The sequence below is a fragment of the Sphingobium sp. B8D3B genome (assembly GCF_025961875.1).
GTDB lineage: Bacteria > Pseudomonadota > Alphaproteobacteria > Sphingomonadales > Sphingomonadaceae > Sphingobium.
Window position 1 is genome coordinate 2,213,056 of the sequence record NZ_JAOQON010000001.1, and the last position, 461,373, is coordinate 2,674,428.

Annotated in this window: 406 protein-coding genes, 3 tRNA genes, 2 pseudogenes and 2 riboswitches (2 of these 413 cut by a window edge); of the genes and pseudogenes, 194 read left to right on the forward strand and 217 right to left on the reverse strand. The window is 64.4% G+C overall.

Going from position 1 to position 461,373, the window contains the following annotated elements; genetic code table 11:
• Positions 1–1,317, forward strand: partial view of an ATP-dependent chaperone ClpB gene (clpB, locus tag M2343_RS10410; RefSeq protein WP_264576582.1) — the 3' portion only. The gene continues 1,263 nt to the left of window position 1, outside the view; only the last 1,317 of its 2,580 coding nucleotides appear in the window; the start codon falls outside the window, past its left edge; the stop codon is at positions 1,315–1,317.
• Positions 1,318–1,398: 81 nt separating this feature from the next.
• On the opposite strand, the gene M2343_RS10415 is transcribed toward clpB, so the two are convergent.
• The 3 genes from M2343_RS10415 to xseA all read right to left on the reverse strand — a co-directional run bounded on the left by M2343_RS10415 (position 1,399) and on the right by xseA (position 7,383).
• Positions 1,399–4,377, reverse strand: coding sequence for a TonB-dependent receptor plug domain-containing protein (locus tag M2343_RS10415; protein WP_264576583.1), 2,979 nt, complete (start codon positions 4,375–4,377; stop codon positions 1,399–1,401).
• Between the two features lie 534 nt (positions 4,378–4,911).
• On the reverse strand, positions 4,912–5,823 hold the full coding sequence (locus tag M2343_RS10420; protein ID WP_264576584.1) for a M23 family metallopeptidase: 912 nt from the start codon (positions 5,821–5,823) through the stop codon (positions 4,912–4,914).
• Positions 5,824–5,868: 45 nt separating this feature from the next.
• Complete coding sequence (xseA, locus tag M2343_RS10425) at positions 5,869–7,383, reverse strand: exodeoxyribonuclease VII large subunit (RefSeq protein WP_264576585.1); 1,515 nt, start codon at positions 7,381–7,383, stop codon at positions 5,869–5,871.
• Between xseA and purD the strand changes: the two genes are divergently transcribed.
• Complete coding sequence (purD, locus tag M2343_RS10430; RefSeq protein ID WP_264576586.1) at positions 7,382–8,665, forward strand: phosphoribosylamine--glycine ligase; 1,284 nt, start codon at positions 7,382–7,384, stop codon at positions 8,663–8,665. The genes xseA and purD overlap by 2 nt on opposite strands.
• A 96-nt stretch (positions 8,666–8,761) precedes the next feature.
• Positions 8,762–9,379 (forward strand): glutathione S-transferase family protein, encoded by a 618-nt coding sequence (locus tag M2343_RS10435; RefSeq protein ID WP_264576587.1) that lies wholly within the window; start codon positions 8,762–8,764, stop codon positions 9,377–9,379.
• Between the two features lie 23 nt (positions 9,380–9,402).
• Here M2343_RS10435 and M2343_RS10440 read toward each other — a convergent pair whose 3' ends face one another.
• Complete coding sequence (locus M2343_RS10440) at positions 9,403–10,698, reverse strand: hemolysin family protein (protein WP_264574415.1); 1,296 nt, start codon at positions 10,696–10,698, stop codon at positions 9,403–9,405.
• Positions 10,699–10,887: 189 nt separating this feature from the next.
• On the opposite strand from M2343_RS10440, the gene M2343_RS10445 reads away from it, so the two are divergent.
• Positions 10,888–11,562, forward strand: a complete 675-nt coding sequence (locus tag M2343_RS10445; RefSeq protein ID WP_264571989.1) for an OmpA family protein — start codon at positions 10,888–10,890, stop codon at positions 11,560–11,562.
• Between the two features lie 54 nt (positions 11,563–11,616).
• Here the strand turns inward: M2343_RS10445 and M2343_RS10450 are convergent, their stop codons facing one another.
• The 7 genes from M2343_RS10450 to M2343_RS10480 all read right to left on the reverse strand — a co-directional run bounded on the left by M2343_RS10450 (position 11,617) and on the right by M2343_RS10480 (position 16,320).
• Positions 11,617–12,237, reverse strand: a complete 621-nt coding sequence (locus M2343_RS10450; protein ID WP_264574413.1) for a MarC family protein — start codon at positions 12,235–12,237, stop codon at positions 11,617–11,619.
• Complete coding sequence (locus tag M2343_RS10455; RefSeq protein WP_264576588.1) at positions 12,234–12,941, reverse strand: hypothetical protein; 708 nt, start codon at positions 12,939–12,941, stop codon at positions 12,234–12,236. The genes M2343_RS10450 and M2343_RS10455 overlap by 4 nt, the downstream gene beginning before the upstream one ends.
• Positions 12,938–13,834 (reverse strand): bifunctional methylenetetrahydrofolate dehydrogenase/methenyltetrahydrofolate cyclohydrolase FolD, encoded by an 897-nt coding sequence (folD, locus tag M2343_RS10460; RefSeq protein ID WP_264576589.1) that lies wholly within the window; start codon positions 13,832–13,834, stop codon positions 12,938–12,940. The genes M2343_RS10455 and folD overlap by 4 nt, the downstream gene beginning before the upstream one ends.
• Positions 13,831–14,154 (reverse strand): DUF167 domain-containing protein, encoded by a 324-nt coding sequence (locus M2343_RS10465; RefSeq protein WP_181558671.1) that lies wholly within the window; start codon positions 14,152–14,154, stop codon positions 13,831–13,833. Before M2343_RS10465 ends, folD begins: the two co-directional genes overlap by 4 nt.
• Before the next feature lie 13 nt (positions 14,155–14,167).
• A complete protein-coding gene (locus M2343_RS10470) occupies positions 14,168–14,461 on the reverse strand; it encodes a YggT family protein (protein WP_181558670.1) in 294 nt (97 codons plus the stop codon).
• A gap of 110 nt (positions 14,462–14,571) precedes the next feature.
• A complete protein-coding gene (gene argB / locus M2343_RS10475) occupies positions 14,572–15,486 on the reverse strand; it encodes an acetylglutamate kinase (RefSeq protein ID WP_181558669.1) in 915 nt (304 codons plus the stop codon).
• 150 nt (positions 15,487–15,636) lie between these two features.
• Complete coding sequence (locus M2343_RS10480) at positions 15,637–16,320, reverse strand: queuosine precursor transporter (protein ID WP_264574411.1); 684 nt, start codon at positions 16,318–16,320, stop codon at positions 15,637–15,639.
• Between the two features lie 181 nt (positions 16,321–16,501).
• Between M2343_RS10480 and M2343_RS10485 the strand changes: the two genes are divergently transcribed.
• The gene (locus M2343_RS10485) at positions 16,502–17,734 is read left to right on the forward strand and encodes a NupC/NupG family nucleoside CNT transporter (protein ID WP_264576590.1); all 1,233 of its coding nucleotides are present in this window, start codon (positions 16,502–16,504) and stop codon (positions 17,732–17,734) included.
• 19 nt (positions 17,735–17,753) lie between these two features.
• Entirely contained in the window at positions 17,754–18,422 is a 669-nt protein-coding gene (locus M2343_RS10490) for a glutathione S-transferase family protein (protein ID WP_264577542.1), read from the forward strand.
• A 188-nt stretch (positions 18,423–18,610) separates the two neighbouring features.
• On the opposite strand, the gene M2343_RS10495 is transcribed toward M2343_RS10490, so the two are convergent.
• On the reverse strand, positions 18,611–19,075 hold the full coding sequence (locus M2343_RS10495) for a cupin domain-containing protein (RefSeq protein WP_264576591.1): 465 nt from the start codon (positions 19,073–19,075) through the stop codon (positions 18,611–18,613).
• A gap of 119 nt (positions 19,076–19,194) precedes the next feature.
• Here M2343_RS10495 and dapE point away from each other — a divergent pair, with 119 nt between their 5' ends.
• A complete protein-coding gene (gene dapE / locus M2343_RS10500; RefSeq protein WP_264576592.1) occupies positions 19,195–20,349 on the forward strand; it encodes a succinyl-diaminopimelate desuccinylase in 1,155 nt (384 codons plus the stop codon).
• A gap of 133 nt (positions 20,350–20,482) precedes the next feature.
• Here dapE and M2343_RS10505 read toward each other — a convergent pair whose 3' ends face one another.
• The 4 genes from M2343_RS10505 to M2343_RS10520 all read right to left on the reverse strand — a co-directional run bounded on the left by M2343_RS10505 (position 20,483) and on the right by M2343_RS10520 (position 23,842).
• The gene (locus M2343_RS10505) at positions 20,483–21,121 is read right to left on the reverse strand and encodes a PEPxxWA-CTERM sorting domain-containing protein (RefSeq protein ID WP_264571982.1); all 639 of its coding nucleotides are present in this window, start codon (positions 21,119–21,121) and stop codon (positions 20,483–20,485) included.
• Between the two features lie 205 nt (positions 21,122–21,326).
• A complete protein-coding gene (locus M2343_RS10510; protein ID WP_264571981.1) occupies positions 21,327–21,890 on the reverse strand; it encodes a Smr/MutS family protein in 564 nt (187 codons plus the stop codon).
• A 2-nt stretch (positions 21,891–21,892) separates the two neighbouring features.
• A complete protein-coding gene (locus M2343_RS10515) occupies positions 21,893–23,170 on the reverse strand; it encodes a murein transglycosylase A (protein ID WP_264576593.1) in 1,278 nt (425 codons plus the stop codon).
• Positions 23,171–23,191: 21 nt separating this feature from the next.
• Positions 23,192–23,842, reverse strand: a complete 651-nt coding sequence (locus M2343_RS10520) for a Tim44/TimA family putative adaptor protein (RefSeq protein WP_264576594.1) — start codon at positions 23,840–23,842, stop codon at positions 23,192–23,194.
• 355 nt (positions 23,843–24,197) lie between these two features.
• Between M2343_RS10520 and secB the strand changes: the two genes are divergently transcribed.
• From secB to M2343_RS10540, 4 genes are all read left to right on the forward strand, one after another.
• Positions 24,198–24,689, forward strand: a complete 492-nt coding sequence (gene secB / locus M2343_RS10525) for a protein-export chaperone SecB (RefSeq protein WP_264576595.1) — start codon at positions 24,198–24,200, stop codon at positions 24,687–24,689.
• Positions 24,690–24,848: 159 nt separating this feature from the next.
• Entirely contained in the window at positions 24,849–26,429 is a 1,581-nt protein-coding gene (gene murJ / locus M2343_RS10530; RefSeq protein ID WP_264576596.1) for a murein biosynthesis integral membrane protein MurJ, read from the forward strand.
• 88 nt (positions 26,430–26,517) lie between these two features.
• Positions 26,518–27,522: a tryptophan--tRNA ligase gene (trpS, locus tag M2343_RS10535; protein WP_264576597.1), complete on the forward strand. Its 1,005-nt coding sequence runs from the start codon at positions 26,518–26,520 to the stop codon at positions 27,520–27,522.
• A 139-nt stretch (positions 27,523–27,661) separates the two neighbouring features.
• Positions 27,662–28,306 carry a DUF4136 domain-containing protein gene (locus M2343_RS10540; RefSeq protein WP_264576598.1) on the forward strand — a complete coding sequence of 215 codons (645 nt, stop codon included), beginning with the start codon at positions 27,662–27,664 and terminating at the stop codon, positions 28,304–28,306.
• A 66-nt stretch (positions 28,307–28,372) separates the two neighbouring features.
• Here the strand turns inward: M2343_RS10540 and M2343_RS10545 are convergent, their stop codons facing one another.
• From M2343_RS10545 to tsaD, 3 genes are all read right to left on the reverse strand, one after another.
• Positions 28,373–29,899 (reverse strand): lipopolysaccharide biosynthesis protein, encoded by a 1,527-nt coding sequence (locus M2343_RS10545; RefSeq protein ID WP_264576599.1) that lies wholly within the window; start codon positions 29,897–29,899, stop codon positions 28,373–28,375.
• 85 nt (positions 29,900–29,984) lie between these two features.
• Positions 29,985–30,971 carry an NAD(P)H-dependent glycerol-3-phosphate dehydrogenase gene (locus M2343_RS10550; protein WP_264576600.1) on the reverse strand — a complete coding sequence of 329 codons (987 nt, stop codon included), beginning with the start codon at positions 30,969–30,971 and terminating at the stop codon, positions 29,985–29,987.
• A complete protein-coding gene (gene tsaD, locus M2343_RS10555; protein ID WP_264576601.1) occupies positions 30,968–32,005 on the reverse strand; it encodes a tRNA (adenosine(37)-N6)-threonylcarbamoyltransferase complex transferase subunit TsaD in 1,038 nt (345 codons plus the stop codon). The genes M2343_RS10550 and tsaD overlap by 4 nt, the downstream gene beginning before the upstream one ends.
• A gap of 52 nt (positions 32,006–32,057) precedes the next feature.
• On the opposite strand from tsaD, the gene hemC reads away from it, so the two are divergent.
• The 3 genes from hemC to M2343_RS10570 are packed head-to-tail and all read left to right on the forward strand — an operon-like array spanning position 32,058 to position 34,614.
• A complete protein-coding gene (gene hemC / locus M2343_RS10560; RefSeq protein WP_264577543.1) occupies positions 32,058–32,996 on the forward strand; it encodes a hydroxymethylbilane synthase in 939 nt (312 codons plus the stop codon).
• On the forward strand, positions 32,993–33,676 hold the full coding sequence (locus M2343_RS10565; protein ID WP_264576602.1) for a uroporphyrinogen-III synthase: 684 nt from the start codon (positions 32,993–32,995) through the stop codon (positions 33,674–33,676). The genes hemC and M2343_RS10565 overlap by 4 nt, the downstream gene beginning before the upstream one ends.
• 17 nt (positions 33,677–33,693) lie before the next feature.
• Positions 33,694–34,614: a hypothetical protein gene (locus tag M2343_RS10570; RefSeq protein ID WP_264576603.1), complete on the forward strand. Its 921-nt coding sequence runs from the start codon at positions 33,694–33,696 to the stop codon at positions 34,612–34,614.
• Positions 34,615–34,629: 15 nt separating this feature from the next.
• On the opposite strand, the gene M2343_RS10575 is transcribed toward M2343_RS10570, so the two are convergent.
• From M2343_RS10575 to M2343_RS10590, 4 genes are all read right to left on the reverse strand, one after another.
• Complete coding sequence (locus tag M2343_RS10575) at positions 34,630–35,025, reverse strand: acyl-CoA thioesterase (RefSeq protein WP_264576604.1); 396 nt, start codon at positions 35,023–35,025, stop codon at positions 34,630–34,632.
• A complete protein-coding gene (locus tag M2343_RS10580; RefSeq protein WP_264576605.1) occupies positions 35,018–37,129 on the reverse strand; it encodes a S9 family peptidase in 2,112 nt (703 codons plus the stop codon). Before M2343_RS10580 ends, M2343_RS10575 begins: the two co-directional genes overlap by 8 nt.
• Before the next feature lie 40 nt (positions 37,130–37,169).
• Positions 37,170–38,942: an SLC13 family permease gene (locus M2343_RS10585; RefSeq protein WP_264576606.1), complete on the reverse strand. Its 1,773-nt coding sequence runs from the start codon at positions 38,940–38,942 to the stop codon at positions 37,170–37,172.
• A 91-nt stretch (positions 38,943–39,033) separates the two neighbouring features.
• On the reverse strand, positions 39,034–39,480 hold the full coding sequence (locus M2343_RS10590; protein WP_264576607.1) for a PAS domain-containing protein: 447 nt from the start codon (positions 39,478–39,480) through the stop codon (positions 39,034–39,036).
• A gap of 167 nt (positions 39,481–39,647) precedes the next feature.
• Between M2343_RS10590 and M2343_RS10595 the strand changes: the two genes are divergently transcribed.
• Positions 39,648–41,438 carry an aminopeptidase P family protein gene (locus M2343_RS10595; RefSeq protein ID WP_264576608.1) on the forward strand — a complete coding sequence of 597 codons (1,791 nt, stop codon included), beginning with the start codon at positions 39,648–39,650 and terminating at the stop codon, positions 41,436–41,438.
• 7 nt (positions 41,439–41,445) lie between these two features.
• On the opposite strand, the gene M2343_RS10600 is transcribed toward M2343_RS10595, so the two are convergent.
• The 4 genes from M2343_RS10600 to M2343_RS10615 form a co-directional block, all read right to left on the reverse strand.
• The gene (locus M2343_RS10600) at positions 41,446–42,951 is read right to left on the reverse strand and encodes a PAS domain-containing protein (RefSeq protein WP_264576609.1); all 1,506 of its coding nucleotides are present in this window, start codon (positions 42,949–42,951) and stop codon (positions 41,446–41,448) included.
• 197 nt (positions 42,952–43,148) lie between these two features.
• On the reverse strand, positions 43,149–43,769 hold the full coding sequence (locus tag M2343_RS10605) for a Pr6Pr family membrane protein (RefSeq protein ID WP_264603882.1): 621 nt from the start codon (positions 43,767–43,769) through the stop codon (positions 43,149–43,151).
• 8 nt (positions 43,770–43,777) lie between these two features.
• Positions 43,778–44,587, reverse strand: coding sequence for a bifunctional DNA-formamidopyrimidine glycosylase/DNA-(apurinic or apyrimidinic site) lyase (mutM, locus tag M2343_RS10610; protein WP_264576611.1), 810 nt, complete (start codon positions 44,585–44,587; stop codon positions 43,778–43,780).
• Between the two features lie 42 nt (positions 44,588–44,629).
• A complete protein-coding gene (locus tag M2343_RS10615) occupies positions 44,630–44,890 on the reverse strand; it encodes a hypothetical protein (protein WP_264576612.1) in 261 nt (86 codons plus the stop codon).
• A 114-nt stretch (positions 44,891–45,004) separates the two neighbouring features.
• On the opposite strand from M2343_RS10615, the gene M2343_RS10620 reads away from it, so the two are divergent.
• A complete protein-coding gene (locus M2343_RS10620; protein WP_264576613.1) occupies positions 45,005–45,802 on the forward strand; it encodes an inositol monophosphatase family protein in 798 nt (265 codons plus the stop codon).
• A gap of 18 nt (positions 45,803–45,820) precedes the next feature.
• On the opposite strand, the gene M2343_RS10625 is transcribed toward M2343_RS10620, so the two are convergent.
• The 4 genes from M2343_RS10625 to M2343_RS10640 all read right to left on the reverse strand — a co-directional run bounded on the left by M2343_RS10625 (position 45,821) and on the right by M2343_RS10640 (position 48,409).
• Positions 45,821–46,009, reverse strand: coding sequence for a YMGG-like glycine zipper-containing protein (locus M2343_RS10625; protein WP_181558643.1), 189 nt, complete (start codon positions 46,007–46,009; stop codon positions 45,821–45,823).
• Between the two features lie 80 nt (positions 46,010–46,089).
• Entirely contained in the window at positions 46,090–46,440 is a 351-nt protein-coding gene (locus M2343_RS10630; RefSeq protein WP_264576614.1) for an arsenate reductase, read from the reverse strand.
• A gap of 40 nt (positions 46,441–46,480) precedes the next feature.
• Positions 46,481–46,915: an RrF2 family transcriptional regulator gene (locus M2343_RS10635; RefSeq protein WP_264576615.1), complete on the reverse strand. Its 435-nt coding sequence runs from the start codon at positions 46,913–46,915 to the stop codon at positions 46,481–46,483.
• 120 nt (positions 46,916–47,035) lie between these two features.
• Positions 47,036–48,409 (reverse strand): class II 3-deoxy-7-phosphoheptulonate synthase, encoded by a 1,374-nt coding sequence (locus tag M2343_RS10640; RefSeq protein WP_181558640.1) that lies wholly within the window; start codon positions 48,407–48,409, stop codon positions 47,036–47,038.
• A gap of 449 nt (positions 48,410–48,858) precedes the next feature.
• Between M2343_RS10640 and M2343_RS10645 the strand changes: the two genes are divergently transcribed.
• Together M2343_RS10645 and M2343_RS10650 are read left to right on the forward strand one after the other, a co-directional pair.
• Positions 48,859–49,479 carry a YqiJ family protein gene (locus M2343_RS10645; RefSeq protein ID WP_264576616.1) on the forward strand — a complete coding sequence of 207 codons (621 nt, stop codon included), beginning with the start codon at positions 48,859–48,861 and terminating at the stop codon, positions 49,477–49,479.
• A gap of 36 nt (positions 49,480–49,515) precedes the next feature.
• On the forward strand, positions 49,516–51,222 hold the full coding sequence (locus M2343_RS10650; RefSeq protein WP_413716049.1) for a flotillin family protein: 1,707 nt from the start codon (positions 49,516–49,518) through the stop codon (positions 51,220–51,222).
• Positions 51,223–51,281: 59 nt separating this feature from the next.
• Here the strand turns inward: M2343_RS10650 and M2343_RS10655 are convergent, their stop codons facing one another.
• From M2343_RS10655 to thrS, 6 genes are all read right to left on the reverse strand, one after another.
• Positions 51,282–51,920 (reverse strand): YoaK family protein, encoded by a 639-nt coding sequence (locus M2343_RS10655; protein ID WP_264576618.1) that lies wholly within the window; start codon positions 51,918–51,920, stop codon positions 51,282–51,284.
• A gap of 9 nt (positions 51,921–51,929) precedes the next feature.
• Complete coding sequence (locus M2343_RS10660) at positions 51,930–52,895, reverse strand: NAD(P)-dependent oxidoreductase (protein WP_264576619.1); 966 nt, start codon at positions 52,893–52,895, stop codon at positions 51,930–51,932.
• Positions 52,885–54,360, reverse strand: a complete 1,476-nt coding sequence (gene cysS, locus M2343_RS10665) for a cysteine--tRNA ligase (RefSeq protein WP_264576620.1) — start codon at positions 54,358–54,360, stop codon at positions 52,885–52,887. Before cysS ends, M2343_RS10660 begins: the two co-directional genes overlap by 11 nt.
• A 124-nt stretch (positions 54,361–54,484) precedes the next feature.
• Complete coding sequence (gene infC, locus M2343_RS10670; RefSeq protein ID WP_181558636.1) at positions 54,485–55,021, reverse strand: translation initiation factor IF-3; 537 nt, start codon at positions 55,019–55,021, stop codon at positions 54,485–54,487.
• Positions 55,022–55,245: 224 nt separating this feature from the next.
• A complete protein-coding gene (locus tag M2343_RS10675) occupies positions 55,246–55,689 on the reverse strand; it encodes an acetyltransferase (RefSeq protein WP_264576621.1) in 444 nt (147 codons plus the stop codon).
• A gap of 46 nt (positions 55,690–55,735) precedes the next feature.
• Positions 55,736–57,736, reverse strand: a complete 2,001-nt coding sequence (thrS, locus tag M2343_RS10680) for a threonine--tRNA ligase (RefSeq protein ID WP_264576622.1) — start codon at positions 57,734–57,736, stop codon at positions 55,736–55,738.
• Between the two features lie 417 nt (positions 57,737–58,153).
• Here thrS and M2343_RS10685 point away from each other — a divergent pair, with 417 nt between their 5' ends.
• The 4 genes from M2343_RS10685 (at position 58,154) to M2343_RS10700 (ending at position 63,099) form a co-directional block, all read left to right on the forward strand.
• Positions 58,154–58,888: a BPL-N domain-containing protein gene (locus tag M2343_RS10685; RefSeq protein ID WP_264576623.1), complete on the forward strand. Its 735-nt coding sequence runs from the start codon at positions 58,154–58,156 to the stop codon at positions 58,886–58,888.
• Positions 58,889–59,087: 199 nt separating this feature from the next.
• On the forward strand, positions 59,088–61,703 hold the full coding sequence (locus tag M2343_RS10690; protein WP_264576624.1) for a TonB-dependent receptor: 2,616 nt from the start codon (positions 59,088–59,090) through the stop codon (positions 61,701–61,703).
• Entirely contained in the window at positions 61,703–62,521 is an 819-nt protein-coding gene (locus tag M2343_RS10695) for a hypothetical protein (protein ID WP_264576625.1), read from the forward strand. Before M2343_RS10690 ends, M2343_RS10695 begins: the two co-directional genes overlap by 1 nt.
• A gap of 107 nt (positions 62,522–62,628) precedes the next feature.
• Complete coding sequence (locus M2343_RS10700; protein ID WP_264576626.1) at positions 62,629–63,099, forward strand: DUF4126 domain-containing protein; 471 nt, start codon at positions 62,629–62,631, stop codon at positions 63,097–63,099.
• A 125-nt stretch (positions 63,100–63,224) separates the two neighbouring features.
• Here the strand turns inward: M2343_RS10700 and M2343_RS10705 are convergent, their stop codons facing one another.
• Together M2343_RS10705 and M2343_RS10710 are read right to left on the reverse strand one after the other, a co-directional pair.
• Complete coding sequence (locus M2343_RS10705; RefSeq protein WP_264576627.1) at positions 63,225–63,605, reverse strand: hypothetical protein; 381 nt, start codon at positions 63,603–63,605, stop codon at positions 63,225–63,227.
• Positions 63,606–64,178: 573 nt separating this feature from the next.
• Complete coding sequence (locus tag M2343_RS10710; RefSeq protein ID WP_264603883.1) at positions 64,179–65,957, reverse strand: tannase/feruloyl esterase family alpha/beta hydrolase; 1,779 nt, start codon at positions 65,955–65,957, stop codon at positions 64,179–64,181.
• A gap of 419 nt (positions 65,958–66,376) precedes the next feature.
• Here M2343_RS10710 and M2343_RS10715 point away from each other — a divergent pair, with 419 nt between their 5' ends.
• A complete protein-coding gene (locus M2343_RS10715) occupies positions 66,377–68,614 on the forward strand; it encodes a TonB-dependent receptor (protein WP_264576629.1) in 2,238 nt (745 codons plus the stop codon).
• Positions 68,615–68,736: 122 nt separating this feature from the next.
• On the opposite strand, the gene M2343_RS10720 is transcribed toward M2343_RS10715, so the two are convergent.
• The 5 genes from M2343_RS10720 to M2343_RS10740 all read right to left on the reverse strand — a co-directional run bounded on the left by M2343_RS10720 (position 68,737) and on the right by M2343_RS10740 (position 76,052).
• Positions 68,737–70,143 carry an efflux transporter outer membrane subunit gene (locus M2343_RS10720; protein WP_264576630.1) on the reverse strand — a complete coding sequence of 469 codons (1,407 nt, stop codon included), beginning with the start codon at positions 70,141–70,143 and terminating at the stop codon, positions 68,737–68,739.
• 17 nt (positions 70,144–70,160) lie between these two features.
• A complete protein-coding gene (locus tag M2343_RS10725; RefSeq protein ID WP_264576631.1) occupies positions 70,161–73,337 on the reverse strand; it encodes an efflux RND transporter permease subunit in 3,177 nt (1,058 codons plus the stop codon).
• Positions 73,338–73,463: 126 nt separating this feature from the next.
• The gene (locus M2343_RS10730; protein ID WP_413716017.1) at positions 73,464–74,723 is read right to left on the reverse strand and encodes an efflux RND transporter periplasmic adaptor subunit; all 1,260 of its coding nucleotides are present in this window, start codon (positions 74,721–74,723) and stop codon (positions 73,464–73,466) included.
• Positions 74,720–75,124, reverse strand: a complete 405-nt coding sequence (locus M2343_RS10735) for a hypothetical protein (protein ID WP_181558624.1) — start codon at positions 75,122–75,124, stop codon at positions 74,720–74,722. Before M2343_RS10735 ends, M2343_RS10730 begins: the two co-directional genes overlap by 4 nt.
• Positions 75,125–75,449: 325 nt before the next feature.
• Positions 75,450–76,052: a TetR/AcrR family transcriptional regulator gene (locus tag M2343_RS10740; RefSeq protein WP_264574370.1), complete on the reverse strand. Its 603-nt coding sequence runs from the start codon at positions 76,050–76,052 to the stop codon at positions 75,450–75,452.
• Between the two features lie 171 nt (positions 76,053–76,223).
• A riboswitch (cyclic di-GMP riboswitch) is annotated at positions 76,224–76,301 on the forward strand.
• A 202-nt stretch (positions 76,302–76,503) separates the two neighbouring features.
• On the opposite strand from M2343_RS10740, the gene M2343_RS10745 reads away from it, so the two are divergent.
• The 8 genes from M2343_RS10745 to M2343_RS10780 all read left to right on the forward strand — a co-directional run bounded on the left by M2343_RS10745 (position 76,504) and on the right by M2343_RS10780 (position 86,526).
• Positions 76,504–77,634, forward strand: a complete 1,131-nt coding sequence (locus M2343_RS10745) for a hypothetical protein (RefSeq protein WP_264576632.1) — start codon at positions 76,504–76,506, stop codon at positions 77,632–77,634.
• A 108-nt stretch (positions 77,635–77,742) separates the two neighbouring features.
• Entirely contained in the window at positions 77,743–79,347 is a 1,605-nt protein-coding gene (locus tag M2343_RS10750; protein ID WP_264576633.1) for a ShlB/FhaC/HecB family hemolysin secretion/activation protein, read from the forward strand.
• A 113-nt stretch (positions 79,348–79,460) separates the two neighbouring features.
• Positions 79,461–79,931, forward strand: a complete 471-nt coding sequence (locus M2343_RS10755; RefSeq protein WP_264576634.1) for a DUF3237 domain-containing protein — start codon at positions 79,461–79,463, stop codon at positions 79,929–79,931.
• Between the two features lie 3 nt (positions 79,932–79,934).
• Positions 79,935–80,447, forward strand: a complete 513-nt coding sequence (locus M2343_RS10760; RefSeq protein ID WP_264576635.1) for a nuclear transport factor 2 family protein — start codon at positions 79,935–79,937, stop codon at positions 80,445–80,447.
• A gap of 28 nt (positions 80,448–80,475) precedes the next feature.
• The gene (locus tag M2343_RS10765) at positions 80,476–82,080 is read left to right on the forward strand and encodes a GMC family oxidoreductase (RefSeq protein WP_264576636.1); all 1,605 of its coding nucleotides are present in this window, start codon (positions 80,476–80,478) and stop codon (positions 82,078–82,080) included.
• 101 nt (positions 82,081–82,181) lie between these two features.
• Positions 82,182–84,452, forward strand: coding sequence for a TonB-dependent receptor (locus tag M2343_RS10770; protein WP_264576637.1), 2,271 nt, complete (start codon positions 82,182–82,184; stop codon positions 84,450–84,452).
• Positions 84,449–85,027 carry a hypothetical protein gene (locus M2343_RS10775; RefSeq protein WP_264576638.1) on the forward strand — a complete coding sequence of 193 codons (579 nt, stop codon included), beginning with the start codon at positions 84,449–84,451 and terminating at the stop codon, positions 85,025–85,027. The genes M2343_RS10770 and M2343_RS10775 overlap by 4 nt, the downstream gene beginning before the upstream one ends.
• A complete protein-coding gene (locus M2343_RS10780) occupies positions 85,024–86,526 on the forward strand; it encodes a PepSY-associated TM helix domain-containing protein (protein ID WP_264576639.1) in 1,503 nt (500 codons plus the stop codon). The genes M2343_RS10775 and M2343_RS10780 overlap by 4 nt, the downstream gene beginning before the upstream one ends.
• A gap of 3 nt (positions 86,527–86,529) precedes the next feature.
• Here the strand turns inward: M2343_RS10780 and M2343_RS10785 are convergent, their stop codons facing one another.
• The gene (locus M2343_RS10785) at positions 86,530–88,095 is read right to left on the reverse strand and encodes a carbon-nitrogen hydrolase family protein (protein ID WP_264574361.1); all 1,566 of its coding nucleotides are present in this window, start codon (positions 88,093–88,095) and stop codon (positions 86,530–86,532) included.
• A gap of 214 nt (positions 88,096–88,309) precedes the next feature.
• Here M2343_RS10785 and M2343_RS10790 point away from each other — a divergent pair, with 214 nt between their 5' ends.
• Positions 88,310–90,064, forward strand: coding sequence for a PAS domain-containing protein (locus M2343_RS10790; protein WP_264576640.1), 1,755 nt, complete (start codon positions 88,310–88,312; stop codon positions 90,062–90,064).
• Between the two features lie 154 nt (positions 90,065–90,218).
• Positions 90,219–90,305: transfer RNA gene (locus tag M2343_RS10795), tRNA-Leu, on the forward strand.
• A gap of 255 nt (positions 90,306–90,560) precedes the next feature.
• On the opposite strand, the gene M2343_RS10800 is transcribed toward M2343_RS10795, so the two are convergent.
• The 9 genes from M2343_RS10800 to M2343_RS10840 all read right to left on the reverse strand — a co-directional run bounded on the left by M2343_RS10800 (position 90,561) and on the right by M2343_RS10840 (position 97,690).
• Positions 90,561–91,043: a hypothetical protein gene (locus M2343_RS10800; protein WP_264576641.1), complete on the reverse strand. Its 483-nt coding sequence runs from the start codon at positions 91,041–91,043 to the stop codon at positions 90,561–90,563.
• A complete protein-coding gene (locus tag M2343_RS10805) occupies positions 90,976–91,341 on the reverse strand; it encodes a hypothetical protein (RefSeq protein ID WP_264576642.1) in 366 nt (121 codons plus the stop codon). Before M2343_RS10805 ends, M2343_RS10800 begins: the two co-directional genes overlap by 68 nt.
• Entirely contained in the window at positions 91,304–92,224 is a 921-nt protein-coding gene (locus M2343_RS10810; protein WP_264576643.1) for a recombinase family protein, read from the reverse strand. Before M2343_RS10810 ends, M2343_RS10805 begins: the two co-directional genes overlap by 38 nt.
• The gene (locus M2343_RS10815; RefSeq protein WP_264576644.1) at positions 92,217–92,615 is read right to left on the reverse strand and encodes a DUF2924 domain-containing protein; all 399 of its coding nucleotides are present in this window, start codon (positions 92,613–92,615) and stop codon (positions 92,217–92,219) included. The genes M2343_RS10810 and M2343_RS10815 overlap by 8 nt, the downstream gene beginning before the upstream one ends.
• On the reverse strand, positions 92,612–93,133 hold the full coding sequence (locus tag M2343_RS10820) for a DUF3489 domain-containing protein (protein ID WP_264576645.1): 522 nt from the start codon (positions 93,131–93,133) through the stop codon (positions 92,612–92,614). Before M2343_RS10820 ends, M2343_RS10815 begins: the two co-directional genes overlap by 4 nt.
• A 587-nt stretch (positions 93,134–93,720) precedes the next feature.
• Positions 93,721–95,256 carry an SAVED domain-containing protein gene (locus tag M2343_RS10825; RefSeq protein WP_264576646.1) on the reverse strand — a complete coding sequence of 512 codons (1,536 nt, stop codon included), beginning with the start codon at positions 95,254–95,256 and terminating at the stop codon, positions 93,721–93,723.
• Between the two features lie 9 nt (positions 95,257–95,265).
• Complete coding sequence (locus tag M2343_RS10830) at positions 95,266–96,201, reverse strand: AAA family ATPase (RefSeq protein WP_264576647.1); 936 nt, start codon at positions 96,199–96,201, stop codon at positions 95,266–95,268.
• On the reverse strand, positions 96,201–96,719 hold the full coding sequence (locus M2343_RS10835) for a hypothetical protein (protein ID WP_264576648.1): 519 nt from the start codon (positions 96,717–96,719) through the stop codon (positions 96,201–96,203). Before M2343_RS10835 ends, M2343_RS10830 begins: the two co-directional genes overlap by 1 nt.
• Before the next feature lie 5 nt (positions 96,720–96,724).
• On the reverse strand, positions 96,725–97,690 hold the full coding sequence (locus M2343_RS10840) for a CBASS oligonucleotide cyclase (RefSeq protein WP_264576649.1): 966 nt from the start codon (positions 97,688–97,690) through the stop codon (positions 96,725–96,727).
• Positions 97,691–97,809: 119 nt separating this feature from the next.
• Between M2343_RS10840 and M2343_RS10845 the strand changes: the two genes are divergently transcribed.
• The 5 genes from M2343_RS10845 to M2343_RS10865 all read left to right on the forward strand — a co-directional run bounded on the left by M2343_RS10845 (position 97,810) and on the right by M2343_RS10865 (position 100,836).
• Positions 97,810–98,049, forward strand: coding sequence for a transcriptional regulator (locus M2343_RS10845; RefSeq protein ID WP_264576650.1), 240 nt, complete (start codon positions 97,810–97,812; stop codon positions 98,047–98,049).
• Complete coding sequence (locus M2343_RS10850; protein WP_264576651.1) at positions 98,049–98,666, forward strand: GNAT family N-acetyltransferase; 618 nt, start codon at positions 98,049–98,051, stop codon at positions 98,664–98,666. Before M2343_RS10845 ends, M2343_RS10850 begins: the two co-directional genes overlap by 1 nt.
• 5 nt (positions 98,667–98,671) lie before the next feature.
• Entirely contained in the window at positions 98,672–99,169 is a 498-nt protein-coding gene (locus M2343_RS10855; RefSeq protein WP_264577545.1) for a helix-turn-helix domain-containing protein, read from the forward strand.
• Between the two features lie 59 nt (positions 99,170–99,228).
• Positions 99,229–100,086, forward strand: coding sequence for an ImmA/IrrE family metallo-endopeptidase (locus M2343_RS10860; protein WP_264576652.1), 858 nt, complete (start codon positions 99,229–99,231; stop codon positions 100,084–100,086).
• Positions 100,087–100,404: 318 nt separating this feature from the next.
• On the forward strand, positions 100,405–100,836 hold the full coding sequence (locus M2343_RS10865) for a DUF488 family protein (RefSeq protein WP_264576653.1): 432 nt from the start codon (positions 100,405–100,407) through the stop codon (positions 100,834–100,836).
• 67 nt (positions 100,837–100,903) lie between these two features.
• On the opposite strand, the gene M2343_RS10870 is transcribed toward M2343_RS10865, so the two are convergent.
• The 7 genes and pseudogenes from M2343_RS10870 to M2343_RS10900 form a co-directional block, all read right to left on the reverse strand.
• On the reverse strand, positions 100,904–101,293 hold the full coding sequence (locus M2343_RS10870; RefSeq protein ID WP_319799403.1) for a VOC family protein: 390 nt from the start codon (positions 101,291–101,293) through the stop codon (positions 100,904–100,906).
• A gap of 13 nt (positions 101,294–101,306) precedes the next feature.
• Positions 101,307–101,458, reverse strand: a pseudogene (locus M2343_RS10875) (IS5/IS1182 family transposase); the annotation flags it as partial.
• Between the two features lie 299 nt (positions 101,459–101,757).
• Positions 101,758–102,888 (reverse strand): alpha/beta hydrolase, encoded by a 1,131-nt coding sequence (locus M2343_RS10880; RefSeq protein ID WP_264576655.1) that lies wholly within the window; start codon positions 102,886–102,888, stop codon positions 101,758–101,760.
• A gap of 62 nt (positions 102,889–102,950) precedes the next feature.
• A complete protein-coding gene (locus M2343_RS10885) occupies positions 102,951–103,976 on the reverse strand; it encodes a lipase family protein (RefSeq protein WP_264576656.1) in 1,026 nt (341 codons plus the stop codon).
• Positions 103,977–104,749: 773 nt separating this feature from the next.
• Entirely contained in the window at positions 104,750–106,309 is a 1,560-nt protein-coding gene (locus M2343_RS10890; RefSeq protein WP_264576657.1) for an aldehyde dehydrogenase (NADP(+)), read from the reverse strand.
• A gap of 105 nt (positions 106,310–106,414) precedes the next feature.
• Positions 106,415–107,308, reverse strand: a complete 894-nt coding sequence (locus tag M2343_RS10895; protein ID WP_264576658.1) for a LysR family transcriptional regulator — start codon at positions 107,306–107,308, stop codon at positions 106,415–106,417.
• Between the two features lie 52 nt (positions 107,309–107,360).
• Positions 107,361–108,767, reverse strand: a complete 1,407-nt coding sequence (locus M2343_RS10900; RefSeq protein ID WP_264603884.1) for a glucarate dehydratase family protein — start codon at positions 108,765–108,767, stop codon at positions 107,361–107,363.
• Between the two features lie 144 nt (positions 108,768–108,911).
• Here M2343_RS10900 and M2343_RS10905 point away from each other — a divergent pair, with 144 nt between their 5' ends.
• The 5 genes from M2343_RS10905 to M2343_RS10925 all read left to right on the forward strand — a co-directional run bounded on the left by M2343_RS10905 (position 108,912) and on the right by M2343_RS10925 (position 116,914).
• Positions 108,912–111,773, forward strand: coding sequence for a TonB-dependent receptor domain-containing protein (locus tag M2343_RS10905; RefSeq protein WP_264603885.1), 2,862 nt, complete (start codon positions 108,912–108,914; stop codon positions 111,771–111,773).
• A gap of 121 nt (positions 111,774–111,894) precedes the next feature.
• Positions 111,895–113,040 (forward strand): L-talarate/galactarate dehydratase, encoded by a 1,146-nt coding sequence (locus M2343_RS10910; protein ID WP_319799404.1) that lies wholly within the window; start codon positions 111,895–111,897, stop codon positions 113,038–113,040.
• 157 nt (positions 113,041–113,197) lie between these two features.
• Positions 113,198–114,514, forward strand: coding sequence for an MFS transporter (locus tag M2343_RS10915; protein WP_264576661.1), 1,317 nt, complete (start codon positions 113,198–113,200; stop codon positions 114,512–114,514).
• 128 nt (positions 114,515–114,642) lie between these two features.
• Positions 114,643–115,569, forward strand: coding sequence for a 5-dehydro-4-deoxyglucarate dehydratase (kdgD, locus tag M2343_RS10920; RefSeq protein ID WP_319799405.1), 927 nt, complete (start codon positions 114,643–114,645; stop codon positions 115,567–115,569).
• Positions 115,508–116,914 (forward strand): enolase C-terminal domain-like protein, encoded by a 1,407-nt coding sequence (locus M2343_RS10925; RefSeq protein ID WP_264576662.1) that lies wholly within the window; start codon positions 115,508–115,510, stop codon positions 116,912–116,914. Before kdgD ends, M2343_RS10925 begins: the two co-directional genes overlap by 62 nt.
• Positions 116,915–117,213: 299 nt before the next feature.
• Here M2343_RS10925 and M2343_RS10930 read toward each other — a convergent pair whose 3' ends face one another.
• The 6 genes from M2343_RS10930 to M2343_RS10955 all read right to left on the reverse strand — a co-directional run bounded on the left by M2343_RS10930 (position 117,214) and on the right by M2343_RS10955 (position 126,337).
• Positions 117,214–118,233 carry an MBL fold metallo-hydrolase gene (locus M2343_RS10930; protein ID WP_264576663.1) on the reverse strand — a complete coding sequence of 340 codons (1,020 nt, stop codon included), beginning with the start codon at positions 118,231–118,233 and terminating at the stop codon, positions 117,214–117,216.
• Positions 118,234–118,642: 409 nt separating this feature from the next.
• Complete coding sequence (locus M2343_RS10935; protein ID WP_264576664.1) at positions 118,643–121,504, reverse strand: TonB-dependent receptor plug domain-containing protein; 2,862 nt, start codon at positions 121,502–121,504, stop codon at positions 118,643–118,645.
• A 259-nt stretch (positions 121,505–121,763) separates the two neighbouring features.
• Positions 121,764–122,351: a cytochrome b gene (locus M2343_RS10940; RefSeq protein ID WP_264576665.1), complete on the reverse strand. Its 588-nt coding sequence runs from the start codon at positions 122,349–122,351 to the stop codon at positions 121,764–121,766.
• Positions 122,352–122,471: 120 nt separating this feature from the next.
• A complete protein-coding gene (locus M2343_RS10945) occupies positions 122,472–124,262 on the reverse strand; it encodes an ABC transporter ATP-binding protein (protein WP_264576666.1) in 1,791 nt (596 codons plus the stop codon).
• Between the two features lie 84 nt (positions 124,263–124,346).
• Positions 124,347–125,660, reverse strand: a complete 1,314-nt coding sequence (locus M2343_RS10950) for an ATP-binding protein (RefSeq protein WP_264576667.1) — start codon at positions 125,658–125,660, stop codon at positions 124,347–124,349.
• Positions 125,657–126,337 (reverse strand): response regulator transcription factor, encoded by a 681-nt coding sequence (locus tag M2343_RS10955; protein ID WP_264576668.1) that lies wholly within the window; start codon positions 126,335–126,337, stop codon positions 125,657–125,659. The genes M2343_RS10950 and M2343_RS10955 overlap by 4 nt, the downstream gene beginning before the upstream one ends.
• Before the next feature lie 130 nt (positions 126,338–126,467).
• Between M2343_RS10955 and M2343_RS10960 the strand changes: the two genes are divergently transcribed.
• From M2343_RS10960 to M2343_RS10980, 5 genes are all read left to right on the forward strand, one after another.
• The gene (locus tag M2343_RS10960) at positions 126,468–127,658 is read left to right on the forward strand and encodes an efflux RND transporter periplasmic adaptor subunit (RefSeq protein WP_264576669.1); all 1,191 of its coding nucleotides are present in this window, start codon (positions 126,468–126,470) and stop codon (positions 127,656–127,658) included.
• Positions 127,658–129,607 (forward strand): MacB family efflux pump subunit, encoded by a 1,950-nt coding sequence (locus M2343_RS10965; protein WP_264576670.1) that lies wholly within the window; start codon positions 127,658–127,660, stop codon positions 129,605–129,607. The genes M2343_RS10960 and M2343_RS10965 overlap by 1 nt, the downstream gene beginning before the upstream one ends.
• A complete protein-coding gene (locus tag M2343_RS10970) occupies positions 129,607–130,974 on the forward strand; it encodes an efflux transporter outer membrane subunit (RefSeq protein ID WP_264576671.1) in 1,368 nt (455 codons plus the stop codon). The genes M2343_RS10965 and M2343_RS10970 overlap by 1 nt, the downstream gene beginning before the upstream one ends.
• A 614-nt stretch (positions 130,975–131,588) precedes the next feature.
• Positions 131,589–133,952 (forward strand): TonB-dependent receptor, encoded by a 2,364-nt coding sequence (locus tag M2343_RS10975; protein WP_264576672.1) that lies wholly within the window; start codon positions 131,589–131,591, stop codon positions 133,950–133,952.
• 18 nt (positions 133,953–133,970) lie between these two features.
• A complete protein-coding gene (locus tag M2343_RS10980; protein WP_264576673.1) occupies positions 133,971–135,449 on the forward strand; it encodes an amidohydrolase family protein in 1,479 nt (492 codons plus the stop codon).
• A gap of 138 nt (positions 135,450–135,587) precedes the next feature.
• Here the strand turns inward: M2343_RS10980 and M2343_RS10985 are convergent, their stop codons facing one another.
• Positions 135,588–136,826 carry a Zn-dependent hydrolase gene (locus M2343_RS10985; protein WP_264576674.1) on the reverse strand — a complete coding sequence of 413 codons (1,239 nt, stop codon included), beginning with the start codon at positions 136,824–136,826 and terminating at the stop codon, positions 135,588–135,590.
• Between the two features lie 87 nt (positions 136,827–136,913).
• Entirely contained in the window at positions 136,914–137,813 is a 900-nt protein-coding gene (locus M2343_RS10990; protein WP_264576675.1) for a dimethylarginine dimethylaminohydrolase family protein, read from the reverse strand.
• Positions 137,814–138,139: 326 nt separating this feature from the next.
• On the opposite strand from M2343_RS10990, the gene M2343_RS10995 reads away from it, so the two are divergent.
• The 3 genes from M2343_RS10995 (at position 138,140) to M2343_RS11005 (ending at position 141,406) form a co-directional block, all read left to right on the forward strand.
• Positions 138,140–138,538, forward strand: a complete 399-nt coding sequence (locus tag M2343_RS10995; protein ID WP_264576676.1) for a cupin domain-containing protein — start codon at positions 138,140–138,142, stop codon at positions 138,536–138,538.
• 33 nt (positions 138,539–138,571) lie between these two features.
• Positions 138,572–139,999: an aminobutyraldehyde dehydrogenase gene (locus M2343_RS11000; RefSeq protein WP_264576677.1), complete on the forward strand. Its 1,428-nt coding sequence runs from the start codon at positions 138,572–138,574 to the stop codon at positions 139,997–139,999.
• 75 nt (positions 140,000–140,074) lie between these two features.
• The gene (locus M2343_RS11005) at positions 140,075–141,406 is read left to right on the forward strand and encodes a M28 family peptidase (RefSeq protein WP_264576678.1); all 1,332 of its coding nucleotides are present in this window, start codon (positions 140,075–140,077) and stop codon (positions 141,404–141,406) included.
• Between the two features lie 149 nt (positions 141,407–141,555).
• Here M2343_RS11005 and M2343_RS11010 read toward each other — a convergent pair whose 3' ends face one another.
• From M2343_RS11010 to M2343_RS11035, 6 genes are all read right to left on the reverse strand, one after another.
• Positions 141,556–142,578: a LysR family transcriptional regulator gene (locus M2343_RS11010; RefSeq protein WP_264576679.1), complete on the reverse strand. Its 1,023-nt coding sequence runs from the start codon at positions 142,576–142,578 to the stop codon at positions 141,556–141,558.
• Between the two features lie 146 nt (positions 142,579–142,724).
• Positions 142,725–144,242: a purine-cytosine permease family protein gene (locus tag M2343_RS11015; protein ID WP_264576680.1), complete on the reverse strand. Its 1,518-nt coding sequence runs from the start codon at positions 144,240–144,242 to the stop codon at positions 142,725–142,727.
• Positions 144,243–144,401: 159 nt separating this feature from the next.
• Entirely contained in the window at positions 144,402–145,880 is a 1,479-nt protein-coding gene (locus M2343_RS11020; protein WP_264577547.1) for an NAD-dependent succinate-semialdehyde dehydrogenase, read from the reverse strand.
• Complete coding sequence (gene gabT / locus M2343_RS11025; protein ID WP_264576681.1) at positions 145,880–147,175, reverse strand: 4-aminobutyrate--2-oxoglutarate transaminase; 1,296 nt, start codon at positions 147,173–147,175, stop codon at positions 145,880–145,882. The genes M2343_RS11020 and gabT overlap by 1 nt, the downstream gene beginning before the upstream one ends.
• Before the next feature lie 256 nt (positions 147,176–147,431).
• Entirely contained in the window at positions 147,432–149,219 is a 1,788-nt protein-coding gene (locus M2343_RS11030; RefSeq protein WP_264576682.1) for a N,N-dimethylformamidase beta subunit family domain-containing protein, read from the reverse strand.
• Positions 149,220–149,256: 37 nt separating this feature from the next.
• Positions 149,257–151,788 carry a TonB-dependent receptor gene (locus M2343_RS11035; RefSeq protein WP_264576683.1) on the reverse strand — a complete coding sequence of 844 codons (2,532 nt, stop codon included), beginning with the start codon at positions 151,786–151,788 and terminating at the stop codon, positions 149,257–149,259.
• 606 nt (positions 151,789–152,394) lie between these two features.
• Between M2343_RS11035 and M2343_RS11040 the strand changes: the two genes are divergently transcribed.
• From M2343_RS11040 to M2343_RS11050, 3 genes are all read left to right on the forward strand, one after another.
• Entirely contained in the window at positions 152,395–152,697 is a 303-nt protein-coding gene (locus tag M2343_RS11040; RefSeq protein WP_264576684.1) for a hypothetical protein, read from the forward strand.
• 124 nt (positions 152,698–152,821) lie between these two features.
• Positions 152,822–153,580, forward strand: a complete 759-nt coding sequence (locus M2343_RS11045; RefSeq protein ID WP_264576685.1) for a hypothetical protein — start codon at positions 152,822–152,824, stop codon at positions 153,578–153,580.
• A gap of 611 nt (positions 153,581–154,191) precedes the next feature.
• Positions 154,192–155,688 (forward strand): patatin-like phospholipase family protein, encoded by a 1,497-nt coding sequence (locus M2343_RS11050; protein ID WP_264576686.1) that lies wholly within the window; start codon positions 154,192–154,194, stop codon positions 155,686–155,688.
• Between the two features lie 910 nt (positions 155,689–156,598).
• Here M2343_RS11050 and M2343_RS11055 read toward each other — a convergent pair.
• Together M2343_RS11055 and M2343_RS11060 are read right to left on the reverse strand one after the other, a co-directional pair.
• Positions 156,599–157,522, reverse strand: a complete 924-nt coding sequence (locus M2343_RS11055; RefSeq protein WP_264576687.1) for an NAD(P)/FAD-dependent oxidoreductase — start codon at positions 157,520–157,522, stop codon at positions 156,599–156,601.
• Between the two features lie 11 nt (positions 157,523–157,533).
• The gene (locus M2343_RS11060) at positions 157,534–159,207 is read right to left on the reverse strand and encodes a hypothetical protein (protein ID WP_264576688.1); all 1,674 of its coding nucleotides are present in this window, start codon (positions 159,205–159,207) and stop codon (positions 157,534–157,536) included.
• Between the two features lie 221 nt (positions 159,208–159,428).
• Between M2343_RS11060 and M2343_RS11065 the strand changes: the two genes are divergently transcribed.
• The 7 genes from M2343_RS11065 (at position 159,429) to M2343_RS11095 (ending at position 171,086) form a co-directional block, all read left to right on the forward strand.
• Positions 159,429–159,980 carry a MarR family winged helix-turn-helix transcriptional regulator gene (locus M2343_RS11065; protein WP_264576689.1) on the forward strand — a complete coding sequence of 184 codons (552 nt, stop codon included), beginning with the start codon at positions 159,429–159,431 and terminating at the stop codon, positions 159,978–159,980.
• Between the two features lie 137 nt (positions 159,981–160,117).
• Positions 160,118–161,509, forward strand: a complete 1,392-nt coding sequence (locus M2343_RS11070) for an MFS transporter (RefSeq protein ID WP_264576690.1) — start codon at positions 160,118–160,120, stop codon at positions 161,507–161,509.
• 113 nt (positions 161,510–161,622) lie between these two features.
• Positions 161,623–164,517, forward strand: coding sequence for a TonB-dependent receptor plug domain-containing protein (locus tag M2343_RS11075; protein ID WP_264576691.1), 2,895 nt, complete (start codon positions 161,623–161,625; stop codon positions 164,515–164,517).
• Positions 164,518–165,237: 720 nt separating this feature from the next.
• On the forward strand, positions 165,238–166,158 hold the full coding sequence (locus M2343_RS11080; protein ID WP_264576692.1) for a helix-turn-helix transcriptional regulator: 921 nt from the start codon (positions 165,238–165,240) through the stop codon (positions 166,156–166,158).
• Positions 166,159–166,279: 121 nt separating this feature from the next.
• The gene (locus M2343_RS11085) at positions 166,280–168,394 is read left to right on the forward strand and encodes a TonB-dependent receptor (protein ID WP_264576693.1); all 2,115 of its coding nucleotides are present in this window, start codon (positions 166,280–166,282) and stop codon (positions 168,392–168,394) included.
• 40 nt (positions 168,395–168,434) lie between these two features.
• Positions 168,435–169,592, forward strand: coding sequence for a 12-oxophytodienoate reductase (locus M2343_RS11090; RefSeq protein WP_264576694.1), 1,158 nt, complete (start codon positions 168,435–168,437; stop codon positions 169,590–169,592).
• Between the two features lie 48 nt (positions 169,593–169,640).
• Entirely contained in the window at positions 169,641–171,086 is a 1,446-nt protein-coding gene (locus tag M2343_RS11095; protein ID WP_264576695.1) for a spinster family MFS transporter, read from the forward strand.
• Here M2343_RS11095 and M2343_RS11100 read toward each other — a convergent pair.
• The 4 genes from M2343_RS11100 to M2343_RS11115 are packed head-to-tail and all read right to left on the reverse strand — an operon-like array spanning position 171,071 to position 177,123.
• On the reverse strand, positions 171,071–174,319 hold the full coding sequence (locus M2343_RS11100; protein ID WP_264576696.1) for an efflux RND transporter permease subunit: 3,249 nt from the start codon (positions 174,317–174,319) through the stop codon (positions 171,071–171,073). The genes M2343_RS11095 and M2343_RS11100 overlap by 16 nt on opposite strands.
• A 3-nt stretch (positions 174,320–174,322) precedes the next feature.
• Positions 174,323–175,465: an efflux RND transporter periplasmic adaptor subunit gene (locus M2343_RS11105; RefSeq protein WP_264576697.1), complete on the reverse strand. Its 1,143-nt coding sequence runs from the start codon at positions 175,463–175,465 to the stop codon at positions 174,323–174,325.
• Positions 175,462–176,736, reverse strand: coding sequence for a TolC family protein (locus M2343_RS11110; RefSeq protein ID WP_264576698.1), 1,275 nt, complete (start codon positions 176,734–176,736; stop codon positions 175,462–175,464). The genes M2343_RS11105 and M2343_RS11110 overlap by 4 nt, the downstream gene beginning before the upstream one ends.
• Before the next feature lie 57 nt (positions 176,737–176,793).
• Positions 176,794–177,123, reverse strand: a complete 330-nt coding sequence (locus tag M2343_RS11115; protein WP_264603887.1) for a hypothetical protein — start codon at positions 177,121–177,123, stop codon at positions 176,794–176,796.
• A gap of 311 nt (positions 177,124–177,434) precedes the next feature.
• Between M2343_RS11115 and M2343_RS11120 the strand changes: the two genes are divergently transcribed.
• Positions 177,435–179,483 carry a carbon starvation CstA family protein gene (locus M2343_RS11120; RefSeq protein WP_264576700.1) on the forward strand — a complete coding sequence of 683 codons (2,049 nt, stop codon included), beginning with the start codon at positions 177,435–177,437 and terminating at the stop codon, positions 179,481–179,483.
• Positions 179,480–179,665, forward strand: a complete 186-nt coding sequence (locus tag M2343_RS11125; protein WP_264571337.1) for a YbdD/YjiX family protein — start codon at positions 179,480–179,482, stop codon at positions 179,663–179,665. Before M2343_RS11120 ends, M2343_RS11125 begins: the two co-directional genes overlap by 4 nt.
• A 1-nt stretch (position 179,666) precedes the next feature.
• Here the strand turns inward: M2343_RS11125 and M2343_RS11130 are convergent, their stop codons facing one another.
• Positions 179,667–179,876 (reverse strand): hypothetical protein, encoded by a 210-nt coding sequence (locus M2343_RS11130; protein ID WP_264571338.1) that lies wholly within the window; start codon positions 179,874–179,876, stop codon positions 179,667–179,669.
• A gap of 184 nt (positions 179,877–180,060) precedes the next feature.
• Between M2343_RS11130 and M2343_RS11135 the strand changes: the two genes are divergently transcribed.
• A complete protein-coding gene (locus M2343_RS11135) occupies positions 180,061–182,625 on the forward strand; it encodes an EAL domain-containing protein (RefSeq protein ID WP_264576701.1) in 2,565 nt (854 codons plus the stop codon).
• Between the two features lie 176 nt (positions 182,626–182,801).
• Here the strand turns inward: M2343_RS11135 and M2343_RS11140 are convergent, their stop codons facing one another.
• From M2343_RS11140 to M2343_RS11150, 3 genes are all read right to left on the reverse strand, one after another.
• Positions 182,802–183,152 carry a DUF2200 domain-containing protein gene (locus tag M2343_RS11140; protein WP_264576702.1) on the reverse strand — a complete coding sequence of 117 codons (351 nt, stop codon included), beginning with the start codon at positions 183,150–183,152 and terminating at the stop codon, positions 182,802–182,804.
• A gap of 114 nt (positions 183,153–183,266) precedes the next feature.
• A complete protein-coding gene (locus M2343_RS11145; RefSeq protein WP_264576703.1) occupies positions 183,267–184,448 on the reverse strand; it encodes an MFS transporter in 1,182 nt (393 codons plus the stop codon).
• Between the two features lie 14 nt (positions 184,449–184,462).
• On the reverse strand, positions 184,463–185,497 hold the full coding sequence (locus M2343_RS11150) for an aldo/keto reductase (protein WP_264576704.1): 1,035 nt from the start codon (positions 185,495–185,497) through the stop codon (positions 184,463–184,465).
• 87 nt (positions 185,498–185,584) lie between these two features.
• Here M2343_RS11150 and M2343_RS11155 point away from each other — a divergent pair, with 87 nt between their 5' ends.
• The gene (locus M2343_RS11155; protein WP_264576705.1) at positions 185,585–186,490 is read left to right on the forward strand and encodes a LysR family transcriptional regulator; all 906 of its coding nucleotides are present in this window, start codon (positions 185,585–185,587) and stop codon (positions 186,488–186,490) included.
• Positions 186,491–186,648: 158 nt separating this feature from the next.
• Complete coding sequence (locus M2343_RS11160) at positions 186,649–186,882, forward strand: hypothetical protein (RefSeq protein ID WP_181560687.1); 234 nt, start codon at positions 186,649–186,651, stop codon at positions 186,880–186,882.
• Positions 186,883–186,903: 21 nt separating this feature from the next.
• On the opposite strand, the gene M2343_RS11165 is transcribed toward M2343_RS11160, so the two are convergent.
• On the reverse strand, positions 186,904–187,911 hold the full coding sequence (locus tag M2343_RS11165; protein ID WP_264576706.1) for an alcohol dehydrogenase catalytic domain-containing protein: 1,008 nt from the start codon (positions 187,909–187,911) through the stop codon (positions 186,904–186,906).
• A gap of 172 nt (positions 187,912–188,083) precedes the next feature.
• On the opposite strand from M2343_RS11165, the gene M2343_RS11170 reads away from it, so the two are divergent.
• Positions 188,084–188,707 (forward strand): class I SAM-dependent methyltransferase, encoded by a 624-nt coding sequence (locus tag M2343_RS11170; RefSeq protein ID WP_264576707.1) that lies wholly within the window; start codon positions 188,084–188,086, stop codon positions 188,705–188,707.
• A 164-nt stretch (positions 188,708–188,871) separates the two neighbouring features.
• Here the strand turns inward: M2343_RS11170 and glf are convergent, their stop codons facing one another.
• Positions 188,872–191,133: a UDP-galactopyranose mutase gene (gene glf / locus M2343_RS11175; protein WP_264603888.1), complete on the reverse strand. Its 2,262-nt coding sequence runs from the start codon at positions 191,131–191,133 to the stop codon at positions 188,872–188,874.
• A gap of 193 nt (positions 191,134–191,326) precedes the next feature.
• Between glf and M2343_RS11180 the strand changes: the two genes are divergently transcribed.
• On the forward strand, positions 191,327–193,495 hold the full coding sequence (locus M2343_RS11180; RefSeq protein ID WP_264576709.1) for a sugar nucleotide-binding protein: 2,169 nt from the start codon (positions 191,327–191,329) through the stop codon (positions 193,493–193,495).
• 20 nt (positions 193,496–193,515) lie between these two features.
• Here M2343_RS11180 and M2343_RS11185 read toward each other — a convergent pair whose 3' ends face one another.
• From M2343_RS11185 to M2343_RS11195, 3 genes are all read right to left on the reverse strand, one after another.
• Positions 193,516–195,942: a PAS domain-containing sensor histidine kinase gene (locus M2343_RS11185; protein ID WP_264576710.1), complete on the reverse strand. Its 2,427-nt coding sequence runs from the start codon at positions 195,940–195,942 to the stop codon at positions 193,516–193,518.
• Positions 195,942–197,435: an ATPase domain-containing protein gene (locus tag M2343_RS11190; RefSeq protein ID WP_264576711.1), complete on the reverse strand. Its 1,494-nt coding sequence runs from the start codon at positions 197,433–197,435 to the stop codon at positions 195,942–195,944. Before M2343_RS11190 ends, M2343_RS11185 begins: the two co-directional genes overlap by 1 nt.
• 197 nt (positions 197,436–197,632) lie before the next feature.
• Positions 197,633–199,168: a right-handed parallel beta-helix repeat-containing protein gene (locus M2343_RS11195; RefSeq protein WP_264576712.1), complete on the reverse strand. Its 1,536-nt coding sequence runs from the start codon at positions 199,166–199,168 to the stop codon at positions 197,633–197,635.
• A 270-nt stretch (positions 199,169–199,438) separates the two neighbouring features.
• On the opposite strand from M2343_RS11195, the gene M2343_RS11200 reads away from it, so the two are divergent.
• From M2343_RS11200 to M2343_RS11245, 10 genes are all read left to right on the forward strand, one after another.
• The gene (locus M2343_RS11200; RefSeq protein ID WP_264572309.1) at positions 199,439–200,563 is read left to right on the forward strand and encodes a DUF47 family protein; all 1,125 of its coding nucleotides are present in this window, start codon (positions 199,439–199,441) and stop codon (positions 200,561–200,563) included.
• 12 nt (positions 200,564–200,575) lie between these two features.
• The gene (locus tag M2343_RS11205; protein ID WP_181560695.1) at positions 200,576–201,589 is read left to right on the forward strand and encodes an inorganic phosphate transporter; all 1,014 of its coding nucleotides are present in this window, start codon (positions 200,576–200,578) and stop codon (positions 201,587–201,589) included.
• Between the two features lie 233 nt (positions 201,590–201,822).
• Positions 201,823–203,055: a glucose-1-phosphate adenylyltransferase family protein gene (locus M2343_RS11210; RefSeq protein WP_264576713.1), complete on the forward strand. Its 1,233-nt coding sequence runs from the start codon at positions 201,823–201,825 to the stop codon at positions 203,053–203,055.
• Positions 203,052–205,202, forward strand: a complete 2,151-nt coding sequence (gene glgX / locus M2343_RS11215) for a glycogen debranching protein GlgX (protein WP_264576714.1) — start codon at positions 203,052–203,054, stop codon at positions 205,200–205,202. Before M2343_RS11210 ends, glgX begins: the two co-directional genes overlap by 4 nt.
• Entirely contained in the window at positions 205,199–206,929 is a 1,731-nt protein-coding gene (treZ, locus tag M2343_RS11220; RefSeq protein WP_264576715.1) for a malto-oligosyltrehalose trehalohydrolase, read from the forward strand. The genes glgX and treZ overlap by 4 nt, the downstream gene beginning before the upstream one ends.
• Positions 206,930–206,931: 2 nt before the next feature.
• Entirely contained in the window at positions 206,932–209,211 is a 2,280-nt protein-coding gene (gene treY / locus M2343_RS11225; RefSeq protein ID WP_264576716.1) for a malto-oligosyltrehalose synthase, read from the forward strand.
• Positions 209,201–209,482 carry a DUF2934 domain-containing protein gene (locus tag M2343_RS11230; protein ID WP_264576717.1) on the forward strand — a complete coding sequence of 94 codons (282 nt, stop codon included), beginning with the start codon at positions 209,201–209,203 and terminating at the stop codon, positions 209,480–209,482. The genes treY and M2343_RS11230 overlap by 11 nt, the downstream gene beginning before the upstream one ends.
• Positions 209,483–209,493: 11 nt before the next feature.
• A complete protein-coding gene (gene malQ / locus M2343_RS11235) occupies positions 209,494–211,464 on the forward strand; it encodes a 4-alpha-glucanotransferase (protein WP_264576718.1) in 1,971 nt (656 codons plus the stop codon).
• A 65-nt stretch (positions 211,465–211,529) separates the two neighbouring features.
• On the forward strand, positions 211,530–211,793 hold the full coding sequence (locus tag M2343_RS11240; RefSeq protein WP_264571358.1) for a DksA/TraR family C4-type zinc finger protein: 264 nt from the start codon (positions 211,530–211,532) through the stop codon (positions 211,791–211,793).
• Between the two features lie 10 nt (positions 211,794–211,803).
• Positions 211,804–212,379 carry an alpha-ketoglutarate-dependent dioxygenase AlkB gene (locus M2343_RS11245; protein ID WP_319799406.1) on the forward strand — a complete coding sequence of 192 codons (576 nt, stop codon included), beginning with the start codon at positions 211,804–211,806 and terminating at the stop codon, positions 212,377–212,379.
• Positions 212,380–212,404: 25 nt separating this feature from the next.
• On the opposite strand, the gene M2343_RS11250 is transcribed toward M2343_RS11245, so the two are convergent.
• Genes M2343_RS11250 through M2343_RS11260 form a run of 3 tightly spaced genes read right to left on the reverse strand, consistent with a single transcriptional unit; the run spans position 212,405 to position 216,608 of the window.
• On the reverse strand, positions 212,405–213,778 hold the full coding sequence (locus tag M2343_RS11250) for an efflux transporter outer membrane subunit (protein WP_264576719.1): 1,374 nt from the start codon (positions 213,776–213,778) through the stop codon (positions 212,405–212,407).
• Entirely contained in the window at positions 213,778–214,938 is a 1,161-nt protein-coding gene (locus M2343_RS11255; RefSeq protein WP_264576720.1) for an HlyD family secretion protein, read from the reverse strand. Before M2343_RS11255 ends, M2343_RS11250 begins: the two co-directional genes overlap by 1 nt.
• Positions 214,935–216,608, reverse strand: a complete 1,674-nt coding sequence (locus tag M2343_RS11260) for an MFS transporter (protein ID WP_264576721.1) — start codon at positions 216,606–216,608, stop codon at positions 214,935–214,937. Before M2343_RS11260 ends, M2343_RS11255 begins: the two co-directional genes overlap by 4 nt.
• Before the next feature lie 367 nt (positions 216,609–216,975).
• Here M2343_RS11260 and M2343_RS11265 point away from each other — a divergent pair, with 367 nt between their 5' ends.
• From M2343_RS11265 to M2343_RS11290, 6 genes are read left to right on the forward strand one after another with little or no spacing between them, the layout of a single operon-like run.
• Positions 216,976–217,065, forward strand: coding sequence for a potassium-transporting ATPase subunit F (locus M2343_RS11265; RefSeq protein WP_181560703.1), 90 nt, complete (start codon positions 216,976–216,978; stop codon positions 217,063–217,065).
• Positions 217,066–217,080: 15 nt separating this feature from the next.
• Complete coding sequence (kdpA, locus tag M2343_RS11270; RefSeq protein ID WP_264576722.1) at positions 217,081–218,784, forward strand: potassium-transporting ATPase subunit KdpA; 1,704 nt, start codon at positions 217,081–217,083, stop codon at positions 218,782–218,784.
• Between the two features lie 13 nt (positions 218,785–218,797).
• The gene (gene kdpB, locus M2343_RS11275; protein WP_264576723.1) at positions 218,798–220,831 is read left to right on the forward strand and encodes a potassium-transporting ATPase subunit KdpB; all 2,034 of its coding nucleotides are present in this window, start codon (positions 218,798–218,800) and stop codon (positions 220,829–220,831) included.
• A gap of 11 nt (positions 220,832–220,842) precedes the next feature.
• Positions 220,843–221,433: a potassium-transporting ATPase subunit KdpC gene (gene kdpC / locus M2343_RS11280; protein WP_264576724.1), complete on the forward strand. Its 591-nt coding sequence runs from the start codon at positions 220,843–220,845 to the stop codon at positions 221,431–221,433.
• Complete coding sequence (locus M2343_RS11285) at positions 221,430–224,099, forward strand: sensor histidine kinase (RefSeq protein WP_264576725.1); 2,670 nt, start codon at positions 221,430–221,432, stop codon at positions 224,097–224,099. The genes kdpC and M2343_RS11285 overlap by 4 nt, the downstream gene beginning before the upstream one ends.
• On the forward strand, positions 224,096–224,842 hold the full coding sequence (locus tag M2343_RS11290; RefSeq protein WP_264576726.1) for a response regulator: 747 nt from the start codon (positions 224,096–224,098) through the stop codon (positions 224,840–224,842). The genes M2343_RS11285 and M2343_RS11290 overlap by 4 nt, the downstream gene beginning before the upstream one ends.
• Positions 224,843–225,105: 263 nt before the next feature.
• Here M2343_RS11290 and M2343_RS11295 read toward each other — a convergent pair whose 3' ends face one another.
• The 6 genes from M2343_RS11295 to M2343_RS11320 form a co-directional block, all read right to left on the reverse strand.
• Positions 225,106–226,800, reverse strand: a complete 1,695-nt coding sequence (locus tag M2343_RS11295; protein WP_264577549.1) for a tannase/feruloyl esterase family alpha/beta hydrolase — start codon at positions 226,798–226,800, stop codon at positions 225,106–225,108.
• Complete coding sequence (locus tag M2343_RS11300) at positions 226,793–228,394, reverse strand: carboxylesterase/lipase family protein (protein WP_264576727.1); 1,602 nt, start codon at positions 228,392–228,394, stop codon at positions 226,793–226,795. Before M2343_RS11300 ends, M2343_RS11295 begins: the two co-directional genes overlap by 8 nt.
• A 59-nt stretch (positions 228,395–228,453) precedes the next feature.
• Positions 228,454–231,303 carry a TonB-dependent receptor domain-containing protein gene (locus M2343_RS11305; protein ID WP_264574255.1) on the reverse strand — a complete coding sequence of 950 codons (2,850 nt, stop codon included), beginning with the start codon at positions 231,301–231,303 and terminating at the stop codon, positions 228,454–228,456.
• Between the two features lie 364 nt (positions 231,304–231,667).
• The gene (guaA, locus tag M2343_RS11310; protein WP_264576728.1) at positions 231,668–233,248 is read right to left on the reverse strand and encodes a glutamine-hydrolyzing GMP synthase; all 1,581 of its coding nucleotides are present in this window, start codon (positions 233,246–233,248) and stop codon (positions 231,668–231,670) included.
• A gap of 53 nt (positions 233,249–233,301) precedes the next feature.
• Positions 233,302–233,877, reverse strand: coding sequence for a hypothetical protein (locus M2343_RS11315; RefSeq protein WP_264576729.1), 576 nt, complete (start codon positions 233,875–233,877; stop codon positions 233,302–233,304).
• A 50-nt stretch (positions 233,878–233,927) separates the two neighbouring features.
• Complete coding sequence (locus M2343_RS11320) at positions 233,928–236,267, reverse strand: prolyl oligopeptidase family serine peptidase (protein WP_264576730.1); 2,340 nt, start codon at positions 236,265–236,267, stop codon at positions 233,928–233,930.
• A gap of 137 nt (positions 236,268–236,404) precedes the next feature.
• Between M2343_RS11320 and M2343_RS11325 the strand changes: the two genes are divergently transcribed.
• On the forward strand, positions 236,405–237,013 hold the full coding sequence (locus M2343_RS11325) for a flavodoxin family protein (RefSeq protein ID WP_264576731.1): 609 nt from the start codon (positions 236,405–236,407) through the stop codon (positions 237,011–237,013).
• A 121-nt stretch (positions 237,014–237,134) separates the two neighbouring features.
• Positions 237,135–238,715: an SLC13 family permease gene (locus tag M2343_RS11330; RefSeq protein WP_264576732.1), complete on the forward strand. Its 1,581-nt coding sequence runs from the start codon at positions 237,135–237,137 to the stop codon at positions 238,713–238,715.
• Here the strand turns inward: M2343_RS11330 and dinB are convergent.
• Positions 238,712–239,809: a DNA polymerase IV gene (gene dinB, locus M2343_RS11335; protein ID WP_264576733.1), complete on the reverse strand. Its 1,098-nt coding sequence runs from the start codon at positions 239,807–239,809 to the stop codon at positions 238,712–238,714. The genes M2343_RS11330 and dinB overlap by 4 nt on opposite strands.
• A gap of 48 nt (positions 239,810–239,857) precedes the next feature.
• Between dinB and M2343_RS11340 the strand changes: the two genes are divergently transcribed.
• Entirely contained in the window at positions 239,858–240,286 is a 429-nt protein-coding gene (locus tag M2343_RS11340) for a GFA family protein (RefSeq protein ID WP_264576734.1), read from the forward strand.
• A gap of 157 nt (positions 240,287–240,443) precedes the next feature.
• Here M2343_RS11340 and M2343_RS11345 read toward each other — a convergent pair whose 3' ends face one another.
• The 3 genes from M2343_RS11345 to M2343_RS11355 form a co-directional block, all read right to left on the reverse strand.
• Positions 240,444–240,968, reverse strand: a complete 525-nt coding sequence (locus M2343_RS11345; protein WP_264576735.1) for a hypothetical protein — start codon at positions 240,966–240,968, stop codon at positions 240,444–240,446.
• A 143-nt stretch (positions 240,969–241,111) separates the two neighbouring features.
• The gene (locus M2343_RS11350; RefSeq protein WP_264576736.1) at positions 241,112–241,663 is read right to left on the reverse strand and encodes a YceD family protein; all 552 of its coding nucleotides are present in this window, start codon (positions 241,661–241,663) and stop codon (positions 241,112–241,114) included.
• 4 nt (positions 241,664–241,667) lie between these two features.
• Positions 241,668–242,183 carry a ubiquinol-cytochrome C chaperone family protein gene (locus M2343_RS11355; protein WP_264571379.1) on the reverse strand — a complete coding sequence of 172 codons (516 nt, stop codon included), beginning with the start codon at positions 242,181–242,183 and terminating at the stop codon, positions 241,668–241,670.
• A 178-nt stretch (positions 242,184–242,361) separates the two neighbouring features.
• On the opposite strand from M2343_RS11355, the gene M2343_RS11360 reads away from it, so the two are divergent.
• Positions 242,362–242,838 carry an outer membrane protein assembly factor BamE gene (locus M2343_RS11360; protein WP_264576737.1) on the forward strand — a complete coding sequence of 159 codons (477 nt, stop codon included), beginning with the start codon at positions 242,362–242,364 and terminating at the stop codon, positions 242,836–242,838.
• A 113-nt stretch (positions 242,839–242,951) separates the two neighbouring features.
• Positions 242,952–243,719: a hypothetical protein gene (locus tag M2343_RS11365; protein WP_264576738.1), complete on the forward strand. Its 768-nt coding sequence runs from the start codon at positions 242,952–242,954 to the stop codon at positions 243,717–243,719.
• A 60-nt stretch (positions 243,720–243,779) separates the two neighbouring features.
• Here the strand turns inward: M2343_RS11365 and M2343_RS11370 are convergent, their stop codons facing one another.
• Complete coding sequence (locus tag M2343_RS11370) at positions 243,780–246,041, reverse strand: NADP-dependent malic enzyme (RefSeq protein ID WP_181560724.1); 2,262 nt, start codon at positions 246,039–246,041, stop codon at positions 243,780–243,782.
• Positions 246,042–246,238: 197 nt separating this feature from the next.
• Between M2343_RS11370 and mutS the strand changes: the two genes are divergently transcribed.
• Positions 246,239–248,824: a DNA mismatch repair protein MutS gene (gene mutS, locus M2343_RS11375; protein ID WP_264577550.1), complete on the forward strand. Its 2,586-nt coding sequence runs from the start codon at positions 246,239–246,241 to the stop codon at positions 248,822–248,824.
• A gap of 60 nt (positions 248,825–248,884) precedes the next feature.
• Positions 248,885–251,671, forward strand: a complete 2,787-nt coding sequence (locus M2343_RS11380) for a [protein-PII] uridylyltransferase (protein WP_264571382.1) — start codon at positions 248,885–248,887, stop codon at positions 251,669–251,671.
• A 39-nt stretch (positions 251,672–251,710) separates the two neighbouring features.
• On the opposite strand, the gene M2343_RS11385 is transcribed toward M2343_RS11380, so the two are convergent.
• Positions 251,711–252,502: a universal stress protein gene (locus M2343_RS11385; protein ID WP_264603889.1), complete on the reverse strand. Its 792-nt coding sequence runs from the start codon at positions 252,500–252,502 to the stop codon at positions 251,711–251,713.
• A gap of 262 nt (positions 252,503–252,764) precedes the next feature.
• Between M2343_RS11385 and rpmI the strand changes: the two genes are divergently transcribed.
• From rpmI to pheT, 5 genes are all read left to right on the forward strand, one after another.
• Complete coding sequence (gene rpmI, locus M2343_RS11390) at positions 252,765–252,968, forward strand: 50S ribosomal protein L35 (protein ID WP_014078133.1); 204 nt, start codon at positions 252,765–252,767, stop codon at positions 252,966–252,968.
• A gap of 12 nt (positions 252,969–252,980) precedes the next feature.
• On the forward strand, positions 252,981–253,343 hold the full coding sequence (rplT, locus tag M2343_RS11395) for a 50S ribosomal protein L20 (RefSeq protein WP_181560727.1): 363 nt from the start codon (positions 252,981–252,983) through the stop codon (positions 253,341–253,343).
• Between the two features lie 151 nt (positions 253,344–253,494).
• A complete protein-coding gene (locus M2343_RS11400; protein ID WP_264576740.1) occupies positions 253,495–254,142 on the forward strand; it encodes a choice-of-anchor C family PEP-CTERM protein in 648 nt (215 codons plus the stop codon).
• 89 nt (positions 254,143–254,231) lie between these two features.
• Complete coding sequence (gene pheS / locus M2343_RS11405) at positions 254,232–255,344, forward strand: phenylalanine--tRNA ligase subunit alpha (RefSeq protein WP_264576741.1); 1,113 nt, start codon at positions 254,232–254,234, stop codon at positions 255,342–255,344.
• Positions 255,345–255,474: 130 nt separating this feature from the next.
• Positions 255,475–257,877 (forward strand): phenylalanine--tRNA ligase subunit beta, encoded by a 2,403-nt coding sequence (pheT, locus tag M2343_RS11410; protein ID WP_264576742.1) that lies wholly within the window; start codon positions 255,475–255,477, stop codon positions 257,875–257,877.
• A gap of 62 nt (positions 257,878–257,939) precedes the next feature.
• Here pheT and M2343_RS11415 read toward each other — a convergent pair whose 3' ends face one another.
• A complete protein-coding gene (locus tag M2343_RS11415) occupies positions 257,940–258,476 on the reverse strand; it encodes a hypothetical protein (protein WP_264576743.1) in 537 nt (178 codons plus the stop codon).
• Positions 258,477–258,658: 182 nt separating this feature from the next.
• The gene (locus M2343_RS11420; protein ID WP_264584062.1) at positions 258,659–260,761 is read right to left on the reverse strand and encodes a TonB-dependent receptor; all 2,103 of its coding nucleotides are present in this window, start codon (positions 260,759–260,761) and stop codon (positions 258,659–258,661) included.
• A gap of 405 nt (positions 260,762–261,166) precedes the next feature.
• On the opposite strand from M2343_RS11420, the gene M2343_RS11425 reads away from it, so the two are divergent.
• Positions 261,167–262,747: a peptide chain release factor 3 gene (locus tag M2343_RS11425; protein WP_264576745.1), complete on the forward strand. Its 1,581-nt coding sequence runs from the start codon at positions 261,167–261,169 to the stop codon at positions 262,745–262,747.
• A 31-nt stretch (positions 262,748–262,778) separates the two neighbouring features.
• Here the strand turns inward: M2343_RS11425 and M2343_RS11430 are convergent, their stop codons facing one another.
• Entirely contained in the window at positions 262,779–263,192 is a 414-nt protein-coding gene (locus M2343_RS11430) for a bactofilin family protein (RefSeq protein WP_264571390.1), read from the reverse strand.
• Complete coding sequence (locus M2343_RS11435; RefSeq protein WP_264574235.1) at positions 263,131–264,288, reverse strand: M23 family metallopeptidase; 1,158 nt, start codon at positions 264,286–264,288, stop codon at positions 263,131–263,133. Before M2343_RS11435 ends, M2343_RS11430 begins: the two co-directional genes overlap by 62 nt.
• A gap of 363 nt (positions 264,289–264,651) precedes the next feature.
• Between M2343_RS11435 and M2343_RS11440 the strand changes: the two genes are divergently transcribed.
• Positions 264,652–264,743, forward strand: a tRNA-Ser gene (locus M2343_RS11440).
• A gap of 149 nt (positions 264,744–264,892) precedes the next feature.
• Positions 264,893–266,263 carry a tyrosine-type recombinase/integrase gene (locus tag M2343_RS11445; RefSeq protein ID WP_264577551.1) on the forward strand — a complete coding sequence of 457 codons (1,371 nt, stop codon included), beginning with the start codon at positions 264,893–264,895 and terminating at the stop codon, positions 266,261–266,263.
• A gap of 15 nt (positions 266,264–266,278) precedes the next feature.
• Here the strand turns inward: M2343_RS11445 and M2343_RS11450 are convergent, their stop codons facing one another.
• The 9 genes from M2343_RS11450 to M2343_RS11490 all read right to left on the reverse strand — a co-directional run bounded on the left by M2343_RS11450 (position 266,279) and on the right by M2343_RS11490 (position 271,985).
• Positions 266,279–266,464, reverse strand: coding sequence for a helix-turn-helix transcriptional regulator (locus M2343_RS11450; protein WP_264576746.1), 186 nt, complete (start codon positions 266,462–266,464; stop codon positions 266,279–266,281).
• Between the two features lie 223 nt (positions 266,465–266,687).
• A complete protein-coding gene (locus M2343_RS11455; protein WP_264576748.1) occupies positions 266,688–267,020 on the reverse strand; it encodes a hypothetical protein in 333 nt (110 codons plus the stop codon).
• The gene (locus M2343_RS11460; RefSeq protein WP_264576749.1) at positions 267,017–268,897 is read right to left on the reverse strand and encodes a DNA cytosine methyltransferase; all 1,881 of its coding nucleotides are present in this window, start codon (positions 268,895–268,897) and stop codon (positions 267,017–267,019) included. Before M2343_RS11460 ends, M2343_RS11455 begins: the two co-directional genes overlap by 4 nt.
• Positions 268,894–269,136 (reverse strand): hypothetical protein, encoded by a 243-nt coding sequence (locus tag M2343_RS11465; RefSeq protein ID WP_264576750.1) that lies wholly within the window; start codon positions 269,134–269,136, stop codon positions 268,894–268,896. The genes M2343_RS11460 and M2343_RS11465 overlap by 4 nt, the downstream gene beginning before the upstream one ends.
• Entirely contained in the window at positions 269,133–270,422 is a 1,290-nt protein-coding gene (locus M2343_RS11470) for a DNA methyltransferase (RefSeq protein WP_319799407.1), read from the reverse strand. Before M2343_RS11470 ends, M2343_RS11465 begins: the two co-directional genes overlap by 4 nt.
• Positions 270,419–270,559, reverse strand: a complete 141-nt coding sequence (locus M2343_RS11475) for a hypothetical protein (RefSeq protein WP_264576752.1) — start codon at positions 270,557–270,559, stop codon at positions 270,419–270,421. Before M2343_RS11475 ends, M2343_RS11470 begins: the two co-directional genes overlap by 4 nt.
• On the reverse strand, positions 270,556–270,723 hold the full coding sequence (locus M2343_RS11480; protein WP_264576753.1) for a hypothetical protein: 168 nt from the start codon (positions 270,721–270,723) through the stop codon (positions 270,556–270,558). Before M2343_RS11480 ends, M2343_RS11475 begins: the two co-directional genes overlap by 4 nt.
• A gap of 244 nt (positions 270,724–270,967) precedes the next feature.
• Positions 270,968–271,192, reverse strand: a complete 225-nt coding sequence (locus M2343_RS11485) for a hypothetical protein (RefSeq protein ID WP_264576754.1) — start codon at positions 271,190–271,192, stop codon at positions 270,968–270,970.
• An 82-nt stretch (positions 271,193–271,274) separates the two neighbouring features.
• On the reverse strand, positions 271,275–271,985 hold the full coding sequence (locus M2343_RS11490; protein ID WP_264576755.1) for a helix-turn-helix transcriptional regulator: 711 nt from the start codon (positions 271,983–271,985) through the stop codon (positions 271,275–271,277).
• Positions 271,986–272,440: 455 nt separating this feature from the next.
• On the opposite strand from M2343_RS11490, the gene M2343_RS11495 reads away from it, so the two are divergent.
• The 39 genes from M2343_RS11495 (at position 272,441) to M2343_RS11685 (ending at position 304,544) form a co-directional block, all read left to right on the forward strand.
• Positions 272,441–272,860: a hypothetical protein gene (locus M2343_RS11495; RefSeq protein WP_264576756.1), complete on the forward strand. Its 420-nt coding sequence runs from the start codon at positions 272,441–272,443 to the stop codon at positions 272,858–272,860.
• Between the two features lie 26 nt (positions 272,861–272,886).
• A complete protein-coding gene (locus tag M2343_RS11500; RefSeq protein WP_264576757.1) occupies positions 272,887–273,795 on the forward strand; it encodes a YfdQ family protein in 909 nt (302 codons plus the stop codon).
• Positions 273,796–273,799: 4 nt separating this feature from the next.
• Positions 273,800–273,997, forward strand: coding sequence for a hypothetical protein (locus M2343_RS11505; protein ID WP_264576758.1), 198 nt, complete (start codon positions 273,800–273,802; stop codon positions 273,995–273,997).
• Positions 273,994–274,437, forward strand: coding sequence for a hypothetical protein (locus M2343_RS11510; RefSeq protein ID WP_264576759.1), 444 nt, complete (start codon positions 273,994–273,996; stop codon positions 274,435–274,437). Before M2343_RS11505 ends, M2343_RS11510 begins: the two co-directional genes overlap by 4 nt.
• Positions 274,438–274,787: 350 nt before the next feature.
• Positions 274,788–275,075: a hypothetical protein gene (locus M2343_RS11515; RefSeq protein ID WP_264576760.1), complete on the forward strand. Its 288-nt coding sequence runs from the start codon at positions 274,788–274,790 to the stop codon at positions 275,073–275,075.
• Positions 275,072–275,488, forward strand: coding sequence for a DUF4326 domain-containing protein (locus tag M2343_RS11520; RefSeq protein ID WP_264576761.1), 417 nt, complete (start codon positions 275,072–275,074; stop codon positions 275,486–275,488). The genes M2343_RS11515 and M2343_RS11520 overlap by 4 nt, the downstream gene beginning before the upstream one ends.
• Positions 275,489–275,550: 62 nt before the next feature.
• Entirely contained in the window at positions 275,551–276,726 is a 1,176-nt protein-coding gene (locus M2343_RS11525) for a phosphoadenosine phosphosulfate reductase family protein (RefSeq protein ID WP_264577552.1), read from the forward strand.
• 59 nt (positions 276,727–276,785) lie between these two features.
• Positions 276,786–277,838, forward strand: coding sequence for a DnaA N-terminal domain-containing protein (locus M2343_RS11530; protein ID WP_264576762.1), 1,053 nt, complete (start codon positions 276,786–276,788; stop codon positions 277,836–277,838).
• Positions 277,835–278,134 carry a hypothetical protein gene (locus M2343_RS11535; protein WP_264576763.1) on the forward strand — a complete coding sequence of 100 codons (300 nt, stop codon included), beginning with the start codon at positions 277,835–277,837 and terminating at the stop codon, positions 278,132–278,134. The genes M2343_RS11530 and M2343_RS11535 overlap by 4 nt, the downstream gene beginning before the upstream one ends.
• The gene (locus M2343_RS11540; RefSeq protein WP_264576764.1) at positions 278,131–278,691 is read left to right on the forward strand and encodes a transcription termination/antitermination NusG family protein; all 561 of its coding nucleotides are present in this window, start codon (positions 278,131–278,133) and stop codon (positions 278,689–278,691) included. Before M2343_RS11535 ends, M2343_RS11540 begins: the two co-directional genes overlap by 4 nt.
• A gap of 106 nt (positions 278,692–278,797) precedes the next feature.
• Positions 278,798–279,688 carry a DUF2971 domain-containing protein gene (locus M2343_RS11545; protein ID WP_264576765.1) on the forward strand — a complete coding sequence of 297 codons (891 nt, stop codon included), beginning with the start codon at positions 278,798–278,800 and terminating at the stop codon, positions 279,686–279,688.
• A 205-nt stretch (positions 279,689–279,893) separates the two neighbouring features.
• Positions 279,894–279,967, forward strand: a tRNA-Met gene (locus tag M2343_RS11550).
• Between the two features lie 22 nt (positions 279,968–279,989).
• A complete protein-coding gene (locus M2343_RS11555; RefSeq protein ID WP_264576766.1) occupies positions 279,990–280,202 on the forward strand; it encodes a hypothetical protein in 213 nt (70 codons plus the stop codon).
• Between the two features lie 44 nt (positions 280,203–280,246).
• A complete protein-coding gene (locus M2343_RS11560; protein ID WP_264603890.1) occupies positions 280,247–280,537 on the forward strand; it encodes an HNH endonuclease in 291 nt (96 codons plus the stop codon).
• A complete protein-coding gene (locus M2343_RS11565; RefSeq protein WP_264576768.1) occupies positions 280,537–280,731 on the forward strand; it encodes a hypothetical protein in 195 nt (64 codons plus the stop codon). Before M2343_RS11560 ends, M2343_RS11565 begins: the two co-directional genes overlap by 1 nt.
• Positions 280,728–281,000 carry a hypothetical protein gene (locus tag M2343_RS11570; RefSeq protein ID WP_264576769.1) on the forward strand — a complete coding sequence of 91 codons (273 nt, stop codon included), beginning with the start codon at positions 280,728–280,730 and terminating at the stop codon, positions 280,998–281,000. The genes M2343_RS11565 and M2343_RS11570 overlap by 4 nt, the downstream gene beginning before the upstream one ends.
• A gap of 90 nt (positions 281,001–281,090) precedes the next feature.
• On the forward strand, positions 281,091–281,522 hold the full coding sequence (locus M2343_RS11575) for a P27 family phage terminase small subunit (protein ID WP_264576770.1): 432 nt from the start codon (positions 281,091–281,093) through the stop codon (positions 281,520–281,522).
• A gap of 61 nt (positions 281,523–281,583) precedes the next feature.
• A complete protein-coding gene (locus M2343_RS11580; protein WP_264576771.1) occupies positions 281,584–283,329 on the forward strand; it encodes a terminase large subunit in 1,746 nt (581 codons plus the stop codon).
• Between the two features lie 73 nt (positions 283,330–283,402).
• Positions 283,403–284,641, forward strand: a complete 1,239-nt coding sequence (locus M2343_RS11585) for a phage portal protein (protein ID WP_264576772.1) — start codon at positions 283,403–283,405, stop codon at positions 284,639–284,641.
• On the forward strand, positions 284,631–285,635 hold the full coding sequence (locus M2343_RS11590) for a head maturation protease, ClpP-related (RefSeq protein WP_264576773.1): 1,005 nt from the start codon (positions 284,631–284,633) through the stop codon (positions 285,633–285,635). Before M2343_RS11585 ends, M2343_RS11590 begins: the two co-directional genes overlap by 11 nt.
• A gap of 48 nt (positions 285,636–285,683) precedes the next feature.
• Positions 285,684–287,105 carry a phage major capsid protein gene (locus tag M2343_RS11595; protein ID WP_264576774.1) on the forward strand — a complete coding sequence of 474 codons (1,422 nt, stop codon included), beginning with the start codon at positions 285,684–285,686 and terminating at the stop codon, positions 287,103–287,105.
• A 94-nt stretch (positions 287,106–287,199) separates the two neighbouring features.
• The gene (locus M2343_RS11600; RefSeq protein WP_264576775.1) at positions 287,200–287,631 is read left to right on the forward strand and encodes a hypothetical protein; all 432 of its coding nucleotides are present in this window, start codon (positions 287,200–287,202) and stop codon (positions 287,629–287,631) included.
• A 59-nt stretch (positions 287,632–287,690) separates the two neighbouring features.
• The gene (locus tag M2343_RS11605; RefSeq protein ID WP_264576776.1) at positions 287,691–288,308 is read left to right on the forward strand and encodes a head-tail connector protein; all 618 of its coding nucleotides are present in this window, start codon (positions 287,691–287,693) and stop codon (positions 288,306–288,308) included.
• Positions 288,308–288,655, forward strand: coding sequence for a head-tail adaptor protein (locus M2343_RS11610; RefSeq protein ID WP_264576777.1), 348 nt, complete (start codon positions 288,308–288,310; stop codon positions 288,653–288,655). Before M2343_RS11605 ends, M2343_RS11610 begins: the two co-directional genes overlap by 1 nt.
• Positions 288,655–289,185: an HK97 gp10 family phage protein gene (locus tag M2343_RS11615; protein ID WP_264576778.1), complete on the forward strand. Its 531-nt coding sequence runs from the start codon at positions 288,655–288,657 to the stop codon at positions 289,183–289,185. The genes M2343_RS11610 and M2343_RS11615 overlap by 1 nt, the downstream gene beginning before the upstream one ends.
• A complete protein-coding gene (locus M2343_RS11620; RefSeq protein WP_264576779.1) occupies positions 289,182–289,580 on the forward strand; it encodes a hypothetical protein in 399 nt (132 codons plus the stop codon). Before M2343_RS11615 ends, M2343_RS11620 begins: the two co-directional genes overlap by 4 nt.
• Positions 289,581–289,594: 14 nt before the next feature.
• Positions 289,595–289,801: a hypothetical protein gene (locus M2343_RS11625; RefSeq protein ID WP_264576780.1), complete on the forward strand. Its 207-nt coding sequence runs from the start codon at positions 289,595–289,597 to the stop codon at positions 289,799–289,801.
• 62 nt (positions 289,802–289,863) lie between these two features.
• A complete protein-coding gene (locus M2343_RS11630) occupies positions 289,864–290,313 on the forward strand; it encodes a hypothetical protein (protein WP_264576781.1) in 450 nt (149 codons plus the stop codon).
• Positions 290,314–290,418: 105 nt separating this feature from the next.
• Complete coding sequence (locus M2343_RS11635) at positions 290,419–290,847, forward strand: hypothetical protein (RefSeq protein WP_264576782.1); 429 nt, start codon at positions 290,419–290,421, stop codon at positions 290,845–290,847.
• A gap of 17 nt (positions 290,848–290,864) precedes the next feature.
• Positions 290,865–291,272: a hypothetical protein gene (locus tag M2343_RS11640; protein WP_264576783.1), complete on the forward strand. Its 408-nt coding sequence runs from the start codon at positions 290,865–290,867 to the stop codon at positions 291,270–291,272.
• Positions 291,273–291,290: 18 nt separating this feature from the next.
• The gene (locus M2343_RS11645; RefSeq protein ID WP_264576784.1) at positions 291,291–295,319 is read left to right on the forward strand and encodes a phage tail length tape measure family protein; all 4,029 of its coding nucleotides are present in this window, start codon (positions 291,291–291,293) and stop codon (positions 295,317–295,319) included.
• Positions 295,316–296,164: a hypothetical protein gene (locus M2343_RS11650; RefSeq protein ID WP_264576785.1), complete on the forward strand. Its 849-nt coding sequence runs from the start codon at positions 295,316–295,318 to the stop codon at positions 296,162–296,164. The genes M2343_RS11645 and M2343_RS11650 overlap by 4 nt, the downstream gene beginning before the upstream one ends.
• Entirely contained in the window at positions 296,161–298,431 is a 2,271-nt protein-coding gene (locus tag M2343_RS11655) for a collagen-like protein (protein ID WP_264576786.1), read from the forward strand. Before M2343_RS11650 ends, M2343_RS11655 begins: the two co-directional genes overlap by 4 nt.
• A gap of 6 nt (positions 298,432–298,437) precedes the next feature.
• Positions 298,438–298,701, forward strand: coding sequence for a hypothetical protein (locus M2343_RS11660; protein WP_264576787.1), 264 nt, complete (start codon positions 298,438–298,440; stop codon positions 298,699–298,701).
• The gene (locus M2343_RS11665; protein ID WP_264576788.1) at positions 298,701–299,423 is read left to right on the forward strand and encodes a hypothetical protein; all 723 of its coding nucleotides are present in this window, start codon (positions 298,701–298,703) and stop codon (positions 299,421–299,423) included. The genes M2343_RS11660 and M2343_RS11665 overlap by 1 nt, the downstream gene beginning before the upstream one ends.
• 31 nt (positions 299,424–299,454) lie before the next feature.
• A complete protein-coding gene (locus tag M2343_RS11670; protein ID WP_264576789.1) occupies positions 299,455–299,727 on the forward strand; it encodes a hypothetical protein in 273 nt (90 codons plus the stop codon).
• Between the two features lie 7 nt (positions 299,728–299,734).
• Complete coding sequence (locus M2343_RS11675; protein WP_264576790.1) at positions 299,735–300,391, forward strand: DUF4376 domain-containing protein; 657 nt, start codon at positions 299,735–299,737, stop codon at positions 300,389–300,391.
• Between the two features lie 21 nt (positions 300,392–300,412).
• Positions 300,413–300,811: a hypothetical protein gene (locus tag M2343_RS11680; protein WP_264576791.1), complete on the forward strand. Its 399-nt coding sequence runs from the start codon at positions 300,413–300,415 to the stop codon at positions 300,809–300,811.
• Positions 300,812–300,848: 37 nt separating this feature from the next.
• Positions 300,849–304,544, forward strand: coding sequence for a fibronectin type III domain-containing protein (locus tag M2343_RS11685; protein ID WP_264576792.1), 3,696 nt, complete (start codon positions 300,849–300,851; stop codon positions 304,542–304,544).
• Here M2343_RS11685 and M2343_RS11690 read toward each other — a convergent pair.
• Positions 304,475–305,101: a PEPxxWA-CTERM sorting domain-containing protein gene (locus M2343_RS11690; protein ID WP_264576793.1), complete on the reverse strand. Its 627-nt coding sequence runs from the start codon at positions 305,099–305,101 to the stop codon at positions 304,475–304,477. The genes M2343_RS11685 and M2343_RS11690 overlap by 70 nt on opposite strands.
• Before the next feature lie 252 nt (positions 305,102–305,353).
• Between M2343_RS11690 and M2343_RS11695 the strand changes: the two genes are divergently transcribed.
• The 6 genes from M2343_RS11695 (at position 305,354) to M2343_RS11720 (ending at position 309,070) form a co-directional block, all read left to right on the forward strand.
• Positions 305,354–305,722 (forward strand): hypothetical protein, encoded by a 369-nt coding sequence (locus M2343_RS11695; protein WP_264603891.1) that lies wholly within the window; start codon positions 305,354–305,356, stop codon positions 305,720–305,722.
• Positions 305,719–305,949, forward strand: coding sequence for a hypothetical protein (locus M2343_RS11700; protein WP_264576795.1), 231 nt, complete (start codon positions 305,719–305,721; stop codon positions 305,947–305,949). Before M2343_RS11695 ends, M2343_RS11700 begins: the two co-directional genes overlap by 4 nt.
• Entirely contained in the window at positions 305,939–306,427 is a 489-nt protein-coding gene (locus tag M2343_RS11705) for a lysozyme (RefSeq protein ID WP_264576796.1), read from the forward strand. The genes M2343_RS11700 and M2343_RS11705 overlap by 11 nt, the downstream gene beginning before the upstream one ends.
• Positions 306,424–306,822, forward strand: a complete 399-nt coding sequence (locus M2343_RS11710) for a hypothetical protein (RefSeq protein WP_264576797.1) — start codon at positions 306,424–306,426, stop codon at positions 306,820–306,822. Before M2343_RS11705 ends, M2343_RS11710 begins: the two co-directional genes overlap by 4 nt.
• Complete coding sequence (locus tag M2343_RS11715) at positions 306,819–307,097, forward strand: hypothetical protein (RefSeq protein WP_264576798.1); 279 nt, start codon at positions 306,819–306,821, stop codon at positions 307,095–307,097. The genes M2343_RS11710 and M2343_RS11715 overlap by 4 nt, the downstream gene beginning before the upstream one ends.
• Before the next feature lie 887 nt (positions 307,098–307,984).
• Positions 307,985–309,070, forward strand: coding sequence for an acyltransferase family protein (locus M2343_RS11720; RefSeq protein ID WP_264576799.1), 1,086 nt, complete (start codon positions 307,985–307,987; stop codon positions 309,068–309,070).
• Positions 309,071–309,166: 96 nt separating this feature from the next.
• On the opposite strand, the gene M2343_RS11725 is transcribed toward M2343_RS11720, so the two are convergent.
• Positions 309,167–309,400 carry a helix-turn-helix domain-containing protein gene (locus tag M2343_RS11725; protein ID WP_264576800.1) on the reverse strand — a complete coding sequence of 78 codons (234 nt, stop codon included), beginning with the start codon at positions 309,398–309,400 and terminating at the stop codon, positions 309,167–309,169.
• Positions 309,401–310,089: 689 nt separating this feature from the next.
• On the opposite strand from M2343_RS11725, the gene M2343_RS11730 reads away from it, so the two are divergent.
• The 7 genes from M2343_RS11730 (at position 310,090) to M2343_RS11760 (ending at position 316,945) form a co-directional block, all read left to right on the forward strand.
• On the forward strand, positions 310,090–310,620 hold the full coding sequence (locus tag M2343_RS11730) for a GNAT family N-acetyltransferase (RefSeq protein ID WP_264576801.1): 531 nt from the start codon (positions 310,090–310,092) through the stop codon (positions 310,618–310,620).
• Positions 310,621–311,107: 487 nt separating this feature from the next.
• Complete coding sequence (locus M2343_RS11735) at positions 311,108–312,226, forward strand: helix-turn-helix transcriptional regulator (RefSeq protein WP_264576802.1); 1,119 nt, start codon at positions 311,108–311,110, stop codon at positions 312,224–312,226.
• A 240-nt stretch (positions 312,227–312,466) separates the two neighbouring features.
• Entirely contained in the window at positions 312,467–313,735 is a 1,269-nt protein-coding gene (locus M2343_RS11740; RefSeq protein WP_264576803.1) for a hypothetical protein, read from the forward strand.
• Between the two features lie 67 nt (positions 313,736–313,802).
• Positions 313,803–314,150: a hypothetical protein gene (locus tag M2343_RS11745; RefSeq protein WP_264576804.1), complete on the forward strand. Its 348-nt coding sequence runs from the start codon at positions 313,803–313,805 to the stop codon at positions 314,148–314,150.
• Positions 314,151–314,158: 8 nt separating this feature from the next.
• Complete coding sequence (locus M2343_RS11750; RefSeq protein ID WP_264576805.1) at positions 314,159–314,845, forward strand: C39 family peptidase; 687 nt, start codon at positions 314,159–314,161, stop codon at positions 314,843–314,845.
• Positions 314,846–314,847: 2 nt separating this feature from the next.
• On the forward strand, positions 314,848–315,588 hold the full coding sequence (locus M2343_RS11755) for a hypothetical protein (RefSeq protein WP_264576806.1): 741 nt from the start codon (positions 314,848–314,850) through the stop codon (positions 315,586–315,588).
• A 13-nt stretch (positions 315,589–315,601) separates the two neighbouring features.
• Positions 315,602–316,945 carry a transporter gene (locus tag M2343_RS11760; RefSeq protein ID WP_264603892.1) on the forward strand — a complete coding sequence of 448 codons (1,344 nt, stop codon included), beginning with the start codon at positions 315,602–315,604 and terminating at the stop codon, positions 316,943–316,945.
• A gap of 29 nt (positions 316,946–316,974) precedes the next feature.
• On the opposite strand, the pseudogene M2343_RS16685 reads toward M2343_RS11760, so the two are convergent.
• Both M2343_RS16685 and M2343_RS11765 read right to left on the reverse strand, forming a co-directional pair.
• Positions 316,975–317,250 (reverse strand): annotated as a pseudogene (locus M2343_RS16685) (integrase); the annotation flags it as partial.
• Between the two features lie 339 nt (positions 317,251–317,589).
• Positions 317,590–318,006, reverse strand: coding sequence for a helix-turn-helix domain-containing protein (locus M2343_RS11765; protein ID WP_264576808.1), 417 nt, complete (start codon positions 318,004–318,006; stop codon positions 317,590–317,592).
• Positions 318,007–318,262: 256 nt separating this feature from the next.
• Here M2343_RS11765 and M2343_RS11770 point away from each other — a divergent pair, with 256 nt between their 5' ends.
• Positions 318,263–318,898, forward strand: a complete 636-nt coding sequence (locus M2343_RS11770; RefSeq protein WP_264576809.1) for a class I SAM-dependent methyltransferase — start codon at positions 318,263–318,265, stop codon at positions 318,896–318,898.
• A 619-nt stretch (positions 318,899–319,517) separates the two neighbouring features.
• On the opposite strand, the gene M2343_RS11775 is transcribed toward M2343_RS11770, so the two are convergent.
• The 5 genes from M2343_RS11775 to M2343_RS11795 form a co-directional block, all read right to left on the reverse strand.
• The gene (locus M2343_RS11775) at positions 319,518–320,054 is read right to left on the reverse strand and encodes an ester cyclase (RefSeq protein WP_264576810.1); all 537 of its coding nucleotides are present in this window, start codon (positions 320,052–320,054) and stop codon (positions 319,518–319,520) included.
• A 265-nt stretch (positions 320,055–320,319) separates the two neighbouring features.
• On the reverse strand, positions 320,320–321,930 hold the full coding sequence (locus tag M2343_RS11780) for a carboxylesterase/lipase family protein (RefSeq protein ID WP_264576811.1): 1,611 nt from the start codon (positions 321,928–321,930) through the stop codon (positions 320,320–320,322).
• 155 nt (positions 321,931–322,085) lie between these two features.
• Positions 322,086–324,599 (reverse strand): TonB-dependent receptor, encoded by a 2,514-nt coding sequence (locus M2343_RS11785; RefSeq protein WP_264576812.1) that lies wholly within the window; start codon positions 324,597–324,599, stop codon positions 322,086–322,088.
• A gap of 117 nt (positions 324,600–324,716) precedes the next feature.
• A complete protein-coding gene (locus M2343_RS11790; RefSeq protein WP_264576813.1) occupies positions 324,717–326,180 on the reverse strand; it encodes a carotenoid oxygenase family protein in 1,464 nt (487 codons plus the stop codon).
• A 326-nt stretch (positions 326,181–326,506) separates the two neighbouring features.
• Entirely contained in the window at positions 326,507–327,220 is a 714-nt protein-coding gene (locus tag M2343_RS11795; RefSeq protein WP_181560778.1) for a FadR/GntR family transcriptional regulator, read from the reverse strand.
• A 463-nt stretch (positions 327,221–327,683) separates the two neighbouring features.
• On the opposite strand from M2343_RS11795, the gene M2343_RS11800 reads away from it, so the two are divergent.
• Positions 327,684–328,298 carry a DUF3237 family protein gene (locus M2343_RS11800; RefSeq protein WP_264576814.1) on the forward strand — a complete coding sequence of 205 codons (615 nt, stop codon included), beginning with the start codon at positions 327,684–327,686 and terminating at the stop codon, positions 328,296–328,298.
• Positions 328,299–328,503: 205 nt separating this feature from the next.
• Here M2343_RS11800 and M2343_RS11805 read toward each other — a convergent pair whose 3' ends face one another.
• Together M2343_RS11805 and M2343_RS11810 are read right to left on the reverse strand one after the other, a co-directional pair.
• Positions 328,504–329,499 carry a dienelactone hydrolase family protein gene (locus M2343_RS11805; protein WP_264576815.1) on the reverse strand — a complete coding sequence of 332 codons (996 nt, stop codon included), beginning with the start codon at positions 329,497–329,499 and terminating at the stop codon, positions 328,504–328,506.
• Positions 329,500–329,778: 279 nt separating this feature from the next.
• Positions 329,779–330,678, reverse strand: coding sequence for a LysR family transcriptional regulator (locus M2343_RS11810; RefSeq protein ID WP_264577553.1), 900 nt, complete (start codon positions 330,676–330,678; stop codon positions 329,779–329,781).
• Positions 330,679–330,813: 135 nt separating this feature from the next.
• Between M2343_RS11810 and M2343_RS11815 the strand changes: the two genes are divergently transcribed.
• Positions 330,814–331,143, forward strand: a complete 330-nt coding sequence (locus M2343_RS11815; RefSeq protein ID WP_264576816.1) for a nuclear transport factor 2 family protein — start codon at positions 330,814–330,816, stop codon at positions 331,141–331,143.
• Positions 331,140–331,919 carry an SDR family oxidoreductase gene (locus M2343_RS11820; protein WP_264576817.1) on the forward strand — a complete coding sequence of 260 codons (780 nt, stop codon included), beginning with the start codon at positions 331,140–331,142 and terminating at the stop codon, positions 331,917–331,919. Before M2343_RS11815 ends, M2343_RS11820 begins: the two co-directional genes overlap by 4 nt.
• Before the next feature lie 700 nt (positions 331,920–332,619).
• Here M2343_RS11820 and M2343_RS11825 read toward each other — a convergent pair.
• The 7 genes from M2343_RS11825 to M2343_RS11855 form a co-directional block, all read right to left on the reverse strand.
• A complete protein-coding gene (locus tag M2343_RS11825; RefSeq protein WP_264576818.1) occupies positions 332,620–333,549 on the reverse strand; it encodes a DUF4402 domain-containing protein in 930 nt (309 codons plus the stop codon).
• 131 nt (positions 333,550–333,680) lie between these two features.
• Entirely contained in the window at positions 333,681–336,332 is a 2,652-nt protein-coding gene (locus M2343_RS11830; RefSeq protein ID WP_264576819.1) for a hypothetical protein, read from the reverse strand.
• A gap of 16 nt (positions 336,333–336,348) precedes the next feature.
• Entirely contained in the window at positions 336,349–337,338 is a 990-nt protein-coding gene (locus M2343_RS11835) for a hypothetical protein (protein ID WP_264603893.1), read from the reverse strand.
• The gene (locus M2343_RS11840; protein WP_264576821.1) at positions 337,331–337,903 is read right to left on the reverse strand and encodes a hypothetical protein; all 573 of its coding nucleotides are present in this window, start codon (positions 337,901–337,903) and stop codon (positions 337,331–337,333) included. Before M2343_RS11840 ends, M2343_RS11835 begins: the two co-directional genes overlap by 8 nt.
• Positions 337,904–337,922: 19 nt before the next feature.
• Positions 337,923–338,480, reverse strand: coding sequence for a DUF4402 domain-containing protein (locus M2343_RS11845; RefSeq protein ID WP_264576822.1), 558 nt, complete (start codon positions 338,478–338,480; stop codon positions 337,923–337,925).
• Between the two features lie 235 nt (positions 338,481–338,715).
• A riboswitch (cyclic di-GMP riboswitch) is annotated at positions 338,716–338,792 on the reverse strand.
• Positions 338,793–339,267: 475 nt separating this feature from the next.
• A complete protein-coding gene (locus tag M2343_RS11850) occupies positions 339,268–340,329 on the reverse strand; it encodes an FAD-dependent monooxygenase (RefSeq protein ID WP_264576823.1) in 1,062 nt (353 codons plus the stop codon).
• A gap of 20 nt (positions 340,330–340,349) precedes the next feature.
• Entirely contained in the window at positions 340,350–340,550 is a 201-nt protein-coding gene (locus M2343_RS11855) for a hypothetical protein (protein ID WP_181561543.1), read from the reverse strand.
• A 294-nt stretch (positions 340,551–340,844) separates the two neighbouring features.
• On the opposite strand from M2343_RS11855, the gene glpD reads away from it, so the two are divergent.
• The 4 genes from glpD to M2343_RS11875 all read left to right on the forward strand — a co-directional run bounded on the left by glpD (position 340,845) and on the right by M2343_RS11875 (position 345,673).
• Positions 340,845–342,362 carry a glycerol-3-phosphate dehydrogenase gene (gene glpD / locus M2343_RS11860; protein ID WP_264576824.1) on the forward strand — a complete coding sequence of 506 codons (1,518 nt, stop codon included), beginning with the start codon at positions 340,845–340,847 and terminating at the stop codon, positions 342,360–342,362.
• Positions 342,363–342,390: 28 nt separating this feature from the next.
• Positions 342,391–343,227: an MIP/aquaporin family protein gene (locus M2343_RS11865; protein WP_264576825.1), complete on the forward strand. Its 837-nt coding sequence runs from the start codon at positions 342,391–342,393 to the stop codon at positions 343,225–343,227.
• A gap of 39 nt (positions 343,228–343,266) precedes the next feature.
• Positions 343,267–344,754: a glycerol kinase GlpK gene (glpK, locus tag M2343_RS11870; RefSeq protein ID WP_264576826.1), complete on the forward strand. Its 1,488-nt coding sequence runs from the start codon at positions 343,267–343,269 to the stop codon at positions 344,752–344,754.
• 130 nt (positions 344,755–344,884) lie between these two features.
• Positions 344,885–345,673 (forward strand): DeoR/GlpR family DNA-binding transcription regulator, encoded by a 789-nt coding sequence (locus M2343_RS11875; RefSeq protein WP_181560822.1) that lies wholly within the window; start codon positions 344,885–344,887, stop codon positions 345,671–345,673.
• 67 nt (positions 345,674–345,740) lie between these two features.
• Here M2343_RS11875 and M2343_RS11880 read toward each other — a convergent pair whose 3' ends face one another.
• The 12 genes from M2343_RS11880 to ectA form a co-directional block, all read right to left on the reverse strand.
• On the reverse strand, positions 345,741–347,060 hold the full coding sequence (locus tag M2343_RS11880) for a hypothetical protein (protein WP_264576827.1): 1,320 nt from the start codon (positions 347,058–347,060) through the stop codon (positions 345,741–345,743).
• Between the two features lie 56 nt (positions 347,061–347,116).
• The gene (locus M2343_RS11885) at positions 347,117–348,028 is read right to left on the reverse strand and encodes a LysR family transcriptional regulator (RefSeq protein ID WP_264571458.1); all 912 of its coding nucleotides are present in this window, start codon (positions 348,026–348,028) and stop codon (positions 347,117–347,119) included.
• A 34-nt stretch (positions 348,029–348,062) separates the two neighbouring features.
• On the reverse strand, positions 348,063–349,133 hold the full coding sequence (locus tag M2343_RS11890) for a hypothetical protein (RefSeq protein WP_264603894.1): 1,071 nt from the start codon (positions 349,131–349,133) through the stop codon (positions 348,063–348,065).
• A 34-nt stretch (positions 349,134–349,167) separates the two neighbouring features.
• Entirely contained in the window at positions 349,168–350,640 is a 1,473-nt protein-coding gene (locus tag M2343_RS11895) for an FAD-dependent oxidoreductase (RefSeq protein WP_264576829.1), read from the reverse strand.
• An 80-nt stretch (positions 350,641–350,720) separates the two neighbouring features.
• Positions 350,721–353,621 (reverse strand): TonB-dependent receptor plug domain-containing protein, encoded by a 2,901-nt coding sequence (locus M2343_RS11900; RefSeq protein ID WP_264576830.1) that lies wholly within the window; start codon positions 353,619–353,621, stop codon positions 350,721–350,723.
• Between the two features lie 179 nt (positions 353,622–353,800).
• Positions 353,801–355,147: an MFS transporter gene (locus M2343_RS11905; RefSeq protein ID WP_264576831.1), complete on the reverse strand. Its 1,347-nt coding sequence runs from the start codon at positions 355,145–355,147 to the stop codon at positions 353,801–353,803.
• Positions 355,144–356,379, reverse strand: a complete 1,236-nt coding sequence (locus M2343_RS11910; RefSeq protein ID WP_264576832.1) for an MFS transporter — start codon at positions 356,377–356,379, stop codon at positions 355,144–355,146. The genes M2343_RS11905 and M2343_RS11910 overlap by 4 nt, the downstream gene beginning before the upstream one ends.
• Before the next feature lie 22 nt (positions 356,380–356,401).
• Positions 356,402–357,838 (reverse strand): aspartate kinase, encoded by a 1,437-nt coding sequence (locus M2343_RS11915; protein ID WP_264576833.1) that lies wholly within the window; start codon positions 357,836–357,838, stop codon positions 356,402–356,404.
• Positions 357,835–358,755, reverse strand: a complete 921-nt coding sequence (gene thpD, locus M2343_RS11920) for an ectoine hydroxylase (RefSeq protein ID WP_264576834.1) — start codon at positions 358,753–358,755, stop codon at positions 357,835–357,837. Before thpD ends, M2343_RS11915 begins: the two co-directional genes overlap by 4 nt.
• 32 nt (positions 358,756–358,787) lie before the next feature.
• Positions 358,788–359,201, reverse strand: coding sequence for an ectoine synthase (locus tag M2343_RS11925; protein ID WP_264576835.1), 414 nt, complete (start codon positions 359,199–359,201; stop codon positions 358,788–358,790).
• A 15-nt stretch (positions 359,202–359,216) separates the two neighbouring features.
• Complete coding sequence (ectB, locus tag M2343_RS11930; protein ID WP_264576836.1) at positions 359,217–360,527, reverse strand: diaminobutyrate--2-oxoglutarate transaminase; 1,311 nt, start codon at positions 360,525–360,527, stop codon at positions 359,217–359,219.
• On the reverse strand, positions 360,524–361,039 hold the full coding sequence (ectA, locus tag M2343_RS11935) for a diaminobutyrate acetyltransferase (protein ID WP_264577554.1): 516 nt from the start codon (positions 361,037–361,039) through the stop codon (positions 360,524–360,526). Before ectA ends, ectB begins: the two co-directional genes overlap by 4 nt.
• Before the next feature lie 271 nt (positions 361,040–361,310).
• On the opposite strand from ectA, the gene M2343_RS11940 reads away from it, so the two are divergent.
• Entirely contained in the window at positions 361,311–361,805 is a 495-nt protein-coding gene (locus M2343_RS11940; RefSeq protein WP_264574178.1) for a MarR family winged helix-turn-helix transcriptional regulator, read from the forward strand.
• 16 nt (positions 361,806–361,821) lie between these two features.
• Here M2343_RS11940 and M2343_RS11945 read toward each other — a convergent pair whose 3' ends face one another.
• From M2343_RS11945 to M2343_RS11955, 3 genes are all read right to left on the reverse strand, one after another.
• Complete coding sequence (locus tag M2343_RS11945) at positions 361,822–364,311, reverse strand: PAS domain S-box protein (RefSeq protein ID WP_264603895.1); 2,490 nt, start codon at positions 364,309–364,311, stop codon at positions 361,822–361,824.
• A 313-nt stretch (positions 364,312–364,624) separates the two neighbouring features.
• Positions 364,625–364,927 carry a hypothetical protein gene (locus tag M2343_RS11950; RefSeq protein WP_181560836.1) on the reverse strand — a complete coding sequence of 101 codons (303 nt, stop codon included), beginning with the start codon at positions 364,925–364,927 and terminating at the stop codon, positions 364,625–364,627.
• A 102-nt stretch (positions 364,928–365,029) separates the two neighbouring features.
• Positions 365,030–365,989: an NAD(P)H-dependent flavin oxidoreductase gene (locus tag M2343_RS11955; RefSeq protein WP_264576838.1), complete on the reverse strand. Its 960-nt coding sequence runs from the start codon at positions 365,987–365,989 to the stop codon at positions 365,030–365,032.
• Between the two features lie 139 nt (positions 365,990–366,128).
• Here M2343_RS11955 and M2343_RS11960 point away from each other — a divergent pair, with 139 nt between their 5' ends.
• Positions 366,129–366,608 (forward strand): hypothetical protein, encoded by a 480-nt coding sequence (locus M2343_RS11960; RefSeq protein WP_264576839.1) that lies wholly within the window; start codon positions 366,129–366,131, stop codon positions 366,606–366,608.
• Positions 366,609–366,629: 21 nt separating this feature from the next.
• Here the strand turns inward: M2343_RS11960 and M2343_RS11965 are convergent, their stop codons facing one another.
• Both M2343_RS11965 and M2343_RS11970 read right to left on the reverse strand, forming a co-directional pair.
• Positions 366,630–367,013: a hypothetical protein gene (locus M2343_RS11965; RefSeq protein ID WP_264603896.1), complete on the reverse strand. Its 384-nt coding sequence runs from the start codon at positions 367,011–367,013 to the stop codon at positions 366,630–366,632.
• 8 nt (positions 367,014–367,021) lie between these two features.
• Complete coding sequence (locus M2343_RS11970; protein ID WP_181561545.1) at positions 367,022–367,207, reverse strand: hypothetical protein; 186 nt, start codon at positions 367,205–367,207, stop codon at positions 367,022–367,024.
• Between the two features lie 102 nt (positions 367,208–367,309).
• Here M2343_RS11970 and M2343_RS11975 point away from each other — a divergent pair, with 102 nt between their 5' ends.
• The gene (locus M2343_RS11975) at positions 367,310–367,981 is read left to right on the forward strand and encodes a helix-turn-helix transcriptional regulator (RefSeq protein ID WP_264576841.1); all 672 of its coding nucleotides are present in this window, start codon (positions 367,310–367,312) and stop codon (positions 367,979–367,981) included.
• 12 nt (positions 367,982–367,993) lie between these two features.
• On the opposite strand, the gene M2343_RS11980 is transcribed toward M2343_RS11975, so the two are convergent.
• The 5 genes from M2343_RS11980 to M2343_RS12000 form a co-directional block, all read right to left on the reverse strand.
• Positions 367,994–368,752: a class I SAM-dependent methyltransferase gene (locus tag M2343_RS11980; protein ID WP_264576842.1), complete on the reverse strand. Its 759-nt coding sequence runs from the start codon at positions 368,750–368,752 to the stop codon at positions 367,994–367,996.
• Complete coding sequence (gene prfB, locus M2343_RS11985) at positions 368,752–369,879, reverse strand: peptide chain release factor 2 (protein ID WP_181560842.1); 1,128 nt, start codon at positions 369,877–369,879, stop codon at positions 368,752–368,754. Before prfB ends, M2343_RS11980 begins: the two co-directional genes overlap by 1 nt.
• 120 nt (positions 369,880–369,999) lie before the next feature.
• Positions 370,000–370,551: a DUF2062 domain-containing protein gene (locus M2343_RS11990; RefSeq protein ID WP_264576843.1), complete on the reverse strand. Its 552-nt coding sequence runs from the start codon at positions 370,549–370,551 to the stop codon at positions 370,000–370,002.
• 123 nt (positions 370,552–370,674) lie between these two features.
• Positions 370,675–373,176, reverse strand: a complete 2,502-nt coding sequence (locus M2343_RS11995; RefSeq protein WP_264576844.1) for a penicillin-binding protein 1A — start codon at positions 373,174–373,176, stop codon at positions 370,675–370,677.
• 71 nt (positions 373,177–373,247) lie between these two features.
• Positions 373,248–374,153, reverse strand: a complete 906-nt coding sequence (locus tag M2343_RS12000; protein WP_319799408.1) for an N-acetylmuramoyl-L-alanine amidase — start codon at positions 374,151–374,153, stop codon at positions 373,248–373,250.
• Between the two features lie 512 nt (positions 374,154–374,665).
• On the opposite strand from M2343_RS12000, the gene M2343_RS12005 reads away from it, so the two are divergent.
• The 3 genes from M2343_RS12005 (at position 374,666) to M2343_RS12015 (ending at position 379,682) form a co-directional block, all read left to right on the forward strand.
• On the forward strand, positions 374,666–377,353 hold the full coding sequence (locus M2343_RS12005) for an Rne/Rng family ribonuclease (RefSeq protein WP_264576845.1): 2,688 nt from the start codon (positions 374,666–374,668) through the stop codon (positions 377,351–377,353).
• A gap of 89 nt (positions 377,354–377,442) precedes the next feature.
• Positions 377,443–378,867, forward strand: coding sequence for a M48 family metalloprotease (locus M2343_RS12010; RefSeq protein ID WP_264576846.1), 1,425 nt, complete (start codon positions 377,443–377,445; stop codon positions 378,865–378,867).
• A 92-nt stretch (positions 378,868–378,959) separates the two neighbouring features.
• A complete protein-coding gene (locus M2343_RS12015) occupies positions 378,960–379,682 on the forward strand; it encodes a DsbA family protein (RefSeq protein ID WP_413716050.1) in 723 nt (240 codons plus the stop codon).
• 141 nt (positions 379,683–379,823) lie between these two features.
• On the opposite strand, the gene M2343_RS12020 is transcribed toward M2343_RS12015, so the two are convergent.
• The 3 genes from M2343_RS12020 to M2343_RS12030 all read right to left on the reverse strand — a co-directional run bounded on the left by M2343_RS12020 (position 379,824) and on the right by M2343_RS12030 (position 381,628).
• Entirely contained in the window at positions 379,824–380,006 is a 183-nt protein-coding gene (locus tag M2343_RS12020) for a DUF2892 domain-containing protein (protein ID WP_264571478.1), read from the reverse strand.
• 102 nt (positions 380,007–380,108) lie between these two features.
• The gene (locus M2343_RS12025; protein WP_181560849.1) at positions 380,109–380,855 is read right to left on the reverse strand and encodes a glutaminyl-peptide cyclotransferase; all 747 of its coding nucleotides are present in this window, start codon (positions 380,853–380,855) and stop codon (positions 380,109–380,111) included.
• Positions 380,852–381,628 carry a YgfZ/GcvT domain-containing protein gene (locus tag M2343_RS12030; protein ID WP_264576848.1) on the reverse strand — a complete coding sequence of 259 codons (777 nt, stop codon included), beginning with the start codon at positions 381,626–381,628 and terminating at the stop codon, positions 380,852–380,854. Before M2343_RS12030 ends, M2343_RS12025 begins: the two co-directional genes overlap by 4 nt.
• A 49-nt stretch (positions 381,629–381,677) precedes the next feature.
• On the opposite strand from M2343_RS12030, the gene M2343_RS12035 reads away from it, so the two are divergent.
• Positions 381,678–383,015 (forward strand): dihydroorotase, encoded by a 1,338-nt coding sequence (locus tag M2343_RS12035; RefSeq protein ID WP_264576849.1) that lies wholly within the window; start codon positions 381,678–381,680, stop codon positions 383,013–383,015.
• Between the two features lie 29 nt (positions 383,016–383,044).
• Positions 383,045–383,797: a monofunctional biosynthetic peptidoglycan transglycosylase gene (gene mtgA, locus M2343_RS12040; RefSeq protein WP_264576850.1), complete on the forward strand. Its 753-nt coding sequence runs from the start codon at positions 383,045–383,047 to the stop codon at positions 383,795–383,797.
• A 100-nt stretch (positions 383,798–383,897) separates the two neighbouring features.
• Here the strand turns inward: mtgA and M2343_RS12045 are convergent, their stop codons facing one another.
• The 5 genes from M2343_RS12045 to M2343_RS12065 all read right to left on the reverse strand — a co-directional run bounded on the left by M2343_RS12045 (position 383,898) and on the right by M2343_RS12065 (position 391,481).
• Positions 383,898–387,221, reverse strand: coding sequence for a TonB-dependent receptor (locus M2343_RS12045; RefSeq protein ID WP_264576851.1), 3,324 nt, complete (start codon positions 387,219–387,221; stop codon positions 383,898–383,900).
• A gap of 378 nt (positions 387,222–387,599) precedes the next feature.
• Complete coding sequence (locus M2343_RS12050; protein WP_264576852.1) at positions 387,600–388,262, reverse strand: phosphatase PAP2 family protein; 663 nt, start codon at positions 388,260–388,262, stop codon at positions 387,600–387,602.
• An 11-nt stretch (positions 388,263–388,273) separates the two neighbouring features.
• A complete protein-coding gene (gene lpdA, locus M2343_RS12055; RefSeq protein ID WP_264576853.1) occupies positions 388,274–389,689 on the reverse strand; it encodes a dihydrolipoyl dehydrogenase in 1,416 nt (471 codons plus the stop codon).
• Between the two features lie 66 nt (positions 389,690–389,755).
• A complete protein-coding gene (locus M2343_RS12060) occupies positions 389,756–390,160 on the reverse strand; it encodes an acyl-CoA thioesterase (RefSeq protein ID WP_181560855.1) in 405 nt (134 codons plus the stop codon).
• A gap of 7 nt (positions 390,161–390,167) precedes the next feature.
• The gene (locus M2343_RS12065; protein ID WP_264576854.1) at positions 390,168–391,481 is read right to left on the reverse strand and encodes a pyruvate dehydrogenase complex dihydrolipoamide acetyltransferase; all 1,314 of its coding nucleotides are present in this window, start codon (positions 391,479–391,481) and stop codon (positions 390,168–390,170) included.
• Positions 391,482–391,623: 142 nt separating this feature from the next.
• On the opposite strand from M2343_RS12065, the gene M2343_RS12070 reads away from it, so the two are divergent.
• Positions 391,624–392,079 (forward strand): universal stress protein, encoded by a 456-nt coding sequence (locus M2343_RS12070; protein WP_181561548.1) that lies wholly within the window; start codon positions 391,624–391,626, stop codon positions 392,077–392,079.
• Positions 392,080–392,261: 182 nt separating this feature from the next.
• Here the strand turns inward: M2343_RS12070 and M2343_RS12075 are convergent, their stop codons facing one another.
• Complete coding sequence (locus M2343_RS12075) at positions 392,262–392,873, reverse strand: superoxide dismutase (protein WP_264576855.1); 612 nt, start codon at positions 392,871–392,873, stop codon at positions 392,262–392,264.
• A 247-nt stretch (positions 392,874–393,120) separates the two neighbouring features.
• Between M2343_RS12075 and M2343_RS12080 the strand changes: the two genes are divergently transcribed.
• Entirely contained in the window at positions 393,121–393,684 is a 564-nt protein-coding gene (locus tag M2343_RS12080; protein ID WP_264576856.1) for a urate hydroxylase PuuD, read from the forward strand.
• A 33-nt stretch (positions 393,685–393,717) separates the two neighbouring features.
• Here the strand turns inward: M2343_RS12080 and pspF are convergent, their stop codons facing one another.
• Complete coding sequence (gene pspF, locus M2343_RS12085; protein WP_264576857.1) at positions 393,718–394,758, reverse strand: phage shock protein operon transcriptional activator; 1,041 nt, start codon at positions 394,756–394,758, stop codon at positions 393,718–393,720.
• Between the two features lie 182 nt (positions 394,759–394,940).
• On the opposite strand from pspF, the gene M2343_RS12090 reads away from it, so the two are divergent.
• From M2343_RS12090 to M2343_RS12130, 9 genes are all read left to right on the forward strand, one after another.
• On the forward strand, positions 394,941–395,117 hold the full coding sequence (locus M2343_RS12090) for a hypothetical protein (RefSeq protein WP_264576858.1): 177 nt from the start codon (positions 394,941–394,943) through the stop codon (positions 395,115–395,117).
• A gap of 66 nt (positions 395,118–395,183) precedes the next feature.
• Positions 395,184–395,852, forward strand: a complete 669-nt coding sequence (gene pspA / locus M2343_RS12095) for a phage shock protein PspA (RefSeq protein WP_181560861.1) — start codon at positions 395,184–395,186, stop codon at positions 395,850–395,852.
• A 3-nt stretch (positions 395,853–395,855) separates the two neighbouring features.
• Positions 395,856–396,122 (forward strand): envelope stress response membrane protein PspB, encoded by a 267-nt coding sequence (pspB, locus tag M2343_RS12100; RefSeq protein ID WP_181560862.1) that lies wholly within the window; start codon positions 395,856–395,858, stop codon positions 396,120–396,122.
• A gap of 1 nt (position 396,123) precedes the next feature.
• A complete protein-coding gene (gene pspC, locus M2343_RS12105; RefSeq protein ID WP_181560863.1) occupies positions 396,124–396,504 on the forward strand; it encodes an envelope stress response membrane protein PspC in 381 nt (126 codons plus the stop codon).
• Positions 396,505–396,597: 93 nt separating this feature from the next.
• Positions 396,598–396,900: a cell division protein ZapB gene (locus M2343_RS12110; RefSeq protein WP_264577555.1), complete on the forward strand. Its 303-nt coding sequence runs from the start codon at positions 396,598–396,600 to the stop codon at positions 396,898–396,900.
• Positions 396,901–396,915: 15 nt separating this feature from the next.
• Positions 396,916–397,215, forward strand: coding sequence for a hypothetical protein (locus M2343_RS12115; protein ID WP_264576859.1), 300 nt, complete (start codon positions 396,916–396,918; stop codon positions 397,213–397,215).
• 25 nt (positions 397,216–397,240) lie between these two features.
• Positions 397,241–397,501 (forward strand): hypothetical protein, encoded by a 261-nt coding sequence (locus tag M2343_RS12120; protein ID WP_264576860.1) that lies wholly within the window; start codon positions 397,241–397,243, stop codon positions 397,499–397,501.
• A gap of 40 nt (positions 397,502–397,541) precedes the next feature.
• On the forward strand, positions 397,542–397,973 hold the full coding sequence (locus tag M2343_RS12125; RefSeq protein ID WP_413715179.1) for a SufE family protein: 432 nt from the start codon (positions 397,542–397,544) through the stop codon (positions 397,971–397,973).
• 135 nt (positions 397,974–398,108) lie between these two features.
• Positions 398,109–398,603 (forward strand): flavin reductase family protein, encoded by a 495-nt coding sequence (locus M2343_RS12130; protein ID WP_264576861.1) that lies wholly within the window; start codon positions 398,109–398,111, stop codon positions 398,601–398,603.
• Positions 398,604–398,608: 5 nt separating this feature from the next.
• On the opposite strand, the gene M2343_RS12135 is transcribed toward M2343_RS12130, so the two are convergent.
• Positions 398,609–399,094, reverse strand: a complete 486-nt coding sequence (locus M2343_RS12135; RefSeq protein WP_264576862.1) for a vgr related protein — start codon at positions 399,092–399,094, stop codon at positions 398,609–398,611.
• Positions 399,095–399,715: 621 nt separating this feature from the next.
• Between M2343_RS12135 and M2343_RS12140 the strand changes: the two genes are divergently transcribed.
• The 4 genes from M2343_RS12140 (at position 399,716) to M2343_RS12155 (ending at position 402,926) form a co-directional block, all read left to right on the forward strand.
• Positions 399,716–400,516: an exodeoxyribonuclease III gene (locus tag M2343_RS12140; protein ID WP_264576863.1), complete on the forward strand. Its 801-nt coding sequence runs from the start codon at positions 399,716–399,718 to the stop codon at positions 400,514–400,516.
• A gap of 13 nt (positions 400,517–400,529) precedes the next feature.
• Positions 400,530–401,606, forward strand: coding sequence for a GTP cyclohydrolase II (ribA, locus tag M2343_RS12145; protein WP_264576864.1), 1,077 nt, complete (start codon positions 400,530–400,532; stop codon positions 401,604–401,606).
• Positions 401,603–402,133 (forward strand): L,D-transpeptidase family protein, encoded by a 531-nt coding sequence (locus M2343_RS12150; RefSeq protein ID WP_264576865.1) that lies wholly within the window; start codon positions 401,603–401,605, stop codon positions 402,131–402,133. The genes ribA and M2343_RS12150 overlap by 4 nt, the downstream gene beginning before the upstream one ends.
• Before the next feature lie 100 nt (positions 402,134–402,233).
• On the forward strand, positions 402,234–402,926 hold the full coding sequence (locus tag M2343_RS12155) for a methyl-accepting chemotaxis protein (protein WP_264576866.1): 693 nt from the start codon (positions 402,234–402,236) through the stop codon (positions 402,924–402,926).
• Position 402,927: 1 nt separating this feature from the next.
• On the opposite strand, the gene M2343_RS12160 is transcribed toward M2343_RS12155, so the two are convergent.
• From M2343_RS12160 to M2343_RS12205, 10 genes are all read right to left on the reverse strand, one after another.
• Positions 402,928–404,784, reverse strand: coding sequence for an ABCB family ABC transporter ATP-binding protein/permease (locus tag M2343_RS12160; protein WP_264576867.1), 1,857 nt, complete (start codon positions 404,782–404,784; stop codon positions 402,928–402,930).
• Positions 404,785–404,860: 76 nt separating this feature from the next.
• Complete coding sequence (locus tag M2343_RS12165) at positions 404,861–405,796, reverse strand: glutaminase (protein WP_413716018.1); 936 nt, start codon at positions 405,794–405,796, stop codon at positions 404,861–404,863.
• An 8-nt stretch (positions 405,797–405,804) separates the two neighbouring features.
• On the reverse strand, positions 405,805–407,127 hold the full coding sequence (locus M2343_RS12170; RefSeq protein WP_264576869.1) for a dicarboxylate/amino acid:cation symporter: 1,323 nt from the start codon (positions 407,125–407,127) through the stop codon (positions 405,805–405,807).
• 73 nt (positions 407,128–407,200) lie between these two features.
• On the reverse strand, positions 407,201–407,617 hold the full coding sequence (locus tag M2343_RS12175) for a secondary thiamine-phosphate synthase enzyme YjbQ (RefSeq protein ID WP_264577556.1): 417 nt from the start codon (positions 407,615–407,617) through the stop codon (positions 407,201–407,203).
• 27 nt (positions 407,618–407,644) lie between these two features.
• The gene (locus M2343_RS12180; RefSeq protein WP_264576870.1) at positions 407,645–408,232 is read right to left on the reverse strand and encodes a hypothetical protein; all 588 of its coding nucleotides are present in this window, start codon (positions 408,230–408,232) and stop codon (positions 407,645–407,647) included.
• On the reverse strand, positions 408,229–409,299 hold the full coding sequence (gene aroC / locus M2343_RS12185) for a chorismate synthase (RefSeq protein WP_264576871.1): 1,071 nt from the start codon (positions 409,297–409,299) through the stop codon (positions 408,229–408,231). The genes M2343_RS12180 and aroC overlap by 4 nt, the downstream gene beginning before the upstream one ends.
• 52 nt (positions 409,300–409,351) lie before the next feature.
• Positions 409,352–410,161, reverse strand: coding sequence for an enoyl-ACP reductase FabI (gene fabI / locus M2343_RS12190; protein WP_181560875.1), 810 nt, complete (start codon positions 410,159–410,161; stop codon positions 409,352–409,354).
• Positions 410,158–411,114, reverse strand: coding sequence for a YihY/virulence factor BrkB family protein (locus M2343_RS12195; protein WP_264572320.1), 957 nt, complete (start codon positions 411,112–411,114; stop codon positions 410,158–410,160). The genes fabI and M2343_RS12195 overlap by 4 nt, the downstream gene beginning before the upstream one ends.
• A gap of 94 nt (positions 411,115–411,208) precedes the next feature.
• Entirely contained in the window at positions 411,209–412,135 is a 927-nt protein-coding gene (locus tag M2343_RS12200) for a DnaJ C-terminal domain-containing protein (RefSeq protein ID WP_264576872.1), read from the reverse strand.
• A gap of 93 nt (positions 412,136–412,228) precedes the next feature.
• Entirely contained in the window at positions 412,229–412,924 is a 696-nt protein-coding gene (locus M2343_RS12205) for a DUF4136 domain-containing protein (RefSeq protein WP_264576873.1), read from the reverse strand.
• 163 nt (positions 412,925–413,087) lie between these two features.
• On the opposite strand from M2343_RS12205, the gene pdxH reads away from it, so the two are divergent.
• Genes pdxH through M2343_RS12220 form a run of 3 tightly spaced genes read left to right on the forward strand, consistent with a single transcriptional unit; the run spans position 413,088 to position 415,547 of the window.
• Entirely contained in the window at positions 413,088–413,708 is a 621-nt protein-coding gene (gene pdxH / locus M2343_RS12210) for a pyridoxamine 5'-phosphate oxidase (RefSeq protein ID WP_264576874.1), read from the forward strand.
• Positions 413,709–413,718: 10 nt separating this feature from the next.
• Positions 413,719–414,723: a cation diffusion facilitator family transporter gene (locus M2343_RS12215; protein ID WP_264576875.1), complete on the forward strand. Its 1,005-nt coding sequence runs from the start codon at positions 413,719–413,721 to the stop codon at positions 414,721–414,723.
• Positions 414,720–415,547: a PhzF family phenazine biosynthesis protein gene (locus M2343_RS12220; protein WP_264576876.1), complete on the forward strand. Its 828-nt coding sequence runs from the start codon at positions 414,720–414,722 to the stop codon at positions 415,545–415,547. Before M2343_RS12215 ends, M2343_RS12220 begins: the two co-directional genes overlap by 4 nt.
• A gap of 424 nt (positions 415,548–415,971) precedes the next feature.
• Here M2343_RS12220 and M2343_RS12225 read toward each other — a convergent pair whose 3' ends face one another.
• Positions 415,972–417,084 (reverse strand): serine hydrolase domain-containing protein, encoded by a 1,113-nt coding sequence (locus tag M2343_RS12225; RefSeq protein ID WP_264576877.1) that lies wholly within the window; start codon positions 417,082–417,084, stop codon positions 415,972–415,974.
• A gap of 44 nt (positions 417,085–417,128) precedes the next feature.
• On the opposite strand from M2343_RS12225, the gene M2343_RS12230 reads away from it, so the two are divergent.
• Positions 417,129–417,482, forward strand: coding sequence for a hypothetical protein (locus M2343_RS12230; RefSeq protein ID WP_264576878.1), 354 nt, complete (start codon positions 417,129–417,131; stop codon positions 417,480–417,482).
• Between the two features lie 145 nt (positions 417,483–417,627).
• Here the strand turns inward: M2343_RS12230 and M2343_RS12235 are convergent, their stop codons facing one another.
• Positions 417,628–418,557, reverse strand: a complete 930-nt coding sequence (locus M2343_RS12235) for a DUF808 domain-containing protein (RefSeq protein ID WP_264576879.1) — start codon at positions 418,555–418,557, stop codon at positions 417,628–417,630.
• Positions 418,558–418,630: 73 nt separating this feature from the next.
• The gene (gene ung, locus M2343_RS12240) at positions 418,631–419,371 is read right to left on the reverse strand and encodes a uracil-DNA glycosylase (protein ID WP_264576880.1); all 741 of its coding nucleotides are present in this window, start codon (positions 419,369–419,371) and stop codon (positions 418,631–418,633) included.
• Positions 419,372–419,845: 474 nt separating this feature from the next.
• Between ung and gdhA the strand changes: the two genes are divergently transcribed.
• On the forward strand, positions 419,846–421,195 hold the full coding sequence (gene gdhA, locus M2343_RS12245; protein ID WP_264576881.1) for an NADP-specific glutamate dehydrogenase: 1,350 nt from the start codon (positions 419,846–419,848) through the stop codon (positions 421,193–421,195).
• A gap of 46 nt (positions 421,196–421,241) precedes the next feature.
• Here gdhA and M2343_RS12250 read toward each other — a convergent pair whose 3' ends face one another.
• The 21 genes from M2343_RS12250 to M2343_RS12350 all read right to left on the reverse strand — a co-directional run bounded on the left by M2343_RS12250 (position 421,242) and on the right by M2343_RS12350 (position 439,225).
• Entirely contained in the window at positions 421,242–422,753 is a 1,512-nt protein-coding gene (locus tag M2343_RS12250) for a PQQ-dependent sugar dehydrogenase (RefSeq protein WP_264576882.1), read from the reverse strand.
• 166 nt (positions 422,754–422,919) lie between these two features.
• Positions 422,920–423,072 carry a hypothetical protein gene (locus M2343_RS12255; protein WP_264571511.1) on the reverse strand — a complete coding sequence of 51 codons (153 nt, stop codon included), beginning with the start codon at positions 423,070–423,072 and terminating at the stop codon, positions 422,920–422,922.
• 133 nt (positions 423,073–423,205) lie between these two features.
• On the reverse strand, positions 423,206–423,574 hold the full coding sequence (fliS, locus tag M2343_RS12260) for a flagellar export chaperone FliS (protein WP_264576883.1): 369 nt from the start codon (positions 423,572–423,574) through the stop codon (positions 423,206–423,208).
• A gap of 76 nt (positions 423,575–423,650) precedes the next feature.
• Positions 423,651–425,033, reverse strand: a complete 1,383-nt coding sequence (fliD, locus tag M2343_RS12265; RefSeq protein WP_264576884.1) for a flagellar filament capping protein FliD — start codon at positions 425,031–425,033, stop codon at positions 423,651–423,653.
• A gap of 120 nt (positions 425,034–425,153) precedes the next feature.
• On the reverse strand, positions 425,154–425,597 hold the full coding sequence (locus M2343_RS12270; RefSeq protein WP_181560888.1) for a hypothetical protein: 444 nt from the start codon (positions 425,595–425,597) through the stop codon (positions 425,154–425,156).
• A 58-nt stretch (positions 425,598–425,655) separates the two neighbouring features.
• Complete coding sequence (locus tag M2343_RS12275) at positions 425,656–426,801, reverse strand: flagellar biosynthesis protein FlhB (protein ID WP_264576885.1); 1,146 nt, start codon at positions 426,799–426,801, stop codon at positions 425,656–425,658.
• Positions 426,802–426,804: 3 nt separating this feature from the next.
• Complete coding sequence (gene fliR / locus M2343_RS12280) at positions 426,805–427,581, reverse strand: flagellar biosynthetic protein FliR (protein WP_181560890.1); 777 nt, start codon at positions 427,579–427,581, stop codon at positions 426,805–426,807.
• Positions 427,578–427,850, reverse strand: coding sequence for a flagellar biosynthesis protein FliQ (gene fliQ / locus M2343_RS12285; RefSeq protein WP_181560891.1), 273 nt, complete (start codon positions 427,848–427,850; stop codon positions 427,578–427,580). The genes fliR and fliQ overlap by 4 nt, the downstream gene beginning before the upstream one ends.
• A 25-nt stretch (positions 427,851–427,875) precedes the next feature.
• Complete coding sequence (gene fliP / locus M2343_RS12290; RefSeq protein WP_264576886.1) at positions 427,876–428,850, reverse strand: flagellar type III secretion system pore protein FliP; 975 nt, start codon at positions 428,848–428,850, stop codon at positions 427,876–427,878.
• On the reverse strand, positions 428,843–429,115 hold the full coding sequence (locus M2343_RS12295) for a flagellar biosynthetic protein FliO (protein ID WP_181560893.1): 273 nt from the start codon (positions 429,113–429,115) through the stop codon (positions 428,843–428,845). The genes fliP and M2343_RS12295 overlap by 8 nt, the downstream gene beginning before the upstream one ends.
• Positions 429,112–429,441, reverse strand: coding sequence for a flagellar motor switch protein FliN (fliN, locus tag M2343_RS12300; RefSeq protein ID WP_413716019.1), 330 nt, complete (start codon positions 429,439–429,441; stop codon positions 429,112–429,114). The genes M2343_RS12295 and fliN overlap by 4 nt, the downstream gene beginning before the upstream one ends.
• Before the next feature lie 12 nt (positions 429,442–429,453).
• Positions 429,454–430,323, reverse strand: a complete 870-nt coding sequence (locus tag M2343_RS12305) for a flagellar motor switch protein FliM (RefSeq protein ID WP_181560895.1) — start codon at positions 430,321–430,323, stop codon at positions 429,454–429,456.
• A 38-nt stretch (positions 430,324–430,361) separates the two neighbouring features.
• Complete coding sequence (fliL, locus tag M2343_RS12310; protein WP_264576887.1) at positions 430,362–430,982, reverse strand: flagellar basal body-associated protein FliL; 621 nt, start codon at positions 430,980–430,982, stop codon at positions 430,362–430,364.
• A 12-nt stretch (positions 430,983–430,994) separates the two neighbouring features.
• Positions 430,995–432,386, reverse strand: coding sequence for a flagellar hook-length control protein FliK (locus tag M2343_RS12315; protein ID WP_264576888.1), 1,392 nt, complete (start codon positions 432,384–432,386; stop codon positions 430,995–430,997).
• The gene (locus M2343_RS12320) at positions 432,383–432,811 is read right to left on the reverse strand and encodes a hypothetical protein (RefSeq protein ID WP_264576889.1); all 429 of its coding nucleotides are present in this window, start codon (positions 432,809–432,811) and stop codon (positions 432,383–432,385) included. The genes M2343_RS12315 and M2343_RS12320 overlap by 4 nt, the downstream gene beginning before the upstream one ends.
• Entirely contained in the window at positions 432,808–434,139 is a 1,332-nt protein-coding gene (locus M2343_RS12325) for a FliI/YscN family ATPase (RefSeq protein ID WP_264576890.1), read from the reverse strand. Before M2343_RS12325 ends, M2343_RS12320 begins: the two co-directional genes overlap by 4 nt.
• Complete coding sequence (locus tag M2343_RS12330; RefSeq protein ID WP_264576891.1) at positions 434,136–434,819, reverse strand: flagellar biosynthesis protein; 684 nt, start codon at positions 434,817–434,819, stop codon at positions 434,136–434,138. Before M2343_RS12330 ends, M2343_RS12325 begins: the two co-directional genes overlap by 4 nt.
• A complete protein-coding gene (fliG, locus tag M2343_RS12335) occupies positions 434,812–435,828 on the reverse strand; it encodes a flagellar motor switch protein FliG (protein ID WP_264571519.1) in 1,017 nt (338 codons plus the stop codon). The genes M2343_RS12330 and fliG overlap by 8 nt, the downstream gene beginning before the upstream one ends.
• The gene (gene fliF, locus M2343_RS12340; protein WP_264576892.1) at positions 435,821–437,587 is read right to left on the reverse strand and encodes a flagellar basal-body MS-ring/collar protein FliF; all 1,767 of its coding nucleotides are present in this window, start codon (positions 437,585–437,587) and stop codon (positions 435,821–435,823) included. The genes fliG and fliF overlap by 8 nt, the downstream gene beginning before the upstream one ends.
• A gap of 4 nt (positions 437,588–437,591) precedes the next feature.
• Positions 437,592–437,948 carry a flagellar hook-basal body complex protein FliE gene (gene fliE, locus M2343_RS12345; protein ID WP_181560903.1) on the reverse strand — a complete coding sequence of 119 codons (357 nt, stop codon included), beginning with the start codon at positions 437,946–437,948 and terminating at the stop codon, positions 437,592–437,594.
• 17 nt (positions 437,949–437,965) lie between these two features.
• The gene (locus tag M2343_RS12350) at positions 437,966–439,225 is read right to left on the reverse strand and encodes a sigma-54 interaction domain-containing protein (protein WP_264576893.1); all 1,260 of its coding nucleotides are present in this window, start codon (positions 439,223–439,225) and stop codon (positions 437,966–437,968) included.
• A 374-nt stretch (positions 439,226–439,599) separates the two neighbouring features.
• Between M2343_RS12350 and M2343_RS12355 the strand changes: the two genes are divergently transcribed.
• Positions 439,600–440,415 carry a flagellin gene (locus M2343_RS12355; protein WP_264576894.1) on the forward strand — a complete coding sequence of 272 codons (816 nt, stop codon included), beginning with the start codon at positions 439,600–439,602 and terminating at the stop codon, positions 440,413–440,415.
• Between the two features lie 531 nt (positions 440,416–440,946).
• Here M2343_RS12355 and lptG read toward each other — a convergent pair.
• From lptG to obgE, 7 genes are all read right to left on the reverse strand, one after another.
• Complete coding sequence (lptG, locus tag M2343_RS12360; RefSeq protein ID WP_264576895.1) at positions 440,947–442,041, reverse strand: LPS export ABC transporter permease LptG; 1,095 nt, start codon at positions 442,039–442,041, stop codon at positions 440,947–440,949.
• 3 nt (positions 442,042–442,044) lie between these two features.
• Positions 442,045–443,256 carry an LptF/LptG family permease gene (locus M2343_RS12365; RefSeq protein WP_181560907.1) on the reverse strand — a complete coding sequence of 404 codons (1,212 nt, stop codon included), beginning with the start codon at positions 443,254–443,256 and terminating at the stop codon, positions 442,045–442,047.
• Positions 443,257–443,468: 212 nt separating this feature from the next.
• The gene (gene spt / locus M2343_RS12370) at positions 443,469–444,728 is read right to left on the reverse strand and encodes a serine palmitoyltransferase (protein WP_264576896.1); all 1,260 of its coding nucleotides are present in this window, start codon (positions 444,726–444,728) and stop codon (positions 443,469–443,471) included.
• Positions 444,729–444,732: 4 nt separating this feature from the next.
• Positions 444,733–444,981, reverse strand: a complete 249-nt coding sequence (locus M2343_RS12375) for an acyl carrier protein (protein WP_181560908.1) — start codon at positions 444,979–444,981, stop codon at positions 444,733–444,735.
• Between the two features lie 101 nt (positions 444,982–445,082).
• Positions 445,083–446,006, reverse strand: coding sequence for an NAD-dependent epimerase/dehydratase family protein (locus M2343_RS12380; protein WP_264577557.1), 924 nt, complete (start codon positions 446,004–446,006; stop codon positions 445,083–445,085).
• The gene (gene proB, locus M2343_RS12385) at positions 446,003–447,133 is read right to left on the reverse strand and encodes a glutamate 5-kinase (protein WP_264576897.1); all 1,131 of its coding nucleotides are present in this window, start codon (positions 447,131–447,133) and stop codon (positions 446,003–446,005) included. Before proB ends, M2343_RS12380 begins: the two co-directional genes overlap by 4 nt.
• Before the next feature lie 264 nt (positions 447,134–447,397).
• Positions 447,398–448,468, reverse strand: coding sequence for a GTPase ObgE (gene obgE, locus M2343_RS12390; RefSeq protein WP_181560910.1), 1,071 nt, complete (start codon positions 448,466–448,468; stop codon positions 447,398–447,400).
• A gap of 125 nt (positions 448,469–448,593) precedes the next feature.
• On the opposite strand from obgE, the gene M2343_RS12395 reads away from it, so the two are divergent.
• Positions 448,594–449,562: a magnesium and cobalt transport protein CorA gene (locus M2343_RS12395; protein WP_264576898.1), complete on the forward strand. Its 969-nt coding sequence runs from the start codon at positions 448,594–448,596 to the stop codon at positions 449,560–449,562.
• Between the two features lie 232 nt (positions 449,563–449,794).
• Here the strand turns inward: M2343_RS12395 and M2343_RS12400 are convergent, their stop codons facing one another.
• From M2343_RS12400 to rplU, 3 genes are all read right to left on the reverse strand, one after another.
• Positions 449,795–450,367 (reverse strand): GNAT family N-acetyltransferase, encoded by a 573-nt coding sequence (locus M2343_RS12400; protein WP_264576899.1) that lies wholly within the window; start codon positions 450,365–450,367, stop codon positions 449,795–449,797.
• 231 nt (positions 450,368–450,598) lie between these two features.
• Complete coding sequence (gene rpmA / locus M2343_RS12405) at positions 450,599–450,868, reverse strand: 50S ribosomal protein L27 (protein ID WP_181560913.1); 270 nt, start codon at positions 450,866–450,868, stop codon at positions 450,599–450,601.
• Positions 450,869–450,958: 90 nt separating this feature from the next.
• The gene (gene rplU, locus M2343_RS12410; RefSeq protein ID WP_181561558.1) at positions 450,959–451,321 is read right to left on the reverse strand and encodes a 50S ribosomal protein L21; all 363 of its coding nucleotides are present in this window, start codon (positions 451,319–451,321) and stop codon (positions 450,959–450,961) included.
• Positions 451,322–451,548: 227 nt separating this feature from the next.
• Between rplU and M2343_RS12415 the strand changes: the two genes are divergently transcribed.
• The gene (locus M2343_RS12415) at positions 451,549–452,073 is read left to right on the forward strand and encodes a hypothetical protein (RefSeq protein ID WP_264576900.1); all 525 of its coding nucleotides are present in this window, start codon (positions 451,549–451,551) and stop codon (positions 452,071–452,073) included.
• Here the strand turns inward: M2343_RS12415 and M2343_RS12420 are convergent.
• The 3 genes from M2343_RS12420 to hemB are packed head-to-tail and all read right to left on the reverse strand — an operon-like array spanning position 452,048 to position 454,194.
• Positions 452,048–452,605: a gamma carbonic anhydrase family protein gene (locus M2343_RS12420; protein WP_264576901.1), complete on the reverse strand. Its 558-nt coding sequence runs from the start codon at positions 452,603–452,605 to the stop codon at positions 452,048–452,050. The two genes, M2343_RS12415 and M2343_RS12420, sit on opposite strands and share 26 nt — an antisense overlap.
• On the reverse strand, positions 452,602–453,177 hold the full coding sequence (locus M2343_RS12425; RefSeq protein WP_264576902.1) for a GNAT family N-acetyltransferase: 576 nt from the start codon (positions 453,175–453,177) through the stop codon (positions 452,602–452,604). The genes M2343_RS12420 and M2343_RS12425 overlap by 4 nt, the downstream gene beginning before the upstream one ends.
• Before the next feature lie 21 nt (positions 453,178–453,198).
• Positions 453,199–454,194, reverse strand: a complete 996-nt coding sequence (gene hemB, locus M2343_RS12430) for a porphobilinogen synthase (RefSeq protein WP_264577558.1) — start codon at positions 454,192–454,194, stop codon at positions 453,199–453,201.
• Between the two features lie 175 nt (positions 454,195–454,369).
• Between hemB and M2343_RS12435 the strand changes: the two genes are divergently transcribed.
• From M2343_RS12435 to M2343_RS12450, 4 genes are all read left to right on the forward strand, one after another.
• Positions 454,370–455,734 carry an MFS transporter gene (locus M2343_RS12435; protein WP_264576903.1) on the forward strand — a complete coding sequence of 455 codons (1,365 nt, stop codon included), beginning with the start codon at positions 454,370–454,372 and terminating at the stop codon, positions 455,732–455,734.
• Positions 455,735–455,782: 48 nt separating this feature from the next.
• The gene (locus tag M2343_RS12440) at positions 455,783–456,268 is read left to right on the forward strand and encodes a cyclodeaminase/cyclohydrolase family protein (protein ID WP_264576904.1); all 486 of its coding nucleotides are present in this window, start codon (positions 455,783–455,785) and stop codon (positions 456,266–456,268) included.
• Positions 456,269–456,309: 41 nt separating this feature from the next.
• Positions 456,310–458,601, forward strand: coding sequence for a DNA topoisomerase IV subunit A (gene parC, locus M2343_RS12445; protein ID WP_264576905.1), 2,292 nt, complete (start codon positions 456,310–456,312; stop codon positions 458,599–458,601).
• A gap of 205 nt (positions 458,602–458,806) precedes the next feature.
• Positions 458,807–460,522, forward strand: a complete 1,716-nt coding sequence (locus M2343_RS12450) for a putative bifunctional diguanylate cyclase/phosphodiesterase (protein ID WP_264576906.1) — start codon at positions 458,807–458,809, stop codon at positions 460,520–460,522.
• Here the strand turns inward: M2343_RS12450 and M2343_RS12455 are convergent.
• A protein-coding gene (locus tag M2343_RS12455) for a CCA tRNA nucleotidyltransferase (protein ID WP_264576907.1) crosses the window boundary here: on the reverse strand, positions 460,486–461,373 show its 3' portion. It continues 333 nt past the right edge of the window; only the last 888 of its 1,221 coding nucleotides appear in the window; its start codon lies beyond the right edge, outside the window — the gene reads right to left on this strand; its stop codon occupies positions 460,486–460,488. The two genes, M2343_RS12450 and M2343_RS12455, sit on opposite strands and share 37 nt — an antisense overlap.

Below are 461,373 nucleotides of genomic sequence, written 5' to 3' on the forward strand. Positions count from 1 at the left end.
ATCATGCAGCTCCAGATCGAGCGCGAGGCGCTGAAGAAGGAGACCGATCAGGCGAGCAAGGACCGGCTGGCGGCGCTGGAAGGCGACCTCGCCAATCTGGAGCAGCAATCGGCCGAACTCACCGGCCGCTGGCAGGCCGAGAAGGACAAGATCGCAGGCGAGGCCAAGCTCAAGGAACAGCTCGATGCCGCGCGCATCCAGCTGGAGCAGGCGCAGCGCACCGGCGAATATGCCAAGGCCGGCGAGCTGCAATATGGCACCATCCCCACGTTGGAGAAGCAGCTCGAAGAGGCGCAGTCCGCCTCCAAGGGCGCGATGCTGCGTGAGGAAGTGACCAGCGAGGACATCGCCAGCGTCGTTTCGCGCTGGACCGGCATTCCCGTCGACAAGATGCTGGAAGGCGAGCGCGAGAAGCTGCTGGCCATGGAGGAGGAGCTGGGTCGCCGGGTGATCGGCCAGGCCGATGCGGTGAAGGCCGTCTCCACCGCCGTGCGCCGCTCACGCGCCGGTCTGCAGGACCCCAACCGTCCGCTCGGCAGCTTCCTGTTCCTCGGCCCGACGGGCGTCGGCAAGACGGAGCTGACCAAGGCGCTCGCCGAATTCCTGTTTGACGACAGCAATGCGATGGTGCGCATCGACATGAGCGAGTTCATGGAGAAGCACAGCGTCGCGCGGCTGATCGGCGCACCGCCGGGCTATGTCGGCTATGAGGAAGGCGGCGTGCTGACCGAAGCCGTCCGCCGCCGGCCCTATCAGGTCGTGCTGTTCGACGAGGTGGAGAAGGCGCATGGCGACGTGTTCAACGTGCTCCTCCAGGTGCTCGACGATGGCCGCCTGACCGATGGGCAGGGCCGCACCGTGGACTTCACCAACACGATCATCGTGCTGACCAGTAACCTCGGCAGCCAGTTCCTCACCAGCCTTGGCGATGATGAGCCGGTGGAGAAGGTCGAGGATCAGGTGATGGACGTGGTGCGTGCGCACTTCCGCCCCGAGTTCCTCAATCGGCTGGACGAGATCATCCTGTTCCACCGCCTGGGCGCGGAGCATATGGGGCCGATCGTCGACATCCAGGTCGCCCGCGTCGGCAAGCTACTCAAGGACCGCAAAGTGACGCTCGACCTCACCGACGGCGCCCGCGCCTGGCTCGGCCGGGTGGGCTACGATCCGGTCTACGGCGCCCGCCCCTTGAAGCGCGCGGTGCAGAAATATCTGCAAGATCCGCTCGCCGACCTCATCCTGCGCGGCGAAGTGCCGGACGGTGCAACCGTGCGCGTCGATGAGGGCGATGGGGCGCTGGTGTTGACGGTGGGGTGAGGCAAGGCCGAACTTGAAAGGCAAAAGAAAAGGCCGGGAGGATCGCTCCTCCCGGCCTTTTTCTCTGGGTTCCGGCGTCGCTTAGAAAAGCTTCGCTTTCACACCGACATAGAACGACCGGCCAACGGCGCTGATCGGGTACGCAACACCACCATCATCCGGCTTGCGATCGCCAAGATTGTTGATGCCACCATAAATGTCGAACCGATCGTCTACATTGTAGCTGGCGTAGATGTTGTGCTCCCACTTGCGGTTGTACCAGATGTACTCGGCAGGTGCGTAATCGGGATTGGCCTGCTCTTGCTTGAGCGTCACCCGGCGCGTCTTGGACCACCACTCAAGACCATAGTTCAGCGTGAACGGGCCCTTGTTCCAGGTCAGATCGAAGTTCGCGGTATACTTGGGAGCAGGATATTCCCAATTATGCAGCTCGTTCTCCAGGTCCGCGCCCGCGCTGGGCACGAACTGAAGCTTGTTCAGAACATTGCCCGTAACACGGAAGTTGAAAGTGCCAACGTCACCTTCAGGAACGAACCGATAGTCCACAACGAAGTCCAGACCGGACGTCTCATAAGACGCGACGTTCTCCGGGATGACTGTGAAGGTGCTGATATAGCCCTGACCCGCGCCGGACGCCCTGCGGGCGATCACGTCACAATAGATGTTGTCGAGATCCGGCTGATCGTAGCACAGGTCAACGACGTCCTGAGCCGTCGAGTAGTTGATCGCCTGCTTCAGACGGATGCTATACCAGTCGGCAGTGATCGTCAGGCCCGGCACGAAGGTCGGACGGAATACCACACCTGCGGTCCAGGTCTTTGCCGTTTCTTCCTGAAGTGTCGGATTGCCGCCCTGGAAGCCCAGAATGCTGCTGTTCTGAGGAGAGGTTGCATCGTCTGCGGGATTGAAAGTGGAAGGATCAATCCCCACCCCGGCAAGAGCCGTAGCGCAGTTCGCTGCACGGTACTGGGTGCCTTCGGCCACCCGGTCGATGCCGCACGGGTCCGTGATGAACTCATACGTACCACTTCCACCAGCAAACAGCTCGGTGATGTTGGGTGCGCGAACAGCCTGCGAGTAAGTGCCACGGAAGGTAACGTCACGAACCGGTGAATAAGAGCCGTTGACGTTCCAAGTGGTCGTGCCTCCGACCGTCGAGTAGTCGGAATAGCGGATGGCACCACCCAGTGACAGTTCGTAGGCACCCGGCACCCGCGCCAGCAGCGGAAGATTGATTTCGCCAAACACTTCCTTGACGTCGAAGCTGCCCCGGTCAACTCGCGCGAACCCGGAATCCATGAGATATCCATTAAGCTGGAGATCCGAAGGAATGAAGACGCTCGATTCCTTGCGATATTCGGCACCGATCGCAAATCCGACCGGCCCGCCGGGGAGCTCGAAGAAGCTTCCCGTGTCGCCAGAAAGCGCTGCAGTCACCACATTCTGGCGAAGCCGTGACCAAGTAGAGTGATCCACAGTCACGAAATCGAGAGCCGCCTGCGACGGAGTGCCGTAACCCAGAATGTTAAGCGGGACGCATTGCCCCGGCTGGAAGGTCAGCGGAACGCCCGAATAGACCGTGTTGTTGTAGCTGGAGGACTGAATTTCCGTCTGGCCGGGCAGATTGATGCGGCAAGTGATGCCACCACTACCGTCGGAAACCGCATCGAGCGCTGCATAATAGCGATCGGTGATACGGTCGTTGCGGTTCGTCGAGGTTTGTGTCGATTGGCCGAAGACATACGACAGGTCGTACCGCAGGTTGGAACTAAGGTCACCGCGCACACCAACCACGGTGCGGAACAGTTCTCGGTCGAGTTCGTACCGACGAATGCCAAAATCGAAGTTGTCGCGACTGATCGTCGCGTCACCGCTCACCAGCGAGCCGTAGCGCTGCTGTAGAAACGCGTTGTCTTCATACAGCGTCGTATAGAAATCGTATGTCGGCTGAGACAAAGTGTGCGCCTTGGAGCGGACGTATTTGCCTTCCAGATAGATTTCCAGAGCCGGGCTTACCTCGAACCGAGCCATCGCGTTTGCTATGTGACGGCGGTTATAGGGAAGATAGTCGCCATAATAGCTCTCACGAGGCGTGCTCGATCCACCGACGGTGAAGCTGGTGCCCGGCACGTAGCTACCCAGATCGTAGACACCGCCTTCGCCCGTGAAATCAGGGGTGAAGTCGCCGTCGAGATCCACCGCGCCACCGATCGAGCTGTCTGCCCAGCGCAAGTCAGTCATCAGGATACGATCAGGCACATTCGGATCATCGGCCGAAGAGCCCGGCGTCCCATCGGCAGGGTTGCGAACCAGCGCCCAGCTGGGGCCCGTCTTGCCATAGTTGAGGCGCTGGCGCTGGCTGAAGCGGTCCGTTTCGTTGAACTCGTAGGACAGCGTGATGTTGCCACGGCTGTCAGCAAAGTTCTTGCCAAAGGTGGCAGCAACAAAGCGGTCACCCGCATCTCCGCGCTGAGAAATACCCGACTGCGCGCGAAGCCGAAGACCGTCGAAGTCCTTCTTCATGATGAAGTTGACCACACCGGAAACGCCGTCGGCGCCATAAACTGCAGAAGCACCGCCGGTGAGCACGTCAACGGACTCAACGAGATCGGTGGGAATGGTATTGATATCGACCGCAGCCGTACCCGGATACCCCGCCACATGGCGGCGGCCATCCACGAGAACCAACGTGCGATTAACACCAAGATTGCGCAGATCCAGGTTGTTCACGCCAACCAAGCCCGCGTTGGGCAGGTTGGAGCCCGCCACATCAATGTTGGACCGCGAACCCAGCAGCGCCGGTGAGGTGACCAGATAATCCGTCAGATTAACGTTACCGCGCCGTTCGATCTGTTCGGCCGTCACGGCCTGCACGGGGTTCGGAAACGAGAACTCGGGCCGCGCGATGCGCGAGCCAGTCACAAGGATGACCTCACCATCCTCGGCGGCATCCGCATTCTGCGGCTCCTGCGCATGTGCGGCGGAGCTCAGCATGGCGAGGCCGAGCACGGCGGGTGCAGCTGCCAGCTTCAGCAATGTTTGCGATGTTATTTTCTTCACGATCCAGTCCCTTGCTCTGGAATTTGCGAACTGCGGCCGGGAATATCCGGTCGCACGAAACGCGGGGATCGTGCGTCGCCCTCTCGGTCTCCCGACGACAACACGCGTGGCCCCTGCGCTATATGGCCGTGAAACTGTGCGGATTGGTTAAAGGTGTAAAGCGCAGGTGCAGCATGAAAGGGCTATTTTCCCGTACATGTCACATTCATGCAACAAAATCGTCGGCCCCGGTGTCTGCGCGCCCTGCGGTCCGCTGTAACAATATTAGTCACGATCTACACAGCACGACACAAATCGTCCCGGACCGCAGTTTTCCTAGAAACTATTTGTTAATCTTCTCACACCGCAGTTCGTATGAACATGGAATTCGTGGCGAAATCGGAGCGACCCACGGGGTAGCTTTCCGTAGCGTCCGATGCTCAAAGGGGGCATTTTCAGACCGCCGCACCCGGCCCTGTTGCCTTCCCACATCGTGTTGCAATGCAGCAAAAGAGACCGACGGCCGGACGCTACGGCATCCAGCCTGATTGTCGATCAGCGAGCCTCTTGGCCCTGTACCAGCGGTAACGGATCAATCCGCGCATCGTTCCACTTCATGCTCCAGTGCAGATGCGGACCGGTCACGCGGCCCGTCGCGCCGATCTCGCCGAGCGGCTGGCCCTGGCGCACCACATCGCCTTCCTTCACCAGCAGCCGATCGCTGTGCAGGAAGGCGCTGTTGAGGCCCATGCCGTGATCGATGATGAGCAGCTTGCCTTCCAGCGTGAACGGCTCTTCGCTGGCGAGCACGACAACGCCGTCCGCCGGCGCGACATAGACAGTGCCCTGCCCACCGGCGAGATCGAGCCCGCTATGGTAGCTGCCCGGCGTGCCCCGATAGATGCGCTGCGAGCCGAACACGCCGGAAATGCGCGCCTTCACCGGCCAGATGAATGTCTGCCGCCAGCCATTGCTCAGTTGCGGATCTCCCCGCGCGGCAACGATGCGCGCCAGTTCGCCCGCCCGCCGTTGCTGGAATTCCTCGCTGGTGGCGCTCCCCGTGATCGAGGCATTGACGTTCTGGATCTTCCAGTCGCCGCGCGCGATCGTCAGCACGCGCCGTTGCTTGCGCCCATCGCGCCCGGTCGCTTCCAGCGTCATGGTGGCGGGAGCATCGCGGTCCAGCCCGATGATGAAGTTTCCCTCGGCGTCCACGGCCACCGGCACGCCATCGAGCGTAAGACCCAGCGTGCCGACGGGGACAAGACCGCGCAGCAGTGCCCCTTGCCGGGGCGTGCCGCGAACCTGCAACGTCGCCGGCCCTTGGGGCAGTGCGAGATCGGGCACGTCCTCGATGGGCAGCGCGCTGGCTTCCGGCGGCGGCGGCGGGACGGTCGAACAGCCGGCCAGTGCGGCGAGCAGACCTCCCGCCAGAACAGAACGAGAGCGGAAGCGGAAAGCTGTCATGCCGCACTCATGGCCGCGCGGCTGGCGCGATGCAAGGGCGCGCCGTCAGTCGAACAGGTCGGTCTGCCGCGCTGACGTGGCGGAAGGGGCCGCCTTGCGCGCCGGCCGGGGCGCGGACGGTGGCGGCGCGGAGGACGGGAAGGCCTGCGCCGGAGAGTCGCCACCCGCCGCATCGGGCTGCGTCATTGCGGTCACCTCATCATGCTCGAACTTGAGCGTCACCCGCCCCGCCGCGCGCGCCTCCTCGGCGGAACGCACCAGCCGGCCTTGCGCCATCACGCGCGCAAAGCCACGCTTGAGCGGCGCATCGGGATTGAGCGACTGGGCCAGCCGCCACAGCCCATCCAGCTGCCGCCGCGCGTCGCCCAGCCGGCGCTCGAGCACCAGCGGGGAGAGCCGGACGTTGGCAAGCTTCTGCCGCTCCCGCGCGAGGTGGCTCTGCAGCAATGCGGGTCGCAATGCGCCGGATGCGTCCGCCAGCTCGTGCCGCGCCCGGCTCACCCGGTGGGAAAGTCCCCGCCGCAGCCGGTCGCCGAGATCGTCCGCGCGCTGGCGAGCCTGCGCCAGCAGCACGTCCGGGCGCGGGAGGAGCCGCCGCTGCGCCTCCAGCCGCTCGCGGTTGCGGTCCAGGCCGCGCGCCACGCAGCGCTGCATCCGCGCGCGCAGCTCAGCGACCTGCACGGCGAGGTCGGCACGGACCGGCACGGCCATCTCCGCAGCAGCGGTGGGCGTCGGCGCGCGGAGATCGGCAGCGAAATCACACAAGGTCGTGTCTGTCTCATGCCCCACGGCGGAAATGACGGGGATCGGTGACTCCGCTACCGCCCGCACCACGACTTCCTCATTGAACGACCACAAATCCTCGATGGAGCCGCCACCGCGCGCCACGATCAGCACGTCGGGGCGCGGGATCGGGCCATCGGCCGGCAACGCGCCGAATCCGCGCACCGCCGCTGCTACCTGTGCCGCCGCGCCCTCCCCCTGCACCAGCACGGGCCAGAGCAGCACGCGGCTCGGAAAGCGATCGGCAAGCCGGTGGAGAATGTCGCGAATCACTGCGCCGGTGGGCGAGGTCACCACGCCGATCACATCGGGCAGCATCGGGATCGGCCGGCGCTTGGCGGGATCGAACAGCCCCTCGGCGGACAATCGCGCCTTGAGCTTCTCGAAAAGCTGCATCAGCGCGCCCTCGCCGGCCAGCTCCATGCTCTCGATGACGATCTGATATTTGGAGCGCCCGGGATAGGTCGTGACCTTGCCGGTGACGATCACATCCAGCCCGTCCTCGGGCCGGAAGGCGAGACGGCCCGCCGTGCCTTTCCACATCACCCCGTCGATCACCGCCGCATCGTCCTTAAGGCAGCAATAGATGTGGCCGGAGGCGGCGCGTTTGAAGCCCGAAATCTCGCCGCGCAGGCGCACGAAGCCGAAGCGGTCCTCCACCGTGCGCTTGAGCTGGGCGGACAGTTCGGAAATGCTGAGCGCGGTCAGATTGTCCCCCGCGCGCTCCTGCGCTAACAGGCGGCCGAACGCATCCTCACTGACGGAAAAATCGCTCATGAATATCCTTTTGCTCGGCGGTGGCGGGCGCGAACATGCCCTCGCCTGGAAGCTGGCGCAATCGCCGCTCTGCACCGGCCTGTTCGCCGCACCGGGCAATCCCGGCATAGCCGAGGCGGCGCGCCTGGTCGATATCGACCTTGCCGATCATGCCGCCGTGATCGATTTTTGCCGCACTAACAGCATTGGCCTTGTGGTCGTCGGCCCGGAAGCGCCGCTGGTGGACGGCATTGCCGACAGCCTGCGCGCCGTCGACATCCCGGTGTTCGGCCCAAGCGCTGCTGCCGCCCAGCTTGAAGGGTCCAAGGGCTTCACCAAGGATCTCTGCCGCGATGCCGCCATTCCCACCGCCGGCTATGTCCGCTGCACCAGCGCCGAGGTGGCACTGGCGGCGCTCAGCGACTTCAGCCTGCCGGTGGTGGTGAAGGCCGATGGTCTTGCCGCCGGCAAGGGCGTCATCATCGCGCAAACGCGCGAAGAGGCCGAAGAGGCGATCCGCGACATGTTCGGCGGCAGCTTCGGCGCATCAGGCGCGGAAGTGGTGCTGGAAGAATTTATGGAAGGCGAGGAAGCCAGCTTCTTCGCCCTCACCGATGGCACGCATGTCGTCGCCTTCGGCTCGGCGCAGGATCACAAGCGCGTGGGTGAAGGCGACACCGGCCCCAATACCGGCGGCATGGGCGCCTATAGCCCGGCCTCGGTGCTCACGCCTGCCCTGCAGGATGCCGTGATGGACCAGATCATCCGCCCGACGGTGACGACGCTCGCCGCGCGCGGCACGCCTTACTCCGGCGTACTGTTCGCCGGGCTGATGCTCACCACGGACGGCCCCAAGCTCATCGAATATAATTGCCGCTTTGGCGACCCTGAATGCCAGGTGCTGATGATGCGGCTGACCAGCGATCTCGTCGCGCTGCTGCTCTCCGTCGCGCAAGGGACGCTCGACGAGGCCAGCGGCCCAAGCTTCGCGCCCGACCCGGCGCTCACCGTGGTGCTGGCCGCGAAGGGCTATCCCGGCACGCCCGAGAAAGGCGCGCCCATCGCGCTTCCGATGGCGCCGGATGGTGCCAAGATCTTTCACGCCGGCACGACGCTCAAACATGGGCAGCTCGTGGCCAGCGGCGGCCGCGTGCTGAACGTCACCGCGCGGGGGGCCACGGTGACGCAGGCCCGCGATGCCGCTTATGCCCTGGTCGATCAGGTCGATTTCCCCGGCGGCTTCTGCCGGCGCGACCTCGGCTGGCGGGAAATCGCGCGGGAAGCCGGCAGCGCGGCGGATTGATCGCCTGCCCCATAGACCAACGGGCCCTTGCCTTGACTCCGCCCCTTGCCATCAGGGACAAGGGCGCGGGGGATCAATCATTGCAAGGGCACGCCCATGATCGTCCACCATCTCAATAACTCCCGTTCGCAGCGCATCCTGTGGATGCTGGAGGAATTGGGGCTGCCCTATGAATTGCGCCGCTATGAGCGCGATCCCGAAACGATGTTGGCGCCCGCTGCGCTCAAGGCGGTGCATCCGCTCGGCAAGTCGCCGGTGCTGGAAGACGAGGGCCGCGCGCTGATCGAGAGCGGCGCGATCGTGGAGTATCTGGTGGAGAAATCCGGCCAGTTCGGGCCGCCCGATGACGCTGACGGTAAGCTGCAATACCGCATGTTCCTGCATTATGCGGAAGGATCGATGATGCCGCCGCTGCTGCTCAAGCTCGTGCTCTCCCGCATTCCGCTGGTCGGCAAGGTCGCCGTCAAGCGCATCCAGCCGATGATCGACGTCCATCTCGATTATGTCGAAGCCGAGCTGAGCCGGCGTCCGTGGTTTGCCGGCAACCAGATCAGTGGGGCCGATGTGATGATGAGCTTTCCGCTTGAGGCCGCGCGCAGCCGGGGTGGGCTGGACGAGAGCCGTCCCGCGACAATCGCCTGGCTGGACCGGGTGCAGTCACGGCCCGCCTATCAGCGCGCGCTGGAGACGGGCGGGCCTTATGCCTATGCCTGACCAAACCGGCGCAGGCGCACGGATCAATCTTCCGCGCTGACCAGCAGCTTGTCGATCTTGCGGCCGTCCATATCGACGATTTCGAACCGCCAGCCCTGCTCGCTGAAATGCTCGCCCTCTTCGGGCAGGTGGCGCAGCACGGCCAGCGCAAAGCCGGCAACGGTCGCGTAGTCGCGGTCTTCGGAGAGATCGAGATCGATGCGCTCGGCCAGCGCGTCGATGGCCATCTGGCCGGAGACGAGTAGGCTGCCATCCTCCCGCTCCGTGACCATAGGCTGGGTGTACAGATCGCTGTCGGACGCGAACTCGCCAGCGATGGCGGACATGAGATCGGCCGGCGTCACAATGCCTTCGAAATGGCCATATTCGTCATGCACCATCACCATGGGCGCGTCGGCCTCCCGCAGGCGGTTGAGGGCGTCCATGGCATCCACCTGATCGGGCACGATGGAAACGGGGCGCATCAGCACCCGCAGGTCCAGCGCTTCGCCCCGGAACAGCGCGGCCATCACGTCACGCGCCTGCACGACGCCGATAATGTCCTCCACGCTGCCTTGCGCCACCGGCAGGCGGGTGTGCGGGGTGGCGAGCAGCTTCTCGCGCAATTGCTCGGCGCTGGCATCGGCATCCAGCCAGTCGACATCGCGGCGCGGCGTCATCACTTCACGCACCGGCCGGTCGGCCAGTCGCACCACGCCGGAAATGATCGCGCGCTCGCTTTCCTCGATCACGCCGTGCCGGCTGGCTTCCGCCACGATGAGCTGCAGTTCCTCCGCGGTCACATGGTCCGAGCCTTCGCGTTTGAGGCGCATCAGCTTGAAGATGACCTCGCTGGACTGATCCAGCACCCACACGATCGGCGCGGCGACCCGCGCCAGCATGATCATGAACGGCGCGACGAAACAGGCCAACGGCTCGGGATTGCGCAGCGCAAGCTGCTTGGGCACCAGCTCGCCGATGATCAGCGAGACATAGGTCGTCGCGACGATCGCAACGCCAAAACCGGTGTTCTGGGCCAGATTCGCGGACATGCCGAGATAGGCGAAGATCGCGCCGAGCGGGCCACCGAGTTTATCGCCCGAATAGGCACCGGCGAGAATGCCGATGAGCGTGATGCCGATCTGGACGGTAGACAGGAAGCGGCCCGGCTCCGCACTGAGGCCCAGCGCCGCCCGGGCCCCATGCTTGCCATTGCGGGTCATGGCCTCCAGCCGTGGCCGGCGTGCCGAGACAATGGCCAGTTCGGACATGGCAAAGACGCCGTTGAGCGCAATCAGCGCGAGGACGATGGCGGCATCGAGCCAGGGAAAAGGCGGCATGGTCTCTTCTAAAGGGGGTTGTTGGCTGAAAGCTTAGCGGCTTTCGCTACGGAAAGCCACTTGCAACATTGCCGGGCAACATCGCAGGCCGGCAAGAGTTCCCTCGTTCAGGAACTAATCAGGTTCCCGCGCCGTTAATGGCTGGGTTCCCGCGTAACAGCGTGGGAGGCCAGACTCGAGGAGATAATCATGAGCCTTCGCAGCCATTCCCCCTTCGCCCTTGCCGGCACCGCTTTGGCGGCGCTGGCCCTCTCCGGCTGTGTGACCGATCCCGAAACCGGCAATCGGACCATTTCGAAGGCCGCCATCGGCGGCGTCGGTGGTGCGCTCGGCGGCTATCTGCTCGGCGACATTTTGGGCGGTCGCAACGACCGCACGGAGAAGATCGTCGGCGCGGGCATTGGTGCCGTGGCCGGCGCGGGAGTCGGCGCTTATATGGACGCGCAGGAGAGGAAGCTGCGCCAGCAGACCGCCGGCACGGGCGTCGATGTCGTCCGTCAGGGCGACGAATTGCTGCTACGCATGCCCTCCGGCATCACCTTCGCGACCGATCAAGCCACGGTGCAGCCGCAGGCACAGTCCACGCTGGATCAGGTGGCCTCGACCCTCGCGGAATATCCCAAGACGATGATCGACGTGCTGGGCCACACCGATTCCGATGGCAGCGAGGCCTACAACCAGGCGCTCTCTGAGCGTCGCGCGCAGGCCGTCGCCAATTATCTTGGCCGGCGCGGTATCGACCCCATCCGCATGGCGACGATGGGCTATGGCGAGACGCGGCCGGTCGCCAGCAACGAAACGGCTGACGGCAAGGCGCAGAATCGCCGCGTGGAAATCAAGATCGTGCCCGCCGTCGCGAGCTGAACGGTATGATGGGAAGGGTCGGGGAGCGTGTCTCTCCGGCCCTTCGCTTTCAAATCAGAGAATGCTCTGGCGCAAACCGTCGATCACGAACTGCACCGCGAGCGCCGCGAGAATCACACCCAGCAAGCGGGTAATGACCGCCTCCACCTGACCGCCAAACACCCGCATGATCGGGCCGACCGCCAGCAGCGCCGCCAGCATCAGCAGCAGATTGGCCGCGAGCGCGAAGAGCACGATCGCCGTCTCCTGCGGACCCGTCGCCCGCGCCATCAACAGCATGATCGTCGCGATCGACCCCGGTCCGGCAATCATCGGCATCGCCATAGGGAAGATGGCGACATCCTCGATTTCCGGCGTTTCCTTGATCTTCTGCGCGCGGTCTTCGCGCCGCCGCGTCCGCGTCTCGAACACCATGTCCATGGCGATGAAGAACAGCATGATGCCACCCGCGATGCGGAATGCCTCCAGCGTGATGCCGAGGGTGCGCAGGAACGCCTCCCCCGCCAGCGCGAAGGCCAGCAGGATGCAGGCCGCCACGATCACCGCCCGCACCGCCATGCTGCGACGCTGGGCGCCGCTCGCGCCCATGGTGAGGCTGCTGAAGATCGGCGCCGTGCCAGGCGGATCAATGACGACGAACAGCGTGATGAACGCCGCGAGGAACAGCTCCATCATCGCGGGCCCTCCGCCACCGTCTCCTGAATAACCCGCTCCTCCCCGGCACCGCGACGCAGGAAGACCTCCAGCGTCCGCGCATCGCCGCTCACCGTCCATGTCCAGCGCATCGACCCGTCCTCGGACTGCGCCGACCCGCTGGCCGGCGGCGGGTCCGGCAGGCGCACGATATCGCGATCGCGCCGCTCCGGCCGCTCACCCCGCCGCGCGCAATCGGCAACGGAGGCCTTGATCATGCCGTCCGCCTCGCCGCTCCATGGCGTGTCGCTGGTGGCCGTCATCACCCATTTATAATCACCCTTGCGCTGTTGGCGCCAAAGGGTGACGAACCGCGCCGCCTGACCGTTCGCGCGCTCAAGCGCGCCGGTCGCGGCGGCATAGCTGCCATCGCAGGCGATGAAGATCTGCTGCGGGCTCCAGCGCACCGGCTGGATGGGGTCCGATTGCTGCTTGAGCCAAGCCTGCGCATTGAGCGGGCCGGGCGCAAAGATCACGGCGTCCTTGTCGGCCAGCTTGCGCAGCGCCATCCATTGCCCCTCCTCGCGCGCCTGCCGGGCCATGCCCAGTTCGGCGGCGACGATGGCGCTCGGATTGGCGGTGCCGACGCCGACGCTCGGCATCATCTGGCGCTGACTTTGCGCAGGACCAGCCGCCACGCCCAGAGAGAGCGTGGCGAGCAAGGCAAAGGCAGCGCTGCGGATCAAAGGCCCTTGGGTGCGGCCAGGCCCGCGCGAACGTGCGCGGCGACCAAAGTGTTGCGCAACAGCACCGCGATGGTCATCGGGCCGACGCCGCCCGGCACCGGCGTGATCGCCGCGACATGATTGATCGCCTCGGCCGTCGCGACGTCACCGACGATCTTGCTCTTGCCGTCCTCATCGCCCGCCACGCGGTTGATGCCCACGTCGATGACCACGGCGCCCGGCTTGATCCAGCTTCCCTTGACCATTTCCGGTCGGCCGACCGCCGCAACCACGATGTCGGCGCGGTGGACGACACCGGCCAGATCGTGGGTGCGGCTGTGCGCGACCGTCACGGTGCAGCTTTCCGCCAGCAGGAGCTGCATCATCGGCTTGCCGACGATGTTCGAGCGACCAATCACGACCGCTTCCTTGCCCGAAAGATCGCCCAGCTCATCCTTGAGCAGCATCAGGCAGCCGAGCGGCGTGCAGGGCACCAGCGCGGTGGGATCGCCCACCGCCAGCTTGCCGGCATTGACGACATGGAAGCCATCGACATCCTTGGCGGGATCGATGGTGGCGATCACTGCCTTGTCATCGAGATGGGCCGGCAGCGGCAGCTGGACGAGAATGCCGTCCACGCTATCATCGGCGTTCAGCTCTTCGACCAGCTCGATCAGCTCTTCCTGGCTGATCGTCGCGGGGCGCTTGAACTCAAGGCTGTTCATGCCGATTTCGACCGTCGCCTTGCCCTTGGAGCGGACATAGACGCTGCTCGCCGGGTCTTCACCGACCAGCACCACCGCGAGGCCGGGCTTGCGCCCGGTCTTCTCCACGAAACCGGGGACTGCCTCAGCCATCCGCCCGCGCAGCTCCGCCGCGAATGCCTTGCCGTCGATTTCCTTGCCCAAACTCATGTCGCGCTTCGCTCCTTCTCGGCGATCTCTCTCAAAGACTGTTCCGTGTGCGGATCAGCACCCGCAATGCGCAGGCGCTTTAGCCGGTTGGTATCCCCTGTCTCCAGCAAAATCGACGATCCGGGCACGCGCAGATGTCGGGCGAGCAGCGTCAGCAGGGCGGCATTGGCCTTGCCCTTGTCCGGCGGCGCGGTGACGCTGGCCTGCAACCAGCGCTGCCCGGCGGCATCCGTGAACGTCCCGCCAACACGCGCGCGCGCAGCCTTGGGCGTCAGGCGAATCGCCAGCAGCAGGTCTGCGCCGTCACGACGAAGCGGCACGGCGCACGTCCGCTCAGAGCAGCAGGCTTGCCAGCGCGGTCAGGCCCGGCCCCTGCAGGATGATGATGATGATGAGCACGACCATCGGCGAGAGATCGAGCGCGCCCAGGTCCGGCATGATCCGGCGGATCGGCCGATAGAGCGGCTCGGTCAGCCGGTCGAGCGCGACCCAGATGCTGCGCACGATATCATTGCTGGTGTTGATCACGTTGAACGCGATCAGCCAGCTCAAGATGGCCTGAACGATGATGATCCACCAGGCGACATTCAGCAGGATCGCCAAGGTCTGGATAAGGGCAACGGCCATGGTTCGTCCTGTGGTGGAAGGTTGAGAAGAGTCTAGCCCAGCGGGCCTAGCGGCTGCAAGTTGCTTGAGGGCGGTGATTTTCTACCGCCATAGCCCCCGCGCACCGCGCGTTACAGATGCACCAACGTGCCGGCGCCCTGGCGAGTGAACACCTCCAGCAGCATGACATGCGGAATGCGCCCATCCAGAATGACGGCCGCTTCCACGCCGCCCTCGACAGCCTTCACGCAGGTTTCCACCTTGGGAATCATGCCGCCGGAAATCGTGCCATCCTCGACCAGACCGCCGATCTTCGCCGGGGTCAGATCGCTCAGCAGGTCCTTGTCCTTGTTCAGCACGCCCGCCACGTCGGTAAGCAGGAAGAAGCGCTTGGCGCCGAGTTCGGCGGCAATCGCACCCGCCATCGTGTCTGCATTCACATTATAGGTATGCCCGTCGGCGCCAATGCCGACCGGCGCGACCACGGGGATGATGCCGTCGCGCGAGAGGCTGTCGAGAATGCGCCGGTCCACCTTCACGGGGTCGCCGACAAAGCCGAGATCGACATTGCGCTCGATGCCGCTGTTCGGGTCCGGCTCGCGCTTTCCGCCGACCTTCTCGCACAGCACCAGGCCGCCATCCTTGCCGGAAATGCCGACCGCGCGGCCACCTGCCTGGGCGATCCAGCCGACAATCTCCTTGTTGATCGATCCGGCGAGGACCATCTCGGCGATCTTCGCGGTTTCCTCGTCGGTCACGCGCAGGCCGTTCACGAACTTGCTCTCGACGCCCAGCTTCTTGAGCATCGCGCCGATCTGCGGCCCGCCGCCGTGGACGACCACGACATTGATGCCGACCATCTTCATCAGCACCACATCCTCGGCGAAATCGCGCGCCGCTTCCGGGTCGCCCATGGCATGGCCGCCATATTTCACGACGAACGTCTCGCCGGCATAACGCTGCATATAGGGCAGCGCCTCGGTAAGGGTTTCGGCCTTGGCCAGCAGGGCGGGATCGGGTGCGTGATCGGTCATGCGCGGGCGCATAAGGCTTTGCGGCCCGCGCTGCAAGAAAGGAGGGGGTCAGGTAGGCCCCATCTCTCTTGCCGTTCGTCCTGAGCTTGTCGAAGGATTGCCCTTCTTCCTCACGTCGAAAAAAGAACAAGACTTCGACAAGCTCAGCCCGAACGGGATAAATTACCGATCCAGCCGACGCCCCAGCGCCACGAACGCATAAATGACCGGCGGCACCAGCAGCGCCGAGAGCAGAACTTTGGCCAGCATCTGCCCCACCAGCAGCGCACCGATTGGGAAGACGCCGTAAAAGGCGATGGTCACGAACAGCAGCGTATCGACGATCTGCGAGAGCACGCTCGCCGTGCCGGCGCGCAGCCACAGCAGCCGGCTCCCCGCCTGCCCCTTGAGCGCAGCGAAGATGGTGACATTGAGGATCTGCGAAATACCGTAAGCGACGATGCCGCCCGCCCAGATGCGCGGCGTGCCGGACATGATCATGGCGAAGGCCGCCTGCCGCTCCGGCGCCATTTCATGCGCGGCCGGCAGGGCCAGCACGACCACGGAGAGCAGGATCGAGACGATCAGCGGGATGAAGCCCAGTAGCACCAGCCGGTTGGCAACGGCCCGGCCATGCAGTTCCGCCACTGCGCTCGAGACGACGACCAGCAGGAGGAAGGCGAAGATGCCGGCTTCCACCGCCAAGTCCCCCAAGCCGAGCGCCGAGCCAATCGCGCCGAGCGGCCCGAGCGAAACCTGTTTGTTGCCGAGAACACCGGCGATGCACACCATGCCCCCATAGAAGACGGACAGGACGAACAGTGAGCGGGCGATGGGTGCGGACGAGGCCTGAGCGGGTGCGGTCATCCCCGTCGCTTAATGACTTTGCAGCAAGGCGGGAAGAGACCCTGTGCGCGCATGCCACGCACCGCCGTGCAACGACACCCGCCGCCGCGCAGCCGATTGCCGCGCTGCAGCGCGCCTGTATAAGCGATTCGCGCTGATGGCCGTTTGTCGGGCCATGCGAACAGGGGACAGCCGCCACTCCATGCCCATCCTCATCGGCCTCGTTGGCATCGTCGCGATTCTTGCCATCGCCGTGCTGCTCTCCGGCAACCGGCGCGCCATCCGCCTACGCGTCGTCGCCGCCGCCTTCGCCTTGCAAGCCGGCATCGCCCTGCTGGTTCTCTACGTACCCGCCGGCAAGGCAGCCATCGCCGCCATGTCGCATGGCGTCGGCAATTTGCTCGGCTATGCGCAGGCCGGCACGAACTTCATCTTCGGGCCGCTCGCCCGGCCGGAGGTCGGCGGCACCAGCTTTGCCATCGCCGCCCTGCCCGTCATCATCTTCTTCGCGAGCCTCGTCTCGATCCTCTATTATCTTGGCATCATGCAGTTCGTCATCCGCTGGGTCGGCGGTGCCATCCAGAAGGTGACCGGCATCTCCCGCGTGGAGAGCCTGTGCTGTGCGGCCAATGTGTTCGTCGGCCAGAGCGAAAGCCCGCTGGTCATCCGCCCCTATCTCGCCAGCCTCACACCGGCTCAGCTCTTCACCGTGATGACGAGCGGCATGGCTGGCGTCGCCGGCACGATCCTTGCCGCCTATGCCTCGATGGGCATCCAGATCGACTATCTGCTCGCGGCCGCCTTCATGGCCGCGCCGGGTGGCATCTTGATGGCCAAGATCATCATGCCGGACAATCCCGATGATGCCGAGATCGAGCCGGTCATTCTGCCCGATGCCACCCATGAGGACGAGAAGCCCGCCAATCTCATCATGGCGGCCGCGCAAGGCGCGCAGACCGGCGTGAAGCTGGCGGTCGCGGTCGGCGCGATGGTGCTTGCCTTCGTGGCGCTGGTCGCGCTGGCCAATGGTCTGCTCGGCGGGGTCGGCAACTGGTTCGGCTATCCCGATCTCAGCTTCCAGATGCTGATCGGCAAGCTGTTCGCGCCGGTGATGCTGCTGCTCAACATTCCCTGGAACGAGGCGCAGGTCGCCGGCGGGCTGTTCGGCACCAAGGTCGTGCTCAACGAGTTCGTCGCCTTCATCGAGCTGGGGCAGGTGCAAGCCACGCTATCGCCTGCCACGGTAGCGATCACCACCTTCGCACTGTGCGGCTTTGCCAATTTCTCGTCCATCGCCATCCAGATGGCGGTGACGGGCAGCCTGGCGCCTAATCAGCGGCCGATGATCGCCCGGCTCGGCATCAAGGCCCTGATCGCCGGCAGCCTCGCCAATCTGATGAGCGCGGCGCTGGCCGGGCTGATGCTGAGCCTCTGACCAGCCGGGAGACGATATGATGCTGAAGCTGATCATCGGCAACAAGGTCTATTCGAGCTGGTCGCTGCGCGGTTGGCTGGCCGCCAAGCAATCCGGCCTGCCGTTCGAGACGGTGCTGGTCCCGCTTTTTGACGCGGCGTGGGAAGCCCGCAAGGCGCAGCCGGATCTCGCAGTCTCCAATGGCAAGGTGCCGACGCTGTGGGATGACGACATCGCCGTGTGGGATAGTCTTGCCATCATCGACTATCTCGATGCGCTCTCCGGCGGCGCCCGTTTCTGGCCGCAGGACAAGGCAGCGCTCGCGCTTGCCCGCTCGATGGCAGCGGAAATGCATTCCGGTTACCAGCCGCTGCGCCAGACCTGCGGCATGAACACCCGCCACATCCTCCCCCCGCGCGATCTCGGCCCCGATGTCGCCGCCAATGTGGCGCGCATCGTGGACGTGTGGGAACAGGCCCGCACGCGGTTCGGGGCAGAGGGCGACTTTCTCTTCGGCAGCTTCGGCGCGGTGGACATCATGTTCGCGCCGGTCGTCTCGCGCTTCGTCACCTATTCCATCACAGTACCGCCTGCAACGCGCGCCTATATGGACGCCATCCTCGCCCACCCGTGGATGCGCGAATGGCTGGACGATGCCGCGCAGGAAAGCTGGGTTATCCCACGGCTGGAGCCCGCGGGCGGGGTTTAAGACCCACCACCTTCCCATTCTTGTCGAGCGAAGTCGAGACACTACGCACTGCCCTCACGTGTCTCGACTTCGCTCGACACGAACGGGAGGCTTGTGGAGTAAACTGATGCATGAGCCTGCAAGCGTGCCTGAGAACCAAAGCTCCTGGGAAGGCAGGAGCCGAGGGCGCCGCAGTCCGCATCCCGTTATCAAGGCAATCGCTCAGTCCCATAAGGCGTGCCATCGCGATGCTGATAGCCGCCGGCCGTGAAGATCATGTCGATATCGGAATAGCGCCCGCCGGCATCGCGATCTCCCGCGCTCAGGCAGATGAAGGTGCAATTCGCATCGCTACGATTGACGAGATGGTGGCCATTGGCGACCCCTGCCGCCCAAGCCACGCAATCGCCGGGGTGCAGGATGGTCTCGCCTTCGTCCTCGATCAGGACCGCCTGCCCGGACAGCATGATCAGAAACTCATCCTCGCCCAGATGCCAGTGCCGCTGTGAGGACCAGGCGCCCGGCTCCAGCACGACATGGCTGGCGCCCAGATGCGTCAGGCCGGCATGGCGCCCCAGCCGCCGGTGCCAGCGCCCGGCCACAGGCTCGTTGAACGGCGGCGGATAGCCCGTGCTGTTGCTCTGCTCCACCTGCTCGATCTCGATCTTGGGCATGTCGGCTCCTCCTGTGTTGCGCCCCTCCTCGCTACCGCAGGGGCCCCATCACCGCCAGAGGGAGCGCAGGGCGCGGACCTCGCTTCCCTTGGCGCGCAAGCTTGGCTAACGCAGGCGCCATGAGCAACGCCCCGTCCCTCACCGATCCTGTCGCGCTTGCCGAAGCGCTGATTGCCTGCCCGTCCGTCACACCGGCGAGCGGCGCGGTGTTCGATGCGCTGGAAGCCATGCTCACCCCGCTCGGCTTCACCGTCGAGCGCTTCATCGATGGCGAGCCGCCGCACGGGCCGGTGGAAAATCTATTGGCGGTCCGCCGCACGGGCGATGGCCCGCATGTCGCCTTTGCCGGCCATCTGGACGTCGTGCCCCCCGGCGAGGGGTGGACGAGCGACGCCTTCCGGCCCGAGCGGCGCGGCGAACTGCTCTACGGGCGCGGCGCTGTGGACATGAAGAGTTCCATCGCGGTGTTCGTCGCGGCCATCGCGCGGGCCGATGCCGAGGGCGCCCCGCTGCCCGGCACGATCAGCCTGCTCATCACCGGTGATGAGGAGGGCGACGCCGTCCACGGCACCCGCGCGCTAATGCGCCATATGGCCGAGCGCGGCGTGACGCCCGATGTCTGCCTCGTGGGCGAGCCGACCTCGGTCCAGCGCCTTGGCGACATGATCAAGATCGGCCGGCGCGGCTCGGTGAACATGTGGATCAGCGTCGAGGGCATGCAGGGCCATGTCGCCTATCCGCATCTGGCGAAAAACCCGATTTCGCCGCTGGTGCGCATCTTGTCCGCCATCGAGGCGATCGAACTGGATCAGGGCACCGACTGGTTCCAGCCGAGCAATATCGAGATCACCGACCTGCATGTCGGCAATCCGGCAACCAATGTCATTCCCGCAAAGGCCACGGCCCGCATCTCGATCCGCTTCAACGATCTGCATCGCGGTGAGGATCTCGTTGCCCGAATCCGCACCCTGGTGGAGGCCGAAGGCGGCACGCTGCGCGCCATGATCAGCGGCGAGTCGTTCCTCACCCAGCCGGGTCCTTTTTCCAGCCTGATCAGCGAGGCGATCGCCGCCGAAACCGGCCTCACACCGGAACTGTCCACCAGCGGCGGCACCTCGGATGCCCGGTTCCTCTCCGCGCTTTGCCCGGTTGTCGAATTCGGGTTGCTGAATGCGACGATGCACAAGCTGGATGAGGCGGTATCGCTGGCCGACATCGAAAGCCTCACGCGCATCTACAAGCGGATCCTGAGCGCAGCCCCAACGCTCGGTTGACCCGGCGGCTCTAGGGCGAACCGCTCAGGCAACCTTGCGCCTCACCTGCTAAACCGCCGATCCCAAAACCAAAAGAAAACGCCGCCGGTCTCCCAACCGACGGCGTTTCCCAAATCTGTCGACTGATTGAAAATCAGGCGAAGGTGACGCTCGTGGCGCCAGCGCGGCGACGCATCACGCCACCGACCAGGCCGAGGCCGGCGATCATCATCGCCCAGGTGGCGGGCTCCGGAACCGGAACGGTCGCGAGATTGTCGATCTCGAACGAGTTGCGGCTCGATTCCAGCGTCAGGCCAACGATCTTCTCGTTACCCTCAGCGAAGATCTGGAACAGGCCATTGGTGTTCGCCAGGATCTGGTTGCCGTCGGCGTCATTGGTGAAGTTGCCGCCCGGCGTGATGACGAAGCTGGAGCCACCGTCCAGCAGAACGGTCAGCGTGTTGTAGGCGTCGATCGAACCCCAGTCGAACTCCACCGCGCTGGCAGCGCCGAAGTTGATCGTCGCGGAACCGTTGGCGAGAACCGACAGATAGGAAGACGAACCGAACGTCGCATAGGCCGGCGGCGCGCCGGTCGAGTTGGACGGCGGCGTGTTGATCTGGAAGTTCGAGCCGGTGATGCCAGCCGTCGTGTCGAACTGGTTGATCACATTGTAGCCTGCCGTCGGTGCGGACGTGCCGGGGAAGTACAGGAAGGTCACGGCCTGCGCCGGGGTAACCGCGGCAAGGCCGAGGGCGATCGCAGACGCCTTGGCAAAGAGGTTCATGTTCATGTTCAACTCCCACATAAGAGGGGCAATTGTTAATCGATTCTTAACCCTCCGTCCAATGGGATTTCGCAGAAACGCGGTAAATTTCTGTCTCATTTCGGAGCGCGAATATGAACGAATGCAAATGGCGGTTTCCTGCCTGCCAGCGGGCGACATGCCAGCGCGGACATCCTCGTGCGCATGGCTATCCCGGGCCACGCGGCGCTGCCTAATTGCTGCGGCGCAAAATCACGTAGAGCGCGCCATCCCCGCCATGGCGGGGATGGGCCTGGCGAACGCTGGCGATGCGGTGGGCATGGGCGCTCCTCGCCAGCCAATCACCGATTTCCGCGCGAATCGCGCCACGTCGCCGGGTTTCGCCGGGCGCCGGGGCGGGCCGCGGCTTGCCGGTCACCACCAGCAGCACCCGCCAGCCCTGCGCGAGGGCATCGCCGATGGCCCGTTCCAGCCGGATATGCGCTGCCGCCAGATTGAGGCCGTGCAGATCGATGGCATGATCGGGAATAATCCGCCCGGAACGAATGCGCTTCTCCCAGCTGCCGTCCAGCACGGGCACGGCGACGGGCGCCGGAGGGGATGGCGGCGGCGCCACGGGACGACTCGGTGGAATTCGGCCCTTCACCGGCTTGGGCGTATCCAGCGCCGCAGCAAAAGCCGCTGCCGAGACCGGCTCCACCGGTGGAAGCGGACGGACCCGCCGCAGGGGTGTCACCGTACGGGTCAGCTTGCCCCAGAGCGCGCGCTCATCGGGCGTGAGAACCCGCCGGGCCACGCTCAGCGGCCAGCGGTCAGGCGGGCATAGGTGCCGATCGGCAGCAGCAGCAGGGCGCTCCCACGGGCCGACATGCCGCCGGCGATGCCGCGAGCGCGCTCACCGGCACCCCAAAAGGTATCGAAGCGATTGCTGCCCTTGATGGCCCCACCGGTATCCTGTGCGATCCAGAGCCCGTTGGGCTCGGCCCTATCGAGCGACAGCAGCACCGGCGCGCCCAGCGGCACGAAGGTCGGATCGGCCGCGACGCTCACTTCCGCCGTCACCGGCACGCCCAGCGCACCCAGCGGCCCGGGACCGGTCAGCTCCTGGAAGAAGACGTAGCTTTTATTCTCATTCATGATCGACTGACCCTGCGCCGGATTGGCGCGCAGCCAGCTCATGATGTCCTGCATCGAGCCGATCTGGATCAGCCCCCGGTCCCGCATCAGCCGGCCGATGCCGGTATAATCGCGCCCATTCTGCCCGGCATAGCCGATGCGCATGATCCCGCCATCGGGCAGGCGCAACCGCCCGCTGCCCTGCACCTCGAGGAAGAACAACTCGACCGGATCGACGGCATAGGCCAGTTCCAGGCCACGCCCGTCCAGCACGCCTGCGGTGATTGCCGCCCGGTCATCATAAGGCACAAAGCTGGAGCCCTGCACCTTGCCCCTGATGCGCCGACCCTTGAGGCTCTCGCTGAACAGGCCGAGATCGACCTCGATGAGATCGTTCGGCTTGCGATAGATCGGCGTTTCGCAGCCCGCGGCGCGCGTGCGGCAGCCAGCGATTTCCGGTTCGTAATAGCCGGTCGCGAAGGCCTTGCCGTCACCGACCTGCACGGTTTCGAAATAGCGACGGAAGAATTCGCGCGCGTTCGCCTCGCTCCAGCTTGCCGCCGCCGCGCAGGCCGTCTGCCAGTCGGCATTGGCGGTGAGGCCGCTCTGGTCGCGCCGACGCAGCAGCGAGGGGCAGGAGAGGCGGAAGGCCCGCAAGGCTTGCCCCATCCGTTCGGATGCGGTCGGCAGGACCGTGTCGATCGCTGGCCCCGGCGTCAGGCCGGCGGCCACGGCGGGCGCCAGTTCAGCTTGATCGGGCGCAGGAGTAGGCGCAGGGGTCGGGGTAAGCGGCGGCCGGGGTGTTGCCGGTTGCGGCGGCGTGGCGGGCGAAGAAGGCCGGGAGGGGACGGGTCGCTGACCAGGCCCACCCGGCGGAATCATGCTCCCGCACGCCGCAAGCGCCAGCGCGCTTGCCAGAGCGGAAAGCTGCTTGAAACGAGTCTGAAAACGAGCCGGCATGGCGATCCGCCTGCGCGCCGCTCAGCCTTCGTCCGTCTCCACCAGTTCCCAATTGGGATCGCGGCTGGAGAGATTGCGGCTGAACGTCCAGGTTTCCGCCGTGGAGATGGCATCGTCCAGCGATCCGGCCACAACATTGCCGTCCCGGTCGCGCGTGACAGCGGACAGATCGGCTTCGAAGTGGATCGCGATGAACGCGGTGCCGCTTTCGACGCGCGCAGCGTCGATCCGCGCGTCCTCGATGCGGACGAGCTTGTTGTCCATGGTCAGCCCATCGGCCTCGCGCTGGTCGATGGCGGCGCTGAACGCCTCATACACATCGTCCGCGCAATAGGTGCGCAGCGTTTCGCGGTCGCCCTTCCAATAGGCTTCGAGGATCATGCCATAGGCCGCCTTCGCGCCGCCCAGAAACTGCGCGACATCGAAGTTGCGGTCGGTCGCGATGATCGCGCGCAGGCCGGGCTGGGCCGGCACTGCCACCGCACTGTCGGCCGCGCGCTGCGCGGGGGTGCGATTGTCGACCTGCCCGGAAGACGGCATGGGCGCGGCCGGACGATCGTCGGCCGGCGTGGGAAGCTGCCGCTGCTCATGACCCGTGCGCTTGCCGAGCACAGAGTAAAGCCGCAACGCCAGCAGTGCGAAGATCATGGCCAGCACGACGATGACGGTCACGAGGTCAACACCCTTCCTTCAAAACATAACCCGCAAGACATAGGCACGTTCGCGCAAAACTTCAAACGGACAACGCGCCAGATCGCCGGAACGATACCGACGTTCGGTAAAAAAGCCCCCAACGCGGGTGCGCAGCCTTGGCGCCTCGGTTTTCGTCGGCCCCGCGAGGGTTCCGTGCGTCCCGGACGCGCCACCCCCATTGCCCCCGCCTTGCGTGCCTGCTAAGCGGCGCGCCCATGGACAAGGAGCGCGGTTTCGCCCGGCACGCTCGGTGTCCGGCGACTTTCCAGCTTCTAGGTCGCGGCGGTCCTGCGCCGGCGGCATGGCAGCGACCATCGAGGAACAGGATTCACGCATGACCGACACGACCGACACCGTCGCCAATGGCGCCGACACCCAGCCCCAGATCGGCCTGATCGCGCAATATGTGAAGGATCTCTCGTTCGAGAACCCGAACGCGCCGGCCGTCTACCAGTGGCAGGAGCAGCCGCAGATCGACATCAACTTCAACATCAGCAACAACCAGATTGCCGATGATGTGTACGAAGTCGCGCTGAAGGTGAGCGCCAAGGCCGTGGCCGAGCAAGGCACCGCCTTTGCCGTCGAACTGGTGTTCGCCGGCCTCTTCGGCATCCGCAACGTGCCCGATGACCAGATGCGCCCGTTCCTCTATGCCGAGGCGCCCCGCCTGCTCTTCCCCTTCGCCCGCCGCGTGCTGGCCGATGCGGTGCAGGATGGCGGCTTCCCGCCGCTCATGCTCGATCCCATCGATTTCGGCGCCCTGTACGTTCAGCAGCAGGCCCAGATCGAGGCCGCCGCGCAGGGCGAGCCCGCCGGCCACGCCTGATCATCCGTCAGTCCGGCATAGAGGAAGGGTCATGCCCATGCGCCTTGCCTTTCCTCGCCTGACTGCAGCCCTTCGCCGCCCGGCCGCTCCCCAGCGCTGCCGGGCGGTGCCGGTTCTGCCGGCCCGAATATTGTCGACGTCGATACTGACGGAACAGCCATGAGCCTGCTGCGCTCCACCGGCACCATCGGCGCCCTCACCCTCGTCAGCCGCGTCCTCGGCATGGTGCGGGACATGCTGATGGCGCGCTATGTCGGCGCCGGTTTCGCGTCGGACGCGTTTCTGATCGCCTGGCGCCTGCCCAATCTGTTCCGCGCACTGTTCGCCGAGGGCGCTTTCTCCGCCGCCTTCGTGCCGATGTTCAACCGTATCATGGGCAAGGAGGGCGCCGATAATCCGGAGGCCGGACGCGCGGCGGCGATTCGCTTTGCCGGTCAGGTGCTCTCGGTCCTCTTTCCCATCCTTGTCGCGCTCACCATCGTCATGATGCTCGCCGCCGGACCGGTCGTGTGGGCGATGACCGGCGGCTTCCCGGATGGTGGGCCGGAGAAGTTCGCGCTCGCGCGCCATCTCACCATCATCACCTTCCCCTATCTCGGGCTGATCTCGCTCACCTCGCTGCTCGGCGGCATTCTCAACAGCTTCAACCGCTTCTGGGTCAATGCCGCAGCGCCGTCCCTGCTCAACCTGTGCATGATCGGGGCGCTGCTGTTCTTCCGCGGCGACACGGAGATCGAGACGGCCGTCACTCAAGCGATTGCCGTCACGGTCTCCGGCGCGATGCAATTGCTCTGGCTGATCTGGTCCTGCCGCCGGATCGGCGTGGCCCTGAAGCTGTCGGCCCCGCGCCTCTCGCCACAGGTGAAGGCGATGCTGCTGCTGATCGCGCCGGCCGCCATCGGCCAGGGCGCTATCCAAATCAACCTGCTCATTTCCACCTCGCTCGCAGCGCGCTTCCTGCCGCAGGGCTCGGTGAGCTGGATCTATTATGCCGACCGGCTGAACCAGCTGCCGCTCGGCCTAATCGGCATCGGCGTCGGCACCGCGATGCTGCCGCTCATCTCCCGACAGATCGGCGCCGGCGACACCCGCGCGGCCAATGAGACGCAGAACCGCGCGCTGGAGCTGGCGCTGTTCCTCGCCTTGCCCGCCGCGATCGCCCTGTTCGTTTCGGCCGTGCCAATCATCCGCGGCGTCTTCCAGCATGGCGCCTTCACGGCGGAAGATACGCTGGGCGCGGCGGCCGTGCTCGCCGCCTTCGCACCGGGCGTCCCCGCCTATGTGCTCATCAAGGTGTTGACCCCCGGTTTCTACGCCCGCGCCGACACGAAAACGCCCGTGCGGATCGCCTTCATTGCCATGCTGGTCAATCTGGTGGGCAATCTCACACTGATCTGGCGGTTCGGTGCCGCCGGCATTGCCGCTTCCACGGCCCTCTCGGCCTGGGTGAACGTCGCGCTGCTCTACTGGACGCTCAGCCGCAAGGAGCATCTCACCCTCGACGCGCGCTTCCGCGCCAAGGCGCTGCGCATCGTCGCAGCGGGCGCGCTGATGGGCGCCGCGCTCTGGGCGGGCAACCAGCTTCTCGACGCGCATATGGCCGCCGGCTTCTGGCGCCGCCTCATCGCGCTCGGCCTGCTCTGCGGTGGCGGCGGGCTGGTCTACGCCATCGCCGCCATCGGCTTTGGCGCCTATCGCATTGCCGAACTGAAGGCGCAGTTGCGGCGCAGACCACGCTAAGGCGCCCCCTCCCGATTGTTCGCCCGGCTTGACGCCAAGCCTCACGGACGACAGAGCGGGGCTCTTCTTATAAAGCAGGACTTTCCTCATGCGCGTGCTCTCCGGCATCCAGCCGACCGGTAATCTCCATCTGGGCAATTATCTGGGCGCGATCCGCAACTGGGTGCGGATGCAGGATGAGATGGATGCGGAGTCGCACTGCTTCTTCTTCCTGGCGGACATGCACTCGATCACCGTCCACGAGACGCGCGAGCAAAGGCTGGCCAATGTACGGGACATGGCCGCCGCGCTAGTGGCGTGCGGCATCGACCCGGATCGCTCGGTGCTGTTCAATCAGGCACGCGTGCCGGCTCATGCCGAGTTGTGCTGGTTGCTGAACGGCACGGCGCGGATCGGCTGGCTGAACCGCATGACCCAGTTCAAGGACAAGGCGGGCAAGAATCGCGAGGGCGCCAGCGTCGGTCTGTTCGTGTATCCGGTTCTGCAGGCCGCTGACGTGCTGCTGTATCAGGCCACCCATGTGCCCGTGGGCGAGGACCAGAAGCAGCATCTGGAGCTGACCCGCGACATTGCAGTCAAGTTCAACGCCGATTTCGGCGTGGAGCTGTTCACCCTGCCCGATCCGATCATCCCCAAGGAGACGGCGCGGATCATGAGCCTGCGCGATGGCACAGCGAAGATGTCCAAATCCGACCCCAGCGACATGAGCCGGATCAACCTGACGGACGACAGCGACACCATCGTGCAGAAGGTGCGCAAGGCCAAGACGGACGCCGAGCCGCTGCCGGCCGAGGCGGCGGGTCTGGCCGGGCGGGCCGAGGCGCTCAATCTGGTCGGCATCTACGCCACCCTTTCGGGCACCACGCCCGATGCGGTGTGCGCGCAGTTCGCCGGGCAGGGCTTCGGCGCCTTCAAGCCCGCGCTGGCCGATCTTCTGGTGACGCACCTCGCGCCGATCCGGGAGCGGTTCATTGCGTTGCAGGAAGATCATGCCGCGCTCGATGCCATATTGGAAAAGGGTGCCGCAGCGGCCGCAAAGGCAGCCGAGCCCACCCTGCGCGGCGCCTATGAGGCGATGGGATTGATGCGCTGAGCCGAAGGCCGCTGCGCCGTTTCGACACACGACACACCGATTGCAGGAACCGCATTCAACGCCAGTTCATTTGACCTAAGGTATCAAGGCGTACACTACGTCCTAGAGGGTGTACTCGCCCGAGAAACGGAACCGTCTTATGAACAGCAAGCGTCTCCTCGTCACTGCAGCGGCCTCGCTCCTTGCGCTTGGCCTCGCAGGCTGCGCCTCGCCCTTCAAGGCGGATGTGGCCCGCTTCCAGCAGCTTCCGCCCGCGCAGGGCCAGAGCTTCACGATCATGCCCGGCGAACAGGATTTGGCCGGCAGCCTTGAATTCCAGCATTATGCGGATCTGGTCGCGCAGCGTCTGGTCGATCAGGGCTATACCCGCGCGGCGGACCCGGCGAGCGCGCAGCTCGTCGTTGAGCTGGATTATGGGGTGGATCGCGGTACGCAGCGTGTCCGCTCGACCGGCTTTGCCCGCTCGCCCTTCTACGATCCCTTCTATTATCCCGGCTACTACCGTGGCTGGCGCGGCAGGTATGTGATGGGCTGGAACGATCCCTTCATGTGGGGACCGGGCTATACCGATATCGAGAGCTACATGGTCTACCAGAGCGATCTGCACATGCGGATCAACCGGGTCGGCGGCGAGCCGCTGTTCGAGGGCACCGCCCGCGCCCAGTCGCTCAGCAACAAGCTGACCTATCTGGTGCCGAACCTGATCGACGCGCTGTTCACCGGCTTCCCGGGGCAAAATGGCGAGGAGATCCGGGTGACCGTGGCGCCCGAACCCAAGAAATAAGCTTTCCGCAAATTGTCGAAGAGGCCGGTGCCCTCCCAATGGGTGCCGGCCTTTTTCGTGCGTTGGTCAGGCGGGCGTGTCGCTCCCGCCCGCGCCGAGCTTCTGCTTGCGGAACAGCGTGCGATCGGTCTCGCCGAACGCCACCTTCCACATCAGCACGCAATAGACAGCCAGCGTGAGCGGCAGGCCAACCACCAGCTCAATCCATTCGAGCCGGCGCGGGAGCAGCGTAAAGCCGAAGCCGAGAAGCCCGGCCACGACACCGCACAGCACAAGGCTCGACCGCCAGATTGGCAGACGCATCCCCAACAGCCCGCCGAGCAACCGGGATTTGGCGAGGGCGCCGCAGCCAAGCGCAATGGCCAGCGCCACCGCTGGCATCGCCGCGACATAAGCATCCGCCAACTCATAACGGCGCGCCATGATGAGCAGGCCGACGGTTAGCATCGCCTGCAGACCCACGGTGGCGAGCGAGAGATAGAGGTTACGCAAGCGAGCCAGATAGACCAGCGCCGCCTCGCTCACCACCGCCGGGCTGGCCAGCACTTCCGCCGCCAGCAGGCCGCCAAGTGCAGCCGCGCCGATCACGAAGGTCGGCCCGACCAGCCCCATCACCGCCTCGCCCGGCATCGCCAGCGCCACGGCGACCCCAAGCTGCGCCGCGACGATCCAGAAGCCGACCTGGCTCACCTGACGCCCGATCGCCTCATGATTGCCGAGCGCGATGTTGCGGGTGATGACCGGGCCGAGAATCGGCTCGAAGCTGGTCTTGAGCTTCTGCGGCAGGGAGGCGACCTGCTGCGCGACATAATAGATGCCGACGATCGCGGGAGACGCAAACAGGCCCAGAATCGCGAGATCGAGGCGCCGTGTACCCCATTCGATGGCGTCAGCGCCGGCCAGCGGCAAATTGCGCATGGCCAGATGCCAGATCCGCCCCGGATGCGGTCGCCAGCCGCGCGGCAGGCCATAATGGCGCATCAGCGGCCAGAACGCCGCCAGCATCGCGGCCGCCATTGAGGCGACATAAGCCAGGATCAGCCCGTCGCGCGGCGAATAGAAATAGAACGCCAGCGCCGCGATGCTGATCGTCCACGGCTCGACAATCGCGCGCGCGCGCACCGTCGCGGCGATGTTGTATTGATAGGCACAGGCTGCCAGCGCCACCTCGGTCGTCGCAATGGCGATGACGATCAGCGGCAGCAGCCGGTCCAGCCCGTTGAGGCCGCTATTGGGGAACATCGCCTCAGGGAAGATGATGAGCAGGCCCGCCGCCACGGCGCTGACGAGGATGCACAGCCACATGGCATCGGCAACGACATGGGCCTGCGGGCGGCTGTCCTTCGCCAATTGCTCGGCCAGACCGCGCTTGAGGCCCATGGTCGCGAGTTGGGCGGCAAATTCGATGACCAGCACGGCATAAGCGAAGCGCCCGAGCGTCGCCGCGCCATAGAGCCGCCCGGCAATGAACAGGAAGGGAATGCGCGCCGCCAGCCGCAGCACGAAGCCCAGCACATTGGCCCTGCCGCCCCGCGCCAGCGCCGAGATGTCATCGCGTTCGGCCTGCTCGGCCTCGCCACGCGCTATGGTCATGCAAGGCGCTCCCCGGCGCGGGCCGTTGCGCCGCGCCAGCCAGCCATAGGCGTTGCGATCGATGTGCGCAAAGTCTCTTGGTCCCTCATTCGGCGCGTAACGGCCGGGCCAGCAGCGCGGCGATCACATCGTCAACGCGCGACGCGCCGGAAAGAAGCGCGCAGACGGCTTCGGTCACGGGCATGTCGATGCCCTGTGCGCGCGCCGCTTCGTGCAGCACCGGTGCCGTCGAGGCGCCTTCCGCCACCGTATGGCGATGGGCCAGCAGCGCATCGGGGGATTGCCCCTGCCCCAGCCCATAGCCCAGCGCATAATTGCGGGACCGGGTCGAGGAACAGGTCAGCACCAGATCGCCGAGACCCGACAGGCCGGCCATCGTCTCCGGCCGCCCGCCCCGAGCCAGGCCGAAACGGGTCATTTCCGCGAAACCGCGCGCAATCAGGGCCGCACGGGCATTCTGCCCCAGTCCCGCGCCCTCGACCACGCCGCAGGCAATGGCGAGGACGTTCTTGACCGCGCCGCCAATTTCGGCGCCCACCACATCATCCGAAACATAGGGCCGGAAGGTCGGTCGCGCGATCACATCGGCCAGCAGCCGCGCCAGCGCTTCTTCCTCAGCAGCGAGCGTGACAGCCGTCGGCAGGCCGGCGGCGACCTCATGCGCGAAGGTCGGGCCCGAGAGCACCGCCACCGGCGAGCCGGGCATCACCTCGCGGGCGACTTCGTGCATCAGCAGGTGCGACCCGGCCTCGATGCCTTTCGAGCAGAGAATCAGCGACTGGCCCTGCGGCGCGAACTGGGAGAGGACGGCGCGCATCGACTGGGAGGGCGTCACGACCAGCAACGCCCCGGCGCCGGCGAGATCGCCCGGCGCCTGCGTCGCCCGAATGCGTGGCGAGAGGGGCTGGCCGGGCAGATAGGTCTCGTTCTGGCGGCGCGTGTTGATCGCCTCCACCACCGCGCCATTGCGCGCCCAGAGCAGCACGTCGCTGCCCCCTTCCGCCAGCACCTGCGCCAGCGCCGTGCCCCAGGCGCCACCGCCGAGCACGCCAATCGGCCCGGCGGCGTTCATGCCTTCACCCCCGCGCCGCGCACCGTCTCGGCGCTCGGGTCCAGCGGCCAGCGCGGGCGCGCCGCCACGGCGAGATCGTCCACAAGGCCGAGCGCGAACCGCTCCGCCCCAGCCCAGCCGATCATCGCGGCATTGTCCGTGCACAGCCAGAGCGGCGGGGCGACGAATCGCAATTCGTGCTGAGCGGCTAGCCCCTCCAGTGCGCCGCGCACGCCCGCATTGGCGGCCACACCGCCAGCGACGACCAGCGCCGTCGGCCGGCCCGTCATGGCTTCCAGAGCGCGCTTGGTGCGGTCGACCAGACAATCGATCACTGCCTGCTGGAAGCTCGCCGCGATGTCGGCATCCGCCCACTGCCCGCTCTCGACTGCGCGCATCACGGCGCTCTTAAGGCCGGCGAAGGAGAAATGCGGCTCGCCGCTGCCCACCAGCGGACGCGGCAGCGGCACTGTGCGCGGATCGCCCTGCGCCGCCAGCGCCTCGACCTTCGGTCCGCCGGGAATGCCGAGGCCGAGCAGCTTGGCGGTCTTGTCGAACGCCTCGCCCGCGGCATCATCGATGGTCGTGGCAAGCCGGCGATAATCTCCCACGCCGCGCACTTCGAGCAACTGGCAATGTCCGCCCGAGACCAGCAGCAGCAGATAAGGGAATTCCAGCGATGGATCGGCCAGACGCGGTGACAGCGCGTGGCCCTCCAGATGATTGACCGCAATCAGCGGCTTGCCGGCCGCATGGGCCAGCGCCTTGCCGGTGACAAGGCCGACCATCACGCCGCCGATCAGCCCCGGTCCTGCGGTCGCCGCAATGGCATCGACATCCGCAAGGCTGAGCTTGGCGTCAGCCAGCGCCGCTTCCACCAGCGGAATCAGCGCCTCGACATGCGCGCGCGCCGCGATTTCCGGCACGACGCCGCCATAAGGACCGTGCGCCGCTTCCTGCCCCGCGAGACGGTGGGCAAGGATCGTGCGATCGCTGGCGACCAGCGCAGCCGCCGTTTCGTCGCAGCTTGATTCCAGACCGAGGATGATGGGCATGGCACTTTCCTCTAGAGACGTGCGCGCGCAGGGTCTATCGGCATTCGCCATCATGCCCGAGCAGTTTCCCTCGCCCACCGCCCCGTTGCGCCTCGGCACACGCGGCTCCCCCCTTGCGCTGGCCCAGGCAGAAATGACGCTGGCCGCTCTTTCGCTCGCCCACGGCCTGCCCCGTGAGGCGCTGGAGATCGTCGTCGTCACCACCAGTGGCGACCGCATTCAGGATCGCGCCCTGGCCGAACTGGGGGGCAAGGCGCTGTGGACCAAGGAGCTGGATCGCGCGCTTCTGGCGGGCGAGATCGATTGCGCGGTGCATTCGATGAAGGATGTGGAAACGATCCGGCCGGAGAGCATCCACATCGCCGCGATGCTGCCGCGCGCTGCGGTGGAGGACCGGCTGATCGGCGCGCCGAGCATCGAGGCTTTGAAACAGGGCGCGCTCATCGGCACCGCCTCGCCCCGCCGCGCCGCCCAGCTGCGGGCGCTCCGGCCAGACCTGCGCACGACGCTGCTGCGCGGCAATGTTGCGCGCCGCCTCGCCAGCGTGGAAGCCGGCGAGATCGATGCGACGCTGCTCGCGGCGGCGGGCCTCAACCGGCTCGGCATGGAAGAGGTCGGCGCCACCGTGCCCGCCGAGGTCATGCTGCCCGCCGTCGCGCAGGGCGCGGTCGGCATCGAATGCCGCACCGATGATGAGCGGATGCGCCGCCTGCTCGCCGCGATCAGCGATGCGCCGACGCAAACCTGCGTCTTTGCCGAACGCGCGCTGCTCCTCGCGCTGGGCGGCAGTTGCCACTCGCCCATCGGAGCGCTGGCGCGGCTGGCCGGCGCCGGCGTGCATCTGCGCGGGCAGATCTTGCTGGAGGACGGCAGCGAGCAAGTCTCCGGCGAGATCATGCTGCCCACGGGCGACACCGCCGGCGCCGCCGCGCTGGCTGCGCAATTGCTCGATGGCGCCTCCCCAGCCCTGCGGAGCCTGTTCACGCCGTGAACCGCCCCTATCTCATCCTGCGCCCGCAGCCGGGCAATGATGCATCCGCCGCCAAGGCAACCGCACTCGGCCTAGAGGTGGTGCAATTGCCCCTCTTCGAGGTGGTTGCGGTCAACGAAGAACCGCTCCCGCAAGACCCGTTCGACGCCCTGCTCGTCACCAGCGCCAATGGCGCGCGCTACGGCGGTGAGGCACTGGCCTGCTTCCCGGACCTTCCGATCTATGTGGTGGGCGAAGCCAGCGCGGACGCGGTGCGCGAGGCTGGCCACCCCGATGTCATCATCGGCGGGGGCGATGCGGCCTCCACCGTCCCCATGATCGTCGCGGCCGGCCACCGGCGCATCCTGCATGTCTGCGGCGAAGAAACGCGCCCCTTCGACCCGCTCGATCTCAGCATCACGCGCCATATCTGCTACCGCACCGAGGCGCGGGACATGCGGCGCTACACCAAGATGCTGGTCACCATGCCGCCCTCCGTCATCGCCGTGCATTCGCCCGCCGCCGGGCGGCGCCTCAACGCGCTGATGCCGCCTGCCTGCCGCAACCATTTCCTCATCGCGATCAGCCAGGCCGCGGCAGACGCCACCGGATCGGGCTGGCGCCGGGTGAGCGTCGCGCCGGAGCCGAACGATAGCGCCTTGCTGCGCCTCGCAACCTCGCTATGTATAGGCGCCTCTTGAGGGATCGGGCAGAACAGATGGACGGCAACGCACCGGAAAACGGTGTCGGTGAGATGACGGACCGAGCGCAACCGCCGCGCCGGAGCCGATTGCGGCTGATCGTCGCCTGCTCGCTGATCGCCTTCCTGCTCGGCCTCGGTGCGATGGCCTGGATCATGACCAACTGGGATCGGCTGTCCTTCGGCCCCGGCGGCGATCCGGCGGCACTCACAGACGATATGAACGCCGCGCAGAACGGCGCCGAGAGCGGGGCGAATGGGCAGGCGCCGGATGCCACGCGGTCGCGCGGTCTCTCCGACGTCACCGAACGCCCCGAAGATCGCGTGCTGACGCTGGAGCAGCGCCTCAACCGCATCTCGCTTGCTGCGATTGCGGCCTCTGGCCATGCCAACCGGGCCGAGGCGATGATGATCGCCTTCGCCGCCCGGCGCGCGCTCGATGCCGGCCAGCCGCTCGGCTATATCGAGGGCCAGCTCCGCCTTCTGTTCGGCGATGCGCAGCCCAAGGCCGTCGCTACCATCGTCAACGCCGCGGCGCAGCCGGTGACGCTCACCACACTGCGCCAGGGGCTGGAGCAGGTCCGCAGCACCGCCCAGCGCGGCGACCCGAATCAGGGCTGGTGGTCGGCGGCGATGCGGGAATTGCGGGGTCTGGCCGTGATCCGCCACGTTGGCGATCCCTCCCCAGAGCTGGACGAGCGCATCACGCGCGCACGGATGTTCACCGAATCCGGGCAGATGGAAGCCGCCATCGATGAAATCGCAGCGCTTCCGGCCCAGCCGGAGGCCGAGCTGTGGCTGGAGCAAGCCCGCCGCTACAAGGAAGCCCGGCGCGCGCTCGATGTCATCGAAGCCGCCGCCATTCTGGAGCCGCGCGCCGCGCCCATCGTGGCGCCCGCCCCGTTGCCCATCGAGACTGAAGCAAGTCCGCAGCCCTGACCGCGCAGTGCTTCGTTAAGCCAGAAAGATTGTCGCGAGATCGGCGGGCACCCGCGCCAGCCGGCCCGTCTCCTTGTCGATCATCGCCCAGGTCGTCCGTGCATTCACCTTGGGCGTGCCATCGGCTCCGGTGAAGGCGATCATCCGATCGAACCGGGCGCCGCGCGGCGGCTCCTCGATCCAGGTCCGCGCGAGGACCGTCTCGCCTTCGGTCACATTACCGCGATAATCGATCTCGTGCCGCGTCACGACCCACACATAGCGGGCCTGCGCGTCGGGCGGGGCTAGCGATTCCCAATGGGCAGTGGCAAGCTGTTCCATCCATCGCACCCAGACGGCATTGTTCACATGGCCCATGATGTCGATGTCATCGGGGCCGGCCGTGAAGTGCTGCTCGAATGCCTTACCCATGGCCGCCCCCATGGCCGCCGGCGCCCTGCCCGGCTTCATCCATGCCAAGCTGCCACAGGATGAAGGCGAATTCCTCCGCCGTTTCCCGGAGCGATTCCCAGCGACCGGACTTGCCGCCATGGCCGGCTTCCATATTGGTCTTGAGCAGCAGCACATTGTCGTCGGTCTTGAGCTCGCGCAGCTTTGCGACCCATTTCGCCGGCTCCCAATAGGTCACGCGCGGATCGTTGAGGCCGGCCGTCACCAGCATCGGCGGATAGGCCTGCGCCTTCACATTGTCGTAGGGCGAATAGCTGGCGATCAGGTCGTAGGCGGCGGCATCCTCGATGGGGTTGCCCCATTCCGGCCACTCGCCCGGCGTCAGCGGCAGCGTCTCATCGAGCATCGTGTTGAGCACATCGACGAACGGCACATGCGCGACCACGGCGCCCCACAGATCGGGATCGGAATTGACGATGGCACCCATGAGTTCGCCGCCAGCCGAGCCACCTGACGTCGCGATCTTGCCCGCCGAGGTGTAGCCAAGGGCGATCAGCCCCTTCGCCACATCGACGAAATCGTTGAACGTGTTGGTGCGCTTCTCCAGCTTGCCGTCCTTGTACCATTGCTGGCCAAGGTCATCGCCACCCCGGATATGGGCGATGGCGAAGGCGAAGCCGCGGTCGACGAGGCTGAGCCGCGTGGTGCCGAAGCCCGGCTCGATGGCAATGCCATAAGCGCCATAGCCATAGAGGTAGAGCGGCCGCGAGCCATCGAGCGGATGGTCGCGCCGGTGCAGCACGGAGACGGGGATCGGCGTGCCGTCCCGTGCAGTGATCGTGAGGCGCTGCGTGGCGTACAGCGCCGGATCGAAGCCGGACGGAATCTCCCGCACCTTGAGGGTTTCGCGATGTCCGTCGGCCAGGCGATAGTCGAAGATCGTCTCTGGCGTGACCATCGATTCATAGCTCAGCCGCAACGTATCGACATCATATTCGGGATTGTCGTCCAGCCCGGCGACATAGCTCGCCTCGGGGAAATCGAGGCGCTTGGGCGTGTTGGTGGCGTAATCGCGGATCTCGACCTGATCGAGGCCATTCTCGCGTCCTTCGGTCACGTAGAAGCGTTTGAACAGGCTGAAATCGGTCAGGTAAAATGCGTCCGACGCAGGCAGAACCTCTTCCCACTGGTCCGGCGTCTCGATGCGCGCGCGGGCCAAGCGGAAATTGGGGTGGGTGTCGTTGGCGCGGATATAGAGCCAGCCCTCATGCTCATCCACGTCATATTCGCGTTCGGGCACGCGGGCGGAAACGAGGATCGGCGCGGCGGTCGGGTCGCCGGCCGGGACCAGCCGCACCTCGCTCGTCACATGATCGCCGGTGGCGATGACGATCCAGTTTTCCGCGCAGGTGAGGCCCACAGAGACGCGGAACCCTTCGTCCGCCTCATGGTACAGCATGACATCCTGCGCCACATCGCTGCCCAGCCGGTGCAACATCGCGCGATCCGTGCGCCACTGGGCGTTGGCCGGAGCATAGACGAGCGCGCGATCGTCGCGGGTCCAGACCAGCGCCGAGAGCACGTCCGGAATGACGTCCGGCAGCATCTCGCCGGTTTCCAGATTGCGGATGCGCACCGTGTAGCGCTCCGACCCGTTGTCATCGATCGCATAGGCGAGCAGGCGGTCATCATTGGAAATCGCGACGCTGCCGAGCCGGAAATAATCCTTCCCCGCTGCCAGCGCGGGCTCATCGACGATCAACTCGTCTGCGGATCCATCCTCCGCCGCGCCGACCTTGCGGCGCCAGTGGCGGCGATATTGCTCGCCCGCCTCGAAGGTACTCCAATAGACATAAGCCCCGTCCTTCTGCGGAACGGAGCCGTCCTCCTCCTTGATGCGGCCCTTCATCTCCGCGAACAGCGCATCGACCTGGCTCTTGCGCGCCGCCATATGCGCCTGGAAGTAAGTGTTCTCGGCCGTCAGATAGTCGAGCACGTCGCGATCCGTCACCTCGGGATAACCGGGATCGCGCAGCCAGGCCCAGGGGTCGTCCAGCGTGCGATTGTGGTGGGCGGTGCGGTGGGGGCGTTGCGCCGCGCGGGGCGGCTGGAGCGTATCGGTCATCCCCGCCAGATAGGCGCTCGCACCGCCGCGCTCAATGCCGTCAATAGAGCGCCGCCAGTGCGAGGCAGGTCGTCACCCCGACCACGACGTTCATCGGCAAGCCGATCCGCAGGAAATCGGCGAACCGATAATTGCCGGCCGCATAGACCATGGTGTTGGTCTGATAGCTGATCGGCGTCGCGAAACTCGCCGAGGCCGCAAACATCACCGCGATCAGCAAGGGGCGCGGATCGGTGCCGAGGGTCGTCGCCAGGCCGATGGCAATCGGCGTCATGATCACCGCCACCGCATTGTTGCTGACGGCTTCGGTGAGCGCACTCGACGCAAAATAGACGATGAAGAGCAGCACCAGGGGGCTGGCGCCCTCCAGCAACGGTCGCATCGCGTTGACCAGCAGGGTAATGCTCCCCGCCTGATCGAGCGCCGTGCCAACGCACAGCATGCCGTAGATCAGCACCAGCACATCGCCATTGATGGAGCCCCAGGCTTCATCGCCATCGATGCAGCGCGCGGCGAGGACGATGCCGACGGCGATCAGCCCGGCGACCATGATCGGGACGAGCCCCAAGGCGGAAAAGACGATGGTGCCCGCCAGCGCGGCGACCGCGATGGGGGCCTTGGTCGGGCGAAAGGCCACGCCTTCGGTCTCTTCCACCCCGATGAGGTTCTGGTTCTCGCGCAGCGCATTGATGGCCGCCTCTGACCCGGTGACAAGCACCGTATCGGCAGCGCGCACGCGGCTATCGGCCAGGGTCGGCCCGGCGTCATGGCGATGCCGGGTGATCCCCAGCAGCCGCACCGGCAGCACGTTGAGGAACGGGATTTCGACCATCCGGTTACCGATGCTCGGGTGACCGGGTGAAATGATCGCTTCCACCACCAGCGGCGCGTCGGCTTTGGTGTTGCCGACCGTCGCGATGCCAAGCTCGATGTCCTTGTTAGTCCGCAGGGTCATCAGATCGGCCAACTTAGCGCGCACCACGAGGCGGTCGCCCGCCATGAAGGGCTCGTCCATGGCCTCGATCAGCTGGCTCCCCCGCTGGATGCTCACCAGTCGAACCCGCTTGAGGAGACCGCTTTCGGAAAGGTCTTTGCCGATCAGGCCGCTATCCCGTACGATCCTGATCTCGCTCAGGAACACCCGGTCCGCGTCGCTGTGATAGGGCGCGCCGTCACCATCCGGGAGCAGGAAGCGCCCCAGCACCGCAAGGGCGACAGTCCCGGCGGCGGCCACGATGATGCCCACAGGCGTGATCTCGAAGACGCTAAATGGCGCGACGCCCAGATCGCGCGCGACGCCATCGACCAGAAGATTGGTCGACGTGCCGACTAGCGTCAGGGTTCCGGCCAGCATGGAGATGTAGGACAAAGGAATGAGCAGCTTCTTGGCGGAAACGTTGATCGCCGAGGCCAGCCGCAACACGATGGGGATCATGATGACCACGACCGGCGTGTTGTTCATGAACGCAGCCGCCGCCAGCAAACCAACGACCAGCTCGATCATCGCGCGGATCGGATGCGCCTTGGCGCGGGCGACGATCCAGTTGCCGATCACATCCAGAATGCCGGTGCGGGTCAACGCGGCCGAGAGCACGAACATGGAGGCAATGGTGATCGGTGCGGGATTGGCGAATGCGCGCAGCAGCGATGCGCTGTCCAGCAAGCCCGTGACGAGGAAGGCGCAGACGCCCAGCACGGCGATCACCGTCGCCGGATAGCGCTCCCGCACGAACGCCACGAAAAGTCCCACAAGGATGACGAGCCCGACAAGGGCCTGGTTGGCGTCGATGATCGCAGAGAGCCAATCAAACATCACCCTCCCCTAACGCCCCTGTCGGACCGCGTCGAGCAGCCCCGTCGGCTATGGCAATGTCAAGCCTGTCGAGACGAGCGGCCCGCCGCCGTCACATCTGCGTCTCATACTCCGCCGTGACATCCTGCTTGGTGCCGGTGAGCCGCACGACACGCCGTTCGCACAACACCGGCACAGCCGTCAGCCGCATCCAGCGCAAGGCACCATCCGGCCGGCGCAGCCGCGCATCCATGGTGAAACCGCGACGATGGCGAATCGAATAGGCCCGCAGCGACTCCATCGCCGCCCGCGAGTCCGCCAGATAGATCGATGTCGCCAGTGACCGTGTCAGCTTCTCTTCCACGGGGATGCCGAACAGATCGTAGACGGCTCTGGACCATGTCAGGCTTTCGTCGGTCAGCCGGCAGCTCCACAGGCCAATGCCCTGATTGTCCAGCGCGCTCTCCTCCCGATTCACCATGGGCATGATCGGCAGGCGCCAGCTTGCCTCGTAAACCGGCCAGCTATGCGTGAGAAAAGGCGTTTGCCCGGTAGTCATAGGGTGATCTTTGCTCTGGTCCTGATCGCATGAGCGTCCCGGTCTTGTTCGCCAGCAGTGGCGGCAAATGCTGGCAAGCCGTATGGAAACGCTTATGCTGTCCGGCAGAGATTAACGAGCGCCCCTTAAAAATGAACGAATGCGGGCGCGAACAGGAACGCTTGTCCATGTCTACCCATGAAGATCGCCTGCGCGCCCTGCGCGCCCACCTGACCCGCCAGTCGCTCGACGGATTCGTCGTGCCGCTCACCGATGAGCATCTGTCCGAATATGTCGGCGGCTATGCGCAGCGGCTCGCCTGGCTCACGGGGTTTCTGGGCTCGGCGGGCAGCGCGGTGGTCCTGCCGGAGGAAGCCGCGATCTTCACGGACGGGCGCTACACCCTGCAGGTACGCGATCAGGTGGATGGCGCGCATTGGCAGTTCGAGAGCGTGCCGCAAACGAGCGTCGCCGCATGGCTCGGCATCCATGCCCCGGCTGGCGGACGGATCGGCTATGATCCCTGGCTGCACACCCGCCGATGGGTCGAGGAGGCGACACGCGCGCTTGCCGGCAAAGGCGCCATGCTCGTGCCGGTCGACCATAATCCCGTCGATGCCGTGTGGGACGATCGGCCCGATCCCAGCAAGGCCCGCCTCGTGCCGCATGAAGACCGCTATGCCGGGCAGAGCAGCGCCGCCAAGCGCGCCGACATGGCGGACTGGATGAAGGCGCAGGACGTGGACGCCACCGTCCTCACCGCGCTCGATTCCATCGCCTGGACCTTCAACATTCGTGGCGCGGACGTGACCCATACACCGGTCGCGCTGGCCTATGCCCTGCTCCATGCGGACGGCAAGGCGCAGCTCTTCGTCGACCTCGCCAAGATCGATGCCGATGTGCGCGCGCATCTTGGCAATTCAGTCGACATTCTGGATCGCGCTGCCTTCAGCGATGCGCTGGCAGGGCTTGCCGGCAAGGCCGTCGCTGTCGACCCCGACCGCGCTGTCTCCGCGATCTTCGAGGCGCTGGACAAGGCCGGCGCCCTGATCAAGCCGCTGCGCGATCCCGCTGTTCTGCCTAAGGCCGTGAAGAACCAGACCGAGATTGCCGGCCACAAGTCTGCGCAGGCGAGGGATGGCGCGGCCATGGCCAAGTTCCTCCACTGGCTGTCCATCGAAGGCCCCAAGGGCGGGCAGACCGAAATCAGCGTGTCGGACCGGTTGCAGGCGTTCCGTGAAGAAACCGGCGCGCTCGTGGACCTGAGCTTCGACACGATTTCCGGCTCCGGCCCCAATGGCGCCATCGTCCATTACAAGGCGAGCGAGGCGACGAATCGGCCCGTCGAGAGCGGCACACTTCTGCTGGTCGATTCAGGCGGGCAATATCGCGACGGGACGACCGATATCACCCGCACCATGGCCATCGGCACGCCCACGCAGGAGATGCGGCACCGCTTCACGCTGGTGCTCAAGGGCCATATTGCGCTCGCCTGCGCGCGCTTTCCGGCTGGCACGCGCGGCAGCCAGCTCGACGTGCTCGCCCGGCAATTCCTGTGGGCCGAGGGGCTGGATTATGCCCATGGCACCGGCCACGGCGTCGGCAGCTTCCTCTCGGTGCATGAGGGCCCGCAGCGCATCGCGACGTTCGGCGGCGGGGACGAACCGCTGCAACCCGGCATGATCCTCTCCAACGAGCCGGGCTACTACAAGACCGGCGAATATGGCATCCGCATCGAGAATCTGGTGCTGGTAGTGGACAGCGGCACCGGCGAAAACGACCGGCCCTTCTATGCCTTCGAGACGCTGAGCCATACGCCGATCGATCGCGCCCTCATCGCCGTCGACGCGCTGACCCCGGCCGAACGGGCCTGGGTGGACGCCTATCACGCGCGCACATTAGCGATCATCGGGCCGCAGCTGGATGGCGAGGAGCTGGCATGGCTGCAGGCTACCTGCGCGCCACTCACTGCTGACTGACAGGGGGTCAGGCCGCCTGCAGGCGATAGGGAATGGTCGTCGTGACCTTGAGGCCGCGCGGCAACCATTCCCGCACGAACGTTCCCCGCAACTGGCGCTCGATGCTCAGCCGGATGAGATCGGACCCGAAGCCCTGATGATCGCCGGGCGGCGCGCTGTCGCCCTTGCTCTCCTGCCACTCGAGCCTGAGCTGTTCGGAAGACCCTGAGATCATCAGGTCGACAAACCCTTCCGGCGAGGACAGCGAACCATATTTGACGGCGTTGGTCGCCAGCTCGTGAAATACGAGGGCGATGGGGGTCATGTAGGTTTCGGCGAGCAGCACATCGTCGCCGCGAATGCGGATGCGCTCGATGCCCTCCAGATTATAGGCGGCGAACAATTCGCCCAGCAGCCCCTGCAGCGTCAGCGCCTGCGCGCCCTCGCGCGGCTGCACATAATCATAGGCCCGCCCCAGCGCGGCAATCTGGTCGCTCATCTTCGAGCTGAAGCCCTTGAGTTCAGGAACGCCGCGACTGGAGAGGTAGAGCAGCGAGCCGATGACCGTGAAGATGTTCTTGATGCGATGGACCAGCTCGCGCGAGAGAAGCTCCTTCTGCTCGCGCATGATCCGCTGATCGTGAATATCCGTGCAGGTGCCGAACCAGCGCACGATGTTGCCGGCATCATCCCTGATCGGCAATGCGCGCCCGAGCGTCCAGCGATATTCTCCATCGAAACGCCGCAGGCGATATTCGATTTCGTAGGGATCGCCAGTGGCCAGCGAATGGCTCCACACCTCCCAAGCCTTGGCCTGATCGTCCGGATGGAACTGGCCGTTCCAGCCGGTCCCGTCGGTCCGGCCGAGCTGCGCACCGGTAAATTCGTACCAACGCGCATTGTAATAATCATGATAGCCATCGGCCCGCGTGGACCAGACCATTTGCGGCATGGCGTCGGCCAGCACCCGGAAGCGCTCCTCGCTCGCCGCCAGATCGGCTTCGGCGGCATTCTCCCAAGCCCGATGCGCGAGCATGACCCGTCGGGCCTCCAGCCGCCGCATCGTGGCTTCCGCCAAGACGGTGAGGCCCTGACGTTGAATGTCGGTCAGCCCAGCGCGCGGTTCGGGCGAAATGACACACAGCGACCCCAGCGCCTCGCCACTCTTGGACACAAGCGGCGCCCCGGCATAGAAGCGAATATGCGGTTCGCCGGTGACGAGCGGATTATCCTGAAAACGGCCGTCTTGCGTCGCGTCGCCTACGTCCATGACATCATGGCCGAGCATCGCGTGCGCGCAGAAAGACATGCTCCTGGGCGTCTCGGTGGCGTCGATCCCGGTCTTCGCCACGAACCTCTGGCGATGCTCTTCAACCAGGCTGACCAGCGCGATGGGGCAATCGCAGAGCTGGCCGGCAAACTCGACGATCCGGGTCAGTTCCTCGTCGCCGAACAGCCCGTCGATCTCATAGGCCTCAAGCGTGATGCGCTCTTCGGGCGAAACAGCGTCGCGGTTGCTCTCAGCGCTCGCCATGGGCGCTCACAATCCGGCCTCGGCAGACGTAAGGCTGCGCGCGTGAAGAGGGCCAATATGTGAGGAGCAAGATCGTCATGGGGAGACACCCATGTAGGAGCGCAAAAGCGGAAGTCCATGCGGACTTTTGCGTATCTGCGGGATTTCGTCGCAGGAAGCGTCTCTCAATCAGTCATTTCTTGATCTCTGGCGCAGATTCATCCCAACCGGCGGTCGATCCACACCACCGCGGCTCCGACGAGCATGAAACCCAGAGCGATGAGGCCCACGGTCACGCCAACCTGCGCCCAGCCATGGCGGGAGACATCGAGGAAGGGATAGGGGTAGCGCCCATCGAACTGCGCGCGCCCGATGGCATAGGCCAGATAAGCCAACGGCAGCAGCGCCCAGCGCAGCGTATCGGCATAGACCAGCCGTCCCTTGGGCACGAACACGAGCCAGTAGAGCGCCACCGCAGGCGGGGCGATGTAATGGAGCAGGAGGTTCGAGGTCTCGGCGGGGCCGCTGAGGCTTTCCGTCGCGCGCAGCAGCACCGCATAGACGATGCCGATCAGTCCCATGGCCAGCATCACGCCCGCGAGCCGGCGGGGATGACTCGGTGCCTTCGCGCCCAGCGCGACGCCGAACAGCACCACGCAGCTGAGCAGATTGCCGATCACCGTGAAGAAGCGCAGCATCGTCCACGCGGCGGCCTGGGGTGAGCCCGTCGTCTCCAGAGAGACGGCAAAGCGGATCGAGAGTCCGGCAAAGGCGATGAGGCCGACAAGCAGCGCCGCGATGCGCGCGGACATGGACAGCGTCTTGGTGGGTGAGCGCATCTCTCGGCCTAGCTCTGGCAAGTGGGGCAGTAAAAGGTGGAGCGGCCTGAATCTACCCGGCGCTTCACCGTGCCGCCGCAGGGGCAGGCCAGTCCTTCCCGCCCATAGACGCGCCAGTCCTTGGCGAAATAGCCAAGCTCCCCATCCGGCCGCGCATAATCGCGCAGCGTGGAGCCGCCGGCGGCAATGGCGGCCACCAGCACCGCGCGAATGGCCTCGACCAGCCGCGCGAGCCGCGCCCGCGAGATCCGCCCGGCCGCGCGCGTCGGCGATATGCGGGCGATGTTCAGCGCCTCGCACACATAGATATTGCCCAGCCCGGCGATGATCCGCTGATCCAGCAGCATCGCCTTGATCGGTGCCGCCCGCCCCTCCAGCGCCTGCGCCAGATAGTCGGCCGTCAGCGCATCGCCCAGCGGCTCGGGGCCAAGCGCCGCGAAGGGCGGATAAGCGCCCAGCGCATCGCTTGGTGTCAGGTGCACGAACCCGAACCGGCGCGGGTCATTGAGGGCGAGGCGGTGGCTGGCGGTCTCCAGCAGCAGATGATCGTGCTTGCCCACCTCGCTCGGGTCGATCCGCCAGCGCCCGGACATGCCGAGGTGGAAGATCATCGTGTCGCCACGATCGGTATCGATCAGGCCATATTTGGCGCGCCGGCCTAGCCCGGTGATTCGCGCCCCGGTGAGCCGCTGGCGCAGATCGACCGGGAAGGGAAAGCGCAGGTCCGCCCGGCGCGGCTCGACCAGCGTGAGTTGCGCCCCGTCGAGCACCTGACGCAGGCCGGCAACGGTGGTTTCGACTTCGGGAAGTTCAGGCATTCCTGCAGGCATAGGCCGAGGCGCGGCCGGCGCCAACAGGCATCAGAGCCAAAGTTGCCAGGGCAGCAGCAGGGGCGCGCAGAAGAGCAGCGCCAGCGCCAGCATCAGCCGCGCCTTGCCGGGCACCGCCAGCTCATCGGGCACCAGCCCATCGGGCCGCGCCCACAGGAACGGGCAGGCGAGGAAAGCCAGCGCGCCCAGCCCCAGAGCTACCAGCCGGGCCCCCAGAAAAGCGCCGTCCAGCCACAGCCCCATCGCGCCAAAGGCAAAGCCGAGGGTCAGGACCCACATCAGCAGGCGCATGGTCGGGGCTCTTTGCTCATGCCCTCAAAAAACGGATCGAAGCGCCGTCTCTTTAGCGAGGAACGTGCGCGAAAACCGCTGGCTCTTCGGCGGCTTTCTCCGTAGCGAAATGCCATGGCTCTTCCCGATGACATCACCCTCGCCAGTGCCCTTGCCGACGCAGCGGGCGCCGCGATCCGCCCCTTTTTCCGCGCGCCTTATGACATCGAAGCCAAGGCCGACGCCTCGCCGGTAACAGAAGCCGATCGCGCGGCGGAACTGGCGATGCGCGGCCTGTTGGAGACGCAGCGTCCGGCGGATGGCATCATCGGCGAGGAATTCGGCACCGTTCGCGAAGGGGCGTCACGCCAGTGGGTGCTCGACCCTATCGATGGCACGCGCAGCTTTATCGCGGGCCGCCCGATCTTCGGGACGCTGATCGCCTTGATGCAGGACGGCTGGCCGATCCTCGGCATCATCGATCAGCCGATCAGTGGAGAGCGCTGGGTCGGCGCCATGGGTCAGCCGACATTGTTCAATGGCAAGCCTGCGCGCACCCGGCGATGCCGGGCTCTGGAAGGCGCGCAACTGGCCACCACCAGCCCCCATCTGTTCAGCGCGCATGAGGGCGAACATTATCTCGCGCTCGCCGCAGCCGTTGCCGGCGACCGACTGGGTCAGGGCCCGATCTATGGCGGCGACTGCTATAATTACGGCCTGCTGGCGAGCGGCCATGTCGACATCGTCTGCGAAACCGGCCTCAAACTCCACGACTTCGCAGCGCTCGTCCCGGTGGTTGAGGGTGCCGGCGGGCACATGTGCGACTGGTCTGGCGAGCCGCTCCATGAAGCCAGCGCTGGCGACGTCATCGCCATGGGCGATCCCGCCCGCCTCGAAGATGTCATCGGCGCCCTGTCCCATCATCACGACTGACGGGCCAGGGCCGCGTTTTTAGTCGACGACCGTCCCGACCACGGCGCCGGCCGCGCCACCGACAGCGGCACCCTTGCCGACGTCATTGCCGGTCACGGCAGCCGTACCGGCGCCCGCCGCCGCGCCGATGCCAGCGCCTTTGAGGGTCGAACAACCCGAGACAGCCAAGGCGCTGGCCGTGATGAGGCCGATCAGAACGAGTTTCATGATGCATTCCTTCCAGCAAATTCCTGCTGAACAAATGCGCAAAGCCTCCGCGTCGTTCCCGACCGCTGCGGCGCCGCTGCCTAGGCCTTGAGAACCGCCTGCCACTGATCGGGCTTGAAACCGACCAGCAGGGCGCTTGCTCCCGTTACCACCGGGCGCTTGATCATCGAGGGATGCTCGATCATCAACGCGATGGCCTTGGCCTCATCGATTCCGGTCCTGGCGTCATCCGGCAGTTTGCGGAACGTCGTACCGGCGCGGTTGAGCAGCACGTCCCACCCTGCCTGCTTTGACCAATCGGCCAGCTCTGCCGACGTTGGCGGCGTCTTTTTATAATCGCGGAAATCATGCGCGATGCCCTGATCATCCAGCCATTTGCGGGCCTTCTTCACCGTGTCGCAATTGGGGATGCCGTGCAGGGTCAGGGACAATGCTCTCTCCTTGAAGAACAGACTGGAAGGTGGAAAGCAATCAGACCGGCGCGCCCACCTCGGCATCCTCGAACTTGTCGGCCAGCGTCAGGCGGTCGAGGATGGCGGCGGTCTCGTCGCGGACCTTGAGCATGATGCGCCGCAGCTCGCACTCATCTTCCGGCAGGCAGTTTTTGCAGGGCTGGTGCGCGTAGCGGCTGGCACAGGGCACGAGCGCCAGCGCGCCATCCGTGAGGCGGAAGATGTCGCCATAGCGGATGTCGATCGGCGGCAATGCCAGCCAATAGCCGCCTTCCCGCCCGCGCCGCGTCGCCACGAGGCCCGCACGGCTGAGTTCCGACAGGATCACGGTCAGAAATTTGGCGGGAATATTCTGCGCGACCGCAATATCGGTGAGCTGGATCGGCCCCTCACCATAATGCCGCGCCAGGTGCTGGAGAGCGCGGATGGAATATCGCGTGCGTTGCGAAAGCATACCAACCTATTTGGCAGAGAATGCTGTCCGCGCAAGGGGCAAGCCCGCGCAATCGCTCGATAGCGGTTCTTTTTCAATCTAGGGAACGGGCCGTGACGCGCGCCACGGCCCTTCCGATTGTTAAGCGGCCTGCTTGCGCCGCTCGGCCAGCTCGTCGTTGAGCATTTCGGCCAGCAGGAAAGCCAGCTCCAGGCTCTGCGCCGCGTTGAGGCGCGGGTCGCAATGCGTGTGGTAGCGATCCGCGAGGCTCTGCTCGGTGATGTCGATCGCGCCGCCGGTGCATTCGGTGACGTTCTGGCCGGTCATCTCGGCATGGATGCCGCCGCCGAAGCTGCCCTCGGCGCGGTGCACGGCGAAGAAGCCGCGCACCTCGGCGAGGATGCGCTCGAACGGGCGAGTCTTGTAGCCATTGGCCGCCTTGATGACATTGCCGTGCATCGGATCGCACGACCACACCACCGGATGCCCTTCACGCATCACCGCCCGCACGAGCGGGGGCAGCGCGCCCTCGATCTTGTCATGGCCATAGCGCGTGATGAGCGTGATGCGCCCTGCCTCGCGGCGCGGATTCAGCGCATCGAGCAGGCGCAGCAGCACATCGGGCTGCAGGCTCGGCCCGACCTTCATGCCGATGGGATTGCCGATGCCGCGCAGATACTCGACATGGGCAGAGCCCTCGAAGCGCGTCCGGTCGCCGATCCACAGCATGTGCGCGCTGGTGTCGTACCACTGGCCGGTGAGCGAATCCTGACGGGTCAGGGCCTGCTCATAAGGCAGCAGCAGCGCCTCGTGGCTGGTGTAGAAGCTGGTGCCGCCAAGCTGGGGCACCGTGTCCGGCGAGAGACCGCAGGCCTTCATGAAGTCCAGCGCCTCGCCGATGCGATCGGCCATCTCGCTGAACTTCTGGGCCCAGGGGCTGCGGCCCATGAAATCCAGCATCCAACCATGCACCTTGTCGAGGCTGGCATAGCCGCCGGTCGAGAAAGCGCGCAGCAGATTGAGCGTGGCGGCCGACTGATTGTAGGAACGGATCATGCGCGCCGGATCGGGCTCGCGGCCGTCCGCCGTGAACGCGATGTCGTTCACATTATCCCCACGATAGCTCGGCAGCTCGACGCCATCGATCGTCTCGGTCCCGGCCGAACGCGGCTTGGCGAACTGGCCGGCCATGCGACCCACCTTCACCACCGGCAGCTTGCTGGCAAAGGTGAGCACCACCGCCATCTGCAGCAGCACGCGGAACGTGTCGCGGATGTTATTCGGGTGGAACTCGGCGAAGGATTCGGCGCAGTCCCCGCCCTGCAGCAGGAACGCCTCGCCATTGGCGACCTTGGCCAGATCGGCCGTCAGGTTGCGGGCCTCGCCTGCAAAGACGAGCGGCGGAAAGGTCCCAAGCTGCGCCTCGGCTGCCGCGAGTGCCGCAGCATCGCGATAGATCGGCATTTGCAACCCTTCATGATCCCGCCAGCTTGCGGGCGACCATTTCGCCGTCATGATATTCCAGACTCCAAGCGTGTTCGCGCCACAACATGGGGTGTGGCGGACAAGGGGCAAGCCCCTACGCGTTTGAGGGCTTTGAGGCAAGGCGGTTGGGGATCAGAGGCGCGAGGAGGCGCGGGCGCAGCAGCGTCGTGACGTAAGATCCACAGGTCGCATAGTTGGGAGATCGATCCAGTTTTCCCGTGAACAAACGGAGCGCCTGCCGCGTAACATGATCCGGAGGTCCGTAAAAACATTAAACACATGGTGAACGGAGACACTCTAATCGCGCGGCGAAATGTTGAGAATTTAGGCCGTTTCTCGAAGTAAATGGCGTCGAAATCTCCGGAACATTCAGAAAAATCGTATGATGAAGGTCCGGTTTTGCTGGATTCATAGGCGCTATCAGGCGAAATGGACTCGGGAATCGGGAACGGGGGGCTGTCAAATCGACAGCGCGGATTATGAGCCTTCTGGCTGACTATAACTGGCCATTCGCGGTATCGCTCGGCGTGATGGTTCTTCTCGCGGCCCTGCAGGTGCTTGGACTCGGTGACCTGTTCAGCAGCACGGAAACCGACCTGGACGCGGAATCGAGCGGAAGCCCAGCCGATGGACTGTTGAGCCTGGTCGGTGTGGGCCGCGTGCCGTTCATGATCTGGCTGGCGGTGCTCCTGCTGCTTTTCGCGGCGATCGGCGTGAGTATACAAAGCCTGTCCGGCGCCTTCCTCGGCAAGGCACTGGCCCCGTGGCTGGCAGGCCTCCTTGCTTCGGTTGTAGCTCTACCAGCGACGGGAGCACTCGTGCGACCGCTCTCGCGCATCCTGCCAGGCGACGAGACGACGGCGGTAGAGATCGAATCCCTCCTTGGTCACCGCGCGAAAATTCTCACCGGTCGCGCCAGCCGCGGAAGCCCAACCCGCGCTCAGGTCATTGATCATCATGGTCAGATGCACCTTGTGATGGTGGAGCCCCATCATAGTGACACCGAAATGGGCGAAGGCGACGAAGTTCTCCTCGTGCGCCGGGAAGGAGAGCGGTTTTACGCTGTAGCCCTAGAGGAAAAACGTTTGGCGCCGATCTGACGGCGAGGGGAGACTGGAATGCAGGGACTGGACCTGATGGATATTGCAATCTGGGCAGGCGCGATCTTCGCCTTGCTCCTGATCTTCGGCTTTACGATCGCGCGACTTTACCGGCGCGCCACGAAGGAAGTGGGCTTCGTCCGAACCGGATTTGGCGGAGAGAAGGTGGTCATGAACGGCGGGGCGCTCGTGCTGCCCGTGCTGCACGAAACCATGCCGGTCAATATGAACACGGTCCGCCTCGCGGTGGAGCGCAAGAACATGGATGCGCTGATCACGCTCGACCGGTTGCGGATTGACGTGAAGGCCGAATTCTATGTCCGCGTCCGCCCCGATGCAGGCGCAATAGCCATGGCTGCGCAGACGCTTGGCCTGCGCACGATGCAGCCGGAAGCTCTGAAAGATCTCGTCGAAGGAAAGTTTGTCGACGCGCTTCGGTCTGTTGCGGCCGGAATGAGCATGAACGAACTGCATGAAAAGCGCGCCGACTTCGTTCAGAAGGTGCAACAGGTCTCATCTGTGGATCTCGCGATGAATGGCCTGGAACTGGAATCCGTTTCACTGACGGGGCTGGACCAAACGAGCATCGAGCATTTCAACGCCAACAACGCATTCGATGCGGAGGGTCTGACCAAGCTCACCGAACAGATCCAGCAGCGCAAGAAGCTGCGCAACGATATCGAAATGGACACGCGGGTCCAGATCGAGACGAAGAACCTCGAAGCCGATCAGCGCAGTCTGCAGATCAGCCGCGATAACGAGTTCGCGCGGCTGGAGCAGGAACGCGAGGTCGAAATGCGGCGTGCGGCGCAAGCGGCAGAAGTCGCTCGGGAGCAGGCACTGCGCAGTCAGGAGGCGGAGGCCGCGCGGATCGACGCCAAGCGGCTGATCGATTCGCAGCAGATCGAAGCTGACCGCTCGATCGAACAAGCCCGCATCGCACAGGCCCAGGCCATAGAAATCGCCCGGCAGGAACAGCAGATCGCCGTTCAGAACAAGAGCCGGGAAGAAAGCCAGGCAAAGGCCGAGGCTGACGCCGCTCGCGCCAAAGCGGCAGCGGCCGAAGAACAGGTTATCACCAGCCGCGAAACGGAAGTGGCCGAGCGTGACAAGCGCATCGAACTGATTGAAGCGGCGAAAGCAGCGGAACGCGAAGCGATCAAGCTGAAGGTCCAGGCAGAAGCCGAAAAGGATGCGGCCACGAACCACGCCGAGGCTATTCGACGCGCAGCTGAGGGCGAGGCCGATGCGACGAAGCTGAGAGCCGAGGCCGACCGCGTGCGCTTCGAAGTCGAAGCAGCAGGTCAGCGCGCTGTCAACGAAGCCGCAAACCTCCTATCCAGCAGCCAGATCAGTCTTCAGACGAAGCTGGCGCTGCTCAAGGTGCTGCCGGACCTGGTGCGTGAAAGCGCCAAGCCGCTTGAGGCAATCGACTCCATCAAGATCGTTCAGGTGGATGGCCTCACGCAAAAAGCGGCTGGCCCCGCCAATGCAGCGCCCTCGGGAGGAGGATCGGGCAACCTTGCGCAGGACGCCCTCTCAGCGGCCCTCGCCTATCGAGCGCAAGCGCCGGTTCTCGACGGCCTGATGAAGGAACTGGGGCTTGATGGACGCTCGCTCGACGGGCTTGTCGCCGGAGGCATGGCAGACGAGGCAAGCCCGCGCGACGGGCGGAGCGATACTGGCGAGAGCGCTAAGAGACTGAAGGGTAGCCAGGCGCAGGAGCGGTCGGAAAAGTTGTAACGCAGATGCACCGGGCTGTGGAGGGACGTGACTATGCCGCCTCCGCAGCCTGCTGCCACTTAGCGGCTCGGCACGATGGTCCTCGTTGATGCAACGCACAGGATCATTCCGACACCCGCCGCAATCCATAGCGCTGAAGAGCCCAGCCTTGCATAAGCGAAAGCCCCGGCAATCGCGCCGGTCATCAGCCCGCTCCACAGGCCGAGATCGACTCGCCAGTGGCTCGCATCCTTGCCGGTCAGGCGGTTGGCGAGCGCCTGACCCAACCGGACGAGCGCGCCGGTCATGTAGGTGAGCCCCACCTTCACCTCGCCATTGTCAGCGAGCGCGGCATTTTCGGCGCCCATGGCCATGACCATGGCGGCCAGTGCCAGAGTGGGGGAAAAGGGTGCGGCGAGCGCGGCCATTAGGAGCAGCGCCGTCACCAGGCCGAGCACGGCCGGACGGCGATGCGCGCCCGCGCGATGCCCCACCAGTCCGCCCAGCACGACGCCCATAACGAACCCGGCAATCAGGCCCGCGGCGGTCAGCGCGGCGCTGGAGCCCTCGCTGATCCCCACCGCCAACCGCGTCGAATTACCGCTCATGAACGAGACGAAAAAGCCGCCCGCAGTGAGGAAGCCCAGCGCGTCCACGAAACCGGCCAGCGCGGAGAGCGCGATGGCGAGGTTGAGCAGGCGGGCGTCGGACCTCAGCATCGCTCGCGCCTAATAATCCCGATTGAGATCGGCGACATGCTCCAAGGGCTCGCCGGCCAGATAGTGGCGGATGTTCCGCGCGAACCGCTCGGCGCCGCGCTGGAAGGCGCTGGTCTGGCTCGGCCCCGCCAGATGCATGGTGACGAGCACATTCGGCGCGCGCCACAGCGGGTGTTCGGGCGGCAGGGGTTCCGGCGTCGCGACATCGAGGAAAGCGCTGCCCAGATGCCCGGCCTCCAGCGAGGCGATGAGTGCGGGCTGATCGATCAGATCGCCGCGCGCGATGTTGATGAGGCGAGCCCCCGGCTTCATCGCGGCCAGTTCCGGGGCGCCGATCATCGCCCGCGTCTCGCTGGTGTTGGGCGCGGCGATGATGACGAAATCGAACTCCGCGAGGCGCGGGCGCCAGTCATCCGGACCGATCACCGCATTGGCGCTGTCCGCTGAGCGGCGCACGCCGGTCACCTGAACGCCAAAGGCGCGCAGGCGGGTGCCGATCTCCCGGCCGATGGCGCCATAGCCGATCACCAGCGCCCGCGCGCCGAGCAGCTCGAAATTGCCCGGCGGCCGCATCAGCCAGTTTTGCCGGTCATGGGCGCGCACGACCTCGTCCAGTCGCTTGGCCAGCACCAGCGCGCCCATCACGGCATAATCGGCAATCACGTCCGGCATCAGGCCAGCGCCATTGGTGAAGATCTGGCCGCGCGCGCGCATCTCCGCGATCGGGAACGCATCGAAGCCCACGATCACCGTGTGGATCCACTTGGCGTTCACCGCCGCGCGCGGACCCTTGGCGTAGACATTGCCGGCGAATTCGTCGAACCAGCCGATTTCCGCCTCCGGCGCCAGAGCCATTGCCTCTTCGGCCGTAGAGAATCCGCGCAACGTCACGCGCCCGGCGATCTCGGCGCCCAGCATGGCTTCCAGCCTCTCCCGCTGCGCTTCCGGCAGAACGATGAGCGGTTTATGCGCCATGATCGAGCCTCCATTCCCAGCCGAGCGGATCGCCGTCCATGACCTCGACGCCGGCGGCGAGCAGTTCGTCGCGCAGCGCATCCGAGGCCGCGAAATCCTTGTCGGCCCGCGCAGCCTTGCGCCGGTCCATCAGCGCCGCGATCGCGCCTTCATCGATGGCAGCCGCCTTCGGACGCAGGCGCAGTGCTTCCCGCTCCAGTGCGAACAGCCCGAGGCCGAGCACGCTCTCCATCGCCTCCACCAGCGCGCGCTTCTCGTCGGCCGGCACCTTCTTCATCGCCAGCGCCTCATCCAGCACGGTAAGTGCGACCGGCGTGTTGAGATCATCGCTGATCGCGGCATCGAAGCGCTCCAGCAAGGGCGTGAGCCTGGGGTGCGTCACCGCGTCGGCCGCAGCCACCTCACGCAGGGGCGCCGCGCTCATCAGCATCCGCTTGAGCCGGGTCAGCGCCGCGCCGAGATTGTCCCAGCTGAACTCCAGCTCCGAGCGATAATGCGCCTGCAGGCACATCATCCGATAGGCGAGCGGATGATAGCCCCGGTCGATGAGCAATTGCAGCCGCAGGAACTCGCCCGATGATTTGCTCATCTTGCCGGTGCGGTCGATCAGGAAATTATTGTGCATCCACAGCCGTGCGCCGGAATGGGCCGCGCAATCGAGATGGCCGTGATCGGCATCATAGCCCTGGATCGCCTGATTCTGGGCGATTTCATTGGGGTGATGGATCTCGCGATGGTCGATGCCGCCGGTGTGGATGTCGAAAGGCAGCCCCAGCAGCGCGCGGCTCATCACCGAGCATTCCAGATGCCAGCCCGGTGCGCCCTTGCCCCAGGGAGAGTCCCATTCCATCTGGCGCGTCTCACCCGGCGGCGTCCTGCGCCAGATGGCGAAATCGGCGGCGTGGCGCTTGCCCTCGACCGGATCGATGCGGCTCTCGCCCTCGTCCGTCGCGGCGCGGGCAAGGCGGCCATAATCGGCAACGGTGCTGGTATCGAAATAGAGGCCGGTCGGCAGCTCATAGCAGTGCTGGTCGGCAATGCTTTTGGCGAACTCGATCATTTGGGGGACGAAATCGGTCGCGATCGACCAGTGCGCGGGCTGGCGGATGTTCAGCGCCGCCACGTCCGCCCAATAGGCTTGCGTATAATGCTTGGCGATGTCCCAGATCGACTGCGCCTGCTGCGCGGCCATCCTCTCCATCTTGTCCTCGCCGGCATCGCCATCGTCGGTGAGGTGACCGACATCGGTGATGTTGATGACGTGGGTGAGCTTGAAACCCTTGAAACTCAGCGTCCGCCCGAGCGTGTCCGCGAAAACATAAGCGCGCATGTTGCCGATGTGCGGATAATTATAGACCGTCGGCCCACAGCTATAGACCCGCGCCTCGCCGGGGTGAACGGGATCGAACGGCTCGAGCTGGCGCGTAAGACTGTTGAAGAGCTTGAGAGACGGGGCTTGGATCATGGCGCGCCCATGTGAGCGCAGCCAGCGCGCGGGTCAACAGGGCACGAAAGGCCGGAATGCGTTGACGGGGAAAGCGATAGCAATGGTCGAGGGCGGCGCAGGCACCGCCCCCTGACCGAAAATCTTAGCCCTTGGGTGCGAGCACCATGAGCATCTGCCGGCCTTCGAGGCGCGGATAGGATTCGACCTTGGCGATCTCGGCCGTGTTCTCGGCGACGCGCTGGAGCAGCTGCATACCGAGCTGCTGGTGCGCCATTTCGCGGCCGCGGAAGCGCAGCGTGACCTTGACCTTGTCGCCCTCGCCGATGAAATCGACGACCTTCTTCATCTTCGTATCATAATCATGATCGTCGATGTTCGGACGCATCTTGATCTCCTTGATCTCCTGCGTCTTCTGGGTCTTGCGGGCGATATTCGCCTTTTTCTGGGCCTCGTACTTATACTTGCCGATGTCCAGGAACTTGCAGACCGGCGGGTCTGCATTGGGAGAGACCTCTACCAGGTCCAGACCGACGTCCGCTGCCTGCTCGATCGCCTCGCGCGTGAACATCACGCCCAGATTTTCGCCCTCTTCATCAATGACGCGCACCTTGGGCACACTGATGAATTCATTGTAGCGGGGGCCGTTCGCGGGCTGTGGCGCCATCGGGCGGCGCATCATCGGGGGACGTATAGCAGTTTCTCCTGTTGCCAATTCACATATGCGAGATGCGCACCTTACCGGTTTTCCATGAGAACGGAAAGAGGCCGTAGCGCGACACGAGGCGAACTGCGGCGCGAAGGCCACAGTTGCGTGCACCGTGCATTTAGGATCGCAAGCCGCTCACGGCAAGGGCCATCATCAGCGACGCGGTATGATGAGCGGGCCCGGCGTTGCGGCATCCCTCAGCCCGGATGGCGGAAATGAATGAGCGGATAGGGCCGCCCTGCCGGATCGGTCTCCGAGCGCCCGGTACGCACGAAGCCGCGCGCTTCGTAAAACGCGATGGCCTGAGGCGCCTGCTCGCTGGCGTCCACCTTTGCGCCGGGCACCAGCGCGAGAGCGTGCGCGACAAGAGCGCTGCCATAGCCCTGACCATGCACGGCCGGATCGACGAACAGCGAATCGATCTCGTCCTTCCCCATGCCGAGAAAGGCCTGGACGGTGCCGGCCGCATCCGTCGCGACCCACAGGTCGACCGAGGGAAGATGCTCGTGTTCAACCATCCGGTCGATCTCAACCCGGTCCTCCGGCGTGAGAAAGCCATGCGTCGCATCGACCGCTGCCCGCCAGATCGCCAGCGCGCGCGGCAGATCGGCCGGAGTCGCCTTGCGGATGGGGATGCTCATCGGCTTCTCATCATCTAGCTCCTCCTCTTCAGGGGAGGGGCTAAGGTTAGGCCAAATCCGGCGGCGTGGCTTCCGCCACCAGTTGCGCGATGACCTCATCCACGCTCAGCACCTTCTGATGCTCGTCACTGCCGAGACGGCGCAGGGCGACGGTGCCCTCTTCTGCCTCGCGCCGGCCGACGACCAGCAGATTGGGCACGCGCCCGAGGCTGTGCTCGCGCACCTTGTAGTTGATCTTCTCGTTGCGCAGATCGGTCTCGGCGCGGATGCCTGCGGCGCGCAGCTTCTCGACCACCTCGCTCGCATAGCCATCCGCATCCGAGACGATGGTCGCGACCACTGCCTGCACCGGCGCCAGCCACAGCGGGAATTTGCCGGCATAATGCTCGATGAGGATGCCAATGAAGCGCTCATAGCTGCCGAAGATCGCACGGTGGAGCATCACCGGGCGATGGCGCCCGCCATCCTCGCCGACATAGCTCGCATCCAGCCGCTCGGGCAGCACGCGATCGGACTGGATGGTGCCGACCTGCCAGGTGCGGCCGATGGCGTCGGTCAGGTGCCATTCCAGCTTGGGCGCATAGAAGGCGCCTTCGCCGGGCAGCTCCTCCCAGCCATACTCGTCCGTCGCAAGGCCGGCCGCGATGACGGCGTTGCGCAATTCCGTCTCCGCCAGATCCCACATCTCGTCCGAGCCGAAGCGCTTTTCCGGGCGCAGCGCGAGCTTGATCGAATAGGTAAAGCCGAAGTCCTTGTAGATGCGGTCGGCCAGCGCGCAGAAGGCGCGGACTTCATCGACGATCTGGTCCTCGCGGCAGAAGATGTGCGCATCGTCCTGCGTGAACTGGCGCACCCGCATCAGGCCGTGGAGCGCGCCATGCGGCTCGTTGCGATGGCAGCAGCCATTCTCATAGATGCGCAGCGGCAGATCGCGATAGCTCTTGATGCCCTGGCGGAAGATGAGAACATGCGCCGGGCAGTTCATCGGCTTGAGCGCCATCCACTGCGCATCGTTCGACACCAGCGGGCCTTCATCCTCGACGTTCGGCACCTCGTCCGGGATGACGAACATATTCTCGCGATATTTGCCCCAGTGGCCGGACTGCTCCCACTGGCGCGCATCCATCACCTGCGGGGTCTTCACTTCATTGTAGCCCGCATCATCGATGGCGCGGCGCATATAGGCCTCGAGCTGGCGCCAGATGACGAAGCCCTGCGGGTGCCAGAACACGCTACCATGCGCTTCCTGCTGGAGGTGGAACAGGTCCATCTCCTGCCCGATCTTGCGGTGATCGCGCTTGGCGGCTTCCTCCAACCGGAGCAGGTGCGCATCGAGCTGCTTCTTGTTCAGCCAGCCGGTGCCGTAGATACGCGAGAGCATCGCGTTCTTCTGGTCGCCGCGCCAATAAGCGCCGGAGACGCGCGTGAGCTTGAACGCCTGCGGATCGACCTTGCCGGTGGAGGCGAGATGCGGTCCGCGGCACATGTCCAGCCAGTCGCTGCCGGACCAGTAGACAGTCAGATCCTCGTCACCGGGCAGTTCGGCCGCCCACTCGGCTTTGAAGCGCTCGCCCTGCCCCGTCCAGCGCTCGACCAGCTGCTCGCGGGTCCAGACCTCGCGGCGCAGTGGCTTGTCGGCAGCGATGATCTCGCGCATCTTCGCTTCGATGGCGGGCAGGTCTTCCTCGGTGAACGGCCCGCGATCTGCCGGCGGCGCGACGTCATAATAGAAGCCATCGTCCGTGGAGGGGCCAAAGGTGATCTGCGTGCCGGGGAACAAAGCCTGCACCGCCTCGGCAAGGATGTGCGCATAATCGTGGCGGACCAGCTCCAGCGCGTCCGCCTCGTCGCGGGCCGTGACGAGGGCAAGCTGCGCATCGGCCTCCAGCGGGCGGGTGATGTCGACCAGCTCGCCATCCACCCGCGCGGCCAGCGCCGCCTTGGCGAGGCCGGGGCCGATCGCGGCGGCGATCTCCGCCGGCGTGGTGCCGTGCGCAACCTCGCGCTGCGAGCCATCGGGGAGCGTGATTGTCACCTGTTGCGTCATCGGTCTGGTTCCTGCTGTGCGGCTTGCCGCTTAGGCAAGTGCGGAAGACTTGGGAAGAGGCGGAACGGGCCGGATGCGCATGACCGCCCCGATCCGCTGCTGGGATGGGGCCTTCGGTCCTGCGCGCTTCAATCGATGAGGCGCGTGCCGACGACCCCGGTGCTAGTCCGGGTGGTGGGCGTGGTCGCGGCTGTGAAGCGCAGACGAGGCATCGCGGCTTTCATAAGGGGAGCGCGGAGGTTTGTCACCTAGTCGGTGCGTCTTTCAACGGCAGCACCGCGACCCGCATCGGAAGTACCTGATCGCAGCGCAAACCAACCGTTGTTGAGCCGCTCCGACAGATGATTAATAGGCGTAAGGCGCAAAGGGAATGGCGCTCTTGCCGTCCCCATGCCGCAGGCCGGAAGAGGATGAGTGATGACGCTGCGTGCCTGGTTTGTGATACTGTGCAGCATGGCCGCCTTGTGCAGCGAGATCGCTCATGCACAGCCGGTGATCCATGTCGCAGTCTATCGCGGCGCTGCGGGATGTGACGATTGCTCGGAAACCGCCAAACAGGCGATCGAGCAGGTCGATCCGCGATACAAGGTCGATTTCATCGGGCCTGAGGAACCGCGCGACGTCACGTCTGCCAACCTGCGCCATTATGCGATCTATGTGCAGCCCGGCGGCGGGCAGGACATTCGCGCGGCCCTCAAGGCTCTTGGACCACGGCGGATAGCCGCCATCCGCGACTTCGTGTCGCGCGGTGGCGGCTATCTGGGCATTTGCATGGGCGCATATCTTGCTGACGCCAACAACATCGGCCTGATTGATGACGAACTTGACGGCGAGGTGGGGCGGCCGGGGTTTCCGATCACATCGAGCGACGACGCCGCGATTACCGTCCGCTGGGACGGCCAATCCGACACTATCTTCTTTCAAGACGGCCCCTATTTCCCCCGCAGCCGCGAAGCGGGTTTCCGCCCTCTCGGCTTCTATGCCAATGGCGATGTCGCCGCAGCAGCCTACACATTCGGTCGGGGAACGGTCGTCCTCAGCGGTCCGCATCCTGAGGCGGACAAGAGCTGGTTCGAGAGTGCCGGCATTCCGCTCCACCAAATGCCCAAATCGCGTGTGCTGAACGCGCTGCTCAAGGAATTTGCGTATTAGACCGGGCACATTTCTCCTCTCCGGCAAATGCGCCCCAGTCAATCAGCGCTGAGGCTGGAAGAGTGATGCGCCCCGCGCCCTTTGTCATCGCACCGTTATTGATCTGTCATCACCCTGAAACCTCCCCGTCACCTCCCTGACGCAACGCCTCCCTATCTGCCGCCCCCAGAACAAAACCTGCTTTTGGGGACTCACCACAATGAAACCGCTTTACCCGACTTTCCGGGCCGCTTTGCTGTGCTCGGCCATTCTGCTTGCCACGCCTGCCCTCGCGCAATCCACGCCCGTGCCGGAGGCCGAGAGCGAGGCCGGTGCGGATGGCGATACGATTGTCATCACCGGCCAGCGCCGCGCGCAATATGAGGCGACGGCGGAGAAGCGTGAGGCGTTTGCGGTGATGGATGCGATCTCCGCCGACGATATCGGCAAGCTGCCGGACCATAATACTGCGGCGGCGCTGCGGCGCATTCCGGGCCTGTCCGTCCAGGAGGATCAGGGCGAGCCGCGCTTCCCGGTGCTGCGTGGCCTGCAATCCACCTACAACCGCACGACGGTGGACGGCGCGCTGGTGGCGGGCGTGGATTCGGGCGGGCGCACGGTGCCGCTGGACATCGTGCCCTCCGTGATGGCGGGGCGGATCGAGGTCATCAAGACGGTGACGCCGGAGAATGACGCCAATGCCGTCGGCGGCATCATCAACATCACCACCCGCAGCGCCTTCGATGCCGGCCGGCCGTTCTTCAACGGCATCGCCTCTTATGGCATTTATGAGCAGCATGGCGAGGTGCGCAACAGCAAGCCCTCCTACCGGCTGGCCTTTGCCGCCGGCACCACCTTCGGCGCGGACGACGAATGGGGCATCGTGATCGGCGCGAGCCAGGAGCAGCTCGATTACGACATTCCGCAGATCGAAGTCGCCAGCCCCTCCGTGCGCGAATATACCGCCGCCGGCGCCCCGGTGGACAGCGGCGCGGCGACCGGTAACGGCATCCAGGTGCCGACCCAGCACCGCCTCTTCTGGTACAACAACACCAAGCAGCGCACCGGCGGCAACGCCAAGCTCGAATGGCGCCCCTCCGACACGTTCCGCTGGGAGCTGTCCGGCGTCGTCGCTCGCACCGAGGACGATGAGGAACGCATCGAATATCGCATGGAGCCGGTCGGCAACGTCGCCAACCAGACGCAGACCAGCGGCCAGTTCGCGCGCGGGCGCATCATTGTGCAGCTCAACCAGCCGATCACGCGGCGCCTGGTCGCGCTCGGCCGCACCGCCTTCGCCTGGGATGGCGGCGAGCAGTGGAAGCTGGATGGTGACGCGGTGTTCTCGCTCGGGCGGATGCGCGTGCCCAATGAGAGCATCGAGTTCCGCACCCGCGATGCCGACGCGACCCGCTATGCCTTCAGCTATGACACGTCGGACTTCTACCCCGTGTTCACGCCGGCCAACGCCGCCGCCGCGGTGAACCCGCAGAACTTCTACCTGCAGCAACAGCGTAGCAATCTGGAGAAGTCGCTGGAGAAGAGCGGCCAGTTCCGCCTGAACTTCACTTATGGCGATGACAGCATCGATGGTGGCATCAAGCTCAAGACCGGTGCCGTGCTGCGCCTGACGAGCCGCAAGAACGAAGTCGAGCGGACCGACTATAAGGCCGCCAGCGGCTTCACCTACACGCTCGACAAGGTGGTGACCGCCGGGCCGAGTGAAGCGATCCGCGACAAGTTCTACATTCCGATCCGCATCGATGCGGCCGCGTTTCCGGCCTTCTACCAGGCCAATCAGAGCCGCTTCACCACCACCGTCGCCTCGAAGGCGGGCGATTATAAGGTCAACGAGGACGTCTATGCCGGCTATGTGCAGGGCAGCACCCGGATCGGCAATGTCACGCTGCTGGGCGGCCTGCGCTATGAACGCACGGAAGTCTCCTCGGATGCCTATCGCACGCTCGGCAGCACGCTCACCCAGATCACCACGGACGGCAGCTATGGCAACTGGCTGCCCAGCGCGCACATCCGCTGGGATGTGACCGACCGCGTCGTGGTGCGCGGCGCCTATACCAACACCATCGGCCGGCCGGATTATTCCTCCATCGCGGCCAGCGAGACGCTCAGCTTCGATGGCAGCCAGCCGACGCTCTCCCGCGGCAATCCGGGCCTCAAGCCGCGCGAGAGCCGGGGCTTCGATCTCTCCTTCGAGTTCTACCCGAAGGATGGCGTGATCTCCGCCGCACTCTTCCACAAGAAGATCCGGAACGAGATCTTCACCCTCTCCAATGTGGAGACGATCGATGTCGGCCGAGGCCCGGAGAGCGTGCTCGTTTCCGAACCCCGCAATGCCGAATCGGCGACCATCAAGGGGCTGGAGCTGAACCTTCAGCAGGCACTGACCTTCCTGCCCGATCCGTTCGACGGACTGGGCGTGAGCGCCAACGCGACCTTCCTCGATACGCGCTTCACCTTCCTCACGACCGCCGGGCCGCGCGTCACCGGGCTGTACCTCCAGCCGGACACGGTGTGGAACGCCTCGGTCTACTATCAGAAAGGCAAGTTCGAGGGGCGCCTGTCTTACAACTATATCGGCGGCTTCCTGGAGACGATCAACGACACCATCCCCAATGCCGACCAATATTGGAAGAGCCGTGGCACGCTGGATGCCAATATCAGCTATCGCGTCACCTCCAATATCACGCTGTATGCCGAGGGGCAGAACCTCAACAATCAGGGCCGGCGCGAGCTGGTCGGGCCCGGGCGCACCTACCTGCAGGAATCCGCCGAATATGGCCGAACCTTCTGGTTCGGCGTGGCGGCGAATTTCTGATGGGCCTGCTTCTCGCTCTGGCGGCCAGTGCCGCCGCCGCGGCGGCGGCGGGGACACCCGCTGCCGCCCCGCCCCAGGGCCAGCCGGCCGAGACGCTGCGCCGCATTCCTGCCGAGGAAGCCCGGCAGGGCGTGGCGGTCGGCCCGAACGATGTCTATGCCGTGGCCAACTGGACCATCGCGCGCTACGATCGCAAGACCGGCGCGCGGCGCGCGATCTGGACCGGCGAGCCGGCGCGCTATCCGCACATCAACAGCTGCGCGCTCATCAAGGCCGAGCTCGTGTGCGCGGCCTCCAACTTCCCCGCCGTGCCACAGGCCAGCTCGGTCGAGATCTTCGATCCCGTCACCCTCGCCCACAAGCGCACTGTCTCGCTCGGCCTTGGTACGGGCTCGCTGACCTGGGTCGACTGGCATGACGGGCACTGGTGGGGGATGTTCGCCAATTATGACGGCAAGGGCGGCGAGGCACCGCGCGACCACCGTCACACCACCCTCGTCCAGTTCGATACGGACTGGCGCCGCACGCAAAGCTGGGCGCTGCCCGCCACGATCCTCGAGCGGATCGCGCCGATGAGCATCTCGGGCGGCGGTTTCGGCCCCGACGGACGGCTGTGGCTCTCCGGCCATGACAATCCCGAGCTCTACGTGACGCAGTTACCCAAGGGTGGCGCCACGCTGGACCATATCGCCACCGTGCCCATGGAGGCCGAAGGCCAGGCGATCGATTGGGACGAGAACCGGCCGGGCATCCTCTGGGGCATCAGCCGCAAAACCCGCGCCATGCTGGAGATGCGCGTGCCGCCGCTGCAGAAATAGGACGGCGACGGCGCCCCCTCGCAAAGCCGTCCAAGAATACTCACGCCCCGGAACGATCCCCGTGCCGCGTCGGTTCTCAAGACGAACCCATCTACGGAGAACCCGACATGATCCGATCCTTCCTCATCGGCCTGGTGGCCGGGCAGCGTGGCATGACGCCCTTGGCGGCAGTGGCGACGGGTACGCGCAAGGGGGATATTCCTGTGGTGCTGCCCTTGCAGGGCTTGTTGCGCAATCCGCTGATCGCGGCGGGCACGGCGTCGCTGGCGGCGGCGGAGATGGCCGGCGACAAGATGAAGAGCGCACCCGACCGGATCGTGCCGATCGGCCTCGCCGTGCGCAGCGTGACGGCGGCCTACGCCGGCGCCGCCCTGGCGCCACGCGGCCGCCGTGGGCTGGGCACGGCCGTCGCGGTCGGGACGGCGCTGGCCTCATCCTACATCGGATGGCGACTGCGCTGCGCGGCGATGCGGCGTTATGGGCAGACCGCGACCGGCTTTGTCGAGGACGCCCTCGTGCTCGGCAGCGGCCTTGCGATTGCGAGCCCCAGCGTCGCCGGGCTTGAACGAGCGACCTAGCGGCGCGGGAAAGGTTGGTTGCTGCGGTGGGTGGCCGTTGTCCGATATCTCGGTTGGTGAGCTGCCATTCCCGGTACGACGACTTTGCGGACATTCTTTTAGCGCTGGAATGTCCTGAAGGCGACTTACAGATTACCGGCGAGGGTTGTGGTTTTGAGGACGAAGTCCATTGCCGGATTGAAGCAAAGCCACACGACAAGCAGCGACATAATTACTAGAAGGAGATTGGTCGCGACCGAGCCAATCAAAGGTCGCAAGGCCATTTTCAAAACCGCCGACGCCAGCCAGGTCCCTACTCCAATCGACATCGCGATGACTAGCGTCCACATGACCCCGTTCAGGATGTGAAAGCCATCGTTATCGTGGCAACCCGATCCAGCTTCACAATCGCCCATGATGTTGCCAACAAACACAGCGAATCCCATCTCAACAAAGAGAAGGACGCTAGGCAGACAGCCAAAAGGCATCGCTGTTTGAAGATGATGCTTAAACGAAGCGATGGTCATATCGTGATGCTACCGCCGCTCTCATCTGCGGTTCAAGCCAGAAGACCACAATCGGGATGTCCGTTTACCAAGTCAAACTGGCCGCTCATCCGTCCTTCGTCACCTCTTCAAAGCGGCTATGACTGTGGTCCGACTTTGGTGTTGAAACCGGACTGGTCAGGCGCGACGCCATTGCCGGCATTCCCTCCGTTCGTCCTGAGTAGCTGCTGAGCTTGTCGAAGCGGCGTATCGAAGGACCAGCCGTGCGCTGCAATGCTTCGATACGGCTCTTCTGTACGCGCCTGCGGCGCACCTCAGACCCTACTCAGCACGAACGGGGAAAATCGGCAGAGATCGCATTTCGGCGTGGACCGAGCGATCGCGGCCGCCCCTTCGCAGATGTCCCGTCGCACAGGAATTTGTCCACATGACCGCGGGCCATTTCCTTAAAATGCCGACGAACGCGGGATTGGAGGCGCTGCCCCTCATCCCACATGGCAGGCGCACGCCGCGACGGTCTGGCAGACGGACTTCGCGCCTATCCTTGCAACGACGGCCGCGCCCGGACGGGGGAGACAGCGCGACCGTCGGTGCTCAGGGCTGCGTGCAACTGATCTGCGCCGCAGACTGATCCGATGTGTCGCCCGTCCGCCGGGCGATCGCGGGCGCCGCGCAGATAGGGCGCTGGATGCCGTTGAGGCCGGACATCGGCCCAGCGGTTGCGCTCAACTGATCGGGCCGCTTGCCCTGCTCCACCCACGCGACGAGGGCAGCGAAGGCATCATATTGATCCGTCGCCGGGCCGCCGGCGCAATGGCCCATGCCGGGCACCGGGAAGACGCGCACGAACTCGCGCGCGGCGCCCTTGTACCGGGCATCGACCTCGCCCCACCAGGCCAGCGTGTCGTTCACCGAGAACACCGGGTCCGACATGCCATGCGGCACGATGAGCTTGCCGCCCCGCGCGCGAAACGCATCAAGGTCGCTGGAGCGCGCGCCGATATCCTGCCAGGCCGAGCGCGTGAACGGCGGCGCCACCGCCTCGACGCCGGCGCGAGCACGATCCATGTCGAGGCGCATGGCCCAGGCCAGCAATTCGTCGGGAGTGGCGCCGGCCAGCGTCGGCGGCGTCATGAAGACGGCGGCAAGCGAAGGCAGACCCATGGCGACATTGATCGGCGGCACGCTGCCATCGGGCGTGCCCAGCATCCAGATACGCCAGCCCATGTCCGCCCAGCCGGCATCCCACGGGAAACCAGGATAGATTTGCGCGCCCTTGCTGTCCCGCGCGCCCTCGTGAATGCGCACCAGCGCGTCGAGCTGTGGCTGGGAGAGGCAGCCCTCGGCCTTGTCACCCTTGCACAGGCTGGCGCGCAACTGCGGCAGCACCCTGGCGGAGGTGCACTGGCCGACCGCGCCGATCAGGCCATCGGTCGTGCCGTCGAGCGCGTCGCAAGCGGTGCGCACGGCCTGCCCGACCAGCGCGAGATCGCCCATGCTGAAACTCGCGCGCAGATTGGCGAGCGTGACCGGCTTGCCCGATGCCTGCACGACGGAGGCGAAGGCCTGCGTGTTCCACGCCTCGGCGATCGCGGCCTTGGGCAGCGAGAAGCCGGGCGCGGCGGCGACAATCCCGTCGAACAGATCCGGGTAGCGCTGGGCGAGCATCATGCCCTCCTGCCCGCCCTTGGAGCAGCCGACGAAATAGCTCTGGCGGGGGTCGCTGCCGTAGAACTGGCGGATCGCCGCCTTGGCCGCATGGGTGACGACCGGCAGCGAGGTGCCGCCATAATCGGCGCGCGCCTGCGGATCGAAACCGAAGGCGCTCGCGCCGCCGCGCGCGGGATCGCTATTGGTCGCATTATCGTGCCCGCTATCCTGCGAAAGCACGGCATAGCCCTGAACCAAGGCCGGCGCTGCGGCGGTCAGCCGGCCAATAGCGTCGCCCAGCTCGCCATTGGTGCCGCCCCCGCCCGAAAAGAAGAACCGCCCGTTCCATGCCACCGGCAGGCGCAGATGAAACCTGATCGCATAGGCCTGGCCATCGACGCCGGTATGGGCACGCATCGCGCCGACGATGGCGCAATGAGGCGGTAGCTCGACTGGCGGGGGCCTCATGCCGGGAGGGCCGGGCGGCACCGGCGCGGGGCCGGCGGGATTGAAGCTCGCGCTGAGCAGCCGGGTGGAGGCATCCGGCCAATGACCCGCCATCCTTGCCCCGAGCGCGGCGCATCGGGCGGTGGCATCTGCGATGGTCGCGGCGGGCATTGCGGAGGTCGTGCCCGACGGCGGGGCCTCGGTGGCCCGGAGCTGATGAGGAAGAAGCGCGAGGATGGCCGCAAGCGGCGCAAACATAAGGCGATGCATGGTCATGACGGTCTTCCGCTCCTCTCCACAAGGCGCCCTCACAGTAAACGCGTGACAGCGAATCAGCAATCGATTACAAATTTCGTGCAGAATGACTCTGTCCGGGAACTGTCGGGGTGTGGCCGCGATGATGATTTCCATTGCACGCCCCTCCCCATTCTCGCTCAGAGGCAACTGTGGACCGCGCGCCACAGGCAGACTATTTTCTTTTTCATATAAATGAAAGGATTCGCCGAAACAAACGAAACCTCATAGACCAATAGCACAGCACGTCGCGATCCTCTGCCAGGCTCATGGAAGCCGCCAAAAATGGATGAGGCAAAGGCGCAGTCGGCGGACTGAAAATGAAAATGAGAAGCCTCGCGCGCACCTGAAGGCACAATAGCCAAAGGAGGCCGGGGAAATAGACAAGGGAGAGGGAGGATATGGAAGCCAATCGACAGGTTTATGCCGTCCGCGCACTGCTGACGTTGCTTTCGTCAACGACATGCGTGGTTGCGATGGCACCCGCACTGGCGCAGCAAAACCCGCAGCAAGGCGAGGGTCTGGAAGAGATCATCGTCACCGCGCAACGGCGCGAGGAAAATCTCCAGAAGGTCGCCGTTGCCGCCACCGCGCTCTCAGGCCAGGGGCTGGTGGAGAAGGGCGTCACCCGGGTGGACGAGCTGCAGACCGTGGTGCCCTCGCTCTCCGTCACCGATGCCGGACTGACGCAGAACGTCAACATTCGCGGCATCGGCCTCGCCAGCGGATCGCCCGCCGTGGCAAACGGCGTGGCGACCTATGTGGACGGCATCTTCCAGCCGCCCATCGTCACCACCTCCAGCTTCTACGACATTGCCACGGTGGAAGTGCTGCGCGGGCCGCAGGGCACCTTCGTCGGCTCCAACTCGACCGGCGGCGCAATCTTCATCAACACCCGCAACCCCAATCTTGCGGGCGTGGAAGGCTCCATCGAGGGCTCGATCGGCAATTATGACGCGCGCAGCGTGGAAGCGGTGCTCAACCTGCCGCTCTCGCGCACGCTGGCCATTCGCGGCGCCGGCAAATGGCGCACGCGCGATTCCTTCTACACCGACATCGGCTCCGCCGGCAGCTCGGCCGGTCGGCTCGATGAGCTATCCGGCCGCTTCGGTGCGTTGTGGAAGCCGACCGAGAGCTTCCAGGCGCTGTTCAAGCTGGAAGCCGCGGACAAGGAAACTGGCGGCTATGCCTACCGCCCCATTACCGGCACCGCCTATGCGGCCTATCGGACCAGCGACCCGCGCCTGATCGACTATGATACGCCGACGCAGAATGACGAGAAGGCAATCCAGGCCTCACTGGAACTGCGCTACGAGCTGGGATCGGGCATCACCTTGCGCTCGCTCAGCGGCTACCAGAACAAGCGCATCTTCAACCTCTACGACAGCGATGCGACCAATGCCGCGCGCTATAGCCTGGCGGATTCGACGCGCCTCGCGGTTTCGACGCAGCAACAGTTCGTGCGCGAGCGGGTGTGGACGCAGGAGTTCAACATCATCTCGCCGACCGATCAGGATCTTTCGTGGATCGTCGGTGGCTATTATCAGCGCAACCGGATCGACGTGATCATCGAGAACCGCTCGAATGGCTTCCCGACGGACATTCTGATCGACAATGACAAGACCACCACCGGCGTCTTCGGCCAGGTGACGTACAAGATCACGCCGCAACTCGCGCTGGACGTGGGCGCGCGCTACTCGCACTTCTCGGTGACCGGCGGCGGCAGCGTCTCGATCGGTCGGGGCATCCCCACCTTCCCGCCAAACGGCTTGCAGGTGGCGGATCTGAGCGGCGACCACAAGGACGGGCGGATGACCGGCAAGGTCTCGCTCAACTGGACGCCGGACGAGAACAACCTGTTCTATGCCTTCGTCGCGCGTGGTTACAAGCCGGGCGGTTCTAACTCGCTGGTCTCCGAGTTCGATCCGGAAACGGTGATCGATTATGAAATCGGCTGGAAAGCGACGATGCTGGGCGGTGCAGTGCGCACCCAGCTTGGCGCCTTCTATTATGACTATAATGCCTTCCAGTTCGACGCTCTCGACCCGGCGACCGGACAGACGGCGGTGACAAACCTCACCGATGCCAAGGTGAAGGGCATCGAGGCGCAGGTGCAGGCGCGGGTCTCCGGCTTCACCTTCGATGCGGGCGTGGCCTTTGTGGATTCCGAGCTGGGCGACGTGACCTTCGTGGACACGCGCGCTTACGCCCGCGCATTCCCGGGCGTAACCCCGGCCGTGCAGTGCCCAACAGGCCAGGCATCCAATCCGCCGACCTGCATCGACTACACCCCGTTTCTGCGCACCACTGGCGGCGGCTCCAATCTCTACTCGCCCAAATGGACCTATAATCTGGGTGCGCGCTACGATCTGTGGGTGGGCGATGCGAAGATCACGCCAAGCGTCAGCTATGCCTATGTCGGCCCGCAATGGACATATATCGGCTACTCGCCGATCAGCGACCGGCTGCCCTCACGGGGACTGCTCGGCGCCCGGCTCGGCGTGCAGAAGGGTGATCTGCTGGTCGAAGCCTATGGCACTAACCTGACCGACGAAACCTATGTCTCCGGCCAGTTCGGCGACAATGAGTTCTACGGCGCTCCGCGCGAATATGGCGTGCGAGTCCGCTACGACTTTTAAGCGAGGAAAGCACAGGTGAGCGCGGCACTTCGTCGTCGCCGGTCACCAGCTCTCCCAAGAGATGAACCGGCGGTGCAGAGGCATCGCCGGTCCTTCCGTTTCAAACGATGGCGCCCCCGCGCTCAGCTCGCCCAGCTCCCGCCGAGCGCCCGGAACACATCGATCTGCGCGCGCGCGACCTCGGCATCCTGCGCGGCGAGCGCGGCTTCTGCCTCTGCAAAGGTGCGCTCGGTGTCGAGCAGTTGGAGGGAGTCGATGGCGCCCTCGCGCTGCTGGGCACGGGTGATGCGCGCGGCGGCGCCAGCGGAATCGCGGGCCGCCTGCAGGCGTTGGCGGCGCTCCAGCGCGTGGCCGTAGGTCGAGAGCGCCGTCTCGGTTTCCTCCAGCGCGTTGAGCACCGCGCCGTCGAAGGCGGCAAGCGCGGCATCGCTGTCCGCCCGTGCGCCGGCAATGCGCGCGCGGGCGGCTTCCTGATTGGGGAAGGACCAGCTGATAAGGCCACCCAGCAGCCAGCGCAGTGGGCCACCGCCGAACATCGCGCCAATGTCATTGCCGGTCGATCCGCCCGAACCGCCGAGGCTGATGCGCGGATAAAGGTCCGCCGTGGCGACGCCGATGCGCGCGGTATCGGCAGCGAGACGACGCTCGGCCGCGCGCACATCCGGGCGGCGGGCAAGCAAGGTGGCCCCATCCCCGACCGGAATGGCCTGACGGATTTCCAGCCCGATGCTGCGCTGGCCGGCAATCTCCGGCAAGGCGTCCGGGGTCCGGCCGGTGAGCGTGGCGAGGCGGAAGAGCGCGGCCTGACGCTGCGCCTCGATGAGCGGAATGTCGGCGGCGCGCTGGTCGCGCAAGGCGGCGATCCGCGAGACATCGAGCGTGGTCGCGAGCCCCGCCTCACGCCGCTTCCCGGTCAGGTCCAGCAACCGGTCGAGCAGGCCCACGATCTCGCGATTGACGGCCAGTTGCGCCGCGCCCGAGGCGGCATCGGCATAAGCCCGCGTGGTATCGGCGACGACGGCGACGCGCACGGCGTCGGCATCGGCGGCGGCCGCATCGGCATCGCCGCGCGCGGCTTCCACGCCCCGGCTCACCCGCCCGAACAGATCGACCTCATAGGAAACCGACAGTCCGGCATCGAGCGCCCAATTCTCACGCGGCGCTCCCGGCGCGCGCTGGCTCGCGGGCAGGCGGCCATAATCCCCACTGGCCGAGAGATCGGTGCGCGGCAGGCGATCCGCCCGGGCACCGCGCAGTCCGGCGCGGGCCTTTTCCAGCCGGGCGAGCGCGATGCGCACATCCGTATTGGCAGCAAGCGCGTCGGTGACCAGCCCGTCCAGCACGGGGTCATTGTAGAGCCGCCACCAGTCCGGCTGGACCGGGGCCGGCGCAAAGGCCGGGGACGCGGCGGAAAGAAAGGGGCCGGAGGACGCCGAGGGGGGCGTGGGGGCGACGTAGTCCGGCCCCACCGCGCACGCTGAAAGCGCCAGCGCGGAAACAAGAGGTGCGAAGATGCGATGAGCAGTCATGATAGGGTCCTCCTCACTCACTCGGCGGGGGCCGGCACGGCATCGCCGCCGGACCGCCCGCGCAGGCGTGCGATCCGGTCGCCGAGCGCGCGGCTCACGACGTAGAAAGTGGGCGTGAAGATGAGGCCGAAGATGGTGACGCCGGCCATGCCGAAGAAAACCGCCGTGCCCAGAGCCTGCCGCAGCTCCGCGCCTGCTCCGGTGGCCAGCACCAGCGGCACCGCACCCAGGATGAACGCAAAGCTGGTCATCAGGATCGGCCGCAGGCGCTGCCCGGCAGCGTGGACGGCGGCATCCAGCGTGGTCATGCCGTTCTGCTCGCCCTGCCGGGCGAACTCGACGATGAGGATCGCGTTCTTGGCAGCCAGCGCCACGAGCACGATCATGCCGATCTGCGTGAGGACGTTATTGTCCATGCCGCGCAAGTTGACGCCCACCAGAGCCGCCAGCACCGACATCGGCACGATCAGAATGATCGCGAGCGGCATGACAAGGCTCTCATATTGCGCCGCTAGCACCAGGAAGACGAGCAGCACGGCCAGACCGAAGACGAGTCCCGCGGTGTTGCCGGCTGTCTTCTGCTGATAGGCGATGCCGGTCCACTCATGGCTGAAGCCACGCGGCAGATTGGCATTGGCGAGTTGCTCCATGGCATCCAGCGCCTGACCCGAGGATGCGCCGGGCGCGGTATCGCCATCGATGGCGACAGCGGGCGCCAGATTATAGCGCTGCACGCGATACGGCCCGGTGGTATCCCGGAAGGTGGCGATCGAGCCGATCGGCACCATCTGGTTATAGTCCGAGCGCGTCTGCAAGCTGGCGATGTCCGCCGTGGTGCGCCGGAAGGCTTCGTCCGCCTGCGCGGTCACCCGATAGGTGCGGCCAAGCAGGTTGAAGTCATTGACGAAGGCCGAGCCCAGATAGATCTGGAGGGTCTCGAACACCCGCTCCGGCGGCACGCCGAGCATCTGCGCCTTCTCGCGGTCGATATCCGCGAAGATGCGCGGCGTCGCAGTGTCGAAGAAGGTGTAGACGAACGAGAGTCCGGGCGTCTGGTTGGCCGGGCCGATCACGCTGTAGGCCGCCTGCTCGAGCGCCTTGTAGCCGGCGCCCTCGCGATCCTGCACCATCAGGCGGAAGCCGCCCGCCGAGCCGATGCCGCGGATGAGCGGCGGCTTGACGATCATCAGGCGCGCCTCGCTGATGTCGGCGGTCGCCTTGCGCGCTTCCTCCATCAGCTTGTCGATGGTCTGGCCCTTGGCGGCGCGCTCGTCGAAATCATCGAGCACCCAGTATGCCGCCGATGAGCTGGCGTTGCGCGTCTCCGAGGCGCCGTCGAAGCCCGAGAGCATGACAGCGTTGGTGATGCCCGGAATGGGCAGCATCCGCTCGGCGACCTTCTTCATCGCCGCATCGGTACGCGCGGTGGAGGAGCCGGGTGGCAGCTGGATGATCGTGAAGAAATAGCCCTGGTCCTGCGCCGGGATGAAGCCCGACGGCGTGTAGACCAGCGCAGCGACGGTCACCGCGATCAGCCCGACATAAGCCGCCATGATCTTCTTGGGCTGGCGGACCAGCCGCGCGGTCAGGGTCGCATAACGGGCACTGAACCGGTCGAACCCGCGATTGAACGCATCGCCCGCCCGCTCGGTGAGCTGGCGCCAGCGCGGCGCGCCCTCCGGCAAGGCATGGCGGTGCCGCAGCAGCAGCGCCGCGAAGGCGGGCGACAAAGTGAGCGAGAGGACCAGCGAGATGATCGTCGCGGCCGAGATGGTGATCGCGAACTGCTGGTAGAAGGCGCCGGACATGCCGCCGATGAACAAGGTCGGCACGAACACGGCGCACAGCACCAGCACGATGGCAATCAGCGCCCCGCCCACCTCATCCATGGAGGTGCGCGCCGCCTGGAGCGGGGTCATCCCGTTCTCCAGATTGCGCTCGACATTCTCGACCACGACGATGGCGTCATCAACGACGATGCCGATGGCGAGCACGAGGCCGAACAGCGAGAGGTTGTTGATCGAATAGCCCATGCCCGCGAGCACCGCGAAGGTGCCGATGAGCGAGACCGGGATCGCCAGCACCGGGATCAGCGCCGCCCGCCATTTCTGCAGGAAGACGATGATAACGAGCACGACGAGGATCACCGCCTCGACCAGCGTCTTCACGACCTCGTCGATGGACTTCTGGATGAACTCGGTGGGGTTGTAGACGATGCGATATTCAAGGCCCTGCGGGAAGTCCTTGGCCAGGACGTTCATCTCGGCCTTGATCGCCTCGGCAGCGGCCAGCGCGTTCGATCCCGGCATCTGGAAGACGGGGATGATGACGCTGTCCTTGTCGCCGAGGTAGGCCGACGTGCCGTAATCCTCGGCGCCCAGCTCAACGCGCGCGACATCGGAGACGCGGACCTGCCGGCCCTGATCGTCGGTGCGGATGACGACATTGGCGAACTGCTGCGGATCGGTGAAGCGACCCTGCGTCTCGACATTGAGCTGGAAGGCCGATCCGCCCGAGGGGGGCTGGCCGAGCGTGCCGGCCGCGACCTGCACATTCTGCTGGCGCAGCGCGGAAACGATGTCGCCGGCCGTCAGACCCAGCGCCGCCGCACGGCGCGGATCGATCCACACGCGCATGGAGAGATCGCGCGAGCCGAACAGCTGCACGTCGCCCACGCCCTCGATGCGGGCCAGCCGGTCCTTGATGCGGGTCTGCGCGTAATTGGAAATATACTCGCGATTGAGCGAGCCATCGGGCGAAATGAGGTTCACCACCAGCAGGAAGTCCGGCGAGGTCTTCTTGGTAACGATGCCGAGGCGCTGCACCTCCTGCGGCAGGCGCGGCTCGGCAATGGCGACGCGGTTCTGCACCAGAACCTGCGCCTCATCGAGGTCCGTGCCCTGCTTGAAGGTGACGGTGACGACCACGCGCCCGTCCCCCGTCGATTGCGACGAGAGATAGAGCATGTTCTCGACGCCGTTGATCTCCTGCTCGATCGGGCTGGCGACGGTTTCCGCCACGGTCTCGGCAGAGGCGCCGGGATACATGGCCGAGACTGTCACCGTCGGCGGCACCACCTCGGGATATTGCGAGACAGGCAGGAAGAAATAGCTGATCGCGCCGATGATCGTGATGATGACGGCGATGACCGCCGCGAAGATCGGCCGGTCGATGAAGAAACGGGACAGACGCATGAGGAGCTCTCCTCGGGGGCAGCGCTCAGAGCATGTCCGGGTCAGGCGGCTTCACCTGACGGCTCGAACATGCGGAAAGCAAAAGGGACCGGATCATGATCGGCTTCAGGCGAAGCCGATCATGATCTAGCGCGTAAACGTGGCCTGGCCGGACATCAGCGCGGTCGCGGCGGCAGGCGTCGCGGGCTGCGTCTCGGGCACAATGCGGCCTTTGCGGACCTGCACCTTGCCGCCGGGCATGGCGAGCTGGGTGCCAACGATCACCACCTGATCCGCGGGATCCAGCCCGGCCCGCACGACGCGCAGGCCATCGACAACCGGCCCAAGCTCGATCGGCTTGGCGGCGACGGTGCCATCCTTGCCGACGACGAGCAGCGTCTTGCGCGCCTGATCGGTCTGCACGGCGGTGTCCGGCACCAACAGCGCGCGAGTGGCAGAGCCGGTGGAGAGGCGCATGTTACCGAACATGCCGGGCGTCAGGAACAGATCGGGATTGGGCAGCACGGCGCGGGCGCGAATGGTGCCCGAGCGCGGATCGAGGCCGTTGTCGGTGAAATCGAGCTTGCCCTTCCAGCGATAGGCATTCTCGTCCTGCAGCTTGATCTCGACCGGGGTAGCGTCGGCATCGGCATCACGCTTGGTTTTGAGGAACAGCGCCTCGGACCCCTCGAAGGTAAAGTAGATCGGATCGAGCGCGTTGATGGTGGTGAGCAACGTGCCGGATGCGCCCTCTCCCGATGAGGCGAGGTTGCCGGGGTCGATCCGCCGATCCGAGATGCGGCCGCCAATGGGCGCGCGCACGGTGGTGAACTCAAGGTCCAGCGCGCGACTGCGGGCACGGGCCTGCGCACCGGCCAGCGCAGCCGATGCTGCCGAGACGCGGGCGCGGAGCCGGTCGACTTCGCTCTTGGAAACGGCTTCTACCGCCACCAGCCGTTCGGCGCGCTCAAGATCGCTGCGGGCCAGCGCGAGATCGCTCTGGGCCGTGGCGACACCAGCGCGCGCCTCGGCCAGCGCAGCCTGGAAGGGGCGCGGATCGATGGTGAAGAGCGGCTGGCCAGCGCGGACCATCTGCCCGTCCGTGAAATGCACGGCCGTGATCTGGCCGGAAATGCGCGGACGCACCTCGACCGCACGGCTCGGCTCGAACCGGCCGACATAATCGTCCCACAGCATGATCTCGCGTGCGAGCGGCGCAGAGACGGTGACGGTGGGTGCCGCCATCGCGGCCTGGGCCGGGGGCGACGGGCGCATCAGCGCATAGCCCCCGGCAATGGCGAGCACCGGCAGCGCCACCCAGGCGGCGCGGGTCAGCGAGCGGCGCCGCGTGGCGCCGGCCTCGATGGGCGTGGCTTCCGCCGGGCTGAGTTTCTTGAGCATGTTCATGCGCGGTTCCTCCGCTTGATCGACAGACGCAGGGCGCCGATGTGGCGGAGCAGCGTCTCATATTGATGGGTCGTATAGCCGGCCTCGTAAAAGCGACCGAGCTCGGATGGGGCGATGTTGTAGCCATGGTGCCAGCTCAGCACCGCGATGCGCCGCAGCGCTTCGAGGCGCGCGCTCGCCAGCGGCATGGCACGGCGGAAGCCGAAAACGAGGCGCAGCAGGCGGCCCAGGCGGCTCTCCTCGCGCAGCGAAGACAACCCGTCTTCCCGCGCAAGGCGGACAATCGTCCACTCGACCGGAAGGAGGTGGCCATCCTGCACCTGAAGGCTTGCAGCCTCCGATGCAGTGACACCCGGGACCATCGCCCGTGCCCCGCCATCTCTCAGATCCAGATATGCCATCACCGTGTCTCCTCCTGCTTCCCCGGCAGGCACGACGGGGCAGCCCCGGACAGCCAGTGCTGCCGGGCGCGCGCATCGCGGATGCCAGGGATCGATCCGGGAAAGACGGTGCGCGACCGGCGCGTCCGTCCCGAAACCAGAACCTATGAAATTGCTGTCAAATCAAGTCGGGCAAGCAGAACGCGCCCGGCCAAGCCGCACGCACCCCCATGCCTTCTGTACTGACTGGTATATTAATCGGATGTTCAGGCGTCAACCCGGTTTTTTGTACCGACCGATATTTTATTTTGCAGCGCGCAAAATCGGTCTTGGGTCCCCAGGCGCTTCAGCGGCTAGGCCACATCCCCATAGTCGTCTCGGCAACGCGCTCCAGCTCCTCCCGTGTGGTGCCGGAGCCAGCCAAAACCGCCATGCCCTGCAAAACGGCGATGAGATATTTCGTGATCGCTTCCGCATCGGCGGGCCCGACAAACTCGCCCTCGTCGATGGCGCGCTGCATCCGGGCCACCAATGCCCGCTTCACGGTCTCGCCGCGCTTGAGCACTTCCTCACGGATCGATTGCGCTTCCGCGCCACAGGCGGTGACGCTGATCACGCTGAGGCAGCCGGTCGGCTGGCCATTGCCGGCAATCGTGGAGAGTGCGCCATCGAGCAGATGCTGCGCCACGCCGCGCGCGGTGGGCATATCCAGCGCCGGACCGATATAGGCCAGCTTTTCCCGCTCGTAGAGATCGAGCGCCTGGCGGAACAGGGCCTCCTTGTTGCCGAACGCGGCATAGAGACTCGGGCGGGTGATCCCCATCGCGTCCGTCAGTTCGCTGAGCGACGCGCCCTCATAACCCTTGGTCCAAAACACACGCAACGCGGCCGCAAGCGCCTGCTCGCAGCAAAATTCGCGGGGCCGACCCCTGATGGCGGTCTGTTCCATATCGGACGGTATAGAATTCCTCGACGGGCTTGTCGAGTCCGGTGCGACGAAGGGAGCCAGGACGGTCCCGCTCGAGCGGCACGTTCTCCCAGGCATGATAAAAGTTAAGTTCAGACTCTTTTCCATGAACCTTTTCCAGAGCTTGACATTTCAAGCGCAGGATCACTCCGATCCCGATAATGGCAAAGCGGTGGTGACGCCGTGACGCAAAGCTTCCGGCCTTGGGTTCAAGGTAGCGGGGTTGCCGAAGGAGCCGAGGTCGGAGCTGTGTGTGCGTGTCTACGCCTCGCTCTGGCTATGATCGCTCCACACCGCTCCGCGCTACGTGGGCCTGCCATCGGATAGCTCCGTCTCCAGCCCGGCTGCAAGCCTGACAGGAGATGACGCAATGGCTCAGGTTCTTTCCACGACGACATTCCGATCCAACAGAACGTCACGACTATGCCGGGCCATGCCCGCCATAGCCGCCTGCTCCGCGCTCGCCATGCTGCTGAGCGCCTGCGAGACCAGCGGTTATTCCCGCTACGCCAATGTCGGCTCGCCAGCGCCCGGGTCGGGTGGCGGCAGCGATGGCGGCAGCAACAATGGCGGGGGCGGGACTGACACCGGCGGTGGAAACACTGGCGGTGGGAACACGGGCGGTGGAAATACTGGCGGCGGGAATACCGGCGGCGGCGGTTCGGCCGATGGCGGCGGCAGCACCGGCGGCGGTCTGGCTGGGGGCGTCGTCACGCAGGTCTCCCCGGTTCTGGCGACGGCCGGCAATGCCGTGCTCGGCGTGGCGGATGGCCAGCAAGGCGTGACCACCCCCATCGCCGCTGCCTTGCCAGTCACGCAGCCCGTGACCGGCACGATCACGCGGGTGCTGCAGGATACCGGGACGGTGCTGGTCGATGCCGGCGAGGGCCGCACGCTGCTGCTGCAAGGCGCGCAAGGCGTGGTCGGCGATGTCGTGTCCATCGACGTTGGCGGTCGCACCGTAACCAACGGTCTTGATGGCACCGCAGGCGCGATCGGCGTCGGCGTGCTTGGCGACACCCAGCCGACGGGCACGCTCGCATCCGCCGGCGTGCTGAACGCAGGCAATACCGCGTTGGCCACCGTGAACGGCATCGCCGATGTGCGCGTGACCAACATTACGGCGCCCACCGGCGGCATTTCCGACAATCTGCTGAATGTCGCGCTCGGCGGCAATCAGCTGCTGGGGAGCGGCGATCCGGCGCTGGTCAACGCCAATGTGCTGCCGAACGGCGCGTCCCTGCCCGGCGGTGGCACGGGGGCCGTGGGTGGCGTGCTTGGCGCGGTGAGTTCGACCGTCGGGTCTGTCGGTGGCGCCGTGGGCGGTGACGTCTCAGGCGGCGGCGTGCTTGGCGGCGGAACGGCCACGGGCGGCGACGTAAATGGCGGCGTTCTCGGCACGGTCGGTGCCACGGTCGGCTCGGTCGGCGGTGCGCTGGGCGTTGGGGGCAGCGTTGAAGCCGGTGCAGGCGCAGGGACCGGCACGACGACAACTGGCGGATTGCTGGCGCCCGTGACCGGCACGTTGAACACGATCGGCACGTCTCTGGGGTTGGGCCGCTAAACAACTACCCGCCTCAAGTCGCCAACCTCGGCGCAACTTCCCTGCGGTGCGCGGCGGGCGGTCTCAAGACCCGCCGCGCACCCACCGCTCCCATTCCGAAAGGTCCATATGGTCGCGCTCCTGCCTGCAGCCATTGCGCTGATCGCCATCGCCCAGCCCACGGGCAGCGGCCTGACACCGCCCCTCATCGATCAAAGCCAACCCGGACCCGCCCCGGTGCTGCCCGCACAGGAGCGGCCGCCTGCGGATGATCCGACAGGCCAGGTGGACGTCGAGGCGCAGGCCACCGCCGCGCCGATCCGCAGCGTGACCTTTTCCGGCGTCGATGCGCCGGCGCCCGTCGCCGAGGCCGCCCGGGCCTTCATCGGCCAGCCGGCCACGCGCGAGACCCTGGGCGCCCTCGCCAAGAGGATTTCCGAAGCCTATGCCAAGACCGGCATCGCGCTCTATACGGTCGCCATTCCGCAGCAGGATCTGGCTGACGGCCATGTCCGCGTGCTGCTGGCCGAAGGGTTTATCGAGGATATCGCTTATCCCAAGGGCGCCTCACCCCTCATCCAGGCCTATGCTGCCCCGCTGGCGCGCGAGCACCCGCTCAGCCGCCGCACGCTGGAACGCAGCCTCTCGCTGATGCGCGACATTCCCGGGGCGAAGATCGACGCCAATATGTTGCGCGGCGCGCAGGCCGGCGGCGTTCGCCTCGCGATTACGCCGGAGCGGGAATATAGCGATTTCTCCTTCGGCTTCGACAACCGCACCCAGAGCGGGCTGGGCAGCGGCCAGTGGCGCGCATCGGCCAAATTCTACAGCCTGCTGCGCGATGGCGACCGCAGCGACCTGACCCTGCTCAGCGCCGCCGATTTGAAGCGCTATCGCTATGCCGGGTTCAGCCACCAGACGCCGCTCGGCACGGACGGCCTCACTCTCGGCCTCTCGGCCTCCTGGCTGGATACGCGGCTGCAGGCGCCCGCGATCGTCGGCGAGGCACAGACGCTTGGGCTCAGCCTCTCCTACCCCGTCATTCGCGGATATAAACGCAATCTCACCGTCAGCGCCGGCATCGACGGGCTGAACAGCGATGCGGCCTATCTCGGATCGGTCATTTCCTCCGATCGCATCCGGGCCGTGCGCGCGGCCGCCGGCTACTCGATCGTGGCGGACAAGAGCGCCTTGAGCCTTGCCATCACCGGCAGCCAGGGCCTCGATATGCTGGGCGCGCGCGGTGTGCCGGGCTTTACCGATATCGACTTCACCAAGATCGCCGGGCGCGCCAATTATGATCGGATGATCGGCAAGCGCCTCGTCGGCCGGCTGCGGCTGAGCGGCCAGTATAGCGGCGACCGGCTCGGCGGGAACGAGCGCTTCTCGGTCGGTGGACCGGAGATCGGCCGCGCGTTCGAGACGGCGCTGCTGAGCGGCGACAAGGGCATGGCCGGCCTGTTCGAACTGGCCCTGCGTCCCAAGCTGCCCACGCGCCTGCAGGGGTCGGAATTCTACGGTTTTGTCGATGGTGCCCGCGTGCGTCTCAACGCCCGCACCGGCCTCCCGGCGGCCAGCTATTCCATGGCCTCGGCCGGCGGTGGGCTGCGCCTCAACTATACCACCCGCGCCTCGCTCTCGCTGGAGGCCGCGCGCGTCATCGAGGCGCCCTTTCCCAATGCCGGGGACGGCTGGCGCTTCAACATCGGCTGGTTTCTGAAATTGCGCCGATAAGCGAACGCGCGGCTCCCGCTTTTTTGCCTTGGCATTCGCAGACGGGTTCCGGCACAAGCGTGCAGACAAAATCAATCTGACGAGCGGCACGAACGCTCGCGGGGGAGGATGATGTGCACGTTCCGGCGCTCGACCTGGCTTTCCACGTTCGTCTCGATTTCGGCGAAGGACCGCGCACGCGGTTCCAGCCGGCCCTGCAAAGCTACACGCGCGGCTTTGTCGCGCTCGCCGGCGGGGTGGTGAGCGGCCCGCGCCTTTCCGGCCATGTCGTGCCCTATTCGGGCGGGGACTGGCCCCGTCTCTGGTCCAGCGGCCTTGTCGAATTCGAGGCGCATTACATGCTGGAAGCCGATGATGGTGCCATGATCTACATCCACAATCGCGGCATCGCCTACGCCAATCCGGAGATGACGGCGCGGATCGAGGCGGGCGAACAGGTCGACCAGCAGGACAATTATTGCCGCATCACACCGCGCTTCGAGGCGCCGGAAGGGCGGCACGCCTGGCTCAACCGCACTGTCTTCGTCGGCATTGCCGAGCGGCGAGGCAATTCGACCTTCTTCGATTATTATGCGGTGACCTGAAGCATGACCACGCGCCTTTCCGCCGACGATCAGTTCGGCATCCGCGATGCCATCGCCCATTATGCCTGGGCGCTCGATACCGGCAATGTCGACGCTTTCGTGGGCTGCTTCACCCGCGACGGTCTGCTGATCTGGGATGCGTTCGAGACGCCGTTGCGCTGGCAGGGCGCCGACGCCATCCGCCATTTCGCGACCTTCATTCGCGATCAGCCCGCTTCGGCGGGGCGGCAGCATCATGTCACCAACATCATCGTCACGCCCTGCGAAGGCGGCGCGCGGGCGATCTCCTATGGCGCCGTGGCCCTGCGCCAGGGCGATGGCCCGCACGCCCTGCACGTGATGGGCTATTATGAGGACATCTTCCGGCAGGAGGATGGCGTGTGGCGCATGGCCCAGCGCACGATCCGCGACTGGTCCGGCCCGATCCTCGCGGGCTTTGCGGGGCAGACGGGCGCGCGGGAAGGTCGGCCGCTGCCACCCCCGCTCAAGGGGCTGCTGTACGACAGACAGAATTGAAGCAATTCAGGCAGGCGGACCGAACGAGATGGATGAATTCGACTATATCGTGGTGGGCGCGGGATCGGCGGGATGCGTGGTCGCATCGCGGCTGAGCGAAAACCCCGGCACGTCGGTCCTGCTGCTGGAGGCGGGCGGCAGCGACAAGCGGCTGGACATTGCCATGCCGCTCGCCTTCCTCAAGACCATCGCCGACCCCAAATTGAGCTGGGGCGACATGGGCGAGCCGGAGCCGCATTTGAATGGCCGGCGGATCTGGATTCCGCGCGGCAAGGTGCTCGGCGGCTCATCCTCGATCAACGGCATGTTCTACATGCGCGGCCACCCCAATGATTTCGACACCTGGGCGCAAATGGGCGCGCGCGGCTGGAGCTATGACGATGTGCTGCCCTATTTCCGGCGCATGGAGGATAGCTGGCGGGGCGAAAGCGCCTATCATGGCGTGGGCGGCCCGCTGCATGTCGCGCCGATCCAGACCGGGCATCTCCTCCACGAGCCGCTGCGACAGGCGACGCTGGCGGCCGGCTATCCGGCGACCGACGACATCAATGGCGCGGATGCGGAAGGCCCGGCGCGCGGCGAGGTCACCATCGACAAGCGCGGGCGACGGGCGAGCGCTGCGGCGGCCTATATCCGCCCTGCCCTTGGCCGCCAGAATCTGGACGTGCGGCTGAAGGCACTCGCCCACCGCATCCTGTTCGACGGCAATCGCGCGGTCGGCATCGAATATTCGGTAGACGGACAGACGCGGCAGGCGCGGGCGCGCCGCGAGGTCATCCTGAGCGGCGGCGTCTATAACAGCCCGCAACTGCTCCTGCTCTCCGGCGTGGGGCCAGCGGCACAGCTTGCCGAGATGGGCATTGCGGTGAAGGCCGATGTGCCCGGCGTCGGCCGCAACATCTCCGAACATCCCTGCTGCATGATGGAGTTCGCGGCGACCAAGCCGGTCACCTTCGTCAAGGAACTGCGGCTCGACCGGGCCGCGCGCCATTTTGTCCAGTGGCTGATGCTCGGCACCGGCAAGTTCGCGACGCAGCTCAACAGCTGCAATGTCATCCTGCGCACCGATCCGGCGCTGGCGCAGCCGGACATCCAGCTGATGTGCAATCCGGCGACATTCGGCGCGCGGCTGTGGATGCCGCCCTTCCGCCCCGCGCCGGTGCACAAGCTGGCCTGCGGCGTGGTGGTGCTCAACCAGCGCAGCCGCGGCTGGATGACACTCCGCTCCACCGACCCGAACGACCGCCCCGCCATCACCCTCAACCTGATGGACGACCGCTGGGACATGCAGACCATGATCCGCGGCATCCGCGAGGCCCGCCGCATCTACCGCACCGCCCCGCAAGCCGCGCTAACCGGCACAGAACTGCTGCCGGGCGAACAGGTGCAGAGCGATGACGAGATGGAAGACTGGGTGCGCCAGGTGGTCGAGATCGGCCAGCACGCCGTCGGCTCCTGCACCATGGGCACCGGGCCGGACGCCGTGGTCGACCCCGCGCTGCGCGTGAAAGGCGTCACCGGCCTGCGGGTCATCGATGCCTCGGTCATGCCAACCGTGCCGGGCGCCAACACCAATGCGACCGTGATCATGATTGGCGAGAAGGGCGCGGATCTGGTGAAGGCCGACGCCTGACGACCCATCGCACCAGCGACGCGCTTGCTCGCGCTACGATTTGCGATTGACTCGCAATAGCCTTATCAATTAGTCCGCGCCCCGATTGAAAAGGGGAAATCATGAAGCGTACTTGGTTGCGGTCCACCGCCTTGCTTGCCGCTCTCACGGCGCCCTCGGCCGCCACCGCTGAAGAAGCACCGGCGCCGGCGACGGAAGAGCCGTCCGTCATCGTGGTGACGGGCGAGAAGATGTCTCGCAGCCTGCAGGATACGACCGCCTCGGTCAGCGTCATGACGCAGGCGCGGCTGGCGCAGGAGAATATCCTGACGATCCAGGAAATCTATCAGCGCACCGCCAATCTCTCCGAAACCTATGGCGCGGCCGGCTTCTCGATCCGCGGCATCGACCAGCGCGGCGTTTCGGGCGGCGGGTCGGCAGCGACGGCCACGGTGTTCGTCGATCATGCGCCGGTGCCACAGGATGTACTCTCCAACGGCCCGACGGATATGTGGGACGTGGCGCAGGTGGAAATCTTCCGCGGTCCGCAATCGACCATTCAGGGTCTCAATGCGCTGGCCGGCGCGGTGCATATCCGTTCCCAGGAGCCGACCTTCGACTGGAGCGTGAAGGGCCGCGCCCTCGTCTCCTCCTTCAACACGACCCAGTTCGCGGTCGCCGGTGGCGGCCCGATCATCGCCGACGAACTGGCGTTCCGCGTCTCGGCCGAAAAGCGGGATTCGGACGGCTATATCCACAACATCACCCGCAATGCGCCCGAGAACCCGCTCGATTCCATCTCGGTTCGCGGCAAGCTGCTGTGGACGCCGTCCGCCCTGCCCGCCTTCGAGGCGCGCCTTGGCTACCATCATTTCGAGACGAAGGGCGGCTATCTATTCACCTATGTCGACCGGTCGGTCGGCGATTATTTCGATACTCGGACCAACCCGTCCGATTATCCCAACAGCACCGATGTCAATCACGATCAGCTGCTGCTCGACCTGCGCTACGACCTCGGCAGCGGCCTTTCGCTTAGCTCCGTCGGCACGTGGACGGACACCAATTTCATCCGCAAATACGACGGGGATTCCTCCGCTGCGAGCCGCGCTTACAGCGATATTGCCGGCGGTGTGGAGACCTTCACGCAGGAGTTGCGCCTCAGCTATGAAAGCGACCGGCTCAGCGGGCTGATCGGCCTTTTTTACTCGCACCGCGACGAGTATCGCAATTCTCATCAGGTGACCTTGGTGCCGACGCCCGCCGCGACCATCGTCGCTGCGCTGACGCCCAGCCTCGGCGCCGCGACCGCGCAGCAGGTGGCGACGATCTACACCGCCGCGCTGCCAACCATTCCGGTCGATTACACATCGCAGTTCCCTAATCAGGTGGAAACCATGGCCGTGTTCGCCGATGCCAAATATCGGCTGACCGACCGCTTCTCGCTGATCGGCGGATTCCGCTACGATCATGAGCGCAACCAGATCAGTGGCGACGCCCTCGCCCGGTTCGTCGGAACGCTCCCCGACCCCGCGCTCTACCCTGCACCGCTGAGTGGCGCGATCACCGCGCTCAACGGCTTCGTGCTAGGGCTGGTGGACGATGCCAATGGGTCGGCGCCGCTCGGTGCGCGCACCTTTAACGCCTTTCTGCCAAAGGGCGGCATCGAAATGGCCTGGACGCCGGATCTCGCCACGTCCTTCGTTGCGCAGCGTGGGTACCGGTCGGGCGGCAGCGCCTTCAACACCGCCCGATCACAGCTCTTCGCCTACGACCCGGAGTTCACCTGGAATTATGAGCTGTCATTGCGCTCGGCCTGGCTCGACCGCCGACTCACGCTCAACGCCAATGCCTTCTACATCGACTGGGCCGACCAGCAGACCACCGCCAATTTCGGCAACGGCGTCTATGATACGCACACGGTGAATGCCGGCAAATCGCATCTCTACGGATTCGAGGTGGAAGTCGCGCACCGCTTGTCGTCCGCCTTCGACTGGTATGCCAGCCTCGGGCATACACGCACCAAGTTCGACTCCTTCGTCACCAATCTGGGCTCGATCACCGATCTCTCCGGCCTTGAATTCCCCTATGCGCCGCGCTGGACGCTGGCGGGTGGCGCCAATGTTCGCTTCGGTGGCGGCTTCAATGCCAATCTCAACGCCTCTTATCGCAGCGCTGTCTTTACGGATGTGGCCAAACCCCAATCGAGCAACCGCGTCAGCGCACGGACCGTCGTCAATGCGCGGCTCGGCTATGCGGCCGATCACTGGAGCGTGTCGCTGTTCGCCAACAATCTGCTCAATGAGAAATACGATCAGTATATCAACTCGTTCACCGGCTTTTCCACCATCGGCGCGCCGCGGAGTGTCGGGATCGTGCTGGAGGCCGGATTTTGAGCGCAACCGGCTCTCTTGCCCCGCTGACCGTCATGCTGGCCGGTAGCGTGGCCGGCGTCTGGGCGTTGCGCCGGGCATGGAGCCTCAAAAGCGGCAAGGCGCCATGGCGGATCGCCGGCCTGGCGCTGATCTGCGTGACGTTGCTCTGGGGGACATGGGTGCTGGGCAGCACGCGCGGTCCCTTCATTGCCGCGACGTTGCTCTCGGTGGCGGCGTTCGGCCTGATCGCCACCGGCTACACGCTGCGCCCGGCGCGCGCAGGGCGGCAGGGCCGCGAAGCGCTCGCGCCCGAACCAGCCGAGCGGACAGCAAGCCCCTGGCGCACAACCTTGCGCTGGGCGCTCGCCGGGCCGATCGGCATGGTTGCCGCGATGAGCGTGGGCATCAGCTATGCCATCTGGGCACCGGGCGAACCGCAGACACGGTTGCTGATCGGCGGGCTGATCGTGCCGCTCGCTTGGGGCGGCGCGATGGCCTGGACCCTGGCGGACAGCCGCATCCTGCGCGCCACGGCGGTGCTGGTCGGCACCGCCATTCTCGGCTTTGGCACCGCGATGCTGAAGGGATTCACATGACGAGCCGCACCAAGAAGCAGAGCTTCCCCTCCCCGGACCTCGTCCGCGCCGTGCTCAAAGGCCATAGCGGACTGGGCCTAGCCTTTGCCGCCCTGCTCTATCTGGTCTGCTTGACCGGGGCGATCGCGGTGTTCGCCAACGAGTTCCAGCGCTGGGAGAATCCCGGCGCCGAACGGGTGGAGAGCTTCTCAGGCGATGCCGCACAGGCGGCCTATCGCGCGGCGCTCGACCGCGCCGGGCAACCGGTCGAGCATGTGCTCATCGTGATGCCGAGCAAAGACCGCCCCTGGCCCACCTTGCGGGTCGACGCCGAAGACGGGACGCGCACGACATGGATCGCCGACAGGGCCGGGCGGCTCGTCGGGGAACAGCGGGAAAGCTGGACGAAGTTTCTCACACGGCTGCACATCAACCTGCATCTGCCGCAAAGCTGGGGCATCTTGATCGTCGGCCTCACCGGCGTCGCCTTGCTCTCCTCGCTGATTTCCGGCCTACTGGCGCATCCGCGCATCTTCCGCGACGCCTTCCACCTGCGGCTCGGCGGATCACGGCGCTTGCAGGAAGCCGATCTGCACAACCGCATCGGCGTATGGGCACTGCCCTTTCACATCACCGTCTCTCTGACCGGCGCGCTGCTCGGCCTCAGCACGATCATCGTCGGCGCCATCGGCCTCGCGGTATTCCAGGGCGATACTGCCAAGGTCTATGCCATCTTCACGCCGCCTCATCCGGCCGAAGACGTCCGCCCCGCCCCGCCGCTCGACCTGCGCCCATCGTTCGCACAGGTTGCCGCGCGCGCGCCGGGCAGCCGGATCGACTATGCCGTCGTCGAGCATCCGACCGAAACCGGTGCAGCCATCCTGTTCGAGGTGGAGGATGGCTCGTCCCGGCTCGCTGATGCCGACAGCTACGCCTTCGACCGCGCCGGCACGCTCTATTACGAGCACAAGGCCGCGCAGAGCAACATCGGCCAACAGATTCTAGGCTCGCTTGGCATCCTGCACTTCGGCTGGTTCGGCGGCGGCCTCATCAAGATCGCCTATGCCGCGCTGGGGATCGGCCTGACCTATCTGGCCGCCGGCGGCGTCAACATCTGGCTAGCCCGGCGTCGGGACAAGGGCCGGCCCGCGCCAGGCTGGGAGCGTGTCTGGACGGCCAACGTGTGGGGACAGCCGCTTGCACTGAGCGCCGCCGCCCTCCTCGCGCTATTGACGCCATCGGTCGGCCCGCTGATCGGCCTATGGGCGGCGATCAGCATCTGCGCGCTTGCGGCCGCCACCGTGCTGACGCCTGCCGCGCTCTCCGCCGCCGGGCGGGCCGGGACGGGCGCTGTGCTGATCGTCATCGCGCTCGCTCACCCTGCCCTCGCTGGGATGGACGACGGCATGGCGGCGCTGGTCGATATCGCCGTGGGTCTGCTGGGCCTGGGCCTGCTTGGCACCGTCGCCAGCAAGGCGGGGCGGCGCAGACGCCCGGTAGCCGCCGCCGCGACGGTCTGACGATCAGCGGGCCCGCTTGGTGCGCGGCTCCTTCCACTGCACGCCATAGAGATCGAAGCGGCGGTCGCGCAGGTTCTGCACGGCGCCGCTTTGTCGGCTGGTCAGCAGGTCATCCAGCGAGAGGTCGGCAATGGCGATCGTCTCGGTATTGGGCGCGGTGTCGGCGGCCACGCCATCGCGCGCGAAGGGGAAGTCCGAGGGCGTGAGGATCGCGCTCTCGGCATAGTGAATATCCATATTCTCGACATTTGGCAGATTGCCGACAACGCCGGACGTCACGACATAGCACTGGTTCTCCACCGCCCGCGCCTGGCAGCAATAGCGCACGCGCAGATAGCCGCGCCGCTCATCGGTGCAGAAAGGCACGAACAGCAGCAGCGCGCCCTGATTGACGAGGTGCCGCGCCAGCTCCGGGAATTCGGAATCATAACAGATCATCACACCGATCGGCCCGCAATCGGTGGGAATGGCATCGGCGCCAAAGCCGCCCTTGATGTTCCACCAGCGCCGCTCGGAGGGCGTGGGGTGCAGCTTCTCCTGCGTGTACATCGCCCCATCGCGCAGGAAGACATAGCTGATATTGCGGATATCGCCATTCTCGACCCGCGTGGGGTGGGAGCCGCCGATGATGTTGATATTGTAGCTGACCGCCAGCTTCTCCATGAACGCGCAATAACGCTCGGTATATTCCGCGATCTTGCCGATGGCCTCGCTGGGCGCCAGCTTGGCGCGCGAGATGGAGAGCAGTTCCAGCGTGTAGAGCTCGGGAAACACCACGAAGTCGGCGCGGTAATCCGCCGCGACGTCGACGAAATACTCCACCTGCTCCTCGAACTGCTCGATCCGCGTGATGCCGCGCATCTGGAACTGCACCGTCGCGACCCGCACCGATGACGGCAGCTTAAGCGTGCCATGGTGGGCGCGCCCCGTGCCCTCCTCCGGCGCCAGCGGATTGGGCCAGAACATCAGCACAGCATTGCCGGCGCTGTCCCGGTCGCCCGGCAGATAGTCCGGCAGGATGCCCTTGGCCTGGAAGCCCTGCCCCAGCTGGAAGTTGATCACCGGATCGCGCAGCTTGCGCTCGATCGCGGCATCGAGATAGGCCTGTGGATCGGGATAATCCCGGCGGCGCCGTGCATAGCCCGGCAGGCGACCGCCAAAGGCGATGCCCTTCAGCTCGAAATATTGGCATAGCTCCTGCCGCTTGCGATAGAAGCGCTGGCCGATGCGCAAACGCCGGAAATCGGGATCGACGCAGACTTCCATGCCGTACAAAACGTCCCCTTCCGGGTCATGGCGCGTACCGAAGCCATCGCCGGTGATCTCGCCCCAGCTATGCGGCGCGAACGCGATCTCCTGCGAGACGATGAGCGTAGCGCAGTGGCCGACGATGGTGCCCTCATAATCGGCGACGAATTGCCCTTCGGGGAAGTTATTGATCTGGCCGCGAATTTGCGCGGCGGTCATGGCCTCGGCCTTGCCATAGACCTTGGTGGAGAGCCGGGCGATCGCGCGCGCATCCTTGGCGAGCGCGGGACGGACGATGAGCTTTGCCTGTGTATGAGCCATGCAGGCGATATAGCGCGATCGCGCCCAGCGTCCATGTTCGTGCAGTCCGGCTGCCCCCACATCGTCTTGCACCCCGACAATCGGACGACTAGCCACCCCCCTGTACGCAAGGGCAGTCTGGGCGGTTTTCGGGAACCACTCGGTCCTGAAGCGTTTGTTATGCTGGCTTCAAAGTCGCGGACGGCTGGAGCGGGCAACCACAGGGAATGCGACCTTGGCGATAGAATCGGGCGATCACAACGACTTCGCGGCTGAAAACGGGGATACCGCCGCTTCGGACGACAATCAGGGCACTGAAGCAGCCGAAGGCCGGGTGACCGTGCGCGGCAAGGATCACTGGCGTGAGCGTACCATCACCGCGCCGGGCCTGAGCGAACGGGGCAACGTGTTTTTCGCCGCGATCGAAATGACGCGGATGCCGATGATCCTCACCGATCCCAATCTGCCGGACAATCCCATCGTCTTTGCCAACAAGGCATTTCTGGACCTCACGCTTTACGAAGAGAGCGAAATCATCGGGCGCAACTGCCGGTTCCTTCAAGGCGCCGAGACGGACCGCGAACGCATCGCCGAACTGCGCGATGCCGTGGCGCGGCACGAGTCCATCGCGCTCGAAATCCTCAACTACCGGCGCGACGGCACGCCGTTCTGGAACGCGGTGTTCATCGGCCCGGTCTATGACGTCTCCGGCAAGCTGCTCTACTTTTTCGCCAGCCAGCTGGACGTCACCAAGCGGCGCGAAACCGAGCAGGTGCTGCGCCAGGCGCAGAAGATGGAAGCGATCGGGCAACTGACCGCTGGCCTTGCCCATGACTTCAACAATCTGCTGCAGGTCATCGGCGGCAGCCTGGAACTGGCCTCGAACCGCATCGAGGATGAGCGGGCCGGGCGGCATATCGAGAATGCGCAGCACGCCGCCGCGCGCGGCGCCAAGCTAACCGGACAGCTGCTCGCTTTCGCCCGCAAGACGCGCCTCACGCCCCGCTCGGTGGACGTGAGCGATTGCGTGCAGAGCTTCGTGCATGTGCTGGAGAGCGCGCTCGGCAGCGATATCGAACTGCACCTCAGCCTGCGGCGGGGCCTGCCGCGCATCCATGTGGATCCCGACCAGTTCGAGATGGCGGTGCTCAACATCGTGATGAACGCCAAGGACGCGATGCGCGGCGCCGGTGGGCTGGTGACCATCACGACCGGCAAGCTGCATCTCAATGGCGATGCCGCCGCCCGCCAGCTTCCGCCCGGCGACTATATCAGCCTTGAGGTGACGGATGAGGGCGAAGGCATGCCCGCCCACGTCGCCCAGCGCGCGACGGAGCCTTTCTTCACCACCAAACCCACCGGCCAGGGCACGGGCCTCGGCCTCGCCATGGCCAGCGGCTTCCTGCAGCAATCGCGGGGCCGGCTGGAGATTGAGAGCGAACAGGGCGTCGGCAGCACGATCCGCCTGCTCTTCCCGGTTTCCGTGCAGAATGACGAGGATGATCGCGCGGGCGCGCCTACCCCCATCACGGCAGCCGCGCCCGCCGATGGTCCCTCCGGCAAGGCCCATATTCTGGTGGTGGAAGACAGCCCGGAAGTCATGGCCCTGTCCCGCGAGATCCTTGAAAGCGCGGGCTACCGCGTCTCGACCGCCATCTCGGGCGATGAGGGTCTCAAGGCGCTGAAGACCCTGATGGAGGCCGACCCGGTCGACCTTCTCTTCACCGATCTCGTCATGCCCGGCAGCCTGAATGGCATTTTGCTGGCGGAGGAAGCGGTGAAGCTGGTGCCCGGCATCGCGATCCTCATGACCACCGGCTATAATGAGCAGCTCGTCTCCGATGGCCCGCAGACCATCTCGCAAGATGTGATCGGCAAGCCCTATCGCCCGGCCGAACTGCTCAACAGGGTCGAGCAGGCGCTCAAGAACCGGCCCACCGCCGGCGATGCCCGCCGGCACCGCTCCGATTACGGCCACGCGGAAGCCTGATCGCGCAGGCCGGCTGACCAGGGCGCGGGCGTGAGACGATCTATTCTCACGCACGGCCCATGAACGCCACCGAGCATCTGGCGTTTCCTAAAAAGGTGAGATATAGGCGCGCCAGCCATCCCCGCAGCACGCTGCATCAAGGGGTTCGCGCCGTGCGGGCGTGGTGGAATTGGTAGACGCAGCGGACTCAAAATCCGCCATCCGCAAGGATTTGTCGGTTCGAGTCCGACCGCCCGCACCAGACAGTCCGTGTTTCTCCGAGATTCGTTAGCCCTGCTATGACCATGGCATAACTCGCGCAGAACTGCGCCGTTTTGGCGCCGACACTTCGCCGGTTGAGGTTTGCAGACCAAGCGCGCCGGCACCGGCTGCCCTTTCTATCCGATTATCTCAGTGGCCATTTTCCAGACCTCACGACAGGTCGGCGCTGCGCGGCGTCGAACAAAAGCGGCCGGAGGACATCCGGCCGACGCTTTCCCTAGATGGGTGACGGCGTTCAGCTACAGCCGAGCAAAGCTCGCTGCTTTCTCCAGCTAATCGGCAGATCGATGCTGAGCAGTCCTTTGGTCGTGAGCGAGACCGGCTGGATGCCCTCGATGCATTGGGCAACGATGTCCGGCGCAAGTATCGCGATCCGCATCAGCTGCGCAGAACGCTTGCGGCACTTGCCCTGCGCGTCAGCAAGCGATGCCAGACTGTGCTCAGGGGAGCTCAGCAGCGCTTGATGCAGCGCTCGGGCTTCAGCGATCAGCGCGACCAGCGGTTTGTTGATCGTATCCGCTGACCGATCCTGCGAGTCGCTGACGATTATACGGACATCTTTGCCTTGCCGGATGCGGATTGCCCGGCTGGTCAGTCGCACCGGGTGATCGTGCACCAGCTGATCGACACGCAGGAGGGCCAGCAGCTTGTCACGGTGGAGTGTGAGAGTGATGCTCTCCTCCGCCATGTCGATCCGACCGAGGAGCATCGTCAGCATCGCCGGACGCCTGGATGCCTTGTCCAGATCGGCTGCAGACCGGGATGCTCTGGTCAGCACCTACGGCATGCTCGGGTCCAGCAATGTCGATGATCGCCCGATGATCCATGAGCCAGCCCTTCAGGCGCTCGATGACGATCCGTTCGATCTCCGGCGCGCTGACCCGCCATGGTTTTTCGCTGCTGCCGATGAGCGCGTTGGGATGGGTTACATAATAGCGATAGCGCTTGCCGGCCTTGACCGTGTGGCTGGGTGACATCTTACGTCCCTCCCCATCGTGGATCAGGCCGGTGAGCAAGCTGCGCCTGGGAGACCGCTTGGCCGGGGGGGGTGCGTCCCTGTTCCAGCTGACGCTGAACCGCATCCCAAAGTACCTCATCGACGATCGCTTCTTGCTGGCCGTCATAGATCGTGCCCTCATGCACGACCTTGCCGCGATAGATGGCACTGCCAAGCAGGTGAGAGGGCGCCCCGCGGCTGAACGCAATGCCGCCCCGGCCGTGAAGCTGCCTGGTGCGATAGCCATCCCGCAACAACTCTTCGACCAGAGCCTGTAGGGAGCCCAGCGCAAGGTAGCGGGTCATGATGTGGCGGACCTGGTTCGCCTCGGCCGGGTTGATGACCAGCGCCCTGTCCTTCACATCATAGCCAAGCGGTGGGTTGCCGCCCATCCACATGCCCTTCTTCTTCGAGGCGGCGATCTTGTCGCGGATGCGCTCGCCTGTGACCTCGCGTTCGAACTGGGCGAAGGAGAGCAGCACATTGAGGGTGAGCCGTCCCATGCTGCTGGTGGTGTTGAACGCCTGCGTGACCGAGACGAAGCTGGCGCCTCGGGCATCGAGGATCTCGACGATGCGGGCAAAGTCGGACAGCGCGCGGGTCAGGCGATCGACCTTGTAGACCACGATCACGTCGATCTTTCCGGCTTCCACATCTGCCAGCAGGCGGACCAGCGCGGGGCGATCCATTGACCCACCTGAGTAGCCGCCATCGTCATAGGCGGTCTTGACCAGGGTCCAGCCTTCATGGCGTTGGCTGACGATGTACGTCTCGCAGGCCTCGCGCTGGGCATCGAGGCTGTTGAACGCCTGCTCCAGCCCTTCCTCGCTGGACTTGCGGGTATAGACGGCGCAGCGCACAGCGCCGCGCGGTCCTTCAACGACCTTGGGCCGCCTAGCCATGGTCATGCAGCCCGAAGAAGCGGGGACCAGACCAGGACGTTCCGGTTACCGCGCGGGCAATAGCCGACAGCGACCGATAGCAGCGCTCGTCCCACACATAGCCATCTTCAACCACGGTGACGCTGATGCTACGCCCGTTCCACTGCCGCATAAGATGCATTCCGCTCTTGAGCGGGACGCTCTCCTTGCCGGCAGCAAGGCGACGAAGGGCCTGGCCATGGGAGGGCGACACCCCTCCCATGGCTTTCTCCTGCAGCGCATAGCCGAAGAGCCGGCGCAGCAGATCGGCGCTGACCCGCGGCGGTTCTGATCTGAGCGACGATCGCCATTGATCACGCAGTTCACCCAGCGACAGCGCCGGCAGAGCATCAAGGCGTGCCTCCAGGATCATGCCGCAGCGCTTTCGACCAGACGATAGCAGGCCCGCTCACCACTCTGGTCCAAGGTAATCACGTGGCCCTTCTTGCGCATGCCGGTGAGCGCCGCGCGGGTGCTGTGCGGCAACCAGCCGGTCATGTCGACCAGCTCATCAAGCGATGCGCCCCCGGCGCGGCGGAGCAGATCCAGCACCTGCTCTGATTTTGACCGTGTGCGGTTCGGTGGCGTGACGACGGCCGCAGTAGCAACAGTCTCAGCCTGAGCATTCTGCTCGCTGTCCAGGCCGATCGCGGCACGGCCCGCTTGCGTAATGACAAGCGCGAAGCGATCATCACCCTCTTCCCGCCAGACCTTCGGCAGGTCGGTCGTCGCCGCTTCCTCGATCAAACCCCGCTTGATCAGCGGCGGGATAGCCTTGCGGATCCGGCCTGCCTGGCCCGCGAGATGATCGGGCGGTGGCAGCAAGCTGCCATCGTCACGTTGGGCAGCAGCGGACAGCAGAACGAGTTGCAGGTCGTTGAGCTTGGTCATGGGTGGTCTCCTCTTGCGGAGCAGCACTGCGCTGCTCCCACCACCCACAGCCCTGTCGACCAAGCCGGCAGGGCATATCCGCAGTTCTTTCCAGCGGCTCGACCAGCACCAATGCTCGGTGTTCAGAGCAAGTCCAGTCGAATGTGCTCCCTCAGGAATGAGGAAAGCAGCTGTTCGTTCAGCCGGATCGCGCACCTGCTTTGGGAGCAGAGTTTCGCGACTGTTTTTGGGACGATCCGGTTAGTCTGCTTTCAGGAGCGCAGACTCAGATAGCGGACGGTCGTTTTATCCTAGTCCAAGGACTGCGTGCGACCAAAGTCAGTCGTTTCAGTGTCGTTCTTAGAGCGTCAGCTTACGCCGACACCAGTCATTCCGAGGTCATTGAGCCCTTCAGCCGAGGTCGCCAACTTAGCGGCCGTTCAAGGCGGTGAATGGCAGCTCAGAAGGCTGCCCTACATTCACGAGCAACAGGATGAGTATGATCGATCAGCGTTGGAACTTTGCGGGCTGACGGGTTGAGAGGGTCGGCGGTTGATTGGCTGACGTTCCGTGTGTGAAGAGCTTTAGGTATCCACAGCTTTCCCTCTTCAGCCGCTCGGAATTTCTCGAGCAGGCCATTTGATGGGTAGAGACAAGGAGGGCCGATAACTTCTGTCTCGGCCGCCTTCGAAATCGAACTCGTAAAGTGTCACATTGCTCAATTGTGGTCGACGCTGACCAAGGAAGAAGCTGAAGCTGTTGGGGGCCGCAAGAAACAGATGTGCCCTTGGCGACGGAGTTCCCGCCCGAAACGCAGTCACGACTGCCGCAGCTAGGTCGGATGCATGCCGGCCCGATCGGATCGCGTTATGCCCCGGACCACGGCTGGTGCCACACACGAGTAACCGGCCGACCTGGGGCAGATTGGCGGTGACATAGGTCTCTACATCGTTGGCGATGTCATGCGTGATGCCCGCCGCGACGGCGATGTCCGCGCCCGGGCCCAATTCTCGAACGGTTGTTTCGAGGGTTGGCCAGTCCGCGGTGGGCTCGCTGTCGTCGGCCGCCCAGACCTGGCGGTTGGGACTTCGCTGCTCGAGCTCGATGATCCTGCCGCACTTAATGTCCAGAACCGTTCCGGCGGCAAAGGCCAGCGTCGCATGGGCGTCGAGCGCCAAACGGAGCCGGTCCCCATCCGTCGCCGCCTGGCGAAGGAATTCCGCCAGCCGCGGGTAAAGCGTCGTGGCCCAATCCGCTTCATCGTGGATGAACCGGTCGTCAAACACAGGGGTCAGGTCGAGCACCTTAGTGCAGCGTAGCTCGAGCGGATCTAGCGCATGTTCAAAGGATTTCACCCCAAAGACGAACGGCGCGGGCTGGCTGCCGGCGAGCAACCGCTCGCGCCGCAGCGCATCCTGCAGCGACTCCCGGTCGAATTCGAGCCGGCCCTGCGCCATCCATTGAAAGATCAGATCATCATAGGGGAAAGCGCTCTCGCTCGCCGGGAAGCGGCGCATGCCCGCCATGAAGAAGATGAGATCGAGCTGGTCGCGCAAATCGTCGAGACTGTCGCCGGCCTGGCCGAATGCCAGCGATGTCGCGAACGCCTGCAGCGCTTCGTCATCGAGACCGAGGTGATCGCGCCAGAGCTTGCGCACGCCGCCCACCTGGCTCCGGTCGGTCGTGCCGTCAAACAGCCGGTTGGCGCGGATCGCGCCCGAACGCATGCCGATCAGAGACTTCAGCGGGTCGTTGCGGTCCACCGACCAGTTGGTGAGCAACTTGAAGCGCGTCCCGGCGGCCTGTTCCCCGGCCGCTTCGCGGGCCGTATACGCGCGTTGGAGAAGCGAACGCGCATTGGCATTGATGAATTCCGGGTCGATGAGCTGGGCGTAGCCGAAGCTGCCGGGCGCCACATGCCATTTGCATTGGATATGCTCACGCAGCAGCGCGAGGCCCTGATGATCGAGCTGCCCACGGCCCGGGAAATATTCGACCCAGATATCATCGAAGCTCTTGGGGCCGGTCTCGAAGGCGACGCGTCGGACGGCGGCTTCAGGTATGAGCAGCCGCGCGGCGCGCTGCCAGAACATGCGGGCCTGGAAGGTATCGCCGTCGCGGCGAACGGTCACGGCTTCGGTCATGGTCGTGCCTCACGCGGGTCCGTCGCGGAAGGGCGGCGTTGGCGCCATCTCGCGGACAATCTCAAGAGCGCGCCGGGGCGTGACGGCGCGCTCCGGATAGGCGTCGAGCACGATCGCGGGCAGCAGCCGCTGGGTGAGATCGGAGAAGGTGAAGCCGGCTTCGTTCCGGGCGCGTGAGCCGGTGAGGGAAACCATTGTCTCGATCTCGCCGGTGCTGAACCCGAGCGGTTTCAGCCGTGGGGCCAGAATCTCGCGGCGGCGGGCCTCGTCGGGCCGGTCGAAGGCGAGCAGGTCCGCAGCGCGCCGCCGCACCGCGGGATCGAGCGCGCTGAGCCGATTGGTGCACATGATGACCGCAGCCGGAAGTTGCTCGTTGGCGAGCCGGTCGATACCACGGATGAACGCGTTGACGCCGCTGCGATCCTCATGGTGCATCTGCGCGGCTTCGCGCGATTGGGCAAGCGCATCGGCCTCGTCGACGAGCAGGATGATCGCGCCGCGCGAGCGGCCGCTCGCCTTGAGTTTGGCCGCTTCGGTCGCGGTATAATCGAACGCGGCGGTGAGCAGCGTCGTCATTTGCCCAACCATGCCTTGGCCGCGGCTGGCGAGGCTCAAGGGCAGCAGCGTGACGTCGATATCCTCGGCGCGCGCCACCATGTCGCCTATCGTCTCGGCAAGCTCGGTCTTGCCCGAGCCAACGTCGCCGGCGAGGATGACGAGCGGTGGGCGCCGGGTGACGGTGTCGAGCAGCAGCTGTGCATCCGGGTGGTGCGTCCTCGCCCATTTCTCAAGGCCCGCCCGGTTGACGAGCAGACCGAGAATCTTGGATAGCCGGAGCTTGTTGTCGTCGATGCCGACGAGACGGTCGAGACGCTGCTTGGCGCTTGGGTCCGGATAGCTGATGCGACGCTCGAACAGGGCCGCGACATCGATCTGTTCAGACATCAGGTAAAGCTCCTCACCGAAGAGCGGCCGAGCGCCTTGCCCCCCGCCGAATAGGTGCGGTCGTGCTCGACATAGCCGCTGATGCCGGGCTCGGACGCGCCACCCCGATAGAATGGCAGTGATTTCTTGAAGGTATCGCGCTGATCGCTGCTAAGGCTATCCCAAGCCGCTGAATAGGTCAGGTAGCTGTAGAAGGTCGCCCCGTTGATATCGGCCCACGGCCTGATCTTGCCCGGATCATCGTCGGTACCGGAGGTGCCCATGAGGTCCTGAGCCGTGTAGCGCAGGGTCGGTTCGATCCATTTACCGTTTCGCTTGTAGCCATAGCTAACGGTGCCGAGATAACCAGCCTTGAGGAGTTGGACCACCTCTTCCTCATAATTGGCGATGGCGGTGTCGCTCGGCTCACCATAGTGGCGCTGCATGCGCTTGAGATCGGCGGCGACCTTGGCCGCCATGTGCCGTGCATGGGTGATCGTGAAGCTGGTCGACGCCGAGAGCGTGAAGCTGGAAGCCATGATCGTTACACCTGAAAGGAGGGGCCGAAGACCTTCTGCCAGTAGCGGACGGTCTCCTGTTTGGTGGGTGCATAAAGGGCGGAATCGATGGCATCGCCCGCCTCGAGCGCGGCGTCGACGATGAGGTCGGCGTTGGCGCCCGTGTAGAGGCGGCTGACATTGTTGACCTCGTTAACCGGGTCGATGATCTGAACCGACTCGGTGAAGGTGCCGACCTTCGAGGCGGCATAGCAGTCCGTGAAGACGATCTTCTCGCGCATCCGCGTCCGCGCCACATAGGTGAAGAAGTGTTGGAGTGCGTCGGGATAGTCCGAGAAATCGAGGCCGTCGTCACACAGCTTGGCGAGGATCAGCTCGACCATGAAGGACTTGAATCGGAAGTCGGAATTTTCCGCCTTCATCCGTCGCGCCCAATATTTAACGAGCCGCACGACCTGCGCGAAATGCTTTTCCTGCGCCTGCTTGCGCTTCTTGCAGAAGTTTAGGTGCAGCGGGATGCTCGTCTTCAAGAATGAGCCGTCCTCCTGGCTGACGAGATTGCCATACCATTGCGGGTCGCCGTCGTAGAGGATTGGCACGACGTCGACGTCGAGCCCCGATCCTTTGAACGAGACGGTGACACTGTAAGTCTGCGGTTTGACCTGATCGGCCGAGAAGTTCGGATAGGCCTTGCGCAGGCGCTCGGCGATATAGTCGAGCAGCGCCGAGATTTCGTGCGGGGCGTTCGCGCCGCTGACATAGCAGGCGACGTCGATATCGTTGAGTGTCTTGAGCGCAGTGCCCTTGGCGAGGCTTCCGGACAGCTGCATCCGCTTGAGCGAGAAATCGGGATGCTCGTCGAGGTAGCGCTCCAGCCGCTCACGCAGACCCCGCGCCTGTGCGCGGTAAGTGTCCGCCCAGTCCTTGGGAAGATTGACCTTGTCCTGCGCGAAGGCCGCAATCTCGCGATGATCGACATGCTGACGTGACACGGAATGCCTCCCTGGCATGGATTTCTATTCAACGATTCACCATATAGTAGCTACTTCTTAGCTATTCAAGTGGTGTAAAATGAGCCATTATCTGTTGACAGAATCGTGGAAAACCCCATATGAGCAAAGGGCGTCGGGGCATGGAGGCGGATGTGAAGAAGACGATGACTCTTAATCTCACCGACTCGGAGATGCGGGTTCTCGATGATCTCTCCGCACGCAAGGATCTCTCGAAGACCGCGGTTCTGCGGCAGGCGCTGCGGCTCTACCAGGCGATCGAGGTGCGCGTGGAGAAGGGTGACAAGCTCGTCTTCGAGAACGAGAATACCCGCGAGAAGGCAGAATTGATGCTGCTCTGATGGTCGACATTTCGCCCATCTTCCTCGTCACGGGCGATACACGCGAACCCGTCGAGGCCGAGTTGCGCGATGCCATCGAAGAGAAGCAGCTCGTCGATTGGCAAACGCAGTGGCAACCCGCCCTTATCGAGATCCTCCGTGAGCTAGCGCGGCGTGGCGTGCCGATGGCAGACTGGCCGCAGAGCTGGCACTGGGACTGGCGTCAGAAGCGCGCCGGCGTGGCAGGTCTGCTCGCCTATCCGGGCTTCAGCATTGTCGCCCAGGGGATGACCCAGGGCCTCGCGCAGGTTGATCTGACGCGCTCGGGCCGCGCGGCCGAGCATCAGGGCAAGCCGCTGGCTTATGTCGACTATCTGGAAGTCGCGCCGTGGAACCGTTCTGACCTCGGCGATGTCCCACGATTGAAGGGCGTCGGAACCGCACTGCTCACCGCAGCGGTGTCATTGTCGCTGGACGAGGATTTCAAGGGCCGTCTCGGCCTGCATTCGCTGCCACAAGCGGATGATTTCTACCGGCGTTCGGGCCTCATCGATCTGGGCCCCGACGCCGCATACCAGGGATTGCGTTATTTCGAGATGACCGAAGATCGGGCTCGCGCGTTCCTCGAGGAGGAGTGAAGGCTATGCGAATTGAGCGAAGCAAGGAGTGGTGGGTCAAGCGCGCCATTGCCGAAGGTGACGACACGATCGGTGCCGGCCTGCTTGCGCGCGATCCTGCGCCCGAGAGCGAGGCCGACGAACAGATCGCGCCGCGCGAGGAAAGCCGCATCGCGTTCGGACGGTTCATCAACCTGATGCGCCGGCGGCAGGGTATGAGCATCGAAAAACTGGCCGATGCCGCCAGAGTGGATGCGAGTGAGCTTCTCGTTATCGAAGAAGACGTGCATTATGTGCCGGGGCCACGCACCGTCTACCAGCTCGCGCGCATGTTCGACGTGCCTCAGGCACGTCTTATGCAGCTCGCCGGATTAACGGCGGCGAACGATGCCGGCCTGCGCGAGGAGGCGGTCCGCTTTGCGGCTCGGTCCGAGGCGGTGCATAAGTTGACCCCGGAAGAGAGCGCCGCCTTGAGCGCATTCGTCGCGGTGTTGGGTCAGCAGGAGCCAAAACGATCTCAGTAAAGAATATCGCGCTCGATCAACGCACCGCCCAGGACATCGACGAACAGGTCACCAAGATCATGCGTGGTCTCGGCAACCCGACGCCGCCCCTCGACCTGCGTGTCGTTCGCGAGCTCCTGCGGCTCGACCGCGCCTATTACAGCACGACTGATGACGGTGTCCTTCGCGAAACCTTCTCTCGGCTAAAGGTGGCGGGCATTCAGGTGCTAAAACGTCCGACGCTGCTGGCCGATGCCGTCCGCACCCTAAGCCTCAAGGCGCTCTACCTGCCTGATCAGAAACGGATCCTTCTCGATAAGGACCTTCCTCAACTTAAGCACCGTTGGAACGAGGCGCACGAAATTGGCCATGACATCATTCCATGGCATGAGGGGATGATGCTCGGAGATACCTTGGAGACCCTCACGCCGAGCTGTCACGAGATCATGGAGGCCGAGGCCAATTATGCCGCTGGCCAGATATTGTTCCTCGGTGGCCGCTTCGTCGAGGAGGCAGCGTCCGAGGTACCCTCGCTCGACCTCGTCCGCAGACTTGGCGGGGTCTATGGCAACACTATCACTTCGACACTGTGGCGACTGACAGAGCAGGCCAGCGTCGGACGTCCTATCATCGCCATGGTTTCAGGGCACCCCCATCGCTCCCGCCGCAAAGCCGATTTCGACCCTTCTAATCCTTGCCGCTATTTCATTCAAAGTCCGGAGTTTCGCGAACGCTTCGGCTCAATCACCGAGCAGCAACTCTTCAGCGTCGTGGCAGCATATTGCGGTAGCCAATCGGGCGGTCTCCTTGGTCAAGAAGAAGTTATGCTCCTTGATCGCAACGGAGATCGACACCTCTTTGCATTCGAGACCTTCTTCAACCGATATGAAGCCCTCACTCTCGGCGTTTGGTCGCGGCCCCAGCCCCGCGCCACTTGAAGAATACTCGACAAGCGACGTTCACGTAGACGCCGAGCCTGCGCTAAGTGAACCGAGGTCCGCGTCTGTCCAACATCCTTGGACATACGAGAGAGGCGTGGCGCTGCTCAATGAAAGACCGGTTTCGGTTTAGCCAGACATTCAGAGCCGAGCGAATATACGACCGTTTTGTCGCAGTTCGCGTCATTAAAACGGAACTGAACGAATGGGCGCTTTCGGGATGCTCGTTCAACGATTTGAACGTCCGAGATGTTGGCGGGAGGCGACCATCCCAAGTCTTACCATAGGTATAACCGCCGAGCTTCCTATCTACAGGGAATGAGGATATTTTCGATCGGATATGAAGGTGCGACCCAGGCGGAGTTTGTATCCTCTTTGCTTCGTGCCAGAGTGAAATGCGTCGCTGACGTTCGCGCAGTCCCGCTTTCCCGCCGACCGGGCTTTTCGAAGAATATTTTGGCGGCCGGGTTACGAGAGGCGGATATTGCCTATGTCGGCTTGAAGGCTCTTGGCACGCCCCCTGCAGGCCGCGAAGCTGCGAGAAAAGGCGATCATGCTCGCTTGGCCGAGGTTTATGCCGGTCAGCTGGAACTGCCCGATGCAATCGCGCAAGGAGCGCAGTTATGCGACCTCGTGAACGAGATGCCTACCGCCTTGCTTTGTTTCGAACGCAACCCAGAAAGTTGTCACCGTTCTCTACTGATTGGCGCTCTCATGCCTGACGCAGAGGTCACGCATTTGTTCGCATGAGCGGCAGATATGTTCGCAAATCCAACTAGGGCCCTCCTCCCTAGTGTCGAGGCTCAATTGGCCGGAGCTATGCGGGGCCGGAGTGGCTTAGAACGTTGATGAGGCGTCCGAACGGGTCGCGGACATAGAAGCGCTTAACGCCCCATGGCTCGTTGACTGGACCATATTCGAGTTCCAGGCCGGCGCTTTTGATGCGCTGCTGGACTTCATCGAGATTGTCGACTTCAACAGAGAGGTCAGGGACAGCCGTTCCAGAACCGCCTTCGCTTGCGATGCTGACCTGCGGTCGGGTGTCTACCTCTGGCGCAGCAAAGGTAATAATCCAGCCATGATCCATGACAGCTTCGAGGCCCAGTATGTCACAGTAGAACGACCGCGCTGCTTCGGGCTGCGGCGCAGCGATATTGGCGATAATTCGTTTGACGGCCATAAATCTTTCCTCGTTGTCTAGGAGCATAGCGTCCTTCAAGCCAGAACGCGACAGCGGCGGCGAGCTTACAGCTGACAGAAAGTTTCTGGCGAATTTGTCGTAGCGGGTGGCGATGCGGCGGAAGTCCTTGAGCCGGTAGGACATGGCCTCGACCCGCGAGCGATCCCTGTAGCGGCGCTCGTCATGTTGGATCGGCTGTGCTTCAACATCACGGGCGAGCAACGCCCGCCGATCGAAGTGAAGCCGGACGAAACCGGCTAAACGACGCGGCCTATCGCTATCGCATGCTTCAGCCTGAGCGGCGGCGCGATGCCGGCATCGCGCCGCCGTAATCATACCGATTGCTGCGCCGTTAACTATTGTTTGAAAATCATCTTCGTAAGATTGTCTCACAATTCAGCGTGAAGGAAATGGCGCAGGTCGTCGACCACGAACAGGCCCCGGCGGCAATCGGCGCGATGAAGGGTGAACCTTCCTTCATACGGACAGCCTTATTTTTCAGCCCCGCCAGACGCCTGGAAACTCAGATTTCGGGAAAAGAAGGGTAAAATTTTCGTGCCGATCTGCGACACGACATGACTGCCATGGTCACCGTCTCTGACCGTGAAGGCATGCGGAATCTTCAGCTGGTTAAGCCTTGCATCAAATTCACGGATGCTTGGAAGAAGTGAATCGTCCCTCCCCACGTCGAGCGCAAGAGCTTTGTATTTCATCAGGTTGGGCGCAAACTGCGACACGAGCGCTAGCGGTGAGTTCGCCCCATATCGCGCTGCGACCTCGGGGACGATGGCCCCGTCTTTCACCGGCAGATCGAAATAGAATGGTGGCTTGTCCGGGTTGGGAGACCACGCAGCCGCCGTGGCGAAGGCAACCAGCACCACATGATCCGACCGGCCGGAGGCCTTAACCTTCGCTTGATGCGCTCTCAGGTCATCCATCGTTTTGATTGCTTCGATGGCCGTCTGCTGGCCGACGGGGTTGCTGGCAGGATAGCCCTGATTCAGGCAGCATGGGGCCATGGCCCACATCGACGAGAACACGTCCGGCCGCTTCATGGCGATGCGGAGCGTGCCATAGCCACCCATTGACTGGCCGGCGATCCCGCGGGACTCCCGCTTCGCGAGGGTACGATAATGCTGATCGACATAGGCAACGAGGTCATCCGCAATGAAGTCCTCCCAGTTCCCCGTCACCGGGGAATTAGAGTACATGCACCCCCCATATCCGTTCATGCAGTTCGGAATGACAATGATCATTTCCTGTGCGGCACCGGAGGAGAAGGCCTCTTCAACAGCTGTCGTCGCGTAGCGCGGGCCCGGATCTCGAAAATACTGCGTGTCCGCGCCGTTGTAACCGTGCAGGAAATAGATCACCGGATAGTGGCGCTTTGGATTTTTAGCATAGCTCGGCGGAAGATAGATCGACACCTCCGGAGAGTCCGTCTCGCCCATCAGGTTGCCCGCCAACGACACGCCGTGCACCTTCACCCGATCAACCCGGCCCTTGATGGGGGGGGCAGTCTGGGTGGAAGGTGATATCGAATTGTCATCCTGCGCATGGAGCGGCCCGGAGAACAAGGCCAAGGCCGCGGCGATCGTGGCAAGACCAAGACTATATCTCATCAGATCCTCTCTTCCTTTTGAACGATTTCGATCATCTTTACTGAACCGGCTGGGGGCCCTCTTCAGAGCGTCCCGCAATCCGATGCGACGGCGCGGCCAGAAGTCACGATCCTGGCGAACGCCTCCGCATCGTCGAACGACCGGGTCAGCGTATCGCTGTGGTTGGCACCTTCATAGCGCTTCCAGAGCACGACATTGCCGGCCTTGCAGATCGTCCGCACGCCCTTGGCTTGCCGGGCCGCGGGGATAAGCTCGTCGGCCAGTCCTGTGCCGATCATGAGTGGAAAGGCAGTCCTGAACGGCGTCGATGCCCCGACAGGCCCCAACAGGGCGTTGAGGTCGGCCGTGGGACGAGAGAAGGCGTTCTCCGTCGTGATATCTTCCTGAGCAGCGACAACGCGCGGGTCGCACCGCGTGCGCGCAACCTCCAGCATCCGCTTGCCCTTCTCCGTCAGATAGGTCTCCGGGGGAGGAGACCCGTCCGGAAGGCTTCCACCCACCATCCTGTAGATGATGTAGTGCGGAGAATCCCCGGGCTCCTGCGCATCCACCTTACCGGAGGCATCTGGGAAGGTCGTCACCAGCGCGGTCGCAATGGCGCCTTTTACGTTGAGATCGGGCGCATAGCTGCGCGCAAGGCGCGCCGCGCCGAGCGATGCGCCCGACCCCTGCGACTGCCCAGTGATGACGATGCGGTTGGCGATCCGCTTGTCCATCCTGACCGCCACTCGCGCAGCATCCAGCACAGACTGACCTTCCGATTTCCAGATGGTATAGGCGTGCGGCCCCGGTCCACCAAGCCCCTGATAGTCAGGCGCGACAACCGCGTACCCCTTCTCAAGCCAGCGATCGACATAGGCGCGATCGCGCGCATTGGCTCCCACCCACGACGGGGCGCACGCGTCGGAAACCCCAAGTGTTCCATGCGACCAGACGATCAGCGTCCAACCGCCGGCGGGCGCTTTCCCCTTGGGAAGATAGAGCGCGCCGCTTACCGGCAACAGGCCGCTCTCCCATCGTCCGTCGGTAGACGTGTAGAGGATCCGAGTGGCCTTGCCGGCGTGCGGCGGTGCCAGATCGCTAGGCATCGGCTCTTCTCTAAGCAGACGTCCCGGCTGCTCAGGCAGAGGTGAGGTCCACCGGTAGAAGGGGGAGATGTCCACATCGCCAGCCGCGCGCCCGATTGGGAGGGTCCCGGCTGTCGCCTGCGGTCCCGCCATCATCATGAGCATAGCCAGGCTCCAGCTGATCGCGGTTCTCATATACCCTCGCTTCTCAAAATCGGGCTGCAGTCGATATTTGAGCCTCACGCCAGCATGATCGGCGCGTCTGATCACGTTATAGATCCCGCTGGGAACGCCCGGGATACTGTAGCTATTAATGGTCGCGGAGGGCTGCCCGCTTGCACGTGCGCTCGGCTGGCGCTGGCCGTCGTCAGTGATGCGAATAGGACCAATCTCTGACGAGGCATCTTGCCACCCTCTCCCTGCGATGTAACGCTTACGCGGCTGCTTGCGTCAGCGTCGCGGCAGTGGACGCGACTGTCCAATTCTATGACCGTTCTCAACGATGCCTGTTGAGCATCATCGACGCGCAAGAACAATATCCAGTCCGGCAATTCTGAATTGCACACATTTCATCGTAAGCGAGCGTTATAAAGCCATTGCCGCGTCCAGCAGCAACGCACGCGCTTCCCAATGGCCAGCAAGGCCAGAGCGCCGGACGAAAGGATCAGCTTCGGCCCGTCTCGCATCCGCTGTGTGTGCCCTTGCGCCACAGAATCTTGCCAACCTCAGCCCGCTCCGCCGCCTGAGAAAGGGGCGGCTCCGATAGGTCGGAACCGCCCCCAAATGTATCCAGCCTAGCAGAGCAGTTGACGCGAGATCAGCCAAGGGTTGCTCTCCTTCGCCTGCGCAGGAAGAAGCTCGTCGGGGATGTCCTGATAGCAGACGGGGCGCAGGAAGCGTTCGACTGCCAGCGTGCCAACCGACGTGGATCGTCCGTCGCTGGTGGCCGGGAATGGCCCGCCATGTACCATCGCAGGCGAGACCTCCACGCCGGTTCCAAAACCGTTGGAAATGATCCGCCCCGCCTTCCTCTCGATGATGGGCATCAGATGGCGAGCGGCGGGGTAATCCTCGGGTGCCATGTGGATCGCGACGGTCAGCTGGCCTTCCATTTTCGAAAGAACGTCTTCGACTTCCTCCAGCGTATCGCATCGCACGACGAGCGACGAGGCACCGAAGACTTCCTCCTGCAGGCTGTCGTGGGACAGGAACGTCGCCGCGTCCGTTGCAAACAGTGCGCTCGCACCACAATTCGGAGCGTGCTGACCGGACGCTTGCTGGGCGACTCCATCCACGGCGCCCAGCCGCTTCGTGCCGGCATTATAGGCTTCCAGAATTCCCGGCGTGAGCATGGGAGCCGCAGGGGCTGCCTTGATTGCGTGGGCGACAGCGTCGATGAAACGATCCAGCGCTTCGCTGGCAATGCCGATGACAAGACCGGGATTGGTGCAGAACTGACCGGCACCGAGCGTCAGTGCGGCTGCGAACGCGGCCCCCACCGCCTCAGCCTCGGCTTCGAGGCGATGGGGAAGCAGGATCACCGGATTGATGGCGCTCATCTCTGCATATACCGGGATGGGCTGCGGCCTGCGACCGGCGATCTCCATCAGCGCCAAGCCTCCCTTGCGGGAACCGGTGAAGCCAACCGCCTGTATTCGCCTGTCGGCGACGAGCGCCTGACCGATAGAAAGTCCGTCATCGAAAAGCATGGAGAAGATGCCTCCCGGGAGACCTGCTTCCTCAACGGCCTGACGGATGGCACGGCCGACCAGCTCCGAGGTGCCAGGATGGGCCGAATGCGCCTTGACGATCACCGGGCATCCGGCAGCCAGCGCTGCGGCAGTGTCACCGCCTGCGACGGAGAACGCCAAGGGGAAATTGGAAGCGCTGAAGACAGCCACGGGTCCGAGACCGATATGGACGAGGCGCAGGTCTGGTTTTGGTGCGGGCTTACGATCCGGATTCGCCTTGTCGATGCGCGTGGTGCCGAGGCGTCCGTCGCGCAGCATTGCGGCGAAAGCGCTCAGCTGATTGATGGTCCGCGCTCGCTCGCCTTCGAGGCGACCGCGTGGAAGTCCTGACTCGGCCATGCAGCGCTCGATCAATTCATCTCCGATACCCTCGATCTTGGCGCCAATTGCCTCGAGCAGGCCGGCACGAACCCAGGGCGAGCTTTGGGCGAATGCAGCCGAGTCAGCGTCTGCTGCCTCACATGCCGCTTCGAGCTGCCGCTGCGAAGCCCCTCGGAATTTCGGCTCCAAGGCCTGACCAGAGGATGCGGAAACGGCATTGAAGATGCCAGCCTCCCCCTTGGTTTCTTGTCCGGCTAGTTGCATCTCTCCAGTGACAGGCATGATCTCGCTCCATTCAGACTTTGGAGCGCCTTATCCGGTGCCAACCGACGCACCCAATCGCGAGACGGAATGGATCGATGCTGCTGCCGCATCGATGGGGCGCACTCAGACAGGTTGTGAAGCGGGAACGCCTTCCAATGCACGAAGGAAGCGCTCGATTGTAGGATTGTTGACGTCCTTCATCCAAGCGACATGCAGCTCCACAAGCGGCTCGATCTCTTCCAGCGGGGAGAACACCACCCCTTCCGGATGCAGCCGGCTGGCGGCCTCTGGCACGAGGGCGAAGCCCAGGCCTGCTCCCACGAGCGTAAGGATCGAATGGATCTGGGTGACATGCTGAACATGGCGTGGCGCGGCGCCTGCCGTGGCGAAGAGACCGGCGAGAAGATCATGGAAATATCTGGCAGCGTCCGGCGCATACATGATGAATGGCAAGCCGTCGAAATCGACGAGATGCCGCGGACGCTGTTCCGCCGGAATCCTGGCAGGCGTACAGACGACGAAGCGCTCCTTGAGGACGAGGTGCGATGCAAACTCGGGGCGGCGGAGCGGCGGACGCAACAAAGCAACGTCGATCCGGTTGGTGATGAGCGCCTCGATCTGTTCGCCGCTCACCATCTCCCGGAGGAGCAAATGGGTATCGGGAAGGACGTCGCTCGCATGGGCCAGCAGACGGGGAACATAGCTGTAGCCGGACGCGGCGGTGAAGCCGAGACGCAGGATGCCAGACCGCCCTTCAGCTGCGCTGCGGGCGATGGCGGCGGCGCTGTCGGTCAACTGCACGATGCGGCGCGCCTCGACCAGGAATGCGCTCCCGGCCGGGGTCAGCGTGACCAGCCGGCTATTCCTGTTGAACAACTTGACCTTGAGGATGCGTTCGAGAACCTGAATCTGCCGGCTCAGCGGTGGCTGCGTCATGTTCAGGCGGGTCGCTGCCCGGCCGAAGTGCAACTCCTCAGCGACGGCGACGAAACATCGTAATTGAATCAGCTCGAACACCGAACTGGCGATATCTCTTTTCATGCCCCCTCCGCAACCGTCGATGGCTTACTCAGAATCTCGGCTTGCCAGGATCGAAGGCAGGATCATATTTCCGCATCTGGGCGACATCATCACGGCTGCGGATGGCGATCCGTTCAAAGATGCCGTTCAGCCGCTCCAGGCGCGCCCGGTCGATGGATACGCCCAAACCCGGCTCGTCGCCAACGCGAACGCATCCGCCTTCGATCTTCACCTTTCCGCCCATGACCACCTCATCGTCATCCTCGACCCACGGATAATGGGTGTCGCAAGCGTAACTCAATTTAGGTGTCGCGGCTGCGACATGAGCCATCGCCATCAGGCTTATTCCGAGATGAGAATTGGAATGCATGGAAAGCCCGAGGCCGAAATGGTCGCATATTGCTGCCAGAGTCTGCGTCCGTCGCATGCCGCCCCAATAGTGATGGTCCGAAAGCACGATCTGGACGGCGTTCTGCGCGATCGATTGGCGGAGTTCATCGAAGTCTGTGACGACCATGTTGGTCGCCAGAGGCAGACCAGTGGCGCGATGAAGCTCAGCCATCGGACCGAGACCGGCGACGGGGTCTTCATAATATTGCAGGAGACCGGCAAGCTCCCCGGCAACGCGAACGGCTGTCTCCATGGACCAGGCCGCGTTGGGATCGATCCTCAATGGCAGACCGGGGAAGGCCTGTGCCAAAGCGCGAATAGTTGCGCATTCGATGTCCGGATGAAGCGCCCCGGCCTTGAGCTTGATGCTTTCAAAGCCGTACAGATTGATCATCCGTGTGGCCTGTCTGACGATGCCCTCGGGGTCCAACGCCTCACCCCACGGGTCATCAGCATAGTCTGCGTCGATATGGCGGGCATATTTGAAGAAGAGATAGGCGGAAAACGGCACCTCGCGCCGCACCGCTCCGCCGAGAAGCTGGTGGAGCGGCACGCCGGCAGCCTTGGCCTGCAAGTCGAGAAAGGCAACCTCAAACGCGGAGAAACAGTTAGGGACTTGCTTTGAAGGGTGGGAGCCGGGCGCCAGTTCCGTTCCCGCCTGGGCGGCCGGCAAGGCTGTCAGAATCTGCCGGATCTGCGCCTCCATGCTATTGAGGTCGTACGGACTCATGCCCGCCAGAGCGGGAGCCACCGCCCTCACCGCAGAAAGAACCGCTGCGTCCCCATAGGTTTCGCCGAGGCCCACCATGCCGTTATCGCACTCGACCTCCAATATGGTGCGCAACGCGTAAGGCTCGTGAATGCCGCTGGCATTCAGAACGGGGGCGTCGCGGAACGCAATCGGTGTAATCCTGACATCACTGACCTTCATCGCCCTCTCCACCACATATCGTCTGACATCCTGATGGCAGCAAGCCACCGGCGCATTGATGCGAATCCGATATCGTTCGATATATTTTGCTATGTAGACGGTATCGCCCGCACCGCGTCGATGCATTCCAAGCATCGATCGATCCATCAACCGTGCTGGACATGCCGGATTGCTCCGTTGATGGCTTGCCGATGACTGGGCCCCATAGGGGCTCCTGCATCCAGGGAGAGTGAGCCGATGGCTATGAGTGCAAAAGTTCTGACACCGTCGATGATCGCATTGGTCGCGACACTCGCGCAGCCGGTTTGGGCGCAGTCCGCACCACAGGACTCAGATTCGTCGCAGGCCGAGCGGGAGATCGTCGTCACAGGGTCTCGCATTGCCCGCAAGGATTTCGTCTCTCAAACGCCTGTTGTAACCGCCAACAAAGCGGCTATCGAGGCGGCAGGCACCGCAACGGTCGACGCCTACTTGTTGCAGCTCCCCCAGTTCCAGCCTGGCGCGGGTGGCTTCACCAGCAGTAACAATGGGGGCTCGATCGGCCTCTCCACGCTCAACCTTCGCGGCCTTGGGCCGCAACGCAACCTCGTACTGGTCGACGGCCGGCGGTTTCAGCCCTCAACCGCCGAGACAGTGGTCGACATAAACTCTATTCCTGCGGCGGCCATCGGCGACGTAGAGATCATCAGCGGCGGCGCATCGGCCACCTATGGATCGGACGCCGTCGCCGGCGTCATCAATTTCAAGCTCCGTCGCAACTTTACCGGGCTGGAGATTGGCGGCCAGTTCGGCATTTCCGATCAGGGAGATGCCGGAAGCAAGCAGCTCTCCGCTATCGCTGGCACCACCTTCTCGGACGGCCGCGGTTCAATCATGATCGCCGGTGAATGGAACAAGCGCGACGCGGTGAGCTATCAGGACCGCGAGGGCTTCCGGCAGACAGCGAATATCAGCAATATTTTGCCGGAAGGCGCCTTGGTCGCCAACTCCAACAACCTGCCTAGCCAGGCAGTCGTCAATTCGATCTTCGGGAGCTATGGCATCGCTGCCGGAGCGGTTCCCCGGACGGCGGTGTTCGGTTTCAACACCGATGGAACGCTCTTCCGAAGCGCCTCGCCCGGCGAAAACTTCCGCGGTTCGCGTTCGGGGCCATTTGTGCAGACGGCAACCGCATTTGGGAGCAATGGTGCGTACTTCTCTTTGCTGCAGGTACCGCTTGAACGGTCAAGCGTGCTTGGCCGAGCCGAATATCAAGTCTCGGACGCACTGACTCTTTACGCACAAGGCGTTTACAACCACAGCAAAGTCTATGGGAGAGGTTCACAGCCCCTCTTGACCGGTGCAGGCGGACAGTTGACGATTTCGGTCAATAACCCTTTTATCCCGGCTGATCTCGGCAGGTTGCTGGCAAGCCGGCCGAACCCTGGCGCTTCGTTCAACGTGACGTCGCGCATTGGTCTGGACGGCCCCCGCACTTATTCTCAGACCTCTGACCTAACGCAGTTCCTGGTCGGTGCCCGTGGCGACATCGGCGATAGCGGCTGGACCTACGACATCTACACGTCGCGAGGCCGCACCAAGATTGTCGAACAGACGATCGGCGGTTCCGTATCGATCAGTGCTCTGCGTCAGCTGGCGGCGGCGGCGGACGGCGGCGCAAGCCTGTGTGCCGGCGGCTATAACCCCTTTGGCGTCAACCCGGTCTCGGCGTCCTGCCTGACCTTCATCCAGCGTCGTCCGCGCAACGAGATCACCATCGAGCAGGACGTGGTTGAAGGCACCGTGTCGGGCGGACTGTTCAACTTGCCCGCAGGCGAGGTGAAGGTTGCCCTCAACAGCAACTACCGCCGGAACTTTTACGGCAACTCGCCAGATGCGGGTTTCGCCGCCGGCGACATCGCACCTGGTCTCGTAACCCCCGCCACGAGCGGCACGGTCAAGATGTTCGATATCGGAGGCGAGATTCTGCTTCCGCTCATCCACTCGACGCCGCTCATCCAGGCGCTGAACGTGACACTGGGCTACCGCTACTCACATTATGATCCGTCCGGTCCGGTCTCGACCTACAAAGCGGACTTCGATTGGAAGATCATTGATTCCATCGTCCTGCGTGGCGGCTACCAGCGGGCGGTTCGCGCGCCCAACGTCGGCGAATTCTACCTGGGCGTCACGCGCGCCCTTACCCAGATCGGCTCGTTCCCGAGCGGCGGCGATCCCTGCGACGTCAGGTCTACCCTGCGCACTGGCGCCAACGCCTCGTCCGTCCGCAGCCTGTGCATCGCGCAGGGAATTGGGACTAATCTCGTCGACACCTACCAGTATTTCGGCGTCGTCGGCCTGGGGACAACTACGGGCAATGTCGACCTGAAGCCGGAGAAAGCCGACACGTTCACCCTCGGGCTGGTTTTCCAGCCCAAGAATATGGGTGAGCTGTTCAGAAGGTTCAACGTCTCGGTCGACTACTATAATATTCGCATCAAGGACGCGATTTCGTCGATCGACGCAGCGACGTCGCTTCAGAAATGTTTCAACGCGGATGGCTCCAACCCGAGCTACAGTGTCACCAACATCTATTGCGCGAACATCAAGCGGGACAGCTCGACGGGCGGCTTCGAGGAGCTGTTGCAGCCGCTCCTCAATCTGGGCGGTTTCAAGACGTCCGGCATCGACTTTCAGGTCGACTGGACAATCCCGCTCGCCGACCGCGTCAACGTAAGTCTGAACAGCGTCGTCAATTATCTCGATAAGTTCGAGGTTCAGAACTTCCCCAATGCCAGGTTCCAAGACTTCACCAACACGATCAGTTCGCTCCAGAGCTATCCGCGCTGGAAGACGCTGATGTCGGCAACGGTGAACTTCGGAGATGTGCGGGTCGGCGCGCGCTGGCGCCATATTTCCGCCATGCGCGATCGGAGCACGGTCGTAAGTCCCACTTCCACCATCCCCGGCACCCCCGCCTATAATTATCTCGATCTGAACGCGGCCTTTTCGGTCGGCAGCGAGTTCGAATTCAGATTGGGCGTGAACAACGTCACGGACAAGGCGCCTCCCATCGTGGGCGGCGCACTCGGCTCGACCAACGCTGGCGTGTACGATGTCATCGGCCGGTCCTTCTACGCCGGGTTCCGCGCCAAGTTCTGAGTGGGGCGCCTGCATGTCAACGAGCGGGACATATTGAGACGCTGATTTTGCCGCGCCGGTCGGCGGCGCGGCAACGGCCTCCACATCTATTCCAGTGGCGCCATTGCATAGAAGGCACATTATGTCCGACAAGATCGTCAGCATTGAACTCTCTTATGCCGCCCTTCCCCTTCACACGCCGATCAGCGACGCAAAGGTTCTGACTGGGCGGCAGAAACCTCTGACGCAGGTTGCATTTCTCTTCGCAGAGATCACGACCGAGGGGGGACTGACAGGGTTGGGTTTCAGCTATTCGAAGCGTGCGGGCGGCCCAGCGCTCTATGCCCATGCCCGCGAGGTGGCGCCCAACCTGATCGGCGAAGACCCCAGCGACATTGGCCGCCTCTGGACCAAGCTCGTCTGGGCAGGTGCCTCGGTTGGTCGGAGTGGCGTCGCCACGCAGGCGATCGCCGCCCTCGATGTGAGCCTGTGGGACCTCAAAGCAAAGCGGGCCAAGCTGCCGCTGGGCAAACTTCTTGGCGTGCATCGCGATCGCGTCGACTGCTACAATACGTCCGGCGGCTTCCTCTCGACGCCACTGGAGGATGTGCTCGACAATGTCGAAGCCTCAATCGCGGCGGGCATCGGTGGGATCAAGATCAAGGTCGGCCACCCGGACCCGAAGGAAGATCTCAAGCGCCTCGACGCGGTCGCAAGGAAAATCGACGGTCGGGTGGCGCTCATGGTCGACGCCAACCAGCAATGGGACCGCCACGCCGCGATGCGGATGGGTCGCGCTTTCGAGCAATATGGCCTCACATGGATCGAGGAACCGCTCGACGCTTACGATGCCGAGGGACACAAGCAACTGGCCGACGCGCTGGATACCCCGATCGCATCGGGAGAGATGCTCGCCAGCTCTGCCGAGCATCTGGGGTTGATTGCCTCGCGCGCGGTCGATTTCGTCCAGCCGGATGCGCCGCGCGTGGGTGGCGTCACCCAATTCATGAAGGTTCTTGCGGCCGCCGAGCAGGCCAACCTGTCACTCGCTCCGCATTTCGCCATGGAAATCCACGTCCACCTGGCCGCTGCCTATCCGCACACGACCTGGGTGGAGCACTTCGACTGGCTCGAGCCACTCTTTGACGAACGGCAGATTCTGGATGGTGGTTGCATCGTCCTGCCTGATCGCGCGGGTCTCGGGCTAACTCTGTCAGGCCAAGCCAGAGCTTGGACGACGATGCGCTGCACGATCAACCGGGCGGGCATTTCCGATTGGACGATCTGACAGCCTGATCGATGCGCAATCATCATCATATGATGCCGTAGGATTTGTTGATCGGTATCATCGGGACGGGCACGTCAGGCGGACAGGCCAAGAGTAACGAGCTTCGCTGGGACGAGACACTGAGTCCGGTCCGTGGCGGCAAAGGGAGAGAGCAAGCGTGTCCATCGGGCTACCGGCAGGAAAAGTGAGGTGGTCGATCGTCGCCATCCTCTTCTTCGTGACCATGATCAACTATGCCGACCGCGCGGTTCTTTCACTGGCGGCTCCGCTTCTTTCCAAGGACTTGCAGATCGATCCGCTGGAGCTGGGCATCGTCTTCTCCGCCTTCGGCTGGGCCTATGTCGTCGCCCAGCTCCCGGGCGGGTGGCTGCTTGACCGCTTCGGTGCGAAACGTGTGTATCTCGCCGCGATCCTGCTCTGGTCGGGCTTCACGGCTCTGCAGAGCACGGTCGCGCTTCTTACCGGAACCGCAGCGATCATCGCGCTGTTCACGCTCCGCTTCCTTGTCGGCTTTTGCGAAGGCCCGTCATTCCCAGGCAATGCCCGCATCGTCGCGAGCTGGTTTCCCGCCAGCGAGCGCGGCACCGCGTCGGCGATCTTCAACTCGGCGCAGTATTTCGCCACAGTATTGTTCGCCCCGATCATGGGGTGGATCATCGGCGTATTTGGGTGGCCAGAGGTCTTTCTGTTCATGGGCGCCGTTGGATTGGCCGCCGCATTCATCTGGGTCAGAAAGATGCACGAGCCGCGGAACCATCCGCGCCTCAAAGAAGCCGAGCTCGAGCTCATCATCGCCGGCGGCGCCATCGTCGATGCGCCCACAAAGGCGGCCGACGGCCCGCCTCCGCAGCCAGTCAGCGAAACGATCAAGATGCTGCTGGCGAACCGCACACTGCTGGGCCTCTACCTCGGTCAATTCTCCATCAATACGCTCACCTACTTCTTCATCACTTGGTTCCCCGTCTATCTGGTCCAAGAGCGCGGCCTTTCGATCGTCAAGGCCGGGCTCTTCGCCACCATGCCGGCAATCTGCGGGTTTGTTGGTGGATTGCTGGGCGGCATCTGGTCGGACTGGCTGCTCAAGCGAGGCCATAGCCTGACCCTCGCCCGCAAGACGCCAATCATTACGGGCATGCTTGTTTCCCTCGCGATCCTGGGCTGCAACTACTCGGACTCGGAACTGCTGCTCCTGGTGTTCATGAGCCTCGCCTTCTTCGGCAAAGGTGTCGGCGCGCTTGGATGGGCAGTGTTGTCGGACGTCGCGCCGCGCAACGCGGCTGGCCTCAGCGGAGGCATCTTTAACATGTTCGGCAACCTGTCTTCGATCCTCACGCCGATCGCGATCGGCCTGATCGTGAAGGAAACAGGATCATTCGATCTGGTCCTCGTTTACGTTGCCAGCAGCGCCGCGCTGGCCGCGTTCAGCTTTCTTTTCCTCGTCGGCAAAATTCAGCGGGTGGGCAGTCCGGGATAGCCATTCGATGCGGACATAGCATCGCTCAAGTCCGCAATTGATTTAGCCCCTGGTCCCACCTCCCCCTACGCATACTCGCATGACTGCGCCCGACGTGGCTCGACAACAATGGAAGGTATAGAGAAGCTATGATGTCTCCCTCGGAAATGGCAAAGCGGATTGGCGATGGCCTGCTGTCGTTCCCGGTGACGCACTTCGATGCGGAACTCCAGTTCAATGAGGCCCCCTATCGCGAGCACTGCGCATGGATGCTCGAACATGAGGTGGCAGGGCTGTTCGCTGCCGGCGGCACCGGAGAATTCTTTTCGCTGAAGCCGATGGAGGTCACGACTGTCGTGGCTGCCGCGGTCGCCGAGACTGCCGGCCGGGTTCCGGTGATCGCCGGCTGTGGCTATGGCACGGCGATCGCCGTCGAGCAGGCGCGGGCCGCTGAGAAGGCGGGCGCGGACGGCCTTCTCCTCCTCCCCCCCTATCTGATGAAGCCGGGCCAGGATGGCCTTTCCGAGCACATCGAGGCGGTCTGCAAGGCAACGAAGATGGGCGTCATCGTCTACAATCGCGATAACGGCATCATCAAGGAGGACGCGCTCGAGCGTCTATGCGACCGTAATCCGAACCTCGTGGGGTTCAAGGATGGCGTGGGTGACATCGAACTGATGACCCGCATCTTCTGCCGGATGGGCGACCGCCTCACTTATATTGGCGGACTGCCGACTGCGGAGACTTTTGCAGCACCCTATCTGGAAATGGGCGTCACGACCTACTCCTCCGCGATCTTCAACTTCATGCCGGACTGGGCGCTCAAGTTCTACAAGGCCGTCCGTGCGCGCGACCTGACCACCGTCAGGGCGCAGCTCAATGCCTTCGTGCTCCCCTACATCGCGCTGCGGAACCGTAACGAGGGTTATGCGGTGTCGATCGTGAAGGCCGGCATGGACGTTGTCGGTCGGTCGGCAGGATCGGTGCGTCCGCCTCTTACCGATCTGACGGCCGATGAACGAGAGCAGCTTGCCAAGCTCGTCGCTGACGTATCCCGGCAGGCGGTTCCCGCGTAAGAGGCTACCAACCATGCCGTCCCATGCACCCAAGATCGTCTCTATGCAGGTCGTGCCCGTCGCCGGGCACGACAGTATGCTTCTCAATCTCAGCGGCGCTCACGCCCCGTTCTTCACCCGCAACATCGTCATTCTTCGTGACGAAGACGGGCGGACAGGTCTGGGCGAGGTTCCAGGTGGCGAAGCGATCCGTGCGACACTGGACGAAGCACGCTCGATCGTCGAGGGTGCGCGGGTCGGCGACCACAATGCCATACTTCAAAAGGTCGAAAGGGCGTTCTCAGGCCGCGATCCGGATGGTCGGGGCCTGCAGACATTCGACCTGCGGATCACCGTCCATGTCGTGACGGCGATCGAGAGCGCGATGCTGGACCTCCTGGGCCAGTACCTCGATCTGCCAGTCGCCGCCCTGCTGGGCGCCGGCAAGCAGCGCGATCGGGTCGAGGTGCTTGGTTACCTTTTCTACATCGCGGACAAGGACAAGACGGACCTTCCCTATCGCGATGAACGCGACAGTCAGGACAGCTGGTTCAGAACTCGCAACGAGGCCGCGACCGACCCTGCGGGCATCGTCGCGCAGGCAGAGGCAGCGGAACGCCGCTACGGATTCCGGAACTTCAAGCTGAAGGGCGGAGCCTTCCCCGGCGAGGAGGAGATCAAGGCGGTCGAAGCCCTGAAAGCTCGCTTCCCGGACGCACGCATCACGCTCGATCCCAATGGCGCCTGGAGCCTGGCTGAAGCGATCCGGCTGTGCAGCGGGCGTGGCGATATCCTGTCCTATGTCGAGGACCCGTGCGGGGCGGAAGGCGGATTCTCCGGTCGAGAGGTGATGGCGGAATTTCGGCGGGCCACCGGCCTGCCGACCGCGACGAACATGATCGCGACAGACTGGCGCCAGATGGTGCACGCCCTCGCCCTCCAGTCCGTCGACATCCCGCTCGCCGATCCTCATTTCTGGACGATGCAGGGCTCGGTTCGTGTCGGGCAGCTGTGCGAGAGCTGGGGACTGACCTGGGGCTCCCACTCCAACAATCACTTCGACATCTCGCTCGCCATGTTCACGCATGTGGCTGCCGCCGTCCCTGGAAGGGTGACAGCCATTGATACCCACTGGATCTGGCAGGACGGGGAGTGCCTGACCACAAACGCGATGCAGATCGTCAATGGCTTCATCGAGCTTCCGGACACGCCGGGTCTTGGCGTGAACCTCGACGAGGCGGCGCTCGAACGCGCGCACCGATTGTATTTATCGCAGGCCTTGGGTGGCAGAGACGACGCGATTGGAATGCAGTATCTGATCGAAGGCTGGGCGTTCGATCCCAAGCGGCCGTGCATGGTCAGATGAATCTGAAACCGACGCATCCCACATTAGAGATGCGTCGGCTATCCCGATGCGTCATCACCCTGTGCAGGGTAGAGTCCCAACGCTGCGATCGACCAGCGCCAGTCCTGTGATCCCTTCCAGAACAGGTCAGAAGTCAGGCTGCGTCGATTGGCCCTCGGCGCGCAGTTTCGCCCCCCGCAGCCTGCATAAGGCAGCGGATGCGCCCAAGGCAAATGCATGACTTTGGAGCATTGCTTCAGGATCGCCCGGTGATCCGTGTCATTGCTCCGATCTTCTGTTCCGTCCCCCATGCCCACCCTTCAGTCGGCTGCCGCGCCCATGCGCGCGAGCTGGACCCGGGAGCACTCTTCCATCACCTGCATATATCGCTGATAGCGCTGGCGCCCCGTCGTAAACGGATTGACGTCACCCGGCATCGCGTAGCGAATGAGCGCCTGCTTTTCCGTGGCTGACGAGTGCGCCGGATGGTTGGTAATGAGGACATCGACGCCGGCTGCGGCCGTCAGCGAGCGCCACCGCTTCAGGGAAGCGATTTGCTGGCGGGCAGTGTCGGCGGTTCGTCCTCCGCCGGTTCCTCCCATCAGCCCAGCCAGATGGCGCGTCTTGCCCTCATAGACCGGAAAGATCATCGAAAGGGTGCCCGGCGTGTGGCCCGGCGTCACATAGAAGCGGAGATCGGTGCCGCCAAGGGAGAGCGTTTCTCCATCCTGAACGGTCCGGTCTTTCCTGGGAGGGGCAAGCTTTGCGAAGGGCGACAAAGGATCGGGATGCAGTATCATCTCCCAGTCCGCAGCGCTGGCAAGCACTTTGGCGCCGAACTCCTCCTGCATATATTTCGCGCCGCCATAATGATCACCATGACCGTGGGTGATCACGACATATTTGATGCGTGAAGGATCGAGGCCGAGCGCCTTGAGATTTGGGATGAGGATGTCCCGTGCCTCGGCAGCATTGTTGAGGGCATCGATGATGATGATGCCGTCCGGCGTGTCCAGAGCGTAGGCCGACACCGCATTCTGCCCAATGGAGTACAGATTGTCGTAGATGCGCGTCGCCGGCACCAGGCCGTCATGCTGCACGCCCCGCACTTGCTCCGGGTCCAGGGGGCTGATGAGGCAACGCCAACGCATGTCTGCCGCGAGATCCTCGCCCGCAATTCTGCGCGCCCGCGAAAGATGCTTGGCGACATCCGGCTTGTGCTCATTGGCGAAGGTCGCCTGTCGGGGATAATCGGACGGATCAACCTGGGCGAGAATAGGAGTGGCAAGCAGGAGCGCCAATGTCGTCATTGTGCCAGCGACTACGAAGCGATTTGCCATTCTCATTCTCCTAGATGTCGTTTCCGCACTGTAATGCGAGCCAAAAACCACTGGTTTGCCGTCTCCGGCTTTCTGGAAAGCAGTCAGCCCTTTTGGCTACGGCACATTCGCCGAGGGCGTTCACAAATCTGACGGCCAAAGATGTGCCAAGCACGAACGGCTTTGGTTTACCCGCCTTCCTGGCTTCCAGCCGGCGAGCTGCTTGGTTCGCTCATAATGGGCATCATAGCGATCGACCGGTTGGGCAGCGGTCCCTGGACTCAAGAGAAGAGCGGTGGCGGCGAGATCCTTTAGACCCACGAGCATTCGACCCGCCCCCCAAACTTACGGCCAAGATGGTCGTCAATAGATCGAACGTGACCGGACATCTCGAAGCGCAAGGCAGCGCTCAAGAGATCCGGCCGCGGTCTCAATATTCGAACCTGAACCCCGCGCGGAATGTGCGGCCGAGCGTGTCGAAGACAGTCGGGCTTACCGCAACGTTGCCGAAAGGCGGGGCGGTCTTATCGAACACGTTCTGGACGTTTCCAAAGAGAGTGTAGCGCCCACCCAGGATTTTCACCGTATAGTCGATATTGAGATTCATCAGGACCTGACCCTTGATGTAACGCTGGGGCAGATCGGTCGGCAATGTAGCAACGTCATACCAGCCGCCACCGGTGAACCGGTACTGCGTACTGACGTTGAGTGGCCCCTTCTGGTAACCAAGGTTCAATGTCCATCTCCAATCCGGCGTTGAAATCTCTCCCGTACGGTCGATGACAGCCGTACCCGGCGCCTGCGTGTAAGAGCTGAACACCTTGTTGCCGAGGAAGCGGAGAGAAACCCTGCCATCGAGCTTGTCGGTGAGATCGGCAAGGCTCAACGAATAGGCTAGTTCGATGTCCAGGCCATTCTGCTTCAGGACATTGAGGTTGATCGGGACGACGAGGACGCGCGTCAGCTCGCCATTGGCATCCCGGGTGATGCGCGAACATGCCTCCGATGATCCGTTGAAGCAGTCAAGGACGACCTGGTTCGCTGTCGGAGTACCGACCGCGCCCTTGATGTTGATGTCGTAATAGTCGACCGCCAGGCTCAGGCCTCGGATGAAGGACGGCGTGATGACCGCGCCAGCCGTCCACGTGTTGGCAAGCTCCGGCCGGAGGTCGCGGTTACCCGCGGTGATAACCTGCACAGGATTAGGTGACGGGTGCGGCGACGGATTGTTGCGAGTGGCCTGATCAGTGACCGTCCCGAGGCCACCGGTTCCCGCACTGAAGAGTTCCGCCAGGTTTGCGGCGCGAATGTCGCGCGACCGCGTCGCACGGAAGCGGATCAGGTCCGACGGCGCCCAGGTCAGGCCGACCTTCCAGGAGGTTACGCCTCCGCTGGTGGAATAGTCGGTGTAGCGGGCCGCTGTGTTAAGCTCGAGTTCCTTGAAGAACGGCCTGTCCTTGAAGATCGGGAAGATCGCCTCAACGAAAGCTTCCTTCACGTTCACCGAACCGCTCTGGCTTACATAATTGCCCGTCTGGAACTGGCCGATGCGGTTGTTCGCCGGACTGAAGGCGAGGGAAACCGGGTCCGCTATGGTGCGGATGCTCTCGTCGCGATACTCGCCGCCCGCAGCAACCGTGACGGCGCCACCGGGCAGGTTGAATAGATCCTTGTTGACCGTGATGGCCACGACGTTCTGCTTGATCGGCCCGCTGAAGTATGACGTTCCAGTCACATATCCCAGTTGCGCCGCCGTGAAGGTCTGAGGCCCCATCACATTGATCGGAACGCATCCGTTGTTCGGGTTCGTCAGAGTGCTGCGACACACGATCGTTCCGGCCGGGACGCCCGCAGCATTGCCGGCCGGCGCGCGAACGGCATCAACTGCCGACACTGCCGGATATTGCGGGTAGCCTGCCGCCGCCAGAAAAGCGGCTGTATCGACGAAGCGGTCAAGATTGATGACCCCGCTGAGCGTCTGCGAGATGTCGTTGCGGCCGTGTTGATAATAGGCTGACCATTTGAAGCCGCCGATGTCACCATCGAGGCCGGCGACGATACGCGTCGTCTTGTTGATCTGATCGACAAACGGGCGGGGTATATCGAAGTTCGTGCGGCTCACGCGGATGCTGGTCAGGCGGTTCTGATCCATCAGATCAGCCACTTGCGACGTCAGATATGCGTTGTCGCGCTGGATCGTGAGCGCACCGCTCCCTGTGAAACCACTAAATGCGCCGACCGGATAGGCATAGTGGGTCTTGGCCCAACTGGCCTCCACATAAGCTGTGACCTCAGACGAGAATTCCCAGCTCGCGCGCGCGAAGGTCGCGATGCGCGTATTTGGTGAAAGAAGCGCCCGCCAGTTGCCTTGGGGGCCGTCGCCTCCCACCTGCGTGGTGGCGCTGGTGAGCGTGCCGCGATTGAACGGAACCAGATTGCCCGAAGCATCGAATTGCCTGAAGGCGAGAGGGCCACTCGTTATGAGCCCATTGGGGGAGGAGTTGGAAGAGACGACACCGCACGCGAAGGTGCGGGCTGTCGCCCCGCCTGGGTTCTGGATGACCGAGCAGTCTCTGCGGTCCTTGTAACCGGTTTTCGCGAGGTCATCGACGGTCCATAGACCCTCACTTTTGTAATATTCACCACTGGCGATGAAATGGCCGCGACCATCTCCGAACGACGTGCCTCCTGCCAATGAGGCCTTATATTCCGGCGCGTAGCCTCCATCGATCTGCCCGTAGAGCGCTTCTCCCTTCAGCCCGGTGAAGCTCTTGTTGAGAACGAAATTCACAACACCCGAGACCGCGTCGGAACCATAAGCGGCTGAGGCGCCGCCGGTCACAACGTCGATGCGGCTTATCAAGATCTCGGGGAACAGCGCCGTGTCCACAGTCCCGTTCTGCGTGGTCGAGACATATCGCCGGCCATCGAGCAAAACCAGCGTGCGCGGTCCGCCCAGGCGGCGTAGGTTCAGGAATGAACCACCTGCGCCTGCTGATCCTGTCGTGCCACGAGGACCGACCGAGTCGGCCAGGACCGGAAGCTGCCTCAGAGCGTCGTTGAGGCTCGCTGGGTTGAGAGATCTGATCTGCTGCTGCTCAATGACCGTCACCGGCGTGGGGGACGTGAATCCTAATTTGGCGATCCGTGATCCAGTGACGATGATCTGGTTATCTGCCTGCTCGCTACTCGTGACCTCGTTGGACGGGTCAGCCTGACCGGCGTGTTCCGTTGGCTGCGACGTGCTGTCCTGTGCGGCCGCAATTGACGGACATGCGATGATCAGCGCCATAACGGACGCTGCGCAATACGAGCGGTATTTCATAATCTCTCCCCATCCGGTAGCCGTTGCCTTCTTTTTGACTGTGCAACGTTGGGGTATCGTTCTTAGGAACCAATGGATGCGTGTCTAATGCGCTCGTACTATTGATGTATGCGATCTCTGTATTGATGTTCGTGACATGATGGCATTGGGCGCTGGTCGCCGGGCAGCGCACCAGGATGCCCGGTGACAATTGGGCGGCTCCACCGCTAGATTGAGAAGTCGATTGTCACAGCATCCGCGACAGCACGTCTATCTCATCCTTGTCTTTGTCGAGGAAGCGATGCTTCAATGTCCCCGAAATATGCAGTGCGACAAGGCCGAGCAACGCATAGGCTAGCACCATGTGAAGCCAGCCGAATAGCTCGAACGCCTTATCGTTCTTGGGCAGAATTTCCGGCAGTTCGCCAAAGAAGAAAAATGGTACGCCGTCGCTCATCGTGAAACTGCTCGACATGCAATAGCCCATCACCGGCACGACGATCACCAGCACCATGATCGCTCGCTTGACCATCTTGGCCATTATTGCCTCCCACGGGGCGAGGCCCCTCGGCAGGGGAGGAATCTTTGTACGCGCGCGGACGATCAGGTGCACCAGCGCCAGCAAAAGCACGAGGATGCCGAATTCCTTGTGGTAATGATATCCGTCGAAGCCCAGCACGACCCCATCTTTCATGTTGGTCATTGCAACGCCGAGCGCGAGCAGACCGATGATCAGCGCGGCTCGGACCCAGTGCAGGATGCGCATCGTCAGCGAGTAACGTTCCGGCCGTCCAAATTCAGCGCTCGGAAGATCCTCAGTTGTGATGATATTCATATTTCCTCCCTCCAAACATAAATCCTCCAGATTGGCCCCAACTCCAGATGCAATGAGCGTGATGAAAAGCGTGGAAAGAGGCGGGCCGGCGACGCCGATGACGACGAAGGACCACGGGCGCTACGCGCGGTCGGGGTGCAACAGGGCGGCATAAGCGCCACCTTGAGCCATCAGCACCTCATGCGTACCGGATTCGACCACACGGCCGTGCTGCATGACCACAATCATATCTGCTGAACGCACCGTAGAGAGCCGATGGGCGATGGTGATTGTGGTTCGCCCCTTTGACAACGACGCCAACGCCGCGCTCATCGCCTGTTCAGTGCGGGTGTCGAGCGCGCTAGTCGCCTCGTCGAGCAGCAGGATGGGCGGATCGCGCAGGATGGTGCGAGCAAGCGCGAGCCGCTGCTTCTCGCCGCCTGAGAAGCGGTAACCGCGCTCGCCGACGATCGTCTTGTACCCCTCCGGCAGCGCCTCAATCTGTTTAGATATCTGTGCTGCACGCGCAGCGGCTGCAAGCTCAGCTTGCGTGGCGTGAGGTTTTGCGAAACGCAGATTGTCAGCAATACTGGCATTGAGCAGATAAGGTTCTTGCGTGACGACGCCGAGCATATCGGTGAGCGAGGAAAGCTTGAGGTCGCGGATGTCGACGCCATCGAACCGGATCGCCCCCTGATCGACATCGTACAACCGCGCCAGGAGGTATCCGAGCGTCGTCTTGCCCGATCCGGTGGCGCCAACGATCGCGACGTGTGATCCTGCGGGAATGTCGATGGAGACGTTACGCAAGGTGGGCTCACCGCCCTTGTCATAGGCGAAGCTCACATTCTCGATGGTAACCGCACCCCGCATGCGCTCAGGCCGGATCGCGATCGCATCGGGCCGTTCCACGATTTCCACCGGCCTGTCGAGATAGTCGAACACCCGCGCGAACAAGGCCCGCGTGGTGCGGATTTCGAGCCCGGTGCGCAGAAGCTCCTGAAGCGGCCAGAGCAATTGCTCTTGCAGGGCGATCATCGCCACCAGCGTTCCGATGGTAATGGCCACATTCTGGCTGATCAGCCAGCCGCCCAGCAGAAGAGTCAGCGCGGGCAGCGCATCGAGCAGCAGGTAGATAAGCTGCCACTGCCACTCGCCCGCCGTGCTGGAGCGAACCTCTAGCGCCCCGACATCAGCGGAGGTGCGTGTAAACCGGCGGACGAGAAAATCGTTCCTGCCCATGGTCCTGGCGAGAATGATGCCCGAGATCGACAGCGTCTCCTGCACCGTCGATGACAGGTCGGCCATCCGCTCCTGCTGCCGCTGGGTGTAGGCCTCGCGCTTCTCGCCGACACGATCGCTAAGGTACACGACAATTGGAATGATCGTGATCGAGAACAGTGCCAACCGCCAGTCGAGCAGCACCATGGCGATGGCCGTCATCAGCACGAGGCTGAGGTTGCGGGCCAGCTCATGCGCGGTGTTGGTGACGAGCGACTGCAACCCGCCAATGTCGTTGGCGATGCGCGACTGAATTTCGCCGGCCCGTGCATGGGTAAAGAAGCCGAGCGAGAGCGACTGGAGATGGCCGTAAACCCGTACGCGCAGATCGTGCATGATCGCCTGACCGATCCGGGAGGACAATATGGCATGGGTCGCATTGATCGCGGCGGACACCGCACCAGCGCCGATCAAGGCTGCGACCAGCAGGCTGAGCAGGCCCATATCGACAGCCGGCAGCGCCTTGTCGATGATCGCCCTCAGCAGGAACGGCGTGGTGAGGCCCACCGCCGCGCCCAGGATGATGAGCGCCGCTATCGCCGCAATGCGATACCGGTAGGGACCGAACAGCGCGAGCACGCGGCCCAGGGGAACCCGTGCAATCTCGTCAGTCTTGTCATCATGCTCGGTCGTATGATCGCTATCCAGCATCTTCGTCTGCTCATTTGATTCTAGAAATCGCCAACGGCCGCACCCTGGATCAGGGCGCAGGAGCGACGCTTTGCGCGGTCCCGCTCAGCTCGCTTCCGTCTTGCTCTGGTCCAGAGCACCGCGGGCCAGCGGCAGGTCGATCGTGACGCGCAGGCCTCTGCCGGCTCGGTTCGCCAGTGTCACCGATCCACCACTGGCTGCGATCGCGCGGCGGGCGATGCCAAGCCCAAGGCCAAAGCCCGCGCCGCTCTGGTTTGCGCCTTGCACAAAGGGTTCAAGGAGCCGCGTCGCCTCCCCGTCTGCGATGCCTGGTCCCTCGTCGTCTACCGTGACAACGCAGCGGTCGGGGCCGCTTCGCTCAAGGGTCAGGCCAACGGCCGATCCCTGAGACGAGAAGCGCAGGGCATTGCGCAATATGTTCTCGAAGGCGCGATGAACGAGCTGACCGCTCCCAACGATCAGCCAGTCGTCATCGGCGCTGTCAGTCGGAAGATCGGCCTTCAAGGTCACGCCCTGCGCTTCGGCTTCGAACTGCGCATCGTCGGTTACGAGCCGCAGAACCTCCAGCAGATCGAAATAGTCCTCGCTCGCGCCCGCATCGCTTTCCAGCCTGGCGAGCGTCAGCAGTTCGCCGACCAGCGCGTCGAGATGCCCGGCCTCGCGGTCGATGCGGTCGAGCGAGGCATCGAGGCGGCCAGGATCGCGGCGCAGCAGGTCGGCCGCCAGTCGCATCCGCGCCAGCGGCGAGCGCAGTTCATGCGACACGTCATGCAGCAGGCGGTCTCGTGCGCTGACCAGTTCCTGAAGCCGCTCCGCCATGGCATCGAAATCGCGGGCAAGGTCGGCGACCTCGTCCTTGCGCCGGCCCATGGTCGGCCCGAGCCGGACGCTGAGATCACCCTGCGCCAACCGGCCAAAGCCGAGCTGCAATCGGTGGATGGGCGATGCAAGATAGGCAGCCAGTCCCGCGCTGAATATGAGGCCAGCCAAAGCGATGGCGATCAGATAATCGGGCGGGGCCACAGTCGACACCCAGTCCTCATCGACGTCGGACAAGGGCGGAGGCGCGTAGCGCAGGCAATAGCCGTTCGCCTGGCGCGCGATGGCGCGCGGATCCGCCGTCTTCGCACAGGCATCCTGATCCAGAGGAGTGATCGTCAGGCGGTCGCGATGCGCAGAGGGCCAGTTCGCGATCTGCTGTGCCAGGCCCCTCGAACCGCCCCGGTCCAGCGCTGTCGCTGCTGTGTCAACGAGAACGGCGCCCGCCGCGTGGGGTGGATCCCAATCCGGTCGGAACGGAACAGGCTGAAGCGACCAGTAAGACCAGAGCCCCGTTGTCAGCAGCAGATAGGCGGCCCAGAATCCAAGCCAGATCTTCCAGAACAACCGACGTTTCATAGGCCGACTGCCAGGCGATAACCGACGCCGCGAATGGTCTCGATCTCGACCACGCCCGCACTTGCATGGCTGAGCTTCTGGCGCAGATTACTGACATGAACGTCGATGCTGCGATCGTAGCGCTGCCGCTGCCGCCCCAGCGCCGCCAGTGAAAGCTCGTCCTTCGTCGAGACGATGTCGCCGGCGCGCATCAGCGCCTCGAACAGGCTGAACTCCGTGGCGGTCAGCTCGATCGGCTGCCCGTCCCAACGCGCGTCGCGCCGGGCCGGGTCGAGGGTCAGCAGTTTGATCGCCAGGGGACCAACCGGGGTAGGCCCGCCGGTCCGCCGGAGCACCGCGCGAAGGCGGGCCAGCAATTCACGCGGATAATAAGGCTTGGCAATATAATCGTCGGCGCCGAGCTCTAGCCCGATGACACGGTCCACGTCGTCACCCCGAGCCGTCAGCATCAACACCGGAACCTTGCTGCTCTGACGGATGCGGCCCAGCACCTCAATGCCATTCATGCGCGGCAGCATGATATCAAGGATCACCGCCTCAAACCGTCCGGTCAGCGCCTGCTGCACGCCCTCCTCGCCATTGCCTGCTACGGTCAGCACAAAGCCCTCTTGCGCGAGATATTCTCGCAGCATGGCGCTCAGGTCCACATCGTCGTCGATCAGCAGCAGGTTGGTCACGTCTCGTCCTCTATCCGCGAACGATGCTGGGAGTAACGGAGCGCGATGTCAGCCCTCTTTACGCAATCTTTTCGCTTCCCTTGCGATCATCTTACCCACAGGCGTTCCAGCGCTTGGCATAAGGCGGCCCATGCAAAAACGCCGCCTTTTTCTTGTCGCCGGGATTCCCGCCATCCTCGTTCTTGCCGCGCTTGCCTGGTGGGTCGCCGCACGCCCCTCCCCCACGGACGGTCTGACAACGGCCCAAGTCACGGTCGGCGACATTGAACAGACGGTGCTGGCGACAGGCAAGCTTCGCCCTAAGGAACTGGTGAGTGTCGGCGCGCAGGTCTCCGGTCAGGTCAAGAAGCTTTACGTTCAGCTTGGCCAGCGGGTGAAGGCTGGTGACCCGATCGCTGATATCGATGCCGCGCCACAGCGCCTTGCGCTGCGCAATGCCGAGGCAGCCGTAGGATCGCTGGTCGCCCAGAAAGGGTCACGGCAAGGGGCGCTCGTTCAGGCGGAGCTTGCCTGGCGCCGACAGAAGACGATGCTTACAGCCGACGCCACCTCACGCGCTGATTACGAAGCCGCCGAGGCGGCACTGACCGCTCTGCGCGGCGAATTGCGTTCCCTTGACGCACAGATCGTTCAGGCGCGCACCCAGGTAGAGACGGCACGCCTAAACCTGGGCTTCACGCGCATCCTGGCGCCGATGGACGGCACCATCGTCGCAATCGTCACCAAGCAGGGGCAGACAGTCAACTCGTTCCAGTCCGCGCCCACCATCGTCATGCTGGCGCGCCTCGACGTCATGACCGTGCGCACCGAAATCTCGGAAGCCGATGTCCAGAAGGTGCGCGCCGGACAGGTGGTGCGGTTCACGACACTGGGCGCACCCGACCAACGCTATCATGCCCAGATCGACCGGATCGAACCCGCGCCGGAATCGATGGCGTCGGAAAGCACGGCAGGCGCGGCGAGCGCGAGCGGCGCGTCAGCTGGAACGGCCGCGATCTACTATAACGCCCTGTTCGACGTGCCCAATCCCGAGGGACGGCTGCGGCCTTCGATGACGGCGCAGGTTTCGGTCCTGCTCGCGAGCGCCCATCGTTCGGTGTTGGTGCCGCTCGCCGCGCTTGGCGAGCGCGGGGCCGACGGGCGCTATCAGGTGCGGGTGGTCGATCGGCACGGGCAGATCGAAACGCGGCTGGTCCGCATCGGCATTGCCAATGACACGAACGCCGTCGCGATCTCTGGCCTAAGCCCGCGCGAGAAGGTCGTCATCGCTCAGGAAACGGACCAGCCCATCAGCGATGGCGGCATGGGGATGGGCTTCTGATGACCATGCCCCCGATCATCGAGACCAAAGGGCTGCGCCGGGAATTTCCAGCAGGCGAAGGCACCGTTGCCGTGCTCAAGGATATCGACCTGACGATTCACGCCGGCGAGCTGGTGGCGATCGTCGGCGCATCGGGCTCGGGCAAGTCGACGCTGATGAACATATTGGGCTGCCTGGATCGCCCGACGTCCGGCTCCTATCGCGTGCAAGGGCGAGATACCGGCACGCTAGCGCCCGATGAGCTGGCCGCGCTGCGCCGCGAGCATTTCGGCTTCATCTTCCAGCGCTATCATCTGCTGTCCGATCTCTCCGCACTCGGCAATGTCGAGGTGCCGTCGATCTATGCAGGTCGCGATCCGACGGCGCAGCGCGAGCGAGCGCTGGCCTTGCTGGCCCGCCTTGGTCTGGGTGAGCGGACACGCCATTTGCCGGGCCAGCTTTCCGGCGGCCAGCAACAGCGCGTCTCGATCGCGCGGGCCTTGATGAACGGCGGCGCGATCATCCTGGCCGACGAACCCACCGGCGCGCTCGACAAGGCAAGCGGAGAGGAGGTGATGCGCATCCTCCAGGAGCTGAACGCCGAAGGGCACACGATCATCCTCGTGACCCATGACATGGCCGTCGCGGGACATGCGGACCGGATCATCGAGATCAGCGACGGTGTGATCGTCGCCGACCGCTACACGCGCAAGCCTTCCCGCCCCCAGGATCTGGTTCAAGCCGCGCAGCCGCCTGCGGTGGCCTGGCGCGCCGCGGCAGATCGCTTCAGCGAGGCGTTCCGCATGGCCCTGCTGGCGATGGCCGCGCATAGGATGCGCACGTTCCTGACGATGCTGGGCATCATCATCGGCATCGCATCGGTCGTCTCGGTGGTGGCGCTTGGCAATGGCGCGCAGTCCAAGGTCATGGCGCAGATCAGTGACCTCGGCACCAATACGATCGACATCTTCCCCGGCCAGGATTTCGGCGATCTGCGCGCCGCCTCCATCCAGACGCTGAGCGAGGGGGACGCGCGCGTGCTGGCCGGGCAGACCTATGTCGACAGCGTCTCGCCCAATGTCTCGACCAGTGTCACGGCGCGGCGGGACAACATTGCCGCGACCGCCCAGATCAACGGGGTCGGCGCGGGCTATTTCCGCGTCCGTGGGTTCAAGGTCGCGCAGGGAACGCTGTTCAAGGAGGAAGACGTGGCGCGCAGCGCTCAGGTGGCGGTGATCGACACCAAAGCGCGCACCACGCTCTTTCCCCACGGCGCCAACCCTATCGGCGCGACCGTCCTGCTCGGCCAGGTGCCGGTGCGCGTGATCGGCGTGCTGCGCCCTTCGCAAGCCGGCGGCGGCGGGTCGAGCGCCAATATTTACATTCCCTACAGCACGGCCGCGACCCGCATGACCGGACGGACAAAGCTGGAGAGCATCACCGTGCGCGTTGCCGACCATGTGACGAGCAACGCCGCGCAGGAGGCCGTCACAACCCTTCTGACCCGGCGGCATGGCACCAAGGATTTCTTCATTTTCAATTCCGATCAGATCCGCAAGGCGATCACGCAGACCAGCCAGACGCTCACCCTGCTGATCTCCTCGATAGCCGTCATCGCGCTGGTCGTCGGCGGCATCGGCGTGATGAACATCATGCTCGTCTCGGTCACCGAGCGGACCCGGGAAATCGGCGTGCGCATGGCGGTCGGCGCGCGGCAGAGCGACATTCTCCAGCAGTTCCTGATCGAAGCGGTGCTGGTCTGCCTGATCGGTGGCGCGGTGGGCGTGCTGATGGCCCTGTTGCTCGGGCTCGTCGTGCGCCTGACGGGAAGTGGATTCGAGATGGTGTTTTCCCTGCCCTCGATCCTGCTCGCCTTTGCCTGCTCGACCGGCATCGGCATCCTGTTCGGCTTCCTCCCCGCCCGTAATGCCGCCCGGCTTGATCCGGTCGAGGCTTTGGCAAGAGATTGATGATGAAACCTGTCCTGTCCCTGATGATCGCCGGTTCGCTTCTGGCCGGCTGCGCCACCCGCACGCCTTATCAGCGCCCCGCCGCGCCGCTTCCTGCGGCATTCACCCACCAGGACTCCTCCGCGCAGGCCACGGTGCGCGATGACATCTGGTGGCGCGCCTTCGGCGATCCGGCGCTCGATGGATTGTTAGATCTTGCCATTATTCGCAACCCGGATCTGGCCGCCGCTGCGGTCCGCGTGCGCCGCGCCCAACTCGAGGCACAACTCGCCGGCAATGCGCTGCTGCCCGCCCCGAACGGCTCGCTCAGCACCGGATTATTGCAGCCGTTGTCAGGCAGGCCGCGCGGGTCCACTGAGACGGCCTCCGGGTCGGTCGGCCTTGCCTGGGAAGTGGATCTGTTCGGTCGTCTCGATGCGCGCCGGGACGCGGCGCGCTTCGAAGCAGAAGCGACAGCCGAGGATCGGGCCGGCGTTCTCCTGATCCTGGTCGGCACCACGGCTTCACTTTACTGGCAGATCGCGCTGGCGAATGAGCGGATTACGCTCGCCGAGGAGAGTCTTGCGTACGCGCGTCGGACGCAGTCGCTGGTGGAGGCCCAATATAAGGCCGGGGGCGTCTCGGCCCTGGAGGTGCGCGAGGCCGAGCAGACCGTCACGGCGCAGGAAGCCGCGCTGAGCGAGGTGAGACAGGCGAGGGTTCGCGCGCGGGAAGCCCTAACGGTGCTGCTGAACGGCGCCCCCGGTCTTACGGACGAGCCGCAAAGCCTGAGCACCAAGCCGCTGCCGAACATCGCTGCCGGGCTGCCGGCCGATCTGCTCGGGCGGCGCCCGGATCTGCGCGCTGCCGAACTAAGGCTGCGCGCCGTGCTCGCGAGCGCGGATGCGGCGAAGGCCAGTTTCTACCCGGCACTCATCTTAACCGGAGCCTTGGGGACATCGAGCAGCGGTCTACTCAATCTTCTGACCAACCCTGTCGCCACGCTGGGCGCCGGGCTGACGCTCCCCTTCCTCAACTTGAATGCCATGCACTTCGAGACGCAGATCGCCCGCACGCGCTACGAGGAGGCCGTGATCCTGTTCCGCAAGTCGCTCTATAGCGCGCTGGCGGAGGTGGAAACGGCGCTCTCCGCCCGTGCCGAACTGGCGACGCAAGGTTTCGCGCTACGCCGCGCCAGAGACGCCGCTGCTGACGCCGAGCGCCTATATGAAATCCGCTACCGCGCCGGGTCGGTGCCGCTACGTACCTGGCTCGATGCGCAGGAGCGTCGCCGCGCCGCCGATCTCGCCCTCTCCTCGAACAAGCTTACGCAACTCCAGAACCAGGTCACCCTTCATCAGGCGCTGGGCGGCGGATTTGAGAAGTGAACAGGCCGCGAATTGCTACCGATAGCGGCTTCGGTTGGCAGAGCAAACGGGCAGCCCGCTCACGCGAGGAGAGCCGGTTTGGGCCGTCGAGCTTCCGAAGCGATCCCCACGCCGACAAAGTTTGACATATTCAAGGCGACACGCCGACAATTTCCCGGCGACTTAGGCGGGATTTCCCAGATACCTTTCCCGCAGCGGACACGGCAGAGGTCCGCAACCTTCGCAGAACAGGACGCCGGCCTCGCGCATGGCACGAAATTCAATTCCGCCGATAGAGCGGAGGAAACGGGAAGGAGAAGTTGAGGTCGGGTGCCGGCCGCAACCCCGGACAGTGTCTTAGCCCAAAACGGTCGGTCGAAGGCGCGTGAGCACAGCTCAAGCCTTCTTGAAATAAGCGACGCGGTCAGTCCGCGCCGCTGGGGTGTTCTATTGCAAGGGGAGTGTCACCATGTCGAACTGGATTTCCGCCCGAAAAGCTGGCCTGATGGCTTGTGCAGCAGTCGTCGGCGCAATGCCGGCAACCGCGCAGCAAAATGTAAATGCCCAAGCGAATGACGAGCCTGTGGGCGAAATCGTCGTGACGGCCAACCCGACAGGAGCAGCGCCTGTCCCGCGTGCCGATCAGCGTGGCCGCGATATCTCAGGAGCAGGCCGACAAGCAGGGCGTCAAGACGGTCGACGATGTCATCCGGCTCACGCCGGGCATCAGCATCAATCGCGGTGGCAATAACACGAATACGGTCGCCATTCGGGGGATTTCCTCGCAGGCCGGGGCAGCAACGACCGGCATTTATATCGACGATGTGCCAATCCAGACCCGCAATCTCGGCTACGCCTACGGATCGGCCTACCCGTTGATCTTTGACCTCGAGCGTGTCGAGGTGTTGCGCGGACCGCAGGGAACACTGTTTGGAGCCGGTTCGGAAGGCGGAACGCTGCGGTTCATTCAGCCCGAGCCCAATCTCGACACCATGACGGTCTATGGGCGCGCGGAAGTCTTTACCGTTCAGGGCGGCGGGACAGGATACGAAGCCGGTGCCGCAGTGGGTCTGCCCCTCGTGCCGGACAAGGTCGGCCTGCGGGTCAGCGCATATTATCGCCGTGACGCCGGCTGGATCGATTCGATCAATGGCAACTTCGTCGATCCCAATCCGGCCGGCACGCCTGCCGCGAGCCGTCAGCCTGCGACATTTGTTGCCACGGGCGTCGCGGAGGAAAACAGCAATTACTCCAACTCGTTGTCGCTGCGTGCGGCGCTCTCCCTGAAAGCCACGGACAATCTGACGATTACGCCGGCGATTTTCTACCAGCGCGAGAAGTCGAACGACACGGGTCAAAGCTATTTTCTCGCTTTGTCCGACGTTGGCTCGGGCCGTTTCGCAACCCCCCGTTTCACCGCCGGCCCCGCCGACGCCCGTCACACGGCCCTGCAGGGCGCCAATAACGAGCCCAGTCTCAATCGCTTCCTGTTGCCGTCGTTGACGATCAACTGGGAAGGGGAGGCACTCTCCGTGACGTCGGTGACAGCTTATTTCCACCGCGACGTCGATCAGACCGTCGATCACACCTTGCTCTATTCCCGCTTCCTTGGTCGAACGGTGCCGCAGCCCGGGGACAAGGGCCTCACGACGCTCGATGATCGCCAGCGGAACTTCACCCAGGAAATCCGGCTGCAATCGGCTGATCCCGCGGCGCGGCTAAACTGGCTCGTTGGCGCCTTCTACAGCCATAATATCCAGCGCTCGATCCAGGCGGAGAAACAAAACTTCTTCGTTTTCGGCGACCCAGTGTTCGGCGTGCCCTCAAACGGACCGCCATTCGGCCCTGGCACCTCCGCCTTCATCAACGCCTTTGGCGTGCCGCCGCTCGCGGACGGCACGTCCTACTTTGGCGACTTCACCGTCCGGGAAGAGCAGCTGGCGGGATTTGGCGAAGCATCTTTCAGCTTCACCGATAAGCTGAAACTCACAGCAGGCATCCGTGTCGCAAAGAATACGCTGAGCTACACGGCCGTTTACAACGGGCCCGAACAAAATCTGAATGCGCCTTATGGCACCCCCTGCCCCACCGGTCCCGGCACCTGCCAGCCGGGCGTGGGCATCTTCGCCCCTAATTTTGGCGGCGGTAGCGCCACAAGCAGCGGCTCTGCCGTGACGCCCAAAGCGACAATCTCTTACCAGGCAGACGCGCGCAACCTATTCTACGCCACCGTCTCGAAGGGCTTCCGACCGGGCGGCGCGCAGGCGCGACTTACCACAGGATGCAATGGCGATCTGATCGCCAACGGCTTTGTGGATAGCAATGGCAATGCGGTGTCTCCGCTGACTTACGGTTCCGACTCTGTCTGGAATTATGAGGTGGGCTCCAAGAACCGCCTGTTCGGGGACGTGCTGACCATCGACGCCAGCGCCTATTACATCAAGTGGAAGGATATCCAGACCAACGTTTCACTCCCGAGCTGCGCATCGGTGGTGACCACCAATGTCGGCAGGGCGACCTCAGAGGGCTTTGACTTGGCCATGCAGCTTCGCCCGGCGACAGGCTTGCTCATTGGCGCCGCGGTTGGGTACAACAAAACGACCTTTGACGATGTGAATGCGTCCCTGGGCCGCTACGTACCCGGCTCCGGCGCGCCCTGGACAGTCACCTTGACCGGCCAGTACGACTTCGCGCTGGGAAATACCGAAGCCTATGTCCGCAGCGACTATACCTATGCCAGCGCCTATCGCCGGACTGGCACGAGCGTACCGGGCACGCCCACCTATGACGAACTGATTATCCCGCGCGGGGAAACCTCACTGGTCAACAGCCGGGTCGGCGCGAAACTCGGCGTGGTCGATCTGTCCCTCTTCATCAACAACCTCCTCAACTCGAAGGATTCCTTCGGCATTGGGCGTGACGGAAGAAGCTCGATCGTCTTCACCGGCCAAACTTTCCAGCCCCGCACCTTCGGCCTCACCGCATCCGTTCGCTATTGATCACTGGGAGCAGACATTATGACATTGAGAAATACGCTCAAACTGGGGCTGGCAGCCGTCGCGCTCATGACGGCCGGGTCGGCGGTGGCTCAGTTGCGCGCGTTCGTCGGCGCCACGATCATCGATGGCAATGGCGGAAAGCCGATATCCAACGGTGTCATCCTGATCGACGGCAAGAAGATCAAGGCGGTCGGTGCGAGCAACCGCGTGTCGGTGCCGCAGGAGGCCGAGCGGATCGACGTTGCGGGCAAGTATATCATGCCCGGCATCATGGATGCGAACGTCCACCTCGTCCCCTGGCCGAGCTGGACGTACATCGAGTTCCTCGCTCGATATGAGAACGCCTTTGAATCGATTGTTGAGGAAGGGGCGCAAATCGCGCTGAAGCACGGCGTGACCACCGTGTTCGACTCGATGGGACCTATTGATGCGCTGATTCCTGTCCGTGACCGGATCAACCGGGGCGAGACGCCGGGTGCCCGCATGTACGTGGCAGGGGATATCGTCGGCTTCCGCGCGGTCTTCACGACACCGGAATCGATCGCATCGGCGAGCAAGGCCTTTCAAAAGCGCATCAACGACCGGTTCGAGCTTAACGGCGGACCTGACCTGCTCGATAAGAACCCCGAGCAGGTCTACACCGAGATGCGTAAATATGCGCAGCAGGTGGACTTCGTGAAGATCGGCGTGACCGGCGATGGTGGCCCCGTGAACAGCGAAATTGGGCAGGGTAATGTCCTGCGCTTCAGTCCGGAGCAGCTGCGCGCCATGGTTCGCGCCGTGCACGATGAAGGGAAAATCATCCAGACGCATACCGGATCGGCTGAATCGCTGCGCATCTCGCTGGAGGTGGGTTTCGATATGGGGCAGCATTGCACCATGACAGGCCGGACTCGCATGCCGGATTCGACGATCCAGCTCATGCTCAAGAACGGCTATTTCTGCGGAACGCAGTGGAACACGATCTCTCCCGAGGAAGAGGCTATCGTGCGTGCAAACCGCTTTACTGCGACCGAAGCCGATAATGGCACGGAGGGAACCCACTTCTCGCTGGAGAACGAGGTCCGTGTCATCAAGGCGGGCGTACCGATCCTCGTGTCCACCGATGCAGGAACGATCGACCCTGACGTCGCCAAGGATTTCCCCAACGGCGCGCCCGGGGGACTTGGCGGTTCCAACGGCCTCATCGGCGAAGCCGAGTTCACCAACATGCAGGGTATGCGCCAGCGCGGCATGACATCCATGCAGATCATTCAGGCAGCCACAAGCAACATTGCGCGAGCTTATAAGGTCATCGATCAGGTTGGGACTTTGGAAGCGGGCAAGATGGCAGATCTGCTTGTGCTGGATGCCGATCCCGTTGCCGACATCGACAATATGCGGAAGATCGCCATGGTCGTGAAGGAAGGTCAGACGGTCAACCGCGAGGCGCTGCCGCTCAAGCCTGTGCTCACATCGCTCGAAGCGATGAACCCGGGCCCGATCCGCCGCAAGTAAGCACTAAAAACAAGATCGAAGGGGAGCCGACCGGGTGTCGGCTCCCCTCTTTTTTTGGGCGGTCGCCCTCGATGATCTGCCGTTCGTAAAGCGCGGCGCCGTAGCAGCGGATATTGACGCCGGCGCAAAAGCGCCGGCTTAAAGCAATGCCCCCGCCGATTTCATCATGGCGTGCAGCAGAACATTGGCGCCGGCGGCCAGGTCTGCCTCCTTCGCGGCTTCCGCCTCGTTGTGACTGATGCCCCCTTCGCAGGGCACAAAGATCATGCATGTCGGAGCGAACTGGGCCGTGTGCAGCGAATCATGCCCCGCACCGCTGACGATTTCCCGATAGGAATAGCCGCAGGATTTCGCTGCCTCGGCCACGTTGCGCACCAGATCGGCATCGAACCGGGTGGGCGGCATGTACCAGGTCAGGTCCACCGCCACCTCCAGATCGGCAGTAGCAGCGCTCGCCTCAATCAGCGTCTTCAACCGGGCTACCATCACTTCCAGCGTATCATGGTCGGGATGGCGGATATCGATGGTCAGTGTGATGGATCGAGGCACGGTATTTCGTGCTCCGGGCCGGGCCTGAATGTCGCCGATCGTCGTGCGGCCCCAGGGTGCATTCTCATCTGCGAGCGCGAAGGCGCCCTCGACAATGGGTAGCACCGCGCGCCAGGGGTCGCGGCGCATCTCCATGGGCGTCGGCCCTGCGTGGGCGGACGCTCCGCGCACCGTCACGTCGAACCAATAGGCGCCCTGAATGCCGGTCACGGCGCCAATCGTGATGCCTTCCTTCTCGAGTATGGGTCCTTGCTCGATATGCGCTTCATAAAAGGCAGCAACCTGACGGCGCTCGGCGGGCATGTCGCCGGCATAGCCGATGCGCCTGAGTTCATCGCCAAAGCTAAGCCCCTCCTTGTCGCGGCGCGAGAAAGCGAATTCGCGGTCATAAACGCCCGACACCACGCCGGAGCCGAGCATGGCGGGCGCGAACCGGCATCCCTCTTCATTGGTCCATACCGCGATTTCGATCGGATGGACCGTCTCGATCCCTGCATCCGCCAAGGTGCGGACGACTTCGAGCGCTGCCAGCACGCCATAAACGCCGTCGAATTTGCCCCCCGTCTCCTGCGTATCCAAGTGGCTGCCTGCAATGACAGGGGCGGCGTCAGGATCAGAGCCCGCCCGGCGTGCGAAGATGTTGCCGACCTCATCAACATGGATCTCGCAACCGGCCGCCCTGGCCCATTCCACGAAGAGATCGCGCCCTTGGCGGTCGAGGTCTGTGAGGGCCTGGCGATTGCATCCGCCCCTGGGCGTGGCACCGATCCGCGCCATGGTCATGAGGCTGTCCCAGAGCCGCTTGGGGTCTATGCGCAACATCGTCATGGCATCGTCACCTGCTTGGCCACGAATGGCGGTGTAACATCTGGCAGTCCTCATCAATCGCACTGGCGGCTGTCAGGGGCGCCGGGTTCAAGCCGGGTCCCGGCGCAGTGCCTGACACATGCAATGGATCGCACCGCCACCGGCGGCAATCATGGACACGTCCGGATCGAACACGGTCAGCCCCTCGGCGCGGCAGGCCTCCGCCAGCTTTGTGCTGGTCTTGGCCAGCAGCACGCGATCGTTCCCGAGCGCGACGAGATTGGTGCCCATCTGCATGGCCTCGCCATAAGAGACCTCGATGATGCCGATCCCTTTCGAGCGCAGCCAAGCCACCAGCGCCGGCTCCACGGCCTCCACGCAGACAACCGCCAGATTCTCGGCCAACATGCCGATCTGGACATCGAGATGAAGGAAATGCGGATCGAACTCGTAGGTATGGAGCTCCCATCCTTCCGCCTCGAACCACCGCTTGAGCTGGTCAACGGCGGGCTTGATGGATCGTTCCCCGGAATAGCCGCATAATGCGACGCCCGGTTTGAGCACCATGAAGTCGCCGCCCTCGACATTGCCGGTGGATACGATGTCGTAGATCGGGATGTCGTTGGACAGGTAAAAGCGCAGGACCGAACCGATCTCCCCCCGGCGATATGGCTTCTCCATCTGCATGATGATCGCGCCCCAAGGCGTCATCACGCTGCTGTCCCGCGCGAAGATCTGATAGGGGAGGCCTTCCTCTGCTTCGAGTTGATGAACCCGAACGCCGGCGTCCTCGTAGGCCGCGATCATCTCGTCATATTGCAACCGGACGGTCTGGAAGTCGAACTTGAGGCCCGCGCGTTCGGTGCGCTGGGCGACGGCATTGCCCGCCTTCCATGTGAAATTATCGACCGGGCCGACCAGGACGTCGCGGAGAACGCCATACTCACTGTCGATGCCCCAGTTCTTTAGACGAGGGGTGCCACCATTTTGCAGGCGCGTGCGAAGCATCAGAGTCCTTTCTACGCAACTTATGATCGATCAGCTCGTCTCACGAAGCGGCCCACCGCGTCCGGGCTTAGGAGCGGGTCACGCGAGCCGACTGCCGTTCAGCGATCGCATGGCGAGCCTATGGCCTTTTCCCGGGCCACGTCGTTCAAGAGTTACCGCGTTAAGTGACACGGTTCTCAAACTTATTCCGGCCCGACCAACCTAATGTTGGAGAACGAGATACGATCGCGCCGATAAAAGGGAATGTTCGAGCAACGAGGCGCCAGCCAGAATCCAACGCAACGACTGGCGTCTAGACACCGTCGGGCGTCAAAAGGAGCACTTGGATGACGATGGCCGAACTGGAAACTTCCGCGACCAACCAGCAATTCGTGAGAATCAATGCAAATGGCCCTGAAGGCGCTGGGCTACCGCGCGTGGAGCATGATGCGTCGGATACGCCGATCGCGGGGGCTACGCAACCGAGGGCCTACACGGCTTATCGCGATCCGAGCAATGTCTTCACCGCAGGCGTTTGGGCGTGTGACGCCGGCACGCTGGAAATTGAGGATCTGGCCATCGATGAGGCCTGCTACCTCATCGAAGGTGAAGTGACGGTCACGGATCGGTACGGGAACAGCGAAACCTACAAGGCGGGCGAGGCCTTCCTTTTGCACCGGGGTTTCAGCGGGACGTGGCACATGCCGCGCGCGATCCTGAAATATAACGCGATGTTCAAACGCTGACCTGACACTCAAGATTTCGGAAAAGGGCAGGTTTTGGAGAAAATACGTAACTGGATCGGCGGCAGCGCGCGCGAGCCGCTGGCGGGCCGCGAGATGGACATCATCGATCCGACAACCGGTTCCCCCTTCGCGAAAGCACCATTGTCCGATGAGCGCGACGTCGATGACGCCGTGCAGGCAGCGGAACGCGCCTTCGAGACGTGGCGCAAGGCAACCCCGGCGGAGCGCCAGGCCGGTCTTTTGAAACTTGCCGATCTGATGGACGCGCACGCCGACGATTTGTTGGACGTCGAGTGCCGGAACACCGGTAAACCCAGGGTCATTACGCAAGCGGCCGAACTGGCGCTCGCCATCGACAACATGCGCTTCTTCGCCGGCGCCGCGCGGTATATTGAGGGCAAGTCGGCCGGCGAGTATGCGCCCGGCCATACCTCGTACATCCGGCGCGAGCCGGTCGGGGTCATCGGACAGGTGGCGCCCTGGAATTATCCGCTCATGATGGCGGTGTGGAAGATCGCGCCGGCCATTGCTGCCGGCAACACGGTGATCTTGAAGCCCGCCGAGACCACCCCCGCCTCGGCGATCCGGCTGGCCGAGCTGGCTGCGCAGGCCTTCCCTGAAGGCGTCATGAACGTCGTCTGCGGGGACCGCTCTACGGGCAAGGCGCTCGTGGCGCACCCGCGCACCACGATGGTTTCGATCACTGGATCAACGGCCGCCGGTGTCCATGTCGCGGAACGCGCGGCCCAGGACGTCAAGCGTGTGCATCTGGAACTGGGCGGCAATGCGCCGGTCATTGTGTTCGCCGATGCCGACCTGGACGTGGCCGCAGCCAAGATCGCTGATGGGGCGTTTTTCAATGGCGGACAGGATTGCACGGCCGCCACGCGCGTGCTGGTGCAGAAAGGTGTTGCGCGGGAGTTTGAGGCGGCGCTGGCGGCCGCGGCCGCCCGCACAAAAGTCGGCGCCGTGAACGATCCCGACGCTCTGTTCGGCCCCATCAACAATCTGGCACAATTTCAGCGGATCACCGGTCTCATTGATCGTATCCCAAATCGCGCCCGCATCGTCTCTGGCGGCTCTCGGGTGGGCTCTGTTGGCTATTATCTCCAGCCCACGGTCATCGCGGGGCTTGAACAGGGCGACGAGATCGTCAGAGAAGAGATATTTGGCCCTGTCGTGACAATCCAGCAATTCGATGATGAGGCGGATGCCGTCGCAGCAGCCAATGACAGCGATTATGCCCTGGCCTCATCGGTCTGGACCCGCGACCACGGACGGGCGATGCGGGTTTCGAACGCGTTGGATTATGGTGTCGTCTGGGTAAACACGCACGGCACCTTCGCGTCCGAGATGCCGCACGGCGGATTCAAGCGCTCCGGATATGGCAAGGATCTGTCGCATTACGGGCTGGAGGACTACACGCGCATCAAGCATGTCATGCATTGGACGGGGGAGTAAGGGACGATGGCAAAACGCAGCTTGGCAGATGGAATCGTTCGGTGTTCAATGGCGCTGATCTGTTCGGCATCGGTGATGGCAAGCGCCGCTTTCGCGCAAGAGCCGCAATATTCCAGCGAGGCTGCGCTAGCCCATCTCGAGCATCTCGCCGGCCGGATCGGCGAGCGTCCAGCAGGAACCGAAGGGGAAGCGCTGGCGATCGACTATATCAAGAACAAATTCATCTCCTGGGGTCTGAAAACCAGCCTCGTTCCCGTCAAGGTTCCCGTCTGGCACGAGCGACGGGTCCGGCTCTGGGTCGAGGGCAAGCCGCTCCGCGACTTCGTGGCCAAATCGGTCGTTTTCTCTGGACGGACGGCCCCCGAAGGCGTGACCGGTGAATTCATAGACCTGGGTCCGGCGCGGCCCGAAGACATCGCCGGCCGTGATCTCAAAGGCAAGATCGCGCTCATCCAGCGCGACGTCTACATGGAATATCCCGACATCGCGCTGACCGATCGCCTTGCGCAGACGGGCATTGCCGGCCTCATCTTCTATTCGAGCCCAGGACGGAAAGGTCTGCCCACCGTCTATTATAACTTCAAACGCGCGCTTCAGGAGCCCACGCCGCCTGCGGTCGTGATCAGCCACGAGGATGCGATGCAACTCGCTCGGCAGGGGGAAGGCGTCCGCATCGGCATGACCGTGCGTGCGGATGTCGAATGGTCGCAATCGCACAGCGTGGTTGGGGATGTGACGGGGACGGTCAAGCCCAAAGAGATCGTCGTCATCGCCGCGCATAATGACACGGCCTACACCAGCCCGGGAGCGACGGACGATACCGGCGGCGTGTCCGTCGTTATGGAGCTGGCCCGGGCATTTGCATCGGCGCGCAAGCCTGAGCGGACGCTGCGCTTCATCGCCTGGGGCGGCCATGAACTCGGTCTGGCGGGAAGCGAAGCCTATCTCAGGGAACGGGCAGCGGACACCGCCAACACGGTCGCCTATATCAATTATGACATTGTCGGCGGGCCGCTGGGCGAGGTCATGTGGGGCTCGGCCGGGGATCCCGCGTTCCAGCAGTTTGTCGAGACCACGGCCCGGCAGGCTGGGCTGAAGGGATTTGGCGGCACCGGCGTGACCAATACGGAAGCGACCACCTTCGGCGCACTTGAAGTGCCGAGCATCTCGCTCGTCGCGGGCGGCGCGAACGAGAACCACACGCCGTGGGACAATCTCAGCCTTGTCAGCGCCTCCGGACTGAAGGAGCCTCTGACGATCGGCGCTGCCTTGCTCAAGGCGCTTGGCTATAACAGCCGCGCGACCTTCTCGCACCGCTTCCCGTCGGAGATTCTCAACCCGGTTCGCGAGGATGCAGCGAAATATGGCTGGGGCATCCGACCGGAAGCCAATCGCCCTCCCCGATAAGCAAATCAAATATAGCGGCGGGCATGCACTGTTGCATGCCCGCCGGCTTGTAGGGATCGGCGGCCACTTTCCCGCCCCCGCGCAACCGTCCGGACCTTCTCACCGGCCAGGCGAGCGCCTTGCACTGCGCGCCGACCCATTTCTGCGCGTCAATCGGCCGGGACCGCGACGCGTTCGGCGTCGACCAGACAATGGATGAACGCCGACTGGGCAGAGCTTGGGCTGCGGTCTTTTCGGGTGACGGCACTGAATTCGAAGATGGCACGAAAGTCATTGGGACGGATGGCCCGTATCCGGCCGTTATTGACCCAATGCGACGCAAAACTTTCCGGCAAGAAGCCAATATGCGCGCCTGTCAGGATCAGGGCCGCAATCGACTCAATATGGAAACTGGTGACCTGGTGCTGCATTTGGTCACCGGTATTCTGGAAATCCGAAGTGACGGCGTAACCTTTGCGAATATAGCTGCATTCCGACAGAAGTTCGGACGTAATTTCGTCGTCGGGAACGTCGAAAAGATCGTGACCGTTCCCGCAGTACAGATAGCTGACTTCCTCGAACAGATGGTGGTAATCCAGCGAGGCGAGCTGGTGCATCACGGGAATGATCCCCACATCGAGAGAGCCATCGAGCAGTTTCCGCTCGATCTCGTCGGGTGAAAGCACATAGGTGTGCAGATGAACTTCAGCTCCGACTTCCGAAAACCGGCGCAAGGCGCCCACCAAGTCCAGCTCTTCGTCCCAAATGACATTGTCCACCATGGCTACCCGCAGATCGCCACCGACAGTGCCGTGTAACGAATTCACTTCGGAGCGGAATTCCTCAAGCGACTTCATCAATGCGATCGACGCTTGATAGACTTTACGGCCATGGTCCGTGAGCGCGAAGCCGCCCCTGCCGCGATCACACAGTCGCGCACCCAGACGCGTCTCGATGTCAGCCAGGTGCGTGCTGATGGTCGACCGCCCAATGCCGAGCTGGATCTCGGCAGCCGCCAGACCGCCATTCTCCACGACGACCTGGAAAATTCTCAAAAGCCGGATGTCGACATCGCTGATTCGACCGACCTGAACCTTACGCGTACCCATAACGACCTCGTGCTGCTCTTGTTCGCTCGCGAACGAAACAGACGGACCGTCGTCTATCGACCAGAAGCCGGCGGCACCGGCCACTGGAAACCGTCTTCCCGCGAGCCCATCTCCTGAAGATTGGGAGGAAGGCTAGCGCCAAAACCAGCCCCGGCCAATAGAACAATTCCCCAGGCTCCTCGCGGGCCGGACCAGCCGAAGGCTGGCCACGGCCGCAATGCCGAACGCCCTCACTCATCGACCACAGGTGCGATCGGAGCCTGGCTGACGCGCACGAAGCGCGGGCCGCGTGGTGAATAGATCACGCCGGGTTCCGGCATGAGCATCAGCAGCAGCGGGTAGAGGAGTGCCGGGACGATCAGGCCGACCAGCAGCGATATATCCACGCCGCCGGCAAGATGCCCAAGCCATCCCACGAACTGCCCCGGCAGGTTCATGGTCATCAGGCCGGCCGCACCGGAAATGCCCCAGGCTAGCATGGCCGGAATGTTCCATCCATTACTGAACCAATACGCCCCACCCTTCTTCCGATAATTGAACACCTGCATGTCATCGGGAAGATAAAATCCTCTGCGGAAAATATAGCCTTGAACCATGATCACGATCCATGGCGTCGTCGTCACGATGATCAATGCGACGAAGGTGTTGATCGAGCCCACGAGGCTGAATGCGAACCGCCCGATAAAGATTAGTGCGATGGATATCAGGCCGATCAGCGCCGTCGCGCGGGCGCGAGTGAGAGACGGGATGACCGACGAGAAGTCGAGCCCCGTTCCATAGAGCGATGTCGTGCCGGTCGACATGCCGCTCAAAAAGGCAAGCGCCAGGAGCGGCAGCAGGCTCCAACTGGGTGCGACAGAAAGCAGCCCGCCAGTAAAATCGCCCGCAGCCAGGAAGCTCGGTGCCTGCTCTGCCACGACGGACGCAGCCATCAAGCCCAGAAGAAAGGGGGGAAACGTCAGGAGCTGCGCGATGAACGAGGTCATCATGAGACGCCACCTCGACGTGGACGCCGGCACATAACGCGACCAATCGCCAAGGAAAGCCCCGAACGAGATGGGATTGGCCAGCACGACGAGGATAGCCGTAACGAAGAGAGGCAGGAAGGCGGGGTCGCTTGTCGTGAGGCCCGCCCCGGCATAACCGGCGTTGAACTGGGGCGCGATGGCGAAGATGGCAATCAGGATGAGGGTTGTGAGGGCCACCGTCGCAATCTTGCTGATCAGCAACATCAGTTGGAAGCCGATGATACACACGATGAAGATCGCGGCGGCGAAGAGCCCGTAAGCGGCGGCGTACATCCATTCTGCGCCGGGATGCCCCGTCAGCCGCCGGAATGCGCCGATCAGAGCGTCACCACTGGACCAGACGCTGATCGCAAAGAAAGCAATGGCGACAAGGAGCGAGAGGAACGACCCCACGATGCGCCCCACCACGCCGAAATGCGCGCTGGACGCAACGGCGTTGTTGGTGCCCGTCACGGCGCCGAACACCGCCATGGGCGCCAGAATCGCCGAACCGACGACCAAGCCGATCGTGGTTGCGGCCAACGCCTGCCAGAAACTCAGACCCAGCATGATGGGGAGTGCCCCCAGGACCGCCGTCGCTAACGAGTTCGCACCGGACCATTCAACGCGAAGGAAGTCGAAAAGGCTTGCCGTGCGCTCCGCATCAGGGATGCGATCGGTGCCGTGCGTTTCGATCGCGAGCGCGGAAGCTCCTTCTTTAACCCCTTCAACGTCTTTCACAATGCAAGCCCTATCCCCAGTTTCTGCGGTAAATCCTCAATGGCGTGGCCAAACGCCGTGGCTGGTAGACATACCGCCAGGCTTCCTGTCGCTCGTCGCTCGCGGTTTCTCGGCCGGCGAGCGCGCCACATAGTCGCGGCCGCTTTCTCCAAGTGCCCGCTAGATCGCCGCACAAATCAGTTTCATGTTCAGATATTCGTCAAGCCCATAGCGGGATCCCTCCCGCCCGACGCCGGATTCCTTGACGCCGCCAAAAGGTGCGACCTCGGTCGAGATCAGGCCGGTGTTCAAACCCACCATGCCATATTGCAGCGCTTCGGAAACGCGATGACTGCGCGAGAAGTCACGGGTGAAGAGATAAGCTGCCAGTCCCGCGCGGGTATCATTTGCCAGATCGATCGCCTCGTCCTCACGTTCGAACCGGCTCACGGCGGCAACAGGGCCGAATGTCTCTTCTCCACAGATTCGCGCAGTGCGCGGCACGTCGGCAATAAGCGTGGGCTGGAAGAAATGCCCGTCGCCTTCAAGCGCCTCCCCGCCCGCCTTCAGCGTGCCGCCTTTAGCAAGGGCGTCGGCAACGTGCGCGGAGACCTTCGCGACCGCATCCGCATTGATCAGCGGCCCGATGTCCACTTGGTCGGTCAATCCAGGTCCCACACGCAGCGCCGCGACGCGCTCGCTCAGTCGAGAAACGAACTGGTCGTAAATGCCCGCCTGAACGATGAAGCGATTGGCGCACACGCAAGTTTGCCCGGCGTTGCGGAACTTGGAGGCAATCGCACCCTCGACGGCCGCCCCGAGATCCGCATCGTCGAAGACGATGAAAGGCGCGTTTCCGCCAAGCTCAAGCGACACGCGCTTCACAGTGGCCATCGCGCGGGCTGCAAGCATCTTGCCCACCGCCGTCGATCCCGTGAAACTCAACTTGGCAATATCGGGATGGGTGACCAGCACATCGCCGATCGGCCCGGGCGCACCCGTTACGACGTTCAGAACGCCGGCCGGCACGCCGGCTTCCTCGGCCAGAAACGCGATCGCCAAGGCGGAAAATGGTGTGAGTTCGGAGGGCTTGATGATGATGGTGCATCCCGCCGCAAGAGCCGGGCCGGCCTTGCGGGTAATCATCGCCAGCGGGAAATTCCACGGCGTCACCGCCGCCACCACCCCGACCGGCTCACGGAGCACCATCAGGCGCTTGTCGCCGCCGTGGCTGGGTATGACATCGCCATAAGCCCGGCGCGCCTCTTCTGCGAACCAGGCCAGAAACGAGGCGGCGTATGCCACTTCACCCTTGGCTTCCGCGAGAGGCTTGCCCTGCTCGACGGTCATGATGCAGGCCAAATCCTCCTGATGCGCCAACATCAGATCATACCAGCGCCGCAGGACGGCACCGCGCTCTGCTGCCGCGCGCGATTTCCACCCGGCCAGAGCCTGACTTGCCCCGGCGACGGCGGTCAGCGCCGCGTCGCTGCCCAGGTTCGGGACCGTGCCGATCGCGTCACCGGTCGCCGGATCGGACACGGTGATGACCTCGACGCCGCCCACCCAAGCGCCATCGATATAAGCACACTGCCGGAACAGTTCCGGCCGTTTCAGCGCGACGGGAAAGGCGGATGTGCCGACCGAGAGCGTTGCCATCATGCGACCGACGACAGCGCGGCCTCGAGCGCGCGCAGTCCCTCGTCGAGAATGTCATCGGATGCGGTCAAGGGCACGAGAATACGGACCGTCTCGCCCCGTCCCCCGCAGTTCAGCACGACCAGACCGTGCTCAAGCGCCTTGTTAGCGACCAGCTTGCCGCCATTGAGCAGTGACTGGAGACCGTTATCAGGGTCGAGCACATCGAAGCCGATCATGCTGCCAAGGCCACGGGGTTGCGAGATGCGGACGAGATCGTTCCGGTCGCTCCAAGCCGTGATGGCAGTACGGAGCTTATTCCCGATGACATCCGCGCGACTGAGCAAACCTTCTTCCTCGATGACGTCCAGCACGGCCAGTGCCGCAGCGCAACCGATGGGCGAGCCGCCATAGGTGCCGCCAAGCCCGCCTGGTTCCACCATATCCATCAGCTCTGCCCGGCCGATCACGCCGGAAAGCGGGAAACCACCGGCGAGTGACTTCGCGACCGTGACGAGATCGGGCTGCACGCCGGCATGCTCGATCGCGAACATGCGGCCGGTCCGGGCAATCCCGCTCTGCACTTCGTCGGCGATCAGCTTGATCCCGTGCGTATCGCAGATCTCGCGAAGGGCTTTCAGAAGCTCAGGAGGTGCAACATGAAATCCACCTTCGCCCTGAACCGGCTCAAGGATGATCGCCGCAACACCCTGCGGCGCGACGTCTGCCGAAAAGATGAAATCCAGCGCCTTGAGACTGTCTTCCACACTCACGTCGTAGCTCGGGTTCGGGAATGGGACATGGAACACGTCTGGAACCGAGGGACCGAACTGCCATTTGTAGGGATTGACCTTACCGGTCATCGCGTTCGCCAGCGCGCTGCGACCGTGGAACCCGCCGGTAAAGGAGATGACCGCCGAGCGCTTGGTGGCAGCGCGCGCAATCTTGACGGCATTTTCCGTCGCTTCCGCGCCCGTCGTGAAAAAGATGGTCTGCGCCTCCCCATCAAAAGGAGCCAGAGCATTCAATCTCTCGGCCAGCTCGACATAGACGTCATAGCCCATCACCTGAAACGCGGTGTGGGAGAAACGACCAAGCTGGGTCTGGACGGCCTCGACCACGCGGGGGTGGAGGTGCCCGACGTTCAGAACCGCGATACCGCCCGCAAAATCCACATAGCGGCGGCCTTCGACATCCCAGATTTCCGAGTTGCTTGCCCGCTCCGCGAAAATCGACGTCGCGCTCGCGACGCCGCGCGGGACGGCTTTCACGCGGCGCTGCATCAGATCGGAATTCAAAAGCTTGCCTTGGCTCATTTTCGTCCATTCATATGCGTCTTGCGATGTGACAGGTCGGCCACGCCGGCTCGGCTTGCCATCAACCAGCTTGACCCACTGCAGTTCAGGGCTTTGTGCGGCTGGTGTCTATCCGTGGATTTCGAACCTGATCGCGGAGGGCTCAAACTTTTATCCCTCTTCGGACTCGCGTAATTTCATCCGATCCCCGAGAGGCAGCTGATCGAATGATCGCCCCGGCCAGTCTGTGGGCCGGGGCGAGGGGGACGGATATGGTTCAGGTCTTGCTGAATCGGTCCAGCACGTTCTTGGTAATCCGTGACGTCATGGGATCGTTGGCTTCAAGCCCCCGGACCCAGACGCACGAGCCAGCCGTGTAGACCGCGCCTTTGCCGCGCTCAAAATACACGATCGCGCCGCAACTCGCCGCGCCCGCCGGCAGGTCGGCGCCGGGCTCGATCATTTCACGCTCCTGACCTTCGCGACGCCCGTAATCAAGCGGGGCGTTCAAAGGCACGGTCCTTTTGAAGCGGTCTACCTCGCCGGAAACGGAGGGAGCCAGGGCGAGCATCTGAAGCCCCTCCGGCACGCCCTTTTCGTCCGGATCGGGATAGGGCAGGCCCTTCTTGATCACATAGTCCAGACCGTCGGTCTCAAAGCCGTGGATGTTGAGAGGCGCGGCGCCGAATACGTCGCCATAATAAAGATCGGTGCCTTCGAACGACCAGTGCCAGGGACGATAGACCGTATAGCCGCCCATGCTGCGCGGGTTGGCCGCGCCGTAACGGCTATACCCGGTGGCGTGAACGCCCAGGCTGGAGGCCATCGGGCGTTCCTCCGGAAAGCCCAGCTCTGTGTTGCGCGCACCCTGGACCGGATCCTTGCCCCCGGTCTTGTAACAGATATGGGTCTTGTTATCGTTTTCGAGCCGGATCTGGCCCCAGAAATTGCCAGCAAACCGCGCGATCTTCCCACCCCGATCGACGAAGCGATCAATGGTGTCCCGCATCTCCCAGGTCCAATATTCGTCGTGCCCGACGATGACCATCGTCGTGTAGGCATCAAACAATTCGGGACGTTCATGGAGATCGTGCTGCGTGGCATATTCCATGACATAGCCGTTGCGGTCCGCCCACCGCATGAATTTGGGCGCGGAATTCGCATAACCTTCGACATAATGGCGCGAATAATCATTCGCCAACGCCCAATTGACTTCGAGATAGGCGGGTTTCCAGCCGATAGGCGGCGTCGTAGGCTCGAGATAGTCCGGAGCGCCGGGAGGAAGCGCAACAAAGCCCCGAGCCCACGGCCGCTGCGTGGAAATCCTTGGCTCGAGCACGTCGGTGGAAAGCCCCTCGCGGATGCTGCGATAGTTGTTCGCGCCGCCCCAGTCGTTATACGCCTGATAGGTGGACGTCGGCATCACGAAGACGATCTTGGAGTGGCTGCCCGGCTGCCGACTCTGGACGACGAACATATGCTCGCCCGCGCCCTCCGCGCCCTTGGCATCGCGACATTTGAAATGCGCGATGTAGACGCCTGGCGCCCAGCCCTTGGTGGACACCGCAAGGGCCGGCTTCCATCCGCATCCCACGACCGAAGCATTCTCCGGCGTCTTCTGGACGATGCCGCGCACGCCTGATTTCTCGAATGCGAGGGCCTGCTTTTCGCCATCACGCACGATCCGAACATCGAAGGCCGGCGTATTGGTGTGCACCAAAAGATCGACACTCTCTCCTTCGAGATAGCTCATCTTCTCGGTGTAGGCCCACACCTCCGGCGCACCGCCAAGCCAGCCGGGGAACTCGCGGCGCCCGCGCAGGTCGATCAACGACCATTGGTAGCGTGCGAAATAGCCCTTCGCCTTGGCGCGGCGGGCCACCTCCTGCCAATCCTTCGCTGGTGGCACAACCGCCGAGCGCAGCGGTGAAGGCGTCTCGGCAAATGTCCCGCCGGGGATACCCGCCACTGCCGCCGCAGCCGCCGAGGTGAGCCCGCCGATGACGGTCCGGCGGCTGGCGCTGAACAGGGCGCCTTTATTGTCTTCGGACTCCTGATCACTCATTGTCCCTGGTCCTTTTGCAGGCTGAATATGGTCCCGATCACTGGCGGTGAGTCAGCGTGATGCCGATTGTCCGCGGAGTCAGCGTGGAGGCTTGATAGACCAGGGATCGACGGCCACCTGCGGGGTCGAGACTGAGCAGCGGGTCAGCATTCAGCAGATTCTTGGCGAAGATCGAGATGTCCGTATCTTCGTGGCGCCAGCCCAGACGCAGATTGACGTTGGCATAGCTCGGCCGCTGAATGAGAAGGGGATTGTAGTTCGGCGTCCCCACCAGCGTGCCGCCACTCGGATTCTGCTTGCTGTTGAAGATGTAATCCAGCCGCGCATAGATGCCGTTGCCGCCTGCAAGATCATGATCATATTGGGCAGACAGGTTGACGGTCCAGGGACTGGGCGCGCCCGGCACATTGGACCCCTTCGGGAACGAGGCGACGCCATCGGCGCGGACGAGGCCGCTCTTGGTGAATTTCGAGCTGTTATAGCCGATCGCCCCGCCCAGATTGAGGCCCCGTGCGACCCGGAGATCAAAGGCAAGATCGAAACCCTCGGAGCGAGCATTGCCCGTATTGTCGGTCAGGTCATAGCCGCATTCCGGCAGGATGACGAAGGTCTGGATATTCGTCCAGTCGATCCGATAGGCGCTGCCATCTAGTGTCAGCCGGTTGCCGAGCAGTCTGCTCTTGAAGCCGGCTTCGTAGCTCCAGACGCTGTCAGACCCGTAAGTCGGCCGCTGGGTGGGATTGCCCGAGCCATCGACATAGCCAAGACGACGCAGGTCGCCATTGCACACCGGCGGCACCGCTGCGGAAACACCGCCGGGCCGGAACCCCTTGGCCACATTAGCGTAGAACAGGTGGTCGGGAGTCGCTTGGAACGAGACACCGAACTTCGGGGTAAACGCCGTCTCGCTGATGCTGTTTCCAATCGTGTCTGGATAAGCGACGACGTAATTGCCTTGGCCCGGCTTGCAGATGCCGTCGGTGCATGGCGCACCGAAGGGCGCATTGATGTTGTTGAGCGCCTCAGGATAAAAGGCGCTATATTTGAGCTTGTTGGACGAATAGCGCGCACCGATCGTCAGCGTCAGGCGGTCGATCGGGCGGATGTCGACTTGAGCGAACCCCGCAATCTGAGTCTCATCTGCGAAACGATGCTCGCGGAAGTAGATCGAGTTCGCGCCGAGGCCCATGCCGAACGCATTGGTGAAAGCATTGTAGCCCGGCCCGAACGGATCGGCATCATTGAAAATGAATCCGAACAGGGACGGGAGATTATAGATGTAGTTGCTAAAGAGATCCTGGCGGTTGTCTTGCTTCATCTGCGAATAAAAGGCACCGACAGTCCAGCTGATGAAGCTCTGCGCGTCACCGGACTGTGCACGGACTTCCTGAACGAAGTTCTTCTGCCGCGCGTTCTGGGTAGAGAAGGACTTGAAGCCGGGCTGCGGGATCAGAATATTGCCATAAGCCTGCGAATCCGTCCAGGTATAGTCAAATGTCTGCTGCGACTTCCGGTCGAAGTAGGAGGTGTGGGAGATCAGTTTAACCTCGCCAAGGTCCAGCTCGACATCCAGTGCCGAGAGAATGAAGCGATCAGACCCGGTATCCGTCTGGGGAACATTGATCGGCGTGAGCGCGGCGTTGGTCGCAGGGTTGCCGGGCTGCCAGCTGATGCGCCGGTAATCCCGCTTGTCCAGATCCGATGCAATGACCGTGAAGTTATCGCTGGCGTCGCCATTTTTCACACGCTGGTAATAGATAGACGGTGTGATGGTGAGCGTCTCGGTCGGCCGGAGCTCGACCGCCAGCCGCCCGACGAGCGCGGTGCGCCAGTTGGCATCCTTCTTGATGACATTTGTCGGCGTGAAGGAAGCAAGATTGTCATAAGGGGGTACGAGCGTTGTGGGCGTCGGAAGCGCCGTAACGGTGCCCTGCACTTCATCCACGAAACCAGCTGCACGCCGATAGGACAGGCTGGCGCGGAAGCCGATCTTGTCCTCAATCAGCGGAGCGCCCACCGCCAGGCCCGCCTCATAGCCAACCCCGCCTTGTTCAACGTGATTGACCTCCGCACGGCCGTACATCGAAAAATCGTTCATGTTGGGGCTGGTCTGAATGAACCGGACCGTGCCGCCCATGGAGCCGGAACCAAACAGTGTGCCCTGGGGACCGCGAAGAACCTCTACCCGTTCAAGATCGAAGATTTCCGGAAACGCCGTGCCGGACCCGAAGCCCTGATTGCGCACCTGAATGGGCGTGTCGTCAATATAAACACCCGTGGTGCCCGAGCCGGCGGACGAGTTGATGCCTCTAATGGAAATGCGGTTGGCGCCCTGAGAGCTCCGCTCGAGCGCAAGGCCGGGTGTAATCCCCACAAGATCATCGACCTGACGAAGCCCGCGTTGATCCATCTGGGCCTGACTGAAAGCAGCCACGCTGATCGGAACCTTGCTAAGTCCCACCGCCGTTCGGGTGGCCGTCACCACAATGTCCTGACCGCTTTCAGCCGACGTTTGATCGTCCTGCGCGGCCACGGCACCGCCTTGTGCCTGCGCTACCGCGCCCGACATCAAGATCGTCGCTCCCAGCAAAGAAACGCGAATAATTCTAAAAGAAATTCTCATTACTACCCCCTGGTATAATTAAATCCTTCTTTTTGCTCGTTCCCGCGAAATTTTTTTAATATTTATATTCGATATATAATATTCTATCGAAAGTAGAATTAGAACGTATATTATAAACTTTTATCTTTCGATATTGGCTTGCCCGTCCGATATGGCAGATGCTCCGATTAGATCAGGGAAATGTCTACCGGGCGTTATCAAACAATATGGAAAATGTTTTCGAACTAAGCCTGGGTTCGGGACTGATGCGGCACCAAGCGTTTTAGAACGTCGGGATGACGGGGCGCGAAGGCAAACATCGCCTAAGGGGTTGACGGACAGATCATGCCAAGCATATCGATGCACTCAACGTCAGCGCGTATTTGATCTCAATGCGGTCGGTTACCGGCGGAAACTGCTACCGGAGCACCTCGGGGGAATGGCCGTAGAGTCTCAGCTCCGGCCCTTCTTATGCGCGCATAGCCGCCTCACCTCTGCACACGCATTCAATTCGCTTGGCACGGCTGTATTCCCTACCTGGGCGCAATTCTGATCCTAGACGGCCTCACCTGCGTGAGCGCGAACCAGCTTCAGGGGGAAGCCTTTGTCGCTTACCAGCCCGCGGAGAGCCAGGCGACCATGCACGGTTATGGGGGGCTAGCCGTTGTCGTTGCCATAGTCGCCATGCCGGTGTGGCTTTTTCGCAGTCGTCTCCAAGGCGAAACGCACTCGCCCATAGGCTTTCCGTTCGGATTCGATCTGCTGCGTCGCCCGCGCTTCGGCTTTGGCGCCCTTTCGATCTTCCTTTGCGTCGGCGCCGAGGCAATCGGCGATCTGGCCTTAACCCTGCATGACAGCCGATATGTGAACTTATGACGATTTTTATGACGACCGCCTATCAGTCCGAATTTTCTATTTATAAACAACGCTTATTGGCGCCCTCCGTTTCCGCATAAGCGTTCCGGTCCCGAACACCGATCCTGATGAGGCCATAAGAACAATGGCGATGGTCTCCACCATGATCCTTCAGGCGAGCGCGATGCCTTTCGCAGACTTCGAGAAGGTGTTCGAAGCCAAGATGAAGCGTGGTCTCTCCGGCCGCGCGTTCTGGGTGCAGCCGGTGGGCGGGCTGATGCGGGATGTCCGTCAGCTGATGCTAGGCGGGCTTCCGGATCTGTCGAAGGAGACACGCCCGTCGGTCACGGTGCCGCCGCCGCTCATCCATCCGGAACTAGCTTGGCGGGACGGCGATGCTCCTGGTTACTCGCCCGATCGCGCACGGCTTGCGCTTTCCAACCGCTATGCCAAGACCGCGCCGGTGGCAAGGGTCGTGGTGCCGAAGCTGATGGCAGATCCCGCCGCGCGGAAAGCGCTGCAGGAGCAGCACGGACGGGGACTGCCCGACTGGCAGCTCCTGAACGCGATCTACAACTTCGCGTTGAACGCAGCGATGGAGGAGGAGATTGGCGGCCCGCTGCTCGGCGGGACGCCCGATGCTCAAGGCATCTTTCGGCGTGCGATGAAGCGGCTGGACGCCGGCGACATACCCGCGATCGACGAGACCAAGTTCACGGCCGAGCTCCTCACGTTCCAGATGAACATGAACGTGCTGGCCACCCTCAAGAGCTGGGGACTTGAGCTGCACCGCCAGACGCCCGACGTCGAAGGCGTGCGTAGTCTGCTCGACGCTCGATATCACAGCTCGACCGACGATATACCGCATGAGAATTTTTTCTGCTGGTCGTCCGGCGGAGGGTAAGGCCGTCCGCGAGTGAAAGCCACGACGGCGCCGCCGATCAGTGACGGCCGATTTCAAGAGTCGACCGCCTGAAAGCTGCCAGTCCACAACCGGCCAAATCTCTGTCGTTCTGCAATGCCAGCCGGGCGAACGTCGAACGTCGGCTTCTGAAGGAGGCCGCCGATCAGCCTATGCGGAGCGGCCGGTCGGTGATGCGTACTATCCTCGGCCACTCAGCAGCACTGACCTGATCCCCAAAAGCGGCCGTTCGATGAGGTGCTCAATGCGCCCGTGAACGGCACGAACTAGTGGATGCCCCGCGGTCCTGGGATTCCCACCAATGATTGTCTGTGCGGTGCCGAGCAGCTCAGGCTCTTAGCCCTAGCGATGCCTCTGGGGTCGGGCCATCAAAAGAGCTGAGTACGCGCTCCGCAGTCCGCAATGCCGGTCTAGCGTCGGCGAAATATTGCAATGAGAACCGCTTGGCTCCAAGTAAGAGAGGCATGGGGGACAGGTGTTTCTGTATATTCGAAGGCGGAGGGGCCAAGGGTATAGCGCACGTGGGTGCGCTGGCTGCGCTTGAGGATTCTGAGCTTGAGCTCTGCGGCTTCGCCGGTACGTCGGCGTGAGCCGTGATCGCGACATTGGCCGCGGTGGGTTACCGCTCGGCGGACCTCATCGCCTCCCAAGGCACGATCCTCGACCTGGTTGATCTCGACCGGTCCAATATCTGGTGCGGCGCGCCAGCCAGGCCGGCTAGAAAGCCGAGCAAATTGTTCGGACCGATCGGCTGGGCGGGCATCGTGCTCGCGCGCAATGGTGGGGGATGTATCCTTATACTGCTGGTTTTCGCCCTGCTGCTCGCGCCGGCGCTGCTGGTCGGGAGGCAAATCATCCCCGGCGACTGGCTCCTCTACGCGGTGCTGACGAGCTTCGCGGGCGTGCTCATCCTCGGCTGCGTGTTATCCGCTGGCCTTGCATCGCTCTCCACCTTCGAATGGGGACTGAACCAGCTGCTACGTCTGAGGCTGGCTGGGCGTCTTGACCCCGCCACAGCGCACCGTGCACGCCTGCAGGAACTGATCACATTCGCTGACTTGGACAGGGCCGGATGCCCCCCCCTCCGTGTGGTGGCGGCGGACATCACGACCCGCGAGCTCCGCCTTTTCTCGCACGCGACCACTCCTCACATGAGTGTGGCGAGGGCTGTGTCGGCGTCCGTGTGCCTTCCCGTGATCTTCCGTCCACGCGACATCGGAGGCAGGTTGCACCTCGACGGCGGGCTGGTCTCAAACCTTCCGTCCTGGGCGTTCGACGCCGAGCGGGCCCTGGACCGCGACGCGTGGACTGCGGTCGTGCAGGTCGTCAAGGCCGGTCGGCTTTGGGGCTTGGGAATTCTCAAGGGCGCCGTGCTGACCGGGATCTTCGGATCCGGCCTTCTCAACGTGCGGAACGTGGATCGCCTGAGGGCGGTGCGGTTGAAGGTTGGTCTCAAACTCCTAGAGTTCGATCCGGGCCTCGCTGCCGCCTGCGCGGCTGTCGAAGATGCGAAGGCGACCAGCCTTGAGAAGCTCGTCTACCATCTCCGGAAGGTACCCGAGCTGATGAACGACGTCTGCGAGCGGATTCAGGTGCGCGCGCAGCGCACGCTCAACCTGGTTTTGCGGACGGAGGGTCGGCCCGAGTTCGTGGGCCGGATTCGCGTCTCCATTTTCGCGCGCCCGCGCGACGACGGGTCCAGCTTGACGGCGGAGTTCCAAGCCGGCTTCGAGGACGCGCCCGACGAGCGGATCAGGCTCCCCGTGAACGGCTCCATTGTCGGGCACGCGCTCCGCGACGGGGAGCCGCTCTACCTGGAGCGGAGCGACCCGAGCTGGTCCCCGTATCTGTCGCGGCCGCAGGACCGCTGGCTGCGCAAACTCGTTTCGCCGGATATTTCCTGGGTTCTGTGCGTACCCTATATTAAGCTCGACGACGGTATTGAACTCGTGGCCACGATCGACTCGAATTCGGCACTGGAAGTCGAAGCCGACCTTGTAGATATCACGATGGCCTCGCTTTCGGACGAGGTAGTGGCTATGTTAGGCTCGTACGTTCCTAAGGAGGCGTTCAGCGATGGCGGTACGTAGAGTGAAGAGGGGGCTTTCGGTCAGCGCCGGAGCTTTACGCCTGGAGGCAGCGCTCAGGACCAACACCCGCGTCACGGCTGCAAGCGACCCGCTCAAGCTCCGCCGGGACGCGGTGGATCGCGAGCTTCGTGAACTCAGGGCGCGGCACAAAACGTTCGTGGAGGCGATCGACTAGCGCCGGTTGCGGGTTGACCCGGTCGACACCTGACCCGTGGCTTCTAAATTGCCCGTTCCAGATCGTTATCGGAAGAGGCTACGCGCAGCCAGTCGCGTAACGGCCCACTATCTGTCTTTATTCCGTGCCGGTCGAGCAATCGCCGGATGTCGGCTCCGGACAAAATCGGCCATTCGGCACATCGCTCAGGAAGGACAGTTTTGTCCCAGTTCGCGTCATTAAAACGGAACTGAACGAATGGCCGCTTTCGGGATGCTCGTTCAACGATTTGAACGTCCGAGATGGAAGCGCAATAGGTCAAATGTGGAAGCAACGAACGAAAGAACGCGTTCATCGCTACCTGGCTAAAGCGCGCGCGAAGAACGCTATTGTGGTCGAACTGAAAAAGCTGCCGTTGCGTTAAAGCGGCATAGAATCTGGGGGCAGTATTGGCCTCCCATTTGATTTCGCAACGCTCAGGATACAGAGACTGGTTCGGTCACGGCTGTGCCCGGCACCAGACAGTTCGTAATTCTCCGAGATTTGTTAGCCCTGCCATGACAATGGCAAAAATGGCTTAAAATTGCGCCGTTTGGGCGCCGACACTTCGCGAATTGAGGTTCTCAGACCATGCGGGCCGGCGGCGTCGGCTGTTTATGCGCCGCTATCTCAGTGGCCATTTTGCAGACTTCAGTGCCGGTCTGCGCTGCCTGACATGGAACAGGAGAAGGCCGGAGGATAAGCTCTTTTCCAAGCTCATATCCCAGCATGCAGCGCTCTAATCTTGATGAAGCGCCTAGCTGACTGCGCTGCCTTTGCGCCGTCTCCTAGAGCAGTTGCGATCAGACCCTCGAAACCGGAGCGGACATCGCCTGCAGCGAAACAACCCGGGACAGAGGTCTGCATGTCAGAAGCGGTTACCACGCGTCCCTCGTTGTTCAGTTCAACAAAGGCTTGGACGCAGTCGGTATTCGGCGCTTGACCGATGTAAGGAAAGACGGCGGCGGCGGATATGTTCCGTCCATCTTCCAGTATCACCGACCTCAGCTCAGTATCGCCCGCAATCGCTACAACCCGGTTATTGGCAAAGATCTTCACATTCGGCAGCGCTTCGATGCGTCTTACCTGCGAGCGACGCGCCGTAGGCCGAGGTCCTTGATGGATGATGGTGAGCGCCGCGGCATGCTCAGCGAGCAAGGCGGCTTCATCGAAAGCCGAGTCGCCTCCGCCAACCACGACCATATCCTTCCCTCGAAAGAATGGCCCGTCGCAGGAAGCGCAGTGAGAAACGCCCCGACCCGAGAACGAGGCTTCTCCGGGCACGTCGAGCGCCTTTCGGTGCGACCCCGTCGCCACGATCACCGTTCTGGACCGCAGTGTCGTTTCAGCGCAACGTAGGAGGAAGTGGCCGTCGCTCAGCGAGACGGCCTCAACCGTGTCGACAAGAAAGCGCGCGCCGGCATTTTCCGCCTGGGTTTGCAACGCCGGCCCTAGCTCATAGCCCGCGATGCCCTCCGGGTGACCTGGCGCATTCATGATTCGGTCTACGGTCGCGATCTGTCCGCCCGCTGCCAGATGCTCGATGACGACCGTCTCCAGCCCCCATTCCGCAGCGGTTGCGGCAGCGCTGAGCCCGGCAACGCCGGCACCGATCACTACTAGGTCAAGAGTCTCGCTCATGGTCGCGTTCTTCAGCGCCAATCGTCGACCAATATGGTCGTGCGGTAGCCCGCGCCGAATATCTGCCAATAGCCATTACTCTCGCCGCCCACCACCACAACATTGATGTCCTGTTCGTTGAACATTGGAACAAGCGCATCCGGCGCAGCTTTGAGCTTGGTGGCGGCCGGTTCTGCGCCAAGCGTGGCGTTAGGATAGATGTAGTTCTGCACCAGTTGCAGATCCCAGTAGCGCGCGGCGGGCATTTGAGCGCTTTCATAGGCGAAGCGGATCAGCTTGTCCTTCGTGTCAAATCCGCCGCGATCAATGAACTGCCGAGCCGCGATCGGGTCCAGCACCAGCGTCGGCGGGCCGACGACGTCGGTGGCTCGCAGCATGTCCTGCACATGCTCGCGCCAGAAGGTTTCCCGCAGGCCAAGGCTGAACGCCGTGGTTCGGCCGCCATAAAAGATGCTGACGGTACTGTCCTCGCGATCAAAGCCCTTCTGGACATGCAGGGGCTCCCAAGGCGAGCGCTCCTCATTCTCGGCAAATGTGAGGTTGTTGTACGTGTAGCCGTTTCCGAGCGATCCCATATAGGTTTCACCGGGAACCGAGCCGCCCTGCAGATTTTGGGACAGCAGCCCGTAAGCGCGGCCGATGGTAGCATTGGCATGATTATATGGACCGAGCGCCCCCACGCCGCAGTTCATTTTGATCTGCTGGCGAATGGGGCCGTTGACGACAACCATGGCCGCACCGGAACTGGACGTGCTGCTGCGCGCGCTGAGGCCAGAAGAGGCGATGGCAAGGACGACCGGAAAATATTCGGGCAGGCAGCCGGCCATCACGGCATTCACCGCCACCTTCTCCACTGTGTACTCCCAGAGACCGCGGTTTGCCGTGGGCTGCATTCGCCCGACGATCTCGTCCGGTTTTCGGCTGGTGTGCGCTAGCATAGCAGCGACGCGTTCTTCGGTTGGGAGGACAATCGGCAGCTTGTCGGTCCAATCATTGTCCAGGAACAGCTTGTGAAGCGCATCCTCGTTCGCCGGATCGAGCAGCCGCGGTGTGCGCGCGAACTGGACCGGCTCATCGCCGGCAGCGGCGATGTCCGACGTCAGGGCATCGATTATTTCGCGCATGAATGAGAGGCCGGTGACAGGATCTTCGCCCTCTACATAAGCGCGCAATTGATCTGCGCTCTTCCCCATGACCGGTTGGGGGACAAATGCCCGCGGTGCGAGACCGAGCCCGGCCATGCGAACCGTGGAGCGGACGATGGCCGCGAACTTGTCCGTATGGACCGAGACGGTGGGCAGCCCATAGTTGCTTTCGAGCGTCACTGCATGCTTTGCAACGGCAGGCGCACAGGTGCTGCAATGGCCCACGCCAAAGATTACCGCATCCGCTTCAGACCGCGCCCAAGCCCATAATTCCGGATCGTCCCGACCATAATAGCCGGACATCGGCACCAGATGGGTCTGAACGTCCGGCAGATTCTCATTCAGCCAGAGCTGGATTTGTTCAAGAAGCCGCGTGGAGTCGTCGAATCGGCTGTCGATCAGGAATATCGTCTTGCCCTGCAAGGTTTCCAAACGAGGAGCCAGCGCCCTTTTCGTGACGATCGGCGGGTAACCGACGGGGTTATGTACGATCATATGTGACTGCCCGGTACGCACGCTATCTGATAGGGCGCTTGCCATTCCATTCTCCAACAGACGACTTTCCGCCGTTTTTCTGAGACATATCCCATCATGGGGTGTGGCGCGTTCGCCGCATGTCCGCGCAGGTGAAGATAATCAGGCAAATTTACTTTGCAATACTAATTATAAGCAATACGATCCATAGCCGTCGTGCCACTTGCGTCTTTCGCAATCGATGCGAATGAGGCCAAGGGACAGCGACGGCGTGCAGAGCGAAGCAGATGAAAATACCCAAGAGAGCGAATATCGATCGTGCTGCGGAGGGAACCAGCGGCCCAGGAGAGGGCACGCCACCCAGCGCCTTGCCGCACTACGCCCAATGGTATCAGCAAGGTTCGATCGAAGACCTAAGGTTTCGCTTCACCAGCCGGCTGCGTGAGGCGATGCGCATGATGCGCGTGATGCTCGAAGAGGAATTGCGCGCCGAGAGGCAGACCCGCGCTTTGTGGGAAGCGCTTCTCGTGATTGTCCTCTCCGGTGGGCACAGCACGCAAAAGTCTTTGGCCAACCGGCTCAGGATCGAAGGTGCGACGCTCGTTCGGTTGCTAGACGCGCTGGAAGCGGATGGGCTCATAGAGCGCGTTCCGGGCTTGGAGGATCGGCGATCGAAAATGATTAAGCCGACCAGCAAGGGACTAGCTCTCGCAAAGCGGCTGGTCCAGCGGAGCGACGAGGTGCGCGCGCGCCTGCTGGATGGCTGGACGGAAGCCGATCTGCATGCCGGCATTGCCATGCTGAACAAGTTCGGGGCTGCTCCCACTGCGCAGGAATGAGCGGGATTCTTCCACCGAAAATGTGATTAGTTGCACATATAATTAGCTATGCTATCAATTTGTCTGCGCGTCGCGAATCGCGATTGGCTGGCACTCGCAGCGACCGGCGCGATCGGTTGGCACGGGAGGGGATTGGCATGGCGAGCACGGCGTCGTCCGGAACGGTAGACCAGCGCAATAGCGGCGTATCGTCGGCGGGTGCACAGGATTGGCCCAAGCCGCGATCCGCTTGGTACGCGGTCGGCATGATCTCGTTCATTTCGGTGCTCTCGAACATCGACCGCGGAATCATCTCCCTCCTTGTCGAACCGATCAAACGGGATCTGCAAGTCAGCGATACCGAGATGGGGCTGCTGATCGGCTTCGCCTTCTCGTTCTTCTACATGATCGTGGGCCTGCCCATGTCGCGCGTGACGGACGTGCGCAATCGCCGCAACATCCTGACGATCGGCCTCAGCATCTGGAGCATGGCCACCGCGCTGTCGGCGCTGGCCTACAGCTATCTCACGCTGTTTATCGCCCGGGGGATCGTCGGCGCGGGTGAGTCCGTCAAAGGGCCAACCTCGATGTCGATGATTTCCGATATCGTGCCGCGCAGTAAATTGCCCAGAGCCATGTCGATCTACTCGATGGGTATTGCCGGCGGCATGGCCGCCTCGATGATCATCGGGGGCTTTCTTCTTGAGCTGGTGAAGGACATCACGCCTATCCATGTCCCTGGCTTTGGTCTTCTGCGCGATTGGCAGTTCGTTTTCCTGAGTTGCGGCATGCCCGGATTGCTCGTCGCGTTGGTCTTTTTCTTCACGGTCAAGGAACCGACCCGCAAGGGCCGCAAGGTCAAGGGCTCGGTCCCGCTGCCAGAGGTCGCCCGCTTCGTGTGGTCGAACAAGCGCGTCTACGTGCCCCTGCTCCTCAGCCTTGCCATCGGTGCAATCGAATCCTTCGGCATGTCGGCATGGCGTGTCGCCTTCTTCGAGCGCACCCATGGCTGGACGCCCAACCAGGTTGGGCCTTTGCTGGGTTTTGCGGCGCTCCTCACGACGCCCATCGGGCTGGTAATCGGCACCTTGATTGCCGAACGTCTGGACCGGCAAAAGATCCCGGACGCGATGATCCGTTTGTGCCTCTACTCCAACTTCATTACGGTTCCTGCGGCCATCGCCATGCCGCTGATGCCCACCCCGTGGCTGTCGCTAGGTCTGATCATACTCAGCGGCGTGGGCAATGCGATCGGTTCACCCGGGCAGAATTCGGCCATCCAGATCATCACGCCAAATGAGATGAGAGGCCAACTCAGTGCCATCTATCTGTTCACGATCAGCGTAGTCGGCGCGGGACTGGGGCCGCTGTTCGTGGCGCTGATTACGGACTTCGTCTTCGTCGACGAGAGCATGCTGCGCTACGCCATGCTGGCGACGACAGCGGTACTCGGGCCGCTGGGACTGCTGCTCACCTGGCTGGCCATGCGACCCTATGGCGAGGCCGTGACCCGCGTTCTCAAAGACGAGGCGGAGCAGGCGCAACGGTAGGACGCAGTCATAGTCGCCGGGCAAGATGGGGCCCACCACCGCCCTCCACCAGACCGGCGAACATAACCAAGAACAGAGCCATGCAACGCATCATGGCGATGGGGAGAGGAAATATGAGAATGCCACGTTCGATCCGCATGTTTGAGGCTTTCAACCATGGCCTGAGCCGTCCGGCGCTGGCCGTCGGTCTGGCGGTGCTCGCGACGGGCAACGCATTTGCCCAGAGCGCGAGCATCGATCCGCAGGAAGGTACGGCCCAGAACGATGAAGCAATCGTCGTCACCGGCTCTCGCATCGCACGGCAGGGCTTCAACGCACCGACGCCTGTGACCGTAGTCGGTCAGGATAGCATTCAGGCGCAAGGCGACACCAACATCGCCGAGGTTCTCAATGAGATGCCGGCCTTCCGGCCGAGCCAGACACCGGAAAACTCCTTTGTCACCATCACCGGCAATATCGGTGCGCGCACGCTCGATCTGCGCGGTCTCGCCCCGCAGCGCACGCTGGTGCTGGTGAACGGCCGACGCTTCATCCCCTCGTCGCCGCAAGGGACAGTCGACCTCAATCTCATTCCTACCATGCTCATCCAGCGTGCCGAGGTCGTCACCGGCGGCGCTTCGGCCGCTTATGGTTCGGATGCGGTGGCGGGCGTAGTCAACCTGATCCTGGATACCAAGCTGACCGGATTTCGCGCGCAGGGGCAATATGGCATCTCCGAGCGCGGAGATGACGAGAATTTTCAGTTCGCATTCGCGGGCGGCAATTCGTTCGACGGCGGGCGAGGACATGTCGTCGCCGCGTTCGAATTTGCCAACAACAAGGGCGTGGGTGGCTGTTTCGACATCGACTATTGCGCGATGGAGTACAGCAACTTCACCAACAACGACTGGATCGCGCCGACTGCCGCGAATCCCAACCCCAACAATCCTCTGCCGAACCGGGTGACCTTACCGCACAAGCATCCAACGCTCATTACCCCCGGCCTCATCAATTCGCCGGGCGCGGGCGGCAGCCCGCTCCTGCGCGGCACATATTTCCGGCCGGATGGCACGCCGGTCATCAACGGCTGGGACTACGGGCAGTGGCCGTCCACCTTCGCTCAAGTTGGCGGGGACGGCCATCTCGAGGATCCGTTCACCTCGGCGCATCTGATGAAGTCGCCTGTCCGCCGCTGGGCAGCTTATGTTCATGGCGAGTATGAATTCACGGACACGATCAAGGGCTTCGCCGAACTGTCCTATGGTAATGTCCTCGGCACGCAGAATGGCGCGCAGTTTCGGGAGACTAGCCTGACGATCCGTCGTGATAATCCGTTTCTGCCGCCCGAGATTCTTGCGCTGATGGGCCCCAGCCAGGCGTCCATTGGACTGGCGCGAGACGGCGATGATTTCGGGGTCGCCAAATACCGTGGGCAGAACCGTACATTCCGCACTGTCGCAGGACTTCAGGGCGAGCTTGGCGGCGGCTGGAAGTGGGACGCCTATTATCAGGTCGGCCACAACAAATATGAGCAGCAGATGGCCAACAACCGCATCAATGCGCGGTTTGCCCAAGCCATTGACGCTGTCCGCAACAGCGCCGGCGACATCGTCTGCCGCGTGAATGCGGATGCAAACCCGGCCAATGACGCGCCGGGCTGCATCGCCATCAACCCGTTCGGTGAAAATCAGTGGGACCCCGCCGCCAAGGTCTTCACCTATGGCGTGGGTTGGCAGAATTCCACGATCAAGCAGCATGTGGTTGCCGCCAATATCCAGGGCGAGCCATTCAGCACGTGGGCTGGTCCTGTCTCCATTGCCGCGGGCGGTGAATATCGCCGTGACACAATTTCCGGCGATGCCGATCCGATCTCGCTAGCCAACGGCTGGTATGTCGGCAACGGCAGTGCCGTGTCCGGCAGGGTGAGCGTAAAGGAGGGCTATCTCGAAGCCATCGTACCACTCGCCAAGGACATGGCCTTTGCGCAGAATCTCGAGCTGAACGGTGCCATCCGCCTGACGGACTACAGCACCAGCGGCAGCGTCACGACTTGGAAAGTCGGCGCCGTTTGGGACGTGACCGACTGGCTGCGTCTTCGCGGAACGCGGTCGCGCGACATCCGGGCGCCTAATCTGCTGGAACTGTTCGGATCAACAACATCCGTTTCCTCCCGGGTGGTCGGGGCATCCGGCGTGCAGTATCTGCCGCGCGTCTTTTCCGGCGGCAACACCGCGCTGGACCCGGAAATCGCGGATACTTGGACCGCAGGCGTGGTGCTGACGCCGCGCGGCTTCCTCAATGGCCTTCGCTTGTCCGCCGATTATTACGATATCGAGATTCAGGAAGCGATCAGTCAGGTCGGCGGTCAGACCATCGTCGATCGTTGCTTACTGGCAAACGTGTCCGAATTCTGCAGTCTCATCACCTTCGGCGCGACCAATGCCAATGAGATCGTGGAGGTCCGCAATCCCTGGCTCAATCTCAACACGCTGATCGTGCGCGGGATCGACCTTGAAGGGGATTATCGTCTGCGGCTGGGCGACCGGCAGAGCCTGAATTTCCGCGTGCTGGCGTCCTATGTGGCCGATCTCATCACGGTGGACTCAGTCGGCTCGATCAACCGTGCCGGCCAGACCGGCGTTCAGACCGGCGCGCAGCCGGGCCTGCCGCGATGGACGGTCAATTCGACCATCAGCCTCGACAGCGGCCCGTTCAACTTCAACGTCCAAGGCCGCTTCATCTCGGCGGGCATGATGGACGTGACGCTGGTCGGGCCGACCGACGCCGGCTACGATACCGATCTGCCGAACAGCATCAGCGACAATCACATCGAGGCCATGTTCTATCTCGACGTTGGCGCCAGCTATACTTTCGACATCGGCGGCCGTTCGCTCCAGATCTATGGCGCGGTTAAGAACCTGACCAATCCCACACCTCCTGTGAATGTCTACAGCGGCTCGGGCACCAACCCGTTCTTGTTCGACTTGGTCGGCCGCAGGTTTACGATGGGCGCGCGGGTGAGATTTTAGATCCAGATTACGTGTAGATCAAAAGCCCTCCCACTTCCGATTTGGGCGGGCTGGTTGAGGCCGATGCAGTCCGTAGAAGTTGCAATGAAGGAGTGTTTCTTCGGTTGCGGGGGCAGGGCATTTCTTAGTCCTACATGTCTCTTTGCTATTGGCTTCTCGAATTCCAGCGCCATCCAGTTTGGCGTCGGTCTTCGAGCGGTGGGCTCTTATGTCTCGTGTATCCGAGCCGCAGATAAGGCCGGCAGCAAATGCGCGGCGCTCTTGTACCCCGATCGCGTTGGCAACCCTGTCCAAGGGCAACATCTCGATTATCTTTAGAACGGATCTCGTGTGGACATCTACCGCGAGCCAACGACAAGCAGCGTTTTTGAGTTTACGTCATACTCAACGATCTCAGCTGGATCGCCTCGAAGCCGCAACCGCAACCGACAGCGTGCGCTTCGATCTTAACCGCCGCCGATCTCGGGCTCATGGCGCAAGCCAGCTTCATGAACGAAACGCGGGTTCTCACGGGCCGTTTCGCGCGGTGAAATGTCGGCTATGTTGAAATGTTAAAACTGAGGACAACCCGCGGACGCGTTGTCGACGGATTTCTCGCGTCGCCGGCCCACTGGGTGTCACGTGTACCGGGCACCAGTCAAGCCGGGTAGGTCACGCAAAGAGCGAACCCGCGCATTGACACTATGCGGAATGCGCATCGCATGACATCTTGATACCATCATGGCACAGAACATTTCAGTTTCGCCAATCAATGGGTCGTGGAACAGTGGCTTTGCCTTGTATCAGGCGGCGACATATGTCGGCACGCCACATCGGCCTGTCATCGTGGCCGCGACTACGAACAGTCAGAGCGAAATCCAGCTCTTTGACTGGCTGGTGCCCGAGCGTTTCGAGGTCATAAGCGGCGGCGGTTCCGACAATCGCGCTGCGAAATTCTGCTTCTACATCGCGAACCGTCCCACCTGGATCGGCCGAGGCGATGGCCAAATACAGGAAATCCCTGAACATAAACTCGTTGTCATCAATACGAACGATCCAATCAGGACGATCAGCCTTGGCGACACGCGGCATCTTACACTCGTTCTGCCTCACTGGATGGTCGCGCGCCATGTTCCGGAGCCGGTTCATCTGAGCACAGCAGCGACTGTCTTGCCCGATGCCAATGGGCTCGCAGCGCGCGACATCATGTTTGCGCTTCGATCATGCATTGGGTTGGCGCAGTTTCCTTCGATCAGCACGAAGCTGGTGGACGGCTTCCTTGATACTCTGCGTCCCGTCAAAGCCGATGACCATAGCCCTGGCTTGCACAAGCGCAGCGCCGATGTGCTGCGCATTCGCGAGATCATCGCACGAAACTTCAGCGATCCCGATTTTTCAGCGGCGGATATTGCGCGCGCGCTCGGGATATCCACGCGCTACCTGCACCTCATCTGCCAGGTTGAAGAGTCACCCGCCCGGATGATCCGGAATTTCCGGCTCCAACAAGCAGAGGCGCTCCTCAAATCGCCAGCCTGGCAGGACAGATCCATCACCGACATTGCGCTGGAGTGTGGCTTCAACAGCAGCAGTCAGTTCAGCACCAGCTTTCGGTCCTATGCCGGGGTTTCGCCACGGCAATTGCGATATGGCCCCAGTGCTTAAACTCAGAATCGACCCGCACTTCCAAATTTCAAAAAATCCACTGCGGAAATCGGAAAGACGGCCTGGCTGCGGCCAATTAAGCCTGCTCGCCACAAAACAACGAAATGAAGAGGGCGAGGATATGTGGAAGGGCTCTGACAGTCTGTCCGGTTTTTGCGTGCTGGCGGCCTTGGTGGCGACGCCGGGGATGGCGCAGACGGGACCCGCAAGCGAACCATCGGCAACGATCGAGGACATTGTCGTCACTGCGCGTCGGACGGCAGAGACGTTGCAGAACGCACCTGTTGCCGTGTCGGTGATCGGCGGCGGCGCCCTCGAGCGGGCCGGCATCACCGGGTTGACGGACCTGCAGAGCCGGCTGCCCGCTGTGGAATTCCAGACAGCGACGAGCACGCCGATCGTCACCGTGCGCGGTGTTGGCACGTTCAGCACGCAGGCCGGTGTCGATTCCGCCATAGCCTATACGGTCGATGGCATCTTTCTGGCCCATCCCCAGGCCTATCCCCCGGTTCTGGTCGACATCGCGCGCGTGGAATCTCTGCGTGGACCGCAGGGCACGCTCTATGGCCGCAACTCAAATGGCGGCGCGATCAACTTCCTGACCAACGAACCGGTGCTGGGGCAAGTGCAGGCAAATATCGCGCTGACTGCGGGCAATTATGCGACCTTCGGTTCCGAGGCGATGCTGAACGTGCCCGTGGGTGAAAATGCCGCGATCCGTTTCGCGTTCGGCTCGAACAGGCGCGATGGCTTCTATCCCGATGGGTACAGCAATGCCGCTGATTGGGTCGGGCGCGCGCGTCTACTGGTCCAGCCCAGCGATCAACTAAAGATCGTCCTGAGTGCCGACCGCTCCAAGCTGAGCAACGATGGCGCGGGTTGGGACTATTGCCCGCCCAACACCACCAGCGCTTTGTGCGCCGGCCGCCCTTTCCGCCCCTATACCGGGCTGAGCGGACGCAACCTCGCGGATTTCAATCATAGCGATAGCTGGTCGGTCTATAATCAGATTGATCTCACGCTCCCCTGGGCCACGCTCACCTCGCTCACTGGCTACCGCGACAACGACTTCCTCGCCCGGCAGACGCAGGTGCTGGGCACGTCGTCCTCAGGCTTTATCCAGGGTGTGCGCAGCAAATTGTTCACGCAGGAGCTACGCCTCGCATCGCCTGCCCAGTCGCCTTTCAAATGGCTCCTCGGCGGCTTTTACGCGCGCGAGACCGGGCCGGCCTCACAGACCTTCAATCAGGACGAGATCCCCTACTTCTCCAGCGATCCGCATCTGGTGACGACCTCGAAAGCGGTGTTCGGCGAAGTCACCGTGCCCCTCGCCTCCATGCTGCGGATCATCGGCGGGCTGCGTTATACCGACGAGGAGAAGTCCGCGACGGGTGTGGTGCGCACCATCTCGCCGACCTCCGCCACCGAACTGCCGATCCTGCAGAATTTCCGGACCCGCAAATGGACCTGGAAAGCCGGGGCAGAGCTCGATCTGGCCGAGACGTCGCTGGTCTACGCGACGGTCAGCACCGGCTTCAAATCGGGCGGCATCAATCAGGTTCCGCAATTGCCCGGCTTCACCGGCTCCTACCGACCGGAGACGATTACTGCCTATCAACTGGGGTCGAAGAACCGCCTGCTCGGCAACCGCCTCCAGATCAACGGCGAAGTCTTCTATTATGATTACAAGGATTTCCAGGCGCTGCAGGTGATCCGCGACGCCGCCATTCCCGGCTTCTTCATCCAGACGACCAATTCGCAGAAATCATCGATGTACGGCGGCGAGCTGGAGGCCGAGGTCGCCGTTTCCTCCGCGGGTCGCGTGTCGCTGGCGGCCACCTGGCTCCATGCCCGCTTTGATACCTATATCATTGGCGCGACCAACCTGTCGGGCAAGCAGATCCAGGCCGCGCCCGATTTCACGCTAGGTGGCGCCTACGAGCACCGGTTCGATTTCGACAGCGGCGCCCGCCTGACCTTCGGCATCGACAGCAAATATGTGACGGGCCATTTCGTGGCCAACAGCAACGCCCCCGGCTCCTATCAGGATGGCTATTTGCGCTCCAATGCGAGCTTGACCTTCGAAACCCCCAATCGCGCGTGGCAGATCTCGGCGTTCGTCAGGAACATCGAGGACAAGGCGCAGATCGCGGCCTTCCAGCCGTCCGCAAATGGCGACTTGGTGTTGCTCAATCCGCCGCGCACCTTCGGCGCGACGGTCAAGTGGCGCTACTGATCGTGGCAGGCCAGCTATCATCGATGCGAGGCGCAACCGCATGACGGATCAGTCCTCCCTCCTCTTCGACCAGTTCACTTTGAAAGGGCGGCAACTCGCCAATCGCTTCGTCCTCCCCGGCATGCAACGCGGATGGAGCGTCGACGGCGCGCCGACCGATACGCTCACCGATTACTACGTGCGGCGCGTGAAGGGTGGCGCGGGCCTTATCATCACGGAGTCGGTCGCGGTCGATCACCCCAGCGCGACACGGTCGGCTGTTTTCAGCCGGTTGGACGAAGGCACGTTCGAGGCCTGGCGACAGTGCGTTGGGGCAGTGCGCGCTGCAGGCGGGCACATTCTCCTGCAACTCTGGCATGAGGGCGCAGTGCGCAAGGATGAGGATCTGGGAGACGGGGTGGTCGTCACGCCGACACTCAGCCCATCCGGATTGATGGCGGCGGACCGACCGCGTGGTCGGGCGGCGACGCTTGAGGACCTGGAGGAAATCAAACAGGCCTTCGTTCGCTCCGCGCTTCTCGCGCAAAAGGCTGGGGCAGACGGCATAGAACTGCACGGCGCGCACGGCTATTTTCTCGATCAGTTTCTGTGGGAGCAAACCAACCGCCGCTCGGATCGCTATGGTGGCCAGTCGTTGCCCGAGCGGGCGCGCTATCCTGCCGAAATTGCGCGAAGCGTACGTGCAGCCTGCGGGGAAGATTTCATCATCTCCTTTCGCTTTTCCCAGTGGAAGGAGATCGATCTCAAGGCGCGGATCGCCGAGACGCCAGAGGAGCTGGCGCTATTCGTCTCGCTGCTGCGGAACTCAGGAGTCGATATTCTCCACGTGTCGACGCGACGTTTCTGGGAGGCCGCCTGGCCGGAGAGCGACAAGACGCTGGCCGCGTGGGTCAGGCAACTGAGCGGACTCCCGGTCATCGCCGTGGGCAGCGTCGGCCTGAGCACGGACATCATGGAAACGGCTCAAGGCCTGGAATCGCAATCCGATGCACAGGCGAGCATCGCTCTTCTCGACCAGGGTCTGCAGCGGGGCGACTTCGACCTCGTCGCTGTCGGGCGCGGGCAGATCAGCGATCCCGAATGGGTCAACAAGGTGCGGGAGCAGCGTTATAGTGACATCATCGCCTTTTCCCGCAAAGCGCTGGGTAAGCTCGACGGGGAAACGGACCATATGGAGGGTGTGCCCCCAAAGGCCTGAGCGACACATCGGCATGGCGGATATCAGGATAAGGGTTGGGACGAGGCAATGAGCTCTGGCAGGCCAGCCGAATTAGCGGCGGATGAGGCGGTCGATCTGAAGGGGGCGACCAGCCGCCCGGATGTCACGCGTGCCTCATGGATCGCGCTCTCCATCCTGCTGCTCGTCTATCTGCTCAACAATCTCGATCGGTTCATCCTCTCGATCCTCGCCCAGCCGATCAAGGAAGAGTTGCGCCTCGCGGACTGGCAGCTTGGCCTGCTCACCGGCTTCGCCTTCAGTCTCCTGTATGTCGTCGTCGGATTTCCGATGGCGCGCCTGTCCGACCGGGGAAACCGGACGTTGATCCTGTCCCTCTGCGTGGCCTTCTGGTCGATCATGACCGCGCTGTGCGGGCTCGCGACAAGTTTCGTGCAGCTTTGCCTGTTCAGAGCCGGTGTCGGTGTCGGTGAAGCGGCTTGCCTGCCCGCTTCACACTCGTTGATCAGTGATCTCTTTCCGCCGGAGGCGCGAACGCGCGCGATGTCGATCTTCGGGCTGGGCCTGCCGCTGGGCGGGTTTGCCGGCGTCGTGATCGGTGGCTTCGTCATGGACCATTGGGGATGGCGCAGCGCGATGCTGATCGTGGGTCTGCCCGGCCTGCTGGTAGCCTTGCTGACCTGGATGGTTATCAAGGAGCCCGAGCGGGGCCGCTTTGAGCGGGCATCCGCGCGGACGTTGCCCAGCGCCGGATCCCTGATCGAAGTTGCGATGACCTTATGGAAATCGCCCATTGCCCGGAATGTGATCATTGCGCTGACGGCTGCGGGCCTGGTTGGCGCGCCCAATGTCACCTTCATGGGCCCCTATATGATCCGCCGCTTCGACCTGGGCTACACGGAACTGGGCGTGATCATCGCGCTGACCTTCATGCTCGGATCGGCCATATCGACGCTGGGAGGCGGGCTCATCGTCCATTGGGCATCCCGCTTTGACGACCGCTGGATCATGTGGGTGCCTGCCATCGGCGTTGCGCTCAGCGCACCATTATATGTCGCGGCTTATGCGCAAAGCAGCTGGCAGGGCCTCGCGGCCATCCTGTTTCTCGCATCCGTCGTCAACTCGACCTATCTCGCGCCTTCCTACGCCATGCTGCACAGTACGGTCGGGCCGAACGGCCGGGCGACCGCATCGGTCATCGCGAGCTTCTGCCTCAGTCTGATCGCGATGGGTTTTGGTCCGCTGCTCGCCGGCATGGGGATCGATTTGCTGGCGGCTCATCTCTTCGGTGCCGTTGGGCAAGGTGGTTTTTCGAGCGCGTGCCCCGGCGGTGCGGCCGCCGCCGGGAGCGCCCCGGAACTGGCCAGCGCATGCCGCTCCGCGACATCCCAGGCCACGCAATGGGTGATCATGGGATGCCTCGCAGCGATGGTATGGCCCGCCTGGCATTTCTTCCTTGCGGCGCGTCACATGACCATTCGGACCACCTCAAATGCACATCATTCGCGCGTCTGACTAACCGGCTTTGACAAAAGCGGGGGACGCTTGTCCGAGGTCATCGGATGACCGCGCCGCCGGACAGCGCGTTGTCCAAAGCGGGCATAGAGTGTCGGAAGAACGAACAGCGTCAGCAGCGTTGCGGATATCAGGCCGCCGATCACCACGGTAGCCAGCGGCTTCTGGACCTCGGCTCCGGAGCCGCTGGCAAACGCCATGGGCACAAAGCCCAGGCTTGCGACCAGCGCAGTCATGGCGACGGGCCGCAAGCGTTGAATCGCGCCTGTTCGTGCCGCCTCGGCGCGGCTCATGCCCTTGCCGATCAGATCCTGAATGGAACTGACCATGACCAGCCCGTTCAATACCGCAATCCCCGACAGGGCGATGAACCCCACCGCCGCCGAGATCGAGAAGTCCATCCCGCGCAGGAACAGCAGCAATACGCCGCCGACGAGCGCGAAGGGCACGCCGGTGAAAACGATCGCCGCGTCCCGAACATTGCCGAGCGCACCGTAGAGCAGCAACAGGATGATGACGAAGCAGCTCGGCACGACAAGTTTCAGCCGCTCGCTTGCCGAAGCGAGATTCTCGAACTGCCCGCCCCATTCGAGATAACTGCCCGCAGGCAAGCGCACCTCGTTCGCAATCGCGGCCTGAGCGTCTGCAACGACACTGCCCACATCGCGGCCGCGGACGTTGGCCTGGACAACGACGCGGCGTTTGCCGTTCTCGCGGCTGATCTGGTTTGGCCCGTCGACCACCGCAATCGTCGCGACGCTCGACAGCGGAACATAGGCGCCTCCAGCGACCGGCACCTGGATCTGGGCCAGTGCGCCGAGGTCGGCACGTTGGGCCTCGGAAAGGCGGATGACCACCGGGAAGCGTCGATCGCCCTCGAAGATCATACCTGAGGTCCGACCGCCGATCGTGGCGGTGATGGTGTCCTGCACGTCCTGCGCCGTCACGCCGAGCCGCGCCATCGCATCGCGATTGACGCGGATGTCGAGCATCGGCAGACCCGTTGTCTGCTCGACCTTCACGTCGGTCGCGCCTTCCGTCCTCCGCAGAACCGAAGCGATTTGCTCGGCCACCCGGTTCATCGATGCGAAATCGTCACCAAAAACCTTGACCGCGACATCGCCGCGGACGCCCGCAATCAGCTCATTGAAGCGCATCTGGATCGGCTGAGTGATCTCATAAGCGTTTCCGGGGATCTTCCCCAACTCGCCTTCTAGACGTTCGACCAGTGCCGCCTTGGTCAGGCGGGGATCGGGCCACTCGTCTCGCGGCTTGAGGATCACGAACATGTCCGTGGCATTGGGCGGCATCGGGTCGGATGCCAGTTCCGCCGTGCCTGTCTTGGAAAAGACGAACTTCACCTCCTTTTGACGCGACATCATCTGCTCGAGCGGCACCTGCATCGCCTGGCTTTGCTGGACCGATGTCGCAGGGATCCGCAGGGCCTGGATCAGGATGTCGCCTTCATCGAGCTGCGGCAGGAACACCTGCCCCAGCGAGAGGAATGCCGCCGCCGCGATCGCAAGGCTTCCAAGCGCCGCTCCGATGGTGAACGAAGGCATCTTCATCGCCCGATCGAGGCCCGGTTCGTACCGCGCCTTCAACCAGGAGATGATCCGGCCATCCTTTTCCTCAACCTTCTTGGAAAGCCAGATCGCGATCATCGCCGGCACGAAGGTCAACGACAGGATGAAGGCGAAGGCGAGCGCGATGATGACCGTGAGCGCCATCGGCACGAAGGTCTTGCCTTCCACCCCGGTGAGCGTGAGCAGCGGCACATAGACCAGAATGATGATCGCCTGGCCGTACACAGAGGGACGGATCATTTCGCGCGCCGCGCTCCCGACATTGCCGAGCCGTTCCTGCACTGTGAGCAGGCGGCCCTCATGATGCTGCTGTTCGGCGATACGCCTGAGCGCATTCTCAACGATGATGACGGCGCCATCAACGATAAGGCCAAAGTCGAGCGCGCCAAGGCTCATCAGATTGGCTGAGACGCCGACGCGCAGCATTCCGAAACCGGTCAGCACCATCGTGATCGGGATGACCAGCGCAGCGATCAGGGCCGCCCGGAAGTTGCCGAGCAGCAGGAACAGGACGACGATGACCAGAAGCGCGCCTTCGCTGAGATTCTTTGCGACCGTCTTGATCGTCGAGTTCACCAGTACCGTCCGATCCAGCACCGGCTGAATGACGACGTCGGGGGGCAGGGATGCGTTGATCTCCTGCAGCCTGTCGGCAACCGCGGTCGCGACGGTGCGGCTGTTTTCACCGATCCGCATGATCGCCGTGCCAACCACCACTTCGGTGCCGTTCTCCGAGGCTGATCCCATCCGAACCGCCTGTCCGGTCTGCACCGTGGCGACCTGATCAAGCGTGATCGGTACGCCCTCACGGGTCGCGATGACTGTTCGCGCCAGTTCCGCTTCGTTGCGGATCAGCGCGTCCGACATGACCGCGAGACCTTCGCCACCGCGATTGACGAACCCGCCCCCAACACTGGAGTTGTTGCGCTCGAGCGCAGTGCCGAGGTCGGTCAGGGTCAGCCCCATTGATGCCAATTTCTGGACATTGGGAACGACGAGATATTGTTTGGCGTAGCCGCCGATCGAATCGATCCCGGCGACGCCGGGCACATTCTTGAGGAGCGGCGTGACGATCCAGTCCTGCGTGGTGCGCAGATAGGTGGCCTTATCGGCCTCGCTCGTCAGCCGTTGCCCTTCGGGCGTGATGTAGCTGCCGTCTGGCTGCTGGCCAGGCTCGCCGGGTCGATGCTTGTCGTCCGCCCGATGGTCGAGCCGAACGGTCCACATATAGACCTCGCCAAGCCCCGTCGCGATCGGCCCCATTTCAGGGCTGACGCCGCTGGGCAGGCTCTCTTTCACGCTTTCAAGGCGTTCGCCGACCTGCTGGCGCGCGAAGTAGATGTCGGTTGCGTCGGTGAACACGGCCGTGACCTGGGCAAAGCCATTGCGGCTCAGTGAACGGGTGTACTCAAGACCGGGAATACCGGCGAGCGCCGTTTCGATCGGAAACGACACCTGCTTCTCGACCAGTTCAGGCGAGAGCGCGGGCGCACGAACGTTGATCTGCACCTGATTGTTGGTGATGTCCGGCACGGCGTCGATCGGCAGGCGGGACAAGGAATAGGCGCCGATGACGGCGGCAACGGCGGTGAGAGCGAGGACAAGCCATCGCTGCTCCACCGCCCATGTGACGATGCGGGCGATCATGGTTCAGTCCTCATGGCTTGCTTCGCTCTTGCCGAGTTCGGCCTTGAGCGTGAAACTTCCGGTGGTGGCGATCCGCTCACGGCCTGAAAGCCCGGAGCGGATCAGCACGGTGTCGCCGGCGGGATCGCCAAGCTGGACCGGCGTGACCCTGAAGCCTGTCGCCGTCCGCACGAACACGACCGTTTTCCCCTCGACCATTTGCACGGCCGTCAAGGGCACGCGCACAGAGGCGGGACCGTCGCCGCCGCCAGCCAGTTGCACCGACGCGGTAACCGCCTCGCCAACGCGCCAGACGCCGCCGCCATTGTCGAGCGATGCGATCGCCGGCACCAGTTTCGTCTGTGGATCGAGCGCTGGCGATACGAAGCTGATCTGCCCGATTGCCGACCGTCCTGCTGCGGTGACCGTCACGGGCGCACCGGGACGCACGCGGCCCGCATCCTCGGGCTCGAGGCTGAGCGAGAGCGAGACCTTCGACAGATTGGCGACCCGGAACAGCTCGGCGTCAGCCGCAACTGTTTGACCGAGCACCACCGGTCGCGCGATCACCTGGCCCGAGATGGGGGCAACGATGCCGAGGCGATTGAGCCCGCTCCCACCGCCACCAGTTGCCGAAACCTGGCTTTGCGCCTGAGTGAGTGCGATCCGCGCTTCGGTTGCCGCGGTTCGCGCCGCGATCAGGTCCTGCTCAGGTGAAACGCGCTGAGAGAACAGCCGTTGCTCGCGCGCGAGATTGGAATTGGCGAGGGCGAGCCGTGCCCGGGCCGCCTCGACCGCCCCCTTGAGCTGCGCCGCCTCGCGGCTCTCGATCACCGCAAGCGTCTGCCCGCGGGAAACGCTTTCGCCGAGATTGCGGTTAAGCGCGACGACACGACCGGCGATCGCCGCTGAGACGACCTGTGTCGCCTGCGGATCGCCATCGATCGTCGCGGGCAGTTCGATCGTGCCGGCGCCGCCGATCAGCGGAACGGCAACCTGCACGCCTGCCGCCGCGATCTGTTCGACCGAGAGCGTGATGACGCCTTCATCCGCATGACCGGTTTCCTTGGGTTGCTCGGGCGCGGACTCGTTTGTCAAAGTGCCGTCACCGCAGGCAGCCAATATGAGCGCGAGCGACAATGCGCCCGCAAGCTGGATTTTCTTCATGACTGGTTTCCCCCTTGAGGCGCGGGAGCGGTCAGCCGCTCCAGCCGCGCACGGGCATTGTGATAATTGGCGAGGGCATCGATCGCAGCGACGCGGGTGTCCGCGAGCGTGCGCTCGGCGTCGAGCAAGTCGAGCTGGCTGAACTTGCCCTCGCGATAGCCGATCCGTGCGATACGAGCCGCCTCCTGCGCGGCCGCAAGCGCCGGGCCGGCGGCCGCGCGTGCGGTCGTTTCAGCATTGGCTGCTTCAGCTTGCGCTTCGGCAATCGCCTGATCGACATCGAGTGCTGTCATGCGCCGCCGCGCCTCAGCCCTTGTGCGCTCGGCACTGGCCTGCGCCACTGCCGCCTGGCCGTTGTTGAACAGCGGGATCGCAATCGAGATGGCCAAAGCCGCGGCGGTGTCGTTGGTCGCTTCCAGACGCCGGAGCGCCGGCCCGATATTAAGATCGGGCACACGATTGGCGCGCGCCAGACGGATGCCGGCATCGGCGACGGCAAGATCGGCGTCGGCTGCCGCAAGCGTGAGCGTGCCGGACGCTGACGGCTCGATCATCGGGCCATAGGATGCTGTCGGAATTTGGTCCAGCAGCCCGATGTCCAGCGCACCATCAATCGAACCGCCAAGCCGTCGTGCGAGGTTCAGCCGGGCGACGTCCGCAAGCCGGGCCGCGCGTTCCAGGCTCGCCGCCGCGTTGATCCTGGCGAGATCCGCACGCTGTTCTTCAAGCGGTGAAGCACGGCCGGCTTGCACCCGCACCTTTGCCGCCTGCAGGGCATCGTTCGCGATCCTGAGCTGGTCATGGGCGGTTGCGAGCCGTCTTTCCGCCGCGATTGCCTCGACATAGAGCGACGTAACCTGAAGGCGGACATCGGCCGCGACGACCGCTGCTTCCAGTTCCGCACGCGAAAGTTGCGCTGTGGCGACAGCCATACGCGCACTGCGCTTGCCGCCGAGTTCGATGGGCAATGTCACGCCCATCGTCGTCTCCGCGCTCCGGAGCCCCCTATATAGTCCGGTGCCGACGACATTCTCGACCTGCGCCTGTGCCACCGGGTTGGGACGCAGGCCCGCAACCATGCGGTTGGCGCGCGCGGCTTCGATAGCGGCTTTGGCAGCGTCGGTTGACGGTGCTGCGCCGCCCGCTGCGGCTATGGTCTGTTCAAGCGTGAGGATCGACGCCGCAGCATCGGCCGATACGCGCCCCTGTTGCGCCTGCGCCGCCGAGGCACAGGACGCTGCGGCGAGCATCGCCGCGAGCAATTTCTTCATGAGTGATTCTTCCTGACAGCTGATCGTCAGGCCGGCATGCGCCGGCCGGCGAAACCGTCAGGCTTGGGGCGGCCTTGGCAAGACGCCGCCGCGGCCATCCGGCAGCGGCGCGCGCAAATGGCGCTGCTCGGGATCGTTCGTCACCAGGCTCGCCTGTGACCCGATGATCGTTGCAGGCGTTCCAACATGATGTCCGTGACAGGGATTGTGATGATGCGGCAGTCCATTGTCGCTGTCCGCAGGCACCTCGTCGCCATCACCCGGTGCGTGGACCGTAAGTTCGGCGCCAAGCACGCTCCCGCCCACCGCTTCAGCAGCGTGCGCCATGCCCGCGAAGCCGGAAAGCACCAGCATCAAACAGGCGAGCAAAGGGAGAAGCTTGCGCATCATCTGCCCCTTATCACTCCGCCGCCACGACGTAACCGCTTATTTGAAATGAGCTCCTTATCCGTAAGGATGACTTGCGTGCCGCCGGAGGTGGCGAGAGCGATACCCCCGTTATCGAGATGGGCAGCAGGCATAACGTGCTCGCCGACGTGAGCAGCGGCGGAGGTTTTCGCATCACGCGCCAGGCTTTACGCGGTCACCCTCGCGCAAGCTTGCGGGACCGGCTTGGAAAGCGTGTAAGTGACGCCTACGACAGCTCATGCGCGCAGTGGGCGTTGCGGCGAATCCAGGATGGAATGTTAGGGGCGGACATGGTGAAGCATATTTTCTGGATCATCCTCGCGATCATCGGCGCCGTCTGTCTCGGCATTGTCGCCACGGCACGCGGCGAGGCGGTCAACGCGCTGTGGATCGTCATCGCCGCGGTCAGCATCTTCCTCGTCGCCTATCGTTATTATGCGCTCTACATCGCCCGGCACGTCATGCGGCTCGATCCTGCTCGCGCTACGCCGGCCCAGTATCGGGGCGACGGGCTGGATTATGTCCCCACGGATCGCCGCGTCCTCTTTGGTCATCATTTCGCGGCCATTGCCGGTGCCGGCCCGCTGGTCGGCCCGGTGCTCGCGGCGCAGATGGGCTATCTGCCCGGCACGCTGTGGATCATCTTCGGCGTCGTGCTGGCCGGCGCGGTGCAGGATTTCATGGTGCTGTTCATCTCGATGCGGCGCGACGGCAAATCGCTCGGTGAACTGGTTCGCATGGAGATGGGGCCGGTCGCCGGCACGATCGCGCTCGCCGGCGCCTTTCTGATCATGGTCATCATCCTCGCGGTGCTCGCCCTCATCGTCGTGCGCGCGCTGGCGGAGAGCCCCTGGGGCATGTTCACCGTCGCGGCCACGATCCCCCTCGCCCTCTTGATGGGCATCTACACACGCTGGATCCGCCCCGGCCGCATTGGCGAGGTTTCGCTGCTCGGCTTCGTGGGGCTGATGCTCGCCATCATGTACGGGCAATCGGTCGCCGCTTCCCCCGTCTGGGGGCCGATCTTCACCTTCACGCCTACGCAGCTCTGCTGGATCCTCATCGGCTATGGCGCCGTCGCCTCCATCCTGCCGGTGTGGCTGCTGCTGGCGCCGCGCGATTATCTGTCGACCTTTCTCAAGATCGGCGCGATCGCCGCGCTGGCGATCGGCATAGTCGTTATGGCCCCGCCGCTGCGGATGCCGGCGCTGACCCAGTTCGTCGGCGGGGGCGGTCCGGTCTGGTCGGGTGGCCTCTTCCCCTTCCTGTTCATCACCATCGCCTGCGGCGCCGTCTCAGGCTTCCATGCGCTCATCTCCAGCGGCACGACGCCCAAGCTCATCGCGGCCGAAACCGATGCGCGCTTTATCGGCTATGGCGCGATGCTGATGGAAGCGTTCGTGGCGATCATGGCGCTGGTGGGCGCCTCGATCCTCGATCCGGGCATCTATTTCGCGATGAACAGTCCGGCCGCGATCACCGGCGGCGATCCCGTGAGCGCAGCGGCCGCGGTCACCGCCATGGGCTTTCCGGTCTCAGCCGACACATTGGCCCAGACCGCCCGCGACGTCGGTGAGCACAGCATCGTGTCGCGAACCGGTGGCGCGCCGACCCTCGCCGTCGCCATGGCCGAGATTTTCAGCCATGTCGTCGGGGGGCCGGCGATGAAGGCGTTCTGGTATCATTTCGCCATCCTGTTCGAGGCGCTGTTCATCCTGACGGCCGTCGATGCCGGGACGCGCGCCGGCCGCTTCATGCTGCAGGATCTGATAGGCCTCGCCGTTCCCTCATTCCGCGCGGGCAACGCCCTGCTGCCGGGGGTGATCGCGACCGGGCTGTGCGTGGCCAGCTGGGGCTTCTTCCTCTATCAAGGCGTCACCGATCCGCTGGGCGGCGTGAACACGCTCTGGCCGGTGTTTGGCATCTCCAACCAGATGCTCGCGGCCGTCGCGCTGATGCTTTCTACCGTGGTCCTGTTCCGCATGAAGCAGCACCGGTTCGCCTGGGTGACCGTGGTGCCCACCCTCTGGCTGCTGGTCTGCACGCTGAGCGCCGGCGCGCTCAAGCTCCTGTCGAGCGATCCGGCCGTCGGCTTCCTCGCGCATGCCCGGCGCTTTTCGGACGCCGCCGCGCGGGGCGAAGTTCTGGCCCCGGCAAAATCCATGGCGGAGATGAATGCTATCATCTTCAATGATCGGATCGATGCCGGCCTTTGCGCGCTGTTTGTCGCCGTGGTGCTCTCGCTGCTCTTCTTCACCATCCGGACCTGTCTGGCGAGCCTGCGCAATCCCGAGCCGACGGCGCATGAAGCCCCGGCCCAGATGGTCCCTGCGGAATGAGCGGCCTGTGGCACCGGCTGCGCGCCACCGCGCGCCTGATGGTCGGGCAACCGCCTTATGAGGCCTATCTGGCCCATATGGCGCGTCACCATCCGCAGGCCAAACCGATGACGCGGACCGAGTTTTTCCGTAACCGTGAGCAGGCGCGCTATGGGGGCGCTGGCGGAGGCAAGTGCTGCTAGGTTATTCGGCGCCTATCTCGGAACCAAAACCTGCATCCCGCATCTGCTTTTCGTCGCGCTCGGCCTTTCGCTGGCCATCCTCAATATAATCGCGCTCGCGACCTTGTGGCTTATCGGTGTTCGGGACGACCGAGGGGTTGGACGGCTCGGGTCTGCCGTCCGGCATGGACCGATCCCGTTCCGGCTTTTGTCGAGGGTTGTGTTCTTCCATGTGTCTTCTCCGTTTCTGCTTTGGAAACGGAGGCCGCAGGAGCCAGTTCCGCGCGCGCGTTCAACGGTGTGGCTTTCTCCATCGCTCTTGCCGTGACTGGCTGCGATCACGCCCGCCACCTTCGTCAGTCGGCTCGACAACTGTAATTTACTACTCTGTAAACCCATTTCGCCATACCAGTTCGATGGACCGCTCCCACACGCCACCTCCCGCTTTCAGCGAGGTTGACCGACTGTCTGCTCTCCGCAAACTGGAGATTCTCGATACCCCGCCCGAGCGCGACTTTGACGAGATTACCCGGCTGGCTGCCGCCGCGCTGGGTGTTGCGAGCTCCGCGATCAGCCTCATCGACGAAGAGAGGCAATGGTTCAAATCGCGGCACGGTATCCCATTTTCTGAAACACCCCGGAACATCGCTTTCTGCACTCACGCCGTCGCTTCGCGCGGCCTCCTCGTGGTTCCCGATGCTACGCAGGATGATCGGTTCAGCTCTAACCCGCTCGTAACGCAGGAGAGCGGAATACGCTTTTATGCCGGCATCCCCCTGATCGTGAATTCGGGGCACTGTCTCGGCACTTTATGTGTGTTCGATCCCACCGCTCGTGATGGGCTGACCGCGCCGCAGGAAGCTGTGCTCCGGGATTTAGCCAAGCTTGCGACCGACCTGATCGAGTCCCGACGCTTCCGGAACATGGGAGAGATCGCCGCGAGGGTGGTTGACGCGACTTCGGACGCGGTGCTCGCGGCCGATCGCCACGGAACGATTGTCTACTGGAATCCGGCCGCCGAACGCATGTTTGGTCATGCGCGCGACGAGGCTCTCGGCAGGAATGTCGAGATCATTATCCCGCAGCGCCTTGCAGAAGGTCATCGGGACATTTTCGCGAGGGCCGCCGCGGGCGGTGCCACCAGAATTGTCGGAACGTTCGTTGAGCTCGTAGGCGGGCGGGCAGATGGCAGCGAGTTCCCGGTAGAACTGTCCTTAGCCCGATGGGGCGCAGGACCGCCGGAGGGCGGCTTCGCAGCAATCATTCGAGACATCAGCGCGCGCAAGGTTTTGGAACGGGAGCGCGAGCAGACCCAGGCGTTTCTGGATACAGTCGTGACGAACCTGCCTGCGATGCTGTTCGTGAAGGACACGCAAACGCGCCAATATCTGATGATCAATCGCGCCGGTGAGGTTGCTATCGGTCGTCCCGCCCGCGATATCATCGGACAAACCGACAAGGATCTTTTTCCCGATTATGGGGAAGATTACGAGCGACGCGACAATGAGTCGATCGCGTCGCCTTCGGCCACGATCTTCGAAAGCGAGTTTGTCCGCGAAGATGGCGAGTCTGTCCATTTGCGGACGACCCGCACCCTGATCGACGGTCCGGACCGGCCGGGGCAATATCTCCTTGGTATATCTGAAGACGTGACCGCAACGCGACTGGCGGAGGCGGAAGTTCTCCGCCTGGCACATTATGACGCCCTCACCGGACTGCTCAATCGGGCGAGCTTCACCGACAAACTTCACCGTCTCGTCCGGGCAGGCGAGCCTTTTGCGATGCTCAGCATCGATCTTGACCGGTTCAAGGCGGTCAACGACCAGTTCGGGCACCCGGTAGGCGACGTGGTTCTCTCACAGGTCGGTGACAGGCTCCGGAGCGCGGTTCCCGCCCAAGGGTGGGTGGCGCGTATCGGCGGAGACGAATTCATCGCCGTCCTTACCGGCACGCGATTGCGCGAACGTGCTGACGACGTCGCTTCGGCTGTTCTGATGAGTATCTGCAAGCCGTTCCTGACCGATCGTGTGGTCGCACATGTCGGCGCCTCCATCGGCATTGTGCTCATGCCTGAAGATGGTCTGACAACCGAGCAGCTTCGGGAGAATGTCGATCTGGCGCTTTACCGCGCGAAGCAGATGGGAAGGGGCAAAGCCTGCTTCTTCAATGCCGAGATGGACGCCGCAGCGCAGGATCGCCGGAAGCTGGAGACCGAATTACGCGAAGCCATTGAGAAAGACAGGATCGAACTCGCCTATCAACCCGTCCTCTCCGCAAACTCCGGCCAGATCACCAGTGCCGAAGCGCTGGCACGCTGGACACATCCCGAGCGCGGGCCGATCCGCCCTGACATCTTCATATCCCTCGCGGAGGAATGTGGGTTGATCGATCGCTTGGGCGAACAACTGCTGCGCCGCGCTTGTCGTGACGCGCAAGACTGGCCCGAACATGTGCGTGTCGCCATCAACCTTTCCCCCATGCAGTTTATTTCGGGGCGGCTTGTCGAAACAGTGCGGCGCGCCATGGATGATTCCGGCATTCGTGCCGACCGCGTCCAGCTCGAAGTCACAGAAGGCCTCGTCATCCGGGACGTTGAACGAACCTTCAAGCAGTTGGAGGATCTGCGCGCACTCGGTATTCAAATCCTGATCGACGATTTTGGAGTGGGATACTCTTCCCTCAGCTACTTTCAGCGCTTCACATTCGACAAGGTCAAGATCGATAAATCATTCGTGGATGAGATCGCCACGTCCCGCGCGGCAAAGGCAATCGTGCAGGCGGTGGTTGGCCTTGGCCGTGCGCTGGACATGGGCATCGTGGCCGAGGGCATCGAGACTGAAGAACAAGTGCGTCTCCTGATTGAAAGCGGCTGTACGCACCTGCAGGGCTATTTATTGAGCAAGCCGGTCGGTGCGCGCACATTGCGCCAGATGCTGACGCACAGTCCCGATTTCGAGACCAAAGCTTTCAGAATGGCGTAACTTCTCTCTCCAATCGCGGTCGGCTTCCGTGCGGGCCACCTATTGTGGCGAGAGTTCTTACGCCCGCCGCTCGATCCAGCTCGGACTGGCGCTTGCCTTGTGAGATGGTTGGCGTCGGCCAGGCGAAGTGCGGCCATATCGACGCACTGCTGGCCCAGCCGCAGTCGCAATAGGTGCTATCCGCGCAGGATCTTTTCCATCCCCCTGCCCTTTGCGAGTTCGTCGATCAGTTTATCGAGATAGCGGATTTCGCGCATGGTGCCCTCCTCGATCGTCTCGACGCGCACGCCGCAGACTACGCCGGTGATCAGGGAACGCGCGGGATTCATGCAGGGGGCGCTTGCAAAGAAGTCCTCGAATGAGGTGCCGGCGGCCAGCACGCTATCGAGGGACTCTTGGCTGTGCCCCGTCAGCCAGCGCAAGATCTCGTCCACCTCTTCCTTTGTGCGCCCTTTCTTGGCTGCCTTGGCGACATAGAGAGGATAGACGCTTGCGACACTGACTGAATAGATACGATGCCCTGCCATCGGCCGCTCCATCACATGATCGTCCTCGAAGCATGAATAGAGGACCGGCGATAAGCAAGTGCTCTGCCGGAATGACCGTTCCGTGGCAGAGAGGTGGTTGCGTCTCAACACCGTTCAAGCATCGCAAATTTTCGGTTCCTGACGTTGGGGGGCCTGCGATGTCCACACCGCGGCCACGACGGCGATCAGGCCGATGACTGCGGCGCCGGCCCCTGCCAGGGCGACAGCGCGATAGCCAAGTCCCGCAGCGATCACACCGCCACCGATGGCGGCGCCGATCGCGTTGCCGAGGTTGAAGGCGCCGATATTGACGGCGGATGCCAGATTGGGCGCATCCGCTGCGGCAGCCATCACCCGCACCTGAAGCGGCGGGACGAGCGCGAAACTTGCAACACCCCAGAGAAAGATCAGGATCGCGGTTGGCGCGGCGAAGGGCATCAGGACCGCGAACGCAACCAGCACCAGCGCCAGCCCGGCGAGCGTCACCATCAATGTGCGATCGACCGAGCGATCCGCGAAGATGCCGCCCAGCCAGTTGCCCACCGTGAGTCCGACGCCATAGGTCACCAGCATCGCCGTCACGAAGCCGAGCGACGCATGCGTTTCTGCACGGAGGATGGGCGCGATATAGGTGAATACGGTGAACATGGCGCTCGATCCGATCACGGTCAGCGCCAAGGCGGCGAGCACCGGGCCGCGCTTCAGCACCCGCAGCTCGGCAATGGCGTTGCCGCCTTGGGGCGCCGGCAAGATCGGCAGGGTCAGCCGCAGCGCGGCGATGGTGGCAACGCCCAGTCCGGCGATCCCCCAGAACGACATCCGCCAACCCAAATGCTCGCCCGCCCAGGTCGCGAGCGGGACGCCGACGACATTGGCGATGGTCAGCCCCATGAACATCGCCGCGACTGCGCCAGCCTTGCGCTCGGGCGGCACCAGGCTCGCGGCCACGATCGCCCCGACGCCGAAGAACGCGCCGTGGTTGAGCGAGGTGACGAGCCGCGCCGCCAGCAGCATCCCGTATCCGGTCGAGATCGCAGCCAACAGGTTGCCGAGCGTGAAGATGCCGGCGAGCGCAATGAGCAGCGTGCGGCGCGGTACCCGGCCGGTGGTCAGGGTCATCAATGGCGCGCCCAGCATCACGCCGAACGCATAGGCGCTGATGAGCAGGCCGGCGGTCGGGATCGACACGCCAAGATCGCCGGCGATGACCGGGAGCAGACCCATGGGTGCAAACTCGGTCACACCGATGCCGAACGCGCCGATCGCCAGTGCGATGATGCCGGGATTCAGTTTCAAAGGGTTCACTCCCTTCAGACCATGGGGGGATTGAGCAGGGCAAAGCCGTCCTGCTGGCGGTAGGGCGTATGCGGATAGGGCGGCATGACGGTGCTGGCCGCATCCAGCGCGGCAATCTGTTCGGGCGTCAGAGCCCAGCCGACCGCGCCCAGATTTTCACGCAACTGGGCCTCATTCCGGGCACCGATGATGACGGAGGAGACGGTCGGTCGGCCCAGCAGCCAGTTGATCGCGACCTGCGGCACGGATCTGCCGGTTTCGGCTGCAACCGCCTCCAGCGCGTCGATCACGCGATAGAGATGGTCCTCCGCAACCGGCGGCGCGAATTGCTCTGTCTCATTCAGGCGACTGCCCGGGGGGATCGGTCGGCCGCGCCCGATCTTCCCGGTCAGCCGTCCCCAGCCGAGCGGGCTCCACACCAGCGCGCCGATGCCCTGGTCGGCGGCGAGCGGCATCAGATCCCACTCATAGGCGCGCCCGATCAGCGAATAATAGACCTGATGGGCGACAAGGCGCGGCCAGCTATGGCGGTCCGCCGCGGCCTGCGCCTTCATCACCTGCCAGCCAGGATAGTTGGAGACACCGGCATAGCGCAGCTTGCCCGCCGTAATCAGCATATCGAGCGTGCCCATGACCTCTTCCGCCGGGGTGGACGCATCGAGCGCATGGAGTTGCAGCAAGTCGATATAATCCGTGTCCAGGCGCCGCAACGCATCCTCCACCGCGCGGATCAGCCTTGCCCGTGAAGCGCCCCAATCCTGCGGCCCTTCGCCCATCGGCAGGCCGGTCTTGGTGGAGATCATCACGGCATCGCGCCGCCCCTTGATTGCGGACCCCAGCACCTCTTCCGACGCGCCGTTCGAATAGACGTCGGCGGTGTCGAACAGGGTCACGCCCGCATCGAGACAGATATCGACCAGCCGCCGCGCTTCGGCAGCGTCGCTCTGTCCCCAGGCGCCGAACAACGGCCCCTTGCCGCCGAACGTCCCGGCGCCGAAGCTCAAAGCTGGCACGCGCAAACCCGAGCGCCCTAGTTGCCGATAATCCATGCTCGATCCTTCGATTGCGATTTCCACTCATAAATGGACCGCAGCGCCCCCCTGTTGTAGTGCGCATTCGAGCCAAGGATCTTTGCTATGGACGCAAAAGTTATTGAGAGTGGCGATCGCGCGCGCGCCATGGAGATATTCGTCGCGGCGATCGATCGGGGCAGTTTTTCCGCCGCCGGCCGCGCGGTGGGTTTGACACCCTCGGCGGTGAGCCGCGCGGTCGACAGGATCGAAGCGCGACTGGGCGTCAGGCTCCTGCTCCGCTCGACCCGGGCGCTGACCCCGACGGCGGAAGGCCTCGCCTATCTCCAGGCCGCACGGCGCATCCTTGCCGATCTCGACGATAGCGAGCAGCAGATCGCCGATCAGGGCCTGCCGCGCGGACGCCTGCGGATCAGCGCAGCGCTGTCGCACGGGCGGTTGTGCGTGGTGCCGCTGCTCGGCCGCTTCGCGCAGGCTTATCCCCATATTCTGGTCGACATCGCGCTGACCGATGCGCTGGTCGATGTCGCAGCGGGGCAGGCCGATGTCGCGATCCGCTTCGGTCCGCTCGCCGACAGCGCCCTGACCGCGCGCAGACTCGGCGAAAGCCGCCGCGTCATTATCGCCTCACCTGACTATCTTGCGCGTGCCGGGACCCCGCGCGTGCCGGAGGATTTGCATGGCCACAATTGCCTGAACTTCAACTTTCGCCGCAGCGAGCCAGTCTGGCCCTTCATGCGCGACGGGGAGGCGTTCTCCCTGGCGATGAAGGGGAGCATTGAAGCGAATAATGGCGAAACGCTCGGTCAACTCGCTGCGCAGGGCGTCGGCATCGCACGTGTTGGCGCCTTCAGCGTCGCGCAGGAGATCTCCAACGGCACGCTCGTGCCGCTGCTGGAAGACTACAACCCCGGTGACGTCGAGCAGATCAATGCGGTGTTCGTCGGCGGCGCCAATCTTCCGGCCCGCGTGCGCGTCTTTGTCGACTTTCTGATCGAGCACATGCGGTAGGTTGCGCCTGTCGCCGTCGTGGACGAGACGACCGTTGTGCTCGCGCTCATGGCCCGGGGAAGCTGGTCGCCGATGACGCCCATGACGCGGGACAGCGCTGCGGATCAGGTGCTCACTCCTCCCTTGCGCGGGCCGCGCCGCAAGAGATAGGCAGCGCCATGACCCAATCTCAGCTGGCCGATATTCTTATTGCACGACTGGTCCGTGACCATGGCGGCACTCGCCAACGCTGGCGCAAGGTCGTCGGTCCGATCCGAATTTACGATCTCCGGACCCATCCCCATTGCAACTGGATGGTCGATGCGACCGGTTCGACCTCCGATATCGCAAAGGTCGAGAGCCTGCTCGATGAACTGCGCCAGAACCACCCCATCCTCACGGCTGACCGTTGACGCTGGGTTAGCGCCGAGGGCCTAGACGCCCGGCGCGATCAGCACCTTGCACTGCTCGCCGCGCTGTTTGAGGGCCTCGAAGACCGTGGGCGTATCGGCGAGCGCAATGGTGCTGGTGACCATCAGCCGGGGCGCGATGGCGCCCTGCTCCAGCGCGGCAAGGGCGGCCTCATATTCCTGCACGGTGAAGAAGGCTGAGGTAACGAGGCGCACTTCCTTGCCGAGCATGGCGAAGGAATTGAACGTGTCCGGCTTGGTGCACAGGCCCAGCAACAGGATCGTGCCGCGCGGGCGCACCTGGTCCACGGCTTGCGCGATCAGGCCGGACACGCCGACGCATTCAAAGACGATGTCGGCCATGCCACCCAGACCCTGCACGGCACTTTCGACGGGGTTCTGCGGGTCCACCACGAACACGTCCGCGCCCATATCGTGCGCGCGCTGCTGCTGCGAGGGGGAGATATCCTGCACGGCCACCTTGGCGGCCCCGAGCCGCTTGGCCCAGAAGGCCACCGCAAGCCCGATCGGCCCTGCGCCCAACACCAGCACTTTGTCACCGGTTTTCAGGCCCGAGAGGTTCACGCCGTGCAGGGCTACGGCCAGCGGCTCGATAATGGCGCCATCCGCCAGAGTCAGCCCTGCCGGAAGCGGCACGCACTGGTTTGGGCGGGTGACCGCATAATCGGCATAACCGCCACCCTGCAGCCCGAATGACGCGCACCACTGCACTTCGCCTTTGCGACAATGCTCGCAGTCGCCGCAGCTTTTGAGCGGGATGACCGAGACGAGCTCGCCCACTTTGCACCCTTGCGTGTTCCGACCCAGCGCCACCACTTCGCCGGCGAACTCATGGCCCAGCACATCGCCATGCTTGCATCCATAAGCGGCATCCTGCGTCATATGCAGATCACTGCCGCAAATGCCGCAGCGCCCGACCTTGACCACCAGTTCACCCTCGCCCGGCGTCGGATCAGGAACATCCTCGAACGCCAGCGGCGTGTGGAGCGCCTGGAAGATAACGGCTTTCACAAATATGCCCTTTCGTCTCTCGCCGAGGCCCGTGCCCGAGGGGGACATCTCTATCTTATCCGCCTCAATGCTGACACGGCCTAACCGACTGCTCGCATCCAATAAAATGCCAAGCCCGGAACGGACAGCGCTCGATCACATTGTTCTTGAAGATTTCGGGAGGATATATGCCATGGCGAGCACGTCGCAGGACGGGAATGGTGGCTCACCGCATTGGACGACATTCCTCAAGGAGTTCGCCAAGGCACCTCTTTCAGTCGGCTCGCCCATTGCCACCTCGGCGGGTACCATCAAGCGCCAGCTAGCAGGGGTCGACTGGGCCAAAACGCGCCTGTTCGTCGAATATGGCCCCGGCACAGGTGAGTTTACCCGCTATATTCTTGCGCACCTCCCACGCGACGCTCAGCTGATCGCGATCGAAAGCGAGGACGGGCTTGCCGACCATCTTCGCCAAACCGTCGATGATCCTCGTCTGACCGTCCATACAGGATCGGCTCTCCAAGCTCGGGCCATCCTTGGGGACGACGTGGTCGCGCGGGTAGACTATATTCTCTCTGGCCTCCCCTTCTCCGCGTTGGAGAAGTCCGACAGGGCGAGGATCGTGGAAGATGCAGCGCGCCTTCTCAACGATGACGGTGAGTTCCTCGCTTATCAGGTGCGTCGGACGATCGAACCCTCACTCCGCAAAGTCTTCACACGAGTGAAACGGCGCCGGCGCTGGCTCAACGTGCCGCCTTATCAACTCTATTGGTGTCGAGAGCCGAAGCGATCTCGCCCTTCGAACCGGGTGGATTGATCCGGCGTCGCTCCCCATCACAATTGCTCGATCGCGGCGTTAGGCGCTCCGGTCTGTGTATGCGATGGGCTAAGGCGGCAGCGTCTACCTCGCTGAGGCCCCCTGCCCTGTCGCCCCGCAGCGGGCCATCAGATACTCCATGATCGCGCTTGCGCGGGACGCCCCTATTCAGCAGCGATCGCGTCGATATCATGGGCCGGCTTTGCCGTCCTCAGTTGCATCATGTGCCGCCGGTAGGTCGCGAGCGCCTGGCCGACCACCTGATCCATATTATAATAGCGGTAGGTGGCGAGCCGTCCGACGAACAGGACATCGGGTGTGCCCAAAGCGAGCGCTTCATAGCGCTTGAACAGAGCGGCATTTTCCGGGCGCGGGATCGGGTAATAGGGGTCACCCTCGGCGCTGGGATATTCGTAGGTGATGCTCGTGCGGGCCGCACTCTGGCCGGTCAGATGCTTATACTCGGTGATGCGCGTGTAGGGCACGGCTTCGGACGGATAATTGATGACGGCGACCGGCTGCAGCCATTCGGTGGCGCGGGTCTCGTGCCGAAACTCAAGCGACCGATAGGGCAGCTTGCCGTAGCGATAGCCGAAATATTCATCGATCGGCCCGGTAAAGACCAGCCGGTCATATCGCACGCGGGCCGCGACCTCCTCGAAGGTGACGCCAAGCTCTACGTCGATCAGTGGATGGTCGAGCATGGCCGCGAACATCGCCGTATAGCCCTCGGCCGGCATCGCCTGGAAGCTGTCGGTGAAATAACGATCATCCGTATTTGTCCGCGTAGGCACGCGGGCTGTAACCGATTTGTCGAGTTCGGACGGGTCCATGCCCCATTGCTTGCGGGTATAGCCTTGGAAGAACGTCTCATAGAGATGGCGCCCCACCTTGGAGATGACCACGTCGGCCGATGTGCGGATCGTCTCTACCGGCTCCGCCTGGCTCTCAAGAAAGGCCTCCGCCTCTGCCTCGTCCGCCAATGCCAGCCCGTAGAGGCTGTTCAATGTGTCGCGGTTGATCGGCATCGGCACCTGCAGCCCATCAACGTCCGCCAGGACGCGATGCTCGTAAGGGTGCCAGCGCGTGAAGCGTGAGAGATAGTCGACGATGTCCTGACTGTTCGTATGGAAAATATGGGGACCGTAGCGATGGACCAGAATGCCGGCCTCGTCATAATGGTCATAGGCATTGCCGGCGATATGGTCGCGCCGATCGATGACGAGGACGCGCTTGCCGCCGTCCGTCGCGAGGCGCTCCGCCATCACCGCACCCGCAAAACCTGCGCCGACGACCAGATAGTCGTAATGGCGGGTGGGGAGCGGCGTCATCACCTCCTCGATGAGCGCCGACATGGCGTCGACCACCTTGTCCCACGAGAGGTCGGCGAGACATGCGTCTGCGCTCGCCCTCCACGGGGCATCGGCCGGTGCACGGGCGCGAGAGAGCGCCCGCTCGCACGCAGCCACGAATGCCTCGGGATTGCCGGCGATCTCGACCGCGTCGAGCATGCCATAATGGCGCGCCACATCGATGATCGGGGTGGAGACCACCGGCAGGCCCGCTGCAAGATATTCCGGCGTCTTGGTGGGAGAAATGAACTGCGTGGACGGATTGATGGCAAAGGGCATCAACGCGACGTCCCAGCCCCGCGCATAGTGCGGGAGCACGCCATAGGCTTTGCTTCCCAGATAGGCGATGTTGGGCCGCTGCGGCAGATCGGCGGGATCGATCTTGACCACGGGCCCCACGAGCACCAGCGACCAATCGGGATGCGCATCGGCGACGGCGGCGAGCAGGGCGAGGTCCATCCGCTCGTCAATGACGCCGTAGAAACCGAGCCGCGGGCGCGCGAGTTCGGCCTGGTCGGAAGGATCCTCCCCCGGCAGACGCGCCGCGGCAAAATGCGCGGCGTCGACGCTGGAGGGGAAGGCATGGACGGCAGGGTGGCGCGCGCGCTTCGCCTCGTAGAGACTGTAGCCGCCAGTGAAAACGAGATCGGCTCTCTCGAATAGCTCGGCTTCCAGTTCCGCCAGTTGCGGGGGCGCAAACCGGAAATTCGCCAGCTCGTCCATACAGTCATAGATGGTGCAGGCCGCCTGGAGATGCCGCGAGAAGGGCAGCATCATCGGCGTATAGTACCATGTCACCAGCGGCTCGGCATGATCGCCCAGATGGGCGTCGAGCAGGTGCCGCAGGGCGACCTGGCTTTCCGCGTCCGTCAGGCCTTCCGGGAGGTGCGGTGTCGCGACCGTGATGTGCGGGGCGGGCGTCCTCAGCTCCAGCCAGGCATCAGCGGTCTCGCCGCTGACGAGCGGTTCCTCCCAGAAGGTGACCGGCTGACGATATGCGAAACGCGACATAAGATGTTGCGGGCGCTGGAACACGAAGTCCCAGCGCAGATGCGAGAAGCACATCAGCGTCATTATTTGTGGCTTTCGAGGCTAGAGCGGAATGAACCTGTATGGGCAACAATGCGCGCACAGCGTCCTTGCTCCCGCTTATTTACCACGATTGATCGATATCAATACGATAGTGCCAGCACGACTTTGATTGGAGGCGAACGGGGGGCCGGGTTGGTATATGCTCGGTGCACGGCCATCGCCGTATGAGGTTCCCTTGGACGCCGTATCGACCCAGCTTGCCCCTCTCGCCCTGTGGGGCGGGTGCGAATGCACGATCAATCGCGTCGGGGATGATTATCTCGATCAGTCGGCGCGGAGCGGGCACAGTGATCGACCCGAAGATCTGGATCGCTTGGCCGGACTGGGCGTGACGGCGCTGCGTTACCCCTTGCTTTGGGAGAGCTTTGCCCAAAGCGACCAGCGCGCGGCGCTTTGGGCGTGGCACGCCGACCGGCTGGGGCGCCTGCGCGCGCTTGGCATCCGCCCGATCCTCGGCCTGATCCATCACGGAAGCGGTCCCGCCCCCACCCACTTGCTGGACCCGGCATTTGCGGCGGGTCTTGCCGATCACGCGCGGGAGGCGGCCGAGCGGTTCCCCTGGGTCCAGGATTGGACGCCGGTCAACGAGCCACTCACTACCGCGCGCTTTTCCGCCCTTTATGGCCATTGGTATCCCCATCTTCGCGACGAGACGGCTTTCTGGACCGCGCTCCTCAACCAGATCGATGCCATTCGGGGGGCCATGGACGCGATCCGCACGATCATTCCCGCGGCGCGCCTCGTTCAAACGGAGGATCTGGGGCATACCGACGCGACACCGCAGCGGGCCGCTCAGGCAGGCTTCGACAATCATCGCCGCTGGGCGACCTGGGATTTGCTGACCGGCCGCCTGATAGCGGGGCACGCGCTTTGGGATCATCTCGGGGGCCTGGGACTGTCGGATCGTCTGCGCGACATCGCCGCCGCGCCATGCCCGCCGGCCATCATCGGCCTCAATCATTATCTCACCAGCGACCGCTTCCTCGACCACCAACTGGAGCGCCATCCCCCGGCCAGCCATGGCGCTTGTGCCCTCGGGCCGGTTGCCGATGTCGAAGCCGTCAGAGCCATAGCTCACCCGCCGGGCCTTGAAGGCGCCGTTCGCGCTGCCTGGGAGCGCTATGAGGTGCCCATCGTGCTCACCGAGATGCACAATGGCTGCACGCGCGAGGAGCAGATGCGCTGGCTCGATGAGGCCTGGACAACGGCCACGGCGCTCCGCGAGGACGGCATCTGCATCGAGGCAGTGACAGTCTGGAGCCTGTTCGGCGCGTTCGACTGGGACAGCCTGCTCACCCAAAAGGCCGGCCATTATGAGAGCGGCGTGTTCGACGTGCGGGGCCCCGAACCGCGAGAGACCGCTTTGGCGCCGATGATGCGCGCACTGGCAGGAGGCGCAAGGCCGGCTCATCCCGTCCTGCATGGACAGGGATGGTGGCGTCGACCCGGGCGCCTTGCCGGGGATATGACAGAGCCACGCACGATCGATATACCGCCGGCTCCAGAAGAGCGCCCGCTCTTGATCCTCGGGGCGACCGGCACCTTGGGCCAGGCCTTTGCGGGGGCCTGTTCGCTCCGTGATATCAATCATCGGCTGGTCGGACGAGACGTCATCGACCTGCACGATGCCGCCACGATTGCCGACGCGCTGGATCGGCTGCGGCCTTGGGCGGTCATCAACTGCGCGGGCTGGGTGCGGGTCGATGAAGCAGAGGGCAGCGCCGACGCCTGCCTTGCGACCAATTTCACAGGCTGCGTTGCCCTTGCAGCCGCCTGCGCGCAACGCGACATCCATTATAGCTGCTTCTCCAGCGACCTCGTCTTCGATGGCCATGGCCGGCGCGCTTATGTGGAAAGCGATGCACCAGCGCCCCTCAACGTCTACGGAGAGAGCAAGGCACGCGCTGAGGCGGGTGTTCTAGCGGCTGGCGGGCGCGCGCTGGTCATCAGGACCGCATCCTTCTTCTCACCCTATGATCCGCATAATTTCGCCATGCATCTGGTGGCGGCGCTGCGGACCGAACGCGTATTTCACGCCGTGGGGGACTGCATCACCTCGCCCACTTATGTGCCCGATCTCGTCCGCGCCACGCTCGACCTTGTGATCGATGACGAGTGCGGCATCTGGCACCTCACCAGCGACGGCGCTTTCTCCTGGGCGCAGTTTGCGCATGCCGTGGGCGAAAGGATGAACCTGCCAACCGATCTGATCGAAACGGTCTCCATCGACGCGATGAACTGGCCGGCGCGGCGACCCCGCCATGCGCCGATGAGCAGCGAGCGCGGCCTCATCATGCCCAGCCTGGCTTCGGCAATCGACCGCTTTGCCCTGCAGCTTGGCTGAGCCCGGGTTTGCCCCCCGGCCTAGGCCTTTTCGAGAACGGCCCGGATCTTGGCCGCGAGCTGCTCGACCGTGAAGGGCTTGCCGAGAAGCTCCACACCGGGATCGACAACGCCATTGTGGACGACGGCGTTGCGCGTGTAGCCGCTGGTATAGAGCACCTTCAGGTCCGGCCGGCGGCGGCACGCTTCATCGGCGAGTTTCCGTCCGTTGATGTCCGGCATGATGATGTCCGTGAACAAGAGCGTGATCTCCGGATGCTCGTCCAGCACGCGGAGCGCCGCATGTCCGCCATCCGCTTCCAGCACGCGATAGCCCAGTTCGACCAGCGCATCGACGCTGAACCGGCGGACGGCGGCCTCGTCCTCGACGACCAGAATGACCTCCTGCTCATCGCCCCTCGGCAGGTCGGCCCGCACCTGTTCGATCTCTCCGGCGGCCTCGCCATAGAATCGCGGGAGGTAGATCTTGATCGTCGTCCCTTCGCCCGGCTCGGAATAGATTTTGATATGCCCGCCCGACTGCCGGACAAATCCGTACACCTGGCTCAGCCCCAGACCGGTGCCCTTGCCCACCGCCTTTGTGGTGAAGAACGGATCGAACGCCTTGGCGATCACGTCGTCCGGCATGCCCGTACCGGTGTCGGTCACGGCGATCATCACATATTGGCCCGCCGGAACGCCGAAATTCTCCGCGGCATAGCGATCATCGGCGTGCGTGTTTTGCGTTTCAATCGTCAGGTGTCCGCCATCTGGCATGGCATCGCGGGCATTGACCGCGAGATTGACGATCGCGTTTTCAAGCTGGTTGCGGTCGGCATGGGTGCGCCACACGCCCGCCGCCAGAACGGTCTCCAGCCGGACATCGCCGCCCAGCGAATGCAGCAGAAGCTCGGACATGCCCGAGACGAGCTTGTTGGGATCGAGCACCTCGGGATTGAGCGGCTGCTGGCGCGAAAACGCCAGGAGGCGATGAGTCAGGGTCGCAGCGCGTTGCGCACCGTCGATCGCAGCATCGATATAGCGTTTCGCGCGCTCGTCATCGGGCAGGACGCGCCGGCTCAACAGGTCGAGCGAGCCGATCACCACGGCCAGCATATTGTTGAAGTCATGCGCGATGCCGCCAGTCAATTGGCCGACAGCTTCCATTTTCTGTGCCTGACGCAAGGCCGCCTGCGCCTGCTCGCGCACGGCCACCTCCTCGGTTACGCGACGCTCGAGATGCTCGTTGAGCTCCCGCAGTTCCGCCTCGGCCCGCTTGCGCGCCGTCACGTCAATCGCCGTGCCGACGACGCGCAGGCACTGCCCGGCCTCGTCGAAGACCCCGCGTCCCTTGGCGGCGACCCAGCGCACCAGTCCATCTTCCTTGCCAATCGTTCGATATTCGACATCATAGATCGCGCGGACATTCGGGTCTGCGGCCGCCCGATAGGCTTCAGTGGTATGCGCGCGATCGTCGGGATGGAGGCCTTCGTAAAAATCCCGCATCGACACTTCGACATCGGGCGAGATGCCGAACACCCCCTTCACGATGGGCGGCCAGATCAGAACGTCGTTGACCACGTCGACGTCCCAGAAGCCGACCTCGGCGGCATCCGTCGCGAGCCGCAGCCGCTCCTCGCTGATCGCAAGCTCGGCCCGGACGCGCATCCGCTCGGATAGATCGAGCATCGCCCCGATCATGCGCAAGGCCTGCCCCTGCGCATCCCGGATGATGTGGCCGCGATCGAAGACGTGGGCGTAGCTCCCGTCGCCCCGCCTGAACCGATATTCCCCGCTCCAGCTGTCCGACGAGCCGTCGATCGCTGCGTGGATAGTCCTGTCGACCTCGTCCCGGTCGTCAGGGTGGATCTGCGCGATCCACCAGTCTCCGCTATTCTCGATCTGGTCGACCGGGTGGCCATAAGCGATGGAGAGCGCGTCGTTCCAGGTCACATAGTCAGTGACGAAATCCCAATCCCAGATGGCGTCGTTCGTCGCCTTGCTCGCTAGGCGGTAGCGTTCTTCGACCGCGCGAATATCCTCAAGCCGGGTTCGCGCTTCATATTGCCGTCGGCGTGCCCGCAAGGCGGCCGTCGCGACGCTGACCAATGTGGTCGGGTGAAAGGGGCGTTCGAGAAAGGTCACGTTGCCGAGCAATTCGAGATGACGGCCGGCCGCCGGATTGCGCTCGATGCCGCCGCCGCGCTGGGTGAGCAGGACGAAGGGAAGATCGGACCATTCCTGCTGCGCGGCGATGAGCTCCACCAGCGGCCTCAGATCGGCCGCCTTGACCGCTTCATCGGTCATCATCACGAACCCAAGACCCTGTGCGAGGCGCGCGACCAGCGCATCGAGCGACGGGACAATCTCGGTTTCGATGCCGGCCTGGTTGAGGATGGCGGCGGCGATCTCTGCATCCCGACCGTGAGGGGCGAGGATGACGGCACGCTCCGAAAAAGTGCGGTTCATCAGCCGCGCTTGTCCTGGCCGAGATCCATCAGATTGCCGGCACCGACCATCGTGGGGATGCCACGCAACACACCCTGAAAATGCGTCAGCGGCTCGCCGATGGTGATGCCTTGTGCGTCGATACGATATTCGCGGATCGTATTCTCATGGACGCCCGAGCGCTTCTTGACGATCGAGATGGCCCGCCGGACATGGCCCACCGCCTCGAAATAGCGCAGCAGCACGACCGTATCGGCCAGATAGGTGATGTCCACCGGCGCCTGCATGTCTCCCACCACACCATGCTGCGTGACGGTAAGGAACGTGCTCGCGCCGCGTCGATTGAGATATTGAAGCAGCTCGTGAATGTGGAGGACAAGCGCGCTCTCCTCGGGCATCGCCGCGCGATATCCGTTCAGGCTGTCGATCACGACGGTGCGGATGCCATGCTCCTCAACGGTCGCGCGCACCCGATGAGCAAACTCGCCGGGCGACATTTCGGCTGCATCGACCTGCTCGATGACGAGCTTGCCGTCCGCGACCAGCCTGCTCACATCGATGCCAAGCCCCTTGGCCCGATCGGCCAGCAGGCCGAGTTCCTCATCGAAGACGAACATGGCCGCCGTCTCTCCGCGCGCGATGCACCCTTTCACGAGATTGAGCGCCAGGAGGGATTTGCCCGTTCCCGTCGGGCCGAGGATCAGCGTGCTGGTGCCGGAGTCAAAGCCCCCGCCGAGCAGGGCATTGAGTTCAGCGCTTTCCGTGGGCGCGGTGGCCCGCACGAAATCGGATTTATGCTCCAGCGACACCAATCGCGGAAAAACCCGGACACCGCCGGTATCGATCACGAAATCATGATAGCCGCCGCGATAGCGCTGGCCGCGATATTTGAGCATCCGCAGCCGGCGGCGTTCCGAGCCGTAGAGCGGTGCCAGTTCCTCAAGCCGCAGCACACCATGAGCGACGCTGTGCACCGTCTTATCATTGGTGTCGGAGGTCAGATCGTCGAGCATCAGAACGGTTGCATTATGCTTGGCGAAATAGTGCTTCAGGGCCAGAATCTGGCGGCGGTAGCGCAGCGAGCTTTGCGCGAGCAGCCGGATTTCCGAGAGACTGTCGATCACTAACCGCTGCGGCTTGACCCGCTCGATCGCCTCGAGGATGCGCTTGGTGGTTTCGCCCAGTTCGAGGTCGGAGGAGTAGAGCAGGCTCTGCTGCTGATTCTCGTCCAGCAGCGTCTCGGGCGGTACGAGTTCGAAAATGTGGAAATGCTCGTTCAGTGCCCAGCCGTGCGAGGCAGCGGTCTCACGCAGTTCCTCCTCGGTTTCCGACAGGGTGATGTACAGCCCCCGCTCCCCGGCCTCTGCACCGTTCAGGAGGAACTGGCTTGCGATGGTCGTCTTGCCGGTGCCCGGATCGCCCTCGACGAGGAAAAGCCTGCCGCTGGCAAAGCCGCCCGCCGTTACATCATCAAGCCCCTCAATCCCACTCGACGCCTTCGCCGTCCGATCCATCCGCATATCTCCCTTCGCAAACGCCGGACCGTCTCCGCACGTCCACCGCTCCCGAAAAGAGCAAGCTGAAAACCCACGATAGAGGATTGCGATCCCTCCGTCTCTCAGGATTGCGCGGGCGCAACGCTTTAATTTGAAGTTGCGATGTTGGCCCTGCCCGCTGGGAACGCGCGAGGAACCCGAAAGCTGAAGCCCCCCTACCGTCGCGCCTCGAAGACCGACGCGCGGCGGGGCGTGAGCAGCTTTACCGGCGCGCCCAGTTCTCGCTCCAGCATGGCGAGCATCCACTGGCGGTGGCGCGCGAGATAATCCACGAAGCCGTCCGGCTTGGCCGGGTCGAATGTCGGCACCGCCCAATCGAGCGAGGGGGCCTTATAGTCAGCCTTCATCAGGCCGACCTCGTCGCGGGGCGGATCGACATGAGCGCCGAGATAGTCGTTGCCCGTGAAGCGAATGAACTGAGCCGGCGAGAAGCCGGCCGAGATCAGATAATCCGGCCCCTGGCGGCCGACTTCGCTGCCATAACGCGCCGTGCCCGCCACCGCGAAGCGATTGTTGCGGAAGCGCACGTCGCTCGCCCAGCCCTGCCACTCGGTGGCGACGACCATCTGGACATCCTTGCCCTTGGCGACGTGGATCACATTCTTCTCGATCAAGGCGTCCGAAATCGTGCCTGACAGCTGAAAGATGCGCGTCCCGTCATTCTGGCTGACATTGTGACGCACCACGGTGCCGCGATTGCCGATATTGTCCTTGTCATTGGCCTTGGGCGAGCAGATCAGCAGAAAGCCGCCGGCATTATCGTGACTGTAATTGTACGCGATGGTCGTCCGACGCGAGTTGAAGTCGGAATCGAAACCCTGACCGTCATAGCGCGTGCGGGTATAGGCAGCTTCATTGAGCTGGATGAGGCTGTGATCCGTGCTCCACTGCCAGATCCCGGCGCTGTATCCGGGCGCCCTGCCGGCGGCATAGCGGACGATATTATGCTCGATCAGCGCGCCGTCGGTGCCGCGCGGCACGATGCCGTCGCCGCCAATGTCTTCCAGATAATTGTCCCGGATCACGATATCATAGCTTGGATACCAGCGCGCCGCGGTGACCTGATCGCTGATCCCGGCAATGCCGGAGCGGTCCACCCGCCAGATGATGTTGCGCTCGATCGCAAGGTCATCGAAACGGGTCGGAAAGCGCGGGCCGAGCGCCTGAAAGACGATGCCGCCATTGTCCTTGCGATCATTCGTGCCGCGCACATCATGGATGTACATGTCGCTGATGCGGATGCCGCGGACGACGCCGACATTTTCGGCCGACACGAGCACGCCATAGCGGGAGCCGGCAGGCGGGCCGTCATTGGTCAGTTCAAGGCCGCTCACCGTCACATAGCTTGCGTTGAGGATTGCGACCGCATGAGGTGAGACGCCGCCCGCGTCGATGCGGGGGCGCGCGCCCGAGCCGGTTGCGCCGACCACAATGGGCGCCCCTCTGCTGCCCGATTGGGTGATGGTGAGCGGTTCTTTCCAGACCGACCCTGCCGCCAGCAGAATCCTGTCGCCCGGCTTGAGCTTCACGCTGCCTAGGCGGGCGAGCGAGCGAAATGGCTGCGTCGCAACGCGCCCGTCGAAACGATCGTCGCCCGTGATCGCGTTCACATGATAGGTTTCTGCTCTGGCATGGGCAGCGGTGAGGCTGAGCGCCACTGCGATGAGCTTGAGGCCTCTGCCCGGGCGCATGAAACGCAGGGCCCGGCCTTGCAGGCCAGCGCCGGGATTGCTGAGGTCTGGCGAAGGCCGGGGAACGTGGGCGGAGTAGAGGGTCGGAAGCAGCGTGCTGAACATAGTGCGGCAGAGGGCCTTGAAGATCGAACAGTCCTCGCTCTAGCGGCAAGGGCATGAATGTCGAATGACCCGCTGCTCTTCAGGGGACATCGCGCGCGGTTGACTGTTGCAACTGACATAAAACTGTCACAATGGGCGCCACGCGCTCTGCTGAGGGGACAAACAATCAAACAGATTGCGGCACTACCCTATCGGGCTGAAGGCGATGCGCTGGATGCACCGATCCGGATTCTGCTCATCACCTCGCGCGAGACGAAGCGCTGGGTGATTCCCAAGGGCAATGGATCGGCGGGCAAGCTCCCGCATCAGGCGGCCGCGGCCGAAGCCGAGGAAGAAGCCGGCATCGTCGGGGCCGTCTGCCCGACGCCATTGGGGACCTACCGCTACCGCAAAAGGCGGCGCAATGGCGCCAATTTGATGGTGGACGTCGAGGTGTTCCCGCTGGCGGTCAATCGGGAACTCACAGACTGGAAAGAGCAGCACGAGCGCGAGCGGCGGTGGTTCAGCCTCAGCGAGGCGGCCGATGCCGTCGACGAGCCGGATCTGAGCGATCTGATCCGATCCTTCGCAGCATCCGAGTTCAAGGCGGCGACACGGCGCCAATCGGTGATGGACACCGTTGCGCATACTTCAGGGATAAGCAGGATGTTTGGTTGGTTTCAGCGCCTTTTGCCCAAGCAGGGCAATTTCTTCGATCTGTTCGAAGCGCATGTCCAGACCGTGGTCGCCGGCGCCGACGCGCTGACCCGGCTGTTGCATGACGGGGACAGCCGCGATGACCATATTCGCGAGGTGATCGAGCGGGAAACCGATGCCGACGAGATCATCCGTGAGGTGCTTCACCTTGTCCGCAAGACGTTCCTCACGCCGTTCGACCGCAGCGCGATCATCAGCCTTGTGAGTTCGACCGACGATGCGATCGATGAGATGCAGTCGGCAGTGGCGGCCATCGACATCTATGACGTGCACGACTTCGATCAGGAAATGAAGGACATGGCGGCGATTATCGTCGACAGCACGCGCGTGCTGGCGGAAGCCATGCCGCTGCTGCGCAATGTCGCACAAAACGGCAAGCGCCTGCATGAACTGACCGAGCGGCTGGTGCGGATGGAAGGCCATGCCGACGCCATCCACAGCGAGGGCCTGAAGCAGGCCTATCGAAAGTTCCGGACGGCCGATCCCATGGCGTTCATCGTCCGGCGCGAGATCTACAAGCATCTGGAGCGGATCGTCGACGCGCTCGAGGATGTCGCGAACGCGATTGACGGCATCGTGATCGACCATAGCTGAGCGCACAGGGTCATGCACAACCTCGCTTTTCCGCTGCTGGTCGGCCTGATCGTCATCGCGCTCGCATTCGATTATCTCAATGGCTTGCACGATGCCGCCAACTCGATTGCGACCGTGGTGGCGACGCGCCTGCTCGGCCCGGTCGCGGCGGTGGTCTTCGCGGCCTTCTTCAATTTCGCGGCCTATTTTCTCATGCTGGCCTTCCCCAGCCTGCACAAGGTCGCCGAGACGATCGGCGCCGGCCTCGTCAGTCAGGATCTGATTACGCCGGCCGTCATCTTCGGCGCGCTGATCGGCGCCATGTTCTGGAATGTGGTGACGTGGCTCAAGGGCATTCCCTCCTCCAGCAGCCATGCCCTGATCGGCGGCCTTATTGGCGCGGGGATGGCCCATGCCGGCATCTCCGGCATCCAGTGGAGCGGCCTCAACAAGACGCTGATCGCCATCGTGCTCTCGCCCACGCTGGGCATGCTGCTCTCCATGCTCATCATGCTGGCGACGAGCTGGGTGTTCCGCCGGGCCACCGCTCGTGGCGCCGAGCATGCGTTTCGCTATCTGCACCTGTTGTCCTCGGCCGCCTATTCCGTCAGCCACGGCCTCAATGACGCGCAGAAGACCATGGGCATCATCACCGTGCTGCTCTATTCGACTGGCTATCTCACCGGCGAATTCGCGGTGCCGCACTGGGTGGCGATTGCCTGTTATATCGCGATCGCGCTGGGCACGCTGACGGGGGGCTGGAAGATCATCGAGACGATGGGCTCGCGGATCACCAAGCTCTCGCAGCACCAGGGATTCAGCGCCTCGCTTGGCGGCTCGATCATGGTGTTCACGGCCTCGCTGATGGGCATCCCCGTTTCGACCACCCACACGATCACCGGCTGCGTGATCGGCGCAGGCACCGCGCGACGGGCCTCTGCCGTGCGCTGGGGCGTGGCGCAGAGCGTCATGATCGCCTGGATCATCACCATCCCGGCCTCAGCTGTCGTGGGCGCAGCCTTCTATTTTCTGGCCCGGCTGTTCTGATCTTGCGCCCATCGTGAGGGGCTAGCCAAACACTGACGCTGCGGCCGGCTTGGCGGCTGGCAGAGATGGCGCCTCTATTGCCGGTATCGGCGCGGCTTCGTCCGCCGCACGCTCCGGGCCATGTCACTCCCCAACGGGCGGCAACAAAAATCGCTTAACATATGTAAAGACAGGGAACAGTGCGCGTTGCCGTTGGTTAATCAGGCGAAGATTTCCTTTGACCTGAGGTAGATATGAGCCAATCGAATGCCCGGCATGCGACTTCTGCGGCGCTGGCTCTTGTCCTGGCAGGCGGTCGGGGCAGTCGCCTTCATGATCTGACCAGCGCGCTCGCCAAACCTGCTCTGACGGTTGGCGATGTGGGCAGGCTCATCGATTTCACGCTGGCGAATGTCGCCAATTCCGGCATCCCCCGCGCATTGGTGCTCACCCAATATGAGCCCGACGCGCTGCATCGCCATTTGAACCAGACATGGCAGCGCTTTGGCGGCATCGAGCTAGACGTGCTCGACGGCAATGAATGCGGCCCCTTCAACGGAACGGCGGACGCGGTCGTCAAGATCAGCGACCAGATCGACCAGGAAGCGCCGGATCATGTCGTGGTTCTCGCGGGCGATCACCTTTATCAGATGGACTACCGGCCGTTCATCGAGCGCCACATGCTGAGCAACGCGAAAGTGACGGTCGGCGCGGTGCACGTCCCGCTGGCCGACGCCGACCAATTCGGCGTCATGACGGCTGGCGCGGATGGCCTGATCACCGATTTCGCGGAGAAGCCGGCCTCGCCTGCGGAAGCGCCCGACCGTCCCGGTCATGCCTTTGCATCGATGGGCATCTATGTCTTCACCTGGCAGCTGCTGCGGCAGGTACTGGCCGAACTGGCTCCGCTCCATGAGGATCTGGATTTCGGCAAGCATGTCCTGCCCCGGCTGGTGGCCGAGCGAGGCGCCTATGTCTACGCGCTGCCCGGGCGTGGGCAGGCCGCGCCCCTGTGGCGCGATCTCGGCACGGTGGATGCCTATCATGGCATTCATGCCGATATCGCCAGCGGCCGGGTCGCGCTCGATCCCTCATGGCCGGTCGCCGGGCGGCGCGCCATTGGCCTGCCGGTGCGGTCTGCGCCGGTTTCCGGCCGTCCGGTCTGGCCGGGCCATATGATCGGCCAAGGTGCCAGCGTCGGCGAGCGAGCCCAGCTTCGCAACGTCGTGGTGATGCCCGGCGCGCGCGTCGGCTCGGATGTGCGCATCGACAATGCGATCGTCACCGGCGATGCCGTCATTCCCGACGGCTTCGATCTCTCCGCAGCGCTCAGGCAATGCGGCGAGGGCTGCCTTGTCTCGGAAGGCGGCATTCGCCTTCTGTCCGCGCAGGCGATGAGCCGGCTCGCCGGGGCGATGCGATCCGCCAAGCCCTATTATACCACGGCAGATGAGAGCGCCCGGAGAATGCTGGCGCCCGGACTTTGACCCAGGCAGACGATATCGGCCTGGAGCCAGACGCGACGCCTCTGGCCTTCGCAAAGCCGGACAGGCTGCACCATGAGCTCGGCGCCGAATATACCGGCGAGGGCGTTCATTTTGCCGTCTTTTCTGAAAATGCCGAGGCTATCGAACTCTCGCTCTTCTCGGACGATGGGGAAGAAGAGGTTCAACGGCTCGAACTGCCCCGACGAGAAGGCTCGATCCACTCGGGCTTTCTCCCCGGCCTCAAGCCCGGTCAACTCTATGGCTATCGCGCGCACGGCCCCTATGAGCCCGAGCAGGGCCATCGCTTCAACCCCCACAAGCTGCTGCTCGACCCCTATGCGCGGGAAGTGTCCGGCACGCTCAAATGGGACGATGCGCTGTGGGGCTATGATCTGCTGAGTGGCGACGATCTGACGTTCGACACGCGGGATTCGGCTCCGTTCATGGTCAAGAGCGTGGTGCAGAACCCCGATTTCGATTGGGAAGGGGACGCGGCGCTGCGTCTCCCATGGACCGAGACGATCATCTACGAAGCGCATGTGCGCGGCCTCACCATGACGCACCCCGATGTGCCGGAGGAACTGCGCGGCACCTATGCCGGCATGGTGTGCGAGCCGATTCTCGACCATCTTCGCAAGCTTGGCGTCTCCGCCATCGAGCTGTTGCCCTGCCAGTTCTTCCTCGATGATCGCAGCCTGCTGGAGCGCGGGCTCTCCAATTATTGGGGTTATCAGACGCTCGGCTATTTCGCCCCGGAAACCCGCTTCCTCCAGCAGGGCGAGGGCGTCCCCGGTGCCATTCGCCAGTTCAAGGAGATGGTGAAGCGCTTCCACCGGGTCGGCATCGAAGTGATCATGGATGTGGTCTACAACCACACCGCCGAAGGATCCGAACGCGGCCCGACGCTCTGCTTCCGCGGCCTCGACAATGCGGCTTATTATGTCCTGTCGCCGGACCATCCGCGCTACTCGTTCGACCAGACCGGCACGGGGAACACGCTCTCTGTGGCGCACCCCATGGTGCTGCGGATGGTGCTCGATTCACTGCGCTACTGGGTGCAGGTCATGCATGTCGACGGGTTCCGTTTCGATCTCGCCTCGACATTGGGGCGGCAGGCGGCGGGGTTCGATCGCGAAGGGACGTTCTTCGGCGCGATCCGGCAGGACCCCATCCTCGCCGGTGTGAAGCTGATCGCCGAGCCCTGGGATGTCGGCGAGGGCGGCTATCAGGTCGGAGGCTTTCCCGCGCCGTTCCGCGAGTGGAACGACAAGTTCCGCGATACGGTGCGCGGGTTCTGGCGCGGCGATGGCGGCCTGGTCGGCGATCTGGCGGGGAGCCTGCTGGGCTCACCCGAGCAGTTCAACCATTCGGACCGGAGCCCCACCTCCTCGGTGAATTTCCTCGCCGCCCATGATGGCTTCACGCTGATGGACTGCGTGTCCTTTAACGACAAGCATAACGAGGCCAATGGCGAGAATGGCGCAGACGGCCACGATCATAATCTGTCCGCCAATATGGGTGCCGAAGGCGCAACCGACGACACCGATATCCGAGCGGCCCGCAGCCAGCGCCGCCGGAACATGATCGCGACGATGCTGCTGAGCCAGGGCGTGCCGATGATCCTGAGCGGGGACGAAATCGGCAACAGCCAGCAGGGCAATAATAACGTCTATTGTCAGGACAATGAGACGGCGTGGATCTCATGGCCCGAGCGGGACGATGCGTTTCTCGATTTCGTGCAGCGGATGGTCCGCTTCCGCCTCGATCATCCGGTCCTTGCGCAAGAGACATTCCTGCTCGGCGATGCGGGGGACGATGAGCGGACGGAAGTCGCCTGGTATCAGCCCGACGGGCGCGAGATGGACGAGGCGGTGTGGGCGGAAACGGAGTTGCGCGTCCTTGGTCTGTTCATCGACCACTCCGCGCGAGCGGCCTTCCTTGACGATGAGAATATCGGTGCGCTCTTCATCATCGTGAACGCAGGCGACGCGCTCGACTTCACCCTGCCCCACCCCAATGGCATCGCGCACTGGACGCGCGTCCTGGATACCGCCAGCGCCGATCCCTTCAGCGAAGACCCGTGCGAGGGCGATGTCCTCGCCATCCCGGCCAACAGCGTGTGCGTCTACGCGCCGACCGCACGATGACCGGCCACCATTTCCGCAAAGGCTGGGGCGCAGAGCCCGAGGAAGACGGGCAATGGCGCTTCTCGCTCTGGTCGCCGGATCGCGAAGCGGTGGCAGTCGAGATCGACGGCGTATCGACGGCCTTGGCGCCGGGTGACGGTGGCTGGTTCTCCGGCACCGCTGCGGCTCAACCGGGAGCCTCCTACGGCTTTCGCATCGGGGACAGGCTCTATCCCGATCCGGCAGCGCGGGCACAGATGGGCGATGTTCACGGCCCCTCGCGCCTGGCCGACCCTCGCGCCTTCCAATGGTCCGCCGACTGGGCGGGTCTCCCCTGGCATCAGGCGATCATCTATGAGCTTCATGTCGGGACCTTCACGCCCGAGGGCACATTTGCCGCCGCGCAACGGGCATTGCCACGCCTGAAAAGCCTCGGCGTGACGGTCGTCGAGCTGATGCCGGTCGCCCAGTTCGAGGGCGCGCGCGGCTGGGGATATGATGGCGTGCTGCTCTATGCGCCCCATCCTTGCTATGGCGGTGCGGACGGCCTCAAGCAGTTCGTGGATGCAGCCCACAAGCTCGGCATCGCGGTAATGCTCGACGTGGTGTACAACCATTTCGGCCCCTCCGGGAATTATCTGCCCGCCTGGTGCCCGTCCTTCTTCCACACCTCGGCCCGCACCCCCTGGGGGGACGGCATTGCCTTCGACGTACCCGCCGTTCGCGCCTTCTTCCTCGACAATGCTATGTTCTGGCTGGAGGAATACCAACTCGACGGGCTGCGTCTGGACGCCGTTCACGCCATTGCGGACCAGACGACCGAGGACTTTCTGGAGGATCTCGGCAAGGCGGTTCGCGCGCGCGACTGGGGACGCCCGGTCCATCTGGTGACCGAGGATGAGCGCAACCTCGTCGACTATCTCGAGCCAGATGCGCCCTTCAATGCCAGTTGGAACGATGACTGGCACCACGCGATCCACTGCCTGCTGACCGGGGAAGACGAGAGCTATTATGCCCCCTTTGCCGTCGATCCGCTGGCGGACATCGAGATGGCGCTGCGCGATGGATATGTGGAGCAGGGGCAGAAACGGCCCCCGCATGAGCATTTGCGCGGCGAGCCATCCGCCCTGCTGCCCCGGACGGCCTTCGTCAATTTCCTGGGCAATCACGATCAGGTCGGCAATCGCGCGCAGGGCGAGCGGTTGCATCATCTGGTGGCGGACCGCGCCGCGCTGCGAGTGGTGACGGCCCTGACGCTGCTGACGCCCTTCACGCCGATGCTGTTCATGGGCGATGAGTTCCTGACCGAAGCGCCGTTCCTGTTCTTCACGGATTTCACGGGCGATTTGGCTGAAGCGGTGCGCACGGGCCGGGCACGGGAGTTCGAGAAGTTCACATCCTTCGCCGGCACGGTGCCGGACCCCAATGACCCGCAAACGGCCGCCCGCTCGATGATCGGCCACGCAGCCAACGATGCGCAGCGCGAGCATGAAGCCTTTGTGCGCGATCTTCTCGCGCTGCGGGCGTTCCATATCGCGCCGCTCCTTGCACAGACGGAACGGCCCAAGGCGGTCGTCCAGCGCGAGGGCGCGGCGTTCGATGCGTGGTGGGAGTTTGAAACGGCGGCCCTGCACGTCCGTTTACTGCTTGGCGGCGAGGATGTTTCCACGCCCACCGACCCCTTCTTCGTGGAGGCTGCGCAAGGAAGCGGCTTCGCTTTCGCCGCCGCCGTTCGAAAGGACCAATGACCATGCGCCATCCCAGCGCCCCCGGCCTCGTCGCGACGTACAGGATCCAGCTGCGGAACGGCGTCGATCTGGAGGCGGTGCGCGCGCGCATTCCCTGGCTGCAGGCGCTGGGCATCAGCCACATCTACCTCTCGCCGCTGTTCAGCGCCGCGAAGGGTTCCACCCATGGCTATGACGTGACCGATCCCAATCGGGTCGATCCGGTGCTCGGCGGTGACGAGGCCTTTCGCGCGCTGAGCGACGCGGCGCGCGCCGCGGGGCTGGGCATCGTTCTGGATATCGTACCCAATCATATGGCGTTCACGCCGGAAAATCCCTTCATCGCCGACATCATGCGGCACGGGCAGGAGAGCCGTTTTGCGCCCCTGTTCGATATCGACTGGGACCGTGGCCCGCTGCAGTTCCCGGTTCTGGACGGGACGCCGGCCGATCTTCTGGACGCGGAGCAGCTGGCTTTCTCGCCCATCGGCAATGATCCGACCCTGCGCGTCTACGACAAGCATTACCCCCTGCGCGCAACACCGCTGACGGAAAGGCTGGCGGGCGGGGAGACGTTGGACGAAGGCCTGCTGGCGCAGCTGCTCGATGAACAGCATTGGCAGATCGGCCATTGGCAGGAGGATGGCGGCGACATCGTCCACCGGCGCTTCTTCAACGTGACCGATCTGATCGGGGTGCGGCAGGAAGACCCCGAGGTCTTCGAGTTCACCCATCGCTGGATTGTGGAGCAGGTTCGGGCCGGGCGCGTCCAGGGCGTCCGCGTCGACCATATCGACGGGCTGGCCCGCCCGCTCAGCTACCTCCGCCGGCTGCGCGAGGCACTGGGCTTCATTCCCATCTGGGTGGAGAAGATCGTCAAGGAAGGCGAGCCGCTGGCGCCGGGCTGGCCGGTCGAGGGCATGAGCGGTTATGAGTTCATGGCGCCGGTCACCCAATTGCTGACCCCGCCGGAAGGGCTGGATGCTTTGGCGGCCGCGGCGCGCGCGCATGTGCCGACGAACTATGCCCTTGAGGTGCGCGGCGTTCGCCGGACGATGCTGTACACCGTCTTCACCCCCGAGCTCGACCGGGTGACCGATGCGGCCATCATGGCGCTGGCCGGATCGCCCGTCGCAGCGCCGGAAGTGCGCGCGGCCATCGTGCAGCTTGCGATGCACTGGCCGGTCTATCGCTCCTACGCCGCCGACGTGATGCCGCCGGGCGACTTATGCGCGCAGGCTCTGGCCGGTGCGCGTGGCGATCCGCACCCGAGCGGGATGCTCGGGCCCGTGTTCAGTCTGCTGTCCGCCCCGGATGACCCGCTGGCGCGCGCCTTTGCAGCCCGGTTCGAACAGCTGACCGGCGCGCTCACCGCCAAGTCCGAGGAGGATACGGTCTTCTATCGGTCCATCGCCTATCTGCCGTTTTGCGAGGTGGGCGCCGCCCCGGACCTCCAGCCGATGGACCTTGAGCGCTTTGCGGCGCGCATGAACGACCGTGCGTCCGAGACCCCCTGCGCGCTCAATGCCCTGTCCACCCATGACACCAAGCGCTCGGCTGATGCCAGGGCCGCGATCATCGCCTTGGCCGCCTTCCCGGAGCTGGGCGCGCGCCTCTACGCGGAGGCGTTGGCACGGGCACTGGATCGGGCATTGCCGCCGCGCTGGGGCATCTATGCCATCCAGTGCGCGCTGATGATGCTCGATCAGCCGGAAGCCGCGCAACGCATTGCGGACCACATGGCCAAGGCCATGCGTGAGGCGAAGCTCGAGTCCAGCTATGAGGCGCCGGCGCTTGAGATGGAAAACGGCGTGACCGAGCTTGCGCTGTCCCTGATCGCCTCCCTTGAAGACGGCGCGCTGTGGTCAGACAACGAGCGACAGGCGTTCCTGCAGACATGGGAAGCGCTCATGATGGCGCAGACCGCCCTCCATATCACCGCGCCCGGGGTTCCGGACATCTATCAGGGCACGGAAATCGTCGCGATCGCCCTGACCGACCCGGACAATCGCCGAGCCGTGGACTGGGACACGATCGCCTCCGGCCCAGCCGGGCGCGATGCCCGCAAGCTAAAGCTGACACAGGACCTGCTCGCGCGCCGCCGGGAGGATGCGGAACTGTTCGCGATGGGCAGCTATCGGCTGGAGCGAACGCCGGAAGGGCTGCGCGTGACCCGGGCATGGCAAAACCGTGCGGTTACCATCGACATTCCCCTGCCCGACCGGATCGCCGGCCCCGATGCGGCGGCGCGAAGCCAGCATGATCGACCCCACGAAACGCAAGGAACCCAATATGGACGATGACAAGTATCAGACGATCAGCAAGCGAGCCTATGAGCTGTGGGAAGCCGAAGGCCGCCCTCATGGGCGTGACCGCGAGCATTGGCAGCAGGTCGAACAGGAAGTCCTGAGCCAGCAACAACAGCAGGCTGCCTCCGCTCCCGAGGACGCTGACCTATCCCTGCCGCAGGAGCAGAGCGAAACGATGGCGGCCGCCAGTTCCCCGGCTTCGACGGCGCTGCCGGCCAAAAAGGCATCGGCAGCTGGCCGCGCGAAGAAAGCCAAAACGCCCTGAGGCCGGGCGCTGTGCCTGACGATGAAATTCTAGCCCTGGCGCACGCGGCAGGGCTCGCGATCCACTGGAAGGATGCCGACGGCCTCGCGCATAGCGTCTCGCAGGACACGCTTCGAGCGGTCCTGCAGGCACTGGGCTATACCGCCGAGACGGATGCGCAGCAGGCGCAGGCTTGGGCCAAGCTGACTGAAGAGGCCGCGCGGAATCCCGACTTTCTGAGTGCGGATGCCGGCCAGCCCGTCCCTCTGCCGGATCGTCTCGCGGCTGAAGCCTTTGCAGAGGTCGTCTATGAGGATGGTAGCGCAGCGCGTGTCGCCATCCACGAGGGTCAACTGCCGGCCTTCAACGCAATCGGCTATCATCGGGTCGACATCGCAGGCCATGTCTTTACCTTGGCGGTGGCGCCGCCCCGATGCTGCGAGCTCGCAGACCCGGCCATTTGGGGGCCGGCGATCCAGATCCCCTCGCTGCGCAGCGATGGGATGTATGGCACCTTCGAAGACCTGCGCGTGGCGGGCCTCGGCTTTGCGGAGGAAGGTGCCGATCTGCTGGCGATCAGTCCAGTCCATGCACTGGTGCCCGGTTCCGCTCGCCATTTCAGCCCCTATGCGCCGTCCAGCCGCACCTATCTCAACACCCTGCTGGCCGATGCGCCTGCTTCGCCGCCTGATCATGCCGATGATGATCTGATCGACTGGACCGCAGCCAGGGATGCGGCGCTTCTCAAGCAGCGCGCCACCTTCGCGGCGCTCGACGAGGAGGCCCAGCGCGCCGTCTGGAACGACGCGCAATCCGATCCGGCCCTGATCCGCCACGCGCTATTCGACGCGCTCTCCATCGAGTTTCGCGGCCGCCCCTGGCAGCGCTGGCCGGCCGCGTTTCAAAACCCGCAAAGCCCGGCCGTCGACCATTTCGCCCGGAGCCACTGGCAGGAGGTGGCGGTTCACATTCTGGCGCAGACCCAGACCGACCGGATGCTGGGCAAAGTGCAGGCCTCGGCGCGCCAGGCGGGGATGCGCATCGGCCTGATCGCCGACCTCGCCGTGGGGGTCGATCCGGGCGGGAGCGACGTCTGGAGCGATCCGGATGGCTTTCTGCGCGGCCTGACCATCGGCGCCCCGCCCGATCCGCTCGGCCCCGACGGGCAGAATTGGGGCGTCACCACCTATTCGCCGCACGCCCTGCGCGCGCGGGGCTTCCGCCCATGGATCCGGATGATCCGGGCGGCCCTGCGCCATGCCGGGGGGCTTCGCATCGATCATGCGTTCGGACTGCGCCGCTTGTGGGTCATCCCCGAGGGCGCGCCCAGCACGGAGGGCGTCTATCTCGACTATCCATTCGAGGATCTGCTGCGGATCCTGGCCATCGAAAGTCATCGCAGTCAGGCGCTCATCATTGCCGAAGATCTTGGGACGGCGCCCGAGAGCTTCATGGAGGTCATGGCCGCGCGGGGCATATTGGGCATGAGCGTGCTGTGGTTCGAGCGGGACGCCCACGGCAAATTCGCCGCAGCCTCGGCCTATCGTCCGCACAGCGTCGCGATGACCGGCACCCACGACACGCCCACCGTCGCCGGCTGGTGGCGCGCGCGCGATCTGGAATGGCGGCAGAGCCTGCAGCCCGAGACGCCCGCAGACCATGACCGGCGCGCCGAGGAGCGCGAGCATCTGTGGAACCTGCTGGCCGGCGCGCCCGAGGCGCTTGCCAGCGCTTCGACGGACAGCGTGGTCGATGCCGCTCTCGCCCACATCGCCCAGGCGCCAACGCCGGTGAAGATCATATCGATCGAGGATCTGCTGGGCCTTGAGGAACAGCCCAACCTTCCCGGCACGCTCGACGAGCACCCCAATTGGCGCCGCCGCCTGCCCGCCCCGATCGACGCCCTGCTGCGGCGACCGGAGGTCGCGCGCCGTACGACGATGCTGCGCGATCTTTGCGGGCGCAAGGCGGACACGTCCGTCGATGTCCCCATGTCGACCTGATGAAATTGGAGGATAGCGACCCCATATAGGACTTATCGCAGACACAGATGCGGGAGCAGGCGAGCATGGCCAATGGCTGGGCGCCCGACGGCGCCGTTCAGGATCAGATTGACGACAGCGTGAAAGACGCTCTGGCAACCGCCCGGGCCCGGATGCCATCGGGCCCCGGCACCCTGGCGTGCGAGGAATGTGGCGAGGAAATCCCCGAGGCGCGCAGAAAGGCGCTGCCCGGCGCGCGGACCTGCGTCGCCTGCCAGTCGGCACGCGACAGGCGACCGTCGTTTTCCGCCATCAACCGACGCGGCAGCAAGGACAGCCAGTTGCGGTGAGGCCGCCTGCATGACGATGCTCGACCTGTTCGATACGCCCCTTGTGCCCGGCCTGAACGCACGCGCCGACATCATCGATGCCCGGGAGGAAGCCGCGCTGATCGAGCGGATCGACGCACTGGACCTCGCGCCTTTCCGGTTCCAGCAGTGGACCGCCAAGCGCCTCACCCACTCCTTTGGATGGCGCTACGATTTCGAGACCGGCAGCTTCGGGACGACCGACCCCATGCCGGACTGGCTACGCCCGCTGAGGGCCCGCGCCGCCCGCTTCGCGGGGCTCGCCGCTGACGATCTCGTTCAGTCGCTGCTGACCCGCTATGATGCGGGGGCCGGCATCGGCTGGCACAGGGATCGGCCGGTGTTCGAACATGTCGTTGGCATCTCGCTCGGCAGCGATGCGGTGCTGCGGCTGCGCCGGCGCCATGCGGGCGGCTTCGAACGCGCGAAGCTCGGACTGGCGCCGCGATCGGTGTACCATCTGAGCGGCGAGGTCCGGCACGACTGGGAACACAGCATCGCGCCGGTGACACAGCCGCGCTGGTCGATCACCTTCCGCAGCCTATCCGACAAAGGGCGCCGAGGCTGAGCCAGCCTCCCGAAGCTAGCGCAGGTCAACGCGCATCGCTCTCCCAGCCGCCGCCCAGCACCTGATACAGGGTGACCAGGGCGTTGAGCTGATCGGCACGCAGTTGCACCAGCGCGAGGTCGGCGGAGAGCAGGGCGCGCTGTGCATCGAGTTCTTCAAGATAGCTGCTGTAGCCCGCACGATAGCGATTGGTCGCATGACGCAATGCGTCGGCAATGGCTGCCCTCTGCGCCTCGGCGCTCGCGCGCTGCTGGCGGAGGCTGGCGACATTGCCCAGCGCATTCTCCACCTCACCGAACGCGGTCAGGGCCGTCTTGCGATAGGCAAGGGCGGCCTGATCGCGGCGGGCGGCGGCCGTTTCCACGCCGGCGCGCAAGCGCCCGCCCTCGAACAAGGGCGCCAGCACGCTGCCGCCGACGGACCAGATCGTCACCGGGTTCGCCAACGCGCTGCTGAAGATCGCGCCCGCCGCAGCAGACAGGCGAAGGCTCGGCAGGAACTGCTTGCGCGCGGCTGACAGGGTGGAATCCGATGCGGCCAGAGCGAACTCTGCCTGCGCGATGTCGGGACGGCGGCGCAGCAACTCGGACGGCAGCCCCTGATCGGGCACGGGCGGCGCGACGAGGGCGTCGAGCGATCCGCCGCGCTGGATCACGCCCGGCCCATCCCCGGTCAATAGGCGCAGAGCATTCTCCTGCCGCAGGATCGCCAGATCGACCTGCGGGAGGATGATGGCTGCGGCCTGATATTCCGCCTCGGCCTGGCGCAACTCCAGCTGGGAGGTGTAGCCGGCCTCGGCGCGGGAGCGGGCGATGCGAAGGCTTTCGGCCCGTGCCGTGATCGTCCGGCGGACGACGTCGCGACGCGCATCGAGGGCCAGCAGCGTGATGTAGCCCGATGCCGTGGCCGCGCCGACCGAAAGCGCCGTCGCATCACGGGCGGCCTGACTGGCCAACCAGGCCGATCTCGCCGCCGATGTCTGATCGTCGATCCTGCCGAACAGATCGATCTCATAAGCCACCTGCAGCGCAGGCTGGGCGCTGGTGCCCTCTGTCGCCTGGCCGAACGGGTTGAGCGATCGGCCGTGGGAGCCGGCGGCGGTCGCATCCAGCGTGGGGAAAAGCTGCGCGCGCGCCAGCCGCTCCTGCGCCCGCGCTTCGCGGACCCGCGCGGTGGCGATAGCAATGTCGACATTGTTGGCGATCGCGGTCTCGACCAGTTGGGCCAGCGCGGGATCATTGAACGCCCGCCACCAGCCGGCATTGACCGCTCCCTCTCCCGCCACGGCGTTTTGCCAGCCGGCAGGCGGCGTGACCGCAGCCGACGGGGGCAGCGGCGTCGGGGGCGCCATACAACCGGAGAGGCACACGACGCCCAGCAAGGCGATGGCCGACCGCATCACCTGTGCCCTGCCGTATCGACCCTGGCCTGGACGGACATGCCCGGCCTCAGCCGTGCATAGAGCGGGTCCTTGGCATCCGGCGCGATCCGCACCGTGATCCGCTGGGGCACCTTCACGAAATTGCCGGTGGCATTGTCGGATCGGATCACTTGAAACTCATTGCCGGCGGCGGGCGCCAGCCGCTCGACCCTGCCGTGGATGACGGCCCCGTCGAGCGCGTCGACCCGCAGCCGCACGCTTTGGCCCGGCGCCATATGCGCCGTCTGCGCTTCCTTGAAGTTCGCAGCCACCCAGACGAAGGGCGGCACCAGGAATGTCAGCTGCGAGCCGGCCGTGACATATTGCCCCAGCCGCACGCCCACCTCACCCAGCCGCCCATCCTGCGGCGCGCGAATGATCGTGTTGGCGAGATCGATCTCCGCGAGGCGCAGCGCCGCTTGCGCCGCATCGACATTGGCGCGCAGGCCGCCGCGGCCGACCGTCACCGTGCGGACCTGCTCGCTCGCCACCTGCTGCTGCGCCTGCGCCTGCAGCACGGCCGCTTCCGCCTGACGCAACGCCGCCAGAGTCTGGTCCCGCTCGCGCAGGGAGACCGACCCCTGGCTGACGAGATCGTTCACCCGGCGCATGTCGGCCTGCGCGCGGGCCAGTTGCGCCTTGGCGTTGGCCACGCTGGCGGCTTGCCCCGCAAGCTGAGCCTGGCTCGACGCTTCGCTCTGGCTGCTGTTAGCCAGATTGGCGCGCTGCGTGGCGAGTTGGGCCCGCGCCTGCGCCACTCTCTGGCGATAGATCCGGTCGTCGATCCGCGCGAGGACCTGCCCCTTGCGGACCTGCTCATAATCCTGAACCTGCACCTCCACCACATAACCGTTCACCTGCGGCGCGATGACCGTAGTCTGGCCGCGCACATAGGCATTGTCCGTCGTCTGAACAGCCGAGGAAAAAGGCGGCAGGCCCCAGGCGTAAAGCACGATGAGAATGCCGACGACGATGAACAGGACGGCCAGCAGCGTCACCCTTCGGCCGGCTTGCGGGGGCGCCCAGCCGCGCTTCGGCGCGCTGGCCACGGGGGTGGTGTCATTGGGCACTTCCACCGGATCTTCCAGACGGTCGGTCCGGTTCGATGGGCGCGAATGTTCGGCGGGTGTGTCACTCATGATTGGGCCCTGGTTCTCATTGCCGCCAAGGCCGCAAGCTCTTCGGCCAGGGGGGTAATGCCTTTGCGACGATAATAGATCCACCGCGCGCCAAGGTACACAAAGGCGAGCGTCGCCAGCGCACCGACCAGCATGAACACATCGTTGAACGCCAGGATATTGGCTTCCCGCGCGACCTGTTGGGAGAGGAGGATGCTGCCCTCCGCCTGACGCAAGGCCGGATCGCCCAGCGTTCGTGCATAGGCGCCGCCAAGCTGCTGGATGCGCTGCGCCACCTGCGGATCGGTGCCCACGAGCGACTGGACGAGCATTTCGGAATGGAAGCGCTCGCGAATGATCTGGAAGCTGCCCAGCAGGGCCGCCCCGCCGATGCCGCCCAATTGCTGCGAAATGCCGAACACGGCCGAAAAGCTGACGATATGACTCGGCCCCTTGGCCAGTGCCTGCAGGATGCCGGCCATGAGCGTCGGCCCCATGAAGTAGATCGCGGCGAAGGAAATCATCGCCTGCGTCACATAAAGCTGCGCCGGGCGCGTGAGATTGCTGGACTGGGTGTCGAAGAACGCGGCGAGGGCGATGAGCGCACAGGAGATGATCACGGGTTTGAGCAGGTCCGTCGGCTTGAGCGTTTTCAAGCTCACGGCCAGCCCGAATATGGTCGCCAGCGTGACCACCGTGTAGAAACCGATCAGCTGGTCCTGCCCCATGCCGAGCACGGTCAGCAGACCGCTGGCGCCGACATTCTGCTCGCCGAGCAGCACGCGCATGCTGGCGGCGATGACGGCGAACCGGATGATCGCCGCGCTGCCCATCCAGCGCGTGTTGAGCAGTGGATTGGCGCGGTTGTGCTCGACGATCACCGCCGCGCCGATCAGCAGGATCGCGCCCGCCAGCGCATAGCCCAGCCACTGCGTCGACCACCAGACGATGCGGCCCTGCACAAGCACGGCGGAGAGCAGGGCTATGCCGGGGGCGAACAAAGCGAAGGTCAGGAAATCCAGCGGCTCGAAGGCGTCGATGCGCTCGCTTGGCGGCAGGCGCAGCAGCCATACCCCGGCGAGGCAGAGCAATGTGAGGCCGAACTCGAACAGGTACAGGTTCTGCACATCGCCATGGATGAGCAATGCCGGAGAGATCACCCGGGCGAGCGGGGTTGCGATCTGCGAGACGCCGACGCCCAGCACCAGCCCGCCCAGCCGCGCCTCTGCCTTCATCGATTGCATGATGTAGAACAGCGCCATCGTGGACAGGCCGCTGGCAACGATGCCGCTGCCCGCGCGCACGAAGAGTTCCAGACCATAGCTGTGCACGAAGAGTTGCAGCGTGTTGAGGACCAGAAAGCCGATCAGCACGATCCGCACAAAGCGCTGGATGCCGAATTGCTGGCGGAACTTGATGAGCAGCAGGCTCATGCAGACATTGGTCATCGTATAGGCGGCGGTCAGCCAGCCGGCCTCCACGCTGGTCAGCCCGAGCGCCCCCTGGATCTGGGGCAGGTTCGCCATCAGCAGCCCGTTGATGAAGCCACCCGTGAGGCCGAGCAGCACGCCGATCAGCAAATATCCCAAGCGGCGCCGGCCTGGATGGTAGGGCGTCGCCGGAGACCCCGGCATCATCGGCCGCTCGTGCGGCTCGAACTGATATTCCGACTCTTCAGACCGTCTGCTCAACCACGGGCCTTTCCATGCCAGCCTCTATCCTCGGACGGATATCTGAAGACTGCAATGCAAAGTGTTCAGCGCGCGGATCGTTCCAGGGATGGGCGGTCTGTCGGCCCGTCCAGCGCGCTGCGGGCCCCAGACCTGCGCGATTCATATGCAAATACTATGCGGATCGCCTTTCCTGTCTCTCGAATTCAAATGCGGCTCTGCCTTATTTGACCTGCGGCACATGATTCGGCGCCGCATCTCCTGCGGTCTCCGACGTCGTGCAGGAGAACGATCATGCAGGATATGCTCTGGTTGGGGCTCACCCTCGGCTTGCTGGCCACAACGCTCGGTTACGCGGCGCTGTGCGACAAGGCGTAGGGAGGCGGCCATGACTATCGACCATTGGCTGGCCGCTGCGACCGCGGTCGGCCTGCTCTTCTATCTGGTGGCCGTGCTCGCACGCCCCGAACGCTTCTGATCGGGGAGCGACATCATGACAGTTCAGGGATGGATCATGATCCTCGCCTTTGTCGGCATATTGCTGGCACTGGCCAAACCCGTCGGCCTGTGGCTCTTCGCGCTCTATGAAGGGCGGCGGACGCCGCTCCATGGCCTGCTCGGGCCACTGGAGCGCGGCTTCTACCGGCTGGCGGGCATCGACCCGCAGGAGGAGCAGGGCTGGCGCCGCTATGCCGTGCACATGCTCCTGTTCAACACGGCGCTACTGGTCTTCACTTATGCGATCCTGCGCTTGCAGGGCGTGCTGCCCCTCAACCCGCTGGGCCATCCGGGGGTGAGCCAGCCGCTCGCCTTCAACACGGCAATCAGCTTCGCGACCAACACCAACTGGCAAAATTATGGCGGTGAGTCGACCATGTCGCCCCTTAGCCAGATGCTCGGCCTGACGATCCACAACTTCCTGTCGGCTGCGACCGGCATCGCGCTGGCCTTTGCGCTGTTCCGCGGGTTCGCGCGGCGGGAGGCCAAGGGCATCGGCAATTTCTGGGCCGATGTGACGCGGGTGACGCTCTATCTGCTACTGCCGCTCTGCTGCGTCATCGCGCTCTTCTATATCGCGAGCGGCGTGCCGCAGACGCTGGCGGGGTCGGTCGATGTAACGACGCTGGAAGGCGCGAGGCAGACACTCGCGCTGGGACCGGTCGCCTCGCAGGAAGCGATCAAGATGCTCGGCACCAATGGCGGCGGCTTTTTCAACGCCAACTCCGCGCATCCGTTCGAGAACCCGACGGCGCTCGTCAACTTCGTCCAGATGCTCTCGATCTTCGTGATCGGGGTGGGCCTCACCTATACCTTCGGCAAGGCTGTCGGGAACAGTCGCCAGGGCTGGGCGATCCTTGCCGCCATGATGCTGCTGTTCCTGGCCGGAACGACGATCACCTACTGGCAGGAGGCAGCGGGCAACCCCATCCTGCACAGCCTCGGCATCGCCGGCGGCAATATGGAGGGCAAGGAAGTCCGCTTCGGCATCGCCGCCTCCGCGCTCTTTTCCGTCGTCACCACGGCGGCCTCCTGCGGCGCGGTCAATGCGATGCATGACAGCTTCACCGCGCTTGGTGGCCTGATCCCGCTCTTCAACATGCAATTGGGTGAGGTTGTCGTCGGCGGCGTCGGCGCAGGCATCTATGGCTTTTTGCTGTTCGCCATCCTCGCAGTGTTCGTCGCAGGCCTGATGGTCGGGCGAACCCCGGAATATGTCGGCAAGAAGATCGAGGCTCGCGAGGTCAAGCTCGCCGTTCTCGCCATCGCGGTGCTGCCGCTCATGATCCTGGGCTTCACCGCCATCGCCTCGGTCACCGAGGCCGGGCTGGCCGGCCCGCTCAACAAGGGACCGCACGGCTTTTCCGAGATTCTCTACGCCTTCACCAGCGCGGTGGCGAACAATGGATCGGCCTTTGCCGGGCTCTCGGCCAACACGCCTTTCTACAATGGCATGCTGGGCGTCGCCATCTGGGTCGGCCGCTTCTTCGTCATCGTCCCCATGCTGGCGATTGCCGGCGGGCTGGCAGCGAAGACCTATACGCCGGAGACGGCAGGCAGTTTTCCGACCACCGGACCGCTTTGGACCGGCCTGCTGGTGGGAATCGTGCTGATCGTCGGCGGCCTCACCTTCCTGCCCAGCCTCGCCCTTGGCCCCATCGCGGATCATCTCGCGATGATCCGTGGCCAGCTTTTCTGATCGGAGCCTCTCCATGGCACGCCAAGCATCCCCATCGCTCTTCAAGGCCGATCTGATCGTCCCGGCGATCACGGACTCGGTCCGCAAACTGAACCCGCGCCAACTCATCCGTAATCCGGTGATGTTCACGACCGCCATCGTGGCGGTGCTCCTGACGGTGCTGCTCATCGTCGGTCAGGATGGCCTTGCCGCCAGCTTCAAGCTCCAGCTCGTCATCTGGCTGTGGCTGACCGTCCTCTTCGGCACCTTTGCCGAAGCGCTGGCCGAAGGTCGCGGCAAGGCGCAGGCGGCGTCCTTACGCGCGACCAAGGCGGACCTCACCGCCAAACGCCTGAAGAACGGCCAGGAGCCCGAGACCGTGCCGGCCAGCGCGCTGCGGGTCGGCGACATCGTGCTGGTCGGGACCGGCGATCTCATCCCGTCGGACGGCGAGGTGGTGTCTGGTGTCGCCTCGGTCAACGAGGCCGCGATCACCGGCGAGTCCGCGCCGGTCATCCGCGAGGCGGGCGGAGACCGGTCGGCGGTGACGGCGGGCACGCGCGTCATCTCGGACGAAATCCAGGTGCGCGTCACCGTCAATCCCGGCCAGGGATTTCTCGATCGCATGATTGCGCTGGTGGAAGGCGCAGAACGGCAGAAGACGCCCAACGAAGTCGCCCTGACGCTGCTGCTGGTCGGCCTCACCATCATCTTCCTGATCGCGGTCGGCACCATTCCCAGTTTCGCCAGCTATGCCGGCGGCGCAATCCCGGTGTCGATCCTCGCGGCCCTTCTCATCACGCTCATTCCGACGACCATCGCCGCTTTGCTCTCGGCCATCGGCATCGCCGGCATGGACCGCCTCGTTCGCTTCAATGTGCTGGCCAAGTCCGGCCGGGCTGTTGAGGCGGCCGGCGATATCGACGTGTTGCTGCTCGACAAGACCGGCACGATCACCGTCGGCGACCGGCAGGCGACGTCATTCCGGCCGGTCGGCGGGGCGACGCCGGCCCAGTTGGCACAAGCCGCCCTGCTGGCCAGTCTGGCCGATGAGACGCCGGAAGGCCGCTCGATCGTGGCGCTCGCGCGCGAGAAATTCGGTGAGGCGGCCCAAGCCCTGCCGGCCGATGCGCAGGTGATCCCCTTCACCGCGCAAACCCGGATTTCCGGCGTGGTCACGGGCGACACCACGGTCATCAAGGGCGCTGTCGATGCGGTCCTGAATGCCATGGCAGGCCCGGACAAAAGCCCCGCGGTGGCGGAACTGCGGCGCATCACCGACGAGATCGCCCGCGCCGGCGGCACGCCGTTGGCCGTCGCCAAGGACGGCGAGCTTCTGGGGGCAATCTTCCTCAAGGATGTGGTCAAGGCGGGCATCCGCGAGCGCTTCGGCGAACTGCGCAATATGGGCATCCGCACGGTGATGATTACCGGCGATAATCCGCTGACCGCCGCATCGATCGCCGCCGAGGCGGGGGTCGACGATTTCCTGGCTCAGGCGACACCGGAGGACAAGCTGGCGTTGATCCGCAAGGAGCAGCAAGGCGGCCGCCTCGTCGCCATGTGCGGTGACGGCACCAACGATGCGCCCGCGCTGGCGCAGGCCGATGTCGGCGTCGCCATGAACACCGGCACGCAGGCGGCGCGCGAGGCAGGCAACATGGTCGATCTCGACAGCGACCCCACCAAGCTGATCGAGATCGTCGGCCTCGGCAAGCAGTTGCTGATGACCCGGGGGGCGCTCACCACTTTCTCCGTCGCGAATGATGTCGCCAAATATTTCGCGATCATCCCGGCCATGTTCGTCGTGCTTTATCCGGGGCTGGGCGTGCTCAACGTCATGGGCCTCGCGACGCCGCAGAGCGCCATCCTGTCAGCGATCATCTTCAACGCCCTCATCATCCCGCTGCTGGTGCCCCTCGCGCTCAAGGGGGTGACCTACAAGCCGATCGGCGCCGGTCCGCTGCTGGCGCGCAATCTCGCCATCTACGGCCTGGGCGGCCTGATCGCGCCCTTCGCCGGCATCAAGCTCATCGACCTGGCCGTCAACGGCCTTGGCCTCGCCTGAGGAACAGACGCATGAACAAGGACATTCTCACCGCGCTCAGACCGGCTTTGGTCATGACAGCGCTCTTCGCCCTCCTGCTGGGGCTCGCCTATCCACTCGCGCTCACCGGCATCGGCCAGCTGATCTTTCCATCACAGGCCAATGGCAGCCTGGTCGAACAGAAGGGCAAGCCGGTCGGCTCGCGCCTGATCGGGCAGGCGTTCACGGCGGATCGCTATTTCCACCCCCGCCCCTCGGCGGCGGGCGACGGCTATGATGGCATGGCATCTTCCGGCTCCAACCTCGGCCCGACCAGCCGCGCGCTCATCGACCGTGTGCAGGCAGACATAGCCACGCTGGAACGGACCAATCCCGGCAAGCGGGTGCCGGCCGATCTGGTCACGGCATCCGGCTCAGGCCTCGATCCGCACATCACCCCGCAGGCGGCCTACTATCAGGTGGACCGGATTGCCCGTGCGCGCGGCTGGGACGCAGCCAGGGTCCGGTCCCTTGTCGACCAGAGCATCGAACAACCGCTGCTCGGTGTTCTGGGTGAGCCGCGCGTCAATGTGCTGGAAATCAATCGACGTCTGGACGGAATCGGCGCTACCACGCCGTCATGAGCGATCCAGACCGCCGCGATCCGGAAGCCTTTCTGCGTCAGGCGACGCAGGAAGGTCGCGGCCGTCTCAAGATCTTCCTGGGAGCTGCTCCGGGCGTCGGCAAAACCTACGAGATGCTGACCGACGGCATGCAGCGGCTCAGGGCCGGGATCGACGTCGTGGTCGGCATCGTCGAGACCCATGGCCGCAAGGAGACCGAGGCGCTGCTGATCGGGCATGAGGTCATCCCCCGCCGCGCCGTCGAGCATAAAGGGCACCGGCTCGGCGAGATGGACATCGACGCCATCCTCGCACGCCGCCCCCAGCTCGTGCTTGTGGATGAGCTGGCGCACAGCAATGCGCCGGGCAGCAGGCATCCCAAACGCTATCAGGATGTCGAGGAACTGCTGGATGCGGGCATCGACGTCTATTCCACGGTCAATATCCAGCATGTCGAGAGCCTCAACGACGTCGTCGCCTCCTTCACCCGCGTCCATGTGCGCGAGACCGTGCCCGATTCCATCCTCGAAATGGCCGAGATCGAGGTGGTCGATATTCCGCCGGACGAACTGATCGAGCGCCTGAAAGAGGGCAAGGTCTATATTCCGCAGGAAGCGAGCCGCGCGCTCAACCATTTCTTCTCGAAGTCCAACCTCGCGGCCCTACGCGAGATGGCGCTGCGGCGCGCCGCACAGGCCGTCGATGCCCAGATGCTCGATTATGTGCGCGCCCATGCCCTGGCCGGCAGCTTCGCGGCGGGGGAACGCGTTCTGGTCGCGATCAGTGAAGTCACCAGCGCGCAGGGCCTCGTCCGCGCGGCCAAGCGGCTCGCCGATGCGCTCAAGGCGCCCTGGTCCGCCGTCCATATCGAGACGCAGCGCAGCCTCTCCTTCACCCCCAAAGAGCGGGAGCAACTGGCCGACACCATGGCGCTCGCATCCCGCCTCGGCGCCACGACCGCGACCATCCCCGCGACCTCCGTCGTCGAGGGGCTGAAAGATTATGTGGCCGACGCCCGCGCGACCCAGATCGTGATCGGCAAATCGGCGCGCCCCTGGTGGTTCGAGCTGCGCCATGGCTCCGTCGTCGACAAGCTGGTGCGCGAGATCGGGGATGTCGCGGTGCATGTCCTGCCCGGCGACGCCGTCACGCCCGGCCCGCAGGCGGTGCGCCAGCGTTTTCGCCAGGGATGGGGCAAGCCGTCCCACTATCTCTGGTCGGCGGTGATGATTGCCGCGATGACAGCGCTCGGCAGGCTGCTCATCGAGGCGATCGACCTTAGCAATATCGCGCTCATGTACCTCGTGCCCGTCATGTTCGCCGCCGCCAGCTATGGCCTGCGGGCGGGGCTGGTCTCCGGCCTGCTTTCGAGCCTCGCCTATAACTTCTTCTTCCTGCCGCCCACCGGCACGCTAACGGTCAATAATCCCGAGAATGTCGTCAGCATTCTGGTGCTGCTGGGTGTGGCGATCGTGACCAGCCAGTTCGCCGCGCGCGTCCGCGCCCAGGCCGATCTTGCCCAGTCCAGCGCGCGCCAGAACGCGGCGCTCGCCGGGTTTTCGCGCCAGCTCACCGCCTCGGCGAGCCAGGAAGAGCTGATGCACGCCATCTGCGCGGAAGTCGGCCGCCTGCTCCAGCTGCGCACCGTGCTGCTGCTGCCATCTCCGGACGGGCCGCAATTGCGCGCGGCGGTGCCGCCGGAGGATCGGCTCGAACAGATCGAGAAGGCGGCCGCGCAATGGGCGATGGACAATGAGCAGCCGGCCGGGCGCGGATCGTCCACGCTTACCGCGTCGGACTGGCTGTTCCATCCGCTGCGGACCCAGCGGGGGGTGCTCGGGGTGCTGGGTCTGGCCCGGGAAGACGCGGGCCCACCGCTGCGCTCCGATCAGGTTCCGCTTCTGATGAGCCTGCTCGATCAGGCCTCCATCGCCTTCGATCGCATGGCGCTGGAGCAGGAGATGCTGGATGCGCGGCAGATCAAGGAGCGCGACCGGCTGCGCGCGGCGCTGCTCTCCTCGGTCAGCCACGATTTACGGACACCGCTGACGACCATTCTCTCCGCGGTCCACGAGTTGAAACGCCGGCATCCCTCCGATCTGCTCGACACTGTCGATGCCGAAGCGCAAAGGCTCAACCGCTTTGTCGCCAACCTGCTGGACATGGCGCGGGTGGAAGCGGGCGCCTTGCCGCTCAAGGTCGAGCCGACCGACCTCTTTGATGCTGTCGCCGGCGCCGTGCATGATACGCGCCAGTCCCTGCAGGGCCATGCGGTCGAGGTGGAGATCGCGCCCGACATTCCGCTGGTTCGTGTCGACCCGACGCTGCTTCACCACTGCCTCATCAACCTGCTGGATAATGCCGGCCGCTATGCTCATCCCGGAACGCCCGTGATCGTGCGCGGCCAGCGCCTGCCCGATGCGATCGCCCTGTCGGTGGTCGATGAAGGGCCGGGCATTCCGGCGGGCGCAGAAGCGCGGGTGTTCGACACCTTTACGCGGCTGGAAGGCTCCGACCGGGCCAAGCATGGCACCGGCCTCGGCCTCGCCATCGTGAAAGGCTTTGCCGAGGCCATGGGCCTGACGGTGTCCGCCGCCAACAATGCCGAGCCGCGCGGCGCCACCTTCACGATCATGATCCCGCAAGCGCTGATCATCTCCGACGTCCCCCATGAGGATCTCTTATGAACGTCCGCCACAAGGTGCTGATCGTCGATGACGAGCCGCATATCCGCAAACTGATCCACACCGCGCTGGCCCGCGCCGATTACGCCATCGTCGAAGCGGAGAATGCGCGCGAAGCGATGGAGCGGCTGAAGGCGGAGCGACCGGACATCAGTCTCCTCGATCTGGGATTGCCCGACCGCGATGGCCTCGAACTGGTGCCGCTGTTCAAGCAGCAGTCGGAAACGACGCTGATCATCGTCTCAGCCCGCGACGCGACGGACCAGAAGGTCGCCGCGCTCGATCTGGGTGCCGACGATTATCTGACCAAGCCGTTCGATACCGACGAATTGCTGGCGCGCGTGCGCGTGGCGCTGCGCAATCGCATGGCCAAGGAGGGCGGCGTGTCCATGGTACGGGCGGGCGACGTGGAAATCGATCTTTTGAACAGGGTCGTGCTGAAGGCGGGGAAGGAAGTGCACCTGACGCCCAAGGAATATACCGTGCTCGCGCAGCTCGCCAAATTCCCCGGCCGCGTGATCACGCATCATCAGATCATGGCCCATGCCTGGCCGCACGAAAAGGAGCACCATGTGGAGTATCTGCGCGTGCTCATCCGCACGCTGCGCCAGAAGCTGGAAGCCGATCCCCAGCGTCCCCGGATCATCGGCAACGAGCTTGGCATCGGCTATCGCCTGCGCTTCAATGTCGAAGGCGAGACGGAAGAGTTCGCCGCAGGAGACACGGCGGCGAGGTTCGGCGGATAAGGAGCGGGCGAACCGCTGCCGGATCAATCCAGCGCGGCGCCCCCCGATCTGCGCCAAGGCTGCGGCACGCTTGCGCTCGCTCCCCGGGCACAGCAGCGCATTGCCAATCAGCGGCAGGCGTTCGTCGGGGTGGGAGACGCTCATGACGACCGTGACCATTGTCTCCTCGCGCAGGCCGGCAGCTTATCAGATCGCGGCGGTATCACGCGTTGTGATTCCATCCACCCTTCTGGCCCGCCGCGCGCGGGTCAGGAGCGCACAGATCAGCCCCCCGTCCGCGGGCGCGCCTTGGCGTGGGAGCCAGGCCAGTCGAAGCCGTCTTGCGGCTCCGACTTGGGTGCGACCGGCTCGAAGGAAGCTGCCGCATTCACGTCGCCGCCCCGGTAACGGGTGAGCATGGGATAGGCATAAAGCGGCCGGTGGCGCACCACGCCCGTATTGAGGCGCGCGCTGGCGACCACGGCGTCCGGCGCCTTGCCTTCTTCCACCCACAGCACCACGGCCCCGAGGAAATCCTGATCATAGGGGATATAGCCGCCCGCGCAGTGATAGCCGCCGGGCACGAGGAACATGCGGGCGAATGCGCGGACCGCATCCAGGCCACCGGCATGGTCGCGCACGGCCTGATAATAATCGAGCATGCCATAGGCGCCGGCGGCGTTGTCCGCCACGCCCTGCCACATCAGCAGCTTGCCGCCCGCGTCGCGGAAGGCCGAAAGGTCCGGGTTGCCGGCATCGTAGAGTTCGCCCCCCTTGAGCAGCCGCTGCAGGCTTTCGCGGGAGAAAGTCCAGTCGCGCCAGGTGAACTCGGCCGGGAGTTCGCCTTGCAGCAGCAGATATTGCAGGAAGGATTGTGCCGCGAACTTGCCTGTCTGCGTCGGCGCGCCCCGGCCAACCCAGCCCAGTTCGGCGCCATAAGGCGCGCCGCCGGGGAAGAGCGCCTGACCGCCGACATCGGTCGGGCCGCGATAATAAGCGCGGGCAGCGGCAACCTGATCGGCGTTGAGGCAATTGGCCTGCGCCGCCACGCCCGGACGGCAGGCGAGCTTTGCCGGGTCGTATCGGCAGCGGCGCGGATCGTCGATCTGGCCATCGGTGATGCCATCCAGCCCGTCGCAGGCCTTGATGACGGCGGCATGCAGCAGTTCGACAGCCTGCGGCGTGAAAATCTCGCGCCCATCGGGATAAAGCCCCTGCTGCGCTTCCCACAGGAAGAGCTGCATCGCCGCCGGCATGGCGACGGAGGAGCCGGCCACGACGCCATCGAAATCGTCCGGATGACGCTGGACCTCCATCAAGGCTTCCCGCCCGCCGCCCGAGCAGCCGACGAAATAGCTGTAAGCCGGGGGCGCGCCGTAAAATTGCGCGACGATCGCCTTGGACGCGACGGCGACGGCGTGGGCGGCCTTGTGCGCGAATTGCTCCCGCAATTCCGGCGCGCCGACGGCCCATGTGCCATCGCCGATGCCGGCACTGTGATGGCCGCCATTGTTGAAGGCCACGGCAAAGCTGCCATCGGCGATATGCGCATTGCTGCAGAGCGGCGTCACCTCGCGGCCGATGACTCCGCACATGCCCCCGCAGCCCCCTTGCAGGAACCGCCCGGCATAGCCGGCCAGCGGTAGGCGCAGCTCAAACTCGGTCTGCGGTGCCGAATAAGCCTTGACGAGGCAGACGCCCGGTGTCGCCGCGCTGGCGCCTTCCACCGTCGCCGAGCGCACGCGATAGACGATGTCCTCCGCTTGCTGGGAGACCGGCTTGACGAGGTCACCGCAGGGCATTTGCGGCGCACTGGCCGGGCGAGCCGGAAGCGTGAACGGCGTGGCCTCGCTCTTCGGTGCGGCCATGGCATGTGACGCGCCGACAAGGGCCACCAGCATGAGCAGGAGCAAAGCAAGCACGGTCTGCGTGGCAGGACGAGCGGACGTCACAGCCCGGATGGGGAAGGCCTTAGGCATAGTGGGCAATCAGCGTCTGCTCGGCACCGAGCGGATCGGCGGTGGCTGCGTACTCCGTGCCGAACACCATGGTCATCCGCTGGTCCTGTCCATAAGCCGGCCAGAGCGGCAGGCAATCGCCATTCGGATCGCCGGTCCGCGCGAAATTGGCCCAATAGCGGCTCATGCCGTCGGCCAGATGCTGGGCATTCGCCATGCGCTCGCCGACGCTGCCATAGCTTTCCGTCACCATATCGAACACCATCGGCACCTCGATGCCGTGCGGACTGCGCATCCGCCCGCCCTGCGCCGGGGACTGCCAGTTGACGAGATAGGCATAGGCCGGCTTCGTCGCGCCCGCCGCGCGGGTTTCCGCGACGATGCGGGCATTGCGGCCCATGCCGGCCTCGGTCGTGATGGCGAAGAAGATGTCGCTCGCCGTGGCCTTGGGGTGCAGTTTGCGGAACCCCTCGATCAGCGGTGCCGGCGATGCCACGCGGCCCTCCAGCGCCCCCGGCAGGCTCGTCCAGTCGAGATCGAAGGCGCCGGGCGGCGGAAACAGCACGGTGGTCTCCGCGCTGGTGTGGCCGACCATCACCGGAATGTCGGGCGAGACCGCCGGAAGATCGGGCGCAAACGGTGTCCGCGCCACGACGGTGCCATCGGCGACCAGCCCCGGCCCGCGCACCGGGTTGCCGCCGGTGATCTCCTGCAGGCCGGCAAGGAGGCGCTCGATGGGGATGGCGCGCAGCGCGTCGACGTCCCCGGCCCGCACACCCACGGCCTTGCACAGCGAGGCGGTGATCCGCTCCGCCTCGTCCCGCGCGACAGTGGTGGTGCCAAAGCCGCTCTGCAGGATCGCGCGATGGAACAGCCCGTTGGCCGCCGGCATCGCCATCAGGCCCGCAACCTTCAGGCCGCCGCCGGAGTGGCCGAAGATCGTCACATTCTGCGGATCGCCACCGAACGCGGCGATATTGTCGCGCACCCATTGCAGGGCGGCGACCATATCGAGCTGGCCGGGATTGGCGGCGACGCTGCGATCGCGGGTGAGATCGCCGAAATAGAGATAGCCGAACAGGTTGAGCCGGTGATTGACGGCCACGACGACAACGTCCTGCCGCGCCGCCAGATTGCGCCCGTCGGTGACCGGCGTCGCGCCCGAGCCCACCGCCAGGCCGCCGCCGTGCAGCCACACCATCACCGGGCGCTTCTTCCCGTCTGCAAGGCCGGGGGTCCAGACATTGAGCGCGAGGCAATCCTCGCCGGATGCCTTGGGCTCACGCCAGGAGGAGAAGCCCGGTCCGTCCGGCCCATCGGGCAGTTGCGGGCTGCGCAGGCCATAGTCGAGCGCATCGCGCACGCCGCTCCAAGCCTGGGGCGGCTGCGGGGCAGCAAAGCGGTTCCGGCCCGCCGTCGAGGCGCCATAGGGAATACCGCGGAAGACATTGACGCCATATTCGCACCGCCCACGAACCTGCCCGTGCGTGGTCGTTGCGATCGGTGCCGCTGCGGCCAGTACGGGACGGGCAAGCAGTCCGCCCAGCCCCGCCGCACAGCTTATCGAAAAAGCCCGGCGGCTGATGCCTTTGGCCGGAAAAGCATCCTCGCGCATTGCGCCCTCTCCATAAAAAGCGAAAGCCCCGGCCGAGGTCGGGGCTTTCAGGATTTTGATCAGAAGACGACCCGTGCGCCCATGCGGTAACGACGCCCGACATTGTCATAATAGACGGCGTTGTTGTTGCCGTTCCAGTAGGGCGGCGGCATCACGTCGAACAGGTTGTAGACGTTGGCGAACAGCTCAACCTTCTTGCTGCCTTCGCTCATCAGATCGAACGTCACGCCGACGTTCGTGTAGAAGCGCGACGGCACGCGGTTGGTGTTGATGCTGTTGGGCAGGGTGATGCTGTAACCGGCATCTTCCGGACCGATCAGCGTCGCATCATATTTACCGCTCGAGAGATAGCGGCCCTGCAGGTTCACACCCAGGCGACCCATATCGAGGCTCACCATGCCATCAAGGATCCAGGACGGGATACCGGACGCGCTGTTGTCCCCGGCGCGATCGATGCCCGGCAGGGCGCTGTTGGTGAAGTCGATCGTGTGGGTGGCGAGCAGCCGGAAATCGACCGAACGCTCACCGCCGAACGGCAGGTTGTACCCAGCCTCGAAGTCGACGCCGCGCAGCTGCTGACGATTGAGGTTCAGGAAGAGAACCGAAATCGTGTCCACGAAGTTGTTGGCGTCGCGCTGGACCAGCGAGCAGACATCGGCAGCACCGGTCGTGTTGCAGGTGTTGAGGATGACCTGCGCCGACAGCGTAGCAATCGCGTCGTTGATGCGGATGTTATAATAGTCCGCGGAGAAGCGCAGGCCCTGCAATGCGCCCTGCGGCTGCAGGGTAAAGCCAGCGGTGAACGTGTTGGCCGTTTCCGGACGCAGCCGGACATTGCCGCCGGTAAGCACGTTCATGAACTTCTCGGCGCCCTTGACCGTGTCATAGAACACGCCGACCCCGCTGACGGGCGTCGTGAACAGCTCGGACGTGTTGGGCGCACGGAAGTCGCGCGAGTAGGTCGTCCGCAGCATCGCCCAGTTGACCGGCTTGTAGGTCGCGCCGACCTTCCACGTGGTGGCGTTGAACGTGTTGCTGCCTGCGGCGCCTTCGTTCTTGTAATGGGCCTGGCGGATCGCGCCGTTCAGGTCCAGCGACCCGACAGCGCTCTCGCGCAGCAGGGGCACGCCCAGCTCGACATAGCCTTCGACGACGCTGGTGTTACCGGCCGACGGCGTCTGGTTGAACACGTAGAAGCCGTTGGCGGCCGAAATCGGATCGACCCTGATGTCGAGCGTGTTGCGACGCCCTTCCACACCGACCGCGAAGGCGACCGGGCCGGCCCAGGTCTCAAACGGCGTGCCGTTGATGTTCACAGCGCCAGCAAGCTGGGTGTACTTGTTGTCCTGCCAGGTGGTGCCGAAGGCGTAGTTCTTCGCGGCCTGCGAATATTGGCCCTGACCCAGGATGTTGAGCGCGACGCACGACGGATCGTTATTGTTGGGATTGCTGTCCGCATTGATCCGGCAGATCGGGCCATTGGGGCCGGCCACCGCGTCGACGGCATTGGCGTAGCGCGCATTGATGCGATTGTTGATGGTGTTCTGCTTGTAAGCCGTCTCACCATATTGCGCATGAGCATCCCACGACCAGCCGCCGCCCAGATCGCCCTGTGCGCCGCCGACGATGCGATAGGTGTCACGGATCGACGTGCTGTCCATGCGGCCGAAATCGACGCCGAGCTTGCCGACGCTGATCGCGGCGATGCCGTTGTTCTGCATCGTGGTACGGATGGAGGCGGGCAGGAAGGGATTGTCGACGGCAATGTTGGAAGCCGCGCGAATTTCCGGGCCCCGCGTGAAGCCATCGACATGGCCATAGCTGCCTTCGAGGAAGGCGGTGAAGGCTGGCGAGAACTCATATTCCAGATGCGCGAAGGTGTTGTAGCGCGTCACCGGGATGGAGAGGAGCGGATCGTCGAAGAAGGCGTTGAGGCCTTCGCCCGAGCCGCCCTGCTGGAAGAGGCCGCTGGCGTTCTGGCCGTAGACGAACTGCGTGGGCGAGCCATTGGGGCCGAACTGAATGCCGTCCAGCACACCGCCGCGCGCCGGCGTGGACGTGCCTGCGCCGTTGATGGTCGCGGTGATAAGGCCGCCCGGGGTCAGCGTCGCGGTGCGCATGCCGGTGATGATGTTGTGAGCGGGACGACCGCCGAGGCCCGGCACGTTGGTCAGGTCGCCCACTTCATTGCCGCAGAAATCGCGGGTGTAGCAGCCACCGGTGCCTTCGTCCTTGTTATACTCGGCGCCGAAGATGAAGCGACCGCGATCATCGGCGAAGCGCTTGCCCGCGCCGATCTGCCAGAAATACTGGTCGCCATCGCCGCGATCGGTCACGCCGTAGCCGGCCGTCGCCTTGAGCCCATCGAGACGGGTGTCGAGACGCAGGTTGATCACGCCCGAGACAGCGTCCGAACCATAAGCAGCCGACGCGCCGCCGGTGACGATTTCCGTGCTGCGGATCAGCAGGGTCGGCATCATGTTGAGGTCGATGCTGCCGGTCGAGGTGCTGGGCGTGAAGCGCCGGCCATCGAGCAGCACCAGCGTGCGCGAGGCACCGAGACCGCGCAGATCCGAGATGCGGGCGCCGGCATTGGCCGGGAAGATGTTCTGCGTGTTCGGCGTGCTGGACGGCCGGAAGGACGGCAGCTGGGCCAGCGCCTCACCGACGGTGGGCGACGCGATCTTTGCGATCCGGTCCGCATCCATCACCGTGACCGGAGTCGGCGCGGTAAAGCCGGTGGCGCTCAGGCGCGTGCCGGTAACCACGATGCTTTCGGCGTCGGCCTCATCGGCCTGGGGCGCGTCCTGCGCCATCGCCGGCACGCTTGCCGCCACCGCGCAGATTGCTGCCGTGATCAGCAGAGAATCGCGCAATCCGCGCGTTTTGGCTGAGACTCGCTCGTTCATAACATCCCCTCTTTCGGACAATTGCGCCCGCCTCCCTGGCGAGCATGCTCGATTCAATCGATTGCAGACCATTATCTGTCAAATGTTGTTGAGATGTCAATATATGATGTAGAAACTTCAACAAATAGCCCGCACGCTAGCGGCAGATTTTCGTGCTTTCCGTTGAAATCACGCCAATTTTCCAAGCCGGAATTTTCGGTCAACCGCCATTATTTGTCGGCGTAATTGGAAGCGGGACGGCATCAAGCTGTCACGATCACCGCCGAGCGGCCGGGATCGCTAATTCGCGCGTAGATAAAAGCCAACCCGGAGGCTCGCGGCCTCCGGGAGTTAGCAAGATACCCGTGCGTAGCTTATGCCGATTTCATTCCCACTCGATCGTGCCCGGCGGCTTGCTGGTATAGTCGTACACCACCCGGTTTATGCCCTGCACCTCGTTGATGATCCGCGTCGCCACGCGGCTGAGGAAGGCGGCGTCGAAGGGGTAGATGTCGGCCGTCATGCCGTCAGTGGAGGTCACCGCGCGCAGGGCGAGGACATTGTCATAGGTCCGCCCGTCGCCCATCACGCCGACGCTGCGCACCGGCAGCAGCACCGCGAAGGCCTGCCAGATCGCGTCATAGAGCCCGGCGTTGCGGATTTCCTCGAGGTAGATGGCGTCCGCCTTGCGCAGCACGTCGCAGCGCTCCTTGGTCACCTCGCCGGGGATGCGGATTGCGAGGCCCGGCCCGGGGAAGGGATGGCGGCCGACGAAGATGTCCGGCAGACCAAGCTCGCGGCCCAGATCGCGCACTTCATCCTTGAACAGTTCGCGCAGCGGCTCGACCAGCTTCATGTTCATGCGCTCAGGCAGCCCGCCGACATTGTGGTGGCTCTTGATCGTCACGCTCGGCCCGCCGGTGAACGAGACGCTCTCGATCACGTCCGGGTAGAGCGTGCCCTGCGCGAGAAAATCCGCGCCGCCGATCTTGCGGGCTTCCTCCTCGAACAGGTCGATGAACGCCTTGCCGATGAACTTGCGCTTGGCCTCCGGGTCGGTGACGCCGGCGAGGCCGCCGAGGAAGGTCTCGCTCGCATCCACATGCACCAGCGGGATGTTGTAATGCCCCCGAAATAGGCTGACGACCTGCTCGGCCTCGGCATGGCGCATCAGGCCATGATCGACGAATACGCAGGTCAGCTGCTCGCCGATCGCCTCATGGATCAGCACCGCGGCAACCGCCGAATCCACGCCGCCGGAAAGGCCGCAGATCACCCGGCCGGAGCCGACCTGCTCGCGGATTTCCTTGATCTTGGTCGCGCGGAATTCCGCCATCGTCCAGTCGCCGGCACAGCCGCAGACATGGCGCACGAAATTGGCGATCAGCTTGCCCCCGTCCGGCGTATGCACCACCTCGGGGTGGAACTGCGTGCCATAATAGCGCTTCTCGTCATTGGCGATGAGCGCGAAGGGCGCGCCGTCCGATGTCGCCACGATGCGGAAGCCCTGCGCGAACTTGGTCACCTTGTCGCCATGGCTCATCCACACCTGATGGCGCTCGCCCGTCTCCCACAGTCCGTCGAACAGCACGCAGGGCTCGGTGACGGTAAGGAAGGCGCGGCCGAACTCGCCGCCCTCGCCCGTCTCATGGCCGGGCCGCACTTCACCACCGAGCTGGTGGCTCATCACCTGCTGGCCGTAGCAGATGCCGAGGATCGGCAGGCCGCTCTCGAACAGCTCCTGCGGCGCGCGCGGGCTCCCCTCGTCGCACACACTGGCGGGCGAACCGGAGAGAATGATGCCGCGCGGCTTCATCCGCTGGAAGGCGGCCAGCGCCTGCGTAAACGGGGCGATCTCGGAATAGACCCCGGCTTCGCGCACGCGACGCGCAATGAGCTGCGTCACCTGGCTGCCGAAGTCGACGATGAGGATGGAATCGGGGTGAGCTGAGGAATGTGCTGACATGGGCAGCGGATAAGACGGGCAGGCTGGCCTGTCCAGCCTGTCCGCAAGCCTCGTCAGCCGAAGGTGACGCCGTCCACCCGGCCATCGTCCCAGATGCAGCGGAAACTGCGCAGGCGGCCTTCGCCGGCCCTGAAGTTCGACCGCATGCTTAGCGTGCCGGTCACATCCCAGCCGGAACCGAACGGCCGCGCGCCGGTGATGTCCCGCACCTCGGCATAATTGCCATCGCGCGAGGCCTGATCGCGCGCCGCGATGGCGCAGGCGTCGACCGCCGCGTCTTCATCCTCGAGCGCCTGCCCCGTGGGGCGCCCATCATAGCCGTCGTCATAGCGGTCATTGCCATAATCGCCGGCACGATCATCATAGCGCGGATCATAACCACGATCGCCCGGGCGGCGCGTGGGATAACGGTCCGCATCGCGCTGCCTGGCAGCCGCCGTCGCGATCGCCGCGATCAGCCCGACGCCGATGATAGCGCCAATGACGGCGCCGCTATTGTCATGTCCGCGATGATGGCGCGGATACCGATCCCAGCGGCCATCATAGCCGCGCGCAGAGGCGGGCGTCGCAGAGCCCATGACCATCGCCCCGGCCGCAGCGGCCAAGGCAAGCTTGGAGTGAACGTTCATCGGCAGATCGCTTCCTGGCAACACCGGCAACAGCATCGCCGGCCAGAGCGTTATCGCACCGGGCCGATGAGCGCGGGCTGAATAGCGGCCGAGCCCGCATTGGCGTCATCTGTCGGTGCGCCGGAGCGGTCAGACCGCTGCCGTAGCGTCAGGCCGGTCCAATAGGCCGCAAAGCTGTACATATCCGCATATTCGTCGACGATTTTGTCGGTCGGGCGATTGATGCCGTGGCCTGTGCCGGTGTCCACGCGAATCAGCCTTGGCCTCCCGCCGAGCGCCGCCGCCTGCAGGGCTGCGGCATATTTGAAGCTGTGGCCGGGCACCACCCGGTCGTCGCTATCCGCCGTGGTCACAAGAATGGCGGGATAGTCCGCCTCGCTGCGGATATTGTGATAGGGCGAGTAAGCCAGCAGCGTGCGGAAATCCGCCTCCCGGTCGGGCCGGCCATAATCGTCCACCCAGAAGGCGCCGGCCGTGAACTGGTCGAACCGCAGCATGTCCATCACGCCGACACCCGGCAGGGCGGCGGCGAACAGGTCGGGCCGCTGATTCACCACGGCCCCCACCAGCAGGCCGCCATTGGAGCGCCCCTCAATGGCCAGCTGGTTGTCGCCGGTGTAGCCCTGGCCTTTGAGATATTCGGCCGCCGCGATGAAATCATCGAAGGTCGTCTGCTTGTTGGCGCCCCGCCCGGCGTCGTACCAGGCCTTGCCGAACTCCCCGCCGCCTCGCACGCCGGCAATGGCGAGCACGCCGCCCTGCTCGACCCAGGCAAAGCGGGTGGGCGAGAAGCTGGGCGTTTGCGCGACATTGAAGCCACCATAGCCATAGAGCAGGGTCGGCGCAGGCGTGCCCGCGCGGGCAAGGTCGCGCCGGCGCACGATGAACATCGGCACCGCTATGCCATCGCGCGCGGGATAGAAGACCTGCTCCGTCACATAATCCGCCGGATCGAAGCCGAGTGCGGAGCGCGCGAAGATGCTGGTTTCGCCGGTCTCGACATTGAAGCGGTAGATCGTCGGCGGCTGGGTGAAGCTGGAGAAGGCGTAGAAGGTTTCCGGATCACCGGGCCGGCCGCTGAAGCCTGCGGCTGCGCCCAGCCCGGGCAGCGGCACATCGCCCTCACGCTTGCCGGCGAGATCCGTGATTTCGGCGACGATCCGCCCATCGACGATATAAGCCAGCACAAGGCGGCTGCCGATCATCGAGCCACCGGCCAGCGTCTGCGCCCGCTCCGCGACGACCTCGACCGGGCGACGGCGCGGATGGCCGGCATCGATGGTCACGATCCGTCCGTTGGGCGCCTTTGCATCCGTGCGGAAATAGAGCCGATCGCCAAGCTGGCCGATCATCTGCCACGCATTGCGCAGTCCCCGCACCAGCGTCACGCGCCGGGCGTCCGGCACGGTCAGCGGGATCAGCACCAGTTCGGCGGTCTGCTCGGTGCCCATTTTCGAGCTGATCAGCAGCCAGCGACCGTCCGCCGTCACCTCGGCGCGGTGAAGCAGCCGGGGCCGATCCGGCGTGGCATAGACCAGCCGGTCCTGCGCCTGCTCGGTGCCCAGCGTGTGAAACCAGACCTGCTGGTTCTCGAACGAGGGATCACGCCCGCCCTCGGTCGGCGCGGCAAAGCGCGCATAATAAAAGCCGCTGCCCTCGTGATTCCAGGCCAGCGCCGAATAGCGCACCCAGGCCACCTGGTCAGGCATCAGCGCGCCGCTCTCGACATCCAGCACCCGCACGGTCCGCCAGTCGCTGCCCCGCTCCTGAAGCGCCAGCAGCAGCGCTCGCCCGTCCCGCGAAGGCAGCCACTCGGCGAGCGCAACCGAGCCGTCGGTGGAGAGCCTGTTGGGATCGATCAGCAGACGCTCCGCCCCATTCACGCCCTCGCGCACATAGATGGGCGAGAAATTCTCGCCCTTGCTGCGCGTATAGAAATAGCGCTCGCCGGCCTTGCGCGGGTTCCCGAAGCGCTCAAAGCCATGCAGCGTCGCCATGCGGGCGCGCAACGCCTCCCGGCCCGGCAAGGATTTGAGGTAGCGGAAGGTCGTCTCATTCTCCGCCGCAATCCACGCCTGCACATCGGCATCGTGGCGCGGGTCGCCCTCCAGCCAGCGATAGGGATCGGCGACCGGTACGCCAAAATGCGTCTCGGTCAGGTCGAGGCGGCGGGCTTGCGGGTAGCTAAGCGCTGGCAGGCGGGGCGCCGGGCCGATCCGGAGCGCACCCGGCTTAGCGGCAGAATCCACGGCCCGACCCGCGGCTGCGTCCGTCGTGATGACGACGGCGGCGTCCTCGGCCGCAGCAACGCCCGGCTGCGCCTGCGCAGGCAGCGCCAGGAAAGCCAGGAGCAGGGCGGCAACAGGCAGGCGAAAGGAAACGGCCAACATCCTCAATGCCCTTGGGAAAACGGGCTTGCGGCGCGCGATAGCCCTGCGGCCGCCCGCGTGCAATGGCGCAGGACAGGGCGGTGAACTCTCTGGGGGCTGGGGTGTTGTGTGAGGGGGGACGGACACGGAGCACCAGCATGACCCTGAAGGCCCTCGCCCTCAACTGCACCCTGAAAGCCGATAGCAGCGAACCCTCATCGACGGATGCGATGATCGCGGTTCTGGCGGACGCCTTCGCCGAACATGATGTGACACTGAGCGAAACCGTGCGCGTCGCCGCGCTCAACATCCTGCCCGGCGTCACCTCCGATGAAGGCAAGGGCGATGACTGGCCAGCCCTGCGCGCGAAGATCCTGGCACACGACATCCTGATCTTCGGCGGGCCGATCTGGATGGGGCAGATCTCCAGCATCGCCAAGCGCGTGCTGGAGCGGATGGATGCTTTTCTGAGCGAAACGGACGATGCGGGCCGGATGCCGAGCTACGGCAAAGTCGCCGTCGCCGCCATTGTCGGCAATGAGGATGGTGCCCATTTCTCCAGCGCGCAGCTCTTCCAGGCGATGAACGATGTCGGCTGGACGATCCCCGCCGTCGCCGCCTGCTATTGGGTGGGCGAGGCGATGGGGAGCACGGATTTCAAGGACCTCAAGTCGACACCCAAACCGGTGAGCAAGACCGCCGGCATGGTGGCATCCAATGCCGCGCACCTCGCCGGCCTGCTCAAGGACAGCCCCTACCCCGGCTGACCACGACCCCGGCTGACAGGCCGGACGGCAGCCGCCAGCCCAGCCGGCATTCCAGCCGCGAGCGGCTTGCCACGCCGCCGCTCCTGCCGCACATTCGCGCGGGACAGGGAGCGGGGGCAAGGTGGCACCATCATCGCAAGAGAGTGAACCAACCGGGCGGCAGGGCGATGGCGACCCTGCCACGACCGCGCGCTCGCCCCTCAAGATCTGGGCATTGCGCGCGCTCGGCCTGGCCGGCGCAGCGCTGGTCTGGCTCGCGCTGGGCGACGCGCAGGGTCTGTCGCCGGAGGGCCGCTGGGTCGCCGCCGTCGCGACATTGATGGCGCTCTGGTGGATCACCGAGGCCGCGCCCATCGCCGTCACCGCGCTGCTGCCGATCCTGCTCTTCCCCATGGCGAGCGACCGCAGCGTGGCGCAGGTTGCCGCGCCCTATGCCAGCCCGATCATCTTCCTGTTCCTCGGCGGCTTTCTGCTCGCCATCGCCATGCAGAAATGGCAGCTCCACCGCCGCGTCGCGTTGCTCACACTCCGCCGGGTCGGCACCAGCCCGCGCCAGATCGTGCTGGGCCTGATGCTGACGACGGGCTTTGTCTCCATGTGGGTCTCCAACACGGCGGCGACGCTCATGATGCTGCCGATTGCCTTCTCCGTTCTCACGCTGGTCTGTGATCGCCGCGACGAAACCGGGGCACTCGCCTGCGATGGCGCATCCGCCGTGGCACCCAGGGAGCTCGCCAATTTCGGCGCGTGCCTGATGCTCGCCATCGCCTGGTCATCGAGCATGGGCGGCGTGGGCACGCTGCTCGGCAGCCCGCCCAATGCCATCGTGGCTGGCTATATCGAGAAGGAACTGGGCCGGCAGGTCGATTTCCTGAGCTGGATGCTGGTCGGCGTGCCGATTGCCTTCAGCTTCATTCTCATTGCGTGGCTGCTGATGACGCGGGTCTTCTATCGGTTCACCTTCGGCGAGGTGCCGGGCGGCCGCGCGCTCATTGACCGGGAGCTGGCCGGTCTCGGCCGGTTCAGCCGCAGCGAATTGCTGGTGACCCTCGTCTTCTGCTGCGCGGTCTTCTTCTGGGTCGTGCCCGGCGTGGTCGGCGCCATTCTCGGCAGCAAGGCCGATCTGGGCTGGTTCGGGCGCCTCGATGACAATGCCATTGCACTCGCCGCCGGCCTGGCGCTGTTTCTGCTGCCCGGCGAGGGCCGAGGGCAGATGCTGCTCGACTGGAAGGATGCCGAAAGCGGCGTGCCCTGGGGCGTGCTGGTGCTGTTCGGTGGCGGCCTGAGCCTTGCCGGGGAGGTCGTCGCCAGCGGGCTCGATGGCTGGCTGGGTGCGCAAGTGAGCGGGCTTGGTACGCTGCCGATCCTGCTCCTCGTCATCGCCGTCGTGACCCTCATCGTCTTCCTCAGCGAGGTGACCAGCAACACCGCCACCGCTGCCACCTTCATCCCCGTCCTCGGCGCCGTCGCGCTCGGCATCGGGGCCGATCAGATGACCTTGCTCATCCCCGCAGCCTTCGCCGCCACGCTCGCCTTCATGCTGCCGGTCGGCACCCCGCCCAATGCCATCGTGTTCGGCACCGGGGCCGTCACCATGGGGCAGATGGTCCGCGGCGGGTTCATCCTGAACCTCGTCGGGATCGTGCTGATCACCTTCTTCTGCTGGCTGCTCGGCGGCGTCGCGCTCGGCCTGCGCTTCTAACCGAAGGCGAGGCTGAGCTGGGGCGTCTCGTCCGGCTCTTCACGTTCGGGATCAATGAGGTTTGAGAGCCCGAGCCCCAGCAACCGCGCGCCGACCGGCAGCGGCAGTTGCGCGCGAAGCAGGTCGGCGCCGATCGCAAACAGATCCTCGGCATCGCCCGGCGGCGCGGGCAGCGACCGGGAGCGGGTGAGGATGCGAAAATCCCCCAGCTTGATCTTGAGCGTGACGGTGCGCCCCAAGGCCCGGCTCGTGGTGACCCGGCCCCACAGGCGCGCGGCGATCTTCTCCAGCTCCGCCAGCAACAGGCCTTCCGCGCCGATGTCGCTGGCGAAGGTATCTTCCACGCTGATCGACTTGCGCGACTCCCGGTCGCGCACCGGGCGCTCGTCCAGCCCGCGCGCCGCGCCGAAGTAAAAGGCCGCCGCCTTGCCGAAATGGCGCTGCAGCGCCGGCAGCGGCCACTCTTTGAGGTCCGCGCCGCTATGAATGCCCAGCGCGGCCATGCGCCGCGCCGTCACCGGGCCGACGCCATGGATGCGCGACACCGGCATCGCCGCCATGAACGCCTCGGCCTCATCGGGCCGCACGACGCACAAGCCATCGGGCTTGTTCTGGTCCGATGCGAGCTTGGCGATCAGCTTGTTACACGAAACGCCGGCCGAGGCGGTCAGCCCCGTCTCCTCGCGAATCATCCGCCGGATTTCCTGCGCGACATAAGTGGCCGAGGCAACGCCGGGCTTGTTGCGCGTCACATCGAGATAGGCCTCGTCCAGCGAGAGCGGCTGGATGATGTCGGTAAAGCGCTCGAAGATCGCGCGGATTTGCTGGGAGACCGCGCGATAGGCCTCGAAGCGCGGCCGCACGAAGATGAGCTCCGGGCAGAGCCGGCGCGCCTTGCCGCCCGGCATGGCCGAGCGCACGCCGAACACGCGCGCCTCATAGCTCGCCGCTGCCACCACGCCGCGCGGCCCGCCGCCGCCGACAGCCACCGGCAAGCCGCGCAGCGCCGGATCGTCGCGCTGCTCGACCGACGCGTAAAAGGCGTCCATATCGATATGGATGATCTTGCGATCCTGCTCGGGCGTCTGCGCCATGCTCCCTGTTATGCCATGGCAACCGCGCGAACGAAAGAGGAACGAAGCATGGACCTGAATGTCACGGAGATCGATGGCGCGTGCCATTGCGGCACGGTGCGCTTTCATGTGCGCCTGAAGGATGGCCTGCGCTCGGCACGCCGCTGCACCTGCTCATATTGCCGGATGCGCGGCGCCATCGCCGTCTCCGCCCGGATCGAAGACCTGCAGGTGACCGCTGGCGAGGAATCGCTGCGCTGCTACACCTTCAACAGCGGGATCGCGCAGCACCATTTCTGCGGAACCTGCGGCATCTACACCCATCACCGGCGCCGCTCGAACCCCCATGAATATGGCGTCAATGTCGCCTGCCTGTCGGGCATCAGCCCGTTCGACTTTGCCGAGGTGATCGTGAATGACGGGGTGGCGCATCCCTCCGACACCGGTGTCGCGCGGATCGCGGGTGTGTTGCGGTTTATCCCGGCGGACGGCGCCTAGCTCGGTGGCGTGGGCAAGGTCAAAGGTTGGTGCAACGGCAGCTATTGCGCTTTTGTTTTCAAAAAGCCGCCTGTCCGGACACGAGGACATTGCGGACGCTAGTCGTTCCATCCGCGCAGCAGACCAACGTCATTGGGAAAAAGGCAGACGAGGGTCGTCATGGCGGCTTGACCCCGCCATACGGAATACCAGCACCATTGTAGCCCAGTTTGCGTCCGTGATATCCGTGGCTCTTGACCCACTGTTGCCCAGCCTTACCCATTTCGAGGACACGCGGTCGAAAGAATTCTCTTAGATCTTTTTGGAATCGCCTCACCCGACTGGAAAATTGAATGGCAAGATAGCCATCAGGAATATCTGAAAATACTTCTGGGGACATTCCATTCGCTACCGCTTCAACGTAAGCGGCTTTAAAGGCAGCTAAATCATCTTGTACAATTTTGTTTTTGATGTCCCTAAGTGCACTGCAACCTTGTGTTGGGGCCGAATCACCAAAGTACGCTTCACAATCTGCTCCCTTCAGATATTCTGAGGTAAGCATGCTACCGAACCAAGCGCGAAAGTCCGTATCCGGCAAACGCGCTACCCGTTCGGAGATCGGCGATGTCTTCTGGGAATTAGCGGACTGTGCAACACCGCACGCCAGCAATGCAGCGGGTATCCATCGCCAATAGGTTCCCATGCACTCACCCACCCTCAAGGGAGACTATTGCGCTCTTCGTATCTTGAAGCAATGGCAGCTAACCACGCCCATTTAGCCCTTGGTCGCGTATTCTAGACCGCTCAATAGCGGACAATCCATCCGGGCGATATTCTCTGCGCGTCCTAGGCACCACCGCCGAGCTTCAAGCCCTTCAGCGCCGCGAAAGGTCCGGCGTCTTCCTCGCTCAGCACGCCCAGCGCGCGCAGCTTGGCGTCGGCATCCGCGACGCGGGGATAGGGATCGAGGTTCAGGAACAGCGTCTGCGCGACCGTTTCGCCAAGGTCGATTCGCTCGTCCTCCAGCGGGAGGATATCGCAATCCTCCTCGCGCAGTTCGATCTCTTCTGCGTCGCTCTCGCCGTTCTCGTCGAGACCGCGCACGAATCGCACGTCCATCGGCACGTCGAGCTCTGCGGGGACATCCTCGTCGGTCGCGACGCAGGCCTGCACCAGCGACGCGCGCACGCGCCCGGTCACCCGACAGCCACCGGCATCCGGCGCCACATGCGCCTGCGCCTCCAGCCGATCGAGGCTGCGCAGGCCAAAGCGGCGCGCGAGCGCGGCCCGCTCTGCGGCATCGGCCTCGACGGTGCGGTCCCGCCGTCCGTCGCCCAGCTCATTAAGGCGCAGAATGCGGGAAAATTCCGGCGCGGCGCCTGACGTCGCTTCGCTCACGGCATCACCCCCGCAACTGGCCGGCCAGCAGCGCGTCGCGGCTGCATGCGTTGATCGTCGCGGCCAGCATGCGTACCTGTGCTTCGACATAGGCCAGCGCATCCGCCGCCGGCGCCTCGCCGCGATAGAGGTTGCGCACCAGCGCCTCGCTCAGCGAAGCCTCGCCCTGCAAGCTCGCACGATAGGCGGCAAGCCGGCCGCCGAGCGCACCGACCATGCGGCCGATCTGCTTGCCCACCACCACATCGCCAAAGCCGATCTGGCGGATCTGCCCATCCATATCGTCAATGAACAGCTCGGTCAGCCGCGCCGAATCGTTGGTGGCCTCCAGCGCCTCGAGTCGCAGCAACACCAGCGAGAGCACCAGCGCCACCATGTCGAATCGGCCATCCAGCGTGTCCGCCACCTCGCCTTCCATATACCAATGCGGCTCCCGCGCCGTCGCGACGACGGCCTCGTACAGCGGGCGCAGATAGGCGCGATCATCCTTGCGGGAAAACAGATTGGATAAGAGGCTCATGCTCGGTTCAGCTTTGCGGCGGCACAGGAAAGCGCGGACGGGACCGATCAACCATTGGCCCGCGCCAGCACTTGCATATTGATTGCAGCGGCTGGCAATGCAATGGGCGGGTTAGGCGATGCGACGCTTTTTTGATTGGATGTCCGGTTTTTGACCGCATGATTGGCAGGAGACGAGAATGCAGCGTGGCTTGAGGCGGCCGTTTCTGGTCGTGGGCGCAGCGGCCATCCTTCTGCTGGCGGGCGGCTGCACCCGCATCCGCGCGCATCAGGGCTTCATGATCGACGATCTGATCGTGAGTTCGGTGCTGCCCGGCGTGGACAACAAGGCGTCCGTGGAAGGCGCGCTGGGTCGTCCGACCTTCGTCTCCCAGTTCGGCCCGGAGCGCTGGTATTATGTGGCGCGCGACACCCGCGCGCTGGCGTTCGCCTCCCCGCGTCCGACCGCGCAGACGTTGGTGACCGTGCAGTTCGATGCCAATGGCAATGTCGCGACGATCGATCGCAACGCGACGCTCGATCAGGTCGCCAATATCTCGCCGACCGGCGCCACGACGCCGACGCTCGGCCGCAAGCGCAGCCTGTTTGATGAAATCTTCGGCAATATCGGCGCGGTTGGCGCCGGCGGGGCCGGAGCGGCAGGTCCGTCTCAGTAATTCAGCGCTGCAGGCCTGCCATCAGTCGGCGCCGGTTCGCGCGCCCGGCGGACTGGTTTAGCTTGCATTAACCGCGCCATCGCTTCAAATCGTTCTATAGCGGGAGCGTGGTCATGCAGCATATTGGCGATCTGCAGCCGCTCGAGCGGACTTACGCGCGACGGACTGAGACAGTCGGCCATTACAAGGCCAGCCGGAGCCGCTGGCGATTCGCTATCGGATCTCTGGAGATCGGCTTCGACCGCGCGAGCGAGCAGCTTCACGCGCGAAGCGGTGTGGATGCCCGGCCCGGCATTGCCCAAAAGCTCCTGATCGCGGCAGGCATGGTCAGCATCTCATTGCTGGTGATTGCCCTGGCCGGCTGGCTATGGTCGGCACGCGGGCCGATCTGGGGTGGCGAGACGGTATCGGCCGCGATCATCGATCATCCGCCCCGCGCGACCGAAAGCGAGGATGCAGCGCCCGCCGGCCAGCAGCCGACCCTGATCCCCGCCGAACGCCCCGCGCCGTTTCTCTCCGCCGTGATTGAAAAGCGCGCGACAGCACCCGCTTTTGCGCCGGCGAAACAGGCCGCCGTGCCCATCGCGCAGGGCCAGGCGATTGCGCCCAAGTCTGATGAGGCGCCGACGCTCCCGAGCGCGACCCCGGATGAGGCGATCGTCCAGTCCGGCAACTTCCTGCTGATCCCGGCCGTCGATCGCGCTGTGGGCCTCGCCGTCAAGAGCGGCGATGCGCAGAACTGGATGGCCGGCTCCTATCACGGCATCGTGGTGGTCGGCGACGCCGTGGCGCACGATGGCAAATCCTGCCGGGACGGCACGATCCTGCTGCGCGACGGCACCATCAAGGGCCGCACCCAGACCTTCCAGCGCTGCCTGTAAGGCCCAGGGAGCGCTGCGCGGCCAGTTCAGCCGGCGGCGCTCACCCGATCCCGATCACGATCAGCGCGCGATCCCGCCAGCGGCGAGCACGGCCAACGTCACCAGCTCCGAGGCGGTCGAGGCCATCGTCGCCACCTGCACCGGCTGGTTCAGCCCGAGCAGCACCGGCCCGATGACTGAGTCGCCGCCCAGTTCCCGCAGCAGCTTGGCCGAGAGATTGGCCGACTGCAGGCCGGGCATGATCAGCACATTGGCCGGGCCGGACAGGCGGCAGAACGGATAATTCGCCATGACGCGCCGGTTGAGCGCTACGTCGGGCGCCATCTCGCCTTCATATTCGAAGTCCACCTCCATGCCGTCGAGGATCTGGACCGCGCCGCGAATATTATCGAGCCAGTTGCCGTGCGGATTGCCGAAGGTGGAGTAGGAGAGAAAAGCCACGCGCGGCTCATGCCCCATACGCCGGGCAAGCGCGGCGGATTCGATGGCGATATGCGCCAGTTCGGCGGAATTCGGCCGCTCGTTGACAGTGGTATCCGCCATGAACACGGTGTGGCTGCGCCCGACGAGGATGTGCATGCCGAACAGCGTGCGGTCCTCGGCGGGGTCGAGCACGCGGCGCAGTTCGCGCATCGTCTGCGCATAGGTGCGCGTGACGCCGGTGATCATCGCGTCCGCCTCACCCATCTGCAGCAGCAGCGCGCCGAAGATGTTGCGGTCCCGGTTGACCATGCGCTCGCAATCGCGGCGGAGATAGCCGCGGCGTTGCAGGCGCTCGTACAGCATGTCGACCATGCGCGGCACGAGCGGCGAATTGACGCTGTTGTAGAGCTCGTAGCTCTCGGGATCGCGCACGCCAAGATCGCGCAGGCGATCATAGACATCCTGCCGGCCGACCAGCACCGGGGTGCCGTAGCCGCCATCGCGGAACTGGATCGCGGCGCGCAGCACGACTTCCTCTTCCGCCTCGGCAAAGACGACCCGCTTGGGGCTGGCCTTGGCGCCCTCATAAGCGAGGGTCAGCACGGAGGTGGTGGGATTAAGGCGCGCCCGCAGCGACTGGCGATAGGCGTCCATATCCTCGATGGGCCGCTGGGCGACGCCCGACTCCATCGCCGCCTGCGCCACCGCTGCCGGCACCACTTCCATCAGACGCGGATCGAAGGGGGCGGGAATGATGTAATCCGCGCCGAAGCTGTGCTTGGTGCCATAAGCCAGCGCGACTTCCTCGGGCACCTGCTGACGGGCCAGTTCGGCAATGGCCTGCGCCGCCGCGATCTTCATCGCCTCGTTAATCGCCGTCGCGCGCACGTCCAGCGCGCCCCGGAAGATGAAGGGGAAGCCCAGCACATTGTTGACCTGATTGGGATAGTCCGAGCGGCCCGTGGCGATGATCGCATCCGGGCGCGCGGCCTTGGCCACGGGCGGCAGGATCTCCGGATCGGGATTGGCCATGGCGAAGAGGATCGGCCGCGGCTTCATCTCGTTGATCCATTCGGGCTTCAGCGCATCCTTGGCTGAAAGACCGAGGAAGATATCGGCATCCTTCAGCGCCTCGTGCAGGGTCCGCGCCTCGGTGCGGGCGGCATGGGCGGACTTGAACTGGTCCATGCCATGAGTGCGGCCCTGATAGATCACGCCCTCGCGGTCGCACATGATCACATTGTCATGCGCCACGCCCATCGCCTTGATCAGTTCGGTGCAGGCGATGGCCGCCGCGCCGGCACCATTCACGACGACCTTGGTCTCGCGAATGTCGCGCCCGGTCAGGAAACAGGCGTTGATCAGGCCGGCGGCGCAAATGATCGCGGTGCCATGCTGGTCGTCATGCATGACCGGGATGTTCATGCGCTCCTTGAGCGCTGCCTCGATCATGAAGCATTCGGGTGCCTTGATGTCCTCAAGGTTGATGCCGCCGAAACTCGGCTCCAGCAGCGCCACCGCATCGATGAAGGCCTGCGGGTCTTCGGTGTTCAGCTCCAGATCGATGGCGTCCACATCGGCGAAGCGCTTGAACAGCACTGCCTTGCCTTCCATCACCGGCTTGGAGGCGAGCGCGCCGAGATTTCCCATGCCGAGGATCGCCGTGCCGTTGGAGATGACCGCGACCAGATTGCCCTTGGCGGTATAGTCATAGGCCTTGGCAGCATCATCAGCGATGGCCTGCACGGGCACGGCCACACCGGGCGAATAAGCCAGCGCCAGATCGCGCTGCGTCGCCATCGGCTTGGAGGCGATGATCTCGATCTTGCCGGGCCGCCCGAAGGAATGGAACAGCAGCGCCTCGCGCTCGGAGAATTCGATGGCGGCTTTATCGGTCATCAGCAGGGTTCCTCGGCAATTGGGAACGCCCTAGCGACTTTCCGCCCGGCTCCACAAGAGGCGAGGTACGAACAACCCCGTGGATGAAACGCCACCGCCGGCTTTTCGAGATCGAAAGCCCCTGCTAACGCAACCGCGTGACCAGTCTGCCAGCCAAATCCTCCAAAGCCAGCGCCGCATCCGGCGGCCCCACGCCGATGATGGCGCAATATCTGGCGCTCAAGGCGGAAGCCGGGGGCGATCTGCTCTTCTACCGCATGGGCGACTTCTTCGAGCTGTTCTTCGAGGACGCCAGGACCGCGGCCGCCGTGCTCGACATCGCGCTCACCACGCGCGGCGAACATGAGGGCGAGCCGATCCCGATGTGCGGGGTGCCGGTGCACAGTGCCGAGGGCTATCTGGCGCGACTCATCAAGGCCGGGCTGCGCGTTGCCATCGCCGAGCAGACCGAGACGCCCGAGCAGGCCAAGGCGCGCGGATCGAAGGCGCTGGTCGGCCGCGCCATCGTGCGCTTCGTCACCGCCGGCACGCTGACCGAGGATGCGCTGCTGGACAGCCGCCGCGCCAATCTGCTCGCGGCCGTGGGGGAAGCCGCCGGCCATTATGCCGTCGCCGCCGCCGACATCTCCACCGGCCGGCTGGACGTGGTGGCTGTGGATGCCGGCGGCATCGAGGCGGAACTCGCGCGGATCAACGCGAGCGAAGTCATTGCGCGGCCGGGTCTCGCCGATCGGCTGACCGGCGCCCTCCCCTTCGAGAATCGCGGCTTCGACAGCGCCCGGGCGGAAGCGGACATCTGCCGGCATTTCGGCGTGAAGACGGTGGAAAGCTTCGGCAGCTTCTCGCGCGCGGAGCTCTCCGCGCTGGGCGGCCTGCTGGGCTATCTCGAACATGTCGGCAAGGGGCGGATGCCTTTCCTCGCCGCGCCGATACGGGCCGGCGCGCAGGATCACCTCGCCATCGACCCGGCGACGCGCGAGAGCCTGGAGATCGTCACCACCGCCAACGGTCAGCGCGCCGGCAGCCTGCTCGCCACCGTGGACCGCACCGTGACGGGCGCGGGCGCGCGCCTGCTCGCAGCGGACCTCTCAGCGCCTTTGATGGACCGCGCCACGGTGGAAGCGCGACTCGATCTGGTGCGCTGGTTCCACGATGACGGGCCGCTGCGCGAGCTGGTCCGCACCCGCCTGCGCGCCTTGCCAGACCTCAGCCGCGCGCTCGGCCGCGTCGCCATCGGCCGGGGCAGTCCGCGCGATCTGGGGCAATTGCGCGATGGCCTCGACGGCGGCCGTGCGCTGCGCGAGCGGCTGGGCGCGCTGCCCGACCGACCGACCCTGCTCGACGATCTGCTGCCATCGCTCGATGGTCATGGCGCTCTCGTCGATCAACTGACGCGCGCCCTCGTACCCGCCCCGCCGACGGAAGCGGCGCATGGCGGCTATATCGCCGATGGCTATGATGCGGCCCTGGACGAGCTGCGCCGCATGGCCGGCGACGGACGCCGCGCCATTGCCGCGCTAGAAGCGCGCTATCGCGAGCAGACCGGCATCTCGGCGCTGAAGATCCGCCACAATGGCGTGCTTGGCTATCATGTCGAGGTGCCGGCCCGTCACGCCGACCAGCTCATGGCCAATGACAGCGGCTTTACCCATCGCCAGACGCTGGCGGGTGTCGTGCGGTTCAACTCGGTTGACCTGCACGAGCAGGCCAGCCGGGTCACGCAGGCCGGCGCCCATGCGCTTGCGGCCGAAGCGGCGCATTTCGAGGAACTGGTGACGCTGGTGATGGACAGCCGCACCGCCATCGCCCGCACGGCGGACGCGCTCGCCCGCATCGATGTGGGGGCGGCTCTGGCCGAGCGCGCTGTCGAAGGCGGCTGGAGCCGACCGGTCTTCGCCGAAGAACCCTGCATCGCCATCGAGGGCGGGCGCCATCCGGTGGTAGAAGCCGCGCTGGCGAAGGACGGCACCAGTTTCGTCGCCAATGACTGCACGCTCACGCCGGACAATCGGCTGTGGCTGGTGACCGGCCCCAATATGGGCGGCAAGTCGACCTTCCTGCGGCAGAACGCGCTGATCGTCATTCTCGCGCAGGCCGGCAGCTTCGTGCCCGCCCGCGCCGCCCGGCTCGGGCTGGTGGACCGCCTGTTCAGCCGCGTCGGCGCCTCGGACAATCTGGCACGTGGGCGCTCGACCTTCATGGTCGAGATGATCGAGACCGCCGCGATCCTTGCGCAGGCGACCGAGCGCAGCTTCGTGATCCTCGATGAAGTGGGGCGCGGCACGTCCACTTATGACGGCCTCGCCATCGCCTGGGCGGTCGTGGAAGCGATCCATGACAGCAATGCCTGCCGCTGCCTGTTCGCCACCCATTATCACGAATTGACGCGCCTGGCCGAGCGCCTCGGCGCCCTCTCGCTCCACCATGTTCGCGCGCGGGAATGGAATGGCGATCTGGTGCTGCTGCACGAGCTGTCCGAAGGCCCGGCCGACCGCAGCTACGGCATAGCGGTGGCGCGGCTTGCGGGCTTGCCCGCGCCGGTGCTGGCCCGCGCCAAGGCCGTGCTCGGCAAGCTTGAGGCGGGCAAGGCGCAGACCGGCGGCATCGCGGCGGGGCTCGATGACCTGCCGCTCTTCGCCGCAACGCTCTCCGCCGCACCGGAGGTCGCCACCGACCCACTGCGCGACCAGCTGGACGCCATCGACGCCGATACACTCAGTCCGCGCGAGGCGCTCGACCTCATCTATCAGCTCAAGCAGATCGCCACCGCGCCCACCGCCTGAAGCAGCCCATTTGCGCGCCATGCCGAGGTTGCACCTGCAACTGCGGCAAAGCGCGCTTATATGGCACCCATGAACAAGGTGCCCGATTCGCTGCCCGGCCGCCGTGCGATCATCGATCGCCGCCAGATTGCCGATGCGCTCACTGCCCAATTGACGGAACTGAGCGATACCGCCGCGCGTCGGCAAGTGATCGTCGCGGCGTTGCGCGAGGCGCTTGCCATCGGCCGGGAAGAAGTCTCCCGCCGCCTTGCCCGCAACCCGACGCGCGGGCGCGACGCCGTGACGGCGCAGGCCTTCCTGATGGACCAGATCATCCGCCTGCTCTTCGATGCGACGGTCAAGCACCTCTACCCGATCAGCAACCGCACCGCCTCCGAGCGGCTGACCGTGGTTGCGGTGGGCGGCTATGGGCGTGGCGAAATGGCGCCCTATAGCGATGTCGATATCGGCTTCCTCACGCCCTACAAGCCCACCGAATGGACCGAGCAGGTCATCGAGAGCATGCTTTACGCGCTGTGGGATCTGGGCCTCAAGGTCGGGCACAGCAGCCGCTCGATTGACGAGACGGTGCGTATGGCGAAGTCGGACCTCACCATCCGCACCGCCCTGCTGGAATCGCGCTTCGTGTGGGGCGACCGGGGCATCTATGATGAGTGCGTCGCCCGCTTCGACAAGGATGTGATGCAGGGCACGGCCAAGACCTTCGTCACCGAGAAGCTGGCGGAGCGGGATGCCCGACACAAGCAGATGGGCGACAGCCGCTATGTCGTCGAGCCCAATATCAAGGAGGGCAAGGGCGGCCTGCGCGATCTGCACACGCTGTTCTGGATCGGCAAATATGTGAACCGGGTGCGCACCGTCGCGGAGCTGGTGGATGTGGGCCTGCTGACCCGCGCCGAGCTGTCCCAGTTCCAGCGGGCCGAGAATTTCCTCTGGGCCGTGCGCTGCCACATGCACGAAATCTCCCGCCGCGCGGAGGACCGCCTGACCTTCGATCTGCAGATCGAAGTCGCCGAGCGCATGGGCTTCTCGCCCAAGCGCGGCCGCTCCGCCGTCGAGCGGTTCATGCACCTCTACTTCCTGATGGCCAAGACGGTGGGCGACCTCACCGGCGTGTTCCTCGCCCACCTCGATGACAAGATGGCCAGCCGCGGCCGGCGCTACATCCCGGCGATGTTCAACCGCCCGCGCAAGCTGGATGGCTTCGTGCTGGAGCGGGGGCGGATCACCATTCCCGAGGATGATTTCTTCCGCGAGCAGCCGGTGCGGATGATCGAGATCTTCTCGCTGGCGGACAAGCACGGGCTGGAGATCCACCCGGATGCAATGCGCGCGCTCAACCGCGATTCGGTGCTGATTACTCGCAAGGAGCGGGAAGACCCGCAGGCCAATGCGCTGTTCATGAACGTGCTTACCTCGCCCCGCGACCCGGAAAAGGTGCTGCGCTGGATGAACGAGGCCGGCGTCTTCGGACGCTTCGTGCCGGACTTCGGCCGCGTCGTCGCGCAGATGCAGTTCGACATGTACCACCATTATACGGTGGACGAGCACACCATCCGCGCCATCGGTCTGCTCTCCCAGATCGAAAAGGGCGAGTTCAAGGTCGATCATCCGCTGGCGAGCGCGATCATCGAGAAGATCATCTCCCGCCGCGTGCTCTATGTCGCGGTGCTGCTGCACGATATCGCCAAGGGGCGCGGCGGCGATCACAGCATTCTCGGCGCGGAGGTGGCGACCAAGCTCTGCCCGCGCCTGGGCCTGAGCGATGCCGAGACCGAGACCGTCGCCTGGCTGGTGCGTTACCATCTGCTCATGTCCGCAACCGCGTTCAAGCGCGACCTTTCGGACTTCAAGACCATCCTCGACTTCGCCGAAGTGGTGCAAAGCCCCGAGCGGCTGCGGCTGCTGGTGATCCTGACCATCGTCGACATCCGCGCGGTCGGACCGGGCGTGTGGAACAGCTGGAAGCGCCAGCTCCTCGCCGAGCTGTACGATTCCGCCGAAGAGGTCATCCGCCCCGGCCACAAGCAGCGGGGCCGACAGGAGCGCATCGAGGAGAAGCGCGACGCGCTGCGCGCGAGTCTGGCGCTGGACGACAAGGCCTTCGACAGGCTGGTGAAGCGCTTCCCGCAATCCTACTGGATCGCCGAATCGCAGGATATCCTTGAGCGCAACGCACGACATCTGCTGGATGCTGGGCAGTCCGATCTCTCCATCGATGCCCGTTCCTATCCCGAGCGCGGCGCGACGCTGGTCACCGTCTATGCCTCGGACCATCCCGGGCTCTTCTACCGGATCGCCGGGGCGATCCATCTGGCTGGTGGCAACATCATCGATGCCCGCATCCACACCCTCAAGGATGGCACTGCGCTCGACAATTTCCTGGTGCAGGACCCGCTTGGCGGCCGCTTCGATGCGCCCGAGCAGTTACAGCGGGTGAAGACCTACATCGAGGACGCGCTGCTCAACCGCCACAAGCTGATGCACAAGCTGGACGAGCGCCCGCTGGCCCGCCGGCGCGCCGAAGCCTTCCAGATCGTGCCGCAGGTGCTGATCGACAACAAGGCCTCCAACCGCTTCACCGTGGTGGAAGTCATGGCGCGCGATCGCCCTGCCCTGCTGCTCAGCCTCGCCTTCGCGCTGTTCCAGTCCAAGACCATGGTCCACAGCGCGCATGTCGCTACCTTCGGCGAGCGCGCCGTCGATACCTTCTATCTAACCGATCTTCTGGGCGGGAAGCTGGAGAGCAAGACCCGCCTCGCCACGCTCGAACGGCGGCTGATCGAAGCCGCCGGCAATCAGGCCGGCGAACTGATCGACACCAACAGCTTCGCCATGGCCAACTGAGGCGCGCCCCATTGCGGGATGCGCGCCTCGGCTGGCGTCTCAGTGAGAAAGCAGGATCGGGATCGGCGCCTTGGCCAGCAGCGTCCGCGTCGTGCCGCCGAACAACTGCTCGCGCAGGCGGCTGCGGCCATAACAGCCCATCACCGCCCAGCTCGCGCCGGAGGACCGCATGGCCTCGATCAGTTGCTCGCTCACCGCGCCGGCTTTGGGCAGGCGCCGGCTGACGACCTTGCAGCCATGCCGATCGAGATAGGCGGCCGCCTCGTCCGGGTCGCCTTCCCCTTCGCCGATCGTCACCACCTCGACCTCGCTGGCCAAGCGCAGCAGCGGGATGGCAGCCCGCAGCGCGGCATCGGCCGCGCGTGATCCATCCCAGGCGACCAGCGCCTTGCCGAAGAGATCCAGGCGCTTCTGCTCCGTCGGCACCAGCAGGACCGGCGCGGAGGTCAGCGCCGCAAGGCGCGAGGCCGTGTCGCCGGTCTCGTTCACCGCGCCGAAGGCCTGCTTGCCCACGACGATCATGTCGACCAGCCGCACATTGTCGGTAATGCCCTCGTCCGACTGGCTCTGCACGCGCGCCCACTCATAGCTCACGCCTTCATTGGCGAGCCGGGGCTCGAGCGCCTCGATATTCTTGTCCTCCCGGTCGCGCTCATCCATCATCAGCACGCCGGTGCCGCCGCCCGCGCCAAAACCGTCGGCGATCATGGGAATCTGGACGACATCGAGACAGAGCAGATGCCCCTCGACCGCGCGCACAATGTCGAGCGCGGTTTGCAGGCGCGCTTCCTGACTCGGGTCGTCATGGATCAGAACCATCACCGTCTTCATGGCAGCCTCCTTGTTCACCGCATCGGGATCGTGTGAAACTGGTGCCATATTAATGCGATGGGGGCGAGGAGTCGTTGACCGGCGTCAAATCCGGCCCGCACCTAAGGGGCTTGCGTCGGCGCGCGGCCGCGCTTATACGCCCGCGCTTCCATGTCCTATGGAAGACCGCAAGGACGGGCCGGCCAGTAAGGGCTGCCGTGTTCGTCCGTAATCGTCTGCGAGCATCCTCCGGGGTGCTTGCGCTAAGACAAAGGAGACGAAAATGCCCAAGCTCAAGACCAAGAGCGGTGTGAAGAAGCGCTTCAAATTCACCGCCACCGGCAAGGTCAAGCATGGTGTCGCCGGCAAGCGCCACCGCCTGATCAGCCACAACGCGAAGTATATTCGCCAGAATCGCGGTACGGAAGTTCTCTCCGACGCGGATGTCGCTCACGTGCGCCTCTGGGCGCCCTATGGCCTCAAGTAAGGAGCAGGCGACATGGCACGTGTCAAACGCGGTGTAACCACCAAGGCGAAGCACAAGAGGATTTTGGATCAGGCGAAGGGCTATTATGGCCGTCGCAAGAACACGATCCGCATCGCGCGTCAGGCTGTCGAGAAGGCTGGCCAGTACGCATATCGCGACCGCAAGGTGAAGAAGCGGAGCTTCCGCGCCCTGTGGATCCAGCGCATCAACGCAGCTGTCCGCATGGAAGGCCTGACCTATGGCCAGTTCATGCACGGCCTCAAGCTGGCGGGCGTCGAACTGGACCGCAAGGTTCTGGCCGACATCGCCATGCATGAAGGCGATGTGTTCAAGGGCATCATTGCCCAGGCGCGCGCGGCCCTGCCCGCGGCCTGAGCATCTGCACAATTATCGCGAAGAGGGCGTCGGATGCTTCCGGCGCCCTTTTTGTATCATTTCAGGACTCTCTGAAATTTTGGTTAACGCTTCGGAAACCTTTTCCGCACTGCAGCATTGCGAGTGCGTGGGACTATAAGTGGAGAACCAAATGAAGGGACTGCTATTGGGGGTCGCGGCGATGCTCGCCCTCCCGTCCGCTGCGCAGGCAGCAACGTTCATAAACGGCGATTTCGAGACCGGTAACGATCCAGGCACCTATTTCCTCCGCCTGGGCACCGACAGCACGGCCCTGACGGGTTGGACCATCACATCCGGCAATGTGGAGCTGATCGGTGGTTATTGGCAGTCGGGCAGCGGCAGCCGCAGTATCGATCTGAACGGCAGCGCCCAGGGCGCGATCGCACAGACATTCGATACCATTGAAGGCATGACCTACAATGTCGACTTCCTGATGGCCGGCAATCCCGAAGGCGGGCCGGCGGTCAAGACGTTGGAAGTCGCCGCGACAGGCAATGACGGCCAGCTGTTCAGCTTCGACAATACGGGCTTCTCGAAGACCAACATGGGCTGGACCAACTACACGTATACCTTCACGGCCTCGGGCAACCTCACGACGCTCAGCTTTGCGTCGATGACCGACTCGCCCTGGACCGGCCCGGCACTGGATGGCGTGACGGTCACCGCCATGAGCGCGGTGCCGGTGCCCGAGCCGACGACCTGGGCGCTGATGCTCGGCGGTTTCGCGCTGATCGGCAGCACGCTGCGTCGTCGTCAGTCGGTCGTTCAGTTCTCCTGATCGAAACCGGGTCGCAACCATCAAAGGAAAGGGCGTCGGCGTGCCGGCGCCCTTTTCGTTTGCGGTGAATTAGGCTAGCGGACGCGGCCATGACCGACGTCACATCCCTCAAGGACGGCCTCATCGCCGACATCGCCGCCGCCGACACCCTCGATGCCGTGGAAGCGCTGCGCGTCAGCGCGCTGGGCAAGAGCGGCGCCATCACCGCCCGGCTCAAGACATTGGGGCGGATGAGTCCGGAAGAGCGCCAGCAGCAAGGCCCCGCGATCCACGACCTGCGCGAAAGCGTGACGAGCGCTATAGCCGCCCGCAAGACCGCGCTCGAAACCGCGGCGCTCGATGCCCGCCTCGCCTCCGAGACGCTGGACATGACGCTGCCGGTGGACCTGCCGCCGCCCGGCAGCATTCACCCTGTCAGCCAGGTGATGGACGAGCTGGCCGAGATCTTCGCAGATCTCGGCTTTGCCGTCGCGACCGGCCCGGAGATCGAGGATGACTGGCGCAACTTTACCGCGCTCAACATCCCCGAGACGCACCCGGCCCGCGCTATGCACGATACCTTCTATTTCGGCGACAATGCGCGCGCGACCGGCGGAGACGGCAATCCGGCCGCGATGTTGCTCCGCACCCACACCTCGCCGGTGCAGATCCGCACCATGACGAGCACGCCGCCGCCGATCCGCATCATCGCGCCCGGCCGCGTCTACCGCTCGGACAGCGACGCGACGCACACGCCGATGTTCCACCAGATCGAAGGTCTGGTGATCGACAAGGGCATCCACCTCGGCCACCTCAAATGGACGCTGGAGACCTTCCTCAAGGCGTTCTTCGAGCGTGAGGACATCGTCCTGCGCCTGCGCCCCAGCTACTTCCCCTTCACCGAGCCTTCGGTGGAAGTGGACGTGGGCTACACCATCGAGAAGGGCCAGCGCGTCATCGGCGGCAGCGGTGATGCCGAGAATGGCGGCTGGATGGAAGTGCTCGGCAGCGGCATGGTCCACCCCAATGTCATCCGCAATTGCGGGCTCGATCCCGCCGAGTGGCAGGGCTTTGCCTTCGGCACCGGCGTCGACCGGCTCGCCATGCTCAAATATGGCATGAACGACCTGCGCGCCTTCTTCGACGGCGATCTGCGCTGGCTGCGCCATTACGGCTTCTCCGCGCTGGATGTGCCTACACTGAGCGGAGGAGTGGGCGCATGAGCCATTTCTTGCGAGTTCGTGTTCCTGCGAAAGCAGGAACCCAGGGCGCAGCCGCCGTCCTTCGCCGCCCTGGGCTCCTGCCTTCGCAGGAGCACGGGTTTGATCTTACCGGCAATCCCGGAGCCCGCGCATGAAGTTCACCCTCTCCTGGCTCAAGGACCATCTCGACACCAGCGCCTCGCTGGAGGAAATCCTGCGCGCGCTCAACGATATCGGCCTTGAAGTCGAGGGCGTCGAAAACCCCGCCGAGAAGCTGGATGGCTTCCGCGTCGCAAAGGTTCTCACAGCCGCGCCGCATCCGCAGGCCGACAAGCTGCAGGTGCTGAGCGTCGATGCCGGCGACGGCGCGCTGCAGGTCGTCTGCGGCGCCCCCAATGCCCGCGCCGGTCTGGTCGGCGTGTTCGGCCTGCCCGGCGCCACGGTGCCGGCCAATGGCATGGTGCTGCGGGTCGCGGCCATTCGTGGCGTTGAATCCAACGGCATGATGTGCTCCACCCGCGAGCTGGAGCTGGGCGAAGATCATGAGGGCATCATCGAGCTGCCTGCGGACGCGCCTATCGGCATGCGCTTTGCCGATTATGCGCAGCTTGACGATCCGGTCATCGAGGTCTCGGTCACGCCCAACCGGCAGGATTGCATGGGCGTGCGCGGCATCGCGCGCGATCTCGCCGCCAAGGGCCTCGGCACGCTGCGGCCGCTCGATGACATCATCGGCCAGCTCCCAGCGATCGACGCGCAGGGCGCAGGCCCGGACGTGCGGACGGACGATGCCGATGGCTGCCCGGCCTTCTATGCCCGTGCCGTGCGCGGCGTGCGCAACGGCGCCTCACCGGAATGGCTGCAGCGGCGCCTCAAGGCCATCGGCCAGAAGCCGATCAGCGCGCTGGTGGACATCACCAACTTCGTCATGATCGGCCTTGGCCGCCCGCTGCATGTCTATGACATGGCCCGCCTCGATGGCGGCCTCGTCGCCCGCAAGGCGAAAGCCGGCGAGCAGGTGCTGGCGCTCAACGGCAAGACCTATACGCTGGCCGAGGGCATGACGGTGATCGCGGACGCCTCCGCCGTTCACGATATCGGCGGCATCATGGGTGGCGAGCATAGCGGCGCGCAGGAGAGCACCACCGATGTGCTGATCGAATGCGCCTATTTCACGCCCGAGAGCATCGCGCGGACCGGTCAGGCGCTCAGCCTCACCTCCGATGCCCGCCAGCGCTTCGAGCGCGGTGTGGACCCGGCGTTCCTGGATGAGGGGCTGGACATCGCGACGCGGCTGGTCCTCGCCTTGTGCGGCGGCACGCCCACCGAGGCGACGCGCGCCGGCACTCCGCCGGCAGAGCCGCGCGTCATCGAGGGCTATCGGCCCGACATGGTCGATGCGCTGGCCGGTATGACGGTGAGCGCGGAGCGCCAGCAGGCGATCCTCGCGGCGCTCGGCTTCACCGTGGAGGCTGGCGCGAGCTGGCGGATCACCATCCCGACATGGCGCCGCGATATCCACGGCACCGCCGACATCGTCGAGGAAGTCGTGCGGATCGAAGGGTTGGACAACGTCCCGTCCGTGCCCCTGCCCCGCACGCCGGGCGTCGCCCGCCCGACCGCGACGCCGCTGCAGCTCATTGAACGGCGCGCCCGTCGCGCGGCTGCCGCTCGCGGCCTTAACGAGGCGATCAACTGGTCGTTCATTTCTGAAAGTGAAGCCGCGCCCTTTGGTGGCGGCGACTGGACGCTCGCCAACCCGATCAGCGAAGACATGAAGGTGATGCGGCCGACGCTGCTTGCCGGGCTGCTCTCCGCCGCGCGGCGCAACGCCGATCGTGGCGCATCCTCGATCCGCCTGTTCGAGATCGGCCGGCGCTATTTCCGCGCCGATGATGGCAGCAGCGACGAGAAGCTGACCCTCGGCATCCTGATGGCCGGCGAAAAAAGCCCGCGTGGTTGGCAGGGCGGCAAGGCCCGCCCGTTCGATGCCTTCGACATCAAGGCGGAGGTCATTGCGCTGCTGGCGGCCGCCGGTGCGCCTGCGGGCCGCCTGCAGATGATGGGCGAGGCGGGCGATGCCTATCATCCCGGGCAGTCCGGCACGCTGCGCCTTGGCCCCAAAAATGTGCTTGCCGCTTATGGCGTGCTGCACCCCCGCCTCGCCCGCGCCTTCGATCTCGACGGCACGGTCGTTGCGGCGGAAATCCACCTCGATGCGATTCCCCTGCCCAAGAAGAGCAGCTTCATGCGCACGGCCTACGCGCCGCCGGCCTTGCAGGCCGTTACCCGCGACTTCGCCTTCCTCGTGCCAGCCGATCTGGAAGCCGACGCACTGGTGCGCGCCGTGCGAGGGGCGGACAAAAACGCCATCGTCGACGCGCGCCTGTTCGATCTGTTCGCCGGGCAAGGCGTGCCGGAAGGGCAGAAGAGCCTCGCCGTGGAAGTGACGCTGCAACCCGGTGAAAAGAGCTTCACGGATGAAGAACTGAAGGCCATCGCCGACCGCGTGGTGGCGGCGGCGACCAAGCAGGGCGCCACGCTGCGCGGATAAGGGACTGCGCGGATAACGGCCCGCGCGGATAGGAACCAGAGGAGCGGCGGAAGCGCGGGCGATCAGCCTGCTTTCCGCTTCTCCTCCTCGCCCGGAGCGGGCGCGGGCGGCACGGGCAACTTGCAGCCTCGGCTGACCGCCAGCCCGCGCAGATAGCCCCGGCGCGCGACGCCACCGTTGATGGCGGCCTGCAAGCGGCGCTCTGCGCCTGCCGCGCCGCTCACTTCTCGAACGAGGCCCCGGAACGGAATGATCGAATTGACGATCGCCGCGCCACCGGCTGCCGCGAGGTTGCCGAACTTGTTCTCATTGGCCTTGCTGTTGGCGTCGAAGTCGGGGCCCAGCACCGCATTCAGCTCGGCGATCTGGTCGATCACCGCGCGGCAACCCTTGCCGGCCGGCGCATAAGGCTGCTCGACAGCGCGGGCCAGCACCTCGGGGATTTTCGTTTTCTCGATGCCCACGTCCCGCGCGGGCTGCGTCACGATCTCGCCCGCTTTCTGCGCTGTCTTGTCCTCTTTCTCGGGCTCGTTCTGTGCAAGGGCGGGAGCTGCCGCAAGGACAGCGCTGAGAAGGGCGGCGCGGATGAGCCTGTTCATGATGACCGTGTCTCCGACCGCAACAGCTGCGGTGCCTGCAGAATTGCGATCCCTGCCATCTGGTTCCCGCCTCGGGGCACAATCTCCGCCGGCGGATAGCCCCAAAAACAAGGCGGGCGCAGCCTTCGCCGCGCCCGCCCTTTCGTCTGACTGCCGGGCGTGTCACCACGCCCGTGGCAGGATCACTGATAGTTGACGCGCAACCGCAGGCCGATCGTGCGCGGCGTCACCCGGATGCTAGAGGTGTTGAGCGTGAGCACAGCACCATCATAATCGCCGAGATTTTCGCCGAACAGCGTCAGATCATAGGCCTTGTACCGCAGGCCGATGTTGGCGCTGTATACGCTATAGGCCTTCACATACTCGCCGTTGGTCTGGAGGCGGTTGCCATTGTAGGTCCATGCGACGTTGAACAGGCCGTTGAGGTCACCGCCCAGCGATGTCTCATAGGTCGCATCCACGCGGGCGTTTTCCTCGAGCGTGTTGACCAGCCGCGTACCGGGACGCAGGTACGGCAGGCGCGCCTGCACGGCGGGATCGACCGTGTCATACTTGCCCTGGTTGATGTTCGCGACTGCGCTCAGCGTCAGCCCGTCCAGAGGCGTCCGCCAGCGCATCTCGATATCAACGCCCTTGCTGGTGCCGTCACCGAAGTTCGAGAAACCGGAAACGTTCGCGTCCAGCGTCGGCGTCGGCGTCAGCATGTCCTCGAGCTTGTTGATGTAGAAGTTCAACCCGACGTTGAGCGTGCGATCGGGCGAGCGCCACTTGATGCCGGCCTCATAGTTGGTCGAGCTTTCGGGACGGGTCTGGGTGCCGGCAGGGATGCCGACGTCCGCAAGCAGGTCCGCCTGGATCTGCGACTGCACGATGCCCGGACGGAAGCCGGTCGCCGCCGTGGCGAACACCGTCAGATCATCATTGGGCACATAGGAGAGATTGACGCGCCAGGTCGTCACGTTCTTCTTGTTCGTGTTCGTCGTGTTGGCGTCTTCGAACGTGCGCTTGTCATGATAATAGCGCAGGCCAACCCGGGGACGCAGCTTGCCGTCGAACAGGTCGTAACCCAGTTCGCCATACACCGCCCAGTTCTTGGTGATGGTGTTGTTGTCGGCATTGGTGTCGATGCCCGCAACGGGAATGCGCAGATAGTTTTCCTGCGGGCCGCTGCCGTCCTGATAGGCGCCGCCGAGCAACCAGTGGAACGGGCCGTCGGTCGTGGAGTTGATCCGCACTTCCTGGCTGAACATGTCCGGGAAGAACTGGCTCGAGAAGGCACCCGCCGGCGCGATCGGCACGTAAATGCCGAAATTGCCCTTGAGATAAGTGGTAGCGCTGGAGATCGAGAAGGTATCGAAGTCCAGACCGGCTGACAGGCTGTAAAGCTTGAAGTCGCCATTGCCGAAGCTCGGCTGAGCCGCCGTGTTCGCGTAATAAGGCGGCTGGGTCGAGGCGAGACCGCCCAGGAACTGCTGGCGCGGACGGAAATGCCAGTACTGCGCGCGGATATTGAGGTTGTCGACCGGACGGAACAGCGCGACCACGCGAATGTCGTCGTCGCGAACCTCGTTCACGCCCTTGCGGTCCGGCGTGCCGTCGAACGCACCATAATATTCGTCCGCCCAACCCGGATTATAGGAGTGGCCACCGCTGACGCGGACAGCAAGCACATCCTTGATGATCGGGACGGAGACGACGCCTGCAACGCCATAGTTGAGGCCACCGGCCCCGCGCGTCTGGGAGGCCTGCGCCTCGGCAGCGAACTTGATCTCGGTAAGGTCAGGATCGCGGGTGTGGAAGATGAACACACCGCCGGCCGAACCCTGGCCATAGAGCGTGCCCTGCGGACCGCGCAGAACCTCGACGCGGTCGAGGTCGAGGAAGCGGATTGGCGGCGCAATGCCGAAGTTGGTGACAACGAACGGCACGTCGTCGACATAATAGCCGATAGCCGAGTCGCCATTGGCAGCGCCGGCGCCGGCGCCGCGGATGCTGAACGAGCGCGACGCGACCGACTGGCGCTGGCTCTCGGAAATACCCGGAATCGCCGTGGCGAGGTCCGCGATATTGTTGATGTTGCGCTCCTTGAGGTCTTCACCGCTGAACGCCTGGATGGCGAGCGGCACTTCCTGCAGCGCCTGCACACCGGACTTCTGAGCGGTGACGATGATTTCGTCAGGCGCGGTATCAACACTGTTTGTGGTGGTCTGCTGTGCGCGAACTGGCGCTGCACCCATGACAGCCATCAGTGCCAAAACCGCAACACCGGCGTGAAGCCGCTTCATCATCCATCTCCTGCAAAAAACAAAATCGAGCAATCGATTGCATAGAGAGATGCATGACAATGTCCAACGCACGATGCGCGCGCAGACCAGTTTATGGTGGAGTGTTACCGAAATGCTACGGTCATCGGCGACGCGGGCGTCCCGATTTACGTCTATCAACCGGCTTTCAGTACAATCGATTACCGGCAGCGCGTCAACCCCCTTGGTGCAAGCTGGGTTTGAAACGCCATCGCAGCCCGCTCGCGCGCGGATAGGAAGAGCGCGCGCCTTCGGTGCCCCACGCCACGCTCGCCCTGTGCAAAACCGCGCCTTGCAGGATCGCCGCCCCAGCCCCTATAGCAGCGCCACATTTGTGCCGGCCCGACCACGCCCGGCGCGCTCGCTCCCTGGATTAAGACGCTTGCTATGACGATCCCTTCCCGCCGCACGTTCGCGATCATCTCCCACCCGGACGCAGGCAAGACGACCCTCACCGAAAAGCTCCTGCTCGCCGGCGGCGCCATTCACCTTGCTGGCGAAGTGAAGGCGCGCGGGGCCAATCGTCGCGCGCGCTCGGACTGGATGAAGATCGAGCAGCAGCGCGGCATCTCGGTGACCAGCTCGGTCATGACCTTCGAGCGCACCCAGCCCGATGGCAGCGTGATCACTTTCAACCTGCTCGACACGCCGGGGCACGAGGACTTCTCGGAAGACACCTACCGCACCCTGACCGCCGTCGACAGCGCCGTGATGGTGATCGACGCCGCCAAGGGCATCGAGCCGCAGACGCGCAAGCTCTTCGAGGTCTGCCGCCTGCGCAACGTGCCGATCATCACCTTCGTCAACAAGGTGGATCGCGAGGGCCGCGACAACTTCTCGCTGCTGGATGAAGTGGCCGACGCGCTCGCGCTAGATGTCTGCCCGATGAGCTGGCCGGTCGGCATGGGCGGCGAGTTTGAGGGCATCTACGATTTTGCCACCAACCGGCTCTACCAGCCGGTCGGGCCGAGCAAGGAGTTCGACGGCAGCTTCACCCAGCTCACCGGCCTGGACGATGAGAAACTCGCGACCGTGCTCTCCGCCGCAGGCCTCGCGCGCCTGCGGGAAGAGGCCGAACTGGCGCAGGCTGGTTATGCCGCGTTCGACCTGACCGCCTATCGCCATGGCGACCTGACGCCGGTCTATTTCGGCTCCGCCCTCAAGCGCTTTGGTGTCGGCGAGTTGATCGATGCGCTCGCCGCCCACGCCCCGCCGCCGCGCACCCAGCCGGCCGAGCCCGCGCCGGTCGAGCCCGAGCGCGGCGATGTGACCGGCTTCATCTTCAAGGTGCAGGCCAATATGGACCCGCAGCACCGCGACCGCATTGCCTTCATGCGCCTGTGCTCGGGCAAATTTCGCCGTGGTATGAAGCTCACGCCCTCGGGCAGCGGCAAGCCGATCGCCGTCCACTCGCCGATCCTGTTCTTCGCGCAGGACCGCGAGATTGCCGACGAGGCCTTCCCCGGCGACATCATCGGCATCCCTAATCACGGCACGCTGCGGGTGGGCGACACGCTGAGCGAAAAGGCGGATGTGCGCTTTACCGGCCTGCCCAATTTCGCGCCGGAAATCCTGCGCCGCATCGCGCTCAAGGACCCGACCAAGACCAAGCAGTTGCGCAAGGCGCTGGACGATCTCTCCGAAGAGGGCGTCATCCAGGTCTTCTACCCGGAGATCGGCAGCCAATGGATCATCGGCGTCGTCGGCCAGCTGCAGCTCGATGTGCTGATCAGCCGGCTGGAGGCGGAATATAAGGTCGGCGCGGTGCTGGAACCGGCGCCGTTCGACACGGCCCGCTGGCTGACCGGCGAGACCAAGAAGCTGGAAGACTTCGCCAGCATCAATCGGACGAGCATGGCCAAGGACCGCGACGAGAACCCCGTCTTCCTCGCCAGATCGGCATGGGATGTGGGCTATCAGGCCGAGCGCAACCCGGACATCAGCTTCAGCGCCACACGCGAGCGCTGATCGGAGGAGTTAGCCCCGGCCTCCTGCTCACTTACCCGACATCGCTCTTGATCAGCTTGAGTTCGGTCGGCTGGCCGCTATGCGTCATGCGCCCGTCGATCTGGCCGCCGGTGGCGATGGTGATGCGCTCATAGCTCACATCACCGGTGATCCGGGCAGTCGCCTCCACCACCAGCTCCTCTGCCGTGATCGATCCCTCGATCAGGCCGCCGATCCGGGCACTCTTGGCCTTCACATGGCCGGCGATGCGGCTTTCGGCGCCCTGCACCAGCGCCGCGCACGCAATGTCGCCCTCGATCGTTCCATCGATATGCAGATCCACGCTGGCTTCCAGATTGCCCGTGATCCTGACATCGCTGCCGAGGATCGAGAACGGCGTGTGCTTAGCCCCGGTTGCCACTGTCGGCGACGCGCCGCTTGGCCGTTTGCTGGACTTCGAGAACATCCCTGCGTGCCTCCAGAAAGGGACGCGGATTGACGGCCGCGCCATGGACATGGACTTCGAAATGCAAATGCGTGCCGGTCGAGCGGCCCGTGGATCCCATGCGCGCGATCTGGGTGCCGCGCGCGACCTTCTGGCCCGGCTTGGCATTGAAGCCGGAGAGGTGCGCATAGAGCGTCGAGAGACCCTTGCCATGGTCGACTTCCACGACATTGCCATAGCCATGCTTGGTGCCGACGAACGTCACCGTGCCGGGCGCGGCGGCGAGGATGGGCTGGCCCATGCGTCCCCGGAAATCGATGCCGCCGTGGAACGCGAGGCTGCCGTTGAAGGGGTCACGCCGATAGCCATAGGAACTGGTGGTCATCGGCGCCGCCGTCGGCTTGCCGGAGGGGATCGCCGCCAGCGCGGCTTCCATGGTGTTGAGACGGGTCAGCAGCAGCGCGATATCTCGCAGCTCCGGCTGGTCGGCGACAATCGATGCGACGGGAATGAACGGACCGCCCTGCCCCCGCTCGCGCACCGCCATGCGGGCCGGATCGAGACCGAAACTGCGGATCGCCTTTTCGACCGCCGCGAGGCGATGTTCGACCGCGCCAGCCAGGCGCGTCTCGAGCACTTCCTGATGACGCCGTAGCGCCTCCAACCGCGAGGCCTCGGGGGACGCCGCGCTCAGCGGCTTGCTGACCTCCGGACCGTCAGCGGGCGCACCTGCGCCGCCCTCTTCGATCCCCGTGCCGAGGCTGGAGCGCAGCAGTTCATCGAGGGCCTTCTGCCGCTGCTCGATATCCTGAGCGATATCGTTCACCGACTCGCGATAGGCCTTCACCTTGGCCTGCTGGGAGAGAACCTCGGCCCGATCCCGCGCGACATGGCCGCGCTCAAGGAGCAGGCTGGCCTGATTCCACAGGATCGCGAATGTGCCGATGGCCCAGAGCAAAGCCAGCACCGCCAGCGCGCTGGCGGCGACGATCTGGAAGCGCGTGGAGATACGGATGAAGCGCACGCGTCCGCCGGTGCGGAGAAAAATCTCCCGCTCGGGCGCGAGAGACAGCAGACGTGCGATCACACCCCCGGAATTGGTTTTGTCAGCGGACAAGGATTGCTCTGTTCTATATCGTTTGAAGTGCCACGGCGGCTACCAGAGCGACCCATCGCAAGCGAATCGCGGCGCCAAGCCCTGCGATGAGTCGAAAAGTGGACACGACGAGTCGATGAATGATGGTGGAACGGCGGCGCGTGTTCCGCGTTGATTCGCGTCCGATTGCCACGAGACCGCCACCGGGCACTGCGTCGAGTCGCATCATTTTGCGATCCCCGTCACGCCTGCCTACCAGAGCTTGTTGGCGCGATAAATTGCAGCCTTTCTAGAAACAGGCGACGCCGGGCGTTGCCATGCACGAACAGCCTGTTTATAGGCCGCTCTCAGCCGGTACGGGACGCCACTTCCCCCGGTGAGCGCGGAGACGTGGGTGAGTGGCTGAAACCAGCGGTTTGCTAAACCGTCGTAGCCTTAAGGGGCTACCGAGGGTTCGAATCCCTCCGTCTCCGCCATTATACCATGCATAGTCATCTCTCACCGTCTACCACCCCTTGATTTTCTGCGGGTTTTTGGGCCATCGTATCTGCATTGTTCTCCATGGTCGTCTACAGGCGTCGCATGGTCGACATGGTAGAAGGCATGGTATTGGACCGTGCCCAACATGGTATCGGGCAAGATGCTCAACGATGCGAAGATCCGGGCGGCTAAGGCGACGGGCAAGCCCTACAAGCTCGCCGACGCGCAACAGCTCTATCTCCACGTCAGCGCCGTCGGTGGGAAGCACTGGCGCATGAATTACACCTTCGGCTCGAACGCCAAGGGCAAGCCGGCGCAAAAGACGCTGAGCTTCGGCTCCTATCCGGTCGTCTCGCTGGTGAAAGCGCGCGAGCTGCGCGACGCGGCCAAGGCCGATCTGGCGGCTGGCCGCGATCCGGCCGTGCAGCGAAAGAGGGTCGAGGCGCAGGCCGCGCTTGAGGCGGTCAACACCTTCGAGGCCGTCGCCCGCTCATGGCACGGCAAGCAAGTCCCGCGCTGGTCCAAGGTCCACGCGAAAGACGTGATCGAGAGCCTTGAGGAGAATATCTTCCCCCGGCTGGGCGACCGCCCCATCAATACGATCACGGCCCCCGAAATCCTGACATTGCTGACCGCCGTCGAGACGCGCGGCGCCATCGAGACATCGCACCGGATTCGCGCGCGATGCTCGTCGGTGTTCGTGTTCGGCATCGCGTCCGGCTTTTGCGACAGCGACCCAGCCGCCAGCCTGGGCAAGGCTCTGGCGCCCAAGCCCCGCGCCAAGAAGCAGCCGGCCATCGTCGACGGGCAGCGGTCGCTTGAGGCTCGTATCTCGGCGATTCGGCAGGTCATCATCGACGCCGAGGCAGAGCGCTGCCGCGCGATCACGAAATTCGCGCTGCGGCTGCTGGCCCTGACGGCGACGCGGCCGGGCGAAATCCGGTTTGCCGGCTGGCACGAGTTCGAGGGCATCGACTGGTCGACGGGCGCCGTCCGCGATCCTCTATGGCGCATCCCTGCCCTGCGCATGAAGGGCGATGAGGACCGCAAGGCCGAGGTCGAGGGTGACCACCTCGTGCCGCTGGCCAGCCAGTCAGTAGAAATCCTGATCGCCCTGCACCGCCTGTCGGGCGACCTCCCCCTGCTCTTCCCCGGCGAGCGCCATCCGCACAAGCCGATCAGCGAGAACACGCTGCGCGCGCTGTTGATCCGCGCCGGCTATTACCAAAAGCAGGTGCCCCACGGCTTCCGCGCCGCCTTTTCCACGATCATGAATGAGCGCGCCCGGCTGCAGAAGATGCCCGACGATCGCGCTGTCATCGACCTGATGCTTGCCCATATCCCCCAGGGCACATCAGGATCGGAAGGGAGCTACAATCGCGCGTCCTACATGCCGAGGCGGCGCGAACTCGCGCAGGAGTGGGCGGACATTCTGACCGCGGACATGTGGCCGCCGACGGTCCACCTCGGCCAGCCGATCCGATATGCGGCGAATGGGCCAGGGCGACGCTTCTGACGAGCGCGCCGGCGCCTACTGGCGCTGCTGCTCCCGCCACGCCGTCACCTCATTCTCGCTCCAGCGGCTGGCATAACCGCCAGGCTTATACTGCTGCGGGAACGTGCCGCGCTGGATCAGCCGATAGATCATCGCGCGCTTGATACCGACGATCTCTTCAACCTCGGCAATGCGCAGCAGGCGGTCAGGGGCGGTCGCCATGGCGGTCCTCATCTGTGTGAAATCGTGCGCGCTCATCAGGGCCTCGTCAGCATTTTGTTTATCAGTTCGAAAGTGGGCGCCATGGCTGCCGTGATCTGCGACCACCGTTCGCGACGCGTTTGCCGATCGGCATCTTGCTGCGCGGCGGCGAGCAGATCGTGTTCCCTCATGCAGGGCACGAGATCAGCCATGTCGCTGCGGCAGGCCGGGCACTCTCCGCACCTCATTCTTCACGTCCGTGCGGAACAATGCGAAGATCTATATCGGCGCCGATTGCGACCTTTAGTGCCTCCGCGACGGCGGCGTGATCGATCGTGATCGGCGCGGCTGGGGCCTCGATGCCGATTCGCGCGACGATGGCCGGCGTCTCGAACAGCGCCAGCGGCAAATCCATCTTGAGGTTGATCGCCCGCTGCCCGCGCAGCAGCGCCGGCTCGCCCGCAGTGACCTTGATTGACGGCCGCCGATTCCAATCTTTGCCGCTGCCCGGATCGATGGTCAGCCAACAATCAATATGCACGGTGTGCGCGGAGGTGTGTCCAAAGTGCTTGCTCATGCCGCCATCCTTATCTCTGCGAGTTCCGGCTGGTTCGCCCCGACGAGCGCGCGGGCAACGGGCGGGCAAACGCTGTTCCCGATGGCGCTGATCTGCTCAGCAATGGTGAGCGGCTTCTCGACCCATTTGCCGCGCACCAGCTTGGAGACGATCGGATCGAGGACATAGTCGTCGGGGAAGCCCTGCGCCCGGGCCAGTTCGCGCGGCTTGAGCATGCGCAGGCCTATGTCGACAATGACATAGGTGACCGCGTCGATTGTGACCGTGACGACGGCGAAGCGGGCCTTGGTCGTGACCGTGTCGAGCGGGCGATCGACGGCCTGGCTCTGGGCCACCTCGTTATCGCCGCCGGTGCCGTAGAATTTGACGAGGAAGGCTGCGACCTGCACCGCGCGCTCCATCATCTCGGGCGGCAGCGCGCCCTCCTCGATCATCGTGGTCTCAACGATGCGTTGCTGAGTGCCGCGCGTAGTGATGGTCGTGAGCGGTTGATTGGCCGGGCGCCCGAGCATCCCCCCCGTATTTGCCTGCTCAATGTGGGCGCAGACAACGCCGTGATGTTGCCCGCCCGCGCGAACCGTGCCGATCTGGCCCTTGGGGTCGCCGCCCCCGTTCGTCTTGTCGCTGCCATAGAAGCGGGAGAGGAACGTGGTGACATTGGCGTGACGCGCTGATCCAGCCAGGACACAATCAAGCGGATCGGTCGCCGACTTGGGCCGCATATCCGCATTGAACTTCTCAAGATGAGCGACGGCGATAGCCTCATCGCGGCTTGAGGTGACCGTCGGCGCGACCTCACGCAGATCATGGAACCCTTTCCCGCGCCGCTTGCCGGACTTGTCGACATCGCCGTGGCCAGTCCGAACTAGCGTCGCGCCGACCATGCCCAGCGGCATCGCGCCGGCCGGGCGCTTCGGCTGGCCGTTGGCCGTGACCGTCGGCATTTCCTTTTCCATCGGCGAGCCGACGCTGTTGGAGTGAAACTTGGTGATGTGTGGCGCAAGCTTCACATCGGACAGCGCGAACTCGCCGCCGTTCGCCGTTGTGATCGTGCGCAGCGGCTCGGCCGTGTCATGGGTGCGAACGTCGCCACTATGCGTGACCGGCACGATGAAGGGCCGCCCGGCGTTGACCACATAGCGCATGACGCCGTGGGCGATCCGGCGCATGGTCGCATCCTTGAGCGGGCGGGCGCGCTCGAAGATCGACGGGCACGGAATCGACCAGTCGATGCATTCGGCAGCGGTGCGATATGGCAGCAGGTCGCCGCTGAGAACGCGATTGTCATTGGCAGGCGCGTGCGTCGCCTTGGGCCACACGATCGGGCGCTTGTCGCAGCGCCCGATGACGTAGAGCCGCCGGCGGCTGGTGGGCGCGCCATAGTCGCAGGCCCGCAGCTTCTTGTACTCGACGCGGTAGCCCATGCTGCGCCAGGTGCGCAGGAGCTTCTTGAACGCGAAGCCCTCAAGCCCTTTGATGGGCACGCCGTTGTCGTCCAGCGGCGCGGCGTACTCGTATTCCTCGACATTTTCGAGATAGAAGACGGCTGGCCGCACCTCGCGCAGCCAGTTGGTGACCTCATTGGACAGCGCGCGAATGTGGCGATCCTTCACCGGCCCGCCCTTCGCCTTGCTGTATTCCTTGCAGTCCGGCGAGAACCACGCGCCAGCGACCGGCTGGAGCCGGGTGACGGCCTTCGGCCACACCGCGCGGATGTCCTGACAATGGTGCTCGGTGTCAGGATGGTTGGCCTTATGGATCGCGATCGCGCTGGGGCTGTGATTGATCGCGATGTCCACATTGCGACCGATGGCTTGCGCAATGCCCGTGCTCGCGCCGCCGCCGCCCGCGAAGCCGTCGATAAAAAGCTGCCTCAAGGTCGCCTCCAATGTGTGATGTCGAAAGGGTCGCGCGTCAGGGTCCAGCGCGTGGGGAGCGGGCGCCCGATGACCGGCCAGCTCGCGGCGGGCTGGCGGCCGTTGCGCAGCCTGACCATGACGCGCGCTGTTGGCGCCTCATCCATGTGGATCTGATGCGGCGGGCACGGGTCGTCCGGCTCCAGCGGGTAGAAAATCGGCGGCTGGCCAGTGTTCTTGAACCAGAGGGGCGCCGTCATGCGCTTCGACCTGGAGCGAAGAGGTCAGCCTGGGCGCCGTTATTCACCGGTCTGGCCTGCACCTCGGAAACGATTAGCTCCTCAAGCGGGAGGCCGAGTCGCACAGCGATGTCGCGGGCATGGTTGCCGTCCGCCTCGATCATGAGGGACTTGAAACCTGCATCGCGGGCGGCGGCGGCAGTGGTGCCGGTGCCCGCAAAGGGATCGAGAACTAGCCCGCCGGGCGGGGTGACCATCTCGACATACCAGCGAATGAGCGAGATGGGTTTGACCGTCGGGTGAGTCCGGAAATCGGTATGCCCGCAGTCTGGCTTTCCGATCTGATGTGCGCCGCATTCACGACACTCGAAGATGCGCTCGCCCTGCGTTGCCTTGCTCGAATAGAAGAACCGGGCGGCTGATCCGCTATCTCCTCGAAAGGTCGAACCTTCTTCGTCGACGTTGCCCGCGAACGAGCCGTGATAGACGCTGCGAAACTTGTCGGCGTTCCTTGTGTGAACGGGAGCAAGCGCCCCTCGCTCGCCGTAGGCCTCGAATGCTGCGAGGACTTCATCGCTGCCGTCGTGGCAGAGATTGGCCGGCCAGCGGCCGGGTTTCATGGAGCCCGTGAAGCTCTGGTCTTGCTTCCATGCACCGGTTCGGTTGACATCAGCGCCCGGCGCGAAGCGCTTGACCGTGTAGCTGCCCCCCTGCGCATCGTCGGAATGTACCCGGCAAGCGTCGATATGCAGGGCTCCGACACCCCAGCGCGCGAGGTTCGCCTCGATGCTGCGCTCGCTGATCGGCTTCTGCGCCAACACTACCGGCTCGATCGCAGGCTTGAGACCGGTTCCCCAGCCTTCCCACTCACCATCCTGATTGTGCGACTTGGGAAACCCCGTCCCGTAAAGCCAGGGCACCATGTCCCGGATCTCGAAACCGGCATCTTCGATCGCGCAGACCATGCGATGATAGCCCTTGGTCGCAGCGAAGGCGATCAGGTGCGCGCCGGGCTTCATCACGTCGAACACGCGGCGCCATGTGTCGACGCGGAACGCGATGTCGCCTCCGTCCCACTCCTGCCCCATGAAGCCCGCGCTGCCGCGCGCATAAACGCCGGTGGCGCCGGACTGGATCGGCGCAGCATCGATCGAGCCCAAGCGAGCGACGATGCTTGCGAGGTGATAAGGGGGATCGGTCACGACGGAATCGACCAGCAACCCATTGCGCGCCAGAGAGCGGAGCACTTGCGTGCAATCGCCCTGCATAATGCGCGCATTTGCTGCCGCTGATCGGTTCTGGCTCATGCCGCGAAGCGCCCAAGTACACAGCCGGCAAGGGCCGCGCCGAAGAGGAAGAGGACGACGAAGCGCCCGCGCAGAAGGCCGCGCTCGTTGAGCATGGCGCAGAACAGCCGCTTGATCGGAGACGATGGGCGGATCATGGCGCCTGCAATCCCAGCATGACGATCGTGAGCGCGCTGGAGACGAGCGCCAAGCCAAGCATGATGGCGCAGGCGAGCCCGTCATCATCATCGCGGAAGATCGACAGGGCGCGCTGGATTCTCTCGGGCCGCGTGCCGGCGTATCGGGCGAGAAGGCGGATCATGCCGCACCCCCGACAACGATCGCCAAATGACGGAAGTCGACGGCTTTTGCTTTCCAGTAGGCCGCCATGGGAGCCTTATGGGTGTCCCAACACTTTTGCGCGCGAACCCGTGCATCCGCCGAAACCTCGCGCAGAGCGGCAGCGAGTGCGGCACGCTGTTGTGGAGGAAGGTCTCGGAGGGCACGAACGCTCGCCAAGTTCATCATCGGGTTGCGCACATCAGCACGCGCGGAACGGCTGCTGCTCATGCCGCCACCTGCGCGGCCGGCGCGAGTGCCTCGGCGATCAGCGTTTCCATGCCCTGCGCGTAGGCGATTGCCTCGCCAGCATCGCGATACTGGCGGGCCGCGATATCGGCGCGCGCGGCCAAGTCACGCTTGCCCTGCGCGCGCAGGAGCGCCGCCTGACCCTCAAGCGCCTGTGCCTGCCGGTAGAGCGTCACCGGCTTGGAAATATCGATGTGCGTCAAAGCAGCCTCCCATCGGATGATGAGAGGCCAGCTAGTAGGACTTATCCTACTATGTCAACCATAAATAGGATATGTCCTACATTCAGTGCTGCCGGCCGGACCAGATCAGGCGGCCTAGGATGAAGACATCGCTGGCATCAACCTCCTGATTTTCTCGGTTGGGATTGTCCGAAATAACCAAGACGCGGTTGTGCCCTAAAGGCCGCAATCGCTTGAGACCCCCCGCACCGAAAAGGCTGATCGCATAGATTTTGTCGAGCAGCCGAAGGTCGCGCTGGCCGGTATCGATCACGAGCAGATCCTTGTTGAGGATCGTCGGGAACATGCTGTCGCCCTCTCCCTCCGCCACGATGAGGCGCTCAAAGGGGGCGGAGGTAATGGTCCGGAGGAGACCAGCGTCGAAGTCGATGCTCCCCTCTTCCTGATAATCGTCCAGATTGGTGCCGTCGCCCATAGAATAGCCGAGATCATACCGCTTCAACGCGATGGTCTCGCCCAGCGACGCGGACACCACCGGCGGCTGGTCAGGTGCGACACCGTCCCATTGGTCGACGGGCTCCACGTCTTCGCCGGAAACAGCGCGCGTGAGCAGATCGAGCGGCTGGTTCAGCGTCTCCGCGATCAGCACCAGCACCTTGATCCCCGGGTTCGTGCTCTTCCCCCGTTCGATGTCATAGATAGGCTTGCCGGTGGACCCCGTGCGCTTCTGAATGAGCTTGTCGTAATAGTCGCGCTTCTGCGGTGCGAGCGAGAGGGCGCCCGCGATGAAGCGCTGTAATGCGGTCTTTTCCATGTAGGAACTATCCCACATTTCGCGCTACAGCGTAATGCTGGGATTATTCCTATTAAATATGCTTGACTGTAGGATATGTCCTACTTTAGAACATTCGGCATGTCGAAGTATCACCCCGATCTCGTCCGAGACATCGACGCCTACCTGAAGCGGTCAGGCATGTCCGAAGTGACTTTCGGTCGAAAGGCGATGGGCGATCCTCACTTCGTCAGGGACATCAGGGGCACGCGTTTCCTGCGTCCCGAGACGGAGGACAGAGCCCGATCTTTCCTTAACCAGGGCAACAGCGACAACCTGACCCCCAAGGGGGCTGGCCGTACCCTTGCGACCAGCCCCCGCCCAGCGCGGCGGGCAGCAATAGCTCCCACACGAACTGTCCGCCGCGCCACGGGCTGAGCAGAATACCCCCAACTTTGCCGCGCGGAAAGTCCGCCCGGTCTGAAGGAGTGAGTGACATGACGGAACGTGATCCGCTGCCGGCTGGCGGCGATAATTCTACGCGCGCGGCCGACGGCGGCCGGGTGCCCGGCGCCTGCAATACGCTGGCCGAGTTCATCCGGAACCTAGAAGACGGCCAGTTCGACGCCGATTGCTACCAGGAGGTCAAAGAGCTCGCGGCGAACATGACCGAGCACGCCTGGAACAATGGCGGCAAGGCCAAGGGCAAGCTGACCATCACGCTCGACTTCATCCAAGAGGGCGGAATCGTCGAGATCAAGTCCGCCTTCAAGGTCGTCGCGCCCGTCGATCGCCGGCCCAAGTCGGTGATGTGGATGACGGAAGACAACCGCTTCACCCGCACGCGCCCCGGCCAGCAGGAAATGTTCGGCATCCGCGACGTGTCCGGCAGCGCCCAGACGCGCTCCGTCGACTGACCTTTTCACCACAGGAGCAGACTACCATGGAAAACAGGACTGAAATCGACGCCGCGCGCGAGCTGGTCGAGGCTTATGGCCCCGTCGATATTATTCAAATCACCGATCCGCTGACGGGCATCACGGTCCCCGCGTCGAAAGGGCGCGATGGTATTGAGATCATCAGCCCAGGCGCCTTCGCTGGTTACCGGAAAGGCCCGGTCCACCGCGAGGGCAGCGCTGCGTTCACGCGCATCGAAAGCCTGATCGAGCATATCGAGCGTTTCAAGGATGCCGACAGCGCGCTGTTCGCAATCGACAACCGGGCCGCGCCCTCGATCACGGCAGTGCTGGACTATCATCCGGCTGGCGCCACCTCGCTGCCGCGCTTCGGCAAGCACCGCGCCGTGTTCAACTTCCCCCTGTCCGACGAATGGAAGGCGTGGGCCGAGTGCGACAAGAAGCCGATGACCATGGCCGATTTTGCGGCATTCCTCGAGGATCGCATCGTCGACGTGATCGAGCTGATCCCCGGCGAGGACAAGCCCAGCGAGGGGCTGCAGAAGTTCATCAACATCTGCGGCGGCAAGATCGCCACGCCGACCAAGCTGGTCGAACTCTCGCGCGGCCTCAAGGTCTACGAGAGCGCGAACGTCCGCGAGGCGGTGAACCTGTCGACCGGCGAGGCGAAGATCGCCTTCGAGGTCGAGCATCAGGACGAACATGGCGGCAAGCTCGATGTGCCGAACCTGTTCATGATCGCCATCCCGGTCTTGCAGCGCGGGATGCTCTACCGGCTGGCGGCGCGGCTGCGCTACCGCAAGACGCCGCAGGGCCTCGTGTTCTTCTATGAGCTGTGGCGCTCCGACCGGGCCTTTGACGACGCCATTTCCGAAGCCTGCGAGCGCGTGCACGTCGAGACCGGCCTGCCGCTGCTGTTCGGCAAGCCGGAATAAGACCGTGACGGCGGACACCCACAATCTGGGCCTGTGGACCGGGGAGGCGCGGCGCTTTCAGCCGCGCGACCGGGGCGGCCGGTTTGTGTGTGTCCGCCACACCCCCGAGCGGCTCGCCGTGCTGGCGACCGCGCAACAGATCCGCAACGAGCTCGGCCTGCCAGCCGATCCGCGCCTCATGGCCAAGGCCGACAAATCATGACCGTATTTGGCAGAGCGCCGAAGAAGAAGCGCCGCGCGCCTAAGCCGCGGCCGGCACCGGGATCGCTGGAAGGCGTGGCCCTGCCGGCTGGCCAGCGCATCGTGTGCGACTATCCGCCAATCGCGTGCAGCCCCAACCATCGCCACCGGTGGGAGAAGATCAGGGCGACGAAGGGTTATCGACAGGTCTGCTGGGCGCTGGCGCTCAACGCGCGCGTGCAGGTGCCAGCCGAGGGGCTGATCCATGTGCGAGTGGACTTCTTTCCGCCCTCCCGCGGGCGTCGCGACGACGACAATGCGGAAAGCGCTTTCAAGCCCGGCCGCGATGGCATCGCCCAGGCACTCAAGATCGATGACAGCCGATTCCGCATCGAGCGCGTCATGCGCGACGAGCCGCTGTGCTGCGTCGTCTTCACCATCATTGAAGGGGAGGCTCTATGACCAAAATTCGCGCTATGGCGTCCTGCGCGGCCAGTTGCGGGAGAGACATTGTCCTACGGCCCGAGCGGCGCACGGACCTTTGCCATCCCTGCGCCATGGCCGCTACTCGCAGGACGCCGGACATTCGGCTGTGCGCGAGTCCGGGGTGCGAGACTCGCTTCCGCATGTATCCGGGCCGTAAGACAGATCTCTGCAAGGCCTGCAACGCACGGGCCATTACCCAGTCTCCGGAGCGGAACGCTGCGATCAGCGCCACGCTCCGTGCCCGGCACGCCGATCCGGTATTCGCTGCGAGGCACAGGGCGGGGACTTTGCGGGGCGGGGCGACAAAGCGCCAGAATGAAGCTCTCATGGAGCGGCTGCGGGAATCTGGCCGGCGGCTGGGCCTGCTCTCCAAAGGTACGGTTTATCCGGCCGACATGCCCTCACGCCGGGCCGCCACCCGTAAGATGGTGGAGACCAAGATCGGCTGGTGCCCCATAGAGTATCGCGCCGAGTATCGCCGCATCGCCAGAATGTCCGGCATCAGCGCAGCCATGGCTCGCAGGATGGTCGAGGACATGATTGCGGCCGATGCGCGCCATTATGAGCGCACGGGCGAACTGCGCCAGGCTGCGCGAATGGAGGCGCGGGCATGAGCCGCCCCCCTGTCCGCGTCCAGTTGCGGCGCACGCGCGGCTGGCGGATGCCCGCCGACACGGTGAAGATCGATCGCACGACGAAATGGGGCAATCCCTTCATCGTCGAGAAGGTCGGTATGGTCGAGAGCGGCGATCGCGACGACGAGGGCCAGCCGATCATGATCGGGCCTTGGCGCTGCATCGAAAAGGGCGCGCCTGATTTCGTCGACGGCTGGCACTTCCCGACCAAGGCCGAGGCGCTGGGCAAATCGGTGGACCTGTATCGGCTCCATCTGGGCCGCAGTCTGGACCTGCAAGCCGCCGCGCTGGATGAGCTGCGCTGGAAGAACCTCGCCTGCTGGTGCGGCGAGGGTGAGCCTTGCCACGGTGACGAGCTGCTGAAGGTCGCCAATCGGAAGATCAAGCCATGAGCCGGCCGGTCGACAATCTATTCGCCCGAGGGGTGCGCATGGTCCACGAAGAGGCCGTCGAAATGACGTTGGCCTCCCTGCGCGCCTATTGGGACGAGCATGAGCACAAGGCGATTGCCTGGTCGGGCGGCAAAGACAGCACGGCGCTCTTGACCCTGCTGATCCATATGATCGACGCAGGCGAACTTCCGCAGCCAGAGGTGCTCCGCGTCTATTATGCGGACACGCGGCAAGAGCTCCCGCCCATTCAAGCCTCCGCCGATCGCATCATCGCTAAGCTGAGGGAGCGCAACTGGATCGACGTGCAGACAGTGCGCGCGCCCCTCGACAAGCGGTTCATGGTCTACATGCTCGGACGGGGCATCCCGCCGCCGAACAATGGCACGCTGCGGTGGTGCACGCGGCAGATCAAGGTTGACCCGATGACCTCGGCACTCGCCGAGGCGATCGAAGGCGCCGCTGGCACGACGCTGATGCTTACCGGTGTTCGCCAAGGGGAAAGTGCTGTTCGCGATGGCCGCATAGCCATGTCGTGCTCGAAGGACGGCGCTGAGTGCGGTCAGGGATGGTATCAGCAAGTGCTGCCTGAAAGCCCCGGCATTCGCGGCCGTGTCGCCACGCTGGCGCCACTGCTGCACTGGCGCGTCTGCAACATCTTCGACTGGTTGATGATCTATGCGCCATTGGCGGAATTCGGCGGCTGGGACACTCGCATTCTCATCGATGCCTATGGCGGTGATGACGATGCCCGTGACATTGCTGCGCGCACCGGATGCATCGGGTGCCCCCTGGCCAGCGAGGATATCGCCCTCGGCGTGATTGTCGCGATGCCCGGCTGGGACCATCTGCGCCCATTGCTGGAGCTCAAGCCGCTGTACCGCGAACTGAGGAAGGCAAAACACCGGCTGCGCAAGGCCGAACCCGAGACGCTCAAGGATGGCACCCTGTCCAAGTCGGGCCAGCGCGGCGGTCCATTGAAGCTCGAATCTCGCCTGTGGGCGCTCGAGCGGGTGATCGACATCCAGAGCCGATGCAACATCGAGGCTGAACGGCTGGGCCGCCCTGGCGTCGACATCCTCAATGCCGAAGAGGAGGCCCGCATTCGAGAGCTGATCGAAGCGCGCACCTGGCCGCAGAGATGGGATGGTTCTGAGCCGAGCATGGACGCCTGGCTTGATCGCATCCATTCCGATGGGACCGTTGAGCCCATCCTGTTCCGGGAGCTTGTCGGGCAGTGAGCTGGGAAACCCAATCATGGGCGGCACGCCAGCGCCCGGGCTCCGCGCCTGCCAAGCTGGTGCTGCTCGGCCTCGCATCGTGCGCCGACGCGCATCACTGCGCCTATCCCTCCATCGACTGGCTCTGTGAGTTCAGCGACCTCAACCGCAAGACGGTCATTCTGGCGCTCCAGCGGCTGGAGGGCGGCTTGCTGCCCCTCATCCGCGACACGGGCGACCGCAAAGGGCGGACGCGGCAGGTGAAGGTCTACCAACTCGCTGCCAATGAGGGCGGTGCTGCCGGCGCAAAGGATGCCGAAAACGGAACAGTACCGAAAAAGGGACGGTCCCAAAAGCGGAACAGTTCCACTTTTGCGCGGGAAGAGTCCCAAAAACGGGACACGGAACCTTTCAGGGAACCTATTCCCCCATCTTCTTCTAACGAAGAAGATACCCCCGCCGCTGAAAAACCCGATGAGTTTGAGCAGGCCAAGCCGGCTGGCGAAGGGGCTGACGGCGAGAAGCCCCAGCCTGCCGAACCGGCTGAGCCCACCGAACCGATCAAGCCGCACAGGCTTCCGGCCGACTGGTCCCCGCCGTTCGTGAGCGAACTCCAGCCGGCGGCGAGGACGCTGGTCCAGTCATGGCCACGCGGCGCCTACGAAGCCCGCTGCGAGCTGTTCCGGCTGCACTGGCACGGCGAGACCCGGGCGATCGGCAAAAAGGTCGATTGGGCGTCTGCCCTCGCCAAATGGCTGATCAAGGATCATTCCGAGGTGATGCGCGCCCATCGGGCCGGGGTCAGCTTCGAACGGTTGGCGGCAGCCGTGCCCCCATCCCAGCGTGCCCCAGCCGAGCCGGTTGCCGAGAAGGCGAGCGAGGGCGGTACCGCCGACCGGATGCGCGACCACCTGCGCCGCGCTGTCGGGACCGCCGCCTATGCGCAGTGGTTCGAGACATCGGCCTTCCTCGCCCGCGACACCGCCTTGACCGTGATCTGCAGGAGCAGCTTCGCCGCCACGTACATCGAGGCGAACTTCACTCAGCAATTGCTCGCGGCCTCCCAGGCGGCCGGCATGTCCGTCGATCATGTCCGGACCAGCGTAGGACGCACGACGAGGGCCGCCGCATGACGCTCACGCCATCAGCCATGAGCAAGTGGGAAGGCACGCCGGTGGCCGGCTCGCGCTTCACCGCGCAGCAGCATTACGCCATGGCCGACGCCCGGCCCGGCTGGGTCAGGATGCCGGCGCACATCGTCAAGCTGACCTATCCGTCCGTGCTGCAATGGGGTGAGCCGACGATTGTGCTGGCGCCTTGCCCGATCATCGCCCGCACCCGCGACGGCACGCGCCGGCTCATCGTCACGCCCAGCGGGGAAAAGATGTGGGTGGCCACCAGCACAGATCAGGGAGACGCATCGGCATGACAGACAAGAGCGCAGCGCAGTGGTGCATCCTGCGCATGTCCCCCTCGCGCACCCTGTCGGTGGCCGAGGCGTTGAAGGACGCGGGCTATGACGTGTGGACGCCAGCCGAGGAACTGACGCGCCGTGTCGGCCACGCCCGCAAGCGGGTGACTGTGCCGGCGCCGTTGCTGCCGTCGTTCGTGTTCGCTCGCTATGACCGGCTGGGCGAGCTCGTGGCGTTCTCGCGCGCGCCGGCCCTGACCTTCGAGGTGTTCGACACGGATCTGCGCCGTATGGTGACCAAGGGATGCCCTTTCTTCCGGGTGTTCCGGCATGAGGGCAAATATCCATGGGTGAGCGACCGCGCCCTTGATGCCCTGCGGCTGGCCGAGCAGCGGTGCAAACCCATCGTGAAAGCCCGCGTGTTTCAGCCAGGCGAGGCGGTGAAGTGCCCTGATGCCGGCTTTGACGGGCTCACCGGTGTGGTGACGACGACGCGCGGCGGGCGGGCGCTGGTGTGCTTCGAGGGCTTCGCGATTCCGATCAGCATTCCGAACAGCAGCCTTTTGTCGGCCTAATGTTTGTCGCTTACTGACCGATGACCACGCGTCGCAACTTTATGGATGACTAAGACCTCATTATGGACAATTTGAGACCGTCAGCTCGATTGTGAGGGGGAAAGAAATGGATAAACTTCCGACGCTGTATCATTTCACAAATTGCGAAGGTGGCAGCGCAATTCTGTCCAACGGTACCATGTGGTTTTCCGAGGTCAGACAACTTAATGATGACACTGAGATATCCTTCGGGCAGAAACTATTTCGTGAACCTTTGCTTAAATGGATTGAAAATAGGTTCCAAAAAGACACGGCGAAGGAATTAATTAATTTCTGTATTAGGCGCTTTGATTTCGATGAGAAAACTAATCACATCTTAAGCGCATCATTCTGCCAAATACCAAAGAACCCGAGGCTGTGGGACGAATACGCTGGAAAAAATACCGGTATAGCGATTGGCTTTGATCCACGAGCTTTCACGGGCATGGGAAACATTAAGGTGGTAAGGTATCCAGATCGATCTCATAATGATTTGATCGATTATACATTCAGGATATTTGACCGTAATTACAGCAGTTTAATGAATAAGAGTTGGCTTGAAATAACACCGGATGCTCCTCGAATAATTTCTGATTTTATTGCATTGTATGTTTGCACAAAAGAAAAAAAGTGGAAAGAAGAGAGAGAAACAAGAATAGTGTGGCTGCAAGCTAAGCCAGAATACAGAGAGTTCTCTGATGAATCTAGGCAATCCAATGGAATGCTTAGATACTCTAAATTGTTACAGCGAGAGAGCGGCGGCAAGACGGTGGACTATATTCAGCGGGACTTTAGAGAAGCGCGCTGGCCCAATATCCCCGTACGTGAGGTCGTACTCGGTTCTAACTGCAAAATGGCACCTCGCGAGATGCTCGAACTGCTGACTGAGTGCGGCTATCGAGGAGTTCAAGTGACGAAGCTTTCCAATGAAATCATTGCGCCTGGCCAAGCGGTAAATGGAGTATGGGTTACAAGATGATGTCAGGCCCTCTCTTCCCTGATGATGCTCGCTCTGCTTATCGAGAAGTGCTCTTGACCTTTTCCTGTTGCAGTGTATCCACCAAAGCTGATCGGAAATACCGACAAATGGCAATGGCCGTTCAAGCGTGGCGCAGCCACCATGGTCGCCGCTGAACCGAGTGCATCGGGGCAGACGTGCGACGCTATTCCAGACATTCGATTTGTGCCGGATGGAGTAGTCCGGAAGCTCGTCAGGCTCATAACCTGAAGGTCGCGGGTTCGAATCCCGCCCCCGCAACCGTCTCAGCGAGAGGCCTATCATGACCGATCTGGCGCGTGCCGTCGCTGATGCGCAGGCGGCCCTTCTGGCGGCCCGGGCCACCTTGGAGACCAAGCGGCAGGAGCATGTGGCTGCCAACGCTGCCGGTTGGACTGCGTACAATGCCTTCGCTGCAGCCCGCGATGATGTCGCCTCACTGGAGGCCGACTTGGCCGCTCTGATCGCCCAGCAGGCAGCAGAGCAGACTGAGTGACCTGGCGGGGCTCATCGCCGAACCGCATTCGCGGGCGGCGGTGGATGAAGATCATTGCCCGCATTCGTGACCGTGATCCGCTCTGCGTCATCTGCAAGGCCAAGGGACTGATCGCACGAACTGAGATCATCGACCATATCGTCTCCCTCGCCGATGGCGGGACCGACGACGACGACAACCTGCAGGGCGTGTGCAAGGACTGCTCGGATCAAAAGACCGAGGAAGAGGCTGCAAGAGCGCAGGGCCGCACGCCCGGTGCGCTGATCAAGGGCAAGGGCACGGGGCGCAACGGGCGCCCGACCAGCCCTGATCATCCATGGAATAGGAGGGCCTGATGGCCGCTGAACCGCTCAAGTACGATCAGACGCGCGCGGCCATGACGGAGTCCGTCAACGCAATGGCGCTGGCCTGGTCGACTATTGCGCAGAGCGCGGGCTCTATCGCCCATTCACGCCGCACCCTTTTCCTTGCCTATGTGGCAGAGGGCTTCACTGAAGCGCAGGCGCTCGAACTGGTGAAAGCGCCGTGACGGAGCAAGCGCCGGTCCGTCTGTCGGTAGATGATGAGGGCTATGACCACACGATCGGCCAGCGCTGCCGAGTATACCTCGACGGCGTCGAGATCGTACAGGTCGTTGCCTATGACACCGAGGCGGGCACGGTGACGCGCTGCCAGAGAGGCCCAGATGGTGTTCTCATCATCAGGGATGATGAGTTCGCGATGGAAACGCTGACCGGGAAGGTCGAGGTGACGCTCATCCCCATCGGCGGCGCGCCCACCCCCCCATCGAAAGTTTGAGGGCGCCGGAAGGGGAAACCGACCCCGCCCTCCATGTGCGCCGAGAGTAGATTTTGAGGGGGGAGGGTTTCCGGCCCCCCGGAGGTTTCCATGGCAGACCTGATTGAGCTGCCCGGCGGGGACGGCATGCCGCCCGAGCCGAACTGGCGGACCATCTTCGGCCGCGCCGCCGACCGAGAGGCAGCAGCCAGTTACTGGCGCGACATCGTCAGCGAGCTGCGCACCGTCGAAAAGCTGACCGTCGCCAACGCGCATTCGATCAAGCGGCTCGTCGCCGCCTATGTGACCTTCGACATTTCGGCGCGCGAGGTGCTGAAATCCGGCCCGGTCATGAAGGCGAAGAAGACCGGCGTCCCGACATACAACCCTTGGTGGACGACGATGTCCAATGCGTCGTCACAGGCGCAGGCGCTGGAAAAAGAGCTATGCCTCAGCCCGCGCGAGCGAGGCAGTGGCGCGAAGGTTGAAAAGAAGGCCCGCCGGACGGCTGGGGCCGATCGCTACCTGAAGCCACGTGGCTAACCGCTTCCTGTCCGACCCAGACCCAACGACGGCTTGGGCGAAAGCAGCGGTTGAGGGCAAGTTGTTCACAGCCGGCGAGCTCGTGCGGCACGCTGCGGAGCGTCATCTGCGCGACATGCGTGATGGCGAGAAGCGGGGCATCTACTGGCGTCCGGAGGAAGCCGCTCACTTTCTGAACTTTCTTCCCTCGGTGTTTCAGGTGACGGACGGCCCGGCTGCTGGCGAGCCTTTCCACCCTCTGGAGTGGCACACGTTCGTCGGCGGCAGCCTCTTCGGATGGCGGACCAACACCAATCGCTGGCGATTCCGGCATGGTTGGCTGGAGACGGGAAAGGGCCAAGCCAAATCGCCCCTCATGGGCGCGATTGGCGTCTACATCATGGGGTGGTGCGATATTTCGCGCGCTCAATGCTATGCGATCGGCGAAGACAAAGCGACCGCCAACGTCCTATTTCGCGATGCCGCGGCGATGTGTCGGGCCGATATCCCCGGGTACGATGAGGGCGAGAGCCTCGAATCGCTGGGCGAGGTCGTCATTCGTGGCGAACTAGAGAATGCCTGGAAGATCGAGCATCCCGATAGCGGTTCGTTCTTCATGCCTATCGCCAGCGGTGAAGCGCAGTCCGGGCCGCGTCCTTCGTTCGTCGCTGGTGACGAGATCCACGAGTTCAAATCGGAATCCTCGCTGCTCACGTGGAAAGCAGCGATCGACAAGGTCGCCGGAAATGCGCTGATGCTTCTGGGCACCAATACCCCGGCCACCTCGCAGCATGTCGGCACGTCATATTCGAACCTCTATCAGTCGATCGCGAAAGGTGAGGCGCGCGATGATACCGCGTTCGCCTTTATTGCCCGGGTTGACAAAGCCGACCGCGAAACGGTGCTGGAAAATGAGCAATGCTGGCAGAAGTCATTGCCGGCGCTGGGCGAAACCTTCCCCATAGAGAACATTCGCGAGACGGTCGCGGCAGCGATCCTGCGACCATCAACCAAGTCGAGCGTGAAGCGCCTCTACTTCGGCATCGATACCGCCGCCGCTGACTTCTGGATCGACGAGGAGAAGTGGGCGGCTGTTCAAGGGCCTGTCGCCGAGAAGGGAATGCGGCATCGCTATTGCCGCTTGGCGCTCGACCTGTCGCAGAAGAACGATCTTACCGCGCTGAGCGCGGCATGGGAGCCGGTCAGCGAGGAGCCCATCGCGGTGAAGACGTGGTATTGGACCACCGAGGATGGCCTTCGCGATCGGGCGGACCGCGATAAAGCGCCGTATGTCGAATGGGTAGAGGACGGCCATCTGATCGCCACGCCTGGCTCGACGATCGATTATACCTACGTCGCGATGCAGGTCGCCCAGCTGTGCGCCGATCAGAAGGTGCTGGAGCTGGTGGTCGACCCGGCATTTATCGCCGCTTTCATGGACGCCTGTGCAGAGGTCGGCCTTGAAGTGTGGCTGTATGGCGGTCCGGATAAGCCCGAGGGGCGCGGCCTAAAGATCGTCCCGCATGCGCAGGGCAAGCGGATTATGTTTGAGGACCGGCAGCTTTGCATGCCGCATTCAATCACGCGGACGGAAGATGCCATCCTCGATCAGCGGATCGTCATCGACAGTTCGCCGGTAACGTACAGCTGCGCCGCAAACGCTGCGATCGACGCGGATGGTCAGGGCAATCGGGCGTTCGACAAGAAGCGCTCCCGCGGCCGAATCGACGGCATGGTCACCACAGCAATGGCAGTGGGTGCAGCGACCGCCACGGTGAAGCCGAAAAAGAAGTCAGTCTACGCGTCACGCGGCGTGCGGAGGCTCTGAAGGAGGGCGCATGGGAGTTTCGTCGCCCGATGATTATCGCCGCGTGGCCGGTGGCCGGCGCTCGCGCGCAGGCGTGGAGCGCCTCGGTTCATCGACGCCTGTCCAGGCGTTCACAGCCATGGAAATCGACAGTCCCGTCCTGCGCGAGTTCCTCGGCGCCGGACGCGCGTCCGCAGCTGGCGTCGCGGTCAGTGAAAAGCTGGCGATGCGCAATAGCGGCTTCTTCCGTGCCTCGAAGCTGATTGCCACCGCCATCGGCATGCTGCCCGCCCATCTGCACCGGAGGAAGGCGGACGGGTCGACCGAAAAAGCCAAGGATCACCCGTTCTACCGCGTGTTGCTGAAGCGCCCCAACAGCTATCAAACTGCGCTGGAGTTCAAGACGCAGATGCAGCTTAACGCGCTGCTGGATGGCAACGCTTATGCCCGGGTCGTTTGGGGCGTGAAGGGTGGCAAGCCTGCCGTCTTGGCTCTGTTGCCGTTCAAGCGGCGAACTATCACTCCCGAGCTTTCGGATCGCGGAGATCTGACCTTCAAGTACCAGCCGCGCGGCGCCGCAGCCCAGATCCTCAAGTCCCGCGAGGTTTTCCACTTCCGTCACCCCATCACGACGGATGGGATCAAGGGCGTGTCGCTACTCGATGTCGCAGTCGAGACGCTGGGTCTGGCATCAGCCGCAGAGCGCGCGCTCGCAAAGATGCTCGCCAAGGGCGTGATGGCGGGAGGCGCGATTCAGTTTCCCAACGAGCTCGGGGATGGCGCTTATGACCGTCTCCGCGAGAGCATGAATGAGGATCATTCCGGCGCTGAGAATGCCGGTGACTGGTTCATTCTCGAGGAAGGCGGCGTAGCCAACCCCTTCACCACGGCGAAGGACAGCCAGACCGACGAGATGCGCAAGCGCCAGGTCGAGGAAATTGCGCGTTTCACGGACGTGCCCCGGCCGCTGCTGATGATGGATGAGACGGCCTGGGGCACCGGTATCGAAACGCTGGGCATTTTCTTTGTCACATACTGCCTCCTCGGCTGGTTTGTGGCTTGGGAGCAGGCCGTTGAGCGCTCCTGTCTCACCGAGGCAGAACAGGATGCCGACGAACTCTACGTCAAGTTCAATGAGGGCGCGCTTTTGCGCGGCTCGCTCAAAGATCAGGCCGATTTCTTCTCGAAGGCACTCGGGAACAACGGCGCATGGATGGTGCCAAACGAAGTGCGTAGCAACTTCGAGTTGAACCCCCGAGACGATGGCAACGAACTACCGAAACCGGCGACCAAGGCGCCGGAGAAGCCGAAGGAGCCCGCCGATGAACAGTGAGCGCACGCCAGCGCCGGGGACGCCCGACGCGGTTAAAACGATTAACGGGCGCCCGGTGCCCGGGTCGAAGCCGACGCCGAGCCAGCCGGGCCAGCCGCGTTCGATCATTGGAGGGGTGAAAGCGCGCGGTGACCGCCCTGGCGCTTTGCCCGTTCCCGCAGATCGTCGCGTAGCGGCTTTCTCGCCGCTGCCTGTCATGGAGCGCTGGGCCGACGATGCGGCCGGCATTCGTCCATCTGCGCTTGAGCAAGGCGACAATGTCATCACGATGTTCGACGTTATCGGCGAGGATTGGTGGACCGGCGGCGGCGTTACGGCAAAAAAGGTGGCCGCGCAGTTGCGCGCCATCGGAGACCGCCCCGTTGAAGTGCAGATCAACAGCGGCGGCGGCGACATGTTCGAAGGCCTCGCGATCTACAATGTTCTGCGCGAGCATCCGCAAGCCGTCACAATCAAAATCATGGGCATGGCAGCATCTGCTGCCTCGATCATCGCCATGGCGGGCGATACGGTCGAGATCGGCGCTGCATCCTTCCTCATGATCCATAAATGCTGGGTATTCGCATCTGGCAATGAGGACGACATGCGCGAAGTCGCAGACTATCTGGCACCCTTCGATCGGGCGATGGCTGACGTTTATGCGCAGCGCAGCGGCCAAACCGTTGAGGAATGCGCCAAGTGGATGCGCGCTGAAACATGGATGTCCGGTTCGGTGGCGATCGAGCGCGGCTTTGCGGACGAACTGCTTTCGGCTGACCAGACGAAGGTCGACGAAAAGGCAAAGGCCGCCAGCGGCGCAGCCAATGAAGTCCGCGCGCACGAGCTTCTCCTCATCAGAAACGGCTTGACGCGCACTCAAGCGCGCGCCCGCATCAAGAGCCTCAAGGGCACGCCTGGCGCTGCCCCTGACCCTGCCGACACGCCTGGCGCTGGCGGCGACGACCCGGAGCTGATGGCCGCCATGCGGTCCCTGCTCGCGGATTTCCAAAGCTAACCAGGAGCTTCCACCATGAAAATGTACTCGCGCTCCGCCCTCGCGGCGGTGGCGGCCGTCTTCGCGCATCCTTTCCGCGCGCTGCTCGGCATCAACCCCAAGTTGTCCCTCACGGCCCCGACCTTCTGTCCGCGTGGTCCGGTCGATGTCCTCGCGGATCTGGGCGAATTCGGCGAATTGGACACCTCCCCCACCCTTAGCGAGATCGTGGCGAACATGCCGCGTGCGCTTGTTACGGCCACCGTTCGGGCTGATGCCGGCGGCGACCCGAAGGCGATGATCCTCGCCCTTCAGCAGGCCCACAACGAGTTCAAGTCGACGGTTGAGGCAAATATCGGCGCCAAGGCCGATGGTGCCGAGGTCACCGAGAAGCTCGGTGCCATCAATGCGACGCTGAGCACGCTCGAAAACTCGCTGAACGAACATGCGCTCAAGCTCGCCGCTGCCAGTATGGCCGCTGGCGGCAAGCCGGCGCCGGTCGACGGCGAGTATTCCAGCACCTTTTCGTCGTTCATGCGCGCGGGCGGGCGTGACGATGAGAGCAAGCTCGCAGCCGAGCAGAAGCAGGGGCCGCGCGCTGCCATGTCGGAGGGCGTTCCGGCCGACGGCGGGCTTCTCACCCCGATCGAGTGGGATCGCACCATTTCGGGGCGTCTCAAGCTGATCACGCCGATGCGTGCGGAATCGACCGTGATCAATATCTCGAAGGCCGGCTTCACGAAGCTGTTTACTGATCGGGCCGTGGGTAGCGGCTGGGTCGGGGAGACCGCCTCGCGTCCCGCAACCGCAACGCCGACCTTCACGGCGCTGGGCTTCGGCCTCGGTCAGATCTATGCCAACGCAGCAGCGTCTCAGGACTTGCTGGATGATGCCGAGATCGACCTGGAAACGTGGCTCGTCGACGAGATCGCGACGGAGTTCTCCCGGCAGGAGGGCATTGCCTTTGTTGCTGGAGATGGCACGAACAAGCCTCACGGCTTCCTCAACTACGCCACCGGCGGCTCGGCTGCTGCTCGCCATCCGTGGGGTGCCATCGAGGTGCTCAACAGCGGAAACGCAACGCAGATCAACAATGCCGACAAGATCGTTGATCTGATCTACAAGCTACCGGCGATCTACACGCCGAACGCGAAATTCTTCACCAATCGCACGTCGCTCGGGATGCTGCGCAAGCTGAAGGATGGTCAGGGCAATTTCCTCTGGCAGCCGACGTTTGTCGCCGGCCAGCCCTCTACCCTAGCCGGCTACCCCGTTGTCGACATGCCCGACATGCCGAACATCGCTGCCGACGCCCTGGCGATGGCCTTCGGCGACATGAGGGAAACTTATCTGGTCGTTGATCGGATCGGCTTCCGCGTATTGCGTGACCCCTTCACCAACAAGCCGTTCATCTGCTTCTACTGCACGAAGCGCGTCGGCGGCGGCGTCAAGAATCCCGATGCCATGAAGATCCTCAAGGTCGCAGCGTAAGCGGTGACCAATCCTGACCGGGCCAGCCTCTCCGCTGGCCCGGCTCTTCGAAGTGTCGGCGTGCCGGCCCTTCGGAGAGCCAAGGAGACCCAAAATGAGTGAATTGCTTAAGCTGCTCGACGGCAGCATTGACGAAGTGAAGGCCGGCCTGGCCGGTAAGAGCCACGATGACCTGCTCAAGCTGAAGGCGGCCGAGGAAGACGGCAAAACCCGCGCTGGCGTGCTGGATGCGCTGAGCAAGGCGATCGCCACGGCGGACGCGGATCGGGCTGGCGGCCGTGTGCAGGGCGGCCCAGCCGCCATCGCGGCCGACCTTGATAATTCCGGCGCGGCCAACATCGCGCCGGCATCTGAAATCAACACGTCTGGTGCGCCCCAGCAGATCGTGCCTGATGTCGACATGAGCCACCCCGCTGTGGATGCCGATCCGCGCGCGAACACGACGGCGGACCAGAACCGCATCGACTTCAACGACCCCACGATCAGCGGTCGAGAAGCTGTCGAGCGCAGCCTGGCGAACAACTGACCCGGAGCGACCGCGCCTATCGGGGCGCGGTCCTCACCCCTGCAGAATGAGGTAGCAAGGTGACGATTGCAGACATGCGCGAGCGCGTTGGCCTGCCGTCCGACGCCACCGATTTCGAGGTCGTGATGAAGTTCGCTGCGATGTTGGACGACGGCATAGCGGCTGATGTCGTGGAGCCCGTCTCCCCCGCTATGCTTCGTGCGCAATGCCGCATCGATGACGGCCTTGAGGATCAGCTCATTCAGCAGAAGATCCGTGCAGCTCGGGAATGGGTCGAAGGGCACACAAGCCGTATCCTCGCGCAGCGCACGCTCGCAGCGCACTTCCGCAATTGGTCCGCAGGCATCACGCTGGAAAGCCAGCCGGTCACCTCGATCGATGCCATTGCATACGACGGAGCGGCCGGTGGCGCGATCTATACCGGCGCAATCTACCGGCCCGGGACATACCCATTGACCGTCCGACCTGCTGAACCGAGCTGGCCGCGTCTAGCGGCTGGTGGTGGCGTCACGGTCATCTATTCAGGAGGCTATGGGGCCGGCGAGGTTCCTCCCACCGCCGTCGAAGCGATCCTCGTGCTGGCAGCCGGCATGATGAGCCAGCGCGAGGGCGGCTATGAAGCATCCCTCGGGTCTGCGAAATCTCTACTGCGCTCGCTGCGCAATAGGCGCCTTTGATGGCGATTGCGGCTGGCCGGCTCAATCGGCGCGTGCGCATCGAGCGGCCCGTGCCCGATGATAGCCTTGATGGGGCCGGGTCGGGCAGCTGGGCGCTGGTCGCCGAGACATGGGCCGAGGTGCAGGACGTGCTCCCCAGCCGCGGCGAGACAAGCGTTGCCCTCGGCACGACCATGATCCGCCCGGCGCGTGTTCGGATGCGCTTCCGCACCGATATCACCGGTGACATGCGGATCGTCTCAGGTGAGCGCGAAATGCACATCATTTCCGGCCCCGTCGAGATGGGGTTCCGCGAAGGCCTCGAAATGATGGTCGCGGAATATATGCCGGGCAGCCCGCGCCCCTGATGGTCACCAGCCGCGGCAAATCGGAAGTCCTCAGCTTCCTAGCCAGACTGCCTGAAGAGATTGAGACGAAGCTGTTGCGCGGCGCTGGCCGGGCCGCCGCGACCGTGGTTGCCGACGAGGCGAAAGACCGCTCAGTCTCGGACGAGGTGTCACAGGCGATCAAGGTCGCGACGAAGCGCGAACCCGGCCAGATCGTCGCCAAGGTGCAGGTGAAGGGGCCAGGCGCCTACAAGGCGCCGTGGCTGGAATACGGCACCGAGCCGCACTTCATCAGCGTCGATGACAGCCAGCGCGACGGCATGAGCATCGGCAAGATCAACCGCGAGACCAAGGCGGGGGCACTGGTCATCGGCGGCAACTTCGTCGGCACGACAGTCTTTCACCCGGGCGCCCGGCCCTACCCGTTTCTCAGGCCAGCATTGGACGTGAAAGAGACCGAGGCAGTCGCCGCAGCGCAGGCCTACATCAACACGCGCATATCGCGCGGGCGGATCGTCGGCCGGGCTGAGACGGATGGGGACAGCGAATGAGCGGAGTTCACATCATCGGCACGCTACTGCGGGGCTATGACGACCTGACGGCGCTGATCCCGGCGGCCCAGATCAAAGCTGGGAAGCTGCCGGACGGCACGGTGCGCGGGCTGCTGTTGCGCAGCGTGAGCAACACGGAAAACCAGACCCTGACACGGGAAGCGACGATCAGGAAGCGGGCGCGGGTATCCGTCACGCTGCGGACGCAGGAGTACCGCGATTTCGACTTGATCATGCCGCTGATCGTCAAGGCTTGCGCGGGTCTCACCGGGCAGATCGCCGGGCACATGCGCGTCTCAATTCTCACGGCTGGCGAAGGCCCCGACGTGCTCGGACCCGCCTCCACCTTCGAGAGAACACAGGATTTCCGGGTGTCATACGACGCTCAAACCTAAGCCAGGAGATCGACATGGCTACCAACAAGACTCGTCCTGCCTTCATCGCGCGCTCGTTCACGGACAATGGCACCATGCGCACCTACGCAGCTGGAACGATCCACGAGATCGATGAGGGCGCGTTCGCCAATTACGAACATGCCGGCCTCATCCGCTACCCCACTGCCGAGGACAAGCGCACCGCCAAGGCGGCGCAGGAGCCGGAAACCCCGGCCTCGTAAGACTTCCGCCCAGCCGGGCAGAAGACCGCCGGCTTGCCCGGCTCGCCACATAGGAGAACACAATGACTTCCAGCACGGCGGCGGGCTCGACGCTCGCCATCACTGCAACTGCGCCGGCCACTTTCGATGCTGCCGGCTATGAAGCCGGCACCTTCACCAAGGTCGGCGGCGTCGAAAAGATCGGCGGCGTCGGCTCGGTCTTCAACAAGGTCGAATTTCAGCCGCTCGATGGCCCGAAGGACAAGCACAAGGGCAGCCGGGACAATGGCTCCCTTAGCCCTTCGATGGCGCTGGACGAAACCGATGCCGGCCAAGTCCTCATGCGGACGGCAGCGGACGACAAGACCTCGAAGATCTACTACTTCAAGGTGACGTTTCCCACCGGCGCGAAGCGCTACTTTGGCGGCCGTGTCTTCGGGATGCCCGAAAACATCGATGGTGCCGACAGCATCCTCATGGCCAATCCCACGGTCGAGATCATCACCGACATCGTGCGCGTGCCGGCCTCCTAACCTCCCCATTTCGGCGATTGAGCCGATCAACAGGCATCGGCCCGCCCGGCTCGTCGCGGGCGTCTGGGTGGGCCGGTGCACCATCAACCCGCGAAGGATCATCTCATGCTCGATATCACCACGCAGGCCGTCGACGAGACGGCGACCATCCACATCAAGAACGCGAATGGCGAACTCCTCTACGCCGACGCCGAGCGCACCAAGCCGGTGCAGATCGTGATCTACGGCCCGGGCAGCAGTGCATTCGGCGTTGTGGAAGCCCGTCAGTCCGCGCGGGCCATCAAGCGGATGCAGGACAATGACGGCAAGGTGACTGCTGCGCCCTATGAGGACCGCGTGAAGGAGACGGCCGAGGATCTGGCCGCGATCACGGTGAAGTTCGAGAATTTCAGCTATCCGCCCGCGGAAGGGAAAACTGGTGCGGAGCTCTTCGCAGCCGTTTACGCCGATCCGAAGCTCGGTTTCATCGCCCGGCAGGTGTCGAAGTTCGTTTCCGACTGGGGAAACTTCAAGCCCGGCTCGGCCGGGAACTGACGCTCTACGTGCGGCAAATGGCGTGGCTGCATGCCACGCCCAAGCCGCCAGAGGGGAGCAAGCGGGCGGAACGCCCCGGGCCGAAGCTGAGCCGCCTGGACGCTATGAAGCGCGACAAGGTCACCCCGCCAATGCCGCCAATCAGTGCGCGCCACATCATCGATCGCCTGGTCGAAATGGGGATATCGCAGAGCAACGGCATGGGTTCGTCCCCACTCTGCTTCACCGAGATCGAAGCATGGCAGCGGGTGACGGGCGTGAGGCTGGCGCCTTGGGAAGCCCGCCTCATCCGCAAGTTATCGTCCGACTATCTCGCCGAGAGCCGGAAAGCTGAGAGCGAGAACTGCCCCCCGCCTTGGCGGTGGAAGGTCACCCAAGCCGAGCGCACTGCCGAACTGGCGCTGCTCGAGGAAATTCTGGGGTAGCAACGAGGGAGGCGTTTCATGGATGACGGGACGCCGACCCTTGAGGTTGGCTTTGCCATCGAAACCAGCGGCTCATTTGAGGAGCTTATGCGCCTCCAAGAGGCCATGGGTTCGACTGAGGCTAAGGTGGTGGCGGAAGCTGCCCGGATCGAGCAGGCAACCGGCGGAATGGTGAAGGTCGGCGGCGCCACCGCGCAGGTGACGGCGTTCGGTAATGCCGCCACGCGCGAAATGCGGGAGGTCGCCCGCGAGACCGCGCGCGCTGAACGATCGGGTGAGGCGATGGTGAGGCAACTCACCCGGCAGGTCGAGACCTTCGGTAAGACGGCGTCCGAAATTCGGCAGATGCGAGCCGAGCTCCGCGCCGTCGAGGCCGAGAATCGAGGGCTGACGGAGCTTGCTGGGCGTTTGCGCGCCGCGAGCGCTCAAATGGATATTCTCGAAGCGAGCAGCGGGAAAATGGGCGCGACGAGTGCGCGCTCGCGCCATACGATGATGCAGTTCGGCATGCAGATGAACGACGTGGCCACGATGGCTGCGCTCGGCGCTCCTCCCATGCAGATCTTTGCATCCCAGATCGGACAGATCGTCCAAGTCGCACAGGGGGCCGAAGGCGGGGTTAAAGGTTTCAGCGCGCAGCTGGGTGGCCTGATTGTCCGCTTTGCTCCATTCGCCATCGCCATCGGCGTCGCGGCTGGAGCACTCGCGCTTTTCCAGCGCTCCATGTCGGCGGGCGTCGACACTCAGGCAATGATCGACGGCCTTGGCCTCACGAAAGACGAGATCGAGAAGCTCGAAAACACCACCGCGACCTTCGGCGACACGATGACCGCGACCTTTCAGGTAATCGCGCAGCGAATCGGCATCGATATGGATGCAATTCGCGGCTTCTTCAGCGACGCACTGGATTTCATGACCACTGCCGGCCGGGTGGCCTTGGCCGGCATCTACTCCAGCTTCGTCGGCACATTCCGCGCGATCAGCGCGATCGTGCAGGGCGTCTTCTCGGGGAAGAGCATCGACGAGATAATGACAGATGTGGGCAACAGCTACACAGGAGCATTCGAGCAGGCGAACAACGCAATGCTCAAATTCGGCCGGGATGTGCAGGCCCAGATCAGCTCCAACAAGCTTGCGGACCTCCGTAAGCAGGCGGCCGAGATCAAGGAAGATCGCACTCCGAAGACGAAGAAGATCAGCGACGAACAGCGAGCCTATGAAGCCGCTGTGAAGGCGGCAGACAACTACATTGCGGCCGTTCAGAAGGAAGCTGCGCAGCTCGGCAAGACCGCCAAGGAAATCCGCCTGATGGAGGACGCAGTCCAGCGGCTAAACGCACCGCTTCAAAAGCAAAAGCAGTTGATCGACGAAGCTGCGGCGGCCCGTGAGGCTGCCTATAGCCGCCAGTCCGCGGAGGATTTCCGGACCAATGTCATGCGCCCGCTGCAGGACGAACTTGCGCTCTACGGCTTGGTCGGCGCGGAGCGGGCCGCCGCAGCGCTCGAACTCGAAAAGGAATCCTTCCTGCTCGCCCACAAGGATGACGGGCTGGAGGTGGCGATGCAGCGCTGGCGCGAATATCACGCGCTGAAATCAGAGCTGATCGGCAAGGACGCCGCCGCAGAGCGCGAAGAGGAAGCGCTCAAGCGGATGAATGAGCAGCTCGGTTATCTGATCTTTTCGCTCAATGACGCAGGCGATGCATTCGCGCGGGCATTTGGGCCTGCCGGCGGCGCGCTCGCCGATATGACGGCTGCTCTTGTCCGCCATGCCGATCAGCAGCGCGAACTGAACAAGCTGGTGAAGGACGGCGCTATTTCGCAGGCGGAGGCCGCGCGGCGCTCGGGCAGGATGCAGGTCGCGACGTTCGGTGACATGACAGCGGCGGCCAAGGGCTTCTTCAAGGAAGGCAGCGGCGGGTACAAGGCGCTGGAAGCTGCCGAAAAGGCCTTCCGCGCAGTGCAGTTTGCGCTCTCGGTGCGCGCCATGGCGCAGGATATGGCCGAGACCGCGTCCACGCTCGTCAACAGCGGCATCCGAACGGCAAAGCTGGCCGTCGAGGCCGTGGTGAAGGCGATCAGCAGCCTGCCGTTTCCGCTCAATCTCGTCGCAGGCGCGGCGACGGCCGGCGCCATTGCGACGCTGGGTGTGGCCATTGCCGGATCATTCGGCGGGGGCGGCAATGTCGCACCCAGCAACACCGGGACCGGGACGGTGCTGGGCGATTCCAGCGCGCAGTCGGAATCGATCAAGCGCGCGATCGACCAGTTGAAGGAGGTCGACACCGTTATGCTGAGCTATTCGCGCCAGATGGCCGCGTCGCTCCGGTCGATCGAGGGCCAGATTGGCGGCCTCGCTTCGCTGGTCGTGCGCTCCGGGAACATCAACGCGGATTCGAATGTGGCGCAGGGCTTCAAGCCCAACCTGATCGGGTCAGTGCTGGGCGCCATTCCGATCATCGGCGGCTTTCTCGGCAGTCTGTTCGGCTCGCGCACCGATGTCATCGGCAGCGGCCTGTATGGCGGCCCGCAGTCGCTGGGCAGCGTGCTTGGTAGTGGGTTCGATGCCAGCTATTATTCCGATGTCCAGAAGACGAAGAAATTCCTCGGAATCGTAACCGGGCGCTCGCAGTCTACCCAGTTTTCTGAAGCAGATGCCGGGCTTGAGGCGCAGTTCACGCTGCTCCTGCGCCAGTTCAATGACGCCATCGTTGCGGCCGCTGGCCCGCTCGGTGCCGCCACCTCGGACATCCAGAACCGCCTCAACAGCTTCGTCGTCAATCTCGGCAAAATCGACCTGAAGGATCTGACCGGCCAGGAAATCGAAGAGAAGCTGAACGCGGTGTTCGGCGCGGCGGCCGACGATATGGCAAAGGCGGCCTTCCCGTACATCGCCGAGTTCCAGAAGGTGGGCGAAGGCGCGTTCGAGACGCTGGTGCGCGTCGCTTCGACGGTCGAGGCCGTCAGCAGCAGTCTCGACCTGCTGGGGGCCTCGGCGCAGGGCATGGGCCTCGCCGCGAAGGTCGGCCTGGCCGAGCAGTTCGACAGCATCAGCGACCTGACCGGTGCTGCGCAGGCCTATTTCGAGACCTATTACAGCCGCGAGGAGCAGGCGGCGGCGCGCACGGCGCAGATGGCCGGTGTGTTCCGCAGCCTCGGCATGGCGATGCCCGCGACACTGTCCGGCTTCCGCGCGCTGGTCGAGGCGCAGGATCTGACGACGGAGGCCGGGCGCGAGACCTATGCCACCCTGCTGAAGCTGGCTCCGGCATTCGCTGACCTCAAGACAGCCATGGACGGCGCGAAGAGCGCGGCTGACATCCTCGCCGAACGGCAGGGCCTGCAACGCCAGCTGCTGGAGCTGCGCGGTGACACCGCTGCGCTGCGGGCATTGGAACTTGCGAAGCTGGATGAGAGCAACCGCGCGCTGCAGGTGCAAATCTGGGCGATCCAGGACGCGCAGGAGGCCGCCCGGGCGGCCGACGAGTTGCGCAAGGCCTGGCAGAGCGTCGGCGACAGCATCAAGGCCGAGGTGGACCGTATCCGTGGCCTCAACACTGCCAGCAGCGATGGCGGGTTCGCGTCGATCCTCGGCCGCTTCAATGCTGCCAATCAGGCGGCACGAGGCGGCGACATGGACGCGGCAAAGAGCCTGCCCGGCCTCTCACAGGCGCTGTTGAACGCTGCGGCCCAGACCGCGACCAGCCGGCAGGAACTGGCGCGCATTCAGGCGCAGACCGCCGCCAGCCTCGAAGCGACCAACGCGGCGATTGCCAAGCTTGGCGTGATCGCCGAGCCGTCTGACGCTTCGCTGCTCGCCTCGGGCGGCGATGCACAGGCGAACGGTCAGCCCGGCACCGACGCCGAGAAGAGCGAGCTGCGCCGGGCGCTGGAGGATTTGCGCGCCGAACTCGCCGGGCTGCGCGCCGAGAACAACGCCGGCCACGCCGCCACGGCTGGCAACACCGGCAAAATTGCCCGCACGCTCGACAATGTGACGGCAGCGAGCGGCGGTGACGCCATCGCCACCGTCGGAGTTGCGGCATGAAGGTCATCGAGCCGGTGGCGATCACCGATGGCGTTCTCATCGCCAGCTCCGTCCTCGAGAATGAATTTCCCGAGTGGTCGGCTGGCACGACCTACGAGCTGGGGGACCGGGTCATCCGGGCCGCGACGCACCGGATCTACGAGAGCGCCGCTTCGGACAATGTCGGCAATGATCCGGTGAACCCGGCCAGCGTGCAGTGGTTCGCCCTTGGCCCGACAAACCGCTGGAGCATGTTCGACGAGGCGCTTGCCGCGCCCACGACCGCCGCGGGCAGCATTTCCGTGACGGTGGCTCCCGGCGAGGTGGATGGCGTGGCGATCGTGCTCCCGGTGGCGGAGACCGCGCGCGTGGAAGTCATTCAGGACGATCTGACCGTCTATGACGAGGTGCAGGATGTGCCAGCTGTCGGCGGCAAGACGGTGGTCACCTTCCTCGATCTGCCTAAGGTCGGGCCGGTGCAGGTCCGTGTCACCCTCGAAGGGCCGGGCGACGTGTCCGTCGCAGAACTGCTCGTCGGCAATGTGCTCTACCTTGGCCAGACTGAGGCATCGCCGAGCATCGGAATCGTCGATTACAGCAAGCGCACGACCGACGATTTCGGCGTCACCACGATCACAGTGCGCGATTGGGCCAAAACGATGACGCTGCGAACGCGCATCGAGAGCGATGACGTCGACGACATCGTGACCCGCGTGGCTGCGCTGCGCGCGCGGCCGACCGTGTGGCTCGGCGAGGAAGGGTTCGCCAGCCTGACCATCTACGGGTTTTACAAGAATTTCGCGATCGATCTGGCTTTGCCGACCATGTCCTTCGCGTCGTTCAGCGTGGAAGGCCTCGCCGCATGAAGGTCGTCCAGCCGCTCCGCGTCACTGACGTCGTTCTGGCGTCGAGCAGCGTGCCGGAAAACGATTTCCCACTGTGGTCGGGGATTGTGCCCTATGCGAAGGGCGCTCGGGTCATCAGCGGACATCGGGTGTTCGAGAGCCTCGCCGCCGGCAACATCGCGAACGACCCTTCGACCTCGGTGGGCCGGTGGAGCGAGATCGGCGCCACGAATCGCTGGGCGATGTTTGACGAGGCGGTCGGGTCGCTGACGGAGGCGACCGGCTCGATTGAGGTCGTGCTTGCCCCCGGCGCTGGCATCGACACGATCGGGGCACTCGATACCGACGCCACTGCCATGCGCGTGCAGATCGAGGATGGCGGATACACGATCTACGACGAGACCATCGAAGAGGCCGGCGAAGATGGCCGGTCGTCGTCGATCCTGTTTTCCGGGCTTCCAGCCGCCGATGCGCCGCTGATCACGGTGACGCTCACGGCGCCGGGCAGCGTCACCGTTGGCACGTTGATCGTGGGAACGACGATAGACCTCGGCACGACGGAAGCCGGGCCATCGGTGGGCATCAACGATTTCAGCCGCCGCAGCACCGACGATTTCGGTGTGACGACTGTCGTGGAGCGCGCCTGGGCGAAGCGAATGACGCTGCGGTCGATGATCCCGACAAGCGCGGTGGATGACGTGCAGGCGCGGCTGGCGGATCTCCGCGCGACGCCCGCGCTGTGGATCGGCAGCGAGGCTTTCGAAAGCCTCGTCATCTACGGCTATTACAAAGAGTTCGCGGTTGACTTGGCGTTCGAGACGGTCAGCTATTGCTCCCTCACGATCGAGGGGCTGACCAAGGCGGCCCAGATCGTCACGGCGCAGTCGCCGCTCGCAGCATTTCTCACAAACGAGAGCGTGACGCTTCCGGCCGACGAGACCGGCGACATCGCCAGCTATGCCGACGCGGCTGGTCGCTTCATTGTGTTCGCGGGGCTAGAGGATGTTTCGGACCAGTTCGATCTTTCGACGCAGGCCAATCCCAGCGGCCTCACCGTCGAATATAGCGGTCAGGACTATGCTGTCACCGGCGGCATGGAGGGGCTATCGGGTGCGTCCGTCACCATTCGGGCGACAGGCCGGGGCGATTATGCGGGCCTGACGGTCGACAAGCAATTCACGCTGGCAACGGCGGCTGGTGGAGCCTCGGCCAAGCTGCTGACCGTGCTGAGCGACCGCCAGACCATCGCCTATAATGCTGCCGGCCTCCCCACGCCGACGACGCAGACGATCACGCTCTCGGTCAACAAGCAGAACACCGCGGCGGTGGTGCAATGGACGCTGACCGACGCGGCCGGCGCTGACCGCTATCCTGTCACCACGTTCCTTTCGGCCGCGACGGGTGACACGGTCACGATGACCGAGGCGCAGTTCAACGCGGCGCGCAATGGCACCAGTGGCGTGATCGTGACCGCCTCGCTGACCGACGGCGCCACCGTTCGCGACAAGATCAGCATCGTCCGCGTCCAAGAGGGAGCCAAGGGCGAGGATGGTGCACCGGGCAGCCCTGGCGCTCCGGGTGAACCGGGCGAGCCCGGCGCGCCTGGCAGTCCGGGAGCGCCTGGCCCCGCCGGGCTCAGCCTTGAGGCCAGCCGCAAGGCGGTTTCGGTCTGGGCCTATGCAAATGGCGGTGTGGTGAGTTGGGCCGAAGCGGCTGGACTGCTGAAGGTGCGGCGGGGCGATACCGATGTGACCGCATCAGCCACGCTGTCGGCCACGCCCAGCAGCGGGGTGACGGGCACGATCAACACGGCGGCCGATACCCCCGTGGCTGGCCAGCCGAAGGGCTACTATCGCGTCACAGGCATGAGCGGGGACACCGGGACGCTGACGCTGACGGCCGTCATAGACGGGGTCACGCTAACCGAGACCTTTTCCATCGCCAAGACGAAGGGCGGCTACGAAATCGTCTCCATGCTGCCGGTGGGCGATCTGTTCGTGGGCCGGGTCGTCTTCCTGCAATCGGACAGCAAGCTCTACCGCTACAATGGCTCAGCATGGACCAAGTCCGTCGACGGCGGGGACATTCTCGTCAACTCGATCACGACGAACGCGATCGGCGCGGGACAAGTCACCGCTGCCAAGATGGGAGTAACCGAATTGTCGGCCATCACGGCGATCATCGGCGAACTAAGCAGCGGGCCGACCGGCCAGCGCTTCAAGATGATGACGAACGGCCTTGAGCTTTACGATTATGCCAACATGCTCCGCATCGAAGTGACGCTCTGACGGGCCATGCCGAGGCTGAGAATAAGGGACGGGGCGGGCAACATCCTCGTGGATGAGAGCGTCCGCACAGGTCGCAGGGCATCTGAAATCGCCATCACGGCGCCGACCGGCAGCTTTTCTGTCGCTGGTCTCAGTGAGGGTGAGCCGTGGGACGTATTCGCCACCGGGAGCATCGGCGGGGCGCCGGTCGTCTCTTACGCGGGCGACAACGGCTCGTGGACATGGGAGGGTGACTTCGTTCCGGGCACTCTGATGGTGGGCGTTTACTGATGCCGGTGCGATTCCGCACGCCAGACGGCAGGGTGCAGTTCAGCACGCAATTCGCGAACTATTGCCTCGCTGCGAAGGGGACGATCACGTCCTACTCCTCCTGGGCAAGCCCCGGCATCAGCTTGCGGGTGTTCTCGATCAGCTACAACAGCACAGGCTATGCCCGGCCGCTCTGCGCAGTCCGCGGCGGTGCATTTCTGAGCGTAACGAACTCGGGCACCACCTACACATTCAGTTTCCTGCTGCCGTCGACCGTGAGCACGCTGGACTATTACATCTTCGACCAGCTGGCGCTCATGCCGGCGCTGTTCGGCATGAACGTGTGGTCGGACGCATGGCAGTTGATCTACTCCAGCGATTACAAGCCGCTGAGGGTGCGGGATGTCGTCAAGGGCAGCTGCGGATTCCTGACAGATGCGTACGCAACGAACCCCAACAAGGCTTCGTCCGAGAGCTTCTTCTACGAGAGTGGGCGGGACTATCTGCCGATCCTCGCCCGGCCGTCGTTCGCGAAATCATACCTGTATCAAGGCGCAGGGAACTACCGGCTTTCGACGTGGATCGTCTCGGCTGGGCCGCTCAATCCTGTCGTCGGATACGGCATCAGCCAGGGCATGACCCGCTATTCGGCCGAGAGCGCGACGACGACAGAGCCCAATCCCGCGCTGCAGCGCTTTGCGCTGTCCCGCGGCATCCTCGTGGCCGACGTCACCAACTTCTGACCTCCTCTCACCTCTGAAAAGGACCATCACCATGTTTGCGACCGCCCTCATCATGAGCGCGGCGCTGGCGGCTGCGCCGGCGCCTGCTGAAGCCTCCAAGCCCGTCACCATCCTGCTCGATCAGACCGACCAGTGCGGCATTGGCCGCGTGGCCTATGATCAGCGCGCGCAGAGCCGCCGCAAGGCCGAAGCCCTCAAGCGCAAGCTGGAGAAGGAAGGCCGGGAGGTGCGCCTTGTCATCCTGCACCCGGGCACCAAGCTGGACGGCACGCCTGGTCCGCTGGTGATGAACCCGGCCTGCTGATCTGGCGATGCACATCCTCAAGTCCGCCATTGTGGCGCATACCGGCGCGGCGGTCACAATCCATCGCGTCTACGCCGTTCAGTGGGCGAACGATCAGACCGTCGTCACGGTGAATTCGTTCGTCGATGAAGAAACCCCGGGCATCGCGTGGCAGGAGCGTTACGAGATCCCCGGCGCGCTGCCTGACATGCCGACAGTCACGGCATGGCTCACCGGCCCCGAAGGTCCGCTCGCTGGCGGCTCCATCATCGAGAGCGTGCTGACTGACCTCGATGTCGCCCGGCGGAAGGCATGGGATCGCATCAAGGCCGTGCGAAGCGCCGTCGAATATGGCGGCGCCGAAACCAGCTTCGGCCGCGTCGATACTGATCAGGAGAGCAGGGCCCGGCTCTCCGGGGCGGTTACCGCCGCGTCGATTGTCCTCAACAACAGCCCAGATGAGCCGTGGTCGATCGATTGGACGATGGCCGACAACACGGCCTCGACCTTCAATGCTCCGCAGATCGTCCAGCTGGGCCTTGAGGTGGCCGCGCATGTCGATGCTGCCCACGCGCGCGCGCGCATTCTGCGGGCGGCGATCAACGCGGCCGAGACGGTCGACGAGCTTCACCTCATCGGCTGGGACAGCCTCACTGAAGACGAGCCAGAACCCGCCACCCCCTGATCCACGAGGAGGCCGCCCCAGATGGCGAATCCAAAGTCGGCGCGCGTCGTGCGCTATGAGCCTGATCCGAGCGACATCGTCCCGTTTGTCATGGAAATCTCGCGCGGGAACAACACCGCCGACATCCTCCAGCCCGGCGAGAAGATCGTTACCTTCGACCTCCAGCCGAGCACCACGGGCGAGCAAGCGGGCCTCGTCATTCTGACCACCGCCGGCCGCGAGCCGTCGATTCAGGACGACGACCCCGACACGCGGCCGCGCATCGGCTTCTGGTTCAGCATTGGCGAAGACATGCGCGACAGCGCGCTGTTCGACCAGCCGGACGGGTTCATTATCGGCGTCGAGTGCACGATCACGACCGATGCCGACCCGTCGATCACCAAGCAATTCACCATGCTCATCCGGGTCAGAAACAACTGACTTCGACCGCGACCAATTCCCGCAAGGATCTCCAGCTATGACCCTCGTTCCCGCGTCCCGCGTCATGATCATGCGCCAGGAAGGCAAATCGCTTCAGGGCACCGCGCCGGTCTCCTACCCCGTTACGGACGCGCCCGTCCCGACCGTTCCCGGACAGTTCAGCGCCGGCCAGTGGAGCCTCATGCGCACGGGCTCAAGCAACGCTCTGGCGGTCGCCCTCGCGAGCCTGCCTGCCACAGGCGGATCGCCTATCACGACTGTCAAATATCGCATTGACGGCGGCGCAGCGATCGACGCTGAAACGACGGGGGATTTCACCATTCCGGGGCTGACGCTTGGTACGCCGTACAGCGTCCAGATCCTGGCCCGTAACAGCGTGGGCGATGGAGCGTGGAGCGTCGCCAAGGTGGCGACGCCAGCCATGGTGCCGAGCGCCCCAACCCTGTCCGCTGAGCCTGCCGATGGCGCAAACATAATCGACTGGAGCGATGGCGCTGCCAATGGAGCCGCTATCACAGCGCGCCGGCTCTACGCGAGCCTCGTCGCCGGCTTCACGCCTGGCCCGGGTAATCTCATCGCGACCAATCCAACTTTCCCGTTCGCCGACACGCCGCGCGCGAATGGCACCCCGGTTTATTACAAGGGTGTCAGTGAGAATGAGTTCGGGCCTAGCCTGCCGTCGGATCAAATTAATTCGACACCAGCAGCGGAAGCTGTGGTGCAGGTCGTGCCCCGCTACAATGTCACGCTCAGCCGCTGGGAGGTGGCCAATGCGAGCGCGTTCCCCGGCGCGACCTATGTCTACAAGGATGAGGACAGCGCGACGCTGGCGACCACGACAAGCGACTATCTGGCGGGGTCGACGACCGCCAAGGGCGTGACGATCGAGGTGCAGGGGCAGCCTGCTACCAAGTCGGTCCTGTGCTTCAAGCGGGCCAATACCCGGATATTCGATATCAATCTGGCCGATTATGAAGACGGCACGCGGCTGAACACGATTCCCGGCGTGCAGTGCGTCGACGACTATACCATTCAGGGCGGCAAGATCAGCGTGCCGAGCAAGATCACGACGCCAATCACCTTCGTGGCAGGCGGCGGGGCCGTCGCGCAGCCGGGGTCGTTCCTCAATCAGAGCATCGTTTACACCATCGACAATGCCGGTGTGTCGGGCGGGTCTGACTATGAGGGTGCGCGGGAGTGCTCCATGCAGGTCAGCGCTGCTGATCGGCGCCTCATCGTAGTGTCACGTGGGCAATTCACCGAGATCCTTCGCCAGCGCGGCGGCACTTACACGTCACTTGCGCCGTTCACGAGTCAATGGGACGGCACGTCGGGCATCCCCAATGGAACGACGTTCAAGAGCCTTGCCCGGCAAGTCGGCGGGGTGCCATACCTCAGCTCCTTCATCAAAAAGCCGGATGCCAGCTTTAAACGCTGGGCGCCCGCCGACACTGGAGCGGGCATCGCATATAATGCATCGGGTACAGCACTAGAGCCAGGCAATGCCGTGAGGCTTGGCGGCGTGAATAGCGAGTATAACGGCAGCAACTACCCCAAGGCCCTGTACCAAGGCCGCATCATCATCGAGCAGTCCGCGCCGCTGGCCATCAATGTCTATGATGCCGTTCCCCTCGCGCCGGATATCGACAACCCTTTCCGTATCCAGCTGACCGGGCACAGCGAACTGGCCGGGCTCCATGAGGCTTGCGTTCTCGATCCGGACAGCCGGCAAGCCTCGCCCTTCCAGACGTTCACGCCGTCCAGCAACCTATTCGACTTCCCCCTAACCGTGCCAGACGCGGTGCTCGATTATGACTTTGCAGACGTGCTGATTGGCAAAGTCGGCGACCCTAGTTCGCGGGTCATCTGGAAAGACATAGCAATCCCAGCATGGCGGCCGATCGCCCGCAACTTCCTGCAGGGCGTCAACACGGGATCAATCGGCTCTTCTTCTCCAATGATTTTTGCGGATCGGGCGCTGCAAATCCGCTGGGTTTATGTCACGATTAACGGCTATCAAATCGACCCCTATAACACTGGCCTTACCCCCCCGACGGTCAACGGCCTCCCTCGCGGCAGGATCGAGGACGCCGCCTGGAATTTCACCGGGCACTCGGATGGCGGCGCACGTGGCTTTGCTCCGGTCCTCATCGAAGGCGACGATACGAACCTATCCGCCGACGATGCGACGGAAGGTTTCAGCGGCGCTATCTTCCCCTATGGCACTGGCGGCCGCTGGCGCTTCGAGATGGGCTTTACACCAGGACACTACACAATTGGCACTGCCGCGCGCGGTGCCGCTTCCCCGCTCAGCAACTTCTCTTACAATAGCACCGGCTTTTCTTGCGATGTTCAGGAGAAGGGGCCGCTGGGAAACGTCACGACCTGGCTGCCGATCTTCCCGACGCAGAATGGCGGCAAGGGCGTCGACCACCCCGACGGCATACCAGTCAGCTTCATCCGCACAGCCGATGCTGGCGGCACGCCCGTACCGGCCCCGACAAACATGCTGCTCCCGAGCGTTCTCGCGGCCTATGGTCGGGAGAAGATCATTCGCTGTATGCATGAGCATATGGGCGGGCAGGCCATCGCCAACACGCTCACGAGCTATCCGCACAGCGAAAGCCAGTGGTCGGACATGGATAGGTTCATCGACTTGGTGCAGAGCTTTGGCCCTCAGGCCAGAGCGTGGAAGTGCCAGCCCATCTATAGGGTCGAGAGCGCGCCGAACGTGATCGACCCGTTCGGAAGCTACCTCCGCGTGTTTGAAAACTTGGCGGGTGATCGCCAGCGCCTTCACGCCCGGAGCGATTACACGCATGAGGCTTATGTGGAGACCTCCAACGAGGTGTTCAACTTCGTCGCGCCGTATAGCGGCTACAATGCGCCTCTGCTGACGCAGGCCAATGTGATGGGGTTCTTCTCCGGCATGTCCGCCGGCGGAACGAAAGACCTCTACCAAAAGCAAACGATGTCAGCATGGTGGACGAACGCCATTGCCCGCTTCTACAACGAGGGCGTGGTGCCGGACCTCACTGGGCTTGGCTTCCCCGATGTGAGCCACCTGGCCAATCCGGCGCAGGCTATGGGGGGCCGCGTCCGCTCGGTCTTCGGCGTACAGGGCAATTCGCAGGGGTTCACATCGCCGAACACCATCAAACAGTGGTTCGACGAGGCTGGCGACACCTCCAACATCGCCTACATTTCGCCTTCGAGCTATATCTATTGCAATATCAACGACGCCACCCTGGTTGCTGCGCTAGACGCGAATAACATCGCGGCGGCCGTCACCCGCATCGGCGAACTGCTGACGGCTGATGTAGCGACATTCGACTCACGCCTGCGAGCGTGGTCTATTGCACTGCGCCAAGTCATCCCCAATGCAGGCATCGTCATCTATGAGGGCGGTTGGCACAATGACGGCAATCACGCCACCAACACCCGCGCGAACCGATTTATTCAGGCGTCCAATCTCTTCCGGGAAACCGTTGCGAATAAGACTATCGAAAAAGCCAACACCATTGCCCAGATCAACGCTGGGGCAATCGGCAACGCTGATTTCGTGATGTACGAAGGGTTTGCCACCAAATTGCGCCCCTCCGGTTGGACATATGTTCAGAACTTCGGAATCATGTCGGACGCAGGCAAAAAGGTTGACCCTGCCTACGCCTCCAAGCAGATGCGGGCGATTGGCCGCGACGAGATCAACGATCTCATCGAGAGCTGGGCTTGACGGCGTAGTGCGCCGCCAAGCAAGCCGAAGCCGAGGATCATCATCGCCCAGGTGGCGGGTTCGGGTACGGCATTAGGCACGACCGACACAAATACGCTGCCACCTCCTGCGCTGCCCTCATAGGTGGTTACGGTCAGGCTAGTCAGCGTTCCAGTCCCAGAGCCACCGCCCGACCCCGGCGGCAGCCCGTAAACATTGCCAAGCGCTGTTCCACCTAGAAAGCCATCTTCCGTGAGCGGCATTCCGGTCAAAATATGATCGAACTCCAACCTGAAGTTGCCATAGGTGTGCTCGTTTTCGTTTCTGCCAATCACCGAGCTTCCAGCATAGAAGCAGCTCACAGGCGGTGTGCACCAGTAGCCCATCATGTCCTGCGCCGGAAAAATCGCGTCGACATAGATCATCCCGGTGAACTCAGCGGTGCCCTTTCCAGTGTCCATATAGCCACTGGCAGGTCCGCTGGCCTGGTAGTGCACTACGGTTGCTGCCTGCGCAGGCATCGCGATCACGGCCAGCACGGCCGCGAGTAACAGTCTCAGCATGAAGGCGGCGACCATGCGCCGCCATCACGATTCGCCAAAGTAATAATCGTTAACCGTTGTTGGCTCCGCCGGGGTCAGCGATGAAATTGTCTCGTCTTGGAACAAGGGCACCAGATATGTTGCTGAATATTAGGCCGGCGCTCGTGCAACCGGGCGGCCGGGTTCTCGCGTGCTCCGGGGAGCCGCAGACCGGTACTTTCGATGCCGGATAGTGGGGGCACGCCGCTGCCGTCTGTCGATCTGGGAAATGCAGCTCAGTTCAAAGCAATGATGCAACAGACCGCAGAGATGGCTCTGCAAGGTCAGGACGCGCGATTCCTCCAGGTCGAGTTACTGCTGCAGGACATGAAGAAGCAAATCGGCCAAATTTCCCCATCCCATGAACCAAAAGAGCCTGAAACCCCGCCACCTCTCAAGTGGGCAGGCATGATGGCAAGCGCCGTCATGACCGCCGGCGCCGGAGCGGTGCTGTTCTGGTTGGTCTCCAGTGTGAACGAGATGCAGCAAACGCTGGTGCGGATCGATGAGCGGCAGAAGGCGCAAGTCGAAACCTTGGACAGCCGATTTTCCGACCACGAGCGGCGCATTGTGCGCCTTGAACGAGCAAGCACAGAAAAGGAGATCGGCGAGCGATGAAGCTCTTGGACCGCATCCGCGCGTGGCTGATCGATGATTGGCCCGAGGTCTGGAAGCGATGGTCTGTTCAGATCACCGCGCTGATGATCGCCACGCAGGCAGTTTGGGCCGCCGTGCCCGAGGAGGCGCGCATGATCCTGCCTGGGCCTCAATACATTGGCATCGGCCTCGGCATCGCCGCGCTCATTGCTACCATCTTCAAACAAGGGAAAAGCGATGACCAGTAAGACGAAGTCGGCCGCGGCCGGCCGCGCTGTTGGTGCCGCCTTCATTGGCCTGGCGATTATGATCACGGCGCCGCTGATCGAGCGGTGGGAGGGCACCCGCACCGATCCCTATCGGGATCTTGGAGGCGTATGGACGGTCTGCACCGGAGAAACGCGCGTTGAGATGCGCCGCTATACCGCCGCGGAGTGTCAGGCGATGCTCGACACCACGCTTGAGGTTGATTGGGCGCCCGCTGTGCTCAAGGCTGTGCCAGCGCTCAAAGATCGGCCCTATCAATTCGCGGCTGCGATCAGCCTGACCTACAATATCGGGCAAGCAGCCTTTGCCCGTTCAACAGTGGCTCGCCGCTTCAAGGCCGGCGACTGGAAGGGCGGCTGCGATGCCTTCTTGCTCTGGGTGCAGGTCAACGGCAAGCGCGTGCAGGGGCTAGTGAACAGGCGGGAGGCAGAGCGCAAGCTGTGCCTGACAAACCTGTGAACGTCGGCCCGTGGCAATATTCGGTTGGCGGCCTCGGGCTACTCTCCGCGGCCCTTGCCGGCCTGCTGTTCGTCCAGTCCGCCCGCCTCGATCGCTGTGACGACGCTCGCCGCACGCTGAATGCCGCAATCAAGGAGCATGAGCGCAACGATTTGGTGCAGGAAAAATCCATCGCCGACTTGCGGGCGGTGATCGATCGCGACAACGCCGAGACAGATCGCCGGGCGGCTTCGTTGAAGGCGCAGCAAGAGCAATATGCAAAGGCCCTCGCAGACGTCGACAAGAGGGCTGCAGAGAGCATTCGCCAGCAGCAGGCCCTTGAGGCGCTGGCAAGGGGGAAGGGGGGCATCTGCGCCGCCCCACGTGAGGTTATGGAGGCATTGAGAGGCTTATGAGGTCCATCCCTATCCTGCTGTTGCTCGCAGGCTGCACCAAGGCCCTGCCAGTCGCTTCGGCCACCCAGGTTCAGATCGTGCGCGAGGCTGTCGAGGTGCAGCGCCCCTGCGGGGTAGCAAAGCCGCCTCGCCCCGCGCCACTGCCTCGACCGCTGCCCGAGGATGCCGAGCGGCTGCTGGCGATGGTGACTGCAAAGATGATGGAATATGCCGGACCCGGCCGCTACGCTGACCGGATAGAGGCAGCGCTGGAGCAATGCACAAAGGCGAATTGAGTTCTTTGCCCTCAATGTAACGAACTCAGTGCGACATGGCCGGGAGGCCCCATTTTGGGGCATGGGTGGATCATCAGTCGGTTTGCCAGCCGAGTTGCATGCGAGAAACCATGGTCACATGCGCATCCGCTACCGGCCTATAGACCTTTGTCGGCCCATCCTCGGGCTGCATGATGAGAACGACATTCTCAGGAGGGCGCCAGTCACCAGACAGGACGAATGCGGCAAAGCTCACCCTCGACCAGCCCATTTATCCCAGCCGACCATGCGCAGAATCGACAGAGCATTTGCGCATTACTCGTTATGGTGCAATCCCTAGGTTGTACGCGTTCAAGAATACCACGAGTGCGCTGAATAAAATGATGGCCGTAATGACCGATACCTTGATAGATTTGCTCATAAAAACACCTTTGCTAACCAAGCCAAAATATTAACCGCCGCTACAATGCCGAAAAATCCTAAAATTAATATGCAGCCGTCATTCAATACCCGCTCCCCAGTCGATCGAGAGGATGTACGGCAAGACAATCGCCCCCGCCGGCATGATTCAGTCTCCCCTGGAAATTGAGTGAAGTAACTTGTGATTCAGCCGAGGGAAGACTGAATTCTCATCAGGAGGCAGAATTTTAGGATCGCGGTCCTTGGCCGAGGTCGCGTGCGGGTGCGGGTGCGGGTGCGTAAGATGTGATCACAGGTTGAACCTTAACAAGGAGGTCGAGCCGGGGGGTGGTCGCATGCCGACAGCAGAGCCAGGAGTGCGGTGGCGCAGGAAGGTTCTGCTGATGGAAAATGAGAAATATTGACACGGCAGCGTGCGGGGAGGCCGCACATTTTTGTTGCAAGTATTGCACCTTGCGCCTTAGCGCATCCATTGATTGGGGGTCTGAATGTCAAATAGCGGGAAGCTTTTGGGGGCTAATCCAGAGGCCGAAAAATTAAAATTCTACCCATTATTTGACTGGCTTCGCTTCGTCCTTGCGTCCGTCGTGGTGCTGGGGCACGCAGGTTTCGAATTCGCGCCCTTTCTGACGGGCGGCCTAGCAGTAACCGTTTTCTTCGCGCTTAGCGGGTGGCTGATCGGCGGCATTCTTCTTCGTTCGCAAATCCAAGAATTACCCCGTTTCTTTTTTAATCGAGCGACAAGAATCTGGATTCCATACGGGATCGCAATTGGCCTCCTTTACACCACCGCCCTGCTAAAAGAAGGTTGGAGCTTTTATTGGTTTAAATACCTGATCCTTGATGTGACCTTCACTCATCAGTTGTTTACGTTTTTCCCGGCGGCGCTAGCCGAAATGCCGATGGATGGATCTGGTAATCAATTCTGGAGCATCTCAGTCGAAGAGCAATTTTACTTGATTGCTCCTTTAATATTGCTGCTTTTACCGCGGGGCCGATCTTTGCCGCTGTGGAGTGCGATAGCTATAATCACCACGGCAATGAACCTGCACGCTGGAGCGATTGCTCTGGGTGTGTGTGCAGCAATTGCTGAAGCGCGCTATTCCATTTCTGCTTGGAAATTCACCCGCTGGATAGCTTCCTGCGTGGCACTTGCATGTGTCTTGGCGCTGGCCGTGACACACGTCACGTATGTCCTCGCCCCGGTGTTTGCCGTGGCAACCGTTCTGGCTTTGGCCAAGCCTGGCGACCGTAATCCTGTGGCGTTCATTGCGGGCGGCTTGTCTTACCCCCTTTACCTAAATCACTGGATCGGCGTCTTTGCTGTTCATTTCGTTTCGAAGCGCTTTCTTCCACTCGACCACGGGTCGTTCGTGATCGCTCAGTTCATTCTAAATGTTGGGTTGGCGCTGGCGCTGTACTGGCTGGTAGATCGCCAAATCCAGTTGCATCGGAACGTGTGGTATTCTAGGCGGCTTGGAATGAGCTTAGGCGCCGTGGCGTACGCTTTAGTCGCGATAGGCTTGGTGGCCGGCACGTTAATGCATTTGCTTGGTCCGCGGGGCGCTCTTTGATTTCTGCGCGTAGAAGTATGCAGCCACGCGCATTTCCCTTCTCAATCAGTCACTGGCGCGTTGTTGTCCAGCTAGCACAAAGCACGTGGTGCTCTCTCAATTGGCGCCATGCTGCTTCCCCAGCGTCATCCTGGGCACCATGGCGATCTGCTGCTCGGCACGCGCCATCAATTCAAGGTACAGCACGGAAAGCACGGTGCGCTTCTCGATCGGGGCGCGGCCGGCTTCCATGTCGACGATCACCTTGCGCGGTAATTCGAGTTCCTCGGCCAGGCGCTGCTGGGTCCAGCCGAGCAGCGTCCGCACCGCCTTGAGATCATCTGGTTGCATCGGTCGTTCATAAAACGGCGGCCGGCTAACGCACAAGCGGCGTGTCGGGGGCATCGACACCATGGCGGTCACCGACTTCCGGCCACTGCACTTCGAATCCCGAAATGGGAGCATCAAGAGGCAAATTTTCATCGCATGGTATAATGCATGGTATCGTGCCAATTTAGCTATAAATAAAGACCCGATTTCAATGCTCTAGATGGATGATATGACGGGCTCCGTCTCCGCCAGATCCTGAACCTCAGCGATCCCCCCTCAACCCAAATGCGAGCCCACAGCATTTGAGAAAACTGCGGTTTTCGTGAAATCGCGTGTAGCGCCAGTTCGTCAGAAACGCGTACAACCGAGCCGATTTTATGACCAATTTCATGACTTGATCCCGCGAGACCGCTCTCATAGCTGATAATGGATGCGCACTCGAACAAACTAAACGTCAAGCAGGTGGCGCGACTCACGAAGCCCGGAATCTATTCCGACGGCGGCGGTTTATACTTACGCGTGCGTAACTCGGGCAATCGATCTTGGCTCTATGTGTGCTGGCTGAATGGCCGCGTCGAGAACAGGCCTCGGCTCGGTGCACGATGTTTCGTTAGCGAAGGCGGCTCAGAACGAAGGGCTGATCTCGTTTCCTCCGCGGAAGCGATTTCAGGATGCTTCCAGCAGCTTTAGCGGCGGGCTAGTTACGCGCGATGCCCCTTCTCATCCGCACCGCCAGTTTTATGGACGCCGACTTCTTACCGGACGTCGAGCGCTCGGCGGCATCTGTCTTCAGGCGTTATCCCGATCTTGCATGGGTGGCCGATGCGGAGCCGCAGCCTCCTCAATACTACCTGCAGTTCATCGGAGCTCGAAGCGTCTGGGTCGCCGTCGTAGGTGAGCGGGTGATGGGCTTCTTGGCGGCTGAGCAATTTGAAAGCGATCTGCACATCAACGAAGTATCTGTAGTCAGGCATTATCAGAGACAAGGGATCGGCCGGAAATTGATCGACACGGCACAAGCGTATGCTCAAAGGCGGGCTTGCACCGGGCTCACTCTCACCACCTTTAGATATGTTCCCTGGAACGCTCCATACTACGAACGATTGGGGTTCAGGATTCTGGGAAAACGAGCCTCCGAAAGTCGCCTTCGTCGCTTGGTGGCGCAGGAGGTCACTTCCGGTTTCGCGCCAGAAAGCCGCTGCGCGATGCGGAAGAACATCGGTCACGATCAGGAGCTATAGACCTCTTCGCCGATAAGTTTTCCGACAATCTGGCGATGGAGTGGTAGCTTACTCCGCTCCGCGGATGGCGGGTTTCGGCATAGCCGGACCTTCCCGCAAGCGACCGTGACGGACCGCTTTGTGCCAACGTCAGTCTATATCCTTCACTGAAGACCGCATGAACGACGGGCAGGTTTCAGGGGGCAGTTTTACACGGTCCAATGTCGGCTATGGTCGGCAGGTGCCGCCAACTTAGCAAACATTTAGCTTACAAATGCTGGAGTTCAGAAGCGGCCGTTCATTAATAACCCAAATGTCGTTTCGCCGAATTGTAGCGTCCCCAATACCGGATGGTCGGCTATTGATGGGCATTGCCGGCATGAAATCCTCAAATTTCAGATATGTACCAAATCGGGGCAGTCTCAATCCCGCGATAGCGGAGCCAAATCAGCCCCCCACGCATTGTGGTTAACGCGCATGCCATACAATGGTGGGCTGAGGGGGAGGAATGGTCACAATATCGAAGACCGAGGTGGCCGCAGACCACATATTTGCAGAACCGGACGGTGGGCGCCCGATCGATCAGGACGGACAATCTGACCGGGTTGCAGACGATCTGGACTGGATTTTGAGCAAGTTCGCCGGTCGCGTCTTTGCGGACGAGGCGGTTCTTTCCCTTCATCGCGACGATAACAGCCCAGAGCTGCTTGCGCGAGTGAGCCCCAACCGCGCCTTGCTCTCCGATCCGCACTTGGCGGTTGCGATCGCCTGCCAGGATACCGACGCGCTTCATTATACCGGTCAAGGTGCGCGTGTTGCTTGGCACGAACTGACGCAGGTCGAGGAAGCAAAGCGTGCGATGACCTTGGCCGTGGCACAACATGGTGGGCTGCGCCTGATCCTCACGGCGCTTTACCGTCATGCCAACATGGTCCAGCGGCTCGCCGCCGAGCAGATGGCCAAGAAACTGCAGCCCGTGCTTGCGGGCTATTTTCGCCTCTGGCTGCATGCGCGAAGCCAGCAGCGGGCCTTGATCGCCTATAAGTCGGCGCTCGACCTGAGCGACGTGGCGATTATCATTCTTGACGGCCACGGCGCGGTGATCGGCGAGAATGCCATCGCTACGCTGATGTTCCAGAAGCGGGATGTGGTGCACAAGTCGCGCTATTCGCTTGTTGCCGTCAATCGCGGCGAGACCACCAAGCTGCACGCGGCCATGGACCATGCGTCGCACGATGGCGAAGCGGTGCTGATCAGCCTGAGCCGGAAGAATTATCGCCGGCCTCTCATGGCCCTTTTATCGCCGACATTCACGCGCCCGGAAATTTCCGCGGATCCTTCTTTCGTCCTGTGCATTTATGATTCGGACACGGACGTAACCCTGGCGCTCCAGCGCTGTTGCGACGCCTATCGGCTCACCAAGACCGAGGGTCAGCTGGTCCACCATCTGGTTTGCGGCCTCGCACTGAATGATGCTGCCGCCCGGATGAAAATCGCGGAGGCCACCGCGCGAAGTTATTTGAAACAAATCTTCGGAAAAACGGCCACCCATCGGCAATCTGATCTTATCAGGGTGATGTTATCGAGCATTGCTCGAACATCATTGGGTCATTTTTCCGCCCTCTGATTCAGAAGCCCGATTCCCTCTTATTATTCTGAGACTTTCGTTCGTCTTCACAATTATCACACTCACCCCCAAATGAGGGTTACTCATACAGCGCTATGAGGGGGGAAGAGATAGTTCGGTGGGGGTGAAGGTTAATTCGCTGTTAACCTATTCAGGGTGGGTCTCCGCGGAGGCGGAGTCGATGCGTCGATCGGGGAAAGCCCCGAGGGCGGCGTGGGAACCCTGAAAGGACGACAATCGATGAAAACTCTACTGATCACGGCCTCGGCCGCCGCGCTTATCGCGGCATCGCCCGCGCTGGCGCAGGACGGCAACACCGTCAGCGATAGCGGCAACAACAGCTGGATGGCCGAATCCACCACCACCACCAGCGACAGCGGCAACAGCGCCTGGACCGCAAACACGTCCACGAACGTGGCCACCAACACGGATAACAGCGTTGCCGACAGTGGTAACGATATGTCGAACAACTCGGTCAACACCGCCGACAGCGGCAACACGATGACGTCCGACAGCGGCAATTCTGCCTGGACGGCCAACACCACCACGAACACGGACAACAGTGTGGCGGACAGTGGCAACAGCGCCACCACAACCACCACCAGCGACAGTGGTAATTCGGCATGGACCTCCAATGCCACCACCAACACCGACAACAGCGTCGATGTGGCAGACAGCGGCAACGACATGTCGAATAACTCGGTGAACACCGCTGACAGTGGCAACACCACAACCACGACGAGCGACAGCGGCAACTCGGCCTGGACGTCCAACGCCACGACCAACACCGACAATAGCGTCGATATTGCCGACAGTGGCAATGACATGTCCGACAACAGCCTCACTGTCTCCGACAGCGGCAATGATATGTCGAACAACTCGGTGAACACCGCCGACAGCGGTAACACCAGCACGAGCGACAGCGGCAACAGCGCCTGGACGTCGAACACCACCACGAACACGTCCACGGACAATAGCGTCGCCGATAGCGGCAACGACATGTCCAATAATTCGGTGAACACGGCCGACAGCGGCAATGACTCGTCCACGCATGACATGTCGGACAACAGCTCCGCTTCGGGCGCGCAGGTTGCGGCCAACAATGGCGGCACGGCAACCGACAGCCGCGACATGTCCTCTCAGGATGACAGCTCGACCAACACCGTTGCCAGCAACAACAGCTGGGAAGACAATTCGGACAATTCCGATCACAGCTGGGCCTTCAGCGGCGGTGATACCGCAGCCGGTTCCGCCAAGTCGGATTCCGTCTTCGGTGACAGCGCCCTGGTCGCCAGCGCCAACCTCTCAAGCTATGTCACGGGCGTGAGCGTCAGCTTCGACGGTCGTGGCGGCGAGTCCCCAGTGGCCGACAACAGCATCCGCACGGGTGGCAGCGCATTCCAGAACTTCGCTGGCATGCAGGCGGTCAACCAGAACACCGGCGTTGGCGCATCGCAGAACGCGTCGGTGAGCGTGGCGGTCTCCGCGGGCGACATCACGCTTCGCTAAGCCTCTCCAACTGGCCGGCGATCTCCACCGCCGGCCAGTCTTTTTACATCATAAAGGGAGAGGATGCATGAACCGATTTCTATTCCGCCGGGCATGGCTTGTGACCTTGTCGGGCAGTTTTGCCTCGGCTGCCCTTGCGCAACCGCCATTTGAGGGCGCGGCGCCGCCGGTCGATGTTGCCACGCTCGAGCAGGTGACAGGCCGCGCGGATCTCAACCAGATCGCCCAGTCCGAGCATGTCGCCGCCGTATCGGACAGCAGCGTGAGCGGCAATTCCGTCACCGGGGCGGTGGCCATCGATGGGAACGCATTCCAGAACCTTTCCGGCCTCTCGATCGTCAATGCCAATTCCGGCAACAACGTCGCGATCAATGCTTCGATGAACGTCAACATCGCCCTGCTGCCCGCACAATAATGGCGCGCATGCTCCTTGCCGCACTCATGCTGCTCTCCGGCTGCAGTGCGCAGGTGAGCGGAGGACCGACGTTCCAGCTCGGAGCGGCGGGTCTCGGCGATGTCGCGCCGCCTGTCACGTCGTTCGAGGACCGGCGTTTTTTGACGGTCGTTCGGCAGCAACATGATTTCAGTTGCGGTTCGGCTGCGCTCGCCACGTTGCTGACTTATCATTATCGCCGGAGCAGGGCGGAAGCCGACGTGTTCAACGGCATGTGGCGCGTCGGAGACCGTGCGCAGATTACCCGGCTCGGCTTTTCGTTGCTCGACATGAAGCGCTATCTTGCCAATGCCGGCCTCAGCGCGGACGGATACAAGGTCTCGCTCGATCAGGTCGCTGCGGCAGGCGTGCCCGGCATCGCGTTGATCGAGGCGAACGGCTATCGCCATTTCGTCGTGGTCAAAGGCATCAGCGCGGAGGAGCTGCTGATCGGAGATCCGGCGCTCGGTCTACGCACCATGTCGCGACCTGCGTTCCAGCGCGCTTGGAACGGCATCTATTTCGTGATCGGCGAGGATACCGCGGTGGGACGCAGCGCCTTTAATGGGGATCGGCAGTGGGCGGCCTTCTCCCGCGCACCGGTCGGCGCCGCATTCGTTCAGCCGCTCAGCCAGCAAGCACTGGCTTTGACTGCGCCCTTCATGAGGGACTTCTAGCCATGAACCGCCATCTCATCTCGGCCGTTGCAGCGGCCGTCCTCTGCATCCCCGTCTTCGCGCAACCACCGGTCGGGGGACACGAGCCGGTTCCGGAGGATGTTCTTGCCGAAAGCCGCGGCAAATTCCTCCTCCCCAACGGTGTGGAAGTCGCCATGGCCGTACAGACCGATACGAGCGTCGACGGGCAATTGCTCCTGCGCAGTGTCTTCACCGTCGATCAGGGCGCGCCGCGCCTTGCCATCTACGCGCCACAGTCGACAAGGCAGCCCGACGCGCCAGGCACCAGCGGCCCCTCGCAACACGCGGGCAACCCGGGTGATGTCTGGGTCAGTTTCGACCGCGAGAGCGGTGTCTCGCTCGTCGAGCGGAGCTATCGTCCGAGCGTCGGCGCCGTCACCGTGAGTACGGGCGAGCAGGCGGAGATCGGCCTCAGCCCCGATGGATCGACACCACTCCCGCTAGGCCCGGGCGATCGCGCGCAGACCCAGAACGGCACGGTCGGGCTCGACCGGCTAGGCAGCGGTTTCAAGGTGACCTTGTCGAAGCAGGATCTGGAGGTCAGCCACGTGTTTGGGCAGGCCTTGGGCAGTGTGCTCCTCAACAGCGGTAACAACCGTGCGATCGAGACCAGCACGACGATCAACCTCGATCTGATGAACGCCACGCCCGCGACCGTCGGCTCGGCCATGCCGAGGATCGACAGCATGGCGCTTGACGCGACGCGGGATCTTATTCGTTGAAGGAAGGACACAAATGACCAGAATAGGTCGGCTCCTGGGGGGAGTGGCAATGCTTGGCGGCGCACTGGCTGCATCACCGGCATGGGCCCAGCCAACGGGCACCGCGCTGCCACAGTCGAGCAATGCCAGCCCCGAACTGAAGCAGGCGCTCAGCCTCATCGCCCGGCAGCAACAGCAGTTGGAAGCGCAGGAGGCGCGCATTCGTGCGCTGGAGCAGCGCCTTGCCATGGATGCGCAACCAAGTGGCGCAACGGCGGCGCCATCGGCAGCAAATCCGCCGCAAACTGTTCAGTCCGCCAGCAACGCTGTCCCGCCGCCGCGCGCGCCCAATGGTGCGCCCCAGGCCCCGGCTGGCCCCGTGGGGGAAGCGCCACCGGATATCGATCGCCCGCCCGAGGTCGCGGTGCTGGGAGAGCAAGGCAGCGTCGTGACCCGGCGCGGTCAGCTCACCGCCGAGCTTCAGCTCGATTATGCGCGGGCCGACCGCAACCGTGCGCTTTTCCGCGGCATCGAAGTGGTGGAGTCCGTGCTCGTTGGCGTGTTCGACATCAACGAGAGCCGGCAGGACGTGCTCACGGCATCCGCCGGCCTGCGTTATGGGCTCCTCGGCAATGTCGAGATCGGCGCCCGTCTTCCGTTCGTCTATCGCAATGACAAGTCGGTGCTGGCCCCGATTCAGGGCACGACGGGCGATCCCGATGCGGCGACCATCGATAGCAGTACCAGCGGCCGGGGGATTGGCGACCTTGAGCTGTCGGCGCGCTATCAGCTGAGCTCTGCGCGTGGCGGCTGGCCGTTCCTGATCGGCAATTTGCAGGTTGTGGTGCCCACCGGCACCGACCCGTTCGACATCTCTCGGGATACGCTGGGCCGCGCGACCCGCGCCGCCACGGGGTCCGGCTTTTGGGGCGTGACGCCGAGCCTGACCGCAATTCTGCCCAGTGACCCGGCCGTCCTGTTCGGCTCCATTGGCTACACCCGCAATTTCGGTCACGGGGTCGACACGGTCATCCCGCCGGTGCGTATCACCTATGTGAAGCCGGGAGACGCGATCTCCGTCAGCATGGGGATCGGCGTGTCATTGAACCAACGCACCTCGTTCAACCTGGGTTATGCGCACAGCTGGTCCTTCGGCACGCGCACCACGCAGCGCCTGCTGATGCCCACGATGGACTGGGGCGACCCGCAGGTGCAGACAGCGCGCGATCTCCAGATCGGCCGCCTGCTGTTCGGCGTAAGCTACCGCGCGACGGACCGCACGACGCTGAACTGGTCGGTCGAGGTGGGGGCGACCGAAGACGCCACCGATCTGCGCACGGTGCTGCGCATCCCGTTCATTTTGTCGAGGGGCAGGTGACGCCGCGGAACGTAGTCGTTCCAGCGCGCCTGGCCTGTTTTCTGCTGCCTTACAATGGCTCGCGTTCGGATCTGCCCGCCGCTGACTGGGTCGCCAAATCTTCATTTGCACCTGGTCGCGGCCCCGGAGTTTGCTGTTCGATCGCTAGACCGAACAACGTTCGATCTCATAAGCGGCGTCGCTGATCGAGGTAGAAGTGAATCTCCCAAATTTGTTTCGGCTTCAGGGCACGCTTTCACGCCGACTGTCCTTCCTGCATTCTAGGTCCGATGCTTGGTGTTGGGTTCTGTTTCAGGCATCTCCATGATCATTCTCCAATGGCCGGAATGGCCATCTGGAGAATGCTCGACCTATTGAGGGGATGAATTCAGCAGGGCACCTGGCGATCAAACCTGGCCGTTCAGATCCGGCGAAGCGAACGTCTGCTTCTGACAATAGCAGCATTCGGGCCACTTCAGCCCGTCCGGCGGGACGCGCCCAAGACACGCCATTGCGCGGCAGGAGTTGTACGTCCGCTAACACCAAGTGTGGTCGTTCGCGAGCACCTCGAGCCTGATGATCAAATGCTGGATTTTGGAAGCCGTTGCGGGCGGCTCGAGATCCGCTAGCGCAGCAATTTTTACGGAGAAAAGGCTCGGTCTTTTTCAGGCCTTGCGTTTAGCCTTTCGTGTCCTGTTTGCCGCGACCTTCATCATACGGCGAAAGGTGGCGCATTCTGCATGGCTGGGGGCTGGACAGGCGGCAGCGTGTCGGAGACCGTCTCGCAACGCGCCAAGCCGGCGAACCAGGCGGTCGATTTCGTCGGCCCTCGCTAACAGCATCGACCGGTCGATGTTTGGAGCCCGCCTTTTGCCCAACATTCCCGATATCTCGTCAAGAGAAAAGCCTGTCGACCGACCGAGGGCCATCAGCGAAAGGCGCTCCAGCACATCGGGGTCGAACGTTCTACGCCAGCCGCGGCGGCCAAGAGACTCGATGAGCCCCCTCTCCTCGTAGAAGCGCAGCGTGGACGCTGGAACGCCACTGCGGCGGGCGATTTCGGCGATGTCGATCAATACCATGTTGACCTCACGCGGACTTGAAGTGGCAGGATGCCCCGAATCTAAGTTTCGAACAAGGAGCACCTATGGCTCGTCAACAAGCAGGTCAGGCGGGATGGACTGCCGGCAAAAGCAATGTGTGGGTCGACCTGCAGCCCATGCTCGATCGGCTGTTTTTGCGATTCGAGGCAATCCTGGTGAATGAGGTCGATCAGACCTCTCGTTCTGTACTCGACATCGGATGCGGAGCGGGGTCCACCACTCTGGCTGTTGCGGATTGGCTGAAGGGGGCGGAACATGTACTGGCGTCGACATCTCACCGGACCTCATCCGCCTCGCTCGTCTTCGGGCCGAGCAACGGCCCAATGCCCATTTCTTGTGCGGCGACGCGCAGCGTCATGACTTCCCTCCCGAACAGTTTGACGCGATCGTCTCACGCTTCGGGGTGATGTTCTTCGACGATCCGGTCGCAGCTTTCGTGAATATCCGACGTGCTGCGCGGCCGGGTGCTGCGCTGCGTTGCATCGTCTGGCGTGGCATGGCCGACAATCCGTTCATGGCGACCCAATACGATGCCCTTTCACACGTCTCGGGTCCGCAAGCAAAGCTAACATCCCATGCTCCGGGTCAGTTCGCCTTTGCAGATGACAGGCGGGTGAAGCATACCCTTGCCGGCGCGGGATGGCACCGCGTGACCATCGAACCGGTTAGTGTCCCTTGCGAGCTTCCTGCCAACGACTTGGCGATCTATGCGCGACGCATGGGTGGCATGGAAACGATCCTCGCCAGCTTGGACGAGGTTCAATCCTTGCGGCTTCAACGTGCTCTAGATGCGGGGTTCGCGCGTTTCGTGGTGGAGGAAGTGGCCTGGATCGATGCTGGGTGCTGGATGGTACGGGCAACGAGGGAATGAGCGCGACCATGATGTGGGAGCCGCTCATGAACAAATCCGGTGTCCACCAGCAGCCGCGGGGCCGTCAAATAGCTGATACGTGGGCGATTGTGTCCGCATGCTCTGAAATGCACCAATGTTAGGTTCGGCGTGAACGATCATCATTGACGTTGTAGCGGCGATCTGGCCGTAACTCAGCACATCAGATACATGTGAATTCATGACTATTTTTATGACGACTGCTTATTCATTCAATTCTAAGACTAAATCCCTCGGCCATGCTCTCACAGCTCGCATTGCGACCGGCATTCGAAACAAATAGAACGTTCATTTGATTGAGAGAAGCCCGACATCTGTTCGGATAGCGGTGTTCCTTCGTTCGCGGGAGGAATTCGGATAAAGATAATGGCTTTATGCATGCAGGCTGAGTGGTGGGCTGAGAGAGATGGGCCGGCTTCAGCCCACGATGGTTCCTGCGCCACTGCGAGAGAAAGCCTGCGACCGCTCGATCTCTTTGACAGCGGTACAGTTTTTCTGCGCTGCGTAGCATTAGGGCAAGGCATTGGACACGCGCCGCGATTTCATCCGGAGTGATGACAACCGACGCGCGTTTCTCGCGACGCGCGGTTTTACCCTAACGTTAGAGCTTCTTCTGATTTGGGTCGATCTTGGGCTCGCCCTTCAGCATCGGGTCCCAATGCTCCGCGATCTTGCCGTTTTCGATCCGGAACATGTCGAACCAGGTCGTGTAATAGGTCTGCCCGTTCGCATCCTTTTCGGGGCGCACAAATGCAATGACGACCTTGTCCCGCTCCGCCGTGATGTCGACCATGGGGAGGCTCAATTTTGCCTCCACAGGCCGCTGCGGGCGCGAGGAGCGGACATAATCCATCACGCCGGCCAAACCCTGGGCGGCATTGGGATTATGCTGGATGTAATCCTTCGCGATGAATTCGTGCGCGCGATCGACCTGACCAGCCACGAGCACGATCCGATACATGTCGTACACCAGCCGCTTGTTCCGCGCGAGCTTGGGGTCCTCGCTGGCGAGCAAGGCAGCGTGATCCGTAGGAACGGACGGCGCTGCCGCCGGCGCTTCATGCGATGAGGGCGGGGCTACAGCCGGCGTCGAGTCCGGGGCCATGGCAAGAGCGGTAGCAAGCAGGATCGATATCATGGGAGAAGCCTAGCATGACAGAGGCGGAAAAAGGTAGGACTTTTAAGCGCCGCCAATTCCTCTCGTTTAGAGATCGGATGGCGAGGCAACGCTCTGTTATGAAAAGACGATAATCTGCGCCAGCGGCGAACGATTTCTACCATCTTTGAGCGAAAGCGGCTTTGCGCGTGGAACGCCGACCATAAAAACCAGAGTATTGATCAACTGTTTCGCCCTCGCTCCCGATCGGTCCGTCACGCGCCGCCTTGAGAATTCGCGCGACTGCTCAGTCACGCAAGGCAGCCGCGACGGTTGCCAGTTCGGCCTGGTCGCTGCCGGTGTCGAGCCGGATCTGATCGTCGTAGATCATTGTCGCAGGTCGGTCCCGATTTGCAGGCGTCCAGCGCGGCAAACCCGGTCCGTTGGGGTCGCCGGTCCCGGCAAATCGGGTCCAGGCGCCGGCCATGATATTGGACAGCTTCAGCGCGGCCGCGTTCCCTCCGGTCATCGTGGCGCAGCGTTCTGCATTGGCGAACGCGTAGGGGATATCCGCACAATGGAATGCGCGTGGCCGGCCATCCAGCACCGGCGCAGGGCGTGCGAACTGGTACAGCCATGCGCCTGCTCCGCCGATGGCGGCCTTGCGACGGGCAAATTCCATCGCGCTGAGGCGCAGCGGCGCGGTCGCGATGCGTGACCATAGATCGCAGGGCAAAGCGTGCGGCGTGCGACCTTTGAAGGCCTCGATAATGCCGTCCGCACGATCGCCGAACAGGCCGGTGACCCGTTCCCGCAATTGCGCTGCCGATAAAGCCTCGAACGCCGGGTCGTTGATGCCGGTTGCGAATTCGTTGAGCGTGGTGCCGACGATCAGCGGCACATGCGCGGAGTTCGCCAGCGCGCCATCGGAGAGCACGCCGCCGGGCAGAGTGGCCCCGCCGATAACCGGTCCGAACGAGAAGCGCGGCAAATTTCGCGGATCGATGGGGCTTCCCGCAAGCTTGGGATTGAGCCGCCGCGCTGCCGCATTCGATGCCGCAAGCAATTGCGGATAGGGCACATCCTGCACGGCGCGCGCCGACGTTCTCGCAATGCCCAGTTCAGCGAGCGTTGCGGCGGCCAGGCTCGCGGCCTCGTCTACCGTCACGCCGGTGGGGACATAGCCGCTCTGAACGATCGCCCGATGGAACAGCCCGCGCGCCTGAGGCATGGCCATCAGCGCCGCAACCTTGCGTCCGCCGCCCGACTGGCCGAACAGCGTGACGCGCGCCGGATCGCCGCCGAACGCTGCGATATTGTCGCGCACCCATTGCAGCGCGGCGACGATATCAAGCAGACCGACATTGCCGGAGTCCGCGAAGGCGGAATCGAACGTCGACAGATCGAGAAACCCGAGCGCGTTGAGCCGATGGTTCAACGTGACCACCACCACGTCGTGCAGGTCGGCCAGATTATGGCCGTCGAAGGCGGGCAGGTCATGGCCCGATCCGGCGATGAACGCGCCGCCGTGCAGCCAGACCATCACGGGTCGGGGGCGACCGGCATCGCCGCGCGTCCAGATATTGAGCCGCAAGCAGTCTTCGCGCTCGTAGCTGTCATTCCATTGAAAAATGAACGCTTCTTCGTCATTGGCCCGCCCCGATCCGCGATCTTGCGGACAGACCGGCCCGAAGCTCAGTGCGCTGCGTACGCCCGACCACGGACGGGGCGGACGTGGCGGCAGGAAGCGATTTGGCCCGGCCGTGTCATCCGCATAAGGAACGCCCTTGAAGGTCAGGACGTCGCCCTGCCGATAGCCGGCCAACGTCCCCGATTGCGTTTCCACGCGTGCCGTATCCCGGCCTGCTGATACCGCCTGCCCGCCAGTGCGCGAGGGAGCAACAGCGGCGGCTGCCATGCGAGGGGTCTGGGTGCTGGCAGCGACGATTGCGGCGCCGCCCGTTAATATCGCTCTCCGACCGACTTTCACCCTGCCGCCTCCACCCTATTTCATCTTATGGTTCTCGAGGCGGGGCAGAGATCGCATCGCGACCGCCGCCCCGCCGCCGATCATTAGAACGAACGCTTCACAGTCAGGCGCCACTGCCGCGGCGCGGCCGGGAAGCCGTTCACCGTGCCATTGGTCGCACGGTTATCCAGATAAGCGTAGTAATAAAGCTTGTTCGTCAGGTTCATGACGTTCGCAATCACCTGCCAATCGCCGCCCGGAGCATCCCAGGTCAGGCCTGCATTGAGCAGCGTATAGGCCGGCACCTTGTTGAACGTCGTATTGGGGATCGACGTCTGGAAGCTGGACTGGAATGTCATGTCCAGCCGTGGCGTCAGAGTGCCGAAATTGGCCGTATCGATGCGATACTGGGCGCTCGCGCTGCCCTTCCAGTCGGAGATCAGCGGGAACTTGGAGTCCAGCGTGGTGCCGGCGCTGATCGCCGTCGCCTGCAGCGACTTGAAGCCGATGTTGATGTAGCCGACTGCCGCCTGAAGCGTGAGATTGCTGGTCGGGCGAGCGGTCAGTTCCAGTTCGCCGCCCTTGGTCACCGCCTTGCCGACGTTCAGCAGCGCGCTGCACGGCTGTGCATAGCTTGCCAGAGGCACATCCGGGTAAGCCGGGTTGGCCGGGCACGCGCTGACCGGGAGCTGGAGATCGGTGTAGTTGCCATAGAAGAAGCTGCCGTTGACGCGCAGCTTGCGGTCGAACAGGTCGCTCTTGAAGCCAACCTCATAGGAGGTCAGCTTTTCGGGCGCGAACGGGATGACCTGATAGATATTGTACGGCCGCGGGTTGATGCCGCCGCCCTTGAAGCCGGTCGCGACCGACGCATAGGTCATAATCGTGGGGGTCCACTGATACTGCGCTGCAATGCGATAATCGACATTGTCGCCCTTGAAGGTGCCCGAGGCGCCATTCACCGGGCAGACCGCCACATTGACGATCGTCCCGCCCGCTTCGGGGCAGGGCAGATAGGGCGGGCCATCGGGATGGCCGCCGAGCTGCGTGCCCGGCACGCCGAGGCGGCCGAACTTGAAGGTCTTTTCCTGCTTCGAGTAGCGCAGCCCGCCGATCAGCTGCAGCTTGTCGGTCACGCTCCAGTCGACGTTGCCGAACACGGCATAGGTCTTCGCGGGCACGCGATCCCGCCCGATGAAGTCGAAGGGCGGGATGTCGATGCGCGAATCCAGCGCAGTAAACTCATCCATGAAGAAGCCGCCGAGCGTCAGATTAACCGCATCCTGCATCAGGCTGGCATTGACGCGCAGCTCCTGCGTCACCTCGCGATAGGTCAGCGCATTGAAGCTCTGTGCCAGCGGGACGGGCGTCGCATCGTTATCCTGCGAGAACTCCATCTTCTGCTTGCGGTAGGCTGTGATCGACTTGAACGAGACATTGTCGGCAAGCTTGTAGTCGATCGTCAGGGAGACGCCGCCGCCCTTGGTCGCCGAGCTTGAATCCAGGCAATAGGCGCCCGAGCGGCTGCTCGGGGTCGGGTCGCAATAGGTCGCGTAGTTGGTGTAGGGGCTCGTGCTGAAGCTGTCGCTAGCGAACGCCCCGAACGGGGAATAGCTGATGAACTGCGACGCGCCGGTCGCGGTGCCGATGCTGACGCCATTGATGCTGTTCTTGGGCGTCAGGCTGTCATTGCGGGCATAAAGCAGCGTCTGCGGCGTGCCTTCCGACTTGTCGCTGACATAGTCCGCAGCAAGGTTGACCTCGAGCGCATCAGTGGGCACCCAGCGCAGCTGGACGCGCCCGGCTGCCACGGCCTTTCCGCCTTCAGTGCCGAGCTTGCAGTTCGCATCGCGCGCGAAGGACGGAACCTGCGTACCCGGATGCGTGCAGGCATAATCGTACCGCGTGACATAGCCATCCTTGTGGTCGGTCACGCCGGTGATCCGCATGAACAGGCGATCGGGCACCAGCGTCATGTCCGCTGCCGCATTCACGCGCACATTATTGTAGCTTCCGTAAGAGAGGGAGATGAACCCGCCGCCATTGCCGGTCGGCTTCTTGGAATAGAGCTTCACCGAGCCGCCGATCGAGTTCTGCCCGGCCAACGTGCCCTGTGGACCGCGCAGGACCTCGATACGATCGAGGTCGACCAGATCGAAGTTCGCGCCAGCGATGGTGCCGTAATAGACGTCGTCGATATAGGTGCCGACGCCGGGCGACACGGCGGGATTGAAGTCCACCTGGCCTACTCCGCGAATGAAGGACTGAACCGACGGACCGGCGCCAGCGGGAGCCGGCTGGAGCACGACGTTGGGGGCCTGGGCTGCGACATCGCTGACGGTGGTCAGCCCCTGCGCGGCGATCGTCTCAGCCGACAAGGCCGTGATCGCGAGCGGCGTTTTCTGGGCGCTCTGGCCACGGAACTGCGCGGTCACGACGATTTCGCTGATGCCGTCCTCGGCCTGTGCGGTCGGTTCCGCCTGATTAACGGGTGCCGTCGACGGAGCCGCCTCCTGCGCGAAGGCGGGTGCCGCACAAGCGATTGCCATCGCGCCGACCGCGACGGAGTTGCGCAACCAGGTCGCGCCGTTGATTTGCCAGATGCTCATGGTCTTCATTCTTTCCCTCCTAAAAGCACCGCTCTCGACGAGCGGGCCGAACCATTGAATTTCAATCGATTGCAAAACTGAATGAAAAAGAAGGCGCGCGGGGCGCCCGGAATTACTGCTTTGGTTTCAGGTCTTTGCTAGCGCCAGTTGGGTGGCTGGCATCCATGTGCCATGCACCTGAGCGCGCAAGGGCAGCGGCACATGCACCTTGGCAACCGGCCCCGCCCCGACCGCGCCAGCATCGATGACCCATAGCTGCGAGGCGAAGGCCTGATCGCCGACCTGGCGATCGACCACAGCAAGCAGCCACCCGTCATGCCCCGGCGCGGCCGAGGGCACATGAACGGGCTCGCTGATTGCGTGACCGGGCGGCAGTGCGAGCGCGTCGAGCCCGCCATGCGCCACATCGATGCGGATAAGCATGTTGAAGGTCATGCCGACCGGGCCGCCGGGCAGCGGAGCCGGCCCATTCGGATTGACCGTCAGATACCAGCCGAAGCTGTACGGCAGGCCGGTATCGGCATCGCGAATGCGCGGCATGTCGCCCGGGGGGCCGAGCGGCCGTACTTCGTAGGAAGAGCCATCCTTGGTGAGGTCGAACGTCCAGCGTTCGAAGGCACCGCGGATCTCTTGCTGACCGCGCTGGATTCCGCCCGCTTCGCGCATGAACGGAAATGCGTTCGTGTCGGATACGAAGATATCGAGATGAACCCGATCGCCTTCATCAAATGCGTTCATGATATGAAAAGCGGACGCGCCAGCCGCGCCTTCGAACCAGCGCATCGCAGCGACATCGCCATCGCGCGGCATGATTCCAACGCGGCAGGTCAGGTCCTGCTCATGGGCCCATTTCGGCCCGCCGGCGCGCAGCCGCTCAAGATCGGTGGTGGTCGGAAAAATCGGGAAAATCGCGCGGCTCTTCGTGATCGCAAAGTCATGGATCATGCCGCCATAGGGCTGGTCGAACCACTGCTCGCGAACGAGGTTGCCGTCGCGATCCGCAATCCCATAGGCGATCGCCCGCGAACATTGGCCATCGGCCTCATAGCCGAAGAAAAACAATTCGCCGGTCTCGGGATCGATCCGCGAATGGGCCGTCATCGTCTCCGATTTGAGGGCGCCGCCGAAATCCCAGGCACCGAGCGTGTCCAGGGTAGTCGGATCCACGCGATAGGCGCGGCCATCCTCCTTCGTCATGAACAGCCGACCTGCATGCCAAAGCGGCGTCGTGTTCGCGACCGTGCGATCAACCCCCGCAACGCTGGGGTCATCGGTAAAGGGATTGCGATACTGGCCGAACAGCGCGCGCCGGGCTTCGCGCTCGGCCGCATAACGCGCGGTTTCGACATAGCGAATGTCATAATCCACAGCGCCGTGTTCGAACTTGAAACGCGCGATCATCCCGTCTCCCGACAGGATATGATCGTCATCGAACATGGGCGGGTGGGCCGGATCCGGGACGGCCCGAAAGAAGGCGCCTTCGATCTCGGAAGGGATCTCGCCTTCCACCAGCAGGTTGCGGACAGACGCTTCGGTGCGAACAGGCGTATTAAGGCCCGTGAAATGAATGGTCTGAGGAAAAGCGGTCATGACAGGACTCCGGCAGAGCTAATCCGCCGCAGTTGGTCCGCATCTAGCGAATCGCCGATTATCTGACCGTCCGCCATCCCAAGCCCCTCACATCTATGTCTTTTCAGCATCTTAAGATGCTTCAGCCCTATAAATATTCACCGTCCGGCCGATCGTCTGGCCATAACGCGCCGGCGCCGATACCAACATCGCGCGGACGGAGCCACAAAAAAACAGACAATTTGAGGAAAACCACACAGAATGCTCATGGCATATACTGCGCTACAGCGGGCGCTACGGGCTGGGCGCTTTATGATCGGCAGAACTCGGGGAACCCTCGTAGCACGTCAGGTGCTGCGGATCAGGCCTTCCATGGCAGCGGATGCTTCCTCGGCTGCGCCCGCGGCAACGGCATCAAACAGCGCCCAATGTTCGCGCACGGTTTCGCGCGGCGTGCTGCTGCCGCCCTGAAATTCCGTGTACCACAGCACAAAAGTGCCAAGGCTGTTGCCCAGATTGACCAGCGGGGGATTGGCCGTTGCCTGCAACAGCACTTCATAGAACTGGCGGTTCGCCGCCTGTCCCTTCTCGCTTGTCAGGCCAAAACGTTCCATGTCCTGCAAAGCCTCGCGCATTCTCGCGATCTGCTGGAGCGTGCGCCGCTGCGCTGCAAGGCTTGCAATTGCGGGCTCAATGATCAGTCGCATCTCGACCAATCCCTCGAGCACGGATGTGGAGGCGCCGCCTTCGAACATCCACTCCATCACATCCGGGTCAAGCAACGCCCAGCGCGTGATGGGCATGACAACGGTGCCGGTGCGCTGGCGGGACTCAACCAGGCCCTTGGCGGCAAGCACACGGATCGCCTCGCGATAGGCGCTGCGGGAAACGCTCAGCTCATCGCTGGCATTGAGCTCAGTCGCGAGGATATCGCCGGGATGATGCTTGCCCGTTACGATCGCCACGCCGAGATCGTGCGCGATCCGACGGTGCAGGCTCGTTTTCTGCCGCTTCAGCTGCACCGGCCGGCGGCTCGCCTTGTTCGTTGCGGATTTTGTCATTGCCCACCCATGGTTGCGCCGAGTTTTGCAGCGTCAGCTAGCCGGATTGCGGCCTTAAAGCCAGCATGGCGCGCACAAGCTGTCAGATTATGCAGCGAATTTATGCCTTTGCCGCTCGTGCAGAAAGCGCTGGCGCGACGAACTCTCAGCCGAATTGCGCTGGCGCGGCGGGGCCGGGACCGGGCGTCCCCGCGTTCGTCACGCTCTAAGAAGATTGGAATATGGGCTCTTAATAGCCGTTTTCCGCGGCGCGCGGCTGTCCGTGCAGGAACCAGACACGAAATTGGAGCCATCATGCCGTGGGTAAGACGGCAATCTTGCCAATGATCTGTTTTTTTGCGACCAAGCTCCGCCTCACCGGTCCCCGACTGGTGTTTATGGTCTGACAATTCTGCGGCACCCGTGTTTCTGCATCCCCATCGTCAGCCTGCGAGAGCCTTCGGGCGATAGAGAGGAAGTCTATATGAGTAATGAGTCATTTTCGCGCCGCAGCTTGTTGTCTGCCGGCATCGGCGCTGCTGGTGTCGCCACTGCATTCCCGGCCATGGCCGCTGCCCAAACGAGCGCAGCGGCCGCGCGGCAGCAGCAGATCTCCGACATGACCGGAAAGGCGCTGACGCCGCCGAGCTTCGAATTCGCATTCGAAATCAAGATCGAGCTGGGCAAGCGCCTGCGTTACGGCCCGACCTTCTGGGGCATGGATCGCGGCTATGTTGGTGTTCTCGGCGGCACCGTGAAAGGCCCCAAGCTGAACGGCAAGATCATCCCGCACAGCGGTGGCGATTGGCCGACGGTGAAACCGGACAACACGGTGCGGTTCGACGCCCGCTACCTGATCGAGGCCGATGACGGCACCATCATCGAGCTGCACAACACCGGCGTTCGCTATGGCAGCAAAGAGGTGCTGGAACGGATGCGCAAATATGAGCCCGTCGATCCTTCCGAATATTATATGGGCCTTACCCCGCGCTTCGATGCGCCGGTTGGCCCGCACGACTGGCTGAGCCGCACGATTTTCGTCGGCAAGGCGGACCGCCGTGAGTCTCAATCCATCTTCACTTATTGGGCGATGGTGTAACGAGGCGCCGCTGCTCCCGGGGGGCATCGGCTGATGCCGTCGCGCCCCCCGGGGGACGGCCATTCTTAGCTATCGCGCCAGATGGCGAGATGCTCGGGATCAATCTCCTTCCAGGTGGAACCGGGATAAAAAATAGCGGCTCCTCGTCATATAAGAGGAGCCGCTGTTTGGCAGCCTATCGGCACGGACTGATGATCCGTCCCGCCTAGGGAATATCATGTCGCGCCAGCGTCCACTTGCTGTCACTGCAAAGCGTACAATCCGCGCCCCGGAACACCTGGGCCGCCTTCTGGTCGCCCTGTAATTGCCATTGCAGCCAGGCTGCGGTCACCCGGCTATATTCGTCTTCATCCTGCGCCCCCCAATATTGCGCGGTATGCCCCACGCCGCTGCGATAGGCCCACACCGCTGGCACAGAGCGCAACCGGCTGAAATCATCCTTGCTGTTCGCATGGGCGCCATCGGATGGATCGCCGCTGAAATAGGCGATGGGCACTTTGACTCGCGCCAGATCGGCTTTGGTCACGCGCGCACCCGGCAGACCGCCCGGACCGGTGGACCAAACCCCGCTGTTGAGGATGACCGCTGTCGTCACCCGAGGATCGGCCACCGTCACCGCCAGCGCCTGCAGCCCGCCACAGGAATGGCCCATCACCGCAACATGGCGCGTGTCGACCCGCTTGAAATAGGCGCTGCCGCGACGCTGGCTCTCCGCCGCAGCCCAATCGATCGCCCTGCTCAGTTCCACGGATTCGGAAGGGCCAGGCGCGTTGAAATCGATCGGGCCCGTCGGCATGTAGGGCTCGGCATCATGATCCGTCTCGTATCGCGCATCGCCGATCTGCCCGACCGCAATCACCAAAAAGCCCCGCGATGCGATATCCGTCAGGAACCTGCGGTAGCGATTGCCCACCGCCGCGCAGCCGCCATTCCCCCAGGCGACGATCGGCATACGGCCTTTGACGCCCTCAGGGCGGTAAATGACGTGGTTGGGCAAGCTCGGCACCATCTCCATCGTCACCTTGAACGGCCCGGTACGCGGCAAAAGCCTGACCGATTCAACAGGTGCCGCCCCAGCCGGGGCCGCGATAAGTGGAGCGGTCCAGTTCAGGCCGGCCGCGGCCACCGCGATCAGCGCATATCCCCCGATGCGGGGGCCAAGCGACTTCAAGCTGATGTTAAGCGACAGTTTTCCAGACATTTGATGCGGTCCTTCCTGGGGCAGGCGCACGGCTGCCTGCGATTCACATCATGGGTACACAGCCCCTTGTTAGAGCCGCTTTCTGAAATTTCTCAGATGAAAGCAAGGAGAGCACCGTGATATGCGATCAAAGGTCAGACAATTTTTCGCCACTCACAGGGCGGCCGCGAGGAGATCAAGATGTTCACGGTCCGCTCGGTCATGTTCTTCTTCCCTTTGGCATCGGGCGATGTCCCTCGACCGGTCGATGACACCACCCAACCATGCTCGGCTCGCATGTCAGAGGTCATGTGCGCACTTGCGTGCCAAATCGACAAAAGCCTTGAATGCGGCAGATGGATTGCGCCGGCTGGGATAGTAGAGGGCAAGCGGCGCGATGGGTGAGGTCCAATCTTGGAGGACCTGCACCAGGCGTCCATCGGCAAGTTCCTGCCTGACGTCGGACTCCATGAAGAAGCCAATCCCGACCCCGTTCAACACGGCCGTGCGGGACAGGCTGGCTTCATCCAGAGTGATCGGACCCTTGACATCCAACTGAACGGATTGCCCGTTTTTCTCGAAATGCCAGCGGAACAGCGCGCCATTGGGTAGCCTGACGCGAAGACATTGATGGGAATGCAAGTCGGCTGGAACTTGGGGCTTGCCCTGCTTTTCAAAATAGTCCGGCGTGGCGACAACGGCGAAGTGACGGGAAGCGCCAAGAGGCACGGCGATCATGTCGCTGGGAACCAGGTCCGCAGATCGAACGCCGAGATCGAAGCCTTCACCGACGATATCGACCAGCCGCCCCTCCGTGACGAGGTCGATGTGAACCTGCGGATAGCGGCGCAGAAACGGAAGCACGAGCGGAACCATGATCTCCCGTGCCGCTGTCGGAAACGCGTTGATCCGCAAGGTTCCCGACGGCACGTCCTGCTGCGATCGCACGGTCTCCATCGCCTCATGGATCTCCTGCAACGCAGGCCCCATCCGGGCGACGAAGGTGTGCCCTGCATCGGTCAGCGAGACGCTCCGGGTCGTTCGGTTGAAGAGGCGCACACCAAGCTGACGCTCCAGCTTTCCGATGGCGTTGCTCAACGCAGTCGTGGACGTGCCAAGATCAATCGCGGCTGCGCGAAATGATCCCCTGCGCACGATCGCCACCACCGCGTCGAGTTCGGTCAGACTATGACGTTTCATTGTCCCGATAATCGCAATACTGCATCCCACTTTATCCCGATTTTCGCGCGCCCGGTCCAACGCTAAATTGGTGTTCTCCGCACACAAATAGATGACCACCCGGTCATCCCAGCTTGCGGCAGGAATGGAGGACCTATGACGATCGACTTGCCCGACGCCATCGCCAGCTATTTTACGGCCGATGAAACCAAAAGTGCCGAGCGCGTGGCGCAGCGCTTCACAGAAGCAGCTATCGTGACAGACGAAGGGGAAACCTATAGCGGACGCGAAGCGATTCAGGCTTGGAAGGCCTCTTCCTCTACAAAATACAGCTACACCGTCGAGCCATTATCGATCACGGCAGACGGCGACCGGCTGGTGGTGACCAGTCATCTGGAAGGCAACTTCCCGGGAAGCCCGGTGGACCTGCGTTATATCTTCGTCCTGGACGGCGAGAAGATCGCGGCTTTGGAGATCGTCCTGTGAGCCCGTTTCTCACGCTCCAGGGCAAGCGGGCCCTGATCACCTCCGGGACCCGGGGTGCCGGAGCGGCAACGGTCCGTCTCTTTCGTGACCTGGGGGCCCAGATCCTGACCACGGCGCGGACCAAGCCAAGTGGCATCGCGGATGAAGAATTCGTCGCCGCCGATCTGACCACTTTGGCAGGATGCGCGCAAGTCGCGGCAGCGGTTCGAGAGCGCGTGGCTGGCGTGGACATCATCGTCCACATGCTGGGCGGCTCATCGTCTCCTGCAGGCGGCTTCGCAGGCCTTGGCGAAGAGCAATGGCAGAAGGAGCTCGACATCAACCTCATGCCGGCGATCCGGCTCGATCGGGAGCTGGTGCCGGACATGGTCTCTCGCGGAAGCGGCGTCGTGATCCACGTGACCTCGATCCAGCGCGAAATGCCCCTGCCGGACTCGACAACCGCCTACGCCGCCGCCAAAGCGGCGCTATCGACGTACAGCAAGGCGCTCTCGAAAGAGATATCGCCCAAAGGTGTGCGGGTGATGCGTGTTTCTCCCGGCTGGATCGAGACGGAAGCATCGATCGAACTCGCCAGCCGGCTAGCGGCCGATCATGGCGGCGACGTGGAGCGGGGCAAGAAGATGATCATGGACGCGCTGGGCGGGATCCCGATCGGCCGGCCGACAAAGCCAGAAGAAATCGCCAACCTCATAGCGTTTCTCGCCTCCGATCGTGCCGGAGCCATTACCGGCACCGAATATGTCATCGACGGCGGAACTGTGCCGACCGTGTGATGCGCCAGCTGCCGGAGGACAGCCCCTGACAGCGGGCTCCACGGACGCGTCGGACCACGCTCTCTCGCCAGACCGATCACCGCCGTATAACGACCGACCGTTTCAGCCCAACCCGCAATTGCAAGCGATGGCTTCGCCCCAAGTCCCGTCATTCACCACCGCCCGCGTCGCACAAACGAACAGCAAGTTTCGACGACGCGGCCGAACTAGCCTTCCGGCTTCAACAGTCGCATCCGAAACATCATTGGCGCGCCGGAATGCTTTCCGACGACCTCGTCATAGCGATCGTGATTGCAGTCTATCCTCGGCGCTGCTTCGACGCCTGCCCATGCGGTCGCAGCAGGCCAGGATGCGGATCTTTTGATCCTTCGCTTCGGCGTTCTGGCAGCCGATTGCATCATGCCTGATCCCGATCCTGTTCGCCTTGTGCTTGGACGGGCCAGAGCCGAGCATGTCGAATGTCTGCTCATCGGCGGTCGCCCCATCGTTCAGGGAGGGCAATGCACCGGGATCGATCTGCGCGCACTAGAAGCGCGCCTCGTCGAGGAAGCGCGAGACGCCTTCGCCCGGTCACCGGCGTCTGAGCGAGACATCGCGCAGGCAAAGTCGGCCATAGGGCGCTACTATTGCTGCGAATAGATACATCGATGCTGGTTCAAGCGAGCCCTGCGGCAGCTTCCGAGGCGCAACAGGACGCTCGTCAATTATAGCTCACCGTAACGGCAAAGCTGCCGGCGTAATCTCCCGAGGCTGTGCTACTCGGCACCGTGAGAGTACCCCCTACGCCCAACGTGAGGGAGCCCGACGTATTCAGTGTCTGTGCGCCGCTCGCGGATGGAGAAAGTGCAACGCTGAGCGTGCCCCCGCCGCTCCCGCTCATCGTCAGGCTGCCCGGCGTCGTGACCGTGATCGCCGTGCTTGCCTGTCCGCCAATGGAAAACTGCGCGCGACCGCTGGTGAGGCCGGGAAGCAGGACGGGGCTTCCCGTTCCGATGGACCGGGCGCCATTCACGTTGCTGATCGAGACAGTGCCGCTGCCGCTCGCAGGCGGCCGGATCGCGCCGAACGCCAGATCGCTGCTCTTGGTGAGGGTCAGCGACTTGCGAATGGTCGCGATTGCGTTTCGGGAAAGCGAGGATGCGGAGGGGATTGTCGGCGATTTCGCGACGCCCACGCCCCATGAGGCTGACGCGCTCGTACTGGTAGAGGCATTATCGCCAAGAATCGGCAGGGTCATTCCAACGAGGAAGGTTCGGCTGCTCGTTGAGGAAAAGCCGGTCAGGGGAAAGGTGATCGAGCCATCGGGATTCGTGGTGACAGCGCCCACCGTTCCAGTGCCGGAAGCCACGGTGAAGTTCTTCACTTTCTGAGCCCGGCCACTGATCGTCGTCAGCGAAAAGAGGCGGACGATCGCGGTCGCGCTCGTGCACGCGCTGCCGCCCGAGCACCGGATGGTGACGGTGGCGGCCGACTTGGTGCCCGAGGCGATATTTCCCCCGCTGCCCGCCGCCGAGGAGACCGCGCCGCTCGTCGTAATGGCGAAGTCGGTGTTGCCGCTCGCCGCCGCCGCCACATTGCCGAAGTTCGGCGTGTTCGTTGTGATAGTGTTGACTGTGAAAGACTGGGCCAACGCCGGCCCTTGTGGAAGCGCCATCCAGAGCATTGCCGCACAAGTCGCTGCCAGTGTGCGCAGCCGCCGCACCGGCGCCGGCTGTCTGGTGGACCAAGCGCTGCGCGCCGCCCCAGATGCGGTCGCATGTCTCAATGCCTTGTCCCTTCGAAAATGACGGTTGCGCTCGCGTCCGGAGCCATGCCTCCCGCTTCCGGAATGGTGACGGAGACCGGCGCGGCCATGGCCATGCCCAGCCGCCCGGCCTGCTCGCGATCGAGTTGCAGATCATAGGTGCCAGGAGGCAGGCTCTCGAAATAAATGCTGCCGTCGAACTCGGAAACCGCCTCCTTCCGCGTGCCATCCTCACCCACAAGCGCAGCGCGCACGGACGACAGGCCCACGAGCTTGCCAGTCGGTTGCCGCAAGACGATGTGGACAAGCGCTTCCCCTACCGGCTTGAACGGATAAGCCAGCACCGCCACCTTGCCCCGGACGGGCGCAAATTCCACAATTTGGGGAGGGACGGCGACATATGGCAAATCCACATCATCCAGCCCTATCGTGACTCGGGCGGAGGGGCCATATCCCAGGCCGGTCACCAGCGCTCGGCCGTTCGCGTCGGTGACTTCCTCCCTGGTCCCGCCTTTCAGCTTGAGCCCGGATACAGGCAATTCGCCCGGATCTCGTCGACCGTTGCCATCGGAATCGAAGAAACTTTCGAACGCCAGATTCCCACCCGATGCCGCCCCGGAGCGCCGCACAGCATAGCGCCTGCTCAATGGATTGGGTGCCAGACTGAAGCTTAGCTGGATGCCGACGCTCCAGTCCCCTCGGGGTCTGGAATAATCCGCGCTGAAGGTAAGATCGGCTATCGGCAAGCGGACACTCAATCCCGCTTCCGCCGTCGTATCCCAGGTCGTTACAAATGATTGTCCGGCCGCGAGCCGCAGGGAGGAGCCTTCTCCCACGCTTCGGTCGACTGCCAGGTTGAAGGATCGGGCCTGAGGAGAGGGCTGCACATCATAGTCAAAGCCGCCCCGAACTTGCCAGTCATAGCCCGGATTGAAAGAAGCCGAGATATTCCCGGTCAATCGGTTCTGAGCCCCTGGTCCGGTCACGCGGTTATAATCCCAGCTGGCAGAGACCAGCGCACGGGCAATCGGAAGCGACATGCTCAATGTCCCATAGACGGCGCTCTGTCCGTCCACATAGGCGTCTTGACCGATCCGCAAGGCCACCGGAATGATCGAGCGGTTTCCGGCCTTCAAGCCAAAGTCGAAAGTTGCTTCGGTTCCAGATCGCAGAGCGCGCCCGTCACCACCATGGGGGGCGGCGTCATCGACAAAGCCATTTCGGAATTCGGCGCGTCGTATCGTCGATGCGATCCCGAACGGCTTGCCAGCGATGCCCACAGCAGCAGCATATCCGCTCAGACTGTCTCGCGCTGCATCGCCCTGAACAGCCAAGCCGAATACCGAACCTCGCACGCCGGCCGAGAGGAGGAAGCGCGCGGCATCCTGCGTGGGCGAGTAGCGCGCGAGACCGACCGCGCCTGTCCAGCGCTCGGAAAAGCCGTACAGCACATTCAGCGTACCGACGAGCCGCCCAGCGCCCACGGATGGCTCCTGCGAGCCGTCGAAGCCAATGAGGGTCTTGCCCTGCTCGCCAATGCCGAAGTCGATGATCATTTCTCCGGGAGCGGCCTGTCCGCTGCCGACGGAAATGACCCGGGTGGTCTCGGTCCGGCTGCCATTGGGGCCATAATCCACAATGCGGATGACATTGAGGCCACGAACCAGCGGGACATCGTCAAATTCGTAGCGTCCTTCGACCGCCGTCGACTGCGCACCGCTCAGGATGTCGTTCACATAAATCTGGACGTCATGCCCACGCGGGAGTTCGCCGCGAATATCGACACGTTCGAAGATGCTCGCCTGCTCCAAAGGCCGGGTTGAAAACGCAAAGCCACGCGCGGCAACACTTCTGGGGCCCAGTGCGAGGGCCGGCAGGAATGTATCGCCCAAGGAAGCACTGGTCGCCTGCAGGGGGCCCAGCAAGCCACCCTTCGGCTCACGCCGCTCAAGAAGCGACCGCGCCAGAGCTGGCTTCCCACGATCGTCGGACGCGAGATAACCTTGAAATCCGGCGTTCAAGAATGCGGCCGAAGCCCGCACGTCGAACCGCCTTTGAAAGGGTTGCCCCCGCGTATCGGAACCCACATCCGTGGTTACATCGAAGGCGGGAAAAGACAGCATGCCAGCTGGCGCCGCCACCGAAAGAACTGGCTCCAGGACGGGCCCAGAATGTGCGATGTTATTTCCCTGCGCCATCCGCTCAGCCCGCATCTGAACGGGCAGCTTTTCTCGAGCCTCGAGATTGAGCGTCAATTCCGACACATCCAATGTCATTCGAACCGGGAGCAGCCGTTCCATCAGGGAAACGGTCAGGTAGATGTCGCCGCTGTCTTGCAGCGCGTCACCCGGCTTCAGAATGATGCGCGCCGTGCCCGCCCGCGCCTCACCCAACGCAATATCAAGGAAGATGGACTGGCGAGCCTGGCCCACCTGCCCCGTCAATCTCCCATCTGCCGGTGAAACCTGAACATCCAGATCGAGAAGGCGCGTCAGCGCACCGACGGGGATGAGAACGATATCGTCGCCCACCTGAAGTGCGGGAAGCGCATCCGATAAAGATGCCCGGTCAAGGACAACCTCAAGCAGCAAAAGTTGATTATCGTCAGCGGCCAGTTCGCCGCTGTCCGCCCAAAGAGGATTAGGCTGAGCAGTGGCGATCATGAGCATCAGTCCAATCCACAGGCTACGGCAAGGAGATCTGGCTCTGCGCAAGTATCTTCCCCGGAGCTGTGTCTTGGTCGGTGAACACGACGCTGATTTGTTCGCCTCGCTGCGGATGAGAGCGCAGAGCGATCTTCACCTGTCGCCGCTCTATCTCAGGATAGACACCGATCCCGCGCACGACACCTAAGGGTTCGTCCTCACGGCGCGCCTTCGCCTTCCGGATTTCGATATCGCCGAAAAGGGAGTTCGGCCCACGCCTCACAAGATCAAAAGTGACGACCGGCGTAGGGCTGTTCAGCTCAGACCCCGGCCCAGGGCTCTCCATCGTGAACCGTGTGTTTTCGATCGCGGCCTCAACCTGGGGCGTGCCGATGCGCACGATCACAGGGATGGAAATCCCAAGAACAGATGCGATGCGGAACGAAACAGCACCGGGCTCAGCATTCGCAGCCTGATCGGCGGTTAGGCCCGTGTCAGGTGGCGGCACCGCCGTCACCGTCAGATGCGTGCGATATTCGCCGGCGGGCCAGTCGCCGGTGCCACCTGCACGAAGACGGATTGTCTGCCCCGTCCCCGGCTTGAGCAGCACGCGCCTGGGCGTCACCAGCATCATGGAACGCGCGGATTGAAGCTTGGCACTGAGGTCTCTCACCTCCGGCGCGCCGTCTGCTTCATCCGTCGGGCGGATCTGGCCGGTGGGCAACATGACCCGGTCGACAAAGCTGATGTCATATACCCCGGCGGCGGTGCCCTGGTTGAAGAGGAATATGCTCGCCGTCCGCCCCAGCCGATCAAAGGTGATCCGCTTTGGATTGATGTTAAGGCTGGCGCTTCCGCCGGCCTGCTCTGTCGTCGCAGGCTGGGCAGAAGAGGAAGTGCAAAAAGCGGATGGGAAGGCGCCAGCGACCAACGCGATAGCGACAGCGATGCTCTTGCGTTGGTTCGCAGATCGCGTGAGACGCTTCACGACGCCTGGGGGAGCCATCACCGGCGTCTCTCGCTCATTCATATTGCGCCAGGACCAGCAAAGGTCCGCCGTCGGGCCCGTAGCTGTCGCGCAGCGCTTTCAAAAGAAATGGAGGAACAGACAGAAGGCCATCGCCGCTCAGCCGGCCCATAAGGACATCCTCGAACCCCGAGGGACCGGCTTCAAAGGACGGGAAATTATCATCGCTCAGCGTCGCAATCGGTACCCTGAGCGAACCCGTTGCGCCTGGCTGGACGAATGCTTGTGAGACCAGGAGCGAAAACGTCTGGTTGCTGCCCCCGGCGATTTGAATAGGAGCGGCCATGGAAAGCCCGGCGTTTTGGTCGCTCTCGTTTGACTGCGGCCCTGGCGACAAGATCATGACCCGGAGGCTCGACTGAAGAACCAGCACCGGCTGCAGGACAATGTCCTTCGCCGATTGCCTGATCGAAGCCGGCTCCACGATCGAAACCTGGCCTTTCGCGGTCGCTTCAGCCGCGTTCACCTGTGAGGCTGGAAGCGCCGCGCAAAGGCACAGCGCTCCCAGCGCAGGAGCGGTCGCCCGCAACAGGCGCACTCCCATCCGGATGGATGATGAGACCGTCACGAGACGCTCCTGTCACAGGTCAGTTGTAGGCGACGGTCGCCGTGAAGCTGCCCGAGTAATTGCCAGAGGCCTGCGTATTGGGCAGGGAGAAGCTACCGCCGACGCCGAAGGTCGCTGTGCCAGCTGTGCCGATGGAACTGGACAATGTGCCTGTTGCGGCGCTCGGCGTTAGCGTCACTGTGATCGTGCCGCCGGGCGTACCGGTCATGGAGAAGCTGGCGGGCACCGAAATCGAGAAGGTCTGCCCCCCTTCACCTGAGACAGTATAGGCTGCGCGCGACGTCGTGCCGCCAGCGGCAACGGCGTCGCCGGAACCAGACAGGCTGCGGTTGCCCGTCGAGGCATCGACAGTGACCGTGTTGGTCCCTGCTACCGAGGGTTTCACGATCGTGCCGAACGCAAGGTCGCTGGTTTTTGCGATCGAAATCGGCTGAACAATCCGGGCTGTACCCGTGGTCGACACAGATGCTGAGGACTGAGCGTAGCTTGCCGCCGGGATGAAACCCAGAAGCGCAATTGTCGCGATAGACTTCAAGTTCACGAACATGAGGATGTCTTTCTCTTTCTTGATATGCACATGAATTTAATCGGAAAATATTAGACCCCGCGCGCCTTGGAGGCCCTCGGGCGACTGCGTTTCGCGGAGCTTTGGATTGCAAGCGGGTGCATCTGGCGAGCCAGTCGCAAGCAACTGGATCACGTGATGATCGGTACGGGCGCTCGCTGACCGTCGCCAAAGACGGCCCCTTGCCCGACGAGGGCGGAAAGGATCTGGAATGCGCGAGGACGACAGGTCCACAATAGTTCTCCGTTTCGGTAACCCCGCTATCCCTGTGAGGGACCGGAGGCTTTGCGTCCCATCGTCGCCGATGGTTTGCCGTTTCGACCGAGAATCTCGGGCGCTATTAGGTAAATTTTGATTTAACTATTATACGCTACACAGTCAACGCCTATCTGGTGAACGACCAGAGGGAGAATTGTGCGACTACTCCCATGTTGAACCGCAGATCGAGTAGCTCGATTAGGAGCGCGTTTGTTTTCAATGAAATAAACGCGGGGTTTGAATCATCAGAGCCTAAGCAACACGCCAAGAACTTCGCGGACTGAAGCGAACCGACGATGCGGTTAGCTCGCGCCAAACCGAATTCCATGAGGATGTATTTCGTTGCCGTCGCTAGGATCCTGATGACTTGCACATCCGGGCTAAATGCCAAGGCCCGTCTCGCGAAAAACGCCGCCGCTCCCCCCGCTTCGCTTGTCAGGGCGTGGAGCGCGCGACGCGGCCAAGCGTCGGTCCTCGTTTGAGCGTTTGCGGGGTGGGGTGCGGCCTCAGGATGTCGGCGCAATGCCGGAGACCAACCGCCTCAACCGGCAGAGCGAACGAAGTTCTGGCTGATCTGCTGGCCAGACCGGGCTAGTCTGCGCACCTCGGGTAGCCGGGACACTTCATATCGCGTGAGGGCGGCATTCGGGTCGGCCTGCAGGGCCGCCGGGTCGAGCCAGCGCGCGAGGGCGAGAGCATCTTGCGCGGCGGTTGCGAAGCCATTGCCCGTCATCGGCGTGCAGACATGGGCGGCGTCGCCAACCAGACACATCCGGCCGGCGACGAGGCGGTCGGGACAATATTCCACGACCGGTGTGCCGAGCACCGCTTTACGGGCGATGCATTCGAGGATCGCGTCGCGCCAGGGCGATGGCCAGTGCCGGCGCGCCAAGGCGGCCAACTCGTCGAACAGCGCATCCGGCATGCCGCTCGGGCGCAGCGAATGCCGCACCAGCGAGCCCTCGACGGCGCCTGTGCTGCGGAGGATTGCGTTATGTCCGGCGTCGTACCAGCCCCAGCCGACCCGGCGGCGGCCGCGCTCCGGACTGCCATCGGCGGCGGTCAGCGGAAAGCCGAGAAGCACATAGGGCCCGGACTCGAGAAACTCCAGATTGGGCGGATAGCGGACAGACAGCGCCGACTCTTCGGCAAAGCCGACCCAGGCCAGATACTCCGCGAAGACGGCATCCGGACGCTCCGGACTGACCTGCCGCCGCACAACGCTCTGATAGCCGTCCGCGCCGACCAGCACCTTGCCGTCGAACCGCCGACCATCGGCGGTCCTTGCCCAGGCCCGATCCTCCGCCTCTCCCGTCGCTTCGACGCGGGCGTTCTGCAGGACCACAATGCCGGCCTCGTCCGCCGCTGCGCGCAGACCGCGATAGACCGATTGCCATGCCTGAACGCCCGTCGCGAGCGCGCCCGTAGCGTGAGGACGCCCGGTCAACTGCTCGAGCAAGCCATAGCCGACCTGCAGCGCGGCCCCGGTCCGGTCCGTATCGGTCGAGCGCTCCAGCAGCGTGATCGAGAAGCCATGCCGCGACAAGGCGAGGCCGGTCATGAGGCCAGCGAGCGAGCCGCCGACGATCAGAATGTCGCTCATCCGCTCCGGGCCCGACGACATCAGCTTTTCGGCGTCACCCAGACCTCGACGGGGGCGACGAACTTGCCGGGCGCTGGTTTGCCGACCTGGACGCGATCGATCGTCACCAGCTCGCCGCTTTCCAGATTAAAGCTGGCCCAGGGCTTGGGCATGCGACCGAAGGTCATTTTCTGAACGGGCTGGCCGGTGGCCGAATTCATGATGGTTGCGATGACACTCATGGCCCAGCCGATAGCCATCACGGCGTGCTTCGGTCCAGTGATATTGATAGCCTGCCGACGCCGCGCGGGTACATCCGACGGGGTTCGTTTGAAATTTCGCTTTTCCGTGCGCTGATAGGTCCCGTATCTCGCGCCGACCCCGTCGTCCGGCTAAGCTAACGGGAAACTCGCTAGCCAATATAGTCTTGCGAGCGAAATTCGCTCGCGCCGGCGCCCGACCATCTATCCATCTCAAAATAACGAAAGATACGAAAGCATTTGACTTTCGTTAGTTAGTGCTGCGAAAGTCGCTTCATGGCTATTGAGTATGATGTTCTGGTCGTTGGGGGAGGCATAAACGGCGCTGCGATTGCGCGCGATGCGGCGGGCCGTAGCGCGCGTGTCATGCTCGTCGAGCAGGACGATCTCGCCGCGCACACCTCCTCGGCCAGCACCAAGCTCATTCACGGCGGGCTGCGCTATCTCGAGCAATATGAGTTCCGGCTGGTCGCCAAGGCCCTGGCGGAGCGGGAACGGCTGATGCGTGCGGCGCCGCACCTCATCCGCCCGCTGGAGTTCGTTTTGCCCCATGATCGCGGCATGCGCCCCATGTGGATGATGCGCATCGGCCTGTTTCTCTATGATCGGCTGGGCGGGCGCAGCAGCCTGCCCCACTCCCGGGCGATCAGGCTGGCCGGGGATGGCTATGGCAGCGCCATTCAATCTCGATTTGGCCGCGGCTATGTCTATGCCGATTGCTGGGGCGACGACAGCCGCCTCGTCGTCGCCAACGCGCAGGATGCCGCCGAGCATGGCGCGACGATCCTCACCCACACAAAATGCCTCGCCGCACAAAGGGATCAGCATGGCTGGCGCGTGTCCTTGCAGGGCACTGACGGCACGCCGTTCTCCGTGACGGCGCATGTGCTCGTCAATGCCACCGGCTCCTGGGCCGCTGATTTTCTGCCCGAGCGGGCGGGCATCACAGGCGCGGGCACATTGCGGCTGATCAAGGGCAGCCACATCGTCACCCGCAAGCTGTACGAGGGCGACCATGCCTATATCCTGCAGAATCCGGACAATCGCATCGTCTTTGCCATTCCCTATGAAAACGACTTCACGCTGATCGGTACGACGGATGTGGAGTGGCAGGGCGCGCCGGACGTCGTGACGATCGATGCGGCGGAAACGGATTATCTCTGCGACTCCGTCAACCGCTGGTTCGCCACGCAGATCACGCCGCAGGATGTGATGTGGAGTTTCGCCGGCGTGCGCCCGCTCTATGACGACGCGACGACCAACGCGTCGGAGATCAGTCGCGACTACGTCCTCTCGCTGGATCATGCCGGGGGCGCGGCGCCGGTGATGAGCGTTTTTGGCGGCAAGATCACCACGCACCGCGCGCTGGCCGAAGAGGTGATGGACAAGCTCGCCCGGCACCTTCCGAGCCAGCGACCGGCCTGGACAGCCGCCGCTCCGCTGCCCGGCGGCGATCTGGGTACGGGAGGGCTGGATGGCCTCACTGCCGACCTGCGGGAAAAGTTTGCTTTTCTCGGCGAAACCACCATCCGCCGCCTGGCGGAGAGCTATGGCTCACGCATCTTCAAGCTGCTCGCAGGCGTGAAGACGGCCGACGATCTCGGGCAGCATTTCGGCGCCGGGCTCACCCAAGCCGAAGTGGATTATCTTCTCGCGCATGAATGGGCACGCTCGGTCGACGATATTGTCTGGCGTCGATCGAAACTTGGGCTGCATCTGCGCAGGGAAGAGGTGGCGGTGCTGGAAGCCTATCTCGCGAACCATGCGAGGGTGGACGTCAACGCCGTCGGATAAATGACAATCGATAAACGTGGAGGGGCCAATGTCACCGGGGAAGGCATTTATTGGAGAACTGATCTCCGAATGCATTGCAGTGTTCATCATCATCACCATCGGCTGTTCTGCCGCCGCGATGTATTTTCTCTATGATCCAAGCCCTTACAGCACAGCCTATTTCGGGGTGTGCATCACCTGGGGCCTTGCCGTCACCATCGCCATCTATGTGACGGGCGCCGTCTCCGGCACGCACGCCAACCCGGCAGTCACCCTCGCGCTCATGATCTATCGCGGCTTCCCCGGGCGCAAGGTCGTGCCGTTCTGGCTGGCGCAAATCCTCGGCGCGTTTCTGGGTGCCGCCGTGGTCTACATGATGTTCTCGCCGGTGATCGACGCGTTCAACGCGACGCAGGGGGTGGAGCGGGCGGCCGGTGGCGGCGCCGGCGTGTTCTTCACCGCGCCGGGCGCGCACATCACACCGATCCGGGCGTTCTTCAACGAGATCGTGCTGACCGGCTTCCTGCTGCTCGGCATCTTCGCGATCACTGAGGAATATAACACGCAGGCGCCCGAGGCCAATTCGAGCGCGCTCATCATCGGCCTGCTGGTTGCCATGATCGGCGGCGGCGCGGGATATCTGGAAGGGTGGCCGATCAACCCCGCGCGTGATCTTGGTCCCCGCATCTTCGGCTATCTGGCGGGCTGGGGCGAATCCGCCTTCCCCGGGCCGGGCAATTACTGGTGGGTGCCCATCGCCGGCCCGTTCTGCGGCGGCGTGCTGGGCGCCAGCGTCTATCATTGGCTGATCCGGCCGTTCCTGCCCGCACGCCACAAGCGCGCCTTGCAGGAGACGATCCCCGCCGAGGCAGACGCGGCCAACTGACAATCGCGCCGCGCAGCCGGCGACCACAGGAGAGCAATCATGGCCCAGCCACCCTATATTCTCGCGATCGACCAGGGCACGACCTCGACGCGGTGCATCCTGTTCGATGCCGCCGCCAATCCGGTCGCCACGACGCAGCGCGAATTCAAGCAGCATTATCCCAATCTCGGCTGGGTAGAGCATGATCCCGAGGACATCTGGACCGACACCGTCGCCATGATGCAGGATGTGGTGGCCAAGGCCGACGTCGATGTCGCGGATGTCGCCGCGATCGGCATCACCAACCAGCGGGAGACCGTCGTGGTGTGGGATCGGGCGACCGGCAAGCCCATTCACAACGCGATCGTCTGGCAGGACCGACGGACCGCAGACGAATGCGCGCGGCTGAAGGACAGCGGCGCCGAAGAGATGGTCACCGCGAAGACCGGGCTGCTGATCGACCCTTATTTTTCGGCGACCAAGGCCGCGTGGATATTGGACAATGTCGCGGGCGCCCGCGCTGCCGCCGAGCGCGGCGAGTTGGCCTTCGGCACGATCGACAGCTTCCTGCTCTGGCGGCTGACGGGCGGCGCGGTCCACGCAACCGACCCCACCAATGCAGGCCGCACGCTGCTGTTCAACATCATGGACCAGGCCTGGGACAAGGAGTTGCTCAGCCTCTTCCGCGTGCCCGCCGCGATGCTGCCGGAGGTTCGGGACAATAGCTGCATCTTCGGCCAGTGCGATGCCGACATTCTCGGCAAGGCCATCCCGGTCGCGGGGATGATCGGCGATCAGCAGTCCGCGCTCTTCGGTCAGGGCTGCTTCCGCACCGGCATGGCGAAATCAACCTATGGCACAGGCTGCTTCGCGCTCATGAACATCGGCACGGAGCCCGTGCTCTCGAAGACGCGCATGCTAACCACCCCGGCCTATCGCTTGGCCGGAACGACGACCTATGCGCTGGAAGGCTCGATCTTCGTCGCCGGCGCGGCGGTCAAATGGCTGCGCGACGGGCTCAAGATCATCACCCATGCCTCGGAAACGGACGGCATGGCCACCCGCGTGCCGGACAGTCATGGCGTCTACATGGTGCCCGCCTTTGTCGGCCTGGGCGCGCCATATTGGGATCCGCACGCGCGGGGGCTGATCTGCGGCCTCACGCTGGATGCGACGGACGCGCACCTGGCCCGCGCCGCGCTGGAATCGGTCGCCTACCAGACCATGGACCTGATCGACGCCATGAAGGCCGATGTCGGCGAAGGCGAAACCGCCTTGCGGGTCGATGGCGGCATGGCTGTCAACGACTGGCTCTGCCAGTTCCTCTCCGACGTCCTGGTCGCGCCGGTCGAGCGGCCCGCAATTGTCGAGACGACGGCACTGGGCGCGGCGTTCATGGCCGGGTTGGCGACCGGCGTCTGGAGCGGTCTGGATGATCTCGACCGGATCTGGACCCGCGAACGGCGCTTCGAGCCGAAGATGCCAGAAACGACCCGATCGGCCGCCGTCGATGGTTGGCGCAAGGCGGTCGAACGCGCCATTTCCTGAGCCGCGCTTTCCCACCGCTGCTCCATCGCAAGAAGGGCCGGCCGCCCAGCCATTACAGCCTGCCCATGATGCCGCGCGCCCGGATGCAAGGACGCTTGCAACTCAAGGATCGAAGCGTCAGAACGCCGGCATGACGAGCGCATCCAACACCCGCCACCGCCAGATCCTGGATCTGGCGCGCCGCAATGGCAAGGTGACGGTCGAGGATCTCGTCGGCCGCATGAATGTGACGCCCCAGACCATTCGAAAGGATCTCAACGATCTGTGCGAGCGCGGTTATCTGTCGCGCGTTCATGGCGGCGCCATTCTAGGCTCGGGCGTCGAGAATCTGGAATATGAGGCCCGCCGCCGCCTGTCCGTGGCCGAAAAAAAGGCGATCGGCAAGGAGGCTGCGGCCCGCATTCCCGATGGCGCCTCCCTGTTCATCAACATCGGCACCACGACCGAGGAAGTCGCGCGGGCGCTCGCCGGCCGCAGCAATCTGATGGTTCTCACCAACAATCTGAACGTGGTCGATATCCTCTGCCGAAATAGCGCAATCGACCTGATCGTCGTCGGCGGACGGGTACGTCATGCCGATCGGGCGGCGGTCGGCCCTACCGCCGTCGATTTCATCCGGAACTTCAAGGTCGATTTCGCGGTCATCGGCGCGTCCGCCATCGATGAGGATGGCTCGTTGCTGGATTTCGACCTGAACGAGGTGCAGGTCTCGCACGCCATCGTCGAAAACTCGCGCTCCGTCATCCTCGTCGCGGACAGCAGCAAGCTCACCCGCAGCGCGCCGGTCCGCATCGGCCACATCAGTGCCGTCGACATATTGGTGACCGACTATCTCGACAGTCCGGAACTCGCCGCAGTCTGTGCCGAGCATAATGTCGAGGTCGTCAACGCAATGCCCGAAAGCGCAACGACGGAATAAGGCGCAGCGCAGGCGGTTCATGGGGTTGGCTCCCCCTCCTCTTCCGAGGAGGGGCTCAAGATGCCGCCTAGCCCCTCACTGCCCGCGCGACGGCCGCTTCGACCACGGCGCGATGGGCTTCCACAACCGGTTCGAGCAGCGCGGCATCGACCTTGTCGATCGTATCGTCCTCGACATGGCACCAGCGATGGATGCCAAGGCCGGCGAAGGCGTTCACATAGCCCCGGTCGATGATGGAGGACAGCTCACCGGCGCCGCCGACGACTTCAATCGGCCGCTCATAACCCGCAAGCCCGCGAAACGCCTCAGTGGTCTCTGCCATCAAGCCCGGCGACGACATCAGAACGCGCTGGGGGTCGGCGCAGGAGAGAAGCTGGTGATTGCGGCTCAGCACCTCATAGGCATCGCGGGTGGCGAGCCCGGCGCCCAGATGGGTCCAGATCTGTGTCTGGGCGGCCGGCGGCCCTTCCGAGAGGGAGTAATGCGTGCCGGCGAAATCGAGCTCATGCCCGCCGGCGTTGATGGCGAAGAGCGAATGGTCTGGGTAGCGGATCGCGGCCCAGCGGCACAGCTCCAGAAAGGCGGCAGTCCCGGGCGCCCGCTCGCCGACGCTGACGCCCCAGCCCGAGCGGGGCGTGGAGAAAGCCAGCCACTTGGGGCCTGCCTCGCGTCGCGCGATGGTATTGCTGCTGTGGCCGGTCGCGCTTTTCCCGGTGAGAATGAGGGTCAGGGGTCGGCCCGCGGCAACGGCCTCGGCGATGATCGGCAGATCGCGCGACGCCATGAGCGCGATGGGCACGTCGGCGATGGGCTTCAGCCGGGTGTTGAGCGCCACGATGCTGCCGGTCGGCCCGGTCGTCACGATGACGATGGCAGCCGGCTTGTTCGGAATGACCCGATCCAGCATCGGCTTGACCTCGCCCGAGAAAATCGCCGCGTGGCGAGCATAAGGCAGGACGACGATGGCGATCTTCCCGGCGACGCCCTGCGCCTCGAACGCATCGCGGACCAGAACGGCCGGTGCGGTAATGCCCTTCGCAGGCGTGGGGACGACGACCGGCTGCGCGGCCACCGCGACCCGCTTGTCCCCGGCGCGCAACTCCGTCACCGCCGGCTCGAATGTGGGAATTGGGAACTTGACCTCATCGACCTTGAAGCCCGCCGTTGCGAGGCGCTTGCCGATCCACGCTGCGGTGGCAAGATCGCCCGCAGAGCCCGAGATCTTGCTGCCGAACGATGCGTAGGTCTCCATGTCTTCGCGCAGCTGCTTTTGCAGCGGAGACGCGAAGGGCGCGGCGCCGGTGGGTGCCGGAGCGGATGCAGCCGAGGCCGGCGCTCCGCCAGCCCAGACGGCAACGCCCGCCAGCCCGACAGAAGCCTGAAGCATATCACGCCTGCTCTGCATCGATGTGTTCCTTCTATGGGTCGCCCGCAGGCGCTGGTTCAGTTGGCCGGGTCCGCCCGGTCCCAGGGCGCGACGGGCTGGGTGAAGGCGAGGAGATCTTCGATCAGCGCCTGCACCAGCGGCAGGCTCATTTTGACATTGGGAACCAGGGCTTTGAGCCAGAGAGATTTGACTGGAAAGTCCGGCAGCAATTGCACCAGCCGGCCAGCGCGCACGGCCTCGCGCGAGACGAACTCGCTCAGCATGACGATCCCCGCGCCCCTCAAAGCGGCATCGCGCAGGACGATGGCGGTGTTGACCGCAAAGCGCGAACTGACATCGACCGCCAGATCGCCTGACTCGCTTTCGAAGACCCAGGTCCCCCCGATCGACTGCGAGTTGAGGCAATCATGCTCGACCAGCTCGCGCGGATGCTTGGGGTGCCCCCGCCGGGCCAGATAAGAAGGCGCGGCGCAGATCACCATCGGATGCTCGCACAGGGGAACATCCATCACCCCGGCATAAGAGGCGGCCATGGCGCCGATCGCCAGATCGAAGCCCTCCTCAATGGGGTTCACGGACCGATCGACCAGCATGAGGTCGATGCTGACGCCGACATGGCTCTGCACGAAATCCGCGAAGAAGCGGCCGAAATAGCTACTGGCCACCGTGGTCGGGCATTTGATCCGCAGGTGCCCATCCAGCGCCTGGCGGGATCGGCGCGCGCCGGCGACGACATCGTCGGTCTGGCGCACCAGCGCGCGAACGCGCGGCAATTGGCGCTCGCCAAAGGCCGTCAGCTCGGCCTTGCGCGGCGTCCTGACGAACAGCACCGCGCCCAGTTCATCCTCCAGCCTCCCGATCCGCTTGGACATGACCGACGGCGCGATATTGAGCTTGCGCGCGGCAGCAGCGAGGCTGCCGCATTCAACCACGGCCAGAAAGGCGCGCATGTTGAGCAGCGTATCCATCAGGGCGCGCTCACGAATGGCCGCCCGCGCGTCATCATTTGAAAGTCACCCGCGCCACCGCAATCCCCTTCTCGCCGGAGACGGCATAATAGAGATAGATGCGGCCATCGTCGTTGAGAACGCCGGGATCGCGCAGGGCATGCTCCGCGCCCGTCGCCATGCCCCCGCGCGAGGAGACCAAAGGCAGATTGGCGCCTTCATAGGCCTTTTCCGGGCGCATCACTTCCGTTGGCGTAGAAGCCGTCCACTCCGACCAGTCGGGCCGGAGATCGACGCTGGCATGGAGGATGCGTTCCGGCGAGTCCCCTACATTGGTGTAGAAGACATGCAGCGTGTCGCCGATGCGCGTCACCCCGGCATGACGCATCTCATCGAGAATGCGCGGGCCGGCTTCGAACGGCGGCAGGAGCGATGCCGACCGGAAGAACTGGCCACTGCGCAGCCAGACCGGATAGGCGCTCGCCTTGTCGGCCATGCCCAGGCCGTAGCTGCTGCCCTTGTAGCTGAATACGCGAATATAGGGCGCCCCGAACGCGCCGGACGCTGCGGTGAAGCTCAGACCATCGGGCGAGGTCGCAACGAAGCTGCGCTGGGCATAAGGCCGGCCGCCATAGTCGCCGCCGGGCATTTCGGTCGCGCCATGATAATAGAGCACGATCCGCTTATTCTCTTCATCCACGACGGCATCGGGAGACGAGATGTGGTGCAGCGCCGAGGTCTGCTCCAGCCGCAATGTGCCATCTTTATAGACGGTCCAGGGGCCTTCGGGCCGATCGGCATAAGCCAGGCGGATGTAGCCGCCGCGGTGATGGCCGAAATACATATAATATTTGCCGAGCGGATTCTTGATCCAGCTCGGCACCCGGATCACCGAGGGGCCGTTGATATTGTTGCCCAGATCGCCTTCCAGCCCCGGCATGTCCGGATAGATGACGGGGCCTGAGCCGATGCGCTCCGCCACCACAGCCGAGACTTTGACACTCTCGGTCGAGCGCGATGTCGGCGCCTGAGCCGTCGCGGGAGAGGTACTGGCGAGGATCGGAGAGATCAGGAGGCTGGCCAGCAACCCGGCATATATTCGCTTCGTCCTGTTACCGCTGCGCATCTCTCTGATCCTCTCCATCGTCTCTATGGGCGCCTCAGGCCTGCCGGCTGGCTGCCTGCGCTGTCTGGCTCATCTCACCGGGCTGGTCATGCAGGAACACGCCCTGCCTGCGCAACTCTGCCTGCAGGCTGGCCACATCCAGCGCGCGCGGCTGGACGCCGGCGTTCACGCTGAGCGCGGCTGCGGCGCCAGCGGCCTGTCCGGTCAGCCAGCATTGCGGGATCTCGCGCATGAAGCCATGCGAGTTGGCATCGCAGCTGATGTGCTTGCCGCCTGCCAGCAAGCCGTCGAGCTTGCGCGGCACCAGCGCGCCATAGGGCACCGAGATGACCGGATATTTGAGGCTGACCGAAGGGCTGACCCCGACCTCGTCGGGCAGCGCAATGCCATCGGCCCACTGGCTGCGCAGGATCTTGCCCATGCCAGCCAGACGCCGTGTGTGCCGCACGCCAAGCTGCGAGCCGCTCTGCAGCATATAGCATTGCTCGAACCCCGGCGCATGCGCGAGGAAGAACTCGCAATGCGTCTGCATGAACCGGTGCGAGCGGATCTCCAGCTCGGTCTGGTCATCCACATCCAGCGCGGACAGGCCGGATTGGCGCGGGCCGAGGAACAGCGCGATGTCGTTGCGCCAGGAGACATAAGGCGGCTGGAAGAAGCCGAGCCGCTCACGGCCGAGCTTGGCGAACTCGGCATATTGCTCGGGCTCATTGGCGCGGAAGGCCAGCCAGCGGTCCATGTCCACACCGCCCAGCATGAAGCCGGTGTTGGCGCTGTGGTGGACGTCGCCTTCCTCGATATCGGTATCGAACTCGGCCCCGGCGCGCGCGAAGATGTCGCCATCGCCGGTGGTATCGACGACCACCTTGGCACGCAGCGCCTGACGCCCGGCCTTGGATTCGAACACCACGCCCTCGACCTTGCCGTCGGCGACCATCGGCACCGCCGCCCAGCTGTGGAACACCAGCCGCACGCCGGCTGCCAGCAGCATCTCCTGGCTGATCAGCTTCAACCGCTCGGGATCGAGCGTGGGCGACCAGCAGACCGTGCCGTGGAACGCCGCAGTGCGCTGGCCCCAGTAGCTGGCCTTCTTGGGATCGCGCGAGCCCCAGTCGGCGCGCGGCGGCCCGGCGAGGCCCGCAGCGGGCAGGCGCCCGAGCACATCATTGGCAAAGCCCTGGATGACCTGCCGGCCGGTCCAATCGGTCATCCGGTCGATCCAGATGACGAGGCCGCCGGTGGAAAGGCCGCCCAGATGATTGTAGCGCTCCATCAGCACCACATCGGCCCCGGCCTGCGCCGCTGCCCATGCCGCCGCCGTGCCCGAAGGCCCTCCGCCGACCACCAGCACGTCGCAGCTGTGATACACCGGGATCTCGCGCGCGGGCTCGACCCAGGTCCCCGTGCCATTGGCCCGCGGCAGCACCCGACCACCCGTCTCAAACACGTCAGAGGCCAGAAAACGATCCTCCGACTGGCGAACTTCCTGAACTTTAGGTCTGTCCATAATCGGCGAACCATATCCTTTCTGGGGAGGGATGGCGCTGCGGGCGCCATCCCATGAGTGTTGGTGAAGCGCGGGTGCCCTTACATCTTGAACCGCAGACCGACGCGGAATGCGCGGCCGACCTGATCGAACAAGGGCGATGCCTGGTCCGGGAAGGGCGGCGCGACATTGAAGATATTGTTCAGGCGAATGAACATCTCCCGGCTCCGGTCGGCATCCCGCGAGACATCGACCGTGAACGTCGCGTTGGTGTAGAAGGTGTTCTTCGTATCGTTGAAGTTGATGCTGTTCAGCGTGCCGGTCCCGACAACGAAATCATTGTCGATCTTGCCGCCCTGCAGCCAGCGCAGGTCCAGCGTGCTCGTCAGGCGGCCCAGTTCATGCGTAACGAGGCCGGACACGCGCCAGTGCGGCGTCACATATTCGCCCGCCCGTTCTTCCGTGCTGGCGGTGGACACGGCCGTGGTGGCCAATGTGTCCAGATATGTCCCCAGCAGGCGAATGGAGAGCGAGCCGGCGCCCTGACCGAAGATGTTCTCCAGCGAGGAGCGATAGGCGGCTTCGAAATCGACGCCCTTGGTCTTCAGGCGATCCAGATTCTCGAAGCGGACCGTCACACCGGTGATGTCACCAGCCGGGGCGCCGCCAGAAGTCGTGACAAGGCCGCAGAAGTCGGAAATGCCGTCGACATAGCAGCGCTCAAGCACCTCGTTCGCCGAGATCGTCCCGATCACGCCCTTGATGTCGATATCGTAATAATCGACCGAGAGACGCAGGCCGTCCAGCCAGCGGGGCTGATAGACGATGCCCGCCGTGAGCGTATCGGCTTTTTCAGGATCGAGATTGGGGTTGCCCAGAGATGCGACCTCGACCGTGTAGTTGGTCGACCGGCGCGGATCGCGAATATTCTGGCGCGCCACCGTCGTCGGCGCGAACAGCTCGGCAAAATTGCCCGCTCGGATATCGCGGGACCGCGTCGCGCGAAGCCGCAGTTCGCTCGACAATTCCCATGTGCCGCCGACCTTCCAGGTCGTGACGCCACCCGATGTGCTGTAATCCGTGTAGCGCGCGGCGAGGTTGAGGTCGAACGAGCGAATGAACGGCAGATCCTTCAACAACGGGATCGCCAGTTCGCCGAACACTTCCTTCACATTGTAGCTGCCGGAGATCGGCTGGCGCGCGCCGCTCTGCCACTGGCCCGCCTGCGAAATGGCGTCCACCGTCGCATCGATCGACTCTTCGCGATACTCCGCGCCGAACGCGGCGTTGATCGGGCCGGCCCAGCCCTCGAACAGCGCACCATTGGCGCTGAACGCAGCGACTTGCTGCTTGGTGATGAGGTCGAAGCGCGACGTGCCTGTGATGTAGGCAATGGCTTCCTGCGAAGGCGATCCAAAGCCGAACAGATTGAGCGGCGCGCACGCCGGGTCGTCATTGAGCGGATTGGCATCGGCATTCACGCGGCAGACGATGTTGCTGCCGGAGCGCACGGCGTCGATCGCCTTGCGATAATTGATCATGTTGATCTGGCCGACATACTCCTGAACGAAGTGGTTGCGGCCATATTGGTAATAAGCATCGAACGACCAGTCCCCGAGCGTGCCTTCCACGCCGACGACGCCGCGATAGACCGACGGCGAGCCGACATGCCCACGTACGGCGCCCAGGCCCTGCTCACGCAGAGAGCGACCGAAGTTGAAGCAGGTGACGCCGGCGGCAAGCGCACGCGTGCGGAAGTCGTCGCTCAGATAGGGGTTGGTGATCGGCACCAGCACATTGCCGGTCTGCCCGCCGGGAATGGTGGTCGCCGAACAGGTGGGATTGCCGGTGACGGAGCCCTGCTGGCGCGGCTCGGCGAAATAGCCATTGGTGATCGACCGCGCGAAGCTGCCTTCCGCAAACAGAGTGAGGTTGTCGACCACCTCATAGGAGACGCGGGCCATCGCCGAATAGCGCTCGACCGGCTGCTGGAGGTTGCCGCCCGGATTGATGATCTCGGTGTAGTTGCTCGTGCCGCCGATCATCCGGTTGCCGAACACTTCGCCATAGCCGAACTGCCCGGTCTGCTGCCCCGGCAGGAAGGTCGTGCCACGCAGTGGGCCGCTGGTGATCAGGCCACCTTCCCACAGGTCGGTGCGGCGCACGTCATCCGCGTAGATGGTCGCCGGCAGGCCATTTTGCGCATAAGCCGAGTTGCCGGCGACGCCACGGCTCACCCAGGGGCGCGGGCGATAGGGCGTCTGGCCGATGCCCTCATTCTTGGAATATTCGCCGCCGATCAGAATATGGCCGCGCCCGCCGCCAAAGCTGGTTCCAGCCGCTAGGCCAGCCAGCACGTTCTGGGCATCGCCATATTGCGAAATGCCGCTCTGAACCGTGCCCTCGACGCCTTGGAGTTTGGACTTGAGAATGAGGTTGATCACGCCGGACACGGCGTCCGAGCCCCAGGATGCCGAGGCGCCGCCGGTGACGACTTCCGTGCGTTCAATGAGAATGGCCGGGATGACGCCGAGGTCGACCGTGCCCTCCGGCGCGGTCGCGACATGGCGGCGGCCATCGACCAGCACCAGCGTGCGCTGCGCGCCGACATTGCGCAGATCGGCAACCACCGTCGCGGATGACAAGGCCCGCGCAACGCCGTTGCCGGTCGTCGAAAAGGCCGGGATGAGGCGGAGCGCGTCATCGACCCGCGTCGGTGCCACGGACTGAATCTGCGCGGTGCTGATGACCGAGGTCGGCGTCGGCGCCGTGAAGCCGCTCGCCTGAATGCGTGAGCCGGTGACGACGATGTCCTGGTCGGCCGCTGCGCCGGCAGAAGAGGCCGCACCGGCGACTTCCGGCTGCGCGCTCGTAACATGGGCCGTCGCCGGCTCGGCGGCATCGTCGCTCACCTGCGCCAAGGCGCCGCTGAGGGGGCACAGCATTGCCGCAATGCAAACGCCCAAATGGAACCGCGAACGGGCTGCGCTGATAGCTTTCATCTGATCCTCTCCCTGCTCAAGCTCTTATTGCGCATCGCCAGACCGAAGATTCGAACCAGTAGAGCTGGGTTCGACACGATTCCCGTCGGGGCTGAGCGCGATAGGATCTGCGGTACGCGCGAGAGGGCCAGTTCAGAAGGCCATGTAGCTTTGGCGGTGCATTCTCGATTCGAGAATGGTCAGTGGCGCCTTGGCCTCTCAGCGCGGTCACCGCGAGCAAAAACATCTTCGTGAAGCGAGCGGCCCGCTGTCTCCGGCATGAAGTGCAGGGCCACCAGCCCGACCAGACAGGCCAGCATCATATAGAAGGCCGGCATCAGCTCGTTCCCGGTCAGCGTGATCAGGCCGCTGCCGATGGCCGGCGCCGTGCCACCGAAGATGGAGGTGGAGACATTATAGGCGATGGCGAAGCCGGCGAACCGCGCGGCGGTTGGGAACAGCGCCGGGAATGTCGCCGAAATCGTCGCCAACTGGGGAACATAGAGGAGGCCGAGGAGCACGAATGCAATCGTGGCGCCGAGGAAGCCCGTGCCCATGAGCAGATAAAGCGGCACAACACAGACCAGCAGGCCGATGAGCGAGAAGCGCCACATCGGTTTGCGCCCGATCCGGTCCGAGAGCGAGCCGGCAAAGGGCAGGAACAGCATCATGAACAGCATGCCGATAATCGGCACGATCAGCGCATGTTGCGCCGTGAGGCCGATGCGCCGCTCGAGATAGGTCGGCATGTAGCTGAGCAGCGTATAGTTGACGACATTGAGCGCCACGACCAGTCCGCCCACGACCAGCATCGGGCGCCAGTGGCTGTGCATGAGCTGGCGGAGCGAGACCGACGGCCGCTCTTCGCTCTCATGAGCGCGGAAGACCGGCGTGTCCTCCATGCGCGAGCGCAAATACATGCCGACCAGCCCCATCGGCCCCGCCACCAGGAACGGAATGCGCCAGCCCCATTCATACATTTGCGCCTCCCCGAGCAGCATCGAGAAGCTGAGCATGAGGATCGCGCCGAAGGAGAAGCCGGCCAGCGTACCGAATTCGAGAAAGCTGCCGTAAAAGCCGCGCCTTTTGTCCGGCGCATATTCGGCCATGAAGGTCGCCGCGCCGCCATATTCGCCGCCGGTCGAGAAGCCTTGCACCATCCGCAGCAGGATGAGCAGCGCGGGCGCCCAGAGGCCGATGCTGGCATAAGACGGGATAAGCCCGACCGCGAGTGTGGCGCCCGACATCAGCAGAATGGTGAATGCGAGCACCGACTTGCGCCCCAGCCGGTCGCCCAGCGGTCCCCAGAACAGCCCGCCGAGCGGACGCACCAGAAAGGAGATGGCGAAGGTCGCGAGCGCGAACAGCACCGCATCATCCAGATCGCCCGGGAAGAGCGCAGCCGAGATATAGGTCACCCCATAAGCATAGATGCCGTAATCGAACCATTCGGTGGCGTTGCCCAATGCCGAAGCCGCGATCGCGCGACGCAGCGTGGCAGTCTCGACCGGCTGGTCGGGGGAGGCTGGCAGGGGGGATGCGGTCATTCGGTTTGTCCGTCGACAGTGTTGGGGTCCAGCAGCGAGGCCATGGGGGTGGTGCGCGGGACGATCTGGAAATCCTGCTGGTCAGGCGCTGGCACAGGCGGGGTCGAGGCCTGTCGCCAGAGGCCGAAAGCGAGCGTCAGGCCCGCGCACAGCGCGATGAAGAAGAACAGGCCGCCCACGGGCGCCGCGCTCATCAGCAGCGCCGCACCCAGCGGACCGGCGGCAGCACCAGCCGAGTAGAGCAGCACCAGCCGCCCGCTCGCAGCGACGCGCTCGGCGGCCAGCAACCGGTCGTTGCAGTGCGCGACGCAGAGCGGATACAGGGCGAAGCTCAGCCCACCGAACAAGGCGCCGAGCACCAGCAGGTCCAGCCCGCGCGATGCCAGCATGGCGAGCATCAGACTGACGACCAGCGTGGCGGTGAAGCAGCCGACGATGACGCGCCGCCGGTCCAGCCGGTCGGACAGGCGGCCCAGCGGCCATTGCAGGGCCACGCCGCCGAGGATGACAATCATCATGAACGTGGCCGTGGCGCTCAGGTCCAGCCCCAGCCGCCGTACATGGACTGCCGCCATCCCGTAAAAGGCGCCAAGCATCAGGCCCGTCGCCACCGCGCCGACCGTGCCGAGCGGCGAGGCGGCGTACAGGCCCCGAATGGTGAAGGCTTCCGCATCGACCGGCGTCGGCGCGCTGCTGCGGGTGAGACAGAGCGGAATGATCGCCAGCGAAATGAGAATGGACGCGAGCAGAAACGGCGCGGCCGGCAGCGTGCCACTGGCACCGAGCAGCAGCTGGCCTACTGCCTGCCCGAGATAAAGCGCGACCATATAGGCGGCGAGGATGCTGCCCCGCGTCTCCATCTCCGCCCGGTCGTTGAGCCAGCTTTCGAGGCAGATGAATACCCCGGCGACGCACAGGCCGTCGATCAGGCGCAGGCCTGCCCAGAATGGCGCGGACTGGATCAGGGCATAAGAGAGCGTGCTCGCCGAGAGCAGCGAGACGAAAACCGCAAAGGCGCGGATATGCCCCACCCGCCGGACGATCTCGCCGGCCCGAAGCGCGCCGACGACCAGCCCGGCGAAATAGGCCGTGGCGACCACGCCGATCACGATCGTGCCCGCCCCGGCTCGCTCCAGCCGCAGGCTGATCAGCGTCGACAAAAAGCCACTGCCCGCCATCAGCATGAAGATGGCGAGCAGGAGGCTGCGGACGGGCTGGATCGCGGCGAGCATCAGGGGTGGAGCAGCGCGCGGATCACGCCGCGCGCCGGTCCTCCGTCATGGCCGCGTCATCCTCCACCAAGGCGCGGTGGAGGGCGCCGACGGCCGTCTCATAATCCTCGACAGCGACGATGAACTGCACGTCGACATTGCGGATCTGGTGCTGCATCGCGATGATCGGCACGCCTTCATTCGCGAGCGACCGCAAGGCATCGGCCAGCAGCCCCGCCCGCGAGATGTCGCTGCCGATCACCGAGACGATCGCCACCGGCTGGGCCGAGATCGCCGCATCCGGATAGCGTCCCTGCAGATCCGCGATCACGCGCTTCACCGTCGGGGCGTCCGTCGAGAGATAATGGGTGATCGTGTTGGCGTTGGAGGCCTTGCTGACGATCCACGCGCCGTGGCGGGTCAGCGCCTCGAGGATCGCGGCGTCATAGCCCTTCACCCCGACCATATCCTGCTCGAAGAACTGCAGGGACTGCGCCTGGCGCACGCCGGTCACGATTTCAACGCGCGGCGTATCGGAGACATATTTGCCGCAGATGAGCGTGCCGCCATCCTCCCGGTCGAAGGTGTTGCGCACGCGCAGCGGAATGTCCGTCTGGCGCAAGCCCCGCCCGGCGCCCGGGTGAATGGCCTCCATGCCCAGATTGGCGAGCTGATCGGCTACGTCATAATTGGTGCGGCCGATCTTGCGGGCCTTGTCCGTCCCGACGAGACGCGGGTCGGCGCTCGAAAGGTGGAATTCCTTATGGATGACCGCTTCGCGTGCGCCGGTCAGCACCGCGATGCGCGAGAAGGTCATTTCCGAATAGCCGCGGGCATACAGCCGCACCATGCCCTCGCTGCACCCGGCATAGCCGGTCACGATCGGCAGCGTGTTGCTGAGATCGATGGACGCGAACGCCTGCAGAATGCGCTCGTCCAGTTCGCGCATGTCCTGCTGGTCCCACAAGGTGAGATCGACGAACGCGGCGTTGACGCCCCGGTCGCGCAGCAGCAGCGCCGTCGAATGCGCGCTGTGCGCCTCGCCGAGGCCGGCGAGCAGCTCGCGCACCGTCACCAGCTGCTCCTTGAGGCAGAAGCGGCCATGGCTGCGCAGCCGCGCCAGATCATCGAGGCAGGCAGCGACGGTGGCGATCCGCATCTCGACAAAGGCATCCGCTTCGGCGAGGCTTTCTTCGCGCACGAACATCCCGGCGTTGCGCGTCTTCATCGCGTCGCGCACCGCGTTCATGGCGTGGCGCCAGCCATCGGCATCGTCATCCGCGACGAAGCGGGCATAGACCCCCGGCTCGCCGCTCTTCTTGTGCTCCAGCAGCAGGTCGGTCATGCCGGCATAGGCCGAGACGACGAAGATCCGGTTGTAGAGATCGGCGCCCTTGCGGCCGGCGATCAGCACATTGTCGAACAAAGTCGTTGTGGCGGCCATGGATGTACCGCCGATCTTTTCCACACTATGGCTCATGCCAGCGCCTCCTCCATCAACGGTCCCTTCACAGGCGTGATCGCCTGCGGCTCGCCCCGCGCGGCGATGAAGGCCGGGCGCGGCGTCTCGACGCCGAACGGCGCGACCAGCCGGTTGCAGACGGCATTGTAGACCAGAAAGGCATTGGCGCGCGGGAAGGGCGTGATGTTGCCATTCGACCCATGCATGATGTTGCAGTCGAAGATCACCACGGATCCAGGCTTGCCGGTCGGCGCGACGATGCCGAACGTGTCGGCCAGCTCGGCGAGATTGTCCTCGTCCGGCACGCCATATTCCTGCTTCTTGAGAGACTGGCGATAATGGTCCTGCGGCGTTTCACCGACGCAGGTGAGGAACTGGCGATGCGATCCGGGGATCAGCATCAGCGGGCCATTATGCGGCGTGTTTTCGGCCAGCAGCACGGACATCGACAGGGCCCGCATGCGCGGCATCCCGTCTTCCACATGCCAGGTCTCGAAATCGCTGTGCCAGTAGAATTCCTTGCCGCGAAAACCGGGCTTATAGTTGAGCCGGGACTGGTGGATGTACACCTCGTCGCCCAGCAGGAAGCGGGCGACCTCGGCCAGGCGCGCATCGGCGGCCAGCCGCCCGAGCACCGGACTTTGCGCGTGGATGCGGAAGATAGAGCGGATCTCGCGGCTGCCCGGCTCGCTGATCACCGTTTCGTCTTCCAGCGCATCAGGATCGGCCAGCAGCTTGCCGGCGTGGCGCTGGAGGAACGCGACTTCCTCGTCGGAAAACAGGTCTTCCAGCACCAGATAGCCGTCGCGGTCGAAGCGCTCGGCCTGTGCGCGGCTGATGGGTGCGTCCTCGCTCCAGTCGCTATGAACGACGGGGTCGAGGCGCGGCGAAAAGGCCGCCACGCTATCGTGGCGGGATGGGTAGAGGTCTTGCATGCTTCTCCCCCTTCTAATGGTTGAAAGATGGTTCAGTCGGCGAGCGCGGGCTCGCGCGGGGCACTGGTGTCGGCGGGATAGGCGCCATGTTCGTCATGGACTTCCTTGCCGGTCACCGGCGGATTGAAGGTGCAGGCGCACAATATGTCCGTCTCCGGGCGCACGATGTGCGGGTCATGGTCGTTGAGAGCGTACATCACGCCGGGCGAGAGCTTGTGCGTCACGCCGGTGCCCAGATCCTCGATGGTGCCGGTGCCCTTGAGGACCAGCACCGCCTCCAGATGGTTCTGGTAATGCATGTGCAGTTCCTCACCCGCGTGCATGGTGGTGACGTGGAAGGAAAAGCCCATATCGTCATCCTTGAGCAGGAGGCGTGCGCTTTCCCACCCCTTGGACTTCACGTTGCGGTCCGTCTTGCGGATGTCCTGCAGCTTGCGAACGATCATATTGCGTATCTCCTCTTACTCTGCGGCGACGCCATAAGGGACGCTGAGCGCGGACCGGATGCTCTCCTCGAGAATGTCGAGGCCGGCCGACAGCACGTCGTCCTCAATCACGAGAGGCGCGAGCACCTTCACGATCTCGTCATGCGCGCCGCTGGTTTCGATGATGAGCCCCTGCGCAAAGCAGGCGGCGGTGATGGTTTCGGCGACCTCGCCCGATCCGACATCGATGCCGCGCATCATGCCGCGACCGCGGGTGGAGAGGCCATGTTCGGCGGCCATCGCCTCCAGCCGCCGCTCCAGCAGCGCGCCGCGACGGGCGATGTCCTGCTGGAATGTGTCGTCGCTCCAGAAATGGCGAAGCGCGGCGGTGGCGGTCACGAAGGCATGGTTGTTGCCCCGGAAGGTGCCATTATGCTCGCCCGGCGACCATTGATCGAGCGCGGGGCTGAACAGAGTGAGCGCAAAGGGCAGGCCCATGCCGGAAAGCGATTTCGCCATCGTCACGATGTCCGGCGTGAAGCCCATGCCTTCGAAGCTGAAGAAGTTGCCGGTGCGGCCGCAGCCCGCCTGAATATCGTCGATAATCAGCAGCGCGCCGTGGCGCTTGGCGATCGCCGCGATCTTGCGGAGCCATTCCGCCGACGCGACATTGAGCCCGCCTTCGCCCTGCACCGTCTCGACCAGAATGGCGGCCGGCGCATCGAGGCCGCTGGACGGATCGGACAGGCGTCGTTCCAGCAGCTCGGCCGTGTCGACGTCAGGCCCATGATAGCCATCATAGGGCTCATGCGCGACATGGCTCAGCGGCACGCCGGCGCCACCGCGCTTGGCGGCATTGCCGGTGCAGGCCAGCGCGCCCAGCGTCATGCCATGGAAGCCGTTGGTGAACGCGATCACCATCTCGCGACCGGTGATCTTGCGGGCGAGCTTGATTGCGGCCTCGACGGCATTGGTGCCGGTCGGCCCGGTGAACATCGCGCGATAATCCAGCCCGCGCGGGCGCAGAATAACCTCCTCCAGCGCGGCGAGAAAATCCGCCTTCGCATCGGTGTGAAGGTCGAGGCCATGGGTAATGCCGTCGCCGGCGACATAATCGACCAGAGCGCTTTTGAGGACCGGATGGTTGTGGCCGTAGTTGAGCGTCGAGCAGCCCGACAGGAAGTCGAGATAGCGGCCGCCCTGATTGTCGTGCATCCAGACGCCCTGCGCCCGGTTGAACTGGCGCGGCATGGAGCGTGCATAGCTGCGCACGCCGGATTCCCGCCGCTCGTAAATGGCGGTGTCGGGCTTGCGGGCCGTGGGATGGGGCAAGATGTTGGCGGTCATGCTGTCAGCGTTCCTTCTTCTGTTGCGGCTGCCAGATGAGGCAGCGGGCCGAGGCGCGCCTGCCACTCGGTGGCGTGCGCTCCGGCAAAATGTGGCTCGCGCTCGAAACGCGCGGTCTTCTCGATGGGGACGTTCCACCGCCGCGCCAGTCCTTCGAACAGCGCCCAGGATGCGCGGTTATCCTGCGTGATCGTGGTCGTGATGTGAGTCACGCCATGCTGCTGCGGGCGCGCCAGCAAGGAGTCGATCATCCGGCCTGCGAGGCCATGGCCCCGCAGGGAGGCGGCGATGGCCACCTGCCAGACGAACAACGTCTCGGGCGATTGTGGCACCCGATAGCCAGACACCCAGCCCACCAGTGCGCCATCGCATTCCGCGACGGCACAGCTATCGGCGAAATCGGTGCACTGGAGCAGGTTGCAATAGGCGGAGTTCGCATCCAGCGGCGGTGATGCGGCAATCAGGGCACTGACGGCAGGCCCGTCCGTGGCGGCGGGCTTTCGAAGCGAGATAGATCGCCCCTCGCGATCTAAAAAGTGCGCAGAAGCCCTTGGCGGCTCAAAAGCCGCTGTAGCTTGTCGATCAAAGATTGTTTATCTCCCGAATTATCTTTTCTGAGACGCGACGCTGTGCAGAGGCGTCGTTCGGCGCCATATATGGCACTTATCTCGCTCACTTCAACCGGAAGAGGCAAATTTTAGTTCATCTGATAAAGTATATGCCCACCCACTCCCGTCGTTCCGGCGAATTGGCGTGGGGCGCGCCTTGCGCTATCGACACGGCATGAACCTCGATATTGCTTCATCCACTTTGCGCGCCTTGCGACGGATTCTGCGCGCCACGGAGATCGGCAGCCGCCAGCTCGCCACGGCCACGGGCCTCACCCCCTCGCAACTGCTGGTGCTGCGGGAAATCGCCGCCGCCCCCTCCGCCACGCCAAGCGCGATTGCCCAATCGCTGCAGTTCAGCCAGGCCACCATCACGGCGATCGTCGACCGCCTTGTCGCCTTGGGCTTTGTCCAGCGGGAGCGCAGCGAACGCGACAAGCGGCAGTTCCATCTGCATGTTCTGGCGGCGGGAGAAACGGCTCTCGCAGAAGCGCCCGATCCCCTTCAGGCGACCTTTACCGAGCGCTTTTCAGCCCTGCCCGTCTGGGAACAGGCGATGGTCCTCGCCGCGACCGAGCGTCTCGCCATGTTGATGGACGCCGAACATATCGACGCAGCGCCTTTGCTCGACAGCGGCCCGATCGACCGGGCGCGGCCGCATTCATCCTGAGCGCTGATTCCGGCGCTTACAGAGCCTGCCGGACTTCCGCCATGGCGCGGGCGATGGCCGCCTTCAGCTCACCCTGCGAGAAAGGCTTGCCCAGCTTGACGACGTTGAGGCCGCTATCCGTCGGCACCTCACCATAGCCCGTGGCGAGGATGATCGGCAGGCGAATGTCCTCCGCCATCAGCTGCATGGCAAGCTGCACGCCGGTCATGTTCGGCATGGCCTGATCGGTGACGAGCAGGTCGATGCCCGGATTGTCCCGCAAGATCTTGAGGGCATCGGCCGCACAATCGGCTTCCCACACCTGATGACCGAGATCTTCCAGAAACGCCGCCGTGTTCATCAGGATGAGCGGATCATCGTCCACGGCGAGAATTTTGAGCGGGCGAACCGTGCCGTCCGCAGACAGCGCCGGCTCCGCCTCCCGTGCCGGCCGGTTGGCATCGTCGCTGGAGACAGGGAACCAGAGCGCCGCCGTCGTCCCGATGCCAGGCGCGCTCGTCAAGGTGAAGGTGCCCCCGAGCTGGCGCACAAGGCCATGGATCATCGACAGGCCAAGGCCCGTTCCCTTGCCGACGCCCTTGGTGGTGAAGAACGGCTCGGTCGCCCGCGCCAGCGTCTCGGCATCCATCCCCGTGCCCTGGTCTATGACCAGAATGCGCACGTAGCTGCCCGGCGCCAGTTCGGCCGATTCGCCCGGCGCGATCCGCTTGGTATCCGTCTCGATCCGGATCGCGCCGCCATCGGGCGAGGCGTCGCGCGCATTCACCAGCAGGTTGAGCAGCGCCATCTCGATCTGGTTGGCATCGGCGACGATGAAGGGGCCGTTCGCAACGCCGTGAAATTCGAGCGGCCAGAGCGGCCCCAGCGTCCGCTGCGCCAGTTCCTTGAGCCCGTCGAGCAGCGAGGAGACGTTGACCGGTTCGGCCGAGAGGTCCTGCCGCCGCGCAAAAGCCAGCATGCGCTGGGTCAGTGCGGCGCCGCGCTCGGCGCCCTGCTGGGCATTGTCGAGGAGTCGCTTCGACATCGGGTCATCGGGGATCCGCTTGCCGAGCAGCGAGAGGCTGCTCGTGATGGCCATCAGCAGATTGTTGAAATCATGCGCGACGCCGCCGGTCAGCTGGCCGATGGCTTCCATCTTCTGGCTCTGCCGCAGCGCATCTCGCGCCGCTTCGAGTTCCGCATTGCGAGCCTTGGTTTCGCTGAGGTCACGGCCGACCGCGACGAAATTCACGCCATCGGGCTCCGGGGCCACGGTCCACTCGATATGCTTCCAGCCGCCATCGCGCGTCGCAATGCGGTTCTCGAACCGCGTGGGCTCCCCGGTTTGGGCCATGCGCTCAATGGCTTCCAGCGTGGGCGGCATGTCTTCGGGATGCATGAAGGTCGCGTAACCGCGAGTGAGCAGCTCGGCTTCCGTCCAGCCCAGAACCTGCGTCCAGGCGGGGCTCACGGCTGACATCATGCCGGTGAAATCGGCGCGCGCGAGCATATCCTGCGACAAGGTCCACAGGCGGTCCCGCTCCGAGCGCGCGCGCTCCACAGCGACCTTCACGCGTTCGCCCACCTCCTGAACGAGCGTTTCTTCCTCCGCCGTCCAGACCCGCGGCGTGGCATTCTGGACCGCGAGCAGACCCACCCACTGCTTCTCCTCGAACAGCACGACGTCCACGAAGGCGCCCACCTCACGTGCACCCAGCCCGGCCTTTGCCTCGGCGCTCAGGCGCGCGTCAGCCTGCACGTCACGCACCACCACGGGCGTGCCGACGCGATAGGCGTTCAGCAGATCCGGACCGAAGGCTTCGAGCGAATGTTCGCCAACAATCGACCCGACACCGCGATGATGGTCGCGCTCGACGGTCATGCGGCCATTCGTGATTTCCGCGTAGAACACCCGGCTGGCCGAGAGATACGCCCCAAGGCGCTCCGCCGTCAGGGCAATGACGTCGGCCGGCGTGGTCAAAGGGCGCAACGCGTCGGATAGCGACATCAGGAATTCGGTCTTGCGCTCGGCCGCAACGCGTTCGGTCGTTTCGGCGAGAATGCAGATGACGCCCGCCGGTTGGCCCTGCTCATCGAGCACCGGCGAATAATCGAGGTCCATCCACACCTGCTCGGGCCGGCCGTGGCGGTGCAGCGTCAATTCCTGATCGCGATAATGGAGCGTCTTGCCGGCCAGCCCGACCTTCATGACATTGTCGTTGAAGTCGGCGACCTCGCCCCATCCTTCCCGAACATTGGAACCCAGAAGCTCGGGGTGGCGCCCGCCCGCGAAGCCGGAATAGGCGTCATTGTAAAGCATGACGCCCTCCTCGCCCCACAACATCACGATCGGCACCTGCGAGCGAAGCAGCAGCGAAACGGCGCATTTGAGACACGGCGCCCAGTCTTCGATCGGACCGAGTGGCGTGGCGCTCCAGTCCCTGTCCCGGATCAACGCAGCGCACTCGCCCCCGCCAGCCAGGAAGGCCAGATCGGCAGAGGCCAGATGTTGAGCGCGCGCAGGCATATTCTGGAGCATTCGTATCGAGATCCTATCGAGGGCCGCCCGCGAGATTTTGCCATCTTCGCCGATACGCCAAGGTCTGACGGTTTATCTCACCACCTACGGTCGCGAAATGCCATTTTGTACAGAGTTTGCTCAGCGCGTTCACCCAAAGACTAGCCTGTGCCCGCTCTGAAACAGGAACAGGCTACAAACAGCAGAAATCTCGGGCCGTCTTGGAATGCAGAGGAGCCAAAAATGGCGGGCGCTGCGGCGTCATCCGACTCAGATGAGCCTGGACGGGAGGAAGTCTTCAGGGCGTACGCCCCACCCAGACTCAGTCCGCGTCGATCATGAACAGCGTGTTTTCCCGATATTTCGGGTCCATGCGGTCGAACAGCGGGTGGACATCGAACGTGGTCTCAAGAACGTCCAGTTCGCTCAGGCCCGCCAGATTATAGCTGCCGACCTTGGGTTCGCGCGGCTCGGCGCCGTCGCGGGTAATGGTGATGGCATCGATGAAGTAGCTGTCGTTGCGCTTGTAGAGCACATGCGGCGCCAGCACGAGCGCCAGCTTGTTGTAGCGGGCGGAAAGACAGCGACGCAGCGCGATCGCTTCAAAGATGCGACTATTGTCCATGGCCGGGCCATTGGCCGGTTTGTCGCCGATTATCAAGGCCCATGGCGTGTTTTGCCCGGCGGGCGCGTGGCGCGCCGTACAGCCCGCGCACCGTGCGCGCCTTCACGATGCGCAAAGGCGGCGGCGCGCATCCTCATATTCCGCGGCGAATCGCGCGATGAGTGTAGCGGCCGGCACCACGCCGGTGACCGCGCCAATGCCCTGGCCTGCGCCCCAAATGTCCTTCCACGCCTTGGCGCCTGTCGCTGCAGCGAAGTCCATCGCCGAGGGATCGCTGGCGGGCAGCGCATCCGGGTCCAGCCCCTGTGCGAGGATGGACGCGCGCAGATAATTGCCCGAGACGCCGGTGAAGTAATCCGAATAGACGATGTCCGCCGCCTGCCCGTCCACGATGCCCTGCTTGTAGGCGGCGCTGGCCCGCGCTTCCTGCGTGGCGATGAAGGCCGAGCCGATATAGGCAAAGTCCGCGCCCATCGCCTGCGCGGCAGCGATGCCGCTGCCGGTGGCGATGGCGCCGGAAAGGGCGATCGGCCCGTCGAACCACGCCCGCGTCTCTGCCACCAGCGCGAAAGGCGACTGGCTGCCGGCATGGCCGCCTGCGCCCGCCGCCACCAGGATCAGGCCATCCGCCCCCTTTTCGACCGCCTTGTGGGCAAAGCGTTGATTGATGACGTCATGGAAGACCAGGCCGCCCCAGGCCTTCACCGCTGCATTCACCTCCTCATTGGCGCCCAGCGACGTGATGATCAGCGGCACCTTGAACCGGGCGCAGATCGCGAGATCCTCCATCAGGCGCGGGTTGGAGCGATGAACGATGAGATTGACGGCAAAGGGCGCGGCCGGCGCCTCGGGGTGGGCGGCATCATGCGCCGCAAGTTCGGTGACGATGCGCTCCAGCCAGTCCTCGAGCCGGTCCGGCGCGCGCGCATTCAGCGACGGCATGGCACCGATGATGCCCGCCTTGCACTGCGCGATGACCAGATCGGGATTGGAGATGATGAACAGCGGCGCCCCGATGACGGGCAGGCGCAAACCACGACCAAGGCTCTCGGGAACGGACACCAGTTTCTCCTCTCCCGCCCGGCCTGACATGGCGGCCTGCACCCGTCAATGCCGGCGAAAATCGCATCGTTACCGTTTCATTTACCATCTGTAAGTTACCGCTACGGCAGGGCCAATCGAGGCAAAGGGGGTAAGCGGCATGGGACAGACAAGAACGATGCGGGCAGGCCTGACATGGGCCGCGCCGGATGTGACGAGCTTACTGGCGCGGCTGCTCGGTCGCACGAGTCGCGCGCAGGCATCGGCTCAGGGTCAGGCTGCACCCTCCGCATGGAGCCCAAGGCCGGCGCCTCGCCTTCGTAAGAACGACGACCTGCCCGCCACTCCGGATGTGGCGGAGACAGCGCCGACGCTGCGCCGCCCGGCCCTCATGCTCGTCACCGAGACCAACGCGCTGCCTGCATGGGCGTCGTTCAGCGCGGTCATGCCAGCGCCGCTCAGCGATCTGGAGGTCAGCGCGCTGGCCGCTGCGCACTGGCCCCGCATACGACCGATAAGCGATGAGGCTGCCATCCCTGCTGCCAGCGATGCAACGGAGGAGGACTCTGCCGCGATGCAGGCCGCGCTGAGTGAGGCGCTCGCCCGCCTGCGCGCGCTGACCATCCAGTCCCGCCACTGACAAAGCGGCACCGCACGCCGGTCACCAGTCCTCGATCGTGAGGACGGCCAACGCCATCTCCACCCCCCCATCCTGCGCGTCCATCACGGAATCGACCGCCAGATCGACGACGATGTGATGGACGAGGGCGATCTCGGCGTCCGGCAACTCTTTGGTCAGCGCCGTCGCCTTGTCCCACGCTTCCGGACCGGGAAGGTGCAGCACGATCCGATGCTGTGCGCCGACGAACGTCGCGCTGCACCAGGGGCGCTGGCCGCCATCCTCCACAGCACAATCTTGGCCTGCCAGCGCTTGCAAAGCAGCTAGCAGACGGCCGTGACAATCGCGCCGCGTGCTGCGGGGCGGGGCAGCCTTGCGAGGCAAGGGGCTGGCCGTGGCCGCCAAACGAGCCGGCTTGGATCTCAACAGCGCTCTCATTGCGCACCTTCTTCATAAATGTTCATGAAATGTTCTACGCGGCGCCGCGTGCGTTCGGAGGGTTCACGCCCCCGACGCAGATCATGCACGAAGCGGGGATCGCGCACGCATTCGCGACCGAAACGGGTTGCCGCCATGCCTGTGCGGCGCAGGAACAACTCTATGGATCTCAGGACCGTCATCGCCAACCGAACCTCCTCACTGGACTCGACAATAGGAAGACCCCTAGGTTCTAAAGTTATTTCCTACTTGTCTAGGAAAATTCCTATGTGTAGTGTTCCGCAATGGACAGCGTCGATGCGAGAGCTAATCTGGAGCGGCTGATTCAGGAGCGCGGGGAAAGCTATGGCAGCATTTCCCGCCTGCTCGGTCGCAATCCGGCCTATATTCAGCAGTTCGTGAAGCGCGGCTCGCCCCGCAAGCTGGACGAGGCCGATCGCCAGCTGCTCGCCCGCTTCTTCGGCGTCGAGGAGGCGCTGCTCGGCGGCTCTTCAGTACTGACGCCCAACCCGATGAGACACAGCGCGCCCCTGCCGCGCGGTCTCATCGCGGTTCCTCGCCTCGCTCTCGGCGCTTCTGCCGGTGTCGGCGCGCTGGTCGAGGATGAGGCGGCAGCTGGCGCGCTGGCCTTCGACATGCGCTGGCTCAGAGCCCTGGGCGGCCAGCCCGATCAGCTCTCCATCATCCGCGTGGATGGCGAATCGATGGCCCCCACGCTCAGCGATGGCGACGACATCATGGTCGATCGGGCCGACGGCATCGATCGGCTGCGCGATGGCATTTATGTGCTGCGCATGGATGATGTGCTGATGGTCAAGCGCGTCGCGCTGGCGCCCCGCCGCGGGCTCTTCTCGATCCGCAGCGACAACCCGCTCTATCCCACATGGGAGGATGTCGACCCCGTCCTCGTCAATATCGTCGGTCGCGTGATCTGGGCCGGGCGCCGGGTGGGCTGATCGCCTCGCCGGCTATCCGGGGCGACCACGACGCGCCAAGCGGCACGGCCTGATTTCGCTCGGCTCGACACGGCGTTCGCCGGGCTCGAAACGCGCCAGATAGCCGCCCGCCGCCGTCCGGCCTTCCATGCCGACGAAGCGGAAGCCGATCGCCTCGAACTCGCAGCGCAGCAGTGCCGGCGGCGTACCATGATGCTCGGTCGGGCGGTCGATATCGACGACCACCACCTGCCCGCCGGGCTTGAGCGCCGGATAGAGTCGCCACAGAAAGGCGTAGGGCTCGGCGATCTCATGATACATGTGCACCATCAGCACCCGGTCGAAGCTGTGCTCCGGCAGGCGCGGATCGTCCGGCGTGCCGAGCTTGACGCTGACATTGTCACGATTCTCGCGGGTCACCCGCTGGCCGAGCTGGTCGATCACCTCGGCGATGATGTCCTGCCCGAGCACGCGGCCCCTCGGCCCCACGCGTGTGGCGAGCCGCACGGTGTAGTATCCCTCGCCCGCGCCGATGTCGGCCACGGTCATGCCCGGCGCGATGCCGGCGCGGTCCATGATTTCCTCGGCCTCGTTGACCCGGTCGCGCGCCTCCTCCGTGGACCAGCGCGTCGAGATGATCGGCGCCACCGGCCGGTCGGCGCGGGGGAAGGCTTCGGCCGTGTCGGGCCGACCACTGGACGCCGGCGCGAGCGAATTGCAGCCCGAAAGCAAGGCAGTGCCAAGCAGCAGGACCAGCGCGGCTGAGCGCCGCGCATCCCGCCCGCCCAGCATCAGTCGACATCCTCGACGTCGACCTTCTCCCCGGTCACCTTCTGGCTGAGCGCGGCCGCCATGAACGGATCGAGCGCGCCGTCCAGCACGTCATCGGGCGCGGTGGAGGTGACGCCGGTGCGCAGATCCTTCACCAGCTGGTAGGGCTGCAGCACATAGGAGCGGATCTGGTGGCCCCAGCCGATCTCGGTCTTGGCCTGATAATCGGTGTTGGCTTCCGCCTCGCGCTTCTGCAGTTCCGCCTCATAGAGGCGCGCCTTGAGCATGTTCATCGCGGTGGCGCGGTTCTTGTGCTGGGAGCGGTCGTTCTGGCTCGCCACGATGATGCCGGACGGCACGTGGGTGATGCGGACTGCGGAATCGGTGGTGTTGACGTGCTGACCGCCCGCGCCGGACGCGCGATAGGTATCGATCTTGAGGTCGCTTTCCTTGATCTCGATCTCGATATTGTCGTCGATCACCGGATAGACCCAGACCGAGCTGAACGACGTATGGCGGCGGGCCGAGCTGTCATAGGGGCTGATCCGCACCAGCCGGTGCACGCCGCTCTCGGTCTTGGCATAGCCATAGGCATTCTCGCCCTTGAGCAGCAGCGTGGCGGACTTGATGCCCGCCTGTTCGCCCGCCTGATATTCGATCATCTCGACCTTGTAGCCGCGCTTCTCCGCCCAGCGCTGGTACATGCGCAGCAGCATCTCCGCCCAGTCCTGGCTCTCGGTGCCCCCGGCGCCGGCGTGGATTTCCAGATAGGTGTCGTTGCCGTCCGCCTCGCCGGAGAGCAGCGCCGTCACCTTGTCGCGGTCGGCCCGCTCAGCCAGCGCGGCGAGGCCGGCGATGCCCTCATTGGCCATCTCCTCGTCGCCCTCGGCATCCGCCATGTCGATCAGCTCGACGGTATCGTTCATCTCGGATTCGATGGCGCGGGTGGCGTTGATGGCTGCGTCGAGCCGCTGGCGCTCGCGCATGACATCCTGCGCCGCCTTGGGATCATCCCACAGCGTCGGATCCTCCACGCGGGCGTTCAGCTCATCCAGGCGGCGCAGCGCGCGATCCCAGTCGAGGAACCGGCGCAGCAAATCCAGCGCTGCCTGAATGTGGTCGACATGGGCCTGCGCTTCGGCACGCATGAGAAATCTCCGTCAAGTCCGTGGCCAGATGGTGGGCCGAATGCAGCCCGATGCGACGCCGCTTCCCCCCGGTCAAGGGGCGAGAAGGCCGGCCTTGGCACAGCGGGCGGAAAGTTGCTCTCAGAGCAACGATTGATCGGGCGGATCGGATGCGGCGGAATCGCCCTGCCGCGCGCGGCTGCGCTGCCGCCAACGATGGGCCACCCAGCCGCGCCAGCCGAGGTGGACGAGGCAAAAGCCCAGGATCGATGCCACAATGGCGAACAGCAGAAGCCCCAGCGCGGTGGGCGCCGCAAAATCCAGCGCGCGCGCGCCGATCGAGCGAATCATCGTGTCGCCGCTTGCCGAGAGACGGTCGCCAAGTACGCCATGCCCCAGCTTGTACGCCGCGAAATAAATGGGCGGGAAGGTCAACGGATTGGTGACCAGCGTCGCGCACGCGGCGGTCAATATGTTGGCCCGTGCGGAAAATGCCAGCATGGCCGCAACTGGCGTCTGCCCGAAGGGAATCAGGAAGCCCGCGAACAGACCCAGCGCGACCCCGCGTGCTGTCGACCGCCGGTTGAAATGCCAGAGCAGCGGGTGCGCGATGCGGTGCGCGAACGGCTTCATCCACCGATTCGACAACAGGCTTTCGCGGGTCGGCAGGCGGCCGATCAACCAGCGCTTCAAGACGGGTCCTCCATGACAGGCGACCTGTCTAACCCATCAAGGCTGAGCATCGCGTGAACGCGGCGCACGAGGACGGGACAAGTAACGGGCCAGACAAGCGATATAGGTCGCCGGGCCCGCGGCTCAATAGATGCCGCCCTGCTCCCCGGCGAAATCGCGGCTCACATCGCGGCGGGCCGCGGCCGGCTTGTCCTCGCGCGCGCGCTCTTCCAGCTCATCGCGCCGCATGGAAATACGCGGCTCGGTTTCCGGCTTGAACGCCTCCCAGATGATCGCGGTGCGCGGATCGTCCGAGGGCCAGCCGCCATAGACGCGCTTGCCGCTGCGCCGGTCGACCCGCACCATGCGGACGCCTGCGGGCGCCACGAACGGCGTCTTGGGCATATCCTTGAGGATCGGCGCCATGGCGGACTTCCAGATCGGCGCCGCCAGCGTGCCGCCCTGGGCATAGCCGCCCATGTTACGGGGCTGGTCGAAGCCGACATAGACGCCCGCGACGATGTCCGGCGATCCGCCCACGAACCAGACGTTGGTCGGGCCGTTGGTGGTACCGGTCTTGCCGAACAACGGCCGATCGAGATCGCGCAGGCTCGTCGCGGTGCCGCGCTGGATCACGCCTTCAGTGATGTGCACCATCTGATAGGCGGTCATCGGGTTCATCGCCTGCCGTCCGCCATGGGCGAAGCGCGGCATTGCCTTGCCGTTCCAGTCATCGGCATTGCAGCCCTGGCACGGCTTCCAGTTGCGCGGCCAGATCACCTGGCCGTTCCGGTCCTGCACATAGTCCATCACCTTGGGGGTGAGCTGGCGGCCGTGATTGGCGAGCATCGCATAGGCATTGACCATCTTCTCGACGGTCGTCTCGCCGGCGCCGAGCGCGAAGGCGAGATAGGGCTGGTAATCGCCAATGCCCATCGCCTTGATGGTGCGGACGACGCGGTCCATGCCGGTCTGCGCGGCCGTGCGCACCGTCATCAGGTTGCGCGATTGCTCGATGCCCCAGCGCATCGTCTGCGCGCCACCGCCCCCGCCGGAGAAGTTGCGGAAGCACTTCTGCCCGAGATTGGCGCCCTGCCACACGCAGAAGGGGCCATCGACGATGATCGAGGCGGGCGTCATGCCATTGTCGAGCGCGGCGGCATAAACGAACGGCTTGATGGTCGAGCCGGGCTGCCGCATCGCCTGCGTCACCCGATTGTATGAAGACAGGCGCGCATCGAACCCGCCCTGCATGGCGAAGACCCGGCCGGTGTGGACGCCCTCGATCATGAAGCCGCCTGAGACGCCCGGAACGTTGCGCAGCGCATAGGCATTGCCTTCGGGCTTCACCGCGATGACATCGCCGGGCTTGAGCGAATCGAAGGTCGGCCGGCCATTGCGCCGGTCCGCGAGCAGGGCCGACGAGCGCGGCAATGTGCCGGTCTGGCCACCGGGCAGGCCGAGCGAGGCGCTGCTGCCGGACTTGTCCAGCACCACCGCGACGGTCCAGTCCGCATAATCAATGCCGAGATTGGACGCGGCGAGCTCGCTTTCCCAGCGATCCAGATTGTCGATCTTCGCGATCGGCCCGGACCAGCCCTTGCCCGAATCATAGCGCAGCAGGCCCTCGCGCAGGGCCCGCGCCGCCTGCTCCTGCATGAAAGGCGAGAGCGGCGAGCGCACCCACAGGCCGCCTGCATAGACGCTGTTGGGGCCATGCTCGGCAGCTTCGCCAAACTCGGCGATCAGGCGACGCCGGATTTCTTCGATATAATAGCCGCCCACAGCACTGTAGCCGCTGCCGCGCTGCCGCACCGCGCCGAGCGGCTGCGCCCGCGCTTCCTCATACTGGCCCTGCGTGATGAAGCGGTTGCGCAGCATCTCGCCCAGCACCCAGTTCCGCCGCTCGAGTGCGCGATCCATGTGCACTTCCGGGCGATAATTCGCCGGCCCTTTGGGCAGGATCGCGAGATACGCCGCCTCATGCAGCTTGAGATCGGCCACATCCTTGTCGAAATAGGCGCGCGCTGCGGCCTGCACGCCATAAGCGTTGCGGCCAAGGAATATCTGGTTGAGGTAAAGTTCGAGGATCTGCTGCTTGGTCAGCACGCTTTCCATGCGCCAGGCGAGGATCGCTTCCTTGAGCTTGCGCGTATAGCTTACCTCATTGCCGACCAGCAGGTTCTTGGCGACCTGCTGGGTGATCGTGGAGGTGCCACGCGGCGTCTGCCCGCTCATCAGGCCCTGGAATGCGGCGCGGGCAAGGCCGGGATAATCCAAGCCGTGATGACTGAAGAACGTCCGGTCTTCCGCAGCCAGATAGGCATTCACCAGCATCGGCGGGAAATCGGAATATTGCAGCTGGACGCGACGCTCGCGGGCGAAGCTGTAGACGGGCTGGCCATCGATATCGCGCACCACCGTCGGCAGCGGCGGCTGGTAATCGAGCAGCGTGCGCGCATCCGGCAGATCGCGCGCGAACAGCAGCCAGAAGAGGAAAATCGCGCCAATGAAGGCCAGCAGCGCATAAGCCAGCCAGCGCCAGCGCCGCCGCTTCATCATGTCGCGCAGGCGCGCGCGCACGGCGTCAAGACGCCCGCCCCGCTGCAACCGGAAGCTCGTCGCTTCGTTTGTCGCTTCTTCCATGCGCGCCACCTAGACCAATTCTGCCGCGTGAGGGAACCGATTTTGCGGCAGGGTGCGCGCAAATCTGGAATTCAGCGCTGCACCGATTGCCGCGCGAAATAGACCGAGACAGCGGCAGCAACGCCCTTGGCCAGCTGCAAGCGGCCATCGCGCGTCGCCATCCAGCCGGCCTCGGCATTGTTGCTCACATAGCCGGTTTCCAGCAGCACCGAAGGCGTATCGGCCGATTTTAGCACCACCAGCGAGGCCTGCCGGTGATAAGGCGTGCGGAAGCGGAAATGCGGCAGCCCCTCGCGATGCAGAATCTCGGCAAAGCGCGCCGAGGATTCCATCGTGTCCCGCCGCGTCAGATCGATCAGGATCGAGCTGACCGCCGTGCTGGCGCCCGAGAGGTCGACGCCATTGATGATATCCGTGCGGTTCTCGCGCGCCGCCAGCCGCGCCGCCTCACGGTCGGACGCGACATCGGACAGGGTGTAGACGGTGGCGCCGCGCGCCTCCCCGTCCTGCGCGGCGTCCGCGTGAATCGAAATGAACAGCCCGGCGCCCAGCTTGCTGGCGATGCTGTAGCGCTCCTGCAGGATGAGGAAGCGATCGTCCGACCGGGTCAGCGCAACGCGGATGCGGCCGGTCTTGAGCAGTTCATCCCGCACGGCCTGCGCGATGGCCAGCGTCAGATCCTTCTCGCGAATATCGAGGCTGGCATTGTAGGCGCCGGGATCGTGCCCGCCATGGCCGGCGTCGATCACCACCAGCGGGCGGCGCGGGTCTTTCGGCCCTTCGATCGTCGGCAGGGGCACGGCCGGCGCAGCATCCGGAATGCCCACGACAAGGCGCGGCCCCTTGGGCGGGCGGCTCATATGGTTTGTGAGGTCGCCAGCGCCGGACACAGGCGCCCAAGACACAGGCGCCAGCCCCTCGTCCGACGGCGCGGCAAGGCTCAGCACAAGAGCAGAAAATGCGGTCAACAGGGCCATGGAAGGCGACTTTTGCCGTCCATGCGGCGCCAGCGCCAGCCAAAAGTTAACCGGCCGGCAAGGCTCTTGCGTGCAGGGTGCCGCCGCGTTGGTAAGCAGCCTGGCTTGGTCTGGCAGCGCGGGGCCTTCTGCTTTTCCACGTTGCTCTGCGGAGCAAGCCCTGCTAGCGCTTCGTTCTCCCGGACAACCCGCTGTGCCCGACTGGCGCGCGGTGGGGATTTTTCCGGTTAATCATCGCCTTCTGGGCGATCCGACAGGTTGATGTTGCATGGGGCATGGCTTGATGAGCTTGGAGCGCGCGAAAGCGGGCCTTCAGCCGCGAGCACTGTTCAAGCCGGTATCCGCAGGACGCGGACATGCCCAGGCGACAGACACGCAATCCTTTTTTGAAAACCGGGGTTTTCAGCGCCGCTGCCGTGTCGACACGACACGCAAGAGCGCGCCCCCCTACATGACACCGGGTCGCCATCCCCGCTTGCGGCGCATGGCGATGACCGGCTGGAGAGACTTTAATGACAATGCGTATGCTGATCGATGCGCGCCACCGGGAAGAGACCCGGGTCGCGGTCGTAACGGGGAACCGGATCGAGGAGTTTGATTTCGAGAGCGCTGAACACAAGCAGCTCAAGGGCAATATCTATCTCGCCAAGGTTACCAGAGTCGAACCCTCGCTGCAGGCGGCGTTCGTCGATTACGGTGGCAATCGCCACGGTTTCCTCGCCTTTTCGGAAATCCACCCAGATTATTACCAGATCCCCCGCGAGGACCGTGAGGCGCTTCTGGCTGAAGAAGCCGCGCACGCCGCCGAAGAAGCCGCCCTGCGCGGCGATGTCGACGACGAGGATGATCATGGCGAGGATGGCGTAGAAGTCGTCGAGCGCCCCAATCTCGACGAAGACGAAGAGAGCGAAGGCGAAGCGCCGGCCCGCAAGCAGAACGGCAAGGGCAATGAGCAGGCCGCCGAGGAAGTGCGCCGCAAGCGCATGGCCCTGCGCCGTCGCTACAAGATTCAGGACGTCATCAAGCGCCGCCAGGTGCTGCTCGTCCAGATCGTGAAGGAAGAGCGCGGCAACAAGGGCGCGGCGCTGACCACCTATCTCAGCCTCGCCGGCCGCTATTGCGTGCTGATGCCCAACACCAGCCACGGCGGCGGCATCTCGCGCAAGATCAGCAATGGTGCGGATCGCAAGCGGTTGAAGTCCATCATCGCCGAGATGAAGCTGCCCAACACCATGGGCTGCATCGTGCGCACGGCGGGCCTCTCGCGCACCAAGACCGAGATCAAGCGCGACTTCGATTATCTCGCCCGCCTGTGGGACGAGATTCGCGAGAACACGCTCAGGGCCGCCGCGCCGGAGCTGATCCACAATGACAGCGATCTCATCAAGCGCGCCATCCGCGACATCTATCACCGCGATATCGAGGAAGTGATCGTCGAGGGCGATGAAGGCTATCGCCAGGCGAAGGACTTCATGAAGCTGCTGATGCCGAGCCATGCCCGGCGCGTGAAGCAATATGCCGATCCGGTCTCGCTGTTCCAGCGCTTCGGCGTCGAGGACCAGCTTGCCGCGATGTACAATCCGGTCGTGCAGTTGAAGTCCGGCGGCTATCTGGTCATCAACCCGACCGAGGCGCTGGTCTCCATCGACATCAACTCGGGCCGCTCGACGCGCGAGCACAGCATCGAGCAGACCGCCACGGCCACCAATCTGGAAGCTGCGCGCGAGATCGCCCGCCAGTTGCGCCTGCGCGACATGGCCGGCCTCGTCGTCATCGACTTCATCGACATGGAGCACAACTCCAACATCCGTAAGGTCGAGAAGGCGATGAAGGAGGCGCTCAAGGACGATCGCGCCCGCATTCAGGTCGGCCGCATTTCCGGCTTCGGCCTCATGGAAATGAGCCGCCAGCGCCTACGCACCGGCGTGCTGGAAGCCTCGACCCGGCCCTGCCCGCATTGCGAAGGCACAGGTCTCGTCCGCACGGCATCGTCGGCGGGCCTCTCGGCCCTGCGCATGCTCGAGGAAGAGGCAGCACGCGGCCGTGGCAGCCAGATCACCCTGCGCGCCAGCCAGGAAGCGGCCTTCTACGTGCTCAACAACAAGCGCCGCGAACTCGATGAAATCGAGAACCGCTATGGCGTGACCATCCTCATCCTGCCCGATGGCGAGATCGAGGGCGCCCGCATGTCGGTCGAGGCCAGTGGCCCGCGCCCGACCATGCAGGTCAGCTATGCGCCGGTCATCACCGAAGAGGTGGAGGACGAAGAGGACGAGATCGAGGACGTCGAGGAAGAGGAAGAGGTCGCTGAAGAGCGCCAGCCTCGCGCAGACGACGAAGGTGGCGAGGGACGCAAGCGCAAGCGTCGCCGTCGCGGCCGTCGTGGCCGGCGTGACCGGGACGACCAGTCGCTGCAGGACAGCGATGGTGCGGCGTCCGACGAGGATGACGACGCGCAGGCCGATGCCGATGAGCGCGATGACGAGCAGGCCGAAGCCGGCCCGTCCGAATCGAGCGAGGCCGAAGGGTCTGACGAGGCACCGCGTCGCGGCCGCCGTGGTCGCCGTGGCGGTCGTCGCCGGCGGGGCGGACAGAGCGACGGTGCAGACAATGGTGCCGAAGCCAGCGAAGGCGCGACGGACGACGCAGCAGACGCCGCGCCGGTCGCATCGGCGGACGCTGCCGAGGCAGTGCAGGAGACGGTCGAGCCCGCATCGCCCGAGCCTGCTGCCGACGCGGAAGAAGCGCCTGCGCCCAAGCGCCGCCGCCGCACCCGCAAGGCTGCCGAAGCCGCGGATGAAGCCGTGACGGTCGAAGTCTCGCCGGAACTGGCCGAAACCCCGACCGTCGAAGCGCCTGCTGCTGAAGCACCGACTGAGGCCGCCGAAGAGGCACCGGCACCCAAGCGCCGCACGCGTCGCAAGACGACCAAGGCTGCGGAAGCGCCCGCCGCGACCGAGGGTGAGGCCCAGCCGGCAGCCGAGGCAAGCACGGAGGCGGCGGAAGAGGCGCCCAAGCCCGCCGCCAAGCCCCGCGCGCGTCGCAAGCCGAAGACCGTCGAGGCCGCTACCGAGGCCCGCGAGACGCTGGTCGCGGATGCCGCCGACACGGCAACGGACGCTGATGCGTCGGCGCAAGCCGATGGCGACAGCGGCGAAACGCCCCGTCGCGGCTGGTGGCAGCGCACGTTCGGCGCGTGAAGCACACCGCCCTGCGGTCTGAGAACCGGCATGATGGATCGCCCGATCCGTCATGCCGGGTTCAGGCTCGCCGGGCTAAGGGGCCGGTCATGGATCGGCCGCTCTCCCCTCCCCGGCAGCTTGCCGGCCAACTCAAACCCCATCATGCCCGTGAGGCGGCTGTCGCGCCCTGGCTGATCGGCCGACTTCTCGCCGTTCTTGCGCTGCTGAGCCTGCTCGCCGCGCAGCCCGCGTTGGCCCAGTCCGTCCTGCGCGATGCCGAAACCGAAGCGCTGATGCGCGATGCCTCCGTCCCGATCATCCGGGCCGCCGGGCTCGATGAGCGCAATGTGCAGATGCTGGTGATCAACGATCCCAGCCTCAACGCCTTCGTCGCGGGCGGGCAGATCGTCTGGTTCCACAGCGGCCTGATCGCGGAAGCCGATGACCTCAATCAGGTGCAGGGCGTGATGGCCCACGAGCTCGGCCATATCGAGGGCGGCCATATCGTGCGCTTTGCCGATGGCGCGCGGGAAGCCACCGGCATCCAGCTCGTCTCGCTGCTGCTCGGTGCGGCGGCGATGGCAGCCGGCGGGGGCGAGGCCGGCATGGGCATCATGGCGGCAGGTCAACAGGCCGCCATGGGCCGCTTCCTCACCTTCACGCGCACGCAGGAATCGAGCGCGGACGCCGCCGGCGCGCGCTATCTCAAGGCGGCCGGCATCAGCGGCAAGGGCAGCATCGCCTTCTTCCAGAAGCTGCAGAATCTCGAATATCGGCTGTATGTGCCGCAGGACACCTATGTCCGCACCCACCCGCTCTCGCGCGACCGCATCTCAGCCCTGACGGCGCTGTATGAGAATGATCCGGCCTGGAACAAGCCAACCGACCCGGCCTTGGAAGCGCGCTTCCAGCGTGTGCGCGCCAAGCTGATCGGCTTCGTCAGTGAGCCGGAAAAGACCCTCAAGCTCTATCCGCCCTCGGACCAGAGCCTGCCCGCCCATTATGCGCGGGCCTATGCCTATCATAAGAGCGCCTTTACCGAGAAAGCGCTGGCGGAAGTCGATACCCTGCTCAAGGCCGCGCCGCATGACCCGTATTTTCTGGAGCTGCAGGGCCAGGTCATGCTCGAATCCGGCAAGCCCGCCGATGCCATCCCGCCGCTGCGCGAGGCCGTGCAGCGCACCAATGGCGAGCCGCTGATCGCCGCGATGCTCGGCCATGCCCTCGTCGCGACCGAGGATGACAGCCATCTCGATGAGGCCGAGCGCGTGCTGCGCAACACGGTCGCGCGGGATCGGCAGAATCCGTTCGCCTGGTATTCGCTCGGCGTCGTCTATCAGCGCAAGGGCGACACCGCCCGCGCCGCGCTCGCCACGGCCGAGCGCTACTCGATGGAAGGGCAGGACGCACTCGCCCTGCGCCATGCCGATGTGGCACTAGCCGGCATCCAGCCCAACTCACCCGATTATCTGCGGGCGCAGGACATTGCGATGGCCAGCCGCGCCGCCATGGAAAGGACACGAAAGAAATGACGAACAAGGCAGGCGCGGGCGCGCTGTTCCGCGCAGCCGGGGTGATCGTGTCCGCGCTGGGCACCCGCACCGGCGAGCGCAAGCGCGGGCGGATGGTGATGCCGGCTTTGGCCGTTGCGCTGCTCGCCGGCGGCGCCGCGGTGACCTATGCTGCGACCAATCAAAGCCCGGCCCTGCCGACGGCGGACCGCGCCGCCATCGAATCGGTGGTGCGCGACTATATCCTCGAGCATCCCGAGATCATCCCGCAGGCGATGGAACGGCTGAAGGCCAAGCAGGCCGCCGGCACCGTCGATCAGAACCGGTCCGCGCTGGAAACCCCCTATCCGGGCGCATGGGAAGGCGCGGCCCAGCCCAAGGTCACCCTCGTCGCCTTCATGGATTATGCCTGCGGCTATTGCCGCGCCGCGCTGCCGCATATCGAGGAACTGGTGAAGGCCAATCCCGATCTGCGCGTGGTCTATCGCGAACTGCCGATCATTGCCGATGGCAGTGCCAATGCGGCGAAGGTCAGCCTGCTGGCCGCCAGCGAGAACAAGTTCATGGCCTTCCACAAGGCGATGTACGCGGCCGGCGGCGTCTCCTCGGACGCCATCCTCAAGGCCGCGCGCACGGCGGGGCTGGATGCCGACAAGGCGAAGGCCGCCATTGCGGCGAAGGGCGGCGATGATGAGTTCATGAGCAACATCCGCCTCGCCCAGGCCCTCGGCGCCGAGGGCACGCCTTTGTTCGTCGTGGGCGATCAGGTGTTCAACGGCCTTGTCGGCACCGAGACGCTACAGGCGGCCGTGGACAAGGCGCGCACCAAGGGCTGATTGACCAGAGACGGCTTGGGTCGGCGCCGTTCAGGACTCCAAGCCGGACGTTGGAGGCCCCCTCCGCTGCCAAGAGGGGGCCTCCCTTTGCACTGGCCTCCAATGCCCGGACGGTGGGACGAGAGGCGCGCAAAGTGACGGTCAGGACTTGGTCCTGATTCCGATCAGTGCGTAGAGTGGGCAGAAGCTGACGAACGCGGTGAGCAGCGGCACCAGACCGATCCAACCCCACGGCGTTCGCGGGCCGACAAAGACGAGCGCGATCAGCCCGAGGCCAATCAGAATCCGGATAATCCGGTCCAGTCGTCCGATGTTCGCAGCCATGGCCACAGCCCTCTCACCATTTCATCTGATGGTGATGCTAGGCGGGTGGCGGGCGCCTGACCTTGATGAAGATCAAACAGGCGCGATCTCAGTCCTGCAGGCTCAGTCCTGCAGGCGCAGCGCGTAGATTTTGGGCCAGTTCTTGCCGGTGACGTAGAGAAGCTGCGCCTTGGCATCCCACGCGATGCCGTTCAGCACGCCCTCGCCGCTCGCGCTCATATTCTTCGCCACCAGCGGCTGCAGGTTGATCCAGTCGTCGATCTTGCCGGTGGCCGGATCGATGCGGGCAATGAGCGGCGAGAACCAGATGTTGGCATAGAGAACGTCGCCGACCTGCTCCAGCTCGTTGAGAAAGCGCACGGGCTCGCCTTCCCATGTGACGGTGACGCGGCGCTGCTCCTTGTAGCTCTCGGGATCGAGAAAGCGCAGGTCCGGCGTGCCATCGCTCATGATCAGCGCGTGGCCATCATGAGTGAGGCCCCAGCCCTCGCCGGTGTAGCGGAACGAGCCGATCGGCTTCAAATCCTTGCGGTTCCAGACGAAGCCGGTCTCGTCCTTCCAGGTGATGCTCACGATCCGGTCGCCCCAGATCGTGCTGCCCTCGCCGAAGACATCGGCGCGCATGGGCCGCCGCTGCAGGATCTTGCCGTCGCTCAGCCGCATGATCCGCACATCCGACTCGCCGACCTGGCCGGTGGTTTCGTAGATCAGCTCGCCATGGATGGTGAGGCCCTGGGTGAAGGCTTTGGTATCATGCGGCAGTTCGCGCACGATCTCCCATTTGATCTCCGCCTGCGCTGGCCCCGCGCTGAAGACGAGGACGAGGAGCGTGAAAAGCACCCGCTTCATTCAGCGTCTTCCGCGAGCGCATCGGCCTGCCAGTCCGGCAGCGCGAGGCCCTCAAGCGAATCGACCGGGCGATGATCCACCGCGAGCCCCAAAGCCGGATAGGCAATGCGCAGCCGGGCCGGGTCGGACCGGTCCAGCGGCACCACCACGAGCCGCCGGTTCACCTTGTTGCGATAGTGCATCCGCGCGGTATTCTCCTGCCCGACATAGCAGCCCTTGCCATAATCCACGCCGTGCAGCTCTTCCGCGTTGCACTCCAGCCAGAGCGTCTTGTCCTCGCCCAGCTCCGCCACGCCCTCCGGCACGCCGTGGGCCAGCCGATGCGCGCGATACATGTCCGAAGCGTCGCCCTCCTGCGCTGCGGCCAGCCACCGCCAGCCCAGTGCCGCGAGCCGGGGGTCGGCGGATGCCCCCTCGACCGGATCGGCAGACCAGTGGGCAGCAAGCCCCTCCTCGATGCCGATGGTGACGGGGCGGCGCAGCCGATAGAGCGTCAGCCTGCGGGTCAGCGCCTCGGCCCGCGAGGCCTCGCAATCGATGAGCACATCCTCGCCGCCCGCCGGATCGGCCCAGAGGAGCATATCGTAGAGCGCCTTGCCCTGCGGCGTGAGCAGTCCGGCATAACGCGGCGCGCCCGGCTGCAGGCTCAGCACGTCCTGCGTGAGCAGGCCTTGCAGGAACGGCCGCGCCTCCGCCCCGCCGACACGAAGAATGGCCCGATCGCGCAGCGTGGTGGCGAGGGGCGGCGTGGCAAGGGGGGTGGTGGCGGGCATGCGCTTTAGGTAGGGGGAGAGGAGCACCAAGCCAAGAGAGGTTCGCGCGATGGTCCAGACATTCGACCTGCTGCTGAAGGGCGGCACCGTCCACCTCCCGAGCGGCCCCGCACGCGTGGACGTGGGCGTCAATGCCGGCAGGATCGCGGCAATCGGCACCAGCCTTGGCGATGCGGGCGAAACGATCGACTGCGCCGGCCTCGATGTGCTGCCGGGCGTGATCGACAGCCAGGTCCATTTCCGCGAACCCGGGCTGGAGCATAAGGAAGATCTCGAATCGGGCAGCCGGGCCGCGGTGCTGGGCGGCGTCACCGCCGTGTTCGAGATGCCGAACACCAATCCGAATACGGACACTGCCGAGCGCGTGGCCGACAAGCTCAAGCGCGCCCATCACCGCATGTGGTGCGACCATGCCTTTTATGTCGGCGCGACCGGCGACAATGCCGAGCAGCTCGGCGAGCTGGAGCGCATCCCCGGCACGGCGGGCGTCAAGATCTTCATGGGCGCTTCCACCGGCAGCCTGCTCGTCGCCGAGGACGAGGCCCTCGCCCGCGTGCTCGCCCATGGCCGCCGCCGCGTCGCCGTGCATTGCGAGGACGAGGCGCGGATGAATGCGCGCCAGGATGAGCGGATCGAGGGCGATCCGGCCAGCCACCCGGTCTGGCGCGACGATGAAAGCGCGATGATGGCCACCCGCCGCATCGTGAAGCTGGCGCGCGAAGCCGGGCGCCGCATCCATGTGCTGCATGTCACCACGCCGGCCGAACTGGAGTTTCTGAGCCAGCACAAGGATGTCGCGACCTGCGAGGTGACGCCCCAGCACCTCACGCTGGCGGGCGAGGACGCCTATCCGCGCCTCGGCACCTATGCGCAGATGAACCCGCCGATCCGCAGCGCCGCGCACCGTGACGGACTGTGGCACTGGGTCGGCCAGGGCGTGCCCGACGTGCTCGGCTCCGACCATGCGCCGCACACCAAGGAAGAGAAGACCAAGACCTACCCCGCCAGCCCGAGCGGCATGCCCGGCGTGCAGACTTTGGTGCCGCTGCTGCTCGATCACGTGGCGAACGGCCGCCTCACGCTCCAGCGCTTTATCGATCTGACCAGCGCAGGGCCGCAGCGCATCTTTGGCCTGGTCGGCAAGGGCCGCATCGCGACCGGCTATGATGCCGACTTCACCGTCGTCGACCTCAAGGCGCGCTGGACGATGGGCGCGGACTGGATGGCCTCGCGCTGCGGCTGGTCGCCGTTTGAGGGCATGAGCGTGACCGGCCGTCCGATCGGCACCATCGTGCGCGGCCATCGGGTGATGTGGGACAACCAGCTCGCCAATGAGGCGGTAGGCGAACCGGTGCGCTTCGAGGCGACCGAGTTCCCCGGCCACTGAGGCAAAGGCAAAAGGGGGAAGGCGGGGCGATGGCGACAACGCGCAGCACCACGAGACACAAGGCGCCCCGGCGCAAGGGCCTGCGCTTTCCCGGCAACCCTACGAGCCTGCCGGGCAGGCTGTTCCGCTGGCTGCTGATGCTCATCCTCGGCTTCATCGGCATCTCGTTGCTGCAGGTGCTGGTCTATAAAGTCGTGCCGGTGCCGGTGACGATCACCATGCTGATGGACAAGAACGGCATCACCAAGGACTGGACGCCGCTCTCGGACATCGATCCGGACATGCCGCGTGCCGCCATCGCCGGCGAGGATGCCAAATTCTGCCAGCATCACGGCTTCGACACCGATGCCATCCGGCAGGCGATGGAACAGAACGCCCGCGGCGGGCGCATTCGCGGCGGCTCCACGATCAGCCAGCAGACGGCCAAGAATGTCTTTCTCTGGCAGGGCGGCGGCTTCTTCCGCAAGGGGCTGGAAGCCTGGTACACGGTGCTGATCGAGGCGATCTGGGGCAAGCGCCGGATCATGGAAGTCTATCTCAACGTCGCCGAGACGGGCATCGGCACCTATGGCGTGCAGGCCGGCGCAATCCGCTACTTCAACCATGGCGCGGACAAGATGAGCCGCACCGAGGCCGCCCGCATCGCGGCGGTCCTCCCCCTGCCCAAAAAGCGCGGCGCCATCGCCCCCACCGGCTTCACCCGCCGCCACGGCAACAACATCGCCCGCTGGATCGGCCATGTGAAAGCCGACGGACTGGATGCCTGCCTGGATCTGAACTGAGCGGGCAGACGCAGTTCCCGCACAAAGAGCAAATAAGCAGCCCAACAAAAAGGGCGGAGGCATCGCTGCCCCCGCCCTTCCGGTTTCTATTCGCGGCAGATCAGAAGCTGAAGCGCGCGCCGAGGCGGATCGCGTAAAGCGAGGAGCCGTTGGTCGTCACCAGTTCGTCCGCCAGCACCGTGTCGCTGCTCGGCTGCTCATATTTGTACTGAGCACAGCTGTTGGCGCCCACTGCCACGCAGCTCACCTTCGCAACGGTCTTGCGGAAGGGGAAGCTCGACCGAAGCTGCTGGCCCCATTTGTGGTTGAGCAGGTTCGTGAAGTTCTCGATGTCCGCAAACAGCGCGAAGCGCGTGCCCAGTGGCAGCGGCAGTTCCTGCTCCACATGAAGGTCGATGCGCGTGAACGCCTTCGAGCGGAAGGCATTGCGCGGCGCAACCTGCCCGCGATAGCCTGCCAGCCCAGAGGACTGGATGATGCTGTCGATCCGCGTCGCCGTCGCCGCGCTATCATAAATGACCTTCGGGTCGTTCACGCCGGTCGGCACGTAGAACAGATAGCGCTGTGCACTGCCGGCCGTGCCGAACACACCCGAGCGCCCCCCCGAGAGATCCTGCATCGTGTAGCTGTACCGGGCACCGGCACGGGTCGAGCCGAACAGGTCGATGCGCGTCTTGTAATCCCCGAAGAACGCGCGCTCGAACGACGCATTGTAGCGGAAGGCCCAAGTCACTTCGTCGTTCGAATGGCCAGGCCCGCTCAGATTGGCGTCATAAGCCGCGGTGTTGCCGTAGATCGAGCTTGCCTGAGATGACGTGAGCGAGGTGTCGTCACGCACGTCCTGCCGGGTATAGGCACCGCCGAGCGTCAGGCCCCAGTCCCAGCTCTTCTCGGCGCGCAGGACGCCGATCCAGCCGCGACCATAATCGGTGTTGGTCAGGAGCAGGTCCTGGCCGGTGTCGTTCGCGTTGCCGATCTTGCTGGTGTAGCGCTGACGGCCGTCCGGCGTGAGCGACCCTGCAACGGGGATCGACCGCAGATCGATGACCTTCACCTGCGAACGCACTTTCGAATACAGCACATCGGCGCCGAAGCGCCAGCCGTCGCCGAGCGGACCCAGATCGGCCTCATAGTCCGCCGACAAGGTCGCGCGGAATTGGTTGGGCGCCTTGAAGTTCGGATCGATCGCATTGATCGACGTGGTCGCGTTCGGGTTCGCAGACAGACCGTTGGCTGCGGCGACCACCGCAGTGTTGGCAGCAGCGGGAATGTTTGTGAACGACGGGTTGTTGAGGATGGAGGACGCGTTTGCGCTGTTGGCGCCGCTCGCGGAACCGTTAAGCTGGTAAATGCCGCCGTCCGTCTGGCGCGCCGTGATCGACGTGTTGATCACCCCGGTGTTGGAGAAAGAGTTGCCGATATAAACGTCCGGCGATCCGCCACCAAAGATGCCGCCACCACCGCGAATGGTGAGGCGCGGCGTTGCCTTGTAGGTGAAGCCAAGGCGGGGCTGCAGCAGGTCGATGCCACTGATGTTGCTGTTATTCGAGAAGCCGTAGCGCGGGTAGAAGTTGGGGTTTACCGCCGCAGTGCTCTTCATCCCGAACACATCCCAGCGCAGACCGACGCCGACCGAGAGCGTCTCATTCACGCGCCAATCGTCCTGCAGACCGAAGGTGTACACATTGTAGGAGAAGCTGGCGGCGGCATCCGCGGGGTTAAGCGAAGCCGCGTTGTTGTAGCTGAAGCTCTGCGCCGTGCCGGCCTGGAAGTCGGCGATCGAGTCGAAATAATAGGTGCCCGCCGACGGATTGACGAACATGTTGAAGGACTTGGTGTGATTCCATTCCGCAAGAGCGCGGAGGTTGTGGTCGCCAGCCTTCAGCTTGGCGGAAACGGACCCGCCCCAGCTCTTGATGTTCAGCACATTCGACTGGCTCGGGCCGCCGGCACCCAGGACGAACTGCGGCGTCCCAGTGGGGCACACGATGCTGGCCGCGGTCGTGGTAGCGCCATTCGTCGTGCGATCCGAGGTTGGCGCCGCGCAGACGGACATCTGGGCGCTGCGGCCCATCAGCGGGAACTGGCCGCTGTCATAGGTCTTGTAGAGAGCGCGGGTCTCGGTGGAGAAGCTATCCGACCAGTCGGCATTCCAGGCCAGAATACCGGCCTTCAGTTCGTTCGGCTTGCGATACGCGTTGGATTCAAGGCCCAGATCGCGGGTGCCGGTGGTCGTGCTGACGTTCAACTCATCCTTGGTATAAAGACCGGTCAGCGAGACGCGCTGCGTTTCGGAAAGGTTAGCGTCCAGCTTGCCGACGATCCGGTCGTCCTTGTCGCCATCCGTGCGGAGCAGGCCGCCGGCGTCGTAGTTGTAGCGGCTCTGGGCGATGCCCACGATCTGCTGCAGGGCAGCGTTCGTCGCGCCGATGACCGGCGCGCCAGCATTGTCTTCCTGCGTACCGAAGGCCACCGGACGGGCAGCGCGCACGCGCTCGGCGGAGACCATGAAGAACAGCTTGTCCTTGATGATCGGACCCGAGAGGGTTGCACCGAAGTCCTTGCTGGTGAAATCGGGCTGCGTGACGCGTCCGGCGGTGTTGAGGATATAGGGCTTGGTGCGCTTCCCGGTCAGCTCGTCCGAGCTGAAGGTGAAGAAGGCCGTCCCGTGGAATTCGTTGGTGCCCGACTTGAGGATGGCGTTCGAAACGCCGCCCTGGAAGAAGCCTTCGCGGATATCATACGGCGCAACCTTGGTTTCGAACTGCCCGATGGAATCGAGCGGAACCGGGCCACGACGTGACGGCAGCGCATCCGGGTTGAGGCCGAAGCTGTCGGTGACCGGAACGCCGTCCACGGTGAAGCGGTTGAAGCGGGGATTCTGGCCCGCGAACGAAACCTGGCGGCCCGTCGTCTGGCTGGTGTCGAGCGTCGCAAACGGATCGCGCGCGGCAATGTCGCGGATATCGCGATTGACCGAAGCGATCTTGCCGATCTGCTCAGCGGTCATGACCATGGCGGGGCCCTGTGACACGTTGCCCGCGCCGCGGATGGCCGATGCGGTCACGACGATGGCGTCGCCCGAGGCCATCTCGATCGGCAGCGTGAAGGACTGGCCAACGACCGTGTACACGTCCGTCACGCGGACATCTTCGAAGCCCGATGCGGCGACCTCAACCGTGTAAGGCCCACCAATCCGCAGGCCGCTGGTCGAGAAGCTGCCGTCGGCGCCCGTCGTCGTGCGCGAGACGGTGCCCGAGGGGACGTGCGTCACGGTGACGGCGGCGCCGGCGACCGGCGCGCCTTCTGCCGTGACAGTGCCGCGCACGGACGAGGTGGTTTCCTGCGCATGGGCAGGGCTGAGCGCCACGCAGGTGGCGATGCTCGCGGCCGAGGCAGCGAGGAAGAAGCGGAAGTTGCGCATCGAAGATCCCCTTTAGATCATCACGAAAACTGGTCTTGAGCCGTCCTGATCACGGCTGCCTTCACCCCTCTGGGCTCGGACACATCCTCTCGCCTGGTCTGCGATCCTTATGTCATCGCCCGTGTCTGTCGGACGTGACTCAATTATGACGATGGCGGGTTCATACTGGCGACCTGCCCAGTCTCGCCATTGCGAAATGAGCGGTATGTATCCGGAAAAAGGAGGAAAATTCTCGAAGTCGCTCCTAATTCGGCAATAAAATCGCGCGATATCAATGACATATTGTGCAGTGCGGCATCCATGCAACGCTCGCGCAGAATCTTGCCATAAGATGAACGGATCGCCGGCCCGATCGACCGTCTGGGCTGCCCGCGAGGCTCAGTCGCGCGAGATGGCGGGCCGCTGCAGAAGCGGACCCCACCAGGGCAGGATGAAAAGCACGAGCAGCAGCCAGATCAGGCCGACCGCCCAGCCGCCCGCCACATCGCTCGGCCAGTGCACGCCGAGCCACACCCGGCTGGCCCCCGTGGCGAGGATCATCGCGGCGCAGATCCATGTCACCACCCGGCTTCGCGCCAGCAGCGCGATCGCACCATAGAGCGCCATCGTACCTGCCGCATGGCCGCTGGGGAAGCTGGTGCCCACGGTCTCGATCACGCTCGTCGGCATATAGGGGATCATCATCATCGGGCGCGGCGCATTGAAGCCGAGCTTCACCACCCCGATGACGAGCGCGGTCCCCACGCCCGCGACCAGCAGCGGGATCAAGCGTTCGGGATGCCCCAGCTTGATGAAGACCAGCCCCACCGCCAGCACGATCAACGTGCGACCGCCGACCGCGCCCAGCCGGTCCAGCGCCACCGCGCCATGCGTCACAAGCCCCGCACCGCGCACGCCGTGGAGCTTGCCCGCCAGTCCCATCAGCCGCTCATCGATGGGCGCGAACAGGCCGGTGGGCTGGAGGAAGCCGATGGCCGCGACCAGCAACGCCAGACCGAGCGCAAAACTGAGCGCGACGCCCGGAGTTGGCAGTTGCCGCATCCGCCTTTGGATCAGATGTGGAGCGCCCGCCCATAAGCGGCCAGCACGCTCTCGTGCATGGATTCGCTGATAGTCGGGTGCGGGAAGACCGTCTGCATGAAGTCCTGCTCCACCAGCTCGGCCGTCTTGCCGATGGTGTAGCCCTGGATCATCTCGGTCACCTCGGCGCCGACCATATGCGCGCCGAGCAGCTCGCCAGTCTTGGCGTCGAACACCGTCTTCACGAAGCCTTCCGCCTCGCCGAGCGCGATCGCCTTGCCATTGCCGATGAACGGGAAGGTGCCGACCTTGACGGTATAGCCCGCGTCCTTGGCCTTCGCCTCGGTCAGGCCCACCGAGGCGACCTGCGGCTGGCAATAGGTGCAGCCCGGAATGTTGAGCGGGTCCATCTCATGCGGGTGGACATCCTTGTTGCCCAGCGCCTGCGCAATCGCCTCGGCGGCGGTCACGCCCTCATGGCTGGCCTTGTGCGCGAGCCATGGCGGCGCGGTGACATCGCCGATCGCCCAGATGCCATCGACGCCGGTGCGGCACAGGCCATCGGTCTTGATATGGCCGCGCTCCAGCGTGACGCCCAGCGCCTCTAGCCCGATATTCTCGGTGTTCGGGACGATGCCGATGGCGACGATGCAATGGCTGAACTCGCTGGTCTCGCTCTTGCCATCCTTGCCCTTGATGGCGGCGGTGACGCCCTTGTCGCTGGCCTTGAGGCTCTCCAGCGAGGCGCCGGTGACGATCTTCATGCCACGCTTCACCAGCTGCTTTTCGAGAAACGCAGAGACGTCCTTGTCCTCGACCGGCACGATGCGATCCATCATCTCGACCACGGTCACATCAGCGCCCATGTCGTTGTAGAAGCTCGCGAACTCGATGCCGATGGCGCCCGAGCCGATGACCAGCAGCTTGCCCGGCATTTCCGGCGGGGTCATCGCGGTGCGATAGGTCCAGATGCGCTTGCCGTCCGCCGGCGCGAACGGCAGGTCGCGTGCCCGCGCACCAGTCGCCACGATGATGTGTTTGGCGGCCAGATCGGTCTTCCTGCCGTCCTGGTCCGTCACCGAGAGCTTGCCTTTGCCGGTGATCGTGCCGGTGCCCATGTGCACGGCAACCTTGTTCTTCTTCATCAGGTGCGTGACGCCGGCATTGAGCTGCTTGGCGACACCGCGCGAGCGCTTCACCACCGCCTCGATATCCGCGCTGATCTTCTCGGCGGCCAGGCCATAATCCTTGGCGTGGCTCATATAATGGAAGATCTCAGCCGAACGCAGCAGCGCCTTGGTGGGGATGCAGCCCCAGTTGAGGCAGATGCCGCCCAGCAGTTCGCGCTCCACAATGGCCGTCTTGAGGCCAAGCTGGCTCGCGCGGATCGCCGCGACATAGCCGCCGGGGCCGGAACCGAGAACGATGACGTCATAGGATTCAGACACGAAATGCTCCATCCATGATGCCCTCTCCCCTTGAGGGAGAGGGGTCTAAAATGACCGACTGCGCCTTCATTGCGCGTTCGCCAGGGGCGGCACCCTGCGGGGGCGGCGCACTTCGTCGATGGCGACGAAGATGAACCGGGCCTGCGTGACCTTGTAGGTTTCCTCGCTGTGTCGCGCGCGGCGCCAGGCCTCGACCTCAATGGTCATCGACGTGCTGCCCACCTTCACGAGCGTCGCGAAGACGGAGACCTCGTCCCCCACCAGCACCGGGCGGTGGAACTGCATGCCTTCCACGGCGATGGTGACAGCTCGGCCCTTGCTGTGCCGCGAGGCGACAAGCGCCGCCGCCATATCCATCTGGCCCATCAGCCAGCCACCGAAAATGTCCCCATAGGGATTGGCATCCGCCGGCATCGCGGTGATCCGCGTCGCGGGCGCACCTTCCGGCAGGACATCCTCGTCAGCGGCCATGGTGCGCTTACGCCACCAGACCCAGCGGCGCCTCTACCAGTTCCTTGAACACCTTCATCAGCTCCGCACCGTCGGCGCCATCGATGGCGCGATGATCGAAGCTGCCGGTGGCGGACATGACGGTCGCGATGCCGAGCGCGTCGTCGATCACATAAGGCCGCTTCTCGCCTGCGCCGATCGCCATGATCATCGCCTGCGGCGGATTGATCACTGCCTCGAACTGCTTGATGCCCATCATGCCCATGTTGGAGAGGCTGGCCGTGCCGCCGGTGAACTCTTCCGGCTTGAGCTTGCCTTCCTTGGCGCGGGTGGCGAGGTCCTTCATCGCGGTCGAGATGGCGGAGACGGACTTGGCGCCGGCATCGGTGATGATCGGCGTGATCAGTCCGCCCTCGATGGACACCGCCACCGAGATGTCGGCCCGGCTGAACTTGAGCAGCTGGTCGCCGGCGAACTGCACATTGCACTTGGGTACGGCGATCAGCGCCTTGGCCAGCGCCTTGATGAGCAGATCGTTGACCGAGAGCTTCACGCCCTGCGATTCGAGCGCCTTGTTCAGCTCGCCGCGCAGCTTGAGCAGCGCATCGAGGCGCACATCCACGGTGAGGTAGATGTGCGGCACCTGCTGCTTCGATTCGGTGAGGCGGCGCGCAATGGTCTTGCGCATGTTCGAGAGCTTCTCGACCTCGTGCGGAATGCCGAAATCCTGCGCGGTCGCGGCCACCGGGGCAGGCGCGGCCGGAGCCGACGCTGCGGGCGCCGCGGACGGGCTCGCGGCGGGCTTGGGCGCGGTGCTGCCGGGCTTCACGCCCTCCAGATCGGCCTTCACGATGCGGCCATTGGGCCCCGTGCCCGAAACCGCGGCCAGATCGATGCCGCTGTTCGTGGCGATGCGGCGGGCAAGCGGGCTGGCCTTGACGCGATCGCCAGAGGAGGCAGCGACCGGCGCGGCAGTCGATTTCGCGACTTCCGGCTCCGGCTTGGGCGCGCTGGCGGCTTCCGGCTTCTTCTCCGGAGCGGCGTCGGCCTTGGGTGCGGGCTTGGCTGCAGCGGGGGCATCGCCGCTAGGCACCTCCTCGCCTTCCTCGACCAGAACCGCGATGACGGTGCCAACCTTCACATTGTCGGTCCCTTCGGCGACGAGGATCTTGCCGACGACCCCTTCGTCCACGGCTTCAAATTCCATGGTGGCCTTGTCGGTCTCGATTTCGGCGAGCAGATCGCCGGACGAGACGGTGTCGCCTTCCTTCACGAGCCATTTCGAAAGCGTGCCTTCCTCCATGGTCGGCGAGAGGGCGGGCATCTGGATATTGATCGCCATGGGGGCCAGGCTTTCCTGTTTTTCGGGTTGGACAATCACCGGCCACCTTCACGCTTTGCCCGTCGGGGTCAAGGCCATCCCTTGCATCCAGACCGAATTTCCCGCACCTACCGAGCCGGTTTCTTCGGGGGAGCAGGCGATGATGCGGACTTATCTCGTCGTGGTGGACGAAAGCAGCGAGGCGGAATCGGCCCTGCTGTTCGCCGCGCGCCGCGCTGCCAAGACGGGCGGCGGCGTGCATATGCTGGCGCTCGTGCCCAAGACCGAGTTCGTCCAATGGGGCGCCGTGCAGGCGACGATGGAGGAAGAAGCGCGCGCCCGCGCCGAGGCGCTCGCGGCCAGCGCTGCCGGCACGCTGATGGCGGAAGCTGGCATCCAGCCCGCGATCACGGTCAAGGTCGGCGATCCCGTGGCATCGGTGAAGGAGATGCTGGCCTCGGGAGAAACGGTCGCCGCGCTCGTGCTCGGCGCGGCGCCCAAGGGCGCGCCCGGCCCGCTGGTGGCACACTTTGCCGGCAATGATGCCGGCACCCTGCCCTGCCCGGTGATGATCATCCCCGGATCGCTGAGCCGTGAGGATATCGAGCGGCTGAGCTGAGGGTCCGCTGCCGCCAAGTCAAATCAAAGCCGTGCTCCTGCGAAAGCAGGAGCCTAGGGCGGCGAGGTTCGTCGGTTGAGCCCTGGGCTCCTGCCTTCGCAGGAGCACTGTTAATTTCATTACGACAATGAAAAAGGGGCCGACCTTCGCCAGCCCCTCCTTCAAAATCCAAGGCGGCGTGCTCAGCCCGGCTGGTTGGCCCGCTCGGCGCCATTGCCGTCCAGATTCTCCGCGACGAACGCCCAGTTGACGTGCTTCTTGAGGATCGTGTCCGCGAAGTTGGGGCGCGCGTTGCGATAATCGATGTAATAGGCGTGCTCCCACACATCGAGGATGAACAGCGGCGTATCGCCATGCGCCACCGGGCAATCGGCGTCGTGATAGCTGGTCACTTCCAGCTTGCCGTCCTTGAGGATCAGCGCGGCCCAGCCGCTGGCGAAGTGGCCGACGGCTTCCGCCTTCAGCTTCTCGATCAGCGCGTCGGTCGAGCCGAAGCCTTCGTTGATGAGATCGGCCAGCTTGCCGCTCGGCTGCTGCGTCTCGGGCGAGAGGCACTGCCAGAAGAAGCTGTGGTTCCAGATCTGGCCGACCTGATTGAACAGCCCGCCCTTGGAGGACTTGATGAGCTCCACGAGCGACTTGCCCTGCAGCGCCGGATCAGCGGCGACCAGCTCATTGGCCTTCGTCACATAGGCATTGTGGTGCTTGCCGTGGTGATAGTCGAAGGTCTCGGCCGACATGTCATCGGCAAAGGCGGTCTTGGCATAGGGAAGGTCGGGCAGTGTGAATGCCATGGCGCTAATCTCCTCTTGGTGCATTAAAGTCGTTCTGCAGGCGAAACGCGCAGGCGCGCGATTCGTGTCGGTTGCCCGCAGCAGATGGCGCGTAGACCGGCAGCTTTCCAGTCATCTCCCCCGATCAGCGCCAAATATAATTTCGATATGACAGCGGCGCGACTTTGGCATAGCCTGTGCGATGGCCGATAACCGGCTTTAGGGGAGGGTGCGGTCAAAGCACCCGGCAAACGACTGGGGGAGCATCATGACGAAACTGTTCGGCAATCTGCATCTCGTCCTGCTGATCGGGGTTATTCTGACCCTGGCTGTCATTTACGGCATTGGCCCGAATGGCGAATCCGTCTCCGCCGCCTTGCGCTGGCTCCACACCTTCTTCGGCATTTTGTGGATCGGCCTGCTCTATTACTTCAACTTCGTGCAGATCCCGACCATGCCCAAGGTGCCGGCAGAGCTGAAACCGGGCGTCTCCAAGTTCATCGCGCCCTCCGCGCTGTTCTTCTTCCGCTGGGCCGCCGCGCTGACCGTGCTGACCGGTTTGCTGGTGGCATGGCGCACCGGCTATCTGCACGAGGCGTTCGCGTTCAAGGCGCCCTATCAACTGATCGGCCTTGGCATGTGGCTCGCCCTGATCATGGCGATCAACGTGTGGTTCGTGATCTGGCCGGCGCAAAAGAAGGCGCTGGGGCTGGCGGCCGCCGACGATGCGACCAAGGCCAGCGCTGCGACCCGCGCGATGATCTTCAGCCGCACCAACACGCTGCTGTCGATCCCGATGCTCTACTGCATGGTGAACTTCAACGGCGGCTGAGCGGCCGGCGCCCTGCGCGAGGCGGCAAGCGCCTCAAAGCAGGGCGTGTTTCTTCAGGCAGTGCCGCAACTGGTCGTAGGAGAGCCCGATCGCCTTGGCCGTGGCGCGCTGGTTGAAGCGGTGGCGCTGGAGGGCATGGCGCAGGATCGCGGCCTCGTGCGCGTCGACAGCGCCGCGAAAGTCGGCGACATCGTCCAGCGCGATCAGCAATCGTCCATCTTCGACTGCACCCTCCTCGGAAGGACCGGCGACAGGCGCCGCGGTGGCGGTAGCGGGTTTTCCCGGCATCGGCTGCGGCTTCCAGGGCGAAGCAAAGGGATCGAGCTGGATCTCGTCGATCGGCCGATCCGGATCGGGCCAGCGATACACGGCGCGCTCGACGACATTGCGCAGCTCGCGCACATTGCCGGGCCAGCGATAGGCATTGAGCGCCGTCATCATCCGCTTGGAAAAGCCCGGCCAGGACGACCAGCCGCATTCCGATGCCATCTTGCGCGCGAAATGCTCGACCAGAACGTCGACATCGCCCTCGCGCCCGCGCAGAGGCGGCAGGGTAATCACCTCGAAGCTCAGCCGGTCGAGCAGGTCGGCCCGGAACCGCCCGGCTTCCACCGCATCGGGCAGATGCTCGTTGGTCGCCCCGACGATGCGCACATCCACGGTGAGCGGCCGCGAACTGCCGATGCGCGTCACTTCGCCATATTCCACGGCGCGCAGCAGCCGCTCCTGCGCCGCCATGGAGAGCGTGCCCAGTTCATCGAGGAACAGGGTTCCGCCATCAGCCTCCTCGAAGCGACCGGCCCGCGCCCGTGTCGCGCCGGTGAAGGCGCCGGCCTCATGGCCGAACAGCTCGGCCTCGATCAGCGTCTCGGGCAAGGCGGCGCAGTTCATGATGATGAGCGGCCCATCCCAGCGCTGGGAAAGGCGATGGATGCGCTCGGCGATCAGCTCCTTGCCGGTACCCCGCTCGCCGATGACCAGCACCGGGCGGTTGAGATCGGCCGCGCGGCCGGCCTGCTCGACCGCATCCAGAAAGGCGAGGGATTCCCCGACAAAATGCGTCGTCTTTTCCATTCCCAACTTTTAGGGATATTTCCCAACTCATTGCAACAAACAATGCTTCGCGCCCACCTCGATCAAGAAGAAATTGGCGAAAATCCGGGCTTCTCAGAAATTGGCACGCCCCCTGCACTGCATTGGGCAATCCGCCAATGAGCGGGATTTGAAGGCCTAACCAGGATCAGGAAGAGACCGCCATGTTGAACACAATCGACCGCTTCGGTGCTCAGACCGCTGCAGCATGTCTTACCCTCATTTTCAGCGCCATCATGGTGATCGGCGCTGTCGGCCCTGCTGTCACCGGCAACCCTGCCGCCACGACTGCAGCGGCTCTGGACAACACACCGGGCAAGCCGTCACAATCCCTTGTGTGACGGCTTCAAGGTCGGGGCAGCACACCCCCGCTGCCCCGACCGAACCGCCTCAGTTGGAGTATGTACATGAGTATTTTCTCTCGCACCCGGGACATCATTGCCGCCAACGTGACCGATCTGCTGGATCGGGCCGAGGACCCGGCCAAGATGATCCGCATGATCATCCTCGAAATGGAGGAGACGCTGGTCGAGGTGCGTGCATCGGCAGCGCGGACCATCGCCGACCAGAAGGAGATGCGTCGCCACATCGCCAAGCTCGACGCCCTGCAGGAAAGCTGGGTCGAGAAGGCGCAGCTCGCCCTCTCCAAGGATCGCGAAGACCTTGCCAAAGCCGCGCTGGTCGAGAAGCAGAAGGCCGGCGACATGGCCGAGCAGCTGCGCGGGCAGATTGCCATGCTGGATGAGGCGCTGGCCGCATCCGAAGAGGACATCGCCAAGCTGCAGGCCAAGCTGCGCGAGGCGCGCGTCCGGCAGAACAGCCTCGTCGCCCGCATGGAGAGCGCACAGACGCGCCGGCGCGCGCGCGAGATGTACAATGGTGAGCGCGTGCAGGACGCCTTCTCCCGCTTCGAACTGCTGGAGCGCCGGGTCGATCTGGCCGAAGGCGAGGCCGATGCCATGGGTCTGGGCGGTCAGCCCAAGACGCTGGAGCAGGAGATCGCCGAACTCCAATCCGCCGACAAGGTGGAAGCCGAACTCGCGGCGCTCAAGGCCGCGCAAGCCAGGAAGGATTGATCCATGGAGGACGTCTTTCTGCCCATCGTCATCTGCGGGATGCTGTTCATCGGCATGCCGTGGCTGATCTTCCACTATGTCACCAAGTGGAAGCAGGCACCCAAGATCACCGACGAGGACGAACGGCTGCTCGATGAGATGCACATGCTCGCCCGTCGCCTGGAGGAGCGCCTCCAGACGGTCGAGCGGATCATCGCCGCCGATAATCCCGATTTCCGTCCAGCCCGCCCGAGCGCGAGCGACGATCCCTATTTCGACAGGAGGAACTGAGATGTCCGCCCGCCGCACCAAATTCTACCTCGACAAAAAGAATGCCAAAGCCATGGGCGTGTGCGCCGGCATTGCCGACTATATGGGCATCGATGTGCTCTGGGTCCGCATTGGCGCCGTACTCGTGACGCTGGCTGGCGGCTTCCCGTGGACGGTGATCGCCTATCTGCTCGCCGCCTGGATGGCCGAGCCCAAGCCGACCGGCCTCTATGCCGACCGGGAAGACGAGCGCTTCTGGCAGGGCGTGCGTACCAATCCGGCGCGCTCCACCCGCGATGTGCGCAGCAAGTTCCGCGACATCGACCGGCGCCTGTCCGACATCGAGACCTTCTACACCAGCCGCAACACCCGGCTCGCCGACGAGATCGACAGCCTGCGCTGACAAGACGCGAGGCGAATGAGAGGCGCAACAGCGCTCGATTACAGGGAAATTTGAACCATGGATCCTATCACCGCAGACGCCGTCGTCGAATCGATGCCGCTCATCGTCGGCGCCAGTTCACTGATCGGCCTGCTGGCCATCGCCGGATGGGTCTTCAACACATGGCTGCGCGTCCGGCACGGCTATCCGCTCGAGAACAGCTGGGGCAAGGCGGTCTACCCGCAGAAGAATGAGGAGATGAGCGAGCGCATCAAGCTGCTCAGCCAGGAAAATGCTCAACTGCGTGCCGAGCTTGGCGCGGTCAAGGATCGGCTGGCCAATGTCGAGCGCATCGTAACCGACAGCGCCCTGCATCTGACCAACGAGATCGAGAGCCTGCGCACCCCCTCCAACTGATCGGGAGTTCCTATCATGTCTGCTTCAATGCTGGTCTTCTTCATGATTGTCGTTGGCATCCCGGTCATCGCGCGTACGTGGAGCAACGCCATGCAACACAAGATGAAGTTGCGTGAGCGGGAGCTGGACGTGCTCGGCACGCAGACGGCGGAGAAGGCCGCGCAATATGCCGCGCAGGTCGAGCGGCTGGAGCAGCGGGTGCGGGTGCTGGAGCGCATCGTGACCGATCGCGGCGCCGCCCTCGCCCATGAAATCGATCAGCTCGGCGGCGCTGAATCCGCCCCGCACGAAATCCCCACGCGGACCGACCACTAAGACATCGACAGGAGGAGATAGAGTCATGACCGATCTTGACGTCGTGAAGCACGCCATGACCATGATAGCGCTAACTTTATCATTCGCACTTGTCGCCCTGGCCTCGCTCAAGGGCTGGAACGGATGGCTGGCGCTCAAGCGGGCGGAGCTGGACATGGCCCCCAGCCGCGCCGCCCCGCGCGCGCCGACCCCGGACGCACCCCTGGCCAGCGGGCTGATAGAGATGGCCGACCTCAAGGAGCGCGTCCGCAAGCTGGAAGCCATCGCCGCCGGCATCGACGTCTGACCCAAAGAGTTTCACTGGCCTCCCGCGCGCCGCGACCTATATGGGCGGCATGACGACATTGCAGACCATCCAGGACGATTACGAACTGCTCGAAGGCGATGAGCGCTACCGGCTGCTGATCGATCTGGGCCGCGAACTGGAGCCGATGCCGGACGCGCTGAAGACGGACGCGACGCTCGTGCGGGGCTGCTCCGCCTCCGTCTGGGTCTACCCGACACGGCTGGACAATGGCGCGCTGCATTTCCTCGCGGACAGCAATGCCGCCATCACCAAGGGCATCATCGCCTTGGTCCTCCTCACCGTGCAGGACCGGATGCCGGCGGAGGTCGCGACGTTCGATATCGAACAGGCGCTGGCGCCCTTCGACCTCAAGCGCCAGCTCTCGTCCAACCGCACCCAAGGGCTGCCGAACATGATCGCGCTGATCCGGGAAACGGCGACTCGCCTGCAAGCGGAGGATGCTGCCGGTTGAAAAGGGGGCGGTTGACAGGCTCGCATCACAGCTTGCAGGTTGGGCGCCATGCCGGTGAGCGGTTTTCACCGCAGTGTAATTGGAATGCGGCCTCCGTCACGAACAGGGCGGGCGCCAGAAGAAACAGGTGGCGCATTGATTGATCCCAAGCATTTCCGCGACGTTCTCGGCAGTTATCCCACCGGCGTATGCGTCATCACCTCAAATAATGCGGACGGTCAGCGCTGGGGTCTGGCGGTCGGCACTTTTTCTTCGATCTCGCTAGACCCGCCGCTGGTCGGCTTCCTGCCCGACAAGCGCTCGGGAAGCTGGGCCAATATCGCCACCACCGGCCGCTTCTGCGTGAATGTGCTCGGCAATGCCCAGCTGGAAACCTGCCGGCGATTCGCCTCGCGGCATGACGACAAGTTCGAGGGCATGGCCCATGGCACCAGCCCCGGCGGCCTGCCGATTCTCGATGGTGCGCTCGCATGGATCGAATGCGCGATCGAAAAGGTTGTCGAACTGGGCGACCATCTTCTCGTCGTCGGCGCGGTGCAGGCCATGGAGCGTGCGCCCGAGGGATCGCCGCTGATCTTCTATCGCGGCGGCTATCACCGACTGATCGATCTGGAAGACGCCACCGCCTGACCGGCTCACGCCCAGCCGAACGGCAGGATCGCCTCCAGCACCGGTAAAGGCGGCTTGCCCGGCACCTGCCGCCCGCTGCGCATCAGGAAGACATGGCGGACGATCTCCGCCTGCTGCTCGATCCCGTAGCGCGCGAACGGCTTGCCCGGCTGGAAGTCGTAATCATAGCGGCAGAACGGGTGCCGTCGCAGCAGCAGGTTGATACCGGTCTGGTGCTGCCAGACATGCGTCATTTCGTGAATGAACAGCCCTTGTGCCGAGAGATCGCCGGCGCCGAAGCAATCGCAGTAGCTGCGCCCCTGCGGATGGAAATGAATGTGCCCGCGCGGCGCCATGACGATGGCACGCGGCTGGAAGGGCCACCATTTGCGATTGCGAATTCGCACCTCATCAAGCGCGATCGCATCGCCGAACATGCGCTCGACCAGCGCGCGCTCCGGCTGCGACAGCGGCCGATCGACGGCGCCAATGTGCGGGGATGGGACGGCCATGCAGCCGAGATAGGCGCCCTTGCCTCACCGGCAAGGCCCGCCTCTCCCGGCGCATGCCCGCCGGCCGTCACTCGCTCTTGAGATCGAGAACCGAAACCGCCGCCAGAATGACGCCAAAGACCGCAACCATGCCGATGAAGGTCAGGACCGGCCACTGCATAAGAAGGTTCATCGCGAATGCTCCTGCAAACCATGGGATGAGCCCTCTTTTCACCGAACGGCGCTGCCAACATTGATCGGCATCAAACGCGCGCGCCCGCCCCATCCCGGCGGAATTTTTTACGGATAATCACAGCTCCCCTCTTCCCGTGCGTAAAAACCGACAATCTTGCCCAAGTCTGACAGGTCCATTCATCGGGCGGTCATCTGGGCTGCCTTAGAAAAGCGATGTGGCGCGGGGACTGACCTCGGGATTCCCCCCTGTTGCCCGGGCTTCGCCCCGCACCACATGCGCAAAAATTCAGGCGCTTTCTTCGAGCCCCCGCTCCATGCCCCCCGGAGCGGGGGTTTTCGATGTCCGCGCGATCCGCCCGGTCTGATGCCGCGGCGCACAGCCCCCCGAGTCAAAATAATCGCTTCGCGGCTTGGGTTCGGCGCCGAGGGCGGCTAGGGACTTTGGCCATGTCGACCAAGCAGACTCTCAAGATCGCCTCCTGGAATATCAACAGCGTCCGCGCCCGCCTCGAAATCGTCGAGCGTTTCCTCACCGAGTATCAGCCGGACGTTCTGTGCATGCAGGAGACGAAGGTCGTGGACGGCTCCTTTCCGGAGGGCCTGTTCCGCCGGCTCGGCTATAATCATCAGGTGCTACACGGCCAGCCGATGCACCATGGCGTGGCCATCGTCAGCCGCATTCCGGTGCGTGAGGACGAGCGACTCGATTGGCAAGCCAATGGCGAGGCGCGCCATATTGGCGTGCGGCTGGAAAACGGGCTGCGCATCGAGAATGTCTACGTGCCCGCCGGCGGCGAAGAGCCGGACCGCACGATCAACCGCAAGTTCGGCCAGAAGCTCGATTTTCTGCAACGCATGATCGACTGGTCGGGCAAGCTCGGCGGATCGACCTTGCTGCTCGGCGACTTCAACGTCGCGCCGCTGGAGTGCGACGTGTGGAGCCACAAGCAGCTCGTCAACGTCGTCAGCCACACGCAGATCGAGCGCGACCTGCTCGGCCATCTCCAAAGCTCGCACAACTGGATCGACCTTGGCCGGCGCTTCGTGCCCGCGCCCGAGCGGCTCTACACCTGGTGGAGCTACCGCGCGCAGGATTGGGCAAAGTCGGATCGTGGCCGCCGGCTCGACCATATGTGGCTGAGCCCCGATCTCGCCGAGACGGCGGTGTCGCATCAGGTCGCCGAGGATTGCCGCAGCTGGACGCGCCCCTCGGACCACGCTCCGCTGATCACGGAATTCGCCTTCTAATGGGCGCGCGATAATGGACGGGCGCGCTGCGGCTCGCGCCATCGATGCCCTTCGGCGTGGCTGGCCCATCCGGCTGGTCGATGCAGGTGTCGATGCAGGTGGGGCACTGACGCTGCTGCCTGTGGAAGGCGCAACGCCGACCAGCCTCTCCTCCTTCGACCCGGCGGCGGAGGCGCCGCTGCTGCTCTCCGCCGCGCGCGCCGTCACGCTCAAGCTCGCCAACCAGCGGGAGGCGGCGGACCCACAGGCGCCGGCCCTCATCGCCCGCGAGCGCTGGATCGATTCACCGGCCGCCGCCATGGCCATTGCCGATCCGGTGCGCGATCTCGCGACGCCGCTCAAAGGCCCGTTCCGCGCCCTGCCAGTGCCGCACCCGGCCCTCGCCGCCGCCGCCCTCACCCTTGCGCGCCTCGCCGGCATGTTGCCCGCCTTCTTCATCGGCTCCGAGGACGCCGAGGCCGAGGTGCAGCTGAGCGCGGACGATATCGCCACTTATGCAGACCCGACCCGGCTCGCCATCGCCGCCCGCGCGCGTCTGCCCGTCGAAGCCAGCGTGGATGCGCAGATCATCGCCTTCCGCTCGCCGGAAGATCCCCGCGAGCACATCGCCCTCGTCATCGGCGAGCGCGATGGCAGCGCCCCGGTCGTCCGCCTGCACAGCGAGTGCCTGACCGGCGACGTGCTCGGCTCGCTCAAATGCGATTGCGGCCCGCAATTGCATGGCGCGCTGCACGAGATCGCCCATGCGCGCTGGGGCGTTCTGCTCTACCTGCGGCAGGAGGGGCGCGGCATCGGCCTGATCAACAAGCTGCGCGCCTATCAGCTGCAGGATCAGGGCTTCGACACGGTAGACGCCAATGTCCGCCTGGGCTTCGCCATTGATGCGCGCGATTTCGGCGTGGCGGCGCGGATGCTCGATCTGTTGGGCATCGACGAAATCCGGCTGCTCACCAACAATCCGGAGAAGGTCGCCGGCCTGGAATCGCAGGGCATCCGCGTGGCCGAACGGCTGCCGCTGGCTTTGCCCTCCAATCCCCATAATGAGCGCTATCTCGCCACCAAGCGGGACCGCACCGGCCACCAATTGTGAGCGAAGCGCCGGCCATTCTGGTCGATGGCGAGGCGGGGCGCCTGACCATCGGCGACTGGTCCTGCGCCTGTGTCGTCGGCAAGGGCGGGCTCATCGCTGCGGCGGACAAGCGCGAGGGCGATGGCGCCTCGCCCATCGGTGACTGGCCGGTTCGCGCCGCGCTGCTTCGCCCCGGCCGCATCGATGCCACTCAGGCGCCCGCAATCCCGTGGCGCTGGCTCCGGCCGAACGATGGCTGGAGCGATGATCCCGCCGACCCGGCCTATAACCGCCCCGTCCATCTGCCGCGCCACACCAGCCACGAGCGGCTTGCGCGCGAGGATCAGGCCTATGACGTCATCATCGTCCTTGGCCATAATGATGCGCCGCCAGCGCCCGGCATGGGCAGCGCGATCTTCTTCCATCAATGGGTAATCGGCGAGAATGGCCAGCCCAAGGCGACCGAAGGCTGTGTCGCCATCGCCCCGGAGGATATGCGCACCGTCCTTGGGCTGCTTCGCCCCGGCATGATGCTCCGCTTGCGATAGCCCATCCTGCCGCGTTCAACGGCTCGTCGCGAAACCACCCCATGGTAAGCAGCGCTTAACCACAGGGGCCTCACCTGCCGGGGCGACCACAAGGTGATTCATGAACGCATATCTCGAAGACGGGCGGACCGACGCAGCATGGCAAGCCATTTGCCGGTCCCAAGGCGTCATCGAATTCAGCCCGGAAGGCACCATCCTGTGGGCCAATGACGTCCTGCTCGAGACATTGGGCTACCGCCTTGATGAGGTGGTCGGCGAGCATCATCGCATCTTCTGCGCGCCATCCTTCGTGCGCTCCACTGACTATGCGGCCTTCTGGCGGACGCTGACCTCCGGCGCGTTCCACGCCGGCCGCTATGAGCGGCGCTCACGCGGCGGCGCCTCTGTCTATCTTCAGGCCACCTATAATCCCGTTGTCGATTGTCAGGGCAGACCGGTGCGCATCCTCAAGATCGCCTCCGACGTCACCCGGCAGGTCCAGCTCGAACAGGAAGTGCAGGCCCGCTATGAGGAAAGCCAGCGCCTGCAGGGTGAATTGCAGCGCGGCAATGCCCGGCTCCAGTCCACCATGGCCGAACTGGCGGCCATCGTGACCACGATCGGCGCCATCGCGAACCAGACCAACCTGCTGGCGCTCAACGCGCGCATCGAAGCCGCCCGCGCCGGCGAGGCCGGTCAGGGCTTCGCGGTCGTCGCCAATGAGGTGAAGAAGCTGGCCGGGGACACGCGCCTCGCGACCTCCCGCGCGGCGGACATGATGAAGCACAGCATCGCGCCGGACATCGCCGCCTGAGCTACTCCGCCGCATCCTCCAGCGAGGCGCTGGGTTCGGATGCCGCCAACCCCGCCTCCGGGTTCATCCGCTCGGCCTGCTGGCGCATCCACATCTGGGCATAATGGCCGCCGAGCGCGAGCAATTGCGCGTGCGTACCCTGCTCGACCACGCGGCCGTCATCCATCACGATGATGCTGTCGGCATGGACGATGGTCGAGAGCCGGTGCGCGACGATGATCGTCGTACGCCGCGCCGCCACGTCATCGAGCACGGTCTGGATCGCTGCTTCCGTGCGGCTGTCGAGCGCACTGGTCGCTTCGTCGAGGACCAGGATCGGCGGATCTTTCACCAGCGTGCGCGCGATGGCGACGCGCTGCTTCTCGCCCCCGGAGAGCTTCAGGCCGCGCTCGCCCACCCGCGTGTCATAGCCCTTGGGCAGCGAGTCGATGAAGCGGTCGATCGCCGCCCCGCGCGCACCGGCCTCGATATCCGCCTGCGTCGCGCCGTCGCGGCCATAAGCGATGTTGTAGCCGATGGTATCGTTGAACAGCACCATGTCCTGCGGCACGATGCCGATGGCGGCGCGCAGCGAGGTCTGTTGCACGCGGGCGATATCCTGCCCGTCGATGAGGATGCGGCCGCCCTGAATATCGTAGAAGCGGAAGAGCAGCCGCGCGATGGTCGACTTGCCCGCGCCGGAATGCCCGACCACCGCCAGCGTCGTGCCCGCCGCGACATGGAAACTCACGCCCTTGAGGATCGTTCGGTCGGGATCATAGCCGAACACCACGTCCTCGAAGCGGATATCGCCCGCCATCACCGCCAGCGGCGGCGCATTGGGCACGTCCTTGATCTCGGTCTCAGTATCGATCAGCCGGAACATCGCCTCCATGTCGATGAGGCCCTGCCGGATCGTCCGATACACCATGCCGAGCAGATCGAGCGGGCGGAAAAGCTGCATCAGCAGCGCATTCACCAGCACGACATCGCCCGGCGTGAACCGGCCCTGCGCCCAGCCCCACACCGTGAACGCCATCGCGCCGCCCATCATCACATTGGTGATGAGCGCCTGGCCGATGTTGAGCATCGCAAGGCTGTTGTTGCTCTTGGTCGCCGCGTTCATGTAGCTGCGCTGCGCAGCCCCGTAGCGCGCGGCCTCGCGGTCCTCCGCCGTGAAATATTTGACCGTCTCGAAGTTGAGCAGGCTGTCCACGGCATGGGCTGTCGCGCCGGTATCGAGATCGACCATCTCCCGCCGCAGCGCGTTGCGCCATTCGGTGATCTTCTGCGTGAAGGCCGTGTAGAGCGCGATCATCACCAACGTGCCCGCCACCAGCCCGAAGCCGAACTTGACCTGGAAGATGATGCACACCGCGATCAGCTCGATCGCCGTCGGGGCGATGTTGAAGAGCAGGAAGTGCAGCATCGTCTCGATGGACGTGGTGCCCCGCTCGATGACCTTGGTGACGCCGCCGGTCTTGCGGTTGAGGTGGAAGCGCAGCGAGAGATTGTGCAGGTGGCGCAGCGTCTGCTCCGCCATCAGCCGCTGGGCATTCCGCCCGACCCGCTCGAAGGCGACATTGCGCAGATTATCCGAGACGACGCCGCCAAAGCGCGCGCCTGCATAAGCCAGCACCAGCCCCAAGGCGACGGCCACCCCCGCCTGCATCCCCGGCCCCATCCGGTCGATGATACCCTTATAGGCGAAGGGCATGACGAGGATGATCGCCTTGCCCAGCAACACCAGCACCAGCGCGACGATGATCCGCGCCTTGAGATTGGGCTCACCCGCCGGCCAGAGATACGGCAGGAAGCGCCGCAACGTCGCCCATGCGGGCGGCGTGGGCAGATCCTTATCCTGAGTGTCCGGTGGCATGGATGCCAGTTAGGCGCGCGGCCACCGCTTGCCAAGGGTGGTGATTACCCAACGCACAAGAGCGGCCCTGCCCAACTCACGCCCGCGCGCTGAAGACGCTCCAGCCGGTCGCTTCGGCCAGCCGTTCCAGGGCGCGCGTGCCGAGGTGGGAGTTGCCGCTTTCGTTGAGGCCGGGCGACCAGACGGCGATGCTCGCCTTGCCGGGTACGACGGCGAGAATGCCACCGCCGACACCGGATTTGCCCGGCATCCCCACCCGAAAGGCGAAGTCGCCGCTGGCGTCATAATGGCCGCAGGTCAGCATCAGCGCGTTGATGCGGCGAGCGCGGCGAGGCGAGACCACGCGCCCGCCCGCCGGCTGGCGGCCATCCAGCATGAGGAAGCGGCCGGCCTGCGCCAGCTGCACGCAGTCCATGGCGATGGCGCATTGGTGGAAATAGCAGCCCGTCAACAGATCGACGGGATTGTGGATGTTGCCGAAGGCCCGCATGTAATTGGCCAGCGCGATGTTCCGGTAGCCCGTCTCCGCCTCGCCCCGCGCCACGCTTTCATCGATGGCGATGCTCTCGTCATCGGCCAGATAGCGCACGAAGCGCAGCAGCGCGCCGATGGATTCGCGCGGTTGATGGCCGGAGAGATTGACGTCCGCCACCACCAGCGCGCCGGCGTTGATGAACGGATTGCGCGGAATGCCCTGTTCGGCCTCAAGCTGGACGATGGAGTTGAAGGCATTGCCGGAAGGCTCGCGGCCGACGCGCTTCCAGAGCTGGTCCCCCACCTTGCCGAGCGCCATGGTGAGCGCGAACACCTTGGAGATGGACTGGATCGAAAAGCTCGTGCGCGCATCCCCGCCCATGGCGATGGTCCCATCCGCGCCGACAATGGCCATGCCGAACTGATCCGGGGAGACGTTGGCTAGGCCGGGGATATAGGTCGCGACGGCGCCGCGATCCCGTTCGGCCGCCATGGCCGCGACGATCTCGTCGACGATTGTCTGCAGGTCGCCAGCCATCGGAGCGATCAATGGATGACGATATCGGCCGGCTCCTGCGGCAGCTCATCGCGTGAGGTGCTGGCGATCACCTGCGCCGCGACAAGATCGCCCACCACATTCACCGTGGTGCGACACATATCGAGGAAGCGGTCCACACCCAGCACGAGCCCGATGCCCGCCGGGGGCACGCCCACGCTGGCGAGGATGAGCGCGATCACCGGCAGCGTGCCGGCCGGAACGCCCGCCGTGCCGATCCCGCCCATGATGCAGATGAGCATCACGACGAGCTGCTGGCCCAGCGTCAGATCGACGCCGAAAAACTGCGCGAGAAACAGCACCGTCACGCCCTCGAACATGGCTGAGCCATTCTGGTTGGCAGTGGCGCCGATGGTGAGCACGAAGCGGGAGATGGGGCGCGGAAGCTTCAGTTTCTCCTCGGCGACCCGCAACGATGTGGGCAGGGTCGCATTGGAAGAGGCCGTGGCGAAAGCCATCACGCTGGCTTCTTGCGTCTCGCGGAAGAAGGCGATGGGATTCTTGCCGGCGATGAACTTGAGGATGAGCGGAAACACGCCGAACATCTGCAGGCCGAGCGCCAGCAGCACGACAAAGACAAAGGCGGAAAGACGCCCGATCAGTTCCCAGCCAAACAGCGCCGCCAGATTGAACATGAAGCAGAAGATGGCGATGGGCGCGAGCTTGATGACAAGGCCGATGAGCCGCATCGAGACCTCGAAAATGCCTTCGAACCCGGCCTTGATCGTCGCGGTCTTCGCTGGATCGACCAGCAGGAAGCCGACGCCGAAGAAGAGCGCAAAGAACATCACCGCCAGAATGTCGTTCGCGCTCATCGCCGCGACGAAATTGGTCGGCACGATCGCCAGCACCGCCTCGACGCCGGTTTTGGACTCGCCGGCCTGCGCCACGATGGAGGCCGCCCCTTCCGAGGATTGCGCGATCATGCTGCGGGCCAGCGCCGGATCGATGCCGCCGCCCGGCTGGAGCAGATTGACGAGTGCCAGAGAGATGGCGACCGAAATGCTGGAAACGACGACCGTGTAGAGCAAGGTGCGCAGGCCCACGGTCTTGAGATGCCGCGCCTCACCCATATCCGCCACACCCACGATCAGGGCCGATACCAGCAGCGGAATGATGAGCATGAACAACAGGCGCAGGAAGATCTGGCCGATGGGCTGGGTGACATAGGTGGTGACGATGGCCACCCAGGCCGCGTCCGCCGCGACGCTGTGGACGATCAGCCCCAGCGCCAGCCCCGCCAGGAACCCGCCGAGCATCCAGTATTGCAGGCGCGTTTCCTTGCGGTCTTCGCCCGCGCTGGCTTCGGTCATGCTCGATCCCCTTTTGGTGTTGCGAGGCAGGCTAACAGTGCGGGGAGCGCATCGCAAATACGCAAAAAGCCACTCAGCATCCCAGAAGATGCAACGCCACCTCGCGCTGATGCGGGGCACGGCGATGCTCGACCAGATAGATGCCCTGCCAGGTGCCGAGCGCCAGCCGCCCGCCGATCAGCGGCACGCTGAGCGAAACGCCGGTCAGTACGGCCTTGAGATGCGCCGGCATATCATCCGGCCCTTCATCGTCATGGAGATAGCGCTGGTCCTCAGGCGCCATCCGCGCCAGCCAGGCGAGCAGATCTTTCTGCACCGCCGGCGCGGCATTTTCCTGAATGGTGAGCGAGGCGGAGGTGTGACGACAGAAAACGGTCAGCAGGCCTTCGTCCATGCCCTGCGCCAAAGCCCAGCGCGCAACCTCGCGGCTGATCTCCACCATGGCCTGCCCGGGCGTCGCAATGCGCAGGACCGTGCTGGCCTGCCGCAGATCAGCCATGACCGGCGGGCGCAAAGATCATGAGCAGCCCTCAACCCACTGGACCTGCTCCCACTGGCCGATGCGCCAGCTCTGCACGGTCTTGCCGTCCGTCTCCGCGATCAGGCCCGTGGGCGCATTGGCCCGATGGAACACCAGATAATGGCCGGTCGGGCCGGTATAGGGATGCGGCTGCACCTTGGCCGAACCGAGCCGCTTGATCGCCTCGGCTTCGCTCTGACCAACGCGCAGGCCAAATGGTCCCTCATGCTGCGCATCGGAGACATCGACCCGCACGACATGGTCGCCATCCAGCATCACCGCCGCGTCCGGCCAGCCCTTGAAATGCGCATAGGTGCAGGTCGAGCCCGGCATGGGATCGTCCCGGCCGGCGACCGCAAGCCCTTGCGCGGCCAGTTCGGCGAGGGTCGCGCCGATGCGGATCGGCCCGACCCGGTCGAGCGTCTCTGCCTCCGCCGGCTCCTCAGCCGCATTCGCCGCGTCGGCGCTGTCGTTGGCCGGCGCAATGATGTTGCTATCCGCCTGCGCACCATTGTCCGGATCTGCAGGCTGGGATTGGCAGGCGGCAAGGCTTGCCAGAGCGAGGATTGCGAACGCCGCCCTCATCCGCACTGCGCCCGGTGGAGCAGCGCCTGATCGGCCAGCACCAGCGCCATCATCGCCTCGACCACCGGCACGCCACGAATGCCGACGCAGGGATCATGGCGACCCTTGGTGCGGATGTCCGCTGCCGCACCTTCGCGCGTCACCGTTTCCTGCGGAATGAGGATCGAGCTGGTCGGCTTGAACGCCACCCGCACCCGGATCGGCTGACCGGTGGCGATACCGCCGGCGATGCCACCGGCATGATTGGCAAGGAAGACGGGGCGACCGTCATTGCCCGGCCGCATCGGGTCGGCATTCTCTTCGCCGCGCAGGCGGGCAGCGGCAAAGCCATCGCCAATCTCCACGCCCTTCACCGCGTTGATGCTCATCATCGCCGCCGCCAGTTCGCTGTCCAGCTTGGCATAGAGCGGCGCGCCCCAGCCGGCAGGCACGCCCATGGCGACGCATTCGACCACGGCGCCGAGCGAGGAGCCATCCTTGCGGGCCGCATCGACAAGCGCTTCCCAGCGCGCGGCCGCAGCCGGGTCCGGGCAGAAGAAGGGATTGTTGCCGATCTCGCTGGCATCGAATGCCGCAGGATCGATGGCGTCCCCGCCGATTTCGCTGACATAGCCGAGGATCTGGACCTGCGGCACCACCAGCCGCGCCACGGCGCCCGCCGCAACCCGGCTCGCTGTCTCGCGCGCCGAGGAGCGTCCGCCGCCGCGATAATCGCGCAGGCCATATTTGGCGTCATAGGCATAATCGGCATGGCCGGGCCGATAGGCTTGCGCGACCTCGGAATAATCCTTGGAGCGCTGGTCGACATTCTCGATCATCAGGCTGATCGGGGTGCCGGTCGTCTTCCCCTCGAACACGCCGGAGAGGATGCGCACTTGGTCCGGCTCCTGCCGCTGGGTGGTGAAGCGCGAGGTGCCCGGGCGGCGCTTGTCCAGCCAGGGCTGCACATCGGTCTCGCTCAGCGCCAGTCCCGGCGGGCAGCCATCCACCACGGCTCCGATGGCCGGGCCGTGGCTTTCGCCCCAGGTGGTGAAGCGGAAGACCCGCCCGAAACTATTGAAGCTCATGCCATTCTTTCCAGCTCAGCCGCCAGGGCAGCGCAGACGGCTGCGCTGCCGCTCATCCCTTGTCGAGCGCGATATCCGGCGCGTCCTCGGCCTTCATGCCAATGACGTTATAGCCTGCATCGACATGATGAATCTCGCCAGTTACGCCGGAGGCGAGATCGGAGAGCAGATACAGCCCGGCCCCGCCGACATCCTCGATGGTGACGTTGCGGCGCAGCGGCGAGTTCAGCTCGTTCCACTTGAGGATGTAGCGGAAGTCGCCGATGCCCGATGCCGCGAGCGTCTTGATCGGCCCTGCGGAAATGGCGTTCACGCGGATATTCTGCGGCCCCAGATCCATGGCGAGATATTTGACACTGGTCTCCAGCGCAGCCTTGGCGACGCCCATCACATTATAGTGGGGGATCACCTTCTCGGCGCCGTAATAGGTCAGCGTGACGATCGACCCGCCTTCGCTCATCATCGGCACCGCGCGCTTCGTCACGGCGACGAGGCTGTAGGCCGAGACGTTCATCGTCAGCAGGAAGTTTTCCAGGCTGGTGTCGACATAGCCGCCGCGCAACTCGTTCTTGTCCGAGAAGCCGATGGCGTGGACCACGAAGTCGATGGTCGGCCAGCGCGCGGCCAGCCCCTCGAAGCAGGCATCGACAGACGCCATGTCCGACACGTCGCAGGGCAACAGAAAATCAGAGCCGACTTCCGCCGCCAGCGGGCGCACGCGCCGCTCCAGCGCCTCGCCCAGATAGGAGAAGGCCATTTGTGCGCCCTGCGCGTGAAGTGCCTTGGCAATACCCCAGGCCAGCGACTTGTCGTTGGCCAACCCCATGATGAGGCCGCGTTTGCCGGCCATAAGGCCTGTCATGATGTTGGATCCTCCGTCTCTTCCGCCGGTTCTTCCCCGTCCGGGAAATCAGCCAGCGCGGCGTTGAGTTCGGCGCCAATTACCACGCCAAGCCCAATGATGAAGAAAAAAATGAGCGTGATCATCGCGCCCGCCAGACCGCCATAGGTCAGGCTGTAGCTGGTAATGTTGGAGAAGAAGAGCGGCAGCAGCAACGAGGTGACATACCACCAGCCCGCCGTGAACGCCGCGCCGGGCCATTTCGGGAAGCGCTTGGCGCGATAACGGCTCGGCGTCAGCGCTGCGAAGATGAAGTAAAGCGCGAGATAAAGGATGATCGCCGGCACGAAGCGGGTGGCGGTGAGAATGGCGAAAGCCTGGTCGCTGCCGGGCAGCAATTGCTCGACGATCGTCTCCGCCGCCACCAGCAGAACCTGCAGGGAAAGCGCCAGCAGCGCGCCGAAGACACTGAGCACGATGATGCCCATGGCCCGCAACCGGTAATGCCAGAAGGGCGATGTCGAGCGCGTGCCATAGGCCCGGCGGAGAATGTCGCGGATCGTCTCGATCAAGCTGCCCACGGTCCACAGGCCGATGATGGCACCCAGCCAGAGCAAGGGCCCGGTGCGCGCCTCCAGCACATCGACGATCGCCGGCCGCAGCACCTGCGCGACGCTGGGCGGCACCGTCAGCAGAAAGCCGTTCACCGTTTCGAGACCGGCGCGGGTCCGCCCGAGGATCTGCGCGATCGCCGCAGCAAGGATGAAGAAGGGGAAAACCGCGACCAGCGTCAGATAAGCGAGATTGCCGGCATGGATGAAGCCGTCATTATAAACGCCGACCGCGACGCGCTTGACCACGGCCAGGGCGCGGCTCGCCCAGCGACTCCGCTCGATTTCCGCGCGCAGGCGCTCGCCCCGATCGCGCAACCGGCGGCGACGCGCTTCAGGCGATTGCGGAGAGGGATTGGTCAGCACGCCCGATCTCTAGAACAAAGCGGCAGGCGAGGGAATCGCCCACATGCGCCTCTCGCCACCGACCATAGCGCAGGGCTCGCCCGCGCCGGGATCACACGCCCAGATGCGTCCGCAACGGCCGCGTGTCGCTCCAGCTCTCCACGAAAGCCTTGAGCGCGGCATCATGGCCCGGCACGTCGATCATCAGCGTGACGAGCTGGTCACCGCGACCACCGCTTTTGCGATGGAAACCCTTGCCCTTGAGCCGCAGCGTCTGCCCGGAATGCGCGCCCGCCGGAACAGCGAGCATCACCGGCCCATCGACCGTGGGTACCTTGACGCGCGCGCCGGCAACGGCCTCGTTGAGGCTGATCGGCAGGTCCAGCCGCACATTGTCGCCATCGCGCTTGTAGAAAGCGTGATCGCCGATCTCGATGGTGACGATGGCATCGCCCGCGCCAGCCGGGCCCGGCTGGCCCTTGCCGCTGAGCTTCATCTGGGTGCCATTCTCGACACCGGCAGGGAGCTTGAGATCGATGGTCTTGCCATCGGCGAGCGTAATGCGCTGCGGCGCCAGCGTCGCGGCATCGACGAACGGCACGGACAGGCGATAGGCCATGTTGGCACCCCGCTGCGGTGGTGGCGCACCGCGCCCGCCAAAGCCGAAGCCGCCGCCCGGTCGCCCCCGGCCGCCGCTGAACAGCCCCTCAAAAATGTCCGAGAAGTCCGCGCCGCCGGCCCCGAACTCGAAGCCTTCCGGCCCGCCGCCCTGTGACCGGCCCCCGCCCTGTCCGCCAAAGCCGAAGGGATGCGTGGGGTTGCCGTCGGCATCGATCTCGCCCCGGTCGAACCGGGCGCGCTTGTCCTTGTCGGACAGCAGATCATAGGCGCGCGTCACCTCGGAGAATTTCTCCGCGGCCTTGGGATTGTCCTTGTTCCGGTCCGGATGCAGCTCCTTGGCGAGCTTGCGATAGGCGGACTTGATCGCCGCCTCGTCCGCACTGCGGGGGACGCCCAGCAGCGAATAGGGATCAGCCATGTCGTTCTACCCACCCGTTCACGAAGATATCATGCCTCATGGCATTCATCTGGCGATTGCGGCGCGGCGCCGCAAGTGGGGATGCGCGTGCGGCTAGCGCGCGGCGACGCGTGCCGGCCCGTTCGGAAACCGCTCGAACATCGCCTCGGCGAGGCGCGTGGCGATCGCCTGGTCGCTCCAGCGCGAATCGCCCTCGCGCGTCGCGATCTCGGCCCGGCCTTCCCACAGGGGCGCGCCGGTAGCCTTGTCGAGGATGCGCGCTTCCATGCGGGTCGACACCAGCGCCTTGCGCGGTTTGGAGAGATCGACCGCGAGCGCCATGCCCATCGTCGATCCATAGGTGCCGGTTCCGACCATCATTTCGCCGCTCACCGGCTTGCGCTTGGTCTCCTCGGGCACCAGCACCTCGCGGCGGATGCGCAGTTCGGTCACCTGCCCGCTGTCGCCCTGCGATTGCGCCAGCGTATCATAGCCGGCCTTCACCAACTGATCGATCACCGCCGCTTCAAAGGGCGCCGTGCCCGCGACGTCATCGACCGCGCCGGTCAGCGTGGAAACCTGAACCGGCCCCCTGCCGAGCCGCGCAGCCCCGCCCTCAGCGGTGAACTGTGCGGCATCGACCTGCCCTTCGCGCGAGTCACGGCCGCTGCTCACGAGGGGTGCACGCGGCGAATCGATGCGCGAGCCGCCCCAGCGATCCGGGCTGCGACCCCATTGGGCGACGCCGGGCGACGCGACAGCAAGCAGGGAAGTGGCGGCGATCAGCCGGGCGAGGGGAGAGACGATCATCAATGTCCTCTTGCGCAGGGATTGTCCCGCGCCAGTCCACCCCACTGGCCCGGCATCGGCACGGGAACTTTATGGCACGGCGCCTTGCGCGCGCATGAATGAAAGGCGGTCGACCATCGACAGGAGAGTTTCCACGCGCGGCCGGACAGGCTAGGTGAAGCGCATGCCGACACAGACCGCGACCTCATCCGAGCCAACCACGCTGACGGACGACCCCTTCGCCCTCTTCGCCCAATGGATGGTCGACGCCCGGGCCAGCGAGCCCAATGATCCCGAGGCCATGGCGCTCTCGACCGTCGATGCGCAGGGCCGACCCTCCACCCGCATGGTCTTGCTCAAGGGCTATGGACCGGAAGGCTTCACCTTCTACACCAATTTCGAGAGCCGCAAGGCCGGGGAACTGCTCGCCCATCCGGAGGCGGCCCTGCTGTTCCACTGGAAGTCGCTGCGGCGCCAGATCCGGATCGAGGGACCGGTCGGCCCGGTCGATGCCGCCACGGCGGACGCCTATTTCGCCTCGCGTCCGCGCGTGTCGCAGATCGGCGCCTGGGCATCCGATCAGTCCCGGCCGCTGGATGCCCGCGAGACCTTCGAGGATCGCATCAGGGAGGTCGAGGCGCGCTTCGCCGGCGTCGACGTGCCCCGCCCGCCGCACTGGTCGGGCTTCCGCCTTGCCCCGCGCGCAATCGAGTTCTGGCTGGACCGGGCCTTCCGCCTCCACGAGCGTCGCCGCTACGAGGCGGACGGCGCGGGTCGCTGGGCCGCGCAGATGCTCTATCCATGAGGCATGGCCGGTGAGTGCGGCGACGCCTCCGGCGCGCGAGGATCATCTCGCCACGACCGGCGCGATCAATCGCAAGGCCGCGCTCGCCAGCGTCGCCGTGGCGCTCATTCTCGCGGCGGCCAAGAGCTGGGCCGTGCTGCGCACCGAGTCCATCGCCATGCTTGGCTCATTGGCGGACACCGGGCTGGATCTGGTTGCCAGCCTCGTCACGCTCTTCGCCGTCCGCCTCGCCGCGCGGCCGGCGGATTACGACCACCGGTTCGGCCATGGCAAGGCGGAGGCTCTGGCCGCATTGTTTCAGGTCTCGCTCATCAGCGTTGCGGCAGTCCTCATCATCCTGCGCTCGGTCGAGCGGTTCGGCAGTGCCGGCACGCCCACGGCGATCGAATATGGCATCGGCGTCTCCATCCTCGCCATCGTGCTGACCATCCTGCTCGTCAGCTATCAGGCGCGTGCGATCCGGGCGACGGGATCGGTCGCGATCAGCGCGGACAGCCTGCATTATCGCAGTGACCTGCTGCTCAATGGCTCGGTCATCCTGGCGCTGGTTCTGGAAACGGCGCTGCACCTGCGCGGCGCGGACGCGCTCTTCGGCCTCGGTATCGGCCTGTGGCTGGCGCTCAATGCGGGCCGGACGGCGATGCACGCCATTGGCGAGCTGATGGACAAGGAATGGCCGCTGGAAAAGCGCCAGCGCTTCCTCGACATTGCCGAGCGGCACCCCGCCCTGCACGGCATCCACGATCTGCGGACCCGCAGCAGCGGATCGCATGACATCGCCCAGTTCCACATCTGGCTCGACCCGCATATGTCGCTGAAACAGGCGCATGACGTGATGGAGGACATCACCCGCGACCTGACCGCCGACTTCCCCGGCCTGGAGCTGATCATCCACCCCGACCCCGCCGACCAGCCGGAAAGCGACCTGCTCACCCAGCAGGATGCCCGCACGGTGCTCGTCAACGAAGCCGCCGCGAGCGACAAGACGCCCGGGCCGGAGACGCCCGCCCCATGACGGCAGCGCCGATGATCCTCCCTTTCGTCCAGGTCGATGCCTTTGCGCATGCGCCGTTCACCGGCAACCCCGCCGCTGTCATGCCGCTGGATCACTGGCTGGCGGACGATGTGCTGCAGGCGATCGCGCAGGAGAATAACCTCGCGGAGACTGCCTTCGCCGTGCCGCTCCCGCCCGACGCCGGGGCGGACTATGACTTGCGCTGGTTCACGCCGACCGTGGAAGTCGCGCTGTGCGGCCACGCCACGCTGGCGAGCGGTCATGCCCTGATGGGCGCCGCGCGACAGAGCCTGCGCTTCCGCACACAGCAGGCCGGGGATCTGGTGGTCGAACGCGTGGCGGGCGGTGAAGGCGATACCTACCAGCTCGATCTGCCGGGCATGGCCATGACGCCGGCGGACCTTTCAGAAATCGCTGCCCTGCTCGGTAGCCCCGCGCCGCAGGAGACGCACGCCCGCGACGGCGGCTATCGCCTGCTCGTCTATACGGACGACGCGCAAGTGCGCGCGCTGCGCCCCGATTTCGCGGCGCTCGGCAAGCTCGGCAATTTGCTCATCATCGCCACCGCGCCGGGCGCCGAGACCGATATCGTCAGCCGCGCCTTCGTGCCGGGCGCAGGGATCGACGAAGACCCGGTGACCGGCTCGGCCCATTGCCTGCTCACGCCCTATTGGAGCGACCGGCTCGGCCGCGACCGCTTCACCGCCTATCAGGCCAGCGCGCGCGGCGGCTATGTCGACTGCGAACGCACCGGCGACCGCGTCATTCTCACCGGTCGATGCCGCACGGTGATCGAGGGGCAGTTTTTGCTTTCAGGGTGGTAAGCCGTCATGAGCAAGAGAGAACTGACGCAAAACGAACGTCGGCAGTTCCACTTGGGCTGCGCCGCCTTGCTCCTCATTCTGGCGTTCGGACTTGTGCGGTCAGCCGGCAGCGCAACGTGCGACACAACGACCTTTTATGAAAGTCTCTCGCCCGACGGTTGGACCGAAGCGCGCGTTCAAATGACAGACTGCGGCGCTTTGTCCGGCTTCTCCAGAGTCGTCTGGATACAGCCCCGCTGGCTTCCAACGGATCGGCTCTTCGCCTGTCGAGCCGTAGCGATCGATGGTCAACCAGCTGTTCGTCTGGAGTGGGCGCAGGCAACGCTGGTCGTCGCGACCGACGCACCGCGCGCAAGCGTCATCCACGCCAACGCCTCGTGCTACGGTTGGTCCGTTAAACTGGCAGCGCCACACTCCTGACCAGTCACGAAAACCGCCGAACCAGCCGCGCCATGGCTTCGCGCAGGGCGTCCATGTCTTCCTCGCGGGTGATGCCGAGGCGGACGATGACCAGTCGCTGCTCGGGCGAAACCAGCACGAACTGGCCGCGCTCGCCCACCGCCGCCATCACGCCGGCACCGGCCTGGCCCGGAAAGAGCGGTGAGGGGTCGCCACCCCGGTTGAGCCAGAGATGCCCGCCAAATGCGGCGTGAGCCGGCGATGGCGCCGTCATGAAATCGAACCACGGATCGGCGATGAGCTGGCGCCCCGCCACATGGCCGCGCTGGCGGATGAGTTCGCCGATTGTCGCATAGTCGCGCGCCGTCATATGCATCATCAACGCGCCCTCGAGCGTCCCGCGCGCATCAAATTCCGGCACGAAGTCCTTGAGCCCGAGCGGTTTCGCGAAGCGGGCATCGAGAAACCGCGCCATGGCGGCGCGCCGGGCGAGCGGATCATGGCTCGCGGTCAGCCTGTCGGTCATGATGCCGGTGAGGATCATGGTGCTGCCCGCGCTCGGGGCGAAGGTCGCGCCCGGGGCCTGCACCAGCGGCTTGGCCGCCGCGAACGCCGCCTGATCCGTGCTGCCCTCGCCGGCGAGCATGGCGAGCGTATCGCTCGGCTCGCCCGGTTGCCAATCCTCGCGATATTGCAGGCCACTGCTCATCTGCAGCAGGTGCCTCAAGCTGATCGCGGCGCGCGGATCGCCGGTCTGTCGCCAGGCGGCGACGGGCGCCGGATCGTCCAGCGCCAGCAGACCGTCGGAGACCATCATGCCGGCGATGAGACCGGTGACCGTGCGGGCAATCGACCAGCTCAGGAAGCGGCTCTGCGGCGTGAATCCATCGGCATAGCGCTCGGCGACGATCTCACCTCCGCGCATCACGATGAGCGCGCGTGTCTCGCCCACGTCTGCGCCATCGCCGGGATCGAACAGCGGGTCCACCGCCTCGCGCAGCGCCATGGCGGAGAGGCCGGGGCTATCCTTCAGCACGGCATAGCGGCTGGCCGGCACGTCCTGCGACGCACCCGCCCCGGCGAGCATCAGGCTGGCGGCGGTGACGCACAGCCAGCGGGAAAGGCTTTTGATCTTCATCGCGCGCGGTCTTATCACGCAGCGCGATGAAAGGGGATAATCAGATGTGGGGGCAGCGCGATCCTCTCAAGCGCAAGGCCATGATGAAGCGCGCGAGCGGCTGGCTCGCCCTGCTGCCGGTGGTTCTGGTCGCCTTCTGGGTCGCGGTGAGCTGGCCCGGCTGGCAGCGGGAGGCCGACCAGGCCGCCGGCCTCGCCGCGCGCCTGGGCTGCTCGTGCCGTTATGTCGAGAATCGCCCGCTCGAAAGCTGCCAGAGCGATCTCGCCGGCGTGCCGTGGATGGCGCTGGTGCGCTATGAGGATGCACCCGAGGCCCGGCGCCTGACCGCCAAGATACCCATGCTGGCCACGCGATCCGCGCGGCTCAAGCCCGGCTTCGGCTGCATGCCCGAGCGCTGAGGGCGGGGTGGACCGCTATGTCTCCCCTCCTCTTCAGAGGAGGGGCCGGGGGTGGTGGATGCGCCAGCATCGCAAAGTCAGTAAATAAACGCGAGGGTGCAACACCACCCCAACCCCTCCTCTAAAGAGGAGGGGCTAAATCGCCTCAATGCGCCCCACGCATTTTTTGCACGAGGTGCACCACCGCCGCCACCACCAAGCCGACGAGGAATCCGAACAGCGCCGCCAGCATCGCGCTGATGGTCCAGACGATCGCCGGCGCGTGGCTCACCGCTTCGGCAATGGCGTGTTGGCCATGGGGCAGCACCGCCAGCGGCGTGCCTTCCAGCCCGTGCAGAATGATCCCGCCGCCGACCCACAGCATCGCCACCATGCCGATCGATTCGAGCAGGCTCAGCACCCCCGGCATCATCCGCACCAGCCCGCGACCGACCCGCTGGACCAAAGGGCCACCGGTCTTGGCCAGATGCAGACCGATATCGTCGAGCTTCACGATCAACCCGACCACACCATAGACCGCGACGGTTACCAGCAGGCCGACGACGGCGAGGACCAGCGCCTGCGTGAGCAGCGGGCGGCTTGCCACGTCCGCCAGGGCAATCGCCATGATCTCGGCCGAGAGAATGAGGTCGGTGCGGATCGCGCCGGAGACTTTCGCCTTTTCCAGCGCCGCGGCGTCGCCATCGGCGGGGAGCATGTCCTCCTCCTGCGCATGGCCGCCCCGCAGCATCTCGATGATCTTCTCGGCCCCCTCGAAGGCGAGGAAGGTGCCGCCGACCATCAGCAGCGGCGTGATCGCTTGCGGCAGAAACGCACTGAGCAGGAGGGCGAGCGGCAAAAGGATGATGAGCTTGTTGCGAATGGACCCAAGCGCGATGCGCCAGATCATCGGCAACTCGCGCTGCGGCGAAAAGCCGGTGACGTAGGTCGGTGTCACGGCGGCATCGTCGACCACCACGCCAGCTGTCTTCACGCTGGCCCGGCCGGCAGCGGCCGTCACATCGTCGACGGATGCCGCGGCGAGGCGAGCGATGGCGGCGACGTCGTCAAGCAGGGCGGCGAGGCCGGAGGCCATAAGGATGCTCCTCGTCAGGATATTGCAGCCACCCTGCCTGATTGCCCGGCGGGCGGAAAGATCGGGCAACAGGTCAGGCGGCAGGCTCGGGCGGCAACGACCAGTCGATCGCCCCCCGCCCCTGCGCGGTGAGAAACGCATTGGCCCGCGAGAAGTGCCGGCAGCCGAAAAATCCGTTATGGGCCGAGAGCGGCGAGGGATGCGGCGCCTTCAGCACCAGATGCCGCCCCCCGGCGCTCACATCCTGCACGAACGCCGCTTTCTTCTGGGCGTATGCCCCCCAGAGCAGGAAGGCGACGGGCTTGTCCTGCGCGGCGACGGCAGCGATCACCGCATCCGTGAACCGCTCCCAGCCCTGATTGGCGTGGGCGCCGGCCTTCCCCATCTCGACGGTGAGCACGCTGTTGAGCAGCAGCACGCCCTGCTCCGCCCAATGGACGAGGTGACCATGACCGGGCGGGGTAAAGTCCACATCGGTCCGCAATTCCTTGAAGATGTTGACGAGGCTCGGCGGCGGCCGCACGCCCGGCTTCACAGAGAAGCACAGGCCATGCGCCTGCCCCGGCCCATGATAGGGATCCTGCCCGAGGATCACCACGCGGACATCCGGCAAAGGCGTGAGGGCGAGCGCGTTGAACCAGTCGCTGCCGCGCGGAAAGATCTGCGCGCCGGCCGCCTTGCGGGCCTGAAGAAAGGCCTTGAGCTGCGCCATGGAGGGCGCGGCGAACGCATCGACCAGCGCCGCCCGCCAGCTTTCATCGAGCGTGGCAGGGATGGAGGGCGGGGTTATGGCGGTGTCGGCATCGGCAGTCATCTGGCCGGCTTAGAGCATTTGCGGCGCCGGGCAAATCGGTCCGCATAGGCGCGAACGGCAGACAGCCCCTGCCGGTTGACACGCAAGGCGAGGAAACGCATGGGATTTTTCATGCGGATATGCATCAGGCATTTTTCCATCCGCCATCATGCGGGGCAGCTTCTCGCGGGCATCTAGCCCCGGGACCCGGTGCTGTGCGCGCCGGGCTCGGGGCCCTTTCGCCGAACCGCCGTGCGACGTTCCAGACGCGCACGCCCCCCCGCCGGAAAGTCCGCATGATGCCACGCCATTCCATCAAATTCCGCCACCCCGCTAAGGCCTGACCAGAGCACGCACGCCAGCCTTCACCGCGCGCTGAGTCCTGCTCGGCCCGGCAATGTTCGGTCGCTTCGTCTCTGTCTGCCCCACGCGCGCCCTGTCGGCGCCGTCCCGCCCCAGCCATCAAATTTAAGTCCAGAGAAGAAAGACCAAACATTGCTGAGAATTGACGATAAGCTTCGCCCGGTCCTGCATGACGTCATCCGCCGTAATGGCGGCGAGCCGGAATTTCATCAGGCGGTGACCGAGGTGCTGGAAAGCCTCGGCCGCGTCGTCGCAAAGCGGCCCCATTATCTGGACAATGCCCTGATCGAGCGGCTGTGCGAGCCCGAGCGGCAGATCATCTTCCGCGTGCCGTGGGTGGACGATAATGGCCAGGTGCAGATCAACCGGGGCTTCCGCGTCCAGTTCAACTCGGCACTCGGGCCCTACAAGGGCGGCATCCGCTTCCATCCCTCGGTCAATGTCGGCATCATCAAGTTTCTCGGCTTCGAGCAGACCTTCAAGAACGCCCTCACCGGCATGCCGATCGGCGGCGGCAAGGGCGGATCGGACTTCAACCCCCGCGGGCGCTCGCAGGGCGAGATCATGCGCTTCTGCCAGTCGTTCATGACCGAGTTGTTCCGGCATCTGGGCGAATATACCGACGTGCCGGCCGGGGATATCGGCGTGGGCGGGCGCGAGGTCGGCTATATGTTCGGCCAGTATAAGCGCCTCACCAACCGCTATGAGGCGGGCGTGCTGACCGGCAAGGCGCTGTTCCACGGCGGCTCGCGCGCCCGCACGGAGGCCACCGGCTATGGCGCGACCTACTTCGTCCAGCGGATGCTGGCGACCCGCAAGCAGAGCTTCGATGGCAAGCGCGTGACCGTGTCCGGCTCGGGCAATGTCGCCATCTACACCATGGAAAAGGTCATCGAGTTCGGCGGCATCATCGCGGCCTGCTCGGACTCGAACGGCTATGTGATGGACGAAGACGGCATCGACCTCGAACTGGTCAAGGAAGTGAAGCTCGTCCGCCGCGACCGGATTAGCGACTATGTGCGCCTCAAGGGCGGCAAGAGCCATTATGTCGAGGGCGGCTCGGTTTGGGATGTGCCCTGCGACATCGCCATGCCGTCCGCCACCCAGAACGAGCTGACCGGCAATGACGCCAAGACGCTGCTCAAAAATGGCGTCATCGCGGTGGGCGAAGGCGCCAACATGCCCTCCACCCCGGATGCCGTGCGGCTGTTTCAGGAAGCCGGCATCCTCTTCGCGCCCGGTAAGGCCGCCAACGCCGGCGGCGTCGCCACCTCCGCGCTGGAAATGCAGCAAAACGCCTCGCGCGACAGCTGGTCCTTCGAGAAGACGGAAAGCCGCCTCGCCTCGATCATGCACGACATCCACGACCGCTGCGCGGAAACCGCCGAGGAATATGGCGCCCCCGCCGATTATGTGCTGGGCGCCAACATCGCCGGCTTCGTCCGCGTGGCCGAGGCGATGGACGCGCTTGGGGTAATCTGACGCGGTGACGGAGGCTGCCGGCGAGACGGTGGCCTCCGGATGCGAATCAACTGGCCGGGACGATCTGGAAAATCTCGCCGTCGAAATCGATGATGAAGACGTTTCCGAGGGAATCCTTGCCGAAGGCGACGGGCTGATCAATCGTGCCCACGTCCGGCACAAAATCGGCATTGCGGTTCTCGAAACCCGTACCGTCCAGCAACGGCCCGTTCCGCAGCCGGTCGAACGGGACCGACCAGAGATTGCCGCTGACGAAATCGGCGAACAGATAATGACCATTGAGCGCGGGAATCGACTGCCGATAGACCACGCCGCCGATCACTGACCGGCCCTGAAACAGCCCCGTCCCGTGGCCATATTGCAATTTGGGCGCGGTCAGACTGACGTTCGACGGGACCGCGCCCTTATAGGGAAGCGTGCCTTCCAGATAGGGCCAGCCGAGATTGTACGGCCCCTCTGCAATCGGCAGCACATTGATCTCCTCGCGCTGATCCTGACCGACGTCGCCGATGATGATGGTCGAATCCTCAAGACCGCCACGGAAGGGATTGCGCAGGCCTGAGGCAAAGACGGTGGCTGGCGACCAAAACTGAACTGAGGCACCGGCATAGGGGTCCGGGCTGCGCGCCACACGCATGATCTTCCCGAGGCTCGACGCGTTGTTCTGGGCGTTATTATTGGGATCCCCCGCTCCGCCACCATCGCCGAGGCCGACATAGAGCACGCCGGCGGGACTATCTCCGCCGGGGCCAAAATCGACCCATCCCCCATTGTGATTGCTGAAATTGGGATGGGGGGCGGAAAAGACCGCGCTCCCCGCCGAGAATGTGCCATCGGATTGAGCGGCATGGCTGGTAAGCCAAATGGTGCCGACTGAGTCCGTCCAAAGCAGGAAGAGCGCGTGCGGATCGCTCGCATTGCCGAGACCGCTCCGCCCCACCGTCATACCGATGAGTCCGCGTTCGCCATCGGTCGAGAGATTGGGAAGGGTCAACGCCAGCGTGCGCGAGCCGTTGGTGGTGTCCAGCCGGTAGACGCGTCCGCCACGCTCGGCGACGTAGATAACGGAGGAACTGTCGGGGCTGCGATACAGCGCAATGGGCTGACTGAAGCCCTGCGCCACGCGGCGGACGGCAATGCCTTCCCGATCATTGGTGACCGTGATGCGGACATCCTGCTGGGCGCTCGTGCGCCCGTCACCGGCGTTGAGCGCCACCTCATAAACATTGTCACCATTGGCATCGCCCGGCGCGTCGAAGTTGGGCGGCGTGCGAAAGGCCAGATCTCCGGTGACGTTGATCGAGAACAGCGCTGCATCGGCACCGCCGGCGATGCTGATCGTGACGGGATCATTATCCGGATCGCTGGCGCGGGCGGCATAAGCAGCCGTGACGTTCTCGACGACCGAGACCGCGGCGGGCGACGTGAAAGCGGGCGCGCGATTGGACGACGGTGTGGGGGTTGGCGTGGGGGTTGGCGTGGGCGTTGGAGTGGCGGAGTCATCGCCACCGCATCCGGCCAGCGCGAGGATCATGCACGACAGGATAACCGACCGCATCACTCGCTCCTGCCTGTTCCTTCAGATGCCAGGAGATCGGCAATATGGCGCTAAGTCAAGGACAAGGCGGTGAAATGTGAGCCGGCGGGGGCGTGAAGATGCTGGGGAATGCCTGGACACAACAAAGGCCGCCGGAACACCGGCGGCCTTCGCATGTCCGATCGGATCAGCGCTGGTTCTGGCGTTGACCGCCGCCCTGCTGGTTCTGATCGTCCTGTCCGCCCTGCTGGCGACCGGATTTGTCCGTGTTGGACTGGTCCTGCTGGCCGCCTTGGCCGGGCTGGCGCTGCTGATCGTTCTGCTGGTTCTGGTTTGCCATGGTCCATCCTCTCTTGTCGCCCTTGATGGGCATGGGAGCGAAACGGATGGAAGAGCGGCCGGTGCCCGGCTTTGCGACGAATGCCGGAAAAGCGGACGAGTTGAAAGGAGCGTCGGACGGGCCGGCTAGGCCGTCAGCCGATCTGCTTCCAGGCCGATGCGATTTCCGCGATGAAGCCGTGGGCGCTCTCCATCAGGCTGGGATCATTGGCGACGGTCGCCTCCAGCGTCCGGCGGCGCGTCTCGCGGTAGATGGTCGCAAGGCTGATGGCGATCTCGCCGCCCTGATCGAAATCAAGGCTCGTCTCCAGCGCGTGGAGAATGGCGAGCGCGCGCGTCTGCCGGTCCAGGCATTTGTGGCGGTCGCCGGCCTTGAGCGCCAGTGCGGCGGTATCCAGCGCGAGCAGCAGCTCGTCGAAAAGGATGCGCACGAGCTGGTGCGGCGTGGCGCCCTCGACGCGGCTGCCGCTATCCACCGCCGCATAATGGCGGAGCGCGGCCATCGGCCTCATCGGATGCGAACCCATGTACATACAGCGTATCCCTTATTTGGTGTGTCCAGCGCCTGCGCCCGGACCGTTAGTCGTTGTTCTTGCTCCAGATCTTGACCTGCTGCTCAAGATAGGATTGCGTCGCCTGGAACTGCAGCAGGCGCGTCTGCATCTTCGCGTAGGTCGCGGTGAGCTGGGTGCTGTAGGTGCTGCGCTGATCGCCCAGCTTCTCCAGCTCCTTCTCCAGCGCGGCCTTCTGCTTCCCGTAAATGGCTGCGGAACTGGCGAGCGGACCTTCGCTGCCGTTCACATAATCGGTGATGTCCTTGAGCGCGCCGGCAATGCCAGGCTGCGTCGCGCTGGGCACGGCGGGATTGAGCATCTGGGTGACGCCTTCCGGATCCGCCGCCAGCGCTGCTTCGAGCCGCTTGGTATCCAGCATGAGCGTGCCGTTGCGCTCGGTGCGCACGCCCAGATCGCTCAGCGTGCGATAGGTGCCGCTATCGGTCAGGGGCTGGGAGACCAGGCCGGCGAGACGACGCGACAGATCCCGCACGCCAAAGTCGCCCGAGAGCAGGCCAGCCGTATCGCCCTGCGCGACCGTCGCGTCGTTGAGGGCGCCCTTGAGCTGATTATAGGCGGTGACGAACTCGCGAACGAGATCGCTCATAGTGCTGGTCGGCTGGTCTGTCGCGAGGGTGATCGTCTTGCCCGGCTCCGCCTTGTTGAGGTCGATCTGGATGTTGGGGATGGCGGTGGTGATCTTGTTCGAGCCGAACTCCATATCGACATTGTCGATGCGGATCAGCGCATTGGCGGCGACCTGGCTCTGCGTCATCGTCCCGGCGGCGCCATCCCAGACGAAGCGCTGGAGATTGGCATCCGCATCGGCCTCGGCGGTGAGCGTGAAGGCCTTGGCTGTGCCGGTCTCGCCCTTGAGAACGAGGCGCGCGCCGGACTGATCGGTCACGATCGAGGCCGTGACGCCCGCATTCGCGCCATTGATGGCCGAGGCAAGGTCAGCCAGCGTGCCGGTGCCGCCGACGGTGATCATCATCTCGGTGCTGCCCACGGTGAGCTTGAGCGTGCCGGTGCCAGCGACGGCGGCGCTGTCGGCCAGCGCGGCGGACTGGAGCACCTGCCCGGCGGCAAGCTGGCGCACCTCAAGCTGCGCCGGCAGGCCCTTGGGTACGCCGCCGGGAATGAGCGAGACCGCCGCGATGGTCGGATCATTGGAGACCGGATTGCCACGATAGCCGGTGCCCTGCAGCAGGTCGGTCAGGGCCTTGGAGAAGGTCTCGAGCGAGCTTTTGGCGGAGGCCAGCGCCGACACGCGGGCACTGGCGGTATCCAGCCGGGACTGGACGGCACTCTGGCGCGGCTGGAACGAGGCATTGGTGAGATCGGACACCATCTGGGTGATGTTGATCCCGGAGCCGATGCCCAGTGCGCTCGCAATATCCGTCGCCATATCCGTCGTCCTTTCAAGGCTTCAGAACGGCAGCGGAGGGCGCGGCTTTAGTGCCATGGGCAAAGAATCAGGGCAGACGCATTCAGTCGTCAAACAGCGGCGCGCTTGGCGCCGGAACCATCAGTGCGAGGCGGCTTCCACCATGAGCGAGGTGACCGATGCCTGCGCCGCCTGGGCCAGCCCGGCCTGCCGCGCCACCGCCTGCGCCACATTGGCGACGAAGGTGACCATCTGCTCGTCAGTCGGCGGCATGGGGAGCATGACGACGGGGCTCGGCATTAACGCGACGATGGCCCGGTCGGCCAGTTCGACGCTCGATTCAGCATTGCGGGCCGAGGGCTGGATATGCGCCAGCACATCGGCAATCTCGGCATGGATGCGGGCATAATCGGCAGCGGCGGCGGAGCGTTCGCGATCCCGCAGCAAGGCGGCGCGGGAGGTCTCGCCCTCCGCCCCGCCATGCATGGCACGGGATTGGGAAACGGCAGGCACGGCCAAGGGGCTGCGCTCCGTTGCGCTGGTCACCGGGGTGACAGCCCCGGCGCGGGGCAAGAACTCGTTCATGACACATTGCCTTCTAATGTGTCCCCATCAACAAAAGACGGACGAGTTCGGCTAAGCTTTAATTCACGATATTGCGCCCATCCGCATCGAATCGCATCGCCTCGGGCAGATCGATGTGCGGACGGTCCATCTCGGTCGCCATGGCATGCTCGATCCGGTAGACGAAAGCCAGGATGGCAGCGACGGCCATGAACAGCCGCTCGTCCACTTCCTGCCCCGCGCGCGAGGTGAAGTAGATGGCGCGGGTAAGCTCGGGATATTGCAGCACCGGCCGGCCCTGATCGGCCGCGAGCGTGCGGATCGCCGCGGCGATTTCATCGGAACCACGCGCCACCACCACGGGCGCCGCATCGCGCCCCGGATGATAGCGCAGCGCGACGGCGAAGTGCGTCGGGTTGGTGAGCACCACCGTGGCCTCTTCCACCGCCTTGCGCACCGAGCCGTTGAGCGTCTCATATTGCCGCCGGCGGATCGCGCCCTTGAGCTCGGGCGAGCCTTCCGTCTCCTTGTGCTCCTGTTTCACTTCCTGCTTGCTCATGTTGAGCCGCTTCATGCGCTGGAAGATCTGCGCCGGCACGTCGATGCCCGCGATGAGGAACAGGGCGGCGGCCAACGCGAGCGTGACGACCACGAAGATGTGGCCCATCTCGCTCATCGCCGGCATCACCCCGGTCTTGGCCATGCCGTGGATCGCATCGAACTGCCGCCACAGCAGCACGCCGCCGATGCTGCCGAGCAGCACCACCTTGGCGAGCGATTTGATCAGCTCGATGATGCCCTGCATGCCGAAGATGCGCTTGAGCCCGTTGATCGGGTTCATCCGCTCCGGCTTGGGCACGAGCGCGCCGGTGCGAAAGCCAAGCGAGCCAAGCACGGCAGGCGCGGCAATTGCCGCGACGACCGTCGCCAGCAGCACGCCCGCGAGCGGCAGCGCGATGATGGCAAGCAGATGATAGGCGCGCTGCTCCGGCGCGAAGCCCGCAATATCGCCCTGATCGAACCGCAAGGCTTCGGCGAGCATCAGGCGGATGGCGTCGATCAACGCCGGCCCGGCAATCGCGAGCCAGCCGACGCCGGCCATCACGACCATGGCGGTGGAGAGTTCGCGGGACTGGAGAATGTCGCCCTTGCTGGCCGCGTCCGTCAGACGCTTGGCTGTTGGCTTCTCGGTCTTTTCGCCGCCGCCGGAGGCTTCCTGCGCCATGGTTCAGCCGCCCGCCAGCAAGCGGCTCATGTCGAGTCCTTGGCGCAAGGCGTCGCTGATCGCTTCCCCCATGACCGGCGCGGCGATGGCGAGCAGCACGAGGCCAGCCAGCAGCGTCGCCGGCAAGCCGACCGCGAAGAGATTGAGCGACGGCGCAGTGCGCGCGAGCATCCCCATGACGAGCTGGACGAGAATGAGCGTGAAGGTGACCGGCAGGGCGATGATAACGCCCGAGGCGAACATGGTGCCGCCGAACTGCGCGATGCTCTCGAACGCGCTCGCCGGCATGAGATTGCCGGGGGGCAGCGCCTTGTAGCTCATCACGACATATTGGATCAGCAGCAGATGCCCATCCATGGCGAGCAGCAGGAAGGTGGCAATGATCGAGAGGAAGCGGCCGACGACCGGCGTCGGCTGGCCCGAGAGCGGATCGACCATGGAGGCAAAGCCGAGGCCCATGGCGTTGGCGATGGTCTCGCCGGCGATGAACGCCGCCGAATAGCCGATCTGCAAGGCGAAGCCGAGGCTGAGGCCGGCGATCACTTCCGCCGCAACAAGGGCGATGCCGGCGATGCTCGCCAGCCCTTGCTCGGGCAGCGCAAAGGGGGCGCTGTTGAGCGCGGCAATGCCGATCGCGAGGCTGAGGATGATGCGCAGCTGCACCGGGACGGCAGCAGCACCGAAGATCGGCGCGGCGAGCAATGCGGCGCCGGGCCGGATCATCGCCAGCATCCAGAGCCACAGCTGCGCCTCGAGGCCCGCAAATGCCGGTGCGATCATCTGAGCAGGTCCGGAATCCGCTCGAAGATCTCGCGCGTGAAATCGGCGATGAGCATCAGGATCGCCCCGCCGAACAGCGCCAGCGTCACCGCGACGATGATGAGCTTGGGCACGAAGGAGAGCGTCGCCTCGTTGATCGAGGTGGCGGCCTGGATCATGCCGATGATGACGCCCGCCAGCAGGGCCGGGATCAGGATCGGCCCGGTCGCGAGCGCGGCAACCCACAGCGCCTGCTGGGCGAGGCCGACGAAGAAATCGCCATTTTCCATGCGATGTGCTCCCTTTTCTGCCCGCTCAGGTCGCGAACGAGCCGGCGAGGGAGCCCATGGTCAGCGCCCAGCCATCCACCAGCACGAACAGCAGCAGCTTGAACGGCATGGAGATGATCGTCGGCGAGAGCATCATCATACCGAGCGCCATCAGCGTGGAGGCGACGACGAGATCGATGATGAGGAAGGGCAGGAAGATCATGAAGCCGATCTGGAACGCGGTCTTCAGCTCGCTGGTGATGAAGGCCGGCAGCATGATCGAGAAGGGAATCTCCTCGGGCGAGCGGAAGGCCGGCACGTTGGCGAGGTTCTGGAACAAAGCGAGGTCGTTCTGGCGGGTCTGCTTGGCCATGAAGCCATGCAGCACCTTGCCTGAGCGGCTCACCGCTTCCTCGATGCTGATCTGACCCTCGCCATAAGGCGTGTAGGCACTGGCGGTGATCTGGTCGATCGCCGGGCGCATCACGAACAGGGAGAGGAACAGCGCGAGGCCGACGAGCACCTGGTTCGGCGGCGTCTGCGCAAGGCCCAGCGCCTGACGGAGCAGCGAGAGCACGATGATGATGCGCGTGAAGCTGGTCATCATCAGCACCAGCGACGGCAGCACCGTCAGCAGGCTCATCAGGACAAGGATCTGCAGCGAGATGGAGAGCGGGCGGCCATCGCCCGAAACATCGTCGAGCGCGCGGGTCAGCCCGCCGGATGCAGCAGCAGCGCCTTGCGGCAGCGCGCCTGTGGCGGGCGCCTGGGCTTGCGGGGCCGGTGCGGCGGCGGCGGGTGCCGGCGCGGCGGGCGCGGGCGCGGCAGGTGCAGCTTGGGCGAAGGCGGGCTGCGTGAGGCTCAGCGCAGCCAGAAGCAACGCGCAAAGGAACGCCACACCGATCAGCAAACCCGTGCTCCTGCGGAAGCAGGAGCCCAGGGCGGAGAGGAACGGCGACTCCGCCCTGGACTCCTGCTTCCGCAAGAGCACTTGGGTGGTCGCCAGAATGGGGTCAACCATGACGGGTTTCGCTCTCCGCGATCTTCTCGACCTTGCCGCGCGAGACCGAGAGCAGCAGGCGCTTGCCCTCGAACTCCACGACCGCCAGCTTGCCGAGCGTGCCCATGGGCAGCACATCGACCAGCTTGACCATCCGGTCGCGCTGGCCGGCGCCCAGCATGCCGGGCTGATATTTGCGCCACAGCCACAGCGCGCCGTAGGCCATGCCGCCCACCAGCGGCAGCATGATGAGCAGCTTGAGGAAATACCAGGCGAGCGCGCTCATGCGCGGCGCTCGAGCCCGGCGAGGCGCGCCTCGGTGGACGCGATCTCGACGATGCGCACGCCATAACGGCCGTTCACCGTCACCACCTCGCCCCGGGCGACCAACGTGCCGTTGACCATGATGTCCAGCAGGTCGTCGGCCTGACGATCGAGCTGCACGACGCTGCCCTCGCCCAGGTTCATGATCTCGGCCAGACGCAACTGCGTGGCACCGACCTCGACGGACATGCGCACCGGAATATCGGCCAGCAGGGCCATGTTGCGGCCCAGACCCATGTCGACGGGTGCGGCGGCCTCAGCCCGGAGTGTTTCGCTCATCTCGGTCATTTCTGTTTATCCTCAGGCCAGTTTTTCGATCATGAAGGCGGCACTGCCGTCCTGTTCGCCCACGGTGCCCTGCGCGAACACGCGGTCACCGACGAGCAGCGGCAATTGCCGCGCGATGTGGATGGGGATGACGTCGCCAGGCTTCAGCGACATCAGCTCCGCCATTTTGAGATTGGGCCGCGCCAGCACCGTGCGGACGGGGAAGCGCACATCGTCCAGCCGGGTGGCCAGACGGGTCCGCCAGACCGGATCGGCCGGCCGCGCCTCGTCCCCCGCCTTGGGCGAGCCGACGATCTCCAGCCCGCCAAAGCCGGCCTTGGGATAAATGAACTCGATGATGCGCGGGCGATGATCGCCCATGTCGACCTCGAACCCCTGCACCACGATGGCCGTCTCACCGGGCATCAGCTGGGCATGGGCCGGATTGGTCTCACGGTTGATGAGCACCGGCTCCAGCGGGGCGATCTCGGCCCAGCATTCGACCAGCGCCGCGATGATGCCATCGGCAAGTCGGGCGCCGAGCCGCGTTTCCGTGGGCGTGAACTCGCGCTTGTCGCTGCTCGCGCGGTCGCCCTTGCCGCCATAGAAGCGGTCGACCAGCAGCGAGACCAGCGGCGCGTCGATGCGCAGCACCACTGGCCCCTTGATTGGGTGCAGGCGATAGAGCGAGAGGCTGGCGAACTCCGGAGCGCTCGCATCCCACATCATGAACATGGTTTCTTCGAGTGGCAGCGCGGTGACCAGCGGACGCGCCCCCCCATAGGGCTCGATGATCGCGCGCAACCGGCGGCTCACCCGCTCGCCGAGTTTTTCCAGTCCGCTGATCGCGGCGACCGGCTCACTGGTCTGTCGCCCGAGCGCGAAAGGCTGCACGTCATTCATCGTTCATTGTCCCCGTCCGACCCCCGTCGGACACGGCGCTACTGAATAACGAAATTGGTAAAATAAACGTTATCAATGCCGCCGTAGCCCGTCTTTTCCTTCAAAACATCGTTAATAACGGTCAGAAGTTTCGCCTGGAGCTTCTCCTTGCCCTGCGGGGTCGAGAGGTCGAGCTCCTGCTCCTGCGCCATCATCATCAGGATGGCCGAGCGGATCGGCAGCTCATGCGCCTGCACCGCCTCGATCACGCGCTGGTCGTAATAGGTCGACACGGCGATCGAGACCTGCGCGAAGGAGTCACTGTCCGCGAGGTTGGAGGTGAACGGCGCCGGGATCTGGAAGTAGGTCGCCTGATACGCCGAGGGATTGGCCGGGCGGGGCAGATCCACGCCCTTCCCCTCGCGCTCCGGCGCGTGCTGCTCGGCGGCCTTGGCAGCCCAGGTCTTGGCGACCTCCTCGGGCTTCTCGCCGGTCAGCACCAGCTGCGGGCGAAAGGCGTCTTCCGCCGGCCCGCTTTCCTTGTGCATGGAGCCAGCGGCGAAGAACCCCGCGGCCGCGCCACCGCCACCCAGCAGCGCCACGGCGCCAAGTATGATGATCAGCTTCTTCTTGCCGCCGCCCTTCTTCTTGGCGGCGCCGGCGTCCGGTGCATCACTCATCAATCGATCCCCTTAAGCAAAGCGCACATGCCCGTCGGCACTGTCGCGCGCGGCGACCCTGCTCTCATCGGGCTGGCGAGATTGTTCCCCGGCGACGCGCGGGAACGATGTCCCGCGATCGCCATCCTGTCCGCGACCCTGCTGCTGCATCTGGCTAGCCAGATCGCGCTGGGCCTGGCCCTGGGCCTGATTTTGCGCCTGATTTTGGGCCTGGCTCTGCGCCTGACCCTGATCGCGCGCGGTATCCGAGGAGGCGCCGGCCTTCTCGACCGTGATCTGCCCGAGATGCAGGGTGGCAAGACGTGCATCGGCCTGCAGCGTGCCGCGCCCTTCGTTGAGGCGCCGTGCGGCCTCATCCGTTTCGGCCGTCAGGCGGATGTCCATGGCGCCGGCGCCCTGGAACACATCGACCTCAAGCCGGCCCAGATGCGGCGGGTTGAGCGAGAAGCGGCTATGCCCGCCGCCTTCCGCCAGCCCGGCGATTTCCCGCGCGAGCCGATCGATCCACTGGCCCGAGACGCCCATGTCGATAACCTGCGCGCCCAGCGCCGAGGCTGCCGAAGGCGCCGCCTGGCCTGCGCCGCCAGTGCTGCTGATAGCGCCACTCTCGGTCGAGATGCCGACGGGCAAGTCGATGACGAAGCGCTGGGCCGTGTCTGGAGCCGGCGCCGCGGCCTTGCCGGTCGTCGCGCCCTGCGCCGCCAGAGCATCTGCCAGGCTGGCACCCTCCGCCTTTGGAGAGTCCGCGCCATCGGCCTTGGGGGCAGCGAGCGCTGCCACGCCGGCGGCTGCCGTCGCGCCATCCTGCGATGAAGCGGCGGCACGGCCTCCCTTGGGTCCGGTCCCGGCGGCGACGTGCGCAGCCATGGCCGGCATGCCGGGCGCGAGCGGGAAGGGAATGACCTGCGCCTGCAGGGGCTGCGCGGGCGCCGCAGCGTTGGTGGCGCCATCATCCGTCGCGGCCGTGTCACCGGCCTCGGCGTCTGCATGCGGCTCGCCCTCGGTCAACACCAGGGCGGCATCCTGGGGCGGCTGCGCTGTCGCAGCGCCCTGCTGGGCCTGCTGCGCCTGCAGCTGAGCCGCGACGGTAACAGTCTGCTGGGGCTGGCTCGCGAACCGATCAGGCGCTGTCAAAGCCAGCTTTCCACCGCCGACCAGCGCGAGGATATCGGCGCTGAAGCCTTCGTCCGGGGCGCCGGCCGGGCCGGTCGTGGCGGTCCCGTCATTGTCGACGACAAGGCTGAGGCCCGCGCTCCCGGCCGCCGGAGCGTTGCCGTTCAGCGCAGCCAGTTCGACAAGCGCAGCGAACTGCCCGCCCGTGGCGAGGCCCGGCTCCCCGGCCTTCGCATCGGCAGCAGGCGTGCGCCCCGTCATCATGCTGAAGAGCGACGTGATGTTGATCATTCTTCCAGTCCCCTGTTCTGCATCCGCCGGACGCGCGGCTGCGCGGCCAGCCGGGCTTCGCGCAGTGCTTCCCGTGCCGCCTTGGCCTTGTCCTTGAGGCGTTCGGCAATTTCGCGTTCCCGATCCGCCACCACCCGTTCCGCGTCGCGCGCGTCGATCCGCCGATTGGCATCGAACAGCGCGCCATCGAGCTGCCGGCCGGCGCGTTCCAGGCGGCTGGCGAGTTCGCGCCGCGCAGCGAAGAGTCCACCAATCTGCTGCCCGCTCTGGCCGCACAGCTCCTCGCGCACCTGCGCGATGCGGCGGGCATTGCTGGCGATCTGGCTCGCCTCGTCCTGCGCAAGCGTGAGCGCGGCGACGGCCTGATTGTGCTGCACGTCCCGCACCCGGACGAGGCGCTTGCGCGCGGCGACCATCCGGCTCATGCGCCGAACTCCGCGATCAGCGCCGCGGCGCTCGTATCGACGTCAATCGTGGACTTGCTGCTCTGGCGCAGGAAGCCGAGCAATTGCTGCCGGCGTTCCACGGCCTCGTCGATGGTCGGATCGTTGCCGGGGCGATAGGCGCCCATCAGGATGAGATCGCGATTTTCCTCATAGGCCGCCCACAGCCGCCGATAATTGGCGGCGGCGCGCAGATGCTCGTCATCGACGATGTCCGCCATCACGCGCGAGAGCGAGCGCCCGACGTCGATGGCCGGGAAGATGCTCTGCTCGGAGAGGTGCCGCGAGAGCACGATATGCCCGTCGACAATAGCGCGCGCGGTATCGACGATGGGGTCGTCGGTATCGTCGCCATCGGCCAGCACAGTGTAGATCGCGGTGATCGACCCGCCCGAGCGGCTGTCCACGCCGGCGCGCTCGACAAGGCGGGGGATGAGCGACAGCGCCGAGGGCGGATAGCCCTTCATCGCCGGCGGCTCGCCCAGCGACAGGCCGATCTCGCGCTGGGCATGGGCGCAGCGGGTGAGACTGTCGATGAGCAGCAGCACCTGCTTGCCCCGCGCGCGGAAATATTCGGCGATGGCGGTCGCGCGGGCAGCCGCGCGCAGGCGCAGCACCGGCGGATGATCGGCCGGCACGGCAACCACGACGCTCTTGTTCATGAGCGCGCCGCCGATCTTGGTCTCGAGGAAGTCGCTGACCTCGCGGCCGCGCTCGCCGATCAGGCCGGTGACGATCACGTCCGCCTCGGCGCCAGCAATCATCTGGCCCATCAGCACCGATTTACCGACGCCCGAACCGGCCATGATGGCGATACGCTGGCCGCGCCCGGCCGTGAGCAACGCATTCACCGCGCGCACACCGAGATCGAAGCGTTCCAGCACCCTGCCGCGATCCAGCACATTGCCGCGCACGCCGGCCAGCGGCCACTGGCCATTGGCAAGCACCGGCCCCTTGCGATCGAGCGGCTGTCCCATGGCATCGATGACGCGGCCGATCAGCCCCTCACCGACCTGCACCATGTTGGCGGCGCTGTCCGGCTCGACGCGCGCGCCATTTTCCAGCGGCGCATCCTGATCGAGCGGCACCAGCACGGCGCGGCTGCCCCGGAAGCCGACGACCTCGGCCCGCACCGACGTACCATCGGCCACACGAATACGCGCGCCGGCGCCGATGGGGCGGGAAAAGCCGGTCACTTCGAGCATCCCGCCATCATGGCCGACCAGCCGGCCGACATGGCGCGGCGCCTGATTGGGCACCTGCATATGATCGAGCAAGCGCGTAGCGCGGGCGAGTTCCGCCTGGATCACAGCCGGCCCTCCATATCGTCCATCAGCGCCTTGAGGCGCGCGAGGCGCACGTCCGGGCCATCCTCGATCCAGCCCTCCGCCGTGGCGAGACGGACCGATCCGCGCGGCACATCGGCGCTGGCCGCGAGCGAGAAGCGCAGCGGCTCGGCCTGCAGCAGCGGCAGATCCTCGGGATTGACCTCCAGCCGGGCCTTGGCGTCGTCCGTGTCGATGCAGGCGGCGACCGCCTCGCAGCGCGCACGGAGCACATCGGCGTCGATCGGAACTTCACCCACGATCTGCCCGACCAGACGGATGACCGCCTGGGACAGCAGCGTGGCGAAGGCGCCTTCATCCACTTTTCCGAGCGCCAGAACGGCGGCAGCCAGCTCCCGCCGCGCCGCATCGTCCTGTTCGGCGGCTTCGCGTGTGATGCGCTCGCCTTCCTGAAAGCCCTGCACGAAGGCATCGCGCGCGGCTTCCTCAATGGGGTCGACCGGCGCCTGAACGGCCAGCGTCTCATCATAGTCGCCGCCGGGCCCGCTTCCGCCGGGGAAGGTGACGTTCCAGGCCCGATGGCCCTGCTCCTCGGCATAGAGGTGGCGAAAGCCCCTGCCATCGCGCCCGACGCTGCCGAAATTGCCCCAACTCTCCAGCGGTGCGGCGCCACTGACGGAGTCGGCCGACCAGATCCTAGACATAGTCGTCGCCCTTTCCGCCCAGCATGATCGCCCCTTCCTCGCCCATGCGGCGCGCCTCGGCGATGATCGCCTTTTGCGCTTCCATCACTTCGGCAAGGCGCATCGGGCCGCGCTCGTCCATCTCGTCCTGAATGGACTGGGCGGCGCGTTGCGACATGCAGCCCAGAATGCGCGTACGCAGCGTGTCGCTCGCCCCCTTGAGCGCGACGACGAGAATGGCGTTGTCCACCGCCCGCATGAGCGTGCCGAGATCCTTGTCCGACAGGGCCTGCAGATTCTCGAAGACGAACATCTCATCCTCGATGAGCTGGGCGACATTGCGATCGCGCTTGTTGAGCGCCTTGATGATGCGCTGCTCATGATCCTTGCGGATGTTGTTCATGATCGCGGCAGCCTCGCTGGTGCCACCGCGCTTGGTGGTGCCGGCGGACGAGCGGCCCTGCGCCGGGCGGGAGGCGATGAGCTGCTCCAGCTCATCCAGCGCCTCGGTGCTGACCGGGCCGAGCGTGGCGACGCGATAGACGACATCGTCCTGCACCTCGGCCGGCAGCAGCTGCAGGGTCGCGGCGGCTACGGCCGGGTCCAGATGGGCCAGCACGATGGCCATGATCTGCGGATGCTCGGGCTCGATGATCGCGGCGATCTCAGCCGGTTCCATCCATTTGAGCATCGAGAGCTTGGTCGAGCGCGTCGGCGGCGTGATGCGCGCGAGCATATTGTCCGCGCGGTCGGGGCCGAGCGCCTTGTGCATGGCGCCGCGGATATGCTGGGTGGCGCCGTAGCCGATGGTGGTGCGGCCCCGCGCCTTGGAGACGAACTGGTCCAGCGCGGCATTCACCTCGTCCACCTCGACATCGGCGACGTCATACATGGCGTAGCCGAGCTGGCGCACCTCGTCCGGCTCCAGCCGGGAGAGGATCTGCGCGGCTTCATCTTCCTCGAAGAGCATCAGCAGCACGGCGGCAGCGGCGCTGCCGGTGAGCGGGCGGGCGGCTTCGACCTCAGCCATCGGCCTTCACTCCATCCTTGAGGAGATCGCGGACGACGAGCGCAGCGCGATCAGGGTCCTGCTTCACAAAGTTGCGGATCAGCGTGGCGCGGTCGCTATAGTCATGCGTGGCGCTGATCATATCGAGGGTCACCGGCTGGGCGGGGTCATGCACCGCCGCCGAGGCCCGGCCGATCTCTGCCTGGATTTCCGTGCCGATCTGCTGGCCGATCTGCGCATCGAGCACCTGACGCTCCGCCTGCGCGGCGGACCAGCGCTTGAGCAGCGGGCGGCCGATGCCGACCAGCAGCAGCAGCGCGACGAGCAGGGCCGAGACGTTGCGGGCGAGCATCGCCACCCAGGCTTCCTGATACCAGGGCGTCGCATCGGTCGCGGCGTCCCCGGCGGCTTCGGCGAACTTGCGCGAGGAAATCGCCACCACGTCGCCGCGTGCCTGATCGAAGCCGATCGCGCCTTTGACCAGCGCCTCGAGCGCGGCGATCTCCTGCGGGGTGCGCGGCTTGCCATCCGTGCCCTGATCCAGCGCGACGGCGATGGACAGGCGCTGCACGGTGCCCACGGCGTCCCGCGTCACGGAGACTTCGCGGCCCAGCTCGAAGCTGCGGTTGAAGGTCTCGGTGGTCTTGAACGGCGGCATGCCGGGTGCGGGCGGCGTCTGCATGGCGTTGGCCTGGGCCTGCGCCTGTGTCGGCGGCGGGCCGCCCGGATCGGCGGGATTGACCGGCGGATTGGGCTGCAGCGCGCCGGGGATGCCGCCCGGCGTGGCATTGGCATTGCCCTGCGCATCCGTGTTCCAGCTCCCGGTTTCGGCGCGCAGACGGGCTTCGTCCTGCGGATAGGTTTCGCGTGTGGCCTGCCGCTCGGCGAAGTTCACCTCGGCATGCACCTCGGTCGAGAACTTGCCGGCACCGATGATCGGTGTGAGCAGCGCGGTCACAGCCTGACGGTAGCGATCCTCGATGCGGCTCTGGATCTGGATCTGGCGATCCGTCTCCGCGCCGGCCCCGGTCGCATTGCTGAGCAGGCGACCATTCTGATCGACGACCGACACCGATTCCGGCGCCATATCGCCCACGGAGGAGGCGACGAGATGGACGATGGCCTCGACCTGCCCTTCGGACAGCGAGCGGCCATTGGCCAGTTGCAGCATCACGGATGCCGTCGGGCGGGAGCGCTCGCGCAGGAAGATGCTCGGCGCCTCGACCGCGAGGTGAACCCGCGCCTTGGTGACCGCGTCGATCGCCTCGATGGTGCGGGCGAGATCCATCTCGCGCGCGCTGCGCAGCTTCTCGCCCTCGACGGCGCGGCTCGCGCCCATCGGCATGGAGTCGATCAGCGTGTCGCCGGTCGGCGCGCTCCGGGGCAGGCCCTCGGCGGCGAGCTTCATCTTGGCGTTGAAATAATCGGTCTCGGCGACAGTGATCGCACCGCTCGTCTGATCGAAATTATAGGCGATGCCGCTCTTGCCCAGTGCCTCGGCCACGGCGGCCTGGTCGGCCTCGGGCAAGCCCCGGAACAGGTCGCGCTGCGGCGGTTCGCGCAGCGCCAGCCAGGCCAGCGCGGCGAGCGCGGCAACGGTGATCAGGCCGATCATCGGCAGGCTGCGCTGCACGGCGGGTTGCTGGAGCAGGCCGGTGAGGCGCAGCTTCATGCCCTGCGCGCCGGCCGCAAAGCCCGCGCCAGACCCGGAGAGGGCGGGCAAGCCGGGCTGCATCGCCGCCGGGTTGCCAGTGGTGGTGGTGATGTTCGCGTCGCTCATCTCATTACACCGGCATGCTCATGATGTCCTTGTAGGCGGACAGGAGTTTGTTGCGGACCTGCAGGGTCGTCTCGAAGCCCACCGACGCCTGCTGGCGGGTCAGCATGACCGCCGCGATGTCCGTGGTCTCGCCGCGCTCATAAGCAGCGGTCGCGTCGCTCGACTGGGTCTGCAGCTTGTTCACGCCCTCGATGGCGCTGCGCATGGCGTCCGCGAAATCGGCGCCACCTGCAGGGCTGCTGGCGGGCGCGCCGCCGGTCGCGGCACCGGCGGCGCTTTTCGCGGCGTCCTGGATCGCAGAGTTACGCTGGAGAATGCTCTGGCGCAGGGCCAGCACGCTATCGACGGAAAGTCCCGACATGATGATGCCTCCTGCGCTCAGCTAGCCAGCGCGAGGTCACGCATTTCAGCGAGACGGTAGCGCAGGGTACGTTCGGAAATGCCAAGGATGCGCGCCGCGCGGGCGCGGTGCCCGCCGGTGTCACGCAAGGCGAGGCGAATGGCGTCCATCGCCGAGGCGCGGGCGACATCCTGAAGACGAGCGCGGGCCGGCAGCGGCGCGGGCTCGGCCGGAACAGGCGCGGGCATGGCGTTGCCGGCAAGGCTGAGATCGCTCACGTCGATCTGGTCGCCTTCCCGCAACACGATGGCCCGCTGCAGGACATTGCCCAGCTCACGGGCATTGCCCGGCCAGCTGTGCGCGCCAAGATGCGCCAGCGCTGCGGGCGTCGGCCAGGCAAAGCCGGACTGGCCGCCCTGATGGCGCAGCAGAAACGAAGCGGTGATCGCCGGAATGTCACCCGGACGGCTTGCGAGCGCGCTCAGGTGCAGCGGCATCACGTTGAGCCGCCAGTAAAGGTCCGCGCGGAACCGACCGGCATCGGCTTCCGCCGAAAGATCGCGGTTGCAGGCGGCGACGACGCGCACATCGACCGGGACCGGATGCGTCGCGCCGACGGGAAGCACTTCGCCTTCCTGCAGCGCGCGCAGCAGCTTGGCCTGCAAAGCCAGCGGCAGTTCGGCGATCTCGTCGAGGAACAGCGTCCCGCCATTGGCAGCGAGGAACAGGCCGTCGGACGACGCGCCAGCACCGGTGAAGCTACCCTTCTTATGGCCGAAGAGCATGGCTTCCATCATGGTTTCCGGCAGCGCGGCGCAATTGACGGCGATGAAATCCTTGTCGGCGCGGGGGCTCATATCATGAAGGAAGCGCGCAATGCCCTCCTTGCCTGTGCCGGTCTCGCCCTGAACGAGCACCGTCGCATCGCTGGCGGCGATCCGCTGGGCGAGGCGCATCAGCATGGCGCTGCTCTCGTCTCCCACTGCTGGCATCCGCGCCGGGCGGAGCAGTTCGGCAATCAGGGCAAAGGCCATCGCCTTGTCCTGCCCACCGAAGGCAATGCGGGCGGGGAAGCCATTGGAGGCCGGCATGAAGCGCGGCGCACCCTCGCGCCACTCGATCAGCAGGTCGCGGCACGTTGCATCGGCAATTTCCTCGGCGAGAAGGATGCGCTGGATCGATTTACCACGCGGCGTGTCCGCGCCCACCGTTCGTACAGAAAAGCAGGCAGTATCGAGCCACACGTCCAGATCCGGCAACAGCCGCTGTACGCGCTGACTCATGTCGACATGCAACATGCGTAAGCCCCCGTTTTGGTCCAGTCCGGGCTCTTGCGAGCCACCCCCGTCTTGCCCGTTAAAAGTGATAAAAAATGCTTAGCATTCGGTTAACGACGGCGAACCATTGCCGCAGTGCGGCAGGATTTTGCCGACCGTCTGAAGGCGCGAAAATCATGTCGCGCTTGACGTGCAGAGCCTCCGCTCTCCCTCTCGACGAACCATCCCGCCGCACTTTGTTGCAAAATATATCGTTTTATTTCATTATATTAATTGGTGATTTCGGGAAATTTGAGACGGTCACCTAAAGCTCCTGAGGCCTTATCCGTTCTGTGGTTTCGAGGCCGCCACCGCCAAAGGGCAGCGACCCTCAGTGAAGCGGGAAAGGAAACCACATGACTGTTATTGCATCCAACGTGTCCGCGATTCGGGCCCAGAATGCCTCGGCCACTGCGAATCAGGGCCTGTCGCAGGCCATGGAGCGCCTGTCCTCCGGCAAGCGCATCAACACCGCGAAGGACGACGCCGCCGGCCTCGCCATCGCCACCAAGATGACCGCCGAAGTCCGTGGCCTCGCTGCCGCACGCCGCAACGCCAATGACGGCCTCTCGCTGGCGCAGACCGCTGAAGGCGCGCTGGGCGACATCTCCAACATGCTGGTCCGCATGAAGGAACTGGCTGTGCAGTCGAAGAACGGCACGAACGACACGGCCGCTCGTGACAATCTGCAGGCGGAAGTCACCGCGCTGACCGCGCAGATCGCCAAGGTGCAGAGCCAGGAATTCAACGGCGTGGCGCTGTTCAGCGCGACGGCCACCTCGATCCAGGTCGGCACCGGTTCGACCGACACCGTTTCCATCGACACCTCGACCGTGACGACCGCGCTCACCGCGCTCGCTACCGCCGCGCCGAACATCGGCGGCGCCGGCACGACGATCGGTGCAGCGATGACCGCCATCGACACCGCGATCGAAGCAGTTGCTACCGGCCGTGCCAATCTCGGTGCCACGCAGAGCCGCCTCGAATCGGCTGCCAGCAACCTGACCACCACGATCACCAACCTGTCCGACGCCCGTTCGCGGATCGAAGACGCCGACTTCTCCGAGGAATCGACGGCGCTCGCCAAGAACCAGATCCTCAGCCAGGCCTCCACGGCGATGCTCGCTCAGGCGAACCAGAGCCAGCAGGGCGTGCTCAGCCTGCTCCGCTAAGGGCAGCACCTAAGATCGGACGGCGAGGGTACTGGTCCACACTCGCCGGCCCGGTTGACCCCCGGCACCATAGAGTCCCCATCGTGCCGGGGGTCAGCATCCCCAACAGGGAATATGGAAACCCTTCGCTCCCCCGGGCGGAGGGTTTCTTCTATTGTGGGGAGCGGGACGCCGGCCCCCGGCGGATGATCCAGGGGCCTGATCGAACAGCCACCTGAGTGAGCCGTCAGGCAGATGCGTATGCGGAGGTGTAAGGGGCAGGCCAGAAGGAGAGCGGCCAGCCATGATCCCTTCCATTGCACTACCCCTCCGTTCGCTTCGAGCGAAGTCGAGAAGCGTTACGCACGACGTGTCTCGACACGAACGGAAGGTTAGGCGGCGTGGACAAAATTCCGAGCTTGGGAAAACAGTGGCGGTTCCGCTCCGATCCAGCACGTGGAGTGCCAAGGATCCACTTGCGTTCGTCCTGAGTAGCTGCTGAGCTGTCGAAGCGGCGTATCGAAGGACCGCCCCGCCCATCCGGGCAGAGCGCTATTCCTCCGTGGTAATCAACACCGCTTCGCCAACCACCAGAAAGAGCAGGAACGGCGCCCAGGCCGCCAGCATCGGGGGATACACCCCCAGATTGCCCATGGAGAGGGCGAAATTGTCGGCCACGAAGAAGGCGAAGCCCAACGCCATGCCGATCACCGCGCGCACGAACAGCTTGCCGGAGCGTGCAATACCAAAAGCCGCGACGGAGCCCAGCAACGGCATCAGCAATGCCGACAAGGGCCCGCTGATCTTGTGCCAGAGCGACCCTTCGAGCGATGCAACCGGGCGCCCCGCCTCGCGCAAGGTATCGATCGCCTCGCTTAGGTCGGAGAAGGACATGGCATCCGGGTCCACCGAAGACAGCGTGAACTGGTCTGGCGTGATGCCCTTACCAACCATCATCCGGTCGACATGGCGGCTGACCCCGCGCACGACATCGAACACGCGGATATCCTCAAGCAGCCAGCCATCCGGGGTAAAGCGCCCGTGCTTGGCATAGACGATGGAGATCAGGGCATTGTTATGCCGGTCATAGACGTTCACATCCTGCAGCCGCACGGCATTGCCGCGGCCGGTGATCGTCCCGGCCCGGATGAGGTCATCCTCGTGCCGCACCCAGACATTGCCCTTGACCCCCGGGTCCGAAGGGATGGGGCCGAACTTCGCGGCCTCCCAGGCGGTGAGCGTCGCGGTGGCGCGCACGACCACCCGTTCGTTGAACACATAGCTGATCGCGGCGACGGCAAGACTGGCCAATATGAGCGGCGCGAGAATCTGGTGGGCCGAGAGCCCGCCGGACTTCATCGCCACCACCTCGCTATTGGCATTGAGCGTCGCCAGCGTGATCAGCGTGCCGAGCAGCACCGAAAAGGGCAGGAAGCGGGAGATGATCTGCGGCGCGCGCAGGCTGACATATTGCCATAGCTGCGCATCGCCATTGCCGGGATAGGCCAGCACCTTGCCCGCCTCGCTCAGCAGATCGAGCATCTGCAGGATCAGCACCAGCATCGCCAGCATTGCCAGGCAACGCAGCAGGAAGGTCTTGCCCAGATACAGCGCCAGTGCGCGGGAAGGGAAGAAGTTGAGCAGCATGGCCTATCCCCGATGTGCCTTGCGGTAACGCCGGTCGCCAAACCATTTGAGCAGCGACTTGAACAGGCCGAGCAGCTTGGCGAACTGACGATCCAGCGCGCCGATGGGCTGGCCGCCGGGCACATAGGCGGTCTGATAATAGAGCCAGGCGATGATCCCGGCGAAAATGAGGAACGGTCCCCACAGGCCGAGGAACGGATCGATCCGGCCCAGCGCGCCCAGCGACTGCATCGTCTGGTTGATCTTGTGATAGGTGACGATGAAGACGATCGACAGGAAGACGCCGAGCGCGGAGGTCGAGCGTTTCGGCGGGATGGCGAAGGCGATCGCCGCGAGCGGCAGCAACATCATCATCGCCACTTCCACGACGCGGAAATTGAAGTTCGACCAGGCCTGCGCCCGGCCGAGCGCCGTATCGCGGGTGAGGCCTGCCCGGAACAGCTCCGGCAGGCTCAACTCCACATCGCCATCGCCCCGCGTGCGGAACTCCTCGATCTTCGGCAGCGAGATCGGCAGATCGTGATTGGAGAAGGAGAGGATGCGCGGCTCGGTGAAGCTGGGCGAGTTATGCACCAGCACGCCATCGGTGAGGCGCATGATGATCGTATCGGGATCGTCAGTCGCGAGGAACTGGCCGCGCGCGGCCGTGACCGCCAGCGACTGGCCACCGTCACTATCCATGCGCGCGAAGATGCCGCTCAGCTTCTTGCCTTCGTCCTCGCTCTCCTCGATGCGGATGGTGATGCCATCGCCCAGCTTGGTAAACTCGCCGACCTTGATGGACGCGCCCAGCGCGCCCGATCGCAGCTCGAACCGCAGCCGCTCATAGGCATATTTACTGTCCGGCTGGATGAAGCCGACAATGGTCAGGTTCAGGATCGCCAGCGCAATGGCATACATATACGGCACTTTGAGCAGTTTCGTATAGGAGAGGCCGACGCCGCGCAGAATATCGAGCTCCGAGGACAGAGCCAGCTTGCGGAAGGCGAGCAGGATGCCGAGCATGAGGCCGATGGGAATGCCAAGGCCGAGATATTCGGGCAGAAGATTGGCGAGCATCCGCCACACCACGCTCACCGGACCGCCCTCGGTCGCGACGAAGACGAACAGCCGCTGCATCCGGTCCAGCACCAGAAGCATCGCCGCAACGATGAGGCTTGCGAAAAGCGGGACCGCGATCAGCCTCGCCATGTAGCGGTCCAGAGCGGTCAGCATGAGAGTCCGCAGGTTCCTTGAGCCGGTTCAGGTGGCCCGGCCGGAAGGTCCGGACACGGCAAGGCCGTAAGCGGGATGCGCCCGCGCCGCAACCTTAGAGTGTATGGACGCCCGCCAGATCATAGCGCCACGCGCCAGCCGGAGCCGGGAAGGCGCCCGGTCGTGCGACAAGCGGGCGGGTTGACCGGGCCGTGACAGGCCCGGCCGGTCGATCAGCCAGCGATGGCGCCCGTCATCCGGCCCGCCGTGGCGAACATCTCGAGAATCTGGCCGACCTGCTCGCTCGAATGCTCGGCACAGAGCGAGCAGCGCAGCAGGAAGGTGCCGGCCGGTGTCGCGGGCGGACGGGCCATGTTCACATAGAGCCCCAGCTCCAGCAGCGCCTGCCACATCGCCACGGCCTGCGTCTGGTCCGTAAGGATCACCGCAATGATCGCGGACTGCGGCGTCTTGGTGCCGAGCGTGAAGCCGAGATCGATCAGCCCCTTGTGCAGGCGGCGGCTGTTCTCCCACAGATGCGCGCGCTTCTCGCCGGCGTGCATCAGCTTGCGGATCGAGGTCGCGGCGGTGGCGACGACGCTCGGCGGCAGCGAAGCGGTGAACACATAAGGCCGGCAAACGAGGCGCATCACATCGAACTTGGGATGATCCGAGACGCAGAAGCCGCCGACCGTGCCGACCGACTTGGAGAAGGTGCCGACGACGAAATCGATCTCCTTCTCGACGCCCTGCTCCTCATAGACGCCACGGCCATTGGGGCCGAAGAAGCCCATGCCATGCGCCTCATCGACAAGGATCATGCAATTGGGGTGCTTGCGGATTGCGGCAACCATGTCCGGCAGCGGCGCGACGTCGCCGAGCATCGAATAGACGCCTTCCAGCACGACCAGCTTGAGCGCATCGGCCGGCAGGCGCCCGAGGCGCTTGTCCAGATCCTCGACGCTGTTGTGGCGGAAGCGCACGATCTCGGCATTGCCGAGCGCGCAGCCATCATAGATGCTGGCATGGCTGTCGGCATCCAGCACGATATAATCGCCCTTGCCCGCCAGCGTGGAGATCATGCCGAGATTGGCCTGATAGCCGGTCGAGAACACCATGGCATGCTTGGTGCCATAGAAGTCCTTGAGCGCATCCTCGCAGGCCTTGTGGGTCTGGTAGGTGCCGTTGAGCACGCGGCTGCCGGTGGTGCCGGATCCGAACTCGTCGAGCGCCTTCTTGCCCGCCGCGACCACGTCCGGGTCGAAGGTCATGCCCATATAATTATAGGTTCCGAGCAGGATCGTCTCCTTGCCCTTGATCACCGCAAGCGTGGGCGACTTCACTTCGTCCATCACGATGGCGAAGGGATCGCGCACGCCGGTCGCCAGCAGCGCCTCGCGCTCGGCGATCAGGGGGTCGAACTTGGAGAACAGGTCCTTGTCGGCCTCCGCCACGCGCATGGTGGTTTCCGCCCCGTCGATCACGCTCGCCATGGCTTCAGCCCTCCGCCTTCAGCTTCATCACCGCATCGACGAGCTGGCCGACCGTCTCGATCTCCGCCTGCATGTTCATGGTGATGATGATCTCGAACTCGTCCTCGATGGCGGCGACGAAATCCATGACGGTGAGGCTGTCCCACTCCAGGTCGCCGGCGAAGGTGGTGCTGTCACTCAAGGCGACGCCCTTCTTGTTGAAGGGTTCGATCTGCGCTGCGATCTGCGCGTAGACGTCCTGACGGTCCGACATGGCTGCGACTTTCTTTCCGTAATAGCCCGATAAGGCCCTGTTGCGAGCCGAATGCCCGCTTCGCCCTGCCTATGGCAAGCGAATAAGGCGGGATTCGGGCATCAGCGCGGCAGCAGGCCCTTGTCGCGATAGGCCTGCGCGGTCATGGCAAGACCCGCCTCGGTGGCAATGGCCGGGCGCCAGAGATCCGCTGGCGGATGCAGCGCTGCCTTCGACACCCAGTCGGCATGGCAGAAATAAGCGGCGCGGTCGGGCGTCAGCCGCGCCTTGTCGCTGCGCAGCAACCGGTCCATGCGGGCGCCGAGGCGAACCAGGGCGGACGGCATGGAAATGGTCCGCACCGAGGCACGCCCCACGGCGCGGCCAATGGCGCGGGCAAAATCGACATGGCTCCAGCCCTCGGGCGTGCCATCGTCCACCTCATAGATTTTGCCCTGCGTCTCGCCGCACTGCTGCGTGCCGAGCCGCACCAGCAGCTCCGCCAGATCATCGACATGGATGGCCGAGAGGCGCCCGCCCGGCGGCAGAAGCACGAAGCCGCGCGTCGCCATCTGGAACAGCTCCAGCAATTCGGCATCACCCGGACCGTAGATTGCGGGTGGGCGGATCATGGTCCAGTCGAGCGCGCTGGCCTGCACATGCCGCTCGGCCTCCGCCTTGGACCATCCATAATCGGACAGCCCCGGCTCGCGCGCGGCGAGGCTGGAGACATGGACGAGCCGCATGACGCCCGCACGCCGCATCGCGGCAATAACAGCCGCGGTGCCGGTGGCATTGCCCGCCTCGAACCCGGCACGGGTCGGTGCATTGACTACGCCGGCGATATGGACGACGGCATCCGCGCCGGCGACCAGCGCATCCAGCGCAGCGGCATCCTCCAGCGAGCCGGCAATCCAGCTTACGCCCTCACGCGGCGGCTGCGGGCGGCGGGTCAGCGCGCGCACGGCATGGCCGGCGGCCAGCGCCTTCTCCACCGTCGCCTTGCCGACAAAGCCGGTGGCGCCGGTGAGGGCAAGCGTGCTCAGAGCAGCACCATATAGCTGCGATGGACCATCGCGGCGCGCGGGGTGCCGCCGAGCAGGCCGGCGACCTCAGCGCTGCGCTTGCCGATGATCCGCTCGGCATCCTGGCTGTCATATTGCGCGAGGCCGCGCGCGATCACCGCGCCATCCGGCCCGACGATGTCGATCACGTCGCCGCGCGCATAGACGCCGCTCGTCCCGGTGACACCGGCCGGCAGCAGGCTGCGGCCCTTGCGCAGGGCTTCAGTCGCGCCGGCATCGACGCTGAGCTTGCCCTTGACGGTGAGGCGCCCGGCCAGCCAGCCCTTGCGCCCGCCGCGTTTAGCCGAGGCGCGGAACAATGTGCCGCGTCCGCTGCTCTGCCAATGGCCGAGCGGCGCATCGACGCGGCCGGAGATGATCGCCAGATGCGCACCGGCGCCGGTGGCGATCTGCGCGGCCTGCAGCTTGGAAATCATGCCGCCCGATCCCATGCCCGAGGCGCTATTGCCATCGCCCATGGCCAGCACGGCGGCGTCGATCTTCTCGACCAGCGGGATCAATGTGGCATCGGGATTGCTGTGGGGGTTCGCCGTGTAGAGCCCGTCGATGTCCGAGAGCAGCACCACCGCATCGGCGCCTGCCGCCTGGCCAATGCGCGCGGCCAGCCGGTCATTATCGCCGAAACGGATTTCCTCGGTGGCGACGCTGTCATTCTCATTGACCACCGGCACCACGCCAAGGCCCGCGAGCCGGTCCAGCGTGGCGGAGGCATTGAGATAGCGGCGGCGATCCTCAAGGTCGCCCAGCGTCACCAGCATCTGCGCGGCGGGAATATCGTGCCCGGCAAGCAGGTCGGCCCAGACCTGGCTGAGCGCGATCTGGCCGACGGCGGCCGCAGCCTGCGCATCCTCCAGCGTCGCGCGACCACCCTTGGCGAGGCCAAGACGGCGCGCGCCGAGCGCAATGGCGCCGGAGGACACGACGATGATCTCCTGCCCATCCGCGCGGCGGGCAGCGATCTCGTCCACAAGGCTGGTCAGCCAGTCGCGCCGCACGGAGCCGTCCGGGGCGACGAGCAGCGCCGAGCCGACCTTGATGACAATGCGCCGAATGGCGGCGGGCGGGAAACCGGTGAGGGCGTCAGTCATGATGGACACCCTCGGCGCGATTTCCTCCCATACGCAGAACACCCCACCGTTCGTGTCGAGCGAAGTCGAGACACGCGAGGACAGTGCCAGCCGTGTCTCGACTTCGCTCGACACGAACGGCGCGGGGGACAGGGGAAAAGCCCCTCCTCTTCAGAGGAGGGGTTGGGGTGGTGTTGGGCGATGCCGCCTGAGCGCGACGCAAGCGATGCTGGCGCATCGTCACCACCCCCGCCCCCTCCTCTAAAGAGGAGGGGAGATACATCCTCAAATGGGGGACCATGGCTTGTCCTCCACCTCACCTTCCTGCGCGGCCTTCTCCTCGGCCTCGGCGCGGTGAACCTCGCCCAGCATGGGCAGCACGGCATCGAGCAGCGCCTCCATGCCCTCGCCGGTCGCGCCGGAGATGATGAAGGCCTTGCCCGCGCCCGCCTTCTTCAGGTCCTTGGCGACGTCTTCCATCAGCTCCTGCCCAAGCAGATCGCCCTTGTTGAGCGCGAGAAGCTGCGGCTTGTCCTCCAGCCCCTCGCCATAATTCTCCAGCTCGGTCTGCACGATGCGCCAGGCCTCGACCGGATCGTCCCCGGTCGCGTCGATGAGGTGGATGAGCACCCGGCAGCGCTCGATATGCCCGAGGAACCGGTCGCCGATGCCTGCGCCTTCCGAGGCGCCCTCGATCAGCCCCGGAATATCGGCCAGCACGAACTCCCGCCCCTTGTGCAGCACCACGCCGAGCTGCGGCTTGGTCGTCGTGAACGGATAGGCGCCGACCTTGGCCTTGGTGTTGGTCACCTGATTGATGAAGGTCGACTTGCCGGCATTGGGCAGTCCGACCAGCCCCACATCGGCCAGCAGCTTGAGGCGCAGCCACACCCAGCGCTCCTCGCCCGGCCAACCGGTGCCGTGCTGGCGCGGCGCGCGATTCGTGCTGGTCTTGAAGCTGGCATTGCCGCGGCCACCATCGCCGCCGCGCAGCAGGACGATCCGCTGGCCGGGCTCGGTAAAGTCGGCCAGCACCTCGCTATAGCCTTCTTCATCCGGCTCGGAGATGACCTGCGTGCCCACCGGCACCTTGATGACGAGATCATCGCCGCCCGCACCGGTGCGGTCGCCACCCTCGCCATGGCCGCCGCGCGGCGCCTTGAAATGCTGGGTGTAGCGGAAGTCGATGAGCGTGTTGAGACCGGGCACCGCCTCGAAGATGATGTCGCCGCCCTTGCCGCCATTGCCGCCATTGGGGCCGCCATATTGAATATATTTCTCGCGCCGGAAACTGACCGCTCCCGGCCCGCCCGCACCCGAGCGAATGAAAATCTTGGCCTGATCTAGGAAATGCATCGGCCGCCCATAAGGTGTTTGCCGGCAAAGGTGAAGCGCAGCCTCATACGGGCCCGCCTTCCCATGCTTCCATTTCTCCGGCGAGGCGTTACCTCAGCCGGGTTCGACTGGTGAAAGGCACGCGCGTGACCGTCATAGCAGCACGGCGATATCGCAATGGCGAGGTTGTGGGGGATGTCGATATCCACTGTCCCCGCCATGACCGGCTGCCGGCGGGCGAGTTCGTCTGGATCGGCCTGCATGAACCGGATGCCGAAGAACTGGCTCAGGTCGGCGCCTGTTTCGGCCTGCACCCGCTCGCGCAGGAAGACGCGCGCAAGGGCAAGCAATTGCCCAAGCTGGAGCTGTATGGTGACCAGCTCTTCCTGATCCTGCGCACGGCGCATCTGGAAGGCGACCTCATTGGCTATGGGGAGACCTCCGTCTTCCTCGGCGCGGACTTCATCGTCACCGTGCGCCACGGTTCGGCGCGGGCGCATTCGGAGCTGCGCGCGCGGCTGGAGAGCGCGCCGGCCGCCCTGGCCCACGGCCCGGATTATGTGCTGCACGCGATCATGGACTTCATCGTGGATGGCTATTTCCCGGTCGTCGATGCGCTGGAGGAACAGGTGCTGGCGATGGAAGCCGCTGCCGGCGAGGCCTTCCTCGACTCAGACCAGATCCGCCAGATTTTCGCGACCCGCCGGGAGATCGTCCGCTTCCAGCGCATCCTCGGGGTGATGAGCGATGTTGCCGGGCGCATGGTCAATCATGTCCAGCCGAACATCGACGAGAACATGCTGCCCTATTTCCGCGACGTGCTGGATCATGTCCGGCGGGTCGAATATCGCGTCGCGGGGCTGCGCGACTATCTGACCTCCGTCGCGGAAACGAGCAGCCTGCTCGAACAGCGCCGGCAGGGCGACATCACGCGGATGCTGGCGGCGTGGGCCGCGATTCTGGCCGTGCCCACTGCCATTGCCGGCATCTACGGCATGAACTTCAGCAACATGCCTGAATTGCAGTGGCGCTATGGCTATTTCATCGTGCTGGGCGGCATCGGGATCATCTGCGCGCTGCTGTATCGGCGCTTCCGCAAGCTCGGCTGGCTGTGAGCGGCCCGCGGTCGCGCTCGGGGTGAGCACGGCCACGGACCGCCAAACGCATCGCCGTCACGCGACCAGCAGGCCGATCGACATTCAGATAATGACGTGGCGGAGTCGAAGACGACCGAAGGGCAAAATGGTGGATTTCTGCGACCCGGAGCGCAGCGTACTTCTAGTACGTGAGCACCGGAAGCGCGGGAAGCCGCCCTTTGCAGGCCGTCAGGACTGAATGTCGATTGGCCTAGGCCGCGACGGGCTCGCGATCCGCATAAATTTCCACCGCCACGTCCTCGCGCATGTCGCCTTCGCCGCCCTCTTCATAGAATTGGCAGAGATCGGCGCGATTGCGGCCACGGCTGTGGCGCGGCTCGGGGCGGCCCGCCGGCCGGAATCCGAGCTTGCGCAGCACCCGGCCGGAGGCGGGATTGTCGGTGAAATGGCTGGCGCGAATGTGGCGCACGCCCGTCGCGCGGGCGATCTGCATCACGGCCGACGCCGCCTCGGTCGCGAAACCCAGGCCCCAATAAGGGCGCGCGATCCAGTAGCCCAGCTCCAGCGCGCCATCGTCCTGCGTATGGATGCCGCAGGAGCCGATGAGACGCGGTATTCCCTGGGTGCGCTTCATCACCAGGAACTTGGGCTGCAGCGGATCGTGATCGCCGGCGAGGAAATCGACCGCATCGTCCAGCGTATAGGGCCAGGGTGCGCGGGCAAGATTCCGCACGATCGCTTCATCCGCGATGGCGGCATAGAGCGCCTGCGCATCTTCCGGCCAGCCGGGCCGCAGCAGCAAACGGGGGGTACGTGCAAACATGGTCTTGTCTCCGGTTCCGGGGCGCTCTGCCGCAGACAGATGACGCCTGTGAGACAGCCTTGCGAACGCTGCGAGCAACCGTGCTGCTGACGCGCCGAGGTCTATCGAGGGTCCAGGGAGAACAAGAAAAAAGGGAGGAGGGGCGATCCCTTCTCCCTTGGTTTCAGATGAACCGGCACCGGCTCACCAAGGGATCGTCCCGCTGGACGATCCCTGTCATGAATCGTCCGATTATTCGGCGGCTTCCGCCATCACGTCCACGGACACAAATTTGCGACCGAGCTTGCCGTCGTGGAACACCACGCGACCTTCGGTGAGCGCAAACAGGGTGTGGTCCTTGCCGATGCCGACATTGCGGCCCGGGTAGAACTTCGTGCCGCGCTGACGGACGAGAATATTGCCGCCGAGCACGCTCTGGCCGCCGAACTTCTTCACGCCAAGGCGCTTCGATTCTGAATCGCGACCGTTGCGCGATGAACCGCCAGCTTTTTTATGTGCCATGGTCTAAACTCCTCGAAACTTTCAGAGCATTTTCAGCAAAAGTGGAAACCGGTTTTGCGTCCGAAAATGCTCAATCAACCAAATTCAGGCTCAGGCTTCGGCGGCTGCCGGAGCGGCGTCGGCCTTCTTGGCGGCGGCCTTCTTCTTCGGCGCTTCGCCGCCGATCGCCACGATCTTGAGGATCGTGTGCTGCTGGCGATGGCCGTTGCGACGACGGTAATTGTGCCGGCGACGCTTCTTGAAGACGATCACCTTCTCGCCCTTGGCCTGGGCAATGATCTCAGCCGAGACCGTGAGGCCCTTGCTGTCCTTGATTTCCGAGCCGTCACCCGCGAGCAGGACATCGTCCAGCGTGACGGTTTCGCCGGCTTCACCAGCGATCTTCTCGACGACGATCTTGTCTCCGGCGGCGACGCGATATTGCTTGCCGCCCGTACGCACGACAGCGAACATGGGCTTAACTTCCATCAATCAAATGCTTGGCGCGAACGGCATGGCACAGCCATTTGGAGCTGTCCGCGCGGGAATGTGGCCCCTTAGTGAGGGTCGCCGGACCTGTCAACGGAAAGACTCGGATTTTCGCCGCGCAACCTCACGCGCCGCGCCATCAAACCTGCAACGGGCACCGCCTGCGCGCCATGGTTGAAGCGCTTCTCCCGCCATCCTAAATGAAAGGCATCATGCTGCGCCGACTCACCGCCTTTTTCGCCCTGATAATCCTGGGCTCTGCCGTCAACGCGCAGGCCGACCCGCGCGCCTTCCCGTCGCTCGCTAAGCGTCCGGTCGAAAGCCGCGACCGCACGGTGCCCCCGGCCCCGGCGATCAAGCCCGCCGCCACGGACCCGGCGCTCGCCACGCAGGTGGATCGCTTCACCCGCGATGCAGGCAGTGCCGACACGGCCTTTCAGAGCCTGCTCGCCGGCAGTCGCGCCAGCGTGGCAGCAGGGGCAGGCGCAGCGCCCAACAGCGAATCCTGGGTGACCGCCCAGACGGCGATCAGCGCGCTCGACAGTGCCCGTTATGAAAGCGTCGCCGCGCTCGCCGCGCTCGATACGCTGTTTGTCGAGCGGCAGGACGCGGAGGATGCCGCCCGTGTTGCTGCAGACCTCGCCGTCATCGATCCGGCCCGGGTGCGCGTGCTGGCAATGGTCGACGCGCAGAATGATGCGCTCGACGCCCTCAGGCGCCAGCTTCCGCAGCCTTGAGCGCGGCGGTGTGCAGCGCAGCCTCCTCGACATAGGCTTCCACGCCGCGCCGCATCCCGTGCAGGTCGGCCTCGCCCAACTCACGCATATATTTGGCCGGTCGCCCGCTCCACAGCTGGCCTGAGGGCATGCGCTTGCCGGGCGTGAGCATCGCGCCCGCCGCGAGCATCGCATCCCCCTCGATGACGCATCCGTCCATCACGATGGCGCCCATGCCGACGAAAGCGCGATTCTCCAGTGTGCAGCCATGGATGATCGCCATATGCCCGATCAGCACATCGTCGCCGATGATCGCCGGATGCCCGCCATCGCCGAAATCGCTCTCGACATGCACGGTGCTGCCATCCTGAATGTTCGAGCGCGCGCCCACGCGAATGGCGTTGATGTCGGCCCGCAGTACGCAATTGTACCACACGCTCGCCTGCGGGCCGATCTCGACGTCACCGATGATGACGCAACCCGGCGCCACAAAGGCGGTCTCGTGAATCTTCGGCGTCTTGCCGTTGAAGGGAAGAATAAGAGGCCTGGTCATGACTTGTCCTCGCTCAGCGCCGTCCAGTCCGCGCGCCGCATCTCATAGATGATCGTGGGATTGTCGGCCGCCGGATAACGGCTGTCACCATAGTCCAGATCGGCACGACGCCGCATGCCGAGCTTCTCCATCAGGCGCCAGGAGGGCGGATTGCTGAGCGAGGTCTGCGCGAAGACCGCCGGCAGATCCCACGACCCGAACGCCCGCGCCAACATCGCCCGCGCAGCCTCCTGCGCATAGCCCTTGCGCCAGCAATCGTGCCGGATGATCCAGCCGATCTCCCACTGCCCGGCCAGCTCGTCGGGGGCTTCCGGCGAATCGATGACGCCAAGCCCGCAATCGCCGAGCAGCAGCCCGTCGGACTTGCGCTCGATCATCGCCAGCGAGATGCCCTTGGTCTCCCAATCGGCCGCGATCCGGGCGAAATTGTCCGCAATGGCCTCCGCCGGTCTGGGGCCGCCCAGATAGGCCCGCACTTCCGGCGTGTTCATATGGGCAAGCCAGACCGCCTGATCGCCCGGCCGCTCGGTCCGCAGGATCAGGCGCTCGGTTTCAGCGATCATTCTGGCCATGGCGTTCCCTCAACGGCCCGCTCAGCCGCCCAGCAGCCGGGCGGCATGCAACGCATGATAAGTGAGCACGCCCGTGCAGCCCGCCCGCTTGAAGCTCATCAGCGTTTCCATCACCAGCGCGTCGCGCTCGCCCGCGCCGACGGTCACGGCGGCCTCGATCATCGCATATTCGCCGCTCACCTGATAGGCGAACACCGGGATGTTGAAGGCATCCTTCACCCGCGCGACGATATCGAGATAGGGCAGGCCGGGCTTGACCATCACGCTGTCCGCGCCCTCGGCAATGTCCATCGCCACTTCCCGCAGCGCCTCGGCGCCATTGGCCGGGTCCATCTGGTAGCTCTTCTTGTCGCCCTTGAGCAGCCCGCCCGAGCCCACCGCATCGCGGAACGGACCATAAAAGGCGCTCGCATATTTGGCGGCATAGGCCATGATCTGCACATTGGCGTGACCATCGGCCTCCAGCGCCTCGCGAATCGCGCCGATGCGCCCGTCCATCATGTCGCTCGGCGCGATGATGTCCGCCCCGGCGGCGGCCTGATTGAGCGCCTGGCCGATCAGCATCTCCACCGTAGCATCGTTCACGACATAGCCGGCTTCATCGAGCAGGCCGTCCTGGCCGTGCGCGGTATAGGGGTCGAGCGCCACGTCGGTCAGCAGGCCGATCTGTGGCACGGCATCCTTGATCGCGCGGATCGCCTCGCACATCAGATTATCTGGATTGAGCGCCTCCACGCCATCGTCGCTGCGCCGGTCATGCGGGGTATTGGGGAACAGCGCGAGGCAGGGAATGCCCGCCGCCGCAGCCTCCCGCGCGCGCGCCACAGCCAGATCGACCGACCAGCGCGAGACGCCCGGCAGCGAGCCGACCGGCTCCTCGACCCCGCGCCCCGCCGTGATGAACAGCGGCCAGATGAAATCGGCCGGCGTCAGGCGATGCTCGGCATGAAGGCGCCGGCTCCAGGCGGCAGCGCGAGTGCGGCGAAGGCGAAGCTCGGGATAGGCAGCGTGCGTCATGCCGGCGGGATAGGCCTCTCGCGCGCCCCGATCAATGGCTGCGGCGCCGCCCGCCCCTGAGAGACGGTCGGGCGCGCCCATCCACGTTCATTCCTTCGACAAATGATATTCAATCCGTTACGCCGTCGCAAACGGCCGATATCCGGCCAACAACAGATCCGAGGGAGAGGCAGGCATGGCATCCACCGCCGCCACCACATTCAGCGCCGCGCTGGCCAGCAGGCCCGTGCGCAGGTTCCAGTGGATCACGGTCGGCATCTGCCTGCTCATCCTCGTCAGCGATGGCATCGACATGCAGCTGCTCGGCATCGTCGCGCCCCTGGTGATCGCCGATTTCGGCGTGGATCGCGGCACATTCGGCATTGCGATGAGCGCGGCGCTGATCGGCTTCGGTCTCGGCGGCTGGCTGGGCGGGATGCTGGGCGACAGGATCGGGCGGCGCTACGCCCTCGCCTTCGCCGCCATCATCTTCGGCCTCGGCACCGTCGCGGCGGGCCAGGCCGGCAGCGTGACCAGCATGGCTCTGTGGCGCCTGGTGAGCGGCATCGGCTTTGGCGCGGCCTATTCCAACGCATTGACTATGGCCAGCGAGTGGTTGCCGGACCGGCTGCGGCCGATCACGGTCAGCTCGCTCTCGGTCGGCACCCCGATTGGCGGCGCCGTGGTCGGCTGGGTCGCCCCCGCCCTGTCGGACCTTTATAGCTGGCGCTGGACCTTCATGGTCTTCGGCATCGCGACGCTTTTCCTCATCGTGCTGATTATCGCCGTGCTGCGCGACAGCCCCTCCTTCCTCATCGCGCGCGGTCGCAAGGCGGAGGCGCAGGCCGTTGCCCGCCGCGTGCTGGATGAAGACATTGACCTCATGCCGGAGCGCCATCGCGCGGATGATGGCGCCGGCGTCGCCATCGGCGTGCTCCACCGCAGCAACCTGCGGATGAACATCGGCGTCTGCACCTCCTTCACCGCCTGCGCCCTCGTCGCCTATGGCATTCTCAACTGGTCCACCACATTCCTGACCGCCGCCGGCTTCACCCTGCCGCAGGCGGGCAATGCCGTCTCGGTGGCGGGTATCACCTCCATGGTCGCGGCGATTGCCGCTGGCTTCCTCAGCCGGCGGCTGGGCACCCGCACGGTGATGAGCGGCATCAGCATCGCGCTGTTCCTCTGCATCGTCACCCTCGGCTTTTTCGTCGAGACGCTCTCGCCGGTGCCGACCGAGTCCGAGCGGCTGATCGTGGTCAGCCTGATCGGCGCCTCGGCCGCGGCTTTCAGTGGCGGCATCGCGACCATGTATGTCATCATGACCCATGGCTATCCGCCCTCCTGCCGCTCGTCCGGAATCGGCTTCGGTATCTTCATGAGCCGGGTCGGCGCGGTGTCGGCCAGTGCGTTCGGCGGCGCGCTGCTGGAACTGGGCAATGGCAGCGTCATCCCCTTCTTCGCGGTGCTGGCAGTCGGCGCCATTCTCGTCTCGGCAGCCTCCTTCATCGTCGACCAGCATATGCCGCCCGTCGGGCGCCCCGTCCCGCTGCCAGCCTGAGCGGATCAAGCCGCGGGAACCGAATCTGCGCAGGTCCGCTTAAGGCGCATGCTGGCGCGCGCACCATTTGAGGATGTTCTGGAGGAGATCGCCTCGGGCGACCTCTCGTCCGGCTCCGGCACGGCTGCAGCCTGTGCGCTGGCGATGGGCATTGCCTGCCTGCGCAAGGCGATCGCGGTGAGCCTCCACCATCCACCCGTCGACCCCGCCCTGCACGATTCGGCGGCTCGGCTGTGCGCCCTGCAGGATCGCGCGCTGGCCGCTGCCAAGGCGGACGCCGTCGGTTTTCCGCGCCTCGTCCGCGCCCGCCCGGATGGCGAGAAAGCGCAGGCGGCGGACGATCTGGTGGCGCTGGCCGATCGCTTCACCTGGCTCTGCGCGCAACTCATGGCGGAAGCCGAGCGGCTGGCGCCGCTGCTGCGCGCCAACATGGCCAATGACATCCTCGCCGCTCGCCGATTGGCCGACGCAGCCTCCGCGATCATGGAGGCCAATGGCTCGGAGAATGCAGGCGACGCAACCGAAGGCGCATAGCTCCCCTACCCAAGCGCCGCTGCGCTTGCTAATCGCGCGGCATGACAGATTTTCGCGATCCGCTGGACAGCATCAAGGACCACCCCTTCGATTCAGCCCTGTCCGAGCGATATCTGGTCTATGCGCTCTCCACGATCACCGCGCGCTCGCTGCCCGATCTGCGCGACGGCTTGAAGCCGGTCCACCGCCGCCTGCTGTGGGCGATGCGCCTCTTGCGGCTCGAACCGAGCGGGCCGGCGCCGGATATTCTGGTCGCCAATCCGGAGCGGAACACCACCAGCTACAAGAAATGCGCCCGCGTCGTGGGCGACGTCATCGGCAAATATCACCCGCATGGCGACGCCTCGGTCTATGATGCGATGGTCCGGCTGGCGCAGGACTTCTCCCTGCGCACCCCGCTGGTCGACGGGCAGGGCAATTTCGGCAATATCGATGGCGATAACGCCGCCGCCATGCGCTACACCGAGGCGCGGCTGACCCAGGCCGCTGCCGATCTGATGGCCGGCCTCGACCATGGCACCGTCGATTTCCGCCCGACCTATAATGGCGAGGAGGAAGAGCCCGAGGTCTTCCCCGGCCTGTTCCCCAATCTGCTCGCCAATGGCGCCAGCGGCATCGCGGTGGGCATGGCGACCAGCATTCCGCCGCACAATGTCGCCGAGGTGATCGACGCGGCCACACTGCTGATCGACCAGCCGGAAGCCGATCACGCCCAGCTCATGCAGTATATGAGAGGGCCGGACTTCCCGACCGGCGGCGTGCTGGTCGATCCGCCCTCGGTGATCTCGGACGCCTATGCGACCGGCCGGGGCAGCATGCGCCTGCGCGCCCGCTGGCACCGCGAGGATGAAGGGCGCGGCACCTGGATCGCAGTGATCGACGAGATTCCCTATGGCGTTGCCAAGGGCAAGCTGATCGAGCAGATCGCCCAGCTCATCGCCGACAAGAAGCTGCCGATCCTCGCCGACGTGCGCGACGAGTCGGACGAGGTTCTGCGCATCGTGCTGGAGCCCCGCGCCCGCACGGTGGACCAGGACGTGCTGATGGACAGCCTGTTCCGCCTCACCGATCTGGAAAGCCGCTTCCCGCTCAACATGAACGTGCTGGATGCCAGCCACACGCCTCGCGTGATGGGCCTGCGCGATTTGCTGACCGAATGGCTCAAGCACCAGATCGAGGTTCTGGTCCGCCGCGCGCGGCACCGCATCGAACAGATCGACAACCGGCTGGAGCTGCTCGACGGCTATATCATCGCCTATCTCAACCTCGACCGGGTGATCGAGATCATCCGCAGCGAGGATGAGCCCAAGCCGGTGATGATGGCGGAATTCCAGCTGACCGACCGACAGGCCGAGGCGATCCTCAACATGCGGTTGCGCTCCCTGCGCAAGCTGGAGGAAATGGAGCTGCGGCGCGAGCGCGACGATCTCGCCGCCGAACGCGAGGATCTGCACAAGCTCGTCGAATCGCCCGCCCGCCAGCGCACCCGCCTCAAGCGCGACCTCGCCGATCTGCGCAAGCGCTACACGCCGGAAAAGGGCATCGGCGCACGACGAACCGGGCTGGAGCAGGCCGGGCCGGCGCGCGAAATTCCGCTGGAGGCGATGATCGAGCGCGAGCCGATCACCGTCATCATGTCCCAGCGCGGATGGATTCGCGCGATGAAGGGCCATGCCGACCTCACCGCCACCGATGCGCTCAAGTTCAAGGAAGGCGATGGCCCGGCCTATGCCTTCCACGCGCAGACCACCGACAAGCTGCTGCTCGCCGGATCGGACGGGCGCTTCTACACGTTGGGCGCAGACAAGCTGCCGGGCGGGCGCGGCTTCGGCGAGCCGGTGCGGCTGATGATCGACCTCGCCAATGAGACCGACATCGTCGCGCTGTTGCCAGCGAAAGCCGACGGCAAGCTGCTGCTCGCCGCCAGCGACGGACGCGGCTTTATCGCGGCGATGAGCGAGATCATCGCCGAGACCCGCAAGGGCCGGCAGGTGGTGAACCTCAAGGCCGGCGCGCAGCTCAAGGTCGTCCGGCCGGTGGCACCGGGGGCCGATTCGGTCGCTGTCATCGGCGAGAATCGCAAGCTGGTCATCTTCTCGCTCGCCGAACTGCCGGAAATGGCGCGCGGACAGGGCGTCACCCTGCAGCGCTACAAGGATGGCGGCCTCTCCGACGCGATGACGCTTACGCTTTCGCAGGGCCTCTCCTGGACGATGGGCGGGGACAGCGGGCGCACCCGCACCGAAACCGACCTGCTCTCCTGGCGCGCGGCCCGCGGCGCTGCCGGGCGGATGCCGCCCAACGGCTTCCCCCGCGACAACCGCTTCGACTGACCCATCAGCGCACAAATCCTCCTTTTCCCGTCACGGGACGAGGGGGACTGTTGCAGCATCAACAAAAATAGGGGCTTGCGCCAGACTTTCAGCCTTAATTTACCATGGGCCGTTAACCCGGCGATCCATGACGGCAAGCGCGAAACGCGAGACGGAGCATGTAGAGGCAGCGGCACGCCCGCGGCCTGCGCCCTTTGACGCCTCCATGACAGCGCCCTTGCCGGCGGTCGACGACCTGCGCGGCTATACCGCCTTCCTCAAGGCGCTGCCCTACCCGGCCGCACTGTTGACCCAATCCCCATCAGGCCTGCACGTTCTGGTCGGCAATGCGGAGTTTTTCAGCTTCGTCGAGGATCAGGCCGCCAACGAATTGCTCGACTGCGAGGACAGCCAACGCAGGCAGCGCAACTGGCGGCACCGCGCGCAGGCGATGTTCGATTCGCAGCGCCGCTCCGACCGCTTCGAGCTGGAATTTCATGACCGGCTCGGGCTGCGCGCCTACAGCTGCTCGCTGACCTGGGTGGAGGAAGACGATGCGCAGCCCGCCCGGCTGGTGCTCTTCACCGCCACGGACCGCACCAGCGAGCGCAATGCGGAAAGCACATTGCGCAAGGAGCTGATGACGGACAGCCTGACCTCGCTGCCCAACCGCATCGGCTTTGTGGAGCAGATCGAAGGCCTCGCCGAGAATGGCCGCCCGGCCGCCAGCAAGGCGACCTATGCGATCATCGGCTTCGATCTCGTGCGGTTCAGCCGCATCAACGAATCGCTGGGCGCCATGGCGGGCGACGAGCTGATCATCACCGTCGCGCGGCGCGTCAAATCCGTGCTGCGCGCAGGGGACGTGCTGGCCCGAATCGGCGGCAACGAGTTCGCCATCTTCGCCCATGTCGGCCACGGCCTGTCCGAAGTGCTCCAGATCGCCGAGCGCGTGCGCAAGGCGTTCGAGGCACCGATCCGCCTCTCCACCTATCTCATCAACGTCGAGGTCGCGCTGGGCTGCGCGCTGGCGCAGGAAGACAGCGACGATATCGAGCGGCTGCTCCGCCAGGCGCAGGCGGCGGTGAAGCGCGCCAAGAAATCCGGCGCGCTGGAGGTCTACCGCGCCAATGTGCTCCGCGAGGCGCTCAAGCGCTTCACGCTGGAGAACCGCCTGCGCGAGGCGATCGACAATGGCGAGCTGACCATGGTGTTCCAGCCGCTGATCAACCTGCAGACCGGCGCGGTGAAGGGCTTCGAGGCGCTCACGCGCTGGGAGGATTCGGTGCTGGGGCAGGTCTCCCCCAATGAGTTCATCCCGGTCGCCGAGGAATCGGGGCTGATCGTGCCGCTCGGGCGCTGGGCGATGTGCGAATGCGTGCAGACCCTCGCGGACTGGGACAGGCGGTTCGGGGAAACCCTGCCGATCACCATGAACGTCAACCTCTCACCGGTGCAGATGGTGCGCGACAATGTGCCCCGCGCGGTGGAAGAAGCGCTGCGCTATGCCGGCATTGCCGGCAACCGCCTCATCATCGAGCTGACCGAAAGCGCGCTCATCGCCGACCCGGACAAGACCCGGCAGTTGCTGGGCGCGCTGCAGGCGATGGACGTCACGGTGGCGATGGACGATTTCGGCACCGGCTTTTCCAACCTCGCCAGCCTCCAGTCGCTCCCCATTGACGTGCTCAAGATCGACCGCAGCTTCGTGACGGACATGATCGGCGATGCCGACAAGATCGCCATCGTGCGCGCCATCGTCAGCCTCGCCGGCGCGCTCGGCATGGAAACCACCGCGGAGGGCATCGAGACGCCGGACATGGCCGATGCCCTGCGCAAGCTCGGCTGCCATTTCGGCCAGGGCTATCATTTCGCCCGCCCCCTGCCGCCGCAGGAGGCCTTCCACTACTGGCTGGAGCGCAGCGCCGCCCCGACCATCTGACGCGCCATCTCGCGCGTCTCGTCCGGCGCGGGAAAACCCCGGTCGATCCACGCTCTCTCCAGCGCCTGAAGCGTCCGCGCCACCAGCGGACCTGCCGTCAGCCCCATCGCAATCAAATCGCCGCCCGAAAGCGGCAGGCGCGGCGCCTGCCAGCCGATCAGCGCGGGCGCGCCATCGGGCGAAAAGGCCCGGCCCAGCAGCAGCTGATCGACCGCGCTGTCCTCACCCAGCGCATAGGCCAGTGCCTGCGGAGTGGCCGCCGAGGTCGGCGTAGCCGCCGCGCGCAGACGCTGCCGCGCCTTGTTGGAGAGGCGCAGACGCGCGCCGACCTGATCGGCCAGCGCGCCATCGGGCGGCAGCAGCGCCGCCAGCCGGCGCAAGCCGGCCGGCGCGATGCCCGTCGCCTGCTCGGCGGCGATCAGCGCGCGCAAGGCGGCAACGCCGTGGGCATCGATCTCCGGCAGCACGGACGCCAGCACTGCATCGCCCACCATCGCCGCGATCACGTCCGCCGGGTCGGGCAGGCCGAGCAGCTTGAGCATCTCGTCCGCGACGCGCTCCCGCGAAAGCGCCATGAGGCTGGTCGCGTGCGCCACGCAGGCGCGATAATCCGGCGTGTCGCGATCCAGCGTGCCGAACCGGGCCGTAAAGCGGAAATAGCGCAGGATGCGCAGATGATCCTCGGCGATGCGCTGATTGGGATCGCCGATGAAGCGCACGCGGCGAGCGAGCAGATCGGCACGCCCGTCGAAATAATCGGACAAGGCGCCACTGGCGGGATCGGCATAAAGCGCGTTCATCGTGAAGTCGCGGCGGGCCGCGTCATCCCGCCAATCCGTACCGAAGGCGAC

Excerpts from the sequence above, each read along its gene's own strand:
- M2343_RS11320 (WP_264576730.1), bottom strand. The coding sequence starts at position 236,267 with ATGTTGGCCGTTTCCTTTCGCCTGCCTGTTGCCGCCCTGCTCCTGGCT.
- M2343_RS10890 (WP_264576657.1), bottom strand. The coding sequence starts at position 106,309 with ATGCCTGTCACTGGAGAGATGCAACTAGCCGGACAAGAAACCAAGGGG.
- M2343_RS11070 (WP_264576690.1), top strand. The coding sequence starts at position 160,118 with ATGGCGAGCACGGCGTCGTCCGGAACGGTAGACCAGCGCAATAGCGGC.
- M2343_RS11190 (WP_264576711.1), bottom strand. The coding sequence starts at position 197,435 with ATGGATCGGACGGCGAAGGCGTCGAGTGGGATTGAGGGGCTTGATGAT.
- M2343_RS11980 (WP_264576842.1), bottom strand. The coding sequence starts at position 368,752 with ATGCTGGGCGGGCGGGATGCGCGGCGCTCAGCCGCGCTGGTCCTGCTG.
- M2343_RS10935 (WP_264576664.1), bottom strand. The coding sequence starts at position 121,504 with ATGGCGCTGATCATCGCATGTCCGTCAATTGCGGCCGCACAGGACAGC.
- M2343_RS10780 (WP_264576639.1), top strand. The coding sequence starts at position 85,024 with ATGACGAGCCGCACCAAGAAGCAGAGCTTCCCCTCCCCGGACCTCGTC.
- M2343_RS10480 (WP_264574411.1), bottom strand. The coding sequence starts at position 16,320 with ATGACCGCACCCGCTCAGGCCTCGTCCGCACCCATCGCCCGCTCACTG.
- M2343_RS12115 (WP_264576859.1), top strand. The coding sequence starts at position 396,916 with ATGTCTGCTTCAATGCTGGTCTTCTTCATGATTGTCGTTGGCATCCCG.
- M2343_RS11365 (WP_264576738.1), top strand. The coding sequence starts at position 242,952 with ATGCAGCATATTGGCGATCTGCAGCCGCTCGAGCGGACTTACGCGCGA.
- M2343_RS11085 (WP_264576693.1), top strand. The coding sequence starts at position 166,280 with ATGTGGAAGGGCTCTGACAGTCTGTCCGGTTTTTGCGTGCTGGCGGCC.
- M2343_RS11170 (WP_264576707.1), top strand. The coding sequence starts at position 188,084 with ATGGCGAGCACGTCGCAGGACGGGAATGGTGGCTCACCGCATTGGACG.
- pdxH (WP_264576874.1), top strand. The coding sequence starts at position 413,088 with ATGCCGACACAGACCGCGACCTCATCCGAGCCAACCACGCTGACGGAC.
- M2343_RS10515 (WP_264576593.1), bottom strand. The coding sequence starts at position 23,170 with ATGCCGGCTCGTTTTCAGACTCGTTTCAAGCAGCTTTCCGCTCTGGCA.
- M2343_RS10945 (WP_264576666.1), bottom strand. The coding sequence starts at position 124,262 with ATGCTGGATAGCGATCATACGACCGAGCATGATGACAAGACTGACGAG.
- M2343_RS11765 (WP_264576808.1), bottom strand. The coding sequence starts at position 318,006 with ATGGTATTGATCGACATCGCCGAAATCGCCCGCCGCAGTGGCGTTCCA.
- M2343_RS11960 (WP_264576839.1), top strand. The coding sequence starts at position 366,129 with ATGGGACAGACAAGAACGATGCGGGCAGGCCTGACATGGGCCGCGCCG.
- M2343_RS12415 (WP_264576900.1), top strand. The coding sequence starts at position 451,549 with ATGCTGCGCCGACTCACCGCCTTTTTCGCCCTGATAATCCTGGGCTCT.
- argB (WP_181558669.1), bottom strand. The coding sequence starts at position 15,486 with ATGCGCCCGCGCATGACCGATCACGCACCCGATCCCGCCCTGCTGGCC.
- M2343_RS12075 (WP_264576855.1), bottom strand. The coding sequence starts at position 392,873 with ATGGCATTCACACTGCCCGACCTTCCCTATGCCAAGACCGCCTTTGCC.
- M2343_RS10860 (WP_264576652.1), top strand. The coding sequence starts at position 99,229 with ATGCGTGGTCTCGGCAACCCGACGCCGCCCCTCGACCTGCGTGTCGTT.
- M2343_RS12225 (WP_264576877.1), bottom strand. The coding sequence starts at position 417,084 with ATGAAGATCAAAAGCCTTTCCCGCTGGCTGTGCGTCACCGCCGCCAGC.
- M2343_RS11905 (WP_264576831.1), bottom strand. The coding sequence starts at position 355,147 with ATGACCGCATCCCCCCTGCCAGCCTCCCCCGACCAGCCGGTCGAGACT.
- dinB (WP_264576733.1), bottom strand. The coding sequence starts at position 239,809 with ATGGCGCAGACGCCCGAGCAGGATCGCAAGATCATCCATATCGATATG.
- M2343_RS11520 (WP_264576761.1), top strand. The coding sequence starts at position 275,072 with ATGAGCCGCCCCCCTGTCCGCGTCCAGTTGCGGCGCACGCGCGGCTGG.
- M2343_RS11660 (WP_264576787.1), top strand. The coding sequence starts at position 298,438 with ATGCCGAGGCTGAGAATAAGGGACGGGGCGGGCAACATCCTCGTGGAT.
- M2343_RS11875 (WP_181560822.1), top strand. The coding sequence starts at position 344,885 with ATGACGAGCGCATCCAACACCCGCCACCGCCAGATCCTGGATCTGGCG.
- glf (WP_264603888.1), bottom strand. The coding sequence starts at position 191,133 with ATGACGCTGATGTGCTTCTCGCATCTGCGCTGGGACTTCGTGTTCCAG.
- M2343_RS11600 (WP_264576775.1), top strand. The coding sequence starts at position 287,200 with ATGAGTGAATTGCTTAAGCTGCTCGACGGCAGCATTGACGAAGTGAAG.
- M2343_RS11230 (WP_264576717.1), top strand. The coding sequence starts at position 209,201 with ATGGACGATGACAAGTATCAGACGATCAGCAAGCGAGCCTATGAGCTG.
- M2343_RS11210 (WP_264576713.1), top strand. The coding sequence starts at position 201,823 with ATGAGCCAATCGAATGCCCGGCATGCGACTTCTGCGGCGCTGGCTCTT.
- M2343_RS11640 (WP_264576783.1), top strand. The coding sequence starts at position 290,865 with ATGGCGTGGCTGCATGCCACGCCCAAGCCGCCAGAGGGGAGCAAGCGG.
- M2343_RS11865 (WP_264576825.1), top strand. The coding sequence starts at position 342,391 with ATGTCACCGGGGAAGGCATTTATTGGAGAACTGATCTCCGAATGCATT.
- M2343_RS10435 (WP_264576587.1), top strand. The coding sequence starts at position 8,762 with ATGATCGTCCACCATCTCAATAACTCCCGTTCGCAGCGCATCCTGTGG.
- M2343_RS10420 (WP_264576584.1), bottom strand. The coding sequence starts at position 5,823 with ATGACAGCTTTCCGCTTCCGCTCTCGTTCTGTTCTGGCGGGAGGTCTG.
- M2343_RS11565 (WP_264576768.1), top strand. The coding sequence starts at position 280,537 with ATGGCCGCTGAACCGCTCAAGTACGATCAGACGCGCGCGGCCATGACG.
- M2343_RS11120 (WP_264576700.1), top strand. The coding sequence starts at position 177,435 with ATGGTGAAGCATATTTTCTGGATCATCCTCGCGATCATCGGCGCCGTC.
- hemC (WP_264577543.1), top strand. The coding sequence starts at position 32,058 with ATGCCCGAGCAGTTTCCCTCGCCCACCGCCCCGTTGCGCCTCGGCACA.
- M2343_RS10635 (WP_264576615.1), bottom strand. The coding sequence starts at position 46,915 with ATGCTTTCGCAACGCACGCGATATTCCATCCGCGCTCTCCAGCACCTG.
- M2343_RS12270 (WP_181560888.1), bottom strand. The coding sequence starts at position 425,597 with ATGAACGAGTTCTTGCCCCGCGCCGGGGCTGTCACCCCGGTGACCAGC.
- gabT (WP_264576681.1), bottom strand. The coding sequence starts at position 147,175 with ATGAGCCAAGGCAAGCTTTTGAATTCCGATCTGATGCAGCGCCGCGTG.
- M2343_RS10495 (WP_264576591.1), bottom strand. The coding sequence starts at position 19,075 with ATGCCCAAGATCGAGATCGAGCAGGTGGAGCAGAGCAACAGCACGGGC.
- M2343_RS12025 (WP_181560849.1), bottom strand. The coding sequence starts at position 380,855 with ATGAAGCGGGTGCTTTTCACGCTCCTCGTCCTCGTCTTCAGCGCGGGG.
- M2343_RS10765 (WP_264576636.1), top strand. The coding sequence starts at position 80,476 with ATGGATGAATTCGACTATATCGTGGTGGGCGCGGGATCGGCGGGATGC.
- M2343_RS12375 (WP_181560908.1), bottom strand. The coding sequence starts at position 444,981 with ATGTCGGACCGTCAGGACGTCTACGCGCAGATCGCAGCGCAGATCGAA.
- M2343_RS12030 (WP_264576848.1), bottom strand. The coding sequence starts at position 381,628 with ATGCCCGCCACCACCCCCCTTGCCACGCCGCCCCTCGCCACCACGCTG.
- M2343_RS11105 (WP_264576697.1), bottom strand. The coding sequence starts at position 175,465 with ATGAAGAAAATCCAGCTTGCGGGCGCATTGTCGCTCGCGCTCATATTG.
- M2343_RS10690 (WP_264576624.1), top strand. The coding sequence starts at position 59,088 with ATGAAACCGCTTTACCCGACTTTCCGGGCCGCTTTGCTGTGCTCGGCC.
- M2343_RS11205 (WP_181560695.1), top strand. The coding sequence starts at position 200,576 with ATGCACAACCTCGCTTTTCCGCTGCTGGTCGGCCTGATCGTCATCGCG.
- M2343_RS11495 (WP_264576756.1), top strand. The coding sequence starts at position 272,441 with ATGACGGAACGTGATCCGCTGCCGGCTGGCGGCGATAATTCTACGCGC.
- M2343_RS11950 (WP_181560836.1), bottom strand. The coding sequence starts at position 364,927 with ATGGACAATAGTCGCATCTTTGAAGCGATCGCGCTGCGTCGCTGTCTT.
- M2343_RS11685 (WP_264576792.1), top strand. The coding sequence starts at position 300,849 with ATGACCCTCGTTCCCGCGTCCCGCGTCATGATCATGCGCCAGGAAGGC.
- M2343_RS11635 (WP_264576782.1), top strand. The coding sequence starts at position 290,419 with ATGCTCGATATCACCACGCAGGCCGTCGACGAGACGGCGACCATCCAC.
- M2343_RS11970 (WP_181561545.1), bottom strand. The coding sequence starts at position 367,207 with ATGACGGTCCTGAGATCCATAGAGTTGTTCCTGCGCCGCACAGGCATG.
- pheS (WP_264576741.1), top strand. The coding sequence starts at position 254,232 with ATGACCGACGTCACATCCCTCAAGGACGGCCTCATCGCCGACATCGCC.
- M2343_RS12365 (WP_181560907.1), bottom strand. The coding sequence starts at position 443,256 with ATGCTGACCGCTCTGGACCGCTACATGGCGAGGCTGATCGCGGTCCCG.
- M2343_RS11345 (WP_264576735.1), bottom strand. The coding sequence starts at position 240,968 with ATGGGAACCTATTGGCGATGGATACCCGCTGCATTGCTGGCGTGCGGT.
- kdgD (WP_319799405.1), top strand. The coding sequence starts at position 114,643 with ATGATGTCTCCCTCGGAAATGGCAAAGCGGATTGGCGATGGCCTGCTG.
- M2343_RS11900 (WP_264576830.1), bottom strand. The coding sequence starts at position 353,621 with ATGAAAGCTATCAGCGCAGCCCGTTCGCGGTTCCATTTGGGCGTTTGC.
- ung (WP_264576880.1), bottom strand. The coding sequence starts at position 419,371 with ATGACTGCCGATGCCGACACCGCCATAACCCCGCCCTCCATCCCTGCC.
- M2343_RS11500 (WP_264576757.1), top strand. The coding sequence starts at position 272,887 with ATGGAAAACAGGACTGAAATCGACGCCGCGCGCGAGCTGGTCGAGGCT.
- kdpB (WP_264576723.1), top strand. The coding sequence starts at position 218,798 with ATGGCACGCCAAGCATCCCCATCGCTCTTCAAGGCCGATCTGATCGTC.
- M2343_RS10440 (WP_264574415.1), bottom strand. The coding sequence starts at position 10,698 with ATGCCGCCTTTTCCCTGGCTCGATGCCGCCATCGTCCTCGCGCTGATT.
- M2343_RS11285 (WP_264576725.1), top strand. The coding sequence starts at position 221,430 with ATGAGCGATCCAGACCGCCGCGATCCGGAAGCCTTTCTGCGTCAGGCG.
- aroC (WP_264576871.1), bottom strand. The coding sequence starts at position 409,299 with ATGAGCTTCAATAGTTTCGGGCGGGTCTTCCGCTTCACCACCTGGGGC.
- M2343_RS12255 (WP_264571511.1), bottom strand. The coding sequence starts at position 423,072 with ATGGCAAACCAGAACCAGCAGAACGATCAGCAGCGCCAGCCCGGCCAA.
- M2343_RS10575 (WP_264576604.1), bottom strand. The coding sequence starts at position 35,025 with ATGGGTAAGGCATTCGAGCAGCACTTCACGGCCGGCCCCGATGACATC.
- spt (WP_264576896.1), bottom strand. The coding sequence starts at position 444,728 with ATGGCGAGCGTGATCGACGGGGCGGAAACCACCATGCGCGTGGCGGAG.
- M2343_RS11305 (WP_264574255.1), bottom strand. The coding sequence starts at position 231,303 with ATGAACGAGCGAGTCTCAGCCAAAACGCGCGGATTGCGCGATTCTCTG.
- treY (WP_264576716.1), top strand. The coding sequence starts at position 206,932 with ATGCGCCATCCCAGCGCCCCCGGCCTCGTCGCGACGTACAGGATCCAG.
- M2343_RS10885 (WP_264576656.1), bottom strand. The coding sequence starts at position 103,976 with ATGCCTAGCGATCTGGCACCGCCGCACGCCGGCAAGGCCACTCGGATC.
- M2343_RS10470 (WP_181558670.1), bottom strand. The coding sequence starts at position 14,461 with ATGGCCGTTGCCCTTATCCAGACCTTGGCGATCCTGCTGAATGTCGCC.
- M2343_RS11290 (WP_264576726.1), top strand. The coding sequence starts at position 224,096 with ATGAACGTCCGCCACAAGGTGCTGATCGTCGATGACGAGCCGCATATC.
- M2343_RS10710 (WP_264603883.1), bottom strand. The coding sequence starts at position 65,957 with ATGACCATGCATCGCCTTATGTTTGCGCCGCTTGCGGCCATCCTCGCG.
- M2343_RS11880 (WP_264576827.1), bottom strand. The coding sequence starts at position 347,060 with ATGCTTCAGGCTTCTGTCGGGCTGGCGGGCGTTGCCGTCTGGGCTGGC.
- M2343_RS11810 (WP_264577553.1), bottom strand. The coding sequence starts at position 330,678 with ATGAAACGTCATAGTCTGACCGAACTCGACGCGGTGGTGGCGATCGTG.
- M2343_RS11910 (WP_264576832.1), bottom strand. The coding sequence starts at position 356,379 with ATGCTCGCCGCGATCCAGCCCGTCCGCAGCCTCCTGCTCGCCATCTTC.
- M2343_RS10740 (WP_264574370.1), bottom strand. The coding sequence starts at position 76,052 with ATGGAACAGACCGCCATCAGGGGTCGGCCCCGCGAATTTTGCTGCGAG.
- M2343_RS11515 (WP_264576760.1), top strand. The coding sequence starts at position 274,788 with ATGGAGCGGCTGCGGGAATCTGGCCGGCGGCTGGGCCTGCTCTCCAAA.
- purD (WP_264576586.1), top strand. The coding sequence starts at position 7,382 with ATGAATATCCTTTTGCTCGGCGGTGGCGGGCGCGAACATGCCCTCGCC.
- M2343_RS11670 (WP_264576789.1), top strand. The coding sequence starts at position 299,455 with ATGTTTGCGACCGCCCTCATCATGAGCGCGGCGCTGGCGGCTGCGCCG.
- M2343_RS11835 (WP_264603893.1), bottom strand. The coding sequence starts at position 337,338 with ATGAATGAGCGAGAGACGCCGGTGATGGCTCCCCCAGGCGTCGTGAAG.
- M2343_RS10820 (WP_264576645.1), bottom strand. The coding sequence starts at position 93,133 with ATGACCAAGCTCAACGACCTGCAACTCGTTCTGCTGTCCGCTGCTGCC.
- M2343_RS11420 (WP_264584062.1), bottom strand. The coding sequence starts at position 260,761 with ATGAAGCGGCTTCACGCCGGTGTTGCGGTTTTGGCACTGATGGCTGTC.
- treZ (WP_264576715.1), top strand. The coding sequence starts at position 205,199 with ATGACCGGCCACCATTTCCGCAAAGGCTGGGGCGCAGAGCCCGAGGAA.
- M2343_RS10695 (WP_264576625.1), top strand. The coding sequence starts at position 61,703 with ATGGGCCTGCTTCTCGCTCTGGCGGCCAGTGCCGCCGCCGCGGCGGCG.
- M2343_RS11560 (WP_264603890.1), top strand. The coding sequence starts at position 280,247 with ATGAAGATCATTGCCCGCATTCGTGACCGTGATCCGCTCTGCGTCATC.
- fliG (WP_264571519.1), bottom strand. The coding sequence starts at position 435,828 with ATGGCTGAGGTCGAAGCCGCCCGCCCGCTCACCGGCAGCGCCGCTGCC.
- fliE (WP_181560903.1), bottom strand. The coding sequence starts at position 437,948 with ATGTCGGGACTTTCCGTCGATAGCGTGCTGGCCCTGCGCCAGAGCATT.
- M2343_RS11545 (WP_264576765.1), top strand. The coding sequence starts at position 278,798 with ATGGATAAACTTCCGACGCTGTATCATTTCACAAATTGCGAAGGTGGC.
- M2343_RS10995 (WP_264576676.1), top strand. The coding sequence starts at position 138,140 with ATGACGATGGCCGAACTGGAAACTTCCGCGACCAACCAGCAATTCGTG.
- pspF (WP_264576857.1), bottom strand. The coding sequence starts at position 394,758 with ATGGAAAAGACGACGCATTTTGTCGGGGAATCCCTCGCCTTTCTGGAT.
- M2343_RS10615 (WP_264576612.1), bottom strand. The coding sequence starts at position 44,890 with ATGCGCCTGCTGATGTGGGTCCTGACCCTCGGCTTTGCCTTTGGCGCG.
- M2343_RS10760 (WP_264576635.1), top strand. The coding sequence starts at position 79,935 with ATGACCACGCGCCTTTCCGCCGACGATCAGTTCGGCATCCGCGATGCC.
- M2343_RS11625 (WP_264576780.1), top strand. The coding sequence starts at position 289,595 with ATGGCTACCAACAAGACTCGTCCTGCCTTCATCGCGCGCTCGTTCACG.
- M2343_RS11915 (WP_264576833.1), bottom strand. The coding sequence starts at position 357,838 with ATGAGCCATAGTGTGGAAAAGATCGGCGGTACATCCATGGCCGCCACA.
- M2343_RS12305 (WP_181560895.1), bottom strand. The coding sequence starts at position 430,323 with ATGAATGACGTGCAGCCTTTCGCGCTCGGGCGACAGACCAGTGAGCCG.
- M2343_RS11945 (WP_264603895.1), bottom strand. The coding sequence starts at position 364,311 with ATGCCTGCGCGCGCTCAACATCTGGCCTCTGCCGATCTGGCCTTCCTG.
- M2343_RS10655 (WP_264576618.1), bottom strand. The coding sequence starts at position 51,920 with ATGCTGAGGTCCGACGCCCGCCTGCTCAACCTCGCCATCGCGCTCTCC.
- M2343_RS11890 (WP_264603894.1), bottom strand. The coding sequence starts at position 349,133 with ATGCGCAGCGGTAACAGGACGAAGCGAATATATGCCGGGTTGCTGGCC.
- M2343_RS11150 (WP_264576704.1), bottom strand. The coding sequence starts at position 185,497 with ATGGATTATCGGCAACTAGGGCGCTCGGGTTTGCGCGTGCCAGCTTTG.
- M2343_RS10940 (WP_264576665.1), bottom strand. The coding sequence starts at position 122,351 with ATGAATATCATCACAACTGAGGATCTTCCGAGCGCTGAATTTGGACGG.
- rplU (WP_181561558.1), bottom strand. The coding sequence starts at position 451,321 with ATGTTCGCTGTCGTGCGTACGGGCGGCAAGCAATATCGCGTCGCCGCC.
- pspA (WP_181560861.1), top strand. The coding sequence starts at position 395,184 with ATGAGTATTTTCTCTCGCACCCGGGACATCATTGCCGCCAACGTGACC.
- M2343_RS11385 (WP_264603889.1), bottom strand. The coding sequence starts at position 252,502 with ATGAAGACGGTGATGGTTCTGATCCATGACGACCCGAGTCAGGAAGCG.
- M2343_RS11885 (WP_264571458.1), bottom strand. The coding sequence starts at position 348,028 with ATGGATACGCTGCTCAACATGCGCGCCTTTCTGGCCGTGGTTGAATGC.
- parC (WP_264576905.1), top strand. The coding sequence starts at position 456,310 with ATGACAGATTTTCGCGATCCGCTGGACAGCATCAAGGACCACCCCTTC.
- M2343_RS11780 (WP_264576811.1), bottom strand. The coding sequence starts at position 321,930 with ATGGCAGCCGCCGCTGTTGCTCCCTCGCGCACTGGCGGGCAGGCGGTA.
- mtgA (WP_264576850.1), top strand. The coding sequence starts at position 383,045 with ATGGCGACAACGCGCAGCACCACGAGACACAAGGCGCCCCGGCGCAAG.
- fliP (WP_264576886.1), bottom strand. The coding sequence starts at position 428,850 with ATGGTTGACCCCATTCTGGCGACCACCCAAGTGCTCTTGCGGAAGCAG.
- M2343_RS10880 (WP_264576655.1), bottom strand. The coding sequence starts at position 102,888 with ATGAGATATAGTCTTGGTCTTGCCACGATCGCCGCGGCCTTGGCCTTG.
- M2343_RS11695 (WP_264603891.1), top strand. The coding sequence starts at position 305,354 with ATGATGCAACAGACCGCAGAGATGGCTCTGCAAGGTCAGGACGCGCGA.
- M2343_RS11265 (WP_181560703.1), top strand. The coding sequence starts at position 216,976 with ATGACTATCGACCATTGGCTGGCCGCTGCGACCGCGGTCGGCCTGCTC.
- M2343_RS10815 (WP_264576644.1), bottom strand. The coding sequence starts at position 92,615 with ATGATCCTGGAGGCACGCCTTGATGCTCTGCCGGCGCTGTCGCTGGGT.
- M2343_RS10965 (WP_264576670.1), top strand. The coding sequence starts at position 127,658 with ATGACCATGCCCCCGATCATCGAGACCAAAGGGCTGCGCCGGGAATTT.
- M2343_RS11650 (WP_264576785.1), top strand. The coding sequence starts at position 295,316 with ATGAAGGTCATCGAGCCGGTGGCGATCACCGATGGCGTTCTCATCGCC.
- M2343_RS10625 (WP_181558643.1), bottom strand. The coding sequence starts at position 46,009 with ATGAAACTCGTTCTGATCGGCCTCATCACGGCCAGCGCCTTGGCTGTC.
- mutM (WP_264576611.1), bottom strand. The coding sequence starts at position 44,587 with ATGCCTGAACTTCCCGAAGTCGAAACCACCGTTGCCGGCCTGCGTCAG.
- M2343_RS10750 (WP_264576633.1), top strand. The coding sequence starts at position 77,743 with ATGGTCGCGCTCCTGCCTGCAGCCATTGCGCTGATCGCCATCGCCCAG.
- M2343_RS11995 (WP_264576844.1), bottom strand. The coding sequence starts at position 373,176 with ATGGAAGAAGCGACAAACGAAGCGACGAGCTTCCGGTTGCAGCGGGGC.
- M2343_RS12275 (WP_264576885.1), bottom strand. The coding sequence starts at position 426,801 with ATGGCGCAGGAAGCCTCCGGCGGCGGCGAAAAGACCGAGAAGCCAACA.
- M2343_RS10730 (WP_413716017.1), bottom strand. The coding sequence starts at position 74,723 with ATGAACATGCTCAAGAAACTCAGCCCGGCGGAAGCCACGCCCATCGAG.
- M2343_RS11535 (WP_264576763.1), top strand. The coding sequence starts at position 277,835 with ATGACGCTCACGCCATCAGCCATGAGCAAGTGGGAAGGCACGCCGGTG.
- M2343_RS11400 (WP_264576740.1), top strand. The coding sequence starts at position 253,495 with ATGAAGGGACTGCTATTGGGGGTCGCGGCGATGCTCGCCCTCCCGTCC.
- M2343_RS11805 (WP_264576815.1), bottom strand. The coding sequence starts at position 329,499 with ATGTCTGGAAAACTGTCGCTTAACATCAGCTTGAAGTCGCTTGGCCCC.
- M2343_RS11055 (WP_264576687.1), bottom strand. The coding sequence starts at position 157,522 with ATGAGCGAGACTCTTGACCTAGTAGTGATCGGTGCCGGCGTTGCCGGG.
- murJ (WP_264576596.1), top strand. The coding sequence starts at position 24,849 with ATGAGCCTGCTGCGCTCCACCGGCACCATCGGCGCCCTCACCCTCGTC.
- rplT (WP_181560727.1), top strand. The coding sequence starts at position 252,981 with ATGGCACGTGTCAAACGCGGTGTAACCACCAAGGCGAAGCACAAGAGG.
- M2343_RS10450 (WP_264574413.1), bottom strand. The coding sequence starts at position 12,237 with ATGATGGAGCTGTTCCTCGCGGCGTTCATCACGCTGTTCGTCGTCATT.
- M2343_RS10745 (WP_264576632.1), top strand. The coding sequence starts at position 76,504 with ATGCCCGCCATAGCCGCCTGCTCCGCGCTCGCCATGCTGCTGAGCGCC.
- M2343_RS11775 (WP_264576810.1), bottom strand. The coding sequence starts at position 320,054 with ATGATATCGATCCTGCTTGCTACCGCTCTTGCCATGGCCCCGGACTCG.
- M2343_RS11700 (WP_264576795.1), top strand. The coding sequence starts at position 305,719 with ATGAAGCTCTTGGACCGCATCCGCGCGTGGCTGATCGATGATTGGCCC.
- M2343_RS11620 (WP_264576779.1), top strand. The coding sequence starts at position 289,182 with ATGAGCGGAGTTCACATCATCGGCACGCTACTGCGGGGCTATGACGAC.
- M2343_RS11245 (WP_319799406.1), top strand. The coding sequence starts at position 211,804 with ATGACGATGCTCGACCTGTTCGATACGCCCCTTGTGCCCGGCCTGAAC.
- M2343_RS11100 (WP_264576696.1), bottom strand. The coding sequence starts at position 174,319 with ATGATCGCCCGCATCGTCACATGGGCGGTGGAGCAGCGATGGCTTGTC.
- M2343_RS12155 (WP_264576866.1), top strand. The coding sequence starts at position 402,234 with ATGAACGCATATCTCGAAGACGGGCGGACCGACGCAGCATGGCAAGCC.
- M2343_RS12070 (WP_181561548.1), top strand. The coding sequence starts at position 391,624 with ATGCGGACTTATCTCGTCGTGGTGGACGAAAGCAGCGAGGCGGAATCG.
- secB (WP_264576595.1), top strand. The coding sequence starts at position 24,198 with ATGACCGACACGACCGACACCGTCGCCAATGGCGCCGACACCCAGCCC.
- M2343_RS12160 (WP_264576867.1), bottom strand. The coding sequence starts at position 404,784 with ATGCCACCGGACACTCAGGATAAGGATCTGCCCACGCCGCCCGCATGG.
- pheT (WP_264576742.1), top strand. The coding sequence starts at position 255,475 with ATGAAGTTCACCCTCTCCTGGCTCAAGGACCATCTCGACACCAGCGCC.
- M2343_RS12045 (WP_264576851.1), bottom strand. The coding sequence starts at position 387,221 with ATGCGCAACTTCCGCTTCTTCCTCGCTGCCTCGGCCGCGAGCATCGCC.
- M2343_RS11240 (WP_264571358.1), top strand. The coding sequence starts at position 211,530 with ATGGCCAATGGCTGGGCGCCCGACGGCGCCGTTCAGGATCAGATTGAC.
- M2343_RS11675 (WP_264576790.1), top strand. The coding sequence starts at position 299,735 with ATGCACATCCTCAAGTCCGCCATTGTGGCGCATACCGGCGCGGCGGTC.
- M2343_RS12295 (WP_181560893.1), bottom strand. The coding sequence starts at position 429,115 with ATGAGCGCGCTCGCCTGGTATTTCCTCAAGCTGCTCATCATGCTGCCG.
- M2343_RS11005 (WP_264576678.1), top strand. The coding sequence starts at position 140,075 with ATGGCAAGCGCCGCTTTCGCGCAAGAGCCGCAATATTCCAGCGAGGCT.
- M2343_RS11455 (WP_264576748.1), bottom strand. The coding sequence starts at position 267,020 with ATGAGCAAGCACTTTGGACACACCTCCGCGCACACCGTGCATATTGAT.
- M2343_RS10590 (WP_264576607.1), bottom strand. The coding sequence starts at position 39,480 with ATGACTACCGGGCAAACGCCTTTTCTCACGCATAGCTGGCCGGTTTAC.
- rpmA (WP_181560913.1), bottom strand. The coding sequence starts at position 450,868 with ATGGCACATAAAAAAGCTGGCGGTTCATCGCGCAACGGTCGCGATTCA.
- M2343_RS10640 (WP_181558640.1), bottom strand. The coding sequence starts at position 48,409 with ATGACGGCGAAATGGTCGCCCGCAAGCTGGCGGGATCATGAAGGGTTG.
- M2343_RS11745 (WP_264576804.1), top strand. The coding sequence starts at position 313,803 with ATGAACCGATTTCTATTCCGCCGGGCATGGCTTGTGACCTTGTCGGGC.
- M2343_RS11525 (WP_264577552.1), top strand. The coding sequence starts at position 275,551 with ATGACGTTGGCCTCCCTGCGCGCCTATTGGGACGAGCATGAGCACAAG.
- M2343_RS11465 (WP_264576750.1), bottom strand. The coding sequence starts at position 269,136 with ATGACGGCGCCCCTCTGGTTCAAGAACACTGGCCAGCCGCCGATTTTC.
- M2343_RS11705 (WP_264576796.1), top strand. The coding sequence starts at position 305,939 with ATGACCAGTAAGACGAAGTCGGCCGCGGCCGGCCGCGCTGTTGGTGCC.
- M2343_RS10700 (WP_264576626.1), top strand. The coding sequence starts at position 62,629 with ATGATCCGATCCTTCCTCATCGGCCTGGTGGCCGGGCAGCGTGGCATG.
- M2343_RS11380 (WP_264571382.1), top strand. The coding sequence starts at position 248,885 with ATGGCACCCATGAACAAGGTGCCCGATTCGCTGCCCGGCCGCCGTGCG.
- M2343_RS10600 (WP_264576609.1), bottom strand. The coding sequence starts at position 42,951 with ATGGCGAGCGCTGAGAGCAACCGCGACGCTGTTTCGCCCGAAGAGCGC.
- M2343_RS10685 (WP_264576623.1), top strand. The coding sequence starts at position 58,154 with ATGACGCTGCGTGCCTGGTTTGTGATACTGTGCAGCATGGCCGCCTTG.
- M2343_RS10445 (WP_264571989.1), top strand. The coding sequence starts at position 10,888 with ATGAGCCTTCGCAGCCATTCCCCCTTCGCCCTTGCCGGCACCGCTTTG.
- M2343_RS11630 (WP_264576781.1), top strand. The coding sequence starts at position 289,864 with ATGACTTCCAGCACGGCGGCGGGCTCGACGCTCGCCATCACTGCAACT.
- M2343_RS11510 (WP_264576759.1), top strand. The coding sequence starts at position 273,994 with ATGACCGTATTTGGCAGAGCGCCGAAGAAGAAGCGCCGCGCGCCTAAG.
- M2343_RS10735 (WP_181558624.1), bottom strand. The coding sequence starts at position 75,124 with ATGGCATATCTGGATCTGAGAGATGGCGGGGCACGGGCGATGGTCCCG.
- ribA (WP_264576864.1), top strand. The coding sequence starts at position 400,530 with ATGGACGGGCGCGCTGCGGCTCGCGCCATCGATGCCCTTCGGCGTGGC.
- M2343_RS12400 (WP_264576899.1), bottom strand. The coding sequence starts at position 450,367 with ATGTTTGCACGTACCCCCCGTTTGCTGCTGCGGCCCGGCTGGCCGGAA.
- M2343_RS11450 (WP_264576746.1), bottom strand. The coding sequence starts at position 266,464 with ATGGCGACCGCCCCTGACCGCCTGCTGCGCATTGCCGAGGTTGAAGAG.
- M2343_RS11160 (WP_181560687.1), top strand. The coding sequence starts at position 186,649 with ATGACCCAATCTCAGCTGGCCGATATTCTTATTGCACGACTGGTCCGT.
- M2343_RS11035 (WP_264576683.1), bottom strand. The coding sequence starts at position 151,788 with ATGTCGGGCGCGGTAGCGCAGGCACAAGGCGGTGCCGTGGCCGCGCAG.
- M2343_RS11925 (WP_264576835.1), bottom strand. The coding sequence starts at position 359,201 with ATGATCGTTCGCAAGCTGCAGGACATCCGCAAGACGGACCGCAACGTG.
- M2343_RS11115 (WP_264603887.1), bottom strand. The coding sequence starts at position 177,123 with ATGCGCAAGCTTCTCCCTTTGCTCGCCTGTTTGATGCTGGTGCTTTCC.
- M2343_RS11895 (WP_264576829.1), bottom strand. The coding sequence starts at position 350,640 with ATGGACAGACCTAAAGTTCAGGAAGTTCGCCAGTCGGAGGATCGTTTT.
- M2343_RS10845 (WP_264576650.1), top strand. The coding sequence starts at position 97,810 with ATGAGCAAAGGGCGTCGGGGCATGGAGGCGGATGTGAAGAAGACGATG.
- M2343_RS11490 (WP_264576755.1), bottom strand. The coding sequence starts at position 271,985 with ATGGAAAAGACCGCATTACAGCGCTTCATCGCGGGCGCCCTCTCGCTC.
- M2343_RS12065 (WP_264576854.1), bottom strand. The coding sequence starts at position 391,481 with ATGGCGATCAATATCCAGATGCCCGCCCTCTCGCCGACCATGGAGGAA.
- M2343_RS12000 (WP_319799408.1), bottom strand. The coding sequence starts at position 374,153 with ATGGCCCTGTTGACCGCATTTTCTGCTCTTGTGCTGAGCCTTGCCGCG.
- M2343_RS11800 (WP_264576814.1), top strand. The coding sequence starts at position 327,684 with ATGAGTAATGAGTCATTTTCGCGCCGCAGCTTGTTGTCTGCCGGCATC.
- M2343_RS10870 (WP_319799403.1), bottom strand. The coding sequence starts at position 101,293 with ATGCTCCTAGACAACGAGGAAAGATTTATGGCCGTCAAACGAATTATC.
- M2343_RS10930 (WP_264576663.1), bottom strand. The coding sequence starts at position 118,233 with ATGGCAAATCGCTTCGTAGTCGCTGGCACAATGACGACATTGGCGCTC.
- M2343_RS11185 (WP_264576710.1), bottom strand. The coding sequence starts at position 195,942 with ATGAACCGCACTTTTTCGGAGCGTGCCGTCATCCTCGCCCCTCACGGT.
- M2343_RS10850 (WP_264576651.1), top strand. The coding sequence starts at position 98,049 with ATGGTCGACATTTCGCCCATCTTCCTCGTCACGGGCGATACACGCGAA.
- M2343_RS11125 (WP_264571337.1), top strand. The coding sequence starts at position 179,480 with ATGAGCGGCCTGTGGCACCGGCTGCGCGCCACCGCGCGCCTGATGGTC.
- M2343_RS10715 (WP_264576629.1), top strand. The coding sequence starts at position 66,377 with ATGGAAGCCAATCGACAGGTTTATGCCGTCCGCGCACTGCTGACGTTG.
- M2343_RS11415 (WP_264576743.1), bottom strand. The coding sequence starts at position 258,476 with ATGAACAGGCTCATCCGCGCCGCCCTTCTCAGCGCTGTCCTTGCGGCA.
- pspC (WP_181560863.1), top strand. The coding sequence starts at position 396,124 with ATGTCCGCCCGCCGCACCAAATTCTACCTCGACAAAAAGAATGCCAAA.
- fliF (WP_264576892.1), bottom strand. The coding sequence starts at position 437,587 with ATGAGCGACGCGAACATCACCACCACCACTGGCAACCCGGCGGCGATG.
- M2343_RS11445 (WP_264577551.1), top strand. The coding sequence starts at position 264,893 with ATGGTATCGGGCAAGATGCTCAACGATGCGAAGATCCGGGCGGCTAAG.
- M2343_RS11590 (WP_264576773.1), top strand. The coding sequence starts at position 284,631 with ATGAACAGTGAGCGCACGCCAGCGCCGGGGACGCCCGACGCGGTTAAA.
- fabI (WP_181560875.1), bottom strand. The coding sequence starts at position 410,161 with ATGACAGGCCTTATGGCCGGCAAACGCGGCCTCATCATGGGGTTGGCC.
- kdpA (WP_264576722.1), top strand. The coding sequence starts at position 217,081 with ATGACAGTTCAGGGATGGATCATGATCCTCGCCTTTGTCGGCATATTG.
- M2343_RS11045 (WP_264576685.1), top strand. The coding sequence starts at position 152,822 with ATGGCGATGGTCTCCACCATGATCCTTCAGGCGAGCGCGATGCCTTTC.
- M2343_RS10490 (WP_264577542.1), top strand. The coding sequence starts at position 17,754 with ATGCTGAAGCTGATCATCGGCAACAAGGTCTATTCGAGCTGGTCGCTG.
- M2343_RS10900 (WP_264603884.1), bottom strand. The coding sequence starts at position 108,767 with ATGCTTGGAATGCATCGACGCGGTGCGGGCGATACCGTCTACATAGCA.
- M2343_RS12005 (WP_264576845.1), top strand. The coding sequence starts at position 374,666 with ATGACAATGCGTATGCTGATCGATGCGCGCCACCGGGAAGAGACCCGG.
- M2343_RS11250 (WP_264576719.1), bottom strand. The coding sequence starts at position 213,778 with ATGCGGTCGGCCATCGCCTTGCTGGGCGTCGTGTGCCTCTCCGGTTGT.
- M2343_RS12330 (WP_264576891.1), bottom strand. The coding sequence starts at position 434,819 with ATGTCTAGGATCTGGTCGGCCGACTCCGTCAGTGGCGCCGCACCGCTG.
- M2343_RS10950 (WP_264576667.1), bottom strand. The coding sequence starts at position 125,660 with ATGAAACGTCGGTTGTTCTGGAAGATCTGGCTTGGATTCTGGGCCGCC.
- M2343_RS10960 (WP_264576669.1), top strand. The coding sequence starts at position 126,468 with ATGCAAAAACGCCGCCTTTTTCTTGTCGCCGGGATTCCCGCCATCCTC.
- M2343_RS10800 (WP_264576641.1), bottom strand. The coding sequence starts at position 91,043 with ATGCTGACGATGCTCCTCGGTCGGATCGACATGGCGGAGGAGAGCATC.
- M2343_RS10990 (WP_264576675.1), bottom strand. The coding sequence starts at position 137,813 with ATGCTTCGCACGCGCCTGCAAAATGGTGGCACCCCTCGTCTAAAGAAC.
- M2343_RS11480 (WP_264576753.1), bottom strand. The coding sequence starts at position 270,723 with ATGATCCGCCTTCTCGCCCGATACGCCGGCACGCGGCCCGAGAGAATC.
- M2343_RS11340 (WP_264576734.1), top strand. The coding sequence starts at position 239,858 with ATGGACCTGAATGTCACGGAGATCGATGGCGCGTGCCATTGCGGCACG.
- M2343_RS12355 (WP_264576894.1), top strand. The coding sequence starts at position 439,600 with ATGACTGTTATTGCATCCAACGTGTCCGCGATTCGGGCCCAGAATGCC.
- M2343_RS11425 (WP_264576745.1), top strand. The coding sequence starts at position 261,167 with ATGACGATCCCTTCCCGCCGCACGTTCGCGATCATCTCCCACCCGGAC.
- M2343_RS11725 (WP_264576800.1), bottom strand. The coding sequence starts at position 309,400 with ATGCAACCAGATGATCTCAAGGCGGTGCGGACGCTGCTCGGCTGGACC.
- M2343_RS11615 (WP_264576778.1), top strand. The coding sequence starts at position 288,655 with ATGGTCACCAGCCGCGGCAAATCGGAAGTCCTCAGCTTCCTAGCCAGA.
- M2343_RS10585 (WP_264576606.1), bottom strand. The coding sequence starts at position 38,942 with ATGTTTGATTGGCTCTCTGCGATCATCGACGCCAACCAGGCCCTTGTC.
- M2343_RS12450 (WP_264576906.1), top strand. The coding sequence starts at position 458,807 with ATGACAGCGCCCTTGCCGGCGGTCGACGACCTGCGCGGCTATACCGCC.
- infC (WP_181558636.1), bottom strand. The coding sequence starts at position 55,021 with ATGATGCGCCGCCCGATGGCGCCACAGCCCGCGAACGGCCCCCGCTAC.
- M2343_RS12435 (WP_264576903.1), top strand. The coding sequence starts at position 454,370 with ATGGCATCCACCGCCGCCACCACATTCAGCGCCGCGCTGGCCAGCAGG.
- M2343_RS10865 (WP_264576653.1), top strand. The coding sequence starts at position 100,405 with ATGAGGATATTTTCGATCGGATATGAAGGTGCGACCCAGGCGGAGTTT.
- M2343_RS10785 (WP_264574361.1), bottom strand. The coding sequence starts at position 88,095 with ATGGCTCATACACAGGCAAAGCTCATCGTCCGTCCCGCGCTCGCCAAG.
- M2343_RS11715 (WP_264576798.1), top strand. The coding sequence starts at position 306,819 with ATGAGGTCCATCCCTATCCTGCTGTTGCTCGCAGGCTGCACCAAGGCC.
- glpD (WP_264576824.1), top strand. The coding sequence starts at position 340,845 with ATGGCTATTGAGTATGATGTTCTGGTCGTTGGGGGAGGCATAAACGGC.
- M2343_RS10810 (WP_264576643.1), bottom strand. The coding sequence starts at position 92,224 with ATGGCTAGGCGGCCCAAGGTCGTTGAAGGACCGCGCGGCGCTGTGCGC.
- M2343_RS12170 (WP_264576869.1), bottom strand. The coding sequence starts at position 407,127 with ATGACCGAAGCCAGCGCGGGCGAAGACCGCAAGGAAACGCGCCTGCAA.
- M2343_RS10650 (WP_413716049.1), top strand. The coding sequence starts at position 49,516 with ATGGATATTGCAATCTGGGCAGGCGCGATCTTCGCCTTGCTCCTGATC.
- M2343_RS10505 (WP_264571982.1), bottom strand. The coding sequence starts at position 21,121 with ATGAACATGAACCTCTTTGCCAAGGCGTCTGCGATCGCCCTCGGCCTT.
- fliR (WP_181560890.1), bottom strand. The coding sequence starts at position 427,581 with ATGATCGCACCGGCATTTGCGGGCCTCGAGGCGCAGCTGTGGCTCTGG.
- M2343_RS10660 (WP_264576619.1), bottom strand. The coding sequence starts at position 52,895 with ATGGCGCATAAACCGCTCATCGTTCTGCCGGAAGCGCAGCGGGAGAGG.
- M2343_RS11300 (WP_264576727.1), bottom strand. The coding sequence starts at position 228,394 with ATGCGCGAGGATGCTTTTCCGGCCAAAGGCATCAGCCGCCGGGCTTTT.
- M2343_RS12230 (WP_264576878.1), top strand. The coding sequence starts at position 417,129 with ATGTGGGGGCAGCGCGATCCTCTCAAGCGCAAGGCCATGATGAAGCGC.
- thrS (WP_264576622.1), bottom strand. The coding sequence starts at position 57,736 with ATGACGCAACAGGTGACAATCACGCTCCCCGATGGCTCGCAGCGCGAG.
- M2343_RS12315 (WP_264576888.1), bottom strand. The coding sequence starts at position 432,386 with ATGATCAACATCACGTCGCTCTTCAGCATGATGACGGGGCGCACGCCT.
- M2343_RS12420 (WP_264576901.1), bottom strand. The coding sequence starts at position 452,605 with ATGACCAGGCCTCTTATTCTTCCCTTCAACGGCAAGACGCCGAAGATT.
- proB (WP_264576897.1), bottom strand. The coding sequence starts at position 447,133 with ATGACTGACGCCCTCACCGGTTTCCCGCCCGCCGCCATTCGGCGCATT.
- M2343_RS10675 (WP_264576621.1), bottom strand. The coding sequence starts at position 55,689 with ATGAGCATCCCCATCCGCAAGGCGACTCCGGCCGATCTGCCGCGCGCG.
- tsaD (WP_264576601.1), bottom strand. The coding sequence starts at position 32,005 with ATGCCCATCATCCTCGGTCTGGAATCAAGCTGCGACGAAACGGCGGCT.
- M2343_RS11315 (WP_264576729.1), bottom strand. The coding sequence starts at position 233,877 with ATGAACGTTCACTCCAAGCTTGCCTTGGCCGCTGCGGCCGGGGCGATG.
- M2343_RS11940 (WP_264574178.1), top strand. The coding sequence starts at position 361,311 with ATGAACCTCGATATTGCTTCATCCACTTTGCGCGCCTTGCGACGGATT.
- M2343_RS11355 (WP_264571379.1), bottom strand. The coding sequence starts at position 242,183 with ATGAGCCTCTTATCCAATCTGTTTTCCCGCAAGGATGATCGCGCCTAT.
- M2343_RS10980 (WP_264576673.1), top strand. The coding sequence starts at position 133,971 with ATGACATTGAGAAATACGCTCAAACTGGGGCTGGCAGCCGTCGCGCTC.
- M2343_RS11020 (WP_264577547.1), bottom strand. The coding sequence starts at position 145,880 with ATGGCAACGCTCTCGGTCGGCACATCCGCCTTTCCCGTCGCGCTGAAA.
- M2343_RS11130 (WP_264571338.1), bottom strand. The coding sequence starts at position 179,876 with ATGGAAGAACACAACCCTCGACAAAAGCCGGAACGGGATCGGTCCATG.
- M2343_RS11575 (WP_264576770.1), top strand. The coding sequence starts at position 281,091 with ATGGCAGACCTGATTGAGCTGCCCGGCGGGGACGGCATGCCGCCCGAG.
- M2343_RS11750 (WP_264576805.1), top strand. The coding sequence starts at position 314,159 with ATGCTCCTTGCCGCACTCATGCTGCTCTCCGGCTGCAGTGCGCAGGTG.
- M2343_RS10825 (WP_264576646.1), bottom strand. The coding sequence starts at position 95,256 with ATGACCGAAGCCGTGACCGTTCGCCGCGACGGCGATACCTTCCAGGCC.
- M2343_RS10645 (WP_264576616.1), top strand. The coding sequence starts at position 48,859 with ATGAGCCTTCTGGCTGACTATAACTGGCCATTCGCGGTATCGCTCGGC.
- mutS (WP_264577550.1), top strand. The coding sequence starts at position 246,239 with ATGATGGCGCAATATCTGGCGCTCAAGGCGGAAGCCGGGGGCGATCTG.
- M2343_RS11255 (WP_264576720.1), bottom strand. The coding sequence starts at position 214,938 with ATGAGTGACACACCCGCCGAACATTCGCGCCCATCGAACCGGACCGAC.
- M2343_RS11075 (WP_264576691.1), top strand. The coding sequence starts at position 161,623 with ATGAGAATGCCACGTTCGATCCGCATGTTTGAGGCTTTCAACCATGGC.
- M2343_RS11690 (WP_264576793.1), bottom strand. The coding sequence starts at position 305,101 with ATGGTCGCCGCCTTCATGCTGAGACTGTTACTCGCGGCCGTGCTGGCC.
- M2343_RS12120 (WP_264576860.1), top strand. The coding sequence starts at position 397,241 with ATGACCGATCTTGACGTCGTGAAGCACGCCATGACCATGATAGCGCTA.
- ectB (WP_264576836.1), bottom strand. The coding sequence starts at position 360,527 with ATGACCGCCAACATCTTGCCCCATCCCACGGCCCGCAAGCCCGACACC.
- M2343_RS11815 (WP_264576816.1), top strand. The coding sequence starts at position 330,814 with ATGACGATCGACTTGCCCGACGCCATCGCCAGCTATTTTACGGCCGAT.
- rpmI (WP_014078133.1), top strand. The coding sequence starts at position 252,765 with ATGCCCAAGCTCAAGACCAAGAGCGGTGTGAAGAAGCGCTTCAAATTC.
- M2343_RS11755 (WP_264576806.1), top strand. The coding sequence starts at position 314,848 with ATGAACCGCCATCTCATCTCGGCCGTTGCAGCGGCCGTCCTCTGCATC.
- M2343_RS11475 (WP_264576752.1), bottom strand. The coding sequence starts at position 270,559 with ATGATCCGCCCATCGTCTCCGATCAAGCGGCTGTTCTGCGCCATGCTC.
- M2343_RS12180 (WP_264576870.1), bottom strand. The coding sequence starts at position 408,232 with ATGAGGGCGGCGTTCGCAATCCTCGCTCTGGCAAGCCTTGCCGCCTGC.
- M2343_RS10925 (WP_264576662.1), top strand. The coding sequence starts at position 115,508 with ATGAACGAGAGCAGCTTGCCAAGCTCGTCGCTGACGTATCCCGGCAGG.
- M2343_RS11540 (WP_264576764.1), top strand. The coding sequence starts at position 278,131 with ATGACAGACAAGAGCGCAGCGCAGTGGTGCATCCTGCGCATGTCCCCC.
- M2343_RS10540 (WP_264576598.1), top strand. The coding sequence starts at position 27,662 with ATGAACAGCAAGCGTCTCCTCGTCACTGCAGCGGCCTCGCTCCTTGCG.
- M2343_RS10770 (WP_264576637.1), top strand. The coding sequence starts at position 82,182 with ATGAAGCGTACTTGGTTGCGGTCCACCGCCTTGCTTGCCGCTCTCACG.
- M2343_RS11470 (WP_319799407.1), bottom strand. The coding sequence starts at position 270,422 with ATGAGCCAGAACCGATCAGCGGCAGCAAATGCGCGCATTATGCAGGGC.
- M2343_RS12035 (WP_264576849.1), top strand. The coding sequence starts at position 381,678 with ATGGTCCAGACATTCGACCTGCTGCTGAAGGGCGGCACCGTCCACCTC.
- M2343_RS12440 (WP_264576904.1), top strand. The coding sequence starts at position 455,783 with ATGCTGGCGCGCGCACCATTTGAGGATGTTCTGGAGGAGATCGCCTCG.
- M2343_RS10835 (WP_264576648.1), bottom strand. The coding sequence starts at position 96,719 with ATGGCTTCCAGCTTCACGCTCTCGGCGTCGACCAGCTTCACGATCACC.
- M2343_RS12235 (WP_264576879.1), bottom strand. The coding sequence starts at position 418,557 with ATGGCCTCCGGCCTCGCCGCCCTGCTTGACGACGTCGCCGCCATCGCT.
- M2343_RS11740 (WP_264576803.1), top strand. The coding sequence starts at position 312,467 with ATGAAAACTCTACTGATCACGGCCTCGGCCGCCGCGCTTATCGCGGCA.
- M2343_RS11135 (WP_264576701.1), top strand. The coding sequence starts at position 180,061 with ATGGACCGCTCCCACACGCCACCTCCCGCTTTCAGCGAGGTTGACCGA.
- M2343_RS11975 (WP_264576841.1), top strand. The coding sequence starts at position 367,310 with ATGGACAGCGTCGATGCGAGAGCTAATCTGGAGCGGCTGATTCAGGAG.
- M2343_RS10550 (WP_264576600.1), bottom strand. The coding sequence starts at position 30,971 with ATGAACGCCGCCGGGCCGATTGGCGTGCTCGGCGGTGGCGCCTGGGGC.
- M2343_RS10620 (WP_264576613.1), top strand. The coding sequence starts at position 45,005 with ATGGCTCTTCCCGATGACATCACCCTCGCCAGTGCCCTTGCCGACGCA.
- M2343_RS10595 (WP_264576608.1), top strand. The coding sequence starts at position 39,648 with ATGTCTACCCATGAAGATCGCCTGCGCGCCCTGCGCGCCCACCTGACC.
- M2343_RS12060 (WP_181560855.1), bottom strand. The coding sequence starts at position 390,160 with ATGGCCGCTGACGAGGATGTCCTGCCGGAAGGTGCGCCCGCGACGCGG.
- M2343_RS11655 (WP_264576786.1), top strand. The coding sequence starts at position 296,161 with ATGAAGGTCGTCCAGCCGCTCCGCGTCACTGACGTCGTTCTGGCGTCG.
- M2343_RS11785 (WP_264576812.1), bottom strand. The coding sequence starts at position 324,599 with ATGAAGACCATGAGCATCTGGCAAATCAACGGCGCGACCTGGTTGCGC.
- trpS (WP_264576597.1), top strand. The coding sequence starts at position 26,518 with ATGCGCGTGCTCTCCGGCATCCAGCCGACCGGTAATCTCCATCTGGGC.
- M2343_RS11730 (WP_264576801.1), top strand. The coding sequence starts at position 310,090 with ATGCCCCTTCTCATCCGCACCGCCAGTTTTATGGACGCCGACTTCTTA.
- M2343_RS10910 (WP_319799404.1), top strand. The coding sequence starts at position 111,895 with ATGTCCGACAAGATCGTCAGCATTGAACTCTCTTATGCCGCCCTTCCC.
- guaA (WP_264576728.1), bottom strand. The coding sequence starts at position 233,248 with ATGTCAGCACATTCCTCAGCTCACCCCGATTCCATCCTCATCGTCGAC.
- M2343_RS11795 (WP_181560778.1), bottom strand. The coding sequence starts at position 327,220 with ATGACAAAATCCGCAACGAACAAGGCGAGCCGCCGGCCGGTGCAGCTG.
- M2343_RS10570 (WP_264576603.1), top strand. The coding sequence starts at position 33,694 with ATGGACGGCAACGCACCGGAAAACGGTGTCGGTGAGATGACGGACCGA.
- M2343_RS10830 (WP_264576647.1), bottom strand. The coding sequence starts at position 96,201 with ATGTCTGAACAGATCGATGTCGCGGCCCTGTTCGAGCGTCGCATCAGC.
- M2343_RS11360 (WP_264576737.1), top strand. The coding sequence starts at position 242,362 with ATGCAGCGTGGCTTGAGGCGGCCGTTTCTGGTCGTGGGCGCAGCGGCC.
- M2343_RS11665 (WP_264576788.1), top strand. The coding sequence starts at position 298,701 with ATGCCGGTGCGATTCCGCACGCCAGACGGCAGGGTGCAGTTCAGCACG.
- M2343_RS10855 (WP_264577545.1), top strand. The coding sequence starts at position 98,672 with ATGCGAATTGAGCGAAGCAAGGAGTGGTGGGTCAAGCGCGCCATTGCC.
- M2343_RS12090 (WP_264576858.1), top strand. The coding sequence starts at position 394,941 with ATGTTGAACACAATCGACCGCTTCGGTGCTCAGACCGCTGCAGCATGT.
- M2343_RS12020 (WP_264571478.1), bottom strand. The coding sequence starts at position 380,006 with ATGGCTGCGAACATCGGACGACTGGACCGGATTATCCGGATTCTGATT.
- M2343_RS12250 (WP_264576882.1), bottom strand. The coding sequence starts at position 422,753 with ATGCGGTCGGTTATCCTGTCGTGCATGATCCTCGCGCTGGCCGGATGC.
- folD (WP_264576589.1), bottom strand. The coding sequence starts at position 13,834 with ATGAGTTTGGGCAAGGAAATCGACGGCAAGGCATTCGCGGCGGAGCTG.
- M2343_RS11680 (WP_264576791.1), top strand. The coding sequence starts at position 300,413 with ATGGCGAATCCAAAGTCGGCGCGCGTCGTGCGCTATGAGCCTGATCCG.
- fliD (WP_264576884.1), bottom strand. The coding sequence starts at position 425,033 with ATGGCGACGGATATTGCGAGCGCACTGGGCATCGGCTCCGGGATCAAC.
- M2343_RS11030 (WP_264576682.1), bottom strand. The coding sequence starts at position 149,219 with ATGAGTGATCAGGAGTCCGAAGACAATAAAGGCGCCCTGTTCAGCGCC.
- M2343_RS11370 (WP_181560724.1), bottom strand. The coding sequence starts at position 246,041 with ATGACCGATAAAGCCGCCATCGAATTCTCCGAGCGCGAGGCGCTGCTG.
- M2343_RS10485 (WP_264576590.1), top strand. The coding sequence starts at position 16,502 with ATGCCCATCCTCATCGGCCTCGTTGGCATCGTCGCGATTCTTGCCATC.
- pspB (WP_181560862.1), top strand. The coding sequence starts at position 395,856 with ATGGAGGACGTCTTTCTGCCCATCGTCATCTGCGGGATGCTGTTCATC.
- M2343_RS11095 (WP_264576695.1), top strand. The coding sequence starts at position 169,641 with ATGAGCTCTGGCAGGCCAGCCGAATTAGCGGCGGATGAGGCGGTCGAT.
- M2343_RS12135 (WP_264576862.1), bottom strand. The coding sequence starts at position 399,094 with ATGGCCGTCCCATCCCCGCACATTGGCGCCGTCGATCGGCCGCTGTCG.
- M2343_RS10705 (WP_264576627.1), bottom strand. The coding sequence starts at position 63,605 with ATGACCATCGCTTCGTTTAAGCATCATCTTCAAACAGCGATGCCTTTT.
- M2343_RS10605 (WP_264603882.1), bottom strand. The coding sequence starts at position 43,769 with ATGCGCTCACCCACCAAGACGCTGTCCATGTCCGCGCGCATCGCGGCG.
- thpD (WP_264576834.1), bottom strand. The coding sequence starts at position 358,755 with ATGCAAGACCTCTACCCATCCCGCCACGATAGCGTGGCGGCCTTTTCG.
- M2343_RS11720 (WP_264576799.1), top strand. The coding sequence starts at position 307,985 with ATGTCAAATAGCGGGAAGCTTTTGGGGGCTAATCCAGAGGCCGAAAAA.
- M2343_RS12200 (WP_264576872.1), bottom strand. The coding sequence starts at position 412,135 with ATGGCTGATCCCTATTCGCTGCTGGGCGTCCCCCGCAGTGCGGACGAG.
- M2343_RS11060 (WP_264576688.1), bottom strand. The coding sequence starts at position 159,207 with ATGGCAAGCGCCCTATCAGATAGCGTGCGTACCGGGCAGTCACATATG.
- M2343_RS11140 (WP_264576702.1), bottom strand. The coding sequence starts at position 183,152 with ATGGCAGGGCATCGTATCTATTCAGTCAGTGTCGCAAGCGTCTATCCT.
- dapE (WP_264576592.1), top strand. The coding sequence starts at position 19,195 with ATGAGCAACGCCCCGTCCCTCACCGATCCTGTCGCGCTTGCCGAAGCG.
- xseA (WP_264576585.1), bottom strand. The coding sequence starts at position 7,383 with ATGAGCGATTTTTCCGTCAGTGAGGATGCGTTCGGCCGCCTGTTAGCG.
- M2343_RS12110 (WP_264577555.1), top strand. The coding sequence starts at position 396,598 with ATGCCGCTCATCGTCGGCGCCAGTTCACTGATCGGCCTGCTGGCCATC.
- M2343_RS10970 (WP_264576671.1), top strand. The coding sequence starts at position 129,607 with ATGATGAAACCTGTCCTGTCCCTGATGATCGCCGGTTCGCTTCTGGCC.
- kdpC (WP_264576724.1), top strand. The coding sequence starts at position 220,843 with ATGAACAAGGACATTCTCACCGCGCTCAGACCGGCTTTGGTCATGACA.
- M2343_RS10985 (WP_264576674.1), bottom strand. The coding sequence starts at position 136,826 with ATGACGATGTTGCGCATAGACCCCAAGCGGCTCTGGGACAGCCTCATG.
- M2343_RS10720 (WP_264576630.1), bottom strand. The coding sequence starts at position 70,143 with ATGACTGCTCATCGCATCTTCGCACCTCTTGTTTCCGCGCTGGCGCTT.
- M2343_RS11295 (WP_264577549.1), bottom strand. The coding sequence starts at position 226,800 with ATGCCTAAGGCCTTCCCCATCCGGGCTGTGACGTCCGCTCGTCCTGCC.
- M2343_RS10725 (WP_264576631.1), bottom strand. The coding sequence starts at position 73,337 with ATGCGTCTGTCCCGTTTCTTCATCGACCGGCCGATCTTCGCGGCGGTC.
- cysS (WP_264576620.1), bottom strand. The coding sequence starts at position 54,360 with ATGATCCAAGCCCCGTCTCTCAAGCTCTTCAACAGTCTTACGCGCCAG.
- M2343_RS11610 (WP_264576777.1), top strand. The coding sequence starts at position 288,308 with ATGGCGATTGCGGCTGGCCGGCTCAATCGGCGCGTGCGCATCGAGCGG.
- M2343_RS11830 (WP_264576819.1), bottom strand. The coding sequence starts at position 336,332 with ATGCTCATGATCGCCACTGCTCAGCCTAATCCTCTTTGGGCGGACAGC.
- lptG (WP_264576895.1), bottom strand. The coding sequence starts at position 442,041 with ATGCTGCTCAACTTCTTCCCTTCCCGCGCACTGGCGCTGTATCTGGGC.
- M2343_RS11790 (WP_264576813.1), bottom strand. The coding sequence starts at position 326,180 with ATGACCGCTTTTCCTCAGACCATTCATTTCACGGGCCTTAATACGCCT.
- M2343_RS12320 (WP_264576889.1), bottom strand. The coding sequence starts at position 432,811 with ATGAGCCGGATGGTCGCCGCGCGCAAGCGCCTCGTCCGGGTGCGGGAC.
- prfB (WP_181560842.1), bottom strand. The coding sequence starts at position 369,879 with ATGCGTGCCGAAGCGCAGGCCCATGTCGACCACATTCAGGCAGCGCTG.
- M2343_RS11855 (WP_181561543.1), bottom strand. The coding sequence starts at position 340,550 with ATGAGTGTCATCGCAACCATCATGAATTCGGCCACCGGCCAGCCCGTT.
- obgE (WP_181560910.1), bottom strand. The coding sequence starts at position 448,468 with ATGCATTTCCTAGATCAGGCCAAGATTTTCATTCGCTCGGGTGCGGGC.
- M2343_RS11065 (WP_264576689.1), top strand. The coding sequence starts at position 159,429 with ATGAAAATACCCAAGAGAGCGAATATCGATCGTGCTGCGGAGGGAACC.
- M2343_RS12425 (WP_264576902.1), bottom strand. The coding sequence starts at position 453,177 with ATGGCCAGAATGATCGCTGAAACCGAGCGCCTGATCCTGCGGACCGAG.
- M2343_RS12165 (WP_413716018.1), bottom strand. The coding sequence starts at position 405,796 with ATGGCTGGCGACCTGCAGACAATCGTCGACGAGATCGTCGCGGCCATG.
- M2343_RS11080 (WP_264576692.1), top strand. The coding sequence starts at position 165,238 with ATGGCACAGAACATTTCAGTTTCGCCAATCAATGGGTCGTGGAACAGT.
- M2343_RS12220 (WP_264576876.1), top strand. The coding sequence starts at position 414,720 with ATGACGGCAGCGCCGATGATCCTCCCTTTCGTCCAGGTCGATGCCTTT.
- fliL (WP_264576887.1), bottom strand. The coding sequence starts at position 430,982 with ATGAGTGATGCACCGGACGCCGGCGCCGCCAAGAAGAAGGGCGGCGGC.
- M2343_RS12205 (WP_264576873.1), bottom strand. The coding sequence starts at position 412,924 with ATGATCGTCTCTCCCCTCGCCCGGCTGATCGCCGCCACTTCCCTGCTT.
- M2343_RS11850 (WP_264576823.1), bottom strand. The coding sequence starts at position 340,329 with ATGAGCGACATTCTGATCGTCGGCGGCTCGCTCGCTGGCCTCATGACC.
- M2343_RS12080 (WP_264576856.1), top strand. The coding sequence starts at position 393,121 with ATGACGAAACTGTTCGGCAATCTGCATCTCGTCCTGCTGATCGGGGTT.
- glpK (WP_264576826.1), top strand. The coding sequence starts at position 343,267 with ATGGCCCAGCCACCCTATATTCTCGCGATCGACCAGGGCACGACCTCG.
- M2343_RS11555 (WP_264576766.1), top strand. The coding sequence starts at position 279,990 with ATGACCGATCTGGCGCGTGCCGTCGCTGATGCGCAGGCGGCCCTTCTG.
- fliS (WP_264576883.1), bottom strand. The coding sequence starts at position 423,574 with ATGGCCGCGCTCCGCCATTATGCGGCGGTGGATAGCGGCAGCCGCGTC.
- M2343_RS10580 (WP_264576605.1), bottom strand. The coding sequence starts at position 37,129 with ATGACCGATACGCTCCAGCCGCCCCGCGCGGCGCAACGCCCCCACCGC.
- M2343_RS12350 (WP_264576893.1), bottom strand. The coding sequence starts at position 439,225 with ATGTTGCATGTCGACATGAGTCAGCGCGTACAGCGGCTGTTGCCGGAT.
- M2343_RS12050 (WP_264576852.1), bottom strand. The coding sequence starts at position 388,262 with ATGCGGCAACTGCCAACTCCGGGCGTCGCGCTCAGTTTTGCGCTCGGT.
- M2343_RS11735 (WP_264576802.1), top strand. The coding sequence starts at position 311,108 with ATGGTCACAATATCGAAGACCGAGGTGGCCGCAGACCACATATTTGCA.
- fliQ (WP_181560891.1), bottom strand. The coding sequence starts at position 427,850 with ATGGAAAATGGCGATTTCTTCGTCGGCCTCGCCCAGCAGGCGCTGTGG.
- M2343_RS11110 (WP_264576698.1), bottom strand. The coding sequence starts at position 176,736 with ATGAAGAAATTGCTCGCGGCGATGCTCGCCGCAGCGTCCTGTGCCTCG.
- fliN (WP_413716019.1), bottom strand. The coding sequence starts at position 429,441 with ATGACCGAGATGAGCGAAACACTCCGGGCTGAGGCCGCCGCACCCGTC.
- M2343_RS12010 (WP_264576846.1), top strand. The coding sequence starts at position 377,443 with ATGGATCGGCCGCTCTCCCCTCCCCGGCAGCTTGCCGGCCAACTCAAA.
- M2343_RS10545 (WP_264576599.1), bottom strand. The coding sequence starts at position 29,899 with ATGACCATAGCGCGTGGCGAGGCCGAGCAGGCCGAACGCGATGACATC.
- M2343_RS11195 (WP_264576712.1), bottom strand. The coding sequence starts at position 199,168 with ATGCGCCCGGGCAGAGGCCTCAAGCTCATCGCAGTGGCGCTCAGCCTC.
- M2343_RS11645 (WP_264576784.1), top strand. The coding sequence starts at position 291,291 with ATGGATGACGGGACGCCGACCCTTGAGGTTGGCTTTGCCATCGAAACC.
- M2343_RS12015 (WP_413716050.1), top strand. The coding sequence starts at position 378,960 with ATGGTGATGCCGGCTTTGGCCGTTGCGCTGCTCGCCGGCGGCGCCGCG.
- hemB (WP_264577558.1), bottom strand. The coding sequence starts at position 454,194 with ATGACGCACGCTGCCTATCCCGAGCTTCGCCTTCGCCGCACTCGCGCT.
- M2343_RS12125 (WP_413715179.1), top strand. The coding sequence starts at position 397,542 with ATGGGCGGCATGACGACATTGCAGACCATCCAGGACGATTACGAACTG.
- M2343_RS12140 (WP_264576863.1), top strand. The coding sequence starts at position 399,716 with ATGTCGACCAAGCAGACTCTCAAGATCGCCTCCTGGAATATCAACAGC.
- M2343_RS11760 (WP_264603892.1), top strand. The coding sequence starts at position 315,602 with ATGACCAGAATAGGTCGGCTCCTGGGGGGAGTGGCAATGCTTGGCGGC.
- M2343_RS11325 (WP_264576731.1), top strand. The coding sequence starts at position 236,405 with ATGACCCTGAAGGCCCTCGCCCTCAACTGCACCCTGAAAGCCGATAGC.
- M2343_RS11430 (WP_264571390.1), bottom strand. The coding sequence starts at position 263,192 with ATGTTCTCGAAGTCCAGCAAACGGCCAAGCGGCGCGTCGCCGACAGTG.
- M2343_RS11155 (WP_264576705.1), top strand. The coding sequence starts at position 185,585 with ATGGACGCAAAAGTTATTGAGAGTGGCGATCGCGCGCGCGCCATGGAG.
- M2343_RS11090 (WP_264576694.1), top strand. The coding sequence starts at position 168,435 with ATGACGGATCAGTCCTCCCTCCTCTTCGACCAGTTCACTTTGAAAGGG.